Source organism: Curtobacterium sp. VKM Ac-2884 (assembly GCF_015350945.1).
Classification (GTDB): domain Bacteria; phylum Actinomycetota; class Actinomycetes; order Actinomycetales; family Microbacteriaceae; genus Curtobacterium.
On sequence record NZ_JADKSA010000003.1, the window covers coordinates 164,023 to 625,395 of the forward strand.

The 461,373-nt window shown below is 71.3% G+C and carries 408 protein-coding genes, 8 tRNA genes and 1 other RNA gene (2 of these 417 cut by a window edge); 155 read left to right on the forward strand and 262 right to left on the reverse strand.

Going from position 1 to position 461,373, the window contains the following annotated elements; translation table 11 throughout:
• A protein-coding gene (locus tag ITJ60_RS09150; RefSeq protein ID WP_194647724.1) for an acyl-CoA dehydrogenase crosses the window boundary here: on the reverse strand, positions 1-941 show its 5' portion. 1,195 nt of this gene lie to the left of the window's left edge; only the first 941 of its 2,136 coding nucleotides appear in the window; it begins with the start codon at positions 939-941; its stop codon lies off the left edge, out of view.
• Between the two features lie 216 nt (positions 942-1,157).
• Here ITJ60_RS09150 and ITJ60_RS09155 point away from each other — a divergent pair, with 216 nt between their 5' ends.
• On the forward strand, positions 1,158-2,621 hold the full coding sequence (locus ITJ60_RS09155) for a peptide MFS transporter (RefSeq protein ID WP_123292872.1): 1,464 nt from the start codon (positions 1,158-1,160) through the stop codon (positions 2,619-2,621).
• A 201-nt stretch (positions 2,622-2,822) separates the two neighbouring features.
• On the opposite strand, the gene ITJ60_RS09160 is transcribed toward ITJ60_RS09155, so the two are convergent.
• The 5 genes from ITJ60_RS09160 to ITJ60_RS09180 all read right to left on the reverse strand — a co-directional run bounded on the left by ITJ60_RS09160 (position 2,823) and on the right by ITJ60_RS09180 (position 9,288).
• A complete protein-coding gene (locus ITJ60_RS09160) occupies positions 2,823-3,122 on the reverse strand; it encodes a hypothetical protein (RefSeq protein WP_123292766.1) in 300 nt (99 codons plus the stop codon).
• A gap of 325 nt (positions 3,123-3,447) precedes the next feature.
• Positions 3,448-6,813, reverse strand: coding sequence for an ATP-binding protein (locus ITJ60_RS09165; RefSeq protein ID WP_194647725.1), 3,366 nt, complete (start codon positions 6,811-6,813; stop codon positions 3,448-3,450).
• A complete protein-coding gene (locus ITJ60_RS09170; protein ID WP_194647726.1) occupies positions 6,810-7,589 on the reverse strand; it encodes a DUF4194 domain-containing protein in 780 nt (259 codons plus the stop codon). Before ITJ60_RS09170 ends, ITJ60_RS09165 begins: the two co-directional genes overlap by 4 nt.
• Positions 7,586-9,115, reverse strand: a complete 1,530-nt coding sequence (locus tag ITJ60_RS09175; RefSeq protein ID WP_194647727.1) for a DUF3375 family protein — start codon at positions 9,113-9,115, stop codon at positions 7,586-7,588. The genes ITJ60_RS09170 and ITJ60_RS09175 overlap by 4 nt, the downstream gene beginning before the upstream one ends.
• 100 nt (positions 9,116-9,215) lie before the next feature.
• Positions 9,216-9,288 (reverse strand) — tRNA-Val (locus ITJ60_RS09180).
• Between the two features lie 215 nt (positions 9,289-9,503).
• Between ITJ60_RS09180 and ITJ60_RS09185 the strand changes: the two genes are divergently transcribed.
• The 4 genes from ITJ60_RS09185 to ITJ60_RS09200 all read left to right on the forward strand — a co-directional run bounded on the left by ITJ60_RS09185 (position 9,504) and on the right by ITJ60_RS09200 (position 10,468).
• Positions 9,504-9,575, forward strand: a tRNA-Gly gene (locus ITJ60_RS09185).
• Positions 9,576-9,657: 82 nt separating this feature from the next.
• A tRNA-Cys gene (locus ITJ60_RS09190) sits at positions 9,658-9,731 on the forward strand.
• Positions 9,732-9,779: 48 nt separating this feature from the next.
• Positions 9,780-9,854, forward strand: a tRNA-Val gene (locus ITJ60_RS09195).
• Positions 9,855-9,940: 86 nt separating this feature from the next.
• Positions 9,941-10,468, forward strand: coding sequence for a hypothetical protein (locus ITJ60_RS09200; RefSeq protein WP_194647728.1), 528 nt, complete (start codon positions 9,941-9,943; stop codon positions 10,466-10,468).
• Positions 10,469-10,479: 11 nt separating this feature from the next.
• Here ITJ60_RS09200 and ITJ60_RS09205 read toward each other — a convergent pair whose 3' ends face one another.
• A complete protein-coding gene (locus ITJ60_RS09205; protein ID WP_194647729.1) occupies positions 10,480-11,106 on the reverse strand; it encodes a TetR/AcrR family transcriptional regulator in 627 nt (208 codons plus the stop codon).
• 51 nt (positions 11,107-11,157) lie between these two features.
• On the opposite strand from ITJ60_RS09205, the gene ITJ60_RS09210 reads away from it, so the two are divergent.
• Positions 11,158-12,036 carry an SDR family NAD(P)-dependent oxidoreductase gene (locus tag ITJ60_RS09210; protein ID WP_194647730.1) on the forward strand — a complete coding sequence of 293 codons (879 nt, stop codon included), beginning with the start codon at positions 11,158-11,160 and terminating at the stop codon, positions 12,034-12,036.
• Between the two features lie 209 nt (positions 12,037-12,245).
• The gene (locus tag ITJ60_RS09215) at positions 12,246-13,007 is read left to right on the forward strand and encodes an SDR family NAD(P)-dependent oxidoreductase (protein WP_194647731.1); all 762 of its coding nucleotides are present in this window, start codon (positions 12,246-12,248) and stop codon (positions 13,005-13,007) included.
• Here ITJ60_RS09215 and ITJ60_RS09220 read toward each other — a convergent pair.
• The gene (locus ITJ60_RS09220) at positions 12,992-14,443 is read right to left on the reverse strand and encodes an MFS transporter (protein ID WP_323749135.1); all 1,452 of its coding nucleotides are present in this window, start codon (positions 14,441-14,443) and stop codon (positions 12,992-12,994) included. The two genes, ITJ60_RS09215 and ITJ60_RS09220, sit on opposite strands and share 16 nt — an antisense overlap.
• A 246-nt stretch (positions 14,444-14,689) precedes the next feature.
• On the opposite strand from ITJ60_RS09220, the gene ITJ60_RS09225 reads away from it, so the two are divergent.
• From ITJ60_RS09225 to ITJ60_RS09235, 3 genes are all read left to right on the forward strand, one after another.
• Positions 14,690-15,562, forward strand: coding sequence for an oxidoreductase (locus tag ITJ60_RS09225; RefSeq protein ID WP_323749136.1), 873 nt, complete (start codon positions 14,690-14,692; stop codon positions 15,560-15,562).
• A gap of 75 nt (positions 15,563-15,637) precedes the next feature.
• The gene (locus ITJ60_RS09230; RefSeq protein ID WP_194647732.1) at positions 15,638-17,695 is read left to right on the forward strand and encodes a GMC oxidoreductase; all 2,058 of its coding nucleotides are present in this window, start codon (positions 15,638-15,640) and stop codon (positions 17,693-17,695) included.
• A 36-nt stretch (positions 17,696-17,731) separates the two neighbouring features.
• Positions 17,732-19,111, forward strand: coding sequence for a hypothetical protein (locus ITJ60_RS09235; RefSeq protein ID WP_194647733.1), 1,380 nt, complete (start codon positions 17,732-17,734; stop codon positions 19,109-19,111).
• A gap of 62 nt (positions 19,112-19,173) precedes the next feature.
• Here ITJ60_RS09235 and ITJ60_RS09240 read toward each other — a convergent pair whose 3' ends face one another.
• Positions 19,174-19,842, reverse strand: a complete 669-nt coding sequence (locus ITJ60_RS09240; RefSeq protein WP_194647734.1) for a FadR/GntR family transcriptional regulator — start codon at positions 19,840-19,842, stop codon at positions 19,174-19,176.
• Positions 19,843-19,928: 86 nt separating this feature from the next.
• Between ITJ60_RS09240 and ITJ60_RS09245 the strand changes: the two genes are divergently transcribed.
• A complete protein-coding gene (locus ITJ60_RS09245; protein ID WP_228510005.1) occupies positions 19,929-21,686 on the forward strand; it encodes a 2-isopropylmalate synthase in 1,758 nt (585 codons plus the stop codon).
• On the opposite strand, the gene ITJ60_RS09250 is transcribed toward ITJ60_RS09245, so the two are convergent.
• Positions 21,671-21,877 (reverse strand): hypothetical protein, encoded by a 207-nt coding sequence (locus tag ITJ60_RS09250; RefSeq protein WP_111084081.1) that lies wholly within the window; start codon positions 21,875-21,877, stop codon positions 21,671-21,673. The genes ITJ60_RS09245 and ITJ60_RS09250 overlap by 16 nt on opposite strands.
• A 166-nt stretch (positions 21,878-22,043) precedes the next feature.
• On the opposite strand from ITJ60_RS09250, the gene ITJ60_RS09255 reads away from it, so the two are divergent.
• Positions 22,044-22,115, forward strand: a tRNA-Gly gene (locus tag ITJ60_RS09255).
• 274 nt (positions 22,116-22,389) lie between these two features.
• Here the strand turns inward: ITJ60_RS09255 and ITJ60_RS09260 are convergent.
• Genes ITJ60_RS09260 through ITJ60_RS09270 form a run of 3 tightly spaced genes read right to left on the reverse strand, consistent with a single transcriptional unit; the run spans position 22,390 to position 24,088 of the window.
• Positions 22,390-22,659 (reverse strand): DUF6510 family protein, encoded by a 270-nt coding sequence (locus tag ITJ60_RS09260; protein WP_194647735.1) that lies wholly within the window; start codon positions 22,657-22,659, stop codon positions 22,390-22,392.
• Positions 22,659-23,498, reverse strand: a complete 840-nt coding sequence (locus ITJ60_RS09265; RefSeq protein ID WP_323749137.1) for a ferredoxin reductase — start codon at positions 23,496-23,498, stop codon at positions 22,659-22,661. Before ITJ60_RS09265 ends, ITJ60_RS09260 begins: the two co-directional genes overlap by 1 nt.
• Positions 23,495-24,088 carry a molybdopterin-dependent oxidoreductase gene (locus tag ITJ60_RS09270; protein WP_123339596.1) on the reverse strand — a complete coding sequence of 198 codons (594 nt, stop codon included), beginning with the start codon at positions 24,086-24,088 and terminating at the stop codon, positions 23,495-23,497. Before ITJ60_RS09270 ends, ITJ60_RS09265 begins: the two co-directional genes overlap by 4 nt.
• A gap of 155 nt (positions 24,089-24,243) precedes the next feature.
• Here ITJ60_RS09270 and ITJ60_RS09275 point away from each other — a divergent pair, with 155 nt between their 5' ends.
• The 9 genes from ITJ60_RS09275 (at position 24,244) to phoA (ending at position 35,475) form a co-directional block, all read left to right on the forward strand.
• Complete coding sequence (locus ITJ60_RS09275; protein WP_194647736.1) at positions 24,244-25,845, forward strand: ABC transporter substrate-binding protein; 1,602 nt, start codon at positions 24,244-24,246, stop codon at positions 25,843-25,845.
• Complete coding sequence (locus ITJ60_RS09280) at positions 25,842-26,870, forward strand: ABC transporter permease (RefSeq protein ID WP_131880041.1); 1,029 nt, start codon at positions 25,842-25,844, stop codon at positions 26,868-26,870. Before ITJ60_RS09275 ends, ITJ60_RS09280 begins: the two co-directional genes overlap by 4 nt.
• Positions 26,867-27,751, forward strand: coding sequence for an ABC transporter permease (locus ITJ60_RS09285; protein WP_194647737.1), 885 nt, complete (start codon positions 26,867-26,869; stop codon positions 27,749-27,751). The genes ITJ60_RS09280 and ITJ60_RS09285 overlap by 4 nt, the downstream gene beginning before the upstream one ends.
• On the forward strand, positions 27,748-29,589 hold the full coding sequence (locus ITJ60_RS09290; protein ID WP_194647738.1) for a dipeptide ABC transporter ATP-binding protein: 1,842 nt from the start codon (positions 27,748-27,750) through the stop codon (positions 29,587-29,589). Before ITJ60_RS09285 ends, ITJ60_RS09290 begins: the two co-directional genes overlap by 4 nt.
• The gene (locus ITJ60_RS09295; protein ID WP_194647739.1) at positions 29,586-31,655 is read left to right on the forward strand and encodes a CocE/NonD family hydrolase; all 2,070 of its coding nucleotides are present in this window, start codon (positions 29,586-29,588) and stop codon (positions 31,653-31,655) included. Before ITJ60_RS09290 ends, ITJ60_RS09295 begins: the two co-directional genes overlap by 4 nt.
• A complete protein-coding gene (locus ITJ60_RS09300) occupies positions 31,652-32,368 on the forward strand; it encodes a TetR/AcrR family transcriptional regulator (protein WP_323749138.1) in 717 nt (238 codons plus the stop codon). Before ITJ60_RS09295 ends, ITJ60_RS09300 begins: the two co-directional genes overlap by 4 nt.
• 29 nt (positions 32,369-32,397) lie before the next feature.
• Positions 32,398-32,811, forward strand: coding sequence for an SIP domain-containing protein (locus tag ITJ60_RS09305; protein ID WP_194647740.1), 414 nt, complete (start codon positions 32,398-32,400; stop codon positions 32,809-32,811).
• Between the two features lie 128 nt (positions 32,812-32,939).
• On the forward strand, positions 32,940-33,440 hold the full coding sequence (locus ITJ60_RS09310; RefSeq protein WP_194647741.1) for a Dps family protein: 501 nt from the start codon (positions 32,940-32,942) through the stop codon (positions 33,438-33,440).
• A gap of 340 nt (positions 33,441-33,780) precedes the next feature.
• Positions 33,781-35,475, forward strand: a complete 1,695-nt coding sequence (gene phoA, locus ITJ60_RS09315; RefSeq protein ID WP_194647742.1) for an alkaline phosphatase — start codon at positions 33,781-33,783, stop codon at positions 35,473-35,475.
• Between the two features lie 176 nt (positions 35,476-35,651).
• On the opposite strand, the gene ITJ60_RS09320 is transcribed toward phoA, so the two are convergent.
• From ITJ60_RS09320 to ITJ60_RS09340, 5 genes are all read right to left on the reverse strand, one after another.
• The gene (locus ITJ60_RS09320; protein WP_194647743.1) at positions 35,652-36,314 is read right to left on the reverse strand and encodes a response regulator; all 663 of its coding nucleotides are present in this window, start codon (positions 36,312-36,314) and stop codon (positions 35,652-35,654) included.
• Positions 36,311-37,528 (reverse strand): sensor histidine kinase, encoded by a 1,218-nt coding sequence (locus tag ITJ60_RS19310; RefSeq protein ID WP_194647744.1) that lies wholly within the window; start codon positions 37,526-37,528, stop codon positions 36,311-36,313. The genes ITJ60_RS09320 and ITJ60_RS19310 overlap by 4 nt, the downstream gene beginning before the upstream one ends.
• Positions 37,525-38,298 (reverse strand): DedA family protein, encoded by a 774-nt coding sequence (locus tag ITJ60_RS09330; protein ID WP_194647745.1) that lies wholly within the window; start codon positions 38,296-38,298, stop codon positions 37,525-37,527. The genes ITJ60_RS19310 and ITJ60_RS09330 overlap by 4 nt, the downstream gene beginning before the upstream one ends.
• A gap of 93 nt (positions 38,299-38,391) precedes the next feature.
• Positions 38,392-39,975, reverse strand: a complete 1,584-nt coding sequence (rfaE2, locus tag ITJ60_RS09335) for a D-glycero-beta-D-manno-heptose 1-phosphate adenylyltransferase (protein WP_194647746.1) — start codon at positions 39,973-39,975, stop codon at positions 38,392-38,394.
• Positions 39,972-41,387, reverse strand: a complete 1,416-nt coding sequence (locus tag ITJ60_RS09340; protein ID WP_194647747.1) for an aldehyde dehydrogenase family protein — start codon at positions 41,385-41,387, stop codon at positions 39,972-39,974. The genes rfaE2 and ITJ60_RS09340 overlap by 4 nt, the downstream gene beginning before the upstream one ends.
• Positions 41,388-41,532: 145 nt before the next feature.
• On the opposite strand from ITJ60_RS09340, the gene ITJ60_RS09345 reads away from it, so the two are divergent.
• Positions 41,533-42,630, forward strand: a complete 1,098-nt coding sequence (locus tag ITJ60_RS09345) for a glycosyltransferase family 9 protein (protein ID WP_194647748.1) — start codon at positions 41,533-41,535, stop codon at positions 42,628-42,630.
• Positions 42,631-43,311: 681 nt separating this feature from the next.
• Here the strand turns inward: ITJ60_RS09345 and ITJ60_RS09350 are convergent.
• The 7 genes from ITJ60_RS09350 to ITJ60_RS09380 all read right to left on the reverse strand — a co-directional run bounded on the left by ITJ60_RS09350 (position 43,312) and on the right by ITJ60_RS09380 (position 50,310).
• The gene (locus tag ITJ60_RS09350; RefSeq protein WP_111084066.1) at positions 43,312-44,016 is read right to left on the reverse strand and encodes an SDR family oxidoreductase; all 705 of its coding nucleotides are present in this window, start codon (positions 44,014-44,016) and stop codon (positions 43,312-43,314) included.
• A 35-nt stretch (positions 44,017-44,051) separates the two neighbouring features.
• Complete coding sequence (locus ITJ60_RS09355; RefSeq protein ID WP_194647995.1) at positions 44,052-45,434, reverse strand: PfkB family carbohydrate kinase; 1,383 nt, start codon at positions 45,432-45,434, stop codon at positions 44,052-44,054.
• A gap of 209 nt (positions 45,435-45,643) precedes the next feature.
• Positions 45,644-46,264 (reverse strand): D-sedoheptulose-7-phosphate isomerase, encoded by a 621-nt coding sequence (locus tag ITJ60_RS09360; protein WP_123339609.1) that lies wholly within the window; start codon positions 46,262-46,264, stop codon positions 45,644-45,646.
• On the reverse strand, positions 46,261-47,619 hold the full coding sequence (locus ITJ60_RS09365) for a glycosyltransferase (RefSeq protein ID WP_194647749.1): 1,359 nt from the start codon (positions 47,617-47,619) through the stop codon (positions 46,261-46,263). Before ITJ60_RS09365 ends, ITJ60_RS09360 begins: the two co-directional genes overlap by 4 nt.
• Positions 47,616-48,617, reverse strand: coding sequence for a glycosyltransferase (locus ITJ60_RS09370; RefSeq protein ID WP_194647750.1), 1,002 nt, complete (start codon positions 48,615-48,617; stop codon positions 47,616-47,618). Before ITJ60_RS09370 ends, ITJ60_RS09365 begins: the two co-directional genes overlap by 4 nt.
• Before the next feature lie 53 nt (positions 48,618-48,670).
• Positions 48,671-49,747 (reverse strand): glycosyltransferase family 9 protein, encoded by a 1,077-nt coding sequence (locus tag ITJ60_RS09375; RefSeq protein ID WP_323749139.1) that lies wholly within the window; start codon positions 49,745-49,747, stop codon positions 48,671-48,673.
• Positions 49,744-50,310, reverse strand: a complete 567-nt coding sequence (locus ITJ60_RS09380) for an HAD family hydrolase (protein ID WP_123339612.1) — start codon at positions 50,308-50,310, stop codon at positions 49,744-49,746. The genes ITJ60_RS09375 and ITJ60_RS09380 overlap by 4 nt, the downstream gene beginning before the upstream one ends.
• A gap of 100 nt (positions 50,311-50,410) precedes the next feature.
• On the opposite strand from ITJ60_RS09380, the gene ITJ60_RS09385 reads away from it, so the two are divergent.
• The 3 genes from ITJ60_RS09385 (at position 50,411) to ITJ60_RS09395 (ending at position 52,889) form a co-directional block, all read left to right on the forward strand.
• A complete protein-coding gene (locus ITJ60_RS09385; protein WP_323749140.1) occupies positions 50,411-51,403 on the forward strand; it encodes a glycosyltransferase family 9 protein in 993 nt (330 codons plus the stop codon).
• Positions 51,404-51,453: 50 nt separating this feature from the next.
• Positions 51,454-51,810: a PRC-barrel domain-containing protein gene (locus ITJ60_RS09390; protein WP_111084060.1), complete on the forward strand. Its 357-nt coding sequence runs from the start codon at positions 51,454-51,456 to the stop codon at positions 51,808-51,810.
• Positions 51,811-51,962: 152 nt separating this feature from the next.
• The gene (locus tag ITJ60_RS09395) at positions 51,963-52,889 is read left to right on the forward strand and encodes an SGNH/GDSL hydrolase family protein (RefSeq protein ID WP_194647752.1); all 927 of its coding nucleotides are present in this window, start codon (positions 51,963-51,965) and stop codon (positions 52,887-52,889) included.
• On the opposite strand, the gene ITJ60_RS09400 is transcribed toward ITJ60_RS09395, so the two are convergent.
• Positions 52,837-53,733, reverse strand: a complete 897-nt coding sequence (locus ITJ60_RS09400; protein WP_194647753.1) for a universal stress protein — start codon at positions 53,731-53,733, stop codon at positions 52,837-52,839. The genes ITJ60_RS09395 and ITJ60_RS09400 overlap by 53 nt on opposite strands.
• 169 nt (positions 53,734-53,902) lie before the next feature.
• Between ITJ60_RS09400 and ITJ60_RS09405 the strand changes: the two genes are divergently transcribed.
• Both ITJ60_RS09405 and ITJ60_RS09410 read left to right on the forward strand, forming a co-directional pair.
• Positions 53,903-54,379, forward strand: a complete 477-nt coding sequence (locus ITJ60_RS09405; RefSeq protein ID WP_323749141.1) for an NUDIX domain-containing protein — start codon at positions 53,903-53,905, stop codon at positions 54,377-54,379.
• Positions 54,380-54,496: 117 nt separating this feature from the next.
• Positions 54,497-56,572, forward strand: a complete 2,076-nt coding sequence (locus ITJ60_RS09410) for an MSCRAMM family protein (RefSeq protein ID WP_194647754.1) — start codon at positions 54,497-54,499, stop codon at positions 56,570-56,572.
• Positions 56,573-56,992: 420 nt separating this feature from the next.
• On the opposite strand, the gene ITJ60_RS09415 is transcribed toward ITJ60_RS09410, so the two are convergent.
• Complete coding sequence (locus tag ITJ60_RS09415; protein ID WP_194647755.1) at positions 56,993-58,354, reverse strand: MFS transporter; 1,362 nt, start codon at positions 58,352-58,354, stop codon at positions 56,993-56,995.
• Between the two features lie 212 nt (positions 58,355-58,566).
• Complete coding sequence (locus tag ITJ60_RS09420) at positions 58,567-59,499, reverse strand: hypothetical protein (RefSeq protein WP_194647756.1); 933 nt, start codon at positions 59,497-59,499, stop codon at positions 58,567-58,569.
• A 95-nt stretch (positions 59,500-59,594) separates the two neighbouring features.
• On the opposite strand from ITJ60_RS09420, the gene ITJ60_RS09425 reads away from it, so the two are divergent.
• Positions 59,595-59,810 carry a hypothetical protein gene (locus ITJ60_RS09425; RefSeq protein WP_111084054.1) on the forward strand — a complete coding sequence of 72 codons (216 nt, stop codon included), beginning with the start codon at positions 59,595-59,597 and terminating at the stop codon, positions 59,808-59,810.
• A 26-nt stretch (positions 59,811-59,836) separates the two neighbouring features.
• Here the strand turns inward: ITJ60_RS09425 and ITJ60_RS09430 are convergent, their stop codons facing one another.
• Positions 59,837-60,580, reverse strand: a complete 744-nt coding sequence (locus tag ITJ60_RS09430) for a YidC/Oxa1 family membrane protein insertase (RefSeq protein WP_194647757.1) — start codon at positions 60,578-60,580, stop codon at positions 59,837-59,839.
• Between the two features lie 62 nt (positions 60,581-60,642).
• Positions 60,643-60,948: a DUF6412 domain-containing protein gene (locus ITJ60_RS09435; RefSeq protein ID WP_194647758.1), complete on the reverse strand. Its 306-nt coding sequence runs from the start codon at positions 60,946-60,948 to the stop codon at positions 60,643-60,645.
• Between the two features lie 66 nt (positions 60,949-61,014).
• On the opposite strand from ITJ60_RS09435, the gene ybaK reads away from it, so the two are divergent.
• The 17 genes from ybaK (at position 61,015) to ITJ60_RS09520 (ending at position 79,378) form a co-directional block, all read left to right on the forward strand.
• The gene (gene ybaK / locus ITJ60_RS09440) at positions 61,015-61,500 is read left to right on the forward strand and encodes a Cys-tRNA(Pro) deacylase (RefSeq protein ID WP_111084051.1); all 486 of its coding nucleotides are present in this window, start codon (positions 61,015-61,017) and stop codon (positions 61,498-61,500) included.
• A gap of 95 nt (positions 61,501-61,595) precedes the next feature.
• A complete protein-coding gene (locus ITJ60_RS09445) occupies positions 61,596-64,265 on the forward strand; it encodes an ATP-dependent Clp protease ATP-binding subunit (RefSeq protein ID WP_194647759.1) in 2,670 nt (889 codons plus the stop codon).
• A 648-nt stretch (positions 64,266-64,913) separates the two neighbouring features.
• Positions 64,914-65,147: a hypothetical protein gene (locus ITJ60_RS09450; protein WP_194647760.1), complete on the forward strand. Its 234-nt coding sequence runs from the start codon at positions 64,914-64,916 to the stop codon at positions 65,145-65,147.
• Positions 65,148-65,367: 220 nt separating this feature from the next.
• Positions 65,368-65,910 carry an adenine phosphoribosyltransferase gene (locus ITJ60_RS09455; protein ID WP_123292807.1) on the forward strand — a complete coding sequence of 181 codons (543 nt, stop codon included), beginning with the start codon at positions 65,368-65,370 and terminating at the stop codon, positions 65,908-65,910.
• Between the two features lie 103 nt (positions 65,911-66,013).
• Entirely contained in the window at positions 66,014-68,002 is a 1,989-nt protein-coding gene (gene thrS, locus ITJ60_RS09460; protein WP_194647998.1) for a threonine--tRNA ligase, read from the forward strand.
• Positions 68,002-68,571, forward strand: coding sequence for an HIT family protein (locus ITJ60_RS09465; protein ID WP_123292808.1), 570 nt, complete (start codon positions 68,002-68,004; stop codon positions 68,569-68,571). The genes thrS and ITJ60_RS09465 overlap by 1 nt, the downstream gene beginning before the upstream one ends.
• A 13-nt stretch (positions 68,572-68,584) precedes the next feature.
• Positions 68,585-69,505: a pyridoxal 5'-phosphate synthase lyase subunit PdxS gene (gene pdxS, locus ITJ60_RS09470; RefSeq protein WP_111084046.1), complete on the forward strand. Its 921-nt coding sequence runs from the start codon at positions 68,585-68,587 to the stop codon at positions 69,503-69,505.
• On the forward strand, positions 69,495-70,106 hold the full coding sequence (pdxT, locus tag ITJ60_RS09475; RefSeq protein ID WP_194647761.1) for a pyridoxal 5'-phosphate synthase glutaminase subunit PdxT: 612 nt from the start codon (positions 69,495-69,497) through the stop codon (positions 70,104-70,106). The genes pdxS and pdxT overlap by 11 nt, the downstream gene beginning before the upstream one ends.
• Before the next feature lie 118 nt (positions 70,107-70,224).
• Positions 70,225-70,992: a YebC/PmpR family DNA-binding transcriptional regulator gene (locus ITJ60_RS09480; protein WP_111084044.1), complete on the forward strand. Its 768-nt coding sequence runs from the start codon at positions 70,225-70,227 to the stop codon at positions 70,990-70,992.
• 2 nt (positions 70,993-70,994) lie between these two features.
• Positions 70,995-71,639 carry a crossover junction endodeoxyribonuclease RuvC gene (gene ruvC, locus ITJ60_RS09485; RefSeq protein WP_111084043.1) on the forward strand — a complete coding sequence of 215 codons (645 nt, stop codon included), beginning with the start codon at positions 70,995-70,997 and terminating at the stop codon, positions 71,637-71,639.
• Positions 71,636-72,256 (forward strand): Holliday junction branch migration protein RuvA, encoded by a 621-nt coding sequence (gene ruvA, locus ITJ60_RS09490; protein WP_111084042.1) that lies wholly within the window; start codon positions 71,636-71,638, stop codon positions 72,254-72,256. Before ruvC ends, ruvA begins: the two co-directional genes overlap by 4 nt.
• The gene (ruvB, locus tag ITJ60_RS09495) at positions 72,253-73,296 is read left to right on the forward strand and encodes a Holliday junction branch migration DNA helicase RuvB (RefSeq protein WP_194647762.1); all 1,044 of its coding nucleotides are present in this window, start codon (positions 72,253-72,255) and stop codon (positions 73,294-73,296) included. Before ruvA ends, ruvB begins: the two co-directional genes overlap by 4 nt.
• A 91-nt stretch (positions 73,297-73,387) precedes the next feature.
• Complete coding sequence (locus tag ITJ60_RS09500) at positions 73,388-73,786, forward strand: preprotein translocase subunit YajC (RefSeq protein WP_111084040.1); 399 nt, start codon at positions 73,388-73,390, stop codon at positions 73,784-73,786.
• Positions 73,787-73,878: 92 nt separating this feature from the next.
• The gene (gene secD, locus ITJ60_RS09505; RefSeq protein WP_123292812.1) at positions 73,879-75,630 is read left to right on the forward strand and encodes a protein translocase subunit SecD; all 1,752 of its coding nucleotides are present in this window, start codon (positions 73,879-73,881) and stop codon (positions 75,628-75,630) included.
• A complete protein-coding gene (gene secF, locus ITJ60_RS09510; protein ID WP_194647763.1) occupies positions 75,630-76,637 on the forward strand; it encodes a protein translocase subunit SecF in 1,008 nt (335 codons plus the stop codon). The genes secD and secF overlap by 1 nt, the downstream gene beginning before the upstream one ends.
• Positions 76,637-76,984 carry a rhodanese-like domain-containing protein gene (locus tag ITJ60_RS09515; protein ID WP_194647764.1) on the forward strand — a complete coding sequence of 116 codons (348 nt, stop codon included), beginning with the start codon at positions 76,637-76,639 and terminating at the stop codon, positions 76,982-76,984. Before secF ends, ITJ60_RS09515 begins: the two co-directional genes overlap by 1 nt.
• Positions 76,985-77,053: 69 nt before the next feature.
• A complete protein-coding gene (locus ITJ60_RS09520) occupies positions 77,054-79,378 on the forward strand; it encodes a RelA/SpoT family protein (protein ID WP_228510006.1) in 2,325 nt (774 codons plus the stop codon).
• A gap of 18 nt (positions 79,379-79,396) precedes the next feature.
• On the opposite strand, the gene ITJ60_RS09525 is transcribed toward ITJ60_RS09520, so the two are convergent.
• From ITJ60_RS09525 to deoC, 3 genes are all read right to left on the reverse strand, one after another.
• A complete protein-coding gene (locus ITJ60_RS09525) occupies positions 79,397-79,948 on the reverse strand; it encodes a hypothetical protein (RefSeq protein WP_194647765.1) in 552 nt (183 codons plus the stop codon).
• 133 nt (positions 79,949-80,081) lie between these two features.
• Complete coding sequence (locus ITJ60_RS09530) at positions 80,082-81,035, reverse strand: ROK family protein (RefSeq protein WP_194647766.1); 954 nt, start codon at positions 81,033-81,035, stop codon at positions 80,082-80,084.
• Between the two features lie 137 nt (positions 81,036-81,172).
• Positions 81,173-81,904: a deoxyribose-phosphate aldolase gene (deoC, locus tag ITJ60_RS09535; protein WP_194647767.1), complete on the reverse strand. Its 732-nt coding sequence runs from the start codon at positions 81,902-81,904 to the stop codon at positions 81,173-81,175.
• Between the two features lie 43 nt (positions 81,905-81,947).
• Between deoC and ITJ60_RS09540 the strand changes: the two genes are divergently transcribed.
• From ITJ60_RS09540 to ITJ60_RS09555, 4 genes are all read left to right on the forward strand, one after another.
• Entirely contained in the window at positions 81,948-83,480 is a 1,533-nt protein-coding gene (locus ITJ60_RS09540) for an SDR family oxidoreductase (RefSeq protein ID WP_194647768.1), read from the forward strand.
• The gene (locus tag ITJ60_RS09545; RefSeq protein WP_123671773.1) at positions 83,477-84,061 is read left to right on the forward strand and encodes a GDSL-type esterase/lipase family protein; all 585 of its coding nucleotides are present in this window, start codon (positions 83,477-83,479) and stop codon (positions 84,059-84,061) included. The genes ITJ60_RS09540 and ITJ60_RS09545 overlap by 4 nt, the downstream gene beginning before the upstream one ends.
• Positions 84,061-84,495, forward strand: a complete 435-nt coding sequence (locus ITJ60_RS09550; protein ID WP_194647769.1) for a DUF6804 family protein — start codon at positions 84,061-84,063, stop codon at positions 84,493-84,495. The genes ITJ60_RS09545 and ITJ60_RS09550 overlap by 1 nt, the downstream gene beginning before the upstream one ends.
• Before the next feature lie 97 nt (positions 84,496-84,592).
• Positions 84,593-86,146 (forward strand): stealth conserved region 3 domain-containing protein, encoded by a 1,554-nt coding sequence (locus ITJ60_RS09555; RefSeq protein WP_194647770.1) that lies wholly within the window; start codon positions 84,593-84,595, stop codon positions 86,144-86,146.
• An 89-nt stretch (positions 86,147-86,235) separates the two neighbouring features.
• On the opposite strand, the gene ITJ60_RS09560 is transcribed toward ITJ60_RS09555, so the two are convergent.
• The 5 genes from ITJ60_RS09560 to ITJ60_RS09580 form a co-directional block, all read right to left on the reverse strand.
• Positions 86,236-87,195: a phosphodiesterase gene (locus ITJ60_RS09560; protein ID WP_123294422.1), complete on the reverse strand. Its 960-nt coding sequence runs from the start codon at positions 87,193-87,195 to the stop codon at positions 86,236-86,238.
• 163 nt (positions 87,196-87,358) lie between these two features.
• Entirely contained in the window at positions 87,359-89,047 is a 1,689-nt protein-coding gene (locus ITJ60_RS09565) for a cytochrome b (RefSeq protein WP_131880102.1), read from the reverse strand.
• Complete coding sequence (locus tag ITJ60_RS09570) at positions 89,047-90,111, reverse strand: ubiquinol-cytochrome c reductase iron-sulfur subunit (RefSeq protein WP_133936620.1); 1,065 nt, start codon at positions 90,109-90,111, stop codon at positions 89,047-89,049. Before ITJ60_RS09570 ends, ITJ60_RS09565 begins: the two co-directional genes overlap by 1 nt.
• Positions 90,112-90,144: 33 nt before the next feature.
• Entirely contained in the window at positions 90,145-90,954 is an 810-nt protein-coding gene (locus tag ITJ60_RS09575; protein WP_123294420.1) for a cytochrome c, read from the reverse strand.
• Between the two features lie 21 nt (positions 90,955-90,975).
• Positions 90,976-91,614, reverse strand: a complete 639-nt coding sequence (locus tag ITJ60_RS09580; RefSeq protein WP_111084027.1) for a cytochrome c oxidase subunit 3 — start codon at positions 91,612-91,614, stop codon at positions 90,976-90,978.
• Positions 91,615-91,684: 70 nt separating this feature from the next.
• On the opposite strand from ITJ60_RS09580, the gene trpD reads away from it, so the two are divergent.
• Entirely contained in the window at positions 91,685-92,746 is a 1,062-nt protein-coding gene (trpD, locus tag ITJ60_RS09585) for an anthranilate phosphoribosyltransferase (RefSeq protein WP_194647771.1), read from the forward strand.
• Positions 92,747-92,845: 99 nt separating this feature from the next.
• Here the strand turns inward: trpD and glpK are convergent, their stop codons facing one another.
• The gene (gene glpK / locus ITJ60_RS09590; RefSeq protein ID WP_111084025.1) at positions 92,846-94,357 is read right to left on the reverse strand and encodes a glycerol kinase GlpK; all 1,512 of its coding nucleotides are present in this window, start codon (positions 94,355-94,357) and stop codon (positions 92,846-92,848) included.
• Positions 94,358-94,431: 74 nt separating this feature from the next.
• Positions 94,432-95,157: an MIP/aquaporin family protein gene (locus ITJ60_RS09595; protein ID WP_123294418.1), complete on the reverse strand. Its 726-nt coding sequence runs from the start codon at positions 95,155-95,157 to the stop codon at positions 94,432-94,434.
• A 318-nt stretch (positions 95,158-95,475) separates the two neighbouring features.
• Between ITJ60_RS09595 and dhaK the strand changes: the two genes are divergently transcribed.
• From dhaK to dhaM, 3 genes are all read left to right on the forward strand, one after another.
• On the forward strand, positions 95,476-96,477 hold the full coding sequence (gene dhaK / locus ITJ60_RS09600) for a dihydroxyacetone kinase subunit DhaK (protein WP_123312614.1): 1,002 nt from the start codon (positions 95,476-95,478) through the stop codon (positions 96,475-96,477).
• Between the two features lie 74 nt (positions 96,478-96,551).
• A complete protein-coding gene (dhaL, locus tag ITJ60_RS09605; protein WP_194647772.1) occupies positions 96,552-97,193 on the forward strand; it encodes a dihydroxyacetone kinase subunit DhaL in 642 nt (213 codons plus the stop codon).
• Positions 97,190-97,912, forward strand: a complete 723-nt coding sequence (dhaM, locus tag ITJ60_RS09610; RefSeq protein ID WP_194647773.1) for a dihydroxyacetone kinase phosphoryl donor subunit DhaM — start codon at positions 97,190-97,192, stop codon at positions 97,910-97,912. The genes dhaL and dhaM overlap by 4 nt, the downstream gene beginning before the upstream one ends.
• Positions 97,913-98,030: 118 nt before the next feature.
• On the opposite strand, the gene ITJ60_RS09615 is transcribed toward dhaM, so the two are convergent.
• Positions 98,031-98,639 (reverse strand): TetR/AcrR family transcriptional regulator C-terminal domain-containing protein, encoded by a 609-nt coding sequence (locus ITJ60_RS09615; RefSeq protein ID WP_194647774.1) that lies wholly within the window; start codon positions 98,637-98,639, stop codon positions 98,031-98,033.
• A 55-nt stretch (positions 98,640-98,694) separates the two neighbouring features.
• Here ITJ60_RS09615 and ITJ60_RS09620 point away from each other — a divergent pair, with 55 nt between their 5' ends.
• The 3 genes from ITJ60_RS09620 (at position 98,695) to ITJ60_RS09630 (ending at position 103,302) form a co-directional block, all read left to right on the forward strand.
• Entirely contained in the window at positions 98,695-99,915 is a 1,221-nt protein-coding gene (locus ITJ60_RS09620) for a beta-ketoacyl-[acyl-carrier-protein] synthase family protein (RefSeq protein WP_194647775.1), read from the forward strand.
• 31 nt (positions 99,916-99,946) lie between these two features.
• Positions 99,947-101,857, forward strand: a complete 1,911-nt coding sequence (locus ITJ60_RS09625; protein WP_194647776.1) for an ABC transporter ATP-binding protein — start codon at positions 99,947-99,949, stop codon at positions 101,855-101,857.
• Positions 101,858-101,955: 98 nt separating this feature from the next.
• A complete protein-coding gene (locus ITJ60_RS09630; protein WP_194647777.1) occupies positions 101,956-103,302 on the forward strand; it encodes a DUF1254 domain-containing protein in 1,347 nt (448 codons plus the stop codon).
• A 52-nt stretch (positions 103,303-103,354) separates the two neighbouring features.
• On the opposite strand, the gene ITJ60_RS09635 is transcribed toward ITJ60_RS09630, so the two are convergent.
• Positions 103,355-104,191 (reverse strand): helix-turn-helix domain-containing protein, encoded by an 837-nt coding sequence (locus ITJ60_RS09635; RefSeq protein ID WP_194647778.1) that lies wholly within the window; start codon positions 104,189-104,191, stop codon positions 103,355-103,357.
• Positions 104,192-104,293: 102 nt separating this feature from the next.
• Here ITJ60_RS09635 and ITJ60_RS09640 point away from each other — a divergent pair, with 102 nt between their 5' ends.
• Positions 104,294-104,974: an SDR family NAD(P)-dependent oxidoreductase gene (locus tag ITJ60_RS09640; RefSeq protein ID WP_194647779.1), complete on the forward strand. Its 681-nt coding sequence runs from the start codon at positions 104,294-104,296 to the stop codon at positions 104,972-104,974.
• Positions 104,975-104,990: 16 nt separating this feature from the next.
• Here ITJ60_RS09640 and ITJ60_RS09645 read toward each other — a convergent pair whose 3' ends face one another.
• Positions 104,991-105,440, reverse strand: coding sequence for a GNAT family N-acetyltransferase (locus tag ITJ60_RS09645; protein ID WP_194647780.1), 450 nt, complete (start codon positions 105,438-105,440; stop codon positions 104,991-104,993).
• A gap of 91 nt (positions 105,441-105,531) precedes the next feature.
• Between ITJ60_RS09645 and ITJ60_RS09650 the strand changes: the two genes are divergently transcribed.
• The gene (locus tag ITJ60_RS09650) at positions 105,532-106,563 is read left to right on the forward strand and encodes an alcohol dehydrogenase catalytic domain-containing protein (RefSeq protein WP_194647781.1); all 1,032 of its coding nucleotides are present in this window, start codon (positions 105,532-105,534) and stop codon (positions 106,561-106,563) included.
• 7 nt (positions 106,564-106,570) lie between these two features.
• Here the strand turns inward: ITJ60_RS09650 and ITJ60_RS09655 are convergent, their stop codons facing one another.
• The 3 genes from ITJ60_RS09655 to ITJ60_RS09665 form a co-directional block, all read right to left on the reverse strand.
• Entirely contained in the window at positions 106,571-106,762 is a 192-nt protein-coding gene (locus ITJ60_RS09655) for a hypothetical protein (RefSeq protein ID WP_194647782.1), read from the reverse strand.
• A gap of 521 nt (positions 106,763-107,283) precedes the next feature.
• Positions 107,284-107,877 (reverse strand): dihydrofolate reductase family protein, encoded by a 594-nt coding sequence (locus tag ITJ60_RS09660; protein WP_194647783.1) that lies wholly within the window; start codon positions 107,875-107,877, stop codon positions 107,284-107,286.
• Positions 107,878-108,027: 150 nt separating this feature from the next.
• Positions 108,028-108,183 (reverse strand): hypothetical protein, encoded by a 156-nt coding sequence (locus ITJ60_RS09665; protein ID WP_185003001.1) that lies wholly within the window; start codon positions 108,181-108,183, stop codon positions 108,028-108,030.
• A gap of 94 nt (positions 108,184-108,277) precedes the next feature.
• On the opposite strand from ITJ60_RS09665, the gene ITJ60_RS09670 reads away from it, so the two are divergent.
• Complete coding sequence (locus ITJ60_RS09670) at positions 108,278-109,177, forward strand: shikimate dehydrogenase (RefSeq protein WP_194647784.1); 900 nt, start codon at positions 108,278-108,280, stop codon at positions 109,175-109,177.
• Between the two features lie 122 nt (positions 109,178-109,299).
• Here ITJ60_RS09670 and ITJ60_RS09675 read toward each other — a convergent pair whose 3' ends face one another.
• From ITJ60_RS09675 to ITJ60_RS09690, 4 genes are all read right to left on the reverse strand, one after another.
• Positions 109,300-109,566, reverse strand: coding sequence for a hypothetical protein (locus ITJ60_RS09675; RefSeq protein ID WP_123339648.1), 267 nt, complete (start codon positions 109,564-109,566; stop codon positions 109,300-109,302).
• Between the two features lie 119 nt (positions 109,567-109,685).
• On the reverse strand, positions 109,686-112,082 hold the full coding sequence (locus tag ITJ60_RS09680; RefSeq protein ID WP_194647785.1) for an ATP-binding cassette domain-containing protein: 2,397 nt from the start codon (positions 112,080-112,082) through the stop codon (positions 109,686-109,688).
• Between the two features lie 474 nt (positions 112,083-112,556).
• Positions 112,557-113,012: an NUDIX hydrolase gene (locus ITJ60_RS09685; protein ID WP_123671761.1), complete on the reverse strand. Its 456-nt coding sequence runs from the start codon at positions 113,010-113,012 to the stop codon at positions 112,557-112,559.
• 10 nt (positions 113,013-113,022) lie between these two features.
• Positions 113,023-113,784 (reverse strand): SDR family oxidoreductase, encoded by a 762-nt coding sequence (locus tag ITJ60_RS09690; RefSeq protein ID WP_111084008.1) that lies wholly within the window; start codon positions 113,782-113,784, stop codon positions 113,023-113,025.
• Positions 113,785-113,938: 154 nt separating this feature from the next.
• On the opposite strand from ITJ60_RS09690, the gene ITJ60_RS09695 reads away from it, so the two are divergent.
• Together ITJ60_RS09695 and ITJ60_RS09700 are read left to right on the forward strand one after the other, a co-directional pair.
• Positions 113,939-114,412 carry an NfeD family protein gene (locus ITJ60_RS09695; protein WP_235035827.1) on the forward strand — a complete coding sequence of 158 codons (474 nt, stop codon included), beginning with the start codon at positions 113,939-113,941 and terminating at the stop codon, positions 114,410-114,412.
• Positions 114,409-115,635 carry an SPFH domain-containing protein gene (locus tag ITJ60_RS09700; RefSeq protein WP_123671760.1) on the forward strand — a complete coding sequence of 409 codons (1,227 nt, stop codon included), beginning with the start codon at positions 114,409-114,411 and terminating at the stop codon, positions 115,633-115,635. The genes ITJ60_RS09695 and ITJ60_RS09700 overlap by 4 nt, the downstream gene beginning before the upstream one ends.
• Before the next feature lie 73 nt (positions 115,636-115,708).
• On the opposite strand, the gene ITJ60_RS09705 is transcribed toward ITJ60_RS09700, so the two are convergent.
• From ITJ60_RS09705 to ITJ60_RS09745, 9 genes are all read right to left on the reverse strand, one after another.
• A complete protein-coding gene (locus ITJ60_RS09705) occupies positions 115,709-116,059 on the reverse strand; it encodes an RNA polymerase-binding protein RbpA (protein ID WP_111084006.1) in 351 nt (116 codons plus the stop codon).
• Between the two features lie 145 nt (positions 116,060-116,204).
• Positions 116,205-117,797 carry an apolipoprotein N-acyltransferase gene (gene lnt / locus ITJ60_RS09710; RefSeq protein WP_323749142.1) on the reverse strand — a complete coding sequence of 531 codons (1,593 nt, stop codon included), beginning with the start codon at positions 117,795-117,797 and terminating at the stop codon, positions 116,205-116,207.
• An 11-nt stretch (positions 117,798-117,808) separates the two neighbouring features.
• Positions 117,809-120,253 (reverse strand): DEAD/DEAH box helicase, encoded by a 2,445-nt coding sequence (locus tag ITJ60_RS09715; RefSeq protein ID WP_194647786.1) that lies wholly within the window; start codon positions 120,251-120,253, stop codon positions 117,809-117,811.
• Complete coding sequence (tatC, locus tag ITJ60_RS09720; RefSeq protein ID WP_111084003.1) at positions 120,250-121,002, reverse strand: twin-arginine translocase subunit TatC; 753 nt, start codon at positions 121,000-121,002, stop codon at positions 120,250-120,252. Before tatC ends, ITJ60_RS09715 begins: the two co-directional genes overlap by 4 nt.
• A gap of 156 nt (positions 121,003-121,158) precedes the next feature.
• Complete coding sequence (locus ITJ60_RS09725; protein WP_111084002.1) at positions 121,159-122,130, reverse strand: helix-turn-helix transcriptional regulator; 972 nt, start codon at positions 122,128-122,130, stop codon at positions 121,159-121,161.
• Positions 122,123-123,154 carry a helix-turn-helix transcriptional regulator gene (locus ITJ60_RS09730; RefSeq protein ID WP_194647787.1) on the reverse strand — a complete coding sequence of 344 codons (1,032 nt, stop codon included), beginning with the start codon at positions 123,152-123,154 and terminating at the stop codon, positions 122,123-122,125. Before ITJ60_RS09730 ends, ITJ60_RS09725 begins: the two co-directional genes overlap by 8 nt.
• 71 nt (positions 123,155-123,225) lie before the next feature.
• Positions 123,226-124,152, reverse strand: coding sequence for a hypothetical protein (locus ITJ60_RS09735; protein WP_194647788.1), 927 nt, complete (start codon positions 124,150-124,152; stop codon positions 123,226-123,228).
• Positions 124,153-124,195: 43 nt separating this feature from the next.
• Positions 124,196-125,302: a tRNA (adenine-N1)-methyltransferase gene (locus ITJ60_RS09740; RefSeq protein ID WP_228510007.1), complete on the reverse strand. Its 1,107-nt coding sequence runs from the start codon at positions 125,300-125,302 to the stop codon at positions 124,196-124,198.
• Positions 125,299-126,057, reverse strand: a complete 759-nt coding sequence (locus ITJ60_RS09745) for an HAD family phosphatase (protein ID WP_323749143.1) — start codon at positions 126,055-126,057, stop codon at positions 125,299-125,301. The genes ITJ60_RS09740 and ITJ60_RS09745 overlap by 4 nt, the downstream gene beginning before the upstream one ends.
• Before the next feature lie 192 nt (positions 126,058-126,249).
• Here ITJ60_RS09745 and ITJ60_RS09750 point away from each other — a divergent pair, with 192 nt between their 5' ends.
• Positions 126,250-127,185, forward strand: coding sequence for a proteasome assembly chaperone family protein (locus tag ITJ60_RS09750; protein WP_123312593.1), 936 nt, complete (start codon positions 126,250-126,252; stop codon positions 127,183-127,185).
• 543 nt (positions 127,186-127,728) lie between these two features.
• On the opposite strand, the gene mshC is transcribed toward ITJ60_RS09750, so the two are convergent.
• From mshC to ITJ60_RS09765, 3 genes are read right to left on the reverse strand one after another with little or no spacing between them, the layout of a single operon-like run.
• Complete coding sequence (mshC, locus tag ITJ60_RS09755; protein ID WP_194647789.1) at positions 127,729-128,973, reverse strand: cysteine--1-D-myo-inosityl 2-amino-2-deoxy-alpha-D-glucopyranoside ligase; 1,245 nt, start codon at positions 128,971-128,973, stop codon at positions 127,729-127,731.
• Positions 128,970-129,800 (reverse strand): undecaprenyl-diphosphate phosphatase, encoded by an 831-nt coding sequence (locus ITJ60_RS09760; RefSeq protein WP_111083996.1) that lies wholly within the window; start codon positions 129,798-129,800, stop codon positions 128,970-128,972. The genes mshC and ITJ60_RS09760 overlap by 4 nt, the downstream gene beginning before the upstream one ends.
• Positions 129,801-129,860: 60 nt before the next feature.
• Positions 129,861-131,177 (reverse strand): M20/M25/M40 family metallo-hydrolase, encoded by a 1,317-nt coding sequence (locus ITJ60_RS09765; protein ID WP_194647790.1) that lies wholly within the window; start codon positions 131,175-131,177, stop codon positions 129,861-129,863.
• Between the two features lie 182 nt (positions 131,178-131,359).
• Between ITJ60_RS09765 and ITJ60_RS09770 the strand changes: the two genes are divergently transcribed.
• A tRNA-Leu gene (locus ITJ60_RS09770) sits at positions 131,360-131,445 on the forward strand.
• Positions 131,446-131,770: 325 nt separating this feature from the next.
• On the opposite strand, the gene ITJ60_RS09775 is transcribed toward ITJ60_RS09770, so the two are convergent.
• The 6 genes from ITJ60_RS09775 to ITJ60_RS09800 all read right to left on the reverse strand — a co-directional run bounded on the left by ITJ60_RS09775 (position 131,771) and on the right by ITJ60_RS09800 (position 140,350).
• Positions 131,771-133,099 carry an NAD(P)/FAD-dependent oxidoreductase gene (locus ITJ60_RS09775; RefSeq protein WP_111083993.1) on the reverse strand — a complete coding sequence of 443 codons (1,329 nt, stop codon included), beginning with the start codon at positions 133,097-133,099 and terminating at the stop codon, positions 131,771-131,773.
• A gap of 59 nt (positions 133,100-133,158) precedes the next feature.
• Positions 133,159-133,356 carry a hypothetical protein gene (locus tag ITJ60_RS09780; RefSeq protein ID WP_123294394.1) on the reverse strand — a complete coding sequence of 66 codons (198 nt, stop codon included), beginning with the start codon at positions 133,354-133,356 and terminating at the stop codon, positions 133,159-133,161.
• Between the two features lie 25 nt (positions 133,357-133,381).
• Positions 133,382-135,205: a DEAD/DEAH box helicase gene (locus ITJ60_RS09785; protein WP_416371908.1), complete on the reverse strand. Its 1,824-nt coding sequence runs from the start codon at positions 135,203-135,205 to the stop codon at positions 133,382-133,384.
• A 131-nt stretch (positions 135,206-135,336) separates the two neighbouring features.
• Positions 135,337-136,581 (reverse strand): DNA polymerase IV, encoded by a 1,245-nt coding sequence (gene dinB / locus ITJ60_RS09790; protein ID WP_123671752.1) that lies wholly within the window; start codon positions 136,579-136,581, stop codon positions 135,337-135,339.
• A gap of 37 nt (positions 136,582-136,618) precedes the next feature.
• Positions 136,619-138,949: an FUSC family protein gene (locus tag ITJ60_RS19315; RefSeq protein ID WP_194647791.1), complete on the reverse strand. Its 2,331-nt coding sequence runs from the start codon at positions 138,947-138,949 to the stop codon at positions 136,619-136,621.
• Between the two features lie 195 nt (positions 138,950-139,144).
• Positions 139,145-140,350, reverse strand: coding sequence for an acyl-CoA dehydrogenase family protein (locus ITJ60_RS09800; protein WP_194647792.1), 1,206 nt, complete (start codon positions 140,348-140,350; stop codon positions 139,145-139,147).
• A gap of 23 nt (positions 140,351-140,373) precedes the next feature.
• Here ITJ60_RS09800 and ITJ60_RS09805 point away from each other — a divergent pair, with 23 nt between their 5' ends.
• On the forward strand, positions 140,374-141,168 hold the full coding sequence (locus tag ITJ60_RS09805; protein WP_194647793.1) for an SGNH/GDSL hydrolase family protein: 795 nt from the start codon (positions 140,374-140,376) through the stop codon (positions 141,166-141,168).
• Between the two features lie 134 nt (positions 141,169-141,302).
• On the opposite strand, the gene ITJ60_RS09810 is transcribed toward ITJ60_RS09805, so the two are convergent.
• Complete coding sequence (locus ITJ60_RS09810) at positions 141,303-142,685, reverse strand: serine hydrolase domain-containing protein (protein ID WP_194647794.1); 1,383 nt, start codon at positions 142,683-142,685, stop codon at positions 141,303-141,305.
• Between the two features lie 50 nt (positions 142,686-142,735).
• A complete protein-coding gene (locus ITJ60_RS09815; protein WP_194647795.1) occupies positions 142,736-143,965 on the reverse strand; it encodes a D-alanyl-D-alanine carboxypeptidase family protein in 1,230 nt (409 codons plus the stop codon).
• Positions 143,966-144,041: 76 nt separating this feature from the next.
• Here ITJ60_RS09815 and ITJ60_RS09820 point away from each other — a divergent pair, with 76 nt between their 5' ends.
• Positions 144,042-145,136: an acetamidase/formamidase family protein gene (locus ITJ60_RS09820; protein WP_323749144.1), complete on the forward strand. Its 1,095-nt coding sequence runs from the start codon at positions 144,042-144,044 to the stop codon at positions 145,134-145,136.
• Positions 145,133-146,701: an AtzH-like domain-containing protein gene (locus ITJ60_RS09825; RefSeq protein WP_194647796.1), complete on the forward strand. Its 1,569-nt coding sequence runs from the start codon at positions 145,133-145,135 to the stop codon at positions 146,699-146,701. The genes ITJ60_RS09820 and ITJ60_RS09825 overlap by 4 nt, the downstream gene beginning before the upstream one ends.
• Positions 146,702-146,736: 35 nt before the next feature.
• On the opposite strand, the gene ITJ60_RS09830 is transcribed toward ITJ60_RS09825, so the two are convergent.
• Positions 146,737-147,555: a TrmH family RNA methyltransferase gene (locus tag ITJ60_RS09830; protein WP_194647797.1), complete on the reverse strand. Its 819-nt coding sequence runs from the start codon at positions 147,553-147,555 to the stop codon at positions 146,737-146,739.
• 175 nt (positions 147,556-147,730) lie between these two features.
• Between ITJ60_RS09830 and ITJ60_RS09835 the strand changes: the two genes are divergently transcribed.
• From ITJ60_RS09835 to ITJ60_RS09845, 3 genes are read left to right on the forward strand one after another with little or no spacing between them, the layout of a single operon-like run.
• Positions 147,731-148,657, forward strand: a complete 927-nt coding sequence (locus tag ITJ60_RS09835) for a Sir2 family NAD-dependent protein deacetylase (RefSeq protein WP_228510077.1) — start codon at positions 147,731-147,733, stop codon at positions 148,655-148,657.
• Positions 148,654-149,292, forward strand: coding sequence for a histidine phosphatase family protein (locus tag ITJ60_RS09840; RefSeq protein ID WP_194647799.1), 639 nt, complete (start codon positions 148,654-148,656; stop codon positions 149,290-149,292). The genes ITJ60_RS09835 and ITJ60_RS09840 overlap by 4 nt, the downstream gene beginning before the upstream one ends.
• 57 nt (positions 149,293-149,349) lie before the next feature.
• Positions 149,350-150,090, forward strand: a complete 741-nt coding sequence (locus ITJ60_RS09845) for a hypothetical protein (RefSeq protein WP_194647800.1) — start codon at positions 149,350-149,352, stop codon at positions 150,088-150,090.
• Positions 150,091-150,227: 137 nt separating this feature from the next.
• On the opposite strand, the gene ITJ60_RS09850 is transcribed toward ITJ60_RS09845, so the two are convergent.
• Together ITJ60_RS09850 and ITJ60_RS09855 are read right to left on the reverse strand one after the other, a co-directional pair.
• Positions 150,228-151,301 (reverse strand): glycosyltransferase family 4 protein, encoded by a 1,074-nt coding sequence (locus ITJ60_RS09850; protein WP_228510079.1) that lies wholly within the window; start codon positions 151,299-151,301, stop codon positions 150,228-150,230.
• 5 nt (positions 151,302-151,306) lie between these two features.
• Positions 151,307-152,383: an alpha/beta hydrolase gene (locus ITJ60_RS09855; protein WP_323749145.1), complete on the reverse strand. Its 1,077-nt coding sequence runs from the start codon at positions 152,381-152,383 to the stop codon at positions 151,307-151,309.
• Positions 152,384-152,496: 113 nt separating this feature from the next.
• On the opposite strand from ITJ60_RS09855, the gene treS reads away from it, so the two are divergent.
• Positions 152,497-154,206 carry a maltose alpha-D-glucosyltransferase gene (gene treS / locus ITJ60_RS09860; protein WP_194647802.1) on the forward strand — a complete coding sequence of 570 codons (1,710 nt, stop codon included), beginning with the start codon at positions 152,497-152,499 and terminating at the stop codon, positions 154,204-154,206.
• Between the two features lie 58 nt (positions 154,207-154,264).
• Positions 154,265-155,008: a 3'-5' exonuclease gene (locus ITJ60_RS09865; protein ID WP_194648005.1), complete on the forward strand. Its 744-nt coding sequence runs from the start codon at positions 154,265-154,267 to the stop codon at positions 155,006-155,008.
• Between the two features lie 79 nt (positions 155,009-155,087).
• On the opposite strand, the gene ITJ60_RS09870 is transcribed toward ITJ60_RS09865, so the two are convergent.
• From ITJ60_RS09870 to glgA, 3 genes are all read right to left on the reverse strand, one after another.
• Entirely contained in the window at positions 155,088-155,336 is a 249-nt protein-coding gene (locus ITJ60_RS09870; RefSeq protein ID WP_017887280.1) for a type B 50S ribosomal protein L31, read from the reverse strand.
• A 108-nt stretch (positions 155,337-155,444) separates the two neighbouring features.
• Positions 155,445-156,227, reverse strand: coding sequence for an ABC transporter ATP-binding protein (locus ITJ60_RS09875; RefSeq protein WP_111083979.1), 783 nt, complete (start codon positions 156,225-156,227; stop codon positions 155,445-155,447).
• A gap of 9 nt (positions 156,228-156,236) precedes the next feature.
• Positions 156,237-157,436 (reverse strand): glycogen synthase, encoded by a 1,200-nt coding sequence (gene glgA, locus ITJ60_RS09880; protein ID WP_194647803.1) that lies wholly within the window; start codon positions 157,434-157,436, stop codon positions 156,237-156,239.
• Positions 157,437-157,483: 47 nt separating this feature from the next.
• Here glgA and glgC point away from each other — a divergent pair, with 47 nt between their 5' ends.
• Both glgC and serB read left to right on the forward strand, forming a co-directional pair.
• A complete protein-coding gene (gene glgC / locus ITJ60_RS09885) occupies positions 157,484-158,725 on the forward strand; it encodes a glucose-1-phosphate adenylyltransferase (RefSeq protein ID WP_123294454.1) in 1,242 nt (413 codons plus the stop codon).
• Positions 158,726-158,944: 219 nt separating this feature from the next.
• The gene (gene serB, locus ITJ60_RS09890) at positions 158,945-159,583 is read left to right on the forward strand and encodes a phosphoserine phosphatase SerB (protein WP_194647804.1); all 639 of its coding nucleotides are present in this window, start codon (positions 158,945-158,947) and stop codon (positions 159,581-159,583) included.
• A gap of 113 nt (positions 159,584-159,696) precedes the next feature.
• On the opposite strand, the gene fabG is transcribed toward serB, so the two are convergent.
• On the reverse strand, positions 159,697-160,410 hold the full coding sequence (fabG, locus tag ITJ60_RS09895) for a 3-oxoacyl-ACP reductase FabG (RefSeq protein ID WP_194647805.1): 714 nt from the start codon (positions 160,408-160,410) through the stop codon (positions 159,697-159,699).
• A 165-nt stretch (positions 160,411-160,575) separates the two neighbouring features.
• On the opposite strand from fabG, the gene ITJ60_RS09900 reads away from it, so the two are divergent.
• Genes ITJ60_RS09900 through ITJ60_RS09910 form a run of 3 tightly spaced genes read left to right on the forward strand, consistent with a single transcriptional unit; the run spans position 160,576 to position 162,286 of the window.
• Positions 160,576-160,998: a DUF3099 domain-containing protein gene (locus ITJ60_RS09900; RefSeq protein ID WP_194647806.1), complete on the forward strand. Its 423-nt coding sequence runs from the start codon at positions 160,576-160,578 to the stop codon at positions 160,996-160,998.
• Positions 160,998-161,306, forward strand: a complete 309-nt coding sequence (locus tag ITJ60_RS09905; RefSeq protein WP_374102059.1) for a hypothetical protein — start codon at positions 160,998-161,000, stop codon at positions 161,304-161,306. Before ITJ60_RS09900 ends, ITJ60_RS09905 begins: the two co-directional genes overlap by 1 nt.
• Positions 161,303-162,286 carry an SURF1 family protein gene (locus tag ITJ60_RS09910; protein ID WP_194647807.1) on the forward strand — a complete coding sequence of 328 codons (984 nt, stop codon included), beginning with the start codon at positions 161,303-161,305 and terminating at the stop codon, positions 162,284-162,286. Before ITJ60_RS09905 ends, ITJ60_RS09910 begins: the two co-directional genes overlap by 4 nt.
• A gap of 333 nt (positions 162,287-162,619) precedes the next feature.
• Here ITJ60_RS09910 and ITJ60_RS09915 read toward each other — a convergent pair whose 3' ends face one another.
• The gene (locus ITJ60_RS09915; RefSeq protein WP_159571247.1) at positions 162,620-164,218 is read right to left on the reverse strand and encodes an ABC-F family ATP-binding cassette domain-containing protein; all 1,599 of its coding nucleotides are present in this window, start codon (positions 164,216-164,218) and stop codon (positions 162,620-162,622) included.
• A gap of 115 nt (positions 164,219-164,333) precedes the next feature.
• Here ITJ60_RS09915 and ITJ60_RS09920 point away from each other — a divergent pair, with 115 nt between their 5' ends.
• Entirely contained in the window at positions 164,334-164,933 is a 600-nt protein-coding gene (locus tag ITJ60_RS09920) for a biotin transporter BioY (RefSeq protein ID WP_194647808.1), read from the forward strand.
• 211 nt (positions 164,934-165,144) lie between these two features.
• Here the strand turns inward: ITJ60_RS09920 and ITJ60_RS09925 are convergent, their stop codons facing one another.
• The 5 genes from ITJ60_RS09925 to sufB form a co-directional block, all read right to left on the reverse strand.
• Complete coding sequence (locus tag ITJ60_RS09925; protein WP_111083972.1) at positions 165,145-165,474, reverse strand: metal-sulfur cluster assembly factor; 330 nt, start codon at positions 165,472-165,474, stop codon at positions 165,145-165,147.
• Positions 165,474-166,256: a Fe-S cluster assembly ATPase SufC gene (gene sufC / locus ITJ60_RS09930; RefSeq protein ID WP_111083971.1), complete on the reverse strand. Its 783-nt coding sequence runs from the start codon at positions 166,254-166,256 to the stop codon at positions 165,474-165,476. The genes ITJ60_RS09925 and sufC overlap by 1 nt, the downstream gene beginning before the upstream one ends.
• Positions 166,257-166,327: 71 nt before the next feature.
• Positions 166,328-166,654 carry a non-heme iron oxygenase ferredoxin subunit gene (locus ITJ60_RS09935; RefSeq protein ID WP_111083970.1) on the reverse strand — a complete coding sequence of 109 codons (327 nt, stop codon included), beginning with the start codon at positions 166,652-166,654 and terminating at the stop codon, positions 166,328-166,330.
• The gene (gene sufD / locus ITJ60_RS09940) at positions 166,654-167,919 is read right to left on the reverse strand and encodes a Fe-S cluster assembly protein SufD (RefSeq protein WP_228510011.1); all 1,266 of its coding nucleotides are present in this window, start codon (positions 167,917-167,919) and stop codon (positions 166,654-166,656) included. Before sufD ends, ITJ60_RS09935 begins: the two co-directional genes overlap by 1 nt.
• The gene (sufB, locus tag ITJ60_RS09945; protein WP_111083968.1) at positions 167,920-169,338 is read right to left on the reverse strand and encodes a Fe-S cluster assembly protein SufB; all 1,419 of its coding nucleotides are present in this window, start codon (positions 169,336-169,338) and stop codon (positions 167,920-167,922) included.
• A gap of 252 nt (positions 169,339-169,590) precedes the next feature.
• Here sufB and ITJ60_RS09950 point away from each other — a divergent pair, with 252 nt between their 5' ends.
• Positions 169,591-170,568: a COX15/CtaA family protein gene (locus tag ITJ60_RS09950; protein WP_111083967.1), complete on the forward strand. Its 978-nt coding sequence runs from the start codon at positions 169,591-169,593 to the stop codon at positions 170,566-170,568.
• Positions 170,569-170,990: 422 nt separating this feature from the next.
• Here ITJ60_RS09950 and ITJ60_RS09955 read toward each other — a convergent pair whose 3' ends face one another.
• The gene (locus ITJ60_RS09955; RefSeq protein ID WP_111083966.1) at positions 170,991-171,917 is read right to left on the reverse strand and encodes a heme o synthase; all 927 of its coding nucleotides are present in this window, start codon (positions 171,915-171,917) and stop codon (positions 170,991-170,993) included.
• A gap of 446 nt (positions 171,918-172,363) precedes the next feature.
• Between ITJ60_RS09955 and tkt the strand changes: the two genes are divergently transcribed.
• The 6 genes from tkt to pgl all read left to right on the forward strand — a co-directional run bounded on the left by tkt (position 172,364) and on the right by pgl (position 180,666).
• Complete coding sequence (tkt, locus tag ITJ60_RS09960; protein WP_194647809.1) at positions 172,364-174,457, forward strand: transketolase; 2,094 nt, start codon at positions 172,364-172,366, stop codon at positions 174,455-174,457.
• Between the two features lie 127 nt (positions 174,458-174,584).
• Positions 174,585-175,697 carry a transaldolase gene (gene tal / locus ITJ60_RS09965; protein ID WP_194647810.1) on the forward strand — a complete coding sequence of 371 codons (1,113 nt, stop codon included), beginning with the start codon at positions 174,585-174,587 and terminating at the stop codon, positions 175,695-175,697.
• Positions 175,697-177,295, forward strand: a complete 1,599-nt coding sequence (locus ITJ60_RS09970; RefSeq protein ID WP_194647811.1) for a glucose-6-phosphate isomerase — start codon at positions 175,697-175,699, stop codon at positions 177,293-177,295. Before tal ends, ITJ60_RS09970 begins: the two co-directional genes overlap by 1 nt.
• A gap of 22 nt (positions 177,296-177,317) precedes the next feature.
• On the forward strand, positions 177,318-178,856 hold the full coding sequence (gene zwf, locus ITJ60_RS09975; RefSeq protein WP_111083962.1) for a glucose-6-phosphate dehydrogenase: 1,539 nt from the start codon (positions 177,318-177,320) through the stop codon (positions 178,854-178,856).
• The gene (locus tag ITJ60_RS09980) at positions 178,853-179,797 is read left to right on the forward strand and encodes a glucose-6-phosphate dehydrogenase assembly protein OpcA (RefSeq protein ID WP_111083961.1); all 945 of its coding nucleotides are present in this window, start codon (positions 178,853-178,855) and stop codon (positions 179,795-179,797) included. The genes zwf and ITJ60_RS09980 overlap by 4 nt, the downstream gene beginning before the upstream one ends.
• Positions 179,798-179,895: 98 nt before the next feature.
• Positions 179,896-180,666, forward strand: a complete 771-nt coding sequence (gene pgl / locus ITJ60_RS09985; protein ID WP_111083960.1) for a 6-phosphogluconolactonase — start codon at positions 179,896-179,898, stop codon at positions 180,664-180,666.
• 432 nt (positions 180,667-181,098) lie between these two features.
• Here the strand turns inward: pgl and ITJ60_RS09990 are convergent, their stop codons facing one another.
• The 11 genes from ITJ60_RS09990 to uvrB all read right to left on the reverse strand — a co-directional run bounded on the left by ITJ60_RS09990 (position 181,099) and on the right by uvrB (position 195,310).
• Positions 181,099-181,467 carry an RNA polymerase-binding protein RbpA gene (locus ITJ60_RS09990; RefSeq protein WP_027465686.1) on the reverse strand — a complete coding sequence of 123 codons (369 nt, stop codon included), beginning with the start codon at positions 181,465-181,467 and terminating at the stop codon, positions 181,099-181,101.
• Positions 181,468-181,470: 3 nt separating this feature from the next.
• On the reverse strand, positions 181,471-181,722 hold the full coding sequence (secG, locus tag ITJ60_RS09995) for a preprotein translocase subunit SecG (protein WP_017887256.1): 252 nt from the start codon (positions 181,720-181,722) through the stop codon (positions 181,471-181,473).
• Between the two features lie 108 nt (positions 181,723-181,830).
• Positions 181,831-182,610: a triose-phosphate isomerase gene (tpiA, locus tag ITJ60_RS10000; RefSeq protein ID WP_194647812.1), complete on the reverse strand. Its 780-nt coding sequence runs from the start codon at positions 182,608-182,610 to the stop codon at positions 181,831-181,833.
• A complete protein-coding gene (locus ITJ60_RS10005) occupies positions 182,607-183,824 on the reverse strand; it encodes a phosphoglycerate kinase (RefSeq protein WP_194647813.1) in 1,218 nt (405 codons plus the stop codon). The genes tpiA and ITJ60_RS10005 overlap by 4 nt, the downstream gene beginning before the upstream one ends.
• A gap of 3 nt (positions 183,825-183,827) precedes the next feature.
• Positions 183,828-184,832, reverse strand: a complete 1,005-nt coding sequence (gene gap, locus ITJ60_RS10010) for a type I glyceraldehyde-3-phosphate dehydrogenase (RefSeq protein WP_111083958.1) — start codon at positions 184,830-184,832, stop codon at positions 183,828-183,830.
• Positions 184,833-185,111: 279 nt separating this feature from the next.
• Positions 185,112-186,092, reverse strand: a complete 981-nt coding sequence (gene whiA / locus ITJ60_RS10015; RefSeq protein WP_111083957.1) for a DNA-binding protein WhiA — start codon at positions 186,090-186,092, stop codon at positions 185,112-185,114.
• Positions 186,093-186,167: 75 nt separating this feature from the next.
• A complete protein-coding gene (rapZ, locus tag ITJ60_RS10020) occupies positions 186,168-187,067 on the reverse strand; it encodes an RNase adapter RapZ (protein ID WP_111083956.1) in 900 nt (299 codons plus the stop codon).
• 103 nt (positions 187,068-187,170) lie between these two features.
• Positions 187,171-189,255 carry an excinuclease ABC subunit UvrC gene (gene uvrC / locus ITJ60_RS10025; protein WP_194647814.1) on the reverse strand — a complete coding sequence of 695 codons (2,085 nt, stop codon included), beginning with the start codon at positions 189,253-189,255 and terminating at the stop codon, positions 187,171-187,173.
• Positions 189,256-192,282: an excinuclease ABC subunit UvrA gene (gene uvrA / locus ITJ60_RS10030; RefSeq protein WP_228510013.1), complete on the reverse strand. Its 3,027-nt coding sequence runs from the start codon at positions 192,280-192,282 to the stop codon at positions 189,256-189,258. It lies immediately after the preceding gene.
• 48 nt (positions 192,283-192,330) lie between these two features.
• The gene (locus ITJ60_RS10035; protein ID WP_194647815.1) at positions 192,331-193,248 is read right to left on the reverse strand and encodes an SDR family NAD(P)-dependent oxidoreductase; all 918 of its coding nucleotides are present in this window, start codon (positions 193,246-193,248) and stop codon (positions 192,331-192,333) included.
• Positions 193,238-195,310: an excinuclease ABC subunit UvrB gene (uvrB, locus tag ITJ60_RS10040; RefSeq protein ID WP_323749161.1), complete on the reverse strand. Its 2,073-nt coding sequence runs from the start codon at positions 195,308-195,310 to the stop codon at positions 193,238-193,240. Before uvrB ends, ITJ60_RS10035 begins: the two co-directional genes overlap by 11 nt.
• A 193-nt stretch (positions 195,311-195,503) precedes the next feature.
• On the opposite strand from uvrB, the gene ITJ60_RS10045 reads away from it, so the two are divergent.
• The gene (locus ITJ60_RS10045; RefSeq protein WP_194647817.1) at positions 195,504-196,832 is read left to right on the forward strand and encodes an MFS transporter; all 1,329 of its coding nucleotides are present in this window, start codon (positions 195,504-195,506) and stop codon (positions 196,830-196,832) included.
• A gap of 289 nt (positions 196,833-197,121) precedes the next feature.
• Here ITJ60_RS10045 and ITJ60_RS10050 read toward each other — a convergent pair whose 3' ends face one another.
• The 7 genes from ITJ60_RS10050 to polA all read right to left on the reverse strand — a co-directional run bounded on the left by ITJ60_RS10050 (position 197,122) and on the right by polA (position 207,706).
• Positions 197,122-198,363: an acyltransferase gene (locus ITJ60_RS10050; RefSeq protein ID WP_194647818.1), complete on the reverse strand. Its 1,242-nt coding sequence runs from the start codon at positions 198,361-198,363 to the stop codon at positions 197,122-197,124.
• On the reverse strand, positions 198,360-199,871 hold the full coding sequence (locus ITJ60_RS10055) for a class I adenylate-forming enzyme family protein (RefSeq protein ID WP_194647819.1): 1,512 nt from the start codon (positions 199,869-199,871) through the stop codon (positions 198,360-198,362). Before ITJ60_RS10055 ends, ITJ60_RS10050 begins: the two co-directional genes overlap by 4 nt.
• 22 nt (positions 199,872-199,893) lie before the next feature.
• Positions 199,894-200,937, reverse strand: coding sequence for a BPSS1187 family protein (locus ITJ60_RS10060; protein ID WP_194647820.1), 1,044 nt, complete (start codon positions 200,935-200,937; stop codon positions 199,894-199,896).
• A complete protein-coding gene (gene coaE / locus ITJ60_RS10065; protein WP_131920106.1) occupies positions 200,934-201,536 on the reverse strand; it encodes a dephospho-CoA kinase in 603 nt (200 codons plus the stop codon). Before coaE ends, ITJ60_RS10060 begins: the two co-directional genes overlap by 4 nt.
• Positions 201,537-201,627: 91 nt before the next feature.
• The gene (rpsA, locus tag ITJ60_RS10070) at positions 201,628-203,106 is read right to left on the reverse strand and encodes a 30S ribosomal protein S1 (protein WP_111083948.1); all 1,479 of its coding nucleotides are present in this window, start codon (positions 203,104-203,106) and stop codon (positions 201,628-201,630) included.
• Positions 203,107-203,266: 160 nt separating this feature from the next.
• Positions 203,267-204,946, reverse strand: a complete 1,680-nt coding sequence (locus ITJ60_RS10075; protein ID WP_194647821.1) for a DUF885 domain-containing protein — start codon at positions 204,944-204,946, stop codon at positions 203,267-203,269.
• A gap of 117 nt (positions 204,947-205,063) precedes the next feature.
• A complete protein-coding gene (gene polA, locus ITJ60_RS10080; protein WP_228510014.1) occupies positions 205,064-207,706 on the reverse strand; it encodes a DNA polymerase I in 2,643 nt (880 codons plus the stop codon).
• Between the two features lie 127 nt (positions 207,707-207,833).
• On the opposite strand from polA, the gene ITJ60_RS10085 reads away from it, so the two are divergent.
• Together ITJ60_RS10085 and ITJ60_RS10090 are read left to right on the forward strand one after the other, a co-directional pair.
• Positions 207,834-208,202 (forward strand): PaaI family thioesterase, encoded by a 369-nt coding sequence (locus tag ITJ60_RS10085; RefSeq protein ID WP_131846571.1) that lies wholly within the window; start codon positions 207,834-207,836, stop codon positions 208,200-208,202.
• Positions 208,203-208,231: 29 nt separating this feature from the next.
• Positions 208,232-208,606 (forward strand): VOC family protein, encoded by a 375-nt coding sequence (locus ITJ60_RS10090; protein WP_194647823.1) that lies wholly within the window; start codon positions 208,232-208,234, stop codon positions 208,604-208,606.
• Between the two features lie 12 nt (positions 208,607-208,618).
• Here the strand turns inward: ITJ60_RS10090 and ITJ60_RS10095 are convergent, their stop codons facing one another.
• The 5 genes from ITJ60_RS10095 to ITJ60_RS10115 form a co-directional block, all read right to left on the reverse strand.
• Positions 208,619-209,050, reverse strand: coding sequence for a GNAT family N-acetyltransferase (locus tag ITJ60_RS10095; RefSeq protein ID WP_194647824.1), 432 nt, complete (start codon positions 209,048-209,050; stop codon positions 208,619-208,621).
• Positions 209,051-209,290: 240 nt separating this feature from the next.
• Positions 209,291-209,902: an ANTAR domain-containing response regulator gene (locus ITJ60_RS10100; protein WP_194647825.1), complete on the reverse strand. Its 612-nt coding sequence runs from the start codon at positions 209,900-209,902 to the stop codon at positions 209,291-209,293.
• A gap of 69 nt (positions 209,903-209,971) precedes the next feature.
• A tRNA-Leu gene (locus tag ITJ60_RS10105) sits at positions 209,972-210,053 on the reverse strand.
• 12 nt (positions 210,054-210,065) lie between these two features.
• Positions 210,066-211,574 carry an ATP-binding protein gene (locus ITJ60_RS10110; RefSeq protein ID WP_194647826.1) on the reverse strand — a complete coding sequence of 503 codons (1,509 nt, stop codon included), beginning with the start codon at positions 211,572-211,574 and terminating at the stop codon, positions 210,066-210,068.
• Positions 211,571-212,254 carry a response regulator transcription factor gene (locus ITJ60_RS10115; protein WP_323749147.1) on the reverse strand — a complete coding sequence of 228 codons (684 nt, stop codon included), beginning with the start codon at positions 212,252-212,254 and terminating at the stop codon, positions 211,571-211,573. Before ITJ60_RS10115 ends, ITJ60_RS10110 begins: the two co-directional genes overlap by 4 nt.
• 147 nt (positions 212,255-212,401) lie before the next feature.
• On the opposite strand from ITJ60_RS10115, the gene ITJ60_RS10120 reads away from it, so the two are divergent.
• Entirely contained in the window at positions 212,402-212,917 is a 516-nt protein-coding gene (locus ITJ60_RS10120) for a hypothetical protein (protein WP_194647827.1), read from the forward strand.
• A 79-nt stretch (positions 212,918-212,996) separates the two neighbouring features.
• Here ITJ60_RS10120 and ITJ60_RS10125 read toward each other — a convergent pair whose 3' ends face one another.
• Genes ITJ60_RS10125 through ITJ60_RS10135 form a run of 3 tightly spaced genes read right to left on the reverse strand, consistent with a single transcriptional unit; the run spans position 212,997 to position 216,167 of the window.
• Complete coding sequence (locus ITJ60_RS10125; RefSeq protein WP_194647828.1) at positions 212,997-214,175, reverse strand: GAF domain-containing protein; 1,179 nt, start codon at positions 214,173-214,175, stop codon at positions 212,997-212,999.
• Between the two features lie 52 nt (positions 214,176-214,227).
• Positions 214,228-214,626 (reverse strand): DUF779 domain-containing protein, encoded by a 399-nt coding sequence (locus tag ITJ60_RS10130; RefSeq protein WP_194647829.1) that lies wholly within the window; start codon positions 214,624-214,626, stop codon positions 214,228-214,230.
• A complete protein-coding gene (locus ITJ60_RS10135; protein WP_123294335.1) occupies positions 214,626-216,167 on the reverse strand; it encodes an aldehyde dehydrogenase family protein in 1,542 nt (513 codons plus the stop codon). Before ITJ60_RS10135 ends, ITJ60_RS10130 begins: the two co-directional genes overlap by 1 nt.
• A 183-nt stretch (positions 216,168-216,350) precedes the next feature.
• Here ITJ60_RS10135 and ITJ60_RS10140 point away from each other — a divergent pair, with 183 nt between their 5' ends.
• Positions 216,351-216,890 carry an HdeD family acid-resistance protein gene (locus ITJ60_RS10140; RefSeq protein WP_165901426.1) on the forward strand — a complete coding sequence of 180 codons (540 nt, stop codon included), beginning with the start codon at positions 216,351-216,353 and terminating at the stop codon, positions 216,888-216,890.
• A gap of 3 nt (positions 216,891-216,893) precedes the next feature.
• On the opposite strand, the gene ITJ60_RS10145 is transcribed toward ITJ60_RS10140, so the two are convergent.
• The 20 genes from ITJ60_RS10145 to ITJ60_RS10240 form a co-directional block, all read right to left on the reverse strand.
• Positions 216,894-217,988, reverse strand: coding sequence for a VIT1/CCC1 transporter family protein (locus ITJ60_RS10145; RefSeq protein ID WP_194647830.1), 1,095 nt, complete (start codon positions 217,986-217,988; stop codon positions 216,894-216,896).
• A gap of 130 nt (positions 217,989-218,118) precedes the next feature.
• Positions 218,119-219,564, reverse strand: coding sequence for a pyruvate kinase (gene pyk, locus ITJ60_RS10150; RefSeq protein WP_123294333.1), 1,446 nt, complete (start codon positions 219,562-219,564; stop codon positions 218,119-218,121).
• Between the two features lie 157 nt (positions 219,565-219,721).
• Positions 219,722-221,179 carry a glutamate synthase subunit beta gene (locus tag ITJ60_RS10155; RefSeq protein WP_194647831.1) on the reverse strand — a complete coding sequence of 486 codons (1,458 nt, stop codon included), beginning with the start codon at positions 221,177-221,179 and terminating at the stop codon, positions 219,722-219,724.
• Between the two features lie 53 nt (positions 221,180-221,232).
• Entirely contained in the window at positions 221,233-225,750 is a 4,518-nt protein-coding gene (gltB, locus tag ITJ60_RS10160; protein WP_194648009.1) for a glutamate synthase large subunit, read from the reverse strand.
• Positions 225,751-225,952: 202 nt separating this feature from the next.
• Positions 225,953-226,951: a prolipoprotein diacylglyceryl transferase gene (gene lgt, locus ITJ60_RS10165; protein WP_194647832.1), complete on the reverse strand. Its 999-nt coding sequence runs from the start codon at positions 226,949-226,951 to the stop codon at positions 225,953-225,955.
• 98 nt (positions 226,952-227,049) lie between these two features.
• Complete coding sequence (gene trpA / locus ITJ60_RS10170; protein ID WP_194647833.1) at positions 227,050-227,844, reverse strand: tryptophan synthase subunit alpha; 795 nt, start codon at positions 227,842-227,844, stop codon at positions 227,050-227,052.
• Positions 227,841-229,055 (reverse strand): tryptophan synthase subunit beta, encoded by a 1,215-nt coding sequence (gene trpB, locus ITJ60_RS10175; RefSeq protein WP_131846519.1) that lies wholly within the window; start codon positions 229,053-229,055, stop codon positions 227,841-227,843. The genes trpA and trpB overlap by 4 nt, the downstream gene beginning before the upstream one ends.
• Before the next feature lie 64 nt (positions 229,056-229,119).
• A complete protein-coding gene (gene trpC, locus ITJ60_RS10180) occupies positions 229,120-229,905 on the reverse strand; it encodes an indole-3-glycerol phosphate synthase TrpC (protein ID WP_123339898.1) in 786 nt (261 codons plus the stop codon).
• A 16-nt stretch (positions 229,906-229,921) separates the two neighbouring features.
• Positions 229,922-230,161 (reverse strand): HGxxPAAW family protein, encoded by a 240-nt coding sequence (locus ITJ60_RS10185; RefSeq protein ID WP_159571188.1) that lies wholly within the window; start codon positions 230,159-230,161, stop codon positions 229,922-229,924.
• Positions 230,158-230,823: a Trp biosynthesis-associated membrane protein gene (locus tag ITJ60_RS10190; protein ID WP_146249673.1), complete on the reverse strand. Its 666-nt coding sequence runs from the start codon at positions 230,821-230,823 to the stop codon at positions 230,158-230,160. Before ITJ60_RS10190 ends, ITJ60_RS10185 begins: the two co-directional genes overlap by 4 nt.
• Positions 230,820-232,364: an anthranilate synthase component I gene (locus ITJ60_RS10195; RefSeq protein WP_131879620.1), complete on the reverse strand. Its 1,545-nt coding sequence runs from the start codon at positions 232,362-232,364 to the stop codon at positions 230,820-230,822. The genes ITJ60_RS10190 and ITJ60_RS10195 overlap by 4 nt, the downstream gene beginning before the upstream one ends.
• Positions 232,361-232,807, reverse strand: coding sequence for a phosphoribosyl-AMP cyclohydrolase (gene hisI, locus ITJ60_RS10200; protein ID WP_228510016.1), 447 nt, complete (start codon positions 232,805-232,807; stop codon positions 232,361-232,363). The genes ITJ60_RS10195 and hisI overlap by 4 nt, the downstream gene beginning before the upstream one ends.
• A 43-nt stretch (positions 232,808-232,850) precedes the next feature.
• Entirely contained in the window at positions 232,851-233,636 is a 786-nt protein-coding gene (gene hisF / locus ITJ60_RS10205; RefSeq protein WP_243650048.1) for an imidazole glycerol phosphate synthase subunit HisF, read from the reverse strand.
• Positions 233,633-234,472, reverse strand: coding sequence for an ATP phosphoribosyltransferase (hisG, locus tag ITJ60_RS10210; protein WP_111083926.1), 840 nt, complete (start codon positions 234,470-234,472; stop codon positions 233,633-233,635). Before hisG ends, hisF begins: the two co-directional genes overlap by 4 nt.
• Positions 234,473-234,542: 70 nt before the next feature.
• Positions 234,543-234,806, reverse strand: coding sequence for a phosphoribosyl-ATP diphosphatase (locus ITJ60_RS10215; RefSeq protein ID WP_111084162.1), 264 nt, complete (start codon positions 234,804-234,806; stop codon positions 234,543-234,545).
• Positions 234,807-234,865: 59 nt separating this feature from the next.
• Positions 234,866-235,525, reverse strand: a complete 660-nt coding sequence (gene rpe / locus ITJ60_RS10220; protein WP_194647834.1) for a ribulose-phosphate 3-epimerase — start codon at positions 235,523-235,525, stop codon at positions 234,866-234,868.
• 29 nt (positions 235,526-235,554) lie between these two features.
• The gene (locus ITJ60_RS10225) at positions 235,555-236,613 is read right to left on the reverse strand and encodes an ImmA/IrrE family metallo-endopeptidase (protein ID WP_228510090.1); all 1,059 of its coding nucleotides are present in this window, start codon (positions 236,611-236,613) and stop codon (positions 235,555-235,557) included.
• Between the two features lie 18 nt (positions 236,614-236,631).
• Positions 236,632-236,874 (reverse strand): type II toxin-antitoxin system RelE/ParE family toxin, encoded by a 243-nt coding sequence (locus ITJ60_RS10230; protein WP_214546938.1) that lies wholly within the window; start codon positions 236,872-236,874, stop codon positions 236,632-236,634.
• Positions 236,875-237,043: 169 nt separating this feature from the next.
• Positions 237,044-238,624 carry an RsmB/NOP family class I SAM-dependent RNA methyltransferase gene (locus ITJ60_RS10235; RefSeq protein ID WP_228510017.1) on the reverse strand — a complete coding sequence of 527 codons (1,581 nt, stop codon included), beginning with the start codon at positions 238,622-238,624 and terminating at the stop codon, positions 237,044-237,046.
• A complete protein-coding gene (locus ITJ60_RS10240; protein ID WP_194647837.1) occupies positions 238,621-239,556 on the reverse strand; it encodes a methionyl-tRNA formyltransferase in 936 nt (311 codons plus the stop codon). The genes ITJ60_RS10235 and ITJ60_RS10240 overlap by 4 nt, the downstream gene beginning before the upstream one ends.
• Before the next feature lie 96 nt (positions 239,557-239,652).
• On the opposite strand from ITJ60_RS10240, the gene ITJ60_RS10245 reads away from it, so the two are divergent.
• Positions 239,653-240,108: a DUF4383 domain-containing protein gene (locus ITJ60_RS10245; RefSeq protein WP_194647838.1), complete on the forward strand. Its 456-nt coding sequence runs from the start codon at positions 239,653-239,655 to the stop codon at positions 240,106-240,108.
• An 81-nt stretch (positions 240,109-240,189) separates the two neighbouring features.
• Here ITJ60_RS10245 and ITJ60_RS10250 read toward each other — a convergent pair whose 3' ends face one another.
• From ITJ60_RS10250 to ITJ60_RS10315, 14 genes are all read right to left on the reverse strand, one after another.
• Positions 240,190-242,196: a primosomal protein N' gene (locus tag ITJ60_RS10250; RefSeq protein ID WP_123339708.1), complete on the reverse strand. Its 2,007-nt coding sequence runs from the start codon at positions 242,194-242,196 to the stop codon at positions 240,190-240,192.
• Positions 242,197-242,204: 8 nt separating this feature from the next.
• On the reverse strand, positions 242,205-243,416 hold the full coding sequence (gene metK / locus ITJ60_RS10255; protein ID WP_111083919.1) for a methionine adenosyltransferase: 1,212 nt from the start codon (positions 243,414-243,416) through the stop codon (positions 242,205-242,207).
• Positions 243,417-243,421: 5 nt separating this feature from the next.
• Positions 243,422-243,685 carry a DNA-directed RNA polymerase subunit omega gene (gene rpoZ / locus ITJ60_RS10260; protein WP_114849971.1) on the reverse strand — a complete coding sequence of 88 codons (264 nt, stop codon included), beginning with the start codon at positions 243,683-243,685 and terminating at the stop codon, positions 243,422-243,424.
• A gap of 27 nt (positions 243,686-243,712) precedes the next feature.
• Complete coding sequence (gene gmk, locus ITJ60_RS10265; RefSeq protein WP_228510018.1) at positions 243,713-244,666, reverse strand: guanylate kinase; 954 nt, start codon at positions 244,664-244,666, stop codon at positions 243,713-243,715.
• Positions 244,663-245,547 (reverse strand): orotidine-5'-phosphate decarboxylase, encoded by an 885-nt coding sequence (pyrF, locus tag ITJ60_RS10270; RefSeq protein ID WP_323749148.1) that lies wholly within the window; start codon positions 245,545-245,547, stop codon positions 244,663-244,665. The genes gmk and pyrF overlap by 4 nt, the downstream gene beginning before the upstream one ends.
• Entirely contained in the window at positions 245,544-248,837 is a 3,294-nt protein-coding gene (gene carB / locus ITJ60_RS10275; RefSeq protein ID WP_194647839.1) for a carbamoyl-phosphate synthase large subunit, read from the reverse strand. The genes pyrF and carB overlap by 4 nt, the downstream gene beginning before the upstream one ends.
• Positions 248,837-250,036, reverse strand: coding sequence for a glutamine-hydrolyzing carbamoyl-phosphate synthase small subunit (carA, locus tag ITJ60_RS10280; protein ID WP_194647840.1), 1,200 nt, complete (start codon positions 250,034-250,036; stop codon positions 248,837-248,839). Before carA ends, carB begins: the two co-directional genes overlap by 1 nt.
• Positions 250,033-250,596 (reverse strand): hypothetical protein, encoded by a 564-nt coding sequence (locus ITJ60_RS10285; protein WP_194647841.1) that lies wholly within the window; start codon positions 250,594-250,596, stop codon positions 250,033-250,035. Before ITJ60_RS10285 ends, carA begins: the two co-directional genes overlap by 4 nt.
• Positions 250,593-251,951 carry a dihydroorotase gene (locus ITJ60_RS10290; protein ID WP_194647842.1) on the reverse strand — a complete coding sequence of 453 codons (1,359 nt, stop codon included), beginning with the start codon at positions 251,949-251,951 and terminating at the stop codon, positions 250,593-250,595. Before ITJ60_RS10290 ends, ITJ60_RS10285 begins: the two co-directional genes overlap by 4 nt.
• Entirely contained in the window at positions 251,948-252,907 is a 960-nt protein-coding gene (locus ITJ60_RS10295; RefSeq protein WP_194647843.1) for an aspartate carbamoyltransferase catalytic subunit, read from the reverse strand. The genes ITJ60_RS10290 and ITJ60_RS10295 overlap by 4 nt, the downstream gene beginning before the upstream one ends.
• Entirely contained in the window at positions 252,907-253,506 is a 600-nt protein-coding gene (gene pyrR / locus ITJ60_RS10300) for a bifunctional pyr operon transcriptional regulator/uracil phosphoribosyltransferase PyrR (protein ID WP_111083911.1), read from the reverse strand. Before pyrR ends, ITJ60_RS10295 begins: the two co-directional genes overlap by 1 nt.
• Before the next feature lie 24 nt (positions 253,507-253,530).
• Positions 253,531-253,983: a transcription antitermination factor NusB gene (nusB, locus tag ITJ60_RS10305; protein ID WP_123339715.1), complete on the reverse strand. Its 453-nt coding sequence runs from the start codon at positions 253,981-253,983 to the stop codon at positions 253,531-253,533.
• 10 nt (positions 253,984-253,993) lie between these two features.
• Positions 253,994-254,557, reverse strand: a complete 564-nt coding sequence (gene efp, locus ITJ60_RS10310) for an elongation factor P (RefSeq protein WP_111083909.1) — start codon at positions 254,555-254,557, stop codon at positions 253,994-253,996.
• Positions 254,558-254,648: 91 nt separating this feature from the next.
• On the reverse strand, positions 254,649-256,340 hold the full coding sequence (locus ITJ60_RS10315; protein WP_194647844.1) for an ABC1 kinase family protein: 1,692 nt from the start codon (positions 256,338-256,340) through the stop codon (positions 254,649-254,651).
• 135 nt (positions 256,341-256,475) lie between these two features.
• Here ITJ60_RS10315 and ITJ60_RS10320 point away from each other — a divergent pair, with 135 nt between their 5' ends.
• On the forward strand, positions 256,476-256,766 hold the full coding sequence (locus tag ITJ60_RS10320; RefSeq protein ID WP_194647845.1) for a hypothetical protein: 291 nt from the start codon (positions 256,476-256,478) through the stop codon (positions 256,764-256,766).
• Complete coding sequence (locus ITJ60_RS10325; RefSeq protein WP_194647846.1) at positions 256,766-256,960, forward strand: hypothetical protein; 195 nt, start codon at positions 256,766-256,768, stop codon at positions 256,958-256,960. The genes ITJ60_RS10320 and ITJ60_RS10325 overlap by 1 nt, the downstream gene beginning before the upstream one ends.
• 7 nt (positions 256,961-256,967) lie before the next feature.
• Here the strand turns inward: ITJ60_RS10325 and ITJ60_RS10330 are convergent, their stop codons facing one another.
• Entirely contained in the window at positions 256,968-257,582 is a 615-nt protein-coding gene (locus ITJ60_RS10330) for a deaminase (protein ID WP_123937792.1), read from the reverse strand.
• Positions 257,583-257,982: 400 nt separating this feature from the next.
• Between ITJ60_RS10330 and ITJ60_RS10335 the strand changes: the two genes are divergently transcribed.
• Positions 257,983-259,296: an LLM class flavin-dependent oxidoreductase gene (locus ITJ60_RS10335; RefSeq protein ID WP_194647847.1), complete on the forward strand. Its 1,314-nt coding sequence runs from the start codon at positions 257,983-257,985 to the stop codon at positions 259,294-259,296.
• Here the strand turns inward: ITJ60_RS10335 and aroB are convergent.
• The 9 genes from aroB to ITJ60_RS10380 form a co-directional block, all read right to left on the reverse strand.
• Entirely contained in the window at positions 259,293-260,390 is a 1,098-nt protein-coding gene (gene aroB, locus ITJ60_RS10340) for a 3-dehydroquinate synthase (RefSeq protein WP_194647848.1), read from the reverse strand. The two genes, ITJ60_RS10335 and aroB, sit on opposite strands and share 4 nt — an antisense overlap.
• Positions 260,387-261,079: a shikimate kinase gene (locus ITJ60_RS10345; protein ID WP_323749149.1), complete on the reverse strand. Its 693-nt coding sequence runs from the start codon at positions 261,077-261,079 to the stop codon at positions 260,387-260,389. The genes aroB and ITJ60_RS10345 overlap by 4 nt, the downstream gene beginning before the upstream one ends.
• Positions 261,076-262,296, reverse strand: a complete 1,221-nt coding sequence (aroC, locus tag ITJ60_RS10350; RefSeq protein WP_194647849.1) for a chorismate synthase — start codon at positions 262,294-262,296, stop codon at positions 261,076-261,078. Before aroC ends, ITJ60_RS10345 begins: the two co-directional genes overlap by 4 nt.
• Before the next feature lie 43 nt (positions 262,297-262,339).
• Positions 262,340-263,842 (reverse strand): endolytic transglycosylase MltG, encoded by a 1,503-nt coding sequence (mltG, locus tag ITJ60_RS10355; RefSeq protein ID WP_228510019.1) that lies wholly within the window; start codon positions 263,840-263,842, stop codon positions 262,340-262,342.
• An 89-nt stretch (positions 263,843-263,931) separates the two neighbouring features.
• Complete coding sequence (gene ruvX, locus ITJ60_RS10360) at positions 263,932-264,375, reverse strand: Holliday junction resolvase RuvX (protein ID WP_173168791.1); 444 nt, start codon at positions 264,373-264,375, stop codon at positions 263,932-263,934.
• Positions 264,376-264,383: 8 nt separating this feature from the next.
• Positions 264,384-267,041, reverse strand: coding sequence for an alanine--tRNA ligase (gene alaS, locus ITJ60_RS10365; protein WP_194647850.1), 2,658 nt, complete (start codon positions 267,039-267,041; stop codon positions 264,384-264,386).
• A 79-nt stretch (positions 267,042-267,120) separates the two neighbouring features.
• Positions 267,121-267,303: a hypothetical protein gene (locus ITJ60_RS10370; RefSeq protein WP_111083901.1), complete on the reverse strand. Its 183-nt coding sequence runs from the start codon at positions 267,301-267,303 to the stop codon at positions 267,121-267,123.
• 132 nt (positions 267,304-267,435) lie between these two features.
• Complete coding sequence (rpsD, locus tag ITJ60_RS10375; RefSeq protein ID WP_111083900.1) at positions 267,436-268,065, reverse strand: 30S ribosomal protein S4; 630 nt, start codon at positions 268,063-268,065, stop codon at positions 267,436-267,438.
• A gap of 223 nt (positions 268,066-268,288) precedes the next feature.
• Complete coding sequence (locus ITJ60_RS10380; protein ID WP_194648014.1) at positions 268,289-269,641, reverse strand: replication-associated recombination protein A; 1,353 nt, start codon at positions 269,639-269,641, stop codon at positions 268,289-268,291.
• Between the two features lie 129 nt (positions 269,642-269,770).
• Here ITJ60_RS10380 and ITJ60_RS10385 point away from each other — a divergent pair, with 129 nt between their 5' ends.
• Complete coding sequence (locus tag ITJ60_RS10385) at positions 269,771-270,583, forward strand: peptidylprolyl isomerase (protein WP_194647851.1); 813 nt, start codon at positions 269,771-269,773, stop codon at positions 270,581-270,583.
• A 113-nt stretch (positions 270,584-270,696) separates the two neighbouring features.
• Positions 270,697-271,929 (forward strand): DUF349 domain-containing protein, encoded by a 1,233-nt coding sequence (locus ITJ60_RS10390; protein ID WP_194647852.1) that lies wholly within the window; start codon positions 270,697-270,699, stop codon positions 271,927-271,929.
• A gap of 101 nt (positions 271,930-272,030) precedes the next feature.
• On the opposite strand, the gene ITJ60_RS10395 is transcribed toward ITJ60_RS10390, so the two are convergent.
• From ITJ60_RS10395 to ITJ60_RS10415, 5 genes are read right to left on the reverse strand one after another with little or no spacing between them, the layout of a single operon-like run.
• A complete protein-coding gene (locus ITJ60_RS10395) occupies positions 272,031-272,993 on the reverse strand; it encodes a bifunctional riboflavin kinase/FAD synthetase (protein ID WP_123937788.1) in 963 nt (320 codons plus the stop codon).
• A gap of 8 nt (positions 272,994-273,001) precedes the next feature.
• On the reverse strand, positions 273,002-273,448 hold the full coding sequence (locus ITJ60_RS10400; RefSeq protein WP_123339724.1) for a hypothetical protein: 447 nt from the start codon (positions 273,446-273,448) through the stop codon (positions 273,002-273,004).
• A 45-nt stretch (positions 273,449-273,493) separates the two neighbouring features.
• On the reverse strand, positions 273,494-273,859 hold the full coding sequence (locus tag ITJ60_RS10405; RefSeq protein WP_123937787.1) for a hypothetical protein: 366 nt from the start codon (positions 273,857-273,859) through the stop codon (positions 273,494-273,496).
• On the reverse strand, positions 273,856-274,815 hold the full coding sequence (gene truB, locus ITJ60_RS10410) for a tRNA pseudouridine(55) synthase TruB (RefSeq protein ID WP_194647853.1): 960 nt from the start codon (positions 274,813-274,815) through the stop codon (positions 273,856-273,858). The genes ITJ60_RS10405 and truB overlap by 4 nt, the downstream gene beginning before the upstream one ends.
• A gap of 22 nt (positions 274,816-274,837) precedes the next feature.
• Positions 274,838-275,284, reverse strand: coding sequence for a hypothetical protein (locus ITJ60_RS10415; protein ID WP_194647854.1), 447 nt, complete (start codon positions 275,282-275,284; stop codon positions 274,838-274,840).
• 22 nt (positions 275,285-275,306) lie between these two features.
• Between ITJ60_RS10415 and ITJ60_RS10420 the strand changes: the two genes are divergently transcribed.
• On the forward strand, positions 275,307-276,227 hold the full coding sequence (locus ITJ60_RS10420) for an A/G-specific adenine glycosylase (protein WP_374102064.1): 921 nt from the start codon (positions 275,307-275,309) through the stop codon (positions 276,225-276,227).
• Positions 276,228-276,288: 61 nt separating this feature from the next.
• Here ITJ60_RS10420 and rbfA read toward each other — a convergent pair whose 3' ends face one another.
• The 12 genes from rbfA to ITJ60_RS10480 all read right to left on the reverse strand — a co-directional run bounded on the left by rbfA (position 276,289) and on the right by ITJ60_RS10480 (position 290,858).
• Entirely contained in the window at positions 276,289-276,753 is a 465-nt protein-coding gene (gene rbfA / locus ITJ60_RS10425) for a 30S ribosome-binding factor RbfA (protein ID WP_123294301.1), read from the reverse strand.
• Between the two features lie 111 nt (positions 276,754-276,864).
• Positions 276,865-279,717, reverse strand: coding sequence for a translation initiation factor IF-2 (gene infB, locus ITJ60_RS10430; protein WP_194647855.1), 2,853 nt, complete (start codon positions 279,715-279,717; stop codon positions 276,865-276,867).
• A gap of 73 nt (positions 279,718-279,790) precedes the next feature.
• Entirely contained in the window at positions 279,791-280,102 is a 312-nt protein-coding gene (locus tag ITJ60_RS10435) for a YlxR family protein (RefSeq protein ID WP_111083891.1), read from the reverse strand.
• A 66-nt stretch (positions 280,103-280,168) separates the two neighbouring features.
• Positions 280,169-281,164 carry a transcription termination factor NusA gene (nusA, locus tag ITJ60_RS10440; RefSeq protein ID WP_111083890.1) on the reverse strand — a complete coding sequence of 332 codons (996 nt, stop codon included), beginning with the start codon at positions 281,162-281,164 and terminating at the stop codon, positions 280,169-280,171.
• A gap of 159 nt (positions 281,165-281,323) precedes the next feature.
• Entirely contained in the window at positions 281,324-283,075 is a 1,752-nt protein-coding gene (locus ITJ60_RS10445; protein WP_194647856.1) for a proline--tRNA ligase, read from the reverse strand.
• 415 nt (positions 283,076-283,490) lie between these two features.
• Positions 283,491-284,624, reverse strand: coding sequence for a flavodoxin-dependent (E)-4-hydroxy-3-methylbut-2-enyl-diphosphate synthase (gene ispG / locus ITJ60_RS10450; RefSeq protein ID WP_111083888.1), 1,134 nt, complete (start codon positions 284,622-284,624; stop codon positions 283,491-283,493).
• 74 nt (positions 284,625-284,698) lie between these two features.
• Positions 284,699-285,283: a cysteine hydrolase gene (locus tag ITJ60_RS10455; RefSeq protein WP_323749150.1), complete on the reverse strand. Its 585-nt coding sequence runs from the start codon at positions 285,281-285,283 to the stop codon at positions 284,699-284,701.
• A complete protein-coding gene (locus tag ITJ60_RS10460; RefSeq protein ID WP_194647857.1) occupies positions 285,280-286,752 on the reverse strand; it encodes a purine-cytosine permease family protein in 1,473 nt (490 codons plus the stop codon). Before ITJ60_RS10460 ends, ITJ60_RS10455 begins: the two co-directional genes overlap by 4 nt.
• Before the next feature lie 24 nt (positions 286,753-286,776).
• On the reverse strand, positions 286,777-288,111 hold the full coding sequence (locus ITJ60_RS10465) for a M50 family metallopeptidase (protein ID WP_194647858.1): 1,335 nt from the start codon (positions 288,109-288,111) through the stop codon (positions 286,777-286,779).
• A 174-nt stretch (positions 288,112-288,285) separates the two neighbouring features.
• Positions 288,286-289,368, reverse strand: a complete 1,083-nt coding sequence (gene dxr, locus ITJ60_RS10470; RefSeq protein WP_194647859.1) for a 1-deoxy-D-xylulose-5-phosphate reductoisomerase — start codon at positions 289,366-289,368, stop codon at positions 288,286-288,288.
• Positions 289,369-289,370: 2 nt separating this feature from the next.
• On the reverse strand, positions 289,371-290,342 hold the full coding sequence (locus ITJ60_RS10475) for an FKBP-type peptidyl-prolyl cis-trans isomerase (RefSeq protein ID WP_194647860.1): 972 nt from the start codon (positions 290,340-290,342) through the stop codon (positions 289,371-289,373).
• A 6-nt stretch (positions 290,343-290,348) separates the two neighbouring features.
• Positions 290,349-290,858, reverse strand: a complete 510-nt coding sequence (locus ITJ60_RS10480) for an OsmC family protein (RefSeq protein ID WP_194647861.1) — start codon at positions 290,856-290,858, stop codon at positions 290,349-290,351.
• 58 nt (positions 290,859-290,916) lie between these two features.
• On the opposite strand from ITJ60_RS10480, the gene ITJ60_RS10485 reads away from it, so the two are divergent.
• Positions 290,917-291,909, forward strand: coding sequence for an asparaginase (locus tag ITJ60_RS10485; RefSeq protein ID WP_194647862.1), 993 nt, complete (start codon positions 290,917-290,919; stop codon positions 291,907-291,909).
• A 5-nt stretch (positions 291,910-291,914) separates the two neighbouring features.
• Here the strand turns inward: ITJ60_RS10485 and ITJ60_RS10490 are convergent, their stop codons facing one another.
• The 22 genes from ITJ60_RS10490 to ITJ60_RS10590 form a co-directional block, all read right to left on the reverse strand.
• Positions 291,915-292,628: a hypothetical protein gene (locus tag ITJ60_RS10490; protein ID WP_194647863.1), complete on the reverse strand. Its 714-nt coding sequence runs from the start codon at positions 292,626-292,628 to the stop codon at positions 291,915-291,917.
• A gap of 71 nt (positions 292,629-292,699) precedes the next feature.
• Positions 292,700-294,391: an FHA domain-containing protein gene (locus ITJ60_RS10495; protein ID WP_194647864.1), complete on the reverse strand. Its 1,692-nt coding sequence runs from the start codon at positions 294,389-294,391 to the stop codon at positions 292,700-292,702.
• A gap of 188 nt (positions 294,392-294,579) precedes the next feature.
• Positions 294,580-297,039: a DUF3488 domain-containing protein gene (locus ITJ60_RS10500; RefSeq protein ID WP_194647865.1), complete on the reverse strand. Its 2,460-nt coding sequence runs from the start codon at positions 297,037-297,039 to the stop codon at positions 294,580-294,582.
• Positions 297,036-298,448, reverse strand: a complete 1,413-nt coding sequence (locus tag ITJ60_RS10505) for a DUF58 domain-containing protein (RefSeq protein ID WP_111083878.1) — start codon at positions 298,446-298,448, stop codon at positions 297,036-297,038. The genes ITJ60_RS10500 and ITJ60_RS10505 overlap by 4 nt, the downstream gene beginning before the upstream one ends.
• Complete coding sequence (locus ITJ60_RS10510) at positions 298,445-299,416, reverse strand: AAA family ATPase (protein WP_194647866.1); 972 nt, start codon at positions 299,414-299,416, stop codon at positions 298,445-298,447. Before ITJ60_RS10510 ends, ITJ60_RS10505 begins: the two co-directional genes overlap by 4 nt.
• Positions 299,417-299,487: 71 nt before the next feature.
• Positions 299,488-305,349, reverse strand: coding sequence for an Ig-like domain-containing protein (locus ITJ60_RS10515; RefSeq protein ID WP_194647867.1), 5,862 nt, complete (start codon positions 305,347-305,349; stop codon positions 299,488-299,490).
• Positions 305,346-306,758, reverse strand: a complete 1,413-nt coding sequence (locus ITJ60_RS10520; RefSeq protein WP_194647868.1) for a serine/threonine-protein kinase — start codon at positions 306,756-306,758, stop codon at positions 305,346-305,348. Before ITJ60_RS10520 ends, ITJ60_RS10515 begins: the two co-directional genes overlap by 4 nt.
• 140 nt (positions 306,759-306,898) lie before the next feature.
• On the reverse strand, positions 306,899-307,720 hold the full coding sequence (locus ITJ60_RS10525; protein ID WP_123294286.1) for a PP2C family protein-serine/threonine phosphatase: 822 nt from the start codon (positions 307,718-307,720) through the stop codon (positions 306,899-306,901).
• A 3-nt stretch (positions 307,721-307,723) separates the two neighbouring features.
• Positions 307,724-308,461, reverse strand: a complete 738-nt coding sequence (locus ITJ60_RS18865; protein WP_323743072.1) for an FHA domain-containing protein — start codon at positions 308,459-308,461, stop codon at positions 307,724-307,726.
• Positions 308,462-308,513: 52 nt separating this feature from the next.
• On the reverse strand, positions 308,514-309,092 hold the full coding sequence (locus ITJ60_RS18870) for a hypothetical protein (RefSeq protein ID WP_228505237.1): 579 nt from the start codon (positions 309,090-309,092) through the stop codon (positions 308,514-308,516).
• Positions 309,093-309,196: 104 nt separating this feature from the next.
• Positions 309,197-310,057 (reverse strand): YaaA family protein, encoded by an 861-nt coding sequence (locus tag ITJ60_RS10535; protein WP_323749162.1) that lies wholly within the window; start codon positions 310,055-310,057, stop codon positions 309,197-309,199.
• Positions 309,964-310,227, reverse strand: a complete 264-nt coding sequence (locus ITJ60_RS10540) for a F0F1 ATP synthase subunit epsilon (RefSeq protein ID WP_027465776.1) — start codon at positions 310,225-310,227, stop codon at positions 309,964-309,966. Before ITJ60_RS10540 ends, ITJ60_RS10535 begins: the two co-directional genes overlap by 94 nt.
• Before the next feature lies 1 nt (position 310,228).
• A complete protein-coding gene (atpD, locus tag ITJ60_RS10545; protein ID WP_065959250.1) occupies positions 310,229-311,683 on the reverse strand; it encodes a F0F1 ATP synthase subunit beta in 1,455 nt (484 codons plus the stop codon).
• Positions 311,684-311,730: 47 nt separating this feature from the next.
• Positions 311,731-312,633 carry a F0F1 ATP synthase subunit gamma gene (locus tag ITJ60_RS10550; RefSeq protein WP_123312398.1) on the reverse strand — a complete coding sequence of 301 codons (903 nt, stop codon included), beginning with the start codon at positions 312,631-312,633 and terminating at the stop codon, positions 311,731-311,733.
• Positions 312,634-314,262 (reverse strand): F0F1 ATP synthase subunit alpha, encoded by a 1,629-nt coding sequence (gene atpA / locus ITJ60_RS10555; protein WP_194647869.1) that lies wholly within the window; start codon positions 314,260-314,262, stop codon positions 312,634-312,636.
• A gap of 107 nt (positions 314,263-314,369) precedes the next feature.
• A complete protein-coding gene (locus ITJ60_RS10560; protein WP_194647870.1) occupies positions 314,370-315,164 on the reverse strand; it encodes a F0F1 ATP synthase subunit delta in 795 nt (264 codons plus the stop codon).
• Positions 315,165-315,166: 2 nt separating this feature from the next.
• Positions 315,167-315,721 carry a F0F1 ATP synthase subunit B gene (locus ITJ60_RS10565; RefSeq protein WP_123937768.1) on the reverse strand — a complete coding sequence of 185 codons (555 nt, stop codon included), beginning with the start codon at positions 315,719-315,721 and terminating at the stop codon, positions 315,167-315,169.
• 9 nt (positions 315,722-315,730) lie between these two features.
• Entirely contained in the window at positions 315,731-315,967 is a 237-nt protein-coding gene (gene atpE / locus ITJ60_RS10570; protein ID WP_027465781.1) for an ATP synthase F0 subunit C, read from the reverse strand.
• A 61-nt stretch (positions 315,968-316,028) separates the two neighbouring features.
• Complete coding sequence (gene atpB / locus ITJ60_RS10575) at positions 316,029-316,889, reverse strand: F0F1 ATP synthase subunit A (RefSeq protein WP_333925860.1); 861 nt, start codon at positions 316,887-316,889, stop codon at positions 316,029-316,031.
• Positions 316,890-316,996: 107 nt separating this feature from the next.
• Positions 316,997-317,488 carry a hypothetical protein gene (locus ITJ60_RS10580; RefSeq protein WP_194647871.1) on the reverse strand — a complete coding sequence of 164 codons (492 nt, stop codon included), beginning with the start codon at positions 317,486-317,488 and terminating at the stop codon, positions 316,997-316,999.
• Positions 317,485-318,711, reverse strand: coding sequence for an MraY family glycosyltransferase (locus ITJ60_RS10585; protein WP_111083866.1), 1,227 nt, complete (start codon positions 318,709-318,711; stop codon positions 317,485-317,487). Before ITJ60_RS10585 ends, ITJ60_RS10580 begins: the two co-directional genes overlap by 4 nt.
• A complete protein-coding gene (locus ITJ60_RS10590; RefSeq protein WP_194647872.1) occupies positions 318,708-319,382 on the reverse strand; it encodes an L-threonylcarbamoyladenylate synthase in 675 nt (224 codons plus the stop codon). Before ITJ60_RS10590 ends, ITJ60_RS10585 begins: the two co-directional genes overlap by 4 nt.
• A 25-nt stretch (positions 319,383-319,407) precedes the next feature.
• Between ITJ60_RS10590 and ITJ60_RS10595 the strand changes: the two genes are divergently transcribed.
• Positions 319,408-320,070, forward strand: a complete 663-nt coding sequence (locus ITJ60_RS10595; RefSeq protein ID WP_194647873.1) for an HAD family hydrolase — start codon at positions 319,408-319,410, stop codon at positions 320,068-320,070.
• Between the two features lie 153 nt (positions 320,071-320,223).
• Here the strand turns inward: ITJ60_RS10595 and prmC are convergent, their stop codons facing one another.
• The 9 genes from prmC to argS form a co-directional block, all read right to left on the reverse strand.
• On the reverse strand, positions 320,224-321,111 hold the full coding sequence (gene prmC / locus ITJ60_RS10600; protein WP_194648019.1) for a peptide chain release factor N(5)-glutamine methyltransferase: 888 nt from the start codon (positions 321,109-321,111) through the stop codon (positions 320,224-320,226).
• A 14-nt stretch (positions 321,112-321,125) separates the two neighbouring features.
• The gene (gene prfA / locus ITJ60_RS10605; RefSeq protein ID WP_111083862.1) at positions 321,126-322,208 is read right to left on the reverse strand and encodes a peptide chain release factor 1; all 1,083 of its coding nucleotides are present in this window, start codon (positions 322,206-322,208) and stop codon (positions 321,126-321,128) included.
• Positions 322,209-322,211: 3 nt separating this feature from the next.
• On the reverse strand, positions 322,212-324,500 hold the full coding sequence (gene rho, locus ITJ60_RS10610) for a transcription termination factor Rho (RefSeq protein ID WP_194647874.1): 2,289 nt from the start codon (positions 324,498-324,500) through the stop codon (positions 322,212-322,214).
• Between the two features lie 182 nt (positions 324,501-324,682).
• On the reverse strand, positions 324,683-325,624 hold the full coding sequence (gene thrB, locus ITJ60_RS10615; protein ID WP_132100272.1) for a homoserine kinase: 942 nt from the start codon (positions 325,622-325,624) through the stop codon (positions 324,683-324,685).
• Between the two features lie 101 nt (positions 325,625-325,725).
• Entirely contained in the window at positions 325,726-326,805 is a 1,080-nt protein-coding gene (gene thrC / locus ITJ60_RS10620; protein ID WP_111083860.1) for a threonine synthase, read from the reverse strand.
• A gap of 70 nt (positions 326,806-326,875) precedes the next feature.
• The gene (locus tag ITJ60_RS10625; protein WP_194647875.1) at positions 326,876-328,183 is read right to left on the reverse strand and encodes a homoserine dehydrogenase; all 1,308 of its coding nucleotides are present in this window, start codon (positions 328,181-328,183) and stop codon (positions 326,876-326,878) included.
• Positions 328,184-328,208: 25 nt separating this feature from the next.
• Positions 328,209-329,636, reverse strand: a complete 1,428-nt coding sequence (gene lysA / locus ITJ60_RS10630; RefSeq protein WP_194647876.1) for a diaminopimelate decarboxylase — start codon at positions 329,634-329,636, stop codon at positions 328,209-328,211.
• A 58-nt stretch (positions 329,637-329,694) separates the two neighbouring features.
• Positions 329,695-330,450, reverse strand: a complete 756-nt coding sequence (locus ITJ60_RS10635; RefSeq protein ID WP_194647877.1) for a DUF2993 domain-containing protein — start codon at positions 330,448-330,450, stop codon at positions 329,695-329,697.
• A gap of 240 nt (positions 330,451-330,690) precedes the next feature.
• Entirely contained in the window at positions 330,691-332,361 is a 1,671-nt protein-coding gene (argS, locus tag ITJ60_RS10640; RefSeq protein WP_194647878.1) for an arginine--tRNA ligase, read from the reverse strand.
• Positions 332,362-332,420: 59 nt separating this feature from the next.
• Between argS and ITJ60_RS10645 the strand changes: the two genes are divergently transcribed.
• The 4 genes from ITJ60_RS10645 to ITJ60_RS10660 all read left to right on the forward strand — a co-directional run bounded on the left by ITJ60_RS10645 (position 332,421) and on the right by ITJ60_RS10660 (position 338,854).
• A complete protein-coding gene (locus tag ITJ60_RS10645; RefSeq protein WP_194647879.1) occupies positions 332,421-332,996 on the forward strand; it encodes a hypothetical protein in 576 nt (191 codons plus the stop codon).
• Positions 332,997-333,238: 242 nt separating this feature from the next.
• Positions 333,239-333,310, forward strand: a tRNA-Arg gene (locus tag ITJ60_RS10650).
• Between the two features lie 313 nt (positions 333,311-333,623).
• A complete protein-coding gene (locus ITJ60_RS10655; protein WP_194647880.1) occupies positions 333,624-337,508 on the forward strand; it encodes a Pls/PosA family non-ribosomal peptide synthetase in 3,885 nt (1,294 codons plus the stop codon).
• A gap of 26 nt (positions 337,509-337,534) precedes the next feature.
• Positions 337,535-338,854, forward strand: a complete 1,320-nt coding sequence (locus ITJ60_RS10660; protein ID WP_323749151.1) for a M1 family metallopeptidase — start codon at positions 337,535-337,537, stop codon at positions 338,852-338,854.
• Here ITJ60_RS10660 and ITJ60_RS10665 read toward each other — a convergent pair.
• Positions 338,851-339,123 carry a helix-turn-helix domain-containing protein gene (locus ITJ60_RS10665; protein ID WP_194647881.1) on the reverse strand — a complete coding sequence of 91 codons (273 nt, stop codon included), beginning with the start codon at positions 339,121-339,123 and terminating at the stop codon, positions 338,851-338,853. The two genes, ITJ60_RS10660 and ITJ60_RS10665, sit on opposite strands and share 4 nt — an antisense overlap.
• 32 nt (positions 339,124-339,155) lie before the next feature.
• On the opposite strand from ITJ60_RS10665, the gene map reads away from it, so the two are divergent.
• Positions 339,156-339,923, forward strand: coding sequence for a type I methionyl aminopeptidase (gene map, locus ITJ60_RS10670; RefSeq protein WP_194648021.1), 768 nt, complete (start codon positions 339,156-339,158; stop codon positions 339,921-339,923).
• Here map and ITJ60_RS19320 read toward each other — a convergent pair.
• Together ITJ60_RS19320 and ITJ60_RS10680 are read right to left on the reverse strand one after the other, a co-directional pair.
• Positions 339,907-340,491 carry a 4'-phosphopantetheinyl transferase family protein gene (locus ITJ60_RS19320; protein WP_194647882.1) on the reverse strand — a complete coding sequence of 195 codons (585 nt, stop codon included), beginning with the start codon at positions 340,489-340,491 and terminating at the stop codon, positions 339,907-339,909. The genes map and ITJ60_RS19320 overlap by 17 nt on opposite strands.
• A gap of 46 nt (positions 340,492-340,537) precedes the next feature.
• Positions 340,538-340,741, reverse strand: a complete 204-nt coding sequence (locus ITJ60_RS10680; RefSeq protein ID WP_071255966.1) for a hypothetical protein — start codon at positions 340,739-340,741, stop codon at positions 340,538-340,540.
• 302 nt (positions 340,742-341,043) lie between these two features.
• On the opposite strand from ITJ60_RS10680, the gene ITJ60_RS19155 reads away from it, so the two are divergent.
• The 5 genes from ITJ60_RS19155 to ITJ60_RS10705 all read left to right on the forward strand — a co-directional run bounded on the left by ITJ60_RS19155 (position 341,044) and on the right by ITJ60_RS10705 (position 346,488).
• On the forward strand, positions 341,044-342,960 hold the full coding sequence (locus tag ITJ60_RS19155) for a TPM domain-containing protein (protein WP_267238212.1): 1,917 nt from the start codon (positions 341,044-341,046) through the stop codon (positions 342,958-342,960).
• 95 nt (positions 342,961-343,055) lie between these two features.
• Positions 343,056-343,781 carry a PspA/IM30 family protein gene (locus ITJ60_RS10690; RefSeq protein WP_123294264.1) on the forward strand — a complete coding sequence of 242 codons (726 nt, stop codon included), beginning with the start codon at positions 343,056-343,058 and terminating at the stop codon, positions 343,779-343,781.
• A gap of 55 nt (positions 343,782-343,836) precedes the next feature.
• Entirely contained in the window at positions 343,837-344,658 is an 822-nt protein-coding gene (locus ITJ60_RS10695; protein WP_123294263.1) for an arginase family protein, read from the forward strand.
• A 55-nt stretch (positions 344,659-344,713) separates the two neighbouring features.
• On the forward strand, positions 344,714-346,117 hold the full coding sequence (locus ITJ60_RS10700) for a dihydrolipoyl dehydrogenase family protein (RefSeq protein WP_194647884.1): 1,404 nt from the start codon (positions 344,714-344,716) through the stop codon (positions 346,115-346,117).
• A 2-nt stretch (positions 346,118-346,119) separates the two neighbouring features.
• Positions 346,120-346,488, forward strand: coding sequence for a Fe-S oxidoreductase (locus ITJ60_RS10705; RefSeq protein ID WP_123294261.1), 369 nt, complete (start codon positions 346,120-346,122; stop codon positions 346,486-346,488).
• A 396-nt stretch (positions 346,489-346,884) separates the two neighbouring features.
• On the opposite strand, the gene ITJ60_RS10710 is transcribed toward ITJ60_RS10705, so the two are convergent.
• On the reverse strand, positions 346,885-347,682 hold the full coding sequence (locus tag ITJ60_RS10710) for an ABC transporter ATP-binding protein (protein WP_243650039.1): 798 nt from the start codon (positions 347,680-347,682) through the stop codon (positions 346,885-346,887).
• 26 nt (positions 347,683-347,708) lie between these two features.
• Entirely contained in the window at positions 347,709-348,659 is a 951-nt protein-coding gene (locus ITJ60_RS10715; protein WP_323749152.1) for a siderophore-interacting protein, read from the reverse strand.
• Between the two features lie 65 nt (positions 348,660-348,724).
• Here ITJ60_RS10715 and ITJ60_RS10720 point away from each other — a divergent pair, with 65 nt between their 5' ends.
• The 7 genes from ITJ60_RS10720 to ITJ60_RS10750 all read left to right on the forward strand — a co-directional run bounded on the left by ITJ60_RS10720 (position 348,725) and on the right by ITJ60_RS10750 (position 356,596).
• A complete protein-coding gene (locus ITJ60_RS10720; RefSeq protein WP_194647885.1) occupies positions 348,725-349,666 on the forward strand; it encodes an alpha/beta fold hydrolase in 942 nt (313 codons plus the stop codon).
• 58 nt (positions 349,667-349,724) lie between these two features.
• Complete coding sequence (locus ITJ60_RS10725) at positions 349,725-351,278, forward strand: ABC transporter substrate-binding protein (protein WP_194647886.1); 1,554 nt, start codon at positions 349,725-349,727, stop codon at positions 351,276-351,278.
• A 28-nt stretch (positions 351,279-351,306) separates the two neighbouring features.
• Positions 351,307-352,260: an ABC transporter permease gene (locus ITJ60_RS10730; RefSeq protein ID WP_194647887.1), complete on the forward strand. Its 954-nt coding sequence runs from the start codon at positions 351,307-351,309 to the stop codon at positions 352,258-352,260.
• Positions 352,257-353,144 carry an ABC transporter permease gene (locus ITJ60_RS10735; protein ID WP_194647888.1) on the forward strand — a complete coding sequence of 296 codons (888 nt, stop codon included), beginning with the start codon at positions 352,257-352,259 and terminating at the stop codon, positions 353,142-353,144. Before ITJ60_RS10730 ends, ITJ60_RS10735 begins: the two co-directional genes overlap by 4 nt.
• Entirely contained in the window at positions 353,141-353,971 is an 831-nt protein-coding gene (locus ITJ60_RS10740) for an ABC transporter ATP-binding protein (RefSeq protein ID WP_194647889.1), read from the forward strand. Before ITJ60_RS10735 ends, ITJ60_RS10740 begins: the two co-directional genes overlap by 4 nt.
• Positions 353,968-354,750, forward strand: coding sequence for an ABC transporter ATP-binding protein (locus ITJ60_RS10745; RefSeq protein WP_194647890.1), 783 nt, complete (start codon positions 353,968-353,970; stop codon positions 354,748-354,750). The genes ITJ60_RS10740 and ITJ60_RS10745 overlap by 4 nt, the downstream gene beginning before the upstream one ends.
• 247 nt (positions 354,751-354,997) lie before the next feature.
• Positions 354,998-356,596 carry a DUF4832 domain-containing protein gene (locus ITJ60_RS10750; RefSeq protein ID WP_194647891.1) on the forward strand — a complete coding sequence of 533 codons (1,599 nt, stop codon included), beginning with the start codon at positions 354,998-355,000 and terminating at the stop codon, positions 356,594-356,596.
• 79 nt (positions 356,597-356,675) lie between these two features.
• Here the strand turns inward: ITJ60_RS10750 and ITJ60_RS10755 are convergent, their stop codons facing one another.
• The 4 genes from ITJ60_RS10755 to ITJ60_RS10770 form a co-directional block, all read right to left on the reverse strand.
• Positions 356,676-357,335: a ThuA domain-containing protein gene (locus ITJ60_RS10755; RefSeq protein WP_194647892.1), complete on the reverse strand. Its 660-nt coding sequence runs from the start codon at positions 357,333-357,335 to the stop codon at positions 356,676-356,678.
• The gene (locus tag ITJ60_RS10760; RefSeq protein ID WP_194647893.1) at positions 357,332-359,230 is read right to left on the reverse strand and encodes a heparinase II/III family protein; all 1,899 of its coding nucleotides are present in this window, start codon (positions 359,228-359,230) and stop codon (positions 357,332-357,334) included. The genes ITJ60_RS10755 and ITJ60_RS10760 overlap by 4 nt, the downstream gene beginning before the upstream one ends.
• Positions 359,231-359,275: 45 nt before the next feature.
• On the reverse strand, positions 359,276-360,343 hold the full coding sequence (locus tag ITJ60_RS10765; RefSeq protein WP_194647894.1) for a hydroxyacid dehydrogenase: 1,068 nt from the start codon (positions 360,341-360,343) through the stop codon (positions 359,276-359,278).
• 129 nt (positions 360,344-360,472) lie between these two features.
• The gene (locus tag ITJ60_RS10770) at positions 360,473-361,576 is read right to left on the reverse strand and encodes a substrate-binding domain-containing protein (RefSeq protein ID WP_194647895.1); all 1,104 of its coding nucleotides are present in this window, start codon (positions 361,574-361,576) and stop codon (positions 360,473-360,475) included.
• Positions 361,577-361,685: 109 nt separating this feature from the next.
• On the opposite strand from ITJ60_RS10770, the gene ITJ60_RS10775 reads away from it, so the two are divergent.
• From ITJ60_RS10775 to ITJ60_RS10785, 3 genes are read left to right on the forward strand one after another with little or no spacing between them, the layout of a single operon-like run.
• Positions 361,686-362,669, forward strand: a complete 984-nt coding sequence (locus ITJ60_RS10775; protein WP_194647896.1) for an ABC transporter permease — start codon at positions 361,686-361,688, stop codon at positions 362,667-362,669.
• The gene (locus ITJ60_RS10780) at positions 362,666-363,559 is read left to right on the forward strand and encodes a carbohydrate ABC transporter permease (RefSeq protein ID WP_123294247.1); all 894 of its coding nucleotides are present in this window, start codon (positions 362,666-362,668) and stop codon (positions 363,557-363,559) included. Before ITJ60_RS10775 ends, ITJ60_RS10780 begins: the two co-directional genes overlap by 4 nt.
• A 47-nt stretch (positions 363,560-363,606) precedes the next feature.
• Positions 363,607-365,262 carry an extracellular solute-binding protein gene (locus ITJ60_RS10785; protein ID WP_194647897.1) on the forward strand — a complete coding sequence of 552 codons (1,656 nt, stop codon included), beginning with the start codon at positions 363,607-363,609 and terminating at the stop codon, positions 365,260-365,262.
• A gap of 9 nt (positions 365,263-365,271) precedes the next feature.
• Here ITJ60_RS10785 and ITJ60_RS10790 read toward each other — a convergent pair whose 3' ends face one another.
• Entirely contained in the window at positions 365,272-366,717 is a 1,446-nt protein-coding gene (locus ITJ60_RS10790) for an amidase (protein ID WP_194647898.1), read from the reverse strand.
• Positions 366,718-366,772: 55 nt separating this feature from the next.
• The gene (locus ITJ60_RS10795; protein ID WP_194647899.1) at positions 366,773-367,639 is read right to left on the reverse strand and encodes a 3-hydroxyacyl-CoA dehydrogenase family protein; all 867 of its coding nucleotides are present in this window, start codon (positions 367,637-367,639) and stop codon (positions 366,773-366,775) included.
• Positions 367,640-367,719: 80 nt separating this feature from the next.
• Between ITJ60_RS10795 and ITJ60_RS10800 the strand changes: the two genes are divergently transcribed.
• The 3 genes from ITJ60_RS10800 to ITJ60_RS10810 are packed head-to-tail and all read left to right on the forward strand — an operon-like array spanning position 367,720 to position 370,061.
• A complete protein-coding gene (locus ITJ60_RS10800) occupies positions 367,720-368,484 on the forward strand; it encodes an acetoacetate decarboxylase (protein WP_123339782.1) in 765 nt (254 codons plus the stop codon).
• 9 nt (positions 368,485-368,493) lie between these two features.
• Positions 368,494-369,177 carry a TetR/AcrR family transcriptional regulator gene (locus ITJ60_RS10805; RefSeq protein ID WP_194647900.1) on the forward strand — a complete coding sequence of 228 codons (684 nt, stop codon included), beginning with the start codon at positions 368,494-368,496 and terminating at the stop codon, positions 369,175-369,177.
• Complete coding sequence (locus tag ITJ60_RS10810) at positions 369,174-370,061, forward strand: alpha/beta hydrolase (protein WP_194647901.1); 888 nt, start codon at positions 369,174-369,176, stop codon at positions 370,059-370,061. The genes ITJ60_RS10805 and ITJ60_RS10810 overlap by 4 nt, the downstream gene beginning before the upstream one ends.
• A gap of 99 nt (positions 370,062-370,160) precedes the next feature.
• Here ITJ60_RS10810 and ITJ60_RS10815 read toward each other — a convergent pair whose 3' ends face one another.
• Positions 370,161-371,060: an NmrA family NAD(P)-binding protein gene (locus ITJ60_RS10815; protein ID WP_194647902.1), complete on the reverse strand. Its 900-nt coding sequence runs from the start codon at positions 371,058-371,060 to the stop codon at positions 370,161-370,163.
• A gap of 65 nt (positions 371,061-371,125) precedes the next feature.
• On the opposite strand from ITJ60_RS10815, the gene ITJ60_RS10820 reads away from it, so the two are divergent.
• Entirely contained in the window at positions 371,126-371,476 is a 351-nt protein-coding gene (locus tag ITJ60_RS10820; RefSeq protein ID WP_194647903.1) for a hypothetical protein, read from the forward strand.
• Between the two features lie 105 nt (positions 371,477-371,581).
• On the opposite strand, the gene ITJ60_RS10825 is transcribed toward ITJ60_RS10820, so the two are convergent.
• Positions 371,582-371,887: an EthD family reductase gene (locus tag ITJ60_RS10825; RefSeq protein WP_194647904.1), complete on the reverse strand. Its 306-nt coding sequence runs from the start codon at positions 371,885-371,887 to the stop codon at positions 371,582-371,584.
• A gap of 84 nt (positions 371,888-371,971) precedes the next feature.
• Complete coding sequence (locus tag ITJ60_RS10830; RefSeq protein WP_123937737.1) at positions 371,972-372,388, reverse strand: HIT family protein; 417 nt, start codon at positions 372,386-372,388, stop codon at positions 371,972-371,974.
• Between the two features lie 81 nt (positions 372,389-372,469).
• On the opposite strand from ITJ60_RS10830, the gene ITJ60_RS10835 reads away from it, so the two are divergent.
• Genes ITJ60_RS10835 through ITJ60_RS10845 form a run of 3 tightly spaced genes read left to right on the forward strand, consistent with a single transcriptional unit; the run spans position 372,470 to position 375,859 of the window.
• Positions 372,470-374,134 carry an ABC-F family ATP-binding cassette domain-containing protein gene (locus ITJ60_RS10835; protein ID WP_194647905.1) on the forward strand — a complete coding sequence of 555 codons (1,665 nt, stop codon included), beginning with the start codon at positions 372,470-372,472 and terminating at the stop codon, positions 374,132-374,134.
• Positions 374,135-374,180: 46 nt separating this feature from the next.
• Positions 374,181-375,089: a L,D-transpeptidase gene (locus tag ITJ60_RS10840; RefSeq protein ID WP_194647906.1), complete on the forward strand. Its 909-nt coding sequence runs from the start codon at positions 374,181-374,183 to the stop codon at positions 375,087-375,089.
• Between the two features lie 11 nt (positions 375,090-375,100).
• On the forward strand, positions 375,101-375,859 hold the full coding sequence (locus ITJ60_RS10845) for a 3-keto-5-aminohexanoate cleavage protein (RefSeq protein WP_194647907.1): 759 nt from the start codon (positions 375,101-375,103) through the stop codon (positions 375,857-375,859).
• Here ITJ60_RS10845 and ITJ60_RS10850 read toward each other — a convergent pair.
• Both ITJ60_RS10850 and ITJ60_RS10855 read right to left on the reverse strand, forming a co-directional pair.
• Positions 375,856-376,383, reverse strand: coding sequence for a gluconokinase (locus ITJ60_RS10850; RefSeq protein WP_194647908.1), 528 nt, complete (start codon positions 376,381-376,383; stop codon positions 375,856-375,858). The genes ITJ60_RS10845 and ITJ60_RS10850 overlap by 4 nt on opposite strands.
• On the reverse strand, positions 376,380-377,930 hold the full coding sequence (locus ITJ60_RS10855) for a GntP family permease (protein ID WP_194647909.1): 1,551 nt from the start codon (positions 377,928-377,930) through the stop codon (positions 376,380-376,382). The genes ITJ60_RS10850 and ITJ60_RS10855 overlap by 4 nt, the downstream gene beginning before the upstream one ends.
• A gap of 206 nt (positions 377,931-378,136) precedes the next feature.
• Here ITJ60_RS10855 and ITJ60_RS10860 point away from each other — a divergent pair, with 206 nt between their 5' ends.
• Positions 378,137-378,835, forward strand: coding sequence for a FadR/GntR family transcriptional regulator (locus tag ITJ60_RS10860; RefSeq protein WP_194647910.1), 699 nt, complete (start codon positions 378,137-378,139; stop codon positions 378,833-378,835).
• 185 nt (positions 378,836-379,020) lie between these two features.
• Here ITJ60_RS10860 and ITJ60_RS10865 read toward each other — a convergent pair whose 3' ends face one another.
• From ITJ60_RS10865 to ITJ60_RS10885, 5 genes are all read right to left on the reverse strand, one after another.
• Entirely contained in the window at positions 379,021-379,623 is a 603-nt protein-coding gene (locus ITJ60_RS10865; protein ID WP_123294233.1) for a GNAT family N-acetyltransferase, read from the reverse strand.
• A 9-nt stretch (positions 379,624-379,632) separates the two neighbouring features.
• Positions 379,633-380,316 carry a uracil-DNA glycosylase gene (locus ITJ60_RS10870; protein WP_194647911.1) on the reverse strand — a complete coding sequence of 228 codons (684 nt, stop codon included), beginning with the start codon at positions 380,314-380,316 and terminating at the stop codon, positions 379,633-379,635.
• A 5-nt stretch (positions 380,317-380,321) separates the two neighbouring features.
• Positions 380,322-381,041 (reverse strand): Type 1 glutamine amidotransferase-like domain-containing protein, encoded by a 720-nt coding sequence (locus tag ITJ60_RS10875; protein ID WP_194647912.1) that lies wholly within the window; start codon positions 381,039-381,041, stop codon positions 380,322-380,324.
• On the reverse strand, positions 381,038-381,571 hold the full coding sequence (locus ITJ60_RS10880) for a phosphoribosyltransferase (protein ID WP_173168683.1): 534 nt from the start codon (positions 381,569-381,571) through the stop codon (positions 381,038-381,040). The genes ITJ60_RS10875 and ITJ60_RS10880 overlap by 4 nt, the downstream gene beginning before the upstream one ends.
• A 69-nt stretch (positions 381,572-381,640) precedes the next feature.
• Positions 381,641-382,414 (reverse strand): SDR family oxidoreductase, encoded by a 774-nt coding sequence (locus ITJ60_RS10885; protein WP_111086404.1) that lies wholly within the window; start codon positions 382,412-382,414, stop codon positions 381,641-381,643.
• Between the two features lie 120 nt (positions 382,415-382,534).
• Between ITJ60_RS10885 and ITJ60_RS10890 the strand changes: the two genes are divergently transcribed.
• From ITJ60_RS10890 to ITJ60_RS10915, 6 genes are all read left to right on the forward strand, one after another.
• Positions 382,535-383,623 (forward strand): acyltransferase family protein, encoded by a 1,089-nt coding sequence (locus tag ITJ60_RS10890; protein WP_194647913.1) that lies wholly within the window; start codon positions 382,535-382,537, stop codon positions 383,621-383,623.
• 259 nt (positions 383,624-383,882) lie between these two features.
• Positions 383,883-385,214, forward strand: coding sequence for a bifunctional o-acetylhomoserine/o-acetylserine sulfhydrylase (locus ITJ60_RS10895; RefSeq protein WP_111086406.1), 1,332 nt, complete (start codon positions 383,883-383,885; stop codon positions 385,212-385,214).
• A gap of 270 nt (positions 385,215-385,484) precedes the next feature.
• Positions 385,485-386,687: a homoserine O-acetyltransferase MetX gene (gene metX / locus ITJ60_RS10900; protein ID WP_194647914.1), complete on the forward strand. Its 1,203-nt coding sequence runs from the start codon at positions 385,485-385,487 to the stop codon at positions 386,685-386,687.
• A 196-nt stretch (positions 386,688-386,883) separates the two neighbouring features.
• A complete protein-coding gene (locus ITJ60_RS10905; RefSeq protein WP_194647915.1) occupies positions 386,884-388,041 on the forward strand; it encodes a sensor histidine kinase in 1,158 nt (385 codons plus the stop codon).
• The gene (locus ITJ60_RS10910) at positions 388,038-389,363 is read left to right on the forward strand and encodes a hypothetical protein (RefSeq protein ID WP_194647916.1); all 1,326 of its coding nucleotides are present in this window, start codon (positions 388,038-388,040) and stop codon (positions 389,361-389,363) included. Before ITJ60_RS10905 ends, ITJ60_RS10910 begins: the two co-directional genes overlap by 4 nt.
• 87 nt (positions 389,364-389,450) lie before the next feature.
• The gene (locus ITJ60_RS10915) at positions 389,451-390,122 is read left to right on the forward strand and encodes a response regulator transcription factor (protein ID WP_111086410.1); all 672 of its coding nucleotides are present in this window, start codon (positions 389,451-389,453) and stop codon (positions 390,120-390,122) included.
• Positions 390,123-390,302: 180 nt separating this feature from the next.
• Here ITJ60_RS10915 and ITJ60_RS10920 read toward each other — a convergent pair whose 3' ends face one another.
• Positions 390,303-391,568, reverse strand: a complete 1,266-nt coding sequence (locus ITJ60_RS10920; RefSeq protein ID WP_123312344.1) for an MFS transporter — start codon at positions 391,566-391,568, stop codon at positions 390,303-390,305.
• 306 nt (positions 391,569-391,874) lie between these two features.
• On the reverse strand, positions 391,875-392,060 hold the full coding sequence (locus ITJ60_RS10925; protein ID WP_194647917.1) for a hypothetical protein: 186 nt from the start codon (positions 392,058-392,060) through the stop codon (positions 391,875-391,877).
• Between the two features lie 124 nt (positions 392,061-392,184).
• Between ITJ60_RS10925 and ITJ60_RS10930 the strand changes: the two genes are divergently transcribed.
• Positions 392,185-392,379 (forward strand): hypothetical protein, encoded by a 195-nt coding sequence (locus ITJ60_RS10930; RefSeq protein WP_194647918.1) that lies wholly within the window; start codon positions 392,185-392,187, stop codon positions 392,377-392,379.
• A 16-nt stretch (positions 392,380-392,395) separates the two neighbouring features.
• Here ITJ60_RS10930 and ITJ60_RS10935 read toward each other — a convergent pair whose 3' ends face one another.
• Positions 392,396-392,704, reverse strand: coding sequence for a thiamine-binding protein (locus ITJ60_RS10935; RefSeq protein ID WP_123312342.1), 309 nt, complete (start codon positions 392,702-392,704; stop codon positions 392,396-392,398).
• Positions 392,701-393,966 carry a glycosyltransferase 87 family protein gene (locus tag ITJ60_RS10940; RefSeq protein WP_194647919.1) on the reverse strand — a complete coding sequence of 422 codons (1,266 nt, stop codon included), beginning with the start codon at positions 393,964-393,966 and terminating at the stop codon, positions 392,701-392,703. Before ITJ60_RS10940 ends, ITJ60_RS10935 begins: the two co-directional genes overlap by 4 nt.
• 105 nt (positions 393,967-394,071) lie before the next feature.
• Here ITJ60_RS10940 and ITJ60_RS10945 point away from each other — a divergent pair, with 105 nt between their 5' ends.
• Entirely contained in the window at positions 394,072-394,782 is a 711-nt protein-coding gene (locus tag ITJ60_RS10945; protein ID WP_323749153.1) for a YceI family protein, read from the forward strand.
• A gap of 369 nt (positions 394,783-395,151) precedes the next feature.
• Here ITJ60_RS10945 and ITJ60_RS10950 read toward each other — a convergent pair whose 3' ends face one another.
• Positions 395,152-396,012 (reverse strand): ADP-dependent NAD(P)H-hydrate dehydratase, encoded by an 861-nt coding sequence (locus ITJ60_RS10950; RefSeq protein ID WP_194647920.1) that lies wholly within the window; start codon positions 396,010-396,012, stop codon positions 395,152-395,154.
• A 24-nt stretch (positions 396,013-396,036) separates the two neighbouring features.
• Between ITJ60_RS10950 and ITJ60_RS10955 the strand changes: the two genes are divergently transcribed.
• The 4 genes from ITJ60_RS10955 to ITJ60_RS10970 all read left to right on the forward strand — a co-directional run bounded on the left by ITJ60_RS10955 (position 396,037) and on the right by ITJ60_RS10970 (position 400,336).
• Entirely contained in the window at positions 396,037-396,669 is a 633-nt protein-coding gene (locus tag ITJ60_RS10955) for an HAD family hydrolase (protein WP_194647921.1), read from the forward strand.
• 10 nt (positions 396,670-396,679) lie between these two features.
• The gene (locus ITJ60_RS10960) at positions 396,680-397,762 is read left to right on the forward strand and encodes an NADH:flavin oxidoreductase/NADH oxidase (RefSeq protein ID WP_194647922.1); all 1,083 of its coding nucleotides are present in this window, start codon (positions 396,680-396,682) and stop codon (positions 397,760-397,762) included.
• A gap of 157 nt (positions 397,763-397,919) precedes the next feature.
• Positions 397,920-399,302: a hemolysin family protein gene (locus ITJ60_RS10965; protein WP_123671645.1), complete on the forward strand. Its 1,383-nt coding sequence runs from the start codon at positions 397,920-397,922 to the stop codon at positions 399,300-399,302.
• Entirely contained in the window at positions 399,299-400,336 is a 1,038-nt protein-coding gene (locus ITJ60_RS10970; RefSeq protein WP_111086420.1) for a hemolysin family protein, read from the forward strand. Before ITJ60_RS10965 ends, ITJ60_RS10970 begins: the two co-directional genes overlap by 4 nt.
• A 93-nt stretch (positions 400,337-400,429) precedes the next feature.
• Here the strand turns inward: ITJ60_RS10970 and ITJ60_RS10975 are convergent, their stop codons facing one another.
• Positions 400,430-401,869: a GuaB1 family IMP dehydrogenase-related protein gene (locus ITJ60_RS10975; protein WP_194647923.1), complete on the reverse strand. Its 1,440-nt coding sequence runs from the start codon at positions 401,867-401,869 to the stop codon at positions 400,430-400,432.
• 166 nt (positions 401,870-402,035) lie between these two features.
• On the opposite strand from ITJ60_RS10975, the gene ITJ60_RS10980 reads away from it, so the two are divergent.
• The gene (locus ITJ60_RS10980; RefSeq protein ID WP_194647924.1) at positions 402,036-405,776 is read left to right on the forward strand and encodes a multifunctional oxoglutarate decarboxylase/oxoglutarate dehydrogenase thiamine pyrophosphate-binding subunit/dihydrolipoyllysine-residue succinyltransferase subunit; all 3,741 of its coding nucleotides are present in this window, start codon (positions 402,036-402,038) and stop codon (positions 405,774-405,776) included.
• Between the two features lie 33 nt (positions 405,777-405,809).
• Here the strand turns inward: ITJ60_RS10980 and ITJ60_RS10985 are convergent, their stop codons facing one another.
• From ITJ60_RS10985 to ITJ60_RS10995, 3 genes are read right to left on the reverse strand one after another with little or no spacing between them, the layout of a single operon-like run.
• Complete coding sequence (locus tag ITJ60_RS10985) at positions 405,810-406,250, reverse strand: GNAT family N-acetyltransferase (RefSeq protein WP_123294768.1); 441 nt, start codon at positions 406,248-406,250, stop codon at positions 405,810-405,812.
• Positions 406,251-406,301: 51 nt separating this feature from the next.
• Entirely contained in the window at positions 406,302-406,544 is a 243-nt protein-coding gene (locus ITJ60_RS10990; protein WP_111086426.1) for a zf-HC2 domain-containing protein, read from the reverse strand.
• Positions 406,541-407,302 carry a sigma-70 family RNA polymerase sigma factor gene (locus ITJ60_RS10995; protein ID WP_111086427.1) on the reverse strand — a complete coding sequence of 254 codons (762 nt, stop codon included), beginning with the start codon at positions 407,300-407,302 and terminating at the stop codon, positions 406,541-406,543. Before ITJ60_RS10995 ends, ITJ60_RS10990 begins: the two co-directional genes overlap by 4 nt.
• 111 nt (positions 407,303-407,413) lie before the next feature.
• On the opposite strand from ITJ60_RS10995, the gene aroA reads away from it, so the two are divergent.
• The 4 genes from aroA (at position 407,414) to hisN (ending at position 412,168) form a co-directional block, all read left to right on the forward strand.
• The gene (gene aroA, locus ITJ60_RS11000) at positions 407,414-408,793 is read left to right on the forward strand and encodes a 3-phosphoshikimate 1-carboxyvinyltransferase (RefSeq protein WP_194647925.1); all 1,380 of its coding nucleotides are present in this window, start codon (positions 407,414-407,416) and stop codon (positions 408,791-408,793) included.
• A gap of 3 nt (positions 408,794-408,796) precedes the next feature.
• Positions 408,797-409,870, forward strand: coding sequence for a ribosome small subunit-dependent GTPase A (gene rsgA, locus ITJ60_RS11005; protein WP_194647926.1), 1,074 nt, complete (start codon positions 408,797-408,799; stop codon positions 409,868-409,870).
• A 324-nt stretch (positions 409,871-410,194) separates the two neighbouring features.
• Positions 410,195-411,367, forward strand: coding sequence for a hypothetical protein (locus ITJ60_RS11010; protein ID WP_194647927.1), 1,173 nt, complete (start codon positions 410,195-410,197; stop codon positions 411,365-411,367).
• An 18-nt stretch (positions 411,368-411,385) separates the two neighbouring features.
• Positions 411,386-412,168, forward strand: coding sequence for a histidinol-phosphatase (gene hisN / locus ITJ60_RS11015; RefSeq protein ID WP_194647928.1), 783 nt, complete (start codon positions 411,386-411,388; stop codon positions 412,166-412,168).
• 81 nt (positions 412,169-412,249) lie between these two features.
• Here the strand turns inward: hisN and ITJ60_RS11020 are convergent, their stop codons facing one another.
• A complete protein-coding gene (locus ITJ60_RS11020; protein ID WP_194647929.1) occupies positions 412,250-413,758 on the reverse strand; it encodes an MFS transporter in 1,509 nt (502 codons plus the stop codon).
• Between the two features lie 487 nt (positions 413,759-414,245).
• Between ITJ60_RS11020 and ITJ60_RS11025 the strand changes: the two genes are divergently transcribed.
• From ITJ60_RS11025 to ITJ60_RS11040, 5 genes are all read left to right on the forward strand, one after another.
• A complete protein-coding gene (locus ITJ60_RS11025) occupies positions 414,246-416,942 on the forward strand; it encodes a helix-turn-helix transcriptional regulator (protein WP_194647930.1) in 2,697 nt (898 codons plus the stop codon).
• 424 nt (positions 416,943-417,366) lie between these two features.
• The gene (gene glmS / locus ITJ60_RS11030; protein WP_194647931.1) at positions 417,367-419,181 is read left to right on the forward strand and encodes a glutamine--fructose-6-phosphate transaminase (isomerizing); all 1,815 of its coding nucleotides are present in this window, start codon (positions 417,367-417,369) and stop codon (positions 419,179-419,181) included.
• On the forward strand, positions 419,181-419,294 hold the full coding sequence (locus ITJ60_RS19160) for a Rax2 family protein (protein ID WP_240347339.1): 114 nt from the start codon (positions 419,181-419,183) through the stop codon (positions 419,292-419,294). The genes glmS and ITJ60_RS19160 overlap by 1 nt, the downstream gene beginning before the upstream one ends.
• Positions 419,295-419,428: 134 nt before the next feature.
• Positions 419,429-420,142: a M50 family metallopeptidase gene (locus ITJ60_RS11035; RefSeq protein WP_194647932.1), complete on the forward strand. Its 714-nt coding sequence runs from the start codon at positions 419,429-419,431 to the stop codon at positions 420,140-420,142.
• Positions 420,143-420,312: 170 nt separating this feature from the next.
• Entirely contained in the window at positions 420,313-420,846 is a 534-nt protein-coding gene (locus ITJ60_RS11040) for an NUDIX hydrolase (protein WP_323749154.1), read from the forward strand.
• A 91-nt stretch (positions 420,847-420,937) separates the two neighbouring features.
• Here the strand turns inward: ITJ60_RS11040 and ITJ60_RS11045 are convergent, their stop codons facing one another.
• On the reverse strand, positions 420,938-422,200 hold the full coding sequence (locus ITJ60_RS11045) for an amidohydrolase family protein (protein ID WP_194647934.1): 1,263 nt from the start codon (positions 422,198-422,200) through the stop codon (positions 420,938-420,940).
• Between the two features lie 135 nt (positions 422,201-422,335).
• Between ITJ60_RS11045 and ITJ60_RS11050 the strand changes: the two genes are divergently transcribed.
• Together ITJ60_RS11050 and ITJ60_RS11055 are read left to right on the forward strand one after the other, a co-directional pair.
• Positions 422,336-423,733, forward strand: a complete 1,398-nt coding sequence (locus tag ITJ60_RS11050; protein ID WP_194647935.1) for an O-acetylhomoserine aminocarboxypropyltransferase/cysteine synthase family protein — start codon at positions 422,336-422,338, stop codon at positions 423,731-423,733.
• Between the two features lie 3 nt (positions 423,734-423,736).
• Positions 423,737-425,044 (forward strand): LLM class flavin-dependent oxidoreductase, encoded by a 1,308-nt coding sequence (locus ITJ60_RS11055; RefSeq protein ID WP_194647936.1) that lies wholly within the window; start codon positions 423,737-423,739, stop codon positions 425,042-425,044.
• Here ITJ60_RS11055 and ITJ60_RS11060 read toward each other — a convergent pair.
• From ITJ60_RS11060 to ITJ60_RS11095, 8 genes are all read right to left on the reverse strand, one after another.
• Positions 425,041-426,708, reverse strand: coding sequence for an APC family permease (locus ITJ60_RS11060; protein ID WP_323749155.1), 1,668 nt, complete (start codon positions 426,706-426,708; stop codon positions 425,041-425,043). The two genes, ITJ60_RS11055 and ITJ60_RS11060, sit on opposite strands and share 4 nt — an antisense overlap.
• A gap of 129 nt (positions 426,709-426,837) precedes the next feature.
• A complete protein-coding gene (locus tag ITJ60_RS11065) occupies positions 426,838-427,647 on the reverse strand; it encodes a hypothetical protein (RefSeq protein ID WP_194647937.1) in 810 nt (269 codons plus the stop codon).
• Between the two features lie 160 nt (positions 427,648-427,807).
• Positions 427,808-428,184, reverse strand: a transfer-messenger RNA (tmRNA) gene (ssrA, locus tag ITJ60_RS11070).
• A gap of 101 nt (positions 428,185-428,285) precedes the next feature.
• Positions 428,286-428,762, reverse strand: a complete 477-nt coding sequence (smpB, locus tag ITJ60_RS11075) for an SsrA-binding protein SmpB (protein WP_123294782.1) — start codon at positions 428,760-428,762, stop codon at positions 428,286-428,288.
• Positions 428,763-428,851: 89 nt separating this feature from the next.
• Positions 428,852-429,766, reverse strand: a complete 915-nt coding sequence (gene ftsX / locus ITJ60_RS11080) for a permease-like cell division protein FtsX (protein ID WP_111086440.1) — start codon at positions 429,764-429,766, stop codon at positions 428,852-428,854.
• On the reverse strand, positions 429,763-430,518 hold the full coding sequence (gene ftsE, locus ITJ60_RS11085; protein WP_111086441.1) for a cell division ATP-binding protein FtsE: 756 nt from the start codon (positions 430,516-430,518) through the stop codon (positions 429,763-429,765). Before ftsE ends, ftsX begins: the two co-directional genes overlap by 4 nt.
• A 61-nt stretch (positions 430,519-430,579) precedes the next feature.
• Positions 430,580-431,689, reverse strand: coding sequence for a peptide chain release factor 2 (gene prfB, locus ITJ60_RS11090; RefSeq protein ID WP_132100217.1), 1,110 nt, complete (start codon positions 431,687-431,689; stop codon positions 430,580-430,582).
• A 60-nt stretch (positions 431,690-431,749) separates the two neighbouring features.
• Complete coding sequence (locus tag ITJ60_RS11095) at positions 431,750-432,931, reverse strand: cysteine desulfurase family protein (protein WP_131846415.1); 1,182 nt, start codon at positions 432,929-432,931, stop codon at positions 431,750-431,752.
• Positions 432,932-432,990: 59 nt separating this feature from the next.
• Between ITJ60_RS11095 and ITJ60_RS11100 the strand changes: the two genes are divergently transcribed.
• The 3 genes from ITJ60_RS11100 (at position 432,991) to glgB (ending at position 439,841) form a co-directional block, all read left to right on the forward strand.
• Positions 432,991-435,117: a glycogen debranching protein gene (locus ITJ60_RS11100; RefSeq protein ID WP_194647938.1), complete on the forward strand. Its 2,127-nt coding sequence runs from the start codon at positions 432,991-432,993 to the stop codon at positions 435,115-435,117.
• A 171-nt stretch (positions 435,118-435,288) separates the two neighbouring features.
• On the forward strand, positions 435,289-437,289 hold the full coding sequence (locus tag ITJ60_RS11105; protein WP_173168709.1) for an alpha-1,4-glucan--maltose-1-phosphate maltosyltransferase: 2,001 nt from the start codon (positions 435,289-435,291) through the stop codon (positions 437,287-437,289).
• The gene (gene glgB, locus ITJ60_RS11110) at positions 437,286-439,841 is read left to right on the forward strand and encodes a 1,4-alpha-glucan branching protein GlgB (RefSeq protein WP_228510024.1); all 2,556 of its coding nucleotides are present in this window, start codon (positions 437,286-437,288) and stop codon (positions 439,839-439,841) included. The genes ITJ60_RS11105 and glgB overlap by 4 nt, the downstream gene beginning before the upstream one ends.
• Before the next feature lie 89 nt (positions 439,842-439,930).
• On the opposite strand, the gene ITJ60_RS11115 is transcribed toward glgB, so the two are convergent.
• Both ITJ60_RS11115 and ITJ60_RS11120 read right to left on the reverse strand, forming a co-directional pair.
• Positions 439,931-440,938: a tetratricopeptide repeat protein gene (locus ITJ60_RS11115; protein WP_194647939.1), complete on the reverse strand. Its 1,008-nt coding sequence runs from the start codon at positions 440,936-440,938 to the stop codon at positions 439,931-439,933.
• The gene (locus tag ITJ60_RS11120) at positions 440,935-442,677 is read right to left on the reverse strand and encodes a hypothetical protein (RefSeq protein WP_194647940.1); all 1,743 of its coding nucleotides are present in this window, start codon (positions 442,675-442,677) and stop codon (positions 440,935-440,937) included. The genes ITJ60_RS11115 and ITJ60_RS11120 overlap by 4 nt, the downstream gene beginning before the upstream one ends.
• A 184-nt stretch (positions 442,678-442,861) precedes the next feature.
• Between ITJ60_RS11120 and ITJ60_RS11125 the strand changes: the two genes are divergently transcribed.
• The gene (locus ITJ60_RS11125) at positions 442,862-444,700 is read left to right on the forward strand and encodes a hypothetical protein (RefSeq protein ID WP_194647941.1); all 1,839 of its coding nucleotides are present in this window, start codon (positions 442,862-442,864) and stop codon (positions 444,698-444,700) included.
• A 109-nt stretch (positions 444,701-444,809) separates the two neighbouring features.
• Here ITJ60_RS11125 and ITJ60_RS11130 read toward each other — a convergent pair whose 3' ends face one another.
• The 10 genes from ITJ60_RS11130 to ITJ60_RS11175 form a co-directional block, all read right to left on the reverse strand.
• Entirely contained in the window at positions 444,810-445,547 is a 738-nt protein-coding gene (locus ITJ60_RS11130) for an alpha/beta hydrolase (protein ID WP_194647942.1), read from the reverse strand.
• Positions 445,544-445,846 carry a hypothetical protein gene (locus ITJ60_RS11135; protein ID WP_235035894.1) on the reverse strand — a complete coding sequence of 101 codons (303 nt, stop codon included), beginning with the start codon at positions 445,844-445,846 and terminating at the stop codon, positions 445,544-445,546. The genes ITJ60_RS11130 and ITJ60_RS11135 overlap by 4 nt, the downstream gene beginning before the upstream one ends.
• A 12-nt stretch (positions 445,847-445,858) precedes the next feature.
• Positions 445,859-446,854, reverse strand: a complete 996-nt coding sequence (locus tag ITJ60_RS18885) for a lytic transglycosylase domain-containing protein (RefSeq protein ID WP_228510025.1) — start codon at positions 446,852-446,854, stop codon at positions 445,859-445,861.
• Positions 446,855-446,914: 60 nt separating this feature from the next.
• Positions 446,915-447,463 carry a DivIVA domain-containing protein gene (locus ITJ60_RS11145; protein WP_123339824.1) on the reverse strand — a complete coding sequence of 183 codons (549 nt, stop codon included), beginning with the start codon at positions 447,461-447,463 and terminating at the stop codon, positions 446,915-446,917.
• An 80-nt stretch (positions 447,464-447,543) separates the two neighbouring features.
• Positions 447,544-448,488 carry a phosphatidate cytidylyltransferase gene (locus ITJ60_RS11150; RefSeq protein ID WP_194647943.1) on the reverse strand — a complete coding sequence of 315 codons (945 nt, stop codon included), beginning with the start codon at positions 448,486-448,488 and terminating at the stop codon, positions 447,544-447,546.
• A gap of 65 nt (positions 448,489-448,553) precedes the next feature.
• The gene (gene frr, locus ITJ60_RS11155; protein WP_111086089.1) at positions 448,554-449,108 is read right to left on the reverse strand and encodes a ribosome recycling factor; all 555 of its coding nucleotides are present in this window, start codon (positions 449,106-449,108) and stop codon (positions 448,554-448,556) included.
• A gap of 47 nt (positions 449,109-449,155) precedes the next feature.
• The gene (pyrH, locus tag ITJ60_RS11160; RefSeq protein WP_123339825.1) at positions 449,156-449,875 is read right to left on the reverse strand and encodes a UMP kinase; all 720 of its coding nucleotides are present in this window, start codon (positions 449,873-449,875) and stop codon (positions 449,156-449,158) included.
• A gap of 126 nt (positions 449,876-450,001) precedes the next feature.
• Positions 450,002-450,829: a translation elongation factor Ts gene (gene tsf, locus ITJ60_RS11165; RefSeq protein WP_111086087.1), complete on the reverse strand. Its 828-nt coding sequence runs from the start codon at positions 450,827-450,829 to the stop codon at positions 450,002-450,004.
• 82 nt (positions 450,830-450,911) lie between these two features.
• Entirely contained in the window at positions 450,912-451,838 is a 927-nt protein-coding gene (rpsB, locus tag ITJ60_RS11170) for a 30S ribosomal protein S2 (RefSeq protein WP_111086086.1), read from the reverse strand.
• Between the two features lie 312 nt (positions 451,839-452,150).
• Positions 452,151-453,593: a sugar porter family MFS transporter gene (locus ITJ60_RS11175; protein ID WP_111086085.1), complete on the reverse strand. Its 1,443-nt coding sequence runs from the start codon at positions 453,591-453,593 to the stop codon at positions 452,151-452,153.
• A gap of 379 nt (positions 453,594-453,972) precedes the next feature.
• On the opposite strand from ITJ60_RS11175, the gene ITJ60_RS11180 reads away from it, so the two are divergent.
• Positions 453,973-454,608 carry a murein hydrolase activator EnvC family protein gene (locus ITJ60_RS11180; RefSeq protein WP_194647944.1) on the forward strand — a complete coding sequence of 212 codons (636 nt, stop codon included), beginning with the start codon at positions 453,973-453,975 and terminating at the stop codon, positions 454,606-454,608.
• Positions 454,609-454,953: 345 nt separating this feature from the next.
• Here the strand turns inward: ITJ60_RS11180 and ITJ60_RS11185 are convergent, their stop codons facing one another.
• The 8 genes from ITJ60_RS11185 to lepB form a co-directional block, all read right to left on the reverse strand.
• Entirely contained in the window at positions 454,954-455,892 is a 939-nt protein-coding gene (locus ITJ60_RS11185) for a tyrosine recombinase XerC (RefSeq protein ID WP_194647945.1), read from the reverse strand.
• A 25-nt stretch (positions 455,893-455,917) separates the two neighbouring features.
• Positions 455,918-457,165 carry a DNA-processing protein DprA gene (dprA, locus tag ITJ60_RS11190; RefSeq protein ID WP_194647946.1) on the reverse strand — a complete coding sequence of 416 codons (1,248 nt, stop codon included), beginning with the start codon at positions 457,163-457,165 and terminating at the stop codon, positions 455,918-455,920.
• Complete coding sequence (locus tag ITJ60_RS11195) at positions 457,162-458,685, reverse strand: YifB family Mg chelatase-like AAA ATPase (RefSeq protein ID WP_194647947.1); 1,524 nt, start codon at positions 458,683-458,685, stop codon at positions 457,162-457,164. Before ITJ60_RS11195 ends, dprA begins: the two co-directional genes overlap by 4 nt.
• Complete coding sequence (locus ITJ60_RS11200) at positions 458,682-459,071, reverse strand: YraN family protein (RefSeq protein WP_194647948.1); 390 nt, start codon at positions 459,069-459,071, stop codon at positions 458,682-458,684. The genes ITJ60_RS11195 and ITJ60_RS11200 overlap by 4 nt, the downstream gene beginning before the upstream one ends.
• Before the next feature lie 152 nt (positions 459,072-459,223).
• Positions 459,224-459,571 (reverse strand): histone-like nucleoid-structuring protein Lsr2, encoded by a 348-nt coding sequence (locus ITJ60_RS11205; RefSeq protein WP_111086073.1) that lies wholly within the window; start codon positions 459,569-459,571, stop codon positions 459,224-459,226.
• A 105-nt stretch (positions 459,572-459,676) separates the two neighbouring features.
• The gene (locus ITJ60_RS11210) at positions 459,677-460,000 is read right to left on the reverse strand and encodes a DUF2469 family protein (protein ID WP_111086072.1); all 324 of its coding nucleotides are present in this window, start codon (positions 459,998-460,000) and stop codon (positions 459,677-459,679) included.
• Between the two features lie 253 nt (positions 460,001-460,253).
• A complete protein-coding gene (locus ITJ60_RS11215) occupies positions 460,254-460,952 on the reverse strand; it encodes a ribonuclease HII (protein WP_123937691.1) in 699 nt (232 codons plus the stop codon).
• Positions 460,949-461,373, reverse strand: the 3' portion of a protein-coding gene (gene lepB / locus ITJ60_RS11220) for a signal peptidase I (RefSeq protein WP_111086070.1). The gene runs 319 nt beyond the window's last position; only the last 425 of its 744 coding nucleotides appear in the window; the start codon falls outside the window, past its right edge; its stop codon occupies positions 460,949-460,951. Before lepB ends, ITJ60_RS11215 begins: the two co-directional genes overlap by 4 nt.

Consider the following 461,373-nt stretch of genomic DNA (forward strand, 5'->3'; position numbering starts at 1 on the left):
GGCGAGTCGATCGGCGAGCTGTAGGTGCCGTCCTCGGCGACGTCGCCGTAGCGGTTCAGCAGGTTGGTGCAGGGGACGCGGACGTGGTCGAAGTGCAGCCGGCCGTTGTCGATGCCGTTCAGGCCGCCCTTGACACCGTCGTCCTCGCCGCCGACGCCCGGCAGGAACTCGCCGTCGTCGTCACGGAGCGGCACGTAGAACGCGTGCACGCCGTGGTCGACGCCCTGGGTGACGAGCTTCGCGAAGACGACGGCCGCCTTGCCGTGCAGGGCCGCGTTGCCGATGTAGTCCTTCCACGCTCCGCGGAACGGCGTGTGCACGACGAACTCCTGCGTTGCGGGGTCGTACGTGGCCGACGTGGCGATGTTCTGCACGTCCGAACCGTGGCCGGTCTCGGTCATGGCGAAGCAGCCGGGCACGTCGAACCCGATGATGCCGGGCAGGAACTCCTCGTGGTTCCGCGCGGTGCCGAGGTGGTGCACCGCGGAGCCGAACAGACCCCACTGCACGCCGGCCTTGATCTGCAACGACGGGTCGGCGGTGGTGATCTCCTCGAACGCCGCCAGGTTGCCGCCGTGGTTGTCCTGGCCGCCGAGCTCGGGCGGGTAGGGGCGCTGGATGGCTCCCGCGTCGACCAGGATCTGCAGCTGCTCGAACGCGCGGGCCCGGTGCTCGATGGTGCCGAGACCCTCGGTCTTGTGCAGCGCGGGGTCGAGCACGAGGCGGCGGGAGATCCGGCGGTCCTCGGCCCAGCGGCCGAGCAGGAGGGTCTCGACCATGTCGACGTCGATGCGGATGTCGGTGTGCTTGCTCGGGTTGTCGCTCGGGTGCTTGCTCGCGTTCTTGCCCGAGTCTTCGCTGGCGTTCGTGCCCGGGTTCACGCCGGCGTCGTGCTTCGCCGTGGGCGTGCCGGTGTGCTGCGCGGATGCGGTGTCGACCATGGTCGGAGTCCTCCTGAACTGCGGTGTCCGGTGTTGCGCTCCCCACGCTAGACACCGCCGCCGGGAGCCGGGCTAACGCGGTGTGGCTCGGACAACCGGCGGTCGGTGCGTGGGGGTCGCCGCCGTGGGAACCCTCCAAGAGGACGTGCCGACGAATTTGTTGAGCACCCATCGACGATTGGGCGTGCCACCGGCCTGCGGGGCAGACTGGCCGACATGTCAGGCTCCACCACGGGACACGATCCCAAGCCCAAACGCACTTTCTTCGGACAGCCGTTCGAGCTGTCGACGCCCTTCGCGGTGGAGCTCTGGGAGCGGTTCTCGTTCTACGGCATGCAGGGCATCGTCCTGATCTACATGTACTACACGGTCACGCAGGGCGGCCTGGGGATCGACAAGGGCATCGCGACCGGGATCATGGGCGCGTACGGCGGTGCCGTGTACCTGTTCACGATCATCGGCGCGTGGATCGCCGACCGGCTGCTCGGTGCCGACCGCACCCTGTTCGGCAGCGCGATCGTCGTCATGCTCGGCCACATCGCCCTGGCGCTCATCCCCGGGGTTGCGGGCGTCGGAGTCGGCCTCGTCCTCATCGCGCTCGGGTCCGGCGGCCTCAAGGCGACCGCCACGACGATCGTCGGCGGGCTCTACAGCCGCGACGACCCCCGCCGTGACGCCGGGTTCTCGCTGTACTACCTCGGCGTCAACCTCGGTGCGTTCTTCGGGCCGCTCTTGACCGGCCTGCTGCAGAGCTCGCTCGGCTTCCACTACGGCTTCGGTCTCGCGGCCGTCGGCATGGCAGCCGGCCTGGTGCAGTACGCGATCCGTCGGAAGAACCTGCCCGACACGGTCCGCCACGTCACGAACCCGGTCGACCGCCGACGCCTGCCGCTGATCGGGGTCGGGGTCGTCGTCGCCCTGGTCGTGATCGCGGTCGCCGTCCTGACCGGGCTGCTGAACGTCGGCAACCTGCCCACCGTGGTCGTCGCGATCGTGATCCTCGCCACGATCGGGTACTTCGTCGTCATCCTGACGAGCGGCATCACGGCACAGGAGCGGTCGCGGGTGTTCGCGTTCATCCCGCTCTTCATCGGCAGCGCCGTGTTCTGGTCGCTCTACCAGCAGCAGTTCACCGTCGTCACGGTCTACTCCGACGAGCGACTGAACCGCTCGTTGTTCGGGTGGGAGATGCCGGTGTCGTGGGTGCAGTCGATCAACCCGGTCTTCATCATCGTGCTGTCCGGGGTCTTCGCGGCGCTCTGGACCAAGCTCGGCGACCGACAGCCGTCCACGCCGACGAAGTTCGGCCTGGGCACCGGCATCATGGGCGTCGCGTTCCTGCTGTTCCTGCCCTTCGTCGGCTCGGGCCAGAACGGCACGCCGCTGCTCGCCCTGGTCGGCATCCTGCTCGTCTTCACGCTGGCCGAGCTGCTGCTGTCACCTGTCGGGCAGTCCGTGGCCACGAAGCTCGCGCCGCCGAAGTTCCAGACGCAGATGGTCGCGCTGTTCTTCCTGTCCGTGTCGCTCGGCACCGCCGTCACCGGGGTGCTGTCGCAGTACTACGACCCGGCGAACGAGGCGCCGTACTTCGCCGTGCTCGGTCTCGTCGCCGTCGCGGTCGGTGTGGTCCTGCTCGTCCTGGCCAAGCCGGTCCTGAAGCTCATGCGCGGTATCCGCTGATCCGTCGCGGCATCCGCTACTCCGTCGCGGCATCCGCTAACCTGAGGGAAGCCACACGGCCGAAGCAACCAAGGAGTCACCCCATGCTCGAACTCATCGCCGGCATCATCATCGGCATCGGCGTCCTCGGTGGTGTGGGCTGCTGCATGGCGGTCGCCGCCATGATGAAGAGCGGCTCCGAAGAGTACTGAGCCCGCTGGGCTACTCGCCGCTGCCGGTCGTGATCGGCACCAACTGACGACTCAGGACGGTCGCGCGCTCGAAGGGGCCGCGGCCGTCCTTCGTGTAGACGGGCTCCTCGAACGCGACGGTCCACGACAGCGGTTCGCCGACGCCGGGGTAGCCGACGATCTGGTTGCCGCCGGGAGCCACGATGACGCCGATGGGCTCGTCGGCCCACCGCTCACCGCCCTCCGCGGAGTCGATGACCTGCACGAGCGCGCCGATGCCGAGGCCGGGGGCGTCGTCGGGGCGGGGCTTGGGGGAGCGGCGTCCGAACACGGCCTCACCGTAGCGTGCTCGCCGATCAACCCGCTCCGTCCCGCGCGCCGGTCAGTGAGCTCTGTCCTGCACGCCGAGGTTCCACGACATGCCGCGTGCGTGCCGCCGAGGTTCCACGGATGCCCGCCCGAGCGCCCGTCAGGTTCCGAGATCTCGGAACCTGACGGGCTCGGACGCTTCGGGGACATGACGGGGGCGGGGGGCACGGCGGGGCGACGCCGAGGTTCCACGACATGCCGCGTGCGGGCCGCCGAGGTTCCACGGATGCCCGCGGGGGCACCCGAGGTTCCGAGATCTCGGAACCTCGGGGACGACGCCCCGCCCGTCAGGCGTCGGTGGGGACCCGGGCGATCTCGGTGATGGACGAGTGGCCCGTCTCGGGGTGCTTGCGCATCGAGAGCAGCCGCTCCATCGAGGGCTCGAGCGCCGTGACCTTGTCGAGCGGCGCACTCACCACCAGCTGGAACCCGAGTCGGAGCCACGCGGTGACCGCACGACCGGCGAACTCCGAGTCCGCCTTGATGAACGCCTCGTCGAGGAACACCGGGGCGAACCGGGGCCGGGGCCGGGTCTCGTCACCGAGCTGGTAGCGGAGCGCCGCACCCACGATGAACGCCACGAGCTCCTGCGTCTCACCACCGGACTTGTCACCGAGCGACGAGTACACACCGAGGTCGCCCCCCGACGTGTCGTAGCGGACCGCCGTGATCTCCATGTGCCGCCGGACGTCGAGCACGGCGTCGCGCTGCGTGGTGCGTCCACGGGCGGCGTCGGGGTCGGGGCGGATGACGGCCATGAAGCGCCGGAGCCGGCGGAACCGGGTCTCGAGCACGTCGTCGGTCAGCTCGGCGTCGACCGAGGCGGACAGGGCGCGGAGCTCCCGGCGGAACGCGGTGACGTCCTCGCGGGTGACCCGCCGGATCTGGATCTTCAGGCGGTCGCGGTTCGCGCCGAACGGCAGGTCCCGCAGGATCTCGTTGACCGGTTCGAGGCGCTCCTCGATCTCGACGACGGCCCGGTCGAAGGCCCCGGCGAGCGGCACGAGGTCCTCGCCGCTCCACTGCGACAGCCGCCGACGCCACTCGGTGCGGCGGGCGTGCAGGCCGGTCGCGACGATCTGGTCGAGGATGGCGTGGTAGTCCGGGTACGACGCGACGCCGGTGCCGAGGTTCGGGTCCGGCCAGGCGTCCTGGTACCGCTGGAACGTGAGCGTCAACGAGGTCGAGGCCGCTGCGGCACCGTTGAGTGCCTGCGACAGCCGTTCCTCCAGCCGGCGTCGGAGCCGTCGGGTGGCGTCGTCGAAACCGTCCACACCGTCCGGGGCGCCGACCTCGGCGAACGTCTCGGCGAGCAGTCGCGACTGCTCGTCGTCGGGCAACGACTCGGGGGTGTCGTCGAAACGCGACAGGATCTCGGCGGCGGCGTCCTGGCCGTCGACGAGCACGGCGTGCCGCTCCTCGAGGCGCTGCACGGAGAGCCGTGCAGCGGAGCGGCGGTCGGCGGTCTCGTCGAGCGACTTCCGCAGGCGGGCGACCGAGGCGCGCAGGGTCCGGAGGCCGTCGTCGGCGGCGAGGAGTGCCTGGCGTTCCTCGTCGAGGCGGGCGAGCGACGTCTCGACGCCCTCGACGTCGATGGCGTCCCACGTCACGTCGACGACGTGCTGGTGCGCGGCGCGGAGGACGTCGAGCGCGGTGAGGTCCTGCGCGACGTCGGTGCGACGGGCCTCGAGCGTGGCGAGGTCCTGTGCGATCGACGCGAGCTCCTGCTCGACGGCGGCGACGCGGGCCTCGTTCGTGAAGCCGATGACGTTGGCCTGGCGGCGGTCACCGTGCGCACCACGCCGGCCGTCGCGGAGCTGGCCGGACTCGGTGACGCGCCGACCACCACCACCGAGCTCCGAGGCGTCGGTGACGCAACGGGCGTCGGTGCGGTCCGACTCGATCCGCTCCCGCACCCAGGTGCTGAACGGCGAGTGCTTGATCGCGAGCTTGCCGGAGACCATCGCGGGATCGCCGTCGAGGTCCAGGTGCGGTCCGGTCGGCACGCCCTCGAACTGCACGCGGACGGGCAGGCGGAGTGCGTCGATCGCCTCGCTGAACGCGCCGAGGCGGTCCTGGTCGACCAGCAGGGTGCGGGCGACGGGGGCCAGCACGGACTCGATGGCCGTGCGCCAGCGCTCCTCGCCGGGCTGCACGTCGAGCAGCTCGGCGACGAACGGCAGGTCGGCGGGGTCGATGCCGGCGGCGCGGGCCATCGCGAGCCGGGCTTCGTGCATCGGCAGGGGCATCGCGCCCTGTCGGTGCTCGAGCGACTGCCGCTCCTGGCGCAGGGACCGCTCACGGTCGAGCAGCGGGTACTCCTCGCGCGTCAGGGCGTCGCGGCGGTCGTCCAACGACGAGCGCGAAGCAGCGTACGACCCGAGGAACTCGTGCGAGCTGCGCTGCGCGGCAGTGAAGTCGGCTTCGGTCGCGACGGACGTTCCGAGCACGGCGGTCCGCTCGTCGAAGGTCGCCCGGGTCCGGACGACGGCGTCGCGTTCGCGGGTGAGCCGTTCGATGCGGTCCTCGAGCTGGGCGAGCGCGTTGCCGCCCTGGTCGCGCAGCCGCGCCTCGGCGTCACGCAGCTCGATCTCCACGGCGGCGTGCCGGGCCTCGGCAGCGGCGACCTCGGCGCGGGATGCCGTGCGCTCCCGGCCGTTGCGGTCCACCTCGGCGTCGAGCAGGTCCCGCTTCCGCGAGGCCGTCCAGTGCGCGAACGGGGAGACCTCGGCGCCGGTGGCGATGCCGTCCAGGGCCTCGGCCGCGGCCTTCGACCGTTCGATCTCGTCGTGCAGATCGGTGATGGGGGAGAGGATGCGCACCTTGCGCTCCTCGGTGTCCATCGCCTCGTACGCCTCGTCGAGGGCGGAGAAGTGCGCGAGGGCGCGGTCGGCGGCCTCGTAGGTGCCCGGGGTCTCGAGCACGAGCGACTTGTACAGCGCGTCGACGGTCGGCAGGTGCTGCCCGGCCTGGATGCGCGCGAGCAGACGCATCGCCCGGTTCCCGCCGCCGGAGTCGCCGATGCCGAGCCGGGTCTGCAGCGTGTACGCGAGCTCCTGGTAGGTGTCGCGGATCACCAGCCCCGGCACACGACCGGTCAGTTCGAGGTGGTGGAAGCGCGTCGGCACGAACTCCTCGAGCCGGCGCAGGTCGAAGGTGTCGTCGACCGTCGCCATGGTCATCTGGATGTCGCCGACGCCGCGCGCACGCTTCGGCACGATGTACGCCCGCAGCACCGTGAAGCGCCGCTCGTCGTCGTTCCGGAACGTGACCGCGGCCGCACCCCAGGTGGTCTGGTCGTCGCCGCGCAGGTTCACGTCGCGCAGGGCACCGGACTCGGGGTCACGGCGGGTGTCGACCTTGCCCCGCAGGTACGTGAGCAGGTTGCGCTGGTCCGCGCTGCGTGCGCGCCCGGTCGTCGCGTCGTTCGAGGCGCCGTTGAACGGCACGTCGGACGGCATCATCACGGCCAGGTAGGCGTCCATCAGCGTGGACTTGCCGGTGCCGGACGCGCCGGAGATGAGCGTCGCGGTGCCGGACAGCTCGACCTGGCGGTGGCCGTGGAAGCCGCCCCAGTTCACGACCTGCATCGACTCGGCGCGCCACTGCGCGACCGTGTCGAACAGCGCGGGGATCTGGAAGGTGTCGGTCATGCTTCCGTCTCGCCGTCGTCATCGGTGTCGGTCTCGTCGGCCGGGAGGCCCGTGGCGGCTCCGTCGGTCGGCTCGCCGCCCTGGTCGGTCGCGTCTTCGTGCGCGGTGGTGGTCCGCAGCCACGTGTCCAGTTCCAGCAGGCGCTCCAGGGGGAGCAGCACCTCGACGACGCTCGCCACCCGGAAACGGTCCGGGTCCGAGGTGCGGATCAGGATGCGCGCCGTGACGAGGCGTTCGACGGCCTTCGCCACCCGGCCCTCGTCGCGCGTGCGGTCGGTCGCGGTCGCCGGTCGGAACCCGGCGACGTGCCCGAGGATCTCCGAGCGGTCGACGACCACCTGGTCCGGACCCGGTCGGGCATCGGCGCGCAGGCGCATCCGCAGGTAGACGAGGACGATCGTCTCCTCGCGGGTGTACGGCAGGTCGCGCAGCAACGTGGGGAACGTGCGGCGCTGGCTCTCCGAACGGGCCTGGCGCTTCCACGCGACCTCGCGGTCACGGTCGACGTGGAGTTCGAGGAACAGGTCGTTCAGACGCGACCGCAACTGGTACTCGGCGTCGAGCACCGCACGCCACTCGTCGGGGTGCGTGCGGGAGCTGACGTACGAGTGCCGGAGCAGCGCCACCAGCGCACGTCGCTGGTGCTCGTCGAGCCGACCCTCGTCGCCCTCGAAGAGGGCGAAGCTGGACTCGTCGCGTTCGTCGTCCTGCACGACCGTTGCGGGGTCGTCGTACGGGACGGTCTCGTCGACCGGTGCCGGCGTCGTGTCGCTCACCGTGCCTCCTGTGCGTTGTCGTCGTGGGGATCGCCGACCGGCGCGTGCTCGGCAGCGAGCGCAGCGGTGGGCATGTGGAAGGTGACCGCGCTGCCGTCCGGACGCACCGTGCGGTGTTCGGCGACGTGGGTGGCGGACTCGAAGTCGTCGCGCCCCGTCAGCAGGTGAGCGAGGCCGAAGAGCTCGACCGGTCGACGCTGTTCGGGCGGCAGCCCGTGGAAGGCGTCGACGCTCGAGTCGGCCTCGGCGAACCGGAGCGCGGCACGCAGCTCGGTCAGGAGCGGGCCGCCGTGCTTGCGGAGCATCTCGACGTCGAGGTCCTCGAAGACGTCGTCGTCGGGTTCCTCGATGGGCGGCGGCACCGACTCGGCGTCCGGGTCGTAGAAGCGCTCGCGCAGGGTGCCGACCTCGGCCGACGCCGGCAGCAGGGGGAGCGGGATGCGGTCGCGCGCACCGCCCTGGTCCATGAGTGTCGCCAGGCCGCGGTTGATCGACCGGATCACGGTATCGAGTTCGCGGTCGCGCACGACGTCGTGGGCGACGATCTGGTCGCGGAGCGTGGCGGTGAGCTGGCGCCGCTGCGCGAGGACGTCCTCGATGCCCTGGCGCAGGATCGTGACCGTGTTGCGGAACGCGCGACGCTCACCGGCTCCGAGCCCGTCGGCGAACGAGTGGGACAGGATCGTCGCGATGTCGTCGCGCAGGCGGAGCAGCAGGGCGTCGTCGCGCAGGAGCTCGAAGGCACCCTCGAACGCGCGGCCCTCGGGGGTCGCCTGCATCAGGTTGTCGGTGCGCGCGAGGTAGTCGTCGAGGATCTCGCCGATCGGGCGGACCTCTTGCCGGAAGTCCTCGACGATCGAGCGGTGCATCGTCGCGACGGCCTCTTCGACACGCTTGAAGTCGCTCGGGAGCTGCCGGATCAGGTCGGAGATGTTCGTGTACCCGTCGCGCATCCGGTCGTCCTCGACGGTGACGACGTCGTCGCCGTGTTCGAGGCGTTCACGCTCGGCCCGCAGTTCGGCGATCTGGGCGTCGATGCGGCGGATCTGCACGTCGGGGTCCGGCTCGGCGCGGGCGGCCCAGCGGTGCACGGCGTCGACGATCATCGCCAGACGGCTCTCGCTGATCAGTGCGCGGTCGGCCGACAGGGCGTCGACGAGGCTCAGGGCCTCGAGCGCGTGACTGGTCAGCGAGTACTGCTCGTCGCCGTCGGGGGAGTTGGAGCGGACCAGCCACTGTGCCGCCACCCACTCGCGGCAGAGGGCGCGGCCGTTCGGTCGGGGGTCCTGTTCGCTCTGCTCGTGCTGTTCGCTCGCGGGCACGCGTGCGCCCGAGGCCTGCAGGCGGGCGACGTGCTCCTCGACCTGCAGGTGCATGCGGTCGGCGGGGACGTACTGGACGTCGCGGTCGAACACCGTGCGGAACACGGCGAGGACCGTCGCGCTCGTCGGGCGGGACATGAGGCGCAGGGTCGGACGGTCGAGGACCGCTCGGACCCGGGCGAACTCGAGGTCGACGTCGGTCATGCGCCCCTTCGTCCGATCGTGCTGATGGTGTGGCCCGCATGATGCGGCCCGGTGAGATGACAAGAGCCCGACGCTGCTGCGTCGGGCTCTGTCTCAAGGGTGGGCGATACCAGACTCGAACTGATGACCTCTTCGGTGTGAACGAAGCGCGCTACCAACTGCGCCAATCGCCCCCTGCACTGTTCGTGCGAGTCGATAGTAGCGGAAGTCCGGCGGTGCATCGAACACGGCGCGCGCCCCGGGTGTGGCGTGCTGCTGACGAGAGGGCTCGAACCAGCCGGATCCGCACGAACTCGGGGGACACGCCCGGTGAACGGGAAGGATTTTGGTGGATGCCCCTGGGTTCGTATAGAGTTTACGTCGTCGCCGCGACAGCGGAAAGACAAGTGCGGATGTGGCGCAGTGGTAGCGCATCACCTTGCCAAGGTGAGGGTCGCGAGTTCGAATCTCGTCATCCGCTCGAGTGTGGGGCTTCTCGAAGCCCTGCGACTCACCAGAGGGTATCCCACCGTTCGGGTACTCACGGAGACGTGAACCTCGATGGTGGGGTGGCCGAGAGGCTAGGCAGCGGCCTGCAAAGCCGTCCACGCGGGTTCGAATCCCGTCCCCACCTCCAGCAACACCCTCCAGATCCTGTGCGAACTCCGGTTCAGACAGGGAATCTGGGCGATTGGCGCAGCGGTAGCGCGCTTCCCTGACACGGAAGAGGTCACTGGTTCGATCCCAGTATCGCCCACCACGAGAAAGCCCCGGCAGGACCACCAGGTCCCGCCGGGGCTTTCGTCGTTCCGGACGACCGCCGCGCTCGGCTGGCACGATGGCGAGATGGATTCGATGCGTGGGTGGCCGCTGTGGGCCGTGATGGTCGTCCTCGCCGTCGCGTTCGGCGGCTTCTGGTACCTGTCGACGTTCGTGACCATGCCCGCCGACGTCCCCGTCGGGATCCGAGTCGCGGCGAGTGCCGTCAGCGGCACAGCGTTCGGCGTCCTCTTCGGGTTCTGGATCGGTCGGCAACGTCGCGGCGTCGGCCCCGCGGGGCGACAGCGTGCGCTCGGTCGAGCGATCAGGCGCGGAGAACTGCCCGCTGATGCCGACCCGGCGCAGTGGCGTCAGGCGCTCGAGCACTACCAGCAGCAGTACCGCCGGCAGCGGTGGTTCGGGCCCGTCGTGTTCGTGCTGGCGATTGTCCTCGAGGTGTCACTCGCCGTCACCGGGCGACCGGTCTTCTGGTTCGCGGCGGCGATCTTCCTCGTGTTCCTGGTGGTCACCCTCGTGCAGACACCGCGGGTACTGCGGAACACTGCCGCGATGCTCGTCGAGCTCGACCGGCGCGACGCGACCGACACGCGCTGAGCGACCGTGGATCACGGGCCGGACTGGCTCGTCGAGTCGTCGACGGGCTGGCCGAGCTGCTGCTCGATCTGTGGGAGGAGCATCCGCACCGCCGCGACGACGACCTCGTCCACACGCTCCGGTGGGATGCGCCCGGCCGCCGCCAGTGCGCTGATGCCCTCGGTCGTCGCCGCGAGCAGGAACGGGACCGGGCCCATCGATGCCGGGTCGCGCTCACCGAGCAGTTCCGCTCCCAGCGCGAAGAACCGCTCCGCCGAGGACCGCGACCCGCGGTCGCGCTCGGGTCCGGAGCTGTCGTCGGTCGACGTGAACATCAGCTGGACGAGGGGGCCGTTCTCCTGGGCGAAGCGGACGTGCGCTCGGACGTACTCGGTGAGACGGTGTCCGAGGTCGCCGGGACCGCGCGCGGCTTCCAGGTGGCCACGGAGTTCGTCGAAGCCGTCCGCGGCGATCGCGTCGAGGACGGCCTCCCGGTCGCGGAAGTGTCGCAGGGGTGCGCCGTGGCTGACGCCGACGCGGCGCGCAAGCTCCCGCACGCTCACCGCCTGCTGCCCCTCCTCGATCAGGAGCGCGCGCCCCTCCCGCACGAGCTCCTGCCGGAGTGAACCGTGGTGGTACGGACGGGCTTGCGCACTCATGCCGCCAGTGTAGACGTTGACAACAAAGTGGGCAGTGCCTACATTGGCGACATGGACGACACCAGGACCGGTCGAGCACCGACCGACGAGACCGTGATCATCACCGGCGGCACGAGCGGCATCGGCCGTGCGACGGCCGTCGCACTGGCGGGTTCGGGAGCGCGGATCATCCTCGCGGTCCGCGACGAGGAGAAGGGCCGGGCGGTCGTCTCCGCCCTTCCCGGCGCTCCGGGAACCCACCGCGTGCGCCGACTCGACCTCGCCCGGCTCGAGACGGTCGGGGCGTTCGCCGACGGCGTCGACGAACCGATCGCGATCCTCGTGAACAACGCCGGCGTCGAGTCGAAGGACCTGCAGCGGACGGCGGACGGGCACGAACTCCAGTTCGGGACGAACCACCTCGGACACTTCCTGCTGACGACGCTGCTCCTGCCGCACGTCACCGATCGTGTGGTCACCGTCGCCTCCCAGGCGGAGCGCATGGCCCGACTCGACCTCACCGATCTCGACTGGTACCGGCGCACCTACAACGCCGGCCGTGCGTACGCCGACTCCAAGCTCGCCAACCTGCTGTTCACGTCCGAACTCGACCGGCGCCTGCTGGCGTCGGGGTCCCGGGTGCGCGCGCTGGCAGCCCACCCGGGCCTGGTGAAGACGGCGATCTACGAGCGACCGGCCGGACAGCGCCCGAACCTGTGGGACCGTCTCGTCCCGCTCCTCGGGCAGGAGCCGGAGGACGGTGCGCTGCCGTCCCTCATGGCCGCGACCGCCGACCTGCCCGGTGGGACCTTCGTCGGACCGCAGCGCATGATGCACATGCGCGGTGGAGCCGAGGTCATCGGCCGGTCGAAGCGGGCACAGGACCCGGAGACCGCTGCTCGGCTCTGGTCGATCTCCGAGGAGATGACTGCGGTGGACGCCCGCCCGTGAGCGTCGTCCTCGACGCGGTCGGCTCGACGTTGGACGGCGGCGGCGCGACCGACCTGCACTGAGCGACCAGACGCGGTGGTCGTGACCGCAGCGGCAGGTGCGGTGCGGGGCGGACGCACCCCGCGCCTCCCGGCCGGGCCGTGTACGCAGGGCGGTACCTCGTCGACGCGGTGCACCGCGCCGACCCCGCTCAGGAAGGCGCCCGCTCCATGACCTCACCCTTCGACCTCACCGGCAGGACCGCCCTCGTCACCGGCGGCAACCAGGGACTCGGCCGGGCGTTCGCGTTCGGCCTCGCCGAGGCCGGCGCCCGCGTCGCGATCGTCGGCCGGTCGGCCGAACGCAACGCCCGGGTCGCCGCCGAGGCCGCGGATGCCGGCCACGACTTCGTCACCATCACGGCGGACATCACCGACGGCGAGCAGGTGACGCGCATGACCGAGGAGGCGATGACCGCCCTCGGCCGCATCGACGTGCTCGTCAACAACGCCGGCACGTGCCACCACCGCGACGCCTTCGACGTGCCCGACAGCGAGTGGGACGACGTGTTCGACCTCAACGTCCGCGCACTGTGGAAGACGTCGACGGCGGTGGGCGCGCACATGCGTGACGCCGGTTCGGGCTCGATCGTGAACATCGGCAGCATGTCCGGGCTCATCGTCAACCGGCCGCAGTGGCAGCCGGCGTACAACGCGTCGAAGGCCGCCGTGCACCACCTGACGAAGTCGCTCGCCGTCGAGTGGGCGCAGTACGGGATCCGCGTGAACGCCGTCGCCCCCGGGTACGTGAAGACCGAGATGGCCCCGGTGGACTCCCCGGAGTTCCGGCGGTACTGGATCGAGGACGCACCGCAGCAGCGGTTCGCCCTGCCCGAGGAGATCGCGCCGAGCGTCGTGTTCCTGGCGAGCGACGCAGCGTCGTTCATCACCGGATCCGTGCTCGTGGCGGACGGCGGCTACAGCGCCGTCTGAGCCGGTTCGGCCACCGGCGTGCCCGCGCGGGTCGTCGTGCGGGCCATGCCAGAGGCGACGAGCACGGCGGCGACGACCGTCAGGACGACGCCCGCGACGGTGATCCCGCCCTCGAACGCGGCCAAGCGTTCAGCCGTCCACGACGTCGACGCGATGCTGCCCGGCACGAGCAGCGCCAGCACCGTCCCGGTCGCCGCGATGCCCACCGCGGTCGCGAGCTCGCTCGAGGTGTCGACGAGCGCCGCACCGATCGACGTCCGGTTCGACGGCAGGCCCTGGAGCACGTTGTTGCCGGCGACGACCCCGACGACCCGCATCCCCGCGGCGACGAGCACGAGCGCCGCGGCGACCCAGCCGTACCCGGCACGGCCGCCGACCGTGAAGAGCGCGAGTCCCGCGACGACGGCGCCGGCGCTCAGCCAGGCCGCGCGGCCGAGGCCCACCCGCTGCACGAACGGGCCGACGAAGCGTCCGGACGCCAGGAGCACCACCACCTGCGGCAGCGTCCCGATCGCGGCGAGTGCCGGTGACCAGCCCCAGACGAACTGCAGCTGCAGCGTCACCAGGTACGACAGGCCGGAGACGGCCAGGCCGGAGGCCGCTTTGTACGCCAGACCGCTCGCGACGAGCGGACGGGCGAGCAGGCGCAGGTCGAGCAGCGGCTGTGCCGCGGTGCGCTCCCGCCGCACGAAGGCCGCCACCGCCGCGACCGTCACGACGACCCCGGTCCACCCCGGCCAGGAGGCGCTGCCCGCCTCGGCGAAGAGGGTGGGCGTCCCGAGTGCACCGACCAGGGCCGTGGTCCCGAACAGCGCGCCGGTCACGTCGATCCGGTCGGGGTGCAGGTCTTCCGGTCGGTCAGCCGGCACGCCGGCTCGGATGCCGATGAACGCGAGCGCCGCGATCGGCACGTTCACCAGGAGCAGGGCCTGCCACGGCGCCACCGCGAGGGCGAAGCCACCCGCCGTCGGACCGACCGCGAGCCCGACCAGGCCCGCGGTGGAGATGACCGTCAGCGCCCGGACCCGCAGGGCGTCGGTGTCGAAGAGCCGGAAGGCCAGGGCCATCGACCCGGGTGTCGTCATGGCCGCCGCGAGCCCCATGAGCGCTCGGACCGCGATGAGTTCGCCGGTCGTGGTGACGACGGTGGTCGCCAGCGCGGAGAGCGCGAGCAGCACCAGGCCGACGAGCATCACCCGGCGTCGGCCGAACCGGTCGGCGACCGCACCGAACAGGAGCATGAGGGCGCCGAACACGACCGAGTAGGCGCCGGTGACCCATTGGAGTCCGGTCGTCGACGCGTGGAGTTCGCGGCCGATGGTCGGCAGCGCGACGTTCAGCACCGAGTTGTCGAGCATCTCGAACAGGAAGACGGCGGACAGGCCGGCGAGGGCGATCCCGGCGTCACGGAGCCGGGCGGGGGAACGGGTGGACACGTGCACTCCTTCGAAGAAGAAGTGGCGACTCGTCCGAGACCGCGTGTGGGTTCCTGGCCGCCGGGGCGACGAGGCATTTTGCCCTCTGCCTGGAGCGTACGTCCAGCGGGGCGTCCGCTGCAAGTGGACCGTCCGCTGCAAGAGGGCCGGAACGCGCGTCGGTGTCGTGCGAGCCGCTGCCCACGCGAGCAGGCTGTCAGGAGTGCGCTGCGCCCTCGGCGTGGGCACGTCCCCGAAGGAGATCCGATGAACCCGACCACCCCTCGCCTGCCCGGCGGCACCTGGACCCTCGGCGACGCATCGGTCACACGCTTCGGCTACGGCGCGATGCAGCTCGCCGGCCCCTGGGTCGTCGGACCGCCGAAGGACCACGACGAAGCCGTCGCCGTGCTCCTGGACGCCGTCGCCGGTGGCATCACGCACATCGACACCGCCGAGACGTACGGCCCCCGTGTGGTCAACGAACTGCTGCACGAGGCGCTGCACCCGTACGCCGACGACCTCGTCATCGCGACCAAGGTCGGCGCGCGACGCGACGCCCGAGGCGGGTGGCCCACCGCCAGGGAGCCCGACGAGCTGCGGGCACAGGTCGACGACAACCTCGAGACGCTCGGCGTCGACGTGCTGGACCTGGTCCACCTGCGGCTGGGCGACGCGAACGGTCCGGTCGCGGGGCCGATCGCCCCGGCGTTCGAGACGCTGGTCGACCTGCAGCGGCAGGGCGTCATCCGGCACCTCGGCGTGAGCAACGCCACGACGGCACAGGTGGACGAAGCACGGGGGATCGCACCGATCGTCTCGGTGCAGAACATGTACAACCTCGCCAACCGGCAGGACGATCCGCTCATCGACCGTCTCGCCGACGAGGGAGTCGCCTACGTGCCGTTCTTCCCGCTCGGTGGCTTCTCTCCGCTGCAGTCCGAGGTGCTCTCGACCGTGGCCACACGGCTCGGGACGACGCCGATGTCCGTCGCCCTGGCGTGGCTGCTCCGCCGGTCCCCGAACATCCTGCTGATCCCGGGTACGTCGTCGCGGGCACACCTGCGCGAGAACGTCGAGGGGGCCGCCGTCGTGCTGAGCGACGACGACCTGCTCGATCTGGAGGGCATCGGCGGCTGAGCCCGGCCTCGGACCCTGCCGTGTCCGTTACGGTGCTCGTGGGGCGGCACCGGCGCTGCTCGAGAGGCAGGACCGATGACGGACCACGCGGCCACCGCGGCGCAGGAGTTCCTCCGCACGCACGACGAACGGCTCCGTTCCCTGGTCGACCGGGTGGTGCCGGCGGACGAGTACCCGTCGGCGTCCGAGGCCGGCGCGCTCGGGTTCCTGGCCGGGGTGCTGGTCGACCGGCCGGACTGGCTGGACCGGCTCCGTGCCGTCGTCGACGCGTCCGCGGACGTTGCAGGGGACGAACAGGATCCGGACTGGACCTGGTTCGCCGAACTCGTGGCCGCGGGCTACTACGCCGACGCGGGGAACGGCGGGAACGCGGGGGAGCGGTCCTGGGACATGGTGGGGTGGCAGCCCGGTCCGCCGGACGGCTGGAGCGTGCCGGTACCGGTGCCGACTGCAGCGCCCTCGGTCGTGCACCCGTCGCAGCTGGCCGACCGGTACGACGCGGTCGTCGTCGGGTCGGGCGCCGGCGGGGGTGTCGCGGCGTGTGGGCTCGCCGAGTCCGGTCGGCGCGTGCTCGTGGTCGAGGCCGGTGGGTGGCCCGGCACCGCGGATCTCAGCCGTGACCACATCCGGAACCCGCGGTCGAGCTGGGGCGTGGCACCGCGGTCGGGGCCGTCCGACGTCGGCAACCCGCGGACGGTGGCGGACGGTCGCGAGCTCCTGGTGCTCCGGCCCTCGTCACCGGGGTGGCACAACAACGCCGTCACGGCCGGCGGCGGCACGCGGGTCTACGGCGCACAGGCCTGGCGGTTCGGGCCGCGGGACTTCGCGATGGCGTCGACGTACGGCGTGCCGGACGGCAGCGCCCTGGCCGACTGGCCGTTCGGGTACGACGAACTCGAGCCCTGGTACGAGCGCGCCGAGTGGGAGATCGGGGTCAGCGGCGGTGACGTCGACGGTCCGTGGTCCGGGGAACGCTCGCGCGCGCGACCGATGCCACCGCTGCCGTCGGGGGCAGCGCGGGACCGGCTCGCCGGCGCCGCGGACGCCCTGGGCATCTCGACGGTGCACGTCCCGCTCCTGATCAACTCGACGCCGTACCTGGGTCGCCGCGCGTGCGAGCAGTGCGGCATGTGCGTCGGCTTCGCGTGCCCGGTCGACGCCAAGAACGGCAGCCAGAACACCATGCTGACCCGCGCGTTCGCCACCGGGAACGCGTCGATCGTCCTCGAGTCACGGGTCGCCCGGCTGCGCACGGACCATGCCGGCCATGTGGTCGGCGTCACGGTCGTCGGCACCGCGGACGGCCGCGACTGGCAGGCCGAGGTCGACGCCGCCGAGGTCGTCGTGGCGGCCGGGGCGGTGGAGTCGGCACGGCTCCTGCTGAACAGCCGGAGCGACCAGGAGCCCGACGGCATCGGCAACGGTGCGGACCAGGTCGGCAGGCACCTGCAGGGCCACGTCTACGGCGGTGCGATGGGGGTCTTCGACGACGTGGTGGACGACGGTCTCGGACCGGGGCCGTCGATCGCCACCACCGACTACCGGCACGGCGTGCCCGGGCAGATCGGTGGCGGGATCCTGGCGAACGAGTTCATCGCGACGCCGTCGAACACGTACCAGTACCTCGTCGGCACGGGGCTCGCGCCGCGTTCCGGGCTCGACGGCAAGCACGCGATGCGGGACCTGGCGCGGCGCAGCATGCGGATCATGGGGCCGATCCAGGAGGTCACCACGGCCGACGCACGCGTCCGCGTCGACCCCGCGGTGACGGACCGGTACGGCATCCCGGTGGCGTCGTTCAGCGGTGGGGTCCACGCCGAGGACGTCCGTGCTCGCGACCACACCAGCGCCCGGAGCGGCGACTGGTTGCGCGCGGCCGGCGCCAGGCGCGTGGCGGAGCTGCACGGTCCGGTCCGGGGCACGAGCGGTGGGCAGCACCAGGCCGGCACGCTCCGGATGGGGACGGACCCGGCGACGTCGGTCGTCGACCCCACCGGCCGAGTGTGGGGACACGACAACCTGCGGGTGACCGACGGCTCGGTGCACGTCACGAACGGCGGGGTGAACCCGGTCCTCACCATCCTGGCGACCGCGATGCGGAGTGTCGACGCGATGGTCGCGCAGCACGGTTGACTACGTGCCCGGTCCGCCACCGATACGGTGGCGTCCGTGACCGACGACCCTGAAGCCGCCATCGCCCAGCACGTCCACGACGCGTGGGACGGTTCCCTGCGGCTCGTGCACATCACGATCTCGGACGAGGACGGCGACGCCTACCCCGGCCAGGACGTCGACCGGTGGGTGATCGACGTCCGGGTGCCCATCACCGACGACGAGGCCGAAGCGGTGTCGGTCGCCGAGGTCGCCGCGTACACGAGCCGATCGCCGGAGTCGGTCGAGGCGCTCGTACTCGGGTACCAGGTGTCCGACGTCGACGGTGGCTTCGCCGCGGCGATCGTCGTGCCGGACGCCACCGGCGAGACCTTCCTGTCGCTGCAGACGCACGCCGCCGAGATGCTCGGCAAGCCGGACCTGTTGGCGCTCGACCGCCTCACCGTGCGTCCGGCGTACCGCGGGCTGCCCGGGCTCGTCCCCGCCGTGGTCGACGCCGTGCGCCGTGGCCCCGCCGGTCGTTCGGCGTCGTGGGTGCTCGCGGACCCCTCGGTCTGGAACGTGCCGTTCGAGGACCAGGACCGTGCGGCCGGCGAGTTCGTCCAGTGGGCGGACACCCCCGTGTTCGCGTCGATGAACGCGGACCACGAGGACCTCGAACGGTTGGCCGCCGTGCCCCCCACCGGCGGCATCGTCATGGGGTCCCGCTCGGACGAGGTGCACCTCGGCGACGCGCTCGACGAGGCGTTGGCACGTCCGGCGATCGCTGTGGCGTTCGCCCTGCCGCCGAAGCTGCCGGCGAGCATCTGGGCCGCGGCCCCCGAGGACGTCCACGGCGTGCACCCCGACGAGGCCACCGGTTCCATCACCGTCGAGACGCACGACGAGCAGCTCGAGGTCGTCGGATCGCCCGGCACGGCACCGCAGCTGGTCGGGACCTCGGCCTCGGCCGACGCCGCGACGCAGGACTGGCTCCGGGCGGTGCACCAGCGCTGGTGGCAGTACGAGCCCGGACTGCACGACCGGATCCACGAGGTCGTCGACGAGTACCTGACGTCGGGGGAGATCGAGTCCGTCACCGACGAACGCGCCCCGCACCTGCACGCACCGGACCTGCCCGTGTTCCGCACCGAGTGGCCCGGGATCGGCGAGGTGCACCTGGAGCCCCTCGGCGAGGACACCGAACCCGTCGTGTACGACGCCGTGCTCGAGGTCGGCGATGCCCACGACCACATCGGGGTCGTCGTCGTGCACGAGTCCGGCCACGTCCGGGCATCCCTCCACGACGAGTGGAACCCCGCTCTGACGGACGTGACCGGTGCACTCACCCACCTGGTCAGCCTCGGTGCGGGGGAGTTCTTCGCGGACGCGCTGCACGACGAGCTGTCGGCCGGCGCCGAGCACGCGATCCTGACGGGCGACGTCCGGGGCCACTGACCCGGACGGGCACCCGGCCCGCCGCCGAGCGCGGTCCAGACCGGGCGGGAGCCGGCCTGCGCTCAGCCGAGCCGAGCCGTCAGGCTGCGGAGGTGCGCCCGGGTCAGGGCTGCGGCCGCGGCCGCGTCCCCGTCGTCGATCGCGTCGACGATGTCGTCGTGCACGTCGCGGTCGGCCTCGCTGCCGTACACCCCGTCGATGCGCAGCAGTTCGATCATCGCCTGGCGGCTGCGAGGGGTGAACCCGTCGAAGAGCTCGGTGAGCAGCGGGTTGTGGGCGGCGACGACGATCGCGCGGTGCAGCGCCGTGTCCGCGTCGACGTGCTGCTCGATCGAGGCGCGTCGTTCCTGCCGGTGCTCGACCGCGCGCCGCATCGTGCGGAGCTCAGCCGGGGTCCGGCGATCCGCGGCGAGGGACGACGCCTCGACCTCGATGGCGATACGGGCCTCGACCACGGCGGCGATGTCGGCGCGGCGGACCACGTCGTCGAGGCCGTCCTGCACGTCGAGCGCGGTGACGAAGACCCCGGCGCCCTGCCGCGAGGCCAGCACGCCCCGACCGGCGAGGTGCCGGATCGCCTCGCGCACCGTCGAGCGACCGACGCCGAGCTGCGGTGCCAGCGTCGTCTCGCCGGGGAGCTTGTCGCCGAGCACCCACTCACCGTCGCGGATGCGGGCGAGCAGGGCGTCGGCGGCCTGTTCGGCGAGGGGTTCGCGGCGGACCGGTGTCATGTGCCCATCCTGCCGCATCGCGCTCAACACCTCTACTTGTCTGAGGAGTGGTGCTACGGTCGTCGCGACAGCTGCAGAGGAGCCTCATGACCACCACCACCCCCGACGTCGCGACCCCATCGTGGAACCGACAGCGTCCGTCCCCGATGCCGTCGTACCGGTACCAGGACGTCTCCGACCGCGTCGCCGTCCCGCTCACCGACCGCACCTGGCCGACGCGGTCGCTCACCGCGGCGCCACTGTGGGTCCCCGTCGACCTGCGCGACGGCAACCAGGCGCTCGCGGAGCCGATGGACCCCGAACGCAAACGGCGGTTCTTCGAGCTCATGGTGCGGATGGGCTACAAGGAGATCGAGGTCGGCTACCCGTCGGCGTCGGAGACGGACCACGCGTTCGTCCGGCTGCTCGCCGACACGGACCTGGCGCCGGACGACGTCACGATCGTCGTGTTCACCCCCGCCCGGCGTGACCTGATCGAACGGACGGTCGAGTCGATCCGCGGGATCACCAACGACGTCGTGATCCACATGTACACCGCGACCGCCCCGACGTGGCGCGACGTCGTGCTCGGGAAGGACCGGGACGAGCTGCGCGAGATGATCCTCGCCGGGGGCCGCGACGTCCTCGAGCTCGCGGGGCACCTGCCGAACGTCCGGTTCGAGTTCTCCCCGGAGGTCTTCAACCTGACCGAGCCCGAGTTCGTCCTCGAGGTCTGCGACGCGATGACCGAGCTCTGGGACGCCACACCGGAGCGCCCGGTGGTCATCAACCTGCCGGCGACCGTCGAGATCGCGACGCCGAACGTCTACGCCGACCAGATCGAGTGGATGCACCGCAACCTGGCCCGGCGCGACGGCGTGATCCTGTCGGTGCACCCCCACAACGACCGGGGGACCGGCATCGCGTGCGCCGAACTCGCGGTGCTCGCGGGGGCACAACGCGTCGAGGGCTGCATCTTCGGCAACGGCGAGCGGACCGGCAACGTCGACATCGCCACGCTCGCCCTCAACCTGCACGCGCAGGGCATCGACCCGATGATCGACTTCTCCGACATCGACGACGTCCGGCGGACGGTCGAACACGCCACCCGCATCGAGCTGCACCCGCGGCACCCCTACGTCGGCGACCTGGTGCACACCGCGTTCAGCGGCACCCACCAGGACGCCATCCGCAAGGGCTTCGCCGAGCACCGAGCACGCGCGGCCGCAGCGGGGCGTCCTGAGTCGGAGACCGCGTGGCGCGTCCCGTACCTGCCGATCGACCCGGCCGACCTCGGCAGGGACTACGACGCGGTCATCCGGGTGAACTCGCAGTCCGGCAAGGGCGGTGTCGCACACCTGCTCGAGACGGCGTCCGGCATCGAGCTCCCGCGACGGCTGCAGATCGACTTCGCTCGTCGTGTCCAGCAGCACGTCGACGGTTCGGGGGCCGAGGTCGACGGACCCGGACTCCTCGACCTGTTCGAGCGGAGCTACGAGCGGGCGGCCGGAGCGCCGGCGGACATCGAGCTGGTGGCGATCGAGACGACGCACGGCGACGGCGCGCGCACCGAACTCACCCTGCGGATCGACGGAGTCGAGCACCGCGGAGCCTTCGTGGACGTCGGTCCGGTCGAGGCGGTCGTCGAACTGCTCGCCGGGTGCGGAACGGCAGTCGACATCGTCTCGCTGCACCAGACGTCGCGGACGACGGGCAGCGCCAGTGCAGCACTGACCCTGCTCGAGTACCGCGACGGGGCCGGGGTGCACTGGGCGGCCGGACGACACCGCTCGGTGCTCACCGCGAGCGTGGAGGCCGTCCTGCAGGCGGCACGAGCGATCCGCTCGGCTCAGACCGGGCGGTAGATCGCTATCGGGGGTGCCTGGTCGTCACCGTCGTCGTGCGCGTCGCCGGTGGCGAGCCAGGTCCGCCCCTCGTGCTCGATCGTGGTCGGCAGGTCGCCGTGCACCAGGATGCGGATGGCGGGGGTGTCACCGTCGATCAGGTCGACGCCGTGGGCCTCGGTCCCGCCCGGGTTGTCGTGCACGTAGCTCATGCTCCGATCGAACTCCTCGGTGCCTGATGACCGTGCCTGATGACCGTGCCGGGCCGCGCCGGGCCGCGCCTCGCGACACCGGACACGCCCGGATCTGCCGCAGAACACGACCGTGGGCCCGCGATCGGGTACAGTCGACTCCGCACGGCCCAGACGGCGTGCGAATGCGGATGTGGCGCAGTGGTAGCGCATCACCTTGCCAAGGTGAGGGTCGCGAGTTCGAATCTCGTCATCCGCTCGGACGGAACAGGACCCCCGGGGTTGCTCGACAGAGCAGCACCGGGGGTTCTGTCGTTCCCGGGCGCCGTGAGCGGGCGCATCCGGGGGCGCAGGCTTCGGGTACCCGCGCCCGCCGGACGCAGAGGCCGCACTGCCCCGAGTGGAGACGCCGGGTGGGTGGCCCAGCGATGTCCCGAAGAGTGATCCGGAGCATCGTCACGGTCGGATTGGACCCCAGTTCGGGCATGCGGAAAACCGCAAGGACTCCGCACGACATGCGGTCGGCGATTGCGTCAGACGAGGTCCTCGGGTATTAGGACGAGCGCGGCACGGGTACCGGGGAGGCTGATCCAGCGCGCGGATCCGGCCTCGACCACCGTGACGAGCACGGTGTCACACGTCCGGCACCGGGCGACGGAGCCCATCGCCGAGCAGTACACGACGGTGCGTGCGACCGATCCGCGGGACCCGCACCCCGCGCAGCAGAGCACCGTCACGGTCGGCTCCGGACCGAGCACCTCGGACAGGACCCCCGCGAGGGCGTTGCCGTCGACGACCGTCATCAGCTGCCCCCGAACCGTTCGGCACGGACGTCGGTGGTGTCGTGCCCGAGGTCGGCGAGCCAGCGGAGCACCTGCTCGACGAAGGGCGTCGAGCCGCACACGTAGACGAGCGCCCCGGCGTCGGGTGGGAAGACCGCGGCGGCGAGCGCATCGCGGGTCAGCCGTCCCGCGGGCACAGCGGACCCGGGTGGAGCGGTCCGGCTGTACACGGTGGTCACGTCGAGCGGAGCGTCGGAAGCGACGGCCCGGTCGAGTTCGGCGCGGAAGAAGACGTCGTCGGGGGTCCGGACGGCGACGAGCAGCCGGAACGGTGCGGGGTCCCCGGCCTCGGCGTGCGCGGTGACCATGGCGACGAGCGGCACGATCCCCGAGCCGCCGGCGATCAGCTGCACCGGACGGGCGGACGGGGCGGGGCGCCACACGAACCAGCCGCCGAGCGGCCCGTGCACCTCGAGCGCGTCGCCGACCTCGACCGCGTCCACCAGGAACGGGGACACCTCGCCACCCTCCACGCGGTCGACGGCGAGCACGACGTCGGTCCGGTCACCCGCCGAGGCGATCGAGTACGAGCGGGATGCCTGGTAGCCGTCCTCGGCCGTGAGTCGCAGGTCCAGGTGCTGGCCCGGGTCGTTCCCCGGCCACGTCGGGACGTCCAGGACGACCCGACGTGCGTTCGGGGTCTCGCGCTCCACCGAGGCGACCGTCGCGGGGTGCCAGGCCGGCCGTCTGCGGGGCGCGGGCCGCGTGGCGGGCGCGATCCGGGCCTCCAGGTCGGTGGACGGATCCGTGGACGGATCCGTGGACACGTCGGTGGACACGTCGGTGTCGGGAACCGTCACCAGTACCGCTCTTCCTTCCACGGGTCGCCGTGCAGGTTGTAGCCCGCGTTCTCCCAGAAGCCCGGCTCGTCGTCCGCCTGCATGACGATCCCGCTCACCCACTTCGCGCTCTTCCAGAAGTACAGGTGCGGCACCAGCAGGCGTGCCGGACCGCCGTGTTCGGGCTCGAGCGGTTCACCGTCGGCCTCGAACGCGATCCACGCCTTGCCGTCCAACAGCTCGTCGAGCGGCACGTTCGTCGTGTACCCGCCGGTGCTGTGCACCATGCAGTAGTCGAGCGACGTCTCGACGTCCTCGAACAGGCGGTCGAGGGGGACGCCCCGCCAGGGCATGTCGAGCTTGGTCCAGTGGGTGACGCAGTGGATGTCGACGGTGACGTCCTCGACGCCGAGCGCGTGCACCTCGTCCCACGTCCAGGTGTGCAGACCGTTCTCGGTGCGGATCGAGAAGGTCCACGACGCCGGATCGACGTCGGGCGTGGCACCGGCTGACAGGACCGGCCAGTCGCGCACCAGGGTCTGGCCGGGTGGGATGCGGGTGTCGTCGCGGTCGGCCCGACGGCCACCGAACCCCCTGGTGAACGTCGCCATGATCCTCCTCGGACGGGATGGTCCGATCATGCTCCGTGCCGGCGGCGCCCGTGTAACGAGTTCGTAAACACTCCGGAGGACGAGGAGCAGGAGTTGGGGGATCGCCGGGTTCCCTCTATCGTTCACCGGAACGATTACAGGAGGGGCCACCCCGAATGCAGCCCATCGTCCCCGAACCCCGGAACGCCCGCGGCCCGAGCCGTCGAGCGCTCCTCACCGGCGCCGCCGGTCTGGCCGGCCTCGGCCTGCTCACCCTGACGGGGTGCAGCTCCGGCGCGAACGCCGGCACGCCCACCATCCCCGAGGCGGCGGCCACCGGCGTCGCCCGACGCGGCGGTCGCCTGCGCATCGCGCGCCCGGCCGCCTCGGCCGCCGAGACCCTCGACTCCGCCAGCTCCCTGTCGGCGTACGAGTACCTCGGCGCGCTCTACAACCGACTCGTCAAGCTCGACGAACGGGGCACCACCGTGCCCGACCTCGCCGAGGAGTGGTCCGCGAACGCCGACGGCACCGAGTGGACGTTCTCGCTCCGCCGTGGCGTCACCTTCCACGACGGCAGCCGCTTCACCGCGGACGACGCCATCGCGAGCATCCGGCACATCCTCGACGAGAAGACCGGCAGCCCGCAGGCCGGGGTCCTCGGCGAGGTGATGGACGCCGACTCGATGCGTGCGACCGACCCGTACACGCTGCGGTTCTCGCTGACCAAGCCGAACGCCGAGTTCCCGTCGCTGCTCACCGCGTACCAGTGCTACATCGTGCCGGCGGCCGCGATCGCCGACATCGGCCGCACCGGGATCGGGACGGGTCCGTTCCGGCTCACCGCGTTCACCCCCGCCGGTGCCGGCAGCGTCGAGGCGTTCGAGGACCACTTCGCCGGGCGGCCCGCGCTGGACGGCATCGACTTCTACTCGATCCAGGACACCACCGCCCGGGTGAACGCGCTGCTCGCCGGCCAGATCGACCTGATCTCGCAGACGAACCTGGACTTCGCGACCGCTCGGGTGGTGTCCGCGTCCGACCGCGCCACCGTCGCCCGGTCGAAGAACGCCCAGTGGTACACGATCCCGATGCTCGCCACGAGCGACGAGTTCAGCGACCCGCGGGTCCGCCAGGCGATGAAGCTCGCCTACGACCCGCAGCAGATCGTCGACACCGCCCTGCAGGGCACCGGCTCGCCCGGGTGGGACAACCCCGTCCCGCCGCAGCTCGCCGCGTTCGTCGACGACCACCGCGAGTACGACCCGGACAAGGCGAAGGCACTGCTCAAGCAGGCTGGTCACGAGGGGTTCCGGACCTCGATCTACACGTCGAGCTACGAGTCGGTCTTCACGCCGATGGCCGTCGCCTACCGCGACGCCGTCGCCGACGCGGGCATCCGCCTGACGGTCCGCAACGCGAGCTCGGACTCGTACTACACGCAGATCTGGATGCAGAAGCCGCTCATGGTGAGCTACTGGTTCACCGGTCGGCCGATCGACCAGCTGCTCAACCAGATCTTCCGCACGGGCTCGTCCTACAACGAGAGCGCGTGGTCGAACGAGACCTTCGACGGGCTGCTCGACGACGCCCGCGCCGAGATGGACGACGCCAAGCGGCTGACGCTCTACCAGGACGCCCAGCGGCTCGTGGTCGAGGACGGGGCCGACATGACCCCGATGTTCGGCGACCGGCTCGTGGGGCTGTCCCGCGACGTTGTGAACTACTCGGAGTACGGCTTCGAGTTCGACTACCTCCGGATCGGACTGCGCCGATGACGACCAAGAACACCCCGTCGGACGTCCTCGTCCCCGTCCTCCGCCGGGTCGGCATCGCCGTGCTCACGGTCGTGCTCGCGTCGCTCTTCGTGTTCCTGGCCGTGCAGGCACTGCCCGGCGACGTCGCGCAGCAGCTCCTCGGCCAGAACGCCACCCCGGACGCCGTGAAGCAGCTCCGCGAGACCCTCGGCCTCGACCAGAACGTGTGGCTCCGCTACCTGCAGTGGCTCGGTGGCGCGGTGCACGGCGACTTCGGCACCTCGCTCGTCAGCGGCGAGGCCGTCGCGCCGACGCTGTTCACCGCCTTCCGGAACAGCATGCTCATCGCCGTGCCCGCCATGCTCGTCGGCGTCACGGTCTCACTGACGCTCGGCGTCCTCGCCGGGGTCCGTCGGGGTCGCCCGTCCGACAAGGTGATCTCGATCGTCAGCCTCGTCGTGATGAGCGTGCCCGAGTTCATGGTCGCGACCGTGCTCGTGCTGCTCTTCGCGATCGGCCTGCCGGTCTTCCCCGCCGTCGTGCTGCGGGGGAGCGACGCCACGGTCGGCGAACTCCTGCCGACGATCTGGCTGCCGATCATCGTGCTCACCCTGGCGATGGCCGCCTACATCGTGCGCACCGCCCGCTCCTCGACCATCGACGTGATGGCGTCCGAGTTCGTCACCACGGCGGAGCTCAAGGGCCTGACGATGCGTCGCGTGGTCTGGAAGCACGCGGTGCCGAGCGCGCTGCTGCCGACGCTGAACGTCGTCGCGCTCAACGTCGCCTGGCTGCTCGGCGGGGTCGTCGTCGTCGAGAACGTCTTCAACTACCCGGGCATGGGCAAGCTCATGCTCGAGTCGGTCTTCAACCGCGACCTGCCGACGATCGAGGCGATCGCGCTCCTGAGCGCCGTCATCTACGTCGTCTGCAACCTCGCCGCCGACCTCGTGGCGCTCGCCCTCGACCCGAAGCTGCGGACCCGCCAACGGCGACCGCGCACGCGCACCCGCACGACGCGCAGCACCAGGAAGGCCGCCGCATGACCGCCACCGCCACCCGCCGCCGCGGACGCGTCGTCCTCGCCGGCGCCCTCGCGCCCCTGCGCGGCTCGACGGCGCTGAGCATCGGCCTCGGCCTCATCGCCCTGCACGTCGTGCTCGCCCTGCTCGCACCGGTCATCGCCGCGTACGACCCGGTGGCCACGAACGCCGGCGACGTCCTCGCCGGCCCGACCTGGACGCACTGGCTCGGCACCGACCAGTACGGCCGTGACGTGCTGTCGCGGACGCTCAACGGCGGCCGGTACGCCCTGCTCGTGACGTTCCTGGCCACGACGATCGCGGTCGCGGTCGGCACGGTGCTCGGCTGCATCACGGCGTACGCGGACAACTGGTTCGACGAGACCATCATGCGCGTCGTCGACGCCCTGCTCAGCGTGCCGTCGATCCTCGCCCTGCTCGTCGTCGTCACCGTCTTCGACGCCGGGCTCTGGGTCATCGTCCTCGCCGTCACCGTCGTCTACGCGCCCGCCGTGACCCGCGTCGTCCGCGGTGCCGCCCGCACCGTCATCACGCAGGACTACGTGACGGCCGCCCGGGCCCGGGGTGAACGCGCGCTGTCGATCGTGTTCCGCGAGATCCTGCCGAACGTCCTCGACGTGGTGCTCGTCGAGTACGCCATGCGGGCCTCGTGGATCGTGCTGCTCGTCGCGTCGCTGTCCTTCCTCGGCTTCGGCGCCAACCCACCGACGCCGGACTGGGGGCTGATGGTGCAGGAGAACCGAACGGCGCTGACCGTGGTGCCGCTCGGCACGCTCGCACCGATCGTCGCCCTGGCCACCCTGGTGATCGGGCTCAACCTCGCAGCCGACGGCCTGAGCAAGTCGCTCGGAGTCGACCGCGCCACGAAGGGAGTGAGCGCATGACGCACACCGACACCGCACCGGCCGCGCCGGCGACCGCGACGGACCCCATCGTCCGCGTCGACGACCTCGCGATCTCCTACGCGGCCGGCAAGCGCCTGGTCCCCGTGGTGCGCGGCGTGTCCTTCGCGATCCCCGCCGGGCGCACCCTCGGCCTCGTCGGGGAGTCCGGCAGCGGCAAGTCCACCGTCGCCCGGACCCTGCTCGCGCACCTCCGCGCGGGCTCGACGATCGTCGGCGGCTCGGTCCGCGTCGGCGGCGACGACGTGTTCGCGCTCTCGCCGGCCGGCCGCCGCGAGCTCCGCGGCGGCGTCGCCTCCGTCGTCGCGCAGAACGCGGGCCAGGCGCTCACCCCGTCGATGCGCGTCGGCGAGCAGATCCGCGAGGCCCTGCGCGCCCACCGCGAACCCGACGGCCCCGAGCGCGTCGCCGAGCTGGTCCGGTTGGTCCGGCTGCCAGACCCCGACGCGATCGTCCGCCGGTACCCGCACCAGCTCTCCGGCGGGCAGCAGCAGCGCATCGCCATCGCGATGGCCGTCGCCGCCCGCCCGCGCGTCCTGGTGCTCGACGAGCCCACGACCGCGCTCGACGTCGTCACCCAGGCCGCCGTCCTCGACCTGATCGCGGACCTCGGCCGGCAGCTCGGCATGGCCGTCCTGCTCGTCAGCCACGACCTCGGGGTCGTCTCGGCCATGGCGGACGAGATCGCCGTCATGCGCGACGGCGAGATCGTCGAGCACGCCGCCACGGCGGCGCTCTTCGCCGCCCCGCAGCACGAGTACACGCGCGCCCTGCTGGCCGCGGTGCCGGACGGGCGACGGCCTGGGCCCACGTCGCCGGTTCCGGATCGACGCGCCAGCGGCGAGACGGCCGTGCCGATGGGGGGAGGGTCGGGGCACGTGCCCGAGACGGCGACCGTCTCGTCGACGGTCGCCTCCATGGCCGGCCGAACCGTTCCTCCCGAACCGCTCGTCCGTCCCGTGGTGACCGCCGAGGACCTGGTGATCCGCTACGGACGCGGCCTGCCGGCCGCCGTCGACGGCGTGTCCTTCGCGATCGCGCCGCGTGAGACGCTCGCGGTCGTGGGGGAGTCCGGAAGCGGCAAGTCGACGCTCGCGACCGCCCTGGCCGGCCTGGTGCCGGCCGAGTCGGGCACGTTCGCGTTCGACGACGGGACCGTGAGCGGCGACCTGCGCGAGCCGATCGCCGGACGGTCCCCGGACCTCCGTCGTGCGGTGCAGCTCGTGTTCCAGAACGCCGACACGTCGCTCAACCCGCGGCGCACCGTGGGCGCGGCGATCGGGCGACCGCTCAAGCTGTTCACGGGGGCGTCCTCGCGGCAGCGCGTCGGCGAGCTGCTCACCCAGGTCGGCCTCGGCCCGGAGTTCGCCGAGCGGCTGCCGGCACAGCTCTCCGGCGGGCAGCGGCAGCGCGTCGGCATCGCCCGGGCCCTCGCCGCCGAGCCGCGCCTGGTCATCGCCGACGAGATCACCACCGCGCTCGACGTGCAGGTGCAGGCGGGGATCCTCGCGCTCCTCGCGGACCTGCAGCGCTCGCGCGGGCTCAGTTGCCTGTTCATCAGCCACGACCTGGCCGTCGTCCGGGGCGTGGCCGACCGGGTCGCCGTGATGACCGGCGGCCGGATCGTCGAGATCGGACCGACCGAGCGGGTCTTCACCGGCCCGAACCACCCGTACACGTCGACCCTGCTGGCCGCGACGCCCGAACCGGGCAGCACCGAGCTGCCCGACGTCGGCGACGGGGTGCCGCGCTGGCGGCACACCGAGGGCTGGACGGACCACGGCGACGGCCACCGCACCCGCAACTGGGAGGACGCATGAGCGACGATCGCTCGGTGGACGCCGACGCTTCGACCTTCACCGCCATCGGGCTGCCGGACTCGCTGCCGGACGGCGTGACCGTCCGCGACGAGTGGATCCCGATGCCCGACGGCGTCCGGCTGCACACCCGGATCTGGTCACCGGCGTCGCCCGACGGGCCGGTACCGGTGCTGCTCGAGTACCTGCCGTACCGGCTCGACGACTGGACCGCGCCGCGCGACTCCGAGCGGCACCCCTGGTACGCCCAGCACGGGTACGCCTCGGTCCGGGTCGACATCCGGGGCAGCGGCTCGTCGGACGGGTTCTTCGACGACGAGTACAGCGAGCAGGAGCTCCGCGACGGAGAGGCCGTGATCGCCTGGCTCGCCGAGCAGGAGTGGTCGACGGGCGCCGTCGGCATGTTCGGCATCTCGTGGGGCGGGTTCAACGCCCTGCAGCTGGCAGCGCGCGCGCCCGCTGCCCTCAAGGCCATCGTCACGGTGTGCTCGACCGACGACCGGTACGACAACGACGTGCACTACGTCGGCGGAGCGGTGCTCGGCATCGACATGGCGGCATGGGGCGCGACGATGTTCGCGTTCAACTCGCGACCACCGCGGCCCGAGGTCGTCGGCACGGACTGGGTCGACCGGTGGCGCGAGCGGCTGGAGTCGAACCGCCCGATGACGCCGGTGTGGCTCGCGCACCAGGAGCGTGACGACTACTGGCGGCACGGCAGCGCCGCCGAGGACTACGGCACCATCGGCGCAGCGGTCCTCGCCGTCGGCGGCTGGGCGGACCCGTACCGCGACGCCGTGCTCCGACTGGTGTCGAACGTGCAGTCCCCGGTCAAGGGCATCGTCGGACCGTGGTCGCACCAGTACCCGGACCGCGGTCTTGCACCCGGACCGTCGATCGGGTTCCTGCAGGAGACACTGCGCTGGTGGGACCGCTGGCTGCGCGGGATCGACACCGGCGTGGAGGAGGACCCCGCACTCCGCGCCTGGATCAACGAGGGCGAGACCCCGGCGACGTACTACGCCTCGCGACGGGGCCGGTGGGTCGGCGCCGAGGCGTGGCCCTCGGCGGCGACGCACCGGCGCGCGCTGCCCCTCGCGACGCTGCGCGGTGGCGAGGACGGGCCGGTGGTCGTCCGGTCGCCGCAGCACACCGGTGCCGACGCCGGACGGTTCTTCCCGTTCGGCAACACGACCGACCTGCCACCCGACCAGCGTGCCGAGGACGGCCGCTCCGTCTGCTTCGACCTGCCCGTCGGCAGGGCGTTCGACCTGCTCGGCAACGCACTCGTCACCCTGTCGGTCACGAGCGACCAGCCCCGCGCCACCCTGACGGTGCGGTTGTGCGACGTCGCGCCCGACGGCTCGTCGACCCTCGTGACGCGCGGGGTGCTCAACGCGGCGAAGCGGGACGGCATGGACCGGGCGGACCCGCTGGTCCCCGGCGAACCGGCGTCCCTGCCGGTGCAGCTCGTCGCGACCGGTCACCGGTTCGCCGCCGGGCACCGCCTGCGGATCGCGGTGTCGTCGTCGTACTGGCCCTGGGTCTGGCCGCACGGCACCGAGGCCACCGTCACGATCGACCCGACAGCGTCCGAGGTGTGCCTGCCGGTCTGGACGCGCGAGACCGCCGACGACGTGCGGTTCGACGAACCCGAGCGGTCGACGCCGCTCGCGATCGAGCGCGTGGCACCGACCGAGCAGCTGCCCCAGCGCACCGTCACGCACGACGTCGAGACGGGGGAGTGGACCCTCGACGTCGACCCCGGGTACGGCGGCGGACGGGTCTACCCCGACGGGCTCGTCTTCAGCGAGGACGCCCGCGAGACGTACCGCATCCGGTCGGACGACCCGAGCTCGGCCGTGGCGTCGTCGCGCTGGGCGATCGGCCTGGAGAAGCCGGAGTGGTCGGCACGACTCGAGACGTCCTCGGAGGTCACCGCCGACGCCGAGGCCTTCCACGTCGTGAACACCGTGCGGGCCTGGGCCCGTGACGGGGGCGCGGACGTCCCCGAGGTGCTGGTCACCGAGCAGACCTTCGTCGACGACGTCCCGAGGACCTCGGCGTGACCGGGACGGCGGGGGCTGCACCGGGAGCGGCGGCGGGGGCTGCACAGGGCGCCGCACCGGGTGCGGCGCCGCGCGTCCGGCAGCGTCCCGAGGTCCGGCGCGCGATGATCGTCGCGGCCGCCCGTGCCGTGATCGTCCGGAACGGTGTCGGCGCGACGGGGCTGCGCGACATCGCCGCCGAGGCCGGGGTCTCCGTCGGCACCGTGACCTACCACTTCGGCAGCGTGGCGGAGATCCTCAACGAGGTCGTCGTGCTCGAGACGGAGCGCTTCTACGGAGCGATCGTCATCGCCGTCGACGCCGAGTCCGACCCCGTCGAGGCGCTGCGGATGCTCGTGGCGCCCCTGTTCGACGACACCGAACAGGTCCGGCAGCACTGGCGGATCTGGTCCGACTACTGGACCGCGGTCGCCCGTCGGCCCGAGGTGGCCGCCGAGTACGCCGAACGGATCCGCGTCTGGGAGGCCTGTCTGGTCCGCGTGATCCGCCGCGGGGCCGACGCCGGCACGTTCCCGGGCGGCGCCGGACCGATCGACCCGGACACCGTCGCCCTGAAGCTCGCGGCCTACAGCGACGGGGTCGCGACGCAGATCGCCCAGGGCGTTCCGGGGCTCACGCACACCGTCGCGCTGTCGTGGATGTGGACGTTCCTGGCGCACGAACTCGGTGTGCCGGCTGTGGAGATCGCCGGAACCGGCCAGCAGGCCTTGTGATGAGGTAAGGCTTGCCTTACCGTTGCAGCATGGCACGGACCCGGCGACAGCCCAGCGAACGCATCCTCATCGCCGGCGGCGTCGAGGACCTGCCGGAGATCCGCCGTCAGCTCGAAGACCTGCCGGAGAACGCGTACGGACAGGTCTTCGTCGAGGTCGCCCTCGACGAGCAGGTCCGCATCCTGCCCGCACCGCCCCGCGTGACCGTGACGTGGCTGGTCCGCAGCGCCCGCGCCTCGGCGGTGTCGCCGCTCGTCTTCGCCGACCACGGCGAGGCCCTCGCGCACGCCCTGACCGGCTGGGCGGCCGAGTGGTGCGTCGCCGACTGCGAGCCGCGCACGAGCGTCTGGATCGGGTGCACCGACAGCCCCTGGGTCGAGCGCGCGCGTTCCGCCGTCCAGATCGAGCTGAGCGACGCCGGCTTCGACACGCTCGTCGGCTGACGGTAAGGGCAGCCTCCGCTTCCTTGCGGCATACAAGAGAAGCGGGCATGGTTGTGTCCATCGGCAGCACCGAACTGGTCAGGACAGGCCCAGCGATCCGGTGTAACCACGACGCAGGAGGTTCAGACATGACCACGACCACCACCAGCACCACGACCACCACGTCCCCGTTCTCGACGACGCCGGAGCTCGCCGCCGGAGTGGCACAGTTCCTCGCCCCCGTCGTGATCGACCTCGAGGCACTCGTCGTCAACGGCAAGCAGGCGCACTGGCACGTCCGTGGCCGCAACTTCGTCGGTGTGCACGAGCTCCTCGACGACATCGTCGAGCACGCCCAGGCCTACGCCGACACCGCCGCGGAGCGCATCGTCGCCCTCGGCCTGCCGGTCGACTCGCGCATCGCGACCGTCGCCGCCAACACGACGCTGCCGCCGCTGTCGCAGGGCTTCCAGAACTCCGACGTCACCATCACCGAGGTCATCGCCCAGATCGACGGGGCCCTGCTGCAGGTCCGTCGCGCCGTCGAGGGTCTCGACGAGGTCGACCTCAACAGCCAGGACGTCGTCATCGAGATCGAGCGCGGTCTGACGAAGGACCGTTGGTTCCTGCAGGCGCACCTCGCCGCCTGAGTCGCGACCACCCCCTGACGGGAGGCCCGGTGCCAGCTGGCACCGGGCCTCCCGTCCGTCTGTCGTCGCGTCTGCCCACCGCGACCCGCGTCGACCCCGTGCGCGACTGGGCGACGCTGGGCGACACGCCGCCGGCGCGACGCCGAGGTTCCACGAACCGACGTTCCGGCGCGCGAGATGTGCAGATCTCGGAACCTCGGGGGACGTGAGCGGCGGGCGCGGCGGTCGCGGCGGGAGCACCACGTTCACCTGGCCGACGCCGCCGGTTCACTCGCCTGTACCTCCGCACAGGCCATCCTCGGATGGCACCCGTTCGGGGCACACGACGAGGGGAACCGACATGGAACACCACACTCCGAGACGCCGCGGCCGCGCGGCGTTGACACTCGGCGCCGTCCTGATCGCCGGCGCGATCGCACTGCCCGGCACCGCCGAGGCCGTCGGGCAGCTCGCGCTCGATCAGCACGGCGGCGCACAGCGCGCAGCCGGCGACCAGACCCGGTCGGTCCAGCAGGCCATCGAGCGAGCCGGCGCGAAGAACGTCATCCTGCTCATCGGCGACGGGATGGGCGACTCCGAGATCACCATCGCGCGCAACTACCAGTACGGCGCCGCGGGCCGGCTGCCGGGCCTCGACGCGCTTCCGCTGACGGGCTCGTACACGACCTACTCGCTCACCAAGGACGGTGCGGACAAGGGCAAGCCGGACTACGTCACCGACTCCGCGGCCTCGGGCAGCGCCTGGGCGACCGGCACCAAGACCTACGACGGCGCCATCTCCGTCGACCTGGACGGCGCGCCGCAGCAGACGCTCCTGGAACTCGCGAAGGCGAACGGCCTCCGGACCGGCAACGTCTCGACCGCCGAGATCCAGGACGCCACCCCGGCCGTCCAGGTCGCGCACGTCGGCGCTCGCTCCTGCTACGGACCGGACACCGCCTCGTGCGGCACCGACGCCCTGCAGAACGGTGGCCTCGGCTCGATCAGCGAGCAGCTGCTCGGCGCACGCCCCGACGTCACCCTCGGCGGCGGCTCGGCGAGCTTCTCGCAGACCGCCAAGGCCGGTCAGTGGCAGGGGGAGACGCTGTTCGACCAGGCAGCCGACCGTGGGTACCAGGTCGTCTCCGACGCAGCCGGTCTCACCGGGGTGCGCCGGGCCGACCAGGCGAAGCCGCTGCTCGGGCTGTTCACGCCCGGCAACTTCCCGACCCGGTACGCACCCACGACGGCCACCGTCGGCGGGGCCGACCAGGCACCGGTGACCTGCCAGGCGAACCCGGCGCGGTTGTCGACCGACCTGTCGCTGCAGTCGCTGACGGACAAGTCGATCGCCCTGCTGGACCGCGACCGCGGCAAGCACGGCAAGGGCTTCTTCCTGCAGGTCGAGGGCGCGAGCATCGACAAGCAGGACCACGCGGCCGACGCCTGCGGCCAGATCGGTGAGACGATCGACTTCGACGAAGCGGTGCAGTCCGCGCTCGCGTTCGCGAAGCGGGACGGCAACACCCTCGTCATCGCGACGGCGGACCACGCCCACTCGAGCCAGATCGTCGACGGCACGCCGCCGACCTCGCTGTCCACCGCCCTGCGCACCGCGGACGGTGCCACGATGAAGGTCTCCTACGGCACGGCAGGTGCCGGCTCGTCCCAGCAGCACACCGGAACCCAGGTCCGGATCGCGGCCTACGGTCCCGGGGCGGCGAACGTGGTCGGCCTGACCGACCAGACCGACACGTTCTTCACCGTCTCGGAGGGGCTGCGGTTGAACGACGACCTCGCCGCGCTGAGCCGTGGTGCCCGGGTCGACCTGTCCGATCGTTCGCCGCACCGCGGTGAGCGGGTCACCCTGACGGGCAGCCGGTTCGCCGGAGACCGCCAGGTCCGGGTGCGCGTCGGAGGTGCTGACCTCGGCACGGTGGACGTCGTGGACGGCACGGCTGCCACCCGGTGGCGAGCCGAGCGGGGCACCACGACGGTGACGTTCACCGGCGTGCAGTCCGGCACCGAGGCGACGGTGCGGGTGCGCGTGCGCTGATCGGAGCGTGCTGCGCGGCACGAGGTCGCGCGGCGCGACGTCGCCCGACACGCCGCCGGGTCGACGCCGAGGTTCCGCGGAAGCGCATCTGAGCACGCCAGGTGCGCAGATCTCGGAACCTCGGCGGACGTGAGCGGCGCGGCGCGCGAGCGGGGCCAGTGAGCGGCGCGGCCGCGTCAGGCGGACGGGCGGACCAGGCCGGCCTCGTACGCCAGCACCACGGCGTGCACCCGGTCGCGCAACTGCAACTTCGCCAGCACCCGCCCCACGTGGGTCTTGACGGTCTGCTCCGCGATGAACAGGTCGCCCGCGATCTCGCCGTTCGACCGCCCGCGCGCCATGAGCAGGAACACGTCGCGCTCCCGGTCGGTCAGGACGTCGAGCACCTCGGTGCGCGGAGCGGCGGTGACCGGTCCGGCGACGAACGCCTCGACCAGGTGCCGGGTCACGCGCGGCGCGAGCAGTGCCTCGCCCGCGGCCACCGTGCGCACCGCCGCGACGAGCTCGTCGGCGCTCGCGTCCTTGAGCAGGAAGCCGCTCGCCCCGGCCCGCAGGGCGTCGAACACGTAGTCGTCGATGTCGAACGTCGTCAGCATGACCACGCGGACGGGTCGGTCCGTCGGGGCCGCCGTGATCCGTCGGGTCGCCTCGATCCCGTCGAGTTCCGGCATCCGGACGTCCATCAGGATCACGTCCGGCTGCAGCCGGATCGCCGCGACCACCGCCTCGGCACCGTTCGCAGCCTCGCCCACGACCTCGACGTCGTCCTGGGCCTGGAGGATCGCCCGCAGTCCCACGCGGAACATCTGCTGGTCGTCCACCACCATCACCCGCGTCATCGGCTTCCCCCGTCGGCTGCCGGCACGCGGACGGGCAGGGTCACCACGACCGCGAAGCCCCCGTCCGCCACGGGGCCGTGCTCGATCGTGCCGTCGAGCGCCGTCACCCGCTCGCGCATCCCGGCCAGGCCGAAGCCACCGTCGTCGGGTGGTGCGGCCGGCACGGTGCCAGCGGGTGGAGCGGTGTTGGCGACCTCGACCCGGAGACGCGTGTCGAGCCTCCTGACCGTCACGACGGTGGACGCGCCGGGCGCGTGCCGGGCGACGTTGCCGAGCGCCTCCTGCACGACCCGGTAGACGGTGAGCTGCGCGAGCCGGTCGACGACGTCGGCGACGTCGACGTCGAGCTCCACGGGGATGCCGGCGGCGCGCGTGGCCTGCACGAGCGCGGGCAGGTCGGCGAGGTCCGGCTGCGGCGCGCGTTCGGCGGCGGTGTCCCCGCGCAGGGTGCCGAGCAGCTGGCGCATCTCGCGCAGCGCCGTGCGGGAGGTCTCGGCGATCGCGGCGAACTCGGCGCGGGCCTCCTGCGGCAGGTCGGCCACCCGGTACGGGGCCGACTCCGCCTGCATGTGCACGACGGACATGCTGTGCGCGACGACGTCGTGCAGCTCGCGGGCGATCCGGGAGCGCTCCTCGACGGTGCGGCGCCGGGCTTGCTCGAGCTCGGCGTCGCGGCGGGCGGCGACGAGCTCCTGGCGGATGCTGCGGCGCTGCCCGATGACGACGGCGGCCGCGGCGACCAGGAGCGTGTCGCCGGCGGACACGACGAAGCTCGTCGCCCACACGGCGGGCTGGTCCCAGCGGCCCGGCGTCACGGCGACGAGCAGCAGCGGGACCCCGGCGGCGACGGCCCACACGATCGCGGTCAGCCGCCACGTCGAGCGGACCCCGAGCACGACGAGCAGGACGCTCAGGCCGATGATGCCGGTGACCGGGATCGGCCACGGGCTCGTCTCGACCGGGGCGGTGAGCAGGCCGAGCGCGACGAGTCCGGCCAGGTGGGCGGCGGCGGCGGTGCGGGGGACGAACGGGGCGATGCCGATGCTGACCGCGAGCACCGCCGACACGAGCAGGGAGAGCGGGACGGCGACGGCGTAGTACACCGAGGTCACCGGGGCGGCGACGCTGAACAGGGACACCACCGCGACCACGAGTGCGATCCGGGTCGCCAGCGGCAGCCAGGTCGGTCGCGGGCGGAGCAGGGCGGTGGTCACGGTCGGACGATCTCTCCGGTGGGGACGATGCGGGGTGTGGCGGACGGGGCGTGCGCGACGGGTGCTGTGCTCGCGGTCGGCACGTCGCTCGCGGACACGTCGGTCGCGGACACGTCGGTCGTGGGCACGCCGGTCGTGGGTGCGATCGCGGCGGCCGCTCGGGCGGCACGGGCATCGCGCCTGCGGCTGATGCTACCGATGACCCGGTCGACCGCGATGCCGAGGCCACCCGCGACCACCATCGACACCAGGGCGGCGACGAGCGGCTCGTGCAGCACCTGCGATGCTGCCAGGGCGATCCCGACCGAGGTCGCGGACCACGCCGTCCCGGCGATCGCACTGATGGCGAGGAAGCGTCGGTACGGCAGTCGTGTCGCGCCGGCGGTCGTGTTCACCGCGACCCGGCCGACGGGGATGTAGCGGCCGACCAGGATCAGGCTCGCGGACCGGCGCTGCATCTGCCGTTCGGCGAACGCGAACGCCGCGGCGATCCGCGGCCGTCGGGACTGCGCCAGGCGGGCGAGTCCGATCCGGCGGCCGATCCAGTACGCCACCGAGTCACCCGCGATCGCCCCCACGGCAGCGGCCACCAGGACCCCGGCCAGGACGGGCTGGCCGGACGTCGCGGCGATGGCGGCGACGGCGACCAGCGCCGACTCGCTCGGGACCGGCGGGAAGAAGCCGTCGACGAAGCACAGGGCGACGAGCACGACGTAGACGAGCGGACTCGCGGCCAACTCGACGACGAACGGGGTGATCTGGTCGAACACGGCGACGCTCCCTCCGCCGACGGACCTCGTCGACGGGTTCGACGCTACGGAGCGTCGGGAGCGCTGCCATCCCGCCGGGGTCTCGACGACCCCCTACTGCGGTATGACCTTTCCGTCGGTGGTCCCCTCGGGGTCCGACCCGGCCGACGCGGCGGCTGGCACCGCGGACCCGGCCGACGCCGCGGGTGGCTTCGCCGACCCGGCCGATGCGGCCGCGGCATCGCGGATGCGCCGGACCACGGCCGTCGTGGAGTGCTCGGGGACGTAGTCGACCATCACCACCTCGCCGCCGTACCCGCGCACGACCGCCGTCTCGCGGAGCATCTCGGGCGAGTAGTCACCGCCCTTGACGTAGACCTCGGGGCGCAGCCGTTCGATGAGCGGGATCGGGGTGTCGGTCGCGAAGACCGTCACCAGGTCGACGCAGGCCAGGGCGGCGATCACCCCGGCGCGGTCCTCGGCCGGGTTGATCGGGCGTTCCGGTCCCTTCAGCCGCCGCACCGAGTCGTCGTCGTTCAACGCGACGACGAGCAGGTCGCCGAGGTCCCGGGCCTGGCGCAGGTACGTCGTGTGCCCACGGTGCACGACGTCGAAGCAGCCGTTCGTGAACACCACGCGCCGACCGACCTGACGGGCCCGTTCGACGGCGGCCGCGAGTTCGTCGTGGTCGACGACGGTCGCGGCCGGCGCCGTCACCGAGTCGAGCAACGCGGCGGCGCTGCAGACCGACGTACCGGCTTCGCGGACGACGACGTCGGCGGCTGCCTGTGCCACGGACACGGCATCACGGACGGACGCGTCGACCGCGAGCGCCACCGTCGCAGCGGCGCAGAACGTGTCCCCGGCTCCGGACGCCTGCTGCTCCGAGGCCGGCACCGCACGGGTGCGGAAACCCTCGTCCGTGCTGCGCTCGAGCAGCACGGTGCCGTCGCGGTCGAGCGTGACGACGGCCGCGCGGGCACCGGTCCGGGCGAGGACGTCGGCCCGTGCGCCCAGGACGGCGGCCACCCGGTCGGCGCCGGTCCCGAGGTCGCGCCCGAGCAGTGCTGCGGCCTCGCCGGCGTTGGGTGTGACGAGGTCGGGTCGCAACGAGGCCCAGCGGGGCAGGTCGTGCGCGTCGACGACGATGGACCCGGGGCGGTCGCGGTCGAGTACCGGGACGACGTCCTCGGCACGGACGCCGAGTCCGTAGTCGCAGACGACCGCGGCGTCGGCGCACCGGACCGCTCGGGCGACGGCGCGTGCCAGCCGTTCGTTGTGGTCGGCGGTCGGGGTTCCGGCCAGGTCGTCGACCCGGACCACGACCCGGTCGCCACCGACCACGCGGGACTTGGTGGTGGTGCGCGCTCCGGCGATCTCGACCAGGAACGCGGTGTCGACGCCCGCGGTCTCGAGCCGTTCGCGCAGGACGCCACCGGCCTCGTCGTCGCCGATGAGTCCGACGAGCCGGACCCGGGCGCCGAGCGCGCGGGCGTTCACCGCGGTGTTCGCGGCGCCACCGGGCACCGCGATCGTCTCGGTGACCCGGACGACGGGTGCAGGGGCCTCGCGCGAGACCCGCTCGGCCTCGCCCACGGTCCACCGGTCGAGGATGCAGTCGCCGATCACGACGACGAGCGGTTCGCGGTCGTCGATCGTGGCGACCAGGTCGCGGACGAGCCGGACGTCGACGCTCATCGTGTGCCGCCGGCGGTGCGTGCGGGGGCGGGCTCGAGGTGCACGACCGTGGTCGTGGTCATCTCGTCGAGCAGGTGCGGGCCGTACCCGAAACCCGCTCCGGAGGCACCTCGCGGCTGGGCGCTGCCGCCCGGCGCACCACCGAACACCGCGTTGACCTTGACGGTGCCGACCGGCAGCTCCGCGGCGGCGCGCAGGGCGTGACCGGTGCCGTTCGTCAGGACGGTGGCGGCCAGGCCGTACCGGTCGGCGGCCGCGAGCCGGAGCCCCTCGTCGAAGTCGGCCACGACGCGGACCGGCGCGATCGGCCCGAAGGTCTCCTCGGTCATCACGAGCATGTCGTCGGTGCACCCGGTGAGCACGGTCGCCGGGTAGAAGGATCCGACGCCGTCCGGGGTGACCCCACCGGTCCGCGCCGAGGCACCGCGCTGCAGGGCGTCGTCGACGTGCGCCTGCACGGTGCTGCGCAGCCGGTCGTCGACCAGCGGACCGTAGGTCGTCGCGGGTGCGGCGGTGCGGCGCTCCGCCTCGGCCACGAGGGCGGTGACGAAGGGCTCGGCGACGTCACGGTGCACGTAGACGCGCTCGACGCTGGTGCAGATCTGCCCGGTGTTCGCGAACGCGCCGAGCGCCACCTGGGCGGCCGCCCACGCCGGGTCGACGTCGGCATCGACGACGACCGCGTCGTTCCCGCCGTTCTCACGGACCACGTGGGCACGCGTCACGACGGCGACCTCGGACAGCCGGTCACCGGTCGCGGTGGACCCGACGTGCGCGTACACGTCGATGCCCTCCTGTGCGAGCAACAGCTCGCCGGTCGACCCGTCCCCGTCCACGCCGACGAGCACGCCGTCGGGCAGGACCTCGGCGAGCAGGGCGTTCAGGCGCGCGATGGTGGCGGGGGACCGCTCGCTGCCCTTGTGCACCACGGTGTTGCCCGTCACGATCGCGGCACCGAGGATGCCGCAGGCCACGGCGACCGGGTCGTTCCACGGCGTCAGGGCGAGCACGACGCCGCGGGGGTGCGGGACGGCCCAGTCGGCGGCCCCGAACTGCCCGCGCAGGGCCTCGCCGCGGTGCACCGGTCCGAGCTCGGCGTACTGCACGAGCGTCCCCACGCCCGCCTCGACCCCACCGAGTGCGTCACCCGGCACCTTGCCGGTCTCGCGGGTGTTCAGGTCGGCGAGCTCCTGGGCGTGTGCGCGCACGTGCTCGGCCGCCGCGTGCAGCAGCGCGCCGCGCTCGGCGGGTGCGGTGCGCGCCCAGGGGCCAGCAGCTGCCCGGGCGCGGGCGACCGCATCGCGAACCTCGGAGTCGGAGGCACGGGGCACGGTCGACGCGACCGTCCCGTCGACGGGGTCGGTCACCACCAGGTCCGTGGCGGCGGCGGCAGCTGCGGGTGCGATCGTCATGGTGTCCTTCCGGAGGGCGTACGGGCGTCAGACGGTGCTCGGACACCGCTGTGTGCCGACTCGACTCCGCGCTTCGTGTCCATCGGTGGCCGTCCGTCGCCCGGTGCTGGACGTCCCACCGGCATCCGACCGGTAGACGAGAGGCGTGCAGCAGATCGGTGTGGGCGGAGAACGGTTCGACGGCGTGACCGAGATCGCGGTGCTCCGCGGCGGGGGGCTCGGCGACCTGATGTTCGCCGTGCCCGCCCTCGAGGCCCTCGCCGCGGCCTACCCGGACGCGAGCATCACGCTCCTCGGCACGCCCGCCGCGGCAGCGGTCCTGAGCGGCCGGACCGACGCCGTGCACGCCTTCGAGGAACTCCCGGTCGCACCGGGCGTCCGCGATACCGGCGACGACGCTCCTGACGCCGAGGACTACTTCGCGCGGCTGTCCGGCCGGTTCGACCTCGCGGTGCAGCTGCACGGTGGGGGCCGCAACTCGAACCCGTTCCTGCTCCGGCTCGGCGCCCGGCACACCGTCGGCACCGCGACCGAGGACGCCGAGGTCCTCGAGCGCTGGGTGCGCTACGTGTACTACCAGCACGAGGTCCTGCGCGCCCTCGAGGTCGTGTCGCTCGCGGGTGCCGCCCCCGTCACGCTCGACCCGCGGGTGCGCGTGTCCGACGACGAGCGGGCGGCGGTCCGCGCGCGGCTCGGCGTCGCCGGGGACAGCACCCGGCTCCTGGCGATCCACCCTGGGGCGACGGACCCGCGCCGCCGATGGAGCCCCTCGCGCTTCGCCGAGGTCGCCCGTGTCCGGCTCGCCGCCGGGGACGACGTGGTGCTCGTCGGCGACGCGTCCGACGTGCCGGCGTCGACCGCCATCGTCGACGCGCTGCCCGCCGACCTCGCCGGACGCGTGCACGACCTGACCGGTGCCGTGCCGCTCCGCGAGCTCCCCGCCGTGCTCGCCGCCGCCGACGTCATGGTCGGTGACGACTCCGGCCCGCGGCACCTGGCGGTCGCCGTCGGGACGCCCACCGTCGGCGTGTTCTGGTTCGGCAACGTCGTCAACGCCGGGCCGTTCGACCGCGGGCGCCACCGCGTGCACCTGTCCTACGTCACGCGCTGCCCGGTCTGCGGGATCGACGTCACGCAGGTGGGGTGGACGGCCGAGCGCTGCGCGCACGACCCGTCCTACGTCGACGAGGTCGACCCGCAGCAGGTCCTCGACGACGTCGCCGACCTGCTCCGCACCATCTGACAGCACCGTCTGACAGCACCGTGCGCACGTCGCCACCCCGTGCGCGGTTGACCGCTGCGTGCGGCGCTGCAAGCGCGCACCACGCCGTCAAGCCCGCACCAGACGACGCAAGCCGCACCGTGCGCACGTCACCACCCTGTGCGCGGTTGACCGCTGCGTGCGGCGCCACAGGCGCGCACCACGCCGCCAACCCCGCACCAGACGACGCAAGCCGCACCGCGCAGGCGACGTGACAAGACGGACGGACGGGAGGCCCGGCGCACGACCGGCACGCGCCTCCCGGCCGCACCGTGCGCACGTCACCACCCTGTGCGCGGTTGACCGCTGCGTGCGGCGCTGCAAGCGCGCACCACGCCGCCAACCCCGCACCAGACGACGCAAGCCGCACCGCGCAGGCAACGTGACAAGACGGACGGACGGGAGGCCCGGCGCACGACCGGCACGCGCCTCCCGGCCGCACCGTGCGCACGTCACCACCCTGTGCGCGGTTGACCGCTGCGTGCGGCGCCACAGGCGCGCACCACGCCGCCAACCCCGCACCAGACGACGCAAGCCGCACCGCGCAGGCAACGTGACAAGACCGACGGACGGGAGGCACGGTGCACGACCGGCACCGCGCCTCACGGCCGCCCCGTGGCGACGACCGACGCGCCAGGCCGCGGCGCGGCGCGCAGCGAGCGCCTACGGCCAGCTCGGCTCCGTCGCGGGCATGATCGACAGCTCCCGGATCTCGCAGCCGGCCGGCTGCGACAGGGCGAAGAGGATCGCGTTCGCGACGTACTCCGGCTCGATGAGCTGCGCGTCCGGACCCGGCTTGTACTGCTCGGTGCGGTCGGCGAAGAAGTTCGTGCGCATGCCGGCCGGGATCACGTTGGTGACACCGATGCGGCCGGCGGTCTCGGCGGCCAGGGCCTGCGAGAAGCCGCGGACGCCGAACTTCGAGGCCGAGTAGGCGGTGCCGTCGCCGACGCCGCGCAGGGCGAGCGAGGACGAGATCGTGACCACACGTCCGTGCGCTGCCTCGAGGGCGGGCAGTGCGGCACGGACGACCGAGGCGGTGCCGATGAGGTTGACCGCGACGATCTTCTCCCAGTTACCGGAGGAGATCGCGTCGATCGGTGCGGGAGTGTCGATCCCCGCGGCGGTCACGACCGCGTCGAGTCCGTCGTGACGCTCGGCCGCCTGGCGGACCGCCTGCTCGACCGCGTCGGTGTCCGACACGTCGACGGCCACGGCGTCGATGCCCTCGGACACCGCGTCGACGCGCAGGTCGAGGACGATCGGGGTGCCGCCGGCCTCGACGACCGCGGCGACGACCGCCGCGCCGAGTCCGGAGGCGCCGCCGGTGACGAGGACGCGGCCGATGGGGGTGGTGGGGACGGGCATGGACTTCCTTCCGTAGGGGCGTGGATCCGTCGGGCTCAGCCGACGTGTTCGAGGGCCGCGGCGAGCCGGGTCGTCGAGCGGCCGGGGTGGAACGGGACGGTGACGACGCGTCCGCCCCACTCGGCGAGAGTCGCGGCCTCGGGCAGCTCGCTCGCGGTGTAGTCGCCGCCCTTCGCCCAGACGTCCGGGCGGAACCGGCGGAGTGCTTCGTCGGGGGTGTGCTCGTCGAACACCACGACGGCGTCGACGCAGTCCAGGGCGAGCAGGAGTTCGACGCGGTCGTCCTGGGTCATGATCGGCCGGTCCGGACCCTTGAGCGCGCGGACCGAACTGTCCGAGTTGAGGCACACGACCAGGCAGTCGCCGAGTGCCCGCGCGGCCGACAGGGTGCGGGCGTGCCCGGCGTGCAGCAGGTCGAAGCAGCCGCCGGTCGCGACGACGGTGCCGCCGGCGCTCCGGACCTCGTGCACGGTGCGCAGCGCGTCGCGGTCGGCTCCCGGTACCCGCAGCGGCGCGGGGCCGTCGTCGGCGAAGAGCGCGGTGACGCCGCCGGCGGCCAGGTACTCGGAGGCCGCGACCACGCCGGCGGCGACGGCGTCGGGGACGTCCGCTCCGCCGGCCAGTGCCACGGCGACACCGGCCGCCAACCGGTCCCCGGCGCCGCACGGGTCGCCGGCGGTGACGGAGGGTGCCGGCACGAAGCGGCTGTCCGAACGGTCGTCGGCGAGGAGTGCTCCGCGGTCGCCGAGCGTCACCGCGACGGCGCCGACGCCCCACTGCTCGACGAGGGCCGCGGCGGCCACGGTCGCGAAGGGCACGGTCGCGACGGGCACGCCGTGGCCGTCGACGTCGGTGAACCGGCGGGCCTCGGCGGCGTTCGGGGTGGCCACGGTGATGCCGGGAACGGGTGCGGCGCCCTTCGGGTGCGGGTCCCAGACCACGGGGGTGTGCTCGGCGACGCGTGCGAGGGCCTCCCGCAGCGCCGGAGCGGCGGCGACCCCGCGGCCGTAGTCGGCGACCACGATCGCGTCGGCGCCGTCGAGGGCGGCCGTCATGGCGTCGGTGGCCTCGGGCACGGGCGGGGTCGCACAGCCCTCGTCGATGCGGACGAGCGCGTGGTCGACGACGCGCACGCGGGTCTTCACCGGCGTCGGCGCACCGGAGGGACCGGCGACCACGGTGACGTCGGGGAGCAGGTCGCGGAGCTCCTGCGCACGGGCGTCGTCGCCCACGACGGTGACCAGGGTGACGTCGTGTCCGTCACGCACCAGCATCGTGGCGACGAGACCGGCACCCCCGGCGCGGCGGTCGTCGGTCGTGACGTCGACGACGGGCACGGGTGCATCCGGGCTGAGCCGATCGCTGGTACCGGCCACGTCGACGTCGAGCAACGTGTCGCCGACGACGACGATCCGCAGGCGACGACCCGCCGCGCGGTGCTGCGCTGCGGGTCGCTGCGCTGCCGGTCGCTGCGCTGCCGGCGGCTGCGGCGCTGCCGGTCGCTGCGCTGCCGGCGGCTGCGGCGCTGCCGGTCGCTGCGCTGCCGGCGGCTGCGGCGCTGCCGGTCGCTGCGCTGCCGGCGGCTGCGGCGCTGCCGGCCGCTGCGGCGCTGCCGGCCGCTGCGGCGTCATCGCCGGACCCCGCGGCGCAGTGCGGGCTCCATCGCCCGGCACAGGGCGTGCACGAGCACGAGCTGCGCCTCCTGCACGTTGGCGGACGGCCCCGCGATGCAGATCGCGTCGTCCACCGCCTCGGCCAGGGGGTTCGGCCGCGGCCCGGTCATCGCGATCGTCCGGGCACCGACGGCGCGGGCAGCCTCGGCGGCGCGGAGCAGGTTCGGGCTCCTGCCGCTGGTCGACAGCAGCACGACGACGTCACCCGCCCGGGCGTGCGCCGACACCTGTCGGGCGAAGACCTGGTCGAAGCCGTAGTCGTTGCCGATCGCCGTGACGGCCGAGGTCTCCGCGTGCAACGAGATCGCGGAGTAGGCGGGGCGGTCGCCGTCGAAGCGTCCGGTGAGCTCCGAGGTCAGGTGCTGCGCCTCGGCGGCCGACCCGCCGTTGCCCGCGGCGAGCAGGCGGCGACCTGCCACAAGCCGGGCCGCGATGTCGTCGGCCCAGGCGGCGATGTGGTCGTGGTGGTCGACGAGCGAGGCGATCACGGGGACCGAGGCGGCGACGTGGTCGAGCACGATGCGTGCACTCGCGGTGGTGTGCTCGTCGATGCCGGGCTGCTGGTCGATGGTCATCGGGCGGTCCTCTCGGTCGGCTGTGCGGCACGCGGGACCCGTCCGGCGTGGGTGGCGGTGCGCGTCGGTGCGCCCGCCGTGGTGGTGCGCTGCGGTGCGCCCGCCGTGGTGGTCGGCGCGGCCACGGCGACGGCACCGGCCAGCAGCCGCTCGTAGACGCGCTCGCTGTCCGCGGCGACCTTCTGCCACGTGTACCGCGACTCCGCGCGTGCACGGCCGGCCCGGCCGAGGGATCCGCGGCGGTCCGGGTCGTCGAGCAGGGCGCCGACGGCAGCGGCGACCTCGGCCTCGTCGCGCGGCGGGACGTGCAGGCCCGTGCCGTCCTCGACGACGGTGTCGATGAGCCCACCGACACTCGACGCGACGACGGGTCGACCGCAGGCCATCGCCTCGAGCGGGACGATGCCGAACGGCTCGTACCAGGGTGCGCAGACCACGACGTCGGCGCTCCGGTACACGGCGGGCATCTCGTGCTGTCCCAGCTGTCCGCGGAAGGTCACGTGGTCACGGACCCCGAGCGACCGGGCGAGCGCGTCGAGCCGCTGGTACTCGGGGTCGTCCACCAGGTCGGCCCCGGCGACACCGGCACCGCCGACGACCACGAGTTCCACGTCGCGCCCCTCGGCGACCAGGGCGGCGAGGGCGGCGATGGTCGTGCCGACGCCCTTGCGCCGGACCAGCCGCGACACGGTGAGCACCCGCTGCGGACGGCCGCGCTCCTCGACGGGCCCGTCGGGGCGGAACAGCGCCACGTCGACGCCGCACGGCACGACGGAGATGCGCTGCAGGGGGACACCGAGGGCCTTGAGCTCGAAGGCCTCGTCGGAGCACGTCGCGACGACCTGGTCGGCGCTCCGTCCGACGGCCGGTTCGAGCCACTCGCGCTCGGCGGGACTCGTGTCGGCCGAGCCCTGGTGCCGACGCTTCACGACGCCGAGCGCGTGGAAGGTCTGCGCGACGGCGATGCGGGTGCCGCCGGTCCGGGCCTGCACCTGCGCGACGGCGTCGAGTGCCGCGTGCCCGGACATCCAGAAGTGGGCGTGCACGACGTCGGGCCGGTCCACGAACCACTCCGCGGCGAGCACCGACGCGAACGTCCCCATGAAGGGGAACAGCTCGTCCTTCGGCACGTGCCGCGCCGGACCGGCGTCGACGTGCACGACGTCGACCCCCGGTCGCAGCGGCACCCGGACCGGCGCGGATGCGTCGTCACGCCGGGTGTAGACGGTCACCTGGTGCCCGCGGTCCGCGAGCGCCCCGGACAGTTCGGCCACGTGGACGTTCTGTCCACCGGCGTCGACACCGCCGAGCACGGCGAGCGGGCTCGCGTGCTCCGACACCATCGCGATCTTCATCGGAGGCTCCCCTCGAACGCGGCGCCAGCGGCCCGCTCGCGTCGGGCGCCGCGGGTCACGGCGTCGTCGAGCAGGTCGTCCCAGTCGGCGGTGAAGCGGCCGAGCGCGTGCCGTGCGAGCACGGCCTCCCGCGCCACGGCACCCCGTCGGCGCGCCTCGTCGGGGTCCTCGACGAGGATCCGGGAGGCCCGCACCAGCTCCTCGACGTCGGTCGCGATCGCGCCGGCCTCGCCCGGCACCGTGCGCGCCGCGTCCGTCGTCGCGAGTACCAGGACCGGCATCGCCAGGTGCATCGCCTCGAGGAGGGACAGGCCGAGCGAGGTCCACCGGTTCGGGTGGACGTACGCTCGGCGTTCGGCGAGGGCCGTGTGCATCGGGTCCGAGGGCACGTCACCGCGGGCGACCACGGCGTCGCCGAAGCCGAGCTCCGGCAGCCGTTCGGTGCCCATGCCCCACACGTCGACGGGTGCCACGGCCGCGAAGCGGGGGAGCAGGTCGGTGCCGACGACGCGGTCCCGACGGACGGGCTCGTTGATGACGACGCCGAGGCGGTCGAGCGAGCCGGTGTAGCGCGGACCGGGGTCGACGACGCCGTGTTCGACGACCGTGGTGCGCGTGGTGCCGCAGTCCCACATGAGCGCGTTCCAGTGCGTGACGTGCGCGATGGTCAGGTCGTCGCGGTCGCGGAACGGGTGCAGGCTGTCCGGCACGTCGATGCGTGGCGCGTTGTGCTCGACGAAGACGATCGGCACGTCGCGACCGGCCAGCAGGCGCTTCGCCGCGTCGAGTTCCTCGGTGCGTTGCAGGACGACCACGTCGACCTCGGCGCCGGCGACGTCGGCGGGGTCGATCTCGATCGCGGACGCCGGCCAGGCGCGCCCGCCACGACCGAGGCCCCAGGCGTCGCGCGCCGGCGTGGTGGGGATCAGGTACTCGTGCGGGCCGCGGACGAACGCGTCCATCCAACCGCCGTGCACGTGCCAGACGAGGATGCGCATGCGGGGCCTTTCGGTCGGTCGGACACGAGGAGAAGGGGGAGCAGTGGCGGACGCTACGCAGCACCTTCTGGCGCGCTCCGCAGACTTCTCGGTTCCATCCGCGAAGCGCGGTCGAGCAGCCGTTCGTGGGCTGCGAGCACGTCCTCGATGCGCACCGTGGACAGGCACGGGTGGCCGGGGACGGGGCACTCTCGGGCCCGGCTGAGCCGGCACGGCGCGGCCTGGTCCCCGAGCAGTTCGACCAGCGGTGCGTACGGTGCCCACCGGACGGCGGGGACGACGGGCGAGAAGAGGCTGACGATCGGTGCGCCGACCGCCGCGGCGAGGTGCGCCGGCCCGGTGTTGCCGACCACGACGACCTCGGCACCGGCAAGGACCGCGGCGAGCTCGGCGGGCGTGGTCCGACCGCCGAGGTCGATGCCGGTGGCGCCGGCGACGGCGGCGGTGAGGTCGCGTTCCCCGGAGGAGCCGGTGACGACGACGGGCACGCCACGCTCGGCGTAGGCCGCGACGAGCTCACGGTGGTGCGACGCCGGCCACGACCGGGCGGGCACGCTGGCGCCGGGGTGCACGACCACGTACCGTCCCAGCCCGGCCACGGACGGGGGTGCGACGGCGTCGTGACGCACCACGAGCCTCCCGTCGTCCCCCGGCGGCAGCCGGAACCCGGCCGCGTCGGCGATCCGCAGCGCACGCTCGGGTTCGGGGACGTCCTCGGGCAGGTCCTCGCCGGGTCGCAGGCGGACGTCGAGGAGCGACCCCGGGTGGTCGACCGAGGCCCCGGAGACACGGGGGACACCGGCGAGGCGGAGGAGCAGCGCCAGGGGCAGCGGCGACTGGTGGAACGAGGTGAGGACGACCGCTTCGTCGGGTCGCTCCTCGGCGACGAGCGCGCGGAACTCGGCGAGCACGGCGTCGTCGATCGGCCGCGCGGTCTCGGTGACCCAGGGCGCTGCCCACACCCGGATGCGGTCCACGCCGGGCAGCAGCTCGGCGGCCGGGGCGCCCTGCGGCCCGCACAGCATCGTGACGTGCGAGGCCCCGGCGGTGACGGCGCGGACGGCGGGGCCGGCGACCAGGACGTCGCCGAACGAGTCGAGGCGCGCCACCAGGACGCGGGGACGGCTCACGCCCGGTCCGTCTCGACGGTCGACGGTCCGGCCGCGGCGATCACCAGGTCGACGGCCTCGGCGAGGGTCGCCGCGACGGTCTCGGCGTCGTCGACCTCCTCGGGCCGCGTGCGCGGGGTCGGCACGAGCACGCCCTGCGCCCCTGCGGCCCGCGCCGCCTGCACGTCGGCGCCGATGTCGCCGACCAGCACGAGCGCCTCCGGCGGGACCCCGAGTCGCTCGGCGGCGTCGAGGACCATGCCCGGCCGCGGCTTCCGGCAGGCACAGTCGTCGCCCGCGTCGTGCGGGCAGACGCACCAGACGTCGAACGGTCCGACGAGCGCGTCCACACGGGCGTTCGTCGCGTCGACCTGCTCGCGCGTCGCCAGGCCCTTCGCGACCACGGACTGGTTCGTGACCACGCCGAGCAGCAGCCCGGCTGCACGAGCCCGCTCCACGGCGCGACGGGCACCGGGGACGGGCACCACCAGGCGCGGGTCGGCGTTGTACGGGACGTCCACGACGAGGGTGTCGTCGCGGTCGAAGAGCAGGCCGCGGATCGCGCGGTCCGGTGCGAGGGGCATGGCACCGGAGTACCGGTCGGCGGCCGCGTGCCGGTTCAGGACAGCCGGGGAACGCGCCCGTTGCCGACGCCACCAGCGGGCACCGCCTACCGTCGCGCCCGTGACCGCACTCGAGACCCTGCCCGCCGCCGACGGACGCCCGGAGCTCGTCGTCCTCCGCGCCATCAAGCTCGGCGACCTCCTGGTCGCCGTCCCCGCGCTCCGTGCCCTGCGACGGGCCTTCCCCGACCACCGCATCACCCTCGCGACGACCGCGTGGCTGGCACCCGTCGTCGAGCTCGTCCCCGCCGTGGACGTCCACCTGGCGCAGCACGGCCTCGACCACCCGCTCAACGTCCCCGCCGGCACGGTCGACGTCGCGGTGAACCTGCACGGCGCCGGCCCCGAGTCGTCCGACCTGATCGCCGCCCTGCAGCCCCGTCGGGTCATCGAGCACGCCGACCCGACCCACGGCTACGACGGTCCCGAGTGGCCGACGGACGTACACGAACGCGACCGCTGGGCGGACCTGCTCACCTGGCACGGCGTCCCCGCCGACGCCGACGACGTGGCCGTCGACCGCCCGGCGGCACCGCCGGTGGTCGCGGACGCCGCGGTCGTCCACGTCGGTGCCTTCCACGGGGCGCGGCACTGGCCCACGGACCGCTTCGCCGACGTGGTGCGCGGACTGCGGGAGCGCGGTGCCGACGTGGTCCTGACGGGAGGCGCGGACGACGTCGTCCGTGCACGTGCCGTCGCGGACGCGGCCGAGCTGGCGCCGGGGGCGGTCCTGGCCGGCTCCCTGGAACTGCAGGAGTTCGCGGGCGTCATCGCCGCGGCGCGGCTCGTCGTCACCGTCGACACGGGTGCCGCCCACCTCGCGACCGCCTACGGCGTGCCGTCGGTGGTGCTCTTCGGCCCGGCGCCGCCGGAGGCCTGGGGACCGCCCGCGTCGGGTCCGCACATCGTCCTCACCGATGCCTCGGTCCGGCGCGGCGATGTCTTCGCCGACGACCCCGACCCGGCGATCCTGGCGGTCGGCGCGGCCGACGTGCTCGCCGCGGTGGACCGGCTCGACGTGCTCGGGGTGACCGCACAGGCGACCGACCGGTAGCGTCGACCGAGAGCCACCCGGACCCACCGGGCACTCGGAAGGAGTCCTTCGTGTTCGAAGCCGCCAACATCCGTGACTGGATCGGCCTGCCGGTCGTCGACGAGGCCGAGGACAAGGTCGGGACGCTCGAGAGCATCTACTACGACACCGCCACGTCCGAGCCGGCGTTCGGTGCGCTCACGACCGGGATGGTCGGCTTCCAGAAGCTCGTGTTCGTCCCCCTCGTCGGGGCGACCGTCGCACCGAAGCACCTGCGCGTGACCTTCCCGAAGAAGCTCGTGAAGGACGCACCCTCCATCGCGACCGACGGTGAGCTCGACGCCGCGACCGAGCCCGAGCTGTTCCAGCACTACGGCCTCGAGTACCGCACGGGCAGCGGCGGCGAGCGTCGCCTCGGACGCCGCTGAGGCCGGAACTGCTCCGCATCACCCGCCGACCACTGCGCGCCGCCCTGGCGGTGGTCGGTGCGCTCTGTCTCGTGGCGGCGGGCCTCGGCGGGTCCGTCGGCGCGCCGCCGGCCTCCGCGGCGCCGATGTGGCCGGTGCCGGAGCCGTACCCCGTGACCGCCGACCCCGCCGAGACGCTCGACGCGATCCCACCGGGCAGTGAGTACGTGGCGCTCGGCGACTCCTACTCGGCCGGGTACGGCCTGGGGGACCGCACCGGACTGCCCTCGAACGCCTGCGTGCAGTCGGCGCGCGACTACCCGCACCGGCTCGCGGCGCAGTTCGGGCTCGACTTGACCGACGTCACCTGCTCCGGCGCCACGAGCGACGACGTCACCACGGGCCACCAGTTCAAGGGCGTCCCGCCCCAGATCGAGTCCTTGTCCGACCGCACCCGACTGGTGACCCTGACGATCGGCGGCAACGATGCGGACCTGTTCGGCACGGCGGCCTCGTGCCTGGCGATCTCCGCGAACGGCCCGGTGTTCTCGGGTCGCGACGCCCCGTCGTGCGAGAGCACCCTGGTGCGCGACGGTGTCGACCAGCTCGCCGTGAAGATCCAGTCGCGCGTGGCCCTCGGCATCGCCGACACCCTGGGCGCCGTGCAGCGGGCCGCCCCGAACGCCGTCGTCGTGTTCCTCGGCTACCCGGCGATCTTCCCGGACGCCGAGGACACCCCCGCGAAGGGCTGCTTCCGGTCCGCACTCGACCTCGGCACCCTGGCGGGCTCGTTCCCGTCGGACACCTACCCCTTCACGGACACGGACGTCGAGTACCTGCACGGTGTCCAGGACGAACTCAACGAGGTCTCCCGGTCCGCTGCCGCCGCCGCCGGGGTCCGGTTCGTCGACGTCTTCGCGAGCACGCAGGACCACTCGCCGTGCGCCGCGTCGAAGCGCTACGTGGCCGGGGTGACGCTCACCGGTTCCGGTGACCTGCGGAAGATCGACCTGGAGGCTGGGGCCCTGCACCCGAACGAGCGCGGCGTCACGTACCTGACCGCGCGGATGGCCGCCGCGATCCGCGCCCTCGCCGGCTGACCCCACCGGCGGTCTCGGTCGCCGTGGCCGCTCGGCTGTCCGCGTGCGCCGCCGGCGGGACCACGCAGACCGGGGCTGCCGTCTCGCGGACGACGTCGTGGAGCAGTGAGCCCGAGAGTGCGCGCACGTGGCCGCGGCCGAGCACCACCAGCGACGCCCGTCGGGTGTGCGACGCGATCGCGTGCCCCGGGTGGCCCTCGACCAGCAGCGGACGGATGCGGAGTGACGGGTACCGCGTGGTCAGCACGGACGTCACCCGCTGCAGCAGCTCGGCGTTGCTGGTGCGCCACCGGAGCGGGTCCTCGGCGAAGTCGGTCAGCCCGGTCCGGGTGAGCACGGGCATCTCCCACGCGCGCAGGAGCGTCAGCCGTCGGTTCCGCCGGACGGCCTCGTCGACGGCGATGGACACCGCGCGTTCGTCGATCGGGTCCTCCACCGCGAGCACCACGTCGCCGTCGATCGGGTGCGGACCCTCCGGCACGACCACGGTCGGGACGGCAGCACGCTCGGCGACGCGCGCCGGGTCACCGCCGGCCGTCGATCCGCGCCGGTGGCGGAAGCTCCCGATCACGAGCAGGTCGCCGCCGTCCGACTCCTCGACCAGGGCTGCGGCGAACGGACCCGCGTGCCGGTGCACTTCGACCGCCACACCGGGCAGGGCGGTCCGCGCGGCCTCGGCGAGCTGGTCGGCGACCGGCGTCCGGCCTTCCAACGCGTGGTCGGCGCCGATGATCCGCAGCCGCTCGACACCGGCGTCGGCGCGGGCCACGATCCACCGCAGGGCCTCGTCGTGGGGCATCGCCGCATCGGCGGCCAACGTCACCGTCGTCCATCGCTCGTCCATCCCGATCGGCCTCCTCCGTCGCAGGCTTCGGGGGCGTCACCTGGCGCTCCGTGCGCCACACGGTACTCCGGTCGGGGGCCGTGGAACCGGCCGTGCGCGGCGGTGACCGCGGGCGGCGGACGTGGGCCGGGCCTCCCGTCCGACGCCGCGTAGTCTCGCAGGCGTGGTGGTGAGCGCCGGACTGTTGCTGCACCGGACCGGTCCGGCCGGGGCGGAGGTCTTCGTCGCGCACATGGGCGGGCCGTTCTGGCGGAACCGGCCACGTGCCTGGTCGATCCCGAAGGGACTCGTCGAACCCGACGAGGACCCGCTCGCGACGGCCCTGCGTGAGTTCGGTGAGGAGATCGGGGTCCCCGCGCCCGTGTCCGCCGACGACGTCACGGACCTGGGCGAGTTCCGGCAGGCCTCGGGCAAGCGCGTGCGGGTGTTCGCCGCGCCGGCCCCGGGGTTCGAGGTCGCCGTCGTGCGGAGCAACACCGTCCGGCTCGAGCTGCCACGTGGCTCGGGACGGTTCGTCGACGTGCCGGAGGTCGACGACGCCCGGTGGGTGCCGGTCGCCGAGGTGCGGGCGCTGCTCGTCGCGGGCCAGGTCGCCGCGGTGGACGCGCTGCTCGTGTTGCTCGAAGGACCGGATCCGGCCGGGTGAGCGCCTCGCCCGTTGCGGGTGAGTCACGATGTGGTGACGGTCCGGACAGCGTCACGGGGGCGTGGATAGCCTGCACGGACGTCGGGGCACGCCGACGTCATCACCAGGGGAGTACACATGCGGCGCTGGCGCGCGGTCACGGCGGGGCTCACCGCCCTCGCACTCGGAGCAGGACTCGCGATCGGCGGCGCGACGAGCGCCTCGGCCGAACCCGCGGGCAACTGGGGCACGTTCACCCTGAGCGGCGCGTCGAAGGCGTACACGGGCACGATGACGTTGCCCGGGTTCCCCGCCACGACGTTCACCTCGAACTCGCGGCAGTCGACCGTGATCAGCGGTGCGTCGACGTGGCAGTCGGCGGGGACGCCTCCGGGCAAGGACTACGGCACGAGTCGTGCGCAGACGTACATGAACCAGCGACCTCTGGCTGATCGTCCCAACGGGGACTCGGCGTCGACCACGACCTACACGTTCGACGGCGCGACGCCCGGTGCCGAGAGCTGGTCGTTCGTCCTCGGCGACATCGACGCCGACCAGGCGACGATCTCGGCGACGGTGGCTGGCGGTGGCGCGGCCACCGCTGAGCAGCTCGGGTACCGGGGCTCCTACAACTCGTGCTCGGCATCCAGCCCTGCCGGATGGTCCTGCTCGCCGGATCCGGACGGCACGACCGGTCAGGACCAGCCGACCTGGGACGCCGCCACGCGCACGCTGACCGGCAACGCCGCCGCGTCGGACACCGCGGGCGCCTCGGCCTGGTTCACGCCGACCGTGTCGCTGACCAGCCTGACGATCACCTACCAGCAGCGCAGCGGGTTCCCGGTCTACCAGACCTGGTTCGCCAACCGCACCGCGGCCATCAGCGGCACCGCGACCCTCGACGGCACGCCGATCCCCGGAGCGACCGTCACCGTGACCGCACCGCGCGGCACCGTCTACACGACGACCACCGACGCCGACGGCAACTACGTGTTCCCGCAGTTGCCGGTGATCGCGAACTACCGCGTCGAGATCACCCCGCCGGCGGGTGCTGACGGTGACGCCACGGTGACGGGTGTCTCGCTCGCCGTCGCCGGCACACCAGGTGGCGTCGACAAGACCGCCGACTTCGCGTTCACGTCGCCGGACGACACGACGTCCGTCATCGGGACGGTGACCGACGCGGAGGACCACCCCGTGGCGAACGTGCCCGTCGTCATCGACGTCCCCGGGGGCGACCCGATCGAGACCACGACGAACAGCGACGGCGTGTACACCGCATCGGACCTGCCCGCGGACACCGCCGTGGAGGTCTCGGTGGCCGGTGAACCACCCGTGACCATCACCACCGGTGACGCCGGTGCAGCACCGGTCGAGCCGGAGCCGATCATCGCCCCGCCCGCCGTGATCGCGACGATCACCGGCATCGTCTCCCTCGACGGGACGCCCGTGCCCGCCGGCGTGGTCGTCGAGCTCCTCGACGAGTCCGGAGCCGTCGTCGGTTCGGCCACCACCGACGCCGACGGTCGCTACACCTTCGCCACGTCTGCCGGTACCTACACGGTCCGCACGGTGGTCCCCGCCGCGGGTGCCACCGGTGACACCGCGAACACCGGCATCGCCGCGGTCGCCGGCACGAGCGTGACGTCGGACCTGCCGTTCACGTCGGCCGCCGCGCCCGAGGTCATCACGACCGACCAGCCCGGCACCGTGGCGGACACGAACGGCGACCCGGTCGCCGGCGTGGACGTCGTCGCGACGCCGACCGACCCGGAGGCCGGCCCGCCGGTGACCGTGGCCACCGACTCCGACGGCGCGTTCGACCTGGTCGACCTGCAGCCGACGACCGAGTACACGATCACGGTCGACGTCGACGGCGCCACTCCGGTGACCGTCGTCACGCCCGAGGACGGCGCTGCGACCCCGCTCGCCTTCGTGGTCGAGGCCGCGGTGACCCCGGTCCCGTCGCCGTCGCCCAGTGCGCCGACGCCGAGCAACTCGCCGACCGCGGTTCCGACCGTGCCGGCTGCCGGAGGCTCGAGCAACGCGCCGGCCGCCGGTTCGGGTGAGGTGGGCAACGGTGGGCCGCTGGCCTACACCGGTGCGGACCTGAAGCCCGGGCTCATCGCGGCCGGGGTGCTCGTGCTGCTCGGTGCGGCGCTGCTGACCTACCGCGCGGTGCGCAACCGTCGCCGGAGCCACCTGCAGGACTGATCGGTCACGACGAAGGGCGGGCCCGGCACGATGCCGGCCCGCCCTTCGTCGTCGGTGCACGCCCCGCCGCCGCCCCACGAAACGCCGCCGCTCCACCCCCGAGGTTCCGAAATCTGCCCATCTCGGCGGTGCCGACGGCAGTTCGTGGAACCTCAGCGCCACGCACACGGCAGTTCGTGGAACCTCAACGCCGCGCGCGCGGCATGTCGGCGCGACCCCTCGCCACACGCCGCCACACGCCGCGTCACTCTGCTACGACGACGCCACGCCCGGGCCTCGACGCCGAGGTTCCACGACATGCCGCCGCCGCACCGCCGAGGTGCCACAGGTCACCGCCAGGACCGCCGAGATGCCGAGATTTCGGAACCTCGGCGCAGCGCGAGGCCGACGACGACGCCACCCGGCCCGCCACGCGCCGCGCTACTGCGTGCGGTGCGTGCGGTGCGAGCCCGTGACCGTCGCGACCGAGCCCGTCAGGGTCTGGATCGCCCGACCGACGACGGGCACCGACGTGGTGACCACCGCGAGCGAGGACGTGATCGCCTCGATCGACGACGTCGACAGGTGCTCCTGCCCGACCGTGTGCACCGGGAAGCCCCGACGCGCCAGCACGACGACCCCGAGCGACCCGAGCAGCACGGCACCACCGGCGAACGGCAGGTACTGCAGTCCCACGATCCCGAGCGCCTGCCCACCGATGGCTGCACCGCCCGCGATGCCGATGTTCGACGCACCGTTGATGAGCGCGCCGGCGATGTCGGGGGAGACGCCTCCGGAGCGGATCGCGGCAGCCATGAAGAGCGTGCCCGTCGTGCCGTTCGCGGCCATCCACACGCCGGCGACGACCATCGTGCCGACCAGGGAGCCGTGCACGAACGGCATCGCGGCGAACGCGACGGCCATCACGGAGACGGCGGCGATGAGGGTCTGGCGGGGTGCCCGGTCGACGAACATGCCCGCGAGCCAGAGGCCGATCACCCCGGTGCCGCCCAGGACGAGCAGCGCACCGCTCACCATCGAGGCGTCGAGTCCGGCGTCGATCGCGTACGGCCCGACGTAGGTGTAGACGACGTAGTGCCCGGCGAACAGGAGCAGGTCGGCGATCACGACAGACAGCAGCCCGGTGCGCGCCCAGGCCTTCGGCGACCCGATGTGCGGCGACGAGGCACCGCTGACGGCGGGCAGGAACAGCAGCGCCACCGCGGCGAGCACGGCGGCGGCGACACCGATCGAGAACACGGCGGGGCGCCAGCCGATGTGCTGCGCGACCCAGGTGGCGACGGGCACACCGAGCACGAACCCGAGCGAGCTACCCGAGTACACGAACGCGATGGCGCGACCGGCCAGGCGCGGCGGAACGATCCGGGTGGCGTACGCCGAGGCGACCGAGAAGAACAGCGCGTGCGCGATGCCGCCGACGACCCGGCCGGCGCAGACGACGGCGAACGACGGTGCGAACGCGATCATGAGGTTCGAGACCGTGTAGCCGACGAGCGTCGACACGAGCACGGCCTTGCGGGGGAGCTTCGCGGTGAAGGCGGTGAGCGGGAGCGCCAGGAGCGCCACGGCGCCCGCGTACACGGTGACGACGATGCCCATGGTGGCCTCGGACACACCGAGGTCGGCGCTCATCGTGCCGAGCAGCCCGACGGGCATGAGCTCGGTGGTGATGGCGAAGAACGTGGCCAGCCCGAGGACGGCGATGCCGACGATGGACTGGGTGGTGACGGTGATCGGCCGCGTGTTCGTCGACACGGCCGAGGTGGTGGTGTTGGTGGACACGCTGCTGACCTCCTCCGGGGCACGGGCGAACGCGCGACGGTGCCGTTCGGGGGAACGACGATGACCGGGAGGTCTGCGGGGCGCGCTCGCTGTGGATGTGGGTGATGTGGGTACGACTCCACGGCGAGTGCGCTCATCCAGTGTTGCACGATGGACCGCAGCCCGCGAGGGGGTCAGCGGAGATTCTCGGAGCGCTCCAACAATCCGCGCCCTCAGTTCTCGTTCGTCACCCGACCCTGCACGCCGCCACCCCGGAGCGCGATCGTCAACGTCCCGCTCATCGATTGTGCCGACATCGACACCGAGCCGTGCAGTGCCGCCTCACGCGGGAAGCACGCCGTCGACGACTCGATCCGGTTCGCCGTCGCCACCAGGCAGATCGTCGACCGGTCCGTGCCGACCCCGGCCCACACGGCCCACGGCGTGTCGAACGAGCCGCCGTCCAGCGCCCGGTTCGTGAACACGAGCCGCGTGGAGTGCAGACTCACGGGTGCCTCCACGGGCCCCGGCAGCTGGTCGGCGTAGGTCTGCGGCACGTCGAGCAGCTGCTCGAGCGTGACGGTGCCCGCCGTCGGCGTGACGCTCGGTGCCGCTGCGACGTCGCCGCGGACGGGCCCGACGACGGTGCCGGCGGCGAACGCCACACCGACCGCCGCTGCCGCGCCGAGCGCGATCCAGACGCGTGGCCGCTCCGTCCAGAGCAGCGTGCGCCACCGGGACCGTCGGGTCGGTCCGGCCGGGACGCCCGGCTCACCCCCGACGTCGTCACCCGCGTCGTCGGGACGGACGGGTTCCAGGGCTTCGGTCGCCGCCCACGATCCGGCCTCCGTTCGCGGGGACGGGTCCGGTTCCGCGACCGCCGCCGCGCGCCCCGCGGCCGGCCGTTCCGGCGACGGGTCGGGCAGTGGAGCCGACCGTTCGGGGGACGCGACCTGCCCGCTGGCTGGGGCCGTGCCTCCCGGCCGCCCGTCCGGCCCCGTGGCGGAGGCGACACCCGCGACCGCTCGCCGACCGCCCGACCGCCGCCCGCTCGCCAGGTCCTGCAGCGCGATCCGGGCGCGCGCCGCGTCGGCGGGGCTCGATGCCGCTCCCCAGGCGACGGCCTCGAGCCGTGCCCGTTCCGCTGCCACGTCGTCGTGGGCCATGCGCACTCCCGATCTGCCGGTCGCGTGGACTCCCTTCATCGTGGCACTGCCGGGGCGGCGGCGCGCACCCAGAACGAGGGGAGTAGGCGTGACGCATGAGCACCGAACCCGAACCGCGGCACGACGCCGACCCGGAGACCCTCGAGCCGCTGAGCCACGACACCCAGTCCGGCGAGGCCGACTACGTGGCGACGAGCCCCGGCGGGACCGGCACGGAACGCCACGTGCCGACCGCCGACGAGGAACAGGGTCGCGGCACCGAGTACGACCCGGTCGACCAGGGGCCGCAGCAGGAGGGCCAGGGCGGCTGACGCCGGCCTGACGCCACGCGCCCGCGCTACCGGATAACCCGGCGCAGCACGGCGCGCTCGCCCGCCGTCCACGCGGCGCTCGTCACGACGTACAGCGCGGCGGCGAGTGGCGCGATCGCGGCGAACACGACCGTGATGAACGGCGCGAACCGTCCGATCGCGACGGTCGTTGCCGCACCGGGCACCTGGGCGCCCGGCTCGGGTGTCGGCAGCGGGTTCCAGCGCAGGTTCGCGCGACGGCTGAGTTCCACGACGACGGCGAGCACGGCCAGCAGGAGGACGACGACCCAGGCGTGCACCCAGAGCGGCGACGTCAGCGTGACGACGAGCGAGTGCCCGAGCGGGACCCCGACCAGGGTGGCCTCGAGCAGGGCGTTGGCCGTGCCGCCGATCGACGCGTGCGTGAACAGGGCGTAGACGAGGGACAGCACCGGGGCCTGCGCGAGGACGGGCAGGCAGCCGGCCAGGGGTGAGACCTCCTCGTTCGTGTAGAGCTGCTGGACGGCACGCTGCAGCTGCTCAGCGTTCTTCCCGTGGCGCTTCCGCAGGGCGGCGAGCTGCGGCGCGAGCCGACGTCGGTCGCGCTCCGCTCGGACCTGCAGGACGGACAGCGGCACGAGCACGGCCCGGACGGCCAGGGTCAGGAGCACGACGGCGATCGCCGCGGCGAACGAGCCCGTGGTGGGGGAGAGCGCCGCGGTCAGGGCGGCGACGAGGTCCGCGCCGCCGTGCAGCAGCGGGCCGACGAGGGGCAGGGTGGACAGGTCCATGACGGTTCCGATCGGTGGTGGTTCGCAGGAGGGGTCGCGAGGGCCCGGCCACCGGTCGGTGGTCAGGCCGGGGCGACGGCTCCCGGGGCACGCGATCGGACGTGCCCGTCGGCATCGGGGTGGCTCCACGCGATGCGGGTGACCAGGTCCGGTACCGCAGCGTGTTCGACGCCCGTCGACCGCAGCCCGAGCACCGTCGCCAGCACCGTGGCGATGACCTGCGCGACGACGACCGCCACGGCGACGGCCGTCAGGCCGAGCGCGGCCACTGCCAGCAGCGGCAGGACGCCGGCTGCGGGGTCGCCCGCCGTGGGCGCACCGAGCACGAGCGCGGCGGCGGCGCGGAGGATCAGCAGGGCGACGGTCATGGTCGGTTCAGCGTAACGCCCGCGTGCCGCCACGGACAGGACGGCAGCGCGGGAGAGGATCGCCGCATGACCGCAGGTTCGCCGAGCACCCCAGCGACCGTCGCGCTCGACCGAGCCGGGGTGTCGTACACGCCGCACGTGTACGACCACCACGAGAGCGCCACGAACTTCGGCGAGGAGGCCGCCGCCGCTCTGGGGCTCCGCGAGGAGCAGGTCTTCAAGACCCTGGTCGTCTCGGTCGACGGCGCACTGGCGGTGGCGATCGTGCCGGTGGCGAACCGGCTCGACCTCAAGGCCATCGCGGCGGCGGTCGGTGGCAAGAAGGCGACGCTGGCCGATCCGGCCCTCGCCGAGAAGCGCACCGGGTACGTCGTCGGTGGCATCAGCCCGGTCGGCCAGAAGTCCCGGATCCGGACCGTGCTCGACGAGTCGGCCCTGGCGTACGACAGCATCTTCGTCTCCGGCGGGCGCCGCGGGTTCGACATCGAGGTGGCTCCGGCCGACCTCGCGCGGGTCACCGAGGCGATCTCGGCAGCGATCGCGCGGACCTGAGCCGAGTCGCCGCAAGTTCTTTCGTCGTCGGGAATGACCCCGGCATTCCTGCGTTGCATTGAGTCGAAGGCACTCAAGTTCCCCAGGAGGTCCCTTTGCCAGAGACGTTCGGCCCGACCGGCGGCAGTGACTCGTTCGACGAGTTCCTCGCCCGCCTCCTCGCGGCGCAGAACACCGGTGACCCGCAGCGCCCCCGTGCGTTCGGCCGACCGGTGGACATCACGCGGCTCCTCAGCCGCCGTACCCACGAGCTGCTCCAGCACACCGCCGAGTACGCGGTGTCGCAGGGGCAGCACGAGCTCGACGCGCTGCACCTGCTGCACGTGCTCGTCCGCACCGAGCCGTTCGACGCCGTCGTCCGTTCCGCCGGGGTCGACCCCGAGCGCCTCGCCGCCGAGATCGAGCAGCGCCTGCCGATGGCGCGCGAGCCGCAGCCCGAGCAGACCGGCCGCCCGGCCCTGACCGGCACGGCGCAGCGCATCCTCGTCGAGGCCACCCAGGCCGCGCGGGGCTTCGGCAGCACCTACACCGACCCCGAGCACGTCTTCTTCGCGCTCGTGACCGACCAGGAGACCGTCACCGGGCAGCTGCTCGCCAGCGCCGGTGTCACCCCGCAGGCCATGCAGGACTACGCCCAGCAGGCCGCGGCAGCAGCACGAGAGGGGCGCCCCATGCCAGGAACCGGTGCAACGACCGGAACGGCCGACAGCGACACCGACAGCGACACCCCGACCCTCGACCAGTTCGGTACCGACCTCACCGCGCGGGCCCGTGACGGTCGCATCGACCCCGTCGTCGGTCGCGCCGACGAGATCGAGCAGGCGGTCGAGATCCTGCTCCGTCGCACCAAGAACAACCCCGTCCTGATCGGCGAGCCCGGCGTCGGCAAGACCGCCATCGTCGAGGGACTCGCCCAGCGCATCGTCGACGGCGACGTCCCGTCGCTGCTGCAGGGCAAGCGCGTCGTCGCCCTCGACCTGCCCGGCATGCTCGCCGGCACCCGGTACCGCGGCGACTTCGAGGAGCGCCTGACGAAGGCCATGGACGAGATCGCGGCGCACGCCGACGAGCTCATCGTCTTCGTCGACGAGCTCCACACCGTCGTCGGCGCCGGTGGTGGCGGTGAGGGCGGCTCGATGGACGCCGGCAACATCCTCAAGCCCCGGCTCGCCCGCGGCGACCTGCACCTGGTCGGCGCGACCACCCTGAACGAGTACCGCCGGATCGAGAAGGACGCCGCACTCGAGCGTCGCTTCCAGCCGGTCACGGTCGGGGAGCCGAGCGTCGAGGATGCCGTCGCGATCCTGACCGCCCTCGCACCCCGCTACGAGGAGCACCACGGCGTCGTCTACACGCCGGAGTCGCTGCGCGCCGCCGTCGAGCTCTCGCACCGGTACGTCACCGACCGGCACCTGCCGGACAAGGCCATCGACCTCATCGACCAAGCCGGCGCACGGCGCCGGCTCGCCCGCTCGGGTGCCGTCGACGTCGAGGCCCTGCGGGACCAGGTCGCCGAGCTGCTCGCCGAGAAGGACCGAGCGGTCGCCGAGGAGCTGTACGAAGAGGCGTCGCGCCTGCGCGACGAGACGGTCGGACTGGAGGCCCGGATCGCCGCCGCCACGTCGGCGGACGTTCCCCGCGCTCCCCACCGGCACGGCCGCGACGCCGCTGACGCGTCGCCGCGGGACCGGCGGCGTGGGCCCTCCCGTCCCGAATCCGCGGGCACCTCGATCACGGAACGCGACATCGCCGGTGTGGTGTCGCGTGCCACCGGCATCCCGGCGACGCGCCTGACCCAGGGCGACCGCTCGCGGCTCGCCGTACTCGAGCAGGAACTGCACGAGCGCGTCGTCGGCCAGGACGACGCCGTCGCGGCGATCGCGAAGGCCGTCCGACGCAGCCGCACGGGCATGGGCGACCAGCGTCGACCGGTCGGCAGCTTCCTGTTCCTCGGTCCGACCGGCGTCGGCAAGACCGAACTGGCGAAGGCCCTGGCGTCGTCGCTGTTCGGTGACGAGTCCGCCATGCTCCGCTTCGACATGAGCGAGTTCGGCGAGCGGCACACCGTCTCGCGGCTGGTCGGTGCTCCTCCCGGGTACGTCGGCTACGACGAGGCCGGGCAGCTCACCGAACGCGTGCGTCGGAACCCGTACTCGGTGATCCTGCTCGACGAGGTCGAGAAGGCGCACCCCGACGTGTTCAACCTGCTGCTGCAGGTGCTGGACGACGGTCGACTGACCGACGGCCAGGGGCGCACGGTGGACTTCCGGAACACCGTCGTGATCATGACGTCGAACATCGGCTCCGAGTTCCTGGCCTCGCGGTCGGGCGCCCTCGGCTTCGCGCCGGTGGGCACGACCGACGGGTACGGCGAGGACGACCTCCGCGCCCGCGTGATGGGCAAGCTGCGCGAGGCCATGCGGCCGGAGTTCATCAACCGCATCGACGAGATCGTGCTCTTCCGCAAGCTCGACCGGTCGCAGATCACGTCGATCGTGTCACTGCTGCTGCAGGACACGGCGCTGCGGCTCGTCGCGCAGGACATGGTGCTCTCCGTGTCCGACGCCGCGGTCGACTGGCTCGCCACGCACGGGTACGAGCCCGAGTACGGCGCGCGTCCGCTCCGCCGGCTCATCCAGCGCGAGGTCGACGACCGCATCGCGACGCTCGTGGTCGACGGTGGCGTGACCGCCGGGGACACCGTGCGGATCGACGTCGTGGACGACGTGCTGACGGCAGCGGTGATGGAACCCGCGACGCTGTAGCAGCCGTTCGACCGAGAGGGCCCGGTACCGATTCGGTACCGGGCCTTCGTCGCGCCCGGGTGCCACAGCGCGGTGTTCGGGAATGCAATTCCGCAGAAATCGAAGAAAGGGGTTGCGCTGCGAATTGTGGTGCCGATAGTGTTCACTCGTCGCGAACCGCTGCAGCGCAGCGGGGGACGACTCCGACAGCTCGAGACCGAAAGGGGGCCGACCATGATGATCACCGCAACCACTCCGTTCCGTGGAATCCGTGGACGCGTCGGCACCCCGTTCCGCGTCCGCTGACCCGGAGCGTTCCGCCTTCTGCCGACATCTGTGTCTTCCGATCCTCGTCTCGTGACGAGTCCGTCGCCTGACACCTCGCGCTGAGCCGTTCTGGCTCGCGTCGAACCGGCTCCGTCGATCGCCGATCGGTTCCGATCCGTGTGCTCCGTGCACGCGATCGGACTGCGTCGATCGTCGCCGGAGAATGTCGGCGGTCGGTGCGACGCTCTCGGTACCGGAAGTCATTCAGTACCGCGTCGTCGGACATTCCTCCGGTGACCGCGGAATGCATTCTCACGCATTCATTCCGTCCTGCCCGTGTTCCGGGCAGTCCACTCCTGCCCGTGTGCCGGGCAACTCCGTCATGCCCTGAAAGGGATCACCGTGTCATCGAAGACCGCCACCCGTCCTCCCGATACCCGCGCAGCGCGCCACCGGGTCTCCCTCACCGACCGCATCGCGCTGCGCATCGGAATGTCGCTCATCATCTGGAGCCGGCGGACCCGCCGGGTCCACCCGGTGATCGACCACGGAACACGCCTGCAGCTCGACCGCGAGCGGCAGCAGCGCGAGAACGACCTGCTCCTGCAGGCCGCACTCATGCGCGCCTGGCGCTGAGCCGGATCGGACACCCGACCGTCGCGCCGTGCGACCGTCGCCGTCCCGTGCCCGCTTGGTGGCTCGGTGCGAGGGGACAGCCCCGCACCGAGCCACCGTCGGCGCACCGGCCGACGCAACCCGCACCGTGCGCCGCACCGACGACCGGGCACGGCGCGACCGAGCCCGCACCGTGCGCCGACGTGTCGGACGCACCCCGGGCCTCCCGTACCGTTGGCGGGTGACCGAAACCGCAGCTGCACTCGTCGAACGCCTGACCGCCGTCGTCCCGGACTTCCCGAAGCCGGGGGTGCTGTTCCGTGACGTGACGCCGGTGTTCTCGGACGCCGTGGCGTTCGGCCGCGTGTGCGAGGCACTCGCCGCGCCGTTCGCGGTCGGTGCCGGGTTCGACGCCGTCGCCGGCATCGAGGCACGTGGCTTCGCCCTCGCCGGCGGGATCGCCGCCCAGCACCAGGTGGGCGTGCTCACGGTGCGCAAGGCCGGCAAGCTGCCGGGCGAGGTCCTCAGCGAGCAGTACGCACTCGAGTACGGCGAGGCCGAGCTCGAGCTGCGTCCGGGCCAGCTCCCCGCGGGCACTCGGGTCCTCGTCGTCGACGACGTCCTCGCCACCGGTGGGACCGGCGCCGCCACCATCACGCTGCTCGAACGCGCGGGCTACCAGGCGGTCGGGTTCGCCGCGCTGCTCGAGCTCGACGGGCTGAACGGACGCGAGCGTCTCGAGCCGCGCCTGCCCGTCACCACGCTCGGCGCCGTGCCCGCCTGAGTCCCACGCGCGCACTAGTCTTGACGCACCATTTCGATCGAGGAGTCCCATCATCGTGACCGAGTCAGTCGCCGCAGCGCCGGAGAGCGCCGAGCCCGCAGCCGTGCCCCAGGCACCCGAGCCCCGCACCGCGACGACGACCACGACGGGCACCGAGCTCTTCGACGGAGAGCGCGGCGTCGTCGCGATCCGCGTCGACGGTGTCCTGAAGGACCTCGCTGCCGACGTCGCCGCCGGCGAGACCGCCGAGGCCGTCACCCTGCAGGAGCAGGACGGGCTCGACATCCTCCGCCACTCGGCCGCACACGTGCTCGCGCAGGCCGTCCAGCAGATCAACCCCGAGGCCAAGCTCGGCATCGGGCCGCCCGTCACCGACGGCTTCTACTACGACTTCGACGTCGCCGAGCCCTTCACCCCCGAGGACCTCAAGGCGATCGAGAAGGGCATGGACCGCATCGTCAAGCAGGCCCAGCGCTTCCGCCGCGTGGTCGTCTCGGACGAGCAGGCGCGCGAGCTGATGGCGGGGGAGCCGTACAAGCAGGAGCTCATCGGGCTCAAGGGTGCGGCGACCGACGGTGACTCCGGCGAGAGCGTCGAGGTCGGTGCCGGCGAGCTCACGGTCTACGAGAACGTCGACCCGAAGTCGGGCGAGGTCGTCTGGCAGGACCTCTGCCGCGGCCCGCACGTGCCGCACACCCGCTGGATCGGCAACGCCGCGAAGCTCATGCGCGTCGCCGCCGCCTACTGGCGCGGCTCCGAGAAGAACCCGCAGCTGCAGCGCATCTACGGCACCGCCTGGCCCGACAAGGACCAGCTCAAGGCGTACCTGGTGCGCCTCGAAGAAGCCGCCAAGCGCGACCACCGCAAGCTCGGTGCCGAACTCGACCTGTTCTCGTTCCCCGACGAGATCGGTTCCGGCCTGGCGATCTTCCACCCGAAGGGCGGCATCATCCGCCGCGAGATGGAGGACTACTCGCGCCGTCGGCACGAGGAGAACGGTTACTCGTTCGTCTACACGCCGCACATCACCAAGGGCGACCTGTTCGAGACCTCCGGACACCTCGGCTGGTACAAGGACGGCATGTTCCCGGCCATGCACATGGACGAGGCGAAGGACGAGGACGGCAACGTCACGCGTCAGGGTGCCGACTACTACCTCAAGCCGATGAACTGCCCGATGCACATCCTGGCGTACCGGTCGCAGCCGCGTTCGTACCGTGACCTGCCGCTCCGGATGTTCGAGTTCGGCACGGTCTACCGCAACGAGAAGTCCGGTGTCATCCACGGCCTCACCCGGGTCCGTGGCATGACCCAGGACGACGCGCACATCTTCACCACGCAGGAGAAGATGAAGGAGGAGCTGACGACGACACTCGAGTTCGTGCTCTCGCTGCTGCGCGACTACGGCCTCGACGACTTCTACCTCGAGCTCTCGACGAAGGACCCGGAGAAGTACGTCGGTGACGACGAGGTCTGGGACGTCGCGACGAACACCCTGCGCGAGGTCGCAGAGGAGTCCGGCCTCGAGCTCGTGCCCGACCCCGCCGGAGCGGCCTTCTACGGCCCGAAGATCTCGGTGCAGGCCCGCGACGCCATCGGCCGCACGTGGCAGATGTCGACCGTGCAGCTCGACTTCAACCTGCCCGAGCGCTTCGGCATCGACTACACCGCGGCCGACGGCTCCCGCCAGCGCCCGGTGATGATCCACCGCGCGCTGTTCGGCTCGATCGAGCGGTTCTTCGGCGTGCTGACCGAGCACTACGCCGGCGCGTTCCCGGCCTGGCTGTCCCCGGTGCAGGTCGTCGGCATCCCCGTCGCGGCCGAGTACGGCGACTACCTCGACGAGGTCGTCGCGAAGCTCCGGTCGCACGGCGTCCGCGCCGAGGTCGACCACTCGGACGACCGCATGCAGAAGAAGATCCGCACGCACACCAAGGCGAAGGTGCCGTTCCAGCTCATCGCGGGCGGCGACGACCGCGACGCCGGTGCGGTGTCGTTCCGCTTCCGTGACGGGCGCCAGGACAACGCCGTGCCCGTGGACGAAGCGGTCGACCGCATCCTGACGGCGATCCGCGAGCGCGCGCAGGTCTGATGACGGACGAGCAGGACCCGTTGGTCATCCGGGACGCCGCCACCGGTGCGGCCGTCCCGGATGCCTTCCAGCGCCTGTGGAACCCGCACCGGATGGCGTACATCGACGCCGGACGCGAGGGCACGGGCCGCGGGCACGCGGACGACTGCCCGTTCTGCGAGGCACCGCGGAAGTCCGACGAGGACGCCCTCATCGTCGCCCGGGGCGAGCACGCCTACGTGCTCCTCAACCTGTTCCCGTACAACAACGGACACCTGCTGGTCTGCCCGTACCGCCACGTGCCGCTGTACGACGAGGCCACGCCGGACGAGCTCCGCGAGATGGGCGAGCTGACCCAGACCGCGATGCGGGTCCTGCGCACCGTCTCGCACTGCGACGGCTTCAACATCGGCATGAACCAGGGCGAGGTCGCAGGGGCCGGCATCGCCGCGCACCTGCACCAGCACATCGTGCCGCGGTGGCAGTCCGACGCGAACTTCTTCCCGATCATCGCGCGGACGAAGTCGATGTCCCAGATGCTCGGGGACACCCGCCGACTGGTCGCCGAGGGCTGGCCCGCAGCGGACTAGACTGATCGGCATCATGAGCGACAGCACCAGCACCTCCGGCACCCCTGGCACCTCGATCACCGGCTCCGACCGCGTCAAGCGCGGCCTCGCCGAGATGCTCAAGGGCGGCGTCATCATGGACGTCGTCGACGCCGAGCAGGCCCGCATCGCGGAAGAAGCCGGCGCGACCGCGGTCATGGCCCTCGAGCGCGTCCCCGCCGACATCCGCGCGCAGGGCGGCGTCGCCCGCATGTCCGACCCGTCGATGATCGAGGAGATCATCGCCGCCGTGTCGATCCCCGTCATGGCGAAGGCCCGCATCGGCCACTTCGTCGAGGCGCAGGTGCTGCAGGAGCTCGGCGTCGACTACATCGACGAGTCCGAGGTGCTCTCGCCCGCCGACTACGTCAACCACATCGACAAGTGGAACTTCACCACGCCGTTCGTCTGCGGTGCCACCGAGCTGGGCGAGGCGCTCCGTCGCATCACCGAGGGCGCTGCGATGATCCGTTCCAAGGGCGAGGCCGGCACGGGTGACGTGTCCGAGGCCACGAAGCACATCCGCACGATCAACAAGGAGATCGCGGCGCTGCGCCACCTCAAGGAAGACGAGCTCTACGTCGCCGCCAAGGAACTGCAGGCGCCGTTCGAGATCGTGCGCGAGGTCGCCCGCACCGGCAAGCTCCCCGTCGTGCTCTTCACCGCCGGTGGCGTCGCCACCCCGGCCGACGCCGCGATGATGATGCAGCTCGGCGCGGACGGCGTGTTCGTCGGCTCCGGCATCTTCAAGTCCGGCGACCCGGCGAAGCGTGCCGCGGCGATCGTCAAGGCCGTCACCTTCCACGACGACCCCAAGGTCATCGCCGAGGTCTCGCGCGGTCTGGGCGAGGCGATGGTCGGCATCAACGTCGCCGACGTCCCCGCACCGCACCGCCTCGCCGAGCGTGGCTGGTAGCACGACGAGCAGCGCTCGGCCCCGCATCGGGGTCCTGGCACTGCAGGGTGACTTCCGCGAGCACATCGCCTCGTTGACGGAGCTCGGCGCCGACGTGGTGCCGCTCCGTCGACCCGAGGAGATCGCGGCACTCGACGGCGTCGTGATCCCGGGCGGCGAGTCGAGCGTGATGGACAAGCTGTCCCGGGCGTTCGGCGTCGCCGAGCCCCTCGCTGCTGCCATCCACGACGGCCTGCCGACGTACGGCACGTGCGCCGGCATGATCATGCTGTCGTCGCGGATCACCGACGGCATCAGCGGCCAGCAGACCCTCGACGTGCTCGACACCACGGTGCGACGGAACGCGTTCGGCAGCCAGAACGACTCGTTCGAGGTGGACGTCCCGATGCCCGAGCTCGGCGACGCCCCCGTGCACGCGGTCTTCATCCGTGCCCCGGTGGTCGAGCAGCACGGCCCCGGCGTCCAGGTCCTCGGCGCGCTGGCGGACGGGCAGGTCGTCGCGGTGCAGCAGGACAACGTGCTCGCGAGTGCGTTCCACCCCGAGGTCGCCGGCGAGGACCGATTCCACCGCCGCTTCCTCGCCATGGTGCGCAGCGCCTGACGTGAGCCGCGGGCCCTGGGCCCGGCCGCCTGCGTGCCCGCACCGGCGGGGCGGGGCGGCGCCGGGCCTCCCGGCTGGGTAAACTGACCCCGACTTTCCGCAAGACGCAAGGAGAACCGTGTCCGGGCATTCCAAGTGGGCGACGACCAAGCACAAGAAGGCCGTCATCGACGGCCGCCGTGCCAAGTCCTTCGCCAAGCTCATCAAGAACATCGAGGTCGCCGCGAAGATGGGCGGCGCCGACCTGTCGGGCAACCCGACGCTGGTCGACGCGATCCAGAAGGCCAAGAAGACCTCGGTCCCGAACGACAACATCGACCGTGCCGTCAAGCGCGGTGCCGGCCTGACCGGTGAGTCGATCGAGTACACGACGATCATGTACGAGGGCTACGCCCCGAACGGCGTCGCGATGCTGATCGAGTGCCTCACCGACAACAAGAACCGCGCAGCGGCCGAGGTCCGGACGGCGATGTCCCGCAACGGTGGCACCATGGCCGACCCGGGCAGCGTCGCCTACAACTTCTCGCGCAAGGGCGTCATCTCGGTCACGAAGACCGACGGCCTCGACGAGGACACCGTCATGACCGCCGTGCTCGACGCCGGTGTCGAGGACGTCATCGACCAAGGCGGCGGCTTCGAGATCATCACCGAGGCGAGCGACCTCGTCGCGGCGCGCACCGCGCTGCAGGACGCCGGCATCGACTACGACTCGGCGGATGCCGAGTTCGTCCCCGGCCTCAAGGTGCCGGTCGACGCCGAGACCGCCCGCAAGGTCTTCCGCCTGATCGACGCGCTCGAGGACAGCGACGACGTGCAGAACGTCTACGCCAACTTCGACGTGCCAGCGGACGTCCAGGCCGAGCTCGACGAGGACGAGGGCGAGTAGCCGTGCTCCGTGTGCTCGGGGTGGACCCCGGGCTCACCCGGTGCGGCGTCGGCGTCGTCGAGGTCGCACCGAACCGGCGCGCACGGCTCGTCCACGTGACGGTCGTGCGCACCCCGGCGGACATGCCGCTCGAGCAGCGGCTGCTCCGCATCGCCGACGGCATCGCCGCCGAGATCGACGAGCACCACCCGGACGCGGTCGCCGTCGAGCGCGTGTTCGCGCAGGCGAACGTCCGCACCGTGATGGGCACCGCCCAGGCGGCCGGGCTCGCGCTGCACGCCGCGGCGGCCCGCGGGCTCCCCGTCGGCCTGCACACGCCGTCCGAGGTCAAGGCGGCCGTCACCGGCTACGGCAACGCCGACAAACGCCAGGTGCAGACCATGATCGCGCGCGTGCTCGGTCTCGCCGAGGCCCCGAAGCCGGCCGACGCCGCCGATGCGCTCGCGCTGGCCGTGTGCCATGCCTGGAGGCTCGGATCACCGGACGTCGCCGGCGAACGTGCCACGAACCTCACCCCGGCACAACGCGCGTGGCGCGACGCACAGGGCGGCACCGTCGACTCCCCGCTCGCCCGCGCGGCCGCTGCCGCGGCCCGACCGCGTGGCTCGTCGGCCGCGTCGGTGGGCGGCCGTAGGCTCGGGGCATGATCGCGAGTCTCCGGGGTACCTGCATCGACATCGCCGGTTCCGGCGTGGTGATCGAGGCCGGGGGAGTCGGGTACGCCGTCACCGTGACCCCGGCCCACGCGCTGACGATGCGTCACGGGTCCGAGGTGTTCGTGCGCACCGCGATGATCGTGCGCGAAGACGAGCACCTGCTCTTCGGCTTCGAGTCGACCGACGCCCTCCAGGTGTTCGACCTGCTGCGCAGCGTCACGGGTGTCGGGCCCAAGTCCGCGATGGGCGTCCTGGCCCACATGGACCCGTCGCAGGTCGCGAACGCCGTCGCGAAGGACGACGACGGCGCCTTCCGCAAGGTCTCCGGCATCGGCCCGAAGACCGCGAAGCTCATCATCCTCGCGCTCACCGGCAAGCTCGCCGCGTTCGAGCAGGCCGCCGTCGTCACCGCCGGCCGTGGCACCGCTGCCCACCCGGCCGCGACCGACGTCGTCTCCGCACTGATCGGCCTCGGCTGGCGCGAGGACGCAGCACAGACCGCCGTCGACGAGACCGTCGCGAACGAGCCAGGGGCCGCGGCCATGGGCACGCAGGCGCTGCTCCGCGCCGCGCTCGGTGCGCTCCGGCCCGCCGGTGCCGGTCGATGAGCGGCATCACGTCAGCCGGAGCCGAGTCGCAGGAAGAACTCGCCTTCGAAGGTGCACTCCGGCCGCGGTCGCTCGACGAGTTCGTCGGCCAGCGCAAGGTGCGCGGGCAGCTCGACCTGCTGCTCAAGGCGGCGGGCATGCAGGACCGCACCCCGGATCACATCCTGATGGCCGGTCCTCCCGGCCTCGGCAAGACCACGCTCGCGATGATCGTCGCGCACGAGACCGGGCGTCCGTTGCGGATGTCGAGCGGTCCGGCGATCCAGCACGCGGGCGACCTGGCTGCCGTCCTGTCCTCGCTCGTGCCGGGCGAGGTCCTGTTCATCGACGAGATCCACCGGATGGCGCGCTCGGCAGAGGAGATGCTCTACCTGGCGATGGAGGACTTCCGGATCGACGTCATGGTGGGCAAGGGTGCCGGCGCGACGAGCATCCCGCTCGACCTCGCGCCGTTCACCCTGGTCGGTGCCACCACCCGCGCCGGCCTGCTGCCGAACCCGCTCCGCGACCGCTTCGGCTTCACGGCGCACCTCGAGTTCTACGAGAAGGACGAACTCGAACAGGTCCTGATCCGCGCCGCGCACCTGCTCGAGCTCGACATCGACCGATCGGCCCTGCGGGAGATCGCCGGGCGTTCCCGGGGCACCCCGCGCATCGCGAACCGCCTGCTCCGCCGGGTCCGCGACTACGCCCTCGTGCACCGCACCACCGACGGCATGGCGGCCGTCCAGGGTGCACTCGACCTGTACGACGTCGACGAGCTCGGGCTCGACCGCCTCGACCGCGCCGTGGTCGAGATCATGCTGACGCGCTTCGACGGCGGACCGGTGGGGCTGAACACCCTCGCGGTCTCGGTCGGAGAAGAGTCCGAGACCATCGAGTCGGTCGTCGAACCCTTCCTCGTCCGGGTGGGCCTGGTCACGCGCACCCCGCGCGGCCGCGTCGCGACCCCGGTCGCGTGGCGGCACCTCGGCCTCACCCCCGGGCAGGGCGTCGGGCCGCTCCCAGGCCTGTTCGACGACACCGACACCACCGACTAGCGGCCGATCGGTCGGGTGACATGCCACGCACAGTGGCGTGCCCTAGACTGCTACGGCCCGAAACCGAGCAACCAGAGAAGGCAACTGCATCATGGGTCAAGAAGTCATCCTCATCGTCATCGTCGTGGCGTTCGCGGCCTTCATGTTCTACAACAGCCGCAAGCGCAAGAAGCAGCAGGGCGAGCTCGCCACCAAGATGGTGCCGGGTGCTCGCGTGATGCTGTCCTTCGGCCTGTACGGCACGCTCCTCTCCGTCGACGACGAGAAGGTCACCGCCGACGTCGAGATCGCCCCCGGCACCGTCGTCACCGTGCACCGCCAGACCCTGTCGCGCGTCGTCGACGACAGCGCCTCCGACATCGAGACCACCGCGACGCCGGAGGACGAGGCAAAGCCCGTCGCCGAACTCAACGGGGAGCCGGTCTACGGCGAGCGGGTCGACAACGACCGCCTCGACGAGACCGACTCGAAGCGCAAGTCCGACGACTGACGCCCTCGGCCGCCGGGTCGTCTGACCCGGCGGCTTCCCTCTGCCGTCGTGCCTGAGCGCCGACGGTCCTGAACAGAAAGACGAGACGACCGGTGGCACGATCGACACCCGTCAAGAAGGCGCTGCGCTCGCTCACCTGGTTGGTGATCCTGATGGCGATCCTCGCCGGCCTGAACACCGCCGCGACGATCCTCGCCGGCAGCTCGAAGGATGACACGGACAAGTGGTACCAGGGCGCGAGCTGGGTACCGGAGCTCGCACTCGACCTGCAGGGCGGCACGCAGCTGACCCTCGCGGCGCAGAACACCGAGGGCGACTCGGTCACCTCGCAGCAGCTGCAGCAGGCGGTGGAGATCATCCGCCAGCGCATCAACGCCACCGGCGTCTCCGAGACCGAGATCAACACGCAGGGTGCGAACAACATCGTCGTGTCGATCCCCGGTCGGCCCGACAAGGCCACGATCGACCGCATCGAGGCAGCGGCGAAGCTGACGTTCCGCCCCGTGCTCTTCACCGAGGCCGCGACGAACTCCGCCGTCGGTGACGACGGGAAGTCCACCGCCTCGCCGACGCCGTACTCGCCGCCCGCATCGCTCGCGGCGACGCCGAGCGCGAAGCCGACGAACGCCAGCGACGTCAACTGGATCACCCCGGCGCTGCAGGACCTGTACACCAACTACAACTGCGCGGCTCCGGACGACGTCACCTCGGCGCCGGACGACGAGCCCCTCGTCACGTGTGACGCCGACGGTGCGTCGAAGTACATCCTCGGCCCGGTCGAGGTCTCCGGTGCGAACATCAGCAACGCCACCTCGGGTCTGGCCACCGACTCGCAGGGCACGTCGACGGGCCAGTGGGCCGTCAACCTGACCTTCGACGGCCAGGGCACGAAGGACTTCCGCACCGTCACGAACCGCCTCGTCTCGCTGCAGGCACCGCAGAACCAGTTCGCGATCGTGCTGGACGGCTCGGTCATCACGGCCCCGTCCACGAACTCCGCCATCACCAACGGCAAGGCGCAGATCACCGGCTCGTTCACGGCCGAGTCGTCGAAGACGCTCGCCGACCAGCTCAAGTACGGTGCGCTGCCGATCAACTTCCAGGTGCAGTCGAACGAGAACATCTCGGCGACGCTCGGAACGGCGCAGCTCATCGGTGGTCTCGTCGCGGGCCTGATCGGCCTCGGCCTGGTGATCATCTACTCCGTCATCCAGTACCGGGCGCTCGCGTTCGTCACGGTGCTCTCGCTCGGGGTGGCGGCCGTCCTGACCTACCTGGTCATCGCGATCATGTCGTGGCGCGTCGACTACCGCCTGTCCTTGGCGGGTGTGGCGGGTCTGATCGTCGCGATCGGCATCACGGCGGACTCGTTCATCGTCTACTTCGAACGCATCCGTGACGAACTCCGCGACGGTCGTGCGCTCGAGAGTGCGGTCGAGTCCGGCTGGAAGCGTGCACTCCGCACGATCCTGGCGTCCGACGCGGTGAACTTCCTCGCCGCCGTCACCCTGTACGTGCTCGCGGTCGCCGACGTGAAGGGCTTCGCGTTCACGCTGCTCCTCACCACGCTGATCGACATCGTGGTGGTCGCGCTCTTCACCCACCCGATGATGCAGCTCATCTCCCGCACCCGGTTCTTCGGCGAGGGGCACAAGTTCAGTGGGCTCGACCCAGCGGCGCTCGGTGCCGTCTACAAGGGGCGTGCGCAGTTCCGCGCCCCCGTGGTGGACGGCAAGCGCCAGCGCAGTGCCGGTGAGGCGCAGCGCCGACAGACGATCGCGGAGCGGAAGGCCCAGCAGGCCTCCGGCGACAACGGCTCGACGCCGGACGGGAAGGACGACTGATGGCCAGCTTCAGCCAGTTCGGCAGCGACCTCTACACGGGGAAGCGGTCGTACGACATCATCGGGCGACGCAAGACCTGGTACCTCATCGCGCTCATCATGATCGTGATCTCGCTCGCCACCCCGTGGCTGCGCGGCGGGTACCAGCTCGGCATCGAGTTCACCGGTGGTTCCGAGTTCACCCTGTCGGACGTCAAGAACACCGACCAGAGCATCGCGACGGACACCGTCGAGCGAGTCGTCTCGGACGAGATCCCGCGCGTCTCCCAGCTCGGCACGCACGGCATCCGCGTGCAGACCGGCCAGCTCACCGACCGTCAGACGACCGAGGTGCAGGACGCCCTGGCCGAGGCGTACGACGTGCCGGAGAGCCAGGTCGCCGCGACGTTCATCGGTGCCACGTGGGGCGCCGACGTGCTCGCCCAGGCGATCCGCGGTCTGGTGATCTTCCTCGCCCTGGCCGCCGTGTTCATGACGCTGTACTTCCGCACCTGGAAGATGTCGCTCTCCGCGATGGCCGCGCTGCTGCACGACCTGTTGATCACGGCCGGTGTCTACGGCATCGTCGGGCTCGAGGTCACGCCCGCGGCGGTGATCGGCTTCCTGACGATCCTCGGGTACTCGCTCTACGACACCGTGGTGGTCTTCGACAAGGTGCGTGAGAACACCGCGCAGGAGTCGATCCGCACGTTCAAGCAGTCGGTGAACCTCGCGGTGAACCAGACGCTCGTCCGCTCGATCAACACCTCGGTCGTGGCGCTGCTGCCGGTCGCGGCGATCCTGTTCATCGGGTCGTACGTGCTCGGTGCGGGCACGCTCCGCGACATCTCGCTCGCACTGTTCATCGGCATCATCGTCGGCACCTACTCGACGATCTTCATCGCGTCGCCGATGTACGCCCAGCTGCGCGAGAACGAGCCGAAGATCAAGCAGGCCGACGCCAAGAAGATCCAGGCAGCCGAGAAGCGCCAGCGCGAGGTCGACGCCGACGCGAAGGCGACCGCCTGATGCCGATCGAGATCACCGAGGTCGACGTCGCCGAGGCGCGTCGCCGGCTCGAGTCGGGGTCGCGGCTGTTCGACGTCCGTGAGCAGGGGGAGTGGGACGAGGTCCACGCTCCCGAGGCCACGCTCGTCCCGATGTCCGAGCTGGTCAACCGCTGGCAGGAGATCGACGGCGGCGTCGAACCCGCGATCATCGTCTGCCACTCGGGCGCTCGTTCGGCCCGGGTGGTCGCGGCACTCGAACAGTCCGGTGTCTCGGCGGTCAACCTGACCGGCGGCATGGTCGCCTGGGAGCAGTCCGGCGCACCGGTGGTCCGCGACGCCCAGGGCGAACCGGGTCACGAGCACTGACCGGACACGCGTAGTGTTGGCGGATCGAGCTCGGATCGAGCTCTCGGACCGAGTCCTGGGAGGCGCATCATGACGGACACCCGCGAAGAGCCGTCCGCGCCGAGCCGCCCCGGCTCCGCCCAGCGGCCGTCCAGCCCCCTCGGGCCGAACACGACGGGCAACCTCGGTTCCCTCCGCTCGCTGCTGCCGCGCCTGTTCTCCCGCGCCCAGCCGGCCGGTGCCGTGGACACCCTGATCCGCACGGTGCGCTCGCACCACCCGAAGGCCGACGTCACGCTCATCGAGCGCGCGTACTCCGTCGCCGAGCGCGCGCACGACGGCCAGAAGCGCAAGTCCGGCGAGCCGTACATCACGCACCCCGTCGCGGTCGCCCAGATCCTGGCCGACCTGGGCATCGGGCCGATCACGATCGCCGCAGCGCTGCTCCACGACACGGTCGAGGACACCGACTACCAGCTCGACCAGCTGCAGGTCGACTTCGGCGACGAGATCGCCATGCTCGTCGACGGCGTCACGAAGCTCGACAAGGTCAAGTACGGCGACAGCGCCCAGGCCGAGACGGTCCGCAAGATGGTCATCGCGATGTCGAAGGACATCCGCGTGCTGGTCATCAAGCTCGCCGACCGGCTGCACAACGCCCGCACCTGGGGCTTCGTCGAGTCCACCTCCGCCACCCGCAAGGCGAAGGAGACGCTCGAGATCTACGCGCCCCTCGCGCACCGGCTCGGCATCCAGATGATCAAGCTCGAGCTCGAGGACCTGTCGTTCGCGGTCCTGCACCCGAAGCTCTACGTCGAGATCGACAGCCTGGTCAAGGAACGACAGCCGAAGCGCGAGCAGTTCGTCCAGAACGTCATCGGCACGCTCAAGAAGGACCTGAAGGCCGCGAAGGTCCGCGGCGAGGTCATGGGTCGGCCGAAGCAGTACTACTCGATCTACCAGAAGATGATCGTGCGGGGTCGCGAGTTCGACGAGATCTACGACCTCGTCGGCATCCGGGTGCTCGTGCCGACGGTGCGCGACTGCTACGCCATGCTCGGTTCGGTGCACGCACGGTGGACACCGCTGCCCGGCCGGTTCAAGGACTACATCGCGACGCCGAAGTTCAACCTGTACCAGTCGCTGCACACCAGCGTGCTCGGGCCGCAGGGGCGCCCCGTCGAGATCCAGATCCGCACGCACGAGATGCACCAGCGCGCCGAGTTCGGTGTCGCCGCGCACTGGAAGTACAAGCAGCGCGCTGCGGGCCGCGACGTCGGGACCTCGTCGACCACCGACGACCAGGACATGGCGTGGCTCGCGCACATCACCGACTGGCAGGCCGAGACGAGCGACCCGGGGGAGTTCCTCGACTCGCTCCGCTACGAGATCGGCGCGAAGGAGACGTACGTCTTCACGCCGCAGGGGAAGGTCATCGGCCTGCCCGCCGGCGCCACCCCGGTGGACTTCGCGTACGCCGTGCACACCGAGGTCGGGCACCGCACCATGGGCGCCAAGGTCAACGGTCGCCTCGTCCCGCTCGAGAGCTCGCTGTCGAGCGGTGACGTCGTCGAGATCTTCACGTCGAAGAACCCCGACTCGGGTCCGTCGCAGGACTGGCTGAAGTTCGTCAAGAGCCCTCGGGCGCGCAACAAGATCAAGCAGTGGTTCACCAAGGAGCGCCGCGAAGAGGCGATCGAGCAGGGCCGCGACGCCATCGCCCGCGCCGTGCGCAAGCAGAACCTGCCGCTCCAGCGGATCATGAGCCAGGACACCATCGCCGAGGTCGCTTCGTCGATGCGGTACGACGACGTCTCGGCCCTGTACGCCGCGGTCGGCGAGGGGCACGTCTCGACGCAGTCGGTCATCGAGAAGGTCCTGGGCAGCGTCCAGAGCGACACGGAGACCGACGAGCCGGAGCTCACGTTCCCGCGCCAGGTCACGAGCCGTCAGCTGCGCACGAGCGACAGCGGCGTGCTGGTGCGCGGTGCGCCGGACATCCTGGTGAAGCTCGCGAAGTGCTGCACGCCGGTGCCGGGCGACCAGATCGTCGGGTTCATCACCCGCGGGCAGGGCGTCTCGGTGCATCAGTCGTCGTGCACGAACGTCAAGTCCCTGATGAACGAGCCCGACCGGATGATCGAGGTCGAGTGGGCCCCGTCGTCGAAGTCGGTGTTCCTCGTGCAGATCCAGATCGAGGCGCTCGATCGGTCGGGGCTGCTCAGTGACGTCACCCGGGTGCTCACCGACCACCACGTCAACATCCTGTCGGCGACGGTCTCGACCTCGTCCGACCGGTTGGCGCTCAGTCGGTTCGTGTTCGAGATGGGTGACACCATCCACCTCGACCGGGTGCTGAACGCGGTCCGACGCATCGACGCCGTCTACGACGTCTACCGCGTCAGCGCGGGCTGAGCACGGCCCGAGCCCGCGTCAGCGTGCGCTGAGCAGCCCGCGCAGCCGTCGTTCGGCCTGCCGCGCCATCGGGATGGTCCCGAGGCCGCTCAGGCGCGCGTGCAGCTCGTCCACGGACACCGCCCCGATCGTCAGCAGCCCGTCGACGGCCGCTGCCCGCTCGGGGTCCCAGTCGCCCGGTGTGCGGAGCAGGTCGACGGCGGTGCGCGTCGGAGTCGTGACGACGGTCTGCACGGACCCCAACCGGATCACGTCGACGGCCTGGAGCGCGACCTCGCGCAGGTGCAGACCCGGCCCGACCGCGATGCGCAGCTGCGGTCGGACGCTCGCCTCGATCGGGTCCGGCGGCCGCGACGCCGCGCCCCAGATCCACGCTGCGGTCCGGCCGGAGGCGACGAGCCGTGCGTCGCCGAAGACCCACGACGCCGCGGTCGCGCGCAGCGCCGGGTCCTGCGGTGTCGCGGGGGAGGCCCAGCACGGCCCGACGGGCACCAACTCGCCCGCGAGCACCGCAGCGCGCAGTTCTGCCTCGGGCCAGTCGTCCGTGGTCAGGAGACGGGAACCGGGCACCCCGTCATCCTGCCGGACACCGACACCCGGCCGACACCCCCTGTGGAGAGGCCGGGCACGTCGGCGTCTGCAGCGCCACTCAACGCAGGGCGTCGCCGTGGTCTGCCCGACGCAGTGCGTCGCCGCGGTCCGCTCAGCGCAGGACGTCGGCGCGGTGCACGAGTGCCGCAGCGCCGATGAGCGGGCCGTCCTGCGACAGCGCCGTCGGCACGATGCGCACCTTCGTCACGAACCCGAACTCGACGCGCTCCGCCACCGCTTCGCGTGCGTACTCGAACAGGTCCGGCGTGACGTGGGAGAACCCGCCGCCGATCGCCACGACCTCGAGGTCGACGAGGCTCGTCGCCGCCGCGATCGCCTGCCCGAGTGCCCGGCCGCTGCGCTTGACCGCCGTGACCGCGATCTCGTCGCCAGCCGCGTACGCCGCCGACAGCGCTTCGCCGGTGGACCCGTCGAACCCCTGCCGCTGGGCCCAGGCAACGGTCTTCGGGCCGCTGGCGATCGCCTCGAGGCAGCCGGTGCCGCCGCAGGCGCACGGGTCGTCGTAGCCGCCGCACTCCACGTGCCCGATGTGCCCGGCGTTGCCCGTCGGGCCGCTGACGGTGCGGCCGTGCAGGATGAGACCTCCGCCGACGCCCGTCGACACGATCATGCCCATGACGTGGTCGTACCCCTGCGCCGCACCGACCCAGTGCTCGGCCAGCGTGATCGCCAGGCCGTCCATGCGCAGCGTGACCGGCACGCCCTCGGGCACGAGCGCGGCGATGCGGTCGCGCAGCGGGTGGCCACGCCACACCGGCATGTTGAGCGGGGAGACGAGGCCGTGCTCCTCGTCGACGGGGCCGGCCGAGCCGACCCCGACGCCGACCAGGGTCGCGTCGGTCGGGACCGTGCCGAGCGCGCTCGTCACGACCTCGTCGACGGCGGCCTGCAGCTCGTCGGACGTGCGCTGCGGCCCGGTGGGGCTGCGGAAGCGCGTGCCCGGCAGGACGACGCCCTGGTCGGTGACGAGGGCGGCCTCGACCTTGGTGCCGCCGAGGTCGACGGCGAGTGCGAGGGCGGGGGACTGGGGTGCGGTGCTGGACATGCGCGCTCCGATGCGGCGGTCTGGAGGCCCGGGGCGGCTCCCGGACGCGGCGTCGCGTCCGGTGGGCCCCGGCCTGGCAGGTGGTGGGTCGGTCGGGTCAGGTCGTCGTGCGGTGGATCAGGTCGTGTCGCGGTGGGTCAGTAGGAGCTGGTGTCGTCGCCCTGCGACGACGCGGTCCCGGTCTCGACGCGGTGCGCGACCTCGTCGAGGATGCGCGCGGAGGCACTCGTACCGATGCGGTTCGCCCCGGCGTCCACCATCTCGAGCAGGGTGTCGAGCCCGCGGACACCGCCCGAGGCCTTGACGCCCGTGTCGGCTCCGACCGTGCGCCGCATCAGTGCGATGTGCTCGGTCGTCGCCCCGCCGCCGGCGAACCCGGTGGAGGTCTTCACGAACGCGGCACCGGCGGACTGCGCGGCACGCGAGGCCGCGACGATCTCGTCGTCGGTCAGGAAGGCGGTCTCGAGGATGACCTTGACGACGGTGGACCCGGCGGCGTCGACCACCGCACGGACGTCCTGTTCGACGCGCTCCCAGTCGCCGGACTTCGCGGCGCCGATGTTCTGCACCATGTCGAGCTCGAACGCCCCGTCGGCGAGGGCCTGCAGCGACTCGGCGACCTTGGCCGCGGTGGACGTGGTGCCGTGCGGGAAGCCGATGACCGTGCCGACGCCGACGCCGGTGCCCCGGAGACGCTCGACGGAGTAGGCGACGTCGCTGGGCCGGACGCACACGCTGAAGACCCGGTACGCGGCGGCTTCGTCGAGCTGGGCGTCGACGTCCGAGCGGGTGAGCTCGGGCTTCAGGATCGCGTGGTCGATGAGGCCGCGGACGGCATCGGCGGTGACGGGGAAGGCTGCGTTGTCCACCCGGCAAGCCTACCCGTCAGGCGTGCCGCGTAGCGTTCCGGGCATGCAGGTCCTCGTCACCGGCGCCACCGGGTACATCGGCGGTCGTCTCGTCCCCCGTCTCCTCGAAGCCGGACACTCCGTGCGCGTGTTCGTGCGCAACCCCCGGAAGCTCCAGGACGTCCCGTGGAGCAGCGACGTCGACGTCGCCGAAGGAGACCTGCAGGACGCCGACGCGGTCCGCGCCGCGGTCGACGGCATCGAGGCCGTCTACTACCTCGCCCACGCGATGGGTGCCGACGGCGACTTCGAGTCCGCGGAACGGCAGGCGGCCGAGACGATGGCGCACGAGGCGAAGCGCGCCGGTGTCAGCCGGTTCGTCTACCTGGGCGGCCTGCACCCCGACGGCGACCTGTCGAAGCACCTGCGCAGCCGGAAAGAGGTGGGGGAGATCCTGCTCCGCTCCGGCGTGCCGACGATCGCGTACCAGGCCGGCGTCGTCATCGGTTCCGGCAGCACCTCGTTCGAGATGATCCGGCACGTGACCGACGTCCTGCCGTGGATGCCGGCACCGCGGTGGGTGCGCAACCGGATCCAGCCGATCGCCGTGCGCGACGTCCTGTACTACCTGGTCGCGGCGCTCGACGTCCCCGCCGACGTCAACCGCACCTTCGACATCGGCGGGCCGGACGTCCTGCGCTACGGGCAGATGCTCAACGGCTACGCGGTCGAGGCGAAGCTGCGGCAGCGGCCGATCACGGTCCTGCCGGTGCTCACCCCACGCCTCGCCGCACACTGGTTCAACGCCGTCACCCCGATCCCGCGCAAGCTCGCGACGCCGATCATCGAGTCGCTGCAGTTCGAGTGCGTCCAGCGCGAGCACGACATCGACGACGTCGTCCCGCAGCCCGAGGGCGGGCTCACGTCGTACCGCCGAGCGGTCCGACTCGCACTGAACAAGATGCGGTCCGGCGAGGTGCAGACGAGCTGGCGGAGCGCCACCCTGTCGAGCGCCTCGGCCGACCCGATGCCGACCGACCCGGACTGGGCCGGCCACACCGTCTACGTCGACGACCGGAAGCGCCACTCGACCGCTTCAGCAGAGGACGTCTGGCGCGTCGTCGAGTCGATCGGCGGCGAGAACGGCTGGTACTCGTTCCCGCTGGCCTGGGTCGCGCGCGGCTGGATGGACAAGGTCGCCGGCGGCGTCGGGCTCAGCCGCGGCCGTCGCGACCAGGACCGACTCGAGCAGGGCGACGCCCTCGACTGGTGGCGCGTCGAACGCCTCGAACGCGGTCGCTACCTGCGGCTCCGCGCCGAGTTCAAGTCACCCGGGCGCGCCTGGCTCGAGATGACCGTGACCCCGAACCCCGAGGGCGGCAGCGACTACCACCAGCGGGCGATCTACTTCCCGCAGGGCCTGCCCGGCCGGCTGTACTGGTACGGGATCCTGCCCTTCCACGGGATCATCTTCCCCGGCATGGTCGAGCGCATCACCGCGGCCGCCGAGCGCGAGTCGGACAACACCGAGTCGACGCAGCGCAACCGGACCCAGCACAATGGGAGTCCGGAACCGGCGAACGAGGAGGCAGCATGACCGAGGAACGCAGTCCCGTCCTGTTCCTGGGGGACAGCATCACGGCCCAGGGGTCGTGGGACAGCTGGCTCCCCGACGAGCAGACCCTGAACCAGGGCATCAGCGGTGACACGACGGACGGCGTGCTCGCGCGGCTCGACGCGGTCATCGCCGAACAGCCCGAGGTGATCGTGCTGTTGATCGGCACGAACGACTTCGGCAACCACCGGGCGAGCGCCGAACACGTCGTCCGCAACGTCGAGACGATCCTCGTCACCCTGCGGCGCGAGCTGCCCGGTGTCCGCCTGCTGCTGGTCTCCGTCCTGCCCCGTCAGGCCGAGTACACGACCAAGATCGAGGAGGCGAACCGGCACCTGCGCCAGTTCGTCGCCACCTGCCACGCGCAGTACCTCGACGCCTGGCCCGCGCTGGCCGACGGCGACCACCTCGACGACCGCTTCACCGACGACGGCCTGCACCTCACCGACGAGGGCTACCGGGCCTACCTCGACGAGCTGGTCCCCGCGCTCGAGCGTGTGCGGGGTCTCCCGCCGATGTCCCGGTCCTTCACGGCCATCGACCTCGACGAGGCCCCCGCCTGATGGCTGCCCGCAAGGGACGACCCCCGGTGGGGTCGTCGCAGAACGGTGTGCCCGCCGCACCGGTCCGACCGGCCGCGGGGACGACGAACACCCGGGCCACCCCGGGGTTCACCCGGCCGGCACTCGCGCCGTCGCTCATCGCCGCGATCGTCCTGCTCGCCTGCGTCGCGATCATCGACTCGTCCGGCTTCGTCTTCGCACGTTGGGGCATCACGGTGCTGTCCCTCATCGTGCTCGTCTTCGCGGTGCGCGGGAAGACGTGGTGGGCCGCCGTGCTGATGGCCGCCGTCGCCGTCTGCTGGAACCCCCTGGTCACGGTGCCGATCCCCGGCCAGGTGTGGGCCGCGCTGCAGATCCTGGCTGCTGCCCTGTTCATCGTGGTGGGCATCGCCGTCAAGGTGCCGCGCGAGGCGGACGCGCCCCGGGCCTCCTGACCGGCTCCGCTGACCGCCTGCGGAACCGACCGGGCGGGCGGACGGTAGGATCGCAGGGTCGGGTACAGGACCCGGCAGCACGACCCGAAGGGCATGGATGAACGACGAGACCGAGCCGGTGACCGAGAGTCCTCTGCTGACCCCTCGACCGTCCTCCGGCGGTCTCGACCGGCCCGACGTCGTCGTCCGCAAGGGGCGCCTGACGCTGCTCAACGGCCACCTGACGCCGCAGCAGTCGATGATCGAGGACCTGTTGTTCCTGGACGACGCGCTGACCGAGGCGGACGTCGACCACCTGCTCATCCGCGGCAACGACGAGCGTCCGGTCATCGCGATCGACGAGCGCGACCGGCAGCGTGCGGAGAGTGCCGTCATGGCCGCCGCCGTCAACGAACCGTTCTACGCGAAGCCCCCCGGCGAGCCGGCCGTGCTCGTGCAGGACGACGGCCTCGGGCCCGTCGACGAGCCGGTGCTACGCGTCTTCCGTCCGCGTCTCGAGCCCCTCGGTCGTCTGCGCTACGGCGCCGAGACGAGCGTGCAGCTCGAGTTCTGGCGACTCACCGACACCGAGGTGCTCGCGCCCGTCGAGAACGCACTGATGCGCCGCAGCCTGCCGGTCGACGAGTTCGTGCTCGTCGACATCGAGCGCTACGGCCGCACCTGGCGCACCGTCGAGCACATGTTCGACGACCACGTCTCGGACATCCGGTTCCCGATCGACATCGTCTTCTCGTGGGTCGACGGCAACGCCATCGAGTACCAGCGCGCCCGCCAGGCAGCGCAGGCGACGGCCGTCCTGGGCGAGGGCGACGACGCCCCCGCACGGTTCCGCCAGATCGACGAGCTCAAGTACGCACTCCGCTCGGTGCACACGTTCGCGCCGTGGATCCGCCAGATCTACATCGCCACCGACTCACCCGCCCCGCACTGGCTCGCCGACCACCCCAAGGTCCGCATCGTGCGCAGCGAGGAGTTCTTCGCCGACCCGTCCGTCCTGCCGACGCACAACTCGCAGGCCGTCGAGTCGCAGCTGCACCACATCCCGGGCATCAGCGAGCACTTCATCTACTCGAACGACGACATGTTCTTCGGCCGTACCGTCGACCCCTCGGTGTTCTTCAGCCCGGGGTCGGTGTCGAAGTTCATCCTCGCCACCACCCGCATCGGCCTCGGCGTGAACAACGCCGCGCGCAGCGGGTTCGAGAACTCCGCGCGGGTCAACCGGCGCCTGTTGCAGCAGCGGTTCGGTGCGGTCACCACCAGGCACCTCGAGCACGCGCCCACCCCGCTCCGGTCGTCGATCATGACGGAGATGGAGCACGAGTTCGCCGACGAGTTCCGTGCCACGGCGGCGTCGCGCTTCCGTGCTGCCGAGAACATCTCGGTGACCAACTCGCTCTACCACTACTACTCGTTGCTCACGGGTCGGGCGATCACGCAGGAGAACGCCGACGTCCGCTACATCGACACCACGATGCAGTCCGGGCTGCGGTCGCTCGACGAGCTGCTCAAGAAGCGGAACGCGGACTTCTTCTGCCTGAACGACGGCAGTTTCCCGGAAGTCAGCGACGAGGAGCGGACGCAGCGCGTGACCGACTTCCTCGAGCGCTACTTCCCGTTCCCCGCGCCGTGGGAGCACGCCAGCGTCTAGGACGCGCCGGCGCCCACCGCACATGGTGAGCACAAATGGTCGGGTCCGCACTGCGGACCCGACCATTCCTGCTCACGAAGTGCGGCGACCTACCGGTGGACGGGGGAGACCGGCACCGAGTCGAGCGTGAAGACCGGGATGCTCGAGGTCACCGGAGCCGGCTCGACCGCGGGCGGGATCGTGACCCCGTGCGCTGCGAGGCGGGCCTCGGTCTCGACGGCGGAGACCGGTTCGCCGACCGTGGAGTAGTGCCCGATCGGGACGACCGAGTGCACGACGTTGTGGCCGTACACGTGCACCAGGTTGAACGACTGCGCACCGTCCCGCCCACGCGTGCCGCCCTGGAACTCGGTGAGGTCCTGCGTGTAGCAGGTTGCGCTGGCGACCGACACCGGGATGCCCGCGAAGACCGCGCTCGTCGAGTAGTGCAGGTGTCCGGCGATGATGGACAGGACGTCGCTGCCCTCGACGACCTCGGCCAGGGCCTGCTGGTCGCGGAGCTCGACGAGCACGGTCAGATCCTGCACGCTCGGCACGGGCGGGTGGTGCATCGCCAGGATCGTGCCGTGCGGCGCAGCCTCGGACAGGACCTCGGCCAGCCAGTCGAGTTGCTCGGGGGAGACCTCGCCGTGATGGTGGCCCGGGACGCTCGTGTCGAGGGTGATCACCCGCAGACCGTTCACGTCGTAGACGAAGTCGACCGGACGGTCGGTGGGGTGCAACCCGAAGAGCTCCTGACGGAACGCGCCGCGCTCGTCGTGGTTGCCCATCGCCCAGATGACCTGGGCGCCGATCCGGCGGGCAGCCGGCTCGACGATCTCGCGGACGCGGGCGTAGGCACCCGGTTCGCCCTTGTCGGCCACGTCGCCGGTGACGACGATCGCCTCGGGCCGTGTGCCTGATGCTTCGATGTCCGCGACGATCTCGGTGAGCCGGGCGGCGGAGTCGACCCCGCCGTACAGATCGCCGTCGCCGGAGACGAGGTGGGTGTCGCTGAGGTGGAGGAGGAAGTGGTTCGGCCTGGGGTGTTCGGCCGTCCGGCTGTCCATCGGGGTCTCATTCCGTTGGCGGATGCGTGGTGCAACACGTTGCCACACCGTCCTGGACGAGTCCAGCACGTGTCGGTGAACCAGCCGTGAACTGGGGGCGGCGTTTCGCCCATCGCACGAAGAAACCCCCGCCACGTGGTGGCGGGGGTTCCTGTCGTCGTGCTTAGTGCTTCTCCTCGACCTGCGGGGCCTGGTGGCTGCCCTCGAGGTCCGGGCCGTGGTGGGCGGCGTGCGCTGCCTCGAGCTCGGCCTTCGAGACCGGCTCGATGCGGTCCTCGAAGAAGAAGCGGGAGACGCTCGCACGGGCCTTCTGGACCACGGTGATCTGCCCCTTGGCGTTCGGGCGGATCATGAGCGGCTTGTACTCGTTGAACTGCAGCAGCTTCCAGCGCTCGTACTCGTCGAGCTGCTCGTGCACCTCGATGTACTCACCGTGGGGGAGTCGGACGATGCGGCCGGACTCGTAGCCGTGCAGGACGATCTCGCGGTCCTTCTTCTGGAGTGCGAGGCACACGCGCTTCGTGATCCAGAAGGCGACGAACGGGCCGAGGACCGTCGTTGCCTGGATCACGTGGATCACGTGTTCGATCGACACCAGGAAGTGGGTCGCGATGATGTCCGACGACGCCGCCGCCCAGAGGCTGGCGTAGAGCGTGATGCCGGCGGCACCGATCGCCGTGCGGGTCGGGGCGTTGCGCGGGCGGTCCAGGATGTGGTGCTCGCGCTTGTCGCCGGTGATCCACGACTCGAGGAACGGGTACAGCAGGATCGCGAGGATGAGCAGCACCAGGACCGCGATGGGCGCCAGGATGTTGAACGACACCGTGTAGCCGAACCACACGACCTCCCAGTGCGGCGGCACCAGACGCAGTGCGCCGTCGGCGAAGCCGATGTACCAGTCGGGCTGGGTACCGGCGGAGACCGGCGAGGGGTCGTACGGGCCGTAGTTCCAGATCGGGTTGATCGTGAACATCGACGCGATGAGGGCGATGATGCCCGCGACGATGAAGAAGAACCCACCGGCCTTGGCGGCGAACGCCGGGAGGATCGGGACACCGACGACGTTGTCGTTGGTCTTGCCCGGGCCGGCGAACTGGGTGTGCTTGTTGATCACGACGAGCACGAGGTGGACACCGAGGACCGCGACGAGGATCGCGGGCAGCAGCAGGATGTGCAGCGTGTAGAGGCGACCGACGATGTCGGTGCCCGGGAACTCGCCACCGAAGAGCAGGTAGGCGATCCAGACGCCGATCACCGGGACACCCTCGATCATGCCGACGATGATCCGCAGACCGTTTCCGGAGAGCAGGTCGTCGGGGAGCGAGTAGCCGGTGAAGCCCTCACCCATGGCGAGGACCCAGAGCAGGAAGCCGAAGACCCAGTTGAGCTCACGCGGCTTGCGGAACGCGCCGGTGAAGAACACGCGGGCCATGTGCAGCATGATCGACGCCACGAACAGCAGGGCTGCCCAGTGGTGGACCTGGCGGACGAAGAGCCCACCGCGGATGTCGAACGAGATGTCCAGCGTGGACTGGAGCGCCGTCGACATCTCGACGCCCTTCAGTGGGACGTACGAGCCGTTGTAGACGACCTCGGCCATCGATGCCTGGAAGAAGAACGTCAGGAACGTGCCGGAGAGCAGGACGACGACGAAGCTGTACAGCGCCACCTCGCCGAGCATGAAGCTCCAGTGGTCCGGGAAGATCTTCCGGCCGACTTCCTTGACGAGCCCCGAGATGCTGGTGCGCTCGTCGATGTAGTTGGCGACCCCGCCGATGATGCGGGATCCGCGCTCCGGAGCCGGCTTGTTGGCCGTGCTGCTCGGTGCCGTGGTGGTGGGGGTGCTGGTCATCAGCGTTCACGCTCCCAGAAGGACGGTCCGACCGGCTCGTGGAAGTCGCTCTGGGCAACCAGGTAGCCGTCGTCGTCGATCGCGATCGGAAGTTGGGGGAGGGGGCGTGCGGCCGGACCGAAGATGACCTCGCAGTTGTTCGAGACATCGAAGGTGGACTGGTGGCACGGGCACAGCAGGTGGTGCGTCTGCTGCTCGTAGAGCGCGACCGGGCATCCGACGTGGGTGCAGATCTTGGAGTACGCGACGATGCCGTCGTAGCCCCAGTTCTCGTGGCCCTTGGACGGGTTGAGGTCCTTCGGGTCGAGACGCATGAGGAGGACGGAGGCCTTGGCCTTCTCCTCCAGCATGTGCTCGGAGTCGAGCATGCCGTCCGGGATGACGTGGAACACCGAGCCGATGGTCACGTCCGAGGCCTTGATCGGCAGACCCGTCGGGTCCTTCGTCAGGCGAAGGCCCTGCTTCCAGAAGGTGTGGCGCAGGAGCTCGTTCGGGTCCTCGGCCGGAGCGAGGTCGCGGACCAGCACGATGCCCGGCAGCGGGAACGCGGCCAGCGCACCGATCATCGAGTTGCGGATCAGCTTGCGACGGCTGAAGCCGGACTCCTTGTCGGCCAGCTGGAAGGCCTCGACGGCCTTGGCGCGCGTCGCGTCCGTGCCGCGGGTGCCGTGGCGGAGCTCGGTGATCTCGCGGTCGACGACGAGCGACTTCGACCAGTAGACCGCACCGAGGCCCAGCGCGATGAGCGCGAGGGCGATCGAGAGGCCGAGGAAGAGGTTCGCGGTGCGGACCGTCCCGAAGTCGTTCGAGTCGATCGGGAACGCGACGTAGGCCGCGATCGAGAGGACGCTGCCGACGATCGAGAGGTAGAAGAAGGTCGCGACCTGACGCTCGGCCAGGCGCTGCTTCTTCGGGTCGACGTCGGTGCGGCGCGCGCGGTGCGGCGGCTCACCCGGGTTCTCGAACGGGTCGGCGGGCAGCACCGCGATCCCGGGGGAGGTGGTCGTGCCGTGCTTCTCGACAGCCGAGGACGAGTTCAGCGTCTCGTCGTCGTGCTCTGCCATGGTGTTCCCTTCAGTGTCGTTCGACACGGACGATCAGTTGGACTTCGCGGTCAGCCACACGGTCATCGCGACGACCGCGCCGAGTCCGAAGATCCAGATGAACAGGCCCTCGGCCACCGGGCCCAGGGAGCCGAGTGCGAACCCGCCGGGCGACTTGTTGTCCTGCACGTACTTCAGGTACGTGATGATGTCGGCCTTCTGCTCCGGCGTGAGGTTCAGGTCGTTGAAGACCGGCATGTTCTGCGGGCCGGTCTGCATCGCCTCGTAGATGTGCTTGCCGGAGACCGTCGACAGGTTCGGGGCGTACTTGCCCTCGGTCAGGGCACCGCCGGCGCCGGCCACGTTGTGGCACATGGCGCAGTTGATGCGGAAGAGCTCGGCACCCTCGGCCGCGTCGCCGTCCTCACCGTTGGTGAGTTCGGTGGACGGGACGGCCGGGCCGGGGCCCAGCGAGGCGACGTACTCGGCGAGGGCGTCGACCTGCTCGTCGGTGAACTGCGCGGGCTTCTCTTCGGCCTGCGGACCCTGGGCGGCCATCGGCATGCGGCCGGTGCCGACCTGGAAGTCGACCGAGGCGGCGCCGACACCGATGAGGGACGGGCCCTCGCTCGTGCCCTGGGCGGAGAGGCCGTGGCAGGTCGCGCAGTTCGAGGCGAAGAGCTTCTGGCCCTCGTTCACCTTCGACTGGCTGGTCGCCGCGACGGTGCTCGTGCTGTCGTCGGCGTTGGCCGTGGAGCTGAAGAGCGCGTACGCACCGCCGGTGGTCATGAGGCCCACGACGATGAGCGAGACGGTCGCCATCGGTGAACGGCGGCCCTTCTTGGTCTTGGTTCTGTTGAACATGTGCTCGGGGGTGTCCAGTTCCTACTTGAGAAGGTAGATGACGGCGAAGAGGAAGATCCACACGACGTCGACGAAGTGCCAGTAGTACGACACGACGATGGCGGTGGTCGCTTCCTTGTGACCGAAGTTCTTCGCGGCGAAGCCGCGGCCGAGCGTCAGCAGGAAGGCGATGAGGCCACCCGTGACGTGGAGGCCGTGGAACCCGGTCGTCATGTAGAAGGCCGAGCCGTAGGCGCTGGAGGAGAGCGTGACGCCCTCGTGCCAGAGGTTGGCGTACTCGAAGATCTGGCCGCAGACGAAGATCGCGCCCATCGCGTAGGTGACGAAGAACCACTCCGTCATGCCCCAGTGGCGCGGGTTCCAGCTCGTGCGGTGCACCTGGAAGCGCTCTGCAGCGAACACGGCGAACTGGCACGCGAAGCTGGACAGCACCAGGATGATCGTGTTCACCGAGGCGAAGGGCACCTCGAGCTTGGAGGTTTCGGCCGCCCACAGCTCGGGGGACGTGCTGCGCAGCGTGAAGTAGATCGCGAACAGGCCGGCGAAGAACATGACCTCGCTGCCCAGCCACACGATCGTCCCCACGGCAACGGCGTTCGGCCTGTTCAGGGCCGGACCGCTGGCGGATCTGGAGAGAGGGGTGCTAGTCACGTCCTCCATTATGGCCGAAACCCCAGACAGTGTTTTCGCAGGAGACTGGCGGGTCTCTCGAATTCACTACGATCGAGCCATGCCTGACGCACTCTCTTGGCCTGCAGTGATCAGCGCGCTCATGGCGCGCGAGGACCTGACGATCAGGCAATCCACATGGGCCATGGAGGAGATCGTGCACGGGCGCGCCACCCAGGCACAGATCGCCGCGTTCGCCGTGACGCTCCGTGCGAAGGGCGAGACGGTCGACGAGGTCGTCGGGTTCCGCGACGCGATCCTCGACGCCGCCGTTCCGCTGGACGTCGACCCGATGGCGTTGGACATCGTCGGGACGGGTGGGGACGTCGTCGGCACCGTGAACGTCTCGACCATGGCGGCGATCGTCATCGCCGCCGCCGGGGTGCCCGTCGTGAAGCACGGCAACAAGGCGAGCTCGTCGAAGTCCGGTTCGAGCGACGTGCTCGCCGCACTCGGGCTCGATCTCACGATGGACGCCGCGCGTGTCGCGGACACCTTCCGGCGTGTCGGACTGACCTTCGCGTTCGCCAACGCGTTCCACCCGGGGTTCGCCCACGCCGGGCCGGTCCGCCGCGAGATCGGTGTGCCCACGGTGTTCAACTTCCTCGGGCCGCTCGTCAACCCCGCACGGTGCGAAGCGAACGCCGTCGGCGTCGCGCAGCTCGAACTCGTGCCGATCATCACGGGCGTGTTCCAGACCCGCGGCGCGACCGCCCTGGTGTTCCGCGGGGACGACGGCCTCGACGAGCTCACCACCACCGGCCACAGCCACATCTGGGAGGTCACCGGCGGGCGCATCATCGAGCACGACCTCGACCCGCGCGACCTCGGCATCGCACGTGCACGAACGGAAGACCTGCTCGGTGGCGATCCCGAGCACAACGCCGCCGTCGTGCACCGCGTGCTGTCGGGGGAGACCGGCCCGGTGCGCGACATCGTGCTCCTCAACGCCGCAGCCGGCCTGGTGTCCTTCCGTCTGGCGCAGGACCCGGCCGAGTCCGACCGACCGATCCTGCAGCGCTTCCGCGAGCAGCTCGCGGTCGCGGCCGAGGCGATCGACTCCGGCGCCGGCACCCGCAAGCTGGCGGACTGGATCGCGGTCCCGACCGCGACCGACGCGTAGGAGACGCAACCGACGGGAGGCCCGGTGCCGGTTCACGGAACCGGCACCGGGCCTCCCGTCGGTGCGTTCAGTGCACGCGGTCAGCGTGCGCGTGCGTCGCTACTGGACGTCCTCGTCGACCCAGTCGAAGGTCTTCGTGACGGCCTTCTTCCAGAGACGGAGCGTGCGCTCGCGCTCGGCGGCGTCGAGCTGCGGCTCCCAGCGCTTGTCCTCCTGCCAGTTGGCACGGAGCTCGTCGAGGTTGGCCCAGAAGCCCACCGCGAGACCGGCCGCGTAGGCCGCGCCGAGCGCCGTCGTCTCGGCGACCACCGGACGCACCACCGGCACGTTGAGGATGTCGGCCTGGAACTGCATGAGCTCGTTGTTGGCGGTCATGCCGCCGTCGACCTTGAGCTCGGTCAGGTCCACACCCGAGTCGGCGTTCACCGCGTCGAGGACCTCGCGGGTCTGCAGCGCCGTCGCCTCGAGGGCCGCTCGCGCGATGTGCCCCTTGTTGACGTAACGGGTCAGACCGACGATGGCACCGCGAGCGTCCGGACGCCAGTACGGCGCGAAGAGCCCGGAGAACGCCGGCACGAAGTACACGCCGCCGTTGTCCTCGACGGTCTTGGCCAGCGCCTCGACCTCCGGGGCACTGCCGATCAGGCCGAGGTTGTCGCGGAGCCACTGGATGAGCGAGCCCGTGACGGCGATCGAGCCCTCGAGTGCGTAGTGCGTCTCCTGGTCGCCGAGCTTGTAGCCGACGGTGGTGAGCAGGCCGTTCTCGGAGCGGACGATCTCGGTACCGGTGTTGAAGATGAGGAAGTTGCCGGTGCCGTAGGTGTTCTTCGACTCGCCCTGGTCGAACGCCGCCTGACCGAAGGTCGCGGCCTGCTGGTCGCCGAGGATGCCCGCGATCGGGACCTCGCGGAGCAGGTTGGACGACTCGACGTGCCCGTAGACCTCGGAGGAGCTGACGATCTCGGGGAGCATCGACTTCGGCACACCGAAGTCGGCGAGGATGTCGTCGCGCCACTGGAGCGTCTCGAGGTCCATGAACAGCGTGCGGGACGCGTTCGTGACGTCGGTCTTGTGGACGCCGCCGTCGACGCCACCGGTCAGGTTCCAGAGGACCCAGGTGTCGGTGGTGCCGAAGAGCAGGTCCCCAGCCTCGGCCTTCTCACGCGCACCCTCGACGTTCTCGAGGATCCACATGATCTTGGTGCCGGCGAAGTAGGTCGCGAGCGGGAGTCCGACGATGGCCTTGTAGCGGTCGGTGTCACCGTCGGCGAGCTTGTCGACGATCGACTGCGTGCGGGTGTCCTGCCAGACGATCGCGTTGTAGATCGGCTTGCCGGTGGTCTTGTCCCAGACGACGGCGGTCTCGCGCTGGTTCGTGATGCCCACGGCGGCGACGTCGTGACGCGTGATGTCGGCACGCGACAGTGCCTGACCGATCACCTCGCGGGTGTTGTCCCAGATCTCGGCGGGGTCGTGCTCGACCCACCCGGCGCGCGGGAAGATCTGCTCGTGTTCCTTCTGCCCGGTCGAGATGATCGAGCCGGAGTGATCGAAGACGATCGCTCGGGTGGAGGTCGTGCCCTGGTCGATGGCGACGATGTAGTCGGCCATTGGTGCTCCTTACGGGTGTTCGGTGCGGTGAGCGGCACGCGATCGCGGGCCGCTCACCCCGGGGTTGGGTTGGTTCAGCTGACGACGGGCAGCAGCGCGAGCGACAGCACGGCGGCGAGTGCACCGCCGACGAGCGGTCCGACGACCGGCACCCAGGCGTACGACCAGTCGCTCGAACCCTTGCCCTTGATGGGCAGGAAGGCGTGCGCGATGCGCGGGCCGAGGTCACGGGCCGGGTTGATGGCGTAGCCGGTCGGGCCACCGAGGCTGACACCGATCGCGATCACGAGGAAGGCGACGGGGACGGCGCCGAGTTCGGCAGGTGCCTTGCCGTTCGTCATCGCGAGGATGACGAAGACGAGCACGAAGGTGCCGATGATCTCGGTCACGACGTTCCAGCCGTACGACCGGATCGCGGGGCCGGTGGAGAAGACGCCGAGCTTCGCAGCGGCGTCGGGCTCCTCGTCGAAGTGCTGCTTGTAGGCGAGCCAGACGATGACGGCACCGATGACCGCGCCGATCATCTGCGCGAGCCAGTAGATGAGCATCGTGCCGACACTGATGTTGCCGAGGATGGCCTGGGCGAGGCTGACGGCCGGGTTGAGCTGGCCGCCCGACTTGTAGGACACGAGGACGCCGGCGAAGACCGCGAAGCCCCAACCGATCGTGACCATGAGGAAGCCGGCCCCGAAGCCCTTCGACTTCGTGAGGGAGACGGCGGCGACGACACCGCCACCCAGGATGATGAGCATCGCTGTACCGACGAGCTCGGACAGGAACTTGACGCCGATGTCGTCCATCGGTGACCTCCAGTGCGTGAGGTGGGGGTCCGGTGGTGCTGCGCCGCACTCCCCGTTGAGTGATTGAGGCCGAGCCTAGTGACGAGGCGAACGACGCGGCGATGAATTCCTGAGGGAAGTCCGGGATCGTGCACGAACGTGCAAGCGGCGTGCGCTGTGGGGGATCGCGAGCCGGTGACGCGTCCCCGTCGCACTGCACGAACGTGCAGTGCGGACGAACGAGCGCCCGGGTGTCGGATGTAGATTGGGCCCACTCCGGTCGACGACGGCGGTGTGCAGTTCGCCTCGGCTCGGCCCCGTACCCGTGGAGGCACGCGCATGAAGAAGCTCATCAACGACCCGCAGGCCGTGGTCGACGAGACCGTCCGGGGATTCGCCCGGGCACACGCCGGACACGTCGTCCTGGTCGAGGACCCGATCCACCTGCACCGCGCCGACGCCCCCGTCGCCGGCAAGGTCGGCATCGTCAGCGGCGGTGGCAGCGGACACGAGCCGCTGCACGCGGGCTTCGTCGGGTACGGCATGCTCGACGCCGCCGTCCCGGGCCCCGTGTTCACGAGTCCGACCCCCGACCCGATCGTCGCCGCCACCAAGGCCGTCGACGGCGGCGCGGGCGTCCTGCACATCGTGAAGAACTACACCGGCGACGTCCTGAACTTCGAGACCGCCGCCGAGCTCGCCGAGATGGACGACATCCGCGTCGAGGCCGTCGTGGTCGACGACGACGTCGCGGTGCAGGACTCGCTCTACACCGCCGGTCGCCGCGGCGTGGCCGGCACCGTCGTCGTCGAGAAGTGCGCCGGTGCCGCAGCCGAGCGCGGCGACGACCTCGACGCCGTCGCCGCGGTCGCCCGCCACGTCAACGACGTCACGCGGTCGATGGGCCTGGCCCTGGCGTCCGGCACCGTGCCGCACGCGGGGGAGCCGTCCTTCACGCTCGCCGACGACGAGGTCGAACTCGGCATCGGCATCCACGGCGAACCCGGGCGCGAGCGCATCCCGATGGCACCGGCCGACCAGCTCGTCGACCGTGTGCTCGAACCCATCCTGACCGACCTCGACGCTCCGGCCGGCTCGAAGCTGCTCCTGCTCGTCAACGGCATGGGCGGCACCCCGCTGTCCGAGCTGTACATCGCCTACCGGCGCGCCGCCGAGGTGCTGACGGACCGCGGGTACGACGTCACGCGTAGTTTGGTCGGCGACTACGTCACGTCCCTCGAGATGCAGGGGTTCTCGCTCACCGTCACGGTGCTCGACGACGAACTCACGGCGCTCTGGGACGCACCGGTGGAGACCCCGGCACTGCGCTGGGGCCGCTGAACGGCCGACATCGACCGCTCGACCACCGACCACGACACCGAGCCCACCGGGCCGGACACACGAAGGGAACCGCATTGGCGCTCGACACCGCATGGGCCATCGACTGGGTCCGTCGCACGGCTGCGACGATCGACGAACACCGGGCCGAGCTCGTCACGCTCGACCGCGAGATCGGTGACGGAGACCACGGCGAGAACCTCGACCGCGGTTTCCGCGCCGTGCTCGAGGCCGTCGACGGCGGGTCCTTCGACACGCCCGGTGCCGTGCTCAAGACGGTCGCGACGAAGCTCATCTCGACCGTCGGCGGCGCCGCTGGTCCGCTGTTCGGCACCGCGTACCTGAAGGCAGCCCAGGCCGCCGGCGACGCGTCCGAGCTCGACGCCGACACGCTCGTCGCCGTGCTCGCCGCAGCCCGCGACGGCGTGGTCTCGCGCGGCAAGGCCGCCGTCGGCGACAAGACGATGGTGGACGCCTGGACCCCCGCGGTCGACGCCGCCACCGCAGCCGCCGCAGCCGGTGACGACCCGGCAGCGGTGCTCGCCGCCGCGGCCGACGCCGCCGCCTCGGGCGCCGAGTCCACCGAACCGCTCGTCGCCCACAAGGGTCGTGCGAGCTACCTCGGCGAACGCGCCGTCGGGCACCGCGACCCGGGTGCGCAGTCGACGGCGTACATCCTGCGTGCCGCGGTGGACGCGACGACAGGCTCCGCCGCGTGACCGTCGGCATCCTGATCGTCTCGCACAGCGCTGCGATCGCCTCCGGCACCGTCGAGCTCGCCCGCCAGATGGCGGCCGACGTGCCGCTCGTCGCCGCGGGCGGGACCGACGACGGCGGCATCGGCACGTCGTTCGAGGCGATCACCGCCGGCATCGAGGAGCTCGCCGACGCCGACGCCGTCGTCGTCCTGTGCGACCTCGGTTCGGCCTACCTGACCACCGACACGGCGCTCGACTTCCTCGACGACGACGTCCGCGCACGCGTGCACGTCTCGCAGGCTCCCCTCGTCGAGGGCGCGGTCGCCGCGGCCGTCGCGGCCCAGACGGGTGGTGACGCCGAGGCAGTGCTCGCTGCTGCGGCGTCCGCCGCAGTGTCCGCGGACGACGCGAGCACTGCCTCCCGTCCGTCCGGTGACCAGCCGGGAGGCCCGGGGCCGGGTGACGGGGCGGCCAGCGTCGACGACGTGGCCGCGTCCGCGAGCGTCGAACTGGTGAACGAGACCGGCCTGCACGCCCGCCCCGCGGCGGAGTTCGTGAAGACGGCAGCCAAGTACGACGCAGCGGTGCGCGTGAACGGCGTGGACGCGAAGAGCCTGCTGGCGATCATGGCGTTGGCGCTGCCGAAGGGCGCCACCGTGTCGATCGAGGCGAGCGGCGCCGATGCGCAGGTCGCGGTCGACGCGCTGGTGGAGCTGGTGCGGAGCGGCTTCGGCGAGTAGGCGTCGCGGCCGCTCAGCTTCGCAGCCGAGTCTCGCGTGAGGCGACAGTCCTCGCCGTGCTGAGCGCGAGAACGGTCGCCTGGGCCGAGACTCGGCCCGCCCGGGCCGAGTCTCGGCGTCAGCGGATGGACACCGTGCCGGCCAGGTCGAGGTCCGACGGCCCGCCGGTGACGCCAGCGTCGGCCAGGAGCGTCGCGCCGAACACCGCGCTCCAGAACGTCCGGGCATCACGGCCGACACCACTCGGACTCGTCCAGCCGTGCTCGGCGACGACGCGCTCGAGGTAGCGCTCCGACTGCCGGAACAGGACTGCGAGCAGGAGTCGCACGCGCTCCCGCTGGGCGTCGTCGTCACCGGCGGCGGCCAGCGCGCGCACGACGAGGAGTGTCGACGGCATGGCGAGCGCGGTGCGTGCGAGCACCTGACGGAACGCGCCGGCGGACCCGGCGCGCCGGCCGGCCGCCTGCAGGCGCGTGGTGTCGCGGAGGAAGAGCGCGAAGGCGGCGTCGAGGACGAGGCGGTCCTTCGAGCCGTAGTGGTGCGTGATCTGGTTCGGGTAGACCCCGGCCGCACGGGCGATCTCGCTGACGGTGACGGCGTGGCGTGCGGTGCTCGCTCCGCCCGCGTCACCGGCTGCCCCTGCGCTGAGGAGTCCGGCGGTCGCGGCGAGGATCCTCGCCCGGGTCGCTGCGCCGCGGGTCGTCCCGGTGCCGTCGGTGGTTGCCATCTCTGAATTGTACGTGGTACAACTCCACTTGTTCAACGTACAAGAAGGGGCACTCGTGGACATCTCCATCACCGGCTACGGCGCCGTCTCGCCGTTCGGCCACGGTGTCGCGCCGCTGTGGGACGCCCTGGTCGCCGGACGCTCCGGCGTGCACGAGCTGCACCGCGACGGGCAGTTCTGGGAACGGGTGCCGATCATGGTCGGTGCCGTCGCAGCGCTCGACGCCGAGTCCGCACTCGGTCGCGTCCGGTCGAACCGACTCGACCGCAGCCAGCAGCTCGCGCTCGTCGCCGCCGGCGAAGCCTGGGCCGACGCCGGCGCGCCCGCGGTGGAAGGCGATCGCCTGGCCGTCGTCGTCGGGACCGGCATCGGGGGAGTGGAGACGCTGCTCGATGCACACGACGTGCTCGGCGCGTCGGGCGCGCGTCGGGTGTCGCCCCGGACCGTCCCGATGCTCATGGCCAACGGGGCCGCGGCGCAGATCAGCATCGAATACGGCGCCCGCGCCGGTGCGTACACGACCGTCTCGGCGTGCGCGTCCGGTGCCGAGGCGATCGCGACGGCCGCGCGGCTCATCGTCACGGGCGAGGCCGACGTCGTCATCGCGGGCGGCACCGAAGCAGCGGTCACCCCGGTCACCATGGCCTCGTTCGCACAGTCCCAGGCCCTCGCGAAGCCCGACGGTGACGACCCCGCCACGTTGTCGCGACCGTTCGACGCCGACCGCCGCGGGTTCGTGCTCGGCGAGGGCGCCGGGTTCGTCGTGCTGGAACGGGCCGGGCACGCCGCCGCCCGCGCACAGCGGTCGCACGGCACGCTCGCCGGGTGGGGGATCACGTCCGACGCGTTCCACATCACCGCCCCGCTCGGGGACGGCAGCGAGCAGGAGCGCGCGATGACGGCGGCGATCCGGATGGCCGGCCTCACCGGCGCGGACGTCGACCACGTCAACGCGCACGCGACCGGGACCCCGGTCGGGGACGTCGGCGAGGCAGCGGCGATCGGTCGTGCGGTCGGGACCGGTGCGCTCGTCACCGCGCCGAAGAGCGCCATCGGGCACATGTTCGGTGCGGCGGGAGCAGTCGAGGCGATCCTGACGGTCCGGGCACTCGAGACCGGGGTCGTGCCGCCGACGCTGAACCTGCAGCACCAGGACCCGGCGATCGACCTGGACGTGGTCGCGGGGACGGCTCGGACCGCGACCATGCGTGCGGCGCTGAACAACTCGTTCGGGTTCGGTGGGCAGAACGCGTCGTTGGTGTTCACCGCGGTCTGAGGGGCACGGGGACCGACGTATCCTGACTGCCATGAGCATGGAAGGCGTGGCCTGGAGCTCGCTCTACAAGATCTCCACCGCCAAGGACGGCAAGCACGGCATCTCGCGTGCGTCCGTGCGGCGGATCATGACGTTCGCAGTGCCCTACCGGGCCAAGCTGGTGGTCTTCATCGTCCTCTCCGTCGTGGGCGCGGTCCTCGCGGTCGCGACACCGGTGCTCGCCGGCCGGGTGGTCGACGTCATCGTCGCCCGGGGCGCGCTCGGCACGATCACCTGGCTCGCGGTCGTCATCGCCCTGGTCGCCGTGGGCGACGCAGGCGTGTCGCTCGCCACGCGCTGGTTCTCGGCACGCATCGGCGAAGGCGTGATCCTGGACCTCCGGACCGCCGTCTTCAACCACGTGCAGAAGATGCCGATCGCCTTCTTCACCCGCACACGGACCGGTGCCCTCGTCAGCCGCCTCAACAACGACGTGATCGGCGCGCAGCAGGCCTTCAGCGGCACGCTGTCCGGCGTGGTCACGAACCTGGTGGCGCTGATCCTCACCCTGACCGTCATGCTCAGCACGTCCTGGCTCGTGACGGTCCTGGCGATCGTCATGCTCCCGATCTTCCTCGTCCCCGCGCGGCGCATGGGCAGCCGCCTCGCCGCACTGCGTCGCGAGGCCGCCGACCACAACGCCGCCATGAGCACGCAGATGACCGAGCGCTTCTCCGCGCCCGGCGCCACCCTCGTGAAGCTGTTCGGCCGGCCCGACGAGGAAGCGGAGGAGTTCCGCATCCGTGCCGCCCGGGTCCGCGACATCGGGGTGCGGAGTGCCCTGCTGCAGTTCGTCTTCGTGACCGCCCTCACCCTGGTCTCCGCCCTCGCGCTCGCGCTCGTCTACGGGGTCGGCGGCGCCCTCGCACTCGGTGGCCAGCTGAACACGGGCGACGTGGTGACGCTGGCCCTCCTGCTCACCCGCCTGTACGCGCCGCTGACCAGCCTCGCGAACGCCCGGGTGGAGATCATGAGCGCGGTGGTCAGCTTCGAGCGCGTCTTCGAGGTACTCGACCTCGAACCGCTCATCCAGGAGAAGCCCGACGCCGGCACTGTCCCCGACGGCCCGGTGGCGGTCGAGTTCGACGACGTCCGCTTCGCGTACCCCGCTGCGGACAAGGTGTCCCTCGCCTCGCTCGAGGAGGTCTCCACGCTGGACACCCGCGGCGGTGACGAGGTGTTGCACGGCGTCTCGTTCCGGATCGAGCCGGGGCAGACCGTCGCGCTCGTCGGCACCTCCGGGGCCGGCAAGTCCACGATCGCGCAGCTGCTCTCCCGCCTGTACGACGTCGACAGCGGCGCCGTACGACTCGCCGGGTCGGACGTCCGCGACGTCACGTTCGCCTCCATGCGGCACACCATGGGGATGGTGACGCAGGACGGCCACCTGTTCCACGAGACCATCCGCTCCAACCTGCGCCTCGCACGGCCCGAGGCGACCGAGGACGAGGTGTGGGACGCCGTCCGGCGCGCACGGCTCGAACCGCTCATCCGCTCCCTGCCGGACCAGCTCGACACCATGGTCGGGGAGCGCGGCTACCGGTTGTCCGGCGGCGAGCGCCAGCGGATGACCATCGCCAGGCTCCTGCTCGCCCAGCCGCGCGTCGTCATCCTCGACGAGGCCACCGCCGCGCTGGACTCGACGTCCGAGGCCGCCGTGCAGGCTGCGCTCAGCGAGGCGCTCGAGGGGCGGACGGCGATGGTGATCGCCCACCGACTGTCGACCATCCGCAGCGCGGACCTGATCCTGGTGGTCGAGGACGGCTCGATCGTCGAGCGTGGGACCCACGAGGAACTGCTGGCCGTCGGCGGACGGTACGAGGAGTTGCACCGGACGCAGTTCGCGGTGCAGAAGGACGTCGCGGCGGACGAGGAGGCGCTGAGCCCGAGCTCGTCTCAGTGAGGCACGAGCTCTGATCGGGGGATGCCGGAAGTCGCATCGCGGCCTGCTCACCCGTTCGGGGTGAAGCCACTGGCGGCGGTCCGCGGTGAGATCGCTGCATGACCGACACAGCAGTGAGCAGCGATGCCGACCGAGCACTCCTGACGAAGGCGTACCTGTACGGCTTCCCGCTGGTGTTCAACCTCGCGCAGGTCGCGCGGTACGTCGAGACCGGTGTCGGTGCGGTTCCTGCGGCACCGTGGAACTCCTTCGGACACGCCCGTACCCTCGCCGGGCCGGACGACACGTTCGTCACCATCAACAACGACACGTTGTACTCGATGGCCCAGATCGACCTCAGTGTCGGACCGGTCCGGTTGCGCGTGCCCGACACGGCCGGGCGGTACTACGTGCTGCAGTTCGTGTCCGCGTGGACGGACAACTTCGCCTACGTCGGCCACCGTGCGACCGGCACCCAGGCCGCGGAGTTCCTCCTCGTGCCACCGACGTGGGACGACTCCGCACCGTCGGGCACGACCGTCATCCACTTCCCGACGACGGTGGCGTCCATCGTCGGCCGCTGGGCGGTGAGCAGCGACGACGACCTACCCGCCGTGCACGCGCTCCAGGACGCGACGACGCTGACGCCGCTGGACGCCGCTGCCCGTCCGATCGGCCTCGCCGAACCGGACCCAGCCGTTCCCGAGGACCTGGTCTTCCTCGAGCAGTTCCGCGTCTGGTCCCAGCAGTTCCCGCCCGCGGCACGCGACCGCGAACTGCAGCGGTCGCTGGCGCCCGCCGGCACCACCGCGCCGACCAGCCCGTACCGCGACCTGTCCACCACCGCGCACGAGACGCTCGCCGCCGGTCTCGACGCCGGACGAGCGGCGCTCGAGCACGCGCTCACCTCGGGTGCGAGCCCGCAGGTGAACGGCTGGAAGCTCACCCTGCACGCCTTCGACTACAACCTCGACTTCTTCGAGGTGGGTGCGCTCGACGACGACCGATTCACGATCACCGATCCGGAACTCCGCATCGTCGAACGCGCCGCAGCGGCACTCGGTGGTCTGTGGGGCAACCACGCGTACGAGGCGGCGTACATCATGACGTACGTCGACGACCAGGGTGAGCAGCTGACGGGGTCCCGGACCTACACGCTCCGTCTCGATCCGACCCCTCCCGTCGGCGGGTTCTGGTCGCTGACCATGTACTCCATGCCCGACTTCTACCTCGTCGCGAACCCCATCGACCGCTACTCGGTCGGCGACCGGACACCCGGCATCGTCCGCGACCCGGACGGCGCACTCACGATCACGATCAGCCACGAGCGGCCAGCGGACCCGGACGCCAACTGGCTCCCGAGCCCCGCCGGGGACTTCCGCCCGATCCTCCGGATGTACGAACCGGACGACGCCGTCCTGAGCCGAGCGTGGACCGCTCCGGCAGTCGTTCGTTCGGACCACTAGCCAGGGGACCAGCCGCCGTCCGGACGTCAGCGGTCGTGCTCGCTCATCGCGGTCACGGCGCCGTCGTGAACTGCTGCAGACCGGTGACGCGCAGCAGGTCGAGCTTCGCGGCGTCCTCGGTACCGGGGACCGCGGTGTAGACGACGATCCGCAGGTCGCCGCCCGGCACCGTCAGCACGTCGCAGTCGATCTCGATGGGTCCGACGGGCGTGCGCACCTGCTTGCGGCTCGCCCGGTGCTCGGCGATGCGACCGGTGTCCCAGCGGCGTTCGAACTCGGGCGAGTCCCGCCGCAGCCGCGCGACGAGCTCGGACAGGTCGCGGTCGGCGGGGTAGCGGCCGGATGCCTGCCGGAGGTCCGCTGCGAGGTCGCTCGAGAACTCCTCCTGGTGTTCGTCGTCCCACTCGACGCCGTCGTGGGCGTGCATGAAGTGCCGCCAGACGAGGTTGCGCTCGATCCCGACCGCCCGGGACGGGTCACCGTTCAACGCAGCCCACAGGTCGTTCCACAGCACGATGTCGTGCGTCGCCGTGAACACCGCGATCGGGACGTCGCCGAGGCGGTCGACGAGCCGCTGCACCCCGGGGGTGATGTGCCGCGGGACGACCTGGAGCGACGGGGGAGCGACGCCCGCGACCCGGCACAGGTGGTCGCGCTCGGCCGCGGTGAGCCGGAGCGCCGTGGCGAGGGCGCCGAGGAGCTGCGGTGAGGGGTTCAGCGCGCGGCCCTGCTCGAGGCGGACGACGTAGTCGACGCTCACCCCGGCGAGCGCGGCGAGTTCCTCGCGTCGGAGACCCGGCGTGCGTCGGCCGGGCCCGGCCGGCAGGCCGACCTCTTCGGGACGGACGCGGTCACGCCAGGAACGCAACACACTCGCGAACTCGCTCATGCCCACCATCCTGGCCCCGCGCCTCCTGTCCGTCCTGGTACTGCTGGTCCCACCGTCGCACGGTGCCTGGGGGAGTCAGCCGCTCGGGCGGAGAGTGGGGGCATGACAACGACACTCATCACCGGAGCCAACCGCAGCCTGGGGCTCGAGACCGTCCGCCGCCTGGTCGACGCGGGCCACACCGTGTACGCCGGCATGCGCGATCCGTCCACGGGCGACGAAGCACGCGCCCTCGGCGCCGAGGTGGTCCAGCTCGACGTGACCGACCAGGACAGCATCGACGCCGCGATCGCGACCATCCCCGTCCTCGACGTGCTCGTGAACAACGCCGGCATCCTCGGGACGTCGTTCGGCGTCGACGACCTCGACGCCGCGTCCATGTCCGCCGTGCTCGACACCAACGTCACCGGCATCGTCCGGGTCACGCAGGCGGCGCTCCCGCTCCTGCGGGCGTCCGACCACCCCGTCATCGTGAACGTCGCCTCGGGCGTCGGGTTCGCCCGGTGGTTGACGACCCCGGGCCACGACGAGTACGCGGTGCCGGCGGTGCCCTACGCAGCGTCGAAGGCCGCGGTGATCGCGTTGACCGTGCAGTACGCGAAGAACCTGCCGGGGTTCCGCGTCAACGTCAGCGACCCCGGGTACACCGCCACCGAGTTCAACGGGTTCGGCGGGCACCAGACGATCACCGAGGGCACGGACGCGACCGTCGCGCTCGCCACCGTCGGGCCGGACGGGCCCACGGGAGAGTTCCACAACCGGGACGGCCGCATCGAGTACTGAGGTCACGGCGTCCGGTTCAGTCGTGCACGTCGGCGCCGAACCCCGGCCCGGGGCGCATCATCCAGCCTTCCGGGTCGGGGAGCGGACGGAACCCGAACCGCTCGTACAGTCCGTGCGCATCCGCGGTGAACAGGGCGAACCGCTTCAACCCGAGTGGCTCGATCGCCTCGGTCACGCCCTGCACGAGGGCGACGCCGACACCACGGCCACGAGCGTCCGGATCGACGAAGACGTCGGCCAGCCAGCCGAACGTCACCCCGTCGGTGATCACCCGGGCGTACCCGAGCTGCGCACCTGTCGCCGTGTCGTAGACGCCGAAGTTGCGGGACCCGGCGATGATCGCGTCCTGGGTGGCACGACTGCGACCCCGTGCCCAGTACGACTCCTCGCTGAGCCAGCGGTGCACGCGGTCGACGTCGAGGTCGGCGGGGTCGGCGGAGAAGTGCAGAGCGGTCGGTTCGTCCATGGGACCAGTGAACCGGCGGTCGCCATCGGCGGGCAACGGCCAATCCGTCGCCTGTGGACAACTCGGCACCACCGTCTGGGACGATGGCGGGATGCGCGCAGTCCAGTACGACCAGTTCGGATCCGCCCCGTCGATCGTCGACCTCCCTGATCCGGTGGCACCGGACCACGGTGTCGTCGTCCGGGTCGCGGCGACCGGGGTGTGCCGCAGTGACTGGCACGCCTGGAAGGGACACGACGACTCCGTCGCGCTGCCGCACGTCCCCGGGCACGAGTTCGCCGGTGTCGTCACGTCCGTCGGAGACTCGGTGACCCGGGTCTCGGTCGGTGACCGGGTGACCGCACCCTTCGTGTTCGCCTGCGGGACGTGCCCGGAGTGCGTCGACGGCGCCACCCAGGTGTGCACGCGCCAGCAGCAACCCGGGTTCACGCTGCCCGGTTCCCACGCCGAGTCGGTCGTCATCCCGCACGCCGACGTCAACGTGGTCGCGCTGCCGGACGCCGTGGGCTTCGCCGAAGCCGCGGCGCTCGGGTGCCGGTTCGGGACGGCGTACCACGCCCTGCACGCCCGAGGTCGGGTCGCAGCAGGGGAGTGGGTGGTCGTGTTCGGCTGCGGCGGCGTCGGCCTGTCGACGATCATCGTCGCGGTCGCGGCGGGCGCACAGGTGGTCGCGGTGGACGTCTCGCCGGCGGCGCTCGAACGTGCTGCGGCACTCGGCGCCGTCACGGTGCCGATGGACGGAGCGGCAGTCGCGGCGGTCCGCGCTCGCACCGACGGCGGCGCGCACGTCTCGATCGACGCCTTCGGCAGCCGAGCGACCTCCGTCGCCGCGGTCGCTTCCCTGCGCCCTCGGGGACGTCACGTGCAGGTGGGCCTGTTGCTCGACGACGAGGCCGAGCCGGTGATCCCGATGGGCCGCGTCATCGCTGATGGGCTCGAACTGCTCGGCAGCCACGGGATCTCCGTGGGGGAGTACGCGGCGATGCTCGCCGACGTCGTCACCGGGCGACTGCGTCCGGACGACTCGATCGGCCGGACGATCGGGTTCGAGGAGCTGCCCGGTGCACTGGTGGCGATGGACCGCCCAGCGACGTCCGCGGGGATGACCGTAGCGGTGCGCTGAGACGGGCTCAGTCGGAGACGTCGGCTCGTGCTGCCTCGACGATCTCCTCGATGCTGACGCGCGGATCGTCCGGCCAGTGCTCGGTGCGCGCGCGGTCTGCGCACAGCCATCGGAACGTCGCGTACCGGAGCGCGTCGGAGACCTCGCGCAGGTCGTGGTCGAGCTGCAGCAGGACGCGGTCGGGGGGCCCACGGAACACCGACTTCCCCTTGGTCGAGCGGATGCCGCGGCCGCTCGGGCAGGTCCTCCCAGGTGGACAACAGCATCGACCGGTCGCCGTCCGCCGGCTCGCCGATCGTGGTCTGCGGCGCAGCGAACACGCGTCGGCCGTCCGCGACGACCGACTCGATCGAGATCGGCGTCGGGGAGTCCGCTCGCCGGTACCGGGCGTCGACCTCCCACCACCACACCGCAGCCTGTCGAAGTTCGCGATCCGCCTGGCTGCCGTGGAAGTCGGCGAGTTCGGCCACCGATTCGGCGTCGGTGCGCATCGTGATGAACGCCTCGGTGAACCCGATGGCGTTCGTCACGTCCTCGGCCTCCGCTCGGAGCAGCGGACGCCCACCGGACTCCACGTCGCGGACCACGGACTCGTCCCAATCCCACCCGCGCAGCCGCATCCGGAGTGCCAGGTCGGCTTCGTCCGAGTCCGTTGCCTCCTGACGCAGGCGCTTGAGGTTGCGACCGATCTGCTCGTCGTACGCGCTCATGCACCGAACGCTAGCGTTTCGGTCGGTACACGTCCGCCTTCGCGCCGCCCTCGAAGACCGTCGAACTGACGAGCTGCAGGTCCAGTTCTTCCTGCAGGCCCGAGAAGATCCCGGCACCCGTACCCAGCGCGACGGGCAGGACCGCCAGCCGGTACTCGTCGACCAGACCGGCCCGGACGAGGCTGCGGCCGAACTCCGTCCCGCCCTGCGCGAGGACGTACCCGCCCGACTCCTGCTTGAGCGCTGTCACCTCGGCTTCGAGTGGTCCGGCTGCGACCCGCGCACCCGTCCAGGTCGCCGCTGCGGGGGAGTCGGGGTCGGGGGCTGCCACGGTTCGCGGATCGAAGTCGCGCTGCGTGGTGAAGACGACCTTGGGGATCCGGTTCATCGGTTCGGCGATCGGCCCGGGCGCCGTCGGCCAGAAACCTGAGATGCGCTCGAATGTCTTGCGGCCGAAGGCGTGCACACCCGCACCTGCGACGACGTCGAGCACCCAGGCCATCGAGTCCGGACTCCCGCCGCGGAACATCCAGTCCGACTCGGATCGGGGAGCGGCCACGAAGCCGTCCAACGACATCGACATCTTCAGGACGAGTTCACGCACGGGGAGCCCCTGTCCGGGTCTGAGTTGACATAATATGCATTATCGGCGCATACCTGTCGGCGGCACCAGGCGCTTGGTGAGCAGAAAAGGTCGAGTCCCACGCGCGGACTCGACCTTTCCTGCTCACGAAGCACACGTCGGGCGACCGTGTCAGTCGGCAGGCTTCGTCGGGACGTCGTCGGCGTCGATCTCGAGCGCCGCCGGCTCACCGCCCTGTTCTTCCAGGTTCTCCTGGTCGGTGTCCGGCTGCTCCGGCGTCTCGCTCTGCGTGGTCTCTTCGGCTGGGTCTGGCTGGCTGTAGCTCATGCGCCGGACGGTACGCCGAACGTGCTGAGGACGCGTCGGGCTCCATCCACAGCGCGTTAGTGTCGGACGGCCGGTCGACGCCACAGGAGGAACGATGCCGCACACGCTCGTCGGGCTGATCGGCGCTGGACTGCACCGGTCGCTGACTCCCCTGATGCACGAAGCAGAGGGCCGGCTGCTCGGACTCGACTACGAGTACCGCCTGCTCGACCTCGACGTACTCGGCAGCACTGCGGCGGACCTTCCGGAACTGCTCGCCACCGCCGAGGCCGAGGGGTACTGCGCGGTCAACGTCACGCACCCCTGCAAGCAGGCCGTCGTCCCGCTGCTCGATGCGCTCGATCCCCGCGCTGCGCGGATGGGTGCGGTCAACCTCGTGCTGTTCCGCGACGGCTGCCGCATCGGGTTCAACACCGACGAGACCGGCTTCCGGATCGCCGTGGAACGCAGCCTCGGCTCGGTCACCGGTCAGCACGTCGTGCAGTTCGGTGCCGGTGGTGCCGGCTCGGCGATCGCCCACGCGCTCGTCGGGCTCGGCGTCCGTCGGGTCGACGTCGTCGATGCGGACGTCGGCCGCGCGGAGGCGCTCGTCGCGACGATCGAGCGACCGACCGACTCCCCCGTCGACGTCCGCGCCCTGGCGATGGCCGACGCCAGCCAGGTACTCGCGGCGGTGGACGGGGCCGTCAACGCGACACCGCTCGGCATGAACGACGACCCGCGACAGGCCTTCGACCCTGCGCTGCTCCCCCGAGGCGCCTGGGTCTCCGACGCGGTCTACTTCCCGCTCGAGACGCCGCTCGTCCGATCGGCACGTGCGGCCGGATGCCGGGTGGTCGACGGTGGCTGGATGGCCGTCGGGCAGGCGGTCGCGAGCCTCCGACACATCACCGGGCTCGAGCCCGACCTCGACCGTGTGCGCGCTGCCTTCACCGGGCTCCTCGCCGAGGGGCGAACCGCCGGTGACCGAACCGGACGCGAAGCCATCGGGTGAGCAGAAGCGGTCGAGTCCGGATGCCGGACTCGACCTCTTCTGCTCACGATGCACGCCCGCGGACGTCACAAGGTGGACGTCACAAGGTGGACGTCACGAGTGCGCCCTCGGACGAGCCTCCATCACGACTGGGTGAGGATGACCGCCGTCAGGATGTAACCGACGATGCCGATGACGATCGCGACGGCCGACAGGATGATGCCGGCGAGGACGGTGCCGCGGCTGCCCCCACGCTTGCGCGCCAGGATGCCGAGCACGAGCCCGATGATGCCGGCGATGATGCCGATCAGGGCGACGAAGATGCCGCCGACGACGCCGACGATGCCGAGCACCAGGGAGACGACACCGAAGGTGTTGGACTGAGCGGGCGCGTTGCCGGGGTTGGACATGAGAGCTCCTTCGATCAGGACGCCGATCCAGGCCGGGTAGCCGATCGTGAGCGTCGATCAAACGCTATCCGAATCGCACCGGCAACGTTCAGGTTCCGTGCACGAACCTGTCCCCTGTTTCAGACGCCGACGTAGGCCGCCAGGTGCTGGCCGGTCAGGGTCGAGCGGGCGGCGACGAGGTCGGCGGGCGTGCCCTCGAACACGATCCGTCCGCCGTCGTGACCCGCGCCGGGCCCGAGGTCGATGATCCAGTCGGCGTGCGCCATCACGGCCTGGTGGTGCTCGATCACCACGACGGTCTTGCCCGAGTCCACCAAACGGTCGAGCAGCCCGAGCAACTGGGCGACGTCCGCCAGGTGCAGTCCGGTGGTCGGTTCGTCGAGCACGACGATGCCGCCACGCTCACCGAGGTGCGTCGCGAGCTTGAGCCGCTGCCGCTCTCCGCCGGACAGCGTCGTGAGCGGCTGCCCGATCGTCAGGTACCCGAGTCCGACGTCGGCCAGGCGTGCCAGGATCGTGTGCGCAGCAGGCAGCGCGGCCGGGCCGTCGGCGAAGAACGCCACGGCCTCGGCGACGGACATGCCCAGGACCTGGCTGATGTCCTTGCCACCGAGCTGGTAGCCGAGCACCGACTGGTCGAACCGCTTGCCGTCGCACTCCACGCACGGGGTGGCGATGCCCGCCATCATCCCGAGGTCGGTGTAGACGACACCGGCGCCGTTGCACGCGGGGCACGCGCCCTCGGAGTTCGCGCTGAACAGCGCGGGCTTCACGCCGTTGGCCTTCGCGAACGCCTTGCGGATGGGTTCGAGCAGCCCGGTGTACGTCGCCGGGTTGCTGCGTCGCGAGCCGCGGATCCCGCTCTGGTCGATGGCCACGACACCCTCGCGATGCGCGAGCGACCCGTGGATCAGCGTGCTCTTGCCGGATCCGGCGACCCCCGTCACGACGGTGAGCACCCCGGTGGGGACGTCCACGTCGACGTCGTGCAGGTTGTGTGCCGACGCACCGCGGATCGCGATCGCCCCGTCGGAACGGCGGACGGCGGTCTTCACCGAGACGCGATCGTCCAGGTGCTGACCGGTGATGGTCCCGCTCCCCCGCAGCCCCTGCACCGGACCCTGGTAGCAGAGCGTCCCGCCGCCGGAGCCGGCGCCCGGACCGAGGTCGACGACGTGGTCGGCGATCGCGATCACCTCGGGCTTGTGCTCGACCACGAGCACGGTGTTCCCCTTGTCGCGCAGCCGCAACAGCAGGCCGTTCATCCGCTCGATGTCGTGCGGGTGCAACCCGGTGCTCGGCTCGTCGAAGACGTACGTGACGTCGCTGAGGGACGACCCGAGGTGCTTCACCATCTTGACCCGCTGCCCCTCTCCCCCGGACAGCGTGCCGGTCGGGCGGTCAAGCGAGAGGTAGCCGAGACCGATCTCGACGAACGACTCGAGCAGGTCGCGGAGGCCGTCGAGCAGCGGCGCGACGCCGGGGTCGTCGATGGCCCGCAGCCACGGCACGACGTCGGTGATCTGCATCGAACAGACGTCGGCGATGCTCTTCCCGCTGATCTTCGACGAGCGGGCGATGTCGTTCAGCCGGGTGCCGCCGCACGCCGGGCACGTCGTGAAGGTCACCGCACGGTCGACGAAGGCGCGGATGTGCGGCTGCATCGCCTCGCGGTCCTTCTGCAGCATCGAACGGCGCACCCGGGGGACGAGCCCCTCGTACGTCATGTTGATGCCGGCGATCTTCTGCTTCGTGGGCTCGCGGTAGAGGAAGTCGGCGCGCTCCTGCTCGGTGAAGTCGCGGATCGGGGTGTCCTTGTCGAAGTACCCGGACTCCGCGTACATCCGGACGTTCCACCCGTCGGTGCCGTAGCCGGGGATCGTGATCGCCCCGTCGCCGAGCGCCTTCGAGTCGTCGAACAGCTGCGTCAGGTCGATGTCGTTGACGAGCCCGCGCCCTTCGCAGTCGGCGCACATGCCCCCGAGCCGGGTGAACGAGACCTTCTCGGCCTTGGCGTCCTTGCCCTTCTGCACCGTGATCGCTCCCCCGGCGGTGACCGTGGCCAGGTTGAACGAGAACGCGTTCGGACCACCGACGTGTGGGTCGCCCAGACGGCTGAAGAGCACGCGCAGCATCGCGTTCGCATCGGTGGCGGTGCCGACGGTCGACCGTGGGTCGGCGCCGATGCGCTCCTGGTCGACGACGATCGCGGTGGTCAGGCCGTCGAGCAGGTCGACGTCGGGCCGTGCGAGCGACGGCATGAAGCCCTGCACGAAGGCGCTGTACGTCTCGTTGATCATCCGCTGCGACTCGGCGGCGACGGTGCCGAACACGAGCGAGCTCTTGCCGGACCCGGACACACCGGTGAACACCGTGAGTCGACGCTTCGGCAGGTCGACGTCGATCCCCTGCAGGTTGTTGGCGCGGGCACCGCGCACGCGGATCCGATCGTGGCCGTCAGCGGCGTGCACGCTCCGGCTCGGGGCGGCGGCGTCGTCACCGGAACTGGTGTGCATGTCGATCAGCGTACCGACGGGTACCGACACCGACAACGCAATCCCGCACCGTGCGTTGGACGCGACCCACCACCGGACAGGAGGCACGGGCCACGCCCGCCCCGCGCCTCCCGTCAGCACCGTGCGCACCTTCTCACCCCGTGCGCGGTTCCACGCACCGTGCAGCGCCACGAGCGCGCACCACGCCACCAACCCCGCACCGACCGACGGACCCCGCACCGTGCGTTGGACGCAACCCACCACCGGCCAGGAGGCACGGGCCACGCCCGCCCCGCGCCTCCCGTCAGCACCATGCGCACCTTCTCGCCCCGTGCGCGCTTCCACGCATCGTGCAGCGCCACAAGCGCGCACCACGCCACCAACCCCGCACCGACCGACGGACCCGGCACCGTGCAGACGACGGCGGGTCAGACGACGGCCGGGTTCAGACGACGGCCGGGTTCAGACGACGGCCGGGTTCAGACGACGGCCGGGTCAGGCGGCAGCGAACCGACGCACCAGCTCCGGCAGCTCCGCCGGTTCGAACGGTTCATCGGTGGCGTCGAGCTCGTCGGCGGTCCACCAGCGCGACGCGAGGATGTCGACCCGCTCGTCGTCCGTCCACTCGGCGTCCGACAACTCGAAACCCGGGGTACGCACGACGTAGAACTCGCTGTGGCCGCGGTCGTGGTCGGCGAGGTCCCACTCGACGGTGAAGTCCCAGGACCACACGGGCTCGCCCGGGTCGTCGATGACGATGCCGGTCTCCTCGCGCAGCTCGCGGATCGCCGCGTCGCGGTGGTCCTCGCCGGGGTCGACCCCGCCACCCGGTGTGATCCACCGGTGGGCACCGTCCGACGACGGCGAGTTCGTGTCCATCAGGAACACGCGACCCTCGGGGTCGAGCAGGATGATGCGGGAGGTTCGGCGCAGGCCGGGCTTGGCAGTCACCCGCCCGACGCTAGCCGACGAAGCCGCTGACGTCGCCGACGAGCTTGGTGTGGTCGGCGGGGATCGGCTCGATCGCAGCGAGGGCGATCTCGGCGGCGAACTCCGACACGCTGTAGAGCTTGCCGACTTCTTGCCGGCGGCCCTCGATCGCGCCGGGGTTCAGGCGGTTCAGCAGGGTCGCGGTGATCGTGCCCTCGATCATGTCGCCGGAGACGACGACGAACTCGATGCCGGCGGCCTCGAGCTGCGGGATGAGCTCGCGCAGGGCGAGTTCGCCGGCGCGCTTGCTCTTGGCGACGGGCACGTACTCGTCCATCGTCTCGGCGGTCTCGACGAAGTGGGCCTGGTGGCTCGTGACGAACACGACGCGCGACCCGGCGGGCATGTGCGGCACGGCGGTCTGGAGCATGTCGACCTGCGCGTCGCGGTTCAGGCGGAGCGCGTAGTCCTCGCCGAGGCCGGACTCCATGCCGCCCGAGGCGTTCAGCACGAGCAGGTCGATCCCGCCCCACTCCTGCACGACGGTGTCGACGAGCGCCTGCACCGATTCGTGGTCGGTCAGGTCGGCGCCGATCGCCAGGGCGGAGCCACCGGCCGCGACGACCTTCTCGGCGATCTGCTCGGCGCGCTTGGCCTTGTTGCGGTAGTTCACGACGACCTTGGCGCCGGCCTCGGCCAGGTACCCGACGGTGTCGGCGCCGATGCCGCGCGACGAGCCGGTGACGACGGCGCGCGTGTCGGTGAGGGATCCGGGGGCGAGGGGGTTGCTCACAGTCGTGTTCTCCAGGTCGGGTTCCGGCCGGTCGGCCGCACCGAGCCTACCAATCGCCTGCACGGCCGACCGACCCTCCTGATATGTTGAACGGAGTTGTACCGGCCGTCGCGACGCTGCGAGCCACGGCGCGCGACCGAGGGAGGGAGATCGCGTGAACGGAATCGATTGGATCCAGACCATCGTCTGGATCGGACTGGTGTTGCTGCTGGGAGTGGTCGAGATCTTCACCCTCGACTTCATCTTCATCATGCTCGCGGCCGGAGCCGCCGGTGGGTTGATCGCCGCCCTGCTCGGCGCCCCGTGGTGGCTGTCCGCCATCATCTCCGCCGTGCTCGCGCTCGTGCTGCTGTCGCTCGTGCGACCGCGCCTGCTGCTCATGCTCGGCCGAGGCGCCGACCCGCACCGCACGAACATCGAGGGGCTCATCGGGCTCCCCGGTACCGTCGCCGTCGCGTTCACATCATCTGCTCCCGGTCAGGTCCGCCTGGCCAACGGTGAGACCTGGAGCGCACGGTTCGCCGTGGGCGCCATCGACCGCACACCGCCACTCGGCACCCCCGTGGTCGTCGAGTCGATCGAGGGGTCGACCGCGGTCGTGCGCCTCGCAGAAAGGGCCACCTCGTGACCATCACACCCGGGACGATCGCACTGCTCGTCCTGATCCTCGTCGTCGTCATCTTCGTGATCGTCGTCCTGGCCAAGGCGATCCGCATCGTCCCGCAGGCCACCGCGGGCATCGTGGAACGCCTCGGCAAGTACCACAAGACGCTCTCGCCGGGCCTGAACCTGCTCGTGCCGTTCATCGACCGCCTGCGGCCCCTGCTCGACATGCGTGAGCAGGTCGTGTCGTTCCCGCCGCAGCCGGTGATCACCGAGGACAACCTCGTGGTCTCCATCGACACCGTCGTGTACTTCCAGGTCACCGACGCCCGCGCGGCGACGTACGAGATCGCGAACTACCTCGGCGCCGTCGAGCAGCTCACCACCACCACGCTCCGCAACGTCGTCGGTGGCCTCAACCTCGAAGAGGCCCTGACCAGCCGCGACAACATCAACGGTCAGCTCCGCGTCGTGCTCGACGAAGCGACCGGCAAGTGGGGCATCCGCGTCGGCCGTGTCGAGCTCAAGGCGATCGAGCCGCCCGTGTCCATCCAGGACGCCATGGAGCAGCAGCTGCGTGCCGAGCGGAGCCGTCGTGCCGCGATCCTGCAGGCCGAGGGCACCAAGCAGTCCCAGATCCTCGAGGCCGAGGGGCAGCGGCAGGCCGCCATCCTCGCGGCCGAGGGTGACGCCAAGGCCCAGGTGCTCCGCGCCGAGGGTGAAGCCTCTGCCATCGCCACGGTCTTCGAGGCCATCCACACCGGTGACCCCGACGACAAGCTGCTCTCGTACCAGTACCTGCAGATGCTCCCGAAGATCGCCGAGGGCACCGCGAACAAGCTCTGGATGATCCCGAGTGAGTTCACCGAGGCACTGTCCGGCATCGCGAAGGGCTTCTCCGGCGGACGGAGTGGAAGCGGCCCGGTCGCCGGCGCCGGCTCGGGCGGGGACTTCCTCTCCCGCATCTCCAAGCTCGCGAACGAGAGCCTGGCGAACACCGCGGCCGCCGGTTCGGCCGACACGACCATGCCGCGTGCGGATGCCACCGCCGCGGACATCGTCCCCGAGTCCGACCTCGACGCACGACTGGCCGAGTCGAACCGGAGCGTCGACGCGCACCTCGCGGCCGCCGACGACGCGACCGCCGAGAAGGTCGACGACGCACCGGCGCCGCAGGCCGACGCCGCGCAGCACCCGAACGACGAAGCGTCGGGGCACCGCACCAGCGACGGCTCCGGCCGACGCTGACCCGCACCACCACGAACGACGATGCCCGCCCCGGGGAACCGGGGCGGGCATCGTCGTTCGTCAGGTGGTGGTGTCAGGCACCGCGTCGTGCACGGAGGACCTGCAAGCGCTCTTCGAGGAGCTCCTCGAGTTCCTCGCGCGAGCGACGCTCGAGCAGCATGTCCCAGTGGGTACGGGGAGCCTTGACGTCCTCTGCTGCGACCTCGACGGGGATGCCGTCGTCACCGAGCAGGCGTCCTTCGCGGCCGGAGCGTGGCTCCGACCAGGTCTGGGGCACGTCTGCGTCAGCGGAGAAGACGATGTCGAAGGTCTCCCCCGAATCGGTCTGGTAGACCGCGCGCTTGCGGTCCGAGAGCTCGACGCCCTCTTCGCTCTGGAGGCTCTGACTCCCGAGCCGCATGCCGCGGAGACTCCGATCAGCCATGTGTGTGCTCCTCTCGCTCGTCTGCCCTCCACAACACTGTCCCACGCGCCGTCGTTCCCGACTGGGCGCATTCACAGTCCGTTCCCAGTGCGTGGCCCCGATGCACAGGATCACGGCCTCGGACGCACAGGGACGCGGCGGCGGATCAGGAGCGCTTGCGGCGTCCCCACGGTGCACAGGCGAGCAGCACGAGGAGCCCGCCGAGCGACAGGAACAAGGCGATCGACCCCGATGCGAGCGACGCCGGGGTCGTCGAGGTGCCGAGCGGCACGTCGGTCACCATCGAGGCCGCGGTGTACTCGGGGACCCGGTCGATGGTGCGTCCGGACGGGTCGATGACCTGCGATGCGCCGACGGTCGAGATGTTGACGAGGGACCGACCGGTCTCGATCGCCCGCATCCGTGCGATCTCCAGCTGCTGCAGGTTCTCGTCGGTGCCGGAGAAGTCCGCGTTGTTCGTCTGCGCGAGGATCACCTGCGCTCCCCCGCGCACCATGTCGCGGGTCAGTCCGTCGTCGACGATGTCGAAGCAGATCGCGATGCCCGCCTCGATCCCCGCCACCGGCAGGACGTTCGGCTTCGTCCCCGGCGTGTAGTCACGCTGCAGCAGGCCGATCAGGGACGGCGCGAGCTTCGAGAAGAACCACCGGTCCGGTACGTACTCGCCGAACGGCACCGGGCGCTTCTTGTCGTAGGACGACTGCCACCCGTCGGCGGTCCACACGAACGACGTGTTGTGCAGCACCCCGGACGGGGTCTGCGTGATGGCTCCGGCGACCAGCGGCGCACCGACCGAGTCGACGACGGCGTCGAGCGACGACGCGATCACGGGCTGCTGGCGCGGGTCGAACTCGGCGGAGGCCTCGGGCCAGACGACGAGGTCGACACCCTTCGCCTCGACGTCGGTCGCCGCGACCTGCGCCGCCAGGACCTCGCCCGGCGCAGCCCGGTCGAAGTACCCGGCCGGCCCGTTGCCCTGCACCGACTCGATCCGGACGGTGCCGGAGGTCGCGGTCGGCCAGGCAGGCACCGCCAGCACGGCGGCGACGAGCAACCCGGCGGTCGCGACCCGGACCGGCAGTCGCAGGGTCACGCCCGGCGCCCGCGGGGACACGAGAGCGAGTGACACGACGACCGCGACGCAGTAGACGACCACGAACGTCACCCCGAGGACGCCGACGTACGCGGCGAGGTGGGTGAACGGCCCCTGCGACTGCGACAGGCCGACGCGCCCCCAGGCGAAACCGCCGTACGGCCAGCTCCCCGAGAACCACTCGCGTCCGGTCCACAGTGCGGCGACCACGGCCGGGAGGCCCCACACACGTCCGGCGGTCGACGGCACCACGCGCGCGACCCAGCGGTACGCGAGGGCGATCGCGACGCTGCCGAGGGCGAAGAACGCCGCCTCCAACAACGCCAGTGCGAACCACGGGACGGGCCCCAGGTAGCGACCTGCCCACGAGATGGCCGGGATCCAGAACGCGGCACCGGCCACGTAGCCCAACCACGCGGCCCTGCGGACGCGTTGCCCCATCGCCGCGAGGAGCATGCAGGCCAGCGCCGGGAAGGCCAGGAACCACCAACCGGGCGACGGGAACGCGAGCGCGAAGAGCAGCCCGCCGATGACGGCCAGCGGCAGCGCGCTGCCCAGCGGGAGCGCCGCGAACGGGCCGTCCGCGACCGCACCGCGGCCCACGCGCGCGCGCACCCCGCGCACACCGGTCTCCGGAACCCGCACCGTGCCTCCTGTCAGACCGCGGCGTAGGCGACGATGCCGCGGCGCACCGCGTCGGTCGCACGTCGGGCGGTCTGGGCGAGGTCGTCGTCACCGGCGTTCCGGATCTGGTCGAGCAGGTCGATGACCTGCTTCGACCAGCGGACGAAGTCGCCGGCGGGCAGGTCGAGGGTGCGCAGGACGTCGTCGAGGGCCGAGCCGGAGGCCCAGCGGAACATGCCGACCGCCATCGCCGGGGTGGGCGGCACCGAACCGGCCAGACGAGCGTCACGTTCGATGTCGTCGAGGCGCGACCAGATCGTCAGGGTCTCATCGAGGGCCGGACGGAACGCGCCGCGCGGCAGTGCGTGCTCGGTGCCGGGGGCGTCGTCGCGTCGGGGCTGGTAGATGATCGTGGCGGCCATCGCGGCGAGCTGCGCCGGCGTGAGGTCCTTCCAGACACCCGCCTCGAGGCACTCGGCGACGAGCAGGTCCCGGTCGCCGTAGATGCGCTGCAGGCGGCGACCACCAGCGGCCACGGTGGCCTCGCCGTTGCCGGCGTCGACGAGGTAGCCGAGCTGCAGGAGCACGTCGGTGACCCGGTCGAACGTGGTCGCGACGGCACCGGTGCGGGACCGGATCTGCTGGAGCAGCTTGTCGTTGACGCGCTTCAGCTTCCACCAGCGCTCCGCCCAGCGGGCGTGCGCCTCGCGGTCGGGGCAGGCGTGGCAGGGGTGCCGCTGCATCTGGCGACGGACCGCCGTGATCGCGGCCTGCCGCTCCTGCCGTGCGCCGTGCGAGGCCTCGCGCCCACCGGGCACGTTCGTGCGCTCGAGGTCGGACAGCTCGCGGCGGAGCGTCGAGTACTCGGTGAAGTCGCCGAGGTGGCACTGCATGGCCTCGCGGTAGCCCTCGAGGGACTCCTGCTGCGAGCGGACCTTGCGGGCCAGGTCGACCACGGACCGGTCAGCCTGGAACTGCGCGAACGAGGTCTCGAGGACCTCGCGCGTGCGCTGCCGCCCGAACTGGTCGATCAGGTTGACGGCCATGTTGTACGTCGGCTTGAACGACGAGTTCAGCGGGTAGGTGCGCCGGCTGGCGAGCGAGGCGACGGCCTGGGGGTCGAGGCCGTCGGTCCACTGGATGACCGAGTGCCCCTCGACGTCGATGCCACGGCGTCCGGCACGCCCGGTGAGCTGCGTGTACTCCCCCGGGGTGATCGGGACACGGGCCTCGCCGTTGAACTTCTCGAGCTTCTCGAGCACCACCGTGCGTGCGGGCATGTTCACACCGAGCGCGAGGGTCTCGGTGGCGAACACGACCTTGAGCAGCTTGCGTTGGAAGAGGTCCTCGACCACTTCCTTGAACGCGGGGAGCATGCCGGCGTGGTGCGCGGCGACCCCGCGCTCGAGGCCCTCGAGGAACTCCCAGTAGCCGAGGACGGCGAGGTCCTCGTCCGGCAGGGTGCGGCAGTGGTACTCCGCGGTCTCGCGGATCTCGTTGCGCTCCGGGACCGTCGTGAGCGACAGGCCGGAGCGCAGGACGTTCCGGACGCCCTGGTCGCACCCGGCGCGACTGAACACGAAGAAGATCGCGGGCAGCAGCATCCGCTCGTCGAGCATGTGCGCGATGCGTTCGCGGTGCAGTTTCTCGGTACGCGGCCCACGGCGGTCGTGGTATCCCCCACGCCCTCGTCCGCCACGGTGGCCGCCGCCGTGCCGTTCGCTGCGCGAGGCACCACCGACCATGCGGAGCAGTTCCGGGTTGACGCGGTTCGTCGCCGCCGCACCGCTGGAGTCGAACAGGTCGACCATCTTCGAGCCGACCAGGACGTGCTGCTCGAGCGGGACCGGGCGGTCTTCCGACACGATGACGTCGGTGTCCCCGCGGACGGCCTGCAGCCAGTCGCCGAACTCCTCGGCGTTGGAGACCGTCGCGCTGAGCGAGACCAGCCGGACCTCGGTCGGCAGGTGCAGGATCACTTCTTCCCACACCGCGCCGCGGAACCGGTCGGCCAGGTAGTGGACCTCGTCGAGGACGACCCAGGCCAGGTCGTCGAGCAGGTCGGAATCGGCGTAGATCATGTTCCGCAGGACCTCGGTCGTCATCACGACGACCCGCGCCCGCGGGTTCACGTTCGTGTCACCGGTGAGCAGGCCCACCTCGGACTCGCCGTAGACCTCGACCAGCTCGGCGTACTTCTGGTTGCTCAGCGCCTTCATCGGTGTCGTGTAGAACACCTTCGCCGTCGGCTGCCGCATCGCCAGCCAGATCGCGAACTCGGCCACGATCGTCTTGCCGGCACCGGTCGGCGCGGCCACGAGGACGCTGCGGCCCTGGTCGAGCGCGTCGCACGCGGCGAACTGGAACGGGTCGAGGTCGAAGCGCAGGTCGGCGCGGAACAGCTCCAGGTTGCGGGAGCGGTTCCGGACCTTGGCGGCGGCGAAGCGCTCGGCCGCGCTGAGGTCCGCGCCCGTCACAGGCCGTACTCTTCGTCGAGCTTGGCCTGCTTCTTCGCCACCCTGCGGTCGTGGAACCAGGCCACGACGCACGCGGCGATGTAGAGCACCACCATCGGGACGGCCAGCAGGAACATCGAGATGACGTCGGCGCTCGGCGTGACGATCGCGCAGAAGACCAGGATGCACAGGATCGCGATGCGCCAGGACTTGATGATCGCCGCCGCCGACAGGACGCCGACGAAGTTCAGCAGCACGATGAAGACCGGCAGCACGAACGCGATGCCGACCGCGACGATGAGCTTGATGACGAAGTCGTAGTACGCCTTCGCATCGACGATCGAGGTGTCCTGGCTCGACACGAAGCTGCCGAGGATGCCGACCACGTGCGGCAGGATGTACCACCCGAAGTAGCACCCGGCGAAGAACAGCGGGATCGCGGTGCCGAGGAAGCCCCACACGTACTGCTTCTCACGCCGCACCAGGGCGGGCACGATGAACGCCCAGATCTGGTAGAGCCAGACCGGGCTGGCGATGACGATGCCGATCGTGATCGCGATCTGCAGCTTGAGGTCGAACGCGCCCGTGATCATCGGGAAGTTCAGCTCGGCCGTGTGCCCGCCGACCTTGGCGAGCTCGGCCACCGGTGCCCGGAGCGAGTCCAGCACGAACGGGGTCAGGAACCATCCACCGACCGCGGCGATGACCACGGCGATCACTGCGCGGAACAGCCGGTTGCGCAGCTCGATGAGGTGCTGCCCGAGCGACATGCGGCCTTCGGCGTCGTTGTCACGGCGCCCTTGCCGCCTCGCTCGCCCGCGCGCGGTCGTCGAAGCCATGGGTCGATCCTACGGGGTGGGAACCGACAGTTCGGCGCGCTCCGTGCGAACGCACATGCAGGAGCGGTCGGCGGCGGGGCTGTGACGTCAGCCGGCGGCGAGGGCAGCGGCAGCGAAGTCCCGCACCGCGTCCCGCGCGGCGGGCGGGTCGAGCACCACGGCACGTCCGGGCAGCCCCGCGACGAGTCGAACCACACCGTCGAAGCCGTTCGACGCCGCGAGCCGGATGCGCACGCGCGCCTCGGCGTCAGGGGCGTCCGCGGTGTCGGCGAGGAAGTCGGCCACGAGCGGCAGCGACGACGAGTCGAGCTCGACGGTGACGATGACGTCTTCTGCCGACTGCTGGAACAGCGTGTCCGGGATCACCACCTGGTCCGCCGACTTCTCCACCGCACGGTCGTCGACGCGTGCACCGGACATCCGGTCGAGGCGGAAGGTCCTGAGCGCCTGCCGGTCGAGGTCCCAGGCGCGGAGGTACCAGTCGGTGTCGATCGACTCGACGCGGAGCGGGTCGACCCGGCGGGTGCCGCCCTGGGTGCGCGGACCGGCGTACTCGAAGGACAGGCCGCGGCCGTCGGCCATCGCACGACGGATCGTTGCCAGGGCGACGTCGTGCAGGTCCTGCCCGACGGCCACCGTCGAGGCGGCACCGCCGGCACCGCGCGACAGCTTCGCCATGAGTGCTCGGATGGCATCGCGGTCAGCGGCCTCGGGCAGCGCGGAGAGGTACTGCAGCCCGGCGATGAGCGCAGAAGCTTCTCGCGCGGACAGTCGGGGCGAGTCGTCGATGGCGACGAGGTTCGTCAGGACGATCATCTCGTTCTGGTCGAAGTCGTCCCAGGCGATGTCGAACAGGTCGCCGTGCTGGTACTGCATCGTCTCGCCGGGGACCCCCGACACCGCGATGAGCTCGACGGCGCGGCGGATGCGGGCTTCTGGGACACCGAAGTGGCGCGCGGCCTCGGCCACCGAGACACGCTCGCGGTCGATCAGGTACGGCACCAGGGCCAGCAGGAAGGCGAGCTTGTCCTGCGCCTGCAGGGGCTGGGCGTCAGCCACGGGCGGACTCCTCTCCGTCGCTGTGGTCGCGCACGAGCGCACGGAGCCGCTCGACGACGCGCAGCCGCAGGTCCTCCGGCTCGAGCACCCGGACCTCGGGTCCGAAGGCCGCGAGGTCCTCGGCCAGGATCTGTGGGTCGACGTGGTGCAGCACGAGTGCGCCGTCGGCGTCGGTCTCGGTGTCACGACGGCGGGCGAGCCGCCGCTCGGCGTCGGAGCCGGGGGTCACCGCGATGCGCGCCGTGCGAGCGGACCAGATCCGCTCGAGCTCGGCGAGCGTGCGCTCCCCCGCGCCCACCGGGGCGGTGTGCTGCCCGACGTCGTACTGCGTGACGGGTCCGACGATGCGTGAGAGCAGGTAGTTCTTGTCCGAGTCCGTGGCGAACTCGTGGGCGGCGAGCATCCAGCGCCCGCCGTGCTGCACGAGGGCGAGCGGGGCGACCTCGCGACGACGGGCCTCGTGCTGGCCCGGGGTGATGTAGTCGAACCGGACGGCGGCACCGCGGTCGAGGGCGGACCGGAGCGGCTCGAACGCCGCGTCGCGTGCCCGGAGTCGCGGGGCGTACGCGTCGACGCCGAGCTGGAGTGCGCCGTCGTCGTCCTCGGAACCCGCGGACCGGACCTTCAGCAGCCCGCGACGCGAGTCAGCGGACAGCGCGCCTTCGCGCCACGCCATGGCGGCCAGCGACAGCAGGGCCGACTCGTCCGGGGTGAACCGGACGTCGACGGGCAGGTCGTACTCGCCCTTCGGGATCCGGTACCGCAGCGTCTGGTTGTTGCCGGCGGCACCCGGTGTCTCGATGGTCTCGAGCGGGATGCCGAGCTCGCGGACGTCGTCCTTGTCGCGCTCGAACTGCCGCTCGAGCGAGGCGTTGTCCCCGCCCGGCGTGAACCGCTGGCGGTAGCCCTGCACATTGGTCAGGATCTCCGCCTTGGTCAGCCCGGACTCCGTCGAGAGCAGCGCGAGCACGAGGCTGAACAGCCGCTCCTCTGCGGGCACACGGGGCACACGGGTCGCTGGCACGAGGCGATCCTACGGCAGCGCGGGTGCACCGGAGTGCACCCGCGCCGCGGTCGGTGGACGGTGTGGGAGCGTCAGCTCGACATCGCTCCGAGCACGTCGATGACGTAGGCGTAGGCGGTGCCCTGCTGGTTCACGACGGCCAGGACCTGGTCGCCGACGTGGTGCCCGACGATGGCGTTGCGCACGCCCTCGTCGACCTGGCCCTTCGTGAGCGGCACGGTCTGCGCACCCGAGCCGTCGGTCCAGCTGGAGCCGGCCACGGACGGATCAGCACCCCACGTCACGGCGGTGTACTTGATGACCGCGGTGTCCTTCGCGATGAGCACCCGACCGGACCCCTTGCGGAGCAGGTGCGTCTCGTTCGACTTCGGCGCGTTCCACGACGGGATCGTGATGCCGGGGGCGCCGGACGGCGCGAGCACGACGGCGGGCATCTTGTCGCCGGCGAGCTGCGGGGTGCCGGTCGCGCGGGCGTCGAAGGCCCGCTTGACGTCGATGACGGCGATGACGGCGTCCTCGGTCTTCGCCGACGAGCCGCTGTCGGTGGTCGCGCTGGTGTCCGAGCTGCTGAGGGCGCTCTTCGGCAGCGCGACGGCCAGGCGGTCGCCGACCTGCGCGCACTCGAGCGACTCGCCGAGGGCGCCGTAGTTGCTCGCCCCGGCGGTGATCGGGGCCGTCTGCCCGGAGTACCCGCTGGTCTGCGCGACCTCGCCGGTGGCGCCGTCGACGAGCGTGTACTCGATCAGGACGGGGGTGCCGTCGTCGATCGTGCGGCCGTCGCCCTGCTTGAGGACGGAGACCTGCGTGCCCTTCGTGGTGAGTCCGCTCGGGATCGACACCTTCGGCTCCTTGCCGAACGCGCCGGTGGCGGTCACCGCTTCGGACGCCGCACCGGGTGCGGCGCAGCTCGAGGGGGTGGTACCGGCGCCGTTCGAGGCGCACGCCGTGAGCGACGCCACGAGACCGATGGTGACCAGGAGTGCGGGGATGGTGCGCACGGACCCTCTTTCCGTTCGATGCAGGACGGGCACGACCGTCAGCCTACCGTTCGCCGCCGGTCGGCTCGGACGCGTCGCTGACGGGTTCGGTCCCCTCGACAGCGGCGGCTGCGGGCCCGGCCTCGGCAGCAGCGACCTTGCGGGCCTGCGCCGCCGACTGCCGTGCGACCTTGCGGAGCTTCTTGTCGCTCGTCGCGCGCTCGCCCACGGCGCCGGGGGTCCAGGCCTCGATGTCCTCGTCGGAGAACTCGACCTTGCCCGCGCGGCGCTTCAGGTTCGGCAGGACGGTGCCGTCGGCCAGACGACGGGCCGTGATGAGGAACCCGGTGTGCCCGACCATGCGGTGGTCCGGTCGGACGGCGAGCCCCTCGACGTGCCAGGTGCGCACCAGGGTCTCGCTCGGCATCGGGTCGGTGAAGCGGCCGGTGTCGCGCAGGGCCTCGGCCGTGCGGGACAGCTGGGTGACGGTCGCGACGTAGCAGACGATGAGTCCGCCGGGCACGAGGGCGTCGGCTGCGGCGTCGACGCACTCCCACGGCGCGAGCATGTCGAGCACCACGCGGTCGACACTCTGCTCGTCGACGGCGCCGGGCAGCTCCTCGACCAGGTCGCCGACGGTCACGGACCAGTTGTCCGGGACGGCGCCGAGGAACGTGCCGACGTTGCCCTGTGCGATCGCCGCGAACTCCTCGCGACGCTCGAACGACTGCAGCTGCCCCGTCGGACCGATCGCCCGCAGCAGGAACAGGGAGAGGGCACCGGAGCCGACGCCCGCCTCGACCACCCGGGCGCCCGGGAAGACGTCCGCGAACGCCACGATCTGGGCGGCGTCCTTCGGGTAGACGATGGCGGCACCACGCGGCATCGACATCACGTAGTCGTTGAGCAGCGGACGGAGCGCGAGGTACTCGTCGCCCGTGCTGGCACGGATCACCGAGCCGTCGGGCTGACCGATGACGTCGTCGTGCCGGAGGACCCCGCGGTGCGTGTGGTACTCGCCGGCGGTCTCGAGGGACAGCGTCGTGAGCTTGCCCTTCGGGCCGGTGAGCTGCACGCGGTCGCCGGCCCGGAACGGGCCACGCGGCGGCGTGTGGGGTGCGCCACCGGCGGTGTGCGGCAGGGCCGCTGTCGGGTCGTCGGTGTGGCTCATCGGGTGACTCCCTCGGTGTCCGAAGCGTGCGCCGGGACAGGAGCCGGGCCTCCCGTCACGGCAGCGCGCGCGGCCAGCGCCGGCCCCGTCAACTCGACCAGGCGGTCGACGTCGACTCCCGACAGGGTGGTCAGGTGCACGTCACCGCCGGCGATCTCGGACAGCGGGACGATGTGCTCCACGGCGACCGTGACGGCGCCGGAGGCGACGGCCGAGGCGACGCCGGTGGCGGAGTCCTCGATCGCGACGCACGCGGTCGGCTCGACACCGAGCTGGGCGGCGGCGGCGAGGTAGGAGTCCGGGAACGGCTTCGGACGGTCGACGTCGTCACCGGCCACGACGACGCGGAACCCGCGCTCGCCCAGTGCCTCGGCGGCGACGAGTGCCATCTTGCGGCGGGACATCGTCACCAGCGCGGTGGGGATGCCGCGGGCGTGGAGTTCCTCGACGAGCTCGCGGGCACCCGGGCGCCACGGCAGCTCACCCGCGCGCAGGTGCTCCATCACGTAGTCGGTCATCCACTGGATGATCTCCTCGACCTCCATGTCGACGCCCTTGGCGCGGAGGAGCTCGCCGGAGCGCTCGAGGCCGGAACCGACCAGGGACAGGCCGTCCTCGTGGGTCCACTCGGCGCCGTAGCGGTTCGTCAGGTCGACCTGGGAGCGCTGCCAGATCGGCTCGGTGTCGATGATCGTGCCGTCCATGTCCCACAGCACGGCTGCGGGCGGGACGAGGGCAGGAGGATGCGCGGTCACGGGCGACGAGTCTACCGGGGCCGTGCGCCGCGGCGGGCGCGGGCCGCGCACGGGTGGCCGGGCCGTTCCGCTGGGCGCGGACGCGCATGCCCGCGGGCGTCGCCGGGGCCTACAGTGGATGCCTGCATCGTGTCCGGCCGGGCGCCTCGTCGTGCCCGCCCCGCTCCGCTCCACCACCAGGAGGTCCGCTCCGTGCCACAGCACTCCCCCTTCAGCGACGGCCGGTTGCTCGTCGTCGCCTTCGAGGGCTGGAACGACGCCGGCGAAGCCGCGAGCGGACTCGCCCGCCGCATCGTCGAGTCCCTCGGGCTCGACGAGCTGCGCGAGCTCGACGGGGAGCGGTACGTCGACTACCAGTTCAACCGTCCGACCATGGGGTCCGACGAGACCGGTGCCCGCGGGGTGCAGTGGCCCCGCATCGTGCTGCACGGCCCCGGGGCCGAGGGCCGTCCGGTCATCGGCGCCACCGGCTCCCCGACCGACCGCGACGTGTTCGTCCTCGTCGGTCCGGAGCCCTCGCGCACCTGGCGCGGCTTCTGCGCCGAGATCATCGACCTCGCCGACGTGTACTCGATCGACGCCGTCGTCTTCGTCGGCGCGATGCTGGCCGACGTCCCGCACACCCGGCCGATCTCCGTCTTCGTGTCGAGCGAGAACGCCGGCGTCCGCACCGCGTTCGACGTCGACAAGTCCTCGTACGAGGGTCCGACCGGCATCCTCGGCGTCCTGGCCGACGCGATGGACAAGGCCGGGCTGACCACGCTGTCGCTCTGGGCCTCGGTCCCGCACTACGTGCACAACTCGCCGTCGCCCAAGGCCACCCTCTCGTTGCTCGACAAGATCGAGGAGCTCACCGACGTCACCGTGCCGCGCGGCACCCTGCTCGACGACGCCACCGAGTGGGAGGACGGCATCGACGCCCTCGCCGCCGACGACGAGGACATGGCCTCGTACATCGGGCAGCTCGAGCAGGCCCGCGACACCGTCGACTCCCCCGAAGCGTCCGGTGACGCGATCGCGCAGGAGTTCGAGCAGTACCTGCGGCGCCGCGAGCACAAGGACGGCAAGGACGGCGGTACTGCTGGTGGCGAGGGCCCCTGGCGGCCCCCGCAGCCGCCCCAGCAGTAGCGCGGGCGCGGCGCCGCGCGGTTCGGCGCGCGCGGTCCTGTTCGCCGAGGTTCCGAAATCTCGGCATCTCGCGCCCTCACCCCGCGATCCGTGGAACCTCGCCGGTACGCGCGCGGCGTGTCGCCGCTGTCTGCTCACGGCCGGCCATGCGGTGTATTCGCGACCGGTCGCCGGACGGGAGGCACGGTGCCAGCCCGCCACGGGCTTCCCGTCCGTCGCCGGGTCGCGCCCAACGCGCCGAACGCGCCCGGCCGGTCCCACCGAGGTTCCGAGATCTCGGCACCTCGGGGACGCACGCGGCAGTCCCTGGAACCCAGGCGGCACGCACGCGGCGTGTTGTGGGACCTCAGCCGACCGGGGCCGACGCGCCCGCCCGGTCCCACCGAGGTTCCGAGATCTCGGAACCTCGGGGCCGCAGGGTGCCGCCTGTGGAACCTCGGCGGCACGCACGCGGCGTGTTGTGGAACCTCGGCGAACCCGGTCGGGCGTGTCGGCCCCAGCCCCAGCCCGAGCCCCGGCAATCCCAGCCCGACCGGCCGGAGCTCAGGCCAGACGGATGCCGAGCAGTGCGTCGATCAGGTCGGCGAGCTCCGGCGTGCACGCCGTGCCCCCGGCGATCGCAGTGTCGACCGCGGCGACCGCACCCGGCGTGTCGAGGTCGTCGGAGACCCGCGCCCGGATCCGGGACGCCACGTCGGCCGCGTCGTCGGCGTGCCCGGCGGACGCGCCCGATGCCCAGGCGTCCCAGGTCGCCAGGCGCGTCGTGGCGCTCGTGAGCTCGGCGTCGAACCACTCCCAGTCGTCGGAGTACTTGTGCGACAGCAGCGCGAGCCGGATCGCGCGGGGGTCCGCACCGTCGTCGAGCAGCCCCCGCACGGTGACGAGGTTGCCGAGCGACTTCGAGATCTTCGTGCCCTGGTAGGCGATCATCCCGGTGTGTACGAACGCGTGCGCCAGGGGCTGGTGCGCCAGGGCCGCTGCGTGTCCTGCGCTCATCTCGTGGTGCGGGAAGACGAGGTCGCTGCCGCCGCCCTGCACGCTGATCGGCAGGCCGAGACGGTCGCCGGCGATGACACTGCACTCGATGTGCCAGCCGGGCCGGCCGGGGCCGATCTCGGAGTCCCAGCTCGGCTCACCGTCACGGGCCGCACGCCAGAGCAGCGGGTCGAGCGGGTCGCGCTTGCCGGGGCGCTCCGGGTCGCCGCCGCGCTCGGCAGCGAGCGTGAGCATGGTCTCGCGGTCCAGGCCGCTCTCGTCGCCGAGCGACCACGCGTCGGTGGGGTGGTTCACGTCGAAGTACAGGTCGTCGCCCTCGGCGTCCGGGGTGGGGACCTCGTAGGCGGAGCCGGTCTCCTGCAGGAACGCGACGGCCTCGGCGACGCGGTCGACCTCGTCGGTGACGGCCACGAAGTCGTCGGGCGGCAGGATCCGGAGCGACTCCATGTCGCGACGGAACAGGTCGATCTGCGACGCGGCGAGCTCGCGCCAGTCGATGCCGTCGCGGGTGGCGCGCTCGAGCAGCGGGTCGTCGACGTCGGTGACGTTCTGCGCGTACTCGACGTCGAGGCCGGCGTCGCGCCACGCGCGGCCGAGCGTGTCGAACGCCAGGTAGGTCGCCGCGTGCCCGAGGTGGGTGGCGTCGTACGGGGTGATCCCGCAGACGTACAGGGCAGCGCGCTCGTCGCCCTGCGTCGGGTCGACCGGCTTGCCGGTGGCGGTGTCGTGCACGACGGGCCGCGGCGCTGCGCCGGGGACGTCGGGGACGGATGGGGCCTGCCAGGCCCTCACGGCTGGATCACTCCGAGCGACAACAACACGATGAGAACGATACCGAGTGCGATGCGGTACACGACGAACGGCATGAAGCTGCGCTTGCTGATGTAGTTCATGAACGCCGCGATCACCACGAACCCGACGACGAAGGCCACCACCGTCGCGATGAGCGTGTCGGCGAGTCCGAACGGCGCTCCGTGGTCACCGAGGCTCGTCGCGGCCTCGTACAGACCGGACAGGAACACCGCGGGGACGGCCAGCAGGAACGCGAACCGTGCCGCGGCCGGTCGTGTGTACCCGAGCGCGAGCCCCATCGACACGGTCGCGCCCGAGCGGGAGACCCCGGGGACGAGTGCGAGCACCTGCGCGAGCCCGATCAGGATGCCGCCACCGAAGGTCATGTGCTCGATCCGACGCTCCTTGCGGCCGACGACGTCGAGCACACCGAGCACGATGCCGAAGACGATGAGCACGATCGCGACGATCCAGAGCGAGCGGAACGTGGTCTCGATGGAGTCCTTCAGCAGGAGCCCGGCGATGCCGATCGGGATGGTGCCGAGGATCACGAGCCACCCGAGACGCACGTCGGGGTCGCCCTTCGGGACGTCGCGCCGGAACACGGAACGGAACCACCGCCCGATGATCCGGGTGATGTCCTTCCAGAAGTAGATGAGCACCGCGGTCTCGGTGCCGAGCTGCGTCACCGCGGTGAAGGCCGCGCCCGGGTCCTTCGCGTCGGGCAGGAACAGCCCGACGATGCGCAGGTGCGCGCTGGAGGACACCGGCAGGAACTCGGTGAGCCCCTGGACGAAGCCGAGGAAGATCGCCTCGAGGATGTGCACGCACGGGCCTTTCGGGGGAGGTCGGTCAGGACACCGCCACGCAGGCGACCATGAACAATATCAGTACGTGGCGAGGAGGTCCCCGAGAACACGCCGACCGAAGGCCAGCGAGTTGAGCGGCACCCGCTCGTCGACACCGTGGAACATCGCAGGGAAGTCCACGCCGGCGGGCAGCTGCAGCGGCACGAAGCCGTACCCGGCGATCCCGAGCGTCGACAGCGCCTTGTTGTCCGTGCCGCCGGACAGCAGGTACGGCAGCACCGGGGCTCCCGGGTCGTGGCGGCCGAGGACGTCGCGGACGGCGTCGACGAGCGGTCCGCCGAAGTCCTGCTCGAGACCGATGTCGCGGAAGGACATCACGACCTCGACCTCGTCACCGGCGAGCTCCCGCACCCGGGCCAGCACCGACTCCTCGTCACCGGGCAGGCAGCGGATGTCGACGAGCGCCTCAGCCGTGTCCGGGATCACGTTGTGCTTGTAGCCCGCGGTCAGGACCGTCGGGTTCGTCGTGGTGTGCAGTGCGGCGTGGATGAACCGCGAGGCCGACCCGGTCGCGAGCGCGACCTCGTCCGGGCCCGTCACGGTCGGGTCGACGCCGAGGAACCGAGCGACCTCGGCGACCATCGCGTCCGTCGTCGCCGACAGGCGTACCGGCCACTCCTCGCTGCCGATCCGGGCGACCGCCGCGGCCAGCTTCGTCACGGCGTTGTCGCGGATGACGTGCGAACCGTGCGCAGCAGTGCCGCGGGCGATGAGCTTGATCCACATCAGCGCCTTCTCGCCCGTCTGCAGCAGGTAGGCGCGCCGGTCGCCGAGGGTGATCGAGTACCCGCCCACCTCGCTGATGGCGGCACTGGCCCCGGCGAAGACCTCGGGGTGGTGCTCGACGACGTGGTGCGAGCCGAGCACTCCCCCGGCTTCCTCGTCGGCGAAGTACGCGATCACGAGATCCCGCTCGGGAGCCCCCTGCGCCGCGATGACGTCCGACAGCGACGTGAGCATCATCGCGTCCATGTTCTTCATGTCGACGGCACCCCGCCCCCACAGCGAGCCGTCCTTGACGACGCCGCCGAAGGGGTCGACCGACCAGTTCGCCGGGTCGGCCGGCACGACGTCGAGGTGCCCGTGCACCACGAGGGCCGGCTTGTCACGATCGCGACCGGGCACCCGCGCGACGACACTGACGCGATCCGGCTCGGACTCGAACAACTGCGGCTCGAGCCCCAGCCCGCGCAACTTGTCCTCGACGTAGTGCGCCGCCTCGGTCTCGCCGCGCGACTTCCCCTCGCCCCAGTTCGTGGTGTCGATGCGGATGAGGTCGCGCGCGATCGCCGCGGTGGCCTCGAGCTCGGTCGCGGTCGGCTCCGGGTTCGTCATGCGACCACGGTATCGGTCCGCACCGACGCGCCCCGGCCCGGTGACGCCGCGGGACGCCTCGCGACGCCGCCGGCTGGACGCGCCCGGGATGCGCGGCCGTGTTCATCGGGCGTTCAGACCCGTGCTAGTGTTTTCTCTCGGCAGGGACGCCGGGGAAACCCGGGGAAATCGCCACACATCCAGTCCGGATGGCGGAATTGGTAGACGCGCTAGCTTGAGGTGCTAGTGCCCGTATTAGGGCGTGGGGGTTCAAGTCCCCCTTCGGACACAGAAACATGCAGTGCCCCCTGACCTTTCGGTCCGGGGGCATTTTCTGTTGCATCTCCCGGCGAGTGCCGCCATCGCTGCGCTCAGGGCGTCACCGCCTCGGCCAGTTCGCTGCGCTCACGGCCAGGGGTGGGGGCACAGCCAGTTCGCTGCGCTCACGGCCACCGGTTGCCGGCGCGTGCCGACGACATCATCGACGTCGTACGACATCGATGGCGTCGTTGCGGGTCGGGCCGGGTCGGGGCGCGGGTTGCGGCGCACGCACGGACGGACAGGAGGCGCGGTGCCAGCTGGCACCGCGCCTCCTGTCCGCCAGGTGGTTGCGTCTAGCTCTTCGACGCCTCGACGAAGTTGCGCCGCGGGTCCGTCTCCTTGATGAGCGAGGTCGCATCGCGGCCCGAGACGGCACCGGTGACCCAGCCGATGACGATGCGCGCCTTGCGGTTCAGCGTCGGCATCGCGTACACGTGGTACGCGCGGTGGGCGAGCCAGGCCAGCAGGTTCGTCATCTTGATGCCCTTGATGTTCGCGGCACCCTTGGCGACACCGTACGAGGCGACCGTGCCGATCGAGGGGTGGCGGTACTCCTCGAGGGGCTTGCCGGTGATCGTCGCGACGACGTTGTCCGCCGCGACGACGGCCTGGCGGACGGCGTTCTGCGCGTTCGGCGGGTAGAACGCCGGCTGCTTGTCGGCGGTCAGGTCGGGCACCTGTGCGACGTCGCCGAGACCCCAGACACCGGGGACGACCTCGTGCGTGTCCTCGGCCTCGACCTGGAGCTTCGCGTTGGCGGCGAGGTGCCCCTTCGGTCCGCGGGGCAGGTCGGAGGCGTCGAGCAGCGGGTTCGGCTTGACGCCGGCGGTCCAGACGAGCAGCCCGGTCGGGATCTCGTCGCCGTCGGAGAGCTTGACGATGCCGCCCTCGGCGCTCGGCATGGTGGTCTTCAGGCGCACGTCGATGCCGCGGGCGCGGAGCGACTCGAGCGTCCACTTGGACAGCTCCGGGCCGACCTCGGGCGCGACGCGGTCGAGCGCGTCGATGAGGATCCAGCGGGGCTGCTCCCCCGCGAGCGACGGGTAGGTCTTGATGGCGGCCTGCGAGACGTCGAAGAGCTCGCCGATCGCCTCGACGCCGGTGTAGCCACCGCCGACGAAGACGCTGGTCAGCAGACGACGACGCTCGTCCTCGTCACGGGTGGCAGCGGCCTTGGCGATGTTGTCGAGGAGCTTGGCGCGCACGTAGGCCGCCTCTTCCACGCTCTTGAAGCCGACGCCGTACTCCTCGAGTCCGGGAGTCGGGAAGGTGCGGGTGACCGAGCCGAGCGCGACGACGAGCTGGTCGTAGCCGAGCGTGCGGTCGTCGCCACCGGCGGTCGCGATCGAGACGGTCTTGTCCTTCGACGAGATGCCGGTGACCTTGCCCTGGATGACGCGGGTCTTGCGGAGCGCACGGCGCAGCTCGACGGTCACGTCTTTCGGGGCGATGTGGCCGCCGGCGACCTCGGGCAGGAACGGCAGGTACGTGTAGTAGGTGTTCTGGTCCACGAGCGTGATGCGCATGGGCACGGTCGCGGCGTGCTTCTGCAGCTGCTTGACGGTGCTGTAGCCAGCGGAGCCGCCGCCGAGGACGAGGACGTGAGGGATCGAGTCTGCCATTCCTCCGGTCTACCGGATACGGGCCGTCAACGTCATGAACGCCGCACTTCCTGAGCGAATCAGCGCTCTCGGAGTCGCCACCAGGCCGTCTCGGCGAGGTCGAGGCCCATGTAGACCCCGTGCGCGGTGCGTCGGGACTCGGTCAACGAGAACCGTCGCAACCGGTAGCCACCACCGAACCGGTCGATGATCGCCTCTGGGGAGGACTCCGCGTCGCGCTTGACGTACCAGGTGCGGTCGTCGACGGACTCGATCACGGGCGGACCGCCCGGACCGGACCCGTCACCGGCGCCCGCCGATGCGGGAGCGCAGGACGTCGATGCGCTTCTGGATCTGCTCGATGCTCGCCTGTGCCACGGCCGGCCCACCGCTGATGCGCCGGAGCTCGGCGTGGATGGAGCCGTGCGGCTCGTTCGAGTGCCGCGACCAGATCGACACGAGTCGCGCGAGCTCGGTCCGCTGCTCCTTGATGGTCATGTACATCGGGCGGTTCTCGGGCTCGGCAGCCTTCGGTTGGCCGTCCTTGACCGCCCGGCCCTTGGAGCGCTTCGCCTGGGTCGCCTGACGCGCCCGGAGCAGGTCGCGCACCTGGTCGGGTTCGAGGAGCCCCGGGATGCCGATGAAGTCGAGTTCCTCGAGCGACCCGACCTCGCCGCCGGTGCCGAACTCGCCGCCGTCGTAGAGGACGCGGTCGAACGACGCCTGCGAGTCGAGCGCCTCGAACGGCTGGACCTCGAGCAGGCTCTCGGACGCGCGGTCATCCTTGTTGGCCTCGGCCACCATCGCGTCTTCGGGGTTGTACATGCCGTCGTCGGCGTCCTTCGGACGGTCGAGGGCGTGGTCGCGTTCGAGCTCGAGCGTCGCCGCCAGTGCCATCAGTCCGGGCACGCTCGGCAGGAAGACGCTCGCCGTCTCACCGCGGCGTCGGGCACGCACGAAGCGGCCGATCACCTGGGCGAAGAACAGCGGCGTGCTCGCGCTCGTGGCGTACACGCCGACGCAGAGCCGCGGGACGTCGACGCCTTCGGACACCATGCGCACGGCGACCATCCACCGCGAGGTGTCATCGGCGAACGCGCTGATGCGGCTGGACCCGGCGGCCTCGTCGGACAGGACGACCGTCGGCCGCTCCCCCGTGATCTGCTGCAGGATGCGAGCGTAGGCGCGGGCCGTGGTGGTGTCCGTCGCGATGACCAGACCACCGGCGTCGGGCACACCACGACGCACCTCGGTCAGGCGCTTGTCGGCGGCGGAAAGCACGGCCGGCATCCACTCACCCTCGGGCGACAGCGCCGTGCGCCAGGCCTGTGCGGTGATGTCCTTCGTGACCTGTTCGCCGAGGGAGGCCGACATCTCGTCGCCCATCCGGGTCTTCCAGCGCATCTGGCCGGCGTAGGCCATGAACAGCACCGGTCGGACGACGCCGTCCTTGAGCGCGCGGCCGTAGCCGTAGTTGTAGTCGGAGATCGAGGTGCGGATGCCCTGCTCGTCGGGGGCGTACTGGACGAACGGGATCGGCGCGGTGTCGGACCGGAACGGCGTGCCGGACAGCGAGAGCCGTCGGGCGGCACCGGAGAAGGCTTCCCGGATGCCGTCGCCCCACGTGAGCGCGTCGCCGCCGTGGTGGACCTCGTCGAGGACGACGAGGGTGCGCCCGCCCTCGGTGATCTTCTTGTGCACCTCGGGGTTCATGCCGACCTGGGCGTACGTGATCGCGACGCCCTGGTAGTGCCGGCCGAACATGCCGTCGCCGTTCTTGAACATCGGGTCGATGCGGATGCCCACGCGGTCGGCCGAGTCCGCCCACTGCCGCTTCAGGTGCTCGGTGGGGGCGACGACCACGATGCGGTCGACGGTGCCGCGCGCCAGCAGCTCGGTGGCCAGGCGGAGCGCGAACGTCGTCTTGCCGGCGCCGGGCGTCGCGGCCGTGAGGAAGTCACGCGGCTCGGACTCGAAGTACTTGGTGAGGGCTTCGACCTGCCAGGCGCGGAGCTTGGAGGCGGTCCCCCACGCGGCCCGGTCCGGGAACGCCGGCGACAGGTGCTGGACGGCCGAGTTGCCGGCTGCTTCGGCCAGGGCGGCCGCGTCGGCTTCGTCCCGTGCCACGGCGTCGGCATGCGCGGAGGACGAAGGATCCGTCGACGACGTGTGGTCGTCCCCCGACTCGGCCCACAGCGTGGCGGGCTGCTGCTGTTCGTACTCCGCTGCGCTCACTGGACCTGATTCTACCGCCACCGTCAGTCCTGCCTGGCGTGCGGGACGTGGCCGTCGGGGGTGCGGCGGACCAGGGACGCCGGTCGCAGCACGCCTGCGCCGAAGCGCGCGGCGACCGCGTCGACCGTGGTCTCGGTCTCGCGCCACGGCGCGTCGTCGTCCCACAGCGCGTTGCTCGCGGCGGCCGGCACGAGGTTCTCGCCGCGGACCCCGATGAGGCGGATCCGGTTGCCCGGTCGGTGCAGCACGTCGTACAGCTCGACGGCTTCGCGGTGCAGCCGCTTGGCGACGTCGGTGGGCTCGGCGAGGGTGCGCGACCGGGTCAACGTGGTGAAGTCGGTGTAGCGGACCTTGAGCGCCACGGTGCGGGCCTGCACGTCGGCGTGGCGCAGGCGGACGGCGACCTTGTCGGCGAGGCGCAGGAGCTCGCGCGCGACGTCGTCCCGCTCGGTAAGGTCGTGGCCGAACGTGACCTCGTGCCCGATGGACTTCTCGCCCACCCCGGTGTCGACGACGCGTGGGTCGCGCCCCCAGGACAGGTCGTGCAGGCGCTGGCCACCGGCCGGCCCGAGCGCGGACACGAGTGACCCGAGGGGCGTGTTCGCCAGGTCGCCGACGGTGCGGATGCCGCGGCGCTCGAGGGTCTCCTGCGTCTTGCCACCCACGCCCCACAGCGCCGAGACCGGCTGCGGGTGCAGGAACGCGATGGTGTCGGCCGCGGGCACGACGAGCAGCCCGTCCGGCTTGGACCGGCTCGACGCGAGCTTCGCCACGAACTTGGTCGACGCGGCGCCGACCGAGCAGTGCAGGCCCGTCTCGGCGTGGACCGTGCGCCGGATGGCCCGCCCGATCTCCCACGGCGTGCCGTACAGCCGGAGCGCGCCGGCGACGTCGAGGAACGCTTCGTCGATGCCGAGCCGTTCGACCCGCGGCGTGAACCGGTCGAAGATCGCCATCACCGCGGCGGACTGGTCGCGGTACTTCTCGAAGTGCGGCTCGACGATGATCGCGTTCGGGCAGCGGCGCTTCGCGATGGCCATCGGCATGGCGGAGTTCACGCCGTACCGACGGGCTTCGTAGGTGGCAGCGGTGACCACGGAGCGGTCGGAGTCGTGGCCGACGATGACCGGCAGACCCACCAGGTCGGGTCGGTCGAGCAGTTCGACGGACGCGAAGAAGGCGTCCATGTCGACGTGCAGCACGGTCGCCGAGACGTCGTCCACCGGTGCGTCGGAGACGAGCCGGTTGCTTCCGTCCTGCTTGCTCACACCGAGATGATGCCAGGGACCACCGACATCGCCGGGCTCACCGTGCGCCGGTGGCCGCCGAACGCGTGGCGGTCTCGCCGAGCACGGTCGCCCGGTGCCGGTCGGCCAACAGCGCGAGCGCCTCGTCGATGCGGCCCAGCGCGTGCGCCGCGACCTCGACGGTCTGCTGGTCCGGACCACCCGCCGCCGCGGCCACCGCCGTGTCGAGCTGGTCGCCAATCCTCGCCCAGACCGGCGCCGGCGCGGCGGACCGGGGCCCGGCCACGATGCCGTCGGCCAGGTCCGCGATCGACGCGGCGAGGCGGTGGGCGGCACCGGCCAGGGCGGCGGGCGGGTCCTGCGGGGGCGAGCCGAGCCTCCCGGCCGCCTCGCGCGCGAACGTCGCCGCCGCTTGCAGGGACGTCCGGGTCCTGGCGTCCGCGCGGGCGGGCCCGCCCGTCGGGAACCGCACCATCGGGCGCAGGACGGCGTCCAGTTGGTAGGTGGCCGCGTCGACGGCGCGCGATCGTGCGCGCAGGTCGGGTGCGGGAGCGTCGGTGGCCGTGTCGGCGGACCGGGAGGCCCGGCTCACGCCCGCACCGTCGGTCGCGTCCGCCTCGGCGTCCGCATCGACCCCGACCAGCGCGAGCACGAACGCCCGGACCGCGGTCAACTGCCCCCGCACAGCCCGTCGGATGACGGCCCGGGTGGCGATCGGGAAGACGACGGCGCTCACGAGCACCGCGACCGCGGCGCCGAGCAGGTTCTCGGCGAGGCGGATCGGGATGAGCGAGTCGGTGAAGCTGCCGGAGAACGCGTACACCTGGCAGAGGACGACGACCAGGCACGCGACCCAGACCGAGTAGACGCCGCCGAAGCCGTACGTGCCGACCGCGAGCAGCACGCACACGAGCACGAGTGTGAACCAGGGGTGCGCCGTGCCGACGACGTGCACGAGGACGATGCCGACGGCGCCGCCGACGACCGTGCCGACGGCGCGGTGCAGGCCCTTGCGGACCCGCTCGTGCGTGGTGTTCGTGCCGGCGAGGACGATCATCACGCCGATCACGCCCCAGTAGAACCGGGGGCCGTCGAGCAGGAGCGCGAGGGGCTCGACGATCGCGACGGCGATCGCTGCGTGCACCGCGGTGCGCAGTGAGACGGAGAGTCGCCAGCGGCGCCAGGGGCCGTCGGCGACGGTGTCGGCCAGCACCGGCACCGCTCCGGCAGGGCGCCCGCCGGCCAGGACGACGGGAGTGACGAAGGGTGACGCCAACGCGGCGACGCCGTCGCCGCGGCGCGGCAGTTCGTCGCGGAGCTCGCGCCACCGCAGCCCGGCGTCCTGCAAGTCGGTGAACTCGGCGGCCATCCGACGGACGACGGCCGACGTGCGCGAGCCGGGGTCGTCGGCGGACGCCGTGATGCCGTAGCGGGCGAGCAGCGTCCGTGCCGCGTCCTCGCCGTGCCCGCCGCCGTGGCGCAGCACGATCGTGACGGCACGGAGCGCGGCGTGCCGGACGTCCGACGGCGCGCCGTGCTCGACGAGGGCACCGGCCCCGCGCCCGAGCTCGTCGACCGCGAAGTGCGTGTCGAACACGAGCCGGTGGAGTTCCTCCGCCGTGGTGTCGGCGTCCATCCCGCTCGCGGCGAGCATCCCGTCGACCGTCAACGCGATCTCGTGGTACCGGTCGCGGCTGCGGCGGAGGCGGCGCAGCGTGCGGCGTCGTGCGGCCGGGTCGTCCGCCGAGGCGAGGACGGCGGCAGCGGCCTCGAGCACGGCCGAGCCACGGGCGACGAAGCCACGGCGGGTGCGCAACAGGGCACGGTGCGCGTCCGGTCGGAGCACCAGGCGGACCAGGATCGTCGCGGCGAGCGAGGCGGCCACGACGAGGCCGAGCGGCACGACACTCGTCTCGGGCAGCGGGAGGAGCAGCCCGCACAGGTACCCGGCGAACCCGACGATCGCGGCATCGGCGGCCCACGCGCCCCACGCGGCCGCGGCGAACTGCAGGAACAGCAGCACGACGATGAGCACGAGCTCGAGGAGCCGGAACGGCTGCAGGGCGATGCTGCCGGCCAGGGCGACGACGAACGGCACGAGGACGGCTCCGGTGCGGGCAGCCGTCCGGCCGGTGCTCGGGTCGACGATGACCAGGCAGGTGATGAACGCGGGCATCGCGCCGATCATCACGCCCAGGATCGCGGGCAGGCCGAACGCGGTCGCGACGGCGTACCCCACGGCCATGCCGGCGGGCACCGCGACGAGGGTGCGGAGGGCACCGTCGGTCTTCACGAGCCCGGGGTCGAGCGCGAGGGCCGCGTCGGCGAGTCGCCGGGAGCGGGTCCGTCGACGGGGAGCGGTCCGGTTCGTGGTGTCGGTCCTCGGCACGAGTCGGCCGCCTCCTCTGCGCTCGGGAGGCTAATCGTACCGGATGCTAACTATCCCGCTTGCGAGCGGGCTCTGGGTCTCGGTGCGAGCTTGATCACTCGGTGCGGCGCTGCAAGGCTGCACGGAGTGATCAACCTCGCACCGGGGCACGCGGCCGGGCAAGAGGCCGGGCACGCGGCCGGGCACGGGACCGCTTCAGGCGAGCGGGCCGAGCACCGACGCCGCGAGCGTGCGCGCCGCCGAGTCCCGTGACGACGGGTGGTACTGGCCGGCCCGGACGTCGCGCGCCAGGCGGGCCAGCTCACTCGAGGACCGGAACGCCGAGCCCCCGACCACCCGCATGGCCTCGTCCACCACGTGCTGCGCGGTGTCCACAGCCCGCGCCTTCGTGCCGACGAGCAGCGGGAACCACCGCGCCCCGAGGTCCTCCTGTTCGTCGACCGACCGCGCGAGCGAGGACACCTGCAGCTCGATCGCGTCGACCGACCCGCGCATGTCCGCGATCGCCCGGCGCACGTCCGGGTCCTGCGACCGTTGCGTCCCGTCGAGCGATGCGCGCGACTGCACCGCCGACACCGCCAGCGACACCGCACGCGAGGCGACCCCGACGTACACCGAGGCGATGAGCAGCTCGAACGCCGCGAACACCCCGAACACGAGCGGGTCCTGGTTCGGCCCGACCGGCAGCGACCGCACGATGCGGTCGGCGGGGACGTGCACACCGTGCAGCTTCGTCGTGCGGCTCTGCGTGGCCCGCATGCCGAGGGTGTCCCAGTCGTCCAGGTGCTCGACGTCGCCGTCGGACCGGAGCACGAAGCCGTGCACCAGCCGCGGTTCCGGCCCGGAGGTGTCCTTGCCGAACACGCTCAGGACGTCCCACGCCGGCGCGAGCGAGGTGGAGACCTTGGTGCCGGTGAAGCGGTACCCGCCGTCGCCGTCCGGCTCCGCCGTCGTCGACGAGTCGAACAGGACGGCGTCGTTGCCGGGTTCGCTCACCCCGAAGGCGAGCAGGTGGCCGTCCGACGCGTGGTCGGTGACGGACTGGAGGAACGACGCACCCCGCGCAGTGACGGCGCGCGCCGCCTGCACCCACACCTGGTGCATCCCGAGACCGAGTGCCGTCGCCGGTGCGGCCTGGGCGAGGGTCCGCTGGACACCGACCGTGCTGCGGAGGCCGAGACCGGAGCCACCCTGTGCCACCGGCACCCCGATGCGCAGGTAGCCCGCCGCGCGGAGTTCCTCGAGGTCCTCGGCGCAGAACGCGTTGGCGGCGTCGTACCCGGGGGCGCGCTCGGCGATGCGGGCGAGCAGGTCGTCCGGGACGCTCCAGGCGGCTGCGTCCGTACCGGCGTCTGCGCCGGCGGCTGCGCCGGCGGCTGCGCCCGTGTTGGCCTTCGTCATGGCACGAGACTATGGTCCGGAGCGTGTCAGATCGTCATCCGTGGTCCAGGTACGTCGCGATCGGTGACTCGTTCACCGAGGGGATCGGCGATCCCGACCCCACCGTCCCCGGGGGCAACCGGGGCTGGGCGGACCGGGTCGCCGAGGTACTCGCCCACGGGTCCGACGACTTCGCGTACGCCAACCTGGCGATCCGCGGGAGGCTACTGCAGCAGATCGTCGACGAGCAGGTCGAACCGGCGCTCGCGCTCCGTCCGGACCTGGTCACGGTGTCCGCCGGGGGCAACGACATCATCCGGCCGGGCTCCGATCCGGACGAACTCGCCGAGCGGGTGGACGCGATGGTGTCGCGGCTGCGGAGCGACGGCGCCACCGTGGTGCTGTTCGCGGGGCCCGACGTCGGCATGACGCCGGTGCTCGGCATGGTGCGCGGCAAGACGGCGATCTACAACGAGAACCTGCACGCCATCGCCCTGAAGCACGGTGCGCTGGTGGCGGACATGTGGGCGCTCCGGGTGCTCCGCGACCCGCGCATGTGGGCGCCGGACCGACTGCACCACTCCCCCACGGGGCACGCCACGATCGCCGCCGCGGTGCTCGACGCCCTCGGTGTGCCGCACGGCCTGGAGCCGTTCAACCCCGAACCGCTCGAGGCCCGGCCGTGGCGTGAGGCCCGCGCCGAGGACCTCGGCTGGGCGAAGGAGTACCTGGTGCCGTGGGTCGTCCGCCGCATCAAGCACACCTCGTCGGGCGACGGTGTCTCCGCCAAGCGCCCCGAGCTGCAGGACGTCGTCGAGCACAAGTCCGACACCCCGTAGCCGGACGACGCCGATCCGAGTCCGCACGCCTCCCCGACCGCGCCCCCGTGCGGTCATCGCGCCCCGACTCCTCAGGGCGCGATGACGGCACGGGGGCGCGAACCGCGACGTGCGCACCGTGTGGTCGGCACAGGTCAGTCGGCCGGGCGCCGTAGCGTCAGCGGGCCGTCGTGCAGCGGCTCGGTCTTCCACTTCGTCCCGACCGTGCCCGCGTCGAGGTCGACGCGCAGGTGCAGCAGGTGCGGCGTCTCCACGAAACGGAGCGCGACGAGCACGGTGCCGTCCGACTGTGTCGCTGCGCTCGCTGCGAGGGCGCCCTCGATGGCCCACTCCCCCTCGCCGACCGGCACGGACGCCGCCGCTCCGTCGGCCGACACAGACAGCCGGATTCCGTGGGTCCCGCGGTCGAAGCCCACGGCGTCGAGCACCGCACCGGGCAGCACCCGGAGTGCACGACCGGCCACGTGCTCGGGGAGTGGGCCACCGCTCACCGGAGGCAGCCCCAGGGAGGTGAGCCGTGCCTCCAGGACGGTGTCCGCACCCGTGTCGGCGGGACGGTCGACGGCGGGCAGCAGGTGCTTCCAGGCCGCGTCGAGGACCGCCTGCATGTCGAGGCTCTGTCCGGTGATCGCGAGGACGACGTCCTGCTCCGGCAGGACGACGCAGAACTGACCGTAGGCGCCGTCGCCGCGGAAGCCGTGGCGGGCCATCCAGAACTGGAAGCCGTAGCCCTGCGACCAGTCCGGGTTCTCCTCGTCGAGGTTGTCGATCTGCTTGCGCGTGGCGGCCGCGACCCAGTCCTCGTCGAGGATCCGCTCGCCCTCCCAGACGCCGCGCTGCAGGTACAGCTGCCCGAGCGCGGCGACCGCCGACGTCGTGGTGTAGCAGCCGCTGAAGCCGAGCTCGCCGCCGGACTCGTCACGGCGCCAGGCGAGGTCGTCGATGCCGAGCGGGTCGAGCAGACGGGGACGCAGGTAGTCGACCAGCGAACCGCCGCTGACCCGCCGGACGATCGCGGCGAGCGTGTACGTGCACGGCTGGTTGTAGGTGAAGAGCGAGCCGGGTTCCTCGTCCGGCGGCAGGAGCAGGAAGCCACGCACCACGTCCGTGCGGTCGAGCTCACGAGCTCGGTCGATGGCGTCCACGCGGTGCCCGCTCGCCATCGCGAGCAGGTGCCGGACCCGGATGCGGCGGCTGCGTTCGTCCGTGATCTCGTCGTCGAGTTCGGGGAAGTACGACAGCGCGGTCGCATCGAGGTCGATCAGTCCCTCGCGCACGGCGATGCCGACCGCCGCTGCGGTGAAGCTCTTGCTGAGCGAGTAGAGCAGGTGCACCCGGTCGGCCGCGTACGGCTGCCACCACCCCTCGGCAGCGACCTGGCCGTGCCGGAGCAGCATCAGGCTGTGCGGCTCGACGCCGGGGGTGGACTCGAGGGCGTCGACGAACGCGAGCACACCGCGGGCGTCGATGTCGAGGGCGGAGGGAGTGGTCCGGGGGAACGTCTTCGTCGTCGTCACCCGTCCGACAGTACGGACTCCGGGTGGTGCCCGTCAGAGCGCGAGCACCGTCAGCCCTGGAACGGGTTCGTCCAGCGCCACCAGACGCCGGGGTCGTCGATCGTCCGCTCGAGTACGAGCGGCACCGTGACCGGGTCGTGGTTCGTGACCGTGAAGCGGACCTTCCCGACCCGCTCGCCCTTCGTCCCGAGGGTGACCTCGTCGAGGTGCGCCTTCGCCCGGACCTTCGTCTTGCCCCAGACCAGGACCTCGGCCGCCTTCGCGGTGACCGCGTCGGCTTCGTCCTGCCAGGGGGTGGAGAACGTGCCGAAGGTCTGACCGGCGTGGGTCAGGGTGACGACCTGGAAGTTGTCGGCCACGGAGCGCAGCAATCGCTGGACGTCGACGTCGAGCGAGTCGTGGTCGGCGCCGCCGAGCATCACGCCGATGACCGTCACGTCACGGCCGCCACGCTCGTACGTCGCGGCGAACAGCAGGCAGGCGCCGGCCTCGTCCAGGGTGCCGGTCTTGATGCCCTCGATGCCGTCCATGCCGAGCAGCTTGTTCGAGTTCTCGATCTCGCCGACCGTCGGGATCGTGACGTCCTCGGTGCCGACGATCTCCTTGACCACCGGGTTCGCGAGGGCGAGCTGCCCGAGGTCGACCAGGTCGGTCGCGGTCGAGGTGTTCTTCGGGTCGAGACCGGTCGGCTCGTGGATCGTGGTGTCGTCGAGGTCGTGCGCCTCGAGCCACTTCGCCGCCGCCCGCTCGTACTCGGCGATCGACCCGAAGGCCCAGATGGCGAGGGCGCCGGCGTAGTTGTTCGCCGACTTCATGAGCATCACCTGGAACGCCTGGTGCTCGGACAGCTTCAGGCCGGCGGGCATCGGCGCGACCTCGCCGTTCATCGCCGCGTACTTGGCGTAGAGCGACTCCATCTTCGGCGTGAAGGTGATCGCCGGGCCGGACTCTCCCGTCGCCATCGGCTTCTCGTCGAGGACCACGAGCGCCGTGACGATCTTCGTGATGCTCGCGATCGACCGGGGCTTCGTGTCACCGCTGGTGCGCAGGCTCTCCGGGAAGTCGGTGGCCTCGACCGCGGTGGCGCCGTAGCCCGGGAAGCTCAGCGCCGGCACGCTCGACGTCGGGGCCGAGTACGTGGCGGTCGCGGCGCTCGCCGGATCGAACGGCACGACTGCGGCGGCCACGAGGTACCCCGCGACGAGCACCAGCACCGCGACGACGGAGATCGTCGCGGGCCTCCGGACGGCGGAGCGGGGGCGACGGACGACTCGTGACACGGGAACCGAGCGTACCGGTGACGAGTCCCGCGTGGCTGCGAGCGGGCCGCGGTGTCGCGTGTGCAAAAGTGGCTCCGTGAGCACCCCCGCGATCCCGACCCTGCAGCCCGGCGCCGGCCCGATCCGGTCCGGCCACTACCTTCCCGTCGACCCGGAGACGGTCCTGTGGGGTCGGCTGCCGAACGCCGACGACCGCCCGGTCATCACGATCGCGTCCGGCGAGGACGTCACGATCGACACCGTCAGCCACGAGGGGATCCTGCCCGACCAGGGCAGCGACCCCCGTGCGTACTTCGCGTCGCACGGCGTGGCCGCGGAGCACGTCCTGGACGACGCCGTCGCGATCGCCAGGAGCGGCCACCGGGACCCTGCCACCGACGGCCCGCACGTCGTCTCCGGTCCGATCGCGATCGCGGGCGCCGAGCCGGGCGACGTCCTGACCATGACGGTGCTCGAGACGCTGCCGCGGGTGCACTACGGCGTCGTGTCGAACCGGCACGGCCGCGGTGCCCTACACGGTGAGTACCCGGTCGACGGCACCACGGTCAGCGTCTTCGCCGACGTCGTCGAGACGACCGCGGGTCAGCGGGGCCGCATCCCCCTGACCGGCGCTCGCGACCGCTTCGCGCACTTCCCGCTCGCCCCCTTCCTCGGGATCATGGGTGTCGCCACCCCCGGCGACCGGCTGCACTCGGTGCCGCCGGGCCGCCACGGCGGCAACGTCGACGTCAACCTGCTGCAGGTCGGCGCGCAGCTGCACCTGCCGGTCCTGGTCCCCGGCGCGCTCGCGTACGTCGGTGACCCGCACTTCGCCCAGGGGGACGGCGAGGTCGCGCTCACCGCGATGGAGGCGTCGCTCCGCGCGACCGTCCGGTTCGACGTGACACCCGCCGCCGAGGCCGCGCAGCACTTCGGCGACCTGGTGTGGCCACTCGTCGAGACCCACGAGTTCCTCGTGCCGACCGGCATGGACCCGGAGCTCGACGAGGCCGTCCGCGCCTGCGTCCGGCACGCCGTCGCGATCCTCGGCGCCCGCTGGGGCATGGAGCCGCACCTGGCGTACGCCTACCTGTCGGCGGCGACGGACTTCAACATCTCGCAGGTGGTCGACCTGGTCACCGGCGCGCACGCGCGCATCCGCAAGGCCGACTTCGAGGAGCCCGCACGATGAGCACGCACGAGACGACCACTTCGGCACCGGAGGGCTTGCTCGACGCGCTCGACGCGTACGAAGCCGCCCTCGCCGCGAACGACCTCGACGCCCTCGACGCCGCGTTCATCGACGCCCCCGGCACGATGCGCGGTGACGACCGCGGCCTGCTCGTCGGGCACGACGCGATCAGCGCCTTCCGCGGTGCACGGGGTGGGGTCCTGGCCCGCTCGCTGACGCGCGTCGAGGTCCGCCCCCTGGCCGAGGGCCTCGCCCTCGTCGTGTCGGTGTCCGAGTTCGCGGCGGGCGGGCAGGGCCTCCAGACGCAGCTGTGGCGACGCGACAGCGACAGCGACCACGACGGCACCACCGCGCCGCGCTGGCGCATCGAGGCAGCCCACGTCACCGGCCGGCCGAAGGCCGTCGACACCACCGTCTGGCGCGCCGTCGGCGACCCGCTCGTCGCGCCCGCCGCGTCCGGACCGCTCGACGGGCTCACCGTCGCGGTGAAGGACCTCTACGCCGTCCCCGGCCAGCCGGTCGGCGCCGGCAACCCGACGTACCTGCGCGAGTCCCCCGTCCAGGCGACGCCGGCCGCGGCCGTCGCGGCGCTCCTCGACGCCGGCGCCGCGATCCGCGGCATCGCGCGCACCGACGAGTTCGCCTACAACCTGACGGGACGCAACGAACACCACGGCACCCCGCCCAACGGGGCGGTCGCGACCCGACTGCCAGGAGGCTCGTCCAGCGGATCCGCATCGGCCGTCCGTCTCGGCACGGCCGAGATCGGGATCGGCACGGACACCGCGGGATCGGTGCGGGTCCCCGCCTCGTACCAGGGGCTCTGGGGCCTCCGAACGACCCACGGCGCGGTCTCCCGCGACGGGCTGCTCCCCCTCGCACCGTCCTTCGACACCGTGGGGTGGCTCACCCGGAGCGCCGACGTCCTGCTCGCGGCGCTCGACGCCACGGTGCCGTCGGATCCGGACGCTCCTGCGGAGCCGGAGCTCCTCGTGCCCGCTGAACTCCTGGACCTCGTCGAGCCGGCCGTCGCCGAGGCCTTCACCGCGTTCGTCGCCGGACAGGGCCAGCCGATCGGCACCGTGCAGCTCGCCGACCTCGGGATCCCGGCCCTCGACGACCTGCGCGAACTGCTGCGCCTCGTGCAGGCCGCCGAGGCCGTCGCCGCACACGGTGCCTGGATCGACGCCCACCCCGGTGCCCTGAGCACCGTCGTCGGCGACCGGTTCGCCGCCGCCCGAGCGAACGACCCCGCAGCCACCGCCGACGCCGTCGCGCGGCTCGACGACGTCCGGGCGACGATCCGCACGGCGCTCGCCGGCCGGACCCTGCTGTTCCCGACGGTCCCCGGACCGGCACCGCTCATCGCCGCCGACGGCGCGGCACTCGAACGCACCCGGACCGCGACGACGGCGATGACGAGCCTCGCGAGCGTCGGCGGCGTCCCGGCGGTCAGCGCCCCGGGGCTCACCGTGGACGGAGCCCCCGTCGGCGTGTGCCTGGTCGGCGAACCGGGCACCGACCGTGCCCTGGTGATCCGCGCCGGACGGATGCTGCAGCGCTGAGGCGAGTCGGGCCTCCCGGTCCGCCCGTGGCGTGGCTAGGAGGTGAGCCGCTGGGCCTGGGTGACCGCCCACAGTCCGACGGCGCTCGCCGCGGCGATGTTCAGCGAGTCGACACCGTGCGCCATCGGGATCCGCACCGTGGTGTCGGCCGACGCGATCGCGGCGGGCGTCAGCCCCTGCCCCTCGGTGCCCATGACGAGCGCGACCTTGCCGGGGACGTCCCGGGCGAACTCGGCGAGGTCGACCGACTCGTCGGTGAGCGCCATCGCGGCGAGGTGGAAGCCCTGCGCGCGCAGTTCCTCGCCCGCCGCCGGCCACTCGCCGATGCGGGTCCACGGGATCTGCAGGACCGTGCCCATGCTCACCCGGACGCTCCGGCGGTACAGCGGGTCGGCGCAGCGCGGGCTGACGAGGACCGCGTCCGCGCCCAGGCCGGCGACGCTGCGGAAGACGGCACCGACGTTCGTGTGGTCGACGATGTCCTCGAGCACGACGACCAGCTTCGCGTCCCGCACCACGTCGGCGACCGTCGGCAGTTCGGGGCGCTGCACCGCGGCGATCGCGCCACGGTGCATGCGGAAGCCGGTGAGCTCCTCGAGCAGGGCGTCCGGGCCCACGAAGACCGGGCCGTCGTGCTCCGCGACCAGGGGCAGCACGCTGTCGAGCCACTTCTCCTGCACCAGGATGCTCCGAGGGGTGTGCCCGGCACGGACCGCGCGCTCGATGACCGTGTTCGACTCGGCGATGTACAGGCCGCCCTCCGGTTCGCTCACCCGGCGGAGCGCCACGTCGGTCAGACGGGCGAAGTCGTCGAGGCGGGGGTCGTCGAGGGAGTCGATGCGGACGGGGTGCACGGGGCTCGTTTCGGTGTGGTGCAGGTGGTGGGCCAGCTGGTGTCTCGCCGCGTCTCGCCGAAGGGGGAAGCGACCGGGACGGTCGGCTGTTGAGGGTACCGTGAACAGGGTGCTGGATGATGCTGCGTCGACGACCGGACCGCCCACCGGGGCGCCGACCGGTTCGCCGACCGGTCTGCCGACCGCAGCGGACCTCGACCGCGTGCTCGAGGTGCTCGACGGCAAGCGCGTCGCCGTGCTCTCCGGCGCCGGTCTGAGCACCGATTCCGGCATCCCCGACTACCGCGGCGCCGGGCGGGTCGTGCGCAAGCCGATGACCTTCCAGGAGTTCCGCGCCGACGCCGCCAAACGGCAGCGGTACTGGGCCGGCTCGCACCTCGGCTGGCGGAGTTTCGCCGCCGCCCGACCGAACGAGGGGCACCGGGCGCTCGCCGCCCTCGAGGACGCCGGTGTCGTCACGGGCGTCATCACGCAGAACGTCGACGGCCTGCACTTGCGCGCCGGGTCCCGCCGCGTGGTCGAGATCCACGGGTCGATGGACCGCGCCCTCTGCCTGACCTGCGGGCAGGTGTTCTCCCGCGCCGACCTCGCCACGACCATCGACCGTGCCAACCCGTGGATCGACGAGCCCGGCTCGGTGCAGCTGCAGCCCGACGGCGACGTCGAGATCACCGACGTCGAGCGCTTCGTGGTGCCGGACTGCTCGGTGTGCGGCGGCATGCTCAAGCCCGACGTCGTCTTCTTCGGCGAGTTCGTGCCCACCGAGAAGTTCCACGAGGCGGTGTCGATCGTCGCCGACGCCGAGGCGCTGCTCGTGGTGGGGTCGTCCCTGACGGTGAACTCCGGCGTGCGGCTCGTCGACCACGCTGCCCGCCGCAAGAACCCGGTGGTCATCGTGAACCGCGGTGCGACCCGCAGCGACCGCCGTGCCGCCGTGAAGCTCGACGGCGGGACGACCGAGACGCTGGTGCACCTGGCCGAGCGGCTGGGGTCGGGTCGCACGGCGGCCGGTCCCCCGGCAGCCGGTCCCGCTGCGGCCGGTCCCACGGCGGCCGGTCCCACGGCGGCCGGTCCCGCGGCGTCTGGGATGATCGACGAGTGACGACGCTCCTGTACCTGGTCCGGCACGGTGAGACCGACTGGAACGCGCAGCGCCGCATCCAGGGTTCCACCGACATCCCGCTCAACGCCACCGGACGGCGACAGGCCGCCGAGGCCGCCGAACTCCTCACCCGCCGGCAGTTCGACGCCGTCGTCGCCTCGCCGCTGTCCCGCGCCGCCGAGACCGGGGCGATCATCGCCGACCGGCTCGGGCTCGCGGCGCCCGTGACGTACGCCGGGTTGGCCGAACGCTCCTACGGCGAAGCCGAGGGGCTCACCGACACCGAGGTCACGGCGAAGTACCCGCACGACGACATCCCCGGCCGCGAGTCCCGGTCCGCGCTGCTCGCCCGCATCACCGAGACGCTCGGTGAGATCGCGGTGCGCTTCGACGGTGGGGTCGTGGTCGTCGCCACCCACGGCGCGGTGATCCGGAGCGTGGTCAACGAGGCGGCGCCCGGCACCGCCGACCGGCACGCCACCCCGATCCGCAACGGCTCGATCCACTCGTTCCGCTGGGACCCCGAACGCTTCCACGCAGAGCTCGTCCGGTTCGACGACCCGATCGACGACGTCTCGGACGGGCCCGGGCGGTACGCCTTCGACTACCAGAACCCGCTGGAACGCCGGGGCTGAGCGGGCGGCGCGGCCGTCCTGCGACTAGGCTCCGACGCACCCGAACCAGGGGGCGACATGGTGACCGACGGAACCGACCCGGGTGGCTGGCACGCCGCCGACCAGCAGGACGACGACCTCGACCGTGCCTTCGGGCCCGAGACCGCCAGCGTGCAGACCCGCACGATGGGGCAGCGTGCCCGCACCTGGCTCCTCATCGGTGGCGGCACCGTCGTCGTCGCCGGTGTGATCGCCCTCGTGCTCGGCACCATCATCGGCAGCGTGCAGACCGGCGTCGGGGGCGCGTTCCCCCGCCCGGACCTGGCGCTCGACCGCCTCGACGACCGGCTCGCCGACGTGCCGGGTGTCACCGAGGTCCTCCACCACCCGGCCGAGAAGACGGGCTTCGCGAGCTACGACGCCACCGCGACGATCACGGCTGACCCGTCCCTCGACGCCGCCGCGCGCACCGACCTGGTCGAGACGCTGAGCCGCGCGACCGAATCGGCGGGCGGCAACGGCGTCCGGGTCGTCGCGATCGCCGACCTCGGCGCCATCGAGGTGGGCGTCTCCGACTCACGGTCGGTGACCGCGAAGCGCCTGGTGCTGGCGGACACCCTCGACCGCATCGGCGGGGTCACGGCCGTCCGCTGCTCGTGGGAGCGCGGTGGCACCCCCTCGGACCGCGCCGCCGACCAGGCCATCGTCGTCCGTACCCCGGGGCGTGGGGCCGCCGTCCCGCCGATCGTGGCGCGGGTGACCGAGGAGACGCGCAAGGTGTTCCCCGGGGCGAGCGTCGAGGTGATCGCCGCGAAGTAGCGGTCGGCCGGTCGCATGTCCGATGCAGAACGACGAATCCGATGTCGTACGACGTCGACGATGTCGCATCGCATCGCCTCGCACCGCCTCGCGTCGCTACGCATCGCATCGCCTCGACACCGCGCCCCTGCGCCCCGCTACCGCCCGCGCCGGTCGGCCACGGCCCGCTCGACCGCCCGCACGACCTGCTCCGCCGAGTCCTGCCACCGGAACCGCGCGGCCCGCTCGACCGACTGCGCTGAGGCCTCGTCCCAGCGCTCCTCGACGCGCCGCACCGCAGCCGCCACCGCCGACGGCGAGGCGGGGTCGAAGTACTCGGCCGCATCGCCCCCGATCTCGCGAAAGATCGGGATGTCGCTCACGACGACCGGGGTCCCGACGCCCATCGCCTCGACCAGCGGGATGCCGAAGCCCTCGTCGTACGACGCCGTCGCCAGGGCCGTGGCGGATCGGAGGACCGACAGGTACTCCTCGTCGGTCGCACCGTCGTGGAACACGATCGAGCCGGCCGGCGCGAGCCCCTCGATCCGTGCACGGTCGGCGTCGGACACGCGTGACATGCAGTGCAGGGTCCAGTCCGCTCCGAGCAGCGGCAACGCGGCCGCCAGCGTCTCGACGTTCTTGTACGGCATGAACGAGCCCATGTAGACGAGGGAGCGCTCCCGCGGCGCACCCGCCGCACGCGGAGTCGCCGGGTCGGCAGCGTTGTACGCCACCGTCACCGGACGCTTCGTCAGCCGGTGCTCGGCGATGAGCCCCGCGGTGGTCTCGGACACCGTGACCACCCCGTCGGCACCGTTCAGCAGGATGCGCTGCGGCACCCACAACAGGTGGAACGCGCGCCACCCGAGCCGGAGCGGCCACGAGAACTCGCGCGGAGGCGTCCGGTTCCGGTAGTAGATCAGGTCGTGCAGGGTGAGCACGAGTGCGTAGTCGCGCCCCCGCGAGCCCATCGTCTGCATCGGCGAGAACACCGCGTCGAGGCCGAGTCGGTTCACCCGTCGTGCGACGAGCGGTTCCCCCGCGTCGGTGGGCGCCGGCAGCAGCGCCCACGGCAGGTCGCGCGGCAGCGACTCGAGCTGGCGTTCGTCGTGGACGAGCAGCACGACGTCGTGCCGGTCGGGCAGGTTCGCGACCACTCCGGCGGTGAAGCGGCTGATGCCGTCGTGCCGACCGATCCGCACGTACCTGCAGTCGATGCCGATCCGCAGGCGCGTCATGCGTCGGTCTCCTTCGCGTCACTCACCGTCGAGTCGTCCGACTTCGGCGCGCTCGCCTTCGGCGCGCTCGCCTTCGGCGCGGTCGCCTTCGTCGCGGTCGTCGTCGTCGCGGTCGACCGGGAGGCCCGTCCCGCCCCCGACGGTCGGCCCGCCTTGGTGCCGCGGCCCCGTCCAGGGCGCGCGGCCGTGTCCGCCATCCGGCGCAGCACCGCCGCCGCGGCCGGTGCCGGTGTCTCGTAGTGCACCAGGTGCCCGACCCCGGGGATGACCACGAGTTCGGCATCGCGCAGGCGGGCGGCCAGGGCGCGCTGCTCGGAGACGGCCGTGATGTCGTCGTGCTCGGCGGCGATCATCAGCACCGGCACGTCGATGCGGTCCGCGTACTCGGACACGTCGTGGGTGACCGAGGTCCGGAACGCCTCGAGCACGCTCGTGCGGTTCGCGAAGGCCGAGAAGTACCGGTCGTGCTGGTCGTGCACCCAGCGGCGCATCCCGCGGTCGTGCGACTTGAGCATCGCGATGCTCATCACCCGCACGATGGCAGCGTTCCGCAGGATCCCGAGCCCGATCGGTCTCGGCAGCACCGCGCCGGCCTTGTAGTAGCCGATCGCGATCCCGGTGCCCACCGCACGGGGTCCCTGCAGCGCCGGCGCGGCGATCGGGTTCACCAGGACGAGCAGCCGGGTGTCGAGCCCGGCAGCCACGGTGGCGGACACCACGATCGACCCGAACGAGTGGCCGAGGACGACGGCGTCGCGGCGGAGCCCGAGCGCCTCGTGGAACGCGCGCAGCCAGCCGACGTACGACTCGATGTCCGACACCGGCAACGGGTCGGACACGCCGAAGCCGGGCAGGTCGGGGACGATCACGCGGACGTCCTGCAAGTGCGCGGCGATCGTCTCGAGGCCGTGGTGGTCGCCGCGGAACCCGTGCACGGCGAGGACGGTCTGCGTCGCGTCGGACGGCCCGTACTCCCAGTAGTGCGTGGTGCGGCCGTCGACCTGCACGGACCGGTGGACCACCGGTGTGGCGGCCATGAGCGACTGGTACGGGGAGAGCACGGGCGGTTGCATCGGCGCCAGTCTACGAAGACAACCGCACGAAACCCCGGACACCCGCAGCATCGCGCGCCTATCGTGTCCGGGGCGGGCCGTCGACCGGCCCGTCGATGACGACGAGGAGCACGGTGACCTTCACAGCCCCGATCCAGCTGCCCGGCCTGACGCTCGACCCGCAGTGGTACAAGCGCTCGGTCTTCTACGAGTGCATGATCCGCTCGTTCGTCGATTCGAACGGCGACGGGATCGGTGACCTGCAGGGCGTGATCGGCAAGCTCGACTACCTGCAGTGGCTCGGCGTCGACGCCCTGTGGCTGCCGCCGTTCTTCCAGTCGCCGATGCGCGACGGCGGGTACGACATCGCCGACTACAAGGCGATCCTGCCGGAGTTCGGCACGCTCGACGACTTCCGCGAACTCGTCACGAAGTCGCACGAGCGCAACATGCGCATCGTCATCGACATGGTGATCAACCACACCAGCGACCAGCACGAGTGGTTCCAGCAGTCCCGCGAGGACCCCGACGGCCCCTTCGGTGACTTCTACGTCTGGCGGGACACGGACGAGGAGTACCCGAACATCCGGGTGATCTTCGTCGACACCGAGGAGTCGAACTGGACGTTCGACCCGGTCCGCCGGCAGTTCTTCTTCCACCGGTTCTTCTCGCACCAGCCCGACCTGAACTTCGAGAACCCCGCGGTGGTCGAGGCCGTGTACGACGTCGTGCGGCACTGGCTCGACCTCGGTGTCGACGGTCTGCGGCTCGACGCGATCCCGTACCTGTTCGAGTCCGAAGAAGGCAACGGCGAGGGCGAACCGGAGACCCACGAGTTCATCAAGAAGATGCGCGCGATGGTGGACGACGAGTACCCCGGCCGTGTCCTGCTCGCCGAGGCGAACCAGTGGCCGCGCGAGACCGCCGCCTTCTTCGGCACCGACGAGGAGCCCGAGTGCCACATGGCGTTCGACTTCCCGGTGATGCCCCGCATCTTCTACTCGCTCCGTGCCCAGCACGCCAAGGAGTTGTCGGCGATCCTGTCGGAGACGCTCGACGTGCCGTCCGCGGCAGCCTGGGGCGTGTTCCTCCGCAACCACGACGAGCTCACGCTCGAGATGGTCAGCGAGGAGTACCGGCAGGCCATGTACGGCTGGTACGGCTACGACCCCCGGATGCGCTCGAACATCGGCATCCGCCGCCGCCTCGCTCCCCTGCTCGACAACTCGCGTGCCGAACTCGAACTCATCCACGCACTGCTGTTCTCGCTGCCGGGCTCGCCGTTCCTGTACTACGGCGACGAGATCGGGATGGGCGACAACATCTGGCTCCCCGACCGCGACTCGTCCCGCACGCCGATGCAGTGGACTCCCGACCGCAACGCCGGGTTCTCCACGGCAGACCCGGGCAAGCTCTACCTGCCCGTGGTGCAGTCGCTCGTGTACAACTACGCGCAGGTCAACGTCGAGGCGCAGCTCGCCCAGTCCCGCTCCCTGCTGCACTGGGTGCGCAACGTGATCCACGTGCGGAAGGCCCACCCGGTGTTCGGGCTCGGGACCCTGCACGTGCAGGAGACCTCGAACGAGTCGGTGCTCGCGTTCGTGCGCTCGTGGGAGGGCTCCGGGCAGCAGTTCGGGCCGTCGGCGGAGGACGTCCTGTGCGTGTTCTCGTTCGCCACGAACCCGACGTCGGTCACGGTGTCGGCTCCGGAGTTCGCCGGTCGGCCGCTCTACGACCTGTTCGGCGGCGGTTCGTTCCCCGCGTTCGACGAGGACGGCACCGTCACGCTGACCCTCGGGACGCAGTCGTTCTACTGGCTGCACATCGGCGCGCCGGTCGGGTAGCACCGGTCGTGTCGGTGCGTCCCGTTAGCCTGACCGCGTGACGTTCCCCACAGCACAGCTGGATCCGACAGCACAGCTCGACACGCCCTCCCCGGCGCAGGACCTCTCCGGACGCCCCTGGTGGCACGCCCTCGGCGTCTTCGACCTCGAGACCACCGGTGTCGACGTCGAGACGGCGCGGATCGTCACGGCGCACGTCGGCCTCATCGACATGACGGGTGCCTCCATCGCCGAGGGCGCCTGGATCGCCGACCCGGGCATCGCGATCCCCGAGGGCGCCGCGGCCGTGCACGGCTACACCACCGAGCGCGCCCAGGCCGAGGGGCGTCCCGCGGCCGAGGTCGTCGCCGAGATCATCGCCGCGATCGAGGCGGTGTTCGCCCGCGGCATCCCGCTGGTGATCTACAACGCCCCGTACGACCTGACGGTCCTCGACCGCGAGGCGAAGCGGCACGGGTTCGCCTCCCCCGTCATCGGCAACGTCGTCGACCCGCTCGTGATCGACAAGGCCCTCGACACCTTCCGCAAGGGCAAGCGCACGCTCGAGGCGGCGTCCGAGCTGTACGGCGTCACCCTCGACGACGCACACGACGCCGGCGCCGACGCCATCGCGGCCGGTCGGGTCGCCCAGGCCATCGCCGGCAAGTACCAGGACGAACTCGGCATCTCGGCAGAAGAGCTCCACCGCAAGCAGGTCGGGTGGTGCGCCGAGCAGGCGACCTCGTTCCAGGAGTACATGCGCAAGAAGCGCGACCCGTCCTTCACCGCCGACGGTCGCTGGCCGCACCGCAACGGCGCCTGACCCGCGCACCGGCCGCACGACGCAGAACGGGCGGTCCTCCCGAAGGAGGACCGCCCGTTCCGACGTGCTGTGGGGCTGCTTACTTGGAGAAGCCCTTGAAGCGCTGGTTGAACTTCTCGACGCGACCGGCCGAGTCGAGGATGCGCTGCTTGCCCGTGTAGAACGGGTGCGAAGCGGACGAGATCTCGACGTCGATCACCGGGTAGGTGGCACCGTCGAGCTCGATCGTCTTGTCGCTGTTCGCGGTGGAACGCGTCAGGAAGGTCTCACCGGAGGCCAGGTCACGGAAGACGATGGCGCGGTACTCGGGGTGGGTGTCGGTCTTCATGGAGTTTCCTCGATAGCGGTAGCGGTGGTGGGATTGCGCGAGATGCGCGGGAAGTCATCGGCTTGCGCCAGCCGTCAACGTTACCAGACGGAAGGCGCGATCGCAGCGCTAGGACGCGCGCGCCGTGTACCGACCGGCGTCCTTCGTGACGGACAGCGCGATGCCGAACGCCTCGGTCAGGGTCTGGTCGGTCAGGACCTCGTCGATGGGCCCGGCGGCCTGCACGTGGCCGTCGGCGAGCACCAGCGCGTGGGTGAACCCGGCGGGGATCTCCTCGACGTGGTGGGTGACGATCACGATGGCCGGCGAGTCGGCGCTCTGGGCGTAGCCGCCGAGGGTGCGGACGAGGCTCTCACGGGCACCGAGGTCGAGCGAGGCGGCCGGTTCGTCCAGGAACAGGATCTCGGGGTCGGTCATGACCGCACGGGCGATCTGGACGCGCTTCTGCTCGCCGTCGCTCAGCTCGCCGAAGGTGCGGTCGGTGAACGACCCCAGGCCCCACTCCTCGAGCACGCGCTGGGCACGGCGGACGTCGAGCTCCTCGTACTCCTCGTTCCAGCGACCCGTGACCGAGTACGCAGCCGTCAGCACGACGTCGATGACCTTCTCGGTCACCGGGATGCGCCGGGCCAGGGCGGTCGACGCGAAGCCGATGCGCGGGCGGAGCTCGAACAGGTCGGCGCCGCCCAGCTCGGTGCCGAGCACTTCGACGTCACCCGAGGTCGGGAACGTCTGGGCACCGGCGACCTGCAGCAGCGTGGTCTTGCCGGCGCCGTTCGCGCCGAGCACGACCCAGCGTTCGTCGTCCTGCACCCCCCACGAGATCGAGTCGAGGATGGTGGCCCCGTTGCGGACCACGGAGACGTCTGACAAGCGCACGACCGAGGGCATGCGACCAGCCTACGGGGTCCGGCCGAGCACCTCGTCGTAGACCTGCCGTGTCCTCGTGGCGATCGCGTCCCAGGTGAACTCGGACTCGACGCGCAGGCGCCCGGCGCGGCCCATGAGCTTCGCGAGCCCCTCGTCGGCGAGCACCTCGTTGAGCGTCGCAGCCAGGTCCGCCACGTACTTGTCGGGGTCGGTCGGGGTGCCCGTGCCGTCCTGCGCCTGGTCGATCGGCACGATGCGACCGGTGAAGCCGTCCGCGACGACCTCGGGGATGCCCCCGGTCCGGGTACCGACGACGGGGATGCCGCACGCCATGGCCTCGAGGTTCACGATGCCGAGCGGTTCGTAGATCGACGGGCACACGAACACGGTGCCCGAGGACAGCACGTTCACGATCTCCTCGTGCGCGAGCATCCGGTCGATCCACACGACGCCCTCGCGCTGCTCGCGCAGGCCCTCGACCAACCCGGTGACCTCGGCGAGGATCTCCGGGGTGTCCGGGGCACCGGCGCACAGCACGATCTGGACGTCCTCGGGGAGCGACGCCACGGCGCGGAGCAGGTAAGGCAGGCCCTTCTGCCGGGTGATGCGACCGACGAAGACGACGCTGGGGCGCGACGGGTCGATGCCGAGGGCGCGGACGGCGTCCTCGTCGACCTGCGGCTTCCAGGCGTCGATGTCGATGCCGTTGTAGACGACGTGCACCTTGGCCGGGTCGATCGACGGGTACGAGCGCAGGATGTCGGCGCGCATGGCCTTCGATACCGCGATGACACCGTCGGCGTTCTCGAACGCCTCGCGTTCCATCCAGCTCGACAGGCGGTAGCCGCCGCCGAGCTGCTCGGCCTTCCACGGGCGCAGCGGCTCGAGGCTGTGCGCCGTGACGACGTGGGGGATCCCGTAGGTCAACTGCGCGATCCGGCCCGCCGAGTTCGCGTACCAGGTGTGCGAGTGCACGAGGTCGGCGCCCTCGACGTCGGCGGCGATGGCCACGTCGGTGCCGAGCGCCTGCAGCGCGCCGTTCGCCTGTTCGAGACCGGCCGGCGTGCGGTACCCCCAGACGTCGGCTTCGTCGCGGAACGCCCCGAACGCCCGGACACGGACGTCGGTGTCCGTCCCCGACCGCAGCGCAGCGGTGAGTTCGGACACGTGGACACCCGCACCGCCGTAAACCTCCGGCGGATACTCCCTGGTCAGCAGATCGACTCGCACTGGATCAACGTAACCGGTTCCCAGTGCTGACGCCTACTGTGATCGGCATGGCACCAAAGAAGGTCTTCGGCATCGTGCTCGCTGGCGGCGAGGGGAAACGGCTCATGCCGCTCACGGCCGACCGGGCGAAGCCCGCAGTCCCGTTCGGCGGGAACTTCCGTCTCATCGACTTCGCGCTGTCGAACCTGGTGAACTCCGGTCTGCAGAAGATCGTCGTCCTCACCCAGTACAAGTCGCACAGTCTCGACCGGCACGTCGCCGAGACCTGGCGCATGGAGGGCCTGCTCGGGTCCTACGTGGCGTCGGTCCCCGCGCAGCAGCGACTCGGCAAGCGCTGGTTCGCCGGGTCGGCCGACGCGATCCTGCAGTCGCTCAACCTGCTCCGCGACGAGCGTCCCGACATCGTCGTCGTGGTCGGCGCCGACCACGTGTACCGGATGGACTTCCACCAGATGGTCGAGGCGCACATCGCCTCGGGCCGCAGCGCCACCGTCGCGGCGATCCGTCAGCCCATCGAGCTCGCCGACCAGTTCGGCGTCATCCAGGTGGACGCCGACGACCCGACGAAGATCGACGCCTTCCTCGAGAAGCCGAAGAACCCGGTCGGGCTCGCCGACTCCCCCGGCGAGGTCCTGGCCTCGATGGGCAACTACGTGTTCAACGCGGACGCCCTCGTCGACGCGGTGCTCCGCGACGGCCAGGTCGAGTCGTCCGCGCACGACATGGGCGGCGACATCGTCCCCGACTTCGTGGACCGCGGCGACGCCGGTGTCTACGACCTGCAGCGCAACGAGGTCCCCGGGTCCACCGATCGCGACAAGTACTACTGGCGCGACGTGGGGACGATCGACTCGTTCTTCGACGCGCACATGGACCTCATCGCCCCGGTGCCGGTGTTCAACCTGTACAACCAGGACTGGCCGATCTTCAACCAGCAGACCAACCTGCCGCCGGCGAAGTTCGTGCGGGACGCCAACGGCAACACCGGCTCGACGGTCGACTCGCTCGTGTCGCTCGGCTGCCTGGTGTCGGGCGCGCAGGTCGAACGCAGCATGATCGGCCCGTGGTGCGGGATCGACTCCGGAGCGAAGGTCCTCGACTCGATCGTCTTCGAGCGGGCGACGATCGGCGCCGGTTCGGTCGTGAACCGGGCGATCCTGGACAAGGACGTCGTCATCGCGCCGGGTGCGCAGGTCGGCATCGACCGTGAGGCCGACGAGGCCCGCGGCTTCACCGTGACCGAGTCCGGCATCACCGTGGTCGGCAAGGGCGTCCGCGTCGACGCCTGATCCGTCAACGAGTCCGGGCTCCGCCCGTGGGTCGGCAAGGGCGTCCGCGTCGACGCCTGATCCGTCAACGAGTCCGGGCTCCGCCCATGGGTCGGCAAGGGCGTCCGCGTCGACGCGTAGCGTCGGCCGGTCACGTCGACACCGACGAACGGACGGACAGGAGGCACGGCTCGCGTCACGGACGCGGGCCGTGCCTCCGTCTGTCGGTACCGTTGGTCCGTGCCCCGCTTCCTCGTCGTCCTCGATGCCGATTCCACCCTCCTCGAGGACGAGGTGATCGAACTCCTCGCCGACACCGCCGGGACCCGGCCACAGGTCGCAGCGATCACGGAGCGCGCCATGCGCGGGGAGATCGACTTCGCCGAGAGCCTCCGGGAGCGGGTCGCGACCCTGGCGGGCCTCCCGGTCGACGTCTTCCGACGCGCACAGCAGGCGGTCCGCGTGACGCGGGGTGCCGACCAACTCGTCCGCGGCGTGCACGCCGCCGGTGGGACCGTCGGTGTCGTGTCCGGCGGGTTCCACGAGGTCCTCGACCCGTTCGCCGAGCAGCTCGGTCTCGACCACTGCCGGGCGAACCGGCTCGAGGTGGCCGACGGCGAGCTGACCGGCCGTGTGCTCGGCGACGTCGTGGACGCGCACGCCAAGGCCGTCGCCCTGCGGGAGTGGGCCGATGCCGACGGCGTGGACGCGGTCCGCACCGTCGCGATCGGTGACGGGGCGAACGACCTCGAGATGATGCGCGTCGCCGCCCTGTCGGTGGCGTTCGACGCGAAGCCGCGCGTGCGGGAGCAGGCGGACGTCGCCGTCGTGGACCGCGACCTGTCCGCCGTGCTCGCGACGCTCGGCCTGCGCGGCTGACGCTCCGCCGATCCTCGTAGCCGAGTCTCGCGCAGGGCGACACTGCTCGGCCCGCGCGGCCCGAGCAGTGCCGCTCAGGCCGAGACTCGGGCGGGTCAGGCCGAGACTCGGGGCTAGTGGCCCATGCCGAGGCCGCCGTCGACCGGGATGATCGCGCCGGAGACGTAGCCGGCCCCGTCGCTCGCCAGGAACAGCGTGGCGTCGGCGACGTCGTCGACCGTGCCGTACCGGGCAGCCGGGATCGCCTTCTTGAACTCGGCCTGCAGCTCGTCGGACAGCGCCGCCGTCATGTCGGTCTGGATGAACCCGGGCGCGACGACGTTGGCGGTGATGCCGCGCGAGCCGAGTTCGCGGGTGATCGACCGGGCCATGCCGACCAGGGCTGCCTTCGACGACGCGTAGTTGACCTGGCCGATCTGCCCGTAGGCGCCGACGACACTCGACATGAGCACGATGCGGCCGAACTTCGCCTTCATCATGCCCTTGGTGGCGCGCTTCACGACCCGGAACGTGCCGGTCAGGTTGGTGTCGACGACGCTCGTGAAGTCGTCCTCGGACATGCGGAGCAGCAGCTGGTCGTTCGTGATGCCGGCGTTGGCCACGAGCACCTCGATCGAACCGAGCTGGGCTTCGACCTGCGTGAAGGCAGCGTCCACCGAGGCCGTGTCGGTGATGTCGGCCTGCACGGTGAGGGCCCCTTCGGGTCCGCCCTGTCCGCTGCGCGACGTGACCGCGACGCGGTGTCCGGCGGCGACGAAACGCTCGGCGAGGGCGTGGCCGATGCCGCGGTTGCCGCCGGTGATCAGGACGGTACGGGGGGTGCTCATAGTCGCTCCGTTCGGTGGTGGTGTGCGGTCGTGTCGTGCCGACGGGTCGGCGGACACGCCCGGACGAGCGTAGCGGAGCCAGCACCGCAACCCGTTCGCGCGCGGCGCACCCACGATCGGCCCCGGAGGCTTAGGCTGGACCACGGGTAGACGGAGACCATCTGTATGAAGAGCACGCACACCAGCATCACCACGCTCCCGGATTCGCCGGAGCTGGACCGGGCGCACCGCCTGTCCCGCTACGTGTGGCAGATGGCGATCCGCGTCGTCCTCTTCGTCGTGGCCGTGCTCGTCTACTCCATCTGGCACTCCTGGATCGCCGTCGTGCCGATCGTCCTCGCCGCAGTGATCCCCTGGGTCGCCGTCATCGTCGCGAACGCGGGCAGCCGGACCGAGAGTGACATGATCTCGCCCGCCGGTGCCATGCAGCTCTACGACGCGGTCGACCCGGGCCTCCGCGAGCAGCAGGAAGAGGACCGGACCCAGGCCTACCGCGACGAGCAGGACCGCCTCCGGCAGCAGGCCCAGCACGCGCAGGACGAGTGGCAGCGCAACGGCGACCGCTCGAAGATGTGGGGGCACCGCTGATGGGCGCGACCTTCGACCTGCACACCGAACCGGGCTCGACCCCCGTCTGCTCCCGGGCTGGCTGCTCCAACACGGCAGCCTGGCGGGTGAACTGGCGCAACCCCCGGATCCACTCCGCCGACCGCGTGAAGATCTGGGCCGCGTGCGAGGAGCACCGCGACTTCCTCGCCGACTACCTCCGGTCCCGCACCTTCCCGGTGCGCGTCACCGGCATGCACGAGGACGTCGACCGGCTCGACGACGAACGCGACCCGGCCTCGTCGCCGAAGAACGACGTCGGGGTGCGCTCCGCCGGCACCGGTCGATGACCGACGACTTCGACCCGCACTCCCGGTACGGCCGGAAGCACGCAGCCAAGCTGCAGCGCGCCGCCGACCACGCCCGTCGCTCCGTGCCGGACGATGAACGCCGCACCCAGGAGGACCCGGACGAGCCCTTCGTCGGATGGCACTTCGTCCGGAGTCGCCGCTGGCTGGGGTACTTCGCGATCGCCGTGGCCTTCGCGATCGTCTGCGCCCTGTTCGGCATGTGGCAGTGGGACCGCCGCAACGAAGCGGTGCGCCAGAACGAGCAGGTCGCCCAGAACTACGACCACACCCCGGTTCCCCTCGACCAGGCGCTGCCGACGGCGTCGAGCTGGCAGGACGAGCAGGAGTGGCTCCGCGTCTCCGTCACGGGTCGCTACGACATCGACGCGCAGCTGCTCGTCCGCAACCGCGTGCACAACGGCCAGCCCGGCTTCGAGGTCCTCACCCCCCTGGTCACCGACGACGGCCGCGCGTTCATCGTCGACCGCGGCTGGGTCCCCACCGGCAACGCGCAGGACGCCCCCGACCACGTGCCCGCTCCCCCGTCCGGCGAGGTGACGGCGATCGTCCGCCTGCAGCAGAGCGAACCCCGGATCCCCGGCCGCACCGACCCCGCGCACACCGACCAGGTGCAGTCGGTGACACTGGCGGACGTCGCGAAGAAGGTCGACACCCCCATCTGGACCGGCGCGTACGGCGAGCTCGCCTCCGAGTCCCCCGCCCCGACCGAGGCGCGCCCGCTCGGCTGGGAGCGCCCCACTGCCGACACTGGCCTGCACCTGAGCTACTTCATCCAGTGGTTCCTGTTCGCGGCCGGCGGCTTCGGGTTCCTGGCGTACGTGATGGTGCAGGAGTACCGGAACCTCAACCAGGACGACCCGGAAGAACGCGAACGCGCCCAGGAGCGGCAGCGCCGCAAGGACGCCAAGCCCAAGACCGACGCCGAGATCGAGGACGACCTGATCGCGTCCCGCCGCTGACGATCGCGCTCGTATGCGCGCGTCGCCGCACCGTGCGCACCTCGTAACCCCGGGCGCGCTTCCGCGCACCGTGCCCCACTGCAAGCGCGCACCCAGCCCACAACGCCGCACCGGACGGCGAACCCGGCACCGTGCGGACGGGAGGCCCGGCGCACGACCGGCACCGCGCCTCCAGGCCGCACCGTGCGCACCTCGCAACCCCGTGCGCGCTTCCGCGCACCGTGCCCCACTGCAAGCGCGCACCCAGCCCACAACGCCGCACCGGACGGCGAACCCGGCACCGTGCGGACAGGCTCCGCCTGGCCGCCCGGCTGCCCTGCCGACCGACCGATGTCAGGCGAGCTCGATGAGCTCCGCGTAGTCCTTGTTCCAGTGGTCCTCGGTGCCGTCCGGCAGCAGCAGCACGCGCTCGGGGTTGAGCGCCTCGACGGCACCGGCGTCGTGCGACACCAGGACGACCGCGCCCTCGAACCCGGCGAGGGCATTGAGGATCTCCTCGCGCGACGCCGGGTCCAGGTTGTTCGTCGGCTCGTCGAGCAGCAGCACGTTCGCCCCGGAGACCACGATCATCGCGAGCGACAGTCGGGTCTTCTCGCCACCGGACAGGACCCCGGCCTTCTTGTAGCCGTCGTCGCCGGTGAACAGGAAGGATCCGAGCACGCGACGGGCCTCGGTCTCGTTGAGGTCGGTCGACGCCGACACCATGTTCTCGATCACGGTGCGGTTGATGTCGATGTTCTCGTGCTCCTGCGCGTAGTACCCGATGCGCAGGCCGTGGCCGGGCTGGATCTCACCGGTGTCGGGCAGGTCGGCGCCCGCCAGGATCCGGAGCAGCGTCGTCTTGCCGGCACCGTTGAACCCGAGGATGACGACGCGCGAACCGCGGTCGATCGCCAGGTCCACGCCCGCGAAGATCTCGAGCGACCCGTAGGACTTCGACAGCCCCTCGGCCATGAGCGGCGTGCGGCCGCAGGGGGCCGGCGTGGGGAAGCGGATCTTGGCGACCCGGTCGGCGACCCGCTCGTCCTCGAGACCTGCGAGCAGCTTGTCGGCACGCGCGACCATCTGGTGCGCCGCGGCGGCCTTCGAGGCCTTCGCACCGAACCGAGCGGCCTGGTCCTTCAACGTCGCGGCCTTCTTCTCGGCGCCGGCGCGCTCCTTGCGGCGACGCTCCTCGTCGGCGACGCGCTGCCGCTGGTAGAGCTTCCAGCCCATGTTGTAGATGTCGATGGTCTGGCGGTTGGCGTCGAGGTAGAACACGCGGTTGACGACCTCTTCCACGAGCTCGACGTCGTGGGAGATGATGATGACGCCGCCGGGGTAGGTCTTCAGGTGCTCACGCAGCCACACGACCGAGTCGGCGTCGAGGTGGTTCGTGGGCTCGTCGAGGATCATCGTCTCGGCGTCCGAGAACAGGATCCGCGCGAGCTCGATGCGACGACGCTGACCGCCGGACAGGGTCTTGAGCTGCTGGTCGAGGATGCGGTCCGGCAGCTTGAGGTTCGACGCGATCGACGCCGCCTCGGCCTCGGCCGCGTAGCCGCCGAGCGCGTTGAACTGGTCGTCGAGCCGGCTGTACCGGCGCATCGCCTTCTCGGCGACGGCGGTGTCCTCGCTCGCCATGTCGAGCGTGGCGAGGCGGATGCCCTCCACGAGTTCACCGAGCCCGCGGGCGTCGAGGATGCGCTTGCGCGCGGTCTCCTCCGGGTCGCCGGAGCGCGGGTCCTGCGGCAGGTAGCCGATCTCCCCGCCGCGGTCGATCGTGCCGCCGTTCGGCTGGGTCTCGCCCGCGAGGGCCTTGGTCATCGTCGTCTTCCCCGCGCCGTTGCGGCCGACGAGTCCGATCTTGTCACCCTTCTCGACACGGAAGGACACGTCTTCCATGAGGAGACGAGCTCCGACGCGGATCTCGAGTTCGTGCACGGCAAGCACAGTGGACGTCCAATCAGTTGGTGGGTTTGCACAACGACGTGTGCGTGAGGTGCACCGCTACGCTGACGGGACCGATGGTTCCGAACGGGACCAGCAGTCCATTCTAGGAGAATCCATGACGAACGCCACCGGGTTCGCTCCCCGCGCAGTCCTCGCCGACCGTCTGCGGACGCACGGGCTGGCCACGAACGCCGCCCTCGTCGCCGGCGGAGCCCTGTTCACCGCTGCGATGGCACAGCTCGAGGTCCCGATGTGGCCGGTCCCGATCACCGGGCAGACGCTCGCCGTCGTCCTCGTCGGCGCGACCCTGGGTGCCCGACGCGGCATGCTCTCGCTGCTCGTCTACGCCGTCGCCGGCCTCGCGGGCGCACCGTTCTTCGCCGACATGACCGGCGGCCTGCACGCCCTGGCCGTGCCGAGCTTCGGCTACGTCATCGGGTTCATCCCCGCCGCGGGCGTCGTCGGCTGGCTGGCTCGCCGCAACTGGGACCGGCACTTCGGGCGCGCAGCCGTCGCGATGCTGCTCGCCAGTGCCATCCCGTTCGTGACCGGTCTGCCGTACCTGGCGGTCGTGCTCGGGCAGCTCGGCGCACCGAACGACCTGCAGTCGGTGCTCGCTGCTGGCCTGTACCCGTTCATCGTCGGTGGGATCGCGAAGGCGCTCATCGCCGCGGGCATCGTGCCGCTCGCGTGGAAGGCGCTCGGCCGCCGCTGACGCGCGGCGCGCTCGTCGTCGACACGGTCGACACGCCCGGCTCCGGCGGCCGGGGTTCCGATGTCTCGGAACCCCGGCCGCTTCTGCGTGCGTCTGTGGAACCTCGGCGAACGTGAGTGGCGTGTCGCGCCCCGCGCGCGGCGCGACCACGGACAGCCGGGAGGCCCGGTGCCAGCTGGCACCGGGCCTCCCGTCTGCGATGTGGTCGCGACTAGATCGCGAACCCGAGCGCGCGCATCATCTCGCGCCCGTCGTCGGTGATCCGCTCCGGACCCCACGGCGGCATCCAGACCCAGTTGATGCGGAAGGCGTCCACAATGCCGTCGAGCGCGTTCGCGGTGTCGCCCTCGATGACGTCGGTGAGTGGGCAGCCGGCACTCGTCAGCGTCATGCTGATCACGAGCGCCGAGGCTTCGTCGTCCCAGGCCAGGTCGTAGATCAGGCCGAGGTCGACGATGTTGACGCCGAGCTCCGGGTCCTGGACCTCCTTCAGGCCCTCGACGACCTCGTCGAACTTCTCCGGTGCGAGTGCCGCGATCATCAGGCCTGCGCCTCTGCGGCGGACGCCGCCGCGGCCTGCACGTAGCGGTCGTAGCCCTCGTTCTCGAGGCGGTCGGCCAGCTCCGGGCCACCCTGCTCGGCGACCTTGCCCGCGACGAACACGTGCACGAAGTCCGGCTTGATGTAGCGGAGGATGCGCGTGTAGTGCGTGATGAGCAGCACGCCCAGGCCGGTCGCGGCCTTGGCGCGGTTGACGCCCTCGGACACGATCTTCAGCGCGTCGACGTCGAGGCCGGAGTCGGTCTCGTCGAGCACGGCGAAGCGGGGCTTGAGGAGCTCGAGCTGCATGATCTCGTGGCGCTTCTTCTCGCCACCGGAGAAGCCCTCGTTGACGTTGCGCTCGGCGAACGACGAGTCCATCTTGAGGTCGGCCATCGACTGGCGGAGCTCCTTGATCCAGCCGCGGAGGGCCGGGGCCTCGCCGTCGATCGCCGTCTTGGCGGTGCGGAGGAAGTTCGACACCGTCACGCCGGGGATCTCGACCGGGTACTGCATCGCCAGGAACATGCCGGCACGGGCGCGCTCGTCGACGCTCATCGCGAGGACGTCCTCGCCGTCGAGGGTGATCGAGCCACCGACGACGTTGTACCGGGGGTGCCCGGCGATCGTGTACGCCAGCGTGGACTTGCCGGAGCCGTTCGGCCCCATGATCGCGTGGATCTCGCCCTCGTTGATCGTGAGGTCGACACCCTTGAGGATCTCCTTGGTGCCCTGATCGGTGTCGATCGAGACCTGGAGGTCGCGGATTTCCAGAGTGGACATTGCGTGGGTTCCTTCGGTTTTCTGTCGTGTCGCGGACGGGCCGCGGAAAGTGTGGGGGCCGGGAGGCGGAGTCAGTCGACGGGGACGGGATCGTGCACGTCGACGTAGACGTCGCCCTCGCGCACCTCGACCCGGAACACCGGGACGGGCTCGTACGCCGGGAAGTTCTGCGGCTTCCCCGTGGCGAGCGAGAAGCGGGAGCCGTGGGCCCAGCACTCGAGCGTGTCGCCCTCGATGAACCCCTCGGCCAGCGAGATGTCCCCGTGGGTGCAGGTGTCGCCGATGGCGTGCACGGTGCCGGACGAGTCCTTCACGATGGCCACCGCGGTGCCGTCGACGACGGCGCGCATGGGGCTGTCCACCGCGATCTCGGACTCCGCGCAGACCTTCGTGGGCATCAGGCGTCGGCCTCCGCCGGCGCGACGATCACCGAGCGGCCCTCGGCGAGCTCCTGCTCGACTGCGGCGATGAGTCGTTCCTCGAGCTCGGGCGCACCGATCTTCTGGATGACCTCGACCAGGAAGCCGAGCACGACGAGCCGACGCGCTTCTTCCTCGGGGATGCCGCGGGCCTGCAGGTAGAACAGCTGCTCGTCGTCGAAGCGACCGGTCGCACTCGCGTGGCCGGCGCCCTCGATGTTGCCCGTCTCGATCTCGAGGTTCGGGATGCTGTCGGCACGGGTGCCGTCGGTCAGCACGAGGTTGCGGTTCTGCTCGTACGAGTCGGTGCCGTCACCGGCACGACCGATGAGCACGTCACCGATCCACACGGTGTGCGCGCCCTTGCCCTGCAGCGCACCCTTGTAGTTGACCCGACCGCGCGTGTTCGGCGCGTCGTGGTTCACGTAGACCTGCTGCTCGATGTACTGACCGGCGTCGGCGAAGTACACGCCGTACATCTCGGTGTCGGCACCCTGCGCACCGAGGTGCGTCGAGGGGTTGACCCGGATGACGTCGCCGCCGAGCGAGACCACGACGTGCTTCAGGAAGGCGTCGCGGCCGACCTCGGCGAAGTGCGTCGAGACGTGCACCGCGTCGTCGTCCCAGTCCTGCAGGCTGACGACGGTCAGGCGTGCACCGTCCTGCACGACGATCTCGATGTTCTCGCTGAGCAGTGCGCTGCCGCGGTTGTCGAGCACGACGATGCCCTGGGCGTGCGGCTCGGCCGTGATGACCGTGTGCGCCGCGCGGGGCTGCGTGCCGAAGTCGGAACGCGTGATGTTGATGAACTCGTGCGCCTCGGTCGCCGTGATGGTGACGGCGAGGACGGCGTCGCGCGCCGTCCACGCAGCGGCCGCTGCACGGTCCTCGGGCAGACCGGCGGTCCCGACGCGGGGGTCGTCGCTGCGACCCCACTCGACGTCGGCACCGTCGGACTGGCGGGCGAGGAACCGGTAGGCGGATCCGTCGAGACCGCCGTCGAGGAGCGGCTGGAGCTTCGCCAGGGGCGCGAACTTCCAGTTGACCTCTCGGCCGGTGACGGTCGGGAACGCCTCGAGGTCGCCGGACTGGAACCGCTCGGAGCGGGTCTGGACCGGGATCTTCTTGTCCGGGGCGTCCCAGCCGCCGTCGGAGTGGGCTCCGGCGCCGTGCTGTTCGGCACCCTGGGCGGGTGCCGTGGGCTCGATCGGCTGGTCGATGTGGGGAGGGGTGGTGCTGGACATCTAGCCGACGGATCCTTCCATGCTCATCTCGATGAGCTTGTTGAGTTCGAGCGCGTACTCCATCGGGAGCTCGCGGGCGATCGGCTCGATGAAGCCACGGACGATCATCGCCATCGCTTCGTCCTCGGCCATGCCGCGGGACATCAGGTAGAAGAGCTGCTCCTCGCTCACGCGCGAGACCGTGGCCTCGTGCCCGAGCTGGACGTCGTCGACGCGGATGTCGATCGCCGGGTACGTGTCGCTCCGGCTGATCGTGTCGACGAGCAGCGCGTCACACCGCACGGTGTTCGCCGCGTGGTGGGCCGCCGGGTCCACCCGGACCTCGCCGCGGTAGCCGGCACGACCACCGCCACGGGCGATCGACTTCGAGACGATCGACGACGTCGTGTACGGCGCCATGTGGATCATCTTCGCGCCGGCGTCCTGGTGCTGGCCGGGGCCGGCGAACGCGACGGACAGGGTCTCGCCCTTGGCGTGCTCACCGGCGAGGTAGATCGACGGGTACTTCATCGTCACCTTGGAGCCGATGTTGCCGTCGATCCACTCCATCGTGGCGCCCTCGTGCGCGATCGCACGCTTGGTCACGAGGTTGTAGACGTTGTTCGACCAGTTCTGGATCGTCGTGTAGCGAACGCGGGCGTTCTTCTTCACGATGATCTCGACGACGGCCGAGTGCAGCGAGTCCGACTTGTAGATCGGGGCGGTGCAGCCCTCGATGTAGTGGACGTAGGAGTCCTCGTCCGCGATGATCAGCGTCCGCTCGAACTGGCCCATGTTCTCGGTGTTGATCCGGAAGTAGGCCTGGAGCGGGATCTCGACGTGGACGCCCTTGGGGACGTAGACGAACGAGCCGCCCGACCACACTGCCGTGTTCAGCGCGGCGAACTTGTTGTCGCCGGCCGGAATGACGGTGCCGAAGTACTCCTGGAAGAGCTCGGGGTGCTCGCGGAGCGCGGTGTCGGTGTCCATGAAGATGACACCCTGCTGCTCCAGGTCCTCGCGGATCTGGTGGTACACGACCTCGGACTCGTACTGCGCGGCGACACCGGCGACGAGGCGCTGGCGCTCGGCCTCGGGGATGCCGAGCTTCTCGTAGGTCGCGCGGATGTCCTCGGGGAGGTCCTCCCACGACTGCGCCTGCTTCTCGGTCGAGCGCACGAAGTACTTGATGTTGTCGAAGTCGATGCCCGTCAGGTCGGCACCCCACGTCGGCATCGGCTTGCGGCCGAAGAGCTGCAGGCCCTTGAGCCGGTTCTTGAGCATCCACTCGGGCTCGTGCTTGAGGTTCGAGATGTCGGTGACGACCTCGTCCGAGACCCCACGGCGGGCCGAGGCCCCGGCCGAGTCGGAGTCGGACCAGCCGAACTCGTATTGCCCGAGCCCTTCGAGCTCGGGACGGTCGATGAGCACGTCGGACATGGTCTCCTCGTTTCCTTCTCGCGGGGCAGCGTCTTCAGGTGTGAACCCGTGGCGTCTGGACGCCATTCCACCGCAGACCGCCGACAGGCGGACACGGTGCTGCTCCCTCGCAACGACAATGGTTCCACGCAGTCCCTGGATCGATCGGCGATCTCGGCCCATTCGGAGCCGGCGCCTGCCTAGACTTGACTGCTGCTGAACCCTCGAATCCTACAGGTTCACTGCACGGAACAACAGAAAGGCACCACCCTCGTGACTCGCGTCGGACCCCCCGTCGACCAGGATCTCCGGACCGCACGGTGGTGGTCGCTCCCCCGGGTCGTCGACCGCCGGGTCATCGCGCTGGCGTGGGCCTCGTTCGTGGTCGAGGTCGTGTTGATCGGCACCGGCGGCCTCGTCCGCCTGACCGCGTCGGGCCTCGGATGCCCCACTTGGCCCAAGTGCACGGCCGATTCACTGGTCTCGACACCCGAGATGGGCATCCACGGGATCATCGAGTTCGGCAACCGACTGCTCACCTTCGTGCTCGTCATCGTGGCGATCGCGATGTTCCTGGCGGTCGTCCGGATGCTCCGCACGCGCCCCGAACTGTTCTGGCTCGCGTTCGCTCAGGGCGTCGCGATCCCGGTCCAGGCCGTCATCGGTGGGCTCAGCGTGCTCACGAACCTCAACCCGTTCGTCGTCGGGCTGCACTTCGTCGTGTCCGCCGCCCTGACATCGGTCACCGCGGCCCTGGTCTACCGGACGATGCACGGGCCCCGAACCAGCCACCGCCTCGTGCCCGGCTGGTACACCGGCGTCGTCCGCGGCACCGTCGCCGCCGTCGTGGTCACCGTGCTCGTCGGCATCCTGACGACCGGCAGCGGCCCGCACGCCGGTGCCGACGAGGCCGTCGACGGCGGGATGCTGCACCGGACGGGATTCGACCCCGCGGTCATGGAACACGTGCACGCCTGGCCTGCGTACGCCCTGTTCGCGCTGACCCTCGTGCTCGTCGTCGGCGCCGTCCGGCTCCGGATCTCGAGCAAGTGGGCACTGTTGCTCCTCGTCGTCGAGTTCCTGCAGATCGCCGTCGGCCTGACCCAGGCCCGCACCGGCCTGCCCGTCGGGCTGGTGGGCACGCACATGGTGCTCGCCGGCCTGCTCGTCGGGGCCACCACGGCGGTCGTGCTCGCCACGCGCGCCAGCGCTGGCCGCGAGGCCGTGCGCGAACCACTCGACGCCGCCTGACGCCCGGGCGCGTCGCACGCGCGCACCCGTCTCCGACACCGGTTCTGCGACACCCCACGAGTCGATCGACTCGTGGGGTGTCGTTCGTTGCACACGCATCGGGTGCGTACGCACGGCCCGACAGTCCACGCGACGATCGACCGGTGGACCGTCGCAGAACGCGTGCGCCCCGCGCCCACGCACGCACAGGGCGGCCAGGAGGCCCGTGGCGGGGCCGCCACGCCCCTCCCGGCCGCCTGGTGGGCACGTCCACGGCCGCGCAAGGTCCCGCACTGACCCGCAACGACGTCCTCGACGTCGTACGACGTCGAGGACGTCGCAACCCCGCGCCCGCAACCGTTGCGCACGCGCACCGACGACGAAGGCGACGTCGCACGACATCGAACTCGTCGTACGACGTCGCCAGCGGCGACGCGCAGCGCTTAGAAGGTGAAGACCTGCGGCAGCAGCGGGTCGATGCCCACGGCGATGAAGAGCAGCGTCAGGTACGTGATCGAGCTGTGGAACACCCGCATCGGCTGCACGTGCTCGACGTGCTGGATCGCTCGCGAGTACAGCCGGTGCGACTCGACGACGAACCAGATGCCACCGGCCAGTGCGACCACGGTGTACAGCGGGCCCATGTGCGCAACGGGGATGAGCAGGAGCGAGCAGACGAGCGTCGCCCAGGCGTAGAGCACGACCTGCAGGCCGACCACGGTGCGTCCGCGGACCACGGCGAGCATCGGGACGTCGGCGGCGTCGTAGTCGTCGCGGTACTTCATCGACAGCGGCCAGTAGTGCGGCGGCGTCCAGAGGAAGATCACCATGAACAGGATGACCGGGGCCCAGGTGAGCGACCCGGTGACGCCCGCCCAGCCGATGAGCACGGGCATGCAGCCGGCCGAGCCGCCCCACACGATGTTCTGCGGAGTGCGGCGCTTGAGCCACAGCGTGTAGACGAACACGTAGATGAGGATCGCGATGACGCTCAGGGCCGCGGCGAGCCAGTTCACCAGGAACCCGAGCACCGCCGTCGACAGGACGCCGAGGATCCACGAGAACACGAGGGCTTCGCGGTCCGAGAGCTCACCGGTCACCAGCGGGCGGGTGCTCGTCCGCTTCATCAGGCGGTCGATGTCACGGTCGATGTAGCAGTTGAAGGCCGACGCCGAACCGGCGGACATCGCGCCGCCGAGCATCGTCCAGAACACGAGCCAGAGGTCCGGCACACCACGCTCGGCCAGGAACATGGTCGGCGCGGTGGTCACGAGCAGCAGCTCCATGACCCGCGGTTTGGTCAACGAGACGTACGCACGGACCTTGCGGGACAGCGTCGATCGGGGTCGATCGGTGTCGGGCCTGGTCACGGTGGCAGTCGGCAAGGGAACCTCAGTCTGTTCGCATCAGCTCGCACACTCGGTGGACGACTGCGGCGGCGTCCGGGCATGCGCTGACCCGGAATGTCCACGGGTCGTCGACAGTTTACGTGATGGAAGCGCCGCGATGATGCCCCGCTCGCCCATCCCGGTCACGACGACGGACCACGGACGCCCGACTGCGGAGCACGACACGCCCGGCGGACAGGCGCCCGGGTGACCCGACTCGTGAACATCGGGCGTCACCTGAACCCCTTCTGAGTGGCTGGTCACTATGCTGGACCTGCCCTCCCGCAGTGCGCGCCCCGATGACGTCGGTCGCGATGAGCCGGTCGGCCGCCGCTAGACGGCGACACGACTCGGCCCCGGGATGGCCACATGTCCGTGCGATGGCACGAGCCCTCGCACATGTCGCATCAAGAAGGGTCAACATCCAAGTGGCTGAATTCACCTGGGACGCCATCGACCGGAAGGCCGTCGACACGGCCCGCGTTCTCGCCGCCGACTCGGTCGAGGCCGCCGGCAACGGTCACCCCGGCACCGCGATGAGCCTCGCGCCGCTCGCACACCTGCTCTTCCAGAAGGTGATGCGTCGCGACCCGAGCGACTCCACCTGGATCGGCCGCGACCGCTTCATCCTCTCCGCCGGTCACGCCTCGATCCTGCAGTACGTGCAGTTCTACCTGCACGGCTACGGCCTCGAGCTCGACGACCTGCAGCACCTGCGCAAGTGGGGCTCGAAGACCCCGGGTCACCCGGAGTACGGCCACACCGACGGTGTCGAGATCACGACCGGCCCGCTCGGCCAGGGCCTCGCGTCCTCGGTCGGCTTCGCCTACGCCCAGCGCTTCGAGCGCGGCCTGTTCGACCCGGAGACCCCGGCCGGCCAGTCGCCGTTCGACCACTTCACCTACGTGATCGCCGGTGACGGCGACATGCAGGAGGGCGTGACGAACGAGGCGGGCTCGCTCGCCGGCCGCCAGCAGCTCGGCAACCTGATCGCGTTCTACGACTCGAACCAGATCTCGATCGAGGACAACACCGACATCGCGTTCTCGGAGAGCGTCCCCGAGCGCTACGAGGCGCTCGGTTGGCACGTCCAGATCGTCGACTGGAAGAAGACCGGCGAGTACTCCGAGGACGCCGTGGAGCTCCACGCCGCGATCGAGGCCGCCCAGCAGGTCACCGACAAGCCGTCGCTCATCGTCCTCAAGACGATCATCGGCTGGCCGTCGCCGACCAAGCAGAACTCCGGCAAGATCCACGGTTCGGCGCTCGGCGCCGACGAGATCAAGGGCCTCAAGGAGGTCCTCGGCTTCGACACGTCGAAGACCTTCGAGGTCGCCCCCGAGGTCCTCGAGTACACCCGCGGCGCCGTCGCGAAGGGCCAGGCGCAGCACGCCGAGTGGCAGAAGACCTTCGACGCGTGGGCTGCTGCCAACGCCGACAAGAAGGCGCTGTTCGACCGCGTCAACGCCAAGGAGCTCCCCGCGGACCTCGAGGCAGCACTGCCGGTCTTCCCGGCCGACAAGGCCGTCTCGACCCGCGCCGCCTCCGGCAAGGTCATCAACGCCATCGCGCCGCTGATGCCCGAGTTCTGGGGTGGCTCGGCCGACCTCGCCGAGTCGAACCTCACCACGATCGAGGGCGCCAAGTCCTTCGGTCCGGCCGAGGCCTCGACGTCGACGTGGAGCACCGACCCGTACGGCCGCGTGCTGCACTTCGGCATCCGCGAGCACGCCATGGGCTCGATCCTCAACGGCATCGTGCTGCACGGGAACACCCGCCCCTTCGGCGGCACGTTCCTGATCTTCAGCGACTACATGCGTCCGGCAGTCCGTCTCGCCGCGCTCATGGGCGCCCCGGCGATCTACGTCTGGACCCACGACTCCGTCGCCCTCGGCGAGGACGGCCCGACGCACCAGCCGATCGAGCAGGTCTCGTCGCTCCGTGCGATCCCGGGTCTCGACGTGGTCCGCCCCGCCGACGCCAACGAGGTCGCGTACGCCTGGCTCGAGATGCTCAAGCACACCGACCGCCCGGCCGGCATCGCGCTGAGCCGTCAGAACCTGCCGGTGTTCGAGCGTGGCGAGGGCGACGCCTCCGGTGAGGTCTTCGCTTCGGCGAAGAACGTCGCCAAGGGTGCGTACATCCTGGCCGAGGCGCCGAACGGCACCCCGGACGTGATCCTCATCGCGACCGGTTCCGAGGTCCAGATCGCCGTCGAGGCCCGTGAGCAGCTCAAGGGCGAGGGCATCAACGCCCGCGTCGTGAGCGCACCGTCCATCGAGTGGTTCCGCGCCCAGTCCGAGAACTACCAGGACCAGGTGCTGCCGAAGGACGTCACCGCTCGCGTGTCGGTCGAGGCCGGCATCGCCATGAGCTGGCGCGACATCGTCGGCGACAAGGGCCGCAGCGTCTCGATCGAGCACTTCGGTGCCTCGGCCGACTACCAGACGCTCTTCAAGGAGTTCGGCTTCACGACGGAACACGTCGTGGCCGCCGCGAAGGAATCCATCGCGGCTTCCTGACCCGCAGGGGCCGGGTCCGGTTCGCCGGATCCGGCCCTTCTGCCGGGAGGCGCGGTTCGGCTCCGCCACGCGCCCCCGCTCCCCCAGACCCCGGCCATCAGGCCGATGAAGGAAAGAAGAGAAACACATGGCTGAGAACACCCCCACTGCCGCCCTCTCCGCGGTCGGCGTGAGCATCTGGCTCGACGACCTGTCCCGCGAGCTCCTCGAGACCGGTGCGCTCACCGACCTCATCGCGCAGAAGAACGTCGTCGGCGTGACCACCAACCCGACGATCTTCGCGTCGGCCCTCGCCAAGGGCGAGCGCTACGACGCCCAGGTCAAGGAGCTGGCCGCTGCCGGCACCGACGTGACCGAGGCGATCTTCGAGATCACCACGCAGGACGTCGCCAACGCGTCCGATGTCTTCAAGCCGATCTACGACGAGACCAAGGGCTTCGACGGCCGCGTCTCGATCGAGGTCGAGCCGGGTCTCGCGCACGAGACCGCCAAGACCATCGAGCAGGCCAAGTTCCTGTTCGAGAAGGTCGGCAAGGAGAACGTCCTCATCAAGATCCCGGCAACGGTCGAGGGCCTCGAGGCCATCACCGAGGTCATCGGCGCGGGCATCTCGGTGAACGTCACCCTGATCTTCTCGCTCGAGCGCTACCGCGCCGTCATCGACGCGTACCTCGGTGGGCTCGAGAAGGCCAAGGCCGCCGGCCACGACCTGTCGAAGATCCACTCGGTCGCGTCGTTCTTCGTGTCGCGCGTCGACTCCGAGATCGACAAGCGCCTGGACGCCGTCGGCACCGACGAGGCCAAGGCCCTGAAGTCGAAGGCCGGCATCGCCAACGCGCAGCTCGCCTACCAGGTCTGGACCGAGGCGTTCGCCTCCGAGCGCGCCCTCGGCCTGCTCGAGGCCGGTGCGAACACGCAGCGTCCGCTCTGGGCCTCGACCGGCGTCAAGGACCCGTCGCTGCCCGACACGCTCTACGTGACCGAGCTCGCCGCACCGAACACCGTGAACACGATGCCGGGCAAGACGCTCGACGCCACGTTCGACCACGGTGAGATCCACGGCGACGCCATCGCCGGCACCTTCGACGCCGCGCAGCAGGTCCTCGACCAGCTCGCCGCGCAGGGCATCGACTACGACGACGTCGTGGCGCTGCTCGAGAAGGAGGGCGTGGACAAGTTCAACGTCTCGTGGGGCGAGCTCGTCGACACCGTGAAGACCGCGCTCGAGGGCGCCAAGTAGTGACGGTTTCCATCGCTGCCAGCGGCGATGCCGCGCGGGCCATCGACTCGGTGGTCCCGCGGCTCGTCGCTGACCTGGTGGCCTCGGGCATCACCGCCCAGGACCCCGAGCTGTGGGGACCGGACGCCGAGGCCGAGGCGTCCAAGCGCCTCGGCTGGGTGGAGGCCGTCTCGGTCTCCCGCCCGCTCGTCGCCCAGATCACCGCGCTGCGCGAGTCGCTCCGTGCCGAAGGGGTCGACCACGTCGTCCTCGCCGGCATGGGCGGCTCGTCGCTCGCGCCGGAGGTCATCACGCGCACCGCTGGCGTCCCGCTGACGGTGCTCGACTCGACCGACCCCGCGCAGGTCCGCGCCGCCGTCACGACGGACCTCGAGCGCACCGTGCTCGTCGTCTCGTCGAAGTCCGGCTCCACGCTCGAGACCGACTCCCAGCGCCGCGTCTACGAGCAGGCGTTCCGCGACGCGGGCATCGACCCCACGGGCCGCATCGTCGTCGTCACCGACCCGGGCTCCGCGCTCGAGGCCGCCGCGATCGACGCCGGCTACCGGGTCTTCACCGCCGACCCGACCGTCGGCGGCCGCTACTCGGCCCTCACCGCGTTCGGGCTGGTGCCCTCCGGTCTCGCCGGAGCGGACATCGCCGAGCTGCTGGACGAGGCCGACGCCATCTCCGCGCTGCTGTCGGTCGACCTCGACGAGAACCCCGGGCTCGTGCTCGGTGCGGTCCTCGCCGGCACCGACCCGCTGCGCTCCACGATCGCGATCGTGCCGGACGGCACCCACATCGTCGGGTTCGGCGACTGGGCGGAGCAGCTGATCGCGGAGTCGACCGGCAAGAGCGGACGTGGCCTGCTGCCCGTCGTGCTGCACGCCGACTCCCCCGAGGTCTCCGCAGCCCTGCCGGACGTCCAGGTCATCCGCCTGGTCGGTTCGCGCGAGGACGAGCGCCACGTCGCCGAGGGCGAGGTCGAGATCACCGGGACGCTCGGTGGTCAGATCCTCGTCTGGGAGTACGCCGTCGCGGTCGCCGGGCGGTTGCTCGGCATCGACCCGTTCGACCAGCCCGACGTCGAGGCCGCCAAGGTCGCGACCCGTGCGCTGCTCGACGACCGTCCCGCGCCTGCGGACCCCGCGTTCACCGAGGACGGCATCGCCGTCTCCGCGACGCCCGGACTGCCGGTCGGGACGACGCTCGCAGAAGCCGTGACGGGCCTCCTGTCCGAACTGGACGCCACTGGCTACGTGGCGGTGCAGGCGTACGTCGACCGCACCACGAACCGTGACCTCGAGACGCTCCGCGACGCCCTGGCGGCGCGCACGCGTCGGCCGGTCACCTTCGGGTACGGCCCGCGGTTCCTGCACTCGACCGGGCAGTACCACAAGGGCGGACCCGCCACGGGAGTGTTCCTGCAGATCGTGGCGGACGAACCGGACGACCTGGCGATCCCGGGCCGGCCGTTCACGTTCGGCCAGCTCCTCCAGGCCCAGGCAGCCGGTGACGCGAGTGTCCTCGCGCAGCACGGCCGCCCGGTCCTCACCCTCACGACGTCGGACGTGCGCGCCGCCACCGCGGCCATCGCCTCCGCCGTCTCCCACTGACTCGTAAGGAGTTCACCGACTCATGTCACCGGTGGCAATCACCCCGGAGCACAACCCGCTCCGGCTGCCGACGGATCGTCGACTGAACCGGATCGCGGGACCGAGCACGCTCATCATCTTCGGCGTGACGGGCGACCTGTCACGCAAGAAGCTGATGCCGGCGGTCTACGACCTGGCCAACCGGGGGCTCCTGCCCCCGGGGTTCGCGCTCGTCGGCTTCGCCCGTCGTGACTGGGAGGACCAAGACTTCTCCCAGCTCGTGCACGACGCCGTCAAGGAGCACTCCCGCACCCCGTTCGACGAGGACGTCTGGCGTCAGCTCGAACAGGGCATCCGCTTCGTCCAGGGCTCGTTCGACGACCCGGAGGCGTTCCTGCAGCTCAAGCAGACCGTCGACGACCTGGACGCCGAGCGCGGGACGCTGGGCAACCACGCGTTCTACCTGTCCATCCCGCCGAAGATGTTCCCGGTGGTGACCGAGCAGCTGAAGCTGTCCGGCCTCACCGCGAAGCGGGAGGGCTCGTGGAGCCGCGTGGTCGTCGAGAAGCCGTTCGGCTCCGACCTCCGCACCGCGCGCGAGCTGAACGCCATCGTCGAGAGCGTCTTCGCGCCCGACGACGTGTTCCGCATCGACCACTACCTCGGCAAGGAGACCGTCCAGAACCTGCTGACGCTCCGGTTCGCGAACCAGATGTACGAACCCATCTGGAACTCGAACTACGTCGACCACGTGCAGATCACGATGGCCGAGGACATCGGCGTCGCCGGACGCGCCGCGTACTACGACGGCATCGGCGCTGCGCGCGACGTCATCCAGAACCACCTGCTGCAGCTCCTCGCGCTCACCGCGATGGAGGAGCCCGTCTCGTTCAAGGCCGCCGACCTGCGTGCCGAGAAGGAGAAGGTGCTGTCCGCCGTGCGGCTGCCCGAGGACCTGTCGACCGCCACGGCGCGCGGACAGTACGCCGGCGGCTGGCAGGGCGGCGAGAAGGTGCTCGGGTTCCTCGACGAGGCCGGGATGAACCCCGAGTCCGGCACCGAGACGTACGCGGCGATCAAGCTCGACATCGCGACCCGTCGCTGGCAGGGCGTCCCGTTCTACTTGCGCGCCGGCAAGCGACTCGGCCGTCGTGTGACCGAGATCGCGATCGTCTTCAAGCGCGTCCCCGAGGACGTCTACGGCAACTCGCAGTCCCCGCTCGGTCAGAACGCGCTCGTCATCCGCGTCCAGCCGGACGAGGGCGTCACGCTCCGGTTCGGCTCGAAGGTCCCCGGCGTCGGCACCCAGGTGCGCGACGTGACGATGGACTTCGGCTACGGCCACGCGTTCACCGAGGCGTCCCCCGAGGCGTACGAGCGACTCATCCTCGACGTGCTCCTCGGTGACCCGCCGCTGTTCCCGCGGCACCAGGAGGTCGAGCTGTCCTGGAAGATCCTCGACCCGATCGAGGAGTTCTGGGCCACGCAGGGCCAGCCCGAGCAGTACCGTCCCGGCACGTGGGGTCCGGCGTCCGCCGATGCACTGCTCGCCCGCGACGGCCGGACCTGGAGGCGTCCATGAAGATCGACCTGCCGAACACCACGGTCTCGAAGATCCAGAAGAAGCTCGTCCACATCCGCGAGGAGGGCGGCGCCGTCGCCCTCGGTCGTGTCCTGACGCTGATCATCTCGACGGCCCTCGGCCACGAGGAAGAAGCGATCGAGGCCGCGAACGAGGCGTCCCGCGAGCACCCGATGCGCGTGATCATCGTGTCGAAGAACGACGGCGACACGAAGTCGCCCGGCCGTCTCGACGCACAGATCCGCGTGGGCAGCGACGCGGGCGCCAGCGAGGTCATCGTCCTCCGCGCCTACGGTGAGACCGCGACCGACGAGGAGAGCCTGGTCACGGGCCTGCTCCTGCCGGACGCCCCGGTCGTGGCCTGGTGGCCGCAGACCGCGCCGTCGCAGCCGTCGGCCTCAGCACTGGGCCGCATCGCCCAGCGCCGGATCACCGACGCCGCCGCTCAGAAGGACCCGAACGGCGCGATCGAGGCGCTCGGTGCTTCGTACGTGCCGGGCGACACCGACTTCGCGTGGACCCGACTGACCCTGTGGCGGAACCAGCTCGCCGCGGCGCTCGACCAGCCGCCGTACGAGCCGATCACCGGCGTCGAGGTGACGGGCGCGTCGGACAGCCCGTCGACGATCCTGCTCGCCGCGTGGCTGCAGCTCCAGCTCGAGGTGCCGGTGACGGTCACCACGTCGCCGCGCGCGACCGGCTCGAGCGGCATCCACGGCGTCAAGCTCGTGCGCGAGTCGGGCACCATCGACCTCGAGCGTTCCCTGGTGGACGTCGCGACGCTCTCGATGCCCGGTCAGCCCACGCACGACCTGTCGCTGCCACGCCGCAACCTGCGTGACTGCCTGGCCGAGGAACTCCGTAGACTCGACCCGGACGTCCTCTTCGGAGACGTCGTCAAGCACGGGGTTCCCCAGCTGCGCGAGACCATCGCCCGCTGAGCACCCCACAACGGTCGGGTCGTCTGTCTGGTGCAGGCGGCCCGACCGGACCGAAGGCGGTCGTACGACCGGTCGGCCGCCACGAACACGGGAGTCACGTGACCAACGAACGGCGGGTGCTCGTGCACCCGGACAAGCAGGCCCTCGGCGCTTCGGTCGCCGCACGCTTCATCACCAAGATCATCGACGTGCTCGACGAGCAGGAGCGTGCCGACATCGCGATCAGCGGTGGCTCGGTGTCGTCCCTCGTCCTCGCCGCGATCGGCCAGTCGCCGGCGCGCGAGAGCGTCGACTGGTCGAAGGTCCACGTCTGGTGGGTCGACGAGCGCTGGGTGCCGGCCGGTGACGCCGACCGCAACACCACGGGGACGCAGACCGACTTCTTCGACCACGTCGACATCCCGGAGTCGAACATCCACCCGATGCCCGCTTCCGACGCCGGCATCGACATCGAAGCGGCCGCGCTGCAGTACGAGCGCGAACTGCAGGACGCCGCGTACGAGGGTGCCGTCGCTCCGCGCTTCGACATCACGCTGCTCGGTGTCGGCCCAGACGGGCACACCGCGTCGCTCTTCCCCGAGTTCCCGCAGCTCACGGTCACCGACCGCGCCGTCGTGTCGGTCGACGACTCCCCCAAGCCGCCGCCGCAGCGCCTGACGGTCACGTACCCGGTGATCAACGCCTCGCAGCGCGTCTGGGTCATCCTGTCCGGTGCCGAGAAGGCCTCGGTCCTCGGGCTCGCCCTGGCGGGCGCCTCCGTCGAGGACGTCCCCGTGGGCGGCGTCCAGGGTCGCAAGCGCACCGTCTTCTTCGTGGACCAGGACGCCGCGCGCGACGTCCCCGAGAACCTCATCGCGTCGACGTACTAGACGCGCGTCCTGCCTGACGGGAGGCCCGGTGCCAGTTGGCACCGGGCCTCCCGTCCGTCGTGCCGTCGCGGCCCTGCCCCCGAGGTTCCGAAATCTCGGCATCTCGGCGCTCGCACCGGCCGGCCGTGGAACCTCGGCGGGACACACACGGCATGTCGTGGAACCTCGGCGACGCCCACACGCTGCTGCACCGCCAGCCCGTCGAGCTGCCCCGTGCCGCGGTGGCCGCCCGGGCCGCCGACTTCCCCAGGTTCCGAGATTTCGGCATCTCGGCGCTCGTACCGGATGGCCGTGGAACCTCGACGCAACGCACGCGGCATGTCGTGGAACCTCGGCGGGACACAATCGCCGAGTGGAGCCCAAGAGCCCCCGCGACGCACGAAGGCCCCCACACCATCGCGGTGCGGGGGCCTTCGTCAGTGTGTGTGGGCGCTACGCCTTCTTGGCCGCGGTACCGCGACGCTCGCGGAGCTGCTGGAGCGCGTCCTCGAGGAGCTGCGCTGCCTCTTCCTCGGTGCGACGCTCCTTCACGTACGCGAGGTGCGTCTTGTAGGGCTCCGTCTTGGAGACCACGGGAGGGTTCTCCTTGTCGCGCCCGGCGGGGAGCCCGCTCGACGGCGAATCGACCGTCTCCGGGATCTCTTCGTCCGGGAGGTTCGCGGCGAAGTACCGCACGACCTCGTTGCCGAGGGCGTCCCAGTACGAGATCGCCACACGCTCGGCCTGGACCCCACGGTCCTGTTCGCCCATCGGTCCGGCGCCGACGCGGGACCCTCGGATTGCACTGCCTCCGCTAGCCATGGATCAGACCCCCGCCGTGAACTTGTTGATGAGACCGAGCACGATGATGGAGACGATCCAGACCAGACCGAGGATCACCGTGATGCGGTTGAGGTTGCGCTCGGCGACGCCGGACGCCCCGAGGTTGCTCGTCACGCCGCCACCGAACATGTCGGAGAGGCCGCCACCGCGGCCCTTGTGCAGGAGGATGAGGAGCGTGAGCAGGAGGCTCGTGATTGCGAGCAGGACCTGCAGCACGACGGAGAGTATCGCCACGACGTACCTTTCGTGTCAGTCAGCCGTACCAGTGTACCGGCCGCGCGAGGCACGGCCGGTACATGGACGGGAGTGGTGCGGACTACAGCCCGACGCCAGCAGGTGTGGCTACAGCCCGACGTGCTGGCGGAACCGGGCGATCGCCGCGAACTCCTGCACGTCGAGGGATGCGCCGCCGACGAGGGCGCCGTCGATGTCGGGCTCGCGGAGGAACCCGGCGATGTTGCCGGACTTGACCGAACCGCCGTACAGGACGCGCGTGTCGGCAGCAGCCTGGTCGCCCCAGGCAGCAGCGATGCCGCGACGGATCGCGGCGCACTCGTCCTGCGCCTGCTCGGCCGTGGCTGCCTGGCCGGAACCGATCGCCCAGACGGGCTCGTAGGCGACGACGATGTCGGACGGCTGCACGGCGTCGAGCACGACACGGAGCTGCTCGACCGGCACGACGCCGGCGCCGCGCTGCTCGCGCTGCTCACCGGTCTCGCCGATGCAGACGACCGGCACGAGGCCGTGCTTGACGGCTGCGGCGGTCTTGGCCGCGACGATCTCGTCGGTCTCACCGTGCAGCGTGCGCCGCTCGGAGTGTCCGACGATGACGTACTGCGCGTCGAGCGCCGACAGGAACGCGCCGGAGACGTCGCCGGTGTAGGCACCGGAGTCGTACTGCGACAGGTCCTGCGCACCGAAGTGGATCGGCAGCTTGTCGGCCGAGATGAGCGTCTGCACGCTCCGCAGGTCGGTGAAGGGCGGGAACACCGCGACCTCGACGTCGTCGAAGTCGTGGCGGGCGTCCTTCAGTGTCCACGCGAGCTTCTGGACCGTGGCGATGGCCTGGAGATGATCGAGATTCATCTTCCAGTTGCCGGCGATCAGCGGCGTGCGGGTCATGCGGACCACCCCAGTGCTTCGAGACCGGGAAGCGACTTGCCCTCGAGGAACTCGAGGCTCGCACCGCCACCGGTCGAGATGTGCCCGAACTGGTCGTCCGAGAAGCCGAGCGAGCGGACCGCAGCGGCGGAGTCGCCACCGCCGACCACACCGAGGCCGTCGACCTCGGTCAGGGCCTTGGCGACGGTCTTCGTACCGGCGGCGAAGGCCGGGAACTCGAACACGCCCATCGGACCGTTCCAGAACACCGTCTTCGAGCCGGACACCGCCGACGCGAACCGTGCCGCCGTCTCCGGGCCGATGTCGAGGCCGATGCCGTCGGTGCCGAACGACGACGACTCGATCGCGTCGGCCGCCACCGTCTCGTGCGCCGCGTCGGCGGAGAACCCGGAGGCCACCACGACGTCGGTCGGCAGGTCGATCGTCACGCCGAGCTCCTTCGCCCGCGAGAGGTACTCGCGGACGACGTCGAGCTGGTCGGCTTCGAGCAGCGACTTCGCCACCCCGTGGCCCTGGGCCGCGAGGAAGGTGAAGAGCATGCCGCCGCCGATGCACAGCGTGTCCACCTTGGGCAGGATGTGGTCGATGACGCCGAGCTTGTCACTGACCTTCGACCCGCCGAGCACGACCGTGTACGGCCGTTCCGGCGAGGTGGTCAGGCGCTCGAGCACCCGCAGTTCGGTCTCGATGAGCGAACCGGCTGCGCTGGGCAGCGCGGACGCGAGCTCGTAGACCGAGGCCTGCTTGCGGTGCACGACACCGAAGCCGTCGGAGACGAAGGCGTCACCGAGTGCTGCGATGCGGTCCGCGAACGCGGAGCGCGCGGCAGCGTCCTTCGAGGTCTCCTCCGGGTTGAACCGGAGGTTCTCGAGCAGCAGGACGTCACCGTCCTCGAGGGCCTCGGCGGCCGCGGTCGCCTCGTCGCCGACGGTCTCGCCGACGAACGTGACCTCTTTGCCGAGCAGCTCGGAGAGCCGCTGGCCGACCGGCGCGAGCGAGAACTCCGGCTTGGGTTCCCCGTCGGGGCGGCCCAGGTGGGAGATCACGATGACGCGCGCGCCGGCGGTGATGAGGGTGTTGAGGGTCGTCAGGGACGCCCGCACGCGGCCGTCGTCCGTGATCGTGCCGTCCTTGAGCGGGACGTTCAGGTCACAACGGACGACGACGCGCTTGCCGGCGAGGTCGCCGAGGTCCTCGAGGGTGCGGAGGGCCATGTGCTACAGACGCTCGCCGACGTACTCGGTGAGGTCGACGAGACGGTTCGAGTAGCCCCACTCGTTGTCGTACCACGAGGTGATCTTCACGAGACCGCCGATGACCTTGGTCAGGCCGGAGTCGTAGATCGAGGAGTGCGGGTCCGTCGTGATGTCGGTCGACACCAGCGGGTCCTCGCTGTAGAGCAGGATGCCCTTGAGCGGGCCCTCTGCAGCTTCCTTGTACGCGGCGTTGATCTCGTCGACGGTGACCTCGGACTTGGTCTCGAGGGTGAGGTCCGTGATCGAGCCGGTCGGCACCGGGACGCGGAGCGCGAAGCCGTCGAGCTTGCCGGCGAGCTCCGGCATGACCTGGCCGATGGCCTTGGCGGCACCGGTCGAGGTCGGGACGATGTTCAGCGCGGCCGCACGGGCACGACGGGGGTCCTTGTGCGGGCCGTCCTGCAGGTTCTGGTCGGCGGTGTAGGCGTGGATCGTGGTCATGAGACCACGCTCGATGCCGAACTTGTCGTTGAACACCTTCGCGAGCGGCGCGAGGCTGTTCGTCGTGCACGACGCGTTCGAGATGATGTTGTGGTTCGCCGGGTCGTACTGGTCCTCGTTCACGCCGAGGACGATGGTGACGTCGTCACCGGTGGCCGGGGCGGAGATGATGACCTTCTTGGCGCCAGCGTCGATGTGCTTCTGCGCATCGGCGGCCTTGGTGAAGAAGCCGGTCGACTCGATGACGATGTCGACGCCCAGCTCGCCCCAGGGGAGGTTGGCGGGGTCGCGCTCCGCGAGGACCTTGATGGCCTTGCCGTCGACGACGATGTTGTCGCCGTCGAGCTCGACGGAGACGCCGAGACGACCCGTGATGGAGTCGAACTTCAGCAGGTTCGCCAGAGCGGCGTTGTCGGTGAGGTCGTTCACCGCCACGATCTCGAGGTCGGAGCCCTTCGCGAGGGCGGCCCGGAAGAAGTTGCGGCCGATACGGCCGAAGCCGTTGATACCGATCTTGACGGTCAATGGATCTCCTGGTGGGTGTGGAGCGCCCGAGGGGCGCTGCTTTCGGAGGCGCTGGCCCTGTCGGGCCCGCGTGTGGTGGACGATACGCCCCGTAACGTCGCCGTAACGACCCTAGCAGTCGGACCCTGCCAGACCGTGCCGGATGACGGTCCGTCCGGACGGTCCCGCAAGGTGTCCTGACGGACGTCGGTGCGGCCCGCGAAGTCGACCACAGAACGGACGGGAGGCGCGGTGCCAGCTGGCACTGCGCCTCCCGTCATGCAGGTCGGACGACCCGTCTCAGACGCCCTCGAGCTCCTCGGGGACGCTCGCTTCCGTCCCGGGGATGCCGAGGTCGGACGCGCGCTTGTCAGCCATGGCGAGGAGTCGGCGGATGCGACCGGCGATGGCGTCCTTCGTCATGGGCGGGTCGGCGTGCTGGCCGAGCTCGTCGAGCGACGCGTCGCGGTGCTGCAGGCGCAGCGCGCCGGCGTACTGCAGGTGGTCGGGGACCTCGTCGCCGAGGATCTCGAGCGCGCGCTCGACGCGGGCGCAGGCGGCGACGGCGGCCTGCGCCGAGCGGCGGAGGTTCGCGTCGTCGAAGTTGACGAGGCGGTTCGCGGTCGCACGGACCTCGCGACGCTGCCGCATCTCCTCCCAGTCGGCGGTGGTGCGGGCGGCACCCATCACCGTGAGCATCTGGCCGATGGCCTCGCCGTCGCGGATGACGACGCGGTGGACGCCACGGACCTCGCGGCCCTTCGCGGCGACGCCGAGACGTGACGCGGCACCGACGAGGGCCATGGCGGCCTCGTTGCCGGGGCACGTGACCTCGAGCGCTGCGGCCCGGCCCGGGTCGGTCAGGGTGCCGGAGGCGAGGAACGCACCGCGCCAGATCGCGGCGAGGTCCTCGCGGTTGCCCGTGGTGAGCCGGTTCGGCAGCCCGCGGACGGGGCGTCGACGGGCGTCCATCAGACCGGTCTGGCGTGCGAGGGTCTCCCCCGCCTCGAGCACGCGGACCAGGTAGCGGGTGCCACGACGGGACGACGCGGACGAGCCGACCGACGCCTCGCTGCGGACGCCGTACAGCTCGGCGAGGTCCTTGCGGACCCGGTGCACGATGATCCGGGTGTCGAGCTCCACCTCGACCGCGATGCGGCCCGAGATGACGTGCAGGCCACCCGCGAACCGGAGGATCGTGGCCAGTTCGGCGGCGCGGACCGTGTTGCGGTTCACGGCGACCCTGGCCAGTTCGTCCTTGACCTCGGCAGTCAACGGCACAGCATCATTCCTAACGTTCATCTGGTGGTCCCGCGATTCCGGCGGCACGTGCGTGGGGAGCGGCCGGAGGGACGGTCACTCCCGGCCGAGATCTCGGTTCTTCACACGCACGGCGACGCCAGGCATCCCGCGGAGGAGGTTCGCCAACTCGGCGACGATGGCGACCGAGCGGTGCTTCCCGCCGGTACAGCCGATGGCGATCGTAGCGTGTCTTTTGTTCTCGCGCTGGTACCCCTCGAGCACCGGCTCGAGCACGGAGACGTACCGGTCGACGAACGGACGGGCTCCGGCCTGGGCCAGGACGTAGTCCGAGACGGGCTGGTCGAGGCCCGTGTGGGCCCGGAGTTCCGGGACCCAGTAGGGGTTCGGCAGGAACCGGACGTCGGCCACCATGTCGGCGTCTGCGGGCAGTCCGTACTTGAACCCGAAGCTCATGAGCGTCACCTGAACACCCACGAAGTGATCGTCGGCGAACTGCTCGGTGACCGTGTTCGCGAGCTGGTGGATGTTGAGGTCCGAGGTGTCGATCACCATGTCGGATGCCTCGCGCAGACCGGCAAGCCGGGTCCGCTCGCGCGCGATGCCGTCGAGCAGGGTGTCCTCGCCCTGCAGCGGGTGGGGTCGTCGGACCTGCTCGAAGCGCCGCACGAGGACGGCGTCGGTGGCTTCGAGGAACAGCACCCGGACCCGTGCGGACGTGGTCGACCGCACCTGCTCGACCGCGTGCTCCGGGTCCGTGAAGAACCGTCCGCCGCGGACGTCGACGACCGTGGCGATCTTCGGGATCTTCTCGCCGGCGCGGTCAGCCAGTTCGGTGAGTGGTGCCAGCATCTGCGTCGGCAGGTTGTCGACGACGTACCAGCCGAGGTCTTCGAGGGCCTTGCCGACCGTCGAACGCCCGGCCCCGGACATGCCGGTGACGATGAGGATGTCGTGCTGCGACGCGTGCGCGGTCGCTGTGGCGCTGTCGGTCATCTGGGAGTGGGCTCCGTCGTGGCGGCCCGGGCGCGTCGCCCGGGGAGGTCTCGGCTGCGGGACCAGGGTATCGCCCGACAGGTGTCGGGAGGCACGGGATGCGTCACGTGGGCAGCTGCGGACCGTCGCGGGTCACGTCGGGGACCCGCACCGGGCTCCCGACGAGCGGCGCAGCATCCGCGGGGTCCGCGGGCTCCGGGGTTGCCGTCGGTCCCGTCTCGGCGTCCGGCGCGCTCGTCGGGCTGGCCGCACTGGTGGCCGGCGCGCTCGTCGGGGTCTGCTGCAGCTTCGTGACCACCGCCGCAGCGGTCGCCGGACCGACACCGTTCACCTCGCTGATCTCGTCGGCCGTGGCCTCGCGCAGCCGTGCCACGGACCCGAAGTGCTTGAGCAGCGCGTTCACCCGCGACGGCCCGAGCCCGGGGATCTCCGACAGCCGGGACCGCACGTCGCGCTTGCGGCGGGTGCGCTGGTGCGTGATCGCGAACCGGTGCGCCTCGTCGCGGATGCGCTGGATGAGGAAGAGCGCCTCGGAGTTGCGCGGCATGATCACCGGGAAGTCGTCGTCGGGCAGCCAGAGCTCCTCGAGTCGCTTCGCGATGCCGACCAGCGCGATGTCCTGCACCCCGGCTTCGTCCAGCGCGCGCTTGGCGGCCTGCACCTGGGGTTGTCCACCGTCGACGATGAGCAGTTGCGGGCGGTAGGCGAACCGTTTCGAGGGCTTGGAGCCCTCGACCACCTCGGCGCTCGTCACGTCGGGGACGTCCGGCAGGTCCGCGTCCTCGTCGAGGCGCGCCAGACGCCGCGTCAGCACCTGGTACATGCTGTCGGTGTCGTCGGTGGTCTCGGCGATCGTGTAGCGGCGGTACTGGTCCTTGCGGGGCAGTCCGTCCTCGAACACCACCATCGACGCCACGACGTTCGTGCCCTGCAGGTGCGAAATGTCGTAGCACTCCATGCGGAGCGGGGCCTCGGTCATGCCGAGGGCGTCCTGGATGTCGGCGAGGGCCGCGGAGCGCGTCGTGTAGTCGGCGGACCGCTTCGTCTTGTAGAGCATCAGCGCCTGGGCGGCGTTCTGGGCGGCCGTGCGGGCCAGGCCCGCCCGGTCACCGCGTTGCGCCGTGCTGAGCTTCGTGCCGCGGCCACCCCGTCGTTCGCTGAGCCACTGCTGCAGCGCGTCGGCGTCCTCGGGCAGGGTCGGCACCACGACCTCGCGCGGGGGTTCCTCGGCGACGGCGGCCGGCGTGAGCTCATTGTCGGCGTAGACGCCCTGCACGATCTGCTCGACCAGGTCACCGGTCGAGATGTCGAGCTCCTTGTCGACGACCCACCCGCGGACACCGCGGATGCGCCCGCCACGGACCGAGAACAGCTGGACGGCGGCGGCGAGTTCGTCCTCGGCGATCCCGAACAGGTCGAGGTCCACCGAGTCGCGGAGCACCACGGCGGACTTCTCGAGCACGGCCTCGAGCGCCTCGACCTGGTCGCGGAACTTCGCGGCTTGTTCGTACTGCATGGCGTCGGCCGATGCGCCCATGCGCTGGCGCAGCTCGGTGATCACCCGGCGGTCGTAGCTGTTCATGAACCGCACGAACTCCTCGACGAGCGCACGGTGCTCCTCGATGGTGACGCGCTGCGAGCAGGGACCGCCGCACTTGCCGATCTGCCCGGGGAAGCAGGGCTTGCCCGTCTGCATCGCGCGCTTGTACGAGGAGTCCGAGCACGTGCGGATCGGGAACACCTTGATCATCAGGTCGATGGTGTCGTGCACCGCCCAGATCTTCGGGTACGGCCCGAAGTACTTCGCACCCTTGATCTTCCGGTTCCGCGTGACCATCACCCGTGGGGCTTCGTCCGCCATGGTGATCGCCATGTACGGGTACGACTTGTCGTCACGGAACTTGACGTTGAAGGGCGGGTCGAACTCCTTGATCCAGGTGTACTCGAGCTGCAGTGCCTCGATCTCGGAGCCGACCGTCGTCCACTCGACACTGCGGGCCGTCAGCACCATCCGCCGGGTGCGTTCGTGCAGCGTCGGCAGCGGTGCGAAGTAGTTGCTCAGCCGGGCGCGGAGGTTCTTCGCCTTGCCGACGTAGAGCACCCGGCCGGCCTCGTCACGCCATCGGTAGACGCCCGGGTCGGTCGGGATCTCCCCCGCCTTCGGGCGCCACGGAACGGTGTCCGCCACCTACCGCGCCCCCGCCTTCTGCTTGGTCGACTTGCCCGGTCGGCTCGCCGTGCGGGCCTCCACCGCCTGCTGCTTGCCCACCCGGGCATCCTGTGCGTCGAAGATCTCCCGCAGGAAGACGCCCGTGAAGCTCTCCGGTACGTCCGCCACGTGCTCCGGGGTGCCGGTCGCGAGCACCGTACCGCCGCCGGCACCGCCCTCTGGGCCCATGTCGATGACCCAGTCGGCCGACTTGATCACGTCGAGGTTGTGCTCGATCGTGATGACGGTGTTGCCCTTGTCGACCAGGCTCTGCAGCACGATGAGCAGCTTGCGGACGTCCTCGAAGTGCAGACCCGTCGTCGGCTCGTCGAGCACGTAGACGGTCCGGCCGTTCGAACGGCGCTGCAGCTCGGTGGCGAGCTTCACGCGCTGCGCCTCGCCACCGGAGAGCGTGGTCGCGCTCTGGCCGAGACGGACGTACCCGAGGCCCACGTCGACGAGCGTCGCCATGTACCGGTGGATCGCGGAGATCGGCTCGAAGAACTCGGCCGCCTCGCTGATCGGCATGTCCAGGACCTCGGAGATGCTCTTGCCCTTGTAGTGGACCTGGAGCGTCTCGCGGTTGTAGCGCGCGCCGCCGCAGACCTCGCACGCGACGTAGACGTCGGGCAGGAAGTTCATCTCGATCTTGATCGTGCCGTCGCCGGAGCAGTTCTCGCACCGGCCGCCCTTGACGTTGAAGCTGAACCGACCGGGCTGGTAGCCACGGGTCTTCGCCTCGGGTGTCTCGGCGAACAACTGGCGGATCCGGTCGAACACGCCCGTGTAGGTCGCCGGGTTCGACCGCGGCGTGCGGCCGATCGGGGCCTGGTCGACGTGCACGACCTTGTCCAGCTGGTCGAGACCCTTGACGCGGGTGTGCTTGCCGGCGATGTGCCGCGCACCGTTGAGCTGGTTCGCGAGCACCTTGTACAGGATGTCGTTGACCAGGGTGGACTTGCCCGACCCGCTCACGCCGGTGACGGCGGTGAACACCCCGAGCGGGAAGTCGGCGTCGATCGTCTTCAGGTTGTTCGCCCGTGCGCCCTGCACGCTGATGGTGCGCTTCAGGTTGACCTTGCGACGCTCGGCGGGGACCTCGATCGCACGACGGCCGGCGAGGTAGTCCCCCGTCACCGACTCGCGGTTCGCGATGATGCCCTCGTACGAGCCCGAGTGCACGACGTTGCCGCCGTTGACACCGGCCCCGGGGCCGATGTCGACGACCCAGTCGGCCGTGCGGATGGTGTCCTCGTCGTGCTCGACGACGATCAACGTGTTGCCGAGGTCCTTGAGCTTGACCAGGGTGTCGATGAGGCGGCGGTTGTCCCGCTGGTGCAGCCCGATGCTCGGCTCGTCGAGCACGTACAGCACGCCGGTCAGGCCGGACCCGATCTGCGTCGCGAGACGGATGCGCTGTGCTTCGCCACCGGAGAGCCCGCCGGCACCGCGCGCCAGGGTCAGGTAGTTCAGGCCGACCTCGAGCAGGAACTCGAGGCGCGCCCGGATCTCGCGCAGCACCGCCGCGGCGATGTGCGCTTCGCGGTCGGTGAGCGTCAGGGTGTCCATGAACGCGTACGCATTGTCGAGGGACATGTCGGTGACGTCGGCGATGCTGCGGCCGTCGACCGTGACCGCCAGGACCTCGGGCTTGAGGCGTGTTCCCTCGCACACCGGGCACGGGACCTCGCGCAGGTAGCCCTGGAAGCGCTGGCGCTGCGAGTCCGACTCGGCCTCGGCGAACTTGCGCTCGATGTAGGGCATGACGCCCTCGAACCCGCTGGTGTAGCGCATCTCGCGGCCGAACCGGTTGCGCCAGGACACCGACACCTGGAAGTCCTTGCCCGTCAGGATCGCGGCCTGCACCGAGGCGTCGAGCTGGCTCCACGGGGTGTCGAGCGTGAACCCGAGCTCCTTGCCGAGGCCGGCGAGGAGCTTCTCGAAGTACGAGTACAGCCCGCTCGCTCCGGTCCAGGGCAGCAGGACGCCGTCGCGCAGCGAGGCATCCGGGTCGCCGAGCACCAGGTCCGGGTCCACCGACATGCGCGTACCGAGCCCGGAGCACTCCGGGCAGGCGCCGAACGGCGCGTTGAACGAGAACGTGCGGGGCTCGATCTCGGTCAGCGCGAGCGGGTGGTTGTTCGGGCACGACAGGTTCTCGGAGTAGGTGCGCACCGCACCGGGGCCGTCGTGGTCGACCAGGTCGATGCCGACCGTGCCACCGGTCAGGCGCAGTGCCGTCTCGAGCGAGTCGGTGAGCCGACCGAGGATGTCCTCGTTCGACACCAGACGGTCGACGATCACCGAGATGTCGTGCTTGACCTGCTTCTTGAGCTTCGGCGGGTCGCTGAGCTGGATGCGCTCACCGTCGACGATCGCGCGGGCGTAGCCGGACGCCGCGAGCTCCTGGAAGAGGTCGACGAACTCGCCCTTCTTCTTGGAGATGACCGGGGCGAGCACCTGGAAGCGCGTGCCGGACTCGAACTCCATGAGCTGGTCGGCGATCTGCTGCACGGTCTGCTTGCTGATGACCTCGCCGCACGTCGGGCAGTGCGGCACCCCGATGCGCGCCCAGAGCAGACGCATGTAGTCGTAGACCTCAGTGATCGTGCCCACCGTCGACCGCGGATTGCGGTTCGTCGACTTCTGGTCGATCGACACCGCGGGCGACAGCCCTTCGATGAAGTCGACGTCGGGCCGGTCGACCTGCCCGAGGAACTGCCGCGCGTAGGCGGACAAGGACTCGACGTAGCGTCGCTGGCCCTCGGCGAAGATCGTGTCGAAGGCCAGTGACGACTTGCCGGATCCGGACAGGCCGGTGAACACCACGAGGGAGTCACGGGGGATCTCGAGGTCGACGTTCCGGAGGTTGTGCACCCGGGCCCCGCGGACGCTGAGCGTCGAGGAGCCGGTCGGGACGGTCACGCCGGGGAGGTGGGGGTCGGTCGGCTCGCCGAAGGCGTTCCGGCCCGAGGTCGCGGTGCCGCGGTCAGAGGTGATTGTCATCGCCGTCGATTGTACGAAAGGGGTCCGACATCCGCCCGCGAGTCGGTGTCAGACGAGTGCGTCGAGAGCGAACGCGACCCCGGAACGACGCTCGCTGGCCGTCCAGAGCCGAGCGGCGGCGATCCGGTCGTGTGCGCGCGGCTCGGCACGGACCACGGCTGCGGGTCCGCGCAGCTGCATCCACCCGGCCGGGCCCCAGTACTCCCCCGAGCGCACGTCCGCGGCGACCGCAGCGTGCACGAGGGGCTCGGCACCGGCGTCCTTGCCCTGGGCGTACAGCCGCTGCGCCGGCCGGGTCCACGCGGGCTCCGGGCGCGACGGTGCGACGTCCGGGCGCTCCGGCGAGAGCGCGTCGAGCGACAGCCCGGGGTGCGCGACCACGCTGGCGACGGACGAGCCCGCATCCGCCAACCGCTGGGCGAGTTCGAAGCCGAACAGCATCACCGCGAGCTTGCTGCGGCCGTACTGCCGGTAACTGGAGTAGTGGCCGACGCGGAACGGGTCGCCCGTGTCGAGACGGGCCCACCGGTGCGCGATCGACCCGAGGTGCACGACGCGGCCGCTGCGCCGTTCGAGCAGCGGCGTCGTCAGCGCCGTCCAGGCGAAGTGCCCCAGGTGGTTCGTGCCGATCTGCAGCTCGGTGCCCTGTGCAGTGGTGCTCGGGGTCGAGGCCCCGACGACACCGGCGTTGTTCACGATCGCGTCGACGCCGTCCGGTTCGAGGGCCGCGAGCTCGTCGGCGGCGGCACGGACGGAGTCGAGGTCGGCGAGGTCGAGGTGCACGTGCGCCAACGAGGCTCCGTCCACGTGCCGGCGGATGCTCCGTTCCGCCGCTGCGGCCCGACCGCGGTCGCGGGTGGCGAGGACGACCCGGTGCCCCGACGCGGCGAGCTGCTCGGCCGCGTGGTACCCGAGCCCCGCGCTCGCCCCGGTGACGACGACCGTGCGGCGACCGTCAGCTGACATGCCCGGCCGACTCCATCTGCCGCAGCGCCTTCTTCAGGTCCTGCACCTCGTCGCGGAGTCGCGCGGCGAGTTCGAACTTCAGCTCCGCCGCCGCCTGCAGCATCTGGTCGTTGAGGTCGCCGATCGTCGCCTCGAGGTGGGTCGCACCCTCGCCCGCGATGCCGCCGCGCTTCAGGTTGGGCGTGGGCGAGCGGCGACCGTCGGCGCCGGGACGACCCTGCAGCAGCGCCTTGGTGTCGTCGTTCTCGCGCTGCAGCACCTCGGTGATGTCGGCGATCTTCTTGCGGAGCGGCTGCGGGTCGATGCCGCGCTCCAGGTTGTACGCGACCTGCTTCTCGCGACGACGATCGGTCTCCTCGATCGCGGTCTTCATCGAGTCGGTCATCTTGTCGGCGTACATGAGCACCTGGCCCGACACGTTGCGGGCCGCGCGACCGATCGTCTGGATGAGCGACGTGGACGACCGCAGGAAGCCTTCCTTGTCGGCGTCGAGGATGGCCACCAGGGACACCTCGGGCAGGTCGAGGCCTTCTCGCAGCAGGTTGATGCCGACGAGCACGTCGTAGACGCCCTGCCGCAGTTCGGTCAGCAGTTCGACGCGCTTCAGGGTGTCGACGTCGGAGTGCAGGTACCGCACCCGCACACCGGCGTTGCCGAGGAAGTCGGTCAGTTCTTCCGCCATGCGCTTCGTCAGGGTCGTGACGAGCACGCGCTCGTCCTTGTCGACGCGCTGCTTGATCTCCTCGAGCAGGTCGTCGATCTGGCCGTCGCTCGGCTTCACCACGATCTCGGGGTCGACCAGGCCGGTCGGGCGGATGATCTGCTCGACGACGCTGTCCGTGATGCCGAGCTCGTACCGACCGGGCGTCGCCGACAGGAAGACCTTCTGCCCGACGCGGTCGAGGAACTCCTCGAACCGCAGCGGACGGTTGTCGAGCGCGCTCGGCAGCCGGAACCCGTGGTCGACCAGGGTGCGCTTGCGCGAGGCGTCGCCTTCGTACATCGCGCCGATCTGCGGCACGGTGACGTGCGACTCGTCGATGACGATGAGGAAGTCGTCGGGGAAGTAGTCGATGAGGCAGTGCGGCGCCTCGCCCGCGACGCGGCCGTCCATGTGCCGCGAGTAGTTCTCGATGCCCGAGCAGAAGCCGATCTGCTCCATCATCTCGATGTCGAACGTGGTGCGCATGCGGAGCCGCTGGGCCTCGAGCAGCTTGCCCTGTCCCTCGAGCTCGGCCAGGCGCTCGGCGAGCTCCGCCTTGATGTCGACGATGGCGCGGTGCATGACGTCGGTGTCGGCGACGTAGTGCGACGCCGGGAAGATCGAGACGGCGGGCAGGTCGTTGATCACGTTGCCGGTCAGCGGGTGCAGGGAGGAGAGCGCTTCGACCTCGTCGCCGAACATCTCGATCCGGATGGCGTGCTCTTCGTACATCGGGATGATCTCGATGGTGTCGCCGCGCACGCGGAAGGTACCGCGGGCGAAGTCGACGTCGTTGCGCTGGTACTGCATCGAGACGAACTTGCGCACGAGCTGGTCGCGCGAGATCGTCTGCCCGACGTGCAGTGCCACCGAGGCGTTCATGTACTGCTCGGGTGTGCCGAGACCGTAGATGCAGGACACCGTCGACACCACGACGACGTCGCGCCGGCTGAGCAGCGAGTTGGTCGTCGAGTGCCGGAGCCGCTCGACCTCGGCGTTGACCGAGGAGTCCTTCTCGATGAAGGTGTCCGTCTGCGGGACGTACGCCTCGGGCTGGTAGTAGTCGTAGTACGACACGAAGTACTCGACCGCGTTGTTCGGCATCAGACTGCGGAACTCGTTCGCCAACTGCGCGGCGAGGGTCTTGTTGTGCGCGAGCACGAGCGTCGGCCGCTGCACCTGCTCGATGAGCCACGCGGTCGTCGCCGACTTGCCCGTACCGGTCGCACCGAGCAGGACGACGTCGGTCTCACCGGCGTTGATGCGCCCGGCGAGCTCGGCGATGGCCGCTGGCTGGTCGCCACTCGGCGTGTACTCGCTGATGACCTCGAACGGACGTACCGCTCGGGTCGGTTCGATCGCAACACCCATGCCCTCAACGGTAGTCGGCACCCCTGACACCGGCGCCCCTGCTCGCCCTCGGCGTATCGTCCTCGCCAAGCAGCCTCCAAGTCCGCTGATAACCAGCGGGCATAGCGTCCGGTCCGTTCAGCAACCCGATCGCTCCGCACGTCCCCGACGAGCCAGCACGAGCCACACCCGAAGAGGCACCATGACGACGGCGACCCCCGCCGCACCGACGAAGGGCACCCCGTTCCGCGGTCGCATCCGCGGACGAGTGCTCCTCCTGCTCTGCTGCATGTACGCGATCTCGTACATCGACCGGACGAACATCTCGACGGCGCTGCCGCACATCACCGAGGAGTTCGGCTTCAACGAGGCCACCGCGGGCCTGATCGTGTCCGCGTTCTCGCTGCCGTACGCGCTGCTGCAGGTCTTCGGCGGCACGATCAGCGAGAAGTTCGGACCGCGCAAGGCCCTCTTCGTCATCACCGTGGTGTGGGGCGTCGCGACACTGTGGACCGGCTTCGCCGTCGGCTTCTGGACCCTGTTCGCGGCCCGGGCGCTCCTCGGGCTCAGCGAGGCCGCGGCGTTCCCGACCGCGACCCAGGCCATGACCCGCTGGATCCCCCGCGACCGCAACGGCTTCGCGCAGGGCGTCGTGCACTCCGCGGCCCGGCTCGGCAACGCGTTGGCCCCGCTGCTCGTCGCCTGGGTGATCGGCTCGACGGGCAGCTGGCGGTGGGCGTTCTTCGCCACGGCGGTCCTGTCCTTCGCCTGGGGCATCGTCTGGTTCGTCTGGTTCCGCGACAAGCCCGAGTCCACGAAGGGCATCACGCAGGTGGAGATCGACGAGCTCCCGCCCGTCGAGACGCGTGCGACCCGTCCGCCGGTGCCGTGGTGGCAGATGGCGCGGCAGATCCTGCCGGTGACCTTCGTCGACTTCGGCTACGGCTGGACCCTCTGGGTGTTCCTCACGTGGCTGCCGACGTTCCTCAGCTCGACCTACGGACTCGAGATCGGCGACTTCGCGCTGTTCACCACGCTCATCCTGCTCGCCGGCGTCGTCGGGGACACGGTCGGCGGCATGCTCAGCGACCGGATCATCCACCGCGGCGGCAACACCCGGAACGCCCGCCGGACCGTCCTGGTGATCGGACTCGGTGGCTCGCTCGTCTGCCTCATCCCGCTCGTCATCGGGCAGGGCCTGCTCGTCGCGACGATCTCGCTCGCGCTGTCGTTCTTCTTCCTGGAGCTCTGCAACGCGAACCTCTGGGCGATCCCGATGGACGTCGCCCCGCAGTGGTCCGGCACCGCGTCCGGCTTCATGAACACCGGCTTCGGCATCGCCGGCGTGGTCTCCCCGATCGTCTTCGGGCTGCTCATCGACGCGTCCGGCTGGCAGCTGCCGTTCGCCCTGTCGTGCGTGCTGCTCGGCGCCGCGGCGGTCGTCGCGTGGTTCATGAAGCCGCAGCGGCTCACGTCGACGAACGGCGTCCTCGAGGTCGGCACCCCCGCCGCCGAGCAGCGCGCCCCCTGACCCGCGACGCGCACTGTCAGCGGCACGCCGTGCCGAATCGGGCGTACCTGGTCGAAAGGAACGACCAGGTACGCCCGATTCCGCTGTCCGCAACGGGACCCACCGGACGTGCGCGGGCCCTGGTGGTCCCCGACCGCCGGACGGGAGGCCCGGGTCCAGGCCGACCCGCGCCTCCCGTCCGCCGCGCAGCGCGTCCACCGCCGCGCAGCGCGTCCACCGCCGCGCACAGCGAGCAGGAACGGGCGTCCCTGGTCGGGTGAGCCGACCAGGGACGCCCGGAATGCGCGGGTCAGCGCTGCGGGCTGCGCGCCCGACGCTGGGCGCGGGACGCGAGCGACGGCCGGCCGGTGAGCGGCACGCTCAGCGGGGTCCACCGGAACGCCTCGGTGACCGCCACGGACAGCACCACCACGAGCAGGTACGTGACGAGCGTCAGCCACGGCCGCGGCACCACGGCCTCGAGCCAGCTGTCGCCGTACAGCAGGAGCCAGATGAGGAACGGGTGGCTCAGGAAGATCCCGAACGACCGGTCCGAGGCGTAGTCGACGAAGCGCGCGACCGGGCTGCCGGGGCGCCGACGGTCCGCCCAGCGCGCACCGATCGCCAGGAAGCCGACGAAGACCGCGGTGCTCCACACGGCCTCGATCGGTTGCAGCGGCGTCCCGGCGGCGTAGAGCGACTGGCCGAGGGCGACCTGGAGTGCCCAGACGCCGAGCGTCAGCGCGCCGACGCCGGCGAACGCCCAGAGCACGGCCCGGCGGTGCACCCGGATGAACCGGAGGAACGCGTCAGCGTGGTCGGCGGCGATCGCCCCGGAGACGATGAAGAACACGTACGAGAAGAAGAACTGCTTCTGGTACCCGTGCAGCCAGGCGTCGCTCGCCGGGAAGTACTTGTACCCGGCGAAGACGACGAGCTGCACCACCAGCGCCACGACGAGCGTCGTGACGTGGTGCCCGCGGGTCTTCCGGACCAGCCGCACGATGACCGGCAGCAGCAGGTACACCTGCATGGTCACGAGCAGGAAGTACAGGTGGTACCAGGACGAGCCGGTGACGATGCCCTCGGCGAGCGTGCGCACCAGGTCGGGCACGTCGCCCCGACGGGTGCTGCTGAGGAGCCAGCTCGAGCCGACGTACACGAACGACCACGCCAGGTACGGCACCCCGACGAGCAGGAACCGCTTGGGCCAGAACTGCGCCATCGGCCGCGGTCGCAGCGTGTAGCTGTAGACGAGCACGAAGGCCGTCAGCGAGAAGAAGACGAGCCGGGTGAAGTGCAGCAGGGCGAGCAGCGCGTTCAGGCCGACGTCGTCGGACGCGGCGGTGTGGCTGGTGGTGTGCACGCCGATGACGCAGGCGAAGGTCAGGATCCGCAGGACGTCGACCTCGTACAGGTGGCGTGGCTTGCCCGCCGCGGTGCGGGTCGGGGTCTGGACCTGTGGCTGTGGCTGCGGCTGCGGCTGCGGCTGCGGCTGCGGCTGCGGCTGTGGCTGTGGCTGCGGCTGGGCCTGCGGCTGGGCGCCGGTCACGACGGCTGCGCCATCGTCCGCACCTTCGCCCGCTGCACCTTGCCGGTGGGCGCGCGCGGCAGGTCGGGGACCACGATGATCTCGACGGGGCGGCGGAAGCGGGTCAGGTGGGCCTCGGCGCGCGCGGTCAGGTCGGCGACGAGCACGGCGGCGTCGGCTTCGTCGGCTTCGTCGGCTTCGCCCTGCTGCAGGATCACGTACGCCACCGGGACGGCCCCGAGCACGTCGTCCGGCCGCCCGACCACGACGGCCTCGAGCACCCGGGGATCGCCGAGCAGGACGTCCTCGACCTCGGAGGGGTAGACCTTCTCGCCGCCACGGTTGATGACGTCGTCTGAGCGTCCGGCGAGCGAGACCCAGCCGTCCGCAGCGACGGACCCCACATCTCCCGTGCTCAGCCAGCCGTCGGCGTCGAAGCGGTCGGGAGCGCGCCCGAACAGGTAGCGCCCGACGATCCCCGGGCCGCGCACCCACAGCGCACCGACCTCGTCGGCGGGCAGGGCTGCGCCGTCCTCGTCGCGTGCCTGCACCTCGGACCCGACGGGCACGCCGACGGTCCCGGGGCGAGCAGGCGCGTCCAGCGGTGTCGCGGTGATCTGCGACGCACCTTCGGTCATCCCCCAGCTCACGACGAGCGGGACGTCACCGAGTGCCGTGCGCACCGGGTCCGGCAGCGGTGCCGAAGCGCTCCGGACGAACCGGAGGCCCTCCGGGAAGTCCAACGGCCCGGTCTTCGCGAGCACGGCGAGGATCGCCGGCACCGCGTTCAGCCAGGTGATGCGCCGCTCGGCGAGCAGTTCCCAGAACCCGGTCCGCCGGAAGCGCACGTCGAGCACGAGCGTCGCCCCGGCGACGAGCGTCGCCAGCAGGCCGACGACCTCGGCGTTGACGTGGAACAACGGCAGCGAGTTGAACCCGCGGTCGCGGCCGGTCAACGCGTTGTGCCGCGCGACCGCCCGCGCGACGAACAGCAGTTGCGACTCCGGCAGCTCGACGCCCTTCGGAGCGCCGGTCGACCCGGAGGTGAAGAGCACCACGGAGCCCTCGCCCGGTGCGTCCGGACTCTGCGTGGGCACGTCACCGTCACGGACGGCGGCCGGGAGGAACGTGGCCGCGTCGATCCCGCTGGCGGGCACCCCGGGGACGGTCCCGTCCACGGCGCGGTCCGACACCACGATCGAGGCCCCGCCGATCAGGTCGGCGAGACGGGCCGGCTCGGTCGCCGGTTGTCCGGTGTCGACCGGGACGGCACGGCGCCCGGTCGCCACGGCGGTCAGGTGCACCACGGCGAACGCGAGGGGGTCGCCGACGTCGACGAGGACGACTCCGGAGGCGGGCACGCCGATCGCATCGAACGTCGCGGACCAGGCGGTCACGGCGTCCTCGAGTGCTCGGTAGGTCAGGACGCGCGCGGAACGGGCGTCCTCCAGGTAGGGGCGCTCGGGGCTCTCCGCCGCGCGGTCGCGGATGAGCGAGCGCAGGTCGGGTTCTCCGTCGACGGGCTGCACCAGCAGAGGCTATTGCGCGACCCTATGAGCCGTCAGAGGGGAACCGGTGCAGCATCCACTGCCAGAGCGCGGTCATCCGGGGGTCCCCGTCCGGTCCGAGCGGCGTGGAGTCCTTGATGATGAACGAGTGCGCCTTCCCCCGGCCCCGGACGTCGGTCAGGATCGCGTGCGGGTCCGCGCCGGCGGGCGGTGGATCGGTGTCCGTCCGGAAGGGGCCGTCGACGCCGTCGAGCCCGAGGATCCGCCACGACCCGGTGATCCGCGGGCCGAAGGCGTCGCGGACGTCGTCGACGGCGTACATCCGGGCGACGGGGGTCTTGCCGGGACGGTTCATCCAGGCAGCGTGCGACGGACCGCGTGACTCGACGGGCGACGAGAACATCAGCGCGCCGCGCACCGACCGGATGTGCGCGATGTACGCCGCCTCGCCGCCGCCCTGGGAGTGTCCGGCCACGACGATGTCCTGCCAGGCGATGTCGTCGTCGCCCTGCACGAAGCGGCCCCACCCGCCGTCGGGGTCGTGGTCGTCGAGGTAGGCCACCGCGTCACGGAAGCGCGACACGATCGACCCGGCGGGCGTCACCGAACTGAACTCGGACTGGCGGGTGCCGTCGAACCGGTTGCGCTGCACCATGCCGTAGCAGCGTGCGTCGGCCTCGCACGTGCCGGACAGGGTGCGTCCGAGGTTCCAGTAGTCCAGCCCGAGCACGTGGTAGCCGTCGGCGAGGGCCTGTCCGAGGAACCGCTGGTACTCCGCCGGCCGCGACCGCGTCGCGGGCAGGAACAGCAGCAGGGGGCCGCCGGCCGAGGTGCGGGCGGCGAAGTCGTCGCGGTTCGGGGTGAGCCGTTCGCCGCCCACGGTGCCGAGCCGGAACCGGTGGAACTCCCCCTCGGGTCCGCGCTCGTCGCCCGATTGCGGCGCGGCGGCGTGCGAGCGGTCGATCGTCGGGACGCGTCCGTCGTCCTCGATGCGCTGCGCACCGAGGAGGTTCGCCGCGAACAGCGCTCCGCCGCCGATCGCGACGAGCACGATCGCGGCGAGGACGAGCAGCAGCCGGTGCTTCACGAGGTGATCCGCGACCACACCTCGTCGGCCGACCGGATCGTCTGGTCGAGTGTGCCCGTCGCGTCGACGACGTGGTCGGCGAGGGCGAGACGGTCGGCGTCGCTCGCCTGTGCGGCGACTCGGCGCTCGGCCTCGTCGCGGGCCATCGCACGGTGTTCGACCAGCCGCTCGATGCGCTGCGCGGCGGGGGCGTCGACCACCACGACCGCATCGAACCGGAGCGGGCGGGATCCGCGGGCCTCGGCGAGCAGCGGCACGTCGTACACGACGACGGCGTCCGGGTCGGCGGCCTCGGCCGCGTCGAAGGCACGCTGGGCGAGCCGCCAGACCTCGGGGTGGGTGATCGCCTCGAGGTCCTTGCGTGCCGCCGGGTCGGAGAACACGATCGCGCCGAGCGCTGGACGATCGAGCGAGCCGTCGGCCGCGATCACCGAGGAGCCGAACCGCTCGGCGACCTGCGCGAGCCCGGGGCTGCCGGGTGCGACGGCGTCCCGTGCCAGCCGGTCGGCGTCGACGACGATGCCGCCGTGCTCCGCCCACCGCTTGGAGACCGTCGACTTGCCCGCGGCGATGCCGCCCGTGAGACCGATGATGCGCACTGCGACAGGCTAACGACCCGCAGCGTGGAATCGCCGGAAGCCCGGCACCCCCTGGGGGATGCCGGGCTTCCGGTCAGTGCGACTCGCTCGATCAGTTGGTCGAGCTGAGCTTCTCGCGGAGCGCCGCCAGCGAAGCGTCGTCGGCGAGGGGGCTTGCACCACCGGTCTCGCTCGAGAACGACGACGAAGAGGAAGCGGACGACGTCGAAGCGCCGGCCGGGAGGTCGAAGCCACCCTTTTCCTCGTCGGCGATGGTCTTCGCGACCTGCGCCTTGTGGGCTTCCCAACGACCCTGGGCGGCCGCGTACTGGCCCTCCCACTCGGTGCGCTGGGTGTCGTAGCCCTCGAGCCACTCGTTCGTCTCCGGGTCGAAGCCGTCCGGGTACTTGTAGTCACCCTTGTCGTCGTACTCGGTCGGCATGCCGTAGAGCGCCGGGTCGAACTCGGTGCCCTCGGGGTCCACGCCCTCGTTCGCCTGCTTGAGGCTGAGCGAGATGCGGCGACGGTCGAGGTCGATGTCGATGATCTTGACGAAGACCTCGTCGTTGACCGAGACGACCTGCTCGGCGAGCTCGACGTGCTTGTTCGAGAGCTCGGAGATGTGCACCAGGCCCTCGATGCCGTCGGCAACGCGGACGAAGGCACCGAACGGGACGAGCTTCGTGACCTTGCCCGGTGCGATCTGACCGATCGCGTGGGTGCGGGCGAAGACCTGCCACGGGTCCTCCTGCGTCGCCTTGAGCGAGAGCGACACGCGCTCACGGTCCAGGTCGACCTCGAGGATCTCGACGGTGACTTCCTGACCGACCTCGACGACCTCGCTGGCGTGCTCGATGTGCTTCCAGCTGAGCTCGGAGACGTGGACGAGACCGTCGACGCCACCGAGGTCCACGAACGCACCGAAGTTGACGATCGAGGACACGATGCCCTTGCGGACCTGGCCCTTGTGCAGGTTGTTGAGGAACGTGGTCCGGGACTCGGACTGCGTCTGCTCGAGGAGCGCACGGCGCGACAGGACCACGTTGTTGCGGTTCTTGTCGAGCTCGAGGATCTTCGCCTCGATCTCCTGGCCGAGGTACGGCGTGAGGTCGCGGACGCGACGGAGCTCGATGAGCGAGGCGGGGAGGAAGCCGCGGAGACCGATGTCGACGATCAGGCCACCCTTGACGACCTCGATGACCGTACCGGTCACGACGCCGTCGGACTCCTTGATCTTCTCGACGTCGCCCCATGCGCGCTCGTACTGCGCACGCTTCTTGGACAGGATGAGGCGGCCTTCCTTGTCCTCCTTCTGGAGGACCAGGGCCTCGACCTCGTCGCCGACCTTGACGACCTCGTTGGGGTCGACGTCGTGCTTGATCGAGAGCTCGCGCGAGGGGATGACGCCCTCGGTCTTGTAACCGACGTCGAGGAGGACCTCGTCGCGGTCGATCTTCACGACGGTGCCGGAGATGAGATCACCGTCGTTGAAGAACTTCAGGGTCTTCTCGACCTCGGCCAGGAAGTCATCAGCCGAACCGATGTCGTTGATGGCGACCTGCTTAGGAGCCTTGGTCGTAGTGGTTGTCATGTAGAGATTGCTCCGAACGGACATGAGTCGGGCCGTGGCGGGCGAGGAGTCGAGACCCCCGTGGTGCACCGCCGTGGCGATTGGTTGTGTGACGCGGATTGCGCCGCACAAGTCTAACCGCACCGGCGGAGCCCCCACAACCGGGCGTGTCACCCGCGCGTCAGCCGAGCAGCGCGCTCCGCAGCGTGTCGAGACCGATGCTGCCGAGGGCGAGCGCACGACGGTGGAACGACTTCAGGTCGAAGTCGGCGCCTTCGCGGGCGGCCACCTCGTCGCGGATCGACTCCCACACGCGCTGGCCCACCTTGTACGACGGCGCCTGTCCGGGCCACCCGAAGTACCGTGCGACCTCGAACTGCACGAACGCGTCGTCCATGTTGACGTTCTCGCGCATGAAGTCGAGGGCGTACTCCCACGTCCAGCCGCCGCCGTCCGGGTTGGTCTTCTGCAGGTGCACGCCGATGTCGAGCACCACGCGGGCGGCACGCATGCGCTGGCCGTCGAGCATGCCCAGCCGGTCGCCGTCGTCGTCGAGGAACCCGAGCTGCTCCATCAGGCGCTCGGCGTAGAGCGCCCAGCCCTCGACGTGTCCGGACGAGCCGGACAGCTGGCGGCGCCACGTGTTCAGTTCACCGCGGTTGTAGACGCCCTGGCTGATCTGCAGGTGGTGACCGGGGACGCCCTCGTGGTAGACGGTCGTCTTCTCGCGCCAGGTGCCGAACTCGGTGACGCCCTCGGGCACCGACCACCACATCCGGCCAGCGCGCGAGAAGTCGTCGGACGGCCCGCTGTAGTAGATGCCGCCCTCCTGCGTCGGGGCGATGCGGCACTCCAGCCGGCGGATCGGGTCCGGGATGTCGAAGTACGTGCCGGCCATCGCCGCGACGGAGGCGTCGCTCGTCTCCTGCATCCAGCGCTGCAGGGCGTCCGTGCCGTGCAGGATCCGCGACGGGTCGGTGTCGAGCACCTCGATGGCCCGGGCGACGCTCGCACCCGGCTCGATCCGGTCCGCGATCCGCTCCTGCTCGTCACGCATGCGAGCGAGCTCCTCGAGGCCCCACTCGTACGTCTCGTCGAGGTCGACGACAGCACCGAGGAACCGGCGGGAGTGCAGCTCGTAGGCCTCGCGCCCGACGGCGTCGACCGGGGTGGCGAGCGGCAACAGCTCGTGCTCGAGGAACTGCCCGAGGCTCCGGTACGCGGCCGACGCGACCGCGGCCCCGCGGGTCAGGTCGGCACGGAGCGAGTCCGGCACGGGAGAGCCGTCGTCGAACGCCGCACCCTCGGCGAGCCGGCGGAAGAAGCCGTCCTCGGCACCGTTGCGGGCGGCCTGCTCCGCGAGCAGGGCGACCTGCCGCTTCGCCGGGGTGACGTCCTCGCGCGTGCCCTCGAGCAGGGTCTCGCGGATGCCCTCGAGCGCGTCCGGCAGCGCGTGCAGTCGGCTGGCGATGTCGTGCCAGTCCGACTCGGTCGCCGTCGGCATCAGGTCGATGATCTCGCGGACGGACTGGGCCGGGCTCGCGATCACGTTGAGGTCGCGGAGGTGCAGCTTCCGCGCGTACGACTCCTGCACCAGGTCGAGTTCGGCGCCGAGGTCCGCCTTCGTGACCTCGTCGACGGGGTCCACCGCGGCCGCGGCGTCGAGCGTGCGCTTCGCGGCCCGTGCCGCGTCGGCCAGGGCGGCCGCGCCGGCGGGCGAGGTGTCGCCGTACTCCCCGGTGCGACCCGGCACACCGATGTACGTGGCCGTCGTCGGGTCGAGGTCGACGAGGGTGGCGACCCATCCCTCGGCCACGTGGTCGACGGCGGTCTGCTGGCGGACGGGACGCTCTTCGCTCATGCTCCGACCCTACCCACGTCGGCAGGCGCCGTCGGCCGGGCGCGCATCGGACGGGAGGCCCGGTGCCAGCTGGCACCGGGCCTCCCGTCCGTCCTGTGGTCGCGTCGCGACCCGCGGTCAGTGCGCCGCGCTCTCCCAGTTCGCACCGAGACCGACCGAGACGTCGAGCGGCACGGTGAGTTCGGCAGCGTTGCCCATCCGGGTGCGCAGGATCTCCTCGACGCGGTCCTGCTCGCCGGGCGCGACCTCGAGGATGAGCTCGTCGTGCACCTGGAGCAGCAGGTGCGACTCGAGTCCGCCGTCGCGCAGGTCCTGGTCGACGCCGAGCATCGCGATCTTCATGATGTCGGCTGCCGAGCCCTGGATCGGCGCGTTCAGCGCGGCGCGCTCGGCGTTCTCGCGCAGGACGCGGTTCGGGCTCTTCAGGTCCGGGAACGGCCGGCGACGACCGAAGATCGTCTCGGTGTAGCCGTCCTCGCGCGCCTGCTCGACGACGTTGCGCAGGTAGTCGCGCACGGCGCCGAACCGGGCGAAGTACTCGGTCATGAGCGTCCGGGCCTCGGACTGCTCGATGCGGAGCTGCTTCGACAGCCCGAACGCGCTCAGCCCGTAGGCCAGGCCGTACGACATCGCCTTGACCTTGGTGCGCATCTCGGCGGAGACCTCGGACGGCTCGACACCGAACACGCGGGCGCCGACGAAGCGGTGCAGGTCCTCGCCCTCGTTGAAGGCCTGGATGAGACCGGGGTCGCCGGACAGGTGCGCCATGATGCGCATCTCGATCTGCGAGTAGTCGGCCGTGATGAGCGTCGTGTACGGCTCCGCGACGGCGAACGCCGACCGGACCCGGCGCCCGACCGCGGTCTTCACCGGGATGTTCTGCAGGTTCGGGTCGGTCGACGAGATGCGGCCGGTGCTGCTGCCGGTCTGCTCGTACCGGGTGTGGATGCGCCCGTCGACGATCGCCGCGTCGAGCGTGTCGACGATCTGGCGGAGCTTCGTGGCGTCGCGGTGCTGCAGCAGCAGGCCGAGGAACGGGTGCGGGTGCTGCTCCTGCAGGTCGGCCAGGCTCGCGGCGTCGGTCGAGAACCCGGTCTTCGTCTTGCGGGTCTTGGGCATCGCGAGTTCGGTGAACAGGACTTCCTGCAGCTGCTTCGGGGACCCGAGGTTCACCTCGTGCCCGATCTCGGCGAACGCCTGCTGCGCCAGGTCGGCGGCACGCTCCCCCAGTTCCTTCGACAACCCCGTGAGCACCGGTCGGTCGATGCCGACACCGATCGTCTCCATGCTCGCGAGCACCGACACCAGCGGGAGCTCGATGTCGTCGAGGACCTTGAGCGACGACTCGTCGATCCGGGCACGGAGCGCCGTGGTGACCCGCAGGACGAACCAGGCGTGCACGCCGACGTTCACCGGGTCGCTCTCCGGCACGAGCTGGTTCGGGTCGGCGGTGGGGAGCTCTTCGCCGAGCTCCTGGTAGACGAGGTCGGCCAGCGGCTGCCCCTGCTTGCCGGGCTGGGCGAGCCACCCCGTGATGCGGGCGTCGCCGGCGATGCCGTTCACGACGAAGCCCGCGGTCGCAAGCACCTTGATCGCGGTCTTGGCGTCGTGGAAGTGCTTCGGGGCGTCGGAGGCGAACCACGCCGACAGCTGCTCGTAGTCCTTCGCGCCGCTGCCACCGGGCACCTGGACGGCGTCGTCGTGCGTGGCGATGCCGATGGTGCTGAGTCGGCCGTCGATGACCTCGACCGCAACGCCGTAGCCGTTCGCCGCCTCGGACGCGTTGCGGCGCTCGAGCCAGTACCCGAGTTCCTCGTCGATCAGGGTCTTCACCGACGGCGGGGTCGCGGCACCGTCCGTCACCCCGCCCTCGGCCGGCTGCTCGGACGGCTCACCGGAGCCGGCGACCTTGAAGACGCGGTCGAGCAGCGTCCGGAACTGCAGCTTGGCGAACAGCTCGCGCACGGCGGTCTCGTCGAGGGGCCGGAGCGCGACGTCGGCCGGACCGACGGGCAGTTCGACGTCGGTGACCAGGCGGTTCAGCCGGCGGTTGCGGACGGCACGGTCCTGCTGCTCGCGCAGGTTGTTGCCGACGACGCCCTTGATCTCGTCGGCGTGTTCGAGGACCCCCTCGAGCGAGCCGTACTGCGTGACCCACTTCACCGCGGTCTTCTCGCCGACCTTGTCGATGCCGATCAGGTTGTCGCTGGTCTCGCCGACGAGCGCGGCGATGTCCGGGTACTGGTGCGGCTCGATGCCGTAGCGCTCGTACACCTTGTCGCGGTCGTACCGGGTGAGCTCGGAGACGCCACGGACCGACGGGTACAGCAGCGTCACGTCGTCGTTGACGAGCTGGATGGCGTCGCGGTCGCCGGAGACGACGTACACCTGGTACCCCTGCGCAGCACCCTGGGACGACAGGGTCGCGAGGATGTCGTCGGCCTCGTAGTCCTCCTTCGTCACGGTGGTGATGCCCATCGCCTCGAGCGCCTGCTGCAGCAGCGGGATCTGCCCCTTGAACTCGGCCGGGGTCTCGGAGCGGGTGCCCTTGTACGCCTCGTACTCACGGGTGCGGAACGAGAACCGGGAGATGTCGAACGCCACCGCCAGGTGCGTCGGCTTCTCGCGCTGCAGGAGCATGAGCAGCATCGAGATGAAGCCGTGGATGGCGTTCGTGTGCTGCCCGTCGCGGTTCACGAAACTGTCGACCGGCAGCGCGTAGAAGGCCCGGAAGGCGAGCGAGTGGCCGTCGATGACCATGAGGGTAGGCTTTGCGGAGTCCGACACCCGGACAGCCTACCGACGCCATCCGACACGGGAGTTCGAGCGCGTGACCGACGAAGCCACCATCACCGGGAACGTCGACGAGCGCCTCGCGGCCCGCGGGATGGGCGAGCTGGCCACCAAGATGGGCATGGTCATCACCGAGATGTCGGCCGACCGCGCCGTCGGCAGCATCCCGGTCGAGGGCAACCGCCAACCGGTCGGCCTGCTGCACGGGGGCGCCTACGTCGTCCTCGCCGAGAGCCTCGGTTCGATGGCCGCCAACGTGCACGCCGGCGAGGGCCGCTACGCCGTCGGCATCGAGCTGAACGCCTCGCACACCCGCAGCGCCACGTCCGGCACCGTCACCGGTGTCTGCACCGCGATCCACCTCGGCAACACGCTCACCACGCACGAGATCGTGCTCACCGACGACCAGGGGCGCCGCTGCTCCACCGTCCGCATCACCAACCTCATCCGCGAGGCACGCTGAACCCCTCGCACCGACGCAGGGAGTCCGTCATGGACTGGAAGATCGAACTCGTCATGGTCCCCGTCAGCGACGTCGACCGGGCCCGCGAGTTCTACGAACGCATCGGCTTCACGATCGACCACGACCAGCGCGTGTCCGACGACGTGCGGTTCGTGCAGGCCACCCCACCCGGGTCGGCGTGCTCGATCGCGTTCGGCGAGGGCATCATGTCCCCCGACGTCCAGCCCGGGTCGCTGAAGTCCGTCCAGGTGGTGGTGCCCGACGCCGACGAGGCCCTCGCCCACCTGCAGGGGCTCGGCGTGCACGCGATCGGTGTCGACGATCTGGCCTGGGGTCGCTTCGTCTTCTTCACCGACCCCGACGGCAACGCCTGGACACTCCAGCAGCTGCCCGCGCGCGGCTGAGGCACCGAGCGCTCAGTCCTCGGGCGGACGCTGCAGCAGCAGCCGTGCGTCGCCGAAGCCGAGCCGCCGGTAGAGCCGCTCCCCGTCGACGCTCGAGTGCACCGAGGTCCGCTCGACACCGAGGTCGTCCGCGATGTCGAGCAGCGCGGTGACGAGTCGTCCGGCGACGCCGAGCCCGCGCAGGTCGGGGTGCACGTAGACGGTCTGCACGTCGGCGGTCAGGCGTCGGCCCGGCCGGTCCGGGGTCGGCGGCCGGGCGACGAGTCCGAGCCACGCCATCCCGAGCACCGCACCGTCGCGCTCCGCGACCACGCACCGGTGCGTGTCCGGGTGTTCGAGTGCGAAGGCCGTCATCGCCGCGCGGTAGTCGTCCGGCGTCGCGGCCGGCTCGGCACCGCCCTCGCCGACACTCCACCGCCACCGCAGGTCGGCCACCGCTGGCATGTCGTCAGGCCGGGAGGCCCGGATCACAACGTCGTCCACCCCTCCAGCCTGCCAGGTGGTCGCCTCCACCGCCCCGCGCGCGTTGCGCTCGCGCATGCGTCCGCACACTTCGACAGAGCACGCGTCGATCGACCGGTGGCTCGTCGCAACATGCACACGCACCGAGCGCCCCGCGCGCCGGGAACGCAGCAGCGCCGCCGGACCGGGGTCCGACGGCGCTGGTGTGAGCGACGGGTGGTGCTACTTCTTGGCGCTGAGCTGCTCGATGATCGCCTTGGCGACGTCGTGCATGGTCAGACGGCGGTCCATCGAGGCCTTCTGGATCCAGCGGAACGCCTCGGGCTCGGTGAGGCCCATCTTCTCGTTGAGCAGGCCCTTGGCACGGTCGACGAGCTTGCGGGTCTCGAAGCGCTCGACCAGGTCGGCGACCTCGGCCTCGAGCGTGATGATCTGCTGGTACCGCGAGAGGGCGATCTCGATCGCGGGGAGCAGGTCGTTCGGGGTGAACGGCTTGACCACGTAGGCCAGCGCGCCGGCCTCGGTCGCACGCTCGACGAGGTCCTTCTGGCTGAACGCCGTGAGGAGGACCACCGGAGCGATGTGGTTCTTGGACAGCTTCTCGGCTGCGGAGATGCCGTCGAGCTGGGGCATCTTGACGTCCATCACGACGAGGTCGGGGCGGAGGTCGGTGGCGAGCTGCACGGCGGTCTCGCCGTCGCCGGCCTCGCCCACCACGTCGAACCCGTTGTCGCGGAGGATCTCGACGATGTCGAGGCGGATGAGCGACTCGTCCTCGGCGACGACGACGCGGCGCGGTGCTGTTGCAGTTGCAGTTGCTTCTGTGTCACTCACAGCCGCAAGCCTACTAGACGTCAGAAGTGCTTCATGTCAGCACACGGCTCAGGTTGCCAGAAAGCGTTGTACGAGTGGCGGGACTTGAACCCGCACGCCGTGAGGCAGAGCATTTTGAGTGCCCCGTGTCTGCCGATTCCACCACACTCGCGAGACCTCCAGGCTAGCAGGACCCCCGCCCCTCGACCGCCGCCGGCAGCCGCAGCTCGAACACCGCACCGCCGAGCACGCCGGCTTCGCCGTCCACGCCGACCTCGGCGTGCTGCAGGGACCCGCCGTGCGCCTCGGCGATGCCCCGTGCGATCGGCAGACCCAGTCCGGCCCCGCCGGACCGGGCGTCGCGAGCGGCCTCGAGCCGGACGAGTCGGTCGAACACCCGCGCACGGTCCTGGGTCGGGATGCCCGGACCGTCGTCCGCCACCCGGACCACGGGGCCGGCCCCCGGATCGTCGAGGGAGACGACGATCCTGCCAGCGGGCCCCGCTGCTCGGGCGGCGTTGTCGACGAGGTTGCCGACGACCTGGGCGAGCCGCTCGGCGTCGACGTCGGCGGAGACGGGCCGCTCGGGCACCACGACCTCGAGTGCGACGGACGGCAGCCGTACCCGCAGCCGGTCGCTCTCCGCGACGAGGAAGGCACCGAGGTCCACCGGTCGTCGGTCGAGCTCGATCCCCCGGTCGAGGCGGGCCATCGTGAGCATGTCCTCGATGAGCCGTGCGGCTCGGTCGGCCTGGCGGACGACGTGCACGGCGAGCACCTCGCGCGTGGCGACGTCGCCGCCACCGTCGCGCACGAGGGTGTCGGCCGCTGCCCGGACCCCGGCCACCGGCGTCCGCAGCTCGTGCGCGGCATCCGAGAGGAACGAGCGGACCCGTGCCTCCGCCGCGACGGCCTCGCGCTCCGCGCCCTCGACGGCATCGAGCATCTCGTCCAGGGCGACGGCGACGCGGCCGATCTCGGTGTCCTGCCGCGAGGGCCGGAGTCGCCGTCCGCGGTCGCCGCCCGCGATCGACCGCGCGGTCGTCGCCATCTCGTCGAGCGGCCGCAGGGACCGCCGGACGACGAGCACCACCCCGAGGACGGCGACCCCGAGGAACGCCGCGGAGGCACCGCCCATCACCCAGCCGAGCTGCACCAGGGTGTCCTGCACGTCGCGGGTCCCGGCGGTCAGGGTGATGCGCGTGCCGTCGTCGAGTCGGCTCACGAGGGTGAGCACCCCGTCGTCCTCGCGCACGGACGACGACGTGACCGTGGCGCCGTCCTCGGTGGTCGTGGGCGTCGCCGCGGCCGTGGGCGTCGTCCCGCCGACGAGCCCGCTGCCCCGCGGCACCGTCGCCGGCAGGCCTCCTGGATCCGGCGGGCCCGTCCGCAGCTGGTCCGGCGTCGGACCAGCCTCGACGGCCCCGCCGTCCGGCTGGACGATGCGCACCGACAGGCCCTGCGCGGAGAGCCGGTCGGCGAGGTCCTCGGCGTCGACGGTCCCGACGAGTGCGGCGGCGGCAGATGCGCGGTCGCGGAGCCGGTCCTCGGCCTGGGCGCGCAGCCGGATGCCGAGCAGCACCTCGACGGCGACCGCCAGCCCGGCGAGCAGCACCGCGAGCAGGACCACGATCGCGACGACCGTGCGCAGCCGCAACGAGGTCGTGCGGAGCGCACCGTCGTGGACCCTCACGCCGCCGACCGCTCGTCGCTCAGCCGGTACCCGATGCCGCGGACGGTGTGCACGAGCCGCGGCCCGTGCGCCTCCATCTTCCGTCGGAGGGCGCTGAGGTGGACCTCGACGACGTTCGCCGCGACGTCGTCGTAGCCCCACACCTGCGTCGTGATCTGCCCCTTCGACACCGTGCGGCCCCGGCTCTCGGCGAGGAACCGCAGCAGGCGGAACTCCGTCGCGGTGAGGTCGAGCAGGACACCGGCACGCCGAGCGGTGGCGGCGTCCGGGTCGAGGACGAGGTCGCCGACCTCGACGACCGACGGGATCCGCCCGCGCCGCCGGAGCACCGCCGTCACCCGCGCCACCAGCTCGGCCATCGCGAACGGCTTCACCACGTAGTCGTCGGCGCCCTCGGCGAACCCGCGCAACCGCTCGTCGAGCTCGTCCCGCGCGGTCATCATCACGACGGCGGCATCCGAGGTGGAGCGCACCCGGCCGGCGAGCACGATGCCGCTCGGCCCGGGCAGCATCCAGTCCAGCAGGACGAGGTCGGGCGCGGCGCGGCGGAGGTCCTCGACGAGGTCGCGTCCGTCGGACGCCTCGGCGACGAGGAAGCCCTCGGCACGCAGGGTCGTCGCGACGGAGGTCCGGATGGAGTCGTCGTCGTCGACGACCAGGATTCGAGCGGGAACAGGCACGGCGGACACCGTAGGGCGCTCCGGCGGCCACCGAGCATGGAGGACGCTGGAGAACCCCTGTGCTTCAGGCATGCTTCAGATTCGGACTCGAGCGTCGTCTCCAGTGGCGGATCACCCGGATCCGCCCGGACACGGAACGGATCCCCCATGCGCGACGAACGAGACGACTCGACCACCACTGCCACCCCGCGACGCGGTGCCCTCCTGCGACGGATCGGCATCGGCACGGCCGCGGCCGCGGTCCTGGTGCTCGGCGGGTTCGGCATCGCCACGGCGAACGCCGCGACGACCACCCCGGCGCCGAGCACCCCGACGGGCGCACCGAGCGGTGCTCCGACCAGCGCGACCACACCGGCTCCGGCTCCGGCCGACGGCGACGCCGCGACGCCGCCCGCTCCGGCCGACGGCGACGCCGCGACGCTGCCCGCTCCGCCCGAGGGCGGCCCCGCGACGGCGCCCGGCTGCACGGCGCTGCCGAAGGCCGGCGGCCCCGCGACGATGCCCGCGCCGCCGAAGGGCGACGAGGGGAAGACACCCACCCCGCCGAAGGACGGCGCGAAGCCCACCGCACCCACCCCGCCGAAGGACGGCGCGAAGCCCACGGCACCCACCCCGCCGGCTCCCGACGCGACCACGACCCCGGCGCCGACCACCGGTTCCTGATCACCAGGCCGGGAGGCGCGCGCCGTCGGCGGCCTCGACCGCGCGGGGCGCGCCTCCAGGCCGGGTCGTCCCGACCGGTTCAGGGACCCTCGAGCGCCTCGATCGCCGCCACGAGACCGGCCCGTCGCGGCGACCGCCGCGGCAGGACCGCGAGCAGCGCGCGGAGCACGCGCGCGTCCGCCGCCCCGTCCGGCGTCCGCGCCCACGCGAGCAGCGCCTCGACGCTGCCGTCCGCGACGACCGACTCGCGGAACCGACCGCGCACCAGGTCGCGCACGGCGTCCACCCCCGGCGCGGCCGACCCCGGCAGGACGGGTCCGGTGTACCGGTCGACGGCCTGGAGGCGCGCCCCGCGGTCGAGCGCGGACAGCACGGTGTCGACGTCGGTCGCCATCCCGGTCACCCGGTACGGTCGCGACGTCACGGTCACGCCCGACGCGTGCTCCGCGAGGACCCGTCGGAGCCGCACCACCTCGGCGCGCAGCGTCACGACGGCGCAGGCGTCGCCGTACACGGCGTGCGCGAGGTCGGCGGCCGCCAACCCGTCGGGGTGCGCGGCGAGGACGACGAGGAGCTCGGAGTGCCGCGCGGACAGGTGGACCCGGCGGTCGTGGACGCGCAGGACGGCGGTGTCGGTCCCGAGCACCGACAGTTCCGCGCCGGGTGCGCGCGGCGTCGACGCGGCGGACGCCGGGAACCGGCTCGCGGCCAGGACGAGCCGTGCCTCGGCGGCGGCGACCGTGGCGGTGAGGAGCGACAGGGTGTGCCGTTCGACGGCCCGGTCGTCGCCCGTCAGGTCGAGCACGCCGACGGTGGCTCCGTGGGCGTCGTGCACGGGCACGGCGGTGCACGACCACGGCTTGACGGCGTTCGCGTAGTGCTCGTCGGAGCGGATCTGCACCGGTCGATCCAGCCGCAGTGCGGTGCCGGGCGCGCTCGTACCGACGCGGTCCTCGGCCCAGTCGGCCCCGGGGACGAAGCCCATGTCCTCCGCAGCACGTCGGGCCGTCCGCGCGCCGTCGACCCACACCAGCCGACCCGAGGCGTCGCCGACGGCGAGGACACAGCCAGCCGATCGGGTGTCGTCGAGCAGCAGGTGCCGGACCACGGGCAGCAGGGTGGCGAGGGGGCCGTCCCGGCGAGCGGCGTCGAGCTCGTCGTCACCGAGTGCGAGCGCAGGGACCCCATCCGGGTCGACCGCTGCAGACCGTCGCCAGGACGCGGCGACGAGCGGGCGGAGCCGGTCGGGTGCGCGCATGCGTCCTCCGATCGGCCCCACCCGCCGCACCGTCGCGACGAGTCCGGCCAGCCTACGTCCGGTGCGCGACCGGGACCAGGCCGAGATCGGCCAGCTCGGCGTCGTCGAACATCCGCGACCGGGTCAGGAACCGCTTGCCCTCGGGGCTCTCGACCGAGAACCCGCCGCCGCGACCGTCGACGACGTCGATCGTGAGGTGCGTGTACTTCCAGTACTCGAACTGCGACACCGACATGTACACCTCGACGGGGTCGATGCCGTCGACCTCGACTGCCCCGAGCAGGACGTCGCCGGAGCCGGTCCGGAACATGCCGACGGGGTAGCACATCGGGCTCGAGCCGTCGCAGCAGCCGCCCGACTGGTGGAACATCAGCGGGCCGTGCCGGGCGGCGAGGGTGCGCAGGAGCTCCCCCGCCGCCGGCGTGACCGCCACGCGTGCGGTGTCGGGCATCAGAAGAAGCCCATCGGACCGTCGGCGTAGGACACGAGCAGGTTCTTCGTCTGCTGGTAGTGGTCGAGCATCATCTTGTGGTTCTCGCGCCCGATGCCGGACTGCTTGTACCCACCGAACGCCGCTCCCGCCGGGTACTGGTGGTACGTGTTCGACCACACGCGTCCGGCCTGGATGTCACGGCCGGCACGGTACAGCGTCGTGGCCTCGCGGCTCCACACCCCGGCACCGAGTCCGTAGAGGGTGTCGTTGGCCGTGGCGATCGCGTCGTCGTAGCCGCTGAAGGACGTCAGCGCGAGGACCGGACCGAAGATCTCCTCCTGGAAGATCCGCATCGAGTTCACGCCCTCGAACACCGTCGGCGTGACGTAGTACCCGCCGGAGAGCTCCCCGCCGAGGTCCGCGCGCTCGCCACCCGTGAGCAGCTTCGCGCCCTCCTGCTTGCCGATGTCGATGTAGCTCAGGATCTTCTCGAGCTGGTCGTTCGACGCCTGGGCGCCGATCATCGTGGACAGGTCGAGCGGGTGGCCCTGCTTGACGGCGCGCACCCGGTCGAGGCCGTCGGCGACGAACCCGTCGTAGATCTCCTTCGCCACGAGCGCCCGGGACGGACACGTGCAGACCTCGCCCTGGTTGAGGTTGAAGAAGGTGAAGCCCTCGAGCGCCTTGTCGTAGAACGAGTCCTTCTCGGCAGCGACGTCGGGGAAGAACACGTTCGGGCTCTTGCCGCCGAGCTCGAGCGTCACCGGGATGAGGCTCTGCGAGGCGTACTGCATGATCAGCCGACCGGTGGTGGTCTCGCCGGTGAACGCGATCTTCCGGATGTCCGGGTGCTGGGCGAGTGGTGCGCCGACCTCGATGCCGAAGCCGTTGACGACGTTGAGCACGCCGGCGGGCAGGAGGTCGCGGATGAGCTCGACGAGCACGTGGATCGACGCCGGGGTCTGCTCGGCGGGCTTCAGCACGACGCAGTTGCCCGCGGCCAGGGCCGGCGCGAGCTTCCACACGGCCATCAGGATCGGGAAGTTCCACGGGATGATCTGTCCGACGACGCCGAGCGGTTCGTGGAAGTGGTACGCCACGGTGTCGTGGTCGATCTCGCCGGCCGAGCCCTCCTGCGCGCGGATCGCTCCGGCGAAGTACCGGAAGTGGTCGATCGCGAGCGGGATGTCGGCGCCGAGGGTCTCGCGGATCGGCTTGCCGTTCTCCCACGTCTCGGCGACGGCGAGCATCTCGAGGTGCTCCTCCATCCGGTCGGCGATCTTGTTCAGGATGACCGCGCGCTCCGCGGCGCTCGTCCGCCCCCAGGTCGGGAACGCCTTCCAGCCCGCCGCCACCGCACGGTCGACGTCGGTGGAGTCACCGCGCGCGACCTCGGTGAAGACCTTGCCGGTGACGGGGGTGGGGTTCTCGAAGTACTGCCCGCTCGCCGACGGGACGTACTCGCCGCCGATGAAGTGGTCGTACCGCGATCGGTACTGCACGAGGGAGCCCGGTTCGCCGGGTGCGGCGTAGCTGGTGGGCGATGGTGCGATGGTCATGGTGTTGGCCTTTCGACGACGCTGTCGGGGCACGCACGGTTCGCGTGCTGCTCGCACCGTACGACCGCGGGGGTTGCATCCGGTTGCACGGGCTCACGCCGGCTCGGGCCCGAGGACCGCACGGGCTCGCCGTCGGCCGGGTAGCGTTCGGGACTCCAGCGGGTCCGATCAGGAGGAGTGTCCGTGGATTCTCGTGCCGTCCGCACGTTCCGGGTGTTCGTCGTCGTCACGGCGGTCGTCGCGATCGCCCTGGGGATCGTCGCCATCGTGTGGCCCCGGCCGTCGCTCGTCCTCGTGGCGCTGCTGTTCGGCGTGTACCTCGTCGTCGCCGGCGCCCTGCGGGTCGTGGCTGCGGCGCGCGGGCACGGGACACCGACGGTGTGGCGGTGGACCTCCGGGATCGTCGGTGCGCTCGTCGCGGTCGCCGGACTCGTCGCGCTGCTCGACCCGGCGATCCCCCTGGTCGTCTACGCCGTGCTCGCCGGGGTCGGCTTCGTGATCGAGGGCATCGTGTCGATCGTCGGCGGCTTCGTCGGCCACCCCGGGTCGTCCCGGGTGCCGACGCTGGTGAGCGGCGTGCTGTCGATCCTCGGCGGCGTCGTCGTGCTCGTGGCGCCCGGCCTCGCGCTCACGGTGTTCATGGTCTTCGCCGGCATCGCCCTCATCGTCGTCGGTGCCGCAGCCCTGCTGCTGCTCCCGCCGCGAGCCGCCGTCCGCCGCTAGGCGTCAGGCGGCCCCGGTGCCGAACAGCAGCCCGAGCGCGTAGGTCACGACCGCGGCGCCGAACCCGATCGCCAGCTGCCGGAACGCCCGCTTGCCCGGCGAGGCACCGCTCAGCACGCCGACGACCGCACCGGTGCCGAGCAGGGCGAGACCGACGAGCGTGCCGGCGACCGCGATGGCCGCCCACCCCTGCATGCCGAACAGGAACGGCACGACCGGGATGATCGCGCCCGACGCGAAGAACAGGAAGCTCGACACCGCGGCACTCAGGCCGTTGCCCACCGCCTCGTGGTCGTCGGTGACGGTGACGGGACCGGTCGACGGGTGTCGCTCACCGATGCCGGACAGCACGTGCGCTGCGTGCTCGGTCGCCTCGGCCTCGGACATCCCGCGGGCGCGGTACACCAGGGCCAGCTCGTTCGCGTCGACGTCGAGGTCCGCCACGGCGCGGCCGGCCTCGGGGTGCGGTGCGGACGCCTCGAGCAGTTCACGCTGCGACCGGACCGACACGTACTCCCCCGCACCCATCGACAGGGCGCCGGCGAGCAGGCCCGCGATGCCGCTCAGCAGGACGAAGTGCCGGTCGGCGCCCGACGCGCTGATGCCGATGATGAGGGCCAGGTTCGACACGAGTCCGTCGTTGGCGCCGAACACCGCCGCGCGGAACGTGCCGGACAGGCGCATCCGACCGCGGTTCGCGAGCCCGCGCACCACCTCGCCGTGGATGCGCTCGTCGGCCGCCATGCTCGCCGTCGCGTCGTCGTCGTCGGCGTACGGCGAGCGGTCCTCGGCGCGCTGCATCAACGCGAGGACGAACACCGACCCGAAGCGCTTCGCCAGCGTCGCGAGGACCCGGGTGCGCAGACTGCCCCGCTGCGGACGCCCGACGTCGTCACCGAGCAGGTCGAGCCAGTGCTGCTCGTGCCGCCCCTCGGCCTCGGCCAGCGCGGCCAGGATCTCGCGTTCCTCGCCGGACCGCCGAGCGGCCAGGTTGCGGTACACCGCGCCCTCGGCGCGTTCGTCGGCCAGGTAGCGTCGCCAGCGGCGGACGTCGGCGCGCGGCGCCGGGTGTTCGGTCTGGAGGCTCACAGCAGCCATCCTGCCGCGTACGGCCGACCGGTGGTCGCCACCAGGGCCGTGGAGACGCGGCAGGGCACGGACCGGAGGCGACGCGTGTTCGTGCGCCGTGCCTCCCGTCCGCGCCCTGTCGGCGTCGGGATCCTGCGGATCAGTCCCGCACGTAGGCCGGAGCGGCCTCGGCGTGGGCGTCGCCCACCCGGTGCACGCGCAGGTCGTTCGTCGAGCCCTCGATCCCGGGAGGCGAACCGGCCGTCACGATGACGCGGTCGCCGGGGGCGGCCAGGCCGTTCTCGAGCAGGACGTCGTCCACCTGCGAGAAGAGCTCGTCGGTGTGGGTCTTGCGCTCGACCAGGAACGACCGGACGCCCCAGGTGAGCGCCATGCGGCGACGCGTGGCCTCGTTCGGGGTGAAGGCGATGATCGGCAGGCCGTGGCGCAGACGCGACATGCGGCGCGCCGAGTCGCCGGACTCGGTGAACACGCAGAGGTACGAGGCCTCGGTGAACTCCGCGATCTCGACCGCGGCGAGGGTGATCGCCCCGCCGAGGGTGCGCGGCTTGGTGCCGAGCGGCGCGATGCGCTCGAGGCCGTGGTCCTCGGTCGACTCGACGATGCGGGCCATCGTGCGGACGGTCTGCACCGGGTACTCGCCGACGCTGGTCTCGCCCGAGAGCATGACCGCGTCCGCACCGTCGAGGACGGCGTTCGCGACGTCGGAGGTCTCGGCGCGGGTCGGGATCGGCGACGAGATCATCGACTCGAGCATCTGGGTCGCGACGATGACCGGCTTCGCCATGCGGCGGGCGAGCTCGACGGCGCGCTTCTGCACGATCGGGACGGCCTCGAGCGGGAGCTCGACGCCGAGGTCACCGCGGGCGACCATGATGCTGTCGAAGGCGTCGATGATCTCCTCGAGCGCGTCCACGGCCTGCGGCTTCTCGATCTTCGCGATGACGGGGAGGCGCTTGCCCTCCTCGTCCATGATCTCGTGCGCGCGGACGACGTCCGAGGCGTTGCGGACGAACGAGAGCGCGATGAGGTCGGCACCCTGGCGGATGCCCCAGCGGAGGTCGGCCTCGTCCTTCTCGCTCAGCGCCGGGACGTTGACGGCGACGCCGGGCAGGTTGATGCCCTTGTTGTTCGACACCGTGCCGCCGACGACGACCTCGGTGCGCACGCGGACGCCGTCGGTGTCGAGCACGCGCAGGCGGACCCGACCGTCGTCGATGAGCAGCGGGTCGCCGGGCTTGACGTCCTGGGGCAGGCCCTTGAACGTCGTGCCGCAGATCTCCTTGGAACCGGGGACGTCCTCGGTCGTGATCGTGAACACGTCGCCGACCGCCAGGTCGTGCGGGCCGTCGGCGAACTTGGCCAGACGGATCTTCGGACCCTGCAGGTCGACGAGGATCGCGACCGGCTTGCCGAGCTCCTCGGCAGCGCGACGGACGTTCACGTAGTTGGCCTCGTGGACGCTGTAGTCACCGTGGCTGAGGTTGAGTCGGGCGACGTCGACGCCCGCTTCGATGATCTCCTTGACGGTCTCGTAGTCCGACGTTGCCGGTCCGAGCGTCGAAACGATCTTTGCGCGTCTCAATGGATTCCTTCGTGGTGGTGGGTGATGCTCTGGTTTCCGCGCTGTGGGGCCGCGCGGAACGAAGCGAGGCCACCAGCACCTTATCGAGTGCTGGTGGCCCCTCGCTCACCGGGGGGTGAGCATCTGGTGGTGGTCGGTCATGCGGTGATCGGTCATCTCAGACCGAGATCGCGCGGTCGGTCGCCTTGACCGGCGCCGGCAGGATCGTCGAGCCCTCGAGGTACTCGTCGACTTTCGCCGCCGCGGCACGGCCCTCGGCGATCGCCCAGACGATCAGCGACTGCCCGCGGCCGGCGTCACCGGCGACGAACACGCCCGCCTCGTTCGTCGTGTAGTCGGCGCGGCGGTCGAGCGCACCGGACACCGTCGTCGGCAGGCCGAGCTGCGGCTCGATCGTGTCGGATTCCGGACCGGTGAAGCCCATCGCGACGAGGACGAGGTCTGCGGGGATCTCGCGCTCGGAACCGGCCTTCGGCACACGACGGCCGTCGAGGTACTCGGTCTCGGCGACGCGGAGCGCCCGGACCTCGCCGGCCTCGTTCGCCAGGAACTCGACGGTCGAGGCGAGGAAGTGCCGCTCGCCGCCCTCTTCGTGGGCGCTCGTGACCTCGAAGACGGTCGGGAACATCGGCCACGGCTGCTCGGACGGACGCTCCAACGGCGGCTGCTTGCCGATCGCCAGGTTCGTCACGCTCAGGGCGCCCTGCCGGTGCGCGGTGCCGATGCAGTCCGCACCGGTGTCACCGCCGCCGATCACGACGACGTGCTTGCCCTCGGCGGTCAGCTGATTGTCGACCCGGGTGCCGGCGTTCGCCTTGTTCTGCTGGACCAGGTAGTCCATCGCGAAGTGCACGCCCTCGAGGTCGCGCCCCGGGATCGGCAGGTCGCGCGGCACCGTGGCGCCGGTGGCGACGACGACCGCGTCGTAGCGCGACTTCAGGTCGTCCCAGGTGATGTCGCGGCCGATCTCGACGCCCGCACGGAAGCGGGTGCCCTCGGCCTGCATCTGGGACAGGCGCGCGTCGATCTGGCGCTTCTCCATCTTGAAGTCCGGGATCCCGTAGCGGAGCAGCCCGCCGATGCGGTCGTCGCGCTCGTAGACGGCGACGGTGTGCCCGGCGCGCGTGAGCTGCTGCGCGGCGGCCAGCCCGGCCGGGCCGGAGCCGACGACGGCGACGGTCTTGCCCGTCAGGCGCTCCGGCGGGTGCGGGGTGACCCAGCCGTTCTGGAACGCCTCGTCGATGATCGAGACCTCGACCTGCTTGATCGTCACCGGCGGCTGGTTGATGCCGAGCACGCACGAGGACTCGCACGGAGCGGGGCACAGCCGGCCCGTGAACTCCGGGAAGTTGTTCGTCGCGTGCAGTCGCTCGATCGCCTGACGGCCCTCACCGCGCCAGGTCAGGTCGTTCCACTCCGGGATCAGGTTGCCGAGGGGGCATCCCTGGTGGCAGAACGGCACGCCGCAGTCCATGCAGCGGCCGGCCTGGCGCTTGAGGGCACCCGACTCCTGCTGCTCGTAGACCTCTTTCCAGTCCATGAGCCGGACGGGCACGGGGCGCCGTGCCGGCAGTTCGCGTTCCTGGACCTTGAGGAATCCCTTGGGGTCAGCCACCGGTCACCTCCGTGGTCGTGTTGGGCGCTGCCGGTTCCACACGTGCGTGACGCTCAGCCACCGGTCACCTCCATGATTCGATTCCACACGACGTCGCCGTCGGGGTCGAGCCCCTCGTCGACGGCGCGCTGACGGGTCTCGAGCACCGCCGCGTAGTCACGCGGCAGCACCTTGACGAAGTCGCTCAGGTCGCCGGACTCGAGCAGGTCGGACGCGAGCGTCGAACCGGTCTCCTCGGCGTGCCGGGTGAGCAGGTCGGTGACGATCTCGACGTCGGCACTGTCGAGCGCCTCGAGTCGGAGTTCACCGGTCGCGAGGGCATCGGTGTTGACGTGCTCCTTGCGCAGACCACGGACGTACGCGGTGCCGCCGGACATGCCGGCCCCGAGGTTCCGACCGGTCTCGCCCAGGATGAGCGCGAGGCCGCCCGTCATGTACTCGAGCGCGTGGTCGCCCACGCCCTCGACCACCGCGGTCGCCCCCGAGTTGCGCACCAGGAAGCGTTCCCCCACGATGCCGCGGATGAACATGCTGCCCTGGGTCGCGCCGTAGCCGATCACGTTGCCGGCGATGACGTTCTCCGCCGGGTCGAAGCCCGAACCGGCGTCCGGCCGCACGATGATCTCGCCACCGGACAGTCCCTTGCCGACGTAGTCGTTGCTGTCACCGATGAGGCGCAGGGTGATGCCGGCGGGCATGAACGCGCCGAGCGACTGCCCGGCGGAACCGCGCAGCGTGACGTCGATCGAGCCGCTGGGCAGCCCGTGCTCGCCGTGCCGCTTCGTGACCTCGTGGCCGAGCATCGTGCCGACCGCGCGCTCGGTGTTGCGGATGGGCAGGTCGAGCGCGATCGAACCACCGTGGTCGAGCACGTCGGCGGTCTGCTGGATCAGCCCCACGTCGAAGTGCTGCTCGAGCTCGTGGTCCTGCTCGCGCTGGTGGCGACGGGGCTCGGCGTCCTCGAAGTGCGGACCCGCGAGGACCGGTGCGAGGTCGAGCCCTGACGCCTTCCAGTGCTCGAGGGCACGGTCGACGTCGAGCGCGTCGGACCGGCCGATCGCCTCGTCGAGGGTGCGGAAGCCGAGCTCGGCCAGGAGCTCGCGCACTTCCTGCGCGATGAACTCGAAGAAGTTCACGACGAACTCGGGCTTGCCGGAGAAGCGCTTGCGGAGCTCGGGGTTCTGCGTCGCGACCCCCACCGGACACGTGTCGAGGTGGCACACGCGCATCAGGATGCAGCCCTCGACGACGAGCGGAGCGGTGGCGAAGCCGTACTCCTCGGCGCCGAGCAGGGCTGCCACGACGACGTCGCGTCCGGTCTTCATCTGACCGTCGACCTGCACGACGACGCGGTCGCGCATGCCGTTCAGCATGAGCGTCTGCTGCGTCTCGGCGAGGCCGATCTCCCACGGGGTGCCGGCGTGCTTGAGGGAGTTGAGCGGGGACGCACCCGTGCCACCGTCGTGCCCGGACACGAGCACGACGTCGGCCAGGGCCTTCGTCACCCCGGCCGCGACCGCGCCGATGCCGGACTGGCTCACGAGCTTCACGTGGACGCGGGCGGCCGGGTTGGCGCGCTTCACGTCGAAGATCAGCTGCTTGAGGTCCTCGATCGAGTAGATGTCGTGGTGCGGCGGCGGCGAGATGAGGCCGACGCCGGCGGTGGCGTGCCGGGTGCGGGCGACCCACGGGTACACCTTCTGCGGGGGCAGCTGGCCGCCCTCGCCGGGCTTCGCACCCTGCGCCATCTTCAGCTGGATGTCGGTGGCGTGGGTGAGGTACATGCTCGTCACGCCGAACCGCCCGGAGGCGACCTGCTTGATCGCGCTGCGGCGCTCGGGGTCGAGCAGTCGGTCGACGTCCTCGCCGCCCTCACCCGTGTTCGAGCGACCACCGAGGCGGTTCATCGCGATCGCGAGGGTCTCGTGGGCTTCCTTCGAGATGGAGCCGTACGACATCGCACCGGTGTTGAAGCGCTTGACGATCGACTCGATCGACTCGACCTCGTCGAGCGCGACGGGCTTCCGGACCCCGTGCTTGAAGCGGAACAGCCCGCGCAGCGTCATGAGCTCCTCGGACTGGTCGTCCACTGCGCTCGAGTACTCACGGAAGATGTCGTACCGACGGGCACGGGTGGCGTGCTGCAGCCGGAAGACGGTGTCCGGGTTGAACAGGTGCGGGGGGCCTTCGCGACGCCACTGGTACTCGCCGCCGGTCTGCAGCCGCTCGTGCGACAGGACCGCGCCGTCCTGCGGGTACGCCTGGGCGTGCCGCTCGGCGTTCTCCTTCGCGATGACGTCGATGTCGACCCCGCCGAGGATCGACGACGTGCCGGTGAAGTACTTGTCGATGAACTCCTGGCTGAGCCCCACCGCTTCGAAGGCCTGGGCGCCGGCGTAGCTCGACACCGTCGAGATGCCCATCTTCGACATGATCTTCAGGACGCCCTTGCCGAGCGCCTTGATCACGTTCTTGACGGCCTGTTCCGGGGTGATCCCGGTGATCATGCCGGCACGGACCAGGTTCTCGCAGGTCTCCATCGCGAGGTACGGGTTGATCGCCGACGCGCCGTACCCGATGAGGGACGCCACGTGGTGGACCTCGCGCACGTCGCCGGCCTCGACGATCAGGCCGACCTTCATGCGCTGCTCGGTGCGGATCAGGTGGTGGTGCACGGCGGCGAGCAGCAACAGGCTCGGCACGGGCGCCTGTTCGGCGTTGCCGTCGCGGTCCGACAGCACGATGAACTGCTTGCCCGACTCGATGGCGGCGTCGACCTCGTCGCACACGGCGGCGATGCGCTTCTGCATCGCCTTCTTGCCGGCGTCGACGCGGTACAGGCCCTTGATCGTGACGGTCAGGTGGCGACCCGACTCCGTCTCGAAGTGCTGCACCTTGGCGAGCTGGTCGTTGTCGATCACCGGGAAGTCCAGCGTGATCTGCTTCGCGTGCTCGGGACCGGCCGACAGCAGGTTGCGCTCCGGACCGAGGCCCATCCCCATCGAGGTGATGACCTGCTCGCGGATCGAGTCGAGCGGCGGGTTCGTCACCTGGGCGAACTGCTGCGTGAAGTAGTCGAACAGCAGCCGGGGGCGCTGCGAGAGCACCGCGATCGGGGTGTCGGACCCCATCGCACCGAGGGGCTCCGCGCCCACCTGCGCCATCGGGCGGAGCAGGATGCGGACTTCTTCCTCGGTGTAGCCGAAGGCACGCTGCCGGCGGGTGACCGACGCCGGGGTGTGCACGATGTGCTCGCGGTCGGGCAGGTCGTTCAGGTTGATGCGGCCCTCGTCGAGCCACGCACCCCACGGCCCGGACGACGCCAGGCCCTGCTTGACCTCGTCGTCCTCGATGATGCGGCCGGCCTCGGTGTCCACCAGGAACATCCGGCCGGGGCGCAGCCGGCCCTTGCGGACGACCTTCGCGGCGGGCACGTCGATGACACCGGTCTCGGACCCCATGACGATGAGCCCGTCGTCGGTGACGAGGAAGCGACCGGGACGCAGCCCGTTGCGGTCGAGGGTCGCGCCGACGAGCGAACCGTCGGTGAAGGTGATGGCGGCCGGACCGTCCCACGGCTCCATGAGCATCGAGTGGTACTCGTAGAACGCCCGGAGTTCCGGGTCCATCCCGACCTGGTTCTCCCAGGCCTCCGGCACCATCATCGACACCGCGTGCGGCAGCGTCCGGCCGGTCAGGGTCAGGAGCTCGAGCACCTCGTCGAACGACGCCGAGTCGCTCGCACCGGGGCTGACGATCGGCAGCAGCGGCGCCACGTCGCCGAGCAGCTCGCTCTCGAGCTGCGACTGCCGTGCGCGCATCCAGTTGCGGTTGCCGCGCACCGTGTTGATCTCACCGTTGTGCGCGATCGTCCGGAAGGGCTGGGCCAGCGGCCACGACGGGAACGTGTTGGTCGAGTAGCGCGAGTGCACGATCGCGAGCTTCGACGCGAAGCGCTCGTCGCTGAGGTCCGGGTAGAACGGCTCGAGCTGCAGCGTCGTGACCATGCCCTTGTAGACCATGGTGCGGCTCGACAGCGACATGAAGTAGAGGTCGTTCGCGTGCTCGGCGCGCTTGCGCAGCCGGTAGGTCTGGCGGTCCAGCGCGATGCCGCTCCACGAGGCGCCGTGCACGTCGTGGCGCACCGAGGCGACGAACAGCTGCTCGAACGCGGGCATGGCCGCACGCGCCAGGGTGCCGAGCACCTCGGGACGCACCGGGACCTCGCGCCAGCCGAGGACCTTCAGGCCCTCTTCGCGCGCCAGTCGTTCGACGGCGCCCTTGACGGCGTGCCGGTCTCCCTCGTCGGTCGGCAGGTAGGCCGTGCCGACCGCGTACTCCCCCGCCGCCGGCAGGTCGAACGGCACCACGGCGCGCAGGAACTCGTCCGGCACCTGACACAGGATGCCCGCGCCGTCGCCCGTGCCGGCATCCGAACCGACGGCACCGCGGTGCTCGAGGTTGCGGAGGGCGCCGAGTGCAGCGTCGACGATGTCGTGGCCGGGCGTCCCGCGCAGCGTCGCGACCATCGCGAGACCGCAGGCGTCCTTCTCGTTCGCCGGGTCGTACATGCCGGTGGCGTCGGGGACCGCCGAGAACCGCCGGTGCGGCGGCACGAGGGACTTCGGTGCCGAGGGCTGGAGTGGCTGGAGCGCCATGGGGGAACCGTCCTCACGAGGAAGTGGAACAGGGACAGCGGTGGCCCGGTGGTGCGTTCCGCCCAGACGGGCGGGACTGGTGCCCGTGCCCCGCTTGTGGCGGGGAGGAGTGCTCCTAGGCGCGGTCAGTGGGAGTCGTGACCGCTCCGGAGCCCTGGGCGACGAGGCGTTCGTCGTCGTCCTCGTGCTCCGAGAAGGTGTCGTCGGAGTCTACATCGGACTTCGGACCGGGCTCGCGACCGGGCAGGTACGGGCTCGGCTCCTTGCCGGTGTGCCGACGGGTCTGCACGATGAAGATGACGATCCCGAGCAGGATGGCCGCGAACGACATCCAGACGTTCGTGCGGATGCCCGCGAAGGTCTCGCTGGTGTCGACGCGGATCGACTCGAGGAAGGACCGGCCGACGCCGTACCAGATCAGGTACAGGGCGAGGACCTTGCCCCACTGGAGCGTGAACTTGCGGTCGAGCAGCAGGATGACGACGACACCCAGGACGTTCCAGATGATCTCGTAGAGGAACGTCGGGTGGAACAGCGTGCCCTCGGGCAGGCCCTTCGGGAACGCGGCGTTCGTCGACTCGATCTGCAGGCCCCACGGCAGGCTGGTCGGCATGCCGAAGAGCTCGTGGTTGAAGTAGTTGCCGAGCCGACCGAACGCCTGCGCGAGCAGGACCCCGGGCACGACGGCGTCGATGAACGACGTGAAGCGCAGGCCGACCTGGCGGCAGCCGATCCAGGCACCGACGGACCCGAGGATCAGGGCGCCGAAGATCGCGAGCCCGCCCTCCCAGATGTACAGGAAGGACAGCGGGTCGATGCCGGGGCCGAAGTAGTCGGACACGTGCGTGAACACGTGGAAGAGCCGGCCGCCGATGATGCCGGCGGGCACCGCCCAGATCGCGATGTCGATGATGATCCACCGCTCGACGCCGCGCGCGTTGAGGCGGCGGTTCGCGAGCAGGACCGCGGCGACGATCCCGAGGAGGATGCAGATCGCGTACGCGTGGATGCGGAAGTCGAGCGGCAGCGACCAACCGAACACGTCGCGCAGCCAGGCGGTCAGGTCGAAGTACTGCCAGGCGGTGCTCGGGCTCGGGATGCTCAGGAGGGGCATGGAGGAACGGTCGCCTTTCGGAACTGACGGGGCGCGGTGTCGACGTGTCGTCGGCCCCGCTCACTGTAGCGCGGACCGTGGGCCCGCCAGGAACTGGACTAGGAGCGGCGGGCGCCGGTGGTGAGGTCGGCCGCGCGGTCGGCGACCCCCTGCACCCCGAGGTCGGCCAGTGCGCGGACGAACGCCGAGCCGACGATCGCGCCGTCGGCGTACTCCAGGACCTCGGCGACCTGCTCGGCCGTCGAGATGCCGAGGCCCACGCAGGTGCGCGCGACGCCGGCGTCACGGAGCCGCGACACCACGGTGCGTGCAGCGACGTCGACGCCTGCCCGTGCTCCGGTGACGCCCATCGTCGAGACGGCGTAGACGAACCCGCGGCTCGCCTGCACCGCCTGCTGCATCCGGGCGTCGGACGAGGACGGTGCCGCGAGGAACACGCGGTCCAGGCCGGTCCGCTCCGACGAGGCCATCCACTCGGCGGCTTCGTCCGGGATCAGGTCGGGCGTGATGAGCCCGGCGGCACCGGCGGCGACGAGTTCGTCGGCGAAGCGGTCCACGCCGTAGCGGAGGACCGGGTTCCAGTACGTCATCACGAGCACCGGCACGTCGGCGCGCTCGGTGATCTGGTGCACGGCGTCGAAGACCTGCGCGACCCGGAAGCCGTTCGCCAGGCTCTCCTCGGCCGCACGCTGGATGACCGGGCCGTCCATGACGGGGTCGGAGTACGGCAGGCCGAGCTCGATGACGTCCACGCCGTTCTCGGCGAGGGCGACGGCAGCGTCGACACTGGTCTGCACGTCGGGGTACCCGGCGGGCAGGTAGCCCACGACGGCCCCGGCACGCTCGACGTTGGCGGTGTCGATCGTCGTGGCGACGGTCTGGTTCGTGGTCACAGCTGCACCGCGTTCTCGTCGAGGATGCCGAAGTAGCGACTGGCGGACGCCACGTCCTTGTCGCCGCGGCCGGACAGGTTCACGAGCACGACGCCCTCGGGGCCGAGCTCCTTGCCGAGCTTCATCGCACCCGCGAGCGCGTGCGACGACTCGATCGCCGGGATGATGCCCTCGGTCTGGCTGAGCAGCCGGAACGCCTCCATCGCCTCGGTGTCGGTGATCGGCGCGTACTGCGCGCGACCGATCGACGCCAGGTACGCGTGCTCCGGCCCGACGCTCGGGTAGTCGAGCCCGGCGGAGATGCTGTGGCTCTCGATGGTCTGGCCGTCCTCGTCCTGCATCAGGTAGGACTTCGCGCCCTGCAGGACGCCCTCGCGACCGAGCGTGATGCTCGCGGCGTGCCGACCGGTCTCGACGCCGTCGCCACCGGCCTCGAAGCCGTGCAGCGCGACGGACTCGTCGTCGAGGAACGCTTCGAAGATCCCCATCGCGTTCGAGCCGCCACCGACGCACGCGGCGACGGCGTCGGGGAGACGCCCGACGCGGTCGAGGACCTGCTGCCGGGCCTCTTCACCGATCACCTTGTGGAACTCGCGCACCATCTCGGGGAACGGGTGCGGGCCGGCGACCGTGCCGAGCAGGTAGTGGGTCGAGTCCACGTTCGCCACCCAGTCGCGGAGTGCCTCGTTGATGGCGTCCTTCAGCGTGCGCGACCCGGTCTCGACCGGGATCACCTCGGCGCCGAGCAAGCGCATCCGGGCGACGTTGAGCGCCTGCCGCTCGGTGTCGACGGCACCCATGTACACGACGCAGTCCATGCCGAACAGCGCCGCAGCGGTCGCCGTGGCCACACCGTGCTGGCCGGCACCGGTCTCCGCGATGAGGCGGGTCTTGCCGAGCCGACGGGCCACGAGCGCCTGACCGAGCACGTTGTTGATCTTGTGCGACCCGGTGTGGTTCAGGTCCTCGCGCTTCAGGATCACGCGGGCACCGCCGGCGTGCTTCGCGAACCGCGGCACCTCGGTGATGATCGACGGACGACCGGTGTAGTCGCGCTGGAGCTCGTCGAGCTCGGCACGGAAGGCCGGGTCCGCCCAGGCCGTGCGGAATGCGGCCTCGAGCTCGTCGAGCGCGAGGACGAGCGACTCGGGGACGAAGCGTCCGCCGAAGTCACCGAAGTACGGGCCGTGCAGGTCGCGGAGTGAGGTCACGATGGGTCTTCCCGGGACGAGTCCGACGCGACCGGCGGTGCCGGTCGTCGGACGGGTGGAACGTTCAGCCGCGGTCGGCGGCCTCGATGAACGACGCGAGGGTGGCGGCGGGGTCGGCACCCGTGACGAGCGCTTCCCCGACCAGGACGACGTCGGCACCCGCTGCGCGGTAGTGGGCGACGTCGGCGGGACCGGCGACGGCGGACTCGGCGACACGCACGACCCCGTCGGGGATGCGGTCGGCGAGCGACCCGAACAGGTCGCGGTCGAGCGAGAAGTCGGTGAGATCGCGTGCGTTGACGCCGAGGATCCGCGCACCGGCGTCGAGGCCACGGGAGACCTCGTCGGCGGAGTGCGCCTCGACCAGCACGCGCATGCCGAGTTCTTCGGCCAGCGTGTGGAGCTCGACCAGCTGCTGCTGCTCGAGCGCGGCGACGATGAGCAGCACGACGTCGGCTCCGGCGGCCCGGGCCTCGACGACCTGGTACGGGTCGGCGATGAAGTCCTTGCGCAGCACGGGGATGCCGACGCGGGCCTTGACGGCTTCGAGGTCGGCGAGGCTGCCGAGGAACTTGCGTCCCTCGGTCAGGACGCTGATCGTCGACGCGCCACCGCGCTCGTAGTCGGCCGCGAGTGCAGCCGGGTCCTCGATGGGGGCCATCGAGCCACGGGACGGGCTGGCGCGCTTGACCTCGGCGAGGATCTTCACCCGGTCGCCCGGGGCGAGGAACGCGAGGGCGTCGAGCGGCGACGCCACCCGGTCGAGGTCGCGTTCGACGTCCGAGTACGGGCGGTCGACGCGACGGGCGGCGGCGTCCTCGAGCGCGCCCGCGACGAGGGTCTCGAGCACGTTCGGCATGCGAGTCCTACTCGGCGTGGTGCTTGGCGACGTACTTCGGGCCGTTCACGCCGTAGCCGGCCTTCGCCATGACCGCGCCGATGACCAGACCGATGACGACGACGGCAGCGGAGACCCAGACGCCCCACGGCTGGTCGAACCAGAAGAACAGCGTGCCTGCCGCGAATCCGATCAGCATGATCACGACGGCGGTCCATGCGGCCGGCGAGTGGCCTTCGCCGAGTTCTGCGGGCTCAGTGTTGCTCACGGTGCTCCTCGTTCTGCTCCGGCGTCGTCGGTCGACCGACGCCCATCCGATCCTACCGTGCCGTCGGTCGGGTCGACCCCAGCACTGAGGTCGTCCCAGTCCACGACGGCGTCGCGCACGACCGGGGCTGCGGCACGCGCGTCGGCGGCGGCTCCGGCGGTCGCTGCCCCGTACTTCCGGCTCGGACCGGGCCACGCACGCTGCACGACGATGACGACGATACCGAGCAGGACGGCGAGGACGCCACCGGCGATGCCGACGGCCGGCCAGAGCGACACGTCGACGCCGGACACGACGCGGCGCACGGCGGTCAGGTCGCTGACCCCGGCCACCGCGCCGACGGCACCCTTCGCCGCGGCGACCGGGTCACCGAGTGCGGTGATGCCGCTGACCACGACGCCGAGACCGAGCAGGATCTCGACGCACGCGAGCACGATGCGCAGCACCCGGCCGGCGATCGTCATCGCGAGGAACAGGGCCAGGCTCGCGATCGCCAGGGCGGTGTACTGCGGCACGACCGCGGCTCCGTCGGCGTCGACCGTCGAGGTGACGGCGGCACCGGCGTGCAGGTCCACGGTGAACCAGGTCTGCGTCCACGCGAGCATGATGATGCCGGCGACGAGCAGTCCGGCGACCACGACGATCGGGCGCGAGCGCTTCACGAGCGCACCTCGCGCATCCGGTTCGCCGTGGCGACGGCCCGCAGGGGTGCCGCCGCCTTGTTGATGGTCTCCTCGTGCTCGGTGGCGGGGTCGGAGTCCGCCACCAGGCCGGCACCGGCCTGCACGCGTGCCACGCCGTCCTTGATCAGGGCCGTCCGGATCGCGATCGCGATGTCCGCGTCACCGGCGAAGTCGAAGTAGCCGACGACCCCGGCGTAGGCACCGCGCTTCGCCGGTTCGAGCTCGTCGATGATCTCCAGCGCGCGGGGCTTCGGCGCACCGGACAGGGTGCCGGCCGGGAACGTCGCCCGGAACACGTCGATGGCGGACATCCCCGGGCGCACCGCACCCTCGACGCTCGACACCAGGTGCATGATGTGGCTGAACCGCTCGACCGTCATGAACTCGGTGACCGCGACGGTACCGGGCTCGCAGACCTTCTGCAGGTCGTTGCGGGCCAGGTCGACGAGCATCAGGTGCTCGGCGCGTTCCTTCGGGTCATCGAGCAGGTCGTCACCGAAGCGGACGTCCTCTTCCGGCGTCGCACCACGTGGACGCGACCCGGCGATCGGGTGCGTGATGGCGCGGCCGGACTGCACCTTCACCAGGGCCTCGGGCGAGGCGCCGACGATCCAGTACCGCTCGTCGGCGGTGTCCGCCAGGGCCAGGAAGTACATGTACGGACTCGGGTTCAACGTCCGGAGGACCCGGTACACGTCGAGCGGGTCGGCGGTCACCTCGTGGTCGAAGCGCTGCGAGATCACGACCTGGAACACGTCGCCGTCGCGGATGAACTCCTTCGAGCGCTCCACCGCGGCCATGTACTCGTCCGGCGTGGAACGGTGCGTCGGCGTCGGCTCGGCGATCTCGAACGCCTCGGCGACGGTCGCGACGCTCGGCTGGACGAGGTCGGCCTGCAGGCGGTCCAGGCGGCGCTGCGCGTCGGACCAGAGCGTGTCGGCGTCGTCGGTACCGTCGTTCAGCACACTCGCGACGAGCAGGACGAGCCCTGTGCGGTGGTCGAGCGCGACGAGTTCGGAGACGAAGGACAGCGCCTGTCCGGGCACGTCGAAGTCGGCCGGCGGCACGTTCGGCAGGTGCTCGAGCTGGCGCACGGCCTCCCACCCGATGAACCCGACCGTCCCGCCGACGAGCGGTGGGGAACCGGGCACCCGCGGGGTGGCCCAGCGCTCGTGCAGGCGCGCCAGGACCTCAAGCGGTTCGCCGTCGAGCGAGCCGACCGCACGTTCGGCGTCGATGCCGGTGTCGATCCAGGCGGCGCGGTCGCCCTCCTGCGTGAGGACGCCGAAGCTGCGCACACCGACGAACGACCAGCGCGACCAGAGGCCGCCCTGGCCCGCGGACTCCAGCAGGAACGACCCGGGCCGGCCGTCGGCGAGCTTCCGGTAGACACCCACCGGCGTCTCGCTGTCGGCGTAGAGCGCGCGCACCACCGGCACGACGCGGTGGTCGCGCAGCAGGGCGTCGAACTCCGGCCGGGAGGTCGTGTGCGGCGCATCGGAGATCGTCGCGGTCGTCATCGGGTCGCCTCCACTGCCGTGTCGGCCGGGTCAGACGCGGTCGCGTCCGTCGGCCCGGACGCGGTCGCGTCCGTCGGCGCCGACGCCGTCACGGGCGCGAGCGGATCGACGTCGAAGCAGCGGTGCGCTCCGGTGTGGCACGCGGCCCCGACCTGCTGCACGGTGACGAGCAGGGTGTCGGCGTCGCAGTCGAACGCCGCGTCGCGCACGTACTGCGCGTGCCCCGACGTGTCACCCTTCCGCCAGTACTCGTTCCGCGACCGCGACCAGAAGGTCACGCGCCCCTCGGTGAGGGTGCGGCGGAGCGCTTCCCGGTCCATGTACCCGAGCATGAGGACGTCCTTCGACGACTCCTCTTGCACGATGGCGGGGAGCAGCCCGTCCGCACCGAAACGTGCGCGGTCGAGGACCGCGTCGGTGTCGGTGCTGGTGCTGTCGGTCATGAGACTCCTAGCCTACGGCGGCGGATCAGCGGGCGGCGGCGGTTCAGCGGACGGCGTGGCCGGTCGCGCGCAGCGCGGCCTTGACGTCGCCCACCGTCATCTCGCCGCGGTGGAAGACGGACGCGGCGAGGAGGGCATCCGCACCCGCGTCGACGGCGGGGGCGAAGTGCTCGACCCGACCCGCGCCTCCCGAGGCGATGACCGGGACCCGCGCGACCGACCGCACCGCGGCGACGAGTTCGAGGTCGAACCCGTTCTTCGTGCCGTCCGCGTCGATGGAGTTGACGAGTAGCTCCCCCGCGCCCCGCTCGACGGCGTCGCGCGCCCAGGCGATCGCGTCGATGTCGGTCTCGGTGCGGCCGCCGTGCGTGGTGACCACGAAGCCGGACGCGGTGCGGTCGGAGCGCTTGACGTCGAGCGACAGCACGACGGCCTGCGCGCCGAACCGGTCAGCGATCTCGCCGACGAGGTCGGGCCGGGCGATCGCGGCGCTGTTCACGCCGATCTTGTCCGCGCCGCACTGCTGCAGGCGGGACACGTCGTCGACGGAACGGACTCCGCCGCCCACCGTGAGCGGGATGAACACCTGCTCGGCGGTGCGGGTGACCGTGTCGTACATCGTGGCGCGGTTCTCGACCGTGGCACCGACGTCGAGGAACGTCAGCTCGTCGGCACCCTGCTCGTAGTAGCGCGCGGCGAGCTCGACCGGGTCACCGGCGTCCTGCAGGTCGAGGAAGTTCACGCCCTTGACGACCCGGCCGCCCTTGACGTCGAGGCACGGGATGACGCGGACGGCCACGCCGCCCGGCGCCGTGGCTGCCGCGGTCACAGCCGGGCCGCGTGGATCGGGCTGACGAGGATGGCGCGGGCCCCGAGGTCGTACAGGGCGTCCATGATCAGGTTCGCGTCGTCGCGCGGGATCATCACGCGCACGGCGGACCAGTCGCGGCCGTGCAGCGGCGACACCGTCGGCGACTCGATGCCGGACGCGACGGCGGTCGCCTGCTCGAGCAGCGCGGTGGGGATGTCGTAGTCGAGCATGACGTAGCCGCGCGCGACGAGCACGCCCTGCAGCCGACGGCGGAGCACGTCGATGCCCGGGATCGTCTCGTCGGTCGACACCAGCAGCGCGGTCGACTCGAGGATGACCGGACCGAAGATCTCGAGGCCGGCCTGCCGCAGCGTGCTGCCCGTCGACACCACGTCGGCCACGGCGTCGGCGACACCGAGACGCACGGCGCTCTCGACCGCCCCGTCGAGCTTGACGAGCGTCGCCGTCACCCCGTGGCGGGCGAGGAAGTCGCCGACCAGGCCCGGGTAGCTCGTCGCGACGCGGACGCCGTCGAGGTCCTGCAGGGTGCTGTACCGGCCCGGCGTGCCGGCGAAGCGGAAGGTGGAGTCGGCGAAGCCGAGCGCGTCGACCTCGTGCGCCTCGGAACCGGAGTCGAGCAGCAGGTCACGGCCGGTGATCCCGACGTCGAGTGCGCCGGAGCCGACGTACGTCGCGATGTCCCGCGGGCGGAGGAAGAAGAACTCGACGCCGTTGCGCTCGTCCAGCAGGTGCAGCGCCTTCGGGTCGCGGCGACCGGCGTACCCGGCCTCGCGCAGCATGTCGGACGCGGTCTCGGACAGGGAGCCCTTGTTGGGCACGGCGATGCGGAGCATCAGGGGGTCTGCTTTCTGGTCGGGGTCGTGGCGGATCGAGGTCGGTGCAGGGGCAATGCCCGAGCGCGTCCTACAGATGTCGCCAGATGTCCGCCGGGGACAGCCCCTTCGCGACCATGAGGACCTGCAGGTGGTACACGAGCTGCGAGATCTCCTCCGAGGTGCGCTCGTCGCCCTCGTACTCGGCCGCCATCCAGACCTCGGCCGCTTCTTCCACGATCTTCTTGCCGATCTGGTGCACGCCGGCGTCCAGTTCGGCGACGGTGCCGGAGCCCTCGGGGCGCGTGCGCGCCTTCTCGGTGAGCTCCTGGAACAGGTCGTCGAACGTCTTCACGCGGTCCAGGCTACCGGTCTCCGCTGACGCTGCCGACGTACCGTCCGGACGGGTCGCGCTCATGCCCGCGCCCGCGCGGCCGCTTCGCGCAGGTCCGTGATCCGCGCGGCGGGCTCACCGCCGTACACGGCCGACCCGGCGACGAGCGTGTCGGCGCCGCTGCGCACGGCCTCGGGCACGGTGTCCACCGAGATGCCGCCGTCGACCTCGAGCCACACGTCGAGCCCCGAGGCGTCGACCGCCGCACGGGCGTCGGCGAGCTTCGGCATCACGGACGGCATGAACGACTGCCCGCCGAAGCCGGGCTCGACGGTCATCAGCAGGATCATGTCGTAGGCGTCGAGGTGGTGCAGCACCTGGGTGATCGGGGTGCCGGGCTTCACCGCGACGGCGGCACGGGCCCCGTTCGAGCGGATCGCGGCGGCCGTGGCCACGGGGTCGTCCGCGGCCTCGAAGTGGAACGTCACGCTCGACGCACCGGTCTCGGCGTACTTCGGTGCGTTGACGTCGGCGTCGGTGAGCATGAGATGGACGTCGAGCGGCACCGGGGAGACCTGCTGCAGGCGCTCGACGATCGGCAGCCCGAGCGTCAGGTTCGGCACGAAGTGGTTGTCCATCACGTCGACGTGCACCAGGTCGGCGGTCTCGATGCGGTGGAGTTCACGCTCGAGGTTCGCGAAGTCGGCGGACAGGATGCTCGGCGAGATGCGGATCGTCACCGGGCAAGCCTACCGGCGCAGGGACTCCGTCAGGCCGACGCGAAATTGAGCTTGCGCTTGAGCTTGTGTCCCCACGCGAAGTCCTTCATCTCGCGCTGAGCTCGCCCCAGGACGATGCTCGGCGCAATGCCCAGCTCCTTCGCGAGCTCTTCGACTGCGCCGATGTTGCGGGTCAGCGGCAACCTGTCCAGGAACTCACGCGGGATGAGCAGGTCAGAAGCGAACTGGTTCGCCTCCAGCTCTGCGTCGCTCCCGTCGTCGCCCAGGTGCAATTGATGATCGTCGCCGTGGAGGAGCACGTGACCGATCTCGTGGAACAACGTGAACCACAGCTGGTCGTCCGTCTTCCGGAGTAGGGAGAGTTGGAGGATCGGAGTTCCACCCATCCAACGCGTCGCGCCGTAGACCCCGAGGCCGGGCACCGGAGGCACGAAGCACAGTGCCACGCCGACGCGGGCAAGGAGCTCCACGGCGGACGCGATCGAGCTCGGGAGCTCGGCGGCAGTGAGCGCTCGGAGCGTCGGGAGGAGCGCACGCAACGCGGCAGCGTCGTACGGCGAGACGTCGCGACGAGCCGTCTCGCGTTCGGCGATCGTCAACCACACGGCGATCTCGCGCGCATCGTCTCGATCGACCGTGGTGCGCCGGTATGCGACGCTGCCTTCGCTCCAGGTGCGCCGCCATGCGTCGATCGAAGCGACGCCGAAGAAGTCGAGGAGCTCACGGACCGTACCCGCCTTGTCGCGCGAGTTTGCTGTGATGACCCCGAGCTCTCGAAGGTACTTGAGCGGAAACTGGGACGCCTCGTCGTGCTGCGCCACGTAGCGATCTGCAGCCGCTCGGCGGGCGAGTTCCTCGCGATACGCCGACTCGTACAGGTTCCAGATCCGTGCAGGGACTCCTGTGACATCGGAGAGGGCGATGGAAACCGCCTGCGACAGCGTTGCCTTACCGGAGAGCAGCTCACTGACGTGCTTCCGGGATACGCCCAGACGACGGGCAAGCTCTGCACCGCTCACGTCCTGCTCGGTCATCCACTCTTCGAGGTAGTCCCCGGTTGCAACAACGAAGTCGGGCCTTGCACTCATTTCCTTCACTCCTCTCGCCTATCGCTTGTGGTAATCCGTGATCTCCACGATCAACGCGGTCACGACGTCGTCCGCGTCCTGCACGACGATCAGCCGCCAGTTCGCCGTCAAGCGGGCCGACCACTGACCGGCTCGGTCGCCGAGCAGCTGCTCCCAGCGGCCAGTGCCGAGCAGGAGATCATCGAACTGCTGCACGGCGATGAGTTCACCGATCCGCAACCGGAGCGCCTTCGCGACTTGTGCTCCGAGCTGCTTCTGCATCCGGCGGTCCTCTGTACAGGTACGCTCCAGATCCCTCGAGGCGTACCGCAGCTGCATGTCCCAATGTTACCGATCAGGTAACACGAGGGCAAGCGTCCGGGAAAGAAGAAGACCGGCCCTGGACCTGCTGAGGCAGGCGGAACCGGTCGTGTCTCCCCAGACTATCGGATCAGCCCACGCGACGGAACAACGCGATGAACATCGCGTCCGTGCCGACCCGGTGCGGCCAGAGCTGCGCCGTGTTGCCGTCCGCGATCTCCGGGTCGCGTGCGGCGACCCCGCGCACGATCGTCGCGGTGTCGAGCTGCTCGAGGACTCCCCCGTGCCGCCCCATCAGCGCGTCGACCTGCCCGCGCGTCTCGGCCAGGTGCGGCGAGCACGTGACGTACGCGAGCGTCCCACCCGGTGCGAGCACCCGGACCGCGGCGTCGAGCAGCTCGGCCTGCAGGGCCGCGAGCTCCTGGACGTCCTCGGGGGTCTTCCGCCAGCGTGCTTCCGGACGCCGACGCAGGGCGCCGAGGCCGGTGCACGGTGCGTCGAGCAGGATGCGGTCGAAGGTCATCCCGGTGCCGTCGCGGCCGTAGCGCCGGGCGTCGCCCTCGACGACGCGGACGTGGTCGCCGAAGACCCCGAGGGCGTTCCGGACGAGCCCGGCGCGCGCCGGCACGAGTTCGTTCGCGACGAGGGTCGCGCCGCCCTGCTGCACCTCGGCGGCGAGCAACGCGGCCTTGCCGCCGGGGCCGGCGCACATGTCGAGCCAGCGCTCGCCCTCGCGCACCGCCGACGACCGGCTCAGCGCGAGGGCGGCGAGCTGCGAGCCCTCGTCCTGCACGCGCAGGCGCCCGGCGGCGACGCCCGGCACGCGCGCGGGGTCACCGGAGATGCCGCGGATCCCGACGGGCGAGACCGGCAGGGCGTCGGCGACCGGCACGGGGTCGGCGGTCCGGACGGGAGGCACGGTGCCGGCCGCGCCGTCGGCCTCCGGTTCGTCGTCGGCGGGCACCAGGGCCGCTGGCACGTCCGCCGCGCCCGTCGCGTCGGCGAACGCGGCATCGGCGTCGGCGTCTGCGTCTTCGTCCGGCACCGTGCGCGCGGTCGCGGTGGCGATGTCCTCGTCGGTGGCGAGCCCGGGCAGCGCCGCGAGCTGCACCCGGGGCGCGGCGTTGTCGGCGGCGAGCAGGGCGGCGAGCTCGTCGCGGGAGCGTTCGGCGGCGAGGGCGTCGCGCAGTGCCGAGACGACCCAGACCGGGTGCGACCACCGCGTGGCGAGCAGGGCGTCGCCACCACGGCCCTCGGTGATCTGCGCGTCCCACTCGTCGTCGGTGCGCGCGGCGATCTTGCGCATCACGGCGTTCACGAAGCCGGTGGCACGGCGGGCACCGACCTCGCGGGCGAGCTCGACCGTGGCGTCGACCGCGGCGTGCGTCGGGGTGCGCATGGCGAGCAGCTGGTGGGCCCCGAGCCGCATCACGTCGAGGACGTCGGCCTCGATGTTCTCCGGCCGACGACCCGACGCGAGCGCGATGATGACGTCGTAGCGACCGAGCATCCGGATCGAGCCGTAGGTGAGCTCGGTGGCGAACGCGGCGTCGCGCGCGGTGAGGCCGGCACGACGGATGCGTGTCGGCAGCAGCAGGTTCGCGTACGCGTCGTCGACCTGCACGGCACGGAGCACGTCGAACGCGACACGACGGGCGTTTGCGGGGCGGGGACCGCGGCGGGCGCCCCGGGTGTTCGTCGGCTGGCTCATGCGAGGACCTTCCCGTCCAGTTCGCCCAGGCCACGGGCCCAGGCTGCGGCGTCCATCGCCTTCTTGCCGGCCGGCTGCACCTCGAGCAGCACCAGCGGAGTGTCACCGGTCCCGACCAGCAGCCGACCGCCGTGGAGTGCCAGCGCACCGGGCGCGAGGTGCGGGGCGGGGTCCGCGGGGCCTCCTGTCAGGCGGTTGCTGCGGAGCAGCTTCACGCGGGTCTCGCCGAGGTGGGCGTACGCGCCGGGCTCGGGGGTGACCCCGCGCAGACGGGCGTGCACGACCGCCGCCGGAGCGTCGAAGTCGATGCGCCCGTCGTCGATGGTCAGCTTCGGTGCGAGCGTCGGCTCACCGGTCTGCTCGGTCGCGACGGCCGTGCCGGCGGCGATGGCGTCGACCACCCGGGCGACGGTCTCGGCACCCGACTCGGCCATGGCGGCGAGGACCTCGCCGGCGGTGGCCTCCGGGTCGATCTCGAACGGGTCCGCCGCGAACACCGGGCCGGCGTCGAGCGCCTCGACGAGCTGGAAGACCGACGCGGCGGTGCGGGTGTCCCCCGCCATCACGGCCCGCTGGACCGGAGCGGCGCCACGGTACGCCGGCAGGTCGGAGAAGTGCAGGTTCACCCAGCCGAGGCGCGGGGCATCGAGCGCCGGGCGGCGGAGCAGCGCCCCGTAGGCGACGATGACCCCGAGGTCCACGTCGAGCGCGGCGATGCGCGCGGTGACGTCGTCGTCCACGCGGCTCGCCTCGATGACGGGCAGTCCGAGCTCCGCGGCGACCTGCGCGACCGGTGTCGGCGTCAGCACCCGCTTCCGGCCCTGCGGTGTCGGCGGACGCGTGAGGACCGCAGCGATCTCGTGATCGGACGCCGCCAGGCGGCGGAGGGTGGGGACGGCCGCAGCGGGGCTGCCGGCGACGACGAGACGCATGGGTTCGATCCTCCCACGCGCGCGCTCGGTGGACTGACCCGAACCGGCGCCGCACCGGGTGGGTACGGTCTGCGGCACAGCACGAGAGGGGTTCCCATGTCCGACGTCACCACGTCCACCGACCGCTTCGCAGGGTCCAGCATCCAGAAGGTCGCGCTGCTCGTCGGCGTCGTGTTCCTGCTGGTCGGGATCGCCGGGTTCGTTCCCTGGCTGACGTCCGGCTCGCTCGCGGGCGCCGGCCACGGGTCGATGGCGATGCTGCTCGGGGTCTTCCAGGTGTCGGTGCTGCACAACGTCGTGCACCTGCTGTTCGGGGTCGTCGGGGTGCTCGCGGCGGGGTACGCCACCGGGTCGCGGATGTACCTGGTGCTCGGCGGGGTCGTCTACTTCGTGCTCTGGGTCTACGGGCTGTTCACCGCCGGGCACTCGTTCGGCGCGAACTTCGTGCCGCTGAACTGGGCCGACAACTGGCTGCACCTCGTGCTCGCGGTCGGGATGGTCGCGCTCGGCGTGGTGTTCCCGCGCGTCGGTGGACGGGCCGTGCGCGCCTGAGGCTGCTGCCGCGGACTCGGAACGACACCCTCGTCGTCGTACGACGCCGAGGGTGTCGTTCTGCGTCGGAGCTGAGCGGGGTCAGACCTCGGAGAAGGGTTCGGCGTCGTCGAGCCGGACCCGCAGCGTCGGTGCCGCTCGACGCCGGTTGCCACCCTTGAGCACCCGCCGGGTCGACGACCGCCGGATCACCTCAGCCTTGAGGGTCGCCGCGACCTCGGCACCGTGGGCGTACGGGAACCGCACGATCGCCCGGACCGTGCCCGGCAGGGCGTCGTCCTCGACGGGTACCGGGCCGAGCACCGGGCCCGCGGTCGCACCTTCGAGGGCCTCGACCGCAGCGGTCACGGCCTCGTCGGTGCCGGTCATCGTCGCGACGCGGACCGCCGGCGGGAAGTGCAGCTCGCGCCGGTCGGTGAGTTCGTCGTGCGCGGGACCGTCGAGCCGCCAGAGCGCCATCGCCGTCGCGAGCTTGCCGCCGATGCCGACCAGGTACGCCTCGGCTCCGGGAGCGCCCTTCGCGGCGGCGTTCGTCCAGAACCGGAGCACGTCCTCCTGCACGCGCAGCCCTTCGCGCGCGAGCATCTTCTCGCCGTCGAGCAGGAGCACGCACGCGTAACCGCCGGGCACGCTCGGCTCAGCACCGCGGGTCGCAACGACGACGGAGGGCCGCGCGGGCACCTCGTCGAGCGGGCGCGAGCCGTCGGCCACCACGATCCGGGTGCCGGGGAACGCCCGCCCGAGTTCGTCGGCGGTGCGTTGGGCGCCCTGTCCCACGGGCTTCACGGTGCCGTTGCCGCACGTCGGGCAACGGAACCCCACGGCGAGGGCACCGCAGAACCGGCACTGCGGCGTGGCACCGCGGTGCGGACTGCCGAGCGGACCGCCGCAGATCCGGCAGTGCGCCCGCTCACCGCACTCCGCGCAGACGAGCCCGGTGCCGAACCCGGGGCTCGCGACCTGCACGAGCACCGGGCCGTGCTGGCTGGCCTCGCGCGCGGCACGCCAGGCGGAGCTCGGGATGCGCGCCTGCGCGGCGTAGCCCTCGGCCGAGGTCTGCTGCACGGTGGGGATGACCTTCGGGGTCTTCACCCGGAACGGCGTGACGTCCTGGAGCCAGTGCAGTTCGACGAGCCGTTGCACGTCGGTGCTGCGGGCGTGCGAGAGGAACAGCAGTGCGGCGCCCGACTGCGCTGCCCGCACGAGGGCGACGTCACGCGTGTGCACGTACGGCGCGCGCTGCTCGATGAACGAGGCGTCGCCGTCGTCCCACATCGCGATGAGCCCGAGATCGGTCGCCGGTGCGTACACCGCCGTGCGGTTGCCGATCGCGACGACGGGGTGGGTCCGCGCCTGCAGCAGTGCCTTGGCCCGCTGCCCGTTCGTCTGCTTGGCGTCGAAGCGCACGACCCGTTCCGGCGGCAGCACCGCGAGCAGCGCGCGCTCGAGGTCGATCACGTCGCGGAAGTCGGGGACGGCGATGACGGCGGACTGCTCGCTCGCCAGCGTGTGGGCGGCGGCCTGGGCGAGGGTCGCCGCCCAGCCGGGCACCCAGATCGGATCGGAGTCGCCGTCGCCCTCGTCGCTGGTGGGCCCGGCCAGCGCCACGGGGTGGGGAACCGCGGCGACCGCAGCGCGATCGTGCTCGGCGATCACGCCTTCGAGCATGCCCGGGGTGTAGCCGGTCACCGGCGGTGCGGACACCGGGGGCGGCGACCACGAGGTGTCCCGCGCGAGCCAGGCCTTCTCGGCGCGGACCTGGCGGGTCGGCACGGCCAGGCGCAGGACGTCGGACGCCACACCGGCGGCGCGGTCGGCCACGGCGCGGGCGAGCTTCCAGATCTCCGGCGCCAGCACCGGGACGGGTGACACCAGGGTCTCGATCGCGCTGAGCTCACCCGGGTAGTCGCCCTCGTCGACGATCTCGACGACGTAGCCGTCGGACATCCGGGCCCCGGTGCGGAGGGGGACCTTCACGCGGACCCCCGGCACGCAGTCGTCCTCGAGCTCGGCCGGCACCCGGTAGTCGAACAGACGGTCCAACTGCGGGAGCGGCGAGTCGAGGACGACGCGCGCGACGGTGGTCACGCGGTGCCTCAGACGGCGGCGGTGACGAGCCCTGCGGCGGCGCGGAGTTCCTCGACGCGGTCGAGCTGCTCCCAGGTGAACCCGGGGAGCTCGCGGCCGAAGTGTCCGTACGTCGCGGTCTGCGCGTAGATCGGACGGAGCAGGTCGAGGTCGCGGATGATCGCGGCCGGACGCAGGTCGAAGACCTGGCGGATCGCGGCTTCGATCGTGGCGTCGTCGACGTGTCCGGTGCCGAAGGTCTCGACGTAGAGCCCGACGGGCTTCGCGCGGCCGATCGCGTAGGCGACCTGCACCTCGAGCCGGTCGGCGAGGCCCGCGGCGACCGCGTTCTTCGCGACCCAGCGCAGCGCGTACGCCGCCGAGCGGTCGACCTTGGACGGGTCCTTGCCGCTGAACGCGCCGCCACCGTGACGGGAGGCCCCGCCGTAGGTGTCGACGATGACCTTGCGGCCGGTGAGTCCGGCGTCGCCCTGGGGGCCACCGATCTCGAAGCGGCCAGTCGGGTTGACGATGACGTCGACGTGCGAAGAGTCGAGGTCGACGAGGTCGAGCACCGGACGGATCACGTGCTCGGTGATCTCGGCGGTGAGCTGCTCCAGCGTGACGCTCGGCGAGTGCTGCGTCGACAGGACGACGGTCTCGACGGTCTTCGGCACGACGCCGTCGTAGCCGACGGTGACCTGCGTCTTGCCGTCCGGGCGCAGGAACGCCAGCTCGCCGGACTTGCGCACGGCGGCCAGACGCTCGGCCAGGCGGTGCGCCAGCCAGATCGCGACCGGCATGTACTCGGGGGTCTCGTTCGTCGCGAAACCGAACATGATGCCCTGGTCGCCCGCCCCCTGTCGGTCGAGCGGGTCGACCGCGCCGGTGCGGGAGTCGAGCGACTCGTCGACGCCCTGCGCGATGTCCGGCGACTGCGCACCGATCGACACCTCGACGCCGCACGTGGCGCCGTCGAAGGAGACGTCCGACGAGTTGTAGCCGATGCCCGTGATGACGTCACGGACGAGCTTCGGGATCTCGACGTAGCCCGAGGTCGTGACCTCGCCGGCGACGTGCACGAGCCCGGTCGTCACCATCGTCTCGACGGCGACCCGAGCGTGCGGGTCCACCGTGAGCAGTGCGTCGAGGATGCTGTCCGAGATCTGGTCGCAGATCTTGTCGGGGTGCCCCTCGGTCACCGACTCGGACGTGAAGAGGCGCAGAGCAGCTGCAGTCACCGGGATCAGTCGGAGGGCTGCTGCTGCTTGGTGACGGTGAGCTTGTCCTCGTTGATCTCGTGGAGAGCCACGGACAGCGGCTTGTCGTCGATCGTCGAGTCGACGAGCGGGCCGACGTTGTCGAAGAGCGAGCCCTCGTGCAGGTCGGCGTAGTAGTCGTTGATCTGGCGCGCGCGCTTGGAAGCGAAGATGACGAGCGCGTACTTCGACTCGACCTTGCTGAGCAGGTCGTCGATGGGCGGGTCGATGATGCCCTGGGGGTTGGCCATGGAGTCTCCTCGTCGTCGGTGCACCCGTCAGGGCGCAGAGAACAAGTCTACGACCTGTCGCGCCGCGGTGCCGACATCGGAGTTCACGATGCGGACGTCGAACTCGTCCTGGGCGGCGAGTTCGACCTTCGCGGTGTCGAGTCGACGCGCCTGTTCCTCGGGCGACTCGGTGCCGCGGCCGATGAGTCGACGCACCAGCTCTTCCCACGTCGGGGGCAGCAGGAACACGAGCACGGCCTCGGGCATGGCGTCACGGACCTGGCGAGCACCCTGCAGGTCGATCTCGAGCATGACCCGCTCTCCGGCGTCGAGCGCTCGGTCGATCGGCGGCCGCGGGGTGCCGTACCGGTACGAGTTGTGCACCGTGGCCCATTCGAGCAGTTCGCGCTCGCGGATCATCCGGTCGAACTCAGCGTCGTCGACGAAGTAGTAGTGCACGCCGTCGACCTCGCCGGGGCGGGGCTTCCGGGTGGTGGCGGACACGCTGAGGTTGACGTCCGGGTACTGCTCGCGGATGTACGCGCTCACCGTGCCCTTGCCGACCGCAGTCGGCCCGGCGAGGACGACGAGCTTCGAGGCACCGCGCTTGCGACCGCGGGCGGCGAGCCAGTCGGCCAGGGCCGTGCGCTGCCGGGTGCCGAGGCCCCCGAGGCGCTTCGACGGCGCGATGCGCAGCGTGCCCATGATCGACTCGGCACGTGCCGGACCGATGCCGGACAGGCTGACGAGCAGGTCGCGCACCCGGAGCGAGCGCTCCGCCGAGGTCGTGTCGACGAGGGCGTCATCCCATGCAGACCGTGCGACCTCGAGCGCCGAGCGCTCCCCCGACGCGATCGCGGACTTGACCGCGGCCCGGGCGCGTCGCGCGGCGACCGCTGCCTGGGCCGCCGCGACGCGGTCGACCTCCGGTGGCGTGCGGTGGGCCGGCAGGTCGGTGCCGTCGGTGCGGTCGCCGTCGGTGCGGTCGCCGTCGGCGGTCATGCTGCGGCCCCGAGGGCGGCGCGGGTCCGGTCGGCGCGGTCGGACACGAGTGCCGCGACGCCGTCCGGACCGTCGGTCAGCAGCCCGCGCGACTCGCTCACGAGCACCTGCTCGGCGCGCGCACCGTACAGCGCACGGAGGTCCTCGATCCGGGCGCCCTGGGCGCCGAAGCCCGGGGCGAGCACCGGCGCGGTGCCGATCGCGTCCGCGTCGATGCCGAAGTCGTCGAGGTGAAGGGTCGCGCCGAGCACGAGCCCGACGTCGCCGAGGGCCTGGTCGCCCGCGGCCCGGTTGTCGTCTGCCACGTCCAAGACGATACCGGCAGCCACGGACCGCCCGGCACGCGGGCCCTCCGCCAGGACCGCGGTCTGCAGCACCCGCGCCTCCGGGTTGCTCGTCGCAGCGAGCACGAAGACCCCGGCACCGTTCCGCCGGGCGACGTCGACCGTCCCGCTGAGCGAGCCGTAGCCCAGGTACGGCGACACCGTCATCGCGTCGGCCGCGAACGGCCCGTCACGGTCGAGCCACGCGAGCGCGTAGTCGTCACCGGTCGACCCGATGTCGCCCCGCTTCACGTCGGCGACGACCAGGAGGCCCGCATCACGTGCCCGACGGATCGTCGCGTCGAGCGCGCGGTAGCCCGCGACCCCCGCCGCCTCGAAGAAGGCGATCTGCGGCTTCACGATCGCCGCGCGGCCGGCGGCCGCGTCGACCAGGGCCGCACCGAAGGTGGTCAGGCCCTGCTCGTCGCGGCCGAGCCCCCACGCCGCCAGGGTGGTGGCGTGGGGGTCGATGCCGACGCAGAGCGGTGAACGCTCGCGCATCGCGGACGCGAGCCGATCGCCGAAGGAGGCCGGGCCTCCCGATCGTCCGTCGCTCACCAGGTGGCGCGCTCCCGCGCGTAGTCCTGCAGGCTCCGGACGTTGAGCGGCGTGCCGATCGTCTCGATCGCCGCGACCGCCGCACCGATCTGCGCGATCGTCGTGAACAGCGGCTTGTCCGCTGCGACCGTGGCCGCACGGATCTCGTACCCGTCCGCACGACCGGCGGCACCCGACGGCGTGTTGATGACGATGTCGACCTCGTTGCGCGTCAGCAGGTCGACGACGCTCTCGCCGCCCTGGCTGTACTTGCCGACGATGCCGACCTCGATGCCGTTGCGGCGGAGGATCTCCGCCGTGCCCTCGGTCGCGATGATCGTGAAGCCGAGCTGCTGCAGGCGGTGCACCGGCAGCACGATGGCGCGCTTGTCGGTGTCCGCGACGCTCACGAAGACCGTGCCGCTGGTCGGCAGGCCGCCGTACGCGGCGTCCTGCGACTTGAGGAACGCCCGCGGGAAGTCGCGGTCGATGCCCATGACCTCGCCGGTGGAGCGCATCTCGGGGCTGAGGACCGAGTCGACGACCTGGCCCTCGCGGGTGCGGAAGCGGCGGAAGGGCAGGACGGCCTCCTTCACGGCGACCGGGGCCTCCATCGGGACGAACGCCCCGTCGCGGGCCGGCAGCATGCCCTCGGCGACGAGCTCGTCGACGCTGGTGCCGGTCATGATGCGGGACGCGGCCTTGGCCAGCGGGATGCCGAGCGCCTTGGAGACGAACGGGACCGTGCGGCTGGCGCGCGGGTTCGCCTCGAGGACGTAGAGCACGCCGGCGCCGATGGCGAACTGGACGTTGAGCAGACCCTGCACGCCGATGCCGCGGGCGATCTTCTCGGTCGCGTCGACGACGCCCTGGATCTCGGCGCGGCCGAGGCCGACCGGGGGCAGGGTGCAGGCGGAGTCGCCGGAGTGGATGCCGGCCTCTTCCAGGTGCTCCATGATGCCGCCGATGTAGAGCCGTTCACCGTCGAAGAGGGCGTCGACGTCGATCTCCACCGCGTCGTCCAGGAACCGGTCGACGAGGAGCGGGAGCTCCGGGCCGATGATCGCCTGGTCGGCCATCCGGTCGAAGTAGTCGGCGAGCGACGGGGAGTCGTACAGGATCTCCATGCCGCGGCCGCCGAGCACGAAGGACGGGCGGACGAGCACCGGGTAGCCGATCTCCTCGGCCACGGCGGTCGCGCTCGCCAGGTCGTGGGCGGTGCCGTTGCGCGGCGCGAGCAGTCCAGCGGCGTCGAGGATGGCGGAGAACTGGCCGCGCTCCTCGGCGGAGTCGATCGCCGTCGGGCTCGTGCCGAGGATCGGGATCCCCGCCGCCTCGAGCGGCTTCGCCAGGCCCAGGGCGGTCTGCCCGCCGAGCTGCACGACGACGCCGACGAGCTCGCCCGACGCCGCCTCGGCCTCGATGACCTCGAGGACGTCCTCGGCCGTGAGCGGCTCGAAGTACAGGCGGTCTGAGGTGTCGTAGTCGGTGGAGACCGTCTCGGGGTTGCAGTTGATCATGATCGTCTCGAACCCGGCGTCGCTCAGCGCGAAGGACGCGTGCACGCAGGAGTAGTCGAACTCGACGCCCTGGCCGATGCGGTTCGGGCCGGAGCCGAGGATGACGACCTTCTTGCGGTCGCTCGCGACCACCTCGGTCTCGGCGTCGTACGACGAGTAGTGGTACGGCGTCAGGGCGGGGAACTCGCCGGCGCAGGTGTCGACGGTCTTGAACACGGGCCGGATGCCGAGGGCATGCCGGTCGTCGCGGACCTGCTGCTCGCTGACCGGGTGCTCCGGGGTGCTGCGCAGCGCCGCGATCTGGGTGTCGCTGAAGCCGTGTTCCTTGGCCCACCGGATGGTGTCCGCGTCGAGCTCGTCGGCGGCCGCGACCTCGGCTGCGACCTCGTTGATGAGCACGATCTGGTCGATGAACCAGGGGTCGATCTTCGTGGCGTCGAAGACCTCGTCGGCAGTGGCGCCGGCGACCAGGGCCTGCTGCACCGTGACGATCCGGCCGTCGGTCGGGACGGACGACTTCGCGAGCAGGGCGTCCTTGTCGAGCTCCGCCGCCGGGGTGTCCCAGTGGAAGCTCGAGCCGCGCTTCTCGAGCGAGCGCAGCGACTTCTGCAGCGCCGTCGCGTAGTTGCGGCCGATGGCCATCGCCTCGCCGACGCTCTTCATCGTCGTGGTGAGCGTGGCGTCCGCCGCGGGGAACTTCTCGAACGCGAAACGCGGGGTCTTCACGACGACGTAGTCGAGCGTCGGCTCGAAGCTGGCCGGGGTGACCTTCGTGATGTCGTTCTGGATCTCGTCCAGGCGGTACCCGATGGCGAGCTTCGCGGCGATCTTCGCGATCGGGAAGCCCGTGGCCTTCGACGCCAGGGCCGACGAACGGGAGACGCGCGGGTTCATCTCGATGACGATCAGGCGGCCGTTCGACGGGTCGACGGCGAACTGGATGTTGCAACCACCGGTGTCGACACCGACGCGGCGGATGATGTCGATGCCGATGTTGCGCATGTTCTGGTACTCGCGGTCCGTGAGCGTGAGCGCCGGTGCGACGGTGATCGAGTCGCCGGTGTGCACGCCGACCGGGTCGACGTTCTCGATCGAGCAGATGACGACGGTGTTGTCGTAGTTGTCGCGCATCAGCTCGAGCTCGTACTCCTTCCAGCCGAGGATCGATTCCTCGAGCAGGACCTCGGTCGTCGGGCTGGACTGCAGCCCGTCGCCGACGAAGCGGACGAGCTCGGCTTCGTCGTACGCGAAGCCCGAACCGAGACCACCCATGGTGAAGGACGGGCGGACGACGAGCGGGTAGCCGAGGTCCTTCGCGAACTCCTTCGCCTCTTCCAGCGTGTGGGCGATGTGGCTCCGGGCCACGTCGGCGCCGGACTCGAGCACGAGCTCCTTGAAGAGCTGGCGGTCCTCGCCGCGCTGGATGGCGTCCACCTTGGCGCCGATGAGCTCGACGCCGTGCTTCTCGAGGATGCCGGCCTCGTCGAGCGCGATCGCCGCGTTCAGGGCGGTCTGGCCGCCCAGCGTCGGCAGGACGGCGTCCGGCTTCTCGATGCGGATGATCTCCTCGAGGCACGCGTTCGTGATCGGCTCGATGTAGGTCGCGTCGGCGAAGTCGGGGTCGGTCATGATCGTCGCCGGGTTCGGGTTGACGAGGATGACCCGGACGCCCTCGGCACGGAGGACGCGGCACGCCTGGGTGCCCGAGTAGTCGAACTCGGCGGCCTGACCGATGACGATCGGGCCGGAACCGATGACGAGGACGGAGTTGATGTCTGCGCGCTTGGGCATCAGTTCGCTTCCTTGGTGATGTCTGCTGCGGGAGTGGTCGCGTCGGCGGTGGCCGCGTCGAGCGGCTCCCCGTCACGTCGCGCGCGCACCAGGTCCGCGAACCGGTCGAAGAGGTACATGCTGTCGTGCGGACCAGCGGCGGCCTCGGGGTGGTACTGCACGCTGAACGCGGGCACGTCGAGCGCCCGCAGGCCCTCGACCACGTCGTCGTTCAGCGAGTAGTGCGAGACCTCGACGCGGCCGAACCCGGCCGGCGACTCGAGGACCTGCCCCAGCGGGGCGTCGACCGCGAAGCCGTGGTTCTGGCTCGTGATCTCGACCTTGCCCGTGGTGGTGTCGAGCACCGGCTGGTTGATGCCGCGGTGCCCGAAGGGCAGCTTGTAGGTGCCGAAGCCGAGCGCGCGGCCGAGCAGCTGGTTGCCGAAGCAGATGCCGAAGAACGGGCGACCGGTCCGCAGGCTGCCCTGCAGCAGTTCGACCTGGGCGTCCGACGCCGCGGGGTCCCCGGGGCCGTTCGAGTAGAACAGGGCGTCCGGTGCGAGCTCCTCGAGCGCCGCAGCGGAGATGTCCTGCGGCACGACGTGCACCTCGAAGCCGCGCTGGGCGAGGTAGCGGGTGGTCGATGCCTTCACGCCCAGGTCGAGCACGGCCAGCCGGCCGATCTGCTCGCCCTCGGCCGGCACCACGTAGGTCTCCGGGGTGGACACGATCGCCGAGAAGCTCGCGCCCGCCATCGTGGCCTGCGACCGGACGGCGTCCAGCTGCTCCGACTCCGACAGCGTCGCGTCGGCACCGCTGAAGACGCCGCCCTTCATGGCGCCGGCGTCGCGGATCCGTCGCGTGAGGGCACGGGTGTCGACACCGGAGATCCCGACGATGCCGTCGCGCACCAGGTGGTCGTCGAGCGACGCGTTCGCGCGGTGGTTCGAGACCACGCGGCTGGGGTCGCGCACCACGTACCCGGCGACCCAGATGCGACGGGACTCGGGGTCCTCGTCGTTGACACCGGTGTTGCCGATGTGCGGCGCGGTCTGCACCACGATCTGGCCGGCGTAGGACGGATCGGTCAGCGTCTCCTGGTAGCCGGTCATGCCGGTCGCGAAGACCACCTCGCCGAGCGTGCGCCCGCGGGCGCCGTAGGCCCAGCCGTCGTACCGGGTGCCGTCTTCGAGGACCAGGACGGCCCGTTCGCGTGTCATGCTTTCTTCCCTTCGCCCGCGGTTCGCGGGGCATCGGCCGCAGTCGCCTGCGGCCCGGTCTCGGTCAGTCCCTGCAGGGCGAGCAGCGCGGCTGCGTCGTCCTCCGGGAACCGGAAGTACGTGTCGAGGTCCGTCGCACCTGCGGCGCCGGTCGCCGTCCATCGCAGACGGACCAGTCCCCCGGGCTCGACCACCCGGTCGATCGCCCACGTCGAGCGGTCGGCACCGCGGACCGCAGCACGTTCGACCCAGCGGTCGTCTGCGCCGGCGAGCCGCAGGACCACACCGGTCGCGTGGACGCGCACGCCCCCGCGGCCCCGGAACCCGAGCCCGCCGGCGGTGATGCGTTCCAGCGGCTGGTCGGCACGGGTCGTCGCGACGGAGAAACCGTCCCAGGACCCGACCATCGGTCCGATCGTGGTCGGGACGGGGACGGGAGGCACGGATTCCGCCTGCTTCCTGGTCCGCGTCCGCCAGGTGCGCGCCATGGCGACGAACAGCGCGGCCACCGCGAGCAGGATCACCCCGCCGAGCAACCAGCGTGCGGCGTCGCCGCTCATGCGCGCACCCCCGTCCGGAGTGCCGCGGCGTGCGCGGCGACGGTGTCGGCGTCGACGAGACGGCCGTCGAGCACCGTCGGCGCGCCCAGGTGGAACGTAGCGACGACCCGGCCGGGCAGCGTCATGCCGAGGTACGGCGAGTTCTGCGACTGCCCGGCGAGGTCGGCGACCGCGAACTCGCGGCTGGCCGTCGGGTCGTAGAGCGTGATCTCGGCGGGCGCGCCCTCGGCGATGCGCTGACCGTGGCCCTCGACCTGGCCGATGCGCGCGGGCGCCTCGGACAGGACCCGGGCGACGTCGGCCCAGTCGAGCTGCCCCGACGCGACGACGGCGGACTGCACGACGCTCAGCGCCGACTCGAGGCCGACCATGCCGTTCGCCGCCGCCGGCCACTCGCAGCACTTCGCCTCGGCGGTGTGCGGTGCGTGGTCGGTCGCGACGATGTCGATGGTGCCGTCGGCCAGGGCGGCGCGCAGGGCGTCGACGTCCTCCTGGGCCCGGAGCGGCGGGTTCACCTTGTAGCGGGCGTCGTACCCGGGGGCGCCGTCGTGCCCGGCGATGCGGTCCTCGGTGAGCACGAGGTGGTGCGGGGTGACCTCGGCGGTGACGTCGATGCCGCGGGACTTGGCCCAGCGGATCACCTCGACGCTGCCGGCGGTCGACACGTGACAGACGTGCAGCCGCGCGCCCACGTGGTCGGCGAGCAGGACGTCGCGGGCGATGATCGCCTCTTCCGCCACGGCCGGCCAGCCCGCCAGCCCGAGCTCCGACGACAGGCGGCCCTCGTTCATCTGCGCGCCGATGGTGAGTCGGGGTTCCTGCGCGTGCTGCGCGAGCACGCCGCCGAAGCCCTTGATGTACTCGAGTGCGCGGCGCATGAGGAGCGGGTCGGCCACGCACGAGCCGTCGTCCGAGAAGACCCGGACCTTCGCCCTGCTCGTCGCCATGGCGCCGATCTCGGACAGGTGCGTGCCCTGCAGCCCCTGCGACACCGCGCCGATCGGGCGGACCGTGACGTAGCCGGCGTCGTCGCCGAGTGCCTGCACCTGCTCGACCACCCCGGCGGTGTCGGCGACCGGGCTCGAGTTCGCCATCGCGTTGACGGCCGTGAAGCCTCCGGCCGCCGCGGCGCGGGAGCCGGTGAGGACCGTCTCGGATTCCTCGTGACCGGGCTCGCGCAGGTGGGTGTGCAGGTCGACGAGGCCCGGCAGGGCGATGAGCCCGTCGGCGTCCACGACCGTGGCGCCGCCCGCGTCCACACCGTTCCCGATCGCCGTGATGCGGCCGTCCTGCAGACGGATGTCGGCGCGCGAGCCGTCGACCAGCTGCGCGCCGCGGATCAGGTGAGCGGTCATGCTGCGGACTCCTTCGATTCGGTGCCGGTCAGGGCCAGGTAGAGGACCGCCATGCGGACCGAGACGCCGTTCTCAACCTGCTCGACCACGGTGGAACGGGGGTCGTCGGCCGCGACGCCGGCGATCTCCAGCCCGCGGTTCATCGGACCGGGGTGCATGATCAGCGTGCGCTCGGACAGTCGGGCGAACCGCGCAGCCGTCAGGCCCCAGTGCCGCGTGTACTCGCGCGGGTTCGGGAAGAACGCGTCGTCCATCCGCTCCTGCTGGATCCGGAGCGTCATGACGACATCCGGGTCCTCGGCCAGGGCGGCGTCGAGGTCGTGGTGCACCGCGGCCCCGAACGGGGTCGTGGTGGCGGGGAGGAGCGTCGGCGGTGCGGCGAAGGTCACGCTCGCGCCGAGGGTCCGGAGCAGCCACGCGTTCGACCGGGCGACGCGGCTGTGCAGCACGTCGCCGACGATCAGGACCCGGACGCCGTCGAGGCCCTGTCCACGCGACCCGGCACCGTGCAGGCGACGGCGCATGGTGAAGGCGTCGAGCAGCGCCTGCGTCGGGTGCTCGTGCGTGCCGTCGCCGGCGTTCACCACGGGGACGTCGATCCAGTCGGCGTCGGCCAGCACGCGCGGCGCACCGGACGAGCCGTGCCGCATGACGATGCCGTCGATGCCCATCGCGCCGAGGGTCTGCACGGTGTCCTTGAGGGACTCACCCTTGGAGACGCTCGAGCCCTTGGCCGCGAAGTTGATGACGTCGGCCGACAGGCGCTTCGCCGCGGCCTCGAACGAGATGCGCGTGCGTGTCGAGTCCTCGAAGAACAGGTTCACGACCGTCTTGCCGCGCAGCGCCGGGAGCTTCCGGACCTCGCGCGTGTTGACCTCGGCCATCTCCTCGGCGACGTCGAGGATGTGCACGGCCTGGTCGCGCGACAGGTCGGCGGTGGAGAGCAGGTGCCGCATCACGCCACCCCCTGCTCGATGAACACGGTGTCGTCGCCGTCGGTCTCGGACAGGTGCAGGGTGACCCGCTCGTCCGAGGCGGTCGGCAGGTTCTTGCCCACGTGGTCCGCGCGGATCGGCAGCTCGCGGTGGCCGCGGTCGACGAGCACGGCGAGCCGGACGGCGCGAGGCCGGCCGATCCCCTGCAGGGCGTCGAGCGCTGCCCGGACCGTGCGACCGGAGTACAGGACATCGTCGACGAGCACGACGACCTTGCCGTCGATGCCGCCGGCGGGGATCACCGTGCGGTGCGGGGCACGACCGATGCCGTGCCCGAGGTCGTCCCGGTGCATGGTCACGTCGAGCGTGCCGACCCGTTCGGACCCGATGCCCGCCCGCGCGGACTGCCACTCGGGCTCGATGTCCGCCAGGACGCGGCCCAGCCGTTCGGCGAGCACGGCGCCCCGGGTCGGGATGCCCAGGAGGACGAGGTCCGAGCCGCCGTGGTTGGCCTCGAGGATCTCGTGTGCGATGCGCGTCAGAGCGCGCGTGATGTCGGGTTGCTGCAGGACCGTTCTGGTACCCACGTCGACCCCCTTCCCCGCCTCACTGGACGGCATTAAAGGATGCTGACGTGCACAAGCCTAGCGGGACTCCTGGTCCCCTGCGACCGTCCGACCGGACGGTGCACGACCGCCGGCGACGGCTCCGAGGACACCGTTCACGAAGCCCGCGGAGTCCTCGGTCGAGAGCGACTGGGCGAGCTCGACGGCCTCGGCGATCGCGACGGCGTCGGGCACCTCCGGGTTGAACCGGAGCTCCCAGACGGCCATCCGCAGGATGCAGCGATCGAGGACCGGCATCCGGGCGATCGACCACCCCTGGGCGTGGTCGATGATGACGGAGTCGATCTCGTGACGGGCCTCGTCGACGCCCGTCACGATCTGCCGCGCGTAGTCCCAGCTCGAGGCGCGCTCGGGCTGGTCCAGGTGACGGACGGTCTCGGTGGCCAGGACGTCCGCGATCGGGAGCTCACGCACCTCGGCCACGTACAGCATGTCGAGGGCGCGCTTACGAGCCTTCGAACGAGCACTCATACAGCGTCGCCTAGGAGTTGACGCGGCCGAGGAAGCTGCCGTCGCGCGTGTCGATCTTCACCGTGGTGCCGCTCTCGAGGTACAGCGGGACCTGGATGCGGTGGCCGGTCGCGATGATGGTCGCGTCCTTGGTGCCACCGGAGGAGCGGTCGCCCTGCAGACCCGGCTCGGTCTCGACCTCGGTCACGATCGACGTCGGGAGCTCGACGTAGAGCGGGTTGCCCTCGTTCATCGCGATGGTGACCATCGCGGACTCGAGCAGGTAGTTCTTCGCGTCGCCGACGACCGTCGCCGAGACCGGGATCTGGTCGTAGGTGTCGGTGTCCATGAACACGTACGAGTCGCCGTCCTCGTAGAGGAACTGGTAGTCGCGGCGGTCGACCACGGCGGTGTCGATCTTCGCACCGGCGTTGAAGGTGCGGTCGACGACCTTGCCGGAGACGACGTTCTTCAGCTTGGTGCGGACGAACGCGCCACCCTTGCCGGGCTTGACGTGCTGGAACTCCACGACCGACCACAGCTGGCCGTCGATGATGAGAACGGCGCCGTTCTTGATGTCAGTGGTACTGGCCATGAGTCTTCGGTGTCCCGTTCGGTCGTGTTGTGAAAGGTCTTCGGGCCGCGCTGGGCCCCGGACGAGTGTAGCGGACGCCCGCCCGTCGCCATCAGCGCCGCCGCCGGGCGCGCCAGGAGTCGATCGCCGCCCAGCCGAGCAGCACCACGGCCGCTCCCCCGAGGAGGGCCCCGGCCACCGCGGTCGAGATCGCCGCGTCCGGTCGGGCGGGCAGCGCCAGGTAGACGATCGCCAGGATGCCGGCACCGGCGCCGAGCAGCACGAGCAGGATGCGCCGGATCATGCCGGACACGAGTTCGCGGTCGCGTCGGTCCGCGAAGAGCCGGATGTTGACGGTGAACTTGCCCGTCTCGATCGCCTCGCCGATCCGGTCGACCCGGCGCGGCAGCCGTCGGGCCGCGGAGACGACGCCGATCAGCTCCTTCGCCGCCAGGTCCCGCAGCTTGCCGGGGCGGAGTTGGTCGGTGATCTGCTCACGGGCGAGCCCGCGGGACTCCTCGAGCAGGTCGAACGAGGGCGCGAGCGTCCGGAGCGTGCCCTCGAAGATCGCCAGCGCCCGCGCGGCCGCGACGAAGTCCGGCGGCGCCTTGAGCCGGTACCGCCCGAACACCTCGACGGCGTCGTCGACCGTCTCGACGCCGATGCGCGCGCCCGGTCCGAGCTCGTCCGCGACGAAGCGCGCGATGTCCCGACGGAAGTCGGGCTCGTCGTGCGCGTCGCGCACCGGGGCCATCCGCAGGACCGCATCGGCGATCCGCGAGGTGTCGTCCTGCAGGTAGGCGACCAGCAGGTCCTGGACCGTGTCCCGGAGGGTCGGGTCGAGCCTCCCGACCGATCCGAAGTCGATCAACGCGGGCCGCCCGTCGGGCAGCACCAGGACGTTCCCGGGGTGCAGGTCTGCGTGGTACAGACCGTCGAAGACGACCTGGCGCAGGAACGCGCGGAGGATCGCGCGCATCGGGCCGTCGAGGTCGCGGTCCGCACGCTCGGCGCGGATCGCGCTGAGCGTGTCGCCCTCCAGGAACTCCATCACGAGCACGCGGCGCCCGGACAGGTCCGGGTACGGGTCCGGGAACCGGACCTCGTCCGGACGGGCACTGCGGGCCTGTGCGGCACGCAGGGCGGTGAGGTTCCGCAGCTCCGAGACGAAGTCGACCTGGCGGACCAGGTCGTCGGCGTACTGCGCGGCCACGTCCTGCACGCCGACCTGCCGGGCCTCGGTCGACCAGCGCGCCATGAAGCGGACGACGCGGAGCGCGATGTCGACGTCACGGCGGACGGCGGCGTCGATTCCGGGACGCTGCACCTTGACCGCGACCGCGGTGCCGTCGGGCAGGCGGGCGCGGTGGACCTGGGCGATCGAGGCCGCGGCGACGGGCACCGGGTCGAAGGAGGCGAAGACCTGGTCGACCGGTGCGCCGAGTTCCTGTTCGAGCAGGGCGAGCACCTGGTCGGCGGGGGCAGCGGTGACGTTGCGCTGCAGGTGGGCGAGTCCCTCGGTCCACTCCTCCGGCAGCAGGTCGTCACGCGTGGAGAGCAGCTGGCCCATCTTCACGAACCCGCCGCCGGCCTCTTCCAGCGCACGACGCAGGTGCTCGGCCTGGCTGCGGCGCAGGTCGGAGGTGGCCGGGTCGTGCGAGAAGTCGAGGCGACGGAACGGGACGAGGCGGTGGCGTCTCGCGATCGACAGCAGTTCGGTGAACCGGCGGCCACGGGACCGGAGGGTGCCGGCGTCGGCCTCCTGCGATCCGGACAGGTCGCTCAGTCGGGGTGGGTTGGGCACGTCGTCAGTCTGCTCCCCGCTGCTGGGTCCGCAGGGTGCGCCGGTTGTCGTGCACCGGCCGGGAGGCGCGGTCCGGCATCCACAGGTCGGCTCGCGTGTCGCGTCGGGTCGCGCCCACTGCCGCAGGCTTGCCCCATGGAGACAGCACTGGTCGCGGCGTGCATCGCCGCCGGCGCGGCGATCGTGGCGGCGGTAGTCAGCTGGTTCGGGGCGTTCCAGAGCCGTCGCTCCGCTGACCGCGACCAGGCGTGGAAGCGGTTGACGTGGGCGATGCGCCCCAAGGAGACGTCGGCGGAACACGACATTTCGAGGACTGTGCTCGAGCGCATGATGACCGTACGGTGGGCGTCGAAAGCCGACAAGAACCTCGCTCTGCGGGCACTCCGTCGACATCCACCGTTGCCCCCTGACGAGAAGGAACCATGATGCACCTGTTCGCACCGCTCCCCGACCGGCCGTCGTTCAAGGTCGACGGAACGGACGACGACGACGCCGAGCTCGCGGCGTGGTTGGAAGGCGCGACGGTCGCTGAGATGGCTGAGGCCGAACGGACAGGCGTCACCACCGTGTCGATGCACGTCAAGTGGTGGTGGCGACGGACGCGGCGGGTGTTGCGCTGACGCCGGGTCAGGCACCGCTGCCGTTGTAGCGCGCGGTGGCGCCGGACTCGACCAGATCGCGGTAGCGCTCGAGCGCCGTCTCGGCACCGGTGCCGTGCTCCTGGTGCACGTCGATCCCCCGAGCAACGAGCTGCTCGCGCCAGTCCCCCGGCACCGGTCCCTCGTCGAAGCCGGTGATCCGCTCGACCGTGGCGCCGTCGGCGGCGAACTCCAGCGCGGAGACCCCCGACCACAGCAGGGCGCCGAGGCACATCACGCACGGTTGGGCGTTCACCACGAGCACACGCCGGTGGCCGACGTCACGGCCGAGGTTCCAGGCCCCCGTCCGAGCCTGTGCGAGTCCGAGGGTGACGACCTCGGCGTGCATCGACGACAGGTTGGTGTGCAGCACGAGGTTCACCCCGAGGGCGACGACCGCGCCCGTGTCCTCGTCGACGACGGCCGCCGCGAACGGACCGCCGGTACCCTCCTCGACGTTCCGTTCGGCGAGGGCGTTCACGAGCGCGAACCGCTCCGCACGGGTGCCGAGGTGTTCCGGAGCAGCGGCCTGCGCGTCGCGGAGCCAGTCGGGGACGCCGACACGGAGCTCGGTCGGGAACGGGGCGAGGGCTGCTGCAGACATGCGGCGACGCTAACGGCGCATCGTTTCGACGGTGTTTCCCGATCGAAACGATGCCGAAACACCGCGCCCGTAGCGTCGTCCACCACCGGCTCGAACCGGTGAGAGAACGCGACACGAGCACGGGCGACAGGGGGCGACGATGACGGCACACCACGCGACCGCCGCGTCCCGCTGCTGGCCCCGCGGCGCCATCGCGCACGGACACTGACGTCCGTCCGTCCGTCCGACCGACCGACCGTTCGTCTGACCGCCGCGCGCCGATCCGCCGGGCGGTCCACGTGCCCTGGAGCGCGCCGCCTCGCCGAGCCGCGCCGATCTGGGCACCCTGCTCCGTGCCTCCCGGCCGTCCGCCGGACGCACCCACCCACCTGCTGCACCGTCCCCTCCGAGAGGACCCCCCGTGACCACGATCCACCTCGCAGTGTTCCTGTTCCCCGGCTACCACCTCGGCGCCTGGCGCCTGCCGGACGCCGTCCCCGAGCTCGACCTCGGCATCGACCACTACGTCCGCGCCGCTGAACTCGCCGAGGCGGCGAAGCTCGACGCCCTGTTCTTCGAGGACCAGGCCGCAGTCCGGCGCAGCAACGACATCCTGGCCGGCGACACCTACGGTGCCGCGAACCCCCGCTCGATCCACTTCGACCCGACGATGCTCCTGCCCGCCCTGGCGATGCGGACCACGCACCTGGGTCTCGCGGCGACGTCGACCACGACCTTCAACGACCCCTACAACCTCGCTCGGCGGTTCTCGACCCTCGACCACATCAGCAAGGGCCGCGCGGGGTGGAACCTCGTGACGTCCTTCAACGAGGACGAAGCCCAGAACTTCGGACTCGACGCCCACGTGCAGCACGCGGCGCGGTACGAGCGGGCGAGCGAGTTCGTCGACGTCGTCACCGGGCTCTGGGACTCGTGGGACCCGGATGCGATCGTGCGCGACAAGGAATCCGGCACCTACTTCGACATCGAGAAGATGCGGTTCCTGCAGCACGACGGCGAGCACTTCCGCGTGCGAGGACCGCTGACGACGGGTCGGAGTCCGCAGGGCCGGCCCGTCGTGTTCCAGGCGGGTGCGTCGGAGCCGGGCCGCGCTCTCGCGGCGCGCACCGCCGACGTCGTCTTCACCCTGCAGTCCGACCCGGACGAGAGCCGTGCGTTCCGCGACGACATCCGAGCGCGCGCCGAACGGTTCGGCCGCGACCCCGACCACGTCAAGGTGCTCGTCGGCATGACCCCGATCGTCGGCGACACCGACCACGACGCACGCGACCTCGCCGACCGGATGATGGCGTTGATCCCGGACGACCTGGCACTGAGCAACCTGAAGCCCCTCGCCGGTGGCGTCGACTTCCGGCAGTTCGACCTCGACGCGCCCGTGCCGGATCTGCCCGAGTCGAACGCCGGCAAGTCACACCGTGCAGCGATCATGGCGGTGTCACGGCAACAGGGACTGTCCGTCATCGAGACCGCCCGGTACTTCGCCGAGGGCAGCTACCGGAAGATGATCGGGTCGCCGTCGACGATCGCCGACACCATGCAGGCGTGGTCCGAGGCCGGGGCGTGCGACGGGTTCCTGGCGGTGCCGACGCACTTCCCGGCCGGGGTCGAGGACTTCACCCAGAAGGTCGTGCCGGAGCTGCAGCGCCGCGGACTGCACCGCACCGAGTACACCGGACCGCACCTGCGCGACCACCTGGGCGTGCAGAAGTACTAGACGCCGACCTCTTGGTAGGCGGTGAACAGCAGGTGGTCCTCGGGGCCCTCGAGGATCACCGGCTTGCCGACACCGTCGAGGATGATGAACCGGAGCATGCCGGCACGGGCCTTCTTGTCGCGACGCATCGCGGCGAGGAGGCCCTGCCACCGGCCGATCCCGTACGACGTCGGAAGGTCCAGGGAGTCCAGGATCGCCCGGTGCCGGTCCACGGTCGCGTCGTTGAGGTGGCCCGTCAGGCGTGCGAGCTCGGCGGCGAACACCATGCCGACCGACACCGCAGCACCGTGCCGCCACTGGTACCGCTCCGCGTGCTCGATGGCGTGCCCGAGCGTGTGCCCGTAGTTCAGGATCTCGCGTCGTCCTTGCTCGGTGAAGTCGTCGGACACGACCTCGGCCTTCAGGGCGATGGCGAGTTCGACCACGCGGCGGAACTCCGGCGACGTCGGGTCGGTGACGCGGGCGACGTCGGCCTCGATGATGTCCAGGATCTCCGGCACGGCGATGAACCCGGCCTTCACGATCTCGGCGAAGCCGGTGAGGATCTCGTTGCGCGGCAGGGTGCGGACGAGGTCGAGGTCCGCGACCACCGCGCGGGGCGCGGAGAAGGAACCGACGAGGTTCTTGCCCTCGTTCGTGTTGATGCCGGTCTTCCCGCCCACGCTGGCGTCCACCATGCCGAGCACGCTCGTCGGCACCGACACGTACGGCACCCCGCGCAGCCACGTCGCCGCGACGAAGCCCGCCAGGTCGGTGACGGCACCGCCGCCGAGGCCGATGACGGCGTCGGTGCGGGTGAAGTCGGACTGGCCCATGATCTGCCAGCAGAACGACGCGACCTCGATGCGCTTGGCGGCCTCGGCGTCCGGCACCTCGGCGATGAGGGCTTCGAGGCCGGCGTCGACGAGCAGGTCACGCAGGTCGTTCGCCCGCGCACCGAGGGTCGGGGCGTGCACGATGAGGATCTTGGCGACGCGGGGGCCGAGGATCGCGGGAAGCGAGCCGAGCAGGCCCGAGCCGACCGCCACCACGTAGCCGTCGTCACCGCCGACGCGGATCTCGGTGGTGCCTGCGGGCAGGATCGGGTCGGTCACGGTGCTCCTTCGGTGGTGGTGCTGGTGTCGTCGCGTCGGCTGGCGCTGCTGTCGCCGCTGGCGCTGCTGGCGCTGCTGTCGCCGCTGGCACTGCTGTCGCTCCGCAGCCAGGTCACGACCTCGTCGACCACCCGGGACATCGGACGGCGCGAGGTGTCGACGACGACGTGCGCGAGCTCGGCGTAGGTCGCCGCACGCTCGTCCATGATCGTCTGCCAGGCGTCGATGCCGCCGTTCGCGAGCAGGGGCCGGTCCGAGCCGGCGATCCGCTCGGCGACGGCCTCGGGCGAGACGGTGAGCAGGACGATGCGGGCGCCGGACAGTGCCGCGCGGGTGGCGGCGTGCGTCACCGCTCCACCGCCGACGGCGATGACGCCCCCGGTACCGAGGGCGGTCCGGACGGCGTCGGCCTCGAGGGCACGGAAGGCTGGCTCACCGCGGTCGGAGAAGATGCCGGGGATGGGGCCGTGCTCGCGCACGATGACCCGGTCGGTGTCGGTGAACGGCACGCCCAGCGCCTTCGCGACGCGCTTGCCGACGCTGGACTTGCCGGCGCCCATCGGGCCGATCACCACGACGGGCGCAGCCGGACCTCGTGCGGCGCCACCGGACGAGGCGCCGCCGCCGGACGAGGCGCCGCCGCCGGACGGGACGCCACCGGGCGCGGCGCCGCCGCCGTTCGTGCTCACGACGCGTCGGCCGGTGCCGCCGGCTCCGTCCGACGGGTGCGGAGCGTCTCCGGGATCGACGCGAGGTAGGCGTCGAGGTTGCGCTTGGTCTCGACGACGTTGTCGCCGCCGAACTTCTCGAGCACGGCGTCGGCGAGCACGAGCGCCACCATCGCCTCGGCCACGACCCCGGCGGCCGGGACCGCGCAGACGTCGGACCGCTGGTGGTGCGCCGAGGCGTCCTCGCCCGAGACGACGTCGACGGTGTGCAGCGCGTGCGGCACGGTCGCGATCGGCTTCATGCCGGCACGGACGCGCAGGACGGTGCCCGTGGACATGCCGCCCTCGGTGCCGCCGGCGCGGTCGCTCGTCCGGTAGATCTCGCCGTCCTCGCGGTAGAGCTCGTCGTGGGCCGCGGAGCCGCGACGGCCAGCGGTCGCGAAGCCGTCGCCGACCTCGACGCCCTTGATCGCCTGGATGCCCATGATCGCCGCGGCCAGACGGGCGTCGAGCCGACGGTCCCACTGCACGTGCGAACCGAGACCCGGCGGGACACCGTAGAACAGCACCTCGACGACGCCGCCCAGGGTGTCACCGTCCTTCTTCGCGGCCTCGACCTCGGTCACCATACGCGCCGAGGTGTCGGCGTCGAAGCAGCGCAACTGGTCGTCGTCGAGACGGTCGACGTCGTCGGGCAGCGGGAGATCGGTGCCGTCCGGCACGCGGACCGAGCCGACCTGCAGGGTGTGCGCGACCGACCGCATGCCGAGTTCGGCGAGGAAGGACTTCGCGACGGCCCCGAGCGCGACGCGGGCCGCGGTCTCACGGGCACTCGCGCGCTCAAGGATCGGGCGAGCCTCGTCGAAGCCGTACTTCTGCATGCCGACCAGGTCGGCGTGGCCCGGACGGGGGCGGGTCAGCGGGGCGCTGCGGCCACGCGACATCTCGGTGGACTCGACCGGCTCGGGGTTCATGACCTCGACCCACTTCGGCCACTCGGTGTTGCCGATCCGGATCGCGATCGGGCTGCCGAGCGAGAACCCGTGCCGGACACCGCCGGACACGTGCAGCTCGTCCTGTTCGAACTTCATGCGCGAGCCACGGCCGTAGCCGAGCTTGCGGCGCGCGAGATCGGTACGGATGGACTCGAACGACACCGGGACACCCGCGGGCAGGCCCTCGAGCATCGCGATCAGTTCGGGTCCGTGGGACTCACCAGCAGTCAACCAACGAAGCATGGAGCAATCCTCCCACAGCGCACCGCCGTGCGACGTCGCCGCCCTACTGGTAGTCGGGGTGCGCCCGGAGCCACGCCTGGAACTGCTTCACCGCGACGAGGTGCTCGTCGTAGGTGTTCGAGAACACCGTCTCGCCGGTCTCCAGGTTCACCGTCACGAAGTACAGCCAGTTGCCCGGGGCCTCGTTCGTCACGGCCTTGATCGCGATGTCCCCGGGGTTCGAGATCGGTGCCGGCGGCAGCCCCTCGTGCACGTACGTGTTGTACGCGTTCGACTCGTCGGCACGCTCGGCGTCGGTCGTCGTCACGGTGTGGGTGTTGCCCGTGCCGTAGGCCACGGTGGCGTCGGACTGCAGGCGCATGCCCTGGTCGAGCCGGTTCTGGAACACCCGCGCGACCTTCGGGTAGTCGGCGGCGAGGCCTGCTTCCTTCTGCACGAGCGACGCGAACACGATGACGTGCTCCTGATCGGCCTCGGCGACACCCGCTGCGGACAGGCGCTCCTTCATCGTGTCGACCATCGACTTGAAGTACTGCTCCGCCGTCCACCCCGGATTGATCGGGTACGTCGCGGGGAACAGCCAGCCCTCGAGCGTGGTGACGCCGGACGGCAGGTCGTAGGCGGACAGGTCCTTCGCTGCCGCGTCCACCTCGGCCTTGGTCAGTCCGGCCTTCGAGACCATGCCGGCCTCGATGTCGGCCAACGCGGTGCCCTCGGGGATCACGATCGAGGCCTGGACGCGGTTCTTCTCGTCCTGCAGCGCGGCCAGCGCCGACTTCGAGCTCATCTGCTTCTTCAGCGAGTACGAACCCGGCTGGAACTGCACGTCGGGTGACGCCAGCAGCAGCTTGTAGAAGACCTTCGAGTCCTTCACGACGCCGCTGCGCTGCAGCGTCGCAGCGACGTTCTCGCCGATGTCGCCCTGCTTGATGGTGATGGTCACCTTGGCCTTGCCGGTGCCCGTGTAGTCGTCCGGCTCCTGCGAGCCGCTGACCGCGGCGACGATCTGCTGGATCTTCGGGGCGGCGAACGCGTACGCGCTCACCCCGCCGGCGAGGACCACGGCGACGATCACGATGCCGGCGATGAGCGGCCCGCGACGGCGCTTCGGGCGCGGTTCGCGCGGCGGCCTGGAGGCTCCCCCGCGTCCGCCACGGCCACCACGTCCGCCGCCTCCCGCGGCTCCACCGCCACCGGTGCGTCCGGCGTCGTCGGTACCGTCGGGCGCGTCGGACCCGGCTCCGCCGGCGGCGGGCGCCGAGGGCACCTCGCCGGTCAGCAGCGCGGCGACCTCGGGATGGAGTTCCGGGGCCGCCTGCTGCGGTCGCACGGGCTCCGGCTCCGGCTGCTCGCGCGGAGCGGTCGAGTCGCGTTCCGCTTCGAGCGCCCGAGCCTCGCGACGGGACATCGGACGCTCCGGCCGCGGGGTCACCCGCGCGGAGTCGTCACGGTCATCGGTACCTGCTGCGCGGTCGGAAGTGGTCTTCCGCCGCTCGGCTTCGTTGCCGGGCGCGATGATCGCGTTCCAGTCCAGATCGTCTGCCAACGGTTCTCGGTCTCTCGGTCGGGAACTCCGCCTGGGCACCGTCGTCCTCGGGTGACGGAAGGGCAGCCGGGTCGCGGTGGATCGCCCTGTCAGGGAAGCGTGGTGCCCGGAGGGGCACCGGCACTGCGTTCGTGGTCGAGCGCGTGTTGCAGAATGATAACAGCGGCCGCTTGGTCGATCACGGACCGCGACTTCTTGGTGTTCTTGCCGGCCTGGTGCAGTCCGCGTTGCGCGGTCACCGTGGACAGCCGTTCGTCGACCAGCCGGACCGGGCGGCGCTCGGCGATCCGGGCCGCGAACGCCCGGGCGTCGTCCGTCGACGGGGTGTCGCCGCCGGACATCGACAGGGGCAGTCCGACGACGAGCTCGAGCACGTCGTACTCGTCCGCGATCTCGAGGATCCGACGCAGGTCGGTCGAGTCGTCGCGGCGCACGGTCTCGACCGGCGTCGCCAGCAACCCGTCGCGGTCGCACACGGCGATCCCGATCCGGGCACGGCCGACGTCCACGCCGAGCCGCCGCCCGGACCGGATCGCCACGGTCAGCCCGCGATCCGAGCGGTCACGGCGCGGAGCGCAGCCGGGAGCGCCGCCGGGTCGGTGCCGCCGCCCTGGGCCAGGTCCGGCTTGCCGCCGCCGCCGCCACCGAGCACACCGGCGGCCTCCTTGGCGAGCGGACCAGCCTGGACACCCGCGGAGCGCGCCGCGTCGTTGGTCGCGACGATCACGATCGGCTTCCCGCTCACCACGGCACCGAGCACCACGACGGCAGCGCCGTCACCGAGCTGTGCGCGGACCCCGGTCGCCAGCGAGCGCAGGTCGTCGCCGGACTGCAGGCCGTCGACGGTCTCGGCCACGACGGTGGTCGAGCCGACGGTCGTCGCGGTCCGGGCGATCGACGGGACCCGCTGCTGCAGGTTCGCCGACTCGAACTCGGCGATCCGCTTCTGCGCGGTGCGGAGGTCCTCCATGAGCGACTGCACACGCGTCGGCAGGTCGGCACGGGGCGCCTTCAGCGCGCTGGAGAGCTGCGAGACGATCGTCCGCTCGACCGCGAGGTCACGGAAGCCCTCGAGCCCGACGAGCGCTTCGACACGACGGTTGGTCGACCCGACGCTCGACTCCCCCACCAGGTTGACGAGTCCGATCTGGGCGCTCGACGCGACGTGCGTCCCACCGCAGAGCTCGCGTGACCACGGACCGCCGATGTCGACCATGCGGACCTCGGCGCTGTACTTCTCGCCGAAGAGCGCCTGCGCACCGAGCGCCTTGGCCTCGTCGATCGGCATGATGCGGGTCGAGACCTCGAGGTCGGTGCGGATCGCGGTGTTGACGACCTCCTCGATCTCGGAACGGGTCGCGAGCGAGATCGGCTGCGACCACGAGAAGTCGAGGCGCATGTAGCCGGACTTGTTGTACGAGCCCGCCTGCAGCGCCTCGGGGCCGAGGATGTCGCGGAGCGCGGCGTTCACCAGGTGCGTCGCGGAGTGCGCCTGCGTGGCGCCGCGGCGGTACTCGGCGTCGACCACGGTGCTCGCCGCGTCGCCCACGCCGACCTCGCCGGAGCGGACCTGGACGGTGTGGCTCCAGAGGCCGGCGACGGGACGCTGGACGTCGAGGACCTCAAGGTCGAAGCCGTTGCCGACGATCGATCCCTGGTCGGCGTCCTGGCCACCTGACTCGGCGTACAGCGACGTCTCGCCGAGGATGACCTCGGCGATGTCGCCCGCCACGGCCCGGTCGACGCTGACGCCGCCGACGATGATGCCGAGCACGTTCGTCTCGGCCTCGAGCGCGTCGTAGCCGAGGAAGACCGTCTCGCCCTTCGCCCGGAACGCGCTGTACACGCTCAGGTCGGCGATCGCGGTCTTCTTGCTCTTCGCGTCGGCCTTCGCCCGAGCACGCTGCTCGGACATCAGGGTCTCGAACGCGGTCCGGTCGACGTGGACCCCGGCCTCTTCGGCCATCTCCATCGTCAGGTCGATCGGGAACCCGAAGGTGTCGTGCAGCAGGAACGCGGTGTCCCCGCCGATGGACGGCGCACCGTCCTGCTTCGCGCGCTCGACGGCGACGTCGAGGATCGTCGTGCCCTGCGCGAGCGTGCGGAGGAACGTCTCCTCTTCCGCGTAGGCGATCCGCGCGATGCGGTCGTAGTCGGAGGCGACCTCGGGGTAGGCGTCGCGCATCGCGTCGCGGGACGCCGGGAACAGCTCCGGGAACGTCGCGGTCTCGACCCCGAGCAGGCGCATCGCACGGACCGTGCGACGCAGCAGCCGACGCAGGATGTACCCGCGGCCTTCGTTCGACGGGCTCACACCGTCGGCGATGAGCATGAGCGCGGAGCGCACGTGGTCCGCGATGACCCGCATGCGGACGTCGTCCTCGTGCACGGCGCCGTAGCGGCGGCCGGAGATCTCGGATGCGCGGTCGAGGACGGGGCGGACCTGGTCGATCTCGTACATGTTGTCGACGCCCTGCTTGATGAAGGCGACGCGCTCGAGCCCCATGCCGGTGTCGATGTTCTTGTTCGGCAGCTCGCCGGTGATCTCGAAGTCGTACTTCGAGCGGACGTCCGCGATCTGGTACTGCATGAACACGAGGTTCCAGATCTCGACGTACCGGTCGTCGTCGGTGGCCGGGCCGCCGTCGATGCCGTACTCGGGCCCGCGGTCGAAGAAGATCTCGGAACAGGGACCGGCCGGTCCGGGCTGGCCGGTGGACCAGTAGTTCGTGTCCTTGCCGAGCCGCTGGATGCGCTCCTCGGGCAGGGAGGAGTGCTGCTTCCAGAACGCGATCGCCTCGTCGTCGTCCTCGTAGACCGTCACCCAGAGGTCGTCGGGCGAGAAGCCGAGCCCGCCGTCGGACTCCGGGTTGGTCAGGAACTCCCAGGCGAACTGGATCGCCTGCTCCTTGAAGTAGTCGCCGAACGAGAAGTTGCCGTTCATCTGGAAGAACGTGCCGTGGCGAGGGGTCTTGCCGACCTCTTCGATGTCGTTCGTGCGGATGCACTTCTGCACGCTCGTGGCACGGGGGTACGGCGCGGGGACGAGCCCGGTCAGGTACGGGATGAACGGCACCATGCCGGCGACCGTGAAGAGGAGCGACGGGTCGTCGGAGACGAGGGACGCGGACGGGACGACGGTGTGGCCGCGGTCACCGAAGTACTGGAGCCAACGGCGGCGGATCTCTGCGGTCTGCATGGTGCTTCCTGGGTTCAGGTCGGGGGTGGGAGGTGGAGGCGGACGGCGGTGCGGCCGGACCGCGGTGGAGCTCGACGTCTCAGACGTCGGTGCGGAGCTCGGCCCCGCGGGACCGGTACCCGTCGGCGACCGCGCCCGTGAAGGCCTTCGTGCTCGCGTCGACGACGGCGAAGAGCCGTGCGCCTCCGGGGGTCCTGGCGACCTGGTGCGCCACGGCGAACCCGATGACGACGCCGACCGCGACGAAGAACAGCTGCTTCACGGTGCCTCTCCCTCTGTGCACCCTGGCGGTGCATGCCCGGACAAGCTTAGCCGCCGGGCACTTCGGGGCCGGAACGCCGAACGGCGGGCCGTCCTCGAGAGGACGACCCGCCGTTCGGGGGTGATCAGTGGATCAGCGAGCTGCGTAGTACTCGACGACGAGCTGCACTTCACAGGTCACGGGGACCTCGGCGCGCTTCGGGCGACGCACGAGGCGGGCCTGGAGCTTGTCGATCTCGACCTCGAGGTAACCCGGGACCTTCGGCAGCACTTCCTGGTGGCCACCGGCAGCGGCGACCTGGAAGGGCTCCATCGACTCGGACTTCGGCTTGACGTGGATCAGCTGGCCCTCCTTGACGCGGAAGGAGGGGCGGTCCACGAGCTTGCCGTCGACCAGCAGGTGACGGTGCACGATCAGCTGACGGGCCTGCGCGGTGGTGCGGGCGAAGCCGGCACGGACCACGAGGGCGTCGAGGCGCTGCTCGAGGAGCTCGACCAGGTTCTCACCGGTCAGGCCCTTCGTCTTGCGGGCCTCTTCGAAGACGATGCGGAGCTGCTTCTCGCGGATGCCGTACTGGGCGCGCAGACGCTGCTTCTCACGGAGGCGGACGGCGTAGTCGCTGTCCGCACGACGGCGCGTACGGCCGTGCTCACCGGGGCCGTAGGGGCGCTTCTCGAGGTAACGGGCCGCCTTCGGCGTCAGCGGGATGCCGAGTGCGCGCGACAGGCGGGTCTTGCTGCGGGTACGTGACTTGGTAGACACAGGGTCCTTTTCTCTGTTCGAACTGAATACTCACCGGAGGCCGGGCACGCGAGTGCCCGCGGCCCCGACGACGGGATCCAGAGGGATGAGCCTGTGGGATCGGACGGCTACAGTCCGAACCTCTGCCCCCGTACCACCGGAGTGGCACTCTGTCCTCAACGCAGCCGTGCTCGAGGACCAGGACGTAGGCCCGGCAATGCTAGCAGGAACTCGACGTGCCTTCCTACTGCCCGCGGGTGATCTTCCGGAGTCGTTCGAGCCGCGGACCGACCTCGCGCTCGTAGCCGTTCGCCGTCGGGGTGTAGTACTCGGTGCCCTCGAGCGCATCGGGCAGGTACTGCTGCTCGGCGACACCGTGCTCGGCGTCGTGCGAGTAGACGTAGCCCTTGCCGTGGCCGAGTCGCTTCGCCCCGGCGTAGTGCGCGTCGCGCAGGTGCATCGGCACGGTGCCCATCCGCCCGGCCTTGACGTCCGCCATCGCCGCGTTCACACCGTTGTAGGCGGCGTTCGACTTCGGTGCGGTCGCCAGGTACACGACGGCCTCGGCCAGGGGGATGCGGCCCTCGGGCATGCCGATGAGCTGCACGGCCTGGGCCGCCGCGACGGCGATGGGCAGCGCCTGCGGGTCCGCCATGCCGATGTCCTCGGACGCCGAGATGATGATCCGGCGCGCGATGAACCGGGAGTCCTCGCCCGCCTCGATCATCCGCGCGAGGTAGTGCAGCGCGGCGTCGACGTCGCTCCCCCGCACCGACTTGATGAAGGCGCTGATGACGTCGTAGTGCTCGTCGCCCTGCCGGTCGTACCGCAGCAGTGCACGGTCGACGGCCGCGGCGACGGTGTCCGCGTCGACCACCGGCACGGTGTCGTCGTCGTCGTCCTGGGCCGCGGCAGCCGAGGCAGCAGCAGCTTCGAGCGCCGTGAGGGCACGTCGGGCGTCACCGGAGGCCAACCGGACGATGGCCCCACGTGCCTCGTCACCGAGGACGACCGCGCCACCGAGGCCGCGGGGGTCCTCCACCGCACGGTCGACGAGCATTCCGAGGTCGGCGTCGGTGAGCGGCTTGAGCGTCAGGAGCAGGGACCGGGACAGCAGCGGGGAGATGACCGAGAACGACGGGTTCTCGGTGGTGGCCGCGATGAGGATCACCCACCCGTTCTCGACACCGGGCAGCAGGGCGTCCTGCTGGGCCTTGCTGAACCGGTGGATCTCGTCGAGGAACAGCACCGTCGTGGACCCGTAGAGATCGCGGTGGGTGAGGGCCTTCTCCATGACCTCGCGCACGTCCTTGACGCCGGCGGTCACCGCGGAGAGCTCGACGAACTCGCGTCCGGACTGTCGCGCAATGGCCTGCGCCAACGTCGTCTTGCCGGTGCCGGGAGGACCCCAGAGGATGACCGACACACCGCCCGGGTTGTCGCGGGTGCCGGTGGCGAGCTGCACGAGCGGTGACCCGCGGCCGAGCAGGTGCTGCTGGCCGGCGACCTCGTCGAGGCTGGTCGGGCGCATCCGCACCGCGAGCGGGACGGAGCCCTGCGCGAGACCGGCGCGACCGCCCGTCGTGGGCGCACGCATGCTCGAACGGTCCGCTGCCATGCACCAATCGTAGGCCGACCCACTGACAGCCCCGCGCCTCCCAGGCCGTTGATGGTGACGACTCGGATACGCTCGTTCCACACTGCGACGAGAGGGCAGAACAGCACCGTGGCACCGAAGAACCCAGCGCGCGACAACCGCGAGGCGCGCGAGCGCCTCCGTCTCTACCAGGCCCGCCAGGGACTCCACGACCGGCAGCGCCGCCGACGGGTGCGCGACAACCTGGTCGGCGCCGGTGCCCTCGTGCTGGTCGCCGCCCTGGCCACCGGGTCACAACTCGCCTTCGCGGGCTCGCAGGGGAACGGGTCGGCGGACGCCAGCGCGAGCGCCACCGCCACACCGACGCCCTCGGCCAGCGCCACGGCGGCGAACACGGGCGACGTGCCGAGCAAGGAGATCGCCAAGGGCGCGACCTGGACGGGCTCGCTGACGCTCAACAAGTCGATCGACCTCGGCATCGAACTGGACGGCGCGAAGGCCCCGCAGGCCGCGAGCGTCGAGATCTCGTTGATCAAGGAGCAGTTCTACAACGGCACCACCTGCCACCGGCTGGCCGACAGCGACGGGCTGAAGTTCCTGCAGTGCGGTTCGGCGAACGGCGACGGCACGGGCGACGCAGGGTTCGAGTACGGCCCGCTCGAGAACGTCCCGAGCGACGGGGTCTACGACGAGGGCACCATCGCGATCGCGCGATCGACGTCGCCGTACTCGCAGTCGACCCAGTTCTTCATCGTCTACGGCGACACCACCCTCGACGGCTCCACGGGCGGCTACACGGTCGTCGGGAAGGTCACGAGCGGCCTGTCCGAACTCGAGTCGAAGATCGCCGCGAAGGGCATCTCGTCGCCCGGCCAGGACGGCACCGGTGAGCCGAAGGTGGCGACGACGATCACCGCCGCGACCATCGCCCAGGAGAAGTAGTCCACAAGCCGTTGCGTCCGGCGGGCCGCGGAGCCCGTCCGTGCAATAGGCTGACGACCTGACCGTGCCGACGGTGACGTCGGCGATGCACGACCACGATCGAGGCGAGACCTGTGGGATCTGACGAAGCAACGACCTGGGGGCGGGTCGACGAGAACGGGACCGTGTACGTCCGGTACGAAGAGACCGAACGTGCTGTCGGTGAGTACCCGGACGCCACCCCCGAAGAAGCCCTCGCCTACTTCGCGCGGAAGTACGCCGACCTCGAGGGGCAGGTGAAGATCGCCGAGCAGCGCGTCCAGCGTGGTGCGTCGGCGAACGACGTCGCCCGGACGGTCGAGCACCTGACGACCCTGGTGGCCGAAGCCCGCGTGGTCGGTGACATCAAGTCGCTCGAGACCCGAGTGGGCGCACTCACCGAGCAGCTCGGCTCGCTCACCAAGGAGCAGGCAGAGCAGGCGCAGCAGGCGCTGAACGACGCCCTCGCGCACCGTGCGGCCCTGGTCGAAGAGGCCGAGGCACTCGCGGCGGTCGACCCGGCACGTGCGCAGTGGAAGCAGATCACGGCGCAGCTCGACGACGTGTTCGCCCGCTGGCAGCAGCACCAGCACGACGGCCCACGCATCCCCAAGAACGAGGCCAACGAGCTCTGGAAGCGGTTCCGCGCAGCGCGCTCCACCGTCGACCAGCACCGTCGCGCGTTCTACTCGGAGCTGGACGCGCAGCACCGCGACGCCCGCACCCGCAAGCAGGAGCTCGTGTCGCAGGCCGAGGCGCTTGCCTCACGCGGGTCCGACGCGATCCCGGACTACCGCCAGCTCCTCGACGACTGGAAGAACGCCGGGCGCGCCGGCAAGCGCCACGACGACGCCCTCTGGGCGCGGTTCAAGGCCGCCGGTGACGTGCTGTTCGAGCAGCGCCACGCCGAGAGCGCAGCGGAGGACGAAGAGTTCTCCGGCAACCTCGAGGCCAAGCAGGCCCTGCTCACCGAGGCCGAGCCGCTCCTCAAGGCGACCGACCGGGTGGCGGCGCGCAAGACCCTGACCGGCATCCAGCGCCGCTGGGACGAGGTCGGCAAGGTGCCCCGCGGGGACGTCCGTCGCATCGAGGACCGCCTGCGTGCGATCGAGGACCACGTGCGTGGCCTCGAAGACGCGCACTGGAAGGAGTCCAACCCGGAGCGCAAGGCCCGGCAGACCGGACTCGCGAGCCAGCTCGAGGACGCCATCGGCAAGCTCGAGTCCGAGCTCGCCGACGCGCAGGCCTCCGGCGACGCCCGCAAGATCAAGGACGCCCAGGAAGCGCTCGACGCCCGCAAGATCTGGCTCGACGCCCTCGGCAGCTAGTCACGCCACACGACGACGCCCCCGTGACCGATCGGTCACGGGGGCGTCGTCGTGTGGCGTCGTGTGGCGCCGTCTGCTGGCGTCCGGTGTGGCTCCGCCGTTCAGACCGGCGTGGGCAGGCCCAGCAGCAACCGGATGTCGAGGTCGTCCTGCCGCATCTGCGTGGCGAGCTCGTCCATCGAGTCGAACTTCACCATGCCGCGGACGTACGAGACGAACAGCACCGAGATGCGGTCGCCGTACAGGTCGAGGTCGACGTCGAGCAGGTGCGCCTCGATCTGCTTGGCGGGCACGCCTTCGAACGTCGGGTTGTTGCCGACCGAGACCGCCGCCGGGTACACCGTGCCGTCGTGCAGCACCCGGGCGGCGTACACACCGTCGGCCGGCGCGAACCCCTCGAACGCCGGGTCGAGGTTCGCTGTCGGGTACCCCATGGCGCGCCCGCGCTGGTTGCCGTGCACGACCGTGCTGCGGACCGCGTGCTCACGCCCGAGCAGCCGGGCGGCCTCGGCCACCCGCCCGTCGCCGAGCAGTTCGCGGATCCAGGTCGACGAGACGCGTCGTTCGCCGTCGGGGCGGACGTCGTCCACCAGGTCGACGTCGTCGATGAGCTCGACCGTGAAGCCGTGCTGCTCCCCCAGGGTGCGGAGCAGCGCGACGTCGCCGGCACCCTTCGCCCCGAAGCGGAAGTCGCTACCGACGAAGACGAGTCGGGCGTGCAGGGTGTCGACGAGGATCTCGGACACGAACGCCTCGGGCGACTTCGACTGCAGTTCCTCGTCGAAGCGCAGCAGCAGGGTGGCGTCGACCCCGGCGTCGTCGAGGAGCTCGCGCCGCTGCGCGGTGCTCGTGAGTGCCGGCGGGACGTGCTGCGGGTCGATGACGTTGAGGGGGTGCCGGTCGAACGTCACCACGGTGGCGACCAGGCCCTGTTCGTGGGCGGCGCGCTCCAGGTGCGCGATCACCGCGCGGTGTCCGACGTGCACGCCGTCGAACTTGCCGATCGTGACGGCGCTCGGACCGAAGCCCTCGGCCACGTCGGCGATGTCGTCGTAGAACTGCACGGCTGCTCCTACTCGCCCACGGGGGCGGTGGTCGATGCGGGCACCGGTTCGACCGTCGCGGTGCGGTGGTGCTTGCGGAGCCACCAGAGTCCGGCGATCGGCAGCACCAGCGGCGCGAAGGCGTAGCCCATGCCGTAGTACGACCAGATCGTGTCGTCGGGGAAGAGCTGCCGGTCGAACAGCGAGAGCGTGCCGATGACGAGGACGCCGGTCATCTCGAACACGATCGTGACGCACGCGACGCGGTACCAGAAGCGCCCGGGCACGATCAGGGCGATCATCGCCACGATGTACACGACGGCGGCGATGGCGCTCACCGTGTACGCGAACGGCGCGAACGAGAACTTCTCGATGATCTGGACGACGCTCCGGCCCGTCGCCGCCAGGGCGAGGATGCCGTACACGGCGATGAGGACGCGGCCGATGCCGGTCGCGAGTGAGGATCTGGTCGCCATTGCACCGATTCTACCGACGTGCGCGGACCGCCATGACGCTCGGCGTCAGTTCAGGGCGAACCAGATCTGGTACATCCGGTAGATCATGACCGCGACGGTGAAGGCGCCGGCGCCGAGGACGACGGTGCTCCACTTCGTGCGGTCCACGAGGGCCCAGACGATGGTCGCCGGCGGCACCAGGAGCACCGACACGGCGTAGACCCCGAACTCGAGGGCGTTGCCGTCCGGTGGGCTGCCCGTCGCGGGCAGCACGATCGAGATGACGCCCTGCACCAGGAGCAGGACCTCGATGAGCGCGAGGGACCCCACCGTGTAGTCGTTGGGCTTCCAGCCGATGAACCCGACCACGACGGCGAACAGCCCGGCCAGGACCGCGACGACGAGCTGGACCCACATGAACCACTCGATCACGCGTGCGCCCCGTTCTGCGACGCCGGAGCAGCCGGCGCCGGGAAGTTCGTGATGACCCGGAGCAGTCCGCGCCGGACCGAGACCAGTCCGACGAGGCGGTCGTCGTCGACGGCCACGGCAGCGACCGGCTCGTCCGAGTCAGGGTGGTCGGCTGCGACGCGCTTGCCGTCGGTCAGGTCCTTCGCCGCGGACGCGTCGAGCGACACCGACGAGAACAACCGGCGTGCCACGTCGGCCGGACGAGCGAGCGCCGCGCGGACGTCGACGGCGTCGTCCTCGAGGTCGATCGCGTCGGCGACGTCGAACGGGCCGACCTGGGTGCGGCGGAGCGCGGTGAGGTGCGCACCGGTGCCGAGGGTGGCGCCGACGTCGCGTGCGAGGGCGCGGACGTAGGTGCCGGACGAGCAGGTCACGACGACGTCGAGGTCGACGACCGCCACCTCGGCACCGTCGACCGTGACGGTGCGGTCGTTCCGGCCGGTGACGTCGAACCGCGAGACGGTGACCGTGCGGGACTTCAGCTCGACGGTCTCGCCCTTGCGCGCCAGGTCGTACGCGCGGCGCCCGTCGACCTTGATCGCGCTGACGGTGGACGGGACCTGGTCGATCCGGCCGCGCTGCAGGCCGACAGCGCGTTCGACGGACTCGTCCGAGACGTCCGCTGCGGCGACGCCGGTCGCGGCGGTCGGGGTGCCGTCGGCGTCGTCGGAGTCCGTGGACACGCCGAGCCGGATGGTGGCGGTGTAGGTCTTGCCGAGGCCCACCAGGTGGGTGAGCAACCGGGTGGAGTGCCCGATCCCCAGGAGCAGCAGCCCGGTCGCCATCGGGTCGAGGGTCCCCGCGTGGCCGACCTTCTTCAGACCGAGGCGGCGACGGGCGATCGACACGACGCGGTGGCTGGAGATCCCCTGCGGTTTGTCGACGAGGAGGATGCCGTCCGGCACGGTTTCGAGCACCAGAGGAGATTACCAGCGCCGGTCAGCAGGCGTCGTTCCACTCGCGACGAGGGTGCTCGGGATCGGTGACGTCGAGGACGGCGGAGGCGGCGATCTTGACGTCCGCCCGACGCTCGAGCCGGCCGGCTTCCTGCTCGACCCACAGCGACCAGCGCCAGAGCCCGCGGACACCCGGGGCCAGCAGCCCGTGCCCGTGCACGACCAGCACGCCGTCACCGGCGCCGGTGGTGCGGAACGGGGTGACCACCTCGTCGCGCAGCGTGTCGGGGTCGTTGGACGGCGCCGTCGCGGCCATCGCGGACACCCCGTGCTGCTCGAAGCCGGCCACCAGCGTGGCGGCGACGTGTTCGAGATCGGTGCCGTCCTGCCCGTCGATGCCGATCACGGTTCGGTTCGTGCCGACCTGCGCGATCACCTCAGCAGCGATCGCGGCCATCGTGTCGGTCTCTTCGGGTGCCCAGCGTGCCATGCGTCCACCGTAGGCTGTCGTGGTGAACGCGAGCAGGGCCTCCCGGCCGGATGTGGAGAACGCGAGCGTCCCCGACATCGCGACCCCGTTGACCACCTGGTTCCGACAGGAGGCCCGGGACCTGCCGTGGCGTCGCCCCGGCTTCCCCGCGTGGGGCACCCTGGTCAGCGAGATCATGCTGCAGCAGACGCAGGTCGCGCGCGTGGTCCCTCGACTGGAGGCGTGGCTCACCCGGTGGCCGACGCCTGCGGACCTCGCGGCGTCGCCCCCGGCGGACGCGGTGCGTGCCTGGGACCGGCTCGGCTACCCGAGACGCGCGCTCGCGCTGCACGCGGCGGCCACGGTGATCGCGACCGAGCACGGCAACGTCGTCCCTCGGGACGTCGAAGCGCTGCTCGCGCTGCCGGGGATCGGCGACTACACGGCACGGGCCGTCGCCGTGTTCGCGTACGGCGACCGGCACCCCGTCGTCGACGTCAACGTGCGACGGGTCCTGAAGCGCGCGCTCCTGGGCCAGGGCGAGCCCGGGCCGGCGAAGGCCAAGGACGACCTACCCCTGATGGAGTCCGTGCTGCCAGCGGACCGCGACGACGCCGCCGCGACGAACGCGGCGGTGATGGAGCTCGGAGCGCTCGTGTGCGTCGCTCGCTCCCCCGCGTGCGACGCGTGCCCGATCGCGGACCGCTGCGCCTGGCGTGCGGCCGGGTACCCCGAACACGACGGGCCGCGCGCCCCGAAGCAGGCGAAGTTCGCCGGCAGCGACCGGCAGGTGCGCGGGCTGATCATGGCCGAGCTGCGCGCGAGCGACGTGCCGGTTGCCCGGTCGGAGATCGAACCGGTCTGGCCGGACGCCGAGCAGCGGGACCGAGCGCTCGCGTCGCTGCTGCGCGACGGGCTGGCGGTCGGCGACGACGCGACCGGGTACCGGCTGCCGGACGCCTGACGCCTGACGCGCGAACGCCCCGCTGCACACGATGCAGCGGGGCGCTCGGACGTTCGTCGGGCTACGCCCGCGCCACGTCCTGCTCGTCGTCGGACTCGTCGTCCTCGTCCTCGTCGTGCTTGTACGGGTCGGCGTCGCCGGCGAACGTCGCACCGACCGACGCGGCGCGCACCTGCTCGTCACGCACCTGGGCCTGCACGAGCAGGTCCTCCATGTGCGCCGAGGTCTCCGGCAGTGCGTCGGCGATGAACTCGAGCGACGGGGTGAGCCGCGCCGTGATGTTCTTGCCGACCTCGGAGCGGAGCATGCCGGTCGCGGCCTTGAGTGCCGCGGCGGAGTCGGCGCGCTCCTCGTCGGTGCCGTACACGGTGTAGAAGACCGATGCGTGCTGCAGGTCTCCGGTCACGCGGACGTCGGTGATCGTCACGAACCCGAGACGCGGGTCGCGCAGACCCTTGTCGAGACGGCGTGCGACGACTTCCTTGATGCGGTCCGCCATCTTGCGTGCGCGCTGCGGATCGGCCATGGGTGCCTCCTGAGGCAGTGGCGGGACGTTTCCCGCCGGTGGTTCTGCGTGGAAAGGGGTCGGGCCCCGACCTCCCGCGAAGGGAGGCCGGGGCCCAGGGTAGTCACACGATCAGTCGCGCGGCTTCTCGACGAGCTCGGTGGTCTCGATCTCGTCACCGATCTGGAGATCGTTGAACTTGCCGAGACCGATACCGGCCTCGAAGTCCGTGCGGACCTCGGTGACGTCGTCCTTGAAGCGACGGAGCGACTCGATCGCCAGTCCGTCGGCCAGGACCACACCGTCACGGATGACGCGCGCCTTGGCGTTGCGCGTGATCGTGCCGGAGCGGACGATGACACCCGCGATGTTGCCGAACTTCGAGGAGCTGAAGACCTCGCGGATCTCGGCGACACCGGACTGGACCTCTTCGTACTCGGGCTTGAGCATGCCCTTGAGGGACTGCTCGATGTCGTCGAGTGCGTTGTAGATGACCGAGTAGAAGCGCACGTCGATGCCTTCGCGCGCCGCACGCTCGCGGGCCTTGACGTCCGGACGGACGTTGAAGCCGACCACGATGGCGTTGTCGATCGTGGCGAGGTCGATGTCCGACTCCGTGATCGCACCGACACCGCGGTGGAGGATGCGGAGCTGGACGCTGTCGTCGACCTCGATGTCCAGGAGCGACTGCTCGAGTGCCTCGACGGCACCGGAGACGTCACCCTTGATGATGAGGTTGAGCGAGTCGACCTTGCCCTCTTCGAGTGCACGGGTGAAGTCCTCGAGCGAGATGCGCTTGCGGGCCTTGGCCAGCTGGGCGTTGCGCTCGGCGGCTTCACGCTTCTCGGCGATCTGACGTGCCGTGCGGTCCTCTTCGGTGACGAGGAAGGTGTCACCGGCGCGGGGCACCGAGGACAGACCCTGCACCTGGACCGGGCGGCTCGGCGTGGCGGCCTTGACCGCGACACCGTTCTCGTCGGTCATCGCACGGACGCGGCCGTAGGCCGTGCCCGCCACGATCGCGTCGCCGACGTGCAGCGTTCCGGACTGGATGAGGACGGTCGCCACCGCACCACGGCCCTTGTCGAGCCGTGCTTCGATCGCGACACCGCGGGCGTCCTTGTCGGGGTTCGCACGCAGGTCGAGCCCGGCGTCAGCGGTGAGCAGCACGGCGTCCAGGAGGTCCTGGATGCCGATGTTCTGCCGAGCCGAGACGTCGACGAACATGACGTCTCCGCCGTACTCCTCCGCCACCAGGTTGTACTCGGTGAGCTGCTGGCGGACCTTGGCCGGGTTCGCGCCTTCCTTGTCGATCTTGTTCACCGCGACCACGATCGGCACGTTGGCCGACTGCGCGTGGTTCAGCGCCTCGATCGTCTGGGGCATGATGCCGTCGTCCGCCGCGACCACGAGGATCGCGATGTCGGTGACCTGCGCACCACGAGCTCGCATGGCCGTGAAGGCCTCGTGACCCGGGGTGTCGATGAACGTGATCGGACGCTCGATGCCCTCGTGCTCGGTGACGATCTGGTACGCACCGATGTGCTGGGTGATGCCACCGGCTTCACCCTCGACGACCTTGGAGTTCCGGATCGCGTCGAGCAGTCGCGTCTTACCGTGGTCGACGTGACCCATGACGGTCACGACGGGGGGACGGACCTGCAGGACGGAGTCGTCCTCGTCGGCGTACTCGGCATCGATGTCGATGTCGAAGCCCTCGAGGAGCTCCTTGTCCTCGTCCTCGGGCGAGACGATCTGGATCTTGTAGCCCAGCTCGTCACCGAGGACCTCGAACGTCGCCTCGTCCAGCGACTCGGTCGCGGTCGCCATCTCACCGAGGTGGAACAGCACCGTGACCAGGTTGCCGGGCATGGCGTCGATCTTGTCCGCGAAGTCCGAGATGCTCGCACCGCGACGGAGTCGGACGACCGTGTTGCCGTCGCCACGAGGGACCTGCACACCGCCGAGCGACGGGGCCTGACGCATCTCGTACTCGGCGCGCTTCGTCCGCTTCGACTTGCGGGCACGGCTCTTGCCGCCACCGCGACCGAACGCACCGGCGGTACCACCACCGGGGCCACGACCACGGCCACCGCCACCGGCGGGACGCGGGCCGCTGAAGGCCGGACGCGGGAAGCCGCCACCGGCACCGCCGCCGGCACCCGGACGGGCGCCACCGGGGCCGCCACGACCGCCACCCTGGCCCGGGCGCTGCCCGAAGCCGTTGGGACGGTTCGCCTGACCGGGTCCACCCGGACGCGGTGCACCCGGACGCGGGACGCCGGGACGCGGGGGCTGCGGACGCGGGATGCCCGCTCCACCGGCACCAGCGGCGGGGCGCTGGCCCATGCCCTGGTTCGAGGCGAAGGGGTTGTTGCCGGGGCGCGGCGGGCGCGAGCCCATGCCCTGGTTCGACGCGTAGGGGTTGTTGCCCGGACGTGCGCCGGGCTTCGGGCCACCGGGCTTCGGACCGGCAGCGGCGGGCTTGGCACTGGAGCCGGGCTTCACCGCGTCGGTCTTCGGCTCGTCACCGGTCGAGTCGGCCGGCTGCGTGGCAGCCTGCTGCTCGGCGGCGGCCTTCTCGGCACGGGCCTTCTGTGCGGCCTCGGCCTCGGCCTGTCGCTGGGCGACGGACTTCGGTGCGGCCGGGGTCGGGACGTCCTCGGCAGCAGGTACTGCCTGGACCTCGGGCTCCGGTGCGGGTGCCGGACGGGCCGGGCCGGGGCGCGGGCCACCGGGCTTCGGCGCGCCGGACGCGGGTGTGCTGCTCTTGGCCGGCGTGCTCGGCGCGGGGGCCGAGGCTGCGGGCTTGGATGCCGGGACACCGTCCGCCTGCAGGGCGGCACGGAGCTTCCGGGCAACGGGGGGCTCGATGCTCGAGCTGGCACCCCGGACGAACTCGCCGAGCTCCTTGAGCTTCTCGAGTGCGGTCTTGCTGTCGACGCCGAGTTCGCTTGCGATCTCGTGTACGCGTGGTTTAGCCACTGTTCTCCTTCACGGGTCCCACCCCGTAAAGGGCAGGACTCAATGGATGACGGGTCTCATTTCGAGCCGCTCATCAGTTGTCCATAAGCCGTTCAGCCTGTTCTGTCATGTCCGGGCGCTCGGTCGACGCTCGTGAGAGGCCGACGATGTGGTCGAGCACCGCGGACGTGTCGGGATCGCGATCCAACCGGAGCGCACGGCGGAAAGCCCTGCGCTTGACGGCCAGATCGTAGGCATCGACGGTCGGTGTGAGCCATGCTCCCCGGCCCGGCATGACTGCCTTCGGATCCGCCACGACGCGGCCATCGCTCAGGGCGACGACTCGGAGGAGTGAGGATCGGGAAGCGCGACGACGACTGCCGATGCACGTTCTGACGGGAACCACTCTACTCCTTGCCTCGGACGTCCGCGATCCGGCGCGCCCTTCTGGGCACGCCGGCGGCGAAATCGCCTAGTCGTCGCCGTCCAGGATGGAGTCCGGCTGGATGTCGATCCGGGCCCCGGTGAGTTTGGCGGCCAGGCGGGCGTTCTGCCCTTCCTTGCCGATCGCGAGCGACAGCTGGTAGTCCGGCACGAGTGCGCGGACGGCCTTGGTCGACGCGTCGAGCACGAAGGCGCTGGTCACCTTGGCCGGCGACAGGGCGCTCGCGACGAACGCCGACAGGTCCGGGGACCAGTCCACGATGTCGACCTTCTCGGCACCCAGCTCGTTGGTGACGGCACGCACGCGCGCACCGAGCTCGCCGATGCAAGCACCCTTCGCGTTGACGCCGGGCTCGTTCGCCTTGACCGCGATCTTCGTGCGGTGGCCGGCTTCGCGCGCGAGCGACGTGATCTCCACGACGCCCGAGGCGATCTCCGGCACCTCGAGGGCGAAGAGCTTCCGGACCAGGCCCGGGTGGGTGCGCGACACCGTGATCTGCGGACCCTTGTTGCCGCGGGCGACGCTCGTCACGTACACGCGGATGCGCGACCCGTGCGCGTAGGACTCGCCCGGCACCTGCTCTTCGGGCGGCAGGATCGCCTCGACCGTGCCGAGGTCGACCATCACCATGCGCGGGTTCGGGCCCTGCTGGACCACACCGGCGACGATGTCGCCCTCCTTGCCGCGGAACTCGCCGAGGATCTTGTCGTCACCGATGTCGCGGAGGCGCTGGTTGATGACCTGCTTCGCCGCGAAGGCCGCGATGCGACCGAAGTCGCTCGGCTGGTCGACGGCTTCGCCGATGACGGTGCCCTCGTCGTCGAGCTCGGGGACGTAGACACTGACCTCGCCGGACTTGCGGTCGAGCTCGACGCGCGACTGCGCGTGGGCCGGCTCGCCGTTCTCTTCGGCGTGCTTCTGGTAGGCGGTCAGGATGGCAGATTCGATGATCTGGACCAGTTCGTCGAACGGGATCTCCCGCTCGCGCTCCATGAGTCGCAGGACTGCGAGATCGATCTTCACCGAGGTGCCTCCGTATTCAGATGAGTCGCTCCTGCGGATGGAACCGTCGCAGAAGTCGGCCACAAGCGTACCGCACTGCGGCTCGCGGACCCGAGCCGAGACGGCCGGGAGGCCCGGTGCCAGCTGGCACCGGGCCTCCCGTCCGTCTCCTCGTGGCGTCTAGATCGCGCGGACCGCGTCGAGCAGCTCGGCGACCGGCACGTCGCGGCGTTCGCCGCTGGCCCGGTTCCACAACTCGACGATGCCGTCAGCGGCGCCGCGGCCGGCGACGACCACGATCGGCATGCCGAGCAGCTCGGCGTCGCGGAGCTTCACGCCGGGCGACACCTTGGGACGGTCGTCGTAGAGCACGTCGAACCGCTCGCCCTCGAGCTCGGCGACGATCGACGTCGCGAGCTCGTAGGCGACCTGGTCACGGCCGGTCGCGACGATGTGCACGTCGAACGGCGCGACGTTCTTCGGCCAGGCCAGGCCCTTGTCGTCGTTGTGCGCCTCGGCCAGGATCGCCAGGATGCGCGTCACGCCGATGCCGTACGAGCCCATCGTGACGGTCGCGAGCTTGCCGTTCTCGTCCTGCACCTTGAGCCCAAGGGCCTCGGCGTACTTGCGGCCGAGCTGGAAGACGTGCCCGATCTCCATGCCGCGGGCGGTCTCGAGCGGACCCGAGCCGTCGGGCGACGGGTCCCCCGCGCGGACGTCGGAGACCTCGGCGACACCGTCGGCCACGAAGTCACGGCCGGCGACCAGGCCCGAGACGTGCACGCCGCGCTCGTTGGCGCCGGTGACCCAGGCCGTGCCGTCGACCACGCGCGGATCGACGAAGTACCGGATGCCCGTGGCACTGTCGGCGCCGAGGACCTGCGGGCCGATGTAGCCCTTCACCAGGCCCTTGTGCTTCTTGAAGTCGTCGTCGCCTGCGGCTTCGACCTCGGCCGGGGCGAACGCCACCTCGGCGCGCTTCAGGTCGACGTCGCGGTCACCGGGGAGCCCGACGACCACGATCTCGCGCGTGCCGTCCAGGTGGGTGAGGACGAGGACGACGTTCTTCAGCGTGTCCGCGGCGGTCCACGGCGCGCCGTCGCGCGCGGCGACCTCGTTCGCGTGGGCGACGAGCGTGTCGATCGTCGGGGTGTCCGACGACGGCAGGAGCACCGCGTCCGGCTGGCCCTCGATCGGCAGGGACGCGGGCACCGGCGTGACGTAGGCCTCGACGTTCGCCGCGTAGCCGTTGGCGCTGCGGACGAAGGTGTCCTCGCCCACGGCGATCGGGTGCAAGAACTCCTCCGACTTGGAGCCGCCCATCGCGCCGGCGTCCGCCTTGACGATGACGTACTCGAGGCCGAGGCGGGCGAAGATCTTCTCGTACGCGTCGCGCATGACCTGGTAGCTGCGCTCGAGGCCCTCGTCCGTGAGGTCGAACGAGTAGGCGTCCTTCATGGTGAACTCGCGACCGCGCAGCAGACCCGCGCGCGGGCGTGCTTCGTCGCGGTACTTGTCCTGGATCTGGAACAGCGTGACGGGGAGGTCCTTGTACGACGAGTACAGGTCCTTCACCAGCAGCGCGAACATCTCTTCGTGCGTGGGGGCGAGCAGGTAGTCGGAACCCTTGCGGTCCTGCAGGCGGAACATGCCGTCGCCGTACTCGGTCCAGCGGTTCGTCGCCTCGTACGGCTCGCGCGGCAGCAGCGCCGGTAGGAGCACTTCCTGCGCACCGGCAGCGACCATCTCGTCGCGGATGATCCCCTCGATCTTGGCGCGCACCCGGAGACCGAGCGGCAGCCAGGCGAAGATCCCCGGGGACTGGCGACGGACGTACCCGGCGCGGACGAGCAGCTTGTGGCTCGTCACCTCGGCGTCGGAGGGGTCGTCGCGGAGCGTACGGAGGAACAGATGCGAAAGCCGTGTGACCACGGGGCCAGCCTAGCGGCGTGCGCCGACGGCGCGGCACGGGAGGGGCGCACCGTGCGAGGTTCGCCGCACGGTGCGGCGCAAGCCGCATCGTGCGGTGTCACAAGCGCGCACCGGACTGCTGTCCCGTCACGGGTCCGCGAAGTCCGCACGGTGCGAACGGGACGCCCGGTGCCAGGCCGCCGCGGGCCTCCCGTCACGGGTTCGCGAAGTCCGCACGGTGCGAACGGGACGCCCGGTGCGAGGCCGCCACGGGCCTCCCGTCCGGGACGCCCGCGACGCTCGTCGAGCGCGGACGCGCACCGTGCGAGGTTCGCCGACCGGTGCGGCCTCAGCCGCACCGTGCCGCCCGCTGACCCCGCACCGAGCCGTCAACCCGGCACACAGTGGCGGAATCCGCACCGTGCCGGAGCGCGACCTACGGGGTGGTGATGACCTCGGGGCTGCCGAGCGCGGCCTCCGGACCCATCTCGTCGGCGATGCGGTTCGCCTCGGCGATGAGGGTCTGCACGATCTCGTGCTCCGGCACCGTCTTGACGACCTTGCCCTTGACGAAGATCTGGCCCTTGCCGTTGCCCGACGCCACGCCGAGGTCGGCCTCGCGCGCCTCGCCCGGGCCGTTCACGACGCAGCCCATGACGGCGACGCGCAGGGGGACGGACATGCCCTCGAGCCCCTTCGTGACGTCGTTCGCCAGCTGGTAGACGTCGACCTGGGCCCGGCCGCAGCTCGGGCACGAGACGATCTCGAGCTTGCGCTCGCGCAGGTTGAGCGACTGCAGGATCTGCAGGCCGACCTTGACCTCTTGCGCGGGCGGCGCGGACAGGGACACGCGGATGGTGTCGCCGATGCCCTCGGCCAGCAGGATGCCGAACGCGGTGGCGCTCTTGATGGTGCCCTGGAACTCGGGGCCGGCCTCGGTCACACCGAGGTGCAGCGGCCAGTCACCGGCGGCGGCGAGCTGGCGGTAGGCCTTGACCATGACGATCGGGTCGTTGTGCTTGACCGAGATCTTGAAGTCGTGGAAGTCGTGCTCCTCGAACAGGCTGGCTTCCCACACGGCGGACTCGACGAGCGCCTCGGGCGTGGCCTTGCCGTACTTCTGCAGCAGGCTCGGTTCGAGTGACCCGGCGTTGACGCCGATGCGGAGCGACACGCCTGCGGCCTTCGCCGCGGCGGCGATCGCACCGACCTGGTCGTCGAACTTGCGGATGTTGCCCGGGTTCACGCGGACCGCGGCGCAGCCGGCGTCGATCGCCTGGAACACGTACTTCGGCTGGAAGTGGATGTCGGCGATGACCGGGATCTGCGACTTCTTCGCGATGATCGGCAGCGCGTCGGCGTCTTCCTGCGTCGGCACGGCGACCCGGACGATGTCGCAGCCCGAGGCCGTGAGCTCGGCGATCTGCTGCAGCGTCGCGTTGATGTTCGTCGTCGGGGTCGTGGTCATCGACTGCACGGACACCGGAGCGTCGCCGCCCACGAGCACCTTGCCGACCCGGATCTGGCGCGACTTGCGTCGGGGGGCGAGGGTTTCGGGCGACTTGGGCATACCGAGGTTCACAGCGGGCACGTGAGCACTCTACGCGCTCGCTCCGACCGTCCCGGCCCGGTCACACCGGACGCTCAGAGCCGGGTGGCGCTGTCCACCACGGTGATGAGCGGCGCGTACAGCCGCATCGCGTCGAGCGCCCGCTCGTGGTCCGCGTCGCTCGCCCCGGCGCAGGCATCCGCGACGACCGTCACGGTCGCTCCGGCGTCCGCCGCCGCCAGGGCGGTCGACAGCACGCAGCAGTCGGTCGACACCCCCGTGAGCACCAGGTGCGGGTGGTCGCCGACGACGGCCTGGAGGCCCGTCCCCCACTTGCCGAACGTCGGCTCGGTCACGAGGGGGTCGTTCCGGTCCCCTGCCGCACTCGCGAAGGGCTCGGTCAGCGCGTACAGCGGGTCGGCGTCCGGCACGAGGGCGAAGGGCCACTCGCGGTAGTACGGCACCCAGGCGCCCTGCGGGCGCTGGGGTGCGACGAACCGGGTGAACACCGTGCGTCCGGTGAAGCGGGGCAGCAGGCGCTCGATGCCGACTCCGGCGTGGTCGTACCGCGGCGCGGCCCACGGGGACTCCCCCGTGAAGACCTGCTGCATGTCGATGACGACGAGCCAGGCGTCGTCGGGGACACCCGTGCTCGCCAATCCGCTCCCCGTTGCGCTCACCGCTGTGCTTCCTGTCGTCGCACGGAGCCCCAGGCGAACAGCAGGGTGCCGAGGAACCCGACGACGAGCGCGACCAGCACGCCGAGGTTCGCGTAGGCCCAGGCGCCGTCGCGTCCGCCGAGGCCGAACGGTCCGAGCAGGTAGCCCTGCCACGACAGCCACGCCGGTGACGCCAGCGTGACGAGGCCCCACCCGAGCGCCGTGCCGACCGCGACCAGGGCGATCGCGCCCCACCGGACGTCGCCGTAGCGGCCGCGACGGTCGTCGAGCTCGGATTCCGCGTAGGCCGTGCGCCGCAGCAGGACGTCGGCGACGAAGATGCCGGCCCAGGCGGCGATCGGGACGCCGAGGGTGATGAGGAACGCCTGGAACGGGCCGACGAAGTCCGTCGCGAAGAAGGCGATGTAGATCGCACCCGCCACCATGAACACGCCGTCCACTCCGGCGGCGACCGGCCGTGGGATCTTCACGCCGACGCTCAACAGCGCGAGGCCCGACGAGTAGATGTCGAGCACCGCGCCGCCGACGAGCCCGAGGATCGCGACGAGGGCGAACGGGATGAGGAACCACACCGGCAGGATCGACGTGAGGGCACCGATCGGGTCGGCACCGATCGCGGCGTTCAGGTCCGGCGACGAACCGGCGAGCAGGACACCGAAGACCACGAGGACGGCCGGTGCGAGCGCCCCGCCGAAGGTCGTCCACCCGACGACTCCCCCGGTGGACGACGACCGCGGCAGGTACCGCGAGTAGTCGGCAGCGGCGTTCACCCAGCCGAGGCCGAACCCGGTCATCACCAGCACGAGCGCACCGATGAACTGCTGGCTGCTGCCCGTCGGCAGCGCGGCGATCGCGCCGAAGTCGATGGACGGCACCGCGAGCACCACGTAGACGACCGTCAGCACAGCGGTGATCACCGTGATCCAGGTCTGCAAGCGCATGATGACGTCGAAGCCCGCGACGCCGGCCCCGACCACGAGCGCGGCGACCACGACGAGGGCGACGACCTTCGTCAGCACCCCGCCGTCCCAGCCGAGCTCGGTGAAGACCGTCGAGGTCGCGAGGACCGCCAGCGCGGCGAGGGCGGTCTCCCACCCGACGGTGAGGATCCAGCTGAGGAACGAGGGCACCCGGTTGCCGCGGACCCCGAAGGCCGCACGGCTCAGCACCATCGTCGGCGCCGACCCGCGTTTGCCGGCGATCGCGACGACGCCGCACAGCAGGAACGAGAACACCACCCCGACGACCGAGACGATGGTGGCCTGCCAGAAGGAGATCCCGAACCCGACGACGAACGATCCGTAGGCGATGCCGAGGACGGAGATGTTCGCCGCGAACCACGGCCAGAACAGTCCCCGCGGGGTGCCCTTGCGGTCGGACTCGGCAATGACGTCGAGACCCTGCCGCTCGACGGTGCGGACCTCGGGCGCGGCGGTGGTGGGCCCGGAGTTCGTGGGCGCTGTGCTCATCCGCTGAGCGTAGCGCCGCAGCGACTACCCGAACAGGTTCACGGGCCGCACGATGTCGGCGTAGATCAGCAGCGCGCTCATCCCCGCCAACAGCACCACGACGACCATCGTGAGCGGCATCGTCTTCGCCAGGTCGATGGGGCCCGGGTCCGCCTTGCCGACGAGCTTGAAGGCCCGTCGCTTGATCGCCTCCCACAGGGCGCCGGCGATGTGCCCGCCGTCGAGCGGCAGCAGCGGCACCATGTTCAGCACGAACAGGCCGATGTTCAGCGAGGCCAGCAGCCCCAGGATCGTGTACGCCTTGTCGACCACCGGCACGCCGCTCATCGACGAGACCTCGCCGATCGCTCGGCCGACACCGACGACCGACACGGGGCTGTCCTGCGACCGCTCCTGCGCGCCGAACGCCGCGTTCCAGACGGCGACCAGCCGCTGCGGCAGATCGATGATCAGGTGCGCCGACGCGGAGATCTGCGCACCCGTCGCGGGCAGCACCTCGGCCGGCGACTGCCGCACGAGCGACTGCCCGATGCTGACGCCGACCACACCGACCCGCTGGGTCTTCGTCGTGCCGTCGTCGTTCGTGACGACCTTGCCCTCGGCGTCGTAGACGTCGCGGGTGGCGGTCGTCGGGGTGATCTCGAGCGTCTTCCGGGCACCGTCACGCTCGACGACGACCGTCACCTGCTCGCCGGCCGACTTCTGGAAGACCTCGGAGACGCGCGCGATGGTCGGGTCCTGCTCACCGTTCACCAAGAGCACGACGTCGCCCGACGCGATGCCGGCCTGCTTCGCCGGCGACTCCGCATCGCCCGAGGTGCACTCGGTCGTCTGGCTGGTCGGCAGGACGCAGTCGACGCTCGACGTGAACGTCGTGGTCGGCGACCCGAAGCCACACAACAGCACGCCGAACAGGACGATCCCGATCACCAGGTTCATCGCGGGGCCAGCGACCATCACGATGATGCGCTTCCACGGGGTCAGCCGGTAGAAGGCGCGGGAGTCGTCGCCGCCGGAGTCCGCGATCTGCTCCGCGCTGGCCTGACGGGCGTCCTGCACGAACGCGCCGTACATGCCGGTGTTCGTGATCGCACTCGGGCGGCCGGAGGCGCGCGGCTTGAGCATGCCGACCATCGAGATGTAGCCGCCGAGCAGGATCGGGCGGATGCCGTACTCGGTCTCACCCCGCTTGAACGACCACATGGCCTTGCCGAACCCCAGCGAGTACTGCGTCACCTTGACGTTGAACAGCTTCGCGAAGGACAGGTGCCCCAGCTCGTGGAGTCCGATCGAGACCAGCAGGCCGATGATGAAGACGACCACGCCGAGGACGAAGAGCAGGACGGATTCGACGGTCACCGGGAAAGGGTACGGGACGCTTGCCATGACGGAGCCGAGCGCCGTCTGGGAGGTGATCTGAGCTTCTCCCCACCGGCACGGCCGTCCCGCCGCTGGCGCGTCGCGCCGGAACCGGCGGTGTCGGCCCCGTCCGTCACGTGGTGACCATGCGACCGACGGGAGGCGCGGATCGCGTCAGCGGGTCAGCGCGCGGTCCGCCGCGGCGCGGGCCCAGTGCTCCGCAGCGAGCACGCCGTCGAGTGACGGCTCCCCCGCGGTGTGCTCCTCGACGACGCGCTCGACCGTGTCGACGATGTCGAGGAAGCCGATGGCGCCCGCGTGGAACGCGGCCACGGCCTGCTCGTTCGCCGCGTTGAACACGGCCGGGAAGGTCCCGCCGAGTTCACCGACACGCTTCGCGAGGGCAACGGCGCCGAACGCGTCGGCGTCGAGCGGCTCGAAGGTCCAGGTGCTCGCCGTGGTCCAGTCGAGCGGCACACCGACCCCGGGCACGCGGTCCGGCCACGCCAGGCCGAGCGCGATCGGCAGACGCATGTCCGGCGGCGAGGCCTGCGCGATGGTGGAGCCGTCGACGAACTCGACCATCGAGTGCACGATCGACTGCGCGTGCACCGTGACCTCGATGCGGTCGTACGGCACGCCGAAGAGCAGGTGCGCCTCGATGACCTCGAGTCCCTTGTTGACGAGCGTGGCGGAGTTCGTCGTGACGACGAGGCCCATGTCCCACGTGGGGTGCGCCAGCGCCTGCGCCGGGGAGACGTCGCGGAGCTGCTCGCGGGTGCGGCCGCGGAACGGACCGCCGCTCGCCGTCAGGACGAGCCGCTGCACCTCGGTGTCGGCACCGGAGCGGAGCGCCTGCGCGATCGCCGAGTGCTCGCTGTCCACCGGGACGATCTGGCCCGGCGCTGCGGCCCGCTGCACCAGGGAGCCGCCCACGATGAGGCTCTCCTTGTTGGCGAGCGCCAGGGTGGCACCGGTCTCGAGCACCGCGAGCGTCGGCCCGAGGCCGACCGACCCCGTGATGCCGTTCAGGACGACGTCCGCCTCGACGTTGCGGACGAGCCGCTCGGAGTCCTGCGCCCCGAACGCCGTGTCGCGGACGCCGAACCGGGCAGCCTGTTCGACGACGAGGTCACGGTTGCTGCCGGCGGTCAGACCGACGACCTCGAACCGGTCCGGATTGCGGGCGACGACGTCGAGCGCCTGCGTGCCGATCGAGCCGGTGCTGCCGAGGACGACGATGCGACGCCGGGCCACGGTCAGCCCTTCGCGAGGATGTCGACCACGAAGACGAGGGTGGCGTTCTTCGGGATGCCTGAACCTTCTCGAGGAGTCGCGCCGTAGGCGTCCTCCGGCGTCGCGACGATCAGCACCTGGGAGCCGACCTTCTGGCCGACGAGCCCGGTGACGAAGCCCTTGATGAGTGCGCTCTCGGAGACCGTGAAGGTCGTCGGGGCGCCCTTCGACCACGAGGAGTCGAACTCCTTGCCGGTGTCGTAGACGACGCCCTTGTACTGCACGAGGGCGGTGTCGCCGTCGGCGATCGCGGCTCCGTTGCCCTGCTTGAGGACCTCGACCGTCGTCTTCGTCGGGGCCTTCACGCCGTCGGGGATCGTGATCTCCGGCTCGCCGCTCGACTTGTCCGTGACCGTCGGCAGTGCCGGGTCCTGGTCCTTCGGGGTGCCGTTCGCCTTGGTGGGGGTCTGCGCGACGACGTCGGCGACGACCACGATCTCGCCACCGGTGTTGAAGCCGAGTGCCGACGACTGGCCCACGGCGGCCACACGGTCGCCGACCTTCGAGCAGGCGAGCAGGGCTCCGAAGCCCGAGCCGCCGACGGACAGGACCTGCGGGTTGCCCTCGTCGAAGCCGACGGTGCCGAGCTTCTTGGCGTCCTTGGCCTCGTAGACCGTGTAGGACACCTGGGCGTAGTCGCCCTCGTCGAGCGACGCGCCCTTGCCGGACACGAGCTTCGTGGCCTGCGGCTTCTTCGCCGAGAGGCCGGCCGTGAACTTCACCGTCGGGGCCTTCGTACCGCCGAACGAGCCGGTCGCGCGGATCGCGTCGGAGGACTTGCCGGGGTCCGGGCAGGACGTGATCGCCGAGGCGGTCGCGCTGGCGGTCGGGGTCGGCGAGGCCGTGGACCCGTCCGAGCCGGAGCCGGAGCAGGCGGCGAGTCCCAGTACGACGGCGGGGACGAGGGCGATCGGGAGCAGGCGCAGACGCTTCACGGGAACCTAGTCTGCCCCACCCGTTGAAGAGTCCCCTGCCAATGTCGCAGCACGGACGACGGTCTCGGCCTCGTGGTGCACCGGGAACGACACCGACCGGGCGATGAAGCACAGCTGGTTGGCCGTGGCGTGGGCGGCTTCGGCGTCGGCGACCCGGTCCGCCTCGAGGATCGTCACGACCGGGTGCAGCGTCGCCCCGGTGAGCTCGCCCGAGCCGTCGCGGTTCAGGTTCAGCGATGCCGTGGCCGTGTCGCGGTAGTCGACGACGGTGAAGCCCTGGGTCACCGCGACGTGCAGGTAGCTGAGCATGTGGCACTGGGCCAACGCGGCGACGACGAGTTCCTCGGGGTTCCAGCGGTCGCGGTCGCCGCGGAACGTGGGGTCGGCCGAGCCGGCCACATCGGGCTTGCCGACCGCCGAGACGACGTGGTCGCGCCCGTAGTCGCGGTAGCCGGAGGTGCCGGTGCCGCGGTCTCCCGTCCAGCTGACGGAGACCTCGTAGGTGTGGTCCTGCACGGGTGCTGCCCCTTCGTCGGCGTCACTGGCGGTCGTCCGCCCTGGCTAGCATGGCGGCATGACGGTGAGCCACGAAGTCCGCACTGATCGCCATCCTCTCACCGCCGACGGGTCGGTCGAACTCGCGGTCCTCGACCGGTCGGGGTTCGACGAGAGCCGGCACATCGGCGCCGGGGTCGTGGTCGACTCCGCAGGTGCCGTGGTCGACTCGGTCGGCGACGTCGCCGCCAGCATCTACCCGCGCTCGACGATGAAGCCGTTCCAGGCCCTGGCCGTCCGCCGAGCCGGTGCCCGGTTCGCCGACGAGGAACTCGTCCTGACCACCGCGAGCCACGCCGGCACCCCCGCGCACCAGGCCCTCGCGCTGCACATGCTCGAGTCGTTCGACCACGTCGAAGCCGACCTCGGGTGCCCGCCGGACATGCCCTTCGACCGAGCCACCGGAAGGACGATGGACGGCCCCCGGCGCCTGGCGATGAACTGCTCGGGCAAGCACGCCGGCATGCTCGCCGCCTGCCGCGTCAACGGGTGGGACGAGGCGACGTACCTGGACATCGAGCACCCGATGCAGCAGCGGGTCCGCTCGGTGGTCGAGGAGTACACGCACGAGACGGTCGACCTGGTCGGCACCGACGGCTGCGGCGCCCCCGTGTTCCCGCTCACGCTGACCGGACTGGCACGCGGGTTCGCCGGTGTCGTCGCTCGGGCCGACGACGACTCCGCGGCACTGACCGACGCCGTCCTGGCGCACCCGTGGGCGATCGACGGGGTCGGTCGGGCCAACACCGTCACGATCGAGCGGTTGCAGGTCCTGGCGAAGCTCGGTGCCGAGGGCGTCATGGTGATGGGGCTGCCCGGTGGGGCCGCGGTCGCGGTGAAGGTGCTGGACGGGTCGCAGCGTGCAGGCACCCTCGCAGCGCTGACCCTGCTGCAGCGGAACGGGCTGGTGGGTGCCGACGGCGTGGCCGATGTCCTGGCGGCGACGGGTGAGCAGGTGCTCGGCGGGGGCGTGCCGGTCGGCGCGGTCCGGGTCGGCTCCGGCCTGCGCTGAGGCCGTCACCCGACGAGCTCCGGGAGCACCGGGAGCACCGGGAGCACCGGTCTGAGCGTGACACCGCGTCGGTCGGGTGGGCGACGCGCGGTGCAGCCGTAGCGGGTGACCTCGACCGCGGCGTCCCACAGCCGTGGCATCGCGCCGAGGCCCGGGACGAGCACGACCGTGCCGCTCGGACGTCCGGAGCGGTCGAGGCGGGCGAGCACCGCCGTGCCGTCGGGTAGGCCCGTACCGTCGGGTAGGCCCGTACCGTCGGGTAGGGCCGCGCCGGTGGGCAGCGCCGCGGCGTCCCCAGCGACAGTTCCGAGTCTGCCGGCTGCGCGGAGGTCGTCCCACGGATCGGCGGTGGCGCGGAGCTGTTCGGCGATCGCCCGGAACACCGCGGCGGCGAGTGCCCCGGTGCCGACGACCACGACGTGACCGGCCGCGTGGGTCTCCCACGGGACACCGTCCGGGCCGTGGCCGAGCAGGAGCCGTCCGGGTGCGCTCGGACAGAGGGGCTCGATCGCCGCTGCGGATTCGTCGCCGGACAGCGACTCCGGTTCGCGGGGCCCGCCAGCGCCGGACCGGTGCAGCAGGACGTCGAGCACCGCGCAGCACCCGGCGGCTGCGAACACCACCGCACGCGAAGCGCCGTCGATGGGCGCGATCACCCCGGCGAGGACGAGCACGACGGAGGTCCCGACCAGGACGCACCGAGCAGCGAAGGGTGTCATGGCTCCATCGCAACAGGCCGGCGGCGCCGCCGAGGGCGCCGACGGCCGATCTGTGGAGAAGTCCGGCAGCGCTACTGCACGAGGAAGAACTGCTCGCCGATGTCCACCCGTGCACCGCGCTCCACGCGGTACCGACGCCCGGGCTCGCACCGACGGATCGAACCGTCGATGTGGCGGACGACGGTGCCGTTGCCGGAGAACCGGTCGGACACCCACAGGTCGTCTCCGTCACGGCCGAGCTCGAGGTGGGTCTTCGACACCGACTTGCCCGGGTCGTGCACGGTCAGCAGGTCGTCGTAGCGCTCCCCCGGCTGCGGACGAGGCAGACGACCGAGCAGGCCGGTGCCGTGCACCCCGAACCGCTCACCCGTGCTGAAGTGCAGCAGGAACGGCGCGCGCGTCGGGGTCTTCGAGACGATGCGGGTCTCGTCGACGTCCTCGTCGAGCTCGTCGGCGTCCGCACTGGCCGCGGGACGGTCCGACGGCGGGAGCGGGAGCTCGGGTGCCGTCGCCCCGGGGACCGGAGGCAGGGGCGCGGCGAGCGGGGCCTGCGCCGGCGGGGCCCAGGACCGTTCAGGGTCCTGGGGTTCAACGTGCGGTGCCGCGTCCCCGGGCTCGGACGGCTCGGTCACCGGCGCCGCGTGTGCGCCGCGGGGACGCCCACCCGGGCGCGAGGCCTCGCTGTCCGGCAGGGCCGACTCGTCATCGGCGGCGGTGTCGTCCGCCGCGGTCTCGTCGCTCGTGATCCGGTCGTCCGCGGGCGCATCGACCGGGATCTCGTCGTCCGGCGTGTCGGTCGACGACGACCCGCCGGCGCCGGCCGACTCCACACCGGAGTGCTCGGTCGCCCAGTCCGGACGCGCCATCGGCAGCGGCACAACCGGTCCGGTGAACGCTGCGGTCACGGCGGGACGGACTGCCCCGCACTCGCCGCAGAAGATGTCGTCGGGCTCGAGGCGGTTGCCGCAGACGTGGCAGATGGTCGTGGCGTGCATGCCCGGCGTGACGAGCGGCGCGGGCCGAGGCGGTCGGCGGTCGATCAGGGGCTCGACGACGGCGGTGTCCCCCGGCTGCGGCGGCGACACGACGGGCGCGGCGGCGGTCGGTTGGTCGAGCGCACCGTCCTGGACGGGTTCGCCGGAGCGGGTGGACGACGTGTCGTCGGCGTCGTCGGACTCGACGTGCACGGGCGAGTCGTCCGTCGCGTGCGGGGATGCCGCGGTGCCGTCGGGCGTGTCGTGGGACGTGTCGTGGGACGTCTCGTCAGCGGCGGCCGGTGCACTCGGGACCGGCGGGACGACAGGAGCGGACTCGGCTCCGGACGCGGGCGGTGCGGCCTCGGTGGTGGCACCGCGGCCGACCCACCAGGACGGTCCGGCCGGCGCCGCGGTCGGGGCCGGAGCGACCGGCGGCGCCCACACGGGTGCCGGCGCCTCGTCAGCACCAGGCGGGGTCGCGGGACGGTCCTCGACAGGAGCCAGCCGGGTCCGCTCGGGGTCGTCGGCGAGGACGTCTGCGGGCTCGGAGCGGTAGGCGTCCGGGTCCAGTGGCGGTTCGTCCGGAGCAGGGACGGCGTCGGGCTGCGCGGCCGCGTTCGACCAGTTGCCGAGGCCGGAGCCCGCACCGTGCACGTGCGACGGCGCCTCGCGCGGGGCGAGGTCGTCGGGGCGTTGGACCGGCACCGCGGCCGGCGGTTCGCTGCTGCGGCGGTCGGCACCGGTCAGCCAGGCGCGGGTGGCTGGGTCGAGGGTGGACTCGGGCAACCATGCGTCAGCCGCAGGGTCGGAGCGACGTCCGTGGGAGTCGGGCTGCTGCAGGGGCGGTGGCGGCGCCTGCTCGACGGGGGTCGGAGCGACCGGCCGGCGGCTCGCTCCGGCGGTCACCGCGCGTCCGCACTCACCGCAGAAGATCGCCCCCTCCGGGAGCATCGATCCACAGTGTTCGCATCTGATCACGGTCTGCCTCTGTCCTCACTCGGCCGTCCACGACGCTCGTCAGGCCTCCGGCCATCGTAGTCACCGCGTCTCGCCGAGCCCTGACCGGTGGTCGCGCGCGGCCGTTCGGGTCCGCGCAGGGACCGGAGCGACACGGCGGTGCGGAACCGCTCACGACGCGTCCGACCGGCGCGCAGGGTCCCCACCGCGTCGTCCGTCGCCGACCACATCCGGTCGGCAGCGGCCTGGTCGACGTCGCTCGGTCCGAACACCGCCCGGTCGGCGAGGGCGGCCAGTCCGGTCCCGCCCTCACCCGGAGCACCGGCGACGGTCTCGCGTCGCGTGGCCGATCCGGCCACGTCGTGTCCACGGTCGAGGAGCGCATCGCGGTACTCGTCCCAGGCCCCCACGATGCGACCGCGCGGCGTCGGAGCACGACGCCGCCGTCGGCGGCGGACCCGCTTCAACAGGACGATCACCCCGAACGGCAGGAGCACGAGGGCGATCAGCCCCAGTGCACCGAGCACCCACGGCAGCGCTGCGAGCAGGATCTGCAACCACAGCGGCTGCACAGGCGGCGTGTTCCGATCGCTCTGCGGCGGCGCCTGCTGGTCCTGGTCCTGCTGGTCGACGGGAGGCGGCGGCACGACGGTTTCGGGACGGGTCACCGGCTGCGGCGTCTGCTGCTGCTCGTTCGGGATCTCGCGGACACTCGGGTTCGGGTTGAGCATCACCCACCCCCACTGCGCGGTGTCGACCTCGATGCGCGCGGTGACGTCCGAGCCGCGGAACGTCGTGGTGCCCCCGCTCACCGACGCCCCGCCGGACCCCGAGTCGCCGCCCGCAGTGAAGCCCATGACCACCCGTGCCGGGAACCCGAGCTCGTCGGCCATCAGCGCAGCGGCCGCGGCGTACTGCTCCTGGTCGCCGATCATCAGCGGCGACGTCAGGAGCTCCTGGATGCGGTCGGCGCCGTGCCCCGAACGGCTCATCCGGTCGTCGCCCACGCCGTGGCTGACGTACCCGTTGCGCTTGAGCGCCTGGATCACCGCGACGAGCTTCGCACCAGACGTCGCATCGGCATCGGTCGTCGCCTCGACCGTCTCGCGGACGGCGTCCGGCACCTCGCGCGCCGTGGGGACCGCGGCGCTGCCCGGGCGGGCCGCCGCGAGCTGCTCGTCCGTCGGCTGGTCGGGGACCACGGCGGTCAGGTCGTAGGAAGTGCCTTCGCGGACACCGCCGACCACGGCGCCCGTCTGCGTCGAGCCGTTGTAGAAGAAGGACCCGCGCTCGTCGTCAGCGTCGGTCCCGGTGAAGTCGACGCGCTCCAGGTCCCCCACCGTCGGCAGCCAGACCCCGTTGTAGCCGTCGACGGTCACCCCGACGCGCACCGTGGTGCCGTCCACGCCACGGACGTCGACCGACGTCGGCACCCGCTCGAACGTCCCCGACGACGAGGAGCCGTCCGACCCGCCGACGCGGTAGACCACGCCGTCGTAGGTGTCGAGCGTCGCGATGCGCACGAACCCGTTCTCCGGCAGTCCGGTGACCCGGAGCTGTGCGGTGTCCGCCGCGCTCTGCTCTTCGTACGCCCGGAAGCCGCTCAGCGGGCTGACGTAGTCGCGGGGGTCGAACGGCTTCACGATGTCCGTCCTGGCCACGGTGCGCTCGTTCGCCGGCGGTGCGACCAGCCCGAGCCCCGTCGCGACGACGGCCGCCGCCACGATCGTCCCCGTGCCGACGAGCGCCGGGCGGACGACCGACCGGGCGATCGCTACCGACGACCCGATCGTGGTCGCCACGGCGACCGCGCGACGGGCGTGCCGCACCGTCAGCGCCCACACGAGCGCGATGGCGACGAGCACGACGGCCGTCACGATCGACGTGTCCAGCCGGCTCGGCCCGACGACCACCCCGATCGCGAACAGCACCAGCGCCGGGATGCTCGCGAGTTCCTGCCTGGAGGCCCGGGTCGCGACGCTCACGGCGGTCACCGTGGCGACGAGGAGCGTCACGAAGTACGGCACGAGGAGCGCCTCGTACGAGCCGACCGGCAGGCTGATGGTCACCAGCTGCTTCCACCCCAGCGCGACGCCGGCGAACAGCGCGAGCAGGCCAGGGCCCGTCGGCAGGACCCCGTTGGCCTGACCAGGCACGGCGGCGGGTACACCGGCGAGCGTGAACGCCGCCACCGTCGCGATCGCCACCACGACCAGCGGCAGCCGCAGGACCGCGCCGACGAGGGCGACGAGGGTGCCGAAGACGATCGCGGTCACCGCAGCGACGATCATCGAGTCATCACGGTAGACCGGCCACCACGACACACTCGCGACCGCGAGCAGGAGCCACACGACGAGGGTCCCGCCGGCCAGACGGAACGGCACGAGCCGCCGGGCATCGCGGCGATCGGAACGCCGGGTCGACCGACGGGCACGCTCCGCGGGCGGCGTCGGCGCGGCCACCGGAGGGGCGCTCACGCGGCGGCCGATCGGTGCAGGGCGTGCCGGAGGTCGTCCAGGTAGCCGATGGTCATCACGGTCAGGCCCGCGACCCGCAGGAACCGTGGCTGTGCTTCGGGCTCGCAGATCACCGCGACGACCTCGACCCCGACGGGGAAGCGGGTCGCCGCGAGCCGGAGCGCCGGCAGCCCGATCGTCGAACCGACGACCAGGAACGCCACCGAGATGCCTTCGGTGTCGCTGCCGACGATCCGGGAGACCTCGGCGATGGGCAGGCAGGCATCGGCGAGTCCGACCGAGGCGAAGTCGTCGAGCAGTCGCGTCGGGGTGACCGTCGGCAGGGTCCGCACCGCGTAGACGGCACGCTTCGCGAACTCCGGGGTGCGTTCCGACACCACGACCGAGACCTCTCGGCCGTCGCGGATCGCACGAGCACCGAGCGAGGCCGCAGCGCTCACCGCGAGCTCGAACTCCTCGTCGTCCCCGAACTCCGACCTGGCGATGCCCAGCGCCACGACCAGGTGCGAGCGGCGCGTGTCCTCGAACTGGCGCACCATCAGCGCGCCCGACTTCGCCGTCGATTTCCAGTGGATGGTGCGGGGGTCGTCACCCGGCATGTACTCGCGGATGGCGTGGAACGCGATGTCGGCCGGCGACAGATCGGTGGTCGCCTGCCCCTCGAGGTCACGCACCAGGCCGGTGCTCGTCGACGGGATCGCGATCGTGCGCGGGTGCACGATGACCTGTTCGCGTGCGGTCCAGACGACCTCGCGACGGACGAGACCGACGGGGTCGGCGCGGACACCGGTGACCGGCCCCACATCGAGCACGCCGCGGCGCACGGTTGGCACGGGCACCAGTTGCTCGAACGTGCCGTGCGCGCCGATCGCCGGGATCGCGACGTCGACGAGACCCGGGCCGACCGGCACCTCGACCGTCGTCGGCACCGAGGGCAGACGCGTCGGGTTCTCCGCCGTGACCACCACACCGGCCTCGTCGCCGACCGCCACACGGTGCTGCGGCAGGCGCATCCGGATCACCAGCCGCGTGCGACCGATGAGCGCGATCGCTGCGACGACGACGAGCACCGCTCCCGCGAACCCGACGACGACGATCTCCCGCAGGCCGAACCGGTAGCCGGCCACGAACGCGACGAGCGTGAGGGCCGCGACCGTCCACCCGAGCCCGGTGACGACGGACGAGACCTCGCCCCAGGAACGCTTGACGAGCCTCCAGGCCGTTGCCCACACCCGGACGATCCCGACGACCGCATCCGCGGCGACGCCTTCGCGGTCACCGACGATGCGCGAGCGGACGTTGGTCAGGCCGGCGACCGTCCCCGTGCGCTCGTACGCCGTCGTCCCGCGACGCGACCGCGTCGAGGACGGACGGCGTGAGCGCGTGGAGACGGGCCGGCGGTCCGTCACGTCGTGACTCGGTCGGACGGCGGCGGCGTCTCCACCAGCAGCTGTGCGATGACGCTCGGCGCGCTGACACCGTCGAACTCCGCCTCGGCGTCGAGCACCAGGCGGTGCGCGAGCACCGGGACGGCGAGGGCCTTGACGTCGTCCGGCGTGACGTAGTGGCGGCCGCTCAGCGCGGCGAGCACGCGTGCCGAACGGATGAGGCCCATCGCGCCGCGGACACTGACGCCCAGGCGGACCTCACTGGCCGAACGCGTCGCGTCGACCAACCGTGCGACGTAGTCGGCGATGACGGCGTCGACGTGCACCGTACGGGCCAGCGCGGCCATCTCGGTGATCGTCGCCGCGGGCACGACGCTCGCGAGCGGAACCGATGCCGACGGAGCCGACGAGGTCTCGAGGATCTTCACGGTGGCGGCGTGGTCGGGGTAGCCGATCGAGGTCTTCATGAGGAACCGGTCGAGCTGCGCCTCGGGCAGACGGTACGTGCCGGCCTGCTCGATGGGGTTCTGCGTCGCGATGACCATGAAGGGGGCCGCCAGGCGGTGGTTCACGCCGTCGACCGTGATCGCCGACTCCTCCATCGCCTCGAGCAGGGCAGACTGCGTCTTCGGGCTCGCACGGTTGATCTCGTCGGCGAGGACGATGTTCGCGAAGACCGGGCCGCGGTGGAAGTCGAACTCCTGCGTGCGCTGGTCGTAGACGCTGATGCCGGTGATGTCGCCGGGCAGCAGGTCGGGGGTGAACTGGATGCGGTTCGTCGTCCCCTGCACGCTCTGCGACATCGCCCGCGCCAGGCTCGTCTTGCCCGTGCCGGGGACGTCCTCGAGGAGCAGGTGGCCCTCGCTGAGCATCGCCGTCACCGCGAGGCGGATCACGAACGTCTTCCCGAGGAGCACCTGCTCGACGTTGGTCACGATGCGGCCTGCGACGTCGGCGAACCAGGTGGCCTGCTCCGGGGTCATGCTCATGCGGGGTGGTCCTCGTCGTCTCGGGGGATGGCGGTGGGTGCAGCGTACGGCGGAAGGACGGCTGGGCGGGGTCAGCCGGTCGGCGCGGTCGACGTCTCGGGGGCCGGGTCCGGTGCGGCGACGTCCTGCTCGACGGGGTTCGCATCCGTGTACGAACCGTCCACGGTGGCGACCACCGTGATCGTCTTCGCGTCCCTGGGGATCGTCGAACCTGCTCCGTACGGGCCGTTCAGGTCACCCGTCGGGCATCCGAGGACCTCCAAGGCTGAGTCCGTGCAGATGTAGACCCGGTAGTCCACGCTGTGCGTCCCGTTGTTCACGGGAGCGTTGATGCTCAGCACCGTGCCGGCTTTCGGCGTCTGCGCGGATGCTCTGGTAGAGATCGGGACCACGGATCCGACCTGTGTCTGATCGGAGCAGTACTGCCCACCGTTCGACGACAGCCTGCACGCGGTCACGGTGACTGCAAGGCTCGTCCCGTAGGTACCAGCACTCGGGTACAGCGTGACGTCGCTCCCGTCTGACGTGGTGCTCGACCCGTTCTGCAGGCTGACGCGGTAGTACGTCGCGCGACCTCCCGCCGAGAGCCCCGAAACCACGACCGGGAAGTTGCCGTCCGAGTCGGACCTCGTTGCGAGGGACACCCGCGCGGACGCTCCATTCGGCGACTCGTAGGACCTCACCGGGCCGGAGACGCTCGACGAGCAGAATCCCAGACCGTTCACCGCGACGACGGCGTAGTAGAGATCGCCCTCACCACGAGGCTGATCGGTGAACGACGTGCCGCTCCCAGTCTTCGTCGCGTCTTGCTCCCGAACTGCCGTGCAGTCGAGTGATGGCGACGAGAGCCGGAACAGCCAGTACGCCTTGATGTCGCTCCCGCCGCCGTTCGAGGGGGCGAAGTTGATCGACACCGATGTGGAGTTGCCGCTCTGCTGCCCGGTTGCGCTCAGGTTCGACGGTGCACTCGGGCGTCCGACCGAGGTGCCGCTCGCCGACGCCGAGTTCCACTGCACCACCGTGCCGTTGCGATCAGCGCTGTTCCGCGCCGACACGGTCACCGTGTACTGCGCCGCGCTCTGGGCACCGGCGAACGAGGTGTTCGTCGCAGTGCCGGTGTTGCGGGTGTCGGACAGCCCCGGACCCTCGATCGTCACGACGTAGTTGTCGACCGCGCTGCCCCGGTTCGGGGTGGCGACGGCGCTCCACTTGACGTCGAGCTGGTTCGGCGTCGACCCGTTCGGTGTGACGGTGATGCCCTTCGGCGGCGCCGGCACGAAGTCCGCACTGATCGGAGCGGAGCTGCCCGACGGCTTCGAGTCGCCGATCGCGTTGGTGGCGATGACCTGGAACCGGTAGGACGCCTTCGGGTCGAGCCCGGTCAGCGTGCAGACGGTCGCGGTGCCGCAGTTCTTCGAGACGCCGTTCGTGCCCGTCACGCGGTACCCGGTGATCGGCGAGTTGTTCCCCTGCGGCGTCGACCAGGTCAGCGTGGCCTGACCGCCGTCGTACGAGCCGGTGCGGGTCGGCGTGCCCGGGGCGTCGGGGACGTCCTGCACGGAGACGGTCACGTCGCCCCACACGTACCGGTCCGGGTCGTTCGTGGCGTCCGCGACCTGGTACTGCAGGTGGGCGTCGACGGGCTTCGCGGTGTCGGAGACCCGGACCTGCAGGCGGGAGCGATCGGCGCTCGGCGTCACCGAGACACCGCTCGGCAGGCCGCCGGAGAGCCCGCGGATGTTCACGACGCGCAGCCGCTCACCGGGGAACGGATTGGTCGGCTGGTCGTTCGTCAGGACGTCGATGGTCGTGGTCGCACCACGCTTGGTGATCGACCTGTCGGCGCCGGGTTGCACGAGCGGTCGGGTGGACGCCACCACGCCGACGGTCACGGTGCCGGCACGTCCGGCGTTGGCGTCATCCTGCACGCCGATGCCGATCGACGCCGTCGTGTTCTTCTTCGCGGTGTCCGGCACGGCGATGGTCAGCTGCTGGCCCGAGATCGTCGCGGTGGCACCACTGGTCGGCTTGCTCACCACGGAGTACCGCAACTCCGGCAGGTCCTTCGGGTACGGGTAGTCGGTGAGCTTGGTCAGGTCGACGGTGCGGGTCTCGCCCGGCTGCATCTCGACCGCCGATCCGGTGAACGCCGGCGGCTGGTTCGACCGCGGCGTCACGGTGACCGGGAGCACGAGGGTCGCGACCCGGCCCTTCCCGCCGTTGGCCGCGGAACCGTCGGTGACCTCGAACGAGATGGACGCGTTGCCGTAGTAGAGCTTCGACGAGGTGAACTGCAGCGTCGACGAGTCCACGACCAGGCTCTGGCCGTTCGCGTGCGTCGCCTTCACCGTCCCGCGGTCCGTGATCTTCGCCGTCTGACCGTTCGCGGTCACGACGTAGTCCTCGAGCGGGATGCGGACCGTGGCCTCGCTCTTCACGGTGACGGCACCGGCCGAGCGGTTGATCTGCGGCAGGGCGTCGTCGAACCCGGGGACGTTGATGAAGCCGTAGGACACGATGTCGGGGTGGTCGACCCGTGCGACCGAGAACGGGATGACCTGGGACTCGTCGGTGAGCCGGACCGTGATCCGTCCGTCGTCGGTGAGCCGCGCGGTGTCGCCGTAGCCGTCCACGATCCCGACCCGCAGGTCGGCAGCGGTGCCCTCGGCGAAGAAGACGTTCTCGAGCACGTCCACGGTCACGCTCTCGCGCCGCAGGATGTCCTGCAGGTCCAGGGTGGTGTCGTCGACCTCGGGGCGGAGGGGCTGCGCGTCCGGGTCGACGGTGACGGTGAGGAACGCGGTGCTCGATCCCCCGCTCGCGTTCGCGACGGTGTAGAGCACGGCGTAGTCGCCCGACTTCGCGGTCTTCGGGGGTGTGACTCGGATCTGCTGCTTCCGCAGGATCTTCGCCGACACGTCGTCGGCGGTGGGCTCGGCCGCCGACACGCTGAGCTGGCCACCCTCGGGGTCGGAGTCGTTCTGCAGCACCCGGACGGTCACCGACCCGCCGGGGCGGATCGTCACGTGGTCGGCCTCGGCGACGGGGTTCGACGCCTGTTCGGCCCGGGGCGCGATGCCCACGCGGACGGTACCGGTGGCACGCGCCCCCAGGGCGTCGACCACGGTGTAGGTGAACTCGTCGGTGCCGGCCGAGTAGTCGCCCGCCTCGTAGGTCAGGGCGTCGGACGCGACGTCGGTAACGGAGCCCTTGTCCGGGTTCGAGCCGACGCCGACGAGCTGCACGGAGTCACCGTCCGGGTCGATCCCGTTCAGCGGCACCGAGATCCGCACCGACGAACCGGCCACGACGCGGGCGGTGACGGTCTGCGGCACCGGCGGGTTGTTCGTCGCGGCGTCCCGCTCGCGCACCGAGATCGAGACGGCGGCGTCGGCGTACTGGCCGTCCGGACCCGCGACCCGGTAGACGGCGGTGTAGTTGCCGGGGGTCTTCGGCGCGAGGTAGCGCAGGTGGTCACCCGAGGCGAACAGCAGACCGCCGTCGCCGGGCACGTTCTGCACGAGCTCGGGCTCGAGCGTCAGGGGTTCACCCTCGGGCTGGGTGTCGTTGTCGAGCACGTCGATGTTCGCGACGTCGCCGACCCGGACGGTCGCACTGTCGGGCTGGGCGACGGGCGGCTGGATCCGGTCGGGCTTGGGGATCTCGACGACGGTGATCGTGCCGGTGGACGACGCGAGGCCGTTCGTCTCGGTGTAGCCGAACGACACCGGCCCGTCGAGCGGTGCGGTCAGCGTGACGCGCACGGTGTGCTGGTCGAGGATGCTCGCCTGGACGCCGCTGCCCCGCTCGGGTCCGTCGAGGGCGGTGACGAGCAGCACCCCGCCCGCGGGGTCGATGTCGGTCGCGGTGACGTCGGTGTCCTTGCTCGAGAGCGTGTTGACGAAGACCGTCTTCGGGGTCGTGATGGGCGCGGTCGAGGCGTCCGGTGGTGCGAGGATCGTGACGCGCACGATGCCGCTCGACGTCTTCACACCGTCGGTGACGGTGTACTCGAGTTGGTGGTCGCCGGCACTCGCACCCTGCACCCGGAAGGTACCGGCGTCGTAGCTCGGGGTGACCGTCAGCCCGGCCGACGACGACACGCTCGTGAGGGTCACGGTGCCGTTGCCGCCCCGGACGTGGTCGAGCGGTTCGACCGTGAGCGCCTTGCCTGCGTAGCCCTGCACCGGGAACGGGTCGGCACGCAGCGGCACACTCCCCTGCTTCGCCACGCGCACGGTCACCGAGCCGCGGCCGTCGGCGCGTCCGTCGCTCACGACGAGCTGCACGGCACGGTCGCCCGTCCGGCCGCTGTCCGCGCGGAAGTCGAGCAGGCCGTCCGGGGTGGTCGACACCCGGTCGCCGTCCGAGGCGGTCGCGGACTTCAGGTACACCGGGTCGCCGTCCGGGTCGACCCAGTCGCCGAGCACGCTGCTGACGACGTGTCCGTTCTGCACCACGTCCGTCGAGGTGTCACGCACCTGCCGCGGGGCCTCGTTCTGCGATTCCGGCCGCACCGTGACACGGACGGTCCCGGTGTCCGACCCGCCGTTGCCGTCGGTGATCGTGTACGGGAAGGTCACAGTGCCGGTCGCGCGCGACGACAGCGTCACCTGCAGCCGCTGGCCGTCGGCGACGATGGCGACCCGGCCGGTGGACTCCGAGATGGACCCGACCTCGCTCACGATGATCGGGTCACCGTTCGGGTCGTAGTCGTTGAGCAGGACCGGGAGGCTCGTGGTGCGTCCCGGACGAGCGCCCAGGTCGTCGTCCACCGCCACCGGCGGCTTCTGGTCCTTGTCGACCTCGGGATCGTCGTCGGAGACCTGCTCCTGCTGCTGCTCGTCGTCCTGCTTGATGAGGTCGGCCCAGTTGTCGATGAGCTGGCCGCTGCGGTCGATCGCCCACGAACGACCGCTCGAGGGGTCGTTGGCGACGACGGTCTGCCCGTTGTGCAGGATCTGCATCGTGCTGGTCCCACCGGTGCTCGCGAGCCGCTGGAGCGCGTTGCCGTCACAGGTGTCGATCGCCTGACCCCCGGCCCACGCCGCGTAGGTGCAGGACCCGTCGACGTAGGGGCGCGCCGCGCGTCCGGACACCTGGAGCGCGGTGGCGTCGACGGACCCCGAGGCGCTGACCCGGACGAGTCCCGCGGTGCCCGCGACGGTGACGTCCGACGAGGTGTCGGAAGACCGTTGGAGCGCGGGTGACGCCCCGACCCGGTCCCCCAGCTCCACGGTGCGTCCGTCGACCGACAGGGCGCCGCTGGTGCGGTCGAGCACGGCCAGGTGGCCGTCGAAGGTCGCGACCTGGAAGTCGTCGGTGCGGTCCATGTCGACCTTCCACCGTTGGTCGACGGACAACGTCGACCCGACGTCGACGAGCGATGCCGTGCCGGTCTTCGCCGAGTACACCGCGACGTGTCCGTCCGAGGCGTCGAAGACGGTGTCCGCCCCGAGCGTCAGGTCGGCCTTGGCCGAGGCGTCGAACTCGGCGAGGTCGGCCGCGGGCGTCGCCCACAGCTCGCCGGTGTCCTGGTTGCCGATCACCGCGGTGTCTCCCGCGAAGAAGACCTGCGGTGTCCCCGCGGGCAGGGTCACGGCATCGCCGACGGTGGCGTCGGCGACGTCGACCTTGGCCACGGTCCCCTTGGTCTGGTCGACGCTGTAGACCATGGACCCGCGCTGCAGCACGGACAGGTCGTCGCTCGCGGTCTCGACGGCGGTGTTCAGCTGGAGGACCCCGGTGTTGGCCCGACCGACCGCTCCGTACTCGGCGGAGGGCACCCACACCGTGCCGTCCCCGAGGTCGACGCGCTGCGTGTGGTACCCCGTCGAGACGATCGCGGTCGTCGCGACGACCGCAGCGACCAGGACGGAGACCCCGGTGGTGACGGCGGCGGATCGGTGCCTCGCGACGAGCGCGCGGATCACCCGGCGCTCCCGACGGTCGCGCACTTCTGCGCGCTCGCTGCACCGGTCTTGCCGTCGCGGTTGACCGCGACCGAGATGCACTCCTCGTCGCCGCGCTGCCCGGAGACGACGAACGTGGTGCCGGTCTGCTGACTGGATGCGCCGTTCGACGAGATGACGTAGGTGTCGCCGCTCTGCAGACCCGGGTCCGCCCACGAGAACGACACCGCCTGCGCCGAGGGCTGTGCTCGGACGTCCGCCACCACGGGGATCGCCCCGGCGCCGAGCCGCCCGACGACGACCACGGTCGCGATGGCGAGGGCGGCGACCACGACGACGGCGAGGGACGTCGCCCAGACGAGCGTCGACCGGGTGCGTCGACGCGCACGGGTGACCGATCCGGTGCGGTGGACGGTGCCGACGCTCTGCGAACCACCGGCGACGACGCCGCCCTGGACCGCGCGACGGGTGCGGCGGCGGGCGCCGACCCGCGACGGCGGCTGGAGCTCACGGATCATGGTCCGGTCGCCCTCCGGGGTCGGGGTCGCGATGGCCCACGCCTCGACCGCGACGTCGGCCGCGGTCTGCGGGATCCCGAGCTCGGCCTCGACCTGCTGGAACCCGCGCACGAGTTCGAGCACGGTCGTCGGGCGCGACGGCACCTTGCGGGACAGCGCGGTGGCGAGCAGGCGCTCGAGCGACGGTGGGACGTCGGTGCGACCGGTGGGCTTGACGCCGCCCTTGTCGATCCGGCTCATCAGGTCGCTCGCACCGTTCTTGCCGCCCCGGACCTCGAACGGGCTGCGGCCGGCGAGCAGGGAGTAGACGGTGGCGGCGAGGGAGTACACCTCGGACTGGATCGTGCCGCGGGACTCGTCGATCAGGACCTCGGGTGCCGACCACGGGATCGACATGCCGATGGGCTCGTCCGGGTCGGTCCCGCCGATGGTCGCCGCGATGCCGAAGTCGGACAGCACGGGGTTGCCGTAGGCCGTGAGCAGGATGTTCGACGGCTTGATGTCACGGTGGAGCACGCCTTCGCGGTGCGCGGTCTCGAGGGCGGAGCCGATCCGCACACCGATCGAGAGCACCTCGGACACCGGGACCGGCTCACGCCGGTACCGCTCGCTGAGCGACGAGGAGCACAGCTCCATCACGAGGTACGGACGTCCGTCGGCCGCGACGCTCGCCTGGAACACCGTGAGGATCGACGGGTGGGTGCTGAGCCGCGCCATCAGGTTGGCCTCGGCCTGGAACATCTGCCGGACGCGGTCGTCGACGACCTCGTCGAGCAGGACCTTCACCGCGACCTGACGACGCGGCATGTCCTGTTCGTACAGGAAGACGTCGGCGAAGCCGCCGGAACCGAGGACGTGCACGGGGCTGAAGCCGCCGATCACGGGCGGGTTGGACGGCAGGCGACGCGCCATCGCTATCTCCTCCCCGGCCGAGCGGCCAACTCTCTCGTCGTGGCACAGTCATTGTACGAAGCGCCGGTGACCGTCGATCCGCACACCGACCACCTGTGGACGGGCGCACTCCCCCAGTTCGGGGGGTCCTGTGCCGGCGGTCAGTGCCGCGGCAGGGTGTCCTCGAGGTCGCCGTCGTCCGGGGCGGCGTCGACCTGGAGCACCACGACGGTGACGTTGTCGCGGCCCCCCGCGACGACCGCGTCACCGACGAGGCGTTCGGCGAGTCCCTGCGCACCGGCTTCTCGCGCCGCGATGCGCGCGATGCCGGCGTCGCCGAGCTCCTTCGTCAGGCCGTCGGAGCAGACGATGTACCGGTCGCCCGCGCGGAGCGGCAGGGTCCACCAGTCGGGCGCCGGCGGTTCGCCGAACCCGACCGCGCGGGTGATGACGTTGCTGTCCGGGTGCTGTTCGGCGTCCTCGGCCCGCAGCAATCCGGCGTCGACCATCTCCTGCACCACGGAGTGGTCCACGGTGACGCGGCGCAGCACGCCGTCCTCGATCCGGTAGGTCCGGGAGTCGCCGACGTTGAAGACGAGGGCCGCCGGCTGCCCGAGTGACGCGACCAGCGCGATGCCGGTGACGGTCGTGCCCGCTCCGATCGCGTTGCCGCCGGCTGCGCGCTCGATGTCGGCCGTGGCGAGCAGCAGCGCCCGCTGGATGCCCTGCCGCGTGGTGAAGGGTTCCTGCGTCACCTGCTCGAGTCGACGCACGACGGCGTCGCTCGCGCGGTCGCCGGCGAGGTGTCCGCCCATGCCGTCGGCGACGACGAAGAACGGTGCCCCGACGATGTAGCTGTCCTCGTTGTGGTCACGGCGACGACCGACGTCGGTCGCGGCTCCCCACGAGAGCGTCAGGGTGGCGCCGTCGGCACCGGGGACGTCGATGGCGTGCGCAGTCGCTGCTCGGCCGAGTTCGGTCACGTTTCAGGATCGCTCTCTGGGGGTTCGGGGCGTGCCGTGTGCTGTCTGGTCGGTGGGCCACGGGGGAACCGGTGGGAACCCGTCCGCCGTCGGTGCGACCCGGAGGTACGGCGAGAGGACCTCGATGGCGTTGCCGTCACCGACCTCGACTACCGTACCCGTCAGCGCGACGATCGACGCACCCGATGCCATGCGGTACACCGGCGCGCCGGCCGGTCGGACGACGGTGCCGTTCGTGGACCGCAGGTCCTGCACCACCACGGCTTCGCCCTCGGCGTGGATGCGGACGTGCGAGGACGACACCTGCCCGTTGGCGGAGCGCACCGTCACGAGTTCCGGTTCGGGGCCGCTGGTGATCCGCGGCAGCGACGGACGCCGCCCGATGACGACCGGGTGGTCCAGACGGAAGGTGCGGTCGCCGATGCGGATCGACGGCACACGCGCCGCGGGCGCGGCAGGGACGGACGGGAGGCCCGTGGCGGCTCCGGCGGGCACGCGCGGTCCGGCGGCGCTCCGGACACGGGCGCGGACGACCGTGTCCTCCGGGTCGGCTCCGTCGTCGGCAGGGTCGTCGGCACGGTCGCCGACCGGCTCGGATGGTTCCGTGCGCGGGCGGATGACGGTGTCGCCGAGCACGTCGTCGAAGCGATCGCCGCCGTCCGACCCGCGGGGTCGACGGATGACGGTGTCCTCGATGTCGTCGTCGCGCAACCGGAGCCCTTCGGGTGTGGTGTCCTCCACCGTAGACGATCCGGTCGACCCGTCACACCGCGCCGTCGGCGGTCGGCGCCGGTCACGATCGGTGCCGGTCACGACGGGGCCCGGCCCACGTCGGCGCGCTGCCGGCCAGGACCGACCGCAGGACCAGCCCGGCGAGCGGGTCGTCGGCCCGGGTCTCGAGGGCGTAGCGCGCCCGTGTCTCGGCGCGGGCCGACGACCCGAGCGCCCACGCGCACCAGGCCCCGAGTGCGAGCGCACCGGCGGCTCCGGCCGTACTGTCCGCCTGACCGCCCTCGGCGCGCCAGACCCGCCAGGCCTCGGCACACCGGTCGCCAGCCGTGCGCAGCCGAGCACGGTCCGGTTCCGGTCCGAGGCCGTGCAACGCCGGCGGGGTGGGATCGCCGAACGGGTCGAACCCCCGGATGGCCCGCGGATCCGGCTGGTCTCGGGCGGCGAGGAACGGGATGAGCGCCATGCGGGTCGACAGCGCACCGCAGGCGGTGACGATCGCGATCGCGCCGACGCGGGAGCCAGCGCCGACGCCGGACGTGACCAGCGCTGCGGCCGCTGCTGGGAGGGTGACCGCCGCCGCGATCTCGCGAGGAAACCGGACTGCGGTGTGGTCAGGGGTGTGTGCCGTCAAGGGGATCATGCACGCCATCGAAGCGTGATCCGGGCCTCCAGTCAGGCACGAACCGACCACCTGTGGACAGCAACGCCCCGGCCCGCCCTGTGGAGGACGGACCGGGGCGATGGTCAGACGGTGACGGGTTCCAGGCTCTCGGCGACCAGGTCCCAGCCGGACTCGCTGCGTTCGACCACGACGCCGTTCGCGGCGGCCCAGTCGACCAGGTCGTCCATGGTCGCGACGACCGCTCCGGTGCGCGCGAGCAGCGCGACCAGTCGGCCCTTCGCCGTCTTGTTCCAGTGGTTCAACGCCCGCCGGCGACCGGAACCGTCGATGCTCACGATGCGCGGGGCGACCGCGTCCAGGACGGGACCGAGCTGCCGGTAGCCCTCGGACCGGAGGTCGAGGACCAGGCCGTCTGCCCGATCGGCCAAGACCCTGGACGAGGTCGCCGGCCAGTGCGACGCCAGCCGGATCGTCCCGAGCCGGGAGTCGTGCGACAGACGGTACGCCGGGATCGGGTCGCCAGCACCGATCGGTCCGAACATGGCCGACTGCACGACCACGTGGTCGTGCCACCACGCCCGCGTCGACGCGTCGGCGGTCTGCGCGCCCAGGGGGTCGTAGAGCACCCCCGTGTAGCGCTCGATCGCCGGCATCGTGCCCGACGTGTCGAGCTCGAGGTTGCGGAACCGTTCGGCGATCGACTTCGGGCCGAGCTTCAGAGCCGTCCTGGCCGAGGACTCCTCGGAACTGACAGAGCGGGCCGCGGTGAGCCCCGCGGCCCGCTCTTCGGCCAGTTCCGGGAACGAGAGCGCACGCAGATCGAGCGTGCGGCTCGTGTCCCCGCCCTCCCGCTTCGTCTCCGAAGGCGGGAGGAGGACGGTCAGTCCGGTCAGGACGCCAGCGCGGCCTGCCGCGCGACGATCGTCACCGTGTCGTGCTCCACCGACAGGAAGCCGTCTTCGGCGTCGACCGCGACGGTCGATCCATCGGCCCGCGTGATGCGGACCTGACCCTGCGCGAGGATCGCGAGCATCGGCTCGTGTCCTGCGAGGATGCCGATCTGGCCCTCTGTCGTGCGTGCGACGACCATGGTGGTGTCGCCCGACCAGACCTCACGGTCGGCCGAGACGACGCTCACGCTGAGACCCGCCATGTCAGCGGTTCTCCTTCTGGATCTGTGCCCACTTCTCTTCCACGTCGTTGATGCCACCGACGTTGAAGAACGCCTGCGTCGCAACGTGGTCGAACTCGCCGTCGGCGATGGCGCGGAAGGACTCGATGGTGTCCTTGAGCGGCACCGTGGAGCCCTCGACGCCCGTGAACTTCTTCGCCATGTACGTGTTCTGCGAGAGGAACTGCTGGATACGACGAGCGCGCTCGACCGTGATCTTGTCCTCTTCGGAGAGCTCGTCGACACCGAGGATGGCGATGATCTCCTGCAGTTCCTTGTTCTTCTGGAGGATCTGCTTGACGCGCGTGGCCGTCTCGTAGTGGTCGGCGCCCAGGTACCGCGGGTCCATGATCCGCGACGTCGAGGTCAGCGGGTCGATCGCGGGGTACAGACCCTGCGATGCGATCTCACGCGAGAGCTCGGTGGTCGCGTCGAGGTGCGCGAACGTGGTGGCCGGAGCCGGGTCGGTGTAGTCGTCAGCCGGCACGTAGATCGCCTGCAGCGAGGTGATCGAGTGACCACGCGTCGAGGTGATGCGCTCCTGGAGCACACCCATCTCGTCGGCGAGGTTGGGCTGGTAGCCCACGGCGGACGGCATGCGACCGAGCAGCGTCGAGACCTCGGAGCCGGCCTGCGTGAAGCGGAAGATGTTGTCGATGAAGAGGAGCACGTCCTGCTTCTGGACATCGCGGAAGTACTCCGCCATCGTCAGCGCCGACAGGGCCACGCGGAGACGCGTTCCCGGCGGCTCGTCCATCTGGCCGAACACGAGGGCCGTCTTGTCGAAGACCCCCGCCTCTTCCATCTCACCGATGAGGTCGTTGCCCTCACGGGTGCGCTCACCGACACCGGCGAACACCGACACACCGCCGTGGTCCTGCGCAACGCGCTGGATCATCTCCTGGATGAGGACCGTCTTGCCGACGCCCGCACCACCGAAGAGGCCGATCTTGCCACCCTGCACGTACGGGGTGAGGAGGTCGATGGACTTGATGCCGGTCTCGAACATCGAGGTCTTCGACTCGAGCTGGTCGAAGGCCGGGGCCTTGCGGTGGATCGGCCAGCGCTCGGTGATCTCGAGCTTCTCGTCCGTGTTGAGCACGTTCCCGAGGACGTCGAAGACCTTGCCCTTGGTGACGTCGCCGACGGGGACCGAGATCGGAGCGCCCGAGTCACGGACCTCCTGTCCACGGACCAGGCCGTCGGTCGGCTTCAGGGAGATGGCACGGACCAGGTCGTCGCCCAGGTGCTGGGCGACCTCGAGGCCGATCTCCTGCGACGAGTCACCGATGGTGATGGTCGTGAACAGGAGGTTGTACATCTCCGGGATTGCGTCGTGGGGGAACTCGATGTCGACGACGGGACCCGTGACACGGGCGATCCGGCCGACACCGGGCGCCGACGACGTCTCGACCGCGGTGGTTGCGGTGTCGGTCATGGCTGGTGCCTTCCTGAGGGTGGGTATCTGTCCGCGAACGACGCGGACTACTTCTTCTTCGACGAGAGGGCGTCGGCGCCGCCGACGATCTCGGAGATCTGCTGCGTGATCTCCGCCTGACGCGCGTTGTTCGCGAGTCGGGTGAAGTCACGGATCAGCGAGTCCGCGTTGTCGCTGGCCGCCTTCATCGCCTTCTGACGGGCGGCGTGCTCGGAAGCAGCCGACTGCAGCATGGCGTTGAAGATGCGGCTCTCGATGTAGACCGGGAGCAGCGAGTCGAGCACCGCATCGGCGTCCGGCTCGAACTCGTAGAGCGGCAGGGGCTCGTTGCCCTCGGGCTCCTCGACCCCTTCGACGACCTCGAGGGGCAGCAGGCGAACGACCTGCGGCTCCTGCGTCGCCAGGCTGAGGAACCGGTTGAACACGATGTGGATCTCGTCCACGCCGCCCTCTGCGGTGTCCTGGAGGAACTTCGCCACGACGGCGTCGCCGATCTCCTTGGCCGTCGAGAACTCGGGCTGGTCGGTGTTGCCGACCCACTGCTGCTCCGACGCGCGCTCACGGAACGCGAAGTACCCGACGGACTTGCGGCCGACCAGGTAGTAGACGACGTCCTTGCCCTCGCTGCGGAGCAGGGAGGCGAGCTCCTCGCCCTGCTTGAGGACGTTCGTGCTGAACGCGCCGTTCAGGCCGCGGTCCGAGGTGAAGAGCACCACGGCCGCACGGGTCGAGGACTCCGGCTCGGTGGTCAGCACGTGGTCGACGTTCGAGAACGTCGCCACGGCCGACACCGCACGCGTCACGGCTCGCGAGTACGGGCCGGACGCAGCCATGCGGGCCTGCGCCTTCTGGATCCGCGACGCCGAGATCAGTTCCATCGCGCGAGTGACCTTCTTCGTGGTCTTCGCGGACTTGATTCGCTGTCGGTAGACCCGGACCTGCGCTGCCATCTAGCGACGACCCTTGACGATCTGCTCCTGGTCGACGTCCTCGGCGTCTGCCGCGTCGAACTGCTCGGAGCCGAGGGTCTTGCCGTCGCTCGTCTGGAAGCTCTTCGAGAACTCGTCGATCTGCTTCGACATCTCGGCGACGGTCTCGTCGCTGAGCTGGTTCGTCTCCCGCAGGGTCGTGAGGACCTCGGAGTTGCGACGCAGGTGGTCGAGCAGTTCGGACTCGAAGCGCAGCACGTCCGGCACCGGGACGGTGTCGAGCTTGCCGTTGGTGCCGGCCCAGATCGAGACGACCTGCTCCTCGACCGGGTACGGCGAGTACTGCGGCTGCTTGAGGAGCTCGGTCAGGCGGGCACCGCGGTCCAGCTGACGACGCGACGCCTGGTCGAGGTCGGACGCGAACATCGCGAACGCCTCGAGGGAGCGGTACTGCGCCAGCTCGAGCTTCAGCGTGCCGGAGACCTTCTTGATCGACTTCACCTGGGCGTCACCACCGACGCGGGACACCGAGATGCCCACGTCGACGGCCGGACGCTGGTTCGCGTTGAAGAGGTCCGACTGCAGGAAGATCTGGCCGTCGGTGATGGAGATGACGTTGGTCGGGATGTACGCCGAGACGTCGTTCGCCTTGGTCTCGATGATCGGGAGACCCGTCATCGAACCGGCGCCGAGCTCGTCGGACAGCTTCGCACAACGCTCCAGCAGACGGGAGTGCAGGTAGAAGACGTCACCCGGGTACGCCTCGCGCCCCGGCGGACGGCGCAGGAGGAGCGACACGGCACGGTAGGCCTCGGCCTGCTTCGACAGGTCGTCGAAGACGATCAGGACGTGCTTGCCGGAGTACATCCAGTGCTGCCCGATGGCCGAGCCGGTGTACGGGGCGAGGTACTTGAAGCCGGCCGGGTCGGACGCGGGGGCGGCGACGATGGTGGTGTACTCCATCGCGCCGGCGTCCTCGAGCGCACCCTTGACGGAGGCGATCGTGGAACCCTTCTGGCCGATGGCGACGTAGATGCAGCGGACCTGCTTCTCCTCGTCGCCGGACTCCCAGTTGGCCTTCTGGTTGATGATCGTGTCGATCGCGATGGCCGTCTTGCCGGTCTGGCGGTCGCCGATGATCAGCTGGCGCTGACCACGGCCGACGGGGATCATCGCGTCGATGGCCTTGATGCCGGTCTGCAGCGGCTGGTGGACCGACTTGCGGGCCATGACGCCGGGAGCCTGGAGCTCGAGAGCACGACGGCCCTCGGCAGCGATCTCGCCGAGACCGTCGATCGGGGCGCCGAGCGGGTCGACGACGCGACCGAGGAAGGCGTCGCCGACGGGGGCCGAGAGGACCTCACCCGTGCGGGTGACCTCCATGCCCTCTTCGATGCCGGCGAACTCGCCGAGCACGATGGCGCCGATCGAGTCTTCATCGAGGTTCTGCGCGAGGCCGAGCGTGCCGTCCGCGAAGCGGATGAGCTCGTTGGCCATGACGCCGGGGAGGCCCTCGACGTGCGCGATGCCGTCACCGGCGTCGGTGACGTGCCCGACCTCGGCCGTGGAGGCCTTCGTCGGCTCGTAGTTCGAGACGAAGTCCTTCAGGGCATCACGGATCTCATCGGGGCTGATGGTGATGTCTGCCATGGGATTTTCCTTGTGGTTTTCCGGGGCCCTTCGGCTCCGAGAGGGTGACGCTGCCAGACTCGGCAGTTCCCGTTGTGGACTTGGGAGGAGCGGCTTCGACCGTACGCCTAGCCGGCGAGCTGGAGCCGGAGCTCCGAGAGCCGCGTGGACACGGTGCCGTCGATGACGTCGCCGCCGATCTGCACCCGGACCCCGCCGACGACCGTGGGGTCGACGACCTGGTTGATGCTGATGTCCTTGCCGTAGCGCTCGGCCAGACCGCGTGCAACGCGTGCCGACTGGGCGGTCGTGAGTGCCGTGGCGGTGACCACGATCGCGACGAGCTTGCCGTCCTGTTCGGCCACGATGCGCGAGGCATCGCGGACGAGTTCACCGATGCGGCGGCCGCGAGGCTGCTGCACGAGCGCGGAGACGATCGTCACGGTCTGCTGCGACGCCTTGGGGCCGAGGAGCCGCTCGACGAGCGCGCCCTTCTGCGCCGGGCTGCCGAGCTTCGTGCCGAGTGCCAGCTCGAGGCCGGCGTCCGAACGGACGGCGGTCTCGAAGGCGAACAGCTCGGACTCGATCGGCGAGCCGCTACCCGCGGTGGCGGCGACGGCGCGGATGCCCGCGTCCTCGATGCCGGCGAGCAGGTCCTGCTGCGAGGACCAGCGTGAGCCGGCCACTGCCGTCAGGACCGCACGAGTCGCGTGCGACTGGCCGGCGAAGACGCGGTCGATGAGGACCTTCTTGCCGGCCGGGTCGGCCGTCGGGTCGGACAGCAGCCCGAGCAGCTGCGGCGCACCGGCGATCGCACGCCCGGAGGCGAGGATCTCGGCACCCGCGGCCAGGTCGGCGCTCGAACCGAGGTCCGCGAGCACCGCCCTGGTGGACGCGAGTGCTTCTCTGGTAGCGCTGCGCATGCTCAGTGCTCCCCCGTCTTCGTGGCCTGCGAGGCCTCGAGGTCGGCGAGGAAGCGATCGACGACTGCCGACGACTTGGCGTCGTCCTTGAGCGATTCGCCGATCACACCGGACGCGAGGTCGAGGGCAAGGGTGCCCACCTCGGACCGGAGGGACTGGACGGCGCTCTGGCGCTCGGCCTCGATCTGCGCCTGGGCGTTGGCCGTGATGCGTGCTGCATCGGCCGCTGCCTGCTCGCGGACCTCGTTGCCGATCGCCGTGGCGTCGGCGCGGGCCTGCTCACGGATGCGGGACGCCTCGGAGCGGGCGTCGGCGAGCTGCTTGTTGTACTCGTCGAGCGCAGCAGCGGCCTGCTCCTGAGCAGCCTCTGCCTTCTTGATGCCACCCTCGATGGCCTCAGTGCGCTCATCGAGCATCTTCGTGATGCGCGGCGTGACGACACGCCACATCACCACGAGGATGATGAGGAAGGCCACCGCGGACCACACGATGTCGTACAGCGGCGGAATGAGGGGGTTGTGCGTCTCCTCCGCCGCGATGATGAGTGCGTTGTGCATCGAGGAACCTTAGTTCGTGAAGATGAAGTACGTGGCGATGCCGATGAAGGCCAGGGCCTCGGTGAAGGCGATACCGATGTACATGAGGGTCGTCAGGCGGCCCTGGAGCTCGGGCTGGCGGGCGACGGACTCGATCGTCTTGCCGACGACGATGCCGACACCGATGGCCGGGCCGATCGCAGCGAGGCCGTAGCCAACCGTCGCGATGTTGCCGTTGATCTCCGCGAGAACGGTCGTTGCGTCCACGTGTTTTCCTTTCGAGGTGCGGGTCCGACGGTTGCCGGTCCCGTAGGGGGTCAGTGAGGAATCAGTGCTCGTCGGCCAGCGCCAGCTGGATGTAGACGGCGGTGAGGAGCATGAAGACGTAGGCCTGCAGCAGCGCGACGAGGATCTCGAAGAAGCTGAACGCGATGCCGAACGCGAGGGTCCCGACGCCGAAGGCCTTGAAGCCGAGCGAAGCGTCGAAGAAGAAGAACTGCGTGGCCGAGAAGAACAGGACGAGCAGCAGGTGCCCGACGACCATGTTCATCAGGAGTCGCAGCGTCAGCGTGACCGGACGGAGCACGAACGTCGAGACGAGCTCGATCGGCGTCACGATGATGTAGAGGAACCACGGCACCCCGGGCGGGAAGAGCGAGTTCCGGAGGAACGTGCCCGGGTGCTTGCGGAGGCCGGCGTAGATGAACGCGACGTAGGCGACGATCGCGAGGATCATCGGCATCGCGATGCGACTGGTGCCGGCGAGGTTCATGCCCGGGATCAGACCGGTCAGGTTCATGAACAGCACGCCGAAGAAGATCGTCGCCAGGAGCGGCAGGAATCGCTTGCCGTCCTTCTCTCCGAGGTTGTCGAAGGTGTTGCGACGAACGACGTCGAACGCGTACTCGATGAACGCCTGACCGCGGTTCGGGACGAGCTTCAGCGCGCGGGTCCCCACGAAGGCGAACACCAGGAGCACGGCGACGGCGAAGAAGCGGATGAGGACGACCCGATCGATCTCGAACGGCGTCCCGGCGAAGAAGATCGCATCCGGGAAGAACTCGTTGATCGACGGACCATGGAACTCGGCGGCCTTGCTGCTCCCCGCCGCAACGGTGTCAACCGCAGCAGAGAGGGACAGGGGAAGAGCGTGGGATAGCAGCGCTGTCTCCTGTGTCGGCGCGCGCACATCATGGCACGCGATGGTGGACGTTGTGGAGGCTTGCCCGCTCCGAGCGAAAGGCTCCGGTGGCGGACTCCGAGAAGCCTATCAGGTGCGAGAGGCTTCCCGGCTTCTCAGTTGCGGGGGGTCGGGTTCTCAGCATCCGCGGAGCCATCGGACCCGTCGCCGGGCAGCTGCACGCCGATCGGGATGCGGGCCTTCGCCACCGCGACGACGTCGATGACCAGGGACCCGACGACCCCCGCGATGATCACGATCGCGAGCACCGGGAAGTCCACCCAGGTACGGTCCTTCAGTGCCACGAGCAGCACGATGAACACGATGAACTTGAGCAGCCAGGTGCCCATCACGATGCCGAAGAAGGCACCGGAGATCATCTGTCCCTTGGACACGCGCAGCGCGACGAGGACACTGACCGCGGTCAGCCCGAGGAACACCACGCTGAGCACGGCACCGAGCAGGCCGCCGACGAGCCCGGGAGTGTCGGCGACGAGCAGTCCCACGACTCCCCCGACGATCGCCAGGGCGACCGCGAGCACGGCGCCCCACGTGATGATGCGGCGGAACACCGGCCGGACGTGGTCGAGCGCGTTCGGTGCGGTCACGTGATGTCTCCTGGGATCGTGCGGTCGTTGGCGGCCCGGTCGAGCGGGTCGAGGCTGGCGTCCACCACGGCGGCGGAGCGGTTGGCGGTCTGGGCGGCGATCTCGGTGCGCTTCCGGCCGAGCGGCGCGAACGTGGCGACGGCGCACACGGTGAAGCCGACCGCGACGAAGGCGACCACCCAGTACCAGTCCACGAACAGGAACAGCAGGCACCCGACCGCGACGGTGGCGGTCCACGCGTAGAAGATCAGCACGGCGTGGAAGTGCGAGTGCCCCATGTCGAGCAGGCGGTGGTGCAGGTGCTTGCGGTCGGCCGAGAACGGCGACTTGCCCGCGCTGAGCCGTCGGGTGACCGCGAGACCGAAGTCCAGGATCGGCACGATCAGGATCGCGAAGGGCAGCAGGATCGGGATGAACGCCGGCAGCAGCGCCTGGCGTGTCTGCACTGCGGCGGGGTCGATGTTGCCCGTGACCGACACCGCGCTCGTGGCCATCAGGAAGCCGACGAGCAGCGCTCCCGCGTCGCCCATGAACAGCTTCGCCGGGTGCCAGTTCAGGATGAGGAACCCGAAGCAGGACCCGACGAGCACCGCCGTCAGCAGTGACGGCAGGTTGAAGAAGAACTCGGTCTGCACGACCACGCGGTTGATGAAGAACGTGTAGAGGAAGAACACCCCGCCGGCGATGATCGCGACCCCGGCGACCAGACCGTCGAGTCCGTCGATGAAGTTCACCGCGTTCATCACGAGCACCACCGCCAGCACCGTGAAGATCAGGCTCATGTAGGACGAGCCGACCCCCAGCGTGTTGCCGATCGGCAGCGACACGATCGCGACGCCCTGCCAGGCGAGGATGCCCGCGGCGATGATCTGTCCCGCGAGCTTCGTCATCCAGTCGAGGTCCCAGATGTCGTCCGCGACGCCGAGGACCACGATGATCGTCGCTCCCCCGAGCACCGCCAGCACGCGCCCGGGCTCGGAGAACACGAGCCGGAAGTAGTCGGTCCCCGCGATCGACGGGAACAGGAACCACGCCGCCAACAGCGACACGATGACGCCGATGTACATCGCGATCCCGCCGAGGCGCGGAGTCGGCGTGCGGTGCACGTCGCGCTCGCGGACCTGGGGGTACCACTTGTACTTGAGCCCGAGCTTCCACACCAGCACGCTGACCAGGAAGCTCACGACCGCGGCGATCGCCCCCGCCAGCAGGTAGTACTTCATCCGACGAGGTCGGCTCCGACGACCCGGACGATCTCGTCGTCGGAGATCACCCCGTGCCGGACGATGCGGAGCTTCCCGCCGTCCGACAGCCCCGTCGCGTCGACGATCGTCGACCCGGTGGAGGCCTCGAAGCCCTCGTGCTCCCCGATCGCGCCGCCGTCCAGGTACACGGCCACGCTGTCGCCGAGCATCCGCTCCGCGGCGTCGACGTCCATCGCCGCCGGATCGCCGGTCGAGTTCGCGGACGAGACCGCGAGCGGACCGACCTCTTGCAGGAGCTCGAGCGCGATCCGCGAGTCCGGCATCCGCAGGGCGACCGTACCCCGCGTCTCGCCGAGGTCCCAGTCGAGCGACGGCTGCGCGCGCAGGATCACGGTCAGGCCGCCGGGCCAGAACTCGGCGACGAGGTCGCGCACCTGCTGCGGCACGTCGCTCGCGAGCGCGTCGAGCGTCGGCGGGCCGGGGATCAACACCGGCGGCGGCGACTGCCGCGTCCGGCCCTTCGCGTCGAGCAGCCGCTGGACGGCGGCCGCGTTGAAGGCGTCCGCGGCGAGGCCGTAGACGGTGTCGGTGGGGACGACGACGAGGTCTCCGCGCCCGAGGGCGGCACGTGCGAGCCGCATCCCGGTCAGGAGCCCGTCGGAGTCGGTGCAGTCGTATCGGGATGCCATGACTCGACGATGATAGTGCGACACAATGGACGACATCGTGAACGAGACCCCTGCGCCCCACCTCCTGTTCCTCTTCGACATGGACGACGTCCTCGTCCGCTACGACTGGCAGGTGCGGATGGCCGCACTCTCCGAGTTCACCGGACACGAGTTCGAGGAGCTCCGACGCCGCTGGTGGGACTGCGGCCACGAGATGCGTGCCGAGGCCGGCGACTTCGCCGACGGAGACGAGTACCTCGCCGCGTTCGAGCGGGCCATGGAGTGCGACGTCCCCGAGGCCGAGTGGGCGCGCATCCGCGGGTCCGCGATGACCGAGCTGCCGGAGCGCATCGAGGCCGTCCGGATCGCGAGCGAGCACGGGCGTGTCGGCCTGCTCACCAACAACGGGCCGCTCGCGGGTCGGTGGATCCACCAGTGGGCACCGTCACTGCCGGGGCTGTTCGGCGAACACCTGGACACGTCGAGCAACTTCGGCGCCCGCAAGCCGGAGCCCGAGGTCTTCCTCCGCGCGATGGAGCACCACGGCGTGCCCGCCGAGCGCACGTTCTTCGCCGACGACATGCCGGAGAACATCGCGGGTGCCCGGAGCGTCGGCATCCACGCGGTCCTGGTCGAGCGCGACACCGACCTGCGCGAGCACGTCCGCGCCTTCGTCGCGCAGCAGCGCGAGGCCTCCCCCGTCGCCTGATCCTTCCCATCACGTTCGCGATCGGAACTAGGAACGGGCGTACCTGGTCGTTCTGAACGGCCAGGTACGCCCGTTTCCGCTCGGCAACGCCCAGCACGGCACGGCAGACAGCTCAGCACGCCACACCGACCGGGAGGCCCGGGGTGCGTCCGACTACCGGGTCGCGGTGGTCGTGCGGTCGCGACCCGTCAGGTCGACGTGCGTCTCCGGGGTCCGGAACCCCCGGCGCGCGAGGACCTCGCGCACGCCAGCGCCCTGCGGCTCGGCGTGCTCGATGACGAGCACCCCGCCGGGCACGAGCAGCCGCCACGCCGTCTCGGCCAGCGCGCGCACGGCGTCGAGGCCGTCCGGTCCGCCGTACAGCGCCATCGCGGGGTCGTGGTCGCGGACCTCGGGGTCGATCGGGATCGCGTCGTCCGGTACGTAGGGCGGGTTCGACACGACGACCGAGACGGTGCCGTCGAGTTCGGGCAGCGCATCGGCGAGGTCGCCCTCGACGAGTCGCACCGTGCCGCCGTGGGCGTCGATGTTCCGGCGGGTCCAGGGCAGGGCCTCGGGCGATCGTTCGACGGCGTACACGACGGCGTTCGGCACCTCGGTGTCCATCGCGATGGCGATCGCACCGCTGCCGGACCCGAGGTCGACCGCGATCGGCTCCGGGACGGCCACGGCCCGCAGCGCGTCGATGCCGAACTGCACGACGCCCTCGGTCTCGGGACGGGGCACGAACACGCCGGGTCCGACCGCCAGGGTCAGTGCACGGAAGTACGCCTGCCCGGTGATGTGCTGCAGCGGCTCGCGGGTGCTCCGCCGCGCGATCGCGTGCCGGAAGCGCTCGACGTGCTCCGGAGCGATCGCGCCGCCGGTCATCGCGCGGGCCTGCACGGCACCGCGCGAGGTGTCGGTCGCCCACGCGAGCAGCAGCTCGGCGTCGACCTGGGGCGTCGGGACGCCGGATGCGACGAGCGCCGCGGCCGCCTGCTCGAGCAGGCGATCCGCGGCGAACGTGCGGGACCCGTCGGAGCCGCCACGGGCCTCCAGTCCGGTCACGCCGATCAGGCGTCCTGGTCGCCGATGGCGGCCAGACGTGCCTCTTCGTCCGCCTGGATGGCGGACTGGACGACGGGTTCGAGCGCACCGTTCATGACGCGGTCCAGGTCGTACGCCTTGTAGCCGGTGCGGTGGTCCGCGATCCGGTTCTCCGGGAAGTTGTACGTCCGGATGCGCTCCGAGCGGTCCATCCCGCGGATCTGCGACTTGCGCGCATCCGAGGCGATCGCGTCGAGCTCCTCTTGCTGCCGCGCGAGGATGCGTGCGCGGAGCACGCGCATGCCGGCCTCACGGTTCTGCAGCTGCGACTTCTCGTTCTGCATCGCCACCGTGATGCCCGTGGGCAGGTGGGTGATGCGGACCGCGGAGTCCGTCGTGTTGACGGACTGCCCGCCGGGGCCGGACGACCGGTACACGTCGATCTTGAGGTCGTTCTGGTTGATCGCGACCTCTTCGGGCTCGTCGACCTCGGGGAACACCAGCACGCCGGTCGTCGAGGTGTGGATGCGCCCCTGCGACTCGGTCTGCGGCACGCGCTGCACACGGTGCACGCCGCCTTCGTACTTCAGGTGCGCCCAGACGCCCTGCGACGGGTCGGTCGTGTTCGACTTGATCGCGACCTGGACGTCCTTGTAGCCACCCAGGTCGGACTCGGTGCGCTCGAGGAGCTCGACCTTCCAGCCCTTGGTCTCGGCGTAGTGCGAGTACATGCGCAGGAGGTCGGCCGCGAACAGCGCCGATTCCTCGCCGCCCTCGCCGCCCTTGATCTCCATGATCACGTCGCGCCCGTCGTCGGGGTCGCGCGGGATGAGCAGCCGGCGGAGACGCTCCTGGCGCTCCGCCAACTGCTCCTCGAGCCCGGGGACCTCGTCCGCGAACGCCGAGTCCTCACGCGCGAGCTCCTGGGCGGCGGCGAGGTCGTCCCCCGCCGCCTGCCAGGACTCGTACGCGGACTTGATCTGGTTGAGCTCGGCGTAGCGCCGGTTCACCTTCTTCGCCCGGGCCGCATCGGCGTGGAGCGCGGGGTCCGACAGCTGCTGCGTCAGGTCCTCGTGTTCCGCCAGCAGCCCTGCCACCGACTCGAACACGCGTTACTCCTGGTGACCGTTGTGGTGAGCGCCGCCGGTCGTCGGGACCGACTTCTGCACCTGCACCAGGAACTCGACGTTCGACTGCGTCTCCTTGAGGTTCCGCAGCACGATCTCGAGGGCCTGCTGCGGGTCGAGCCCGGCGAGGGCTCGGCGCAGACGCCAGGTGATCTTGACCTCGTCGGCGGAGAGCAGCTGCTCCTCGCGACGGGTACCGGAGGCGTTGACGTCGACGGCCGGGAAGATCCGCTTGTCCGCCAGGTGACGGTTCAGGCGGAGCTCCATGTTGCCGGTGCCCTTGAACTCCTCGAAGATGACCTCGTCCATCTTGGAACCGGTCTCGACGAGCGCGGTGGCGAGGATGGTCAGCGAGCCGCCGTCCTCGATGTTGCGCGCCGCACCGAAGAAGCGCTTCGGCGGGTAGAGCGCCGCCGAGTCGACGCCACCGGAGAGCACGCGGCCCGACGCCGGGGTCGACAGGTTGTAGGCACGGCCCAGACGGGTGATCGAGTCGAGCAGGAGCACGACGTCGTGGCCCAGTTCCACCAGGCGCTTCGCACGCTCGATGGCGAGCTCGGCGACCGTGGTGTGGTCCTCGGCCGGACGGTCGAAGGTCGAGGCGATGACCTCGCCCTTCACCGTGCGCTGCATGTCGGTGACCTCTTCGGGCCGCTCGTCGACGAGGACGACCATGAGGTGCGCCTCGGGGTTGTTCTTCGCGACGGCGTTGGCGATGGCCTGCAGCACGACGGTCTTGCCGGCCTTGGGCGGCGAGACGATGAGGCCGCGCTGGCCCTTGCCGATCGGCGACACGAGGTCGATGATGCGGGTGCTCAGCTTGCCCGGCTCCGTCTCGAGGCGCAGGCGCTCGTTCGGGTACAGCGGGGTGAGGTCCGAGAACTCGACACGGGCCGCTGCTTCTTCGGCGGTCTGGCCGTTGACCGAGTCGACGGTCACGAGCGCGTTGTACTTCTGACGGCTCTGCTGCTCGTTGTCACGGGGCTGCTTGATCGAACCGACGACGGCGTCGCCCTTGCGCAGGTGGTACTTCTTCACCTGGCCGAGGGAGACGTAGACGTCGTTCGGTCCGGGCAGGTAGCCGGTGGTGCGGACGAACGCGTAGTTGTCGAGGACGTCGAGGATGCCCGCGATCGGGATCAGGACGTCGTCCTCGGTGACCTCGGGCTCGAAGTCGTCGTTCTGGCCGCCACGGCCGCGCTTGCGGTCACGCTGGCGACGGCTGCGGCCGCCCTCGGTGTCGTCGGCGTTCTGCTGGGCCTGCTGGCCCTGCTTCTGCTGACCGTTCTGCTTCTGCTGGTTCGCCGCCTGCTGCTTCTGCTCGGCGCGGTCGTCCTGCTTCGCGTCGCGCTGCTTGGCGTCGCCCTGCTTCGGGTCGCCCTGCTTGGCGTCGGCCTGCTTGGCGTCGGCCTGCTTCTGCTGGTCGCCACCGATCTGCTTCTGCTGGCCGCCCTGCTGGTGCTGCTGGCCGTCCTGCTGCTCGCCGTTCTCGGCGTTCTGCCCACGGCCACGGCCACGACCACGGCTGCGACGGCCGCGACGCGAACCGCCCTCACCGTTCTGTTCGTTCTGGTCGCCGGAGTCGGCGGCACCGGACTGGTCCTGCGACTCGCCCTCGGTGCTCTGCTGTTCGGTGCTCTGCTGCTCGGTGCGCGCCGGCTGCTCGGTGCGGGCCGGCTGCTCGGTCCGGGCAGGTGCCGAGGTCGGCGTCTGCTGCTCGGCCGGCTCGTTCGGCTGCTGGGCCTGCTGGTCGGCACCGCGCTGGCCGCGGCCGCGACGCTGCCCACCGGTCTGCGTCTGGGCGGCTTCCTGGGCGTCCTTCTCGGCACGCACCTGGTCGAGGCCCGCGAGCAGGTCCTCGGTACCGGTGTGCCCGGCGTTCGTGTGCTCGGCAGCCGAGGTCGGGCCGGCGTTCACGGTGCCACCGGACGACGCGCGGCGCGAACGGCGGGCACGCGACGGCGCGGCCGGCTCGGACTCGACGGCGGGTGCCTCGGGGTCGGCGACCGGAGCGGTCGGTGCCTCGGCGGCGGGCTCCGGCAGCGTGGGCTGCTCGGTCACCGGCGCCGCGGCGGGGATCGTGGCGGGCGCTGCCGCGGCGGGGACGTCGTCCGTGACGGGGCGCTTGTCCTCGATGGAGGCGATGAGGTCGCCCTTGCGGAGCTTCGAGAGCCCGGTGATGCCGAGCGAGGAGGCGATGCGCTGGAGTTCCGGCAGGCGGAGGGCGCGCAGGTCGCTGGGGATCTCCACCGGGGTGGAGTTGTTGTCGGTCAAGGTCGGTGTTTCCTTTCGAACCGCAGAACGCGGAGAGTTTCCACCGTCCCGGATGCACGGGTATGCATCGACCGCCGTTCAGACGACGGACCGGGATTCGGTGATCAGAAAGAGATGCACACCCGCGCGCCGGACCCTGCGACGTCGCAGGCGCTGTCCTTGGGGACGGGCATACCGTGCGGTTACGCGGGTTCGGCTTCGAGCGCCGAGTGCGCCACCACTGTAGCACCACCGAGATCGACGGCCAGCATGAGCGCGCGCCAGTCGGATTCCCCGTGTCGGGCGACGAGATCCGCGGCCGTGAGCCGTTGTGCCGGGTCGCTGCCGAGCACGAGCAGGCTCGGTCCCGCCCCCGACACGACGGCCGCGAGGCCGTGCTGCCGGAGCAGGCCGATCAGTGCATCGGTCTCCGGCATCGCGCTGGCCCGGTACGCCTGGTGCAGGCGGTCCTCGGTCGCGGCGAGCAGGAGCTCGGGGCTCTGGATGAGCGCGGCGACGAGCAGCGCGGAACGGGAGACGTTGAAGGCGGCGTCGGCGTGCGGGACGTTCTCGGGCTGCAGGGAGCGGGCGAGCTTCGTCGACAGCGTGGACGTCGGCACGAACACGACCGGTGCGACGCCGCGGTGCACCAGGAGGCGCTTGTACGCGGGTCCCTCGGCCGTCATCCACGCGATGGTGAGCCCACCGAAGAGTGCGGGGGCGACGTTGTCCGGGTGCCCCTCCATCTCGGTGGCCAGACTGAGCAGGGTCGAGGCGTCCAGGTCGACGATGCCCTCGAGCAGCCCGCGGGCCGCCATCAGGCCGGCGACGATCGCGGCCGCCGAGGAACCGAGCCCGCGGCCGTGCGGGATCGCGTTCGTGGCGTGCAGCTCGAGGCCGGGCTGGTCGACGCCGGCGTGCTCGAGGCCGCGGCGCACGGCACGCACGACCAGGTTCGTGTCGTCGGTGGCGACCTCGCCGGCACCGACGCCCTGCACCGTGACGGTGGCGCCGGGCTCCGGGCGGACCCGCACGACGACCTCGTCGTACAGCGAGAGCGCGAGACCGAGTGAGTCGAACCCCGGGCCGAGGTTCGCGGACGTCGCCGGCACGCGGACGCGCACGGCCCGTCCGGCGGGCAACACGTGGGCCGCCCGCCCGGCGGGCACAGCGTGGACCGCCCGTCCGGCCGGTACAGCGCTGCGGGCGGTGACGCCCTCCCCCGGTCCGGACGAGCGGTCGGGGCTCACTGCGCCGCGACCAGTCCGAGCACGTCCGCGATCGACTTGGTGTCGACCGGCACGCTCGTCGGGGTGACCTCGCTGCCGTCCTCGGTGCGCAGGGCCCACTGCGGGTCCTTCAGGCCGTGGCCGGTGACGGTGATGACGACCTTCGCGCCCTTCGGCACGATGCCGGCGTCGGCGCGCTCGAGCAGCCCGGCGACACCGATGGCCGATGCGGGCTCGACGAAGACGCCGACCTCGGCCGACAGGATGTGGTGCGCGGCGAGGATGGCCTCGTCCGAGATCGCGCCGAAGTAGCCGTCGGTCTCGTCGCGGGCCTCGAGGGCGAACTGCCACGAGGCCGGGTTGCCGATGCGGATCGCGGAGGCGATGGTGTCGGGGTTCTTGACGACCTCGCCACGGACGATCGGTGCGGAACCGGCGGCCTGGAACCCGAACATGCGCGGGAGCTTCGTCGTGCGACCGGCGGCGACGTCCTCGCGGTAGCCGCGGGAGTACGCGGTGTAGTTGCCCGCGTTGCCGACCGGCAGGAAGTGGAAGTCCGGGGCGTCACCGAGGACGTCCACGACCTCGAACGCGGCGGTCTTCTGGCCCTCGATGCGGTCGTTGTTGACCGAGTTGACGAGGTGCACCGGGTAGTTCGCCGCCAGGTCGCGGGCGATGTCGAGGCAGTCGTCGAAGTTGCCCTGGACCTGCAGCAGCTGGGCGTCGTGGGCGACGGCCTGGCTGAGCTTGCCCATGGCGATCTTGCCCTCGGGCACGAGCACCGCGGCGGTGATGCCGGCGTGCGTGGCGTACGCGGCGGCCGAGGCGCTGGTGTTGCCGGTCGAGGCGCAGATGACGGCCTTCGCGCCGTGCTCGACGGCCTTCGAGATCGCCATCGTCATGCCGCGGTCCTTGAAGGACCCGGTCGGGTTCATGCCCTCGAACTTGACGTAGACCTCGGCGCCGGTGCGCTCGGAGAGCCGACGAGCCGGGATGAGGGGCGTGCCGCCCTCGCCGAGCGTGACGATCGGCGTCGCCTCGGTCACGTCGAGTCGGTCGGCGTACTCGCGCAGGACTCCCTGCCACTGGTGGGCCATCAGGCTTCTCTCTCTGTCCGGTGGGTCGGTCTGGTGGTGGTTCGCAGTCGGCCTGGAGGCCCGTGGTGCGTCAGGCGCCGACGAAGCGCAGGACGCTGGTCACGTCCAGGACCACGTCTTCGCCGCGGAGCGTGCGGACGGTGTCCGCCAGGTCGGCTTCGCGCGCCAGGTGCGTGCCGATGACGAGCGCTGCCGTCCCCTCGGAGGCACCCGTGGTGGTCTGCTCGACGGTCTCGACGCTCACGCCGTGCTTCGCGAGCACGCCGGCGACCGTCGACAGCACGCCGGGGGCGTCCGTGACGTGCAGGGTGATCTGGTAGCGCGTGCGGACGGTGCCGATCGGGAAGACGGGCAGGTCCGACTGGGTCGACTCCGCGACGCCCGGGCCACCGATGACGTGCCGACGTGCGGCGGACACCAGGTCGCCGAGGACGGCAGACGCGGTCTCGACGCCACCGGCACCGGCGCCGTAGAACATGAGGTCGCCGGCAGCCTCGGCCTCGACGAACACGGCGTTCTTCGCGCCGTGCACGCTCGCCAGGGGGTGCGACTCCGGCACGAGGGCCGGGTACACGCGGGCGCTGACGCCCTCGCGGCCGTCCGCGTCGGTCAGTCGCTCGGCGGTCGCCAGGATCTTCACGACGTAGCCGGCCTTGCGGGCGGCGCGGACCTGCTCGATGGTGACCGAGGTGATGCCCTCGCGGTGCACGGCGGCGAGCGGCACCGAGGTGTGGAACGCCAGCGAGGCCAGGATCGCGGCCTTCTGCGCGGCGTCGTAGCCCTCGATGTCTGCGGTCGGGTCGGCCTCGGCGTACCCGAGCTCGGTCGCGGTGGCCAGGGCGTCCTCGAACGTGGCACCCTCGCGGTCCATCAGGTCGAGGATGAAGTTCGTGGTGCCGTTGACGATGCCCATGATCCGCTCGATGCGGTCACCCGCGAGCGAGTCGTGCAGCGGTCGGATGATCGGGATGGCGCCGGCGACGGCGGCCTCGTAGTACAGCTGCGCGCCGACCTGCTCGGCCACCGCGAAGAGCTCCGGACCGTGGGTCGCGAGGAGCGCCTTGTTGCCCGTCACGACGTCCGCGCCGGACTGCAGCGCCTGCAGCACGAGCGTGCGCGCGGGCTCGATGCCGCCGATCAGCTCGACGACGATGTCGGCACCGAGGATGAGCGACTCTGCGTCGGTCGTGTAGAGGTCCTTCGGCAGGTCGACGTCACGCGCGGCGTCGACGTCGCGCACGGCGATCCCGACGAGTTCGAGGCCGGCACCGGCGCGCGAGGCGAGTTCGTCGGCGTGCTCGAGCAGGAGCCGCGCGACCTGGGACCCGACCGAGCCGGCCCCGAGCAGCGCGACGCGGACGTTGCGGTATTCGATCATCTGGAGTTGGTTCCTGTTCGTCGGGTCAGCGACCGGTGCCGGCGTGGGGCACGGGGCGGACCCCGGTGTCGCGGGCGAGGAGGTCGTCGATCGACTCGCCCCGCACGAGGATACGGGTTGTCCCGTCCGCCACGGCGACGACCGGCGGGCGGCCCACGTGGTTGTAGTTGCTCGACAGCGCCCAGCAGTACGCCCCGGTGGCTGCGACGGCGAGCAGGTCCCCCCGCTGGACGTCACCCGGCAGGTACTCGTCGTTGACCACGATGTCCCCGCTCTCGCAGTGCTTCCCGACGACGCGGGTGAGCACGGCGGGTGCCTCGGACGTCCGGGCGAGGCGAGCGGTGTAGTCGGCGCCGTACAGGGCAGGACGGGCGTTGTCGCTCATCCCGCCGTCGACGGAGACGTAGGTGCGCGTGGCGTGGCCGGTGTCCGCGTCGCCGGTCTCGAGCGTGACGGGCTTGATCGTGCCGACGCGGTAGAGCGTGATGCCCGCCGGCCCGACGATGTAGCGACCGGGCTCGACGGCGACCTCGGGCACCGGGATGTCCCGCTCGGCGCAGGCCTCGGCGATGATCGCGGCGAGGGCGTCGGCGACGTCCTCGGGCGCGAACGCGGAGTCGGCCTCGGTGTAGTCGATGCCCCAGCCGCCGCCGAGGTTCAGCTCGGGCACCGGACCGGTCTCGACGAGGGTGGCGTGCACGTCCATCAGGCGTCGGGCGGCCTCGCGGAACCCGGACTCGTCGAAGATCTGCGAACCGATGTGCGAGTGCAGCCCGACGAACACGAGCGACGACTCGGCGCGCACCGCCTCGGCCGCAGCGACGGCCTCGGTGAGCGGGATGCCGAACTTCTGGTCCTCGCGCGCGGTGGCGAGGTACTCGTGGGTCGATGCGTGCACACCGCTGTTGATGCGGATGCGGACGCGCTGCACGACCCCGGCGTCGGCAGCGGCACGGGCGACGCGCTGGACCTCCTCGTGGCTGTCGAGCACGATCGTGCCCACGCCGACCTCGACCGCGCGGGCGATCTCGGCGTCGGACTTGTCGTTGCCGTGGAAGCCGAGCATCGCCGGGTCGATGCCGGCGGTCAGGGCGACCGCGAGCTCCCCACCGGTGCAGACGTCCACGCGCAGGTCGGCCTCGGCCATCCACGCCACGACCTGCGTCGTCAGGAACGCCTTGCCGGCGTAGTAGACGTGCGCCCGGGTGCCGATGCCCTCGAACGCCTCGGTGAACGCGTTCCGCACCCGGACCGCACGGGACTGCACGTCACGCTCGTCGACGACGTACAGCGGTGTGCCGTACTGCCGGACGAGGTCCGTCGCGGTGACACCGCCGACCGCCAGGTCGCCGTCGTCGGTCCGCGTCGCGGACGCGGGCCAGATCCGGTCCACCAGCTCGGAGGCGTCCGTCGGGAACCGCAGTCGCGGCGGTGCAAGGGGGTTCTCGCTCACGGGACCCGATCCTACCGACGCGGGGCGGGCCTCCCGGCCGCGTTACGCAGCCACGGGGTCAGCCGCAGCTGCCGACCGTCTGCAGGCCCTGCTCGTTGAGCGGCAGCGAATCCGCGGTGACGCGGACCGTCGCGTCGGCCTTCGAGACGTCGAGCGAGCGCACGCGGAGCGCCTCGGGCAGGAACTGCGCCGTGCAGACCTGCACCGGCACGTTCGTCACGCCGGGGATCGAGTCCACCTTGAGGCCGAGGTCGGAGTTCGTGATCCGCACGCTCTTCGGGGTGATCGTGATGCCGCGGCCGTCGTCCTGCGCGACCACGTCGCCCTTCGCCGCGTAGGTGATGTCGTAGCCGAGCACCGCCGTGGAACCGGACAGCTCGACGCCGCCGTCCACCAGGGACAACCGGTCGAACAGCGGGCTGTACTTCGACAGGTCCTTCACGCTCGAGGACGCCAGCGTGACCGTGCCGTCGACGTCGTGCACGTCGCCCTTGCCGTCCACGGGGACGTCCTTCGCGGTGACGTCGGCGGCGAGCGGGATGCCGTCGACGGTGAGCTTCTCGGACGTGATCTCGACCTGGTCGAGGGTGCCGCTGATCAGCTGCGGGATGACGATGCCGTCGGCGTGCGCCTCGACCTGGCCCGTGGTGCCGTCGGGCAGCGACTGCTCGACCTGCTGGGCGATGATGCGGTCGACGACCCCGCGGAGCACGAACTCGGCGATCACGACGAGGGCGACGAGCAGGACGACGACCACGAGCAGGACGACGGGCCAGCGGCGGCGCTTGCGGGGGCGTTCGGTGGCGGCGGACATGCGTCCCACCCTGCCAGGTGGTCCCGTCAGCCTGCCTGGAGGCGCGGGGTGCGGGGCGCGCGGGGCGCGCGGGGCACGGGGCGGAGTGCGGGGCGCGGGGGCGGTCGGACGCGCTCGGGCCGCGGGCCGCACTCGATCGCGCCCCGCCGCGGTCATCGCGCCCCCGCACACCGGGGCGCGATGACCGTCAAGGGGCGCGTCTCGACAACGGCTCGGCCGTCTGCTCGCGCCGCCGCTCCGCTACATGCGGGACGGAGCGCTCACGCCGAGCAGGCCGAGGCCGTTGCGGACGACCTGGCCGGTGGCGTCGTTCAGCCAGAGGCGCGTGCGGTGCAGGTCGGTGACCGGCTCGTCGCCGAGCGGGGTCACGCGGCAGGCGTCGTACCAGCGGTGGTACAGGCCGGCGAGCTGCTCGATGTACCGGGCGATGCGGTGCGGCTCGCGGAGCTCTGCGGCGTGGCGCACCACGCGCGGGTACTCGGCGAGGGCGCCGAGCAGCGCACCCTCGGAGTCGTGCGTCAACAGTGAGGCGTCGAACACGGAGCGGTCGACCCCGGCGGCCTCGGCGTTGCGGGCCACGGACTGCGTGCGTGCGTGGGCGTACTGGACGTAGAACACCGGGTTGTCGTTGGTGCGCTTGACGAGCAGGTCGAGGTCGATGTCGATCGCGGTGTCGCTGGCGAACCGGACGAGCGAGTACCGGCCGGCGTCGACGCCCACGGCGTCGACGAGGTCCTCCATCGTGACGATCGTGCCGGCGCGCTTGGACATCCGCATCGGCTCGCCGTCCTTGAGCAGGTTGACCATCTGCCCGATCAGGATCTCGAGGTTCGTGCCCGGCTCGTCGCCGAACGCGGCGCACATCGCCATCATCCGGCCGACGTAGCCGTGGTGGTCCGCACCGAGCATGATCAGGTTGCGCTCGAAGCCGCGCTCGCGCTTGTCGAGGTAGTACGCCAGGTCGCCGGCGATGTACGCGGGCTCGCCGTCGGACTTGATGACCACGCGGTCGCGGTCGTCGCCGAAGTCGGTCGTGCGGAGCCACTCGGCACCCTCGGCCTCGTACATCACGCCCGCCGAACGCAGCCGGGCGATGGCGCGCTCGACGGCCATCGACTCGTGCAGGGCGTTCTCGTGGAAGTAGACGTCGAAGTCCACGCCGAAGTCGTGCAGCGACGACTTGATGTCCGCGAACATGAAGTCGACGCCCTCGCGCCGGAAGAGTTCCTGCGCCTCGTCGCGCGGCAGGTCCTTCACGTCGACCGAGGGGTCGAGCGTCGCGATGACACGGGCCGCGATCTCGGCGATGTACGCACCGCCGTAGCCGTCCTCCGGCGTGGGCTCACCGAGCGCCGACGCGACGAGCGAGCGGGCGAAGCGGTCGATCTGCGCGCCGTGGTCGTTGAAGTAGTACTCGCGGGTGACGAGGCCGCCCTGCGCCTGGAACACGCGGGCCAGGCTGTCGCCGACCGCCGCCCAGCGCACGCCGCCCATGTGGATCGGGCCGGTCGGGTTCGCCGACACGAACTCCAGGTTGATCCGGACGCCGTCGTACAGGTCGCCGTGCCCGAAGGCGTCGCCGCCCTCGACGATCGTGCGGGCGATCTCACCGGCTGCAGCGGCCTCGAGCGTGATGTTGATGAACCCCGGGCCGGCGACGTCGACCGAGGCCACGCCGTCGAGCTCGGTCAGCTCGCCGGCGATCTCCGTCGCGAGCTCGCGCGGGTTCGTGCCGATGCGCTTCGCGAGCTGCATCGCGGCGTTCGAGGCCCAGTCGCCGTGCGCACGGTTCTTCGGACGCTCGAGCACCACGTGGGAGTCCCCGATCGTCACGGTCTCGGACGCGCCTCGTCGCTCGACGATCCCGGTCAGGATCGACAGGTACGCGGCGGAGAGTTCGGCAGGAGTCACGGCGGACGAGTCTACCGGGACACCCAGGTGCACGCCGGACGATGGGCCATCATGTCGGGATGACCACCCGAAGCCGTGCCCGGGCGTGCTCCGTCGCCGTCGTCACCGCCGCAGCAGCACTCGCGCTGTCGGCCTGCTCGGGCGGCGGCGACAGCGATCCGACGCCCAGTGCGACCCCGGTCGGCAAGACGGTGTCGCAGAGCTGCGCCGAGCTCCTGTCGACCGCGGCCCTGTCCGTCTACGGGACGACCTTCGCGCTCGACGACTCCTTCACGCCGGCGAAGGGCTCCCCCGCCGCGACGATCGCGAAGCAGCGGGGCCGCGTCTGCCAGTTCGTCGCCACCGACGACGACACCGAGACGATCACCCTGGCCCTCGCCGACCTGCCTGAGAAGTCGCTCACGAACCTGAAGGACGCCCTGTACGACCGGGGCGGATCGGTCCCCACCTACCGCGTCGAGGGCTACTTCGCGCTGAACGACGGCATCGGCCGCGCGGACGCCTTCGCCGACCCGTACTGGATCACCACGCAGTCGACGCTGTTCACGGAGCCCGGCGGCGCGCAGCCCGTCGTCGACGCGGTGCGCGCAGCGCTGCAGCCGTCAGCGTCGGCGACGGCGACGCCCGCGGGCTGACGCGCCCGCGCCGGCAGGGTGCCGGGTCCGCCGCCCGGTGCGAGGGTGCACGCCTGGTGCGCGCTTGCAGCGCCGCACGGAGCGCGCAACCCCGCACGGGCCCGCGAAGTCCGCACGGTGCGGACGGGAGGCCCGTGGCGGGCCCGCACCGCGCCTCCCGTCCGCCCTGCAGCCGCGTCTCGTGCACGACACGCGCTGTCCGGGAGCGCGCGCCGGACCTGCTACGGTTGTTCCACCCCTTGGCCCCCATAGCTCAGGGGATAGAGCACTGCCCTCCGGAGGCAGGGGCGGAGGTTCGAATCCTCCTGGGGGCACTGGAAATACCCGCGCAAGCAGTTGTCTTCGCTGCGCTCAGTCAGCTGCGCGCGATGTCGCCTGCGGCGACCTTCCCCCGTTGAGACTCCTCCGGGTCGGGTCGGGTCGCGCATCGCGTGGCAGATGTCGGCGTTCGCGCGGATGATGAGGCGGATGCTGAGCAGGAATGGTCGGCTCGGGGGAAGCGACTCGACAGTTTCTGCTCACGAAGAGCCCGCGCGCACCGCACTGCCCCGTGTTTCCCCGCGCGTCACGTGCACCCCCTAGGATCACGGGCCGGTCGTCCTGCACGCGACCGGGAAGAGGGAACCGATGACCACCGGCACCGGGAACGCGCAGCTCGAACTCGCACGGGGCGGGCATGCCCCCGCACCACGGACCCTGTTCGACGTCCTCGCGGCGACGGCGGCCACCCACCCCACCGCCACCGCGCTCGAGGACCCCGCGGGCACCGTCGACTACGCCGCCCTGCTCGACCTGGTGCGCGCGCAGGCCGACGACCTCGCCCGTCGCGGCGTCCGCCGGGGCGACCGGGTCGGGGTGCGGATCCCCTCCGGCGGGCGTGACCTGTACCTGTCGATCCTCGCGGTCCTCGCCGCCGGAGCCGCCTACGTGCCCGTCGACGCCGACGACCCCGAGGAACGCGCGACCCTCGTGTTCGGCGAGGCCGGCGTCGTCGGCATCATCGGGGCCGGCGGCGTCCTGCGCGACCGCGACGGCGGCGAGCTGCCCGTGACGGACCCCACGGCGAGCGCCGCACTCCCTCACCTGGACGACGACGCGTGGATCATCTTCACCTCGGGGTCGACCGGCGTGCCGAAGGGCGTGGCCGTGACGCACCGCAGTGCTGCGGCGTTCGTGGACGCCGAGGCGCGGATGTTCCTGCAGGCGGCGCCGATCGGTCCCGGTGACCGGGTGCTGGCGGGGCTGAGTGTGGCGTTCGATGCGTCGTGCGAGGAGATGTGGCTGGCGTGGGGGCACGGTGCTGCGTTGGTGCCGGCGCCGCGGTCGTTGGTGCGGACGGGGGTGGACCTCGGGCCGTGGTTGATCGCGCACACGATCACGGTGGTGTCGACGGTGCCGACGCTCGCGGCGCTGTGGCCGGACGATGCGTTGGAGCAGGTGCGGCTGGTCATCTTCGGTGGTGAGGCGTGCCCGCCGGAGCTGGCGGCGCGGATCGCGAGTCGCGACCGTGAGGTGTGGAACACGTACGGTCCGACGGAGGCGACGGTGGTGGCGTGCGGGTCGCTGCTCGACGGCGGACAGCCGATCCGGATCGGGCTGCCGCTGGACGGGTGGGACCTGGCGGTCGTGGACGGTGCCGGGCAGCGGGTGGAGCCGGGCGGGGTCGGTGAGCTCGTGATCGGTGGTGTCGGGTTGGGGCGGTACCTGGACCCGGCGAAGGACGCGGAGAAGTACGCGCCGTTCCCGGAGCTCGGGTGGGACCGGGCGTACCGGAGTGGTGACCTGGTGCGCTACGACCCCGAGGGGCTCGTGTTCCAGGGGCGTGCGGACGACCAGGTGAAGCTCGGTGGTCGGCGCATCGAGCTCGGGGAGATCGACGCGGCGCTGCAGGCGCTCGACGACGTGGCCGGTGGTGCGGCCGTGGTGCAGCGGACCCCGGCGGGCAACCAGGTGCTGGTGGGGTACGTGGCGCCGGTGGCGGGTGCCACGGTGGACGTCGCGGCTGCGAACGCCCGGTTGCGGCAGGAGCTGCCCGCTGCGCTCGTCCCGCTCGTCGCCGTGGTGGACTCGTTGCCGACGCGGACGTCGGGCAAGGTCGACCGTGCTGCGCTGCCGTGGCCGTTGCCCGGGGCGACCGACGCCGCGATGCTGCCGGACACGGTGGCGTGGATCGCGGAGCGCTGGGCGGCGGTCCTCGGGGTGCCGGTGTCGAGCGTCGACGACGACTTCTTCGCGCACGGTGGCGGGTCGCTGACGGCGGCGCAGCTGGTGTCCGCGATCCGGGAGCGGTTCCCGACGACGACCGTCGCCGACGTCTACGACCACCCGCGCATCGGCGCGCTGGCGGCCGCGTTGGACGAGTCCGGTCCGGTGGCGGCCGCATCGCGCGACGTGACGCCGGTCCCGCCGACGACGGGGCTCGCGATGACACTGCTGGGCTTGCCGGTGCAGGTGCTGCGCGGGTTGCGGGTCCTGACCTGGACGGCGCTGGTCGCCGCGGTGCTGCACGCGACGACGCTGCCGTTCCTGCCGGTGCTCCCCTGGCCGGCGCTCGTCGTCGCGCTGCTGGTGTTCGTGACGCCGATCGGCAAGATGGCGCTCACGGTCGTGCTGGCTCGGCTGCTGCTCGTCGGGGTCCGGCCGGGCGACCACCCCCGGGGCGGCTCGGTGCACCTGCGGGTCTGGCTGGCGGAGCGGATCGCCGAGGCGGTCGACGGTCCCTCGACCGCCGGGGCGCCGTGGATCAGCTACTACGCCCGTGCGCTCGGTGCGCGGATCGGCACGGACGTCGACCTGCACACGCTCCCGCCGGTCACCGGGATGCTCACGATCGGCAAGCGTGCGTCGATCGAGCCCGAGGTGGACCTCGCGGGGCACTGGGTGGACGGTGACGTGTTCCGGCTCGGCCGGGTCCGTGTGGACGACGACGCCGTCGTGCACAGCCGCACCACGCTGCTGCCCGGTGCGCACGTGGGCGCGGGCGCCGAGGTCGAGGCCGGCTCGGCCGTCGCCGGCCGGGTGCCCGCCGGTCAGCGCTGGGCGGGTTCGCCCGCCGAACGCGTCGGGTCGGCCAGGCACGGCCGGGAGGCCCGTCCCCCGTCACGCCGACGCTGGCTGCTGGCGTACGGGGCCGGCTCCGTGGCCGTGGCCGGGTTGCCGGTGATCGGTGTCGCGGTCGGGCTGCTGGTCGCGGTCGCCCTGGTCGGGCGCGCGTCGTCGCTCGGCGACGCGCTGCTGCGCGCCCTCGCCACGGTGCCGCTCGCCACCGTCGTCGCCGGGGCCGTGTACGCCCTGCTCGTGGTCGGGTCGGTGCGGTTGCTCGGCATCGGGCTGCACGAGGGTCGCCACCCCGTGCGTTCACGGATCGGCTGGCAGGCCTGGTCGACGGAGCGGGTACTGGACGCGGCGCGGACGCTGCTGTTCCCGCTGTACGCCTCGCTCGTGACGCCCGTGTGGCTGCGGCTGCTCGGGGCGAAGGTCGGCCGGAACACGGAGATCTCGACGGTCCTGCTCATCCCCGCGCTGACGCAGATCGCGTCCGGTGCCTTCCTGGCCGACGACACCATGGTCGCGACGTACGAGCTCGGTGGTGGCCGGGTGCGGATCGGCCGGTCGAAGGTCGGGCGGCGGGCGTTCCTCGGCAACAGCGGGATGACGGGCGCCGGACGCTCCGTCCCGCGCGAGGCACTGGTGGCGGTGCTGTCCGCCGTGCCGAAGAAGGCCAAGCGCGGGTCGTCGTGGCTCGGCTCGCCCCCGGTGCGGCTGCGCCGTGCGGCGACGCAGTTCGACGAGGAGCGCACCTTCCGTCCGCCCACCCGGCTCAAGGTCGCCCGCGGTTGCTGGGAGCTGCTGCGGCTCGTGGCGCCGATGGTGTCCGCTGCGATCGCCCTCGGGGTGGCGGGCACCCTGCTCGCCCTGTGGTCGGCGGTCGGCGTCGGGTGGACGGTGCTGCTCGCCGGACCGGTGCTCATCGTCGCCGGGGCCGTCGCCGCCGTGGTGTCGACGATCGCGAAGTGGGCGTTCGTCGGCCGGATCACCGCTCGGGAGCACCCGCTGTGGTCGTCGTTCGTGTGGCGCAACGAGGTGCAGGACACCTTCGTCGAGACGGTCGCCCGTCCGTGGTTCGCCGAGCAGGCCACGGGCACCCCGGCCCTGGCGGCGTGGCTGCGGAGCCTCGGCGCGACGATCGGCCGCGGTACCTGGCTCGAGACCTACTGGCTGCCCGAGGCCGACCTCGTCGCGATCGGGGCCGGCGCCTCGGTGGCGCGCGGGACCGTCGTGCAGACCCACCTGTTCCACGACCGGGTGATGCAGCTCGACACCGTGCGGCTCGACGCCGGTGCGACCCTCGGGCCGCACAGCGTCGTCCTGCCCGCCGCCGGCATCGGCACAGGCGCCACGGTGGGTCCGGCCTCGCTCGTGATGCGCGGTGAGCAGGTGCCCACCGGGTCCCGCTGGTCCGGCAACCCCATCGCTCCGTGGACAGCCGAACCGGCCACCGTGGCGGACTGACCGGCGCCATGGGGTTGACTGGGACCGTGCCGAACACCCCCGCTGCCGACCCGTACACCCCGCACAGCGGAGACCGACGCTGGAGCGCCGAGCACTACGACCTCCGCCTCGACTACCGCGTCGCGACGAACCGCCTCGACGGCACGGCGACGATCACCGCCCGCGCCCACGAACCCCTCGACCGGATCGTCATCGACCTGCACGGCCTGAGCGTCGAGCGGGCCGACGTCGACGGCACCCGCGCGAAGAAGGTCTCGAAGGCGGTGCACAAGGTCACCGTGACCCCGGCGTCGCCGATCGCGGCCGACGCCACGTTCACCGTGCACCTGCGGTACCGCGGCAACCCGCGCCCCGTCCGCAGCGCCTGGGGCCAGGTCGGGTGGGAGGAACTCACCGACGGCGTCATCGTCGCGGCCCAGCCGACGGGGGCACCCTCGTGGTTCCCGTGCAACGACCGACCGGACGACAAGGCGACCTACCGGTTCGAGATCGCCGCCGAGGCCGCGTACGACGTCCTGGCGAACGGTGAACTGCTCGGCAAGGAACGCGACCGCATCGGCACCAGGTGGACGTACGCCACCACCGAGCCGATGGCGACGTACCTGGCGACGGTGCAGATCGGGCGGTACCGCACGACGAGGCTCCGCGGCGCCGTCGTCCCCGTGACCCTGCACCACCCCGCCGACCTGGCGGCCGCCGCGAAGACCGACTTCGGGCAGGTGCCGGAGATGCTCGCGCTGTTCTCGGACCGCTTCGGCCCGTACCCGTTCGCGGCGTACAGCGTCGTGGTCACCGACGACGAGCTCGAGATCCCCCTCGAGGCCCACGGGCTGGCGGTGTTCGGCCGGAACCACGTCGACGGCGAGCACGGCACCGACCGGCTCATCGCGCACGAGCTCGCGCACCAGTGGTTCGGCAACTCGGTGACGGTCACCCGCTGGCAGGACATCTGGCTGCACGAGGGGTTCGCCTGTTACGCCGAGTGGTTGTGGTCCGAGCACCACGGCGGCGACACCGCCGACGTGCTCGCGGCGCAGTACCGGCAGGGGCTCCTCGACCAGCCCGAGGACCTCGTCGTCGGTGACCCCGGCGCGAAGGACATGTTCGACGACCGGGTCTACAAGCGCGGGGCCCTCGCCCTGCACGCCGTCCGCCGCACGTTCGGCGACGACGCGTTCTCCGCCGGGCTGCGCAGCATCTCCGAACGGCACCGGCACGGTTCGGTGACGGTGCCCGACGTGCTCGAGGCCTTCGCGGACGCCGCCGGCCGTGACGTCGAGGCCGTCCGGGCGGTCACCGGCCCGTGGATCGACGAGGCACCGGTTCCGCCGCTGCCGGTCGGCTAACCGGCGAGTTCGCCGTCGTCCGCCGGGTCGCAGCTGACCTCGGACCACACCGCGTCGAGCGACAGCCCGACCACGCCGGCGACGGACGCGATGGTCGAGAACGCCGGCGTCGCGATCCGTCCGGTCTCGATCTTGCGGAGCGTCTCGGGCGAGATCCCGGCCGCGAGGGCGGTGTCGACGATCGACCTTGGGCCACGTGCGCGGCGGAGCAGGGCGCCGAGACGGCGGCCGCGCGCGACCTCGTCGGGGCGGAGCGGGAGACGGACCATCCCCATATAGTAATACCGGTATGATCATCCGCGTGATCGAGATCCTGACGCCCGCCGAGGTCGACAAGGCCCGTGCCACCGGAGCCCTCGTCGGCACCATCCTGCAGACCCTGCGCGAACGCACCCGCGTGGGCACCAACCTGCTCGAGATCGACCGGTGGGCGAAGCAGATGATCGAGGACGCCGGCGCGGACTCCTGCTACGTCGACTACGCACCGTCGTTCGGCCGCGGTCCGTTCGGCCACCACATCTGCACCGCCGTGAACGACGCCGTGCTGCACGGGCTGCCGCACGACCGGGCCCTGGTCGACGGTGACCTGCTCACCCTCGACCTCGCGGTGTCGCTGGACGGCATCGCCGCGGACGCCGCCGTGAGCTTCGTCGTCGGCACCCCCCGCGCCGAGGACCTCGCCCTCATCGACGCGACCGAGCGCGCCCTGGCCGCCGGGATCGCCGCCGCCGGACCAGGTGCGCGCATCGGGGACCTCTCGCACGCCATCGGGACCGTGCTCGAGAGCGCGGGCTACCCGGTCAACGTCGAGTTCGGCGGCCACGGCATCGGCTCGACCATGCACCAGGACCCGCACGTGTCGAACACGGGCCGCGCGGGCCGCGGGTACACGCTCCGGCCCGGCCTCCTGCTCGCGCTCGAACCGTGGGTGATGGCGGACACCGACGTGCTCGTCACCGATGCCGACGGCTGGACGCTCCGCAGTGCCACGGGAGCCCGGACGGCCCACACCGAGCACACCATCGCGATCACCGAGGACGGCGCCGAGGTGCTCACACTCCCCCGCTGAGCGACCCCTCGACCACCACGGGCAACCCGCCGGCCGCGACGACGAGCACCAGGTCGGGGGCCGGCCGGTGGACCGACACCGGGTGGTCTCGCCCCTCGAACCGCGCGGTGCCGTCGACGACGTTGACGTCCACGGCCTGCGGGTCGACGCGGAGGCCCCGGCCGTCGCGCTTCAGCACGGCCTCCTTCGCCGCCCAGCAGGCCGCGAGCAAGTCGGCATCACCGGCCGAGCGCTCGCGTTCGCCGGGCGTGAAGACGTCGAGGGGCGCTGCGTCGACGCGGGACACCCGCTCGAGGTCGACGCCGACCGTGCCCGGCGCGACCGCGACCGCGAGCACACCGGTCGTGCGCGACAGGCTGACGCCGAACGCGGTGCCGTGCACCGTGGCCCAGGGACGACCGTGGTCGGTCCCGGCACACTGTGGGCAGACGCGCCCCGCGCGCACGGCAGCCGTCTCGACGCCCGCAGCCGACGCGACGGCGGCGAACAGGGCCTCCCGGTCGGCCGCGCGGTCCGGACCCGCCGCGCACAGCGTCACCACGACGGCCTGGAGGCCCGACTCACCCACGCACGCAGCCTACGGTGCGCGGGTGGCCGGCCCAGGGCCGTGGTCGCTACGCGTGGGTCAGTGCGATCAGTGCGACGTTCATCGTGCTGTAGAGACCCTCGGACCGGGTCGCCTGGCGGACGCGTCCGCGCAGGACTTCGTAGCGGCCGTCGTGCTCGCGCACGAAGCCGATCACGCCGGTCGCCGGCGTCGAGACGCGGTGGTAGCCGTCCTCGAGCGGGACGACCTCGGTACTCGTGGTTCGCTCCATTGCTGTTCCCTTCCGTTCGTCGTCGAACAGTGGCGTCAGCCTACCCCGCTCCGGGGGACAAGACACCCATGGATCGGCTTGTCCACAGTGTTCGCCGAGAGTCCGTCCGACGCGTGCGTGCCGTGGATAGACTCCGGGCGACGGCGCTCTCAGGGCGCGGTTCGGGACGGCGCCGACGGCGCCGACCGGTGACGGACGGAGGACGGATGCGAACGGTCCAGCGCGGATCGGGCACAAGCGGGTCGAGGACGGAACGGGGGACAGCGCGACTCTGGGGTCGTGTCACGGCAGCAGTCGTGGCGATGCTGATCGTCCTGGCTCCGGCGGCGACCGCGCAGGCCACGGCACCCGTCGACCTGGGCGGGGCGTACGTCCTCGACGAAGCCGACGCCCTCAGCTCCTCGCAGCAGGCGCAGGTCGAACAGGCGGTGCAGGACCTGTACGCCGAGACCCAGACGCAGCTGTACGTCGTGTTCGTGCCGACGTTCACCGATCCGACGGACCACACCGCGTGGGGCTCCGCGGTCATGGAGCAGAACCAGATCGACACCGACGGCATCCTGCTGTCGGTCGCGGTCGACGACCGCAACTACGACGTGCAGCAGACGAACGAGACCGCCATCTCCGAGTCCGACGTGCAGAGCGCCGTGAACGACTCGTTGCTCCCCGCGCTGAAGCAGGGCGACTGGTCCGGCGCGGCCGTCGCGTTCGCGAACGGGCTGACGGACACCCAGGCGCCGCCGAACCTGACCTGGCTCTGGATCCTGTTGCTCGTCATCGTCGTCGGCTTGATCGTCGTCGTGCTCGTCATCCGCACCCGCAACAAGCGGAAGACCGCAGCGGCCACCCAGGCGCAGCAGGAGTCCCTCGCCGACCTCGAGCGCACCGCCGGCGGCGCGCTCGTGACGATCGACGACGAGCTCCGCACCGCCGAGCAGGAGGTCGGGTTCGCCACGGCCCAGTTCGGTCCCGACGCAGCGAAACCGTTCGCCGACGCCGTCGCCGCTGCGCAGCAGGCCGTGCGCAAGGCCTTCACGCTCCGGCAGCAGCTCGACGACGAGATCCCGGACTCCCCCCAGCAGCGTGCCGACTGGGCGAACCAGATCATCGCGATCTGCCAGCAGGCGCACGCGTCGATCGAGGAACAGACCGAGTCGTTCGACAAGCTCCGGTCGCTCGAAGACGGCGTCGAGGAAGCAGCCGCCGCACTGGCCCAGGCCGTCGCGGAAGCACCGGCGTCGGTCGGCGCAGCGGCAGCCGCGCTCGACCGCGTCCGAGCGGACTACACCGGCCGCACCCTCGCGACCGTCGCCGACAACGTCGACCAGGCACACCAGGTGCTCGCCTACGCCACCGAGCGCTCGAACGCGGCCACCGCGGCGATCGCGGCCGGCGACAAGGGCGAAGCGGTGGTCGCCGTGCGCGACGCCCAGCACGCCCTGGCCCAGGTGCAGCAACTCACGAACAGCGCGGTCGCGGCCGAGGGCACCTTCACCGAAGCCACCGCACGCGCCGAGGCGATGCGCATCGACATCGAGGGCGACGTCGCCGCGGCCCGGACCCTCACCGTGGGCGGGCCCGACCTCGCCGCGGCCGTGACCCGGGCGCAGACCGTGCTGCGGCAGGGGTTCGACCCGAAGGACCCGATCACCGCGGTCGACGCCCTCACGAAGGCGAACACCGAGATCGACCAGGCCATCGCGGCCGCCCGAGGTGCCGAAGAGCAGCAGCGCCGGGCGTCCCGCGCCCTCGACGACGCCCTGCGCGACGCCCGGAACCGGATCAGCCAGGCGCGTGAGTACATCTCGCTGCACCGTGGCGGCATCGGACCGACCGCCCGCACCCGCCTGTCCGAGGCCGAACGCGCCCTCGACGACGCCGTGCAGCTCGCCACCACCGACCCCGGACAGGCACTGCAGGCTGCACGGGCGGCCGAGCAGTACGCCGCCGCGGCGATGGACTCGGCCAACGACGACATGGGCGGCTGGGGCGGCGGCGGCGGCTTCGGCGGTGGGGGCGGCAACGGCGCCCAGCTCGGCGGCCTCGTCACCGGCATCGTGCTCGGCGGCCTGCTCGGCGGTCGCGGCGGCAGCTTCGGCGGCGGCTCCTTCGGGGGCGGCGGGGGCTTCGGCGGCGGGGGCGGTTTCGGCGGAGGCGGTTTCGGCGGAGGCGGCGGAGGCGGCGGAGGCGGCGGGTTCTCCGGCGGCGGCCGCTTCTGAGGCCGTTCCACCCGACGACCAGACCACACACCCGACAGCCCAGAACCCGACAGACCAGACACACCACGTCAGACCTTCCAGGAAAGGGAACAGCAATGGCAAAGCAGACGATCTTCGGCCGCATCTCCACCCTCGTGCGGGCGAACATCAACCAGCTCATCGACAACGCCGAGGACCCGCAGAAGATGCTGGACCAGCTCGTGCGTGACTACACGAACAACATCGCCGACGCGAAGACGGCGATCGCGCAGACGATCGGCAACGTGCGGCTGCTCGAGCAGGACCACGAAGAGGACAAGCGCGCCTCGTCCGAGTGGGGCCAGAAGGCCGCCAACGCCTCCACCGCCGCGGACAAGTACCGCGCCGAGGGCAAGACGGCCGAGGCGGACAAGTTCGACAACCTCGCCAAGATCGCGATCGGCAAGCAGATCGCGGCCGAGCAGGAGGTCAAGGACGCCGAGCCGAACCTCGCCTCGCAGAACGAAGCGGTCGAGAAGCTCAAGACCGGGCTCGCCGGCATGGAGCAGAAGCTCGAGGAGCTCCGTGCGAAGCGCGACAACCTCGTCGCCCGCTCGAAGACGGCCGAGGCACAGTCCAAGGTCAACGACGCCCTCGGCAACATCGACGTGCTCGACCCGACGAGCGACCTCGGTCGCTTCGAGGAGAAGGTCCGTCGCGAAGAGGCCAAGGTCCTCGGGCAGCAGGAGCTGCAGTCGTCGAGCCTCGACGCCCAGTTCGAGAGCCTCGAGGACGTCGGCAAGGACGCCGAGGTCGAGGCGCGACTCGCCGCGCTGAAGTCCGGCGGCTCGTCGAGCCTCTGACGTTCCCGGACGACCTTCCCGGACGACGCCGGACCCCAGCTGACAGACTGAGACGATGCAGTTCCTCGTGGTCGGTCAGTGGCAGGGTTCGGCGTCGTCGCGCGCGATGCGCCTCGGGGACGGAGCGACCGCGATCGCGGCCGACCTCCCCCGTGCGTCCACCACCGTGGTCGACGTCCCCGCCGGCGCGGGCGACCGGCTCGAGACGGCCGTCGCCCGCTACACCTCCGTGCTCGCCGTCGCCGACCGCGTGGCCGAGGAGACCGGCGTCGCCAGCGAACCGGTCCTCGTCGTCGGCGGGGACGGTGCGAGCGTCCTCGGCGCGACCGTCGGCCTCGGACCGGACACCGCGTTCGTCCGCATCGCCGGGTCCAGCGGGTACCGCGCACTCAACCGCGCCCAGCCCGTCGCCGCCGAGACCGCGGCCCTGCGGATCCTGGTCGACCGCGCCGACGAGCTGTTCCCCGCGCTGCCGGTGCTCCCCGCCTCGTCGGTCGTTGTCGCGGGCGTCCGCGGGCTCGACGACGCCGAGGACGCCGCCCTCGACCGTGCCGGGATCACCCGGCTGGACGTCGACGCCGCGACCCCGGAGGCCCTCGCCGCCGCCGTCGACGCCACCGGAGCGACCTCGGTGTTCGTGCACGTCGACCTCGACGTCCTCGACCCGTCCGAGGTCGACGGCCTGCTCGAGCCGGTGCCGTTCGGACTCGACGGCGCGGGACTGGTCGAGCGGATCCAGGCCGCGACCCGCGGCCGCCGCCTGGCCGGCGCCGCGCTCACCGGCTTCGCTCCCGTCGACCCGGAGCGGGCAGTGGACGACCTCGGCGTGATCCTGCGCGTCGTCGGAGCGTTGACCAGCGCCTCCCGGGTGGCCTGAGAAGCGACCCGGCGCGCCGGGCGCGCCCCATGCCGGTCCGCGTACGCTCGGCCTCATGACGGACTACGACCTCATCGTGATCGGCGCCGGCGCAGTCGGCGAGAACGTGGCGGACTACGCCCACAAGCGCGGCCTGGCGGTCGCGATCGTGGAGTCCGAACTGGTCGGCGGCGAGTGCTCCTACTGGGCGTGCATGCCGTCGAAGGCACTGCTGCGCAGCGGCCACGCCCTGGCAGCGGCGAAGCGGCTCGACGGCGCGAAGCAGGCCGTCACCGGCGAACTCGACGCCGCCCACGTGCTCGCGCGCCGCAACTCGTTCACCTCGGACTGGAAGGACGACGGTCAGGTGTCCTGGCTCGAGTCCGCCGACATCGCCCTGATCCGCGGCCACGCCCGCATCACCGGCGAGAAGACGATCGAGGTCGGCGGCGAGACGCACACCGCCCGTGCCGCCGTCGCCGTCGTGACCGGGTCGCTGCACGCACTGCCGGACGTGCCGGGTCTCGCCGAGGCGCAGCCGTGGGGCACCCGCGAGGGCACCAGCGCCCAGCAGGTGCCGGAGAGCCTGCTCGTGATCGGTGGCGGTGTCGCCGGCTCCGAGCTCGCCACCGCCTGGGCATCCCTCGGCGCGAAGGTCACCCTCGTCGCCCGGCACGGACTGCTCGGCGGCATGGAGCCGTTCGCCGGCGAACTCGTCACCGATGCCCTCCGCGAGCTCGGCGTCGACGTCCGCACCGGGGTGAACCCCGTGCGGGTCGACCGCGACGAGCACGGTCTGGTCACCACCACGCTCGACGACGACACGACCGTCATCACGAGCGAGGTGCTGGCCGCCACCGGCCGCACCCCGCACACCGCCGACCTCGGGCTCGAGTCCGTCGGGCTCACCGCCGGCGACTGGCTCGAGGTCGACGACACGATGCTCGTGCACGGCACCGACTGGCTGTACGCCGTCGGCGACGCCAACCACCGCGCCCTCCTCACCCACCAGGGCAAGTACCAGGCCCGCGCGGCCGGCGAGGCGATCGCCGCCCGGCACCAGGGCACGCCGCTGCACACCGAACCGTGGGGCGCGCACGTCGCGACCGCCGACCACGCCGCGGTCCCGCAGGTCACGTTCACCGACCCCGAGGTCGCGAGCGTCGGCCTGACCGAGAAGGCCGCGCGCGAGCAGGGGTTGAACGTCCGTGCCGTGGAGTACGACCTCGGCGGCGTCGCGGGTTCCGCGCTGCAGGCCGACGGCTACACGGGCCGCGCCAAGATGGTCGTCGACGAGGACCGTGGGGTCGTCGTGGGCGTCACCTTCGTCGGCCAGGACGTCGCCGAGATGCTGCACGCGGCGACGATCGCCGTCGTCGGCGAGGTGCCCGTCGACCGTCTCTGGCACGCGGTTCCGGCCTACCCGACGATGAACGAGATCTGGCTCCGTCTGCTCGAGACCTACGGTCGCCCGGCCTGAGCATGCGCGGACTGGCACGCCGGGCGCTGCTCGACTCCCCCGTGTCGCGGGTGGGGTGGCTGTTCGCCACGGCGGTGGGCCTGGCGATCGGCGTGCCGCTGTCGACCGGTCGCGTCCGCGTGGTCGACGGGCTCGTCGTCTGCTCGGGGCTGCCGCGGTGGGTGTTCCGTCGCGGTGGCACCTGCGTGGGCTCGGTGTACCTGACCCGCGACAACGACGGCCCCCGGGTGCTGCGGCACGAGCGGGTGCACGTCGAGCAGTGGCGGCGGTACGGCATGCTCATGCCCGTGCTGTACGCCGTCGCCGGCCGAGACCCGCTCCGCAACCGCTTCGAGGTCGAGGCGGGGCTGGAGGACGGCGGCTACCGCTGACGGATGCCCGCGCGCGGCTCTTCCCCTGCTGCGCTGCCCTGCGTTGCCTTGCGTTGCCCGGTCGCCCGGTCGCCCGGTCGCCCGGTCGCCCTGTCGCCCTGTCGCCCTGTCGCCGAGGTTCCACGACATGCCGCGTGCGTTGCGCCGAGGTTCCACGGGTAGCCCGGATGCGGCGCGAGATGCCGAGATCTCGGAACCTCGGCGAGTCGCCTCGGCGGCACGTGGAGAGCACTCGCGACGGGACGGGTGGATGGGGAGCGAGGCGTCTCCTCTGCCGCCGAGGTTCCACGACATGCCGCGTGCGTTGCGCCGAGGTTCCACGGGTGGCCCGGATGCGCGGTGAGATGCCGAGATTTCGGAACCTCGGGGCGGGGGGGGGGCGGGCGAGCGGGCGGGTCAGGCGGCGGGACGACGGGGGACGATGAGGGGCGTGCCGGTCTCGGGGTCGGGGACGACCACGCACGGCAGGCCGAAGACGTCCTCGACGAGGTCGGCCGTCAGCACCGCGGCCGGGGGCCCGGCAGCGACGATCGACCCCTGGCGCATCGCGATGACGTGGGTGGCGTACCGCGCCGCCTGGTTCAGGTCGTGCAGCACCGCGACGACCGTCCGACCCGCGGCGTGCAGGGCGGAGGCCAGCTCGAGCACGTCGTACTGGTGTGCGATGTCGAGGAACGTCGTCGGCTCGTCGAGCAGCACGATGTCGGTCTCCTGCGCCAGGACCATCGCGATCCACACCCGCTGCCGCTGCCCGCCGGAGAGCTCGTCGACGCTCCGGTCCGCCAGCTCCACCGTCGACGTCTGCTCGAGGGCGGCCTGCACGGCACGCCGGTCGGACCCGGACGACGGGTGCAGCAGGTCCTGGTGTGGGAACCGCCCGCGGGACACCAGGTCGCGCACGGTGATGCCGTCCGGGGCGATCGGCGTCTGGGGCAGCATGCCGACCCGCCGGGCCACGGCCTTCGGACGGTAGGAGTCGATCGGCGCCCCGTCGAGGTACACCGTGCCGGCTCGGGGCTTGAGGGTGCGCGCGAACGACTTCAGCAGCGTCGACTTGCCGCACGCGTTCGGACCGACGATGACGGTCAGTTCACCGTCGGGGACGTCCACGTCGAGCCCGTCCACCACGATGCGGTCGTCGTACGCGAGCGTCAGCCCACGCACGCCGAGCGCGGTCGTCGGGACCCCGACCACGCCGGTCGGCAGTCCGGCGGCGGCGTTCAGTTCTCGGCCTTGCCGTGCCGCCAGTACCCCATGAACGCGACCTGCTTGCGGTCGATCCCGACGCCGCGCACCAGGTGCCGTCGGAGCTCCTTGACGCAGCCGGCCTCGCCCGCGATCCAGGCGTAGACGGGGCGCGACTCCTCGGTGGCCGGCACGTCCCACAGGACCTGCTCGTCGACGTCGACGTCCGCCAACTCGACGCCGTCACCACAGGCGGGACCCGCGGCGACCGACGGGGAACCGACCGACGGAGAACCGGCGACGGACGCAGCCCCGGCGACGACCGTCGACGCCCACGCGTGCACCTGGTCGGTCATGCGCACGCCGTGGGTCGCACCGTTCCGGGCGATCCAGCGGACCTCGACCCCGGCGGGCGCGGACACGGGCAGCCGGTCGGCGTCGGTCGGCACCTCGATGAAGACGTGGCCGACGGTCGAGACGTCGAGCGCCTCGAGGATGGCGCAGATGGCCGGGGCGGCGGTCTCGTCCCCGGCGAGCAGGATGCGGCTCGCGTGCCCGGGTGCGAACTCGGCGGCACCGGTCGGCAGGTCCTCGGGCGACTCCGGCACGCGGGGTCCGACGATCCGGAGTTCGTCGCCGACCCGGCAGGACGACACCCAGCGGGATGCGGGTCCGGCGTCGCCGTGCGCGACGAAGTCGATGTCGAGCTCACGGGCGTCTGGCCGGAACGAGCGGACGGTGTAGGTGCGCAGCGGGTTGCGTTCCGCGTCCGGCAGCGCACGCCAGGCGGCGTACCAGTCCTCGTCCTCGGGCAGTTCGGAGAAGCCCACGCCGTCGAGCGGGAGCACGACCTTGATCCGTTGGTCGAGCCCGACCGAGGAGAAGTCCGCCAGGGCATCGCCCGTCAACGTCACCCGGACGAAGTGCGGGGTGAGCGACGTGACCGCTGCCACACGGACGGAGAAGACGCGGTACCGAGTTGCCACGGATTCGAGTATGGCATGCCTTACCTAACGTCTCCAGACTCCCGGACGATGCGAAGATCGCTTCCGTGCCCGATGCCCCCGACGACGAATTCGCAGACCTGGCCGCCCTCGCCCGCGCGAGCGGCGTGACGGAGCCGCTCCGCGCCTCCAGGCAGGTGGTCCGCACCGCCGACGGACAGGAGACGTCCGCCATCCGGTGGGGCGACCGGGAGGCCCGGATCACCTACCTGCACGGGCTCGGCATCGACGCCCACAGCTTCGACCAGACCGCGCTCGCCGTCGGCGAGCCGGCGGTCGCCCTCGACCTGCCCGGCCACGGCCGGTCGTCGTGGCGGGACGACGCGGACTACGGGGCGACCGTGACGGCGCCGACCGTGCTCGCGGCGCTCGACGCCCTGGAGGTCCCGCCGGGGATCGTCGTCGGGCACTCCCTCGGCGCGATCCTGTCGGCACGACTCGCAGCCACGGCACCGGAGCGGGTGACCGGGCTCGTCCTCGTCGACATGTCGCCGGACTTCGCGCAGCGGGCGGTCGACCGGATCGCCCGGGCGCTCGAGGCCGAGGAGCCCTTCGCCACCCTGGACCAGGTCGTCGACCGGGCGATCGAGGCACGTGTCGGCGACGACCGGCACGTGCTGCTGCGTGAGGCGCGCCACACCACGCGGCTCGGTGACGACGGCACGCTCGTGCGGCGCCACCACTTCCCGCACCTGCCCGCCGGCCGCACGTCCTCAGTGGGGCGCTTCGCCGACGCCTGGCCCGACCTCGAGGCCCTGCGCGTGCCGATCCTGCTCGTCCGCGGCGACCGCGGGTACGTCTCGCCGAAGCTGCACGCCGCGTTCGCCGAGCGGCTGCCGGAGGCCGAGATCGTGACGGTCACCGCACGGCACGCGGTGCAGAACCAAGCGCCCCTCGAACTGGCTTCGGCGATCCGGGCATGGGCTGCACGTCACGGATTGTTGCACCGGATCGATGAACCGTCGCGGGACCGTACCGGCCCCCGGTAACCTCGTGCGAGCGCGAGCTGTGACCATCGCCCTCGCGTCCGGAAGGAACCCACACCCCATGAGTCCGCTCCTGTCCCGCCGTACCGCCCGGGCTGCGCGCACCACGCGCCTCGGACGTGCTGCCCTCGCCGCCACCGCGGTCGCCGTCGTCTCCGCCCTCGCGCTGACCGGCTGCTCCGGCTCGTCGAACGAGGACGGCGGCGCCGACGCCACCGTCCGCGTCGGTCTCGTGCTCGAACCGACCAGCCTCGACATCCGCACGCAGTCCGGTGCAGCGCTCGACCAGGTGCTCATCGACAACGTGTACCAGGGGCTCGTCGGCCGGACCGCCGACGGCGACATCCGCGACGTGCTGGCCTCCGAGCACGAGGTCTCCGACGACGGGCTGACCTACACGTTCACGTTGCGCGACGGCATCACCTTCCAGGACGGCAAGGACGTCACCGCGGCCGACGTCGTCTGGTCGCTCGAGCAGGTCAAGTCGAACGAGACCTACGTCGACTCCGCCAAGCTCGCCGGCGTCACCTCGATCACGTCCCCGTCGACCGGTGTGGTCGAGCTCAAGCTGGCGAAGCCCGACTCGGACCTGCTCTGGAACCTGACCGGCCGCTCCGGCTTGGTGCTCGAGAAGGCCGCGACGAACGACCTGTCGGACACCGCGAACGGCACCGGCCCGTACGAGGTCGCGAGCTGGAAGCAGGGCGACTCGCTCACCTTCGACCGCAACGACGACTACTGGGGCACGAAGGCGAAGGTCGCGAAGATCGTCTTCCGGTACATCACCGACCCGTCGACGGCCGTCAACGCCATGGCGAACGGGGACCTCGACGTCCTCAACCCGGTCGACGGAACACTCAAGAGCCAGCTCGACGGCAACTCGGACATCGCGCTGCACTCCGGCAAGACGACCGACAAGTACACGCTCGCGTTCAACGACCAGAAGGCGCCGTTCACCGACAAGAAGGTGCGCCAGGCGATCCGGCAGGCGATCGACCCGAAGGCCCTCATCAAGGCCATCGGCGGCACGGGCGTCGAGCAGGGCGGCCCGATCCCGGAGCTCGACCCCGGGTACGAGGACCTGACCGACATCGACGCGTACGACCCGGACAACGCGAAGCAGCTCCTCGCCGCCGCCGGTCAGGAGGACCTGAAGCTCACGCTGACGTACGCGAACATCTACCCGGCGACCATCGGCGACGTGCTCAAGTCGCAGCTCGCCGACGTCGGGATCACCCTGACCGTCAAGCGCGTCGACTTCGCCACCTGGCTGTCGACGGTGTTCCAGGCGCCGAAGTCGGGTGAGCGCGACTTCGACCTGTCGATGGTGGACCACGTCGAGGCCCGCGACTTCGGCAACTGGGCGAACCCCGACTACTACTTCGGCTACGACAACGCCGAGGTGCAGTCGCTGTACGCCCAGTCGATCGCGGCCACCGACGAGGACGCCAAGGTCGACGCCCTGCGGAAGGCAGCGAAGATCGTGAGCGAGGACGCCGCCGGCGAGTGGCTCTACACGGCGACCGAGATCACCGCCGTGCGCTCCGGCGTGACGGGCTTCCCGGTCGACGGCGGCAACTCACGACTCGACCTGTCGAAGCTCGCCGTCAAGTGAGACGACCCGCGCCCGGAGCTCCGAGCACGTGACCCGGTTCCTGGTCGGCAGGCTGCTGCTGTTCGTCGTCGGGCTGCTCGTCGCGAGCGTCATCATCTTCGCGACCCTGCGGGTGCTCCCCGGCGACGTCGCACAGGTCGTCGCCGGCACCCAGTCGACCCCGGCGCAGGTCGAGCAGCTCCGACAGCAGCTCGGCCTCGACCGGCCCGTCGGGGTGCAGTACCTCGACTGGATCGGCGGGGTGTTCCGCGGCGACCTCGGCCGGTCCCTGGTGACCAACGGGCAGGTCGCGCCGGAGATCGCGCAGAAGCTGGCGATCACGCTGCCGCTCGCGGGCATGTCACTCGCCACCGCGCTCGTGATCGGCGTCCCCCTCGGGGTCGTCGCCGCGGTGCTCCGCCGTCGACCGGGCGGCGCCGTCATCGGGTTCGTGGCGCAGGCCGTCGCCGCGATCCCGGTCGTCTGGGCCGGCATGCTGCTCGTCGCGCTGTTCGCCGTCACGCTGCACTGGCTGCCGACACAGGGCTTCCCGCTCGACGGCTGGTCCGAGCCGGGGCGTGCGTTCGCGTCGCTCGTGCTGCCCGCCCTGACCATCGGCGCGGTCGAGGGTGCCGTCATACTGCGCTTCACCCGGTCCGCGACGCTGTCGGTGCTCGACGCCGACCACGTCCGCACCGCGGCCGCGATCGGGCTGACGCGCACGCAGGCCTTGCTCCGGCACGGGCTGCCCTCGGTCGCGCTCACCGTGCTCGCCGTGCTCGGGGTGCAGATCGCCGGGCTGCTGGTCGGGGCCGTCGTCGTCGAGCAGCTGTTCTCGCTGCCCGGGGTCGGGCGCATGCTCGTGACCGACGTCGGGCGCCGCGACGTCACCAAGGTGCAGTCCGAGCTGCTCGTGCTCACCGGGCTCGTGCTGCTGGTCGGCTTCGCCGTCGACGTCGTGCACCGCGCACTCGACCCACGCCAACGCGAGGTGTCCGGATGATCCGCCGCCTGCTCTCCCGCCCCACCGGGGTCTTCGCAGTCGTCGTGCTCGGCCTGCTCGTGGTGCTCGCCGCGGTGTCGCTCGTGTGGACGCCGCAGGACCCGTTCCGCGCCGATCCGTTCCACCAGTGGGAGGGCCCGAGCGCCGCGCACTGGTTCGGCACCGACGCCGCCGGCCGCGACATCGCGAGCTACCTGCTCGCCGGCACCCGCACCACCGTGCTCGTCGCCGTCGGGGCCGGGGTGATCGCGAGCGTCGTCGGCATCGTCCTGACCGCGATCGGGTCGCTCACCGCCCGCTGGGTGCGCGAGGGCACGGCCGTCCTGCTCGACATCCTGGTGGCGTTCCCGACCCTGCTGACCGCGATGCTCCTGACCGCGGTGTTCGGCGGCTCGCTCGGGGTCGTCATCGTGAGCGTCGGACTGTCCTTCGGGGTCACGATCGCCCGGGTCGCCCGCGGCGAGATCCGGCGCATCGCCCGTAGCGACTACGTCACCGCAGCCCGGGCCTCTGGCGTCGGTGGTGGCGGGGTCCTGTTCCGCCACCTGGTGCCGAACGCCGCGCCGCTGTTCACCGTGCAGCTCTCGCTCGCGATGGCCACCGCGGTCCTCGCCGAAGCCGGTCTGTCGTACCTGGGCTACGGCGCCGGGTCGGACACGGCGTCGTGGGGCAACCTGCTCTCCGACCTGCAGACCTACATCGGCGTGCACCCGTGGAGCGCCACCTGGCCGGGGGCCGCGATCGCGCTGGTCGTCGCCGCGCTCTCCCTGCTCGGTGACGCGATCCGCGACGCCACCGACCCACGGCTGACGACGAACGACCGCACAGCGGGCGGCGACCGCCGCAGCGACCCGGCCACGACCACCCCGGGGGTGACCGCATGACCGACCGCAGCCACAGCCACAGCCACAGCCACACCGACACCGGTGGGCTCGCGGTGGTGGGGCTCTCCGTCCGCATCGCGGGCCGGACGATCCTCGACGACGTGACGTTCACCGTGCCTCCCGGCGAACGCGTGGGCGTGATCGGCGCATCCGGATCCGGCAAGTCCATGACCTCGCTCGCCCTGATGGGCCTGGAGCCCGTCGGCGCGACCGTCACCGGCAGCATCCGCCTGGACGGCACCGAACTCGTCGGCCTGCCCGACCGGGAGCGTGCGTCGCACCGCGGCTCCGGCATCGGCATGGTCTTCCAGGAGCCCGGCACCGCCCTCGACCCGCTGCGCCGCGTCGGCGCGCAGATCGCGGAGCCGCTGCGGCTGCACCGCGGACTCGACCGGCGGGCGGCACGTGCCGCGGCGACCACCCTGGCGGCGGACGTCGGACTGCCGGACCCGGAGTCGCTGCTCCGGCAGTACCCGCACCAGCTGTCCGGCGGGCAGCGACAGCGGATCTGCATCGCGATGGCGATGGCCGGGCAGCCCGCGTACCTCGTGGCCGACGAGCCGACCACGGCGCTCGACGTCACGACCGAGGCACGGATCCTCGACCTCTTCGAGCGGCTGTCGGCCGGCATGGTCTTCGTCACGCACGACCTCGCCGTGCTCGCGCGGATCGCCGACACCGCCGTCGTGCTCGACCGCGGACGGGTCGTCGAGCGGGGCTCGGTCGCGTCGCTGCTCGCCGCGCCGCAGCACCCCGCGACCGTCGCGCTCGTCGACGCCGCGCGCGCCACCGCCCGTCGTGCCCGTCCGTCCGGAGGCTCCGCATGACCGCCGTCCTCGACGGGGTCGGGCTGCACCGCACCTACCGGCTCCCCCGCCGCGGGCCCTTCGAACCGGGCCCCGTCCGCACCGCCGTCGACGGCGTCGACCTGACGGTCGCCCCCGGCCAGCGGCTCGGGATCGTCGGCGAATCGGGGTCCGGCAAGTCCACCCTGGTCCGGCTGCTCGCCGGCCTGGAGGCACCTTCCGCCGGTTCCGTGACCGCCTCCGGTCGTCCGGTGGTGGCGTCCGGGTCCGCGGCCGCGATGCGCTGGTTCCGTCGCGAGACCGGGGTGGTGTTCCAGGACCCGTACGCGTCCCTCGACCCGCGGATGCGCGTCGGCGCGATCGTCGGCGAACCGCTTCGGGCACTGCGGATCGACGGGGAGCACCGGGCGCTGGTGCGCGACGTGCTGGAGCGGGTCGACCTGCCCGCCGACGTCGTCGACCGGTACCCGCACGAGTTCTCCGGCGGGCAGCGGCAGCGCATCGCGATCGCCCGGGCCGTGGTGCACGGGCCGCGGATCCTGTTCGGCGACGAGCCGATGAGCGCCCTCGACGTGGTGGTGCGGGCACGGGTCATCGAGCTGTTCCGCTCGCTCGCCGACGACCTCGGGCTGACCCTGGTGCTGGTGTCGCACGACATCGGTGTGGTCCAGCGGCTGTGCGACACCGTCGCGGTGATGTCGGCCGGGCGCATCGTGGAGCACGGGCCGGTGTCGTTGCTCGATGCGCCGGTGCACCCGGTGACGCGGGCGCTGGTGGACGCTGCGCCGACGCTGCCGTAGGGGCGGGCGGGCTCTGACTCGGAACGACAACATCGACGTCGTACGACATCGAGTGTGTCGTTCCAGGTCGCCCGCAACAGTTGTGCGCGCGCGACGACGACAACATCGACGTCGTACGACATCGGGGGTGTCGTTCCGCGTCGCCAGGGCTGTGCGACTCCTGTTCGACTGGGCGGGACTCCTTGCCCACTGAGCGGGACGCCGAGACGATCGACCTGCACCGATCGCTTCTCGAAGGGGAGAACGCATGAGCAAGTCGCACGACATCACCAGGCGCACGGCACTCGGACTCGGCATCGTCGCCACCGCATCGGCAGCGAGCGGGGTGCTCGGCAGCACACCGGCGAGCGCCCACGGCCGCGCCCACCCCGGCGCAGGCCCCGGCTCCGCCGGCCCCGGCCACCCCGGACGCCCGCACCTCGCTGCAGCGGTCGAGCGGGAGTTCGCCGCCGACACCACCACGGTCCTGCGGAACCCGCTCAACGGCTGGGCACTGTACGGCTCGTCCGCGCCGCCCGCCGACTACTGGACGCAGTACGACGACGTCCCGCTGCCCGACGGCACCACGGTCACGGTGTCCGACCACGCCTCGGTCATGTACATGCGGGTCTCGTGGACGATCCTCGAGCCGTCCGAGGGCGTGTACGGCTGGGACACGAACGCGGCGTTCGCGGGCATCCTCGCCGAGGCCCGTCGCCGTGGGCTGCGGCTGGCCTTCCGGGTCGTGGTGGACAGTCGCGACAAGTCGTCGGACTTCACGCCCGCGTGGGTGCGTGCCGCCGGGGCCGCCGGGTACGAGACGCAGACCGGCAGCAAGACGGTGTGGAGTCCGTACCCGGACGACCCCGTGTTCCAGGCGAAGTACGCCGCGTTCGTCGCGGCCTTCGGCAAGCAGTACGACGACCCGGCCACGACGGACTTCATCGACGGGTACGGGCTCGGCAAGTGGGGTGAGGGCCACTCGATGCTGTACCAGGACGCCGCGAACCGCGAGCCGGTGTTCGACTGGATCATCGACCTGTACCAGGAGCACTTCACCCGGGTGCCGCTGGCGTTGAACTACCACCGGATGATCGGGGGCCCGAAGGACTGGGGCACCCCGGACCCCGAGAGTGAGCGGATGCTCGACGGTGCGTACGAGAAGGGCTACGTCCTGCGCCACGACGCCTTCGGCATGACCACGTACTACGCGGACTGGGAGAAGTCGATGGCCGCGAAGTGGCGGTACAGGCGGCCGATCATCATGGAGGGTGGGTGGGTCACCGCCCAGCACGACGTCACGCAGGACCCGCGCGGGTACGTGACGACCGCCGACGTCCGTCAGGGCGAGTTCGACGACTCGGTCGAGGCGCACGTGAACATGATGGACCTGCGGAACGGCGAGGCCCTGTCGTGGTTCGCGGCGCAGACCTTCCCGTTGACGCAGCGGTTCGACGCCGAGGGCGGCTACCGCCTGCACCCGTCGCGCGTGGTCGTGCCCGGTTCGGCGTCCGCCGGCGCGACGGTGGACGTCACGCACGAGTGGACGAACACCGGTTGGGGGTACCTGCCCGACAACCTGCCGGTGTGGAACGGCAAGTACAAGGCGGCGGTCGCGTTGCTCCGTGCGGACGGCAGCGTGGCGGGGACGTTCGTGGACACCGCGTCCGACCCGTCGACGTGGTTGAAGGGTTCGCCGACGTCGTACGCGTTCCGTCCGTCGCTGGCCGGCGTTGCGGCGGATGCGTACCGGTGGGGCATCGCGATCGTCGACACCACCGCGGGCAACGCCCCCGGCATCGAGCTCGGTGCGCAGGGCGCGCAGCAGGCGGGCTGGCTGGTCGTCGGCGATGTCACCATCGCCTGAGACGCGACTGCCTGGAGGCCCAGTGCCGGTCCACGAGACCGGCACCGGGCCTCCAGTCGGTCGCCCCTACCCCGTCCCGTCAGCGCGCGAGGAACGTCACGGCGCGCGTCAGGAACGCGCGGTGCTCCGGCGACGCGAACGACGCGGCGGAGTGGCCGAGCGCGTCGTAGACGGTGGTGCCGCAGCCGGGTCGTTCGTGCACCCAGGCGAGCGGGTGCCGCTCCCCCTCGTGCTCGTGGTCGAGCAGGACCCGCACCGAGGGCGAGACCCGCAGGTGCGTGTAGCGCTCGTCCTCCAGGGTGAAGTCCGGCAGGCCGGCGGTGATCGGGTGCGCGTCGTCGACCACGCGGACGGCCGCTGGCCCGAACGGCGGGTGCATCGTCGTGCCGCGCTCCCACACCCCGCCGAGGGCCCGCTCCCAGAGCGGGTCGTCGGCGAACGACGTCGCGGCGACGTGCAGCACGAGCAGCGGCACGTCGCTCGCGAGCAGGCGGTGGAAGCCGGCTCGGGCCTCGGTGAGCGGGACGGGACGGTCGTCGCGGGGCAGCCCGACGTCGACGACGACGAGCGACGGCAGGCGTCCGGTCGCGAAGGCGGCCAGGGCGGTGTCGACGTCCTCCGGTTGCTCGAGGGCGACGCCGGCCGACGCAGCGAGCGCCGTGACCGCGGCGTTCGTCTCGGGGAAGGGGTGCCACGGGTCGGTCCAGCGTCCGGAGCCGCCGAGCAGGACCGCGCTCACGGTGTCGCCCGGGTCACGGTGAGCGCGTGCTCGCCGTCGGTGGACGCCTGCCGCGCGACGAGCCGCACACGGTGCACCGCCGGGCCCCAGACCCGCTCGAGCTTCGCGTCGTCGACGTCCTGCCGCTCGACGTGCACCGCGAACCGCTCGGTGTCGACGGACAGGTGGGCGGGGCCGACGCGCAGCCCGCCGTCGACGGGCACGGGTTCGTCGCGGGTCATGAGCACCAGGGTCATCGTGCCGGGCTCCGCGAACGTCCAGGTATCGCGGACGACCACGCGTGCGGTGGCGCGGTCACGGGGCACCGCCCGGTCGAGCGTCGCGGTGCGGTGGAGCGATCGCAGTCCGCCGGTCGCCGGGTACGCGGCGCTCAGGTCGGCGGACCACGACGCGACGTCGCCGTCGTCCGCGAACACCGTGCCGGTCGCGCGGAACGCGGCGCCCTCGTGCTGTTCGACGCCGTTCGGCAGCGGGACGGTGTGCCAGGCACTCCGCATCGTCCAGATGCCGTAGCGGTGCTCCGGCATGAACGTCTCGCGGCGGTACACGCCCACCCCGACGTCGATGAGCACCGGTTCGCCGTCGAGCGACACGATCACCCCGCCGGCGTCGTTGTGGTTGTGACTGACGTCGTTGTGCCCGCCCTTCACCGCGAGGACGAACCCGTCGGTCGCGCCGTCGTGGGCACGGGCGACGGCGACCTCGGTGCCGGGCAGCCACAGCGACGCGGGCATCCCGGGCTCGGCCGGGCCGTCGGTCCACGAGGGGTCCCGCAGTTCGGCGAGCGTCCGACGGAACAGTGCGGCGAGCTGTCCGTCGAACCGCAGGGCGTGCTGCCGGCCCATCCACCGGGCGTGCCGCACGACCCGGTCGTCGTCGACGCGCTCCCCGAAGCGGGCGAGCAGGTTCCAGTTCGCGTTCTCGGCCAGCGCCGGGGACCCGTCGGAGTGGTTGACCTGCGTCGCGGCACCGATCTGCATGCCCATCGGGAACCGGGCCATCGCGGCGACCGGCTCGACCGAGAAGCCGTCGAACGCGCCGCCGGTGAGCTCCTCGACCAGGTCCAGGGCCTCGAACAGGGTCGCGCCGGCCCACCACCAGTACGTGGCACCCTCGTCGCAGCTGCCGTCTGCGTCGTAGCCGGCGCGGAACCGGTCGAGGATCACGAGCGCACGGTCGATCGTCGCGGCGAGGCGATCGCGGTCGGGCTCGACCACGGCGGCGCACACGAGCACGTTCGACACGATCCACGGCGCCCAGTTGTTCGGCGGCCCGTCGACCCCGTGCCAGGAGTACACCTCCTGCTCCCACAGGTCGAGCACGCGGCGGCGGATCTCGTGGTGGACGTGCGCGCGGATGCCGGGGCGGTCCTGCTCGAGGCGCTCCCCCGCGATCGCGTCGATCGCCGCGAGCATGCCGCCGACGTAGGCGTCCGACAGGTCGAGCACGTCCCGACCGGGCACGGGCAGGAACGGCCGGCTGCCGTCCTCGGGCAGCGCGTAGTGCGACGGCAGGCACCAGGCGCGCAGCTCCAGGATCCGCCAGACCTGGTCGCCGAGCACGTCCGCCCACGCGGCGTCGCCGGTCACGCCGAGTGCCAGGGCCGCGGTCGCGGCGGACTCGAGCAGGTTCCGCTGGGCCCGCTCGTACGGCTGGCGGTTGCCGTCGCGACTGTACGTCGCCCACAGGGCGAGGGTCGGGAAGGTGACCGCCGCGGCGGCGCGACGGTCGTGCGCGACCGTGAGGAGGGCCTCCCGGTCGGCGTCCGCGACGTGCGCCCACGCCGGGCGGTCGCTGACGGGAGGCGCGGGTCGCCACGTGCGCGGACGGAGCGCCGCGCGCGCTGCCGGGGTGAACCGATCGGTGAAGGACGGGGCGTCGACGGTGACGGTCATGGGGTGGGTCTCCGGGTGGTGACGGTGGTGGACGGGTGGCGGGCCTCAGGCCTGGACGGCGAAGCCGTCGGGGACGATGGGGTCGGTGAACGCGCCGGTGACCGCGAACGCGATGGTCTCGCGCACCGCGTTGTCGGCGAGCCGACGCAGCTCGTTGCCCAGGGACCCGGCGATGTGCGGCGTGATGAAGGTGTTCGGCGTCGACCGCAGTCGGGCGTCCGGTGGCAGGCGTTCCGGCTCGGTGACGTCGAGGACGGCTGCCAGGTCGCCGCGGTCCAGGCGGTCGGCGAGGGCGTCCTGGTCGACGATCGCCCCGCGCGCGGTGTTCACGAGCGTGGTGCCCGGCCGCATCCGCCCGATCACGGCACGGTCGACGAGCCCCCGCGTCGACGGCAGCAGCGGCGCGTGCAGGGTGACGACGTCGCTCGAGGCGGCGAGGGTGCCGAGGTCGACGACGGTGACGCCGAGCAGCGCGGCCTCGTCGTCGTCCAGGTACGGGTCGCTCACGAGCACGCGGACGTCGTAGTCGCGGAGCCGATCGATGACGGCCCGCCCGACGCGCGAGGCGCCGACGACACCGACGGTCACGCCGTGCATGCCGACGACCGGCCACGAGCCCTCGACGTCGACCGGGGTCTCGTCCGAACGCAGGGCGGCGGCGCTGGCGAAGGCCCGTTTGGCGGCGAGCACGATCACCGCGACCGTGAACTCGGCGACCGGGACGGCGTTCGCGGCGGCGCTCGACGCCACGGCGATCCGTCGCTGCCACACGTCGGTGTCGACCACGGGCTTGACCGACCCGGCGGAGTGCACGACGGCGCGGAGCCGCGGCATCCGGTCCAGACGGTCCGCGGACAGCACGGGGCTGCCCCACCCGGTGACGAGCACCTCGGCGTCGGCGAGCAGCGGGAGGTCGCGCGGGTCGTCCGGGTCGAGCGGACGGTCGGCGACCAGGCGGACGGCCTCGGAGGCGTGCAGGGCGGCGAGGTCGCCGGGGTCGAACACCCGGGCGAAGGTCGCCTCGGGCATCACGAAGGCGACGGGGACGGGCGAGCGGTGCGCGTGGCCGCGTGGGGCGGGCACCACGGGGGGCGTGACGGGGCGTGACGTCATCGTCGGACGGTTCCTCTCCGGGGGGTACGGCGTCCCCATGCCAGCGTTCGGCGGTGTGCGGAGTCAAGCCGCGGGGCGCAAACGCTCACGAAGCGAACACGACCGGCGCACGGATCGCGCGCCGTCCGCTCACGGACCGGGGACGACCGCCGCGGTCGACGCCCGCACGCTCAACGTCGGCGCCAGGGTCATGTGCCGACGGGCGAAGCCGACCTGCGCCGTCGCCGAGATGCGCTCGAAGCACATCGTGGCCGCGAACCGGCCGACGTCGTTCTTCGGGGGCGCGACCGCGGTGAGCGGCACCCCGGCGAGCGCCGCGACCTCGTCGTCGTAGGCGACCACGGACAGGTCGTCCGGGATCGACAGGCCCATCTCGGTGACGGTCTCGACGAACTCGACGGCGTACTGGTCGGAGTGCACGAAGACGGCGGTGGTGCCGGTGGCGAGGCAGCGCTTGATGAAGGCCCTGGTCGTGGCACCCACGCCCTGGTCGTCCGGGATGACCTGGACCGGGGCGTCGGGGTCGAGGCCGAGTTGCCGGACGGCGCGGTCGTACCCGGTGCGGAGCTGCGGGGTGGTCGGGGTGTCGAACACGGCCATGCCGATGCGGCGGTGCCCGAGTTCGGCGAGGTGGCGGACCGCGATGCCGGCACCGGACTCGTGGTCGCTGCGGACGGACTCGAGCGCGGAGCCGACCGGGGCCTCGACCACGGAGCGTTCGACCACGACGACGGGCATCGGTGCGTGGTCGAGGAGTTCGAGGGTGGTGAAGGCGTCGGCGACGGTGGTGGTGACGAGCAGCCCGTCGACGCCGGCGGCGATGAGGCGTTCGACCTGCTGGCGTTCGCGGGCGGGTTCGTAGCGGGAGACGCCGAGCACGACGCGGCCGCCCAGGGCCTCGGTGCGTTCGGCGACACCGGCGACGATCTTCGGGAAGTAGTAGCCGGGGTCGGGGACGACGAGCCCGAGGGTGAAGAGCGCGCCGCTGCCGTCGGTGGTGTCCCGGTCGGGTCGGGGTGCGGGTCGGTGCGGTGCGCCGGCGGTGGGCAGGGTCTCGACGGAGACGGCGCCGCCGTGCACGCGCCGGAGCACGCCGCGGTCGGCGAGTTCGGACAGGTCGCGGCGGACCGTCATGGCCGAGATCCCCTCGCGCTCGGCGAAGTCCGAGGCGGACAGGGCCCCGTGCACGCGGAGCTCGGCGAGGATCCGTTCGTGGCGTCTGGTCGGGTGCATCGTCGCTCCCAGTGTTCGATTCGTGTGCGGGTGAATACCGCGGCTTGACCGTCATCATACGGACGCCACAGGATGACGAAACCCCCAGCCACGTGAGCAAAGGAGCCACATGAGCGCGACGCTGGTCGATCCGACCACCGAGCCCCGGACCACCCGGTCCGGCGGCGCCCCGGCCCCGCGGAAGGTCCCGTTCCTCGCTCGGCTGCGGCGCGACTACCCGCTGCTGCTCATGGTGGCGCCGGCGGTGGTCCTGCTGCTGCTGTTCGTGTACGTGCCGATGATCGGCAACGTCATCGCGTTCATGGACTACCAGCCGTACATCCCGATCGCCCAGAGCCCGTGGGTCGGGTTCACGAACTTCCAGCTGATGTTCGCCGACCCGGAGTTCTGGCGGGCGACGGTGAACACGCTGGAGATCACGTTCCTGCAGCTCCTCCTGTTCTTCCCGGTGCCGATCGCGCTGGCCATCCTCATCCACTCGCTGGTGTGGCCGTGGCTCCGGGCGACCGTGCAGTCGGTGCTCTACCTGCCGCACTTCCTGTCGTGGGTGATCGTCGTGGGGTTCTTCCAGCAGTCGCTCGGGTCCGGCGGTGTGGTCAACCACACGCTGCGGCAGCTCGACATGGGGACCATCGGGATCATGAGCGACCCGGAGACGTTCAAGCTGTTGCTGACGTCGCAGGTGATCTGGAAGGACGCCGGCTGGGGCACGATCATCTTCCTGGCAGCGCTCGCGGCGATCGACGACAACCTGTACGAGGCGGCGGCGATCGACGGGTCGGGAGCGTGGAGCCGGTTCTGGCACGTCACGCTGCCGGGCATCCGTCCCATCATCGTGCTCCTGCTGATCCTGCGGCTCGGCGAGGCCCTGTCCGTCGGGTTCGAGCAGATCATCCTGCAACGGAACGCCGTGGGGGCCGATGCCGCCGAGGTCCTCGACACCTACGTCTACTACCACGGCGTCGTCGACGGGAACTGGTCCACGGGCATCGCGGTCGGTCTGGTCAAGGGCCTGGTCGGGTTCGTCCTCATCATGGCGGCGAACAAGGCCGCCCACATGCTCGGTGAGCAGGGAGTGTATTCACGGTCATGAGCACCATCGCCCGTCCGGTCTGGGCCGGAAAACCCACACCCGTCGTCCTCGCACTCAAGGCCGTCGCGATCGTCCTGATCCTCGCCGTCGTGCTGTTCCCGTTCCTCATCGTCTTCTCGACGAGCGTGTCGAGCCAGGCGGACGTCACCGCTGCCGGTGGCTACGTCGTGTGGCCGCGGTCGTTCGACCTGTCCGCGTACGTACAGATCCTGTCCGGCGGGGTCGTCACCCGCGCCGTGGTGGTCACGTTGCTCGTCACGGTCGTCGGCACCGTCATCAGCCTGGCGTCGACGGTGCTCGCCGCGTGGGCGCTCAGCCGACAGGGCTCGCTGTTCCAACGGCCGCTGCTGACCTTCGTGCTCATCACGTTCCTGTTCGCGCCGGGGATGATCCCGCTGTACCTGATGGTGAAGCAGCTCGGGCTCCTCGACAACTACTGGGCGCTGATCCTGCCGAGCGCGTTCAGCGTGTTCAACATGGTGGTCGTCCGCGGCTTCATGATGAGCATCCCGCAGGAGCTCATCGACAGCGCGAAGATCGACGGCGCCGGCGAGTTCCGCATCCTGTGGCAGCTCGTCCTCCCGCTGTCCCGCGCGGTCATCGCCGTCGTCGGCCTGTTCTACGCCGTCGGCTACTGGAACGCGTTCTTCAACGCGCTGCTCTACCTGTCGGACTCGACGAAGTGGACGCTGCAGCTGGTACTGCGCACCTACGTCCTGCAGGGCTCAAGCCTGGTGTCCGGCGCCGGGTCCGACGCCTCGATGCAGCCGCCGGCGGAGTCGATCCAGATGGCCGTCGTGATGATCGCGATCATCCCCATCCTCGCCGCCTACCCCCTGGTGCAGCGCCACCTCACCAAGGGCGTCCTGACGGGCGCCGTCAAGGGCTGACACGGCCCCACCACCCCACTGCCACCCGACGCTTCACGGGAGAAACCATGACCGACACCACCACCGGCGGCCTCAGCCGCCGGACCCTCATCTCCGGCGCCGCCTTCGGCCTCGTCGCCCTCGGCGCCGCCGGCAGCCTGACCGGGTGCTCCACCGGCGGCAACGCCGCGACCATCTCGGACCAGGTGGCCGCGCTGCCGACCTACGTCCCCATCACCAAGGGGCCGAAGCCCGACCTACCCGGCAACGGCGTCGTCCAGCCCGTGTACTACTCGTACCCGCAGGACAGCGAGCTCTTCACCTCGGTCACCGGCAAGGTCGGCGACGGTGAGAAGACCACCGGGTTCGTCGTCACCTACGCGGCGCCGCCGCCGGCGCAGAACTCGTTCCTCGACTACGTCGGCGGCCTGACGGACACCGAGTACGACCTGACGTTCGTGCCCGGCGACTCGTTCGCCGCGAAGTTCGCGACGATGACCGCCGGCAACGACATCCCGGGCATCGTCGAGTTCCTGACGTTCGCGATGCCACCACGGTTCCCGCAGCTGCTCGACGCGAAGTTCGCGGACCTGTCGGAGCACCTCTCCGGCGACGCCGTCAAGGACTACCCGAACCTGGCGAACATCCCCACCGCGTCGTGGCGGAGCGCCCGCATCAACGGGAAGATCTACGGCGTCCCCGAACACCGGCCACCGTTCGGGTCGGTGATGATCTGCCGCCCCGACCTCATCGAGCAGCTGACGGGCGCAGCACCGGCCCCGAAGGACAAGGACGAGTTCACCGAGCTGTGCACGGCCGTCACCGACGCCAAGGCCGGCCGGTACGCGATCGCCGGCCAGGGCGGGGCGAACGGCGTCGACTGGGCGTACGACTTCATCGGCGCCACCTTCGGCGTGCCGAACCAATGGGCGATGTCGAAGGGCGGCGAACTCACCCACAAGAACGAGACCGACGCGTGGCTCGAGACCCTCGGCTACGTCAAGAAGCTCTGGAACCTCGGCGTCTTCCACCCGGACACCCCCAGCCTCGAGAGCGCGAAGGCGAAGACGTACATCAACAACGGCACCGTGCTCATGCACCTCGACGGCATCTCCGCCCTGCTCGACGTGTCGATGCCGAAGGGGATCGTCACGGGCGGCATCGTGCCCTTCGGAGCGACGGGCGGCCCCGGTGCGAACTACCAGGGCACGTCGAGCTTCTCGTTCGCCGCCCTGAAAAAGACGACGCCCGAACGCATCAAGGCCCAGCTCCGGCTCATCGACTACCTCTCCGCACCGTTCGGGTCGAAGGAGGCGTTCACGCTGACCCACGGCGAGAAGGGCGTCCACCACACCGGCAGCGGCCCGGACGCGACGCTGACGAAGGCCGGCGAGCAGACCATCAACGCCAGCGCGCTGTACCGCCTCGGCGCCGGCCCGCAGGTGCTGAACACCGCGCTCCGCATCGACGAGCAGCTGCGGCAGTCGCACCAGTACCAGACCAAGACGCAGGACATGCTCGTGAAGAACCCGGTGGACGGCTTCTACTCCCCCTCGGCCGCGGCGACGGCGTCGGCGAGCACCGCGTTCAACAGCGTGTGCAACGACTACGTGCTCGGGCGGACGAACCTGGCGAAGGTGAAGGCCGCACGGGCGACGTGGGTGTCGGCCGCCGGGGACAAGATGCGCCGCGAGTACTCCGAGGCGATCGAGAAGCAGAGCTAGCCCAGGCGGTCACGCGGTCCAGGCAGCCGGGTGCCGCCGCTGCCAGCGCAGCCGCCGCTCGAGCTGGGCCCCGATCGCGAGCAGCACCCGCTCGCCCCCTGGACGCCCGATCAACTGGACGCCCATCGGCAGGCCACCGCCGTCCGGGTGGTCGTCGGCGGTGACCCCGACCGGCAGGGTGATCGCGGGGAGCCCGGCCACGTTCGCCATCGAGGTCCACGGCGAGTACGCGCACTGGCGGCGGAAGTCCTCGTCCGGGTCGTCGCCGTACCAGCCGAGCGGCCGCGGGGTCAGTGCGAGGGTCGGTGACAGGACGGCGTCGAACCGGTCGAACGCACCGATCAGCGTCGCCGAGAACGTGTCGAGCGCCGTCATCGCGTCGAGCACCTGCGTGCCCGTGAGCCGCCGTCCTCGCTCCACGAGCCACGCCACCAGCGCCGTGAGCGCCGTCAGGTCGATGCCGGGGACCATCGGCAGCCGCGCCGCGGAGCTCTCCCACGCCACGCGGAAGGCATCGGCGTACGGCGCCCGCGGCATCGAGACGTCCTCGACGCCGTGCCCCAGTTCGCCGAGCACCCGCACGGCGGTCTCGACGGCGGCGCGCGCCGCGGGGTCGACCACGACGTCGACGGTGTCGTCCCACGGTGAGCCGTCGAGCAGCCCGACGACGAAGCGGCCCTCACCGCGGACGGCCGCCGCGGTGAACGGGCCGTCACCGCGGGACGGCGTGACCAGGGCGTACGGCGACGGTTCCGGCAACCCGGTCGGCGCGACGAGCGCGTCGAGGAGCATCCCCGCGTCCGCGACGGACCGGGTCAGCGGGCCGGCGACGGAGAGCCCGCCGACGCCGGAGCGGCCGGGCATCGACGGCACCCGCCCGCGGCTCGGCTTCAGACCGACGAGTCCGGTCGCTGCGGCCGGGATCCGGACCGATCCCCCGCCGTCGGACCCGACGGCCGCGGGCAGCAGCCCGGCCGCCACGGCGACCGCCGCCCCGCTCGACGACCCCCCGGGCGCGCGGGTCGTGTCGTACGGGTTCCGCGTCACGCCGAACCGGGTCTCCGACGACGAGGACATCCCGAACTCCGGTGACGCCGTCTTGCCGAGGCTCACCGTTCCGGCGGCGTCGAGCGCCGCGACGAGCGGGTGGTCGGCCCCGGCAGGGCGCTCCGGCAGGCTCGCGGTGCCGGAGCGCGTGGGGACCCCGGCGCGGTCGTACAGGTCCTTGTCGGCGGACGGGAGGCCCCACAACGGCCTGGACGTCGGCACCAGGTCCCCGAGACGGTCGGCTCTCGTGCGCGCGGCGTCCGCCGTGACCGTCACGAACGCGCCGAGGGCCGGGTCGAGGCGCTCGATGCGGGCGAGGTAGTGCTCCGTCACCTCGAGCGCGGTCGCCTCCCCCCGGCGGATCCAGTCCCAGAGTTCCTGTGCGGCGAGGTGGTGGAGTTCGAACACGGTTCCCGAGCCTAGGCGGCGACGGTGCCGGTCGTCCGACGGTGCTGGTCGTCCTTCAGTGCTGGTCGTACGCGTAGAAGCCCCGGCCGGTCTTCACGCCCAGGTGACCCGCGTCGACGTACTGCCGGAGCAGCTGCCGCGGACCCTCGGGAAGGTGCGGGTCCTCCGCCGCGTAGTGCTCCTCGATGTCCAGGACGACGTCGAGCCCCACCTGGTCCATCATCCGGAACGGCCCCGCGGGCGAACCGGTGTTCACCGCGAACATGGCGTCGACGTCCTCCGGCGTGGAGACCCCGTCGGCGACGACGGCCAGGGACTCGCGCTTGATGGCCGCCCAGATGCGGTTGAAGATGAACCCGGTCGACTCCTTGCGGGCGACGAACGGCCGGACGCCGTAGGTCGGCAGGACCTCGAGCAGCAGGTCGATGACCGCGGGGTCGGTCTCCCCGTCGCTCATCAGGTCGACGGCGTTCTGCGCCGGCGGCATGTAGAAGTGCATGTTCAGCACGCGCTCGGGGTGCTCGACCTCGTCGATCACGAGTCGGCTCGCGTACGACGACGAGTTGCTCGCCAGGATCGTGTCCACCCCGACGGCGCGGTCGAGCTGCCCGAACACCGTCGTCTTGAGGTCGAGGCGCTCCGGGATCGCCTCGACGACGAGCCACGCACCGGCGACGGCCTCGTCGAGGTCGTCGAACGCGCGGACGGTGCCGACCGCGCCCCCGTCCCGCGCCGCGGCGAGCGCCGGGAGCTCGCGCTCGACGTACTCGACGGCGGCCGTGCGGACCGGCTCGGCGAGGTCGTACACGCGGGACTCGCCACCGGCGCTGGCGAACACCAGGGCGATGCGACGGCCGAGGGTCCCACCGCCGATCACGGTGACGGGTCGGTTGCGGATGTCGGTCGGCAGGGAGAAGCCCATGGTGTCCTTCGTTCTCGGGTGTAGGTTCGATACACAACGTACTCAGTACGGAACGTATCGCAACTCGACAAGGAGTTCCCATGCAGGCCTCGGACGTCCTCCGCCACGCCACCACGCCCCTCACCGCGCCGGTCTACCCGCTGCGCCCGACGCGCTTCACCGATCGCGAGTACTTCAACGTCGTGTACCGGACCGACCCCGACGCCCTCCGCGCCGTCGTGCCGGAGCCGCTGCGGGTCGACGCGCCGCTGGTCCGGTTCGAGGTCATGAAGATGGGCGACGTCGACGGCTACGGCCCCTACGTCGAGTCCGGTCAGGCGATCCAGGTCACCCACGACGGCGAGGTCGGCGAGTACCTGCACGCCATGTACCTCGACAACTCCGCGGCGACGCTCGCCGGTCGCGAACTGAGCGCCTACCCGAAGGTGCTCGGGACCCCGGGGTTGCGCGTCGACCAGGGCGCCCTCGTCGGCACGCTCGACCGCGGTGCCGAGCGTGTGGCGACGGCGACCATGGCGTACCAGTGGGAGCCGATGGACCCGGTCGAGGCCGCGGCGCAGATCACGGTGCCGACCTGGATGGTGAAGCTCGTCCCCGACGTGACGACCCTGGGGCTGCGCGCCGCCGACCTCGTGCGGACCGAGATCACCGACATCGTCGTGAAGGGGGCCTGGACCGGGCCCGCCCGCCTCCAGCTGTTCGAGCACGCCCTCGCGCCGATGGCCGACCTGCCGGTTCTCGAGGTCATCAGCGCCTCGCACGTCCTGACCGACCTGACGCTCGCGCCGGTGCGGTCCGTGCACGACTACCTGGCCGACCCGCGCCGGTCGGACGACGCCTCCTAGGATGAGCCGATGTCCCCACGAGTGAGCGACGACACCGCCGCACCCGCCCGCCCCACCCGGCGGCGCAGCAGCACCCGCGCGGAGCTCGTCCGCGCGGCAGAGGCGCTGTTCGACGAGACCGGCTCGGCCTCGGCCAGCGTCGAGGCGATCGTCGCGCGTGCGGGGTTCACGCGCGGGGCCTTCTACTCGAACTTCGCGACGACCGACGAGCTCTTCTTCGCGGTGTACGAAGCGCAGGAGGCCGTGGTCGTCGAGCGGCTCGAGGACGGCTTCCGGGCCGCGCTCGGCACGACCGACCCGCAGTCCGTCGACGCGATCGTCTCCGGTGTCCTCGGCGGCCTGCCACCCGAGGGCAAGTGGTACGCGATCCGCTCGGTCCTGCTGTCCCGGGCGCGACACGAACCCGAGCTCCGGGCACTGCTCCGAGCGCACACCGACGCCTTCCACGCGGCACTCGAACCGCTGCTCGTCGAGTCGGTCACGGCCCAGGGCCGACGTCTCACCGTCGCGCCGGACGTCTTCACCCGTGCGGTCGTCGCCGCACACGTCGGCGCGGTCAGCCAGACGGTGCTCTACGACGATGCCGCGACCATCCGCGTCGCCGCGGTGCGGGGCGCACTCCTCGGACTCAGCGAGCCGGTGCGCGAGGCCGACGACACCGACGACACCGACGACACAGGAGGTACCGCGTGATCGTCCCCGAAGCCGCGGTCCCGCTGTTCCTGCGGGCCACGCACGCGAACGCGCCGTTCGTCACCGAAGCGGGAGCGCACCGAGCCGTCCGCCGACAGGCCCTCCGCCCCGAACCCTTCGGACCACCGAAGCGCCTCCGGCCCGACGTGCGCGTCGACGTCCACCGTCAGGGCGGCTCCCCCGTGTACACCGTGACCCCGAGCCGACAGCCACCGCTCCGCGACCTCGTGTACGTGCACGGCGGCGGCTGGGTCCACGAGATCGCCCCGCAGCACTGGGCGCTCATCGCCCAGCTCGCCGCCGAGGCGCGCGCCACCGTGACCGTGCCGATCTACCGACTCCTGCCGGACGGCAGCGCCCGACAGGCACACGACCTGGTCATCGACGTCGCACGCCGCGTCATCGACCAGCGCGGACGGGTGCAGCTCGCCGGCGACTCCGCCGGCGGGCAGATCGCGCTGTCGGTCGCCCAGACCCTGCGCGACGAGGGCGTACCGTCGCTCCGGACCGTCCTGGTGTCACCGGCGCTCGACCTCGGCTTCTCGAACCCGCGCATCCCCGAGGTGCAACCGAGCGACCCGTGGCTCGGTCGCGACGGGGGCCGCGTCCTCGGTCACCTGTGGGCCGACGGCCTGTCGATCGACGACCCGGTCGTCAGTCCCCTGACCGGTTCGTTCCACGGCCTCGGCCCGATGCTCGTCCACACCGGGACCCACGACGTGCTGAACCCCGACGCGCACCTGCTCGTCGCGGCCGCCCGGTCCGCTGGCGTGGACGTCACGCTGCGCGAGCGCCCCGGCGCCCTGCACGTGTTCCCCCTGCTGCCGACGCGCAGCGGACGAGCAGCACGGCAGGAGATCGTCAGGGCCGTCCGCGGCGCCTGACCGTCAGCGCAGGACCCGGCCGGCGCGTGCCCGTGACGGCCACGGCGGCGGACCGCCGGCCGTCCTGCGCGACGCGGGGCGGGCCTCCCGGTCGGACCGTCAGACGCCCAGGTGAGCTGCGAGCACGTCGCGGACGCTCGTCCACCCGTGCGGACCGAAGCGGTCGTCGTCGACGTGGTGGAGTTCCGCCTCGCCGCTGAACATGCTCACGAAGTACTGCATGCCCTGCCACGCCGGGAACGGTTCGGCGTCGTCCTTCGACAGCCGTCGGCCGATCCGTGCCATCGCCGACAGCGTGCCGGTCGTCCCCGCCCACTGCAACCGGAACGGGGTGCCGGTCAGTCCGGACATCGTGTCGGCGATCGACCGTGCCGTGACGCGGTCGCCGGCGACCTCGACCACACGGGGTGCGTCCACGTCGAGTGCGACGAGCGCCGTCACGCACGCGACGTCGTCCTTCGAGGTGAAGTCGAGGACCTGGTCGGCCGACGACCAGTAGAGCACCCGCTGGCGGTCGAACAGGATCAGCGGCGCCTGACCGGTGAGCATGTCCGTGAACGCCCCGTTCAGCACCGAGGTCGCACGGATCGGTGCAGCGTCGAGGGCGGCGGCGAACTCGCGGCGGAGCTCGAAGTTGCGGTTCGAGCCGGGCGTGATCGAGCGGTAGTCGGCGGCGTAGTCCGAGGGGATGAACCGCGGGACGCCGGCCTGGACCGCGGCCTCGAGCAGGGCACGCTGGGCGTCCACGATCACGGCGCGGGTACCGCTGACCGTGGAGACGACGACGTCGACCCCGGCGAGCGCCGTGACCAGCGCCGGTGCGTCCGTGTAGTCCGCGATGGCGACGTCGATGCGGTCGTCGTCGGCGAACTGCCGCTGGGCGCCGGTGCTCGACGGGCGGGTGAGGACGCGGACGCGGGTGTCGTGCTGCAGGAGCTCGCGGACGATGCGTCCGCCGAGGTCTCCGGTGGCGCCGGCGACGAGGACGGTGGTGGTCATGGCCGCCACGCTACGGGTGCGCGGGTGCGGCGGGCACAGGTGCGGAGTCCACGTATCCTGCGGAGGTGGACACGACTCTCCCCTCCGGCACGACGAAGCGCCGGATCGAGCTCCGGCTCGCTCGCCCCCTGCTCACCTGGTTCGCCCGCCCGACCGTCACGATCGACGGGGTCGGGCACCCGGCGCAGTGGGGCACCGGCACGTGGGCGGTCGCCGACGACGGCCGGACCGTGATCGGGGTGTACCTGTTCAACCGGGCATGGCGCTTCGGTGCGGCGACGGTGACCGTCGGCGATGCCGAGGTGCTCGAGTACCGCGCGGGTGTGCTGCCCGTCGGCGCGGGCCGGTTGGCGCCGGTGCCGGGCCTGCCGGGCCTGCCGGGCCTGCCGGGCCTGCCGGGCCGAGGTTCGCGCTGAGCGACACTCCACGCGGCGCGGGACCCGAGGAGTGTCGCTGAGCCCGAAACCCGGGCACGGGCACGGGCACCGGCCCGGCCCGGCCCGGCCTGGCCCGGCCCGGTGCTACTCGTGCTCGATGTCGGAGAACAGGCCGGTGAACGTGGCGCCGGTGCCGCCGAGCCGCTCGAAGAACGCGCCGGCCTCGGCGGTCGCCACCGCGTCGGAGGCGTCCCCGTACGAGGCGAAGTACAGGTCGAGGGTGCGGTGCGCCGGTGTGGGGGTGCCGTCCTCCTTCGGCCAGACCTTCGCCGCCTCGAGCCGCTGCAGGCCGGGCAGCTTCGCGGCGAGTGCCTCGAGTTCCACGTAGGACTGCTCGAACGCCGACGGGTCGGCCGGGTTGTCGATGATCAGGGTGATCTTCGTGGTCATGGTGTGCTCCTGCGGGTGTCGGTGGGACGGGTGACGGTGCAGCGCCCACTCCACTCCGTTCCGCGCACCGCTGCCCGGGATCGGCTACTCGAACATCTCGGCGAGGAGTGCGTGCGGGTCACCGTCGACGACGTGTGCCGAGGGCGGCTCCGGCCAGTGCGTCGTTCCGTCGTCCGGCCAGCACGGCACGACGTGGAAGTGCAGGTGCCGCACGCTCTGCCCGGCATCGGCGCCGGAGGCCTGCAGCACGACGGTGCCGGTGGCCCCGAGTGCGCCCCGCATCGCCCGTGCGACCCGCTGGGCGAGTGCGACGGTCGCGGCCAGCGCCACCGGTGCGGCACCGAGCAGGTCGTCGGCGTGCTCGACCGGTGCGACGAGGGTGTGCCCGGGTGCGAGCGCGGACCCGGGCAGCGGCGCGAACGCGACGGCGTGGTCCTCGCGCTCGACCCACACGGCCGGTTCGTCGCCGGCGATGATCGCGCAGAAGACGCAGGATGCCATCCGTCCAGTGTGCTGCACCCGGAGCACCTGGCGCTCCGGGGGCGGTGCCGTGCGCGCGCCGCCGCGTGGGACGATTGGCGCATGACCGCCACGCTCGTCGCCAAGGGCTTGTCCGGCGGGTACGCCGCTCGCACGCTGTTCGACTCCCTCGACCTCACGGTGGCACCGGGCGACGTGATCGGCGTCGTCGGCGTGAACGGTGCCGGCAAGTCCACCCTGCTCCGACTGCTGGCGGGTGTCGACGAGCCCCTGGCGGGCACGGTGTCGCTCGCACCGACCGACGCGTTCGTCGGCTGGCTCCCCCAGGAGCACGAGCGGATCGCGGGCGAGACCGTCGCCGCGTACATCGCCCGACGGACCGGCTCGGCCGAGGCGACCGAGGCCATGGACGCCGCGGCCGCCGCGCTCGGCGACCCCGACGCCGGCGACGCTGCCGCTGACCGCTACTCGACGGCGCTCGACCGCTGGCTCGCCGCGGGCGCCGCCGACCTCGAGGACCGCATCCCCGCCGTCCTGGCCGACCTCGGCCTCGAGACCGGAGCCGGTGACGACGGCGTCGGACCGGACTCGCTCATGACCGCGCTGTCCGGTGGGCAGGCCGCTCGGGTCGGGCTGGCGGCGCTGCTGCTGTCGCGGTTCGACATCGTCCTGCTCGACGAGCCCACGAACGACCTCGACCTCGACGGGCTGGACCGGCTCGAGGGGTTCGTCCGGGGCCTGCGCGGCGGGGTCGTGCTCGTCAGCCACGACCGGGAGTTCCTGGCGCGATCGGTGACGAGCGTGCTCGAGCTCGACCTGGCGCAGTCGTCCAACCGGCTGTTCGGCGGCGGCTACGACTCGTTCCTCGAGGAGCGCGAGATCGCCCGGCAGCACAAGCGCGACGCGTACGAGGACTACGCCTCCACCAAGGCCGACCTGGTCTCCCGCGCCCGCACACAGCGCGAGTGGTCGAGCCAGGGCGTGCGCAACGCCATGAAGAAGGCCCCGGACAACGACAAGATCCGGCGCAAGGCCGCCTCGGAGTCGAGCGAGAAGCAGGCGCAGAAGGTCCGCCAGATGGAGTCCCGCATCGCGCGGCTCGACGAGGTCGAGGAGCCCCGCAAGGAGTGGCAGCTCGAGTTCACGATCGGCAGCGCGCCCCGGTCCTCGGCCGTCGTGGCCACCCTGTCCGACGCCACCTTCACGCAGGGCGACTTCACGCTCGGCCCGGTGTCGCTGCAGGTCGACGGCGGCGACCGCATCGGCATCACCGGACCGAACGGCGCCGGCAAGTCCACGCTGCTCCGGGCACTGCTCGGCGAGCAGATTCCGACGACCGGCACCGCCTCGCTCGGGTCGAGCGTCGCCGTCGGCGAGGTCGACCAGGCCCGTGCGGCCTTCACCGGCGACCAGTCACTCGCCGCGGCGTTCGAGGCGATCGTGCCCGAGTACACGACCGCCGACGTCCGGACGCTGCTCGCGAAGTTCGGGCTGAAGGCCGACCACGTCGGACGGCCCGCGTCGGCGCTCTCCCCCGGCGAACGGACCCGCGCCGGACTCGCGCTGCTGCAGGCCCGCGGGGTGAACGTGCTCGTGCTCGACGAGCCGACGAACCACCTCGACCTGGTGGCCATCGAGCAGTTGGAGCAGGCACTGGAGTCGTACGACGGCACGCTGCTGCTCGTCACGCACGACCGGCGCATGCTGGAGACCGTCCGCCTCGACCGGCAGTGGCACGTCGACGCCGGCCGGGTCACCGAACGCTGACCGGGTCACGAACGCTGACCGACACCAGGAGCACAGGGGGATGCCGATGCGACGCAGGGGCTGGATCGCCGTGGTCGGGGGTGCGGCTGCGATCGCCGTCGCGGCCGCCGTCGTCGTCGGGGTGACCGCCGACCGTCCGGGCGCCGACCCGACCCACACCGCACGGGCCACCGCGACCGCGACGCCGACCCCCACCCCGACGCTCGCGGCCGTCCCCCGCGCGCCGTCGGCCGCCACCCTCGCCGCCCTGCCGCTGGCGTTCCACGACGGCGTCGTCCCCGAACTGCTCGACGGCGGGGACGTCCGCCCCGCGGACACCTGGCAGATCGCCACCCCGCGGCACGACCTCGTGGCCCTGTACGCGAGCCCGTCGAGCCGCGCCCGCCCGGTGGCCACGCTGTCGCACCTGGTGTCGACGATCGACCTGCCCGCCGCCACCGCCGTCTGGGGCCGGTCGCCCGGAGTCGACGGCGGCATGCTCCTCGTCTCGACCCCGGCACGGAACCGCACCCCGGGTGACGGCGGTGACCCGGACGCGCCGAGCGCCACGTTCGCCTGGGCACGGGCAGCCGACTTCACGGTCACGGACACCGACCGGATGATCCGTGTCGACGTCGCCCGGAGCACGGTCTCCGTCGTCACCCGGAGCGGCCAGGTCACCGCGACCGAGCCGGCCCGGCTCGGCACCCCCGAGGACCCCACGCCGTCGGACACCGCCACCTACGTCGAGGCGGCGTACGTGGACAACCGCGTGACCTACACACAGGGCAACCCGATCATCCTGACCGGCGCGCACTCGTCGCGGATCCCGTCGTACGGCGGCAACGCGGCACTGACCGCGCTGCACTACTACCCCGACCCGACCGGCAGTTCGCACGGGTGCGTGCGGATCTCGGCGGAGATGACCCGCACCCTCGCCGCCCTGCCCGTCGGCACCCCGATCCGGTTCAGCTGAGGAGCGACCACGTGCCCGACCTGCAACTCGCCCTGAACGGCGACACCACCCACCCGGCGATGCCGCGCACACCGGAGGAGATCGCCCGCGACGCGGCAGCGTGTGTGGCGGCGGGAGCGACGCTCCTCCACCTGCACGCCTTCGACGACGACGGCGCCGAGTCGCTCGCCGCCGGACCGGTCGGCCGAATGCTCCGCGCCGTGCGGGCGGCGTGCCCGGGGATCCCGCTCAACGTCACGACCTTCGCAGCGATCGTTCCCGACCCCCGCGAACGCCTCGACCTCGTTTCCTCGTGGACGGAGCTGCCCGACCTGATCGCCGCGAACCAGGGCGAGGACGGGATCGACGACGTCACCGATCTCCTCGCGCGACGCGGCGTCGGCGTCGAGGCCTGCGTCCTCAGCACTGCCGACGCGGAGCGGTTCGTCCGGAAGGGTGGACACGACCGGTTCGTCCGACTCGTGGTGGAGCCCCTCGAGCACGACGCCGACGACGCGCTCGCGCTCGACGCCGAGATGGAGTCGATCGTCCGGGCCGCGGGGGTCCGACTCCCCCAGCTCCACCACGGCATCGGCGCCGCCTCGTGGCAGGTGAGCCGACGGGCGCTCTCCCGGGGCCACGCGATCCGCACCGGGCTCGAGGACACGAGCGTGCTCGAGGACGGCACAGCGGTGACGTCGAACGCACAGCTTGCCGCCGCTGCAGCGCACCTGGTGTCCGAAGCCAGCCGCGCCGGCACCGGATCCGACTCGGACTCCGACAGCAGCTAGCGGCCGCCGCCGAGCCCGAGCCGCTCCACGACCTCGGCGCTCTCCTCGTCCGGGGTGCGGTCGGCCGCGATCGTCAGGTGCGCCTCGTCGTCCTGCGGCGGCTCGAGCGTCGCGAGCTGGGACTGCAGCAGCGACGTCGGCATGAAGTGGCCAGACCGCTGCGACATGCGCTGTTCGATCAACGCGCCGTCACCGGCGACGTGCACGAACACCACGCCGGGCGCCCGCAGCACGTCGCGGTACGACCGCTTGAGCGCCGAGCAGGTCACGACACCGTGCGTGCCTGCGTCGAGGTGCCCGCGGATCCAGCCGGCGACGACGTCGAGCCACGGCCAGCGGTCCTCGTCGGTCAGTGGCGTACCGGCGTGCATCTTGTCGACGTTGGCCTGCGGGTGCATGGCGTCGCCCTCGGCGAAGTCCCACCCGAGCTGCTCGGCGACCATCGCGGCGACGGTCGACTTGCCGGAACCGGAGACCCCCATGACGACCAGGACACGCGCATCCAGAGCGGAGTCGCCGCTCATCGGATGAACACCCCGGCCAGCAGCACCCCGAGCAGACCGAGCACCGAGATGAGGCACTCGAGCACCGTCCACGTCTTGAACGTCTGCCCCACGGTGGTGTTGAGGTAGCCCTTGACGAGCCAGAACCCGGCGTCGTTGACGTGCGACAGGAACACCGAGCCGGCGCCGATCGCCAGCACGAGCAGCGAGGTCATCGGCGTGGACAGGTCGGCGGCGATCGGGGCCATGATGCCCGCCGCGGTCACGGTGGCGACCGTGGCGGAACCGGTCGCGACGCGCACCAGGGCCGACACGACCCAGGCGACGAGGAGCACCGAGACGCCGGAGTCCTTCACGGCGTCGGCGATCACGCCGCCGATGCCCGTGTCGATGAGCACCTGCTTGAACCCACCACCGGCTCCGACGATGAGCAGCACCCCGGCGACCGGGGGCAGGGCGCTCTCGAGCGACTTCGCCACGGCGGACCGGTCCATGCCGCCGCCGAGCGCGAAGAAGACCATCGCGTAGATCGCGGCGATGCCGATCGCGATCATCGGCGACCCGAGGAAGTCGAGCAGGCTCACCCACGAGCCGGCGGCGTCGGGCATCGTGGCCTCGCGGACGGCCTGGGCGAGCATGAGGACGACGGGCAGCAGGATGCCGATGAGCGCGACGGTGAACGACGGGCTGCGGGGCTCGCTGATGACGCGCGTGAAGTCGCTCTTGCCGTTGGGAAGGGACGCGGTGTCCTGCGTGGCGGGGCCGCGCCGGGCCTCCCGTCCGCCCGAGGCGGGGTCCTGCGGACCGGACGCCGAACCGGCGTCCGACCCACGCGACCCGAACATGTCGGGCGCGGGGATGTCGACCCAGCGGGCGGCGAACTGGGCGAACACCGGACCGGCCAGGATGATGACCGGGATCGCCAGCACGATGCCGAAGGCGAGCGTGGTGCCGAGGTTCGCGCCGACGGTCGAGATCGCGACGAGCGGGCCGGGGTGCGGCGGGACGAACGCGTGCATCGTCGACAGACCGACCAGGGCGGGCACGGCGATCTTCATGATCGGCACGGAGCTGCGCTTCGCGACGAGCACGATGATCGGGATGAGGAGCACGAGGCCGACCTCGAAGAACATCGGCAGGCCGATCAGCGCACCGATCAGGGCCATCGTCCACGGCAGCGCGCCCTTCGACGACCTGCGCACCAGGGTGTCGACCACGCGGTCGGCGGCGCCGGAGTCGACGAGCATCTTGCCGAACATCGATCCGAGGCCGACCAGGATGCCGACGCTCGTCATCGTCGCTCCGAAACCGTTGCCGAAGCTCACGACGGCCTTGTCCGGCGCGAGCCCCGCACCGATGCCGACGCCCAGGGCACCGATCACGAGCGCGATGAACGGGTGGACCTTGAGCCAGGTGATGAGCGCGATGATCACGACGATGCCGACCAGGGCCGCGATGATCAGCTGCGGGATCGGCCCGGACGGGTCGACGGTCTCGGTACCGCCGCCCTCGGCCGCGAGGACCGTGCCCACGGGGTGGGCGAGCAGGTGGACTGGAGCGTGAGGCATCGGTGCCCCTTCCTGGAGCCGCTGCCGCGCGGCTCCGTCGCCTTCGTGTCGAGGGGCGGCTGGTGCTGCGCGCACCGACCCTCAATAATCTGATTAATCAGACTATACGACGATCCGCCGCGCGCCATCCGCCCTCGGACGCAGTCTGCCGTTTCGATGGGACCGACGTCACGCCGACCGCGCGACCCGTACTGCACGGAGGAACGATGCCCCCAGCCCGCGGACTCCACGCCCACGTGCTCGACACCCTCGGGCAGCGCATCGTCGACGGTGCGCTCGACCCCGGCACGGTCGTCCGCCCCGAGCTCGTGGCGGACGAGTTCGGCGTGTCCCGGTCGGTCGTGCGCGAGGCGCTCCGCGTCCTGCAGTCGCTCGGACTGGTCGAACCCCGGCAGCGCGTCGGGACGCAGGTGCTCGGCATCGGGTCGTGGGAACTGCTCGCCCCGACGGTCATCCGGTGGCGTGGCGCCTCGCCCGCCTACTTCGTGCAGCAGCGGGAACTCCTCGAACTGCGGCTCGGCGTCGAACCCGTCGCGGCGTCGCTCACCGCCGGCGGCTCCGGGGCGTCCGCCGTCCTCGACGCCGCGCAGGACATGCTCGCCGCCTGCGCGCGCGAGGACAGCCGCGCGTACCTCGAGGCCGACGTCCGCTTCCACCGCGCCCTGCTCACCGGCTCCGGCAACGCCGTCTTCGCGCACTTCGCCGGCACCGTCGAGGCCCTGCTGCGCACCCGCACGTCGGAGTCGCGCGACACCATCACGCGCTGGACGCGCGAGGCGGCACTCCGCCACGAGGCCGTCGGGCACGCGCTCGTCGCAGGTGACGGGGCCGCCGCGGCGACTGCGACGACGGCGCTCGTCGGCGTCACGCGCGACGAGTTCATCGCCGAGGCCCCGCGGCCCTGACGGGGTGTGCGGGGTGCGGGGGCGGGCGAGGGCCGGCACGCCGGGCGCTGACCGCCGAGGTTCCACAACACGCCGTGCGCTGGTCGTCGAGGTTCCACAACGCGCGCGATCGCACGCCGAGATGCGCAGATCTCGGAACCTCGGCGAGGCCCACCGCGACCGAACGACGACGGACGACGGACCGACTACTTGCGCGCGAAGAGGCGGGGACCGCGCAACCGCAGGCGCATCGTCACCGTGCCGAGCCACCGGTCGTACTTGTAGCCGACCTTGCCCATCCGGCCGACCTCCTCGAAGCCGAGCCGCTCGTGCAGGCGGATCGAGGCCTCGGCCTGCCGGTCGGCGATGACTGCGACGACCTCGCGGACCCCGGCGGACCGGCACTCGTCGAGCAGGGCCTCCATGAGCGCACGGCCCAGCCCCTTGCCACCCGAGGCCGCTCCGAGGTAGATCGAGTCCTCGACCACCCGGTTCGAGCGGTCGCGCGGGTTCCAGGCGTCCACGAGCGCGTAGCCGAGGATCTGCCCGGCGGGGTTCTCGGCCACCAGGAAGGGCAGCTTGCGCTTCCGGATGTCGTCGTAGCGCTGCTTCCACCGGGCGAAGGTGAACGCCGACGGGTCGAAGGTCACCGATGAGTTGCGGACGTAGTGCGTGTGGATCTCACGGACGTCGGGCAGGTCGCTCGCCTCGGCGGCACGGATCCGGTACTCGAACGCGGTCTCGCTCGCCGGCCGGGCACGCAGGTGTCGCGGCAGGACCCGCCGTCGCTGGTATTCCTCCTCGAGCACGTGCCGAGCCTACTGAGCGGGCAGCGACCAGTCGACCGGTGCCGCGCCCTGTTCCTGCAGCAGCGCGTTGACCTGCGAGAACGGCCGGCTGCCGAAGAAGCCCCGCGACGCGCTCAACGGGCTCGGGTGCGCCGACGCCACCACCGGGGTGTCGCCGAGCAGCGGCCGGACGGACGCGGCCTGCGCGCCCCAGAGCACGGCGACGAGCGGGGTCCCCCGGGCGACGAGTGCGCGGACGGCCTGGTCGGTGACGGCTTCCCAGCCCTTGCCGCGGTGACTGCCGGCGTCGCCCGCACGGACCGTGAGCACACGGTTGAGCAGCAGCACGCCCTGGTCCGACCACGCGCGCAGGTCACCGTGCGCCGGCGGGGTCACGCCGACGTCGGCGGTGAGCTCCTTGTAGATGTTCGCCAGGCTGCGCGGCACCGGACGAACTGCCGGGTCGACGGCGAACGACAGCCCGATCGGGTTGCCCGGTGTCGGGTAGGGGTCCTGCCCCACCACGAGCACCTTCACGGCGTCGAACGGCGTGGTGAAGGCCCGGAGCACGTCGGCGCCGGCCGGCAGGTAGGTGCGGCCAGCCGCTGTCTCGTCACGGAGCCAGGCACCCATGCGGTGCACGTCGGCCTCCACCGGAGCGAGCGCCGACGCCCAGCCCGGGTCGACCAGGTCAGCGAGCGGTCGTGGTTCCACGACGGCTACGCGCCCATCGTGGCGACGGCCACCGACTCCTCGCCGGCCATGACCCGCCAGACGCTGCCGGTGCCCCGGACCTCGAGCGCGCCCTCGCCGACGACGAGGGCGGTGTCCTCGTCGATCGCCAGGCCCGCAGTGACGAACTCCGCCTCGGCGCTCGCGATCAGGCGGGCGAGGGTGCCGGCCTGCACCGCGTGGACGTCGATGGTCAGGTCGACCAGGCCGAGCCCTTCGCGGAGCTCGACCTCGTCGAGGCCCTCGGACGCCCCCTCGGGGCAGATCTCGACGCCGCCGATGCGCCAGCCACCCACGAGTGCGCGGTCGGCGGCGATCATCGCGCCGGCCGAGTAGCCCAGGTAGGGCAGGCCGTCGGCGACGAGCAACCGGAGCTGGTCGACGAGCGGGGCGATCGCGCCCAGGTAGTCGGGGGTGACACCGCCACCGACGACGAGCGCGTCGACGTCGCTCAGGACGGTCGTGTCGAACACCTGGCCGGCCGCGACCTCGGTGACGACGACCTCGGCCGCGCGGGCACCGCCGAGCACCTCGGCGATGTCGGCCGTCGACGACGGACTGCCGCCGTCCGGGCCGGCGACGGAGAGCAGGGCGATGCGCGGGACCGTCCGGCCGACGGCGGCCGAGCGTGCGGTCGCCTCGGCGAGGAAGGGCGCTGCGGCGTCCGAGGCGGCGAACAGACCACCGCCGACGAGGTGGATGCTCACGACTCGGCCGTCACCGGTGCGAGGGCGCTCCACGGGAACGTGATCCAGCCGTCGACCCGGCGCCACACGTGGTCGGGCTCGAGGACGGTGCCGGGCTTCGAGTACAGGCAGGCACTGCGGACGTCGGCACCGGCGTTCCGGATGATGTCGACCACCAGGCGCAGGGTCCGACCGGAGTCCGACACGTCGTCGACGACGAGCACGCGCTTGCCGGCCAGGCTCGGGGCGTCGAGCGCGGGTGCGAGCACGACGGGCTCGTCCAGGCGCTGCTCGACGTCGGTGTAGAACTCGACGTTGATCGAGCCGCACTCCTTGGTGCCGAGCGCGTAGGCCACGGCACCGGCGATGATCAGCCCGCCGCGGGCGACGGCGACGACGACCTCGGGCTCGAAGCCGGAGGACAGCACGTCCTTCGCGAGCAGGCGTGCGGCGTCACCGAACTCCAGCCATCCGAGCACCTCGGGCCCGCTCGTCACGGTCACGGTCGACTGAGCCGGGGCCGTGGGCTCGGGTTCGCTGCTGATCGGCATCCGTCCACGGTACCGGCAGGGACCCCGCGCCCGCGACCCGTGGCCACCGCCCGGGCGCTGCGCAGGCGTTCAGCGCGGCGTGAGCGTCCCGCGCGCGAGCTTGTGCTGCGCCGACTGGGCGACCGGCCGGATCGTGACGAGGTCGAGGTTCACGTGCGGCGGCAGCTCCACCGCGTGCACGATCGCCTCGGCGACGTCGTCGGCCACGAGCGGGTCCGGCACGTCGTCGTAGACCGCAGCGGCCTTCTGCTCGTCGCCGCGGAAGCGGGTGAGTGCGAACTCGTCGGTCTTCACCAGGCCGGGGGCGATCTCGACGACGCGGATCGGCTCGCCGTTCAGCTCGAGCCGGAGCGCGCCGACCAGGGCGTGCTCGGCGAACTTCGCGGCGTTGTAGCCGCCGCCGTTCTCGTACGCCACGAACCCGGCCGTGCTCGTCACCGTGACGATGTCCGCTCCCCCGGTGTCGCGCGCACGGTCTCGCAGGTGCGGCAGCAGCGCGGCGACGACGCGCTTCGTGCCGATCACGTTCACCTCGAACATGGCCCGCCAGTCGTCGACGTCGGACTCCTCGACGCTGGCCGAGCCGAACGCGCCGCCGGCGTTGTTCACGAGGACGTCGGCGCCGCCGAGCTCGGCGACGCGGGCGGCGAGCGCCTCGACGTCGGCAGCACTCGTGATGTCCGCCACCAGGACCTCGGCCCCGGTCTCCGCGGCGAGCGCCTCGAGCTTGGACGCCCGGCGTGCGACGGCGAGCACGTCCCAGCCTCGCGATCGGAACAGCCGGACGGTGGCCGCCCCGATGCCCGAGCTCGCTCCGGTGACGACTGCGCGCCGTGCTGCCATGTGATCTGCCTCCTGCGTCGGTGTCGGGGCAACGGATCGCCCCGGTGTCGGGGCGACTGCTCGCTCCGGACCCCAACCGTACCGACCCTCCCAGGTCACGATCCGGTAACGTGACCGACGATGACGACGGATGCCGCCCCTCCCGCACCCTCGGCCCCGGCGACGCAGCTCGAACCCGGCCGGGCACCGCGCCGTATCCCGATGTGGGACACCGCGCGGTTCGTCGCGGTGACCCTCGTGGTGATCGGCCACGCGATCCAGCGCCAGACGACGGCGAGCGAGCACGCCCTGGCGCTCTACACGTTCATCTACGCGTTCCACATGCCCGCGTTCGGTGTGATCAGCGGCTACTTCTCGTCGGCCGACACCCCGACGGCGAAGCGCATGCGCCGGACGATCACCGACATCGTCGTGCCGTACATCATCATGCAGACGATCTGGACGGTGGTGCAGGGCATCGTCGAGGGCGGCAAGGACTTCAACCCGACGCAGCCGACCTGGACCCTGTGGTTCCTGCTGGCCCTCGGCATCTTCAAGCTGATCCTGCCGTACCTGGCGCAGCTGCGGTGGCCGTTGTTCTGGGCCGTCGTGTTCAGCATCGGCGTCGGCTACTTCGACAACGTCGACTCCACGCTCTCGTTGTCCCGCGCGATCAGCCTGCTGCCGTTCTTCCTGCTCGGGTGGCAGGTCAAGCAGTGGGGGCTCTTCGACCGCTGGTACGAGGCCTCGCGTCGCACCGTGGTGCGGGTGCGCGTCGCCGCCGGCGTGGTGTTCGCCGCGTGGGCCGTGTCCTGCGCGGTGTGGATCCCGCAGTTCAAGGAGTTCGACCTGCACCACTGGTTCTTCTACGACGACTCGTACTCGGGTCTCGGCGAGGACGCCTGGTGGGCGGGTGCCGTGCGCTTCGGCCTGATGCTGCTCGCGACGCTGCTGACCGCCTCGTTCCTGGTGCTCATCCCCCGCCGGAACATCTGGCTCACGCAGTTCGGTGCGGCGACGATGTACGTCTACCTGCTGCACACCTTCGTGCTCTACCCGATCCGCGAGTCCGGCGTGCTCGCCGGCCCGCACTCCGCGTGGCCGTTCGTGCTCCTGATGGTCGCGATCGCCTGCGCGGTCAGCCTCTTCCTGGCGCAGCCCTTCGTGCGGCGCGGGATGCGCTGGCTGCTCGAACCGAACGTCGGCTGGCTGTTCCGTCGCGATCGGTGACGTCCCGTGGTCGCCGCCGTCAGCCCCGGGCACCATCCTGGCCTGGAGGCCCGTGGCGCGTCGGGCGCGCGCGTTACGTCCGAAGGCGGGTGCGGTGGTGCGGGCCCGGCCACCTGCGTACCGTGACTCCCGACGCAACGCAGCATCCCCACCGGGCACGGCCGACCAGCCGCTGGCGCGTCTGTTCGGGACCGGCCGGCGTGGCCCCCTCGAGCTCACCCGAACCCATCACCCAGCCGCACCGGACAGGAGCACCAAGATGACCGAGCACGACGCCGCGCAGTGGCGGTTCGAGACCACGCAGGTCCACGCCGGCGCACAGCCGGACCCGACCACGGGCGCCCGCGCCACCCCGATCTACAAGACGACCTCGTACGTCTTCGCGAACTCGGACGAGGCCCGCGACCTGTTCGCCCTCGCCAAGCCGGGCAACATCTACTCCCGCATCATGAACCCGACGAACGACGTCGTGGAGCAGCGCATCGCGGCACTCGAGGGCGGCAGCGGCGCACTCCTCGTGGCGTCCGGCCAGGCGGCGGAGACGTACGCCGTGCTGAACATCGCGGGTGCGGGCGACCACATCGTGTCGTCGTCGTCGATCTACGGCGGCACGTACAACCTGTTCAAGTACACGCTGGCGAAGCTCGGCATCGAGACCACGTTCGTCGAGGACCAGGACGACCTCGAGGAGTGGCGACGCGCCGTCCGCCCGAACACGAAGCTCTTCTTCGCCGAGACCATCGGCAACCCGCGGATCAACGTCCTCGACATCACCGGCGTCAGCGACGTCGCGCACGAGTCCGGCGTCCCGCTGATCGTCGACAACACGATCGCGACGCCGTACCTCATCCGTCCGTTCGAGCACGGGGCCGACATCGTCGTGCACTCGGCGACGAAGTTCCTCGGGGGCCACGGCACGGTCATCGGCGGCATCATCGTCGACGGCGGGAAGTTCGCCTGGTCCCAGCACCCGGACAAGTTCCCGGAGTTCAACACGCCCGACCCGTCGTACCACGGCGCGGTCTTCGCCGAGGCCGTCGGCAACGAGCTGGCCTACATCGTGAAGGCCCGCGTGCAGCTGCTCCGCGACCTCGGCGCGTCGAACTCGGCGGACACCGCGTTCGCACTGCTGCAGGGCATCGAGACCCTGTCGCTCCGCATCGAGCGCCACGTGTCGAACGCGCAGGAGATCGCCGAGTGGCTCGACCAGCACCCGGACGTCGCGACCGTCGCCTACGCCGGCCTGCCGACGTCGCCCTGGTACGCCGCGGCGAACCGGTACGCGCCGAAGGGCGTCGGCGCCGTGCTGTCGTTCGAGCTGAAGGGCGGGGTGCCCGCGGGCAAGGCGTTCGTCGACAACCTGCAGCTGTTCTCGCACCTGGCGAACATCGGCGACGTGCGCTCGCTCGTGATCCACCCGGCGTCGACCACGCACTCGCAGCTCACGCCCGAGCAGCAGCTCACCACCGGGGTCACGCCGGGCCTGGTGCGCCTGTCCGTCGGCATCGAGAACATCGAGGACCTGAAGGCCGACCTCGAGGCCGGGCTCGCCGCGGCCCGTGCGGTCTCGCAGGAGGGGCAGCGCGCCTAGCGTTCCTCCCGCCCGGGCACCGACTCGGAACGACAAGGTCGACGTCGCACGACGTCGACCTTGTCGTCTCCCCGCCCGTGCAACAGTTGTCGACGCGGCCGTGCGACTTCCTCGATGTCGTACGACGTCGACGTTGTCGCACCCGCCCGCGCACCCACCCGCAGACGCCCGGACCAGGACGACGCGAGCGCGGCCCGGGACCCGGCCACGGGGCGGACGTGACGTAACACGGCGGCGGCGACCCGCGCCTCCCGGCAGACTGGACGCACCATGGACTGGCAGACGACCCCCGAGGACTCCGTGCCGTCCACCCTGGTGCCCGGTGCCGAACTCGGCACCATCGGCAAGCCGCCGGTCACCGGCGCCTGGCGCCCCGGCGACCATCCGGGTGCGCGCCACTTCGCATCCCTCGGCGAGCAGTGGGTGCGCGGCGGGCGACTCCCGGCCGTGCGGGTGGCGTACGAGTCGTGGGGCACGCTCAACGCGGCGCGCGACAACGCCGTCCTGCTGTTCCACGCGCTGACCGGGGACTCGCACGTCGCGGGCGCACCCGGTCCGGGGCACCGCACCGCCGGCTGGTGGGGCGACGTCGTCGGACCCGGCCTCGCGATCGACACCGACCACTGGTTCGTGATCGCGCCCAACATGCTCGGCGGCTGCCAGGGCACGACCGGGCCGTCGTCGGTGGCACCCACCGGGGTCGAGTGGGGCTCGCGCTTCCCGTTCGTCACCGTGCGCGACCAGGTCGAGGTGCAGCGCCAGCTCGCCGACCGGCTCGGCATCGACGTGTTCGCGGCCGTCGTCGGCGGGTCGATGGGCGGGATGCACGCGCTCGAGTTCGCGGTGTCGCACCCCGCACGCGTCCAGCGGCTGGCGGTGCTGGCCTCGACGGCGCAGACCACGGCGGACCAGATCGCGGCGAACTCCCTGCAGCGCTCGGCGATCCAGATGGACCCGGCGTTCGCAGGCGGCGACTACTACGAGGCCGACGCCGGCGAGGGCCCCCACCGCGGGCTGGCGCTCGCGCGGCGGATGGCGTTGATGACCTACCGGGCGTCGGACGAGCTGAACGGCCGGTTCGCCCGGTCGTGGCAGAGCGACGTGTCCCCGCTCGGCGACGACGGGCGGTTCTCGGTGGAGAGCTACCTCGACTTCCACGGCAACAAGTTCACGAGGCGCTTCGACGCGTCGTCGTACATCACGCTCACGCACGCGATGGACTCCCACGACGTCGGTGCCGGGCGGGGCGGTGTCGCTGCCGCGCTCGAACTCGTGACGGCTCGCACGCTCGTCGTGGGGATCTCGAGCGACCGGCTGTTCCCGATCGAGGACCAGCACCGGATCGCCGCGGGGGTGCCGGCCACGCTCGACGGTGACACGGCCGCGGTGATCGAGAGTGAGTTCGGGCACGACGGGTTCCTCATCGAGCACGAGCAGGTCGGCGCGCACCTGCGGCGGTTGCTCGACGGCTGAGCGCGACACGGCGCGCGCCGGGGCGGTGGCATGCGCGGCACGCACCGGGGCGGCGGCATGCGGCACGCGCGGCACGGCGCGCCGAACACCCCCCAACGGGTGTCGCCCGTGGTTGGATGGCTGCGAGCCCGGACTGAACGAGGCTCGGTTTCCCCGCACCACCCGTCACACCAGCTCGTCACCAACCAGGACATCGATGGAATTCATCGCACAGGAACGCGACCGCTTGCTGCGGGCGACGACCCGTGTCGTGGGCATCGTCTGCGCGCTCATCAGCGTCGTCGGCGTGGTCTCCGCCGCCGCGGTCCCTGCCCTGCCGCTCGTGGGCGCCCTGCTCTGCATCGCCGCGATGGTCGCCTCGTTCGTGTTCTTCGGGCGCACCGGCACCGTGTGGTGGACCGCCGCGATCCTCGTCACGGGGCTGGCCTCGCTCGCGCTGCTGTTCTCCGGGGTGGACGAGTCGGTCCGCCCGCTCGTCGCCAGCGCCGTCATGACGCTCGCGGGCGGTTCCCTCTCCGCACCGTTGATGGCACAGCGCGGGCAACCCCTGGGCCTCGGACTCACCATCGCAGCCGGTGGCGTCGTCGTGGTCGTGATGGTCTGGGCAACCGGCACGGCCCTGTCGACGCCCGTCAGCGGCGCCCTGCTCGGCTGGGTGCTCATCGCGGTCGTGGCCGTGTGGATCTCGCGCAGCATCCCCCGCGTCGCCCGACGGATCTACAGCATCGGCACCGCGCACCGCGCCGAACGCCAGGCCAGCGAGACCGAGGCACAGCGGCGGCAGGGTGCGCGGCTGCTGCACGACACGGTCCTCGCGACGCTCACGCTCCTCGCCCACTCCGGCGTCGGGGTCTCCGAGCAGGCCATGCGCGAGCAGGCCGCCGAGGACGCCAGACTCCTGCGCCACCTGCGGCTCGGCGCGACCCCGCAGCCGTCGCAGTCCGGCGACTACTCGCTCACCCGCGAAGAGGAGTCGCCGCTCGGGCAGACCCTCGAGTCGGTGAAGCAGCGCTTCGGGCGGATGGGCCTCGAGGTCAGCTGGCACGGCACCGGCCAGGTGCTGCTGCCGTCGCACGTGCTCGACGCCTTCCTGCTCGCGCTCGGCGAGTGCCTCGAGAACGTCCGCCGGCACGCCGGTGTCGGCGAGGCGCACGTCACGATCGTCCACGACAACGACATGGTGCGCGCCATGGTCACGGACTCGGGCGTCGGGTTCGACCTGACCACCGTCAGCGCCGAACGACTCGGCTTCAAGGAGAGCGTCGTGAGCCGGCTGCGCGAGGTCGGCGGCGACGCCAAGCTCTTCTCCGCGCCGGGCTCCGGCACCACCGTCGTCCTGGAGGCACCGCGATGACCCGGGTCCCCGAGGACACCATCAGCCGCGGCCTGCCCGGCGAGTCCACCGGTCAGCAGCCGCCCCGCACCCGTCGCGAGGCGCGCGAGCGCTACCGCACCAGCGAGCGTCGGCAGGCGCGTGGGCTCCCCTCGACCTCGACGGGCGCACGGTCGCTCCGGCAGGCAGCCAAGCCCGGCGCCTCACTCGGAGCCGGGTACCTCGGCCTCGGCGCCGCGGTGCTCACCGCGATCGAGGCCGTCTCCGGCATCGTGTACTTCCTGGTCCGCTGGTCCGACTTCTCCGACCCGTGGCTGCCCGCAGCCGCCTGGATGCTCTACATCGTCGCCGCGGTCGGTGTCGGCCTGAGCGTGCTGACCTACGGCGAGCGGCTGACCGGGCTGGCCTTCGTGCTGATCTGCGTCGTGCTCGCGTGTGTCGTGACCCTCGACTTCATCGGGATCTGGCCCGAGCACGACATCGCCCACACGGCGTCGGCGTCGATCGCCGCGGGCTTCGCGCTCCTGCCGATCGCGACGCTCCGACCCGCGCGAGAGGTCGCCGCGGCCATCGCGGTCCTCGGCCTGGCGTTCATCGGGATGAGCGTCGCCTCGACCCCGATCACGAACGACACGCTGCCGGGCATCGTGTCCCTGCTCGCCCTGGTCGTCGTGCCGCCGTCGATCGCCCTGTACGTGGTGCAGCGGTTCCGGCAGCTCGTGCAGCGGGAGCTCGACCGGGTGCTCGTGCAGAGCAACGTGCAGGCGCCGCAGTTCGCCGTCGGCATGCTCGCGTCGGACGAGCTCGCCCGGCTCGACCTGGCCGCCGAGAAGCTGCTCGACGCCGTCGCGAACGGCACCGATCCCCTGCCGCTGTCGGACGCCTCGAGCTCCGTCGCGGCCTCGCTCGCGACCGAGCTCCGCCTGCACCTCATCGAGGGACGGCGCGAGACCTGGCTGTACCACGCGATCACGGAGTCCGACCACCTCGGCCGTTCGGTGAGCGTCGCCGATCCGAGCGCGCTCGCCGGACACCTCACCCCTGCGCAGCGCGACGGACTGCTGCAGGCCCTGTGGCAGATGGTCGGCGACGGCCGCACTGCCACCCCCGGTCTGCCGGTCGTCTCGGTCACGCTCGGCCCGGTCGGGTCCGACGGCCACCCCGTCACCGACGAGCGGATGGACGTGCCCGTCGTGATCGAGTCCCGCGGCGTCCAGCGACGACGCCTCGGCCCCACCGCCTGGAGCGCCCTGCAGCGCATCGGTCCGTACACCGAGACGGTCCGCGACGGCGCGCTCCACATCGTCGCCCACTGCGTCGTGGACCGACATCCGTCGATGTAGCTGCCGGACACCCGGACAGCCTGCCCGTGCCACGTGCCCCTCCCTCCTAGGATCGGGCACGACCTGCCCCCGAGAAAGGACGCCCGCATGGCGACTCCAGAGGAACCCATCCGACTCGCACTCGTCGACGACCACAGGATGCTCCTCGGCGCGCTCACGGAGTGGATCCGGAGCGCCGCCGACGACATCACCCTGGTGGCCGCCGTCACGACCTGGCCCGAGCTCCTGACGAGCCCGGCGTTCCCGGTGGACGTGGTGCTGCTCGACCTGGACCTCAAGGACTCCATCCCGGTGTCGCTGAAGATCTCGACCCTCAAGACCGCCGGCGTGAAGACCGTCGTGATGAGCACCTACTCGGAGCCGAACGTCGTGCGCGAGGCCCTGGCGGCCGGTGCCCTCGGCTACCTGGTGAAGAGCGAGGACGCCGACATGATCGTCGAGGCGATCCGCTCCGCCCAGCGCGGCGAGCAGTACGTCTCCGCCGAGCTCGACCTGGCCATCAACAGCGGCGACGTCGGTGGCGTCCCGAAGCTCAGCGCCCAGGAGCGCCGCGTCATGGCGCTGTACGGCGGTGGCGAGCCCGTGAAGAGCGTCGCGTACCAGCTCGGCATCTCCGAGGAGACCGCGAAGAGCTACCTCAAGCGGATCCGCGAGAAGTACCGCGTCGCGGGCTTCGACGTGGGCACGAAGGTGGCGCTCCGGAAGCGGGCGATCACCGACGGCATCATCGTGCAGGACGGTGGCCCGCTGGGCCTGTAGCGCGTGGCGCACGTGTGGCGCTTGCCCGCTTCGTGAGCAGAAATGGTCGGGTCCCATCACGGGACCCGACCATTTCTGCTCACCATGGGCGGTCTGCCGCACACCACGTCGGACGGGAGGCCCGTGGCGGCGTCGCCACGGGCCTCCCGTCCGGTGCGTGGGCGCGCCCACTGCGCGCGGTCAGTGGATGGGGACGGGCGCGGTGATCGGGCCGGTGCTCGGCGACGGGGAGCGCAGCGCCGCACGGCGCGTGGTGCGACGCTCGACCGAGTAGCTGAACATCGTGACGAGGACGCCGAGCAGCGCGAGGACGATGCCGAGCCAGCCCGGTGCGACGAACCCGAAGCCGGCAGCGATGACCGCACCACCGAGTGCCGCGCCGAGCGAGTTGCCGATGTTGAAGGCCGAGTGGTTGAGCGCCGCGGCGATCGTCCGGGCGTCGCCGGCGACGTCCATCAGCCGGGACTGCACCGCCGGCGGGATCGCCGACGAGGTGGCCCCGAGCAGGAAGGCGCCGAGCAGCATGCCCCAGAGCCACTGCGCGGTCAGCACCGTGAGCAGCAGGGCTCCGATGAGCGAGAACATCCCGAAGTAGATCGTGCGCTTCACGCTGTGGTCGGCGAGGTGTCCGCCGAGCACACCGCCGACGACCATGCCGATGCCCACGACCACCAGGACGATCGGCACGAACGACTCCGGCATGCCGGTGACGTGCTGCACGAGCGGCGAGATGTACGAGTAGACGGCGAAGAACCCACCGAACCCGACGGCGCCGAGGCCCATCACGATCCAGACCTGCGGCACGCGGAAGGCGCGGAGCTCCCGGCCGATCGTCGCGTGCTCGTCACGGGCGCTCTTCGGTACGAAGGCCGCGACGGCGAGGAACGTGAGCGCGAACAGTGCGGCGACGACGCCGTAGGCGATCCGCCAGCCGGCGAGCTGGCCGACCCACGTGATCGCGGGGACACCGACGACGTTCGCGACCGACAGGCCGAGCAGCACCATCGCGATGCCCTTGCCGCGCTTGCCCGGGCCCATCATGTCGCCGGCGACGATCGAGGCGATGCCGAAGTAGGCGCCGTGCGGGAGGCCGGCGACGAAGCGGGCGACGAGCACCAGGCCGAACGACGGCAGCAGCGCGCTCGCGATCGTCGCGAGGACGAACCCGACGAGCAGCACGAGGATCAGGCCCTTGCGCGGGAACTTCGCCGACATCGCCGCGATGGTGGGAGCACCGACGACGACCCCGAGGGCGTAGGCACTGACGAGCCAGCCCGCGTGCGCGATGCCGGCGTCCGGGTCGAGGCCGTACTGCTGCGGCAGCAGTGCCTGCGCGATGTTCGGCAGCAGGCCCATCGCGACGAACTCGGTCGACCCGATGGCGAAGCCGCCGAGGGCGAGCGAGATGAGCGCGGCGGTGCGACGCGCAGGCGTGAGCTGTGACATGGGGCCTGTTCTCGGACGACGTCCTGCACGGGCGGCGTCGGATCGGGGTGTCGGCTGGACGGTGTCGGCTGGGCGACGGTGGTGACGGAGGCGTCCCGCGATCGCCGCGGTCCACGTGCCGGTCGGCAGCGCGGCCACGCCCGAACGGGGTGCCGGTCCGGGTTCAGCAGCGAACGGGACGGTCCGGGTGGCGACGACCATCCGGTCCGAGCAGTGTAGACCGCTCCAAAGGCCGAACGGAAGTCGCCGTGCGCGGCCGGCACGGGCCGCACCGGGCTGGCCCGGCCGTACCCGAGGAGAACCGGGTCAGGCCGCCTGACGCTCCGTGTGGGCGGGACGCGTCGATGCGGGAGCGAGTTCGGGCAGCTCGTCGCGGTGCGTCCAGCCGGCGCCGCACTCGGCGCACGCTGCCCAGGCGTTCTCGCCCTGTTCGTCCGTGTCGATGACGACCGTTCGCAGGTCGCAGTCGGGGCACCAGCCGTCGTGGGTCATCACGCGCTCCTCGTCGTCTCGGGGCCACCGGATGTGGCTCGACAGGGGCCATGAGACACCCGACCACCGACATCCGCGGGAGGGCATCGGCGTGTCGCGCGGGCCCTCGATGTTCAATGAGCACGTGACCCTCGCTGCCACCGTGCTCGCCTCGTGCCGCGCCGGCGCGCCCGTGAACTGCGAGGACGCCACCGACCCGATGGGCATGGTCGTCGTGCTCATCGCGGCGCTCGCCGGCATCGCGCTGCTGACGGTGTTCGTGGTGCTCGGGCCCGACCCGCACCGGCGCACCCGGGCACGGCGGCGCGACAAGCGCTGAGCGCGAGCGCCGAGCGCTACTCGCCGAGCGCGGCTTCGAGCCGCTCGAGCTTGCCGTCGATCTCGCCGGTGTGGCCAGGTCGGATGTCGGCCTTGAGCACGAGCGACACCCGCGTGCCGTAGGCGCCGACGGCCTCGGTGGCGCGCTTGACGACGTCCATGACCTCGTCCCACTCCCCCTCGAGCTCCGTGAACATCGACGACGTGCGGTTCGGCAGGCCGCTCTCGCGGACCACCCGCACGGCCGCGGCGACGGCGTCGTGCACGGAGCCGTCCGCCTGTTCGGAGGGACCACCGGACGGAGCAACGGAGAAGGCGACGATCATGCGTCCATCCTGCCCGCACCCCGTCCCATCCGCACCAGCTCGACCACGGTCCACGCCAGGATCGCCACCTCGAGCACGTTCCGCAGCGTCAGCACCACGAGCATCCACGGCTGCAGCGTGAGCACCTGGTCGTAGTACGCCGGGTAGATCAGCTGCGTCAGCACGGCGGTGGGCAGCGCGGCGATCGCGATCGGCACGAACCGGCGCACACTCGGCGTCCCGGCGGCCAGCCCCCACACGATCGGCACGGCGAGCCACCCGATGTACTGCGGCGACCCGACCTTGTTGGTGGCGATGAGCGCGGCGACGAAGAGCAGCGCGAGCACGGGCGCGAGCTCGGCCCGACGGGCGCCACGGCGTGCGGCCCACAGCGCGAGGACGACACCGGCGACGACCACGAGGGCCATCAGCGGCGTCGAGACCGCGGCCGCGGCGTGCGTGCCGGCCCCGGAGACCTCGAACGTCAGGATCTGCTGGTTGTAGAACACGGCCGCACCAGGGGCCCCGAACGCTGCCGCCCACATGAACGGCGTCGCGAGCGGTGACTCGATCTGCAGCGCCCGGCCGGTCTGCTCCCCGATGAACGACAGCAGGTACGGCGCTCCGCCCCAGAGCACGTCGACCAGCACGATGAGCGCACTGAGCACGAGGGCGCCCGCCAGCACACCGCGGCGGTGCCCCTTGCGCAGGAGCAGCAACACGCCGACGAGGGCAGCCGGCCAGACCTTCGTCCACGCACCGGCGGTGAACAGCGCCGAGGCGACCGCCGGCCGCGAGGCGACGAAGGCCACCCCGACCAGCGCGAACACCGTCGCCACCGTGTCGATGCGACCGAGCGCGATCGGCCCGAGTGCGAGCAGGAAGGCGAGCCACCACCACACGACCCGCACGCCACGCGCCGACGAGCCGTCCGCAAGAGAACGGAGCGTGCCACGCGCCCGGAACCGCCACAGGAACGCACACGCCACGGCGTCGAGCAGGACCATCAGCAGCAGCCACCCGGAGCCGATCGACGCGATCCCACCGAGTGCTGCGGCGGCCATCGGCACGATCGCCAGGATCGGGTAGACCCACTCGCCGTCGATCCCGACCCAGAAGTCCGCGCTCCGCCCGGTCTCGATCCACCGGCTGTAGGTGATGGTGACGTCGCCGAGGGGCAGGTTCGCCGAGACCGCGGTCAGCCACCACAGTGCCGCGTGCACGGCGGCGAACGCCAGGACGAACCCGACGCGTTCGATCCACGGGTTCCCGGTCCTGCGCACCGGACGAGCGTACCGGCAGCGAGCGCGACCGAACCGGCAGCGAGCGGACCCGAACCGGCAGAGAATCCCAGGCTCCCCCAACCATGACGTGTCACCGTCTTGCTCGTGACCACCGAAACCCCGCGCAAGCGCCGCAAGGCCGTCATCTGGATCTCCGTCATCGCCGCCGTCGTCGTGCTCGGCGTCATCGGGGCGATCGTCGCGACGAACGTCTACACGAGCAACGAGAACGCGAAGGCGTCAGCGGCACCGTCCGTGGCCGCCAGCCGCGAGGCCTCCACCCTCGACGACTCCGACCTGTCCGGCGCGTGGACGGTCGGCGGCGACTCCGAGGCCGGCTACCGCCTGCACGAGGTCCTGAACGGCTCCGACGTCACCGTCACCGGCCGCACCGACAGCGTCTCCGGCAGCGCGACCGTCGACGGCACGAGCATCACGAAGGCGACGATCACGGTGCAGGTCGCCGACATCGCCACCGACTCGGACCAGCGCGACTCCTACTTCCGCGACTCCGCGATGGACACCGCCGCCTTCCCCGAGGCCACGTTCGAACTCACCGAGCCGATCGCCGACGCGGTCCCGAGCGGTTCGGACACGACGAAGGTCACCGCTGCCGGCAAGCTCACGCTGCACGGCGTCACGAAGGACGTCACCGCCGACCTGCAGGTCGGCCTGAACGGCGACGGCGTCGACATCTCCGGCTCGATCCCGGTCACGTTCTCGGATTACGGCGTGCAGGCGCCGAGCCTCGGCTTCGTGAAGGTCGACGACTCCGGCACGGTCGAGTTCCTGGTGCACGCGACCCCCGCGAGCTGACGTCCGCGACGCGCGTCACGCCCGTGACGTGCGCACGAGCGGACGGGAGGCCCGGTGCCAGCTGGCACCGGGCCTCCCGTCCGTCCCCGCTCGCGTCTGCAACAGGCGACACGATCGATGTCGCACGACGTCGACCATGTCGTCACCCCGCGCCCGCAACCATGCGCGTGGGCAAGGAACGACGAACTCGATGTCGTACGACGTCGATGCTGTCGTCACCGCGCGTGCGCAACCACCGGCGCACGCAAGGAACGACTTCCCCGTCGTCGCACGACAACGCGGAAGTCGTCACGCGGCATCCGCAACAGGCGACATCACTGATGTCGTACGACGTCGACGCTGTCGTACGACGTCGCCGCGCACCGACTGCTACCCGCGCGCGTCGCCGTCCACGACCAGGTCCCGCACGACCCCGGGCAGCTCGGCGATGAGCCCGGTCATCGGGAACGGACCGCCGCCGGACGCCCGCCGCGCCGCGAGCCCGTGCACCACCGCGGCCGACGCGGCCAGGTGCGCGAGGTCCGACGGCGTCAGCGACGAACCAGCAGCCTCGACGGAACCCTGCCGCGACGCCACGAGCGCGCCGAGCACCCCGCCGAGCACGTCCCCGGCACCGGCCGCCGCGAGCCACGGCGTCGCCGACGACGCCACCAACCGGACCGACCCGTCGGGCGTGACCACGTGCGTGCTCTCGCCCTTGAGCAGGACGACGCTGCCGGTCTGCTCGGCGGCACGGAGCGCTGCTGCGGCCGGGTCCTGCTCGATCGACTCGCGGGAAACGCCGAGCAACGACGCGAGCTCGCCCGCGTGCGGGGTCAGGACGGCGAGCGGGCCGAGGTCGACGAGCGGGATCGCACCGGCGTCGACCACGACCGGGACGCCGTCGTCCGAAGCGTGCGTGAAGGCCGAGGCGGTCGTGTCGTCCAGGTCACCGAGCGACGACGCCGAGATGCCCGAGCCGACGAGCCAGGCCTGCACGCGTCCCACGCCGGACACGGCCTCGGGGCGGCGGGTGAGCACGTGGTCGGTGGCGCGCGACGGTCCGACGTACCGGACCATGCCGACACCGGTGTGGACCGCGGCGTCGACCCCGAGCACCGCGGCACCCGGGTACTGGTCGGAGCCGGTCGCGATGCCGAGCACCCCGCGGCGGTACTTGGTGGACTCCCCCGTCGGCGCGGTGATCCACGCGGCGGCATCGGACGGCTGGACGGGCACGAAGTCGTTCACCGGCCCCACGTTACGGTGGAGCGCATGAGCCTGTTCCTGCCTGGTCGCGTGGTGGTCTTCGACTACGGCGAGGTGATCAGCCGGACGCCGCACGCGTCACGCGATGCCCTCGTCGAGCTGACGGGGGTGCCGGCCGACGAGCTGTTCCCCGTCTACCAGGAGCTCCGCCACGACCTCGACCGCGGCGACCTGTCCGTCGTGGCGTACTGGCGGGCGATCGGCGAGCGCGTCGGGCGGACCTGGAGCATCACGGACGTCCACCGGTTCTGGGCCGTCGACTTCACCGGGTGGTTCGAGGTCGAGCCGGACACCCTGGCGATCGTCGAGGAGCTGCACGACGCGGGGACCCGGGTGGCGCTGCTGTCGAACGCCGGCTTCGACTTCGGCGACCCGTACCGACGCTCCCCGATGGGCTCGCTGTTCGAGACGGTGGTGGTGAGCGCCGAGGAGCACGTCCTGAAGCCCGACGCATCCATCTACCGCGACACGTGCGCGCGTCTGGGAATCGAGCCGCAGCAGATGGTGTTCGTGGACAACAGGGCCGAGAACGCCACCGGCGCGGAAGCGATCGGGGCGGTCGGCCACCACTACACGTCGTCGGCGTCACTGCGGTCGTTCCTGACGGAACTCGCGGCCGAGCCGGCGCCCGTCCCCTGAGGAGTCCCGCGTGACGCACGCCCTGTTCGAGCCGATCACCATCCGCGACCTGACGGTCCGCAACCGCATCTGGGTCTCCCCGATGTGCCAGTACTCGGCCGAGGAGCAGGACGGCGTGCCGACCGCGTGGCACCTCGTCCACCTGGGCGGCTTCGCCAAGGGCGGCGCCGGTGCGGTGGTCGTCGAGGCCACCGGCGTGGTGCCGGAGGGCCGGATCAGCCCGCAGGACCTCGGGCTCTGGAACGACCAGCAGCGCGACGCCTTCAAGCCGATCGTCGACTTCCTGCACGCACAGGGTGCTGCCGCCGGTGTCCAGCTCGCACACGCGGGCCGCAAGGCGTCGACGTTCCGTCCGTGGGAGTCCGAGCACGGTTCGGTCCCCGCCGACCAGGGCGGCTGGTCGACCGTCGCCCCGTCCGCCGTGGCCTTCGACGGCTACGCGGTCCCGCGCGAGCTCGAGACCGAGGACATCCGGGTCGTCGCACTGGCGTTCGCGCAGTCCGCTCGCCGCGCCGTCGAGGCCGGGTTCGACCTGGTCGAGATCCACGCCGCCCACGGGTACCTGCTGCACCAGTTCCTCTCGCCGTTGAGCAACCACCGCACCGACCAGTACGGCGGGTCGCTCGAGAACCGTGCCCGGGCGCTGCTCGAGGTCCTCGACGCCGTCCGTGCCGAGGTCGGCGAGGGCTTCCCGATCGTCGTGCGGTTCTCGGCGACCGACTGGGTGGACGGCGGGCTCACGCTCGACGAGACCACGCAGGTCGCCCGGTGGGCTGCGGAACACGGCGCGGACCTGGCCGACGTCTCGACCGGCGGCAACGTCGCGAGCGCGCCGATCCCGGTCGGCCCCGGCTACCAGGTGCCGCACGCCGCGGCGATCAAGCGCGACGCCGGCATCGGCACCATCGCGGTCGGCATGATCTCCGAGGGCTTCCAGGCCGAGCAGATCGTCGCGACCGGACAGGCCGACGTGGTGATGGTGGGCCGCGAGTTCCTGCGCGACCCGGGGTTCCCGCTGCGCGTGGCCGTCGAGCTCGGCGTGACGGTCGACTACGAGCCGCAGCAGTACCACCGCGCGCGGGTCACGGCGTAGACGCGCGGTCTTCCTGAACGGATTCTCGGTCGGCCCCTCGGGCAGGCAGTACGATTGGCAGCACTGTGGACGATCCCCCGAATAGTTCTTCGCCTCACTCATCCGCCGCTCACTCGGTGAGCTGCACGTCATCCCCGTGCGCGGACGGGGGTGAATCATGAGTCCGATCGACATCGTCATGCTCGTCGGCGGCATCCTGCTGACACTCGGCACCGGCGTCTTCGTCGCGTCCGAGTTCGCGCTGGTCAACCTCGACCGCGCCGACGTCGAAGCGCGTCGCGACCGGGGTGAGCCGGGCCTGGCACCCGTCATCGGGGCGCTGAAGGTCACCTCGACGCACCTGTCCAGTGCGCAGCTCGGCATCACGCTGACCACGCTGCTCACCGGCTACCTGCTCGAGCCGTCCATCGCGAAGCTGCTCGAAGCGCCGTTCCTGGCGATGAACCTGCCCGAGGGCATCGTCGAGACCGTCGGGTCGATCATCGCGCTCGTCATCGCGACCCTGCTGTCGATGATCCTCGGCGAACTCGTGCCGAAGAACTTCGCGCTCGCGCTGCCGCTGCAGACCGCGAAGCTCGTCGTGCCGTTGCAGATCGCCTTCACGACCGTGTTCAAGCCGGCGGTCGCGGTGCTCAACGGCACCGCGAACGCCGTGCTGCGGTCGATCGGCATCGAGCCGCAAGAGGAACTGTCCGGTGCTCGCAGCGCCGAGGAGCTCACCTCGCTGCTCCGCCGTTCGGCGTCCGAGGGGTCGCTCGAGCAGGACACCGCGACGCTCCTCCAGCGGACGATCTCGTTCTCGGAGCTCAGCGCCAGCGACGTCATGACGCCACGCCCGCGGCTCTCCACCATCCGGGTGTCCGAGTCCGCGCAGGACGTCATCGCCCTCGCTCGCAAGACCGGCTTCAGCCGCTTCCCCGTCATCGAGGAGGACGCGGACGACGTCGTCGGCATCGTGCACGTGAAGCAGGCCGTCGCCGTCCCCCGCGAGAAGCGCCCGGAGGTCCCCGTCGGGGCGCTCATGACCGACGCCGAACGCGTGCCCGAGACGATGCCGGGCGACACCCTGCTCGCCGAGGTCCGCGGCCGCGGCTACCAGATGGTCATCGTCGTCGACGAGTACGGCGGCACCGCCGGGGTCGTCACGCTCGAGGACCTCATCGAGGAGATCGTCGGCGAGGTCTCCGACGAGCACGACCGCGCGCGCATCGACGTGGTCCGCTCCCGCGACTGGCTGACCTTCCCCGGTCTGCTGCGCCCCGACGAGCTCGAGGACCGCGCCGGCGTGAAGGTGCCGGAGGACGGCCCGTACGAGACCGTCGGCGGCTTCCTCATGTCGACGCTCGGCCGCCTGCCCGTGGTCGGTGACGAGGTCCCGCTCGACGGTGGCGTGTTCCGGGTCGAACGCCTGGACGGCCGTCGGATCGACCGCATCCGCTGGACCCCGACGCCCCCGCCGACGGACACCGCGGCGACCGCCATCATCATCCCCGCCACGAAGACCGGCACCAAGACCGCCACGAAGGGCAGTACCCGATGAGCTCCGACTGGTGGGGCATCTTCTGGCTCTTCGTGCTGCTGCTCGGCAACGCGTACTTCGTCGCCGCCGAGTTCGCCGTCATCTCCGCCCGCCGCTCCCAGATCGAACCGCGCGCAGAAGAAGGCTCGAAGGCCGCGCAGATGACCCTGTGGGCGATGGAGCACGCCACCCGCATGCTCGCGACCACGCAGCTCGGCATCACGGTCTGCTCGCTGCTCATCCTGAACGTCTCCGAGCCGGCGATCCACCACCTGCTCGAGGTCCCGCTGCACCTGACGGGCTGGAGCGTCGAGGTCATCGGCACCGTGGCGTTCGTGATCACGCTGCTGCTCGTCTCGTTCCTGCACGTGGTGTTCGGCGAGATGGTCCCGAAGAACATCTCGTTCTCGATGCCGGACCGCGCTGCGCTGCTGCTCGTGCCGACGCTCTGGTACATCGGCCACGGCCTGCACTGGGTCATCGTCGGCCTGAACGAGGTCGCGAACGCCGTGCTGCGCCTGTTCCGCGTCGAGCCCAAGGACGAAGCCGTCAGCGCCTTCACGGTGGAAGAGGTGCAGACCATCGTGGAGCAGTCCCGCCGCGAGGGCACCCTGACCGACGACGGCAAGCTCGCCCTGGCGTTCGAGTTCACCGAGAAGAAGGTGCGCGACGTCGCCGTGCCGATGGCCGAGCTCGTCACCCTGCCCGAGGACGCCACCCCGGCGGACGTCGAGCGTGCAGTGGCGCAGCGCGGGTTCTCGCGGTACGTGCTCGTCGGCGAGGACGGCTCCCCCACGGGCTACGTGCACGTGAAGGACGTCATCGACCTGCGGCCGGACGAGTTCGACGACCCGGTGCCGCCGAAGCGCATCCGCCAGCTCATCTCGCTCTACACGGAGATGGACCTGGAGGACGCCCTGGCCACCATGCGGGCTGCGGGTCGCCACGTCGCGCGGGCGTTCGACGCCGACGGCCGGACCCTCGGTGTGCTCTTCCTCGAGGACATCCTCGAGGAGCTCGTCGGCGAGGTCGAGGACGCGACCCGACGCCGGTAGCCGCGGGAACGGACGGACGGGAGGCCCGGTGCCAGCTGGCACCGTGCCTCCCGTCCCTTCGCGGGCGCGACCAGGGCCGCGCCCGCCGGCGCGCTACCAGCTGACGGGGAGCGGCTTGCCCTCTTCGTAACCGGCGGCGGACTGGATGCCGACCAGGGCGCGCTCGGAGAACTCGGCCAGCGACGCGGCGCCCGCGTAGGTGGCGGAGCTCCGGACGCCCGTGGTGATCATGTCGAGCAGGTCCTCGACGCTCGGGCGCTCCGGGTCGAGGTAGATCGTCGACGACGAGATCCCCTCGGCGAAGAGCTCCTTGCGGGCCCGCTCGTACGGGTCGAGCCGCTCGAAGCGCTCGCGGACGGCCTTGGCGGACGCCATCCCCCAGCTCTCCTTGTAGGCCTTGCCGGCGGCGTCGCGACGGAGCACGCCCGGCGCTTCGAGGGTGCCGGCGAACCACGAGCCGATCATCACGGCCGAGGCGCCGGCCGCCAGTGCGAGGGCGACGTCGCGCGGGTAGCGGACCCCGCCGTCGGCCCACACGTGCGCGCCGAGGGACCGCGCCGCCGCCGCGGTCTCGAGGACGGCGGAGAACTGCGGCCGACCGACGGCGGTCATCATGCGCGTGGTGCACATGGCGCCGGGTCCGACACCGACCTTGATGATGTCGGCGCCCGCGTCGACGAGGTGGGCGACGGCGTCGGCGGTGACGACGTTGCCGGCGACGAGCGGGATGCCGAGCCGGAGCCCTGCGACGGTGCGGAGCGCGCGGAGCATGCCCTCCTGGTGTCCGTGCGCCGTGTCGAGCACGAGGACGTCGACCCCGGCGGCCGCGAGGGCCTGCGCCTTGGCGGCCACGTCGCCGTTGATGCCGATCGCGGCCGCGACGCGCAGACGACCCGAGGCGTCGACGGCCGGCGTGTAGATGTCCGAGCGGATGGCGCTCGTCCGGCTCGTGGTGCCGACGACCTTGCCGTGCCGCACGACGGGCGCGAAGTCGACCTCGGCGCCGCTCAGCACGTCGTAGACGTGGCGGGGTGTGCCGGCGTCCTCGGCGTCGATCGCGGTCGAGGCGCCGTGCAGCAGGTCGCCGAGCGTCGCGTCGGGACCGGCGTCGCCGAGCCGGCTGGCGGGGACGCACCCGAGGTACTCCCCGGCGGCGTCGCGGACCACCACGCCCCGACCGGCGACGGGCAGCAGCTGCTCGAGCGCCTCGGCGACGGTGGTGGACGAGCCCATGTCGTAGGCGGTGTCGTAGTCGACCGGCTGGTCCTTCACCCAGCGGATCGCGGCGTCGAGGTCCTGCAGGTGCATGTCCTGCGGCAGGACGCCGAGGCCCCCGCGCCGGGCCAGGGTCGCGGCGAGACGCGGACCCGTGACCGAGTTCATGTTGGCGCTCACGATCGGGATCGTCGCACCGCTGCCGTCGTTCGACGCGAGGTCGACGTCGAAGCGGCTCGTCACGCCGGATCGGCTCGGGACGAGGAAGACGTCGGAGTAGGTCAGGTCGTGTGTCGGCCGCGTCTCGTAGAACCTCATGGGCCCCACTGTACGGCTCCGCCCGGAGGCCGGACCGGGCCCCGACTCGCGCCGCGGCTGACACCGAACGGACATGTGCGAGCGGCTAGGCTTGGCACCTGTGCGGGGCAGGGTTGCACCGCACGACACACACGAGCATCTATCGACGGAGAGTGGGCGATCGGCTGTGTCGAGCCATCTGACCGGAACGGACGAGACCGCGGGCGAATTCGGGGCGAACGAGTGGCTCGTCGACGAGCTCTACGAGCAGTTCGTCGCGGACAAGGAGTCGGTCGACAAGTCCTGGTGGCCGGTCCTCGAGAGCTACCACCGCACGCAGGTCGGCGGCGCTCCGGCAGCTGACCAGCAGTCCTCGACGCCCGCGCAGTCGACCACGCAGCAGCCCGCGACCGGTGACGCGCCGGCCCAGCAGCAGCAGGCGGCAGCGCAGGGTGGTCCGATCCAGGCGAAGACCACGTCGCGCCAGCCGACCCCGCCGCCGATCCCGGCCGAGGCCAACGACGCCGCCGACGACCACGAGGAGACCCACGAGGACGTGGCGACCCCGCTCCGGGGCATGGCGAAGACCCTGGCGTCGAACATGGACGCCTCGCTGACCGTCCCGACGGCCACGAGCGTCCGGACGATCCCGGCGAAGCTGATGATCGACAACCGGATCGTCATCAACAACCACCTGCGCCGCGCCCGCGGCGGCAAGATCTCCTTCACCCACCTCATCGGGTGGGCGATGGTGCAGGCGCTCAAGGACTTCCCGAGCCAGAACGTGTTCTACGAGGAGCGCGACGGCAAGCCGTTCGTCGTCGCCCCGGCGCACGTGGGCCTCGGCATCGCGATCGACGTCCCGAAGAAGGACGGCACCCGGTCGCTCCTCGTGCCGAGCATCAAGCGTGCGGAGACCCTGACCTTCGGCCAGTTCCTGTCGGCCTACGAAGACCTGGTCAAGCGGGCCCGCGACAACAAGCTGACGCCGGCCGACTTCCAGGGCACCACGATCTCGCTCACGAACCCGGGCGGCATCGGCACCGTGCACTCGGTCCCCCGCCTGACCAAGGGGCAGGGCGCGATCATCGGCGCCGGAGCCCTCGAGTACCCGGCGCAGTTCCAGGGCTCGGCGTCGAAGACCCTGGTCGAGCTCGGCATCGGCAAGACCATCACCCTCACGAGCACCTACGACCACCGGGTGATCCAGGGCGCCGGTTCCGGCGAGTACCTCAAGCACGTGCACGAACGCCTCATCGGCGAGCACGGCTTCTACGACGGCATCTTCGCGGCGCTCCGGATCCCGTACAAGCCGATCCAGTGGGCGAACGACATCAACGTCGACCTGGCGCACCGCGTCAACAAGACCGCCCGCGTGCAGGAGCTCATCAACAGCTACCGCGTCCGCGGGCACCTGATGGCCGACATCGACCCGCTCGAGTACCGCCAGCGCACGCACCCCGACCTCGAGATCGAGAGCCACGGACTGACGTTCTGGGACCTCGACCGCGAGTTCGTCACCGGCGGGCTGGCCGGCACGACGAGTGCTCCGCTGCGCGACGTCCTCGGGATCCTGCGCGACGCCTACTGCCGCACCGTCGGCATCGAGTACATGCACATCCAGGACCCGGAGCAGCGCCGCTGGGTGCAGGAACGCATCGAGGTCCCGTACTCGAAGCCGTCGAAGGACGAGCAGCTCCGCGTCCTCGGCAAGCTCAACGAGGCCGAGGCCTTCGAGACCTTCCTGCAGACCAAGTACGTCGGGCAGAAGCGCTTCTCGCTCGAGGGCGGCGAGTCCACCATCGCCTTCCTCGACACGCTCATCCAGCACGCCGCCGGTGTCGGCCTGGCCGAGGTCGCGATCGGCATGGCCCACCGCGGTCGCCTGAACGTCCTGACGAACATCGCCGGCAAGACCTACGGCCAGATCTTCCGTGAGTTCGAGGGCTCGTCCCTGCCGGGCTCGGTGTCCGGTCAGGGCTCCGGCGACGTCAAGTACCACGTCGGCACCGAGGGGCTGTTCCGCACGTCGGACGGCTCGAGCATCCCCGTGACGATCGCGGCGAACCCGTCCCACCTCGAGGCCGTCGACGGCGTGCTCGAGGGCATCGTCCGCGCCAAGCAGGACAAGCAGGGCCCCGGTTCGACGAACGTCCTGCCGGTGCTCGTGCACGGCGACGCGGCGATGGCCGGCCAGGGCGTGGTCGTCGAGACGCTGCAGATGTCGCAGCTCCGTGGCTACCGCACGGGCGGCACCGTGCACCTGGTCATCAACAACCAGGTCGGGTTCACCACCCCGCCCGAGTCGGCGCGCAGCTCGGTGTACTCCACCGACGTCGCGAAGACGATCCAGGCGCCGATCTTCCACGTGAACGGCGACGACCCCGAGGCCGTCGCACGCGTCGCCGACCTGGCGTTCGCGTACCGCGAGGCGTTCCACCGTGACGTCGTCATCGACCTCATCTGCTACCGCCGCCGCGGGCACAACGAGGGCGACGACCCCTCGATGACCCAGCCGCTCATGTACAACCTGATCGAGGCGAAGCGGTCCGTCCGCACGCTGTACACCGAGGCCCTCGTCGGTCGCGGTGACATCACGCAGGAAGAGTACGACGAGGCGCACCGCGACTTCCAGGACCGCCTGGAGCGTGCCTTCGCCGAGACGCACGAGGCGCAGACCGGCACCATCCCGGTGATCCAGGTCGACGACGACGGTGCCGTGCAGGGGCTCGAACGCCCGGCGGCGCAGCAGGACGACTCCGAGGTCGAGGTCCGCGAGACCGCAGTGTCCGAAGAGCTCGTCCGCTCCATCGGTGACGCGCACAGCAACCCGCCCGCCGGCTTCTCGATCCACCCGAAGCTGCAGCAGTTGCTGTCGAAGCGCACCGACATGACGCGCAACGGCGGTGTGGACTGGGCGATGGCCGAGCTCATGGCGATCGGTTCGCTGCTGGTGGAGGGCAAGCCCGTCCGGTTCGCCGGCCAGGATGCCCGCCGCGGCACCTTCGTCCAGCGCCAGGCGGTGTTCCACGACCGGTCGAACGGCCAGGAGTGGCTGCCGCTGTCGAACCTCACCGAGGACCAGGCCCGGTTCACCATCTACGACTCGCTGCTCAGTGAGTACGCGGCGATGGCGTTCGAGTACGGCTACTCGGTCGAGCGGCCCGAGGCACTCGTGCTGTGGGAGGCGCAGTTCGGCGACTTCGCGAACGGCGCCCAGACCGTCATCGACGAGTTCATCTCGTCCGCCGAGCAGAAGTGGGGGCAGCGCTCCGGCCTCGTCCTGCTGCTGCCGCACGGCTACGAGGGCCAGGGACCCGACCACTCGTCCGCCCGCATCGAGCGCTACCTGCAGCTGTGCGCCGAGGACAACATGGTCGTCGCCAGGCCGTCGACCCCGGCGTCGTACTTCCACCTGCTGCGTCGTCAGGCGTGGGAGCGTCCGCAGAAGCCGTTGATCGTGTTCTCCCCGAAGGCCATGCTCCGCCTGCGCCAGGCGACGAGCGCGGTCGAGGCCTTCACGAACGGCACGTTCGACGAAGTGATCGACGACGAACGCGTGGCTGACAAGGCCGCGGTCCGTCGCGTGGTGCTGCACTCCGGCAAGGTGCACCACGACCTGCGCGCCGAGGTGGACAAGCGCGGGGTCACCGACGTCGCCCTCGTCCGTCTCGAGCAGCTCGCGCCGCTCCCCCTCGCGCGCATCCTCGAGGTGCTCGCGGGTTACCCGGACGCCGACGTCGTGTGGGCGCAGGAGGAGCCGGAGAACCAGGGCGCCTGGCCGTTCGTCTGCATGAACCTGTCGCCGCACCTCGACGGTCGGCCGCTGTCGGTCGCCGCCCGTGCCGCGAGCGCCGCGCCGGCCACCGGGTCGTCGAAGCGTTCCGCACAGGAAGCCACCGAGGTCATCGAAAGAGCCCTCGGCTAGGCACTCGGCCCGGGCCCCCGACGCGGGTGTGCGCTACGCGATCTTCGTGTAGCGCACACCCGCGTCGTGGTACCCGCGCTTCTGGTAGAACCGGTGCGCGCTGTCCGTGGCGGCCGCACTGACGGCGCTCAGGCGACGCGCGCCCTGCTCGACGGCCCACGCTTCGAAGGTGCCGATGAGCGCGGAACCGGTGCCGAGCCTCCTGGCCGTGTCGTCGACCACCAGCAGCAGCAGCTGCGCCGTCGGCTCGTCGCTCGCGTACGCCCAGGTGACCTGCGCGCCGGCGACGGCGACCGCGCGACCATCGTCGCCACGGACCACCCAGGTGCGGTGTCCGGCCTCGGGCGTGAGCCGTTCGAGGCGTGCGCGCATCGCCGCGTCGTCGACCTCGTGGCCGAGCAGGCGGACGAGGGCGGCGACGTCGGAGACGTCCGTGTCGGACCAGGTGGTGATCGACTCGACGAGGAGGGTCATGTCCGTGACACTACCGACCCGACCCGCCGTGTGACGACGGAGCCGAGGATCTCAGTGGGTGGACTGCTCCAGTCGGATGCGCGCGAGGATCTCGCCACGCAGCTCTTCCGGAGCGGTCTCCTTGCACGCGCGGCGCACGGTCTCGATCAGGACGACGCCGACGCGGTGTTCGGTCGTGCAGTCCTCGCAGTCGTCCATGTGCTCACGGATGTCCGCCGCGTCCTCGCGGCAGAGCTCCCCGTGCAGGAACTCCTCGAGCTCGGCCTTCGCCTTGGAGCAGTCGCAGCCGCTCATCGTGCTTCCTTCCCATCGACGCGACCCTCGGTCGCGGCAGTCTTCCGGCCTCGTCCGCGCATCGTCGCCGTCGACGCTGCGTCCGGGACGATGCCGGTCTCACGGGCGTGGTCCGCCAGGAGCCCCCGGAGGAGCCGGCGACCACGGTGCAGACGGCTCATGACCGTCCCCACGGGGGTCTTCATGATGTCGGCGATCTCCTGGTACGAGAAGCCCTCAACATCGGCGAAGTACACGGCCATCCGGAAGTCCTCGGGGATGGCCTGCAGGGCGTCCTTGACGGCCGACGACGGCAGGTGGTCGATCGCGTCGGCCTCGGCGGACCGTGCGGAGATCGACTGGGTGACGCTCTCGGCGCCGCCGAGCTGCCAGTCCTCGAGCTCGTCGATGGTGCCCTGGTAGGGGTTCCGCTGGTTCTTGCGGTACGTGTTGATGAACGTGTTCGTCAGGATCCGGTACAGCCAGGCCTTCAGGTTCGTGCCCTGCTTGAACTGGCGGAACGCGGCGAACGCCTTGACGAAGGTCTCCTGCACGAGGTCCGACGCATCGGCCGGGTTGCGGGTCATCCGCATCGCCGCACCGTAGAGCTGGTCCATGAAGGGCAGCGCCTGCGTCTCGAAGAGGGCCCGGAGCTCGTCAGCCGGTACGGTCTTCGCGTCGACGAACGACGCTTCTTCCTCCGCTTCGACCGCGTCGAGCTGCTCCTCGGTCTCCTCGACCAGGTCGTGCGGTGCTGCCTGCGGCTCGTCGGTCGTCATCGCGGGCCAGTCTAGAGCGAGCGACGTGGACACGCCGGGCAGGCGCGTCCGCGAGGGTGCGAGTGCTGTCGCCAAGGGTCCTCCCGATCGTTTCAGTAGTCTTGTGAACCGATGGCAGACACGACGCATTCCCACAGCGGTGCACAGGCCGCCGCGGACCCGGCCCCCTGGATCGCCCCGCTCGCGCGCGGTCCCCTGCGCGGCGACGTCGCGCTGCCCGGCTCGAAGTCGCTGACGAACCGCGAGCTCGTGCTCGCCGCCCTCGCCGACGGCCCCTCCGTCATCCGCCTGCCGCTGCACTCGCGCGACTCGGCGCTCATGATCGCGGCGCTCCGGCAGCTCGGCGTCGGGATCGACGAGGTCGAGCCGGCACCTGGTGCACAGCCGAACCCCTACGGCCCGGACCTCCGGATCACCCCGGCACCGATGCACGGCGGTGTTCGCGTCGACTGCGGCCTCGCCGGCACCGTGATGCGGTTCCTGCCGCCGCTGGCCGCCCTGGCAGTCGGCCCGGTCGTCATCGACGGCGACCCCTACGCCCGCAAGCGTCCGATGCACGCGATCATCGGGGCGCTCGTCGACCTGGGCGTCGACGTCACCGATGACGGCGACGGCTCGATGCCGTTCGCGTTCACCGGCACCGGGTCGGTTCGCGGTGGCGCCCTGTCGATCGACGCGTCGGCCTCGTCGCAGTTCGTGTCGGGCCTGCTGCTCTCCGCGCCGCTCTTCGACGAGGGCCTGCACCTCACCCACGTCGGGGAGCGCCTGCCGAGCCTGCCGCACATCGAGATGACCGTCGCCGCGCTCCGTGCCCGCGGCGTGACCGTCGACGAGCCCGCGGTCGGCGAGTGGGTCGTCCACCCCGGTCCGATCGCCGCGCGCGACGTCACCATCGAGCCCGACCTGTCGAACGCCGCGCCGTTCGCGGTCGCCGCGCTCGTCGCGGGTGGCACCGTCCGCATCCGCACCTGGCCGCGCGAGACCACGCAGGTCGGCGCCGACCTCGAGACGCTCCTGCCCCTGTGGGGCGCGACCGTGGCCCGTGACGGCGACGACCTGGTCGTCGACGGCGGCGTCGGGATCCGGGGTGGGGCCTCCTTGCCGGGTCTCGACCTGGACCTCAGCCGCGGCGGCGAGCTCGCACCGGCGCTCGTCGCGCTGGCCGCGCTGGCCGGCGGCCCGACCGAGATCACCGGGATCGGCCACCTGCGTGGGCACGAGACGGATCGTCTCGCCGCGCTCGCAGCGGACGTGAACCGGTCGGGAGGCTCGGTGCACGAACTCGACGACGGCCTGCGCATCGAGCCTGCCGCGCTCCACGGCGGCGACTGGGCCGCGTACGACGACCACCGGATGGCGACCGCTGGCGCCGTCGTGGGCCTCGTCGTCGACGGCGTCGCCGTCGACGACATCGGGTGCACGGCCAAGACGCTGCCGCAGTTCCCCGAGCTGTGGGCGGCGCTGGTCTCGACCGGGGACGCGGGGGCCTGACGCATGAGCTGGTGGGACGACGTCGACGGTGACGACTCCGACGCGGACGAGCCGTACGGACAGTACGACGAGTCGAGCGTGCGGGTGCGTCCGAACCCGAAGGGCAACCGGCCCCGCACGAAGACCCGGCCGACGTACGACGACGCGCCCGTGGGGTGGGTCACGAACGTCGACCGTGGGCGGTTCGGCGTGCTGGTGGGGACGGGGTCCGGCTCCGATTCCGATTCCGAGCACGTCATCACGGCGACGAAGGCGCGCGAGCTCGGCAAGAAGTCGGTCGTCACCGGCGACCACGTGTCGCTCGTCGGCGACGTCTCGGGTGACCCCGGGTCGCTGGCGCGCATCGTGAAGGTCGCCGAGCGCACCACGCTGCTCCGCCGCAGTGCCGACGACTCCGACGAGGTCGAGCGCGTCATCGTGGCGAACGCCGACCAGATGCTCATCGTCGTGGCGGCCGCCGACCCCGAGCCCCGCACCCGGCTCATCGACCGGTACCTGGTCGCCGCGTTCGACGCCGGGCTCGACCCGATCCTCTGCATCACGAAGACGGACCTCGCCGACCCGGCACCGTTCCTGGCGCACTTCGCGTGCCTCTCCTTGCGGATCGTGACGAGCCGGTCCGACGACGTCCCGTTCGAGGCCCTGCACGACCTGCTCGACGACAAGGTCACCGTGACCGTGGGGCACTCCGGGGTCGGCAAGTCGACGCTCGTGAACGCCCTGACCGGGTCGACGCGGGCGATCGGCGTCGTGAACTCGGTGACTGGTCGTGGGCGGCACACCTCGTCGTCGTCGATCGCGCTGCGGGTCCGTGACGGCGGGTGGATCATCGACACCCCGGGCGTGCGGTCGTTCGGCCTCGGGCACGTCGATCCCGCGAACGTGTTCCGCGCGTTCGCCTCGCACGCGATCCCGGTGCGCCCCGCTCGGGACGGCATCCCCCTGGCGCAGGCGCACGACTGGGAGATCGTCGACCGGGTGCAGGACGGCGAGCTCGGTGCCACCGGCGTCGAACGGCTCGACTCGTTCCGCGCACTCCTGACGGGCATGGGCGCCTCCGACCCCGGCCTCGAGTAGCCCGCCGCGCCGCGCCCCCGCCCGCGCCCCCGTCGGACCCCGTCGAGGTTCCGAAATCTGCACATCTCGGCGGCAGATCGGGCCGTTCGTGGAACCTCGGCGGACCGCGTGCGGCATGTCGTGGAACCTCGGCGGAGGGCGCTCGGGCGTGGCACCGCGGCAGATCGGGCCGTTGGTGAAACCTCGGCGAACCGCGTGCGACATGTCGTGGAACCTCGGCTGAGGGCGCTCGGACGTGACACCTCGTCCCACCGTGCCCGGCCCGACCGCACCCCACCCAGCACGCGTCGACAAGTGTGCAGCGGTGTTGTACAGTGAACCCTCGTGTCTGAAGTTGCAAAGTACAACTTTGCGCCGACCCCCGCCGTCGACGCCCCGTCCTCGAGCACGACAACGACGTCGCACGCGCACCACTCCCCCACCCACAAGTCCTCACGAGCACCGCGACCGCAGCGCACCGACAGCGTCCTGCGCCCGGCCGGCCTCGGACGGGTGCTCCTGACCTTCGCCACGCACATCCTCGTACCGCTGTTCCTCGCCGCCGGGATGGGCCTGGCGTACCTCGGTGCCTTCCACGCCCCCGCGCCGAAGGAACTGCCGGTCGGCATCGTCGGGCAGGCCGCCGCCACCCAGGTGTTCGCGCAGACCGTCACCGACAAGTCCGACGGCGCCCTCGTCGCCCACGTCGTCGCGTCGACCAAGGACGCCGAGCGGCAGATCCGCGACCGCGACCTGGCCGCCGTGTACGCCCCGACCACCACGGGCGCGACGCTCTACGTCTCGACCGCGGCATCGGAGACGACCGCGAGCGCTGCGCAGAAGGTCTTCCTGCCGATCGCCTACGAACAGCACGTGCCGTTCCGGGTCGTCGACGTCGTCCCCACGGGCGCGCAGGACAGCACCGGGCAGGGGCTGTTCTTCCTGCTCGTCGCGCTGAGCGTCGGCGGGTACGCCTCGGCCATCGCCGTGGCGTCCGTCGCGACGAAGCTCCGCGCGGTGTGGACCGCGGTGGTCGGCCTCGCCACCGCCGGGGTCGTCGCCGGCATCGGCATCATCGTCGCCGGCCCGATCTACGGCGTCATCACCACGCACCACTGGCAGGTGTTCCTGTTCGCCTGGCTGTACGACGCGATCATCGTCGCGATCGGCGTCGGTCTGCACCCGGTCCTCGGGCGGTGGACGACGCCCGTGCTCACGATGCTGTTCGTGATGCTCAACTTCACGTCGTCCGGCGGCATCTTCCAGGCGTCGTTCGTGCCCGGGTTCTTCTCCGCGCTCCACTCCTTCTGGAGCGGCGCCGCGTGGCTGCAGGCGGCACAGGACCTGCAGTACTTCCCGGACGCCTCGCTCGGCCGGTCGTCCCTGGTGCTCGCGCTCTGGCTCGCCGCAGCCGTCCTGCTCTGCGTGGTCGTGCACGGTCTCGTCGCCCGCCGCACCCGCATCGCCCGCGAGCGTGAGGTCACCCGGCTCGAAGAGGAAGAGGTCGTCGCCGCGTAGCCCCGCTACGCTCGACCCGTGGACCTCAGCGCCGACCTGGACTTCGCCCGCTCGCTCGCCGACATCGCCGACACGATCAGCCTCGAGCGGTTCCGCGCCGCCGACCTGCACGTGTCGAAGAAGGCCGACAGCACGCACGTGACCGACGCCGACCAGGCCGTCGAACAGGCCCTGCGCGAGCGGATCGCGACCGAGCGCCCCGATGACGCGTTCCTCGGCGAGGAGACCACGGCGGACACCGGCGCCGAGGCGACGAGCGAGGGTCACCGTCAGTGGGTCATCGACCCGATCGACGGCACCGCGAACTACCTGCGCGGCGTGCCGGTGTGGGCGACGCTCATCGCCCTGGCGGTCGACGGCCGCCCCGTGCTCGGCGTCGTGAGCGCCCCCGCGCTCGGCAAGCGCTGGTGGGCGGCCGAGGGCCTCGGCGCGCACTCGTTCGACGGCGACCTCCGCGTCTCCGGTGTCGCGGACCTGTCCGACGCGAGCCTGAGCTACAACAGCATCCAGCAGTGGGACGACGACGACCGGCTCGAGTCCCTCGTCGACCTGTCCCGCAAGGTCTGGCGGACGCGCGCCTACGGCGACATGTGGTCGTACATGCTGGTGGCCGAGGGGGTCATCGACATCGCGGGCGAACCCGACCTGAAGCCGTGGGACATCGCCGCCCTCGTGCCCATCGTGGAAGAGGCCGGCGGCCGCTTCAGTTCACTCGACGGCGACCCCGGGGCCTGGCACGGCAGTGCACTCGCGACGAACGGCCTGGTGCACGACGCCGTCGTCGAGGTCATCCGCCGCTAGCACGACCCCGAACGACACGCTCGACGTCGGACGACGTCGCGGGTGTCGTTCCGAGTCGATCAGGCAGCCGCAGCCGCCGCCTCACGCCGCCGCCTCACGCCGTGCAGCACGCCGCCGCACCACCAGGTCCCCGACCGCCAGCACGAGCGCGAGGGCCATCAGCGACACCGTGAACGTCGTGCCGCTCCGGAACGCGTCGTGGTACGCGTCGAGCCGACTCCCGCCGGCGAAGCCGCCGGAACCACCGGAACCGCCCGAACCCGCGGCGGCACCCCGCACGATCCCGTAGAAGATGCTCGTCGCCACCGCGGTCCCGATCGCGGTCCCGACGCGCTGCCCGAGCTGCTGCATCGACCCGGCGACCCCGGACTGCTCCACCGGGATCTCGGCCAGGGTGAGCGTCTGGTTCGGCGACACGACGAACCCCCCGCCGAGCCCGCCGACCAGGAACGCCCCGGCCATCGCCCACGGCGTGACCTCCGGCGGGGTCAGCACCGCGGCGAGCATGAGGAGCACGAAGCCGACGACGACCATGAACAGCCCGAAGACCACCAGTGCCCGTCCGACCCGGTCGACGATCCGTCCGCCGATGTAGGACCCCACGGCGCTCGTGGCCGCGAACGGGATGCTCACCATGCCGGCGAACAGCGGTGACAGCCCGAGCCCCTCCTGCAGGAACAGCGTCACCATCAGGAAGGACGCCGGGATCGCCGCGAAGTAGACGGCCACGATCGACAGCCCGTTGCGGTACGACGACAGCCGGAACAGCTCGAAGTGCACCACCGGTGACTTGCCCTGCTGCTTGTACCGGACCTCCCAGAGCACGAACAGGCCGAGGAACACGACGAAGGCGATCAGCCAGAGCCACCGGGCACCGGAGTCGCCGGCACCCGTGGTGAGCACGAACGGCAGCATCAGCGTGATGATGGCGGCGCCGAGCAGCAGGATGCCGACGATGTCCAGCTCGCGGTCCTTCGCCTGGCCCTGCGCCCCCTTGGGCAGCAGCCGCATCGCGAAGAACAGCGCGACGAGTCCGAGCGGCACGTTCATCCAGAACAGCAGCCGCCACCCGTTCTCCTCACCACCGATCGCGATGAGGCCACCGCCGATCGTCGGGCCGAGTGCCGTCGAGATGCCGATCATGGCGCCGAACAGCCCGAAGGCCCGTCCGCGCTCCGGGCCCCGGAACAACTGCTGCACGAGCCCGATCACCTGCGGCATCTGGGTGCCGGCGGCGAAGCCCTGCAGGATCCGCGTGACCATGAGCACCTCGATGGTCGGCGCCACGGCGCAGAGCAGGCTCGACACGGTGAACGCCACGAGTCCGATGATGAACAGGGCACGGCGGCTCTTCAGGTCGCCGAGCCGACCGGCGGGCACGAGGGCGAGGCCGAACGCCAGCGCGTACCCCGCCACGATGAGCTGCAGCGACGAACTGGTGGCGTCGAGGGACTTCTCGATCGACGGCAGCCCGACGTTCACCTTCGACAGGTCGAGGATCGTCAGGGCGGCCACCGCGACGCACACGGCGAAGGCCCTCCAACGCGTGCGGTCGTCGAGGCGGGCGTCGGTCGGGTCAGCGCTGGACATCACCATCGTTCGTACACCGACCGGCCTCCGGGCGGGCGAGACCCACCCCCCGGGTGGGTGACACCCCCTCGCCGTGGCCCCCCGGACTGGGGGCACCGTCGCCGGATACGCGGTGCGCGGGGCGGCTCAGATGGCCAGGACCTGAGTTATCGTGCTCGTACGGAAGGTCACGCAAGCACCTGGATTCCCTAGATCCGAGTGCACGTGCGCAGCCGACCGTGTTCGTCCGAAGACCCTAACCCGAGGGGTGATACAGACGATGACATCATCGTTCCCGAGCGGAACCGAGTGCACCCTCACTCGTCGACCGCATTCAATCCACGACAGCTCTGGCGCGCGCGCAGTCGCCGCCATCCGTCCGTACTCCGACACGGCCACCCACCGTGCAGCAGTCCGGTCCGCCTCACGGCGCCCCGTCGCAGCGTTCGCAGCGTTCGCCGACGACCTCTCCGCAGGATCCGCTTCCGGGCCCGGAGGCCGGTGAGTCATGGCACTCACCGGTCGACGTCTCGAGGTCGACCGGATCGCGACCCTCGCTGTACTCCCTCGGGAGTCCGCGATGGTCGTGGTCGGCGACCCTGGTTCCGGACGCAGCAGCGTCCTCGACGCGGTCTCGAACCGCGTTTCCCTCCCCGTCGTGCGGGTCGGTGTCAACGGGAGTGAATCCCGTTGGCCGCTGGCCGGCGTGACCTCCTTGTTCACCGCGCTCGACGACCCCCGTGCGACGGCCCACATCGCCCATCTCCTGCAGACGGGTGAGACGGCGGTCCCCGTGACCGCCGGACTGGCGGCGGCGCACGACTTCCTCGACGCCGTGCACGCCCTCACCCTGCCGCCGACGCTCGTGCTGATCGACGACCTCGACCGCATGGACGTCGAGAGCCAGGAGCTCATCGCGTTCCTCGCCGGCCGACTCGCAGGCACCGCCCTGCGCGTCGTGGCGACGGTCCGTTCGGTGCCGTCGGACGGTCCGCTCGCGGCCCTGCCGGCGCTCCGCATCGAGCCGCTGCCGTCCGACGAGGCACTCGTCCTCGCCCGGACCATGGCACCGGAAGAAGCGAACGACGGTGTCCTCGCCGTCCTCGCCGCGGAGACCGGTGGCAACCCCGGCGCGCTCCGCGAACAACTCGCGGTGCTCAGCCGCGAGCAGCTCACCGGCGCGGAGCCGATCGTGCTCCCGCTCCGACCCACTCCGACGACCGAGGCCCTCGCAGCCCTCGCACTCGGGTCCGCCGCGGGACGAGATCTGGACGTCCTCGCGAAACTCGCCCTGGTGCCGGTCGCGAAGACCACGGCCTGGGACCGCGACGAGTTGGACGACCTGGTCGGAGCAGGCCTCGCCACCGTGCGGGGCCAGAGCGTGACGGTCCGCGACCCCCTGGTCCGGTCCGCGCTGTACTGGCGGATGCCCGCCCGTGACCGCCGCGCGGCGCACGCCGCGCTGGCCACGGCGAGCACCGAGTCCGACCCGCGGGCCGCCGCGTGGCACCGGAGCTTCGTCGACGACGTCCCCGACGTGGTCGCGTTGCTCGGCGCCGCACGGTCGTACGTGGTGGACGGCAACGTGCACGCCGCGATCGCCCTCACCGAGCGTGCCCTGCACGTCGGTGGCGGCACCGAGGACGAGCTCGTCGCGCTGCTCGGGGTCGCTGAGGCCCTGCTCGGCAACCGGCTGCTCGGCTTCGCCGCGCGGTACCTCGCCGCGCTCCGTCCGTTCCGGACGACGGCGCACGAGGTCCGCCGGCTGCGCCTGCAGTACTCGGCGCAGTACCTCAGTGGCGACGCGGTGCACGCGGACGAACTCCTCGTGTCGGTGGACGCGACCGAGCCGGCCGACGTGGACGCGGTCGCCGGGCTGATGGCCATGGTGGCGTGCTTCCGTGCCGAGGCGTGGGAGCTCGACCAGGCGAAGGACCTGCTGCACCGCGTCGAGCCCCTCGAGGCGTCGGCGTCTCCGCACACGTTGGAGATCACGACGACCGCGCGGGAGCTCATCGCCGCGATCGACGGCACCCTGCCGTCGGACACCGACCTGCACGACGGACTCGCGACGTCGGTGCTGCTGGCGATGTCCGACCCGGCCCTGCTGCTCCTCGCCCACGCGCTGAGCATCGCCGAGCGGTACCGGAGCGCGCGTCGGGTGTTCGCACTCGTCCTCGCCCGTGGCCCGCAGACGGCGCCGGTCTGGACCGAGGCAGCCCGCTACCTGACCGCCGAGAACGAGGTGCGCTCCGGGAACTTCCGGCAGGCGCTCCGCGCGATCGACGTGTGGGAGGCCGGCTCCTCGGTGGTCGAACGGCTCCGTGAGCCGTCGCGGGCCATCGCGATCGCCTGGCGGCACTTCGCCGAGGGGCGCTCCGCCGATGCCCTGGCGGTCGTGGACCGGTGCCTCGAGCACCGTTCGACGAGCCGCTTGTGGGGTGCGACGGCGAAGCTGCACGCGCTCCGCGGTCGGGTCCTGCTGCTCGACGGCCGGCTGGAGGAGGCAGCCGCCGCACTCGAAGCGGCGGACGCCATCGGCCGGTCCCTGCGGAACCCCGCGGTGCTCCGGCACCTCGGCGACCTGGTCGAGGCGTACGCACGCCTCGGACGGATCGACGACGCCCGCACCATCACCGCGCGGCTCGCTGCGGACCACCACGCCCGACCGGGTCGCTGGGGTGCGCTCGTGCTGGCGAGGAGCCTCGCGCTCGTCGCCGACGACACCACCCGGGACACCGCCCGTCGCCGCGCGTTGGAGCTGTTCCAGCCGCACGACTCGCAGTTCGAGCGGGCACGGACGTTCGCGGCCCTCGCGACGGTCGGCAACCCCGCCGAGCGTCCGCGGCTCGGTGCAGCAGCAGCGGCGGCGTACGAAGCGGCCGGCATGCGCCGTCCCCTCGTCACCCCCGCACCGGCAGCGGCCATGCCGCCGTTCGGCACGGGGCCGTCGCTCCGGTCCGCACCGGTGCTGTCCGCGTCGATGCCGGGGACGCCCCGGAGCGCTCCGGACGCCTCCGCGGTGCTCACCTCGCTCACGGCCGAGGAGCGCGCCGTGGTGCAGAAGGTGACGGAGGGCTACCGCAACCGCGAGATCGCGTCGTCGCTGTTCATGTCGCAGCGCACGGTGGAGCTGCGGCTCACCCAGATCTACCGCAAGGTGGGCGCGCGGTCGCGCTCCCACCTGGTCGCGCTGCTCACGTAGTCGACGCGGGCACGAGGCGGACGGGAGGCCCGGTACCAGCTGGTACCGGGCCTCCCGTCCGCCTTTTCCCTGTCCAGAACGCGGCGTGCGTTGCGCGCGCGTTGCGGGAGTCCGCACGCGACCGCACCGCGGCGTCCCCCGCACGCGGGGAACCGCAAGAGCAGTCGACGACTGTTGCCGTGGCGGCGTCGCCGGGTGAGGCTTCTCATGCACCGACCGCCGTGCCCCTCCCCAGGGGCCAGACCGCGGTACCCCGTCCGGTACCCGAACCTCGTGGCCCACCCACTCCGTCGTCCGTCCTCGCCTGATCCGAGGACGGGCGCCGGTCAGGACCGCGAGGGCCCGGACGCGCGGCAGACCCGACGGCGGTCGGTGCCGAACCCCCGCTCCACTCCCCCTCCCCGTTCCCCCGAAGGGACAGCCGATGTGCGGCATCATCGCGGCCCGCGTGTCTGACGACGCGACGCCCTACCTGCTCGACGGACTCGAACGACTCGAGTACCGCGGCTACGACTCCGCCGGCATCGCCGTCCGGACCGCCACCGGACGCACCGAGACGATCCGCTCGGTCTCCCGGGTCGGGGACCTGCGCACGCTCGTCGCCGCCCGGTCCGGCGACGCCCTGACCGGCGTCGGCATCGGCCACACCCGCTGGGCCACGCACGGTGCCGTGCGCGAGGCGAACGCCCACCCGCACGCCGACTGCTCGCGCCGGATCAGCATCGTGCACAACGGCATCATCGAGAACGCCGACCGCCTGCGCGACATGCTCACGGCGCAGGGCCACCGGTTCCGCTCCGAGGTCGACTCCGAGGTCATCGCGCACCTCGTCGAGCGCGCCCTGGCCGTCGACCCGGACCTGATGCTCGCCGTGCAGATCGCGACCGCGCAGCTCGAGGGGTCGTGGGCGATCGTCGTCCTCGACGCCCGCGACGGCCGGATGGTCGTGGCCGCGGACCGCTCCCCGCTCGTCGTCGCCCGGTCCGCCCGCGGCGACTTCGTGGCGAGCGACATCGGTGCGATCGCCGAGTGGTGCGAGACCTTCGTGGCGCTCCGCGACGGTGATGTCGTCGAGCTCGGCGAGGCCTGGACCTGGTCGTCGAACGGGATCACCGTGCCCGTTCCGTTCCCCACCCCGTCGCCGTTCGCCGCCACCGCGCTGGACCTCGGCGACCACCCCGACCACATGGCGAAGGAGATCGGCGAGCAGGCCGACGTCGTCAGCACGATCCTGGACCGGATCGCCCGCCGCACCGCGGACGGCAGCATGTGGGTCGGCCTCGGGCTGCCCGCCTTCCAGCGCCTGGCGATCGTCGCCTGCGGCACCTCGCTCAACGCCGGCCAGGTGATCGCCACCGCGCTGCGCGGCATCGGCGGCGTCCCCACCGACATCGTCGTCGCCAGTGAGGCCGACCAGGCCGTCCTCGGCCCCGACACCCTCGTCGTCGCGATCAGCCAGTCCGGCGAGACCGCCGACGTCCTCCGCGCGCTCGACCGCTTCGAGGACCGCCACCCGGTGCTCGCGCTGACGAACAACGTGCACTCCTCGCTGGCCCGTCGCGCCGACGCCGTGCTCGACTGCCACGCCGGTCCGGAGATCGGCGTCGCCGCGACGAAGACGTTCACCGCGCAGGTCGTCGTCGGGGTCGCCGCGGTGATCTCCGCACTCGTGGCGTCCGGCCGCATCGAGGTCGCACGTGCCCACGCGCTCGTCGACGAACTGCTCGACCTGCCGGCGCGCATCGAGCACGCGACGCAGGTGTCCGCCGACCGGATGCCGCTCCTGGTGTCGAGCGTGAAGGAGGCCACCGGCTTCCTGTTCCTCGGCCGCGGTGCCGGGCTGCCGTACGCCGCCGAGGGCGCACTCAAGCTCAAGGAGCTCAGCTACCGCTGGGCCGAGGCGTACCCCGCGGGCGAGCTGAAGCACGGTCCGCTCGCACTCGTCGACGAGGGCACCCCCGTCGTCGTGATCGACCACGGCGAGCCGAAGATCCAGTCGGCGATCGCCGAGGTCCGGGCACGCGGCGGGTTCGTCATCACCATCGGCGGCGAGGGGTCGGACATCCCGGCGCTCGGCAGCCGCGGCACCGGCGGACTCGCCTGGGGCGCCATGGCGGCGCCGTGGGGTCCGCTCGAGGCCGTCGTGCCGCTGCAGATGCTCGCCCGCGAACTCGCACTGCAGCTCGGCTGCGACGTCGACAAGCCGCGCAACCTGGCGAAGTCGGTGACGGTCGAGTGATGCGCGGTCGGATGAACCACCTGACGACGTTCCTGGTCGTGCTCACGGCGTTCGCGATCGCCATGACGACGGTGCTCGTCGTCGTGGTGGCCGGGCCGACCGTCCTGGGCTGACCCCGGCGCGCGCGGGTCGGGCGCCGACTCGGAACGACACCCTCGATGTCGGACGACGTCGAGGGTGTCGTTCCACATCGTCGTCGCCGCCGGGTCTCGGGCAGTTCGCGGGACACGGCTGCGATGCTGGTCCCTTGACCACCGCAGCCCCGCCCCTCGTGTTCGTCGCACTCGTCGTCGGCGCGCTCCTGCCGTTCCTGCCGCTCGTCGGACGCGTCGCCCGGATCGCCGCGACCATCGCCCACGAGGTCGGGCACTGCATCGTCGTCGTCCCGTTCGGCGGCCGCATCCAGCGCATCGACCTGCACCCGGACGGCTCCGGCGAGGCCTGGGTCCAGCTCGGCCGGGTCCCCAGCGGCATCCGCTGGCTCGTCCGGATCCTCAACCTCTACGCCGGGTACAGCGCGCCGCTCTGGGCCGGGGTGCTGCTGGTCACCGGGGTGCTGCACGGCTCGCGGTGGCTGCCCGTCGCCGTGCTCGGTGTGATCGGGCTCGTGGCGCTGGTGTTCGTGCGGAACTGGTTCGGGCTGCTCGTCGTGCTCGGCTTCGACGTCCTGGCGCTGTGGGTGGCGCTGCGTCCGTCCGAGGTCACGGTGCTCGTGGTCGCCGCCGTCGGGGCGTTCTTCGTCGTCGACGGACTGCGGTCGGTCGTGCAGGTCGCACGGTGGCTGCTCACCGGCGCCCGCGTGCAGACCGACTTCCACATCGCCGCAGCCGAGATGCGGGTGCCGGCCGGGGTCTGGTTCGTGCTGTTCGTGCTGGTGAACGGCCTCGCGGTGTGGCTCGCACGGGTCCCGCTGCTCGAGGTCTGGGACACCGTGGTTGCGGGCGTGCGCGCACTCTTCTGACGGCCTGCCGTGGTCGACGCGGAACGACGCCCTCGATGTCGTACGACGTCGACCTCGTCGTTCCGCGTCGTCGCCACCCACCGCGTCGTCGCCACCCACCGCGTCGCCGCCACCCACCGCGTCGCTGCCACCCACCGCGTCCCCCTCATCACACCTGGGAGGATGGTGCGGTGCTGCTCGACACCGCCACCACCGCCCTCGCCACCGCTGACGATCGGCACCGCGATGCGTTCGCCGCGTTCGTCGCCGCCCGAGGGGATGCCTCCCTGTGGCGTGACGGCGGCCCGGACCACCTCACCGCGTCGTGCTTCGTGTTCTCACCCGACCTGGCCCGGGTGCTGCTGTGCCTGCACCGCAAGGGCGGCTTCTGGGTGCAGTTCGGCGGGCACCTCGAGCCGTCGGATGTCTCGTTGGCCGACGCCGCTCGTCGCGAGGCCCGCGAGGAGTCCGGCATCACCGACCTCGAGCTCGTCGACGACCGCATCGCGGACCTGGACCGGCACGAGCTCGGCGGCGGGTTCGCCTGCGCGGCGCACTGGGACGTCGGCTTCGTCGCCCTCGCCGACCCGTCGGTGGTGACGGCGGTCAGCGATGAGAGCGACGACGTCCGCTGGTTCGTGCTCGACGCCCTGCCGGCCGAGATCCCGCCGGGGCTGCCCGGCCGGCTGTCGGCGGCCGTCGCATCGGTCGGTTACCGCGGCTGACGCCTCGCTCGTCGTGGTCGCACCACGTCCGCGACGATCCACGCGGTGATCGACTCGTGGATCGTCGAAAACTCCGTGCGCAACCCCGCGCCTACTCCCAGGGGCGTTGCGCGAGCTCGGCGGGGTCGAACACCCGGCCACCGGCGACCACGAGTGACCGCGGCACCCGCCGCACCAGGGCATCCATCGGGTTCTCAGCGTCGAGCAGCACCACGTCGGCACGCGCCCCCGTCACCAGGTCGTGCGCCTCGTCGGTGACGAACCGGGCACCGTCGCGCGTGGCGAGCTCCACCACGCGGGTCAGGTCCGCGTCCCGCACCACACCGCCGGCCCGCGCGTACTGCCACGCGATGCCGAGCAGGTCGCCGTCACCGTAGGGGCTCCACAGGTCGCGGATGCCGTCGGTGCCGAAGCCGAACCGCACGCCGGCGTCGTCGAACTCGTGCAGGGGAAGCTGCCGCATCCGCACCGGGGCGACGGTGGTCATCGTGACGCCGAGCGACGCCATCCGGGCGAGCAGGTCGCGGCGACGCACGGGGTCGACGTCGACGATGGCGAATCCGTGGGCGATGTTCACCAGGCCGGGTGCGATGCCGAGCCGCTCCACCCGGTCGAGCACCAGGTCGAACGCGAACGCACCGAGCTCGGCGGGCTCGTGCAGGTGGATGTCGATGCCGCACCCGGTGTCGGCGGCGATGGCGAACAGGCCGTCGAGCTGCCCGACCGGGTCGCGGTCGATGAGCGACGGGTCGAGCCCGCCGATGTGGTCCGCTCCGGCCGTCGCCGCCTGCCGCAGCAGGTCGAGCACACCGGGCCGCCGGAGCACGCCGTCCTGCGGGAAGGCGACGATCGACACCTCGACCGCACCGTCGAGCGCGTCAGCCGCACCACGCACGGCGTCGATCCCCCGCAGCCCGACGCCGAGGTCGACGTCGACGTGTGTGCGGACCCGGGTGGTGCCGGTGCGCAGCCCCTCGCGCAGCACCCGCGTGGCGACGGGTTCGCTCGGGATCCCGAGGGCGTCACGCCGAGCCCGCTCGTGCGCGATGCGCCCCTGCGTGCCGGGCTCGCCGCCGTACGACTCCCACTCGTGCCCCCACCAGCTCTTGTCGACGTGGGCGTGCGTGTTGACGAACCCCGGCAGCGCGAGCTGGCCGCGCCCGTCGACGACCCGAGCACCGGCATCGGTACCGGCACCGGCACCGGCATCGGCACCGGCACCGTCCGCGACGCCGTCGCCCGCTCCGGTCGCGGTGACCGAGACGATGCGGCCTTCCGCCACCCGGATGTCCGACCGTGCACCGCCCCACGGACGGACATCGCGGATGATCAGGGTCGCTTCGTCGGTCGCCATGTCCCCATCGTGGCAGCCGCCACAGCTCCGCCGCGACCCCACCGCACCCCGGTTCCGCGTAACGGAACGCCGCAATCGCCTGTCCACGCAGCGAAGGCTGCGAGGCTACCGCCAGACGACTCCCGGAGGTGTCCCATGGCGAACGACGATCACGGTTTCTCGACCGAACAGGTGCACGGCGGCTTCGTGCCCGACGCAGGGCACGGCGCACGGATCCCGGCCATCCACATGTCCTCCGGCTTCCTCTTCGACGACTTCGAGCAGGCGCGCGACCGCTTCGCCGGCACCGAGGACGGCTACACCTACACCCGCCTCGGCAACCCGACGAACGCCGACGTCGAGCGCCGCGTCGCCCTGCTCGAGCGGGGCGTCGAGGCGATCCTGGTCGGCAGCGGCCAGGCGGCGGCCACCATCGCGTTCCTCGGCCTCCTGCAGGCGGGCGACCACGTCGTCGCCGCCCGCAGCATCTACGAGGGCACCAAGGGGCTGCTCGTGCAGAACCTCGGCCGCCTCGGCATCGAGGTCGACTTCGTCGCCGACCAGCGCGACCTCGACGAGTGGGCACGGCTCGTCCGACCGAACACGAAGGCGTTCTTCGCCGAGACGATCCCGAACCCGAAGAACGACGTCCTCGACATCACCGGCGTCGCCGACACCGCGCACCGTGCCGGGGTCCCCCTGATCGTGGACAACACCCTGGCGACGCCGTACCTGGTCCGCCCGGTCGAGCACGGCGCCGACATCGTCATCCACTCGGCATCGAAGTTCCTGTCCGGCCACGGCGCGGGCCTGGGTGGCGTCGTCGTCGACGGCGGCACGTTCGACTGGTCCGCCTCCCCCGAGCGCTGGCAGCACCTCACCAGCCCGGAGCGGTCGCTCGGCGGCGACAGCTACGTCGAGCGCTACGGCAACCGGGCCTTCGTCGTCTTCGCGCGTGACGTCGTCGCCTCGCGCATCGGCCCGACCCCGTCGCCGTTCAACGCGTTCCTGATCCGTCAGGGCATCGAGACGCTGAGCCTGCGCGTGGAACGCCACAGCGCGAACGCGCTGGCGGTGGCGCAGTGGTTGGAAGCACAGCCGGAGGTGACGAGCGTCGACCACGCGGGTCTGGCCTCCAGTCCGTTCCACGACCTCGCCCAGCGCTACCTGCCGCGCGGTGCCGGTTCCGTCTTCGCGTTCACGCTGGCGGGCGGCGAAGCCGCCGCACACACCTTCATCGACAGCGTCCAGCTGTTCAGCCGGATGACCCACCTGGGCGACGTCCGCTCGCTGATCCTGCACCCCGCGACGACGACGCACGCCGGCAAGACCGCCGCGGAGCGCGCCGACCAGGGCATCGACGACGGCCTGATCCGGCTGTCGGTCGGCATCGAGGACGTCGCGGACCTGCTCCGCGACCTGGAACGCGGGTTCGCCGCGTTGCGTTCCGCAGACGGCGATGATGACCGGGAGGCCCGTGGTGCGTCCGACGCGGAGCGCGCGTCCCTGGAACACTCGGTCCCGGGCACGCACGTGATCTCGGAGGAGCTCTAGACGATGGCACGACCGCAACACTTCGGGTACTTCTTCTCGCGCGGGTTCGGCCCGCAGGCGTGGGGGCGCTCGGACTGGGACTGGGGCCACGACTGGACCAAGCCCGACCTGTACCAGCAGTCCGTCCGCACGCTCGAGCAGGCCGGCATGGACCTGGTGATCGCCGAGGACGCCATCTCGCTCGGCAACCCGTCGACGCTCGACCTGCGCATCCGCCAGGCGTACGGCGGCCCGAAGCACGACCCCCTGCTGCTCGCGCCGTACCTGTTCGCGGCGACCTCGCACATCGGCATCGCGCCGACCGTGAACGCCGGGTTCACGCCGCCGTACCTGGCCGCGCGACAGTTCGCCACGCTGGCACACCTGTCCTCCGAGCGACTCGGCATCAACGTCGTGACCGACGTCGGCAGTGCCCGGCACGCCGGTCTGCCACCACTGCCGCACGACCAGGCGTACGACCGTGCCGAGGAGTGGATCACGCTGCTCCGCCGGCTCTGGCACTCGTGGGGATCGTCCGGGTACGTCGGGGATCCCTCCGACTGGCGCTTCGCCGACGGCGACGCGCTCGACGCGTTCCACCACGAGGGCGCGTACTTCACCGCCGACGGCCCGCTCAACGCGCTGCCGCTCGACTCGGACCCGGTGGTCGTCTCCCCCGGTGGCTCCGGTCGGGGCCTCGCGTTCGCCGGCACCCACTCGGACGTGCAACTCGCGCTCGCACCGCTGTCGGCCGCCGCGGTGGCGGACTACCGCGGTCGCGTGATCGCCGCAGCGCAGGCCGCCGGACGCTCGGCCGCCGACCTGCGGATCCTGTTCGTCCTCAAGCCCGAGATCGTCTCGTCGTCCGACGAGGCCGACCGGATCGTCGAGGCGTCCCGGCACCCGTCCGACGACGATCTGCGGACCGCCGCGATCGCGTGGTCGAGCGACTCCGAGACGGACCTGCTCGCGCTCGACCTCGATGCTCCCGTGCCGGACGGGACCTTCGGCGACCACGTCTCCGCCGGCACGATCCGCGGGCTGCTCGGCGACACCCCGGACGCCCCGCTGCGCGCGCTCCTGGAGCGCAAGGCCCGCAAGGGGCGGGTGTCCTCGCGCGAGGGCTTCGTCGGGACCGCCGACGAGTTCGCGGACTTCATCGAGGAGCTCGGGTCGGACGCCGACAACGACGGCATCATCTTCTCGGGCGACCTGCACCCGGCGCAGATCCACCGGATGTTCGGCGACCTGGTGCCGGTGCTCCGGCGCCGTGGGCTCCTGCGGCGGGAGTACGGCGCCGGGGGCATCCGGGCGAACCTGTTCGACTTCTAGTGGTGGACCGGCTCGACCACGCCTGATTCCTCGACGTCACGGACGTCGTCGGCCGTGCGGAGGATCTCCGCACGGTCCGAGGCGGAGTTGATCGCCCAGTAGTAGATCACCAGCGAGAACACCGCGACGACGACGATGTCGATCCACAGCGGGAACACCGGGCGCGTCAGCGGGCCGAAGTCGCTGAGGAACACGATGAGCCCCATGCCGATCAGGTAGGGCAGCAGCCACTGCGCCGCCTTCCAGTCCCAGCGCGGCCGGACGCTGGACGCACCGCGGAACACGTTGTTCAGGATGATCACAACGGCACCGATGAGGATCGCGACACCGAGCTTCCAGTCGGTGTCCCACCCGGTCCACAGGATGATGAGGTTCGCGACGATGAACGCGATCGGCGACAGCACCGCGGCGGCGGGCATCCGGTAGGGGCGCTCGATCTCCGGGATCCGCTTCCGGAACGCACCGAGCGCCAACGGGGCGCCGGCGTACATCAGGACCGACGCGCTCGTGATGAGGCTCACCAGCCCCTGCCACGAGGGGAACGGTGCGAAGCACGCGCAGCCGACGACGAACGCCGTGACGAGCCCGACCCACGGCACACCCTGCTTCGTCGTCCACTCGAACGCCTTCGGGAAGTACCCGTTGCGACTGAGTCCGTAGGAGATGCGGCTCGTCGCCGTCACGTAGATCAGGCCGGTGCCCGCCGGCGAGATGATCGCGTCGATGAAGATGACCACCGCCAGCCACGTGAGGCCCGCGGCCATCGCGATGTCGGCGAACGGCCCCGTGTACTTCGTGAAGTCGGCGGTGGCCCAGGACCCCTGGATCGCATCCGACCGGAGCACCCCGAGGAACACGACCTGCAGCAGCAGGTAGATCACCAGCCCGATGAGCACCGAGCCGATGACGGCGCGTGGGATGTCCCGTCGCGGGTTCTTCGCCTCACCCGCGAGCTGGTCTGCCTGCTCGAAGCCGAGGAAGGCGAAGATGATGCCGGAGGTGGACACGGCAGCCAGGACCCCCTTGGCGCCCTCGGGCATGAAGCCGTCGGCCGCCGTGAAGTTCGAGCCGTGGAACCCGCTGAACGCCAGCACGATGATGACCAGCAGCGGGATGGCGACCTTCCACCACGTCGCCGCCGAGTTCGTGTTCGCGAGGATCCGGACGCTGAGCAGGTTGATCACGGTGACCACAGCCATGAGGACGACGGCGACCGCGATGCCAGCGCCGGTGAGCAGCTGCTGCGTCTCCCCGTCCACCGTCGTGGTGTGCAGCCACGGGTGCGCGAACTGCCAGTGCTGCGCGTACTTGATCATCGCCTCGACCTCGATCGGGGCGACGGTCACGGACTGCAACCAGGAGAACCAGCCGAACGACGCACCGGCGATGCCCCCGAACGCGATGTGCGGGAACCGCGCCGTTCCGCCGGCGATCGGGAACATGCCGCCGAGTTCGGCGTGCACGAGGGCGAGGACGAGGATCGCCACACCACCGATGAGCCAGGAGATGATCGCGGCCGGGCCCGCGGTCTTCAGGGCCTCCTGCGACCCGAAGAGCCATCCGGAGCCGATGATCGACCCCGTCGAGGCCCAGATGAGCCCGATGAAGCCCACGTTCCGCTTGAGGCCGGAGTCCGGCAACGCCGGCGTCGTCGTTGTAGCCACTGCTGCTCCCGTCGAGTGAGCCCGCCCCACGAACGGGGGTCGCGCTCATCGACTCTGGCACCGGGACAGCGGCTTGGTCGGATTCTGTAACATGCCGGAAACAATTGTGCTGTATAAGCACTCAGGCTGCTACTTCTTGGACTTCTTCTTCTTGCCGTCGTCCTTCTTGTCCGACTTCTTCTTGTCGGACTTCTTCTTGTCGGACTTCTTCTTGCCGTGGTCCTTCTTCTTGGACGGCTTCTTGTCGTCCTTCTTCTGCTTCTTGCCGTCGCTCTTCTGCTGCTTCGGCTTCGCTTCCCCCGAGGGCAGCGGCAGGGCCGGGGCCAGCTCCGGCGACTCGACCCCGTCGATCGGCTCGACCACCACGGCGGAACCCGTGTCGAGCGCGACGTCGACCGCGTGTTCCTCGAGCACGGGGGCGAGCGCGTCCGTCACCCGCTCGACGGTGAGCACGGCGTCGTCCTCGGCGAGCCGCAGCAGCGCCTGCGCCGTGCGGACCCGAGTGGTCGTCTTCCGGGCGAGCACGTCGGCGCGCGCGCCCTCGAGGAACGTGCGGAGTGTGCGCTCGACGACCGACCGCCCACGCGGTGCAGCGCGGTCCAGGCGGTCCAACTCACCGGCGACCCCGGCCACGTCATCGGCGACGTGCTCGTGCCGCACCGACTCGATCAGCGCGGCGATCGCTGCGGCACCCCGCTCGACAGCAGCCGAACGCTGGTCGAGCACGACGAGCATCTCGACGACCGAACCGTAGGTGACGGTCTCGAGGCGCACGGGCTCGGCACCCCGGCCGCGGACGACCAGGCGGGCGTCGGGCGTGGGAAGCCAGGCAGCGAGGGCAGCGACCGTCGCGACGGACCCCACGATCCGCTCGTAGTCGGCGAGCACCACTCGCTCCTGCTCGCGCAGACGGACTCGGATCGCGATCTCCTGCACCACGTGGGGGCCTTCCGTTCGGGGTCGGCGCGGGCGTTTCCCTGCGCCTCCTCCGGAGCGTAGTCCCCTGACGTGGCGAGACAGCGAACGCCCCGGCATCGTCCAGGGACGGTGACGGGGCGTTCGTGCAACACGTGGTGACAGCGGCTCGACGACCGGCGAATGGTGGAGATGGGGGGAATCGAACCCCCGTCCATCGCTGCAATTCGACGTCTTCTACGGGCGTATCCGGATAGTTCGTTCTGCTCGGCCCCGTCCTTTGCTACCGGCTTCTAGGACGACGGGCCCAGTCTCAGTGCAAGTCCCGCACGGCCCTGAGGCGCAACCGTGCAGCAAGTCCTCTGGATGACGCCGGGATCAGGTTAGGGGACGGTCACCTGGCCGACGGACTTCATGTGCTGGGCTGCTTACGCAGCGAGAGCGAAGTCAGTGCGCTTGGAATTGGCACTTGTTGTTTTCCACGGATCGTTCGCGAGATAACCGTGGGTCCTCGGCCCGCTTCCCGTCGGCACACAGGCAATGTCGAAACCGATCATCCCCATGCGGGCCGGACGTGCGAGCCGCTGTCACGCTGTTGAGTTGTGTTTCGACTGCTCCGATCGGACCAGTCCCTCAGTCTAGCTGACCGAGGTACGAGGCCGCTACTCGCCGACGCGGTTCTTCGTGCGCATGGCCCGCTCGGCCTCACGCTTGTCGGTCTTCTCCCGCATGGCCTGACGCTTGTCGAACTCGCGCTTGCCCTTGGCGACCGCGATCTCGATCTTCGCTCGGCCGTCGTGGAAGTAGATCTGCAGCGGCACGAGGGTGTAGCCACCCTGGGCCGTCTTGTGCGAGATCTTCACGATCTGCTGCTTGTGGAGGAGCAGCTTGCGCTTGCGCCGAGGTGCGTGGTTGTTCCACGTGCCCTCGGTGTACTCGGGGATGTGCACGGCATCGATCCAGGCTTCGCCCCGGTCGATGTAGGCGTACCCGTCGACCAACGAGGCGCGTCCCATTCGCAGGGACTTCACCTCGGTGCCGGACAGGACCATGCCGGCCTCGTACGTGTCCTCGATGAGGTAGTCGTGTCGGGCGCGACGGTTCGTCGCGACGATCTTCTCACCGCGTTCCTTCGCCATGACGACTCCTCTCGTTCCGGGCACTGCACTGCGCAGCCCTACAGACTACCCAACAGCAGGCGCCTCACGCACCTTCCCGGCGCGGCGGATCAGACCTTGAGGTAGCGGCGGATGGCGATCGACGCCGACACCGCGGCGAGCAACACCCCGATGACGATCACCGACGGCACCACGATGGCCGCATCCCCCATGCCGATGAACGCTGTGCCGGTGAAGCGCTCGGCCAGGAAGTTCCGGACGAAGAACCACACCACCGCGGTGATGGCGCCACCCGCCAGGACGGCTCCGATGGCGGCGGCGATCACCCCCTCGAGCACGAACGGCGTCTGGATGAACCGGTTCGACGCACCGACCAGCCGCATGATGCCGAGCTCTCGTCTGCGACTGAAGGCGGACAACCGGATCGTGGTCGCGATGAGGAGCACGGCGGCGACGAGCATCAGCGCCGCGATGCCGATCGCCGTGTACGACGACGCGTTGAGCAGGTTGAAGATCGGTTGCAGGTAGCCGCGTTGGTCGACGACGCTCTGCACACCGGCGACCTTCGACAGGCTCTCGACGAGGACGTCGGCCTGCGACGGGTTCTTCAGGTTCACCCAGAAGGTCTCGTTGAGGTACTCGGGCTTGACGAACTCGGTCGCCGCGGAGTCCTTGAACTGCTCCTTGAAGCGGGTGAACGCCTGGTCCTGGTCCTCGTAGTACGTCTTCTCGATGTACGGCTTGAGCGTGGACGACTCGAGCTGGGCCTGGACCTGCTTCCGCTGGTCCTCGGTGGCCTTGGCACCCGTGCAGTTGCCGGTGGTGTCGGTGTCGGTGCACAGGTAGACGGCGACCTGCGCCCGGTCGTACCAGTACCCCTTCATCTGGTTGATCTGCATCTGGAGCAGGATCGCGGTCCCGACGAAGGTGAGCGAGATGAAGGTCACGAGGACGACGGAGACGACCATCGACGCGTTGCGCCGCAGGCCCGAGCCGACCTCGGACATGACGAGCCCGAGCCTCATCGGATGAGCCCCGGGATGGTCTGGATGCCGGTGGTGTTCGACACGGTGCCGCGCTGGATCGGGACCGCCTGGGTCTGGTAGCCGCCGGACTGCTCGTCACGGAGGACCGTGCCGTTCGACAGCTCGATGACCCGACGCTGCATCTGGTTCACGATGCTGGCGTCGTGGGTCGCCATGAGCACGGTGGTGCCTCCCTGGTTGATGCGTTCGAGGAGCGCCATGATGCCGGCGGACGTGGTGGGGTCCAGGTTGCCGGTGGGCTCGTCGGCCAGCAGGATCGCCGGCTTGTTGACGACGGCGCGGGCGATCGCCACGCGCTGCTGCTCACCACCGGAGAGCTCGTGCGGCATGCGGGTCGCCTTGCCCGCGAGTCCGACGAGCTTCAGCACGTCCGTGACGGCCTCGCTGATGAAGCCCTTGCTCTTGCCGATCACCTGCAGCGAGAACGCGACGTTGTCGAAGACGTTCTTGTTGGGCAGGAGTCGGAAGTCCTGGAACACGACGCCGAGGTTGCGCCGGAAGTACGGGACCTTCCGCGACGCCAGGGACCCGAGGCGCTGCCCGAGCACGTGGATCTGGCCGCGGGAGGGCTTCTCCTCCTTGAGCACGAGGCGCAGGAAGCTGGACTTGCCGGAACCCGAGGCGCCCACGAGGAACACGAACTCGCCCTTGAGGATCTCGAGGGTGAGGTTGTCGAGCGCCGGACTCGGGTTGCCCGAGTAGACCTTGGTGACCTGGTCGAATTTGATCATGACCGGATCAGGGTAGGTCGCCCCGCTTGGAAAGCAAGCGAGGCGCGCGGCTCACGAACCCCTACGCGTCGACGGATTGCTTGCGCCAGCGGATGCCGGCGTTGATGAAGCCGTCCAGGTCGCCGTCGAACACGGCTGAGGGGTTGTTCACCTCGTGCTCGCTCCGCAGGTCCTTGACCATCTGGTACGGCGCCAGCACGTAGGACCGGATCTGGTCGCCCCAGCTCGCCGTGATGTTGCCGGCGAGCTCCTTCTTCTTCGCGTTCTCCTCTTCCTTCTTCAGGAGGAGCAGGCGCGACTGCAGCACGCGCATGGCGGCCGCACGGTTCTGGATCTGCGACTTCTCGTTCTGCATGGAGACGACGGTGCCGGTCGGGATGTGCGTCAGGCGCACCGCGGAGTCGGTCGTGTTGACGGACTGCCCGCCGGGGCCCGACGAACGGAAGACGTCGACGCGGATGTCGTTCTCGGGGATGTCGATGACCATCGTCTCCGGCATGAGCGGGATGACCTCGACCGCGGCGAACGAGGTCTGCCGCTTGCCCGCTGCGCCGAACGGCGACATGCGGACGAGTCGGTGGGTGCCGGCCTCGATCGACAGGGTGCCGAAGGCGTGGGGGGCGTCGACCTCGAACGTGGCGGACTTGATGCCCGCTTCTTCGGCGTAGGACGTCTCCATCACGGTGGTCTTGAAGCCGTGCTGTTCGGCGTACCGCAGGTACATGCGCATGAGCATCTCGGCGAAGTCCGCGGCGTCGACGCCGCCGGCCCCGGCGCGGATGGTGATCACGGCGGGGCGGTCGTCGTACTCGCCGTCGAGGAGCGTCTGCACCTCGAGGTCGCCCATGGTCTTCTGGACCGCCTTGAGCTCGGCGACGGCTTCGTCGGCCGAGTCCTGGTCGTCGCCTTCGTTCGCCATCTCGACCAGCACCTCGAGGTCGTCGATGCGTCGCTCGGTGTCGGTGATCTTCTTGAGCTCCGACTGCCGGTGCGAGAGCGCGCTCGTCACCTGCTGCGCGTGCTCGACGTCGTCCCAGAGGTCCTGGGCACCCGCCTGCTCGCTGAGGTCGGCGATCTCACGCTGCAGGCGGTCGACGTCGACCACCGAGCGGATGTTGCCGAAGGTCTCTCGGAGGGCGGAGAGCTGCTCGGTGAAGTCCAGTTCGACCATGGTCACCGATCCTACCGGCGCGGCAGGCCGGTCGGCGTCGCACCCCCGCCGGAGGGCGCTCTAGCGCCCGAGCAGCGGCTCCCGCGACGCCATGCCGGCAGCCCCGGCCCGCGCGACCGCGTCCGGCAGCGCGGCCAGGAAGGCGTCGACGTCCGCATCGGTCGAGGTGTGCCCGAGCGTGATCCGGAGCGCGCCGCGGGCGTCCTGCTCCGACAGGCCCATCGCGAGCAGCACGTGCGACGCCTCGGGCACGCCGGCCTGGCACGCCGACCCGGTCGACACCGCGACCCCGGCCGCGTCGAGCAGGAACAGCAGCGAGTCGCCCTCGCAGCCCGGGAACGTGAAGTGCGCGTTGCCGGGCAGCCGGTCGTCGGGGTCGCCCATCAGCACGGCGGACGGCACGGCCGCGCGGACACCGGCGACGAGCCGGTCGCGCAGGGCCACGAGCGACGGATGCGGCATCGGCTCGGCGGCGACCATCGTGGCCGCGACGCCGAACGACGCCGCAGCGGGGGCGTCCTGCGTGCCGCTGCGCACCTGGCGCTGCTGCCCGCCGCCGTGGATGAGGGGCTCGACGGTGGCCTTCCGCCCGAGCACCAGCGCACCGATGCCGACCGGTCCGCCGACCTTGTGCGCGGAGACGCTCAGGGCGTCGAGGCCGGACGCGGCGAACGACACCGGCACCTGGCCGTAGGCGGCGACGGCGTCGCTGTGCACGGGCACGCCGGCGGCGTGCGCGAGCTCCACGATCCGTGACACGGGCTGGATGGTGCCCACCTCGTTGTTCGCCCACAGGAACGTGACCAGGGCGACGTCGTCGGCGGAGGCGAGTCGTGCCTCCAGTCCGACGAGGTCGACGCGGCCCTGCGCGTCCAACGGGACCACGTCGACGACGGCGCCCTCGTGCGTCTCCAGCCAGGTCAGGGTGTCGACGGTGGCGTGGTGCTCGCCACCCGGGACGACGATCCGGGGGCGGGCACGGTCGCGTTGACGAGCCCAGAACAGGCCCTTCACGGCGAGGTTGATGCTCTCGGTGCCGCCGGAGGTGAACACGACCTCGACGGTGTCGGCGTCGAGCGACCGGGCGACCGCGGCGCGGCCGTCCTCGAGCAGCATCTTGGCGCGCTGCCCGGCGCTGTGGATCGAGGACGGGTTGCCGACGGTTCCGAGCGCGTCGGTGAACGCGGCGAGCGCCTCCGGCAGGATCGGCGTCGTCGCGGCGTGGTCGAGGTAGACCGGCATCTGCACCCCCTGGAACGAGCGGTGTCCAGGATACGCGCCGGTCCTCGTACCCTTGTCGGGTGCACGAGACAGCGATCGACCACACCCCGGGGTTCGACCTCGGGGCCGACGTCCCGCGGTTCTCCCTGCGGTCCGCCACCGCCACGGCCGTCGTCGTGGTCGTCGAGCGAGCGGGCGGGCAGCCGGTCCGGTACCCGCTCGAGCGGCTGCCGGCGACCGACCTGTGGACGGCCGAGACCCCAGGCATCGCCCCGGGCGACCGGTACCACCTGCTCGTCGACGGGCCCGTCGGACCGCGGAACGAGTTCGACCCGACCCGGCCCCTGCTCGACCCCTACGCCCGTGGCATCGCCCCGACCGGCGTGCCCGAGAGCGCACCGGACACCGGGTCCGGAACCGACACCGGGGCCGGACCCGACACCGGGGCCGGCGCGCCCCGCTGGACGAGCGTCGTCGTGGACGACGCCTTCGACTGGGGCGGCGTCGTCAAGCCCACGGTCCCGCTCGACCGCGCCGTGGTCTACGAGGCGAACGTCCGCACCCTGACCGCCGCGAACCCGCACCTGCCGGAGCACCTGCGCGGCACGTACGCCGGAGTGGCGCACGAGAGCACCATCGCCCACCTGCACCGGATCGGCGTCACGACGCTCGAGCTCCTGCCGGTGCACGCGTTCGACACCGAGAACTGGTTGCGGGACGCCGGCCGCGAGAACGCCTGGGGCTACAACACGCTCGGTTTCTTCGCGCCGCACGCCGCGCACGCCTCGGCTCCCGCACGGGCGGAGGGCGCGTCCGCGGTCCTGCGCGAGTTCAAGGGCATGGTCCGGCTGCTGCACGAAGCGGGCATCCAGGTGGTGCTCGACGTCGTCTACAACCACACTGCGGAAGAGGGCCTCGGCGGACCCACCACGAGCCTCCGCGGCATCGACGGCGCGGAGCGGTACCGCTGGACCGAGGCCGCGCCGCCGTTCCGGGACACCTACTACGACACCACGGGCTGCGGGAACACCCTGGACACCTCGGTGGAGTCCACCGCCGACCTGATCGTCGACAGCCTGGTGTACTGGGCCCGCGAGGTGCAGGTCGACGGCTTCCGCTTCGACCTGATGGCCGCGCTCGCCCGCGACGCCCACCACGTCTTCGATCCGCAACACCCGCTGCTCGAGCGGATCCGGAACCACCCCGACCTGCAGGACACCCTGGTCATCGCCGAGCCGTGGGACGTCGGACCCGACGGTTGGAAGACCGGTTCGTTCGGCGCGGCCGGCGACCGCACCGGTGAGTGGAACGACGGCTTCCGCAACACGGTCCGCCAGTTCTGGCTGACGGACATCGCCGAGGAACGCCGCAACGGCATGCCCCGCACCGGCATCGGCGCCCTCGCCGGAGCCCTGACCGGCTCGCGCCACGTCTTCGGCGCCGAGCGCGGCCCACTCGCGAGCGTCAACTTCGTCACCGCCCACGACGGCTTCACGCTGCTCGACCTGGTGTCGTACGACGGGAAGCACAACGCGGCGAACGGCGAGGAGAACCGCGACGGTTCGAACGACAACCGCTCGTTCAACCACGGCATCGAGGGCGACACCGCCGACCGCGGCGTCCGGGCAGCGCGCGGGCGGTCGATGCGGAACCTCGCGGCGACGCTGCTGCTCTCCGCGGGGGTGCCGATGCTCACCGCGGGCGACGAGCGGAGCCGCACGCAGCACGGCAACAACAACGCGTACGTCGTGTCCGACGACCTCACCCCGGTGGACTGGTCCGACGACGAGGACGCCGAGTCGATGACCGAGGCCGTCGCCGCACTCGCCCGGTTCCGGCAGGCGCACCCCGCACTCCGGCCGACGCGCTTCGGCGTCGAGGGGCAGGAGACCCCGGGGGCCTCGCGGATGTCCTGGTACGGGCCGGACGGGCACCCGATGACCATCGAGGGCTGGGACCAGCCGGTGCACCGCGTCCTGCAGTACTTCGCCGAGTCGACGCCCGAGCACGAGCCGTACGACCGCGTGCTGGTCGTCGTGCACGGCAGCGGGCGCACACGGGACCTGACGCTGCCGGTGCGCGAGGACGTGCTCGGCTACCGCCTCGCGTGGTCGAGCGAGAAGCACCGTGACCACGAGCGGCTCCGCCCCGCCGGTCAGGTGTTCACCGCCTACGGCCCCGGCATCCACCTGTTCGAGCCGGCCTAGCGCGCGATCCGGCGCACGCCCGGTACGCGACCACAGGGCGGACGGGAGGCCCGTGGCGGCCCCGCCACGGGCCTACCGTCCGGTTCCTCCACAGGTCCACGGCGCGCCCGACCGTCCACAGCGGGCGGATTCCGGGGAACGCGGAGGCGCTCGCCGGGTAGCGTCGGCTCCGTGGCCACCGCAGACCGACCCCGCCGACCGAAGATCGGGCGCATCCCGATCACCGAGCTCGCACCGAGGACGCCGAACGGGTTCCCCGGCAAGGCGTTCGACGGCGAGGTGATCACGTTCGGTGCGACCGTCTTCCGAGAAGGACACGGCATCATCGGCGCCGACCTCGTCCTCGAACGCCCGGACGGGGGCACCAGGACCGTCCCCCTGGCCCTCGGCGCGCCCGGGACCGACCGGTACGAGGCGACCGTCCAGGTCGACCACGTCGGCGTCTGGACCTGGCACGTCGAGTCCTACTCCGACGACTGGGCGACGTGGCTGCACGCCGCACGGCTGAAGATCGCGGCCGGGGTGGACACCGAGGCGACGCTCCTCGACGGCGCCCTGCTGCTCGACCGGCTCGCCGACGAGACCGACTCCCCCGCCGCCACCCGCGCGGCGGCGAAGGTGCGCGACACCGACCTCGACCCGGCCGAGCGCCTGGCCGCCGTCGACGACCCGCGCATCGTGGCCGAGGTCGAGGAAGCCCCGCTCACCTCGCTCCGGACGCACTCCCCGACGCAGCTGCTCGACGTCGAGCGCACCCGCGCCGGCGTCGGCGCCTGGTACGAGTTCTTCCCCCGCAGCGAAGGCGCGAAGAAGAACCCGGACGGCTCGTGGAAGAGCGGCGACTTCCGGACCTCGGCTCGCCGTCTGCCCGCCGTCGCCCGGATGGGCTTCGACGTCGTCTACCTGCCGCCGATCCACCCGATCGGCACGACCGCGCGCAAGGGCCCGAACAACACGCTCACCCCGGGGCCGCACGACCCCGGCAGCCCTTGGGCGATCGGCTCCCCCGAGGGCGGACACGACGCGATCCACCCCGACCTCGGGTCGGAGGACGACTTCCGCGACTTCGTCGAGACCGCGAAGAACACCGGCATGGAAGTGGCGCTCGACTTCGCGCTGCAGTGCTCCCCCGACCACCCCTGGGTCACCGAGCACCCGAACTGGTTCACGCAGCGCGCCGACGGCTCGATCGCCACGGCCGAGAACCCGCCGAAGCGCTACCAGGACATCTACCCGATCCAGTTCGACTCCGACCCCGAGGGCCTGGTCGCCGAGGTCCTGCGCGTCCTGCGGCACTGGATCGACTTCGGCATCCGGATCTTCCGGGTCGACAACCCGCACACCAAGCCGCTCTGGTTCTGGGAGCGCGTGATCCGCGAAGTCCGTGACGAGCACCCGGACACCGTGTTCCTGGCCGAGGCGTTCACCCGTCCGGCGATGATGCGCGCACTGGCAGAGGTCGGGTTCCAGCAGTCGTACTCGTACTTCACGTGGCGGAACACGAAGGAAGAGATCGAGTCGTACTTCGAGGAGCTGTCGCACGAGACGAGCGACTACCTGCGCCCGAACCTGTTCGTGAACACGCCGGACATCCTCACCGAGTACCTGCAGTTCGGTGGTCGTGCCGGCTACAAGGTGCGTGCCGCGCTCGCTGCGACGGGCGCCCCGACGTGGGGCATGTACTCGGGGTACGAGCTGTTCGAGGACGTCGCCCGACCGGGCTCGGAAGAGAACATCGACAACGAGAAGTACGAGTACAAGCCGCGTGACTTCGCCCTGGCCGAGGCCGAGGGCGCGTCGCTCGCTCCGTACGTGACGATGCTCAACCGGCTCCGTGCCGCGCACCCCGCCCTCCGCCAGCTGCGGAACCTGCACGTGCACGCCGCCGACGATCCGGCGACCGTCGTGTACTCGAAGCACCTGTCCGGCGAGTTCATCCGCTCCGGGCACGCCGACACCGTGATCGTCGTCGCGAACGTCGACCCGCACTCGGCGCGTGAGACCACCGTGCACCTGGACCTCGCTGCGCTCGGTCTGCCGGCCGACAGCCGGTTCGACGTCCGTGACGTCGTGACCGGGCAGCGCTGGGTCTGGGGCGCGTCGAACTACGTCCGCCTGGACGCCTTCCAGGAACCCGTGCACCTGCTCGTCGTGGAAGGACTGCACCGATGACGAACGACCCGACCGCACCCCAGCCGACCCCGCCGTCGCGCCGCGGCCCCGCCGTACCGCCGGTCCCGCCCCCGCCGCCGCCCGTGCCCGCGCGGACACCGTCCGACGCGAAGCCGGAGCCGCGCTACGAGCCGCGGGTCTCCGCCCCCGACGAGGACCTGCCAGGCGCTCCCGCTGCACCGCGTGAGGCGCCCGACCGCGGGGTCGCCGAGTCCGCCACGCTGGCGGGGCACCCCGCCGACGCGACGCACCCGCGGGTACCGTCCGTCGACGCCGTCGCGTCCTCGGGCGCTCCGACCGGAGGCCCGTCCACCGTTGCACCGTCGAGCGCCCTCCCGACGCCGCCGGCTCCCGAGCCCGCCACCGCCGACAGCACGGGCCCGCGCCCGGCTCCGGTCGAGCAGTGGCTGCGCCAACAGGTAGCCGAGGGCCGCTGGTCCCAGCCCCACGACGTCCTCGGCCCGCACGCCGTCGACGGTGGCACGAGCGTCCGCGTGGTGCGTCACCTGGCGCAGGCGGTCCGGCTCGTCCGGCTCGACGGCGACGACGTCGAGCTGACCCACGAGGGCGACGGTCTCTGGGCCGGTGCCACCGCCGAGGAGCTCGGGCGCTACCGGGTCGAGGCCGACTACGACTTCGACGAGTCCTCGGAAGAGGACGACGCCACCTGGACGACCGACGACGCGTACCGGTTCGCCCCGACGCTCGGCGAGCTCGACCTGCACCTGTTCGGTGAGGGCCGCGACGAGCAGCTCTGGCACCACCTCGGCGCGCACGTCCGCACGATCGACGGCGTCGACGGCGTCGCGTTCTCCGTGTGGGCCCCCCGAGCCACCGCCGTGCGCGTCATCGGCGACTTCGAGGGCTGGGAAGGCCGCACCACCGCGATGCGCCGCCTGAGCGACCTCGGCGTCTGGGAGCTGTTCTGGCCCGGAGCCGTCGCGGGGCAGCGGTACAAGTTCCAGATCCTCACCGACTCCGGCTGGGTCGAGCGCGCGGACCCGTTCGCCCGCGAGGCCGAGATCGCCCCGGCCACCGCCTCGGTCATCACCGAGTCGAGCTACACGTGGTCCGAGGGCGACCGCGCGTGGATGGAACGCCGCGCGGAGACGACCACGCACGACCAGCCGATGAGCGTCTACGAGGTCCACCTCGGCTCGTGGCGCCCCGGGCTGTCGTACCGCGAGGTCGCCGACCAGCTCATCGGGCACGTGCAGTACACGGGCTTCACGCACGTGGAGTTCCTGCCGCTCGCCGAGCACCCGTTCGGCGGTTCGTGGGGCTACCAGGTCACCGGGTACTACGCCCCGACCGCACGCTACGGCTCCCCCGACGACCTGCGGTACCTGATCGACCGCCTGCACTCCGCCGGCATCGGCGTGATCATGGACTGGGTCCCCGGACACTTCCCGAAGGACGAATGGGCACTCGGACGCTTCGACGGCCACGCGCTGTTCGAGCACCCGGACCCCCGCCGCGGCGAGCAGCTCGACTGGGGCACGTACGTGTTCGACTTCGGGCAGCCGCAGGTCCGGAACTTCCTGGTCGCCAACGCCCTGTACTGGCTCGAGGAGTTCCACATCGACGGCCTGCGCGTCGACGCCGTCGCCTCGATCCTGTACCTCGACTACTCCCGCACCGACTGGCTGCCGAACATCCACGGCGGCCGCGAGAACCTCGACGCCGTCGCGTTCCTGCAGGAGACGAACGCCACCGCGTACAAGCGCTACCCGGGCATCGTGATGATCGCCGAGGAGAGCACGTCGTGGCCCGGCGTGACCCAGCCGACGAGCGCCGGTGGGCTCGGGTTCGGCCAGAAGTGGAACATGGGCTGGATGCACGACTCGCTCGAGTACGTGCAGCGCGACCCCGCGTACCGCAGCTACCACCACGACGAGATCACGTTCTCGCTCGTCTACGCCTTCAGTGAGCAGTTCACCCTGCCGATCAGCCACGACGAGGTCGTGCACGGCAAGGGTTCCCTCTACGGCAAGATGCCCGGCGACGAGTGGCAGAAGCTCGCGAACGTCCGGGCCTACCTGGCGTTCATGTGGGCGCACCCCGGCAAGCAGCTGCTCTTCATGGGGCAGGAGTTCGCCCAGCCCGCAGAGTGGTCCGAGGCGAAGGGGCTCGACTGGTGGCTCCTCGACCAGCCCGGGCACCGCGGTGTGCAGGACCTCGTCGCCGCCCTGAACCGGGTCTACAAGGACACGCCGGCGCTCTGGACGCACGACAGCACGGCCGACGGCTTCGAGTGGATCGAGGGCGGCGACGCCCCCCACTCGACACTCGGGTTCCTGCGCAAGGACGGCGACGACCGGCTGGCGGTGTTCGTGAACTTCTCGGGCGTACCCGTCGAGCGCCGGTTCGGCCTGCCGAGCGCCGGCGAGTGGCACGAGGTGCTCAACACCGACGCCGCGGAGTACGGCGGCTCCGGTGTCGGCAACCTCGGCGTCGTCACCGCCGAGGACACCCCGTGGGCCGGCCGCCCCGCGTCGGCGCACCTCGTGGTGCCGCCGCTCGGCGCCGTCTGGCTCAAGCTCGCGCGCTAGCGTCATCCGCGTCCTGGACGCGACCGACAGACGGACGGGAGGCCCGGTGCCAGCTGGCACCGGGCCTCCCGTCCGTCGGTTGCGGACCGCTAGTACAGGGCGCTCGCCAGGCGACGGCGGGCCGCGACCACGCGCGGGTCGTCGGTCCCGATGAGCTCGAAGTACTCCACGAGGCGGACCCGCAGGGCCTCACGGTCCTCGCCGAACACCGTCGGTACCAGGTCGAGCAGCCGCCCGAAGGCGTCCTCGACGTGGCCGCCGGAGATGTCGAGGTCGGCGACCGCGAGCTGCGCCGGGACGTCCTGCGGACCCGCACCGGCAGCGGCACGGATCTCGTCGGCGGTGTGGCCGTTCAGCCGGTCCAGGAGCGACACCTGCGCGAGCCCCGCGACGGCCATCTGGTCGTGCGGGTCCTGCAGGATCGCGGTCTTGTACTCGGTGATCGCCGTGGCGTAGTCGCCCTGCTCGATCGCGTCGTACGCGGCCTGGTGGTGCGGCGGCAGCGCTTCCGGCTCCGGCTCGCCCTGCTCGGCGGTGTCGTCGGGCGCGGCGGCACCGTCCACGGTGACGCGACCGGAGACGCCGTTCTGCTCGGCTGCCTGGAGCACCTGCTCGTAGACGTCGCGGACCTGCGCCTCGGGCAGCGCGCCGACGAAGAGCCCGAGGGGGCGTCCGCCGATCAGCGCGGCGACGGTCGGGATCGACTGCGCCTGGAACGCCTGCACGAGCTGTGGGTTCGTGTCGGCGTCCACCTTGGCGAGCAGCACGCGCCCGCCGTACTCGGCGGTCAGCTGCTCGAGGATCGGCGAGAGCTGCTTGCACGGCCCGCACCACTCCGCCCAGATGTCGACGATGACCGGCACCACGGACGACAGCTCCAGGACGTCCTGGAACGTGTCGTCGGTGACGTCGAGCACGAGCGACGGGACGGTCAGGTCGCCGCCGGTCTCGGTGCCCGGCGCTGCTGCACCGGTCGGGCTTCCCGCCTGCGCCGGAGCACCGGCGGGCGGCTGGGGCGGCCGCTGTGCGCGGTCGACGAGGGACGACAGGTCCACGGCTCCGCGGAGCCCGGACGGGGTCGGGGGGATGTTGCTCATTGCACCTCACTCGCTGCGGTCAGGCCCTGCGTGAACCCGAGCAGGACCACTTTGTCATCCGAGGCGACCGGCGGCACGTAGAAGAGCAGCTGGACGCCGTACGTGGCGCTGATGCCCTTCTTGCTCGTGTCGACCCCGGACAGTGCCTTGACGGCACCCTCGGTGTTGACCTCGGCGCCGGAGGCGGTCGGGGTCACCTTCTCGATCTCGTTGAGGTCGGCGGAGACGAGCGCGCCGGCGTCGTCGGTCGCGATGGCGACGGCGGAGTCCTCCGGGGCCTCGGACGAGTACTCGATCTTCGCCGTGTCCGGCAGGGACTCCGCCTTCTTGTCCTTGTACGCCTTGCCGATGGTGGTGCGGAGGCCGTCACCTTCGGTGGCGAACAGGTCGGCGTACTCGCTCTTCGAGTCCTTCGACAGGATGTCACCGTAGGCGGTCGCGACCTGGTCCGGCGCGATCGCGAGGAGCTTCGACTGCGGGGCGAGGAGCGCCGCGCCGATCGACGTCGGCGCGAGGCTCGGGATCTTGGCGTCGGCCTCGAGCGAGACGTCGTAGGCGACCTTGTACGGGTCGCGCGCGGTGTCCTGCACGAGCGTCAGGGCCTGCGGTGCCGACTTGGCGTCGCAGTCCTCGGCGACGATCACGAAGACCGTGCGCGGCCACGTGTCGGTCTGCTGTGGCAGCGCGACGCACACCTGACCGGCGGAGATCGCCGGCGGAGCCTTGACCTCGGCGTCCTTGCCGCGGATGGCGTAGTTCGCCGTCCGCAGGTCGAGCGCGGCACCGGTGAAACGCGTCGTCGCCAGGTCGGTGTCGCGGGCGCTGTCGGCCTTGGCGGCGACCGCTGCGATCCGCTCGACCACGCGGGTGATCTGCTGCTTCGTCGCGGCGGTGGGTTCGGTGGTGTCCGCGGCGCCGGTCGCGCTGACCGTCGGCGTCGGGGTCGCCAGCGACGGGTCGCTGCCCTGCGGCCAGTAGTCCGAGGAGCAGCCGGCCAGTGCGAGCGTGCCCACGAGGACCACCGGCAGCGCGATGAACGCGCGCGGACCACGGCGGCCACGAGCCGGCACCTGGGCACCGGCGGCGGCGGCACGGCGCGAAGCGCGCACGCGCGGCGGTCGGGTGCCACCGCTGCGGCGGCGGGGTCCGCGACCGCGGCGCTGGTGCAGGAACGCCAGGACCAGCAGCACGATGCCGCCGAGTGCGAAGACGCCACCGGCGACCAGCAGGGGCCCGACGGACGGCGTCGCGGTGTCCTTCGGCCAGGTGACCGAGACGTCGCTCGGGGCGGCGGCCGTGCCGTCGCTCACGATGAGGACCGAGACGTCCTGCGGCAGACGGACCGTGAACTGCCCGGAGCCGTCGTACTCCTGGTACCAGAGGTCACTGCCCTTCGGCGACGGGACGGACGCCTCGGAGCCGGTGGTCTTGCCCACGAGCTTCGCGCTCTCGGCGTCGAACCGGAGCGTGGTGTGCTCGGCGTCTCCGACCCACGCGTCGACGTCGGCCGTCTTGCCGTACGCGGCGAAGACCTTGCCGGAGCCGGACACGTTGATGCGCTGGTAGCCGGGGTTCGCGTTGAGCGTCGACCCGGGGATCACGGTGACCGGAGCGGAGCTGGTGGTCGAGCTGTCCGCGACGAGCGAGGACGGCGGAGCGAACACGGTCCGCTGTCCGACCGCCAACGCGACGAGCAGCAGGCCGATGACGAAACTGACGATCGCCAGGACGAATCGCACGAACACTCTCCCTACCGCGCCGGGGTGGGGATGTCGGCGCGCGAATCAGCGACTCAGGATAGCGAGCATGGCTGAGCAGCGCATCCATCCGGGCTGTCGTCGGACTCAGACGACCCCGTCGGGCCACCACTACAATCAACCGCGGGCCGGATCGGGCCCTCCGCCGAGCACCCAGGAGCGACACGTGGCGAACGACGAGGCAGAGTTCGGGACCGAGCTGCGCGGGTACCGCCGCGACGACGTCGACCGCTCACTGAACGACCTGCGCCGTGAGCTCATCAAGTCGAACACCGACCGTGCCGACGCGGCCAAGGAGATCCGTCTCCTGCAGTCCCGCGTCTCCGAGCTCCAGGGCGAGCTCGACGAGGCCGGCACCCCCACCTACAGCGGCCTGGGCACACGACTCGAGTCGACCCTGCGCGTGGCGGAGGAGCAGTCCACCCGCCTCATCAGCCAGGCGGACATCGACGCACAGCGCCTGCGGGCGTCGAGCCGGGCCGAGGCCGACCGCACCGTGCGCGAGGCACAGGAAGAAGCCCGCGACACCCTCGAGGACGCCCGCACCCGCTCCACCAACGAACTCACCCGTGCTCGTGCCGAGGCCGCCGACACCGTCGAGCGTGCCCGTGCCGAAGCCGGCCTGCTGACCCAGGACGCCCGCAACGAGGCCGCGGCCATCCGGGGTGCCGCGGTGACCGAGGCCGCCGAGGTCCGCTCCGTCGCCATCCGTGAGACGAACGCCCTGCGCGCCCAGGTCGAGCACGAGGTCGCCGAGCTGCGCGAGGTCGCCCAGCGGGAGTCGGCCGACTCCCGCACCGCCGCGGCCGACCTCGACCGCGAGACCGAGCACCGCCGCTCGGTGTTCGAGGCCGACCACGCCCGCCGGGTCGAGGACCTCGACCACGAGGAGTCCACCCGCCGTCAGGCACTCGAGCGCGAGGTCGCCGAGGGGCGTGCTGCGTGGCACCGGGAGCGCGACGAGCAGCAGCAGGCGCACGCCCTGGCGATCGAGACCGGCCGCGCCGAGCTGCAGGCCGAGGTCGACCGACGCCGCGCCGAGATCGACGGCGAGTTCGCCGACCGCCGCCGTGTCGTGGACGAGGAACTCGCCGCTGCCCGTGCCGAGTGGGACCGGGAGCTCGCCTCGGCGCGCACCGCCCTGGCACAGGAGGCCGAGGCGTTGCGTGCGCAGCTGCGCGTCGACGAGGAACAGACGCGCGTCGAGAACGAGCGGCTCGTGCAGGAGACCGCCGACCGCATCGCACGCGAGCTCGAGGAGCACGACACCCGCATCGAGCGGGAGCGCGCCGAGGCCGATGCCGCCGCCGAACGCGCGGACCGCGAGCACGAGGACGCCCTCGCCGCCCGCCGCGAACGCGAGCACGCCGAGGTCGACACCGAGATCGCCGACCGCCGCTCCGCCGAGCTCGACACGCTCGAGTCCGAGCGCACCGCCCTCCGTCAGGAGATCGACACGGCCCGCGCCGACCTGGCCAAGGAACGTGACGAGGCCCGAGCCGAGGTCGCCCGCGAGCGCGACGAGGCCCGCACGACGCTCGAGTCCGAGCTCGCCTCACGACGGGACGACGCCGAGCAGGACTACCTGCAGAAGCACCACGAGACCGTCACCGAGACGCAGAAGTACCTCGACGAGGCGAACCTGCAGCTCGCCGAGGCCACGCGCCGTGCCACCGAGGCCCGTGAGCGCGCCGAACGGCTCCAGCAGGAAGCCGACGACCTCGAGCGCACCAGCACCGCCGACGCGCAGGAGCACGCCCGCACCATCGTCGCGGACGCCCAGGACCGCGTGCACCGCATGGTCTCCGATGCCGAGGAGCGCACGGCTGCCATCACCGCCGAGGCCGAGGACCGGCTGTCGGCGATCCGCACCGAGCGCGAGGCGGTGGCGGGCTACCTGGAGAACCTGCGCGGCGTGCTCACGCACGCGACCGGCCTGCTGGGGACCGCACCCGGCACCGCTCCCGGAGCAGGCGACGACGCAGTGGACGCGACCGAACGCTGACGCGAGCCGACCGGGAGGCGCGGGTCGCGCCTCCCGGTCGGCCCACCTCACCGAGGTGGGCACGCACCGGGCGTTGAACCGGCGAGTGCCGTCAGACCGGCGAGTGCCGTCAGACCGGCCAGTGCGTCGGCAGCGGCGCGCTGCCCGGCACGACGAGGTCGGCGACGGCGTCGAGGACGATCCGGACGTACCGCTCCCCCACCCACAGGTGCTTCGCGCCCTCGATCGGGACGACCCGGACGTTCGGGGCGACGGCGAACCGGGCGATCGCTTCGTCGGGCTGCAGGAAGTCGTCGTGCTCGGGCACAAGGGCCACCACCGGGACGTCCACGGCTGCCCAGCGCGCGAGCTCGTCCTCCGTGGTGCGGTGCAGCGGGGGCGAGAGCAGGACCACGCCCGCCACGGTGCCGGCCTCGACGTGTTCCAGCGCGTGCTTGAGGATCACCTCGGTGCCGAAGGACCACCCGACCAACCACGGCGTCGGGAGGCCACGGTCCACGACCTCGGCGACGGCGGCTCGCAGGTCGAAGCCCTCGGAGACGCCCTCGCCGAACACGCCCTCGGACGTGCCACGTGGCGACGTGACCGACCGGAAGTTGAAGCGCAGGACCGCGATGTCCGCCAGGGCCGGCAGCCGCGCGGCGGCCTTCTTGAGCACGTGCGAGTCCATGAAGCCGTGCGCGGTCGGCAGCGGGTGCAGCGTCACGACGGTTCCCCGTGCCGGGCGGGACTCCGGTTCGGCGAGCTCCCCGACCAGGGTGAGGTGGTCGTCGGTGACGAGCTCGACGTCGGTGCGGCGGGCGGGCAGCTGCGTGGCGGAACGGATCTCGCCGTCGGCGGCGGTCATGCGATGCTCCAGCAGTGGTTGTGCCAGTGTCGGCGTGATGCCAGGTCGGCAGCGTCACCGAGGACCCCGTCCGAGCGCCAGACCACCACGTGTGCGGTACCGGGCAGGACCGTGCCGCCGCACCCGGGGCAGACGTACTCCTTCTGCGCCGACGCCGCGGAGACGGGCTGGACGAGGTACTCTCGCCCGCGACGCACCTCGGTGCGCTTCCACGAGCTCATCAGCCGGTCGAGGCCGGTGTCCTCGTCAGGCTCGACGTCGCGACCACGGGGACGCCGCGGCCGGTTGCTGCGCGGCACCCCAACTGCCGATCAGTACCAGTTGTTCGCCTGGCTGTGGCCCCAGGCGCCGCAGGGCGTGCCGTAGACACCGGCGATGTAGTTGAGACCCCACGTGATCTGGGTCGCGGGGTTCGTCTGCCAGTCGGCACCGGCGGTCGCCATCTTGCTGCCCGGGAGCGCCTGCGGGATGCCGTACGCACCGCTGGGGTTGTAGGCGTTCACCCGCCAGCCGGACTCCTTGTTCCACAGCGAGACGAGGCAGTTGTACTGGTCGGTGCCCCAGCCCCGGGCCGTGACGAGCTGCAGGGCGATGGCCTGTGCGCTGCCCGCGTCGGGCGTCGCGGCCACGGCAGCCAGCGTGTTCGCGGCGGAGACGCTCTCGGTCGCGGCGGCGTCGGTCGTCTCGTCGGTGGTGGCGTCGTCGTCGGCTTCTTCCTCGACGACGGGCTTGACGACCTTCGGGGCCGGCACGGTCACGCCGTAGCCGTCGCGGTCGGCAGCGGCGTCGCCGTAGGTGCCGTGCGCGGTGTACTGCTGCGGGGCCTGGGGCGTCTTCACGAGCACCGGTGTGTCGACCGCGGCCTGCGCGACGTCGGCCTGGAGCGGGTTGAAGAGCGACGCCCCCACGAAGAGGAAGACCCCGACGAACGAGAACGCCGGAACCGAGGAACGCTTCCGTGCGAAGGCGTTGACCGCGGCGGCTGCGCCACGGGTCGGCTGCTGCGCCGTCGCGGTGCGCTGGATCGCCGTGGCGTTCTGCTGCTTCGCGGCGCGCGGGTCGACCCGGGCCGCGGGGGCCTCGTGCGCGAACGCGGCGATGCGTTCGTCGGACACGCGGTTCGCTGCGACGGACTTCGGCGTCGCCACCGGACCGGTTTCCGGCAGGACCTGCGGGTTCGCCTGGAGCACCGAGGTGTCTGCCGTACGGGTTCGGTTCAGTGCCGCGCGGCGCTCACCCGAAGCCTGGAGGCTCAGGTGCTCGCGGAGATCGCGGTCGGAGCTGTGGTCTGCCGTGTGCCTGCCCATGAGTAGGACCAGGGTAACGGAACGATCACGGAAAGCGAAGCACCTGGGTGCAGCGCGTCGTCAGCGGACGGCGAGCATGACCTCGACGACGGCGTCGAGCAGCGCGTCGACCTGGCCCTCGCGGTAGCCCCCGTGCTTCGGGCGGAACACGATCGATCGCACCTCGGTGAGGCTCAGCGGCTTGCCCTCGCGGAAGTAGCCGCCGAGGCGCGCCGCGAACGCGTCGACGTCCTTCGGGTGGTAGCCGGTGCCGAGCACGCTCACCCGACTGAACCGCTGACCGTCCGGGCGCTCGAGGCGGGCCACGACGTCGGAGGCCTTCGTGCGGGCCTCGGCGTACCAGGCCTTCTGTCCGGCGTCGCCGATCTCCCGCTCACGCTCCCGTGCCGCGAAGGCGTCCTCGAGGCGCTCCAGCGCTGCGTCGACGTGCGAGGTGGAGTAGCCGCCCTTGCGCATCGAGAACGCGGTGGCGCGGATCTTCGCAGCCTCGATGCCGGGGGCGCTGTCGTCTGCGGAGTACGCACGACGGGCGTCCTCGAGGAAACGCTCGACTTCGTCGACGTCGTATCCGAGGGCGGAGCGAGCTGCGGTCGGGAAGGTGGTGGCCACGGCGTCATTCTGCCAGTCCCGACCCGTGGCACAACCTGGACGCGCTGAGGGCGGCGCTCAGGGTGGGCCGACGAGGTCGGTCAGTGGTTGACGATCAGGTACAGCACGTAGGCGACGGCGGCCGACGGCAGGATGCTGTCGATGCGGTCGAGCAGTCCGCCGTGCCCGGGCAGGAAGGACGAGATGTCCTTGATGCCGAGGTCGCGCTTGATCATCGACTCGGTGAGGTCGCCCAGGGTCGCCGACCCGGAGATCAGCACGCCGAGCACGACGCCGGTCCACCACGGCAGACCGAGCATGAGCCAGGCCACCAGGATGCCGACGATGATGCTCGCTGCGACCGATCCGGCGAAGCCCTCCCACGTCTTCTTCGGGCTGATCCGCGGCGCCATCGGGTGCTTGCCGAGGTTCAACCCGGTGGCGTAGGCACCGGTGTCGACAGCGACGACGACGAGGATGAAACCGATCACCCAGAGGTTGCCCTGCGACTGCGCGGAGAGCAGGACGACACAGGCGCCGAGCAACGAGATGTACGCCTGGACGAACAAGCCGTTCGTGACGTCGCGGAACACGTCGCCCGCCGACGGCTTCTGACGCGAGAGCGCGACCTCGACCAGGCGCCAGAGGGTGATCAGGACGATTCCACCGAGCAGCGTGAACAGTGCCGCAACCTGCCCGAGCAGGAACGCCGCCGGCACGATCGCGATCGCGACGGCGACGCTCGGGATCCGCGGGACGTCACGGCCGGCGAAGCGCATGGCGCTCGTCAACTCGTAGACGCCCACGCCGAGCAGGAACGCCGCCACGACCATGAACGACGGCGGCCAGATGAGGAGCGTGCCGAGCATGACCACGGCGAACGCGAGCGCGATGCCGATCGCCGCCGGCAGGTTGCGCCCGGTCCGCGCCGTCAGGGCCTCGTTGCGCGCACCGAAGTCGGCCTTGCGCTGCCGGAGCTGCGCCTCGAAGTCGGTGCGGGCCGCTCGGGCACGCGCATCGAAGTCCTGGCGGAGCCCCTTCTTCACGGGCCCGGTCTGGTCGGGTCCGTGCTCTGCTGTGGGGCGTTCACCGCCCTGGTCCGGGCGGCGCATCAGACCTCGAGGAGTTCGGCTTCCTTCTTCTTCAGCGACTCGTCGATCTGGTCGACGTGCTTCTTCGTCAGGGCCTCGAGGTCCTTGTCGCCGCGCGAGATCTCGTCGTCCGAGATCTCACCCTTGAGTGCGTCGAGGTCGTCCTTGGCCTTGCGGCGGATGTTCCGGATGACGACCTTGTGGTCTTCGCCCTTCGTCCGCACGAGCTTGACGAACTCCTTGCGGCGGTCCTTGGTGAGCTCCGGGATCGTCACGCGGACGATGTCGCCGTCGTTCGTCGGGCTGGCGCCGAGGTTCGGGAAGGTCGCGATGGCGCGCTCGATCTCCTTGAGCGCCGTCTTGTCGTACGGCGTCACGATGAGCGTGCGGGCCTCGGGCGTCTGCAGCGACGCGAGCTGCGCGAGCGGCGTCGGCGTGCCGTAGTACTCGACCGGGATCTTCTGGAAGAGCGCCGCGTTGATGCGGCCGGTGCGGACGGTCGAGAAGTCGTCCTTGGCGACCTCGACAGCCTTCGCCATCTTCTCGGTGGCTTCGGTCAGGACATCACTGATCACGGTGTTACTCCTTCGGTACTGGCGTCGAGTCTAGTCAGCGGTGCGGGTCAGTTGCTGACCACCGTGCCGATGCGCTCCCCACGGATGGCGGCCTGGACGTTGCCCTCGCCCTCCATCCCGAAGACGTGCATCGGCATGCCGTTGTCCATGCAGAGCGAGAACGCGGTGGCGTCGACGACCTTCAGGCCCTTCAGGAGCGCGTCCTGGTAGGTCACGTGGTGCAGCTTCTCGGCCGTGGCGTCCTTCTTCGGGTCCGCCGTGTACACGCCGTCGACACCGTTCTTGGCGACGAGGACCTCGTCGGCCTTGATCTCGAGTGCTCGCTGCGCGGCCACCGTGTCGGTCGAGAAGTACGGCAGGCCGGCGCCGGCGCCGAAGATGACGACGCGGCCCTTCTCGAGGTGGCGCTCGGCGCGCCGCGGGATGTACGGCTCGGCGACCTGGGTCATCGCGATGGCCGACTGCACGCGCGTGGCGGCCCCGGCCTGCTCGAGGAAGTCCTGCAGCGCGAGCGCGTTCATCACAGTGCCGAGCATGCCCATGTAGTCGGCACGGCCGCGGTCCATCCCGCGCTGCGAGAGCTCGGCGCCGCGGAAGAAGTTGCCCCCGCCGACGACGATCGCGATCTCGACCTCGCGCGCGGCGACGGCGATCTCCTTGGCGATGGCCCCGATCACGTCAGGGTTCACGCCGAGCGATCCGGCCCCGAAGGCCTCCCCCGACAGCTTCAGCAGTACGCGGCGTCGTCCGGTCTTCTCGTCGGTCATCTGATCGCACCCTTCGTCGTGGTCTCGTGGAAATGTACTCGCGGATGTGTCGCGTGTGTGTCGCGCCCGGAGGCGCGAAAAACGGGGCCAGGAACCTGGTTGGTTCCTGACCCCGTCACGGGTTCGCTACGCGCCGACCTTGACGCGGGCGAAGCCCTGGATCGTGATGCCGGCGTTCTCGGCGGCCTTCGCGACGGAGATCTTGTTGTCCTTCGCGTAGTCCTGGTCGAGGAGCGACACCTGCTTGATGTAGGCGTTCACCCGACCCTCGACGATCTTCGGGAGCGCAGCCTCGGGCTTGCCCTCCTCGCGCGTGATCGCCTCGACGGTCGCACGCTCCTTGGCGATCTCGTCGGCCGGGACCTCGTCGCGGGTCAGGTACGTCGGGTTCGCGAACGCGACGTGCTGAGCGATCGAGCGGGCCTCGGCAGCGTTGTCACCCTCGTACGCGATGACGACGGCGATCTGCGGCGGCAGGTCCTGGCTGGTCTTGTGCAGGTAGATCTCGAAGGCCGAGCCCTCGACACGGCGGACCGTGCGGACCTCGAGCTTCTCGCCCAGTGCGGCGGCCGACTCGTTGACGACCTCGAGGACGGTCTTGCCGTCGACGGGGGCGGCGTTCGCGGCGGCGACGTCAGCTGCACCGGCGGCAGCGACGGCCCCGAGCACCTTGTCGGCCAGCGTCGTGAACTTCTCGTTCTTCGCGACGAAGTCGGTCTCGCTCGCGAGCTCGACGACCGTGGCGGCGCCGTTCTCGGAGCTCGCGACGACGACGCCCTCGGAGGTGGCACGGTCGTCGCGCTTGGCGACGGCCTTCGCACCCTTGATGCGGAGCAGCTCGACGGCCTTGTCGTAGTCGCCGTCGGCCTCGACGAGCGCGTTCTTCGCGTCCATCATGCCGGCGCCGAGGTCCTCGCGGAGCTTCTTCACGTCAGCAGCGGTGAAGTTTGCCATTGACTGTCCTTTCTGGACGGTACGTGTGTGGAGAGTGGTGAAGCAGGCGCCGGACCCGATCGGATCCGGCGCCTGCGACAGGTCACTCGGCGGGGGTGGTCTCCGCGGCTGCCTCGGCCTCGGCCGTCGGCTCCGCGTTCTTCGCGTCGTCGGCGATCGGCTCGCCGATCTCCTTCGCGGCGACCTGCGCGTCTGCGTTGTTCTCCTCGACGGTCGCGCCCTCGGGAGCGGCGTCGGCGGACGGCGTCGCGGCGTCGCCACCGAGGAGCTCCTGCTCCCACTCGGCGAGGGGCTCTGCGGCCTCTTCGTCGTCGCCACCGTTGTGGCGGGTCTTCAGGCCCTCGGCCGCGGCGTCGGCGACGATGCGGGTGAGGAGACCGACGGAGCGGATCGCGTCGTCGTTGCCCGGGATCGGGTACGTGATCTCGTCGGGGTCGCAGTTGGTGTCGAGGATGCCGATGATCGGGATACCGAGCTTCTGCGCCTCGTCGACGGCGAGGTGCTCCTTCTTGGTGTCGACGATCCAGAGCGCGCTCGGGGTCCGCGTGAGGTTGCGGATACCACCGAGGGTCTTGTGGAGCTTGTCCAGCTCGCGCTTCTTGATGAGGAGCTCCTTCTTGGTGAAGCCCTTCGTCGTGTCGTCGAAGTCGATCTCCTCGAGCTCCTTCATGCGCGCGAGGCGCTTGGAGACCGTCTGGAAGTTCGTGAGCAGACCGCCGAGCCAACGCTGGTTGACGTACGGCTGGCCGACGCGGGTCGCCTGCTCGGCGATGGAGCCCTGAGCCTGCTTCTTGGTGCCCACGAAGAGGATCGTGCCACCGTGCGCGACCGTCTCCTTGACGAAGTCGTACGCGCGGTCGATGAAGGCCAGCGACTGCTGCAGGTCGATGATGTGGATGCCCGAGCGCTCGGCGAGGATGAAGCGCTTCACCTTCGGGTTCCACCGACGGGTCTGGTGTCCGAAGTGGACGCCGCTGTCGAGCAGCTGGCGGATGGTGACGACGGCCATGTGCCGTCCTCCTTCTGTGTTCTCGGAGCACAGCTGTGCTGTGCCCCTGTTGCGGTTGTGTCGAGCACGACCGGAGGTCGTGATCCCTGGTGTCCTGGCACGCGACCGCCCGCTCGTGAGAGCGGGACCGGTGGTCGGGTGCCGGGTCGGAGACGGCGAACCGTTGACGACCCTGTGGACACGCGAAGTCAGCGCGCATCAGCGCACTGCTGGAGAAATGCTAGCAGACAGGAGGCCCGGATCACGCGCGCCGACCGGCTGACGTGATCCGGGCCTCCTGTCCGGTGTTCTGGGTGTGTCAGGCGCGTCTGGTCACGCCTTCGCGTTCACCGTGTCGCCCTCGGCGGAGATGCCCATCTCCTCGAGCGAACGGCCCTTGGTCTCGGGGATCTTCGCGATGACGAAGAAGAACGAGATGAGCGCGAACAGCGCGTAGATGCCGTACGTGACCGTCAGGTTGAAGCCGGACAGCACCGGGAAGGTGATCGTGACGATGAAGTTCGCGACCCAGTTGGCGGCCGAGCCGATGCCGAGCGCCGTGGCGCGGATGCGGTTCGGGAACATCTCGCCGAGCAGCACCCACATGAGCGGACCCCACGTCGCGCCGAACGACACGACGAACAGGTTCGCGAAGATGAGGGCGATGACACCCCACGAGCCGGGCAGGCTCGGGTTGCCGTCCACGATCGTCGACTGCGAGAACGCGATCGCGACCATCGCCAGCGACACGAACATGCCGGCGGAACCGGTGACGAGCAGCGGCTTCCGACCGACCTTGTCGACCAGGAAGATCGCGATGAAGGTCACGGCGACGTTGACCACCGACGTGATCGTCGAGATGAGGAACGAGTCGCTCTCCTTGAACCCGACCGCCTGCCACAGCGTCGTCGAGTAGTAGAAGATCACGTTGATGCCGACGAACTGCTGCAGCACGGCCAGGATGATGCCGACCCAGACGATGGGCTGCAGGCCGAAGCGGTTGCCCCGGATGGAGCCCTTCTTCTCGTTGGCTTCCTTCTTGATGCCGTCCTGGATCTCCTCCAGGCTCGTGTTCACCGTGTCGCGCGGGACGATCTTCGTCATGACCGCGCGGGCGTCCTCCGTCCGCCCCTTGGCGAGCAGGTACCGCGGCGACTCCGGCAGCGTGATCGCCAGGATGCCGTAGACCACCGACGGGATCACGCCGACCAGGAACATCCAGCGCCAGGCCGGCAGGCCGAGGACGACCTCGGAGGCGCCACCCGCGGTGACCGCGAAGAACTGGTCGGACAGCAGCGCGGCGAAGATACCGAGCGTGATGGCGAGCTGCTGGAACGAGGCCAGGCGCCCGCGGATCGCCTTCGGCGAGACCTCGGAGATGTACGCCGGCGCGATCACCGACGCCGTACCGATGCCGAGGCCGCCGACGAGACGCCACAGGACGAAGTCCCACGTGGCGAACGCGAAGCCGGAGCCGATCGAGCTCACCAGGAACAGCACTGCGGCCCAGAACATCACCCGGGTGCGGCCCCAGCGGTCAGCGAGTCGACCGGCGAAGTAGGCGCCGAACGCACAGCCGATGAGGGCAGACGCGACGGCGAAGCCGCTCGCCGCCTCGGACAGGCCGAACTCGCCCTTGATGGCCTCGACGGCGCCGTTGATGACCGACGAGTCGAAGCCGAAGAGGAAACCGCCCACCGCTGCTGCGATGGCGAACGCGGTGACCTTCCCCTTGAACGCACGGTCCTCGCCGTGCCCGGTGGCTGTGTTGGACACGATGCTCCTGGGTTCTGCCGGCCGTGCTGCTGTGGGCACGGTGCCCCGGCGGTCGGCTCGTTCGCCGTCCGTGCGGCGTTGCGTGGTCCGGAGCGGCCCCGACTGTACTCCTCGTGGCGGATGTGGTCATAACCGGGCGCGGGTGTCGGGGCCGGGCGGGGGTTCTGGTCGGGGCGTGGGGTCGGGTTGGGGCGTGGGCCTGCGCACGACCGTTCCGACAGTCCACGCGGGGATCACCTCGTGCTTCGTCGCAAGACGCGTTCGCATGCTCGTTCGCTGCGGTCCCGTCGTCCCTCCACAGGCCGGGAGGCCCGCCCCACCCTCCACGGACCGCCTCACCTGGGTCGTGTGGCCGGTCCGGGGCGGACAGAGTGGCGGCATGGTCCTGTTCCCCGGCTCCGGCACTCGGCTCCCCCCGGTCGTCGCGATGGTGGTGGCGATCGGGGTGTTCGGGGCGTTCGGGGAGTTCGGGGCGCCCGGGGTGTTCGGGGCGCCCGGGGTGTTCGGGGTGGCCACCGCGTGGTTGGCCGCACCTGGGCCCGCGCCGGAGGACGTGCACGACCAGCGAGACCGCACGGCGGCGACTCGTGCTGCCGACCCGTGGATCTGGCCGACCGGAACGCGGGTGGTCGAGCGCGGGTGGGAGCCACCGTCCGACGACTACGCCGCCGGTCACCGCGGGATCGACGTCCCGGCACCGTTCGGCACGACTGCGGCGGCGGTCGACGACGGCACCGTGGCGTTCGCCGGACCCGTCGGCGGCAGGAGCGTCGTGACCATCGACCACGGCGGCGGGCTCGTCAGCACCCTCGACTCAGTGCAGCCACTCGTCGCTGCCGGGGACGACGTCCGACAGGGTGATCTGGTCGGCCGGGTGTCCGTGGGGCACTGCCCGGCCTCGGCCGCGTGTCTGCACCTCGGCGCGCGGATCGACGGCCGCTACGTGGACCCGACGCCGTACCTTCCGGCGGCCGAGTGGCCCGTGCTGTTGCCGGAGTCCGCCTGGCCGGGGTGAGCGTCGGCGACGAGCGGTGGGCGACGTGCCACGTGCGGCGTCAGTCGGCCCGCTGGCTGACCGGGTGCGTGGGCGTGCGTCAGGCGCGTCAGGCGCGTCAAGCGCGTCGAGCCGGTCGCACGGTCGCACGGTCGCACGGTCGCACGGTCGCACGGTCGCACGGTCGCACGGTCGCACGGTCGCACGGTCGCATCGTTCCATCGTTCCAACGTTCCAACGTTCCGGCTCCTCGCAGTCGCACGAGTGCACGGCGCCGGTCCGGCGGTCGCTCGGCGCAGGTCGGGCGGTCGATCGGCGCCGGTCCGGCGATCACGCGGGGGCGGCGCCGGTCCGGCGATCGCACCGTCAAGCGCGCGGGTGAGCCGTCCGGTAGACCTCGCGCAGCCGTGCCGAGGACACGTGCGTGTAGATCTGCGTCGTCCCGAGGCTCGCGTGCCCGAGCATCTCCTGCACCGCCCGCAGGTCAGCTCCTCCGTCGAGCAGGTGCGTCGCCGCGGTGTGCCGGAAGGTGTGCGGTCCGCTCGGCCCTTCGCCGGGAAGGTCCCCGAGCAGCCGAGCCACCACGCGGTACGCACTGCGCACCCCGAGCCGGCCACCCTGGTCGCCGAGGAAGAGTGCCGTGCTCGGTACGTCGGCCCGCGCCGCGAGGGTCGGACGCCCCCGCGACGTCCACGCCTCGAGTGCATCACGGGCCGGGACGCCGAACGGCACGACCCGCTCCTTCCCGCCCTTCCCGAGCACGCGGACCGTGAGCCGCCCGCGATCGACGTCGGCGACGTCGATGCCGACGAGCTCGCTCACCCGGATGGCCGCGGCGTACAGCAGCTCCACGAGCGCCAGGTCACGCAGCGCCCCGGGATCGTCGGTCGCCGCACGGGCCGCGAGACCGTCGAGCAACCCACGGACCTGGTCGGCCGACACCACCCGCGGCAGGTGCGCGCCGCCCTTCGGCGCACGGAGCCGCACACCGGCGTCCGTCGCGGTCACCCCGGTCTCGCTCGCCCACCGGGTGAATGCCCGCACCGACGACGACCGGCGGGCGATCGTCGACCGTGCGAGCCCCCGCTGGTCGGCCTCCCACAACCAGTCACGGAGGAGTTCGAGGTCGACCCCGTCGATGCCGACGACGCCGCGGCGCGCGGCGAACCCGACGAACTGGTCGAGGTCGTTCGCGTACGCGCGGAGCGTCTGCTCGCTGAGCCCCCTGGCGTGTCGAGCGTGCCCGAGGAACGAGTCGACCGCTGCCACGAGTCGCTCTTCCTGCTGCTCTGCTCGGTCCGCCACGTCGTCAGCGTACGGCTGGCCGACGTCATGCGCGGCCCCACCCGCCGCTGCTGTGCGCCACGAGCCCCTGCAACTGCGCGAGCGCAAGGGCGTCCGCCACCGCCGCTCCGGACAGCCCGGACCGTCGAGCGATCTCGGCCTCCGGCAGGGCACGACGGCCGAGCGCGTCGAGGACCCGGACGACCTCGGGATCGCGCTGGACCGACACGAGGGGTTCGTCCGCCGCCGCGGTCGCACCGGATGCGGCGTCGGGACGCATCGCGGCGACCGGGTCCCCCGGGTGCACGACGAGCTGCGCGCGGCCCTGCGCCACGAGCCGGTGGCACCCGACCGACGCCGAGGACGCGAACGCTCCCGGGACGGCGAACACCGGGCGACCGAGCTGCCCGGCGTGGTGCGCGGTGTTGAGCGCACCGGACCGCGCACCGGCCTCGACGACGACCGCAGCATCGGCGAGGGCGGCGATCAACCGGTTCCGGGCCAGGAAGCGCCACCGGGTCGGGCGGGTCCCCGGCGCCGACTCCGCCACCAGGGCGCCCTGCCGAGCGACGTTGTGGAGCAGCTGGACGTTGCCGGCGGGGTAGAGCTGGTCGATCCCCCCGGCCAGGACCGCGATCGTCGGGGCCCCTGCGGCGATCGCCACCCGGTGTGCGACCGCGTCGATCCCGTAGGCGCCGCCGCTGACGATCGTGCAGCCGGCGTCCGCCGCGGCCGAGGTGATCTCGGCGGCTGCTTCAGCCCCGGCGATGGTGTTCGCCCGCGACCCGACCACGGCCAGGGCGGGTGCCCCGTCACCGACACCCGACGTGGCGCTGCGCGTCCAGAGCACGAGCGGTGCGTGGGGGCCGAGGTCGTCGATCGCCGTCGGCCATCCGGCTGAACCGGGCACGAGCAGTCGTGCCCCGACGGCTTCGGCCGAGGCGACGACGTCGGCCACGTCGGACCGGACCAAGCGCGGTCGCCACCGGTCGATGGCCGTGTGCAGGACACCGGCGAACGCATCGGGGTCCTCCGCACCGGGCACGCCGGCCTCCACACACCCGTCGAGCAGGTCCTCGAACGCACCGTCGGCTGCCAGCAGGACCGAGCCGAGGGCACGCTCCGACCCGAGGGCTGCCATGAGCTCACCGGCGACGGAGTCCCCCGGCTCCACGATCACGGACCACGCGACCCGAGCGGCGGTCTGGACCGGGTCCGACGCCCCGTCAGTCCCGAGGACCCGCCGGATCGCGGCGAGCAGTTCGCTGCCGTGGCCGGGCCCCACGCCGCTCACAGCGCGCTCCGCAGAGCGAGGGCACCCCGGACGTGTGCTCTGCTCGGACGGTCGACCGCCTCGAGGTCGGCGAGGGTCCACGCGAGCCGCATCACCCGGTCCCACCCCCGCATGGTCAAGGTGCCGAGGTCGAGCGCCCGGTCGAGCTCAGTGGTCGAACCGGGTTCGATCCGACCGTCCGACCGCAGCCAGGCTCCGGTGACCTCGGCGTTCTTCGTCCACCCGGTGTCCCGGAGGCGTTCGGCCATCCGCGCGCGGGCCGCGGCGACACCGGCACGGGCCTCGGCCGTCGTCGGCGTGCTCCCGTCGGCACCACGCATCTTTCCGGTCGTCACCCGGGGCACGAGCACCCGGATGTCCATCCGGTCGAGCAGTGGTCCGGACATCCGCCCGAGGTAGCGCCGAACCGCACTCGGCGGACACTCACACGATTGGCCGTACGCTCCGCCGGCGTTGCCGCACGGGCAGGGATTGGCAGCGAGCACGACCTGGCACCGCGCCGGGAACTCGGCGGCGCCCGCAGCCCGGTGGATGGTGATCCGACCGGACTCGAGCGGCTGGCGGAGCGCGTCGAGCACCGCACGGGGGAACTCCGGTGCTTCGTCGAGGAACAGGATGCCGCCGGTCGCCCGCGACACTGCTCCGGGTCGCAGCACACCGGAGCCGCCGCCGATCAGGGAGATCGCCGACGCCGAGTGGTGCGGGGCCTCCCACGGGGGCTTCGTGCTCCACGACGCCGGTCCGAGTCCGGCGACGGACCGGACGGCGGCGACCTCGAGCGCGGTCGCGTCGTCGAGGTCGGGCAGGAGTCCGGGTAGGCGCTCGGCGAGCATCGTCTTGCCCGCACCGGGCGGACCGAGCAGGAGTGCGTGGTGTCCGCCGGCCGCCGCGGCGACGACGGCGCGCACCCCGATCGGGTTCCCGACGACGTCCGACAGTTCGGCCACCGGGCGTTGGACCGCGGGCACCGGCGCCGCAAGCACCGCTTCGACCTCGACCGGCGGCAGCAGCGCACCGGCGTCGATCGCGGCCGCTCGGAGTGAGTCGACCCCGGTGGTACGCACGCCGTCGACCACGCGGGCCTCGGGCAAGTTGCCGATCGGCAGCACGACCCGGTCGGCCCCGGCGTCGCGGGCGGCGAGCAGCATCGGGATGACCCCGGCGACCGGTCGAACACGACCGTCCAGACCGAGCTCCCCGATGTAGACGATGCGCTCACTGACGTCGGGCGCGAGTCCGGCGCCGGCGAGCACGGCCATCGCGATCGCCAGGTCGAACCCGGAACCCCGTTTCGGGATCGCCGCCGGCGTCAGGTTCACCGTGATCCGCCGAGCCGGCAACGGACACCCGGCGTTCGCAGCGGCGGCACGGACCCGCTCGCGCGCCTCGCCGAGCGAGGTGTCCGGCAGTCCGATGATGCTGAAGGCGGGCAGCTGGCTGGTCAGGTGGGCCTCGACCTCGATCCGGCGCCCGGTCACGCCGAGCAGCGCGACGGCCGCAGCACGACCGATGCCCGTCACAGCACACCCGCCACGTGTTGCACGGCCGTCCGGGGACCGTCGACGTGGACCGCGACGACGTCGATGCGGATCGCGCGTGCCGACACCTCCGGATGGGCGTCGAACCACTCGGCCACGAGTCGTCGCATCCGCGTGAGCTTCGTCGCCGTGATCGCCTCGAACGGATGCCCCGTCGTCGTACCGGATCGCGTCTTCACCTCAATGAACACGAGTGTGCAGGAATCCCACGCGACGATGTCGATCTCGCCCCGGGCACACCGCCAATTCCGCTCGACGACCCGGAATCCCCGTTCGTGCAACCACGCCACGGCCTGGTCCTCGCCGAACCGCCCCAGGCGGCCGTTCCGGAGTGTTCGTCCGGGGCGATCGTGCAGCTTCTGTTCCATGTCATTGCCTCCACGGCAACGATCGCGGGAACGGCAGCGCGGATGGGCGCCGACGACGGCCCTGTGGAATCAGATGACGACGATCGCCCTTGGGGAGGAATGACGAAGGACCCGGATGATCGCGATCACCCGGGTCCTTCGACGACAGCAGCTCAGTGTGCGGCTGCGTACGCTTCCTGCACCTGGGTCGAGATACGACCACGAGTCGAGACCTCGTAGCCGTTCTCCTTCGCCCACTCGCGGATCTTGCCGAGCTCTTCGGAGTTCCCGCGCTTCGGGGCCGACTTGGGGGCCGTGCTACCGGTGCGACGGCCGGACACCTTGCGCGCCGCGGCGATGTAGTCGGAGATCGCTTCGCGGAACTTGTCGACGTTGTCGTTCGTCAGGTCGATCTCGTAGGACGAGCCGTCGAAACCGAATTCGACCGTGCGTCCTTCACCGGTGGTGATGGGGGAATCGTCGAGGTCGTCGACGAGCTGGACGGTGACCTTCTGTGCCATGCGCGGCTCCTGTTCATTGGACGGGAAATCCCGACCAGAATAGCGCGTGGAATTCCGGCACGTCACCGATCACCGGCGATTCACCGAATGCACCGGAATTGACGATCACTCGTCGAGTGCGAGTTCCTTCGGCAGTTCGAGTTCTCGCGATGTCAGTTCTTCGACATTCACGTCCTTGAACGTGAGGACGCGGACGCCCTTCACGAACCGGTCGGAACGGTAGACGTCCCACACCCAGACGTCGTTCATCGTCAGTTCGAAGTAGAAATCGTGTTCGGTGTCCCGGCGCACGAGTTCGACCTCGTTCGCCAGGTAGAAACGCCGCTCGGTCTCGACCACGTAGCGGAACTGCGACACGACGTCGCGGTACTCGCGGTACAGGGCCAGCTCGACCTCGCGGTCGTAGTCGTCGAATTCGTCCTCATCCATTGCGCCCACAGTCTACGGCGGCAGCCGCACCAGTGTGCGACAGCAGCTCGAGGGATGCACCCGAAGACGGAAGTGCGAGCAAGCTCGGCGTCCGCGCCCGATCCGAGTCCACCGAGGTTCCACAACATGCCGCGTGCCCTCTGCCGAGGTTCCGCGGCGGCGCCGGGCGTGCGCCGAGACGCCGAGATTTCGGAACCTCACGAGCCACAGCCGAGCCGAGGCCACCGCGGCAGGCCGGGGTCGACGGCGCGGGTCAGCTGACGAGCGCGTCGAAGCCCTCGAGTGACACGCTCGACGCCTGGTGCAACCACGACTTGCGGTGCAGGGCGTGCGCCCCGACCGCGCGGATGGCGTCGTAGTGCGCGGTCGAGCCGTAGCCCTTGTTCGACGCCCAGGCGTAGTGCGGTGCCTCGTCGTGGGCCGCGATCATCAGGGCGTCCCGCGCGACCTTCGCCACGATCGACGCCGCGGCGACCGAGGCGCAGTCCCGGTCGGCCTTGACCTGCACGACGACCTCGAGCGGGTCCGTCGTCGGACGGAGCGAGGCGGGGACGGCACGGGTCAGCCAGTCGAAGGACCCGTCCAGCACGACGACGGCGCCGTCGAGCGACAGGCCACCGGCGACCAGCGACTCGAGCGCCTGCGCCCCCGCGGCTCCGAGCGCCGGGACGATCCCCTGCCGGTCGACGTACTCGGCGGAAGCCATGCCGACGGCGGTGCGCGCCCAGCGGGTGACGACGGGGACCAGGTCCGTGCGGCGGGTGGCGGACAGCAGCTTCGAGTCGGCCAGACCCTGCGGGACCCGCCCGACGTCGATCGTCACGGCCGCGACGCCGACGCCGACGGGACCGGCGATCGCACCGCGTCCGACCTCGTCCATCCCGATGACCGTGACACGGCCTTCGGCCAGCAGTCGCTTCTCGACGCGGAGGGAGGGGCGGACGGGGGTCACTGGTCGCGCTCCTCCACCCCGGCGAACACCTCGGGGTGGTCGTCGAGCCACGTCCAGCGGCTCGTCGGCCAGGAGATCACGAAGGCGCGGCCGGTCACGTCGGACAACGGCACGAACCCCTTCGACGGTGTGTCCCCGTTGTAGCGGGAGTCCTTGGAGTCGTTCCGGTTGTCGCCCATCACCCAGATGGTGCCCTTCGGCACGGTGACGGAGAAGTCGGTCGCCGACGCGGGAGCGCCGGCCGGCAGCTTGAGGTACGGCTCCTTGATCGGGACGCCGTTCACGGACATCTGCCCGAGGTCGTTGCAGCAGGAGACCTTGTCGCCCGGCAGACCGATCACGCGCTTGATGAGGTGGTCGTCGCTGTCGCCCGTCCCGAGGCCGATCTGCGTCAGGACCCAGTCGATCGCCTTGGCGGGCT

What these genes read in the sequence shown, in the direction of transcription:
- ITJ60_RS09155 (WP_123292872.1), top strand. Translation starts at nt 1,158, where the DNA reads ATGTCAGGCTCCACCACGGGACACGATCCCAAGCCCAAACGCACTTTC.
- ITJ60_RS09165 (WP_194647725.1), bottom strand. Translation starts at nt 6,813, where the DNA reads ATGACCGACACCTTCCAGATCCCCGCGCTGTTCGACACGGTCGCGCAG.
- ITJ60_RS09175 (WP_194647727.1), bottom strand. Translation starts at nt 9,115, where the DNA reads ATGACCGACGTCGACCTCGAGTTCGCCCGGGTCCGAGCGGTCCTCGAC.
- ITJ60_RS09200 (WP_194647728.1), top strand. Translation starts at nt 9,941, where the DNA reads ATGGATTCGATGCGTGGGTGGCCGCTGTGGGCCGTGATGGTCGTCCTC.
- ITJ60_RS09205 (WP_194647729.1), bottom strand. Translation starts at nt 11,106, where the DNA reads ATGAGTGCGCAAGCCCGTCCGTACCACCACGGTTCACTCCGGCAGGAG.
- ITJ60_RS09210 (WP_194647730.1), top strand. Translation starts at nt 11,158, where the DNA reads ATGGACGACACCAGGACCGGTCGAGCACCGACCGACGAGACCGTGATC.
- ITJ60_RS09215 (WP_194647731.1), top strand. Translation starts at nt 12,246, where the DNA reads ATGACCTCACCCTTCGACCTCACCGGCAGGACCGCCCTCGTCACCGGC.
- ITJ60_RS09225 (WP_323749136.1), top strand. Translation starts at nt 14,690, where the DNA reads ATGAACCCGACCACCCCTCGCCTGCCCGGCGGCACCTGGACCCTCGGC.
- ITJ60_RS09230 (WP_194647732.1), top strand. Translation starts at nt 15,638, where the DNA reads ATGACGGACCACGCGGCCACCGCGGCGCAGGAGTTCCTCCGCACGCAC.
- ITJ60_RS09240 (WP_194647734.1), bottom strand. Translation starts at nt 19,842, where the DNA reads ATGACACCGGTCCGCCGCGAACCCCTCGCCGAACAGGCCGCCGACGCC.
- ITJ60_RS09245 (WP_228510005.1), top strand. Translation starts at nt 19,929, where the DNA reads ATGACCACCACCACCCCCGACGTCGCGACCCCATCGTGGAACCGACAG.
- ITJ60_RS09250 (WP_111084081.1), bottom strand. Translation starts at nt 21,877, where the DNA reads ATGAGCTACGTGCACGACAACCCGGGCGGGACCGAGGCCCACGGCGTC.
- ITJ60_RS09260 (WP_194647735.1), bottom strand. Translation starts at nt 22,659, where the DNA reads ATGACGGTCGTCGACGGCAACGCCCTCGCGGGGGTCCTGTCCGAGGTG.
- ITJ60_RS09270 (WP_123339596.1), bottom strand. Translation starts at nt 24,088, where the DNA reads ATGGCGACGTTCACCAGGGGGTTCGGTGGCCGTCGGGCCGACCGCGAC.
- ITJ60_RS09275 (WP_194647736.1), top strand. Translation starts at nt 24,244, where the DNA reads ATGCAGCCCATCGTCCCCGAACCCCGGAACGCCCGCGGCCCGAGCCGT.
- ITJ60_RS09280 (WP_131880041.1), top strand. Translation starts at nt 25,842, where the DNA reads ATGACGACCAAGAACACCCCGTCGGACGTCCTCGTCCCCGTCCTCCGC.
- ITJ60_RS09285 (WP_194647737.1), top strand. Translation starts at nt 26,867, where the DNA reads ATGACCGCCACCGCCACCCGCCGCCGCGGACGCGTCGTCCTCGCCGGC.
- ITJ60_RS09290 (WP_194647738.1), top strand. Translation starts at nt 27,748, where the DNA reads ATGACGCACACCGACACCGCACCGGCCGCGCCGGCGACCGCGACGGAC.
- ITJ60_RS09295 (WP_194647739.1), top strand. Translation starts at nt 29,586, where the DNA reads ATGAGCGACGATCGCTCGGTGGACGCCGACGCTTCGACCTTCACCGCC.
- ITJ60_RS09305 (WP_194647740.1), top strand. Translation starts at nt 32,398, where the DNA reads ATGGCACGGACCCGGCGACAGCCCAGCGAACGCATCCTCATCGCCGGC.
- ITJ60_RS09310 (WP_194647741.1), top strand. Translation starts at nt 32,940, where the DNA reads ATGACCACGACCACCACCAGCACCACGACCACCACGTCCCCGTTCTCG.
- phoA (WP_194647742.1), top strand. Translation starts at nt 33,781, where the DNA reads ATGGAACACCACACTCCGAGACGCCGCGGCCGCGCGGCGTTGACACTC.
- ITJ60_RS09320 (WP_194647743.1), bottom strand. Translation starts at nt 36,314, where the DNA reads ATGACGCGGGTGATGGTGGTGGACGACCAGCAGATGTTCCGCGTGGGA.
- rfaE2 (WP_194647746.1), bottom strand. Translation starts at nt 39,975, where the DNA reads ATGAGCGTCGACGTCCGGCTCGTCCGCGACCTGGTCGCCACGATCGAC.
- ITJ60_RS09340 (WP_194647747.1), bottom strand. Translation starts at nt 41,387, where the DNA reads ATGACGATCGCACCCGCAGCTGCCGCCGCCGCCACGGACCTGGTGGTG.
- ITJ60_RS09350 (WP_111084066.1), bottom strand. Translation starts at nt 44,016, where the DNA reads ATGCCCGTCCCCACCACCCCCATCGGCCGCGTCCTCGTCACCGGCGGC.
- ITJ60_RS09360 (WP_123339609.1), bottom strand. Translation starts at nt 46,264, where the DNA reads ATGACCATCGACCAGCAGCCCGGCATCGACGAGCACACCACCGCGAGT.
- ITJ60_RS09365 (WP_194647749.1), bottom strand. Translation starts at nt 47,619, where the DNA reads ATGAAGATCGCGATGGTGTCGGAGCACGCGAGCCCGCTCGCCGTGCTC.
- ITJ60_RS09370 (WP_194647750.1), bottom strand. Translation starts at nt 48,617, where the DNA reads ATGCGCATCCTCGTCTGGCACGTGCACGGCGGTTGGATGGACGCGTTC.
- ITJ60_RS09380 (WP_123339612.1), bottom strand. Translation starts at nt 50,310, where the DNA reads ATGCCCCTCGCACCGGACCGCGCGATCCGCGGCCTGCTCTTCGACCGC.
- ITJ60_RS09400 (WP_194647753.1), bottom strand. Translation starts at nt 53,733, where the DNA reads ATGGACGAGCGATGGACGACGGTGACGTTGGCCGCCGATGCGGCGATG.
- ITJ60_RS09410 (WP_194647754.1), top strand. Translation starts at nt 54,497, where the DNA reads ATGCGGCGCTGGCGCGCGGTCACGGCGGGGCTCACCGCCCTCGCACTC.
- ITJ60_RS09420 (WP_194647756.1), bottom strand. Translation starts at nt 59,499, where the DNA reads ATGGCCCACGACGACGTGGCAGCGGAACGGGCACGGCTCGAGGCCGTC.
- ITJ60_RS09425 (WP_111084054.1), top strand. Translation starts at nt 59,595, where the DNA reads ATGAGCACCGAACCCGAACCGCGGCACGACGCCGACCCGGAGACCCTC.
- ITJ60_RS09430 (WP_194647757.1), bottom strand. Translation starts at nt 60,580, where the DNA reads ATGGACCTGTCCACCCTGCCCCTCGTCGGCCCGCTGCTGCACGGCGGC.
- ITJ60_RS09435 (WP_194647758.1), bottom strand. Translation starts at nt 60,948, where the DNA reads ATGACCGTCGCCCTGCTGATCCTCCGCGCCGCCGCCGCGCTCGTGCTC.
- ybaK (WP_111084051.1), top strand. Translation starts at nt 61,015, where the DNA reads ATGACCGCAGGTTCGCCGAGCACCCCAGCGACCGTCGCGCTCGACCGA.
- ITJ60_RS09465 (WP_123292808.1), top strand. Translation starts at nt 68,002, where the DNA reads ATGACGGACGAGCAGGACCCGTTGGTCATCCGGGACGCCGCCACCGGT.
- pdxS (WP_111084046.1), top strand. Translation starts at nt 68,585, where the DNA reads ATGAGCGACAGCACCAGCACCTCCGGCACCCCTGGCACCTCGATCACC.
- ruvA (WP_111084042.1), top strand. Translation starts at nt 71,636, where the DNA reads ATGATCGCGAGTCTCCGGGGTACCTGCATCGACATCGCCGGTTCCGGC.
- ruvB (WP_194647762.1), top strand. Translation starts at nt 72,253, where the DNA reads ATGAGCGGCATCACGTCAGCCGGAGCCGAGTCGCAGGAAGAACTCGCC.
- ITJ60_RS09500 (WP_111084040.1), top strand. Translation starts at nt 73,388, where the DNA reads ATGGGTCAAGAAGTCATCCTCATCGTCATCGTCGTGGCGTTCGCGGCC.
- secF (WP_194647763.1), top strand. Translation starts at nt 75,630, where the DNA reads ATGGCCAGCTTCAGCCAGTTCGGCAGCGACCTCTACACGGGGAAGCGG.
- ITJ60_RS09515 (WP_194647764.1), top strand. Translation starts at nt 76,637, where the DNA reads ATGCCGATCGAGATCACCGAGGTCGACGTCGCCGAGGCGCGTCGCCGG.
- ITJ60_RS09520 (WP_228510006.1), top strand. Translation starts at nt 77,054, where the DNA reads ATGACGGACACCCGCGAAGAGCCGTCCGCGCCGAGCCGCCCCGGCTCC.
- ITJ60_RS09530 (WP_194647766.1), bottom strand. Translation starts at nt 81,035, where the DNA reads ATGTCCAGCACCGCACCCCAGTCCCCCGCCCTCGCACTCGCCGTCGAC.
- ITJ60_RS09540 (WP_194647768.1), top strand. Translation starts at nt 81,948, where the DNA reads ATGCAGGTCCTCGTCACCGGCGCCACCGGGTACATCGGCGGTCGTCTC.
- ITJ60_RS09545 (WP_123671773.1), top strand. Translation starts at nt 83,477, where the DNA reads ATGACCGAGGAACGCAGTCCCGTCCTGTTCCTGGGGGACAGCATCACG.
- ITJ60_RS09550 (WP_194647769.1), top strand. Translation starts at nt 84,061, where the DNA reads ATGGCTGCCCGCAAGGGACGACCCCCGGTGGGGTCGTCGCAGAACGGT.
- ITJ60_RS09555 (WP_194647770.1), top strand. Translation starts at nt 84,593, where the DNA reads ATGAACGACGAGACCGAGCCGGTGACCGAGAGTCCTCTGCTGACCCCT.
- ITJ60_RS09560 (WP_123294422.1), bottom strand. Translation starts at nt 87,195, where the DNA reads ATGGACAGCCGGACGGCCGAACACCCCAGGCCGAACCACTTCCTCCTC.
- ITJ60_RS09565 (WP_131880102.1), bottom strand. Translation starts at nt 89,047, where the DNA reads ATGACCAGCACCCCCACCACCACGGCACCGAGCAGCACGGCCAACAAG.
- ITJ60_RS09570 (WP_133936620.1), bottom strand. Translation starts at nt 90,111, where the DNA reads ATGGCAGAGCACGACGACGAGACGCTGAACTCGTCCTCGGCTGTCGAG.
- ITJ60_RS09575 (WP_123294420.1), bottom strand. Translation starts at nt 90,954, where the DNA reads ATGTTCAACAGAACCAAGACCAAGAAGGGCCGCCGTTCACCGATGGCG.
- ITJ60_RS09580 (WP_111084027.1), bottom strand. Translation starts at nt 91,614, where the DNA reads ATGGAGGACGTGACTAGCACCCCTCTCTCCAGATCCGCCAGCGGTCCG.
- trpD (WP_194647771.1), top strand. Translation starts at nt 91,685, where the DNA reads ATGCCTGACGCACTCTCTTGGCCTGCAGTGATCAGCGCGCTCATGGCG.
- glpK (WP_111084025.1), bottom strand. Translation starts at nt 94,357, where the DNA reads ATGGCCGACTACATCGTCGCCATCGACCAGGGCACGACCTCCACCCGA.
- ITJ60_RS09595 (WP_123294418.1), bottom strand. Translation starts at nt 95,157, where the DNA reads ATGGACGACATCGGCGTCAAGTTCCTGTCCGAGCTCGTCGGTACAGCG.
- dhaK (WP_123312614.1), top strand. Translation starts at nt 95,476, where the DNA reads ATGAAGAAGCTCATCAACGACCCGCAGGCCGTGGTCGACGAGACCGTC.
- ITJ60_RS09615 (WP_194647774.1), bottom strand. Translation starts at nt 98,639, where the DNA reads ATGGCAACCACCGACGGCACCGGGACGACCCGCGGCGCAGCGACCCGG.
- ITJ60_RS09625 (WP_194647776.1), top strand. Translation starts at nt 99,947, where the DNA reads ATGAGCATGGAAGGCGTGGCCTGGAGCTCGCTCTACAAGATCTCCACC.
- ITJ60_RS09630 (WP_194647777.1), top strand. Translation starts at nt 101,956, where the DNA reads ATGACCGACACAGCAGTGAGCAGCGATGCCGACCGAGCACTCCTGACG.
- ITJ60_RS09635 (WP_194647778.1), bottom strand. Translation starts at nt 104,191, where the DNA reads ATGAGCGAGTTCGCGAGTGTGTTGCGTTCCTGGCGTGACCGCGTCCGT.
- ITJ60_RS09640 (WP_194647779.1), top strand. Translation starts at nt 104,294, where the DNA reads ATGACAACGACACTCATCACCGGAGCCAACCGCAGCCTGGGGCTCGAG.
- ITJ60_RS09645 (WP_194647780.1), bottom strand. Translation starts at nt 105,440, where the DNA reads ATGGACGAACCGACCGCTCTGCACTTCTCCGCCGACCCCGCCGACCTC.
- ITJ60_RS09650 (WP_194647781.1), top strand. Translation starts at nt 105,532, where the DNA reads ATGCGCGCAGTCCAGTACGACCAGTTCGGATCCGCCCCGTCGATCGTC.
- ITJ60_RS09665 (WP_185003001.1), bottom strand. Translation starts at nt 108,183, where the DNA reads ATGAGCTACAGCCAGCCAGACCCAGCCGAAGAGACCACGCAGAGCGAG.
- ITJ60_RS09670 (WP_194647784.1), top strand. Translation starts at nt 108,278, where the DNA reads ATGCCGCACACGCTCGTCGGGCTGATCGGCGCTGGACTGCACCGGTCG.
- ITJ60_RS09675 (WP_123339648.1), bottom strand. Translation starts at nt 109,566, where the DNA reads ATGTCCAACCCCGGCAACGCGCCCGCTCAGTCCAACACCTTCGGTGTC.
- ITJ60_RS09680 (WP_194647785.1), bottom strand. Translation starts at nt 112,082, where the DNA reads ATGCACACCAGTTCCGGTGACGACGCCGCCGCCCCGAGCCGGAGCGTG.
- ITJ60_RS09705 (WP_111084006.1), bottom strand. Translation starts at nt 116,059, where the DNA reads ATGGCTGATCGGAGTCTCCGCGGCATGCGGCTCGGGAGTCAGAGCCTC.
- tatC (WP_111084003.1), bottom strand. Translation starts at nt 121,002, where the DNA reads ATGTCGCTCGGGCAGCACCTCATCGAGCTGCGCAACCGGCTGTTCCGC.
- ITJ60_RS09740 (WP_228510007.1), bottom strand. Translation starts at nt 125,302, where the DNA reads ATGAGCCACACCGACGACCCGACAGCGGCCCTGCCGCACACCGCCGGT.
- ITJ60_RS09765 (WP_194647790.1), bottom strand. Translation starts at nt 131,177, where the DNA reads ATGACGAACCCGGAGCCGACCGCGACCGAGCTCGAGGCCACCGCGGCG.
- ITJ60_RS09775 (WP_111083993.1), bottom strand. Translation starts at nt 133,099, where the DNA reads ATGGCAGACTCGATCCCTCACGTCCTCGTCCTCGGCGGCGGCTCCGCT.
- ITJ60_RS09800 (WP_194647792.1), bottom strand. Translation starts at nt 140,350, where the DNA reads ATGACGAAGGCCAACACGGGCGCAGCCGCCGGCGCAGCCGCCGGCGCA.
- ITJ60_RS09825 (WP_194647796.1), top strand. Translation starts at nt 145,133, where the DNA reads ATGAGCACGCACGAGACGACCACTTCGGCACCGGAGGGCTTGCTCGAC.
- ITJ60_RS09845 (WP_194647800.1), top strand. Translation starts at nt 149,350, where the DNA reads ATGGTGACCGACGGAACCGACCCGGGTGGCTGGCACGCCGCCGACCAG.
- ITJ60_RS09855 (WP_323749145.1), bottom strand. Translation starts at nt 152,383, where the DNA reads ATGCAACCGCCCGTGCTCTCCCCGTACCAGTCGCTCATGGCCGCCACA.
- ITJ60_RS09870 (WP_017887280.1), bottom strand. Translation starts at nt 155,336, where the DNA reads ATGAAGACCGACACCCACCCCGAGTACCGCGCCATCGTCTTCCGTGAC.
- ITJ60_RS09875 (WP_111083979.1), bottom strand. Translation starts at nt 156,227, where the DNA reads ATGCCCTCGGTCGTGCGCTTGTCAGACGTCTCCGTGGTCCGCAACGGG.
- glgC (WP_123294454.1), top strand. Translation starts at nt 157,484, where the DNA reads ATGGCACCAAAGAAGGTCTTCGGCATCGTGCTCGCTGGCGGCGAGGGG.
- fabG (WP_194647805.1), bottom strand. Translation starts at nt 160,410, where the DNA reads ATGAGCACCCCCCGTACCGTCCTGATCACCGGCGGCAACCGCGGCATC.
- ITJ60_RS09900 (WP_194647806.1), top strand. Translation starts at nt 160,576, where the DNA reads ATGAAGAGCACGCACACCAGCATCACCACGCTCCCGGATTCGCCGGAG.
- ITJ60_RS09905 (WP_374102059.1), top strand. Translation starts at nt 160,998, where the DNA reads ATGGGCGCGACCTTCGACCTGCACACCGAACCGGGCTCGACCCCCGTC.
- ITJ60_RS09910 (WP_194647807.1), top strand. Translation starts at nt 161,303, where the DNA reads ATGACCGACGACTTCGACCCGCACTCCCGGTACGGCCGGAAGCACGCA.
- ITJ60_RS09920 (WP_194647808.1), top strand. Translation starts at nt 164,334, where the DNA reads ATGACGAACGCCACCGGGTTCGCTCCCCGCGCAGTCCTCGCCGACCGT.
- ITJ60_RS09925 (WP_111083972.1), bottom strand. Translation starts at nt 165,474, where the DNA reads ATGATCGCGGCACTCGCACCGGAGAAGTTCGACGAGGTCGTCGAGGGC.
- sufC (WP_111083971.1), bottom strand. Translation starts at nt 166,256, where the DNA reads ATGTCCACTCTGGAAATCCGCGACCTCCAGGTCTCGATCGACACCGAT.
- ITJ60_RS09935 (WP_111083970.1), bottom strand. Translation starts at nt 166,654, where the DNA reads ATGCCCACGAAGGTCTGCGCGGAGTCCGAGATCGCGGTGGACAGCCCC.
- sufD (WP_228510011.1), bottom strand. Translation starts at nt 167,919, where the DNA reads ATGTCCAGCACCACCCCTCCCCACATCGACCAGCCGATCGAGCCCACG.
- sufB (WP_111083968.1), bottom strand. Translation starts at nt 169,338, where the DNA reads ATGTCCGACGTGCTCATCGACCGTCCCGAGCTCGAAGGGCTCGGGCAA.
- tal (WP_194647810.1), top strand. Translation starts at nt 174,585, where the DNA reads ATGGCTGAGAACACCCCCACTGCCGCCCTCTCCGCGGTCGGCGTGAGC.
- zwf (WP_111083962.1), top strand. Translation starts at nt 177,318, where the DNA reads ATGTCACCGGTGGCAATCACCCCGGAGCACAACCCGCTCCGGCTGCCG.
- ITJ60_RS09980 (WP_111083961.1), top strand. Translation starts at nt 178,853, where the DNA reads ATGAAGATCGACCTGCCGAACACCACGGTCTCGAAGATCCAGAAGAAG.
- ITJ60_RS09990 (WP_027465686.1), bottom strand. Translation starts at nt 181,467, where the DNA reads ATGGCTAGCGGAGGCAGTGCAATCCGAGGGTCCCGCGTCGGCGCCGGA.
- tpiA (WP_194647812.1), bottom strand. Translation starts at nt 182,610, where the DNA reads ATGACCCGCACGCCGCTGATCGCCGGCAACTGGAAGATGAATCTCGAT.
- ITJ60_RS10005 (WP_194647813.1), bottom strand. Translation starts at nt 183,824, where the DNA reads ATGGCCCTCCGCACCCTCGAGGACCTCGGCGACCTCGCCGGCAAGCGC.
- rapZ (WP_111083956.1), bottom strand. Translation starts at nt 187,067, where the DNA reads ATGACCGACAGCGCCACAGCGACCGCGCACGCGTCGCAGCACGACATC.
- uvrA (WP_228510013.1), bottom strand. Translation starts at nt 192,282, where the DNA reads ATGACAATCACCTCTGACCGCGGCACCGCGACCTCGGGCCGGAACGCC.
- ITJ60_RS10035 (WP_194647815.1), bottom strand. Translation starts at nt 193,248, where the DNA reads ATGTCAGCTGACGGTCGCCGCACGGTCGTCGTCACCGGGGCGAGCGCG.
- ITJ60_RS10045 (WP_194647817.1), top strand. Translation starts at nt 195,504, where the DNA reads ATGACGACGGCGACCCCCGCCGCACCGACGAAGGGCACCCCGTTCCGC.
- rpsA (WP_111083948.1), bottom strand. Translation starts at nt 203,106, where the DNA reads ATGACAACCACTACGACCAAGGCTCCTAAGCAGGTCGCCATCAACGAC.
- ITJ60_RS10075 (WP_194647821.1), bottom strand. Translation starts at nt 204,946, where the DNA reads ATGAGCGAAGAGCGTCCCGTCCGCCAGCAGACCGCCGTCGACCACGTG.
- polA (WP_228510014.1), bottom strand. Translation starts at nt 207,706, where the DNA reads ATGGTCATCGACGGCCACTCGCTCGCCTTCCGGGCCTTCTACGCGCTG.
- ITJ60_RS10085 (WP_131846571.1), top strand. Translation starts at nt 207,834, where the DNA reads ATGGGCGAGCTGGCCACCAAGATGGGCATGGTCATCACCGAGATGTCG.
- ITJ60_RS10090 (WP_194647823.1), top strand. Translation starts at nt 208,232, where the DNA reads ATGGACTGGAAGATCGAACTCGTCATGGTCCCCGTCAGCGACGTCGAC.
- ITJ60_RS10095 (WP_194647824.1), bottom strand. Translation starts at nt 209,050, where the DNA reads ATGCCAGCGGTGGCCGACCTGCGGTGGCGGTGGAGTGTCGGCGAGGGC.
- ITJ60_RS10120 (WP_194647827.1), top strand. Translation starts at nt 212,402, where the DNA reads ATGCGCGACGAACGAGACGACTCGACCACCACTGCCACCCCGCGACGC.
- ITJ60_RS10125 (WP_194647828.1), bottom strand. Translation starts at nt 214,175, where the DNA reads ATGCGCGCACCCGACCGGCTCCGCCCGCTCGTCGCCGCGTCCTGGCGA.
- ITJ60_RS10130 (WP_194647829.1), bottom strand. Translation starts at nt 214,626, where the DNA reads ATGCCCGACACCGCACGCGTGGCGGTCACGCCGGCGGCGGGGGAGCTC.
- ITJ60_RS10135 (WP_123294335.1), bottom strand. Translation starts at nt 216,167, where the DNA reads ATGACCATCGCACCATCGCCCACCAGCTACGCCGCACCCGGCGAACCG.
- ITJ60_RS10145 (WP_194647830.1), bottom strand. Translation starts at nt 217,988, where the DNA reads ATGGCTGCTGTGAGCCTCCAGACCGAACACCCGGCGCCGCGCGCCGAC.
- gltB (WP_194648009.1), bottom strand. Translation starts at nt 225,750, where the DNA reads ATGTACGACCCGGCGAACGAGAAGGACGCCTGCGGTCTCGCGATGGTC.
- lgt (WP_194647832.1), bottom strand. Translation starts at nt 226,951, where the DNA reads ATGCCCCTCCTGAGCATCCCGAGCCCGAGCACCGCCTGGCAGTACTTC.
- ITJ60_RS10195 (WP_131879620.1), bottom strand. Translation starts at nt 232,364, where the DNA reads ATGACGACCGCGACGATCTCCGATGCGCCGCACACGACCTCCCGGCCG.
- hisI (WP_228510016.1), bottom strand. Translation starts at nt 232,807, where the DNA reads ATGACCGACAGCACCAGCACCGACACCGACGCGGTCCTCGACCGCGCA.
- hisG (WP_111083926.1), bottom strand. Translation starts at nt 234,472, where the DNA reads ATGCTCCGCATCGCCGTGCCCAACAAGGGCTCCCTGTCCGAGACCGCG.
- ITJ60_RS10225 (WP_228510090.1), bottom strand. Translation starts at nt 236,613, where the DNA reads ATGAGTGCAAGGCCCGACTTCGTTGTTGCAACCGGGGACTACCTCGAA.
- ITJ60_RS10230 (WP_214546938.1), bottom strand. Translation starts at nt 236,874, where the DNA reads ATGCAGAAGCAGCTCGGAGCACAAGTCGCGAAGGCGCTCCGGTTGCGG.
- ITJ60_RS10235 (WP_228510017.1), bottom strand. Translation starts at nt 238,624, where the DNA reads ATGAGCCAGCCGACGAACACCCGGGGCGCCCGCCGCGGTCCCCGCCCC.
- ITJ60_RS10240 (WP_194647837.1), bottom strand. Translation starts at nt 239,556, where the DNA reads ATGCGTCTCGTCGTCGCCGGCAGCCCCGCTGCGGCCGTCCCCACCCTC.
- ITJ60_RS10245 (WP_194647838.1), top strand. Translation starts at nt 239,653, where the DNA reads ATGTCCGACGTCACCACGTCCACCGACCGCTTCGCAGGGTCCAGCATC.
- rpoZ (WP_114849971.1), bottom strand. Translation starts at nt 243,685, where the DNA reads ATGGCCAACCCCCAGGGCATCATCGACCCGCCCATCGACGACCTGCTC.
- gmk (WP_228510018.1), bottom strand. Translation starts at nt 244,666, where the DNA reads ATGACCGCCGACGGCGACCGCACCGACGGCGACCGCACCGACGGCACC.
- carB (WP_194647839.1), bottom strand. Translation starts at nt 248,837, where the DNA reads ATGCCCAAGCGCGCAGACATCAACTCCGTCCTCGTCATCGGTTCCGGC.
- carA (WP_194647840.1), bottom strand. Translation starts at nt 250,036, where the DNA reads ATGACACGCGAACGGGCCGTCCTGGTCCTCGAAGACGGCACCCGGTAC.
- ITJ60_RS10285 (WP_194647841.1), bottom strand. Translation starts at nt 250,596, where the DNA reads ATGAGCGGCGACGCCGCACGCTGGTTGCTCGGCGGGGTGATCCTGCTC.
- ITJ60_RS10290 (WP_194647842.1), bottom strand. Translation starts at nt 251,951, where the DNA reads ATGACCGCTCACCTGATCCGCGGCGCGCAGCTGGTCGACGGCTCGCGC.
- ITJ60_RS10295 (WP_194647843.1), bottom strand. Translation starts at nt 252,907, where the DNA reads ATGCGGCACCTGCTCTCCACCGCCGACCTGTCGCGCGACCAGGCCGTG.
- pyrR (WP_111083911.1), bottom strand. Translation starts at nt 253,506, where the DNA reads ATGCCGTCCAGTGAGGCGGGGAAGGGGGTCGACGTGGGTACCAGAACG.
- nusB (WP_123339715.1), bottom strand. Translation starts at nt 253,983, where the DNA reads ATGAGTGCTCGTTCGAAGGCTCGTAAGCGCGCCCTCGACATGCTGTAC.
- efp (WP_111083909.1), bottom strand. Translation starts at nt 254,557, where the DNA reads ATGGCCAGTACCACTGACATCAAGAACGGCGCCGTTCTCATCATCGAC.
- ITJ60_RS10320 (WP_194647845.1), top strand. Translation starts at nt 256,476, where the DNA reads ATGGAGACAGCACTGGTCGCGGCGTGCATCGCCGCCGGCGCGGCGATC.
- ITJ60_RS10325 (WP_194647846.1), top strand. Translation starts at nt 256,766, where the DNA reads ATGCACCTGTTCGCACCGCTCCCCGACCGGCCGTCGTTCAAGGTCGAC.
- ITJ60_RS10330 (WP_123937792.1), bottom strand. Translation starts at nt 257,582, where the DNA reads ATGTCTGCAGCAGCCCTCGCCCCGTTCCCGACCGAGCTCCGTGTCGGC.
- aroC (WP_194647849.1), bottom strand. Translation starts at nt 262,296, where the DNA reads ATGCTTCGTTGGTTGACTGCTGGTGAGTCCCACGGACCCGAACTGATC.
- alaS (WP_194647850.1), bottom strand. Translation starts at nt 267,041, where the DNA reads ATGCAGACCGCAGAGATCCGCCGCCGTTGGCTCCAGTACTTCGGTGAC.
- ITJ60_RS10380 (WP_194648014.1), bottom strand. Translation starts at nt 269,641, where the DNA reads ATGCGTGCGCCCACGACGGGCGGTCGCGCCGGTCTCGCGCAGGGCTCC.
- ITJ60_RS10400 (WP_123339724.1), bottom strand. Translation starts at nt 273,448, where the DNA reads ATGGCGACCAGATCCTCACTCGCGACCGGCATCGGCCGCGTCCTCATC.
- ITJ60_RS10415 (WP_194647854.1), bottom strand. Translation starts at nt 275,284, where the DNA reads ATGGCACGCTGGGCACCCGAAGAGACCGACACGATGGCCGCGATCGCT.
- rbfA (WP_123294301.1), bottom strand. Translation starts at nt 276,753, where the DNA reads ATGGCCGATCCGCAGCGCGCACGCAAGATGGCGGACCGCATCAAGGAA.
- ispG (WP_111083888.1), bottom strand. Translation starts at nt 284,624, where the DNA reads ATGCCCAAGTCGCCCGAAACCCTCGCCCCCCGACGCAAGTCGCGCCAG.
- ITJ60_RS10460 (WP_194647857.1), bottom strand. Translation starts at nt 286,752, where the DNA reads ATGAGCACAGCGCCCACGAACTCCGGGCCCACCACCGCCGCGCCCGAG.
- ITJ60_RS10485 (WP_194647862.1), top strand. Translation starts at nt 290,917, where the DNA reads ATGACGGTGAGCCACGAAGTCCGCACTGATCGCCATCCTCTCACCGCC.
- ITJ60_RS10490 (WP_194647863.1), bottom strand. Translation starts at nt 292,628, where the DNA reads ATGACACCCTTCGCTGCTCGGTGCGTCCTGGTCGGGACCTCCGTCGTG.
- ITJ60_RS10510 (WP_194647866.1), bottom strand. Translation starts at nt 299,416, where the DNA reads ATGAGCATGACCCCGGAGCAGGCCACCTGGTTCGCCGACGTCGCAGGC.
- ITJ60_RS10520 (WP_194647868.1), bottom strand. Translation starts at nt 306,758, where the DNA reads ATGGCGCGTCGCCTGCCGTCCAACCCGCCCGTGATCGGCGGCTTCAGC.
- ITJ60_RS18870 (WP_228505237.1), bottom strand. Translation starts at nt 309,092, where the DNA reads ATGATCCCCTTGACGGCACACACCCCTGACCACACCGCAGTCCGGTTT.
- ITJ60_RS10540 (WP_027465776.1), bottom strand. Translation starts at nt 310,227, where the DNA reads ATGGCGGGTCTCAGCGTGAGCGTCGTCTCGGCCGACCGTGAGGTCTGG.
- atpD (WP_065959250.1), bottom strand. Translation starts at nt 311,683, where the DNA reads ATGACCGACACCGCAACCACCGCGGTCGAGACGTCGTCGGCGCCCGGT.
- ITJ60_RS10550 (WP_123312398.1), bottom strand. Translation starts at nt 312,633, where the DNA reads ATGGCAGCGCAGGTCCGGGTCTACCGACAGCGAATCAAGTCCGCGAAG.
- atpA (WP_194647869.1), bottom strand. Translation starts at nt 314,262, where the DNA reads ATGGCAGACATCACCATCAGCCCCGATGAGATCCGTGATGCCCTGAAG.
- ITJ60_RS10560 (WP_194647870.1), bottom strand. Translation starts at nt 315,164, where the DNA reads ATGCGCAGCGCTACCAGAGAAGCACTCGCGTCCACCAGGGCGGTGCTC.
- ITJ60_RS10565 (WP_123937768.1), bottom strand. Translation starts at nt 315,721, where the DNA reads ATGCACAACGCACTCATCATCGCGGCGGAGGAGACGCACAACCCCCTC.
- ITJ60_RS10585 (WP_111083866.1), bottom strand. Translation starts at nt 318,711, where the DNA reads ATGAAGTACTACCTGCTGGCGGGGGCGATCGCCGCGGTCGTGAGCTTC.
- ITJ60_RS10590 (WP_194647872.1), bottom strand. Translation starts at nt 319,382, where the DNA reads ATGGCATCCCGATACGACTGCACCGACTCCGACGGGCTCCTGACCGGG.
- ITJ60_RS10595 (WP_194647873.1), top strand. Translation starts at nt 319,408, where the DNA reads ATGGACGACATCGTGAACGAGACCCCTGCGCCCCACCTCCTGTTCCTC.
- thrC (WP_111083860.1), bottom strand. Translation starts at nt 326,805, where the DNA reads ATGGCCCACCAGTGGCAGGGAGTCCTGCGCGAGTACGCCGACCGACTC.
- ITJ60_RS10625 (WP_194647875.1), bottom strand. Translation starts at nt 328,183, where the DNA reads ATGATCGAATACCGCAACGTCCGCGTCGCGCTGCTCGGGGCCGGCTCG.
- ITJ60_RS10635 (WP_194647877.1), bottom strand. Translation starts at nt 330,450, where the DNA reads ATGTCCGCCGCCACCGAACGCCCCCGCAAGCGCCGCCGCTGGCCCGTC.
- ITJ60_RS10645 (WP_194647879.1), top strand. Translation starts at nt 332,421, where the DNA reads ATGACCACCCGAAGCCGTGCCCGGGCGTGCTCCGTCGCCGTCGTCACC.
- ITJ60_RS10655 (WP_194647880.1), top strand. Translation starts at nt 333,624, where the DNA reads ATGACCACCGGCACCGGGAACGCGCAGCTCGAACTCGCACGGGGCGGG.
- ITJ60_RS10665 (WP_194647881.1), bottom strand. Translation starts at nt 339,123, where the DNA reads ATGGTCCGTCTCCCGCTCCGCCCCGACGAGGTCGCGCGCGGCCGCCGT.
- ITJ60_RS10680 (WP_071255966.1), bottom strand. Translation starts at nt 340,741, where the DNA reads ATGGAGCGAACCACGAGTACCGAGGTCGTCCCGCTCGAGGACGGCTAC.
- ITJ60_RS19155 (WP_267238212.1), top strand. Translation starts at nt 341,044, where the DNA reads ATGCTGATCGTCCTGGCTCCGGCGGCGACCGCGCAGGCCACGGCACCC.
- ITJ60_RS10690 (WP_123294264.1), top strand. Translation starts at nt 343,056, where the DNA reads ATGGCAAAGCAGACGATCTTCGGCCGCATCTCCACCCTCGTGCGGGCG.
- ITJ60_RS10695 (WP_123294263.1), top strand. Translation starts at nt 343,837, where the DNA reads ATGCAGTTCCTCGTGGTCGGTCAGTGGCAGGGTTCGGCGTCGTCGCGC.
- ITJ60_RS10700 (WP_194647884.1), top strand. Translation starts at nt 344,714, where the DNA reads ATGACGGACTACGACCTCATCGTGATCGGCGCCGGCGCAGTCGGCGAG.
- ITJ60_RS10705 (WP_123294261.1), top strand. Translation starts at nt 346,120, where the DNA reads ATGCGCGGACTGGCACGCCGGGCGCTGCTCGACTCCCCCGTGTCGCGG.
- ITJ60_RS10725 (WP_194647886.1), top strand. Translation starts at nt 349,725, where the DNA reads ATGAGTCCGCTCCTGTCCCGCCGTACCGCCCGGGCTGCGCGCACCACG.
- ITJ60_RS10735 (WP_194647888.1), top strand. Translation starts at nt 352,257, where the DNA reads ATGATCCGCCGCCTGCTCTCCCGCCCCACCGGGGTCTTCGCAGTCGTC.
- ITJ60_RS10740 (WP_194647889.1), top strand. Translation starts at nt 353,141, where the DNA reads ATGACCGACCGCAGCCACAGCCACAGCCACAGCCACACCGACACCGGT.
- ITJ60_RS10745 (WP_194647890.1), top strand. Translation starts at nt 353,968, where the DNA reads ATGACCGCCGTCCTCGACGGGGTCGGGCTGCACCGCACCTACCGGCTC.
- ITJ60_RS10750 (WP_194647891.1), top strand. Translation starts at nt 354,998, where the DNA reads ATGAGCAAGTCGCACGACATCACCAGGCGCACGGCACTCGGACTCGGC.
- ITJ60_RS10760 (WP_194647893.1), bottom strand. Translation starts at nt 359,230, where the DNA reads ATGACCGTCACCGTCGACGCCCCGTCCTTCACCGATCGGTTCACCCCG.
- ITJ60_RS10765 (WP_194647894.1), bottom strand. Translation starts at nt 360,343, where the DNA reads ATGACGTCACGCCCCGTCACGCCCCCCGTGGTGCCCGCCCCACGCGGC.
- ITJ60_RS10770 (WP_194647895.1), bottom strand. Translation starts at nt 361,576, where the DNA reads ATGCACCCGACCAGACGCCACGAACGGATCCTCGCCGAGCTCCGCGTG.
- ITJ60_RS10775 (WP_194647896.1), top strand. Translation starts at nt 361,686, where the DNA reads ATGAGCGCGACGCTGGTCGATCCGACCACCGAGCCCCGGACCACCCGG.
- ITJ60_RS10780 (WP_123294247.1), top strand. Translation starts at nt 362,666, where the DNA reads ATGAGCACCATCGCCCGTCCGGTCTGGGCCGGAAAACCCACACCCGTC.
- ITJ60_RS10785 (WP_194647897.1), top strand. Translation starts at nt 363,607, where the DNA reads ATGACCGACACCACCACCGGCGGCCTCAGCCGCCGGACCCTCATCTCC.
- ITJ60_RS10795 (WP_194647899.1), bottom strand. Translation starts at nt 367,639, where the DNA reads ATGGGCTTCTCCCTGCCGACCGACATCCGCAACCGACCCGTCACCGTG.
- ITJ60_RS10800 (WP_123339782.1), top strand. Translation starts at nt 367,720, where the DNA reads ATGCAGGCCTCGGACGTCCTCCGCCACGCCACCACGCCCCTCACCGCG.
- ITJ60_RS10805 (WP_194647900.1), top strand. Translation starts at nt 368,494, where the DNA reads ATGTCCCCACGAGTGAGCGACGACACCGCCGCACCCGCCCGCCCCACC.
- ITJ60_RS10815 (WP_194647902.1), bottom strand. Translation starts at nt 371,060, where the DNA reads ATGACCACCACCGTCCTCGTCGCCGGCGCCACCGGAGACCTCGGCGGA.
- ITJ60_RS10825 (WP_194647904.1), bottom strand. Translation starts at nt 371,887, where the DNA reads ATGACCACGAAGATCACCCTGATCATCGACAACCCGGCCGACCCGTCG.
- ITJ60_RS10830 (WP_123937737.1), bottom strand. Translation starts at nt 372,388, where the DNA reads ATGGCATCCTGCGTCTTCTGCGCGATCATCGCCGGCGACGAACCGGCC.
- ITJ60_RS10835 (WP_194647905.1), top strand. Translation starts at nt 372,470, where the DNA reads ATGACCGCCACGCTCGTCGCCAAGGGCTTGTCCGGCGGGTACGCCGCT.
- ITJ60_RS10840 (WP_194647906.1), top strand. Translation starts at nt 374,181, where the DNA reads ATGCGACGCAGGGGCTGGATCGCCGTGGTCGGGGGTGCGGCTGCGATC.
- ITJ60_RS10850 (WP_194647908.1), bottom strand. Translation starts at nt 376,383, where the DNA reads ATGAGCGGCGACTCCGCTCTGGATGCGCGTGTCCTGGTCGTCATGGGG.
- ITJ60_RS10855 (WP_194647909.1), bottom strand. Translation starts at nt 377,930, where the DNA reads ATGCCTCACGCTCCAGTCCACCTGCTCGCCCACCCCGTGGGCACGGTC.
- ITJ60_RS10860 (WP_194647910.1), top strand. Translation starts at nt 378,137, where the DNA reads ATGCCCCCAGCCCGCGGACTCCACGCCCACGTGCTCGACACCCTCGGG.
- ITJ60_RS10880 (WP_173168683.1), bottom strand. Translation starts at nt 381,571, where the DNA reads ATGCCGATCAGCAGCGAACCCGAGCCCACGGCCCCGGCTCAGTCGACC.
- ITJ60_RS10885 (WP_111086404.1), bottom strand. Translation starts at nt 382,414, where the DNA reads ATGGCAGCACGGCGCGCAGTCGTCACCGGAGCGAGCTCGGGCATCGGG.
- ITJ60_RS10890 (WP_194647913.1), top strand. Translation starts at nt 382,535, where the DNA reads ATGACGACGGATGCCGCCCCTCCCGCACCCTCGGCCCCGGCGACGCAG.
- ITJ60_RS10895 (WP_111086406.1), top strand. Translation starts at nt 383,883, where the DNA reads ATGACCGAGCACGACGCCGCGCAGTGGCGGTTCGAGACCACGCAGGTC.
- metX (WP_194647914.1), top strand. Translation starts at nt 385,485, where the DNA reads ATGGACTGGCAGACGACCCCCGAGGACTCCGTGCCGTCCACCCTGGTG.
- ITJ60_RS10905 (WP_194647915.1), top strand. Translation starts at nt 386,884, where the DNA reads ATGGAATTCATCGCACAGGAACGCGACCGCTTGCTGCGGGCGACGACC.
- ITJ60_RS10910 (WP_194647916.1), top strand. Translation starts at nt 388,038, where the DNA reads ATGACCCGGGTCCCCGAGGACACCATCAGCCGCGGCCTGCCCGGCGAG.
- ITJ60_RS10915 (WP_111086410.1), top strand. Translation starts at nt 389,451, where the DNA reads ATGGCGACTCCAGAGGAACCCATCCGACTCGCACTCGTCGACGACCAC.
- ITJ60_RS10920 (WP_123312344.1), bottom strand. Translation starts at nt 391,568, where the DNA reads ATGTCACAGCTCACGCCTGCGCGTCGCACCGCCGCGCTCATCTCGCTC.
- ITJ60_RS10925 (WP_194647917.1), bottom strand. Translation starts at nt 392,060, where the DNA reads ATGACCCACGACGGCTGGTGCCCCGACTGCGACCTGCGAACGGTCGTC.
- ITJ60_RS10935 (WP_123312342.1), bottom strand. Translation starts at nt 392,704, where the DNA reads ATGATCGTCGCCTTCTCCGTTGCTCCGTCCGGTGGTCCCTCCGAACAG.
- ITJ60_RS10955 (WP_194647921.1), top strand. Translation starts at nt 396,037, where the DNA reads ATGAGCCTGTTCCTGCCTGGTCGCGTGGTGGTCTTCGACTACGGCGAG.
- ITJ60_RS10965 (WP_123671645.1), top strand. Translation starts at nt 397,920, where the DNA reads ATGAGTCCGATCGACATCGTCATGCTCGTCGGCGGCATCCTGCTGACA.
- ITJ60_RS10970 (WP_111086420.1), top strand. Translation starts at nt 399,299, where the DNA reads ATGAGCTCCGACTGGTGGGGCATCTTCTGGCTCTTCGTGCTGCTGCTC.
- ITJ60_RS10975 (WP_194647923.1), bottom strand. Translation starts at nt 401,869, where the DNA reads ATGAGGTTCTACGAGACGCGGCCGACACACGACCTGACCTACTCCGAC.
- ITJ60_RS10985 (WP_123294768.1), bottom strand. Translation starts at nt 406,250, where the DNA reads ATGACCCTCCTCGTCGAGTCGATCACCACCTGGTCCGACACGGACGTC.
- ITJ60_RS10990 (WP_111086426.1), bottom strand. Translation starts at nt 406,544, where the DNA reads ATGAGCGGCTGCGACTGCTCCAAGGCGAAGGCCGAGCTCGAGGAGTTC.
- ITJ60_RS10995 (WP_111086427.1), bottom strand. Translation starts at nt 407,302, where the DNA reads ATGACGACCGACGAGCCGCAGGCAGCACCGCACGACCTGGTCGAGGAG.
- aroA (WP_194647925.1), top strand. Translation starts at nt 407,414, where the DNA reads ATGGCAGACACGACGCATTCCCACAGCGGTGCACAGGCCGCCGCGGAC.
- rsgA (WP_194647926.1), top strand. Translation starts at nt 408,797, where the DNA reads ATGAGCTGGTGGGACGACGTCGACGGTGACGACTCCGACGCGGACGAG.
- ITJ60_RS11020 (WP_194647929.1), bottom strand. Translation starts at nt 413,758, where the DNA reads ATGTCCAGCGCTGACCCGACCGACGCCCGCCTCGACGACCGCACGCGT.
- ITJ60_RS11025 (WP_194647930.1), top strand. Translation starts at nt 414,246, where the DNA reads ATGGCACTCACCGGTCGACGTCTCGAGGTCGACCGGATCGCGACCCTC.
- glmS (WP_194647931.1), top strand. Translation starts at nt 417,367, where the DNA reads ATGTGCGGCATCATCGCGGCCCGCGTGTCTGACGACGCGACGCCCTAC.
- ITJ60_RS19160 (WP_240347339.1), top strand. Translation starts at nt 419,181, where the DNA reads ATGCGCGGTCGGATGAACCACCTGACGACGTTCCTGGTCGTGCTCACG.
- ITJ60_RS11045 (WP_194647934.1), bottom strand. Translation starts at nt 422,200, where the DNA reads ATGGCGACCGACGAAGCGACCCTGATCATCCGCGATGTCCGTCCGTGG.
- ITJ60_RS11050 (WP_194647935.1), top strand. Translation starts at nt 422,336, where the DNA reads ATGGCGAACGACGATCACGGTTTCTCGACCGAACAGGTGCACGGCGGC.
- ITJ60_RS11055 (WP_194647936.1), top strand. Translation starts at nt 423,737, where the DNA reads ATGGCACGACCGCAACACTTCGGGTACTTCTTCTCGCGCGGGTTCGGC.
- smpB (WP_123294782.1), bottom strand. Translation starts at nt 428,762, where the DNA reads ATGGCGAAGGAACGCGGTGAGAAGATCGTCGCGACGAACCGTCGCGCC.
- ftsX (WP_111086440.1), bottom strand. Translation starts at nt 429,766, where the DNA reads ATGAGGCTCGGGCTCGTCATGTCCGAGGTCGGCTCGGGCCTGCGGCGC.
- ftsE (WP_111086441.1), bottom strand. Translation starts at nt 430,518, where the DNA reads ATGATCAAATTCGACCAGGTCACCAAGGTCTACTCGGGCAACCCGAGT.
- prfB (WP_132100217.1), bottom strand. Translation starts at nt 431,689, where the DNA reads ATGGTCGAACTGGACTTCACCGAGCAGCTCTCCGCCCTCCGAGAGACC.
- ITJ60_RS11095 (WP_131846415.1), bottom strand. Translation starts at nt 432,931, where the DNA reads ATGCCGGTCTACCTCGACCACGCCGCGACGACGCCGATCCTGCCGGAG.
- glgB (WP_228510024.1), top strand. Translation starts at nt 437,286, where the DNA reads ATGACGAACGACCCGACCGCACCCCAGCCGACCCCGCCGTCGCGCCGC.
- ITJ60_RS11115 (WP_194647939.1), bottom strand. Translation starts at nt 440,938, where the DNA reads ATGAGCAACATCCCCCCGACCCCGTCCGGGCTCCGCGGAGCCGTGGAC.
- ITJ60_RS11130 (WP_194647942.1), bottom strand. Translation starts at nt 445,547, where the DNA reads ATGACCGCCGCCGACGGCGAGATCCGTTCCGCCACGCAGCTGCCCGCC.
- ITJ60_RS18885 (WP_228510025.1), bottom strand. Translation starts at nt 446,854, where the DNA reads ATGGGCAGGCACACGGCAGACCACAGCTCCGACCGCGATCTCCGCGAG.
- pyrH (WP_123339825.1), bottom strand. Translation starts at nt 449,875, where the DNA reads ATGACCGACGAGAAGACCGGACGACGCCGCGTACTGCTGAAGCTGTCG.
- tsf (WP_111086087.1), bottom strand. Translation starts at nt 450,829, where the DNA reads ATGGCAAACTTCACCGCTGCTGACGTGAAGAAGCTCCGCGAGGACCTC.
- rpsB (WP_111086086.1), bottom strand. Translation starts at nt 451,838, where the DNA reads ATGGCCGTCGTCACCATCCGCCAGCTGCTCGACAGCGGCGTCCACTTC.
- ITJ60_RS11180 (WP_194647944.1), top strand. Translation starts at nt 453,973, where the DNA reads ATGGTCCTGTTCCCCGGCTCCGGCACTCGGCTCCCCCCGGTCGTCGCG.
- ITJ60_RS11200 (WP_194647948.1), bottom strand. Translation starts at nt 459,071, where the DNA reads ATGGAACAGAAGCTGCACGATCGCCCCGGACGAACACTCCGGAACGGC.
- ITJ60_RS11205 (WP_111086073.1), bottom strand. Translation starts at nt 459,571, where the DNA reads ATGGCACAGAAGGTCACCGTCCAGCTCGTCGACGACCTCGACGATTCC.
- ITJ60_RS11210 (WP_111086072.1), bottom strand. Translation starts at nt 460,000, where the DNA reads ATGGATGAGGACGAATTCGACGACTACGACCGCGAGGTCGAGCTGGCC.